Source organism: Paraburkholderia sp. BR13439 (assembly GCF_040948805.1).
GTDB lineage: Bacteria > Pseudomonadota > Gammaproteobacteria > Burkholderiales > Burkholderiaceae > Paraburkholderia > Paraburkholderia youngii.
Genome location: NZ_JBFPKN010000006.1, coordinates 1 through 433590, shown reverse-complemented (window position 1 = coordinate 433590; position 433590 = coordinate 1). Strand labels below are relative to the sequence as shown.

General features: G+C 63.9%; 389 protein-coding genes, 3 tRNA genes, 1 other RNA gene, 4 pseudogenes and 1 riboswitch. Of the genes and pseudogenes, 173 read left to right on the top strand and 224 right to left on the bottom strand.

The window, feature by feature from the left end; genetic code table 11:
* Positions 1-298: 298 nt before the first annotated feature.
* The gene (locus AB3X96_RS15575; protein ID WP_368590410.1) at positions 299-1414 is read right to left on the bottom strand and encodes an AI-2E family transporter; all 1116 of its coding nucleotides are present in this window, start codon (positions 1412-1414) and stop codon (positions 299-301) included.
* Between the two features lie 271 nt (positions 1415-1685).
* Between AB3X96_RS15575 and AB3X96_RS15570 the strand changes: the two genes are divergently transcribed.
* The 4 genes from AB3X96_RS15570 to AB3X96_RS15555 all read left to right on the top strand — a co-directional run bounded on the left by AB3X96_RS15570 (position 1686) and on the right by AB3X96_RS15555 (position 5585).
* The gene (locus tag AB3X96_RS15570) at positions 1686-2900 is read left to right on the top strand and encodes a DUF2863 family protein (protein WP_368590394.1); all 1215 of its coding nucleotides are present in this window, start codon (positions 1686-1688) and stop codon (positions 2898-2900) included.
* 213 nt (positions 2901-3113) lie between these two features.
* A complete protein-coding gene (locus AB3X96_RS15565; protein ID WP_368590393.1) occupies positions 3114-3995 on the top strand; it encodes a LuxR C-terminal-related transcriptional regulator in 882 nt (293 codons plus the stop codon).
* 126 nt (positions 3996-4121) lie between these two features.
* Positions 4122-4796 (top strand): energy-coupling factor ABC transporter permease, encoded by a 675-nt coding sequence (locus AB3X96_RS15560; protein ID WP_368590409.1) that lies wholly within the window; start codon positions 4122-4124, stop codon positions 4794-4796.
* Between the two features lie 174 nt (positions 4797-4970).
* On the top strand, positions 4971-5585 hold the full coding sequence (locus tag AB3X96_RS15555) for a hypothetical protein (protein ID WP_368590392.1): 615 nt from the start codon (positions 4971-4973) through the stop codon (positions 5583-5585).
* A gap of 113 nt (positions 5586-5698) precedes the next feature.
* Here AB3X96_RS15555 and AB3X96_RS15550 read toward each other — a convergent pair whose 3' ends face one another.
* Positions 5699-6865: a carboxypeptidase family protein gene (locus AB3X96_RS15550; protein ID WP_176121333.1), complete on the bottom strand. Its 1167-nt coding sequence runs from the start codon at positions 6863-6865 to the stop codon at positions 5699-5701.
* A gap of 51 nt (positions 6866-6916) precedes the next feature.
* Positions 6917-7699, bottom strand: a complete 783-nt coding sequence (gene yaaA, locus AB3X96_RS15545) for a peroxide stress protein YaaA (RefSeq protein WP_368590391.1) — start codon at positions 7697-7699, stop codon at positions 6917-6919.
* Positions 7700-7756: 57 nt separating this feature from the next.
* Between yaaA and AB3X96_RS15540 the strand changes: the two genes are divergently transcribed.
* Both AB3X96_RS15540 and AB3X96_RS15535 read left to right on the top strand, forming a co-directional pair.
* The gene (locus AB3X96_RS15540) at positions 7757-8272 is read left to right on the top strand and encodes a putative toxin-antitoxin system toxin component, PIN family (protein ID WP_368590390.1); all 516 of its coding nucleotides are present in this window, start codon (positions 7757-7759) and stop codon (positions 8270-8272) included.
* 137 nt (positions 8273-8409) lie between these two features.
* Positions 8410-9582 carry a pyridoxal phosphate-dependent aminotransferase gene (locus AB3X96_RS15535; RefSeq protein ID WP_368590389.1) on the top strand — a complete coding sequence of 391 codons (1173 nt, stop codon included), beginning with the start codon at positions 8410-8412 and terminating at the stop codon, positions 9580-9582.
* 109 nt (positions 9583-9691) lie between these two features.
* Here AB3X96_RS15535 and AB3X96_RS15530 read toward each other — a convergent pair whose 3' ends face one another.
* Entirely contained in the window at positions 9692-10339 is a 648-nt protein-coding gene (locus tag AB3X96_RS15530) for a glutathione S-transferase family protein (RefSeq protein WP_368590388.1), read from the bottom strand.
* A 127-nt stretch (positions 10340-10466) separates the two neighbouring features.
* Between AB3X96_RS15530 and AB3X96_RS15525 the strand changes: the two genes are divergently transcribed.
* The 6 genes from AB3X96_RS15525 (at position 10467) to AB3X96_RS15500 (ending at position 16818) form a co-directional block, all read left to right on the top strand.
* Entirely contained in the window at positions 10467-12023 is a 1557-nt protein-coding gene (locus tag AB3X96_RS15525) for a 3-hydroxyacyl-CoA dehydrogenase (RefSeq protein ID WP_368590387.1), read from the top strand.
* Entirely contained in the window at positions 12020-12808 is a 789-nt protein-coding gene (locus AB3X96_RS15520; RefSeq protein WP_368590386.1) for an oxepin-CoA hydrolase, alternative type, read from the top strand. The genes AB3X96_RS15525 and AB3X96_RS15520 overlap by 4 nt, the downstream gene beginning before the upstream one ends.
* A gap of 21 nt (positions 12809-12829) precedes the next feature.
* Entirely contained in the window at positions 12830-13546 is a 717-nt protein-coding gene (locus AB3X96_RS15515; RefSeq protein WP_368590385.1) for a histidine phosphatase family protein, read from the top strand.
* A gap of 20 nt (positions 13547-13566) precedes the next feature.
* On the top strand, positions 13567-14673 hold the full coding sequence (locus tag AB3X96_RS15510; protein WP_368590384.1) for a phosphotransferase: 1107 nt from the start codon (positions 13567-13569) through the stop codon (positions 14671-14673).
* Positions 14674-14730: 57 nt separating this feature from the next.
* Positions 14731-15990 (top strand): acyl-CoA dehydrogenase family protein, encoded by a 1260-nt coding sequence (locus AB3X96_RS15505; RefSeq protein WP_368590383.1) that lies wholly within the window; start codon positions 14731-14733, stop codon positions 15988-15990.
* A gap of 126 nt (positions 15991-16116) precedes the next feature.
* A complete protein-coding gene (locus tag AB3X96_RS15500; protein ID WP_368590382.1) occupies positions 16117-16818 on the top strand; it encodes a glutathione binding-like protein in 702 nt (233 codons plus the stop codon).
* 99 nt (positions 16819-16917) lie between these two features.
* On the opposite strand, the gene AB3X96_RS15495 is transcribed toward AB3X96_RS15500, so the two are convergent.
* The 30 genes and pseudogenes from AB3X96_RS15495 to AB3X96_RS15350 form a co-directional block, all read right to left on the bottom strand.
* Complete coding sequence (locus tag AB3X96_RS15495) at positions 16918-17394, bottom strand: MaoC family dehydratase (RefSeq protein WP_368590381.1); 477 nt, start codon at positions 17392-17394, stop codon at positions 16918-16920.
* On the bottom strand, positions 17391-17849 hold the full coding sequence (locus tag AB3X96_RS15490; protein WP_368590380.1) for a MaoC family dehydratase: 459 nt from the start codon (positions 17847-17849) through the stop codon (positions 17391-17393). Before AB3X96_RS15490 ends, AB3X96_RS15495 begins: the two co-directional genes overlap by 4 nt.
* Positions 17850-17883: 34 nt before the next feature.
* Positions 17884-19011 carry an acyl-CoA dehydrogenase family protein gene (locus AB3X96_RS15485; RefSeq protein ID WP_368590379.1) on the bottom strand — a complete coding sequence of 376 codons (1128 nt, stop codon included), beginning with the start codon at positions 19009-19011 and terminating at the stop codon, positions 17884-17886.
* 10 nt (positions 19012-19021) lie between these two features.
* Complete coding sequence (locus tag AB3X96_RS15480; protein ID WP_368590378.1) at positions 19022-20218, bottom strand: acyl-CoA dehydrogenase family protein; 1197 nt, start codon at positions 20216-20218, stop codon at positions 19022-19024.
* Positions 20219-20266: 48 nt separating this feature from the next.
* The gene (locus tag AB3X96_RS15475; RefSeq protein ID WP_013088951.1) at positions 20267-20692 is read right to left on the bottom strand and encodes a DUF1178 family protein; all 426 of its coding nucleotides are present in this window, start codon (positions 20690-20692) and stop codon (positions 20267-20269) included.
* 216 nt (positions 20693-20908) lie between these two features.
* On the bottom strand, positions 20909-21433 hold the full coding sequence (locus tag AB3X96_RS15470) for a helix-turn-helix transcriptional regulator (protein WP_368590377.1): 525 nt from the start codon (positions 21431-21433) through the stop codon (positions 20909-20911).
* Positions 21434-21496: 63 nt separating this feature from the next.
* Positions 21497-21741, bottom strand: a pseudogene (locus AB3X96_RS15465) (hypothetical protein).
* A gap of 292 nt (positions 21742-22033) precedes the next feature.
* Positions 22034-22624 carry an NUDIX domain-containing protein gene (locus AB3X96_RS15460; protein WP_013088948.1) on the bottom strand — a complete coding sequence of 197 codons (591 nt, stop codon included), beginning with the start codon at positions 22622-22624 and terminating at the stop codon, positions 22034-22036.
* 45 nt (positions 22625-22669) lie between these two features.
* Complete coding sequence (locus tag AB3X96_RS15455; RefSeq protein WP_368590376.1) at positions 22670-22966, bottom strand: DUF2818 family protein; 297 nt, start codon at positions 22964-22966, stop codon at positions 22670-22672.
* The gene (nuoN, locus tag AB3X96_RS15450; protein ID WP_368590375.1) at positions 22966-24438 is read right to left on the bottom strand and encodes an NADH-quinone oxidoreductase subunit NuoN; all 1473 of its coding nucleotides are present in this window, start codon (positions 24436-24438) and stop codon (positions 22966-22968) included. The genes AB3X96_RS15455 and nuoN overlap by 1 nt, the downstream gene beginning before the upstream one ends.
* Before the next feature lie 24 nt (positions 24439-24462).
* Complete coding sequence (locus AB3X96_RS15445; RefSeq protein ID WP_368590374.1) at positions 24463-25953, bottom strand: NADH-quinone oxidoreductase subunit M; 1491 nt, start codon at positions 25951-25953, stop codon at positions 24463-24465.
* Between the two features lie 14 nt (positions 25954-25967).
* Positions 25968-28034 carry an NADH-quinone oxidoreductase subunit L gene (gene nuoL / locus AB3X96_RS15440; RefSeq protein WP_176109118.1) on the bottom strand — a complete coding sequence of 689 codons (2067 nt, stop codon included), beginning with the start codon at positions 28032-28034 and terminating at the stop codon, positions 25968-25970.
* A 17-nt stretch (positions 28035-28051) separates the two neighbouring features.
* Positions 28052-28357: an NADH-quinone oxidoreductase subunit NuoK gene (gene nuoK / locus AB3X96_RS15435; protein WP_368590373.1), complete on the bottom strand. Its 306-nt coding sequence runs from the start codon at positions 28355-28357 to the stop codon at positions 28052-28054.
* Positions 28358-28377: 20 nt separating this feature from the next.
* Complete coding sequence (locus AB3X96_RS15430; protein ID WP_176109120.1) at positions 28378-29070, bottom strand: NADH-quinone oxidoreductase subunit J; 693 nt, start codon at positions 29068-29070, stop codon at positions 28378-28380.
* Between the two features lie 192 nt (positions 29071-29262).
* Positions 29263-29751, bottom strand: coding sequence for an NADH-quinone oxidoreductase subunit NuoI (gene nuoI / locus AB3X96_RS15425; RefSeq protein WP_013088942.1), 489 nt, complete (start codon positions 29749-29751; stop codon positions 29263-29265).
* Between the two features lie 15 nt (positions 29752-29766).
* Positions 29767-30831: an NADH-quinone oxidoreductase subunit NuoH gene (gene nuoH, locus AB3X96_RS15420; protein ID WP_176121312.1), complete on the bottom strand. Its 1065-nt coding sequence runs from the start codon at positions 30829-30831 to the stop codon at positions 29767-29769.
* Positions 30832-33165 carry an NADH-quinone oxidoreductase subunit NuoG gene (nuoG, locus tag AB3X96_RS15415; RefSeq protein WP_368590372.1) on the bottom strand — a complete coding sequence of 778 codons (2334 nt, stop codon included), beginning with the start codon at positions 33163-33165 and terminating at the stop codon, positions 30832-30834. It lies immediately after the preceding gene.
* A 128-nt stretch (positions 33166-33293) separates the two neighbouring features.
* Entirely contained in the window at positions 33294-34622 is a 1329-nt protein-coding gene (nuoF, locus tag AB3X96_RS15410; protein WP_368590371.1) for an NADH-quinone oxidoreductase subunit NuoF, read from the bottom strand.
* On the bottom strand, positions 34619-35104 hold the full coding sequence (gene nuoE, locus AB3X96_RS15405; protein ID WP_013088938.1) for an NADH-quinone oxidoreductase subunit NuoE: 486 nt from the start codon (positions 35102-35104) through the stop codon (positions 34619-34621). Before nuoE ends, nuoF begins: the two co-directional genes overlap by 4 nt.
* 133 nt (positions 35105-35237) lie before the next feature.
* A complete protein-coding gene (locus tag AB3X96_RS15400; RefSeq protein WP_176121309.1) occupies positions 35238-36491 on the bottom strand; it encodes an NADH-quinone oxidoreductase subunit D in 1254 nt (417 codons plus the stop codon).
* A 9-nt stretch (positions 36492-36500) separates the two neighbouring features.
* Complete coding sequence (locus AB3X96_RS15395; protein ID WP_368590370.1) at positions 36501-37103, bottom strand: NADH-quinone oxidoreductase subunit C; 603 nt, start codon at positions 37101-37103, stop codon at positions 36501-36503.
* Between the two features lie 20 nt (positions 37104-37123).
* On the bottom strand, positions 37124-37603 hold the full coding sequence (locus AB3X96_RS15390) for an NADH-quinone oxidoreductase subunit B family protein (RefSeq protein ID WP_006052903.1): 480 nt from the start codon (positions 37601-37603) through the stop codon (positions 37124-37126).
* A gap of 62 nt (positions 37604-37665) precedes the next feature.
* Positions 37666-38025: an NADH-quinone oxidoreductase subunit A gene (locus tag AB3X96_RS15385; RefSeq protein ID WP_018420012.1), complete on the bottom strand. Its 360-nt coding sequence runs from the start codon at positions 38023-38025 to the stop codon at positions 37666-37668.
* Positions 38026-38183: 158 nt separating this feature from the next.
* Positions 38184-38268, bottom strand: a tRNA-Leu gene (locus tag AB3X96_RS15380).
* 112 nt (positions 38269-38380) lie between these two features.
* Complete coding sequence (gene secG, locus AB3X96_RS15375; RefSeq protein WP_176109126.1) at positions 38381-38776, bottom strand: preprotein translocase subunit SecG; 396 nt, start codon at positions 38774-38776, stop codon at positions 38381-38383.
* Between the two features lie 82 nt (positions 38777-38858).
* Positions 38859-39635 (bottom strand): triose-phosphate isomerase, encoded by a 777-nt coding sequence (tpiA, locus tag AB3X96_RS15370; protein WP_368590369.1) that lies wholly within the window; start codon positions 39633-39635, stop codon positions 38859-38861.
* A gap of 97 nt (positions 39636-39732) precedes the next feature.
* Positions 39733-40749, bottom strand: a complete 1017-nt coding sequence (locus tag AB3X96_RS15365) for an NAD(P)H-quinone oxidoreductase (RefSeq protein ID WP_368590368.1) — start codon at positions 40747-40749, stop codon at positions 39733-39735.
* A 145-nt stretch (positions 40750-40894) separates the two neighbouring features.
* Positions 40895-43030: a polyribonucleotide nucleotidyltransferase gene (pnp, locus tag AB3X96_RS15360; RefSeq protein ID WP_176109129.1), complete on the bottom strand. Its 2136-nt coding sequence runs from the start codon at positions 43028-43030 to the stop codon at positions 40895-40897.
* A 333-nt stretch (positions 43031-43363) separates the two neighbouring features.
* Complete coding sequence (gene rpsO / locus AB3X96_RS15355; RefSeq protein ID WP_008920609.1) at positions 43364-43636, bottom strand: 30S ribosomal protein S15; 273 nt, start codon at positions 43634-43636, stop codon at positions 43364-43366.
* Positions 43637-43830: 194 nt separating this feature from the next.
* Complete coding sequence (locus AB3X96_RS15350) at positions 43831-45138, bottom strand: branched-chain amino acid ABC transporter substrate-binding protein (protein WP_368590408.1); 1308 nt, start codon at positions 45136-45138, stop codon at positions 43831-43833.
* Between the two features lie 187 nt (positions 45139-45325).
* Here AB3X96_RS15350 and AB3X96_RS15345 point away from each other — a divergent pair, with 187 nt between their 5' ends.
* The 3 genes from AB3X96_RS15345 to AB3X96_RS15335 all read left to right on the top strand — a co-directional run bounded on the left by AB3X96_RS15345 (position 45326) and on the right by AB3X96_RS15335 (position 48411).
* On the top strand, positions 45326-45877 hold the full coding sequence (locus AB3X96_RS15345; RefSeq protein ID WP_176380822.1) for a hypothetical protein: 552 nt from the start codon (positions 45326-45328) through the stop codon (positions 45875-45877).
* Positions 45878-46105: 228 nt separating this feature from the next.
* A complete protein-coding gene (locus AB3X96_RS15340; protein WP_368590367.1) occupies positions 46106-46741 on the top strand; it encodes a carbonic anhydrase in 636 nt (211 codons plus the stop codon).
* A 107-nt stretch (positions 46742-46848) separates the two neighbouring features.
* Positions 46849-48411, top strand: coding sequence for a SulP family inorganic anion transporter (locus AB3X96_RS15335; RefSeq protein WP_368590366.1), 1563 nt, complete (start codon positions 46849-46851; stop codon positions 48409-48411).
* Positions 48412-48537: 126 nt separating this feature from the next.
* On the opposite strand, the gene AB3X96_RS15330 is transcribed toward AB3X96_RS15335, so the two are convergent.
* The 6 genes from AB3X96_RS15330 to AB3X96_RS15305 form a co-directional block, all read right to left on the bottom strand.
* Entirely contained in the window at positions 48538-50085 is a 1548-nt protein-coding gene (locus AB3X96_RS15330; RefSeq protein ID WP_368590365.1) for a 2-isopropylmalate synthase, read from the bottom strand.
* Between the two features lie 368 nt (positions 50086-50453).
* Positions 50454-51323, bottom strand: coding sequence for a CDP-diacylglycerol--serine O-phosphatidyltransferase (gene pssA / locus AB3X96_RS15325; protein WP_176109134.1), 870 nt, complete (start codon positions 51321-51323; stop codon positions 50454-50456).
* A 24-nt stretch (positions 51324-51347) separates the two neighbouring features.
* Positions 51348-51986, bottom strand: a complete 639-nt coding sequence (locus tag AB3X96_RS15320) for a phosphatidylserine decarboxylase (RefSeq protein ID WP_115102455.1) — start codon at positions 51984-51986, stop codon at positions 51348-51350.
* Positions 51987-52119: 133 nt separating this feature from the next.
* The gene (gene ilvC, locus AB3X96_RS15315) at positions 52120-53136 is read right to left on the bottom strand and encodes a ketol-acid reductoisomerase (RefSeq protein WP_008920617.1); all 1017 of its coding nucleotides are present in this window, start codon (positions 53134-53136) and stop codon (positions 52120-52122) included.
* 104 nt (positions 53137-53240) lie between these two features.
* Complete coding sequence (gene ilvN / locus AB3X96_RS15310) at positions 53241-53732, bottom strand: acetolactate synthase small subunit (protein ID WP_008920618.1); 492 nt, start codon at positions 53730-53732, stop codon at positions 53241-53243.
* 124 nt (positions 53733-53856) lie between these two features.
* The gene (locus tag AB3X96_RS15305) at positions 53857-55620 is read right to left on the bottom strand and encodes an acetolactate synthase 3 catalytic subunit (RefSeq protein WP_368586177.1); all 1764 of its coding nucleotides are present in this window, start codon (positions 55618-55620) and stop codon (positions 53857-53859) included.
* Between the two features lie 355 nt (positions 55621-55975).
* Here AB3X96_RS15305 and AB3X96_RS15300 point away from each other — a divergent pair, with 355 nt between their 5' ends.
* The 11 genes from AB3X96_RS15300 to AB3X96_RS15250 all read left to right on the top strand — a co-directional run bounded on the left by AB3X96_RS15300 (position 55976) and on the right by AB3X96_RS15250 (position 66526).
* Positions 55976-56539, top strand: a complete 564-nt coding sequence (locus tag AB3X96_RS15300) for an RNA polymerase sigma factor (RefSeq protein WP_008920621.1) — start codon at positions 55976-55978, stop codon at positions 56537-56539.
* Positions 56536-56958 carry a DUF3619 family protein gene (locus AB3X96_RS15295; protein WP_176109136.1) on the top strand — a complete coding sequence of 141 codons (423 nt, stop codon included), beginning with the start codon at positions 56536-56538 and terminating at the stop codon, positions 56956-56958. The genes AB3X96_RS15300 and AB3X96_RS15295 overlap by 4 nt, the downstream gene beginning before the upstream one ends.
* Before the next feature lie 16 nt (positions 56959-56974).
* Positions 56975-57748, top strand: a complete 774-nt coding sequence (locus tag AB3X96_RS15290) for a DUF3106 domain-containing protein (RefSeq protein ID WP_368590364.1) — start codon at positions 56975-56977, stop codon at positions 57746-57748.
* Positions 57749-57769: 21 nt separating this feature from the next.
* Complete coding sequence (locus AB3X96_RS15285; RefSeq protein ID WP_368590363.1) at positions 57770-58294, top strand: RDD family protein; 525 nt, start codon at positions 57770-57772, stop codon at positions 58292-58294.
* A gap of 756 nt (positions 58295-59050) precedes the next feature.
* The gene (locus AB3X96_RS15280; protein ID WP_176121299.1) at positions 59051-59992 is read left to right on the top strand and encodes a UDP-2,3-diacylglucosamine diphosphatase; all 942 of its coding nucleotides are present in this window, start codon (positions 59051-59053) and stop codon (positions 59990-59992) included.
* Between the two features lie 48 nt (positions 59993-60040).
* Positions 60041-61072, top strand: coding sequence for a glycosyltransferase family 1 protein (locus tag AB3X96_RS15275; RefSeq protein WP_176110622.1), 1032 nt, complete (start codon positions 60041-60043; stop codon positions 61070-61072).
* A gap of 20 nt (positions 61073-61092) precedes the next feature.
* Positions 61093-61776: a diacylglycerol kinase gene (locus AB3X96_RS15270; RefSeq protein WP_368590362.1), complete on the top strand. Its 684-nt coding sequence runs from the start codon at positions 61093-61095 to the stop codon at positions 61774-61776.
* Between the two features lie 282 nt (positions 61777-62058).
* A complete protein-coding gene (locus AB3X96_RS15265) occupies positions 62059-62784 on the top strand; it encodes a TetR/AcrR family transcriptional regulator (protein WP_368590361.1) in 726 nt (241 codons plus the stop codon).
* A gap of 2 nt (positions 62785-62786) precedes the next feature.
* Positions 62787-63374, top strand: a complete 588-nt coding sequence (locus tag AB3X96_RS15260) for a TIGR00730 family Rossman fold protein (protein WP_368590360.1) — start codon at positions 62787-62789, stop codon at positions 63372-63374.
* 70 nt (positions 63375-63444) lie between these two features.
* Positions 63445-64191, top strand: coding sequence for an SDR family oxidoreductase (locus AB3X96_RS15255; protein ID WP_368590359.1), 747 nt, complete (start codon positions 63445-63447; stop codon positions 64189-64191).
* Positions 64192-64474: 283 nt separating this feature from the next.
* The gene (locus AB3X96_RS15250) at positions 64475-66526 is read left to right on the top strand and encodes an ArnT family glycosyltransferase (protein WP_368590358.1); all 2052 of its coding nucleotides are present in this window, start codon (positions 64475-64477) and stop codon (positions 66524-66526) included.
* 52 nt (positions 66527-66578) lie between these two features.
* On the opposite strand, the gene AB3X96_RS15245 is transcribed toward AB3X96_RS15250, so the two are convergent.
* The 15 genes from AB3X96_RS15245 to AB3X96_RS15175 all read right to left on the bottom strand — a co-directional run bounded on the left by AB3X96_RS15245 (position 66579) and on the right by AB3X96_RS15175 (position 82487).
* Positions 66579-67223, bottom strand: a complete 645-nt coding sequence (locus AB3X96_RS15245) for a DUF924 family protein (protein WP_368590357.1) — start codon at positions 67221-67223, stop codon at positions 66579-66581.
* Positions 67216-67629, bottom strand: coding sequence for a group II truncated hemoglobin (locus tag AB3X96_RS15240; RefSeq protein WP_176109145.1), 414 nt, complete (start codon positions 67627-67629; stop codon positions 67216-67218). Before AB3X96_RS15240 ends, AB3X96_RS15245 begins: the two co-directional genes overlap by 8 nt.
* A 37-nt stretch (positions 67630-67666) precedes the next feature.
* Positions 67667-70156: an ABC transporter permease gene (locus AB3X96_RS15235; protein WP_368590407.1), complete on the bottom strand. Its 2490-nt coding sequence runs from the start codon at positions 70154-70156 to the stop codon at positions 67667-67669.
* A gap of 101 nt (positions 70157-70257) precedes the next feature.
* Entirely contained in the window at positions 70258-70869 is a 612-nt protein-coding gene (locus tag AB3X96_RS15230) for a DUF4126 domain-containing protein (RefSeq protein WP_176121291.1), read from the bottom strand.
* Positions 70870-71099: 230 nt separating this feature from the next.
* Entirely contained in the window at positions 71100-71420 is a 321-nt protein-coding gene (gene sugE, locus AB3X96_RS15225) for a quaternary ammonium compound efflux SMR transporter SugE (RefSeq protein ID WP_013088907.1), read from the bottom strand.
* A 102-nt stretch (positions 71421-71522) separates the two neighbouring features.
* A complete protein-coding gene (gene kdpE, locus AB3X96_RS15220; RefSeq protein ID WP_176109149.1) occupies positions 71523-72221 on the bottom strand; it encodes a two-component system response regulator KdpE in 699 nt (232 codons plus the stop codon).
* Positions 72214-75063 (bottom strand): DUF4118 domain-containing protein, encoded by a 2850-nt coding sequence (locus AB3X96_RS15215; protein WP_368590406.1) that lies wholly within the window; start codon positions 75061-75063, stop codon positions 72214-72216. The genes kdpE and AB3X96_RS15215 overlap by 8 nt, the downstream gene beginning before the upstream one ends.
* A gap of 151 nt (positions 75064-75214) precedes the next feature.
* Entirely contained in the window at positions 75215-75793 is a 579-nt protein-coding gene (gene kdpC / locus AB3X96_RS15210) for a potassium-transporting ATPase subunit KdpC (RefSeq protein ID WP_368590356.1), read from the bottom strand.
* A 28-nt stretch (positions 75794-75821) separates the two neighbouring features.
* Complete coding sequence (gene kdpB / locus AB3X96_RS15205; RefSeq protein WP_368590355.1) at positions 75822-77933, bottom strand: potassium-transporting ATPase subunit KdpB; 2112 nt, start codon at positions 77931-77933, stop codon at positions 75822-75824.
* Positions 77934-78028: 95 nt separating this feature from the next.
* Positions 78029-79834 (bottom strand): potassium-transporting ATPase subunit KdpA, encoded by a 1806-nt coding sequence (gene kdpA, locus AB3X96_RS15200; RefSeq protein WP_368590354.1) that lies wholly within the window; start codon positions 79832-79834, stop codon positions 78029-78031.
* The gene (kdpF, locus tag AB3X96_RS15195) at positions 79831-79923 is read right to left on the bottom strand and encodes a K(+)-transporting ATPase subunit F (protein ID WP_013088901.1); all 93 of its coding nucleotides are present in this window, start codon (positions 79921-79923) and stop codon (positions 79831-79833) included. The genes kdpA and kdpF overlap by 4 nt, the downstream gene beginning before the upstream one ends.
* Complete coding sequence (locus AB3X96_RS15190) at positions 79923-80033, bottom strand: potassium ABC transporter ATPase (protein WP_129959723.1); 111 nt, start codon at positions 80031-80033, stop codon at positions 79923-79925. The genes kdpF and AB3X96_RS15190 overlap by 1 nt, the downstream gene beginning before the upstream one ends.
* A 178-nt stretch (positions 80034-80211) precedes the next feature.
* Positions 80212-81186: a quinone oxidoreductase gene (locus tag AB3X96_RS15185; RefSeq protein ID WP_368590353.1), complete on the bottom strand. Its 975-nt coding sequence runs from the start codon at positions 81184-81186 to the stop codon at positions 80212-80214.
* Positions 81187-81232: 46 nt separating this feature from the next.
* Positions 81233-81622: a methylglyoxal synthase gene (locus AB3X96_RS15180; RefSeq protein WP_013088898.1), complete on the bottom strand. Its 390-nt coding sequence runs from the start codon at positions 81620-81622 to the stop codon at positions 81233-81235.
* A gap of 85 nt (positions 81623-81707) precedes the next feature.
* Positions 81708-82487 (bottom strand): SDR family oxidoreductase, encoded by a 780-nt coding sequence (locus tag AB3X96_RS15175; protein WP_176109156.1) that lies wholly within the window; start codon positions 82485-82487, stop codon positions 81708-81710.
* 216 nt (positions 82488-82703) lie between these two features.
* Between AB3X96_RS15175 and upp the strand changes: the two genes are divergently transcribed.
* From upp to AB3X96_RS15125, 10 genes are all read left to right on the top strand, one after another.
* Positions 82704-83354 (top strand): uracil phosphoribosyltransferase, encoded by a 651-nt coding sequence (gene upp / locus AB3X96_RS15170; RefSeq protein WP_013088896.1) that lies wholly within the window; start codon positions 82704-82706, stop codon positions 83352-83354.
* 620 nt (positions 83355-83974) lie between these two features.
* Positions 83975-84703, top strand: coding sequence for a YebC/PmpR family DNA-binding transcriptional regulator (locus tag AB3X96_RS15165; RefSeq protein WP_176121283.1), 729 nt, complete (start codon positions 83975-83977; stop codon positions 84701-84703).
* A 104-nt stretch (positions 84704-84807) separates the two neighbouring features.
* Positions 84808-86091, top strand: a complete 1284-nt coding sequence (gene purD, locus AB3X96_RS15160) for a phosphoribosylamine--glycine ligase (protein WP_176121282.1) — start codon at positions 84808-84810, stop codon at positions 86089-86091.
* A 256-nt stretch (positions 86092-86347) separates the two neighbouring features.
* Complete coding sequence (hemF, locus tag AB3X96_RS15155) at positions 86348-87271, top strand: oxygen-dependent coproporphyrinogen oxidase (RefSeq protein ID WP_368590352.1); 924 nt, start codon at positions 86348-86350, stop codon at positions 87269-87271.
* 10 nt (positions 87272-87281) lie between these two features.
* A complete protein-coding gene (locus AB3X96_RS15150; protein ID WP_368590351.1) occupies positions 87282-88037 on the top strand; it encodes a nicotinate-nucleotide adenylyltransferase in 756 nt (251 codons plus the stop codon).
* Positions 88038-88041: 4 nt separating this feature from the next.
* Entirely contained in the window at positions 88042-88491 is a 450-nt protein-coding gene (gene rsfS, locus AB3X96_RS15145; protein WP_176109161.1) for a ribosome silencing factor, read from the top strand.
* Positions 88492-88527: 36 nt separating this feature from the next.
* The gene (gene rlmH, locus AB3X96_RS15140; RefSeq protein WP_008919684.1) at positions 88528-88998 is read left to right on the top strand and encodes a 23S rRNA (pseudouridine(1915)-N(3))-methyltransferase RlmH; all 471 of its coding nucleotides are present in this window, start codon (positions 88528-88530) and stop codon (positions 88996-88998) included.
* A 258-nt stretch (positions 88999-89256) separates the two neighbouring features.
* Positions 89257-89886 (top strand): nucleoside triphosphate pyrophosphatase, encoded by a 630-nt coding sequence (locus AB3X96_RS15135; RefSeq protein ID WP_368590350.1) that lies wholly within the window; start codon positions 89257-89259, stop codon positions 89884-89886.
* Between the two features lie 9 nt (positions 89887-89895).
* Positions 89896-91365 (top strand): ribonuclease G, encoded by a 1470-nt coding sequence (gene rng, locus AB3X96_RS15130; RefSeq protein WP_368590349.1) that lies wholly within the window; start codon positions 89896-89898, stop codon positions 91363-91365.
* A 398-nt stretch (positions 91366-91763) separates the two neighbouring features.
* Positions 91764-92162 carry a VOC family protein gene (locus tag AB3X96_RS15125; protein ID WP_368590348.1) on the top strand — a complete coding sequence of 133 codons (399 nt, stop codon included), beginning with the start codon at positions 91764-91766 and terminating at the stop codon, positions 92160-92162.
* An 18-nt stretch (positions 92163-92180) separates the two neighbouring features.
* Here the strand turns inward: AB3X96_RS15125 and AB3X96_RS15120 are convergent, their stop codons facing one another.
* Both AB3X96_RS15120 and AB3X96_RS15115 read right to left on the bottom strand, forming a co-directional pair.
* The gene (locus tag AB3X96_RS15120; protein ID WP_368590347.1) at positions 92181-92990 is read right to left on the bottom strand and encodes a mechanosensitive ion channel family protein; all 810 of its coding nucleotides are present in this window, start codon (positions 92988-92990) and stop codon (positions 92181-92183) included.
* 144 nt (positions 92991-93134) lie between these two features.
* On the bottom strand, positions 93135-93635 hold the full coding sequence (locus tag AB3X96_RS15115) for a GAF domain-containing protein (RefSeq protein WP_176109166.1): 501 nt from the start codon (positions 93633-93635) through the stop codon (positions 93135-93137).
* Between the two features lie 285 nt (positions 93636-93920).
* Here AB3X96_RS15115 and AB3X96_RS15110 point away from each other — a divergent pair, with 285 nt between their 5' ends.
* The gene (locus AB3X96_RS15110; RefSeq protein WP_246392069.1) at positions 93921-94403 is read left to right on the top strand and encodes a lysozyme; all 483 of its coding nucleotides are present in this window, start codon (positions 93921-93923) and stop codon (positions 94401-94403) included.
* Positions 94400-94837: a hypothetical protein gene (locus AB3X96_RS15105; RefSeq protein ID WP_368590346.1), complete on the top strand. Its 438-nt coding sequence runs from the start codon at positions 94400-94402 to the stop codon at positions 94835-94837. Before AB3X96_RS15110 ends, AB3X96_RS15105 begins: the two co-directional genes overlap by 4 nt.
* Positions 94838-94874: 37 nt before the next feature.
* Here AB3X96_RS15105 and AB3X96_RS15100 read toward each other — a convergent pair whose 3' ends face one another.
* Entirely contained in the window at positions 94875-95300 is a 426-nt protein-coding gene (locus AB3X96_RS15100; RefSeq protein ID WP_176109169.1) for a molybdopterin-binding protein, read from the bottom strand.
* 158 nt (positions 95301-95458) lie between these two features.
* Here AB3X96_RS15100 and AB3X96_RS15095 point away from each other — a divergent pair, with 158 nt between their 5' ends.
* The 5 genes from AB3X96_RS15095 to AB3X96_RS15075 all read left to right on the top strand — a co-directional run bounded on the left by AB3X96_RS15095 (position 95459) and on the right by AB3X96_RS15075 (position 100964).
* Positions 95459-97021, top strand: coding sequence for an SH3 domain-containing protein (locus AB3X96_RS15095; protein WP_368590345.1), 1563 nt, complete (start codon positions 95459-95461; stop codon positions 97019-97021).
* A gap of 151 nt (positions 97022-97172) precedes the next feature.
* Positions 97173-97658, top strand: a complete 486-nt coding sequence (locus AB3X96_RS15090; RefSeq protein ID WP_368590344.1) for a VOC family protein — start codon at positions 97173-97175, stop codon at positions 97656-97658.
* A 67-nt stretch (positions 97659-97725) separates the two neighbouring features.
* Positions 97726-98199, top strand: coding sequence for a VOC family protein (locus tag AB3X96_RS15085; protein WP_368590343.1), 474 nt, complete (start codon positions 97726-97728; stop codon positions 98197-98199).
* Between the two features lie 91 nt (positions 98200-98290).
* Complete coding sequence (locus AB3X96_RS15080) at positions 98291-99511, top strand: MFS transporter (protein WP_368590342.1); 1221 nt, start codon at positions 98291-98293, stop codon at positions 99509-99511.
* A gap of 637 nt (positions 99512-100148) precedes the next feature.
* A complete protein-coding gene (locus AB3X96_RS15075) occupies positions 100149-100964 on the top strand; it encodes a FecR family protein (RefSeq protein ID WP_368590341.1) in 816 nt (271 codons plus the stop codon).
* Between the two features lie 3 nt (positions 100965-100967).
* On the opposite strand, the gene AB3X96_RS15070 is transcribed toward AB3X96_RS15075, so the two are convergent.
* The gene (locus AB3X96_RS15070; protein ID WP_176366918.1) at positions 100968-101900 is read right to left on the bottom strand and encodes a recombination-associated protein RdgC; all 933 of its coding nucleotides are present in this window, start codon (positions 101898-101900) and stop codon (positions 100968-100970) included.
* A gap of 199 nt (positions 101901-102099) precedes the next feature.
* Here AB3X96_RS15070 and AB3X96_RS15065 point away from each other — a divergent pair, with 199 nt between their 5' ends.
* Entirely contained in the window at positions 102100-102426 is a 327-nt protein-coding gene (locus AB3X96_RS15065; protein WP_176109174.1) for a hypothetical protein, read from the top strand.
* Between the two features lie 67 nt (positions 102427-102493).
* Here AB3X96_RS15065 and AB3X96_RS15060 read toward each other — a convergent pair whose 3' ends face one another.
* The gene (locus AB3X96_RS15060; protein ID WP_176109175.1) at positions 102494-103339 is read right to left on the bottom strand and encodes a glycosyltransferase family 2 protein; all 846 of its coding nucleotides are present in this window, start codon (positions 103337-103339) and stop codon (positions 102494-102496) included.
* A gap of 290 nt (positions 103340-103629) precedes the next feature.
* On the opposite strand from AB3X96_RS15060, the gene AB3X96_RS15055 reads away from it, so the two are divergent.
* Positions 103630-104931, top strand: coding sequence for an O-antigen ligase family protein (locus tag AB3X96_RS15055; protein ID WP_368590340.1), 1302 nt, complete (start codon positions 103630-103632; stop codon positions 104929-104931).
* A gap of 45 nt (positions 104932-104976) precedes the next feature.
* Here the strand turns inward: AB3X96_RS15055 and AB3X96_RS15050 are convergent, their stop codons facing one another.
* Entirely contained in the window at positions 104977-106071 is a 1095-nt protein-coding gene (locus AB3X96_RS15050; RefSeq protein WP_368590339.1) for a glycosyltransferase family 4 protein, read from the bottom strand.
* A 182-nt stretch (positions 106072-106253) separates the two neighbouring features.
* Between AB3X96_RS15050 and AB3X96_RS15045 the strand changes: the two genes are divergently transcribed.
* Complete coding sequence (locus AB3X96_RS15045) at positions 106254-107279, top strand: glycosyltransferase family 2 protein (protein ID WP_368590338.1); 1026 nt, start codon at positions 106254-106256, stop codon at positions 107277-107279.
* A gap of 48 nt (positions 107280-107327) precedes the next feature.
* On the opposite strand, the gene AB3X96_RS15040 is transcribed toward AB3X96_RS15045, so the two are convergent.
* Both AB3X96_RS15040 and msbA read right to left on the bottom strand, forming a co-directional pair.
* Complete coding sequence (locus AB3X96_RS15040; protein ID WP_368590337.1) at positions 107328-108377, bottom strand: glycosyltransferase family 2 protein; 1050 nt, start codon at positions 108375-108377, stop codon at positions 107328-107330.
* A 150-nt stretch (positions 108378-108527) separates the two neighbouring features.
* A complete protein-coding gene (gene msbA, locus AB3X96_RS15035) occupies positions 108528-110321 on the bottom strand; it encodes a lipid A export permease/ATP-binding protein MsbA (protein ID WP_176109180.1) in 1794 nt (597 codons plus the stop codon).
* Positions 110322-110566: 245 nt separating this feature from the next.
* On the opposite strand from msbA, the gene AB3X96_RS15030 reads away from it, so the two are divergent.
* On the top strand, positions 110567-111328 hold the full coding sequence (locus AB3X96_RS15030; protein ID WP_368590336.1) for a glycosyltransferase family 2 protein: 762 nt from the start codon (positions 110567-110569) through the stop codon (positions 111326-111328).
* Between the two features lie 58 nt (positions 111329-111386).
* On the opposite strand, the gene dnaE is transcribed toward AB3X96_RS15030, so the two are convergent.
* Positions 111387-114977, bottom strand: coding sequence for a DNA polymerase III subunit alpha (gene dnaE, locus AB3X96_RS15025; protein ID WP_368590335.1), 3591 nt, complete (start codon positions 114975-114977; stop codon positions 111387-111389).
* Between the two features lie 302 nt (positions 114978-115279).
* On the opposite strand from dnaE, the gene AB3X96_RS15020 reads away from it, so the two are divergent.
* Together AB3X96_RS15020 and gluQRS are read left to right on the top strand one after the other, a co-directional pair.
* Positions 115280-116143, top strand: coding sequence for a sulfurtransferase (locus AB3X96_RS15020; RefSeq protein WP_368590334.1), 864 nt, complete (start codon positions 115280-115282; stop codon positions 116141-116143).
* A 52-nt stretch (positions 116144-116195) separates the two neighbouring features.
* The gene (gene gluQRS, locus AB3X96_RS15015) at positions 116196-117086 is read left to right on the top strand and encodes a tRNA glutamyl-Q(34) synthetase GluQRS (protein WP_368590333.1); all 891 of its coding nucleotides are present in this window, start codon (positions 116196-116198) and stop codon (positions 117084-117086) included.
* Positions 117087-117192: 106 nt separating this feature from the next.
* Here gluQRS and AB3X96_RS15010 read toward each other — a convergent pair whose 3' ends face one another.
* The 6 genes from AB3X96_RS15010 to purT form a co-directional block, all read right to left on the bottom strand.
* Entirely contained in the window at positions 117193-118647 is a 1455-nt protein-coding gene (locus AB3X96_RS15010; RefSeq protein ID WP_176121260.1) for a DEAD/DEAH box helicase, read from the bottom strand.
* A 346-nt stretch (positions 118648-118993) separates the two neighbouring features.
* The gene (locus AB3X96_RS15005) at positions 118994-120430 is read right to left on the bottom strand and encodes an aldehyde dehydrogenase family protein (protein WP_368590332.1); all 1437 of its coding nucleotides are present in this window, start codon (positions 120428-120430) and stop codon (positions 118994-118996) included.
* Positions 120431-120474: 44 nt separating this feature from the next.
* On the bottom strand, positions 120475-122127 hold the full coding sequence (locus tag AB3X96_RS15000) for an acetolactate synthase large subunit (protein WP_176109187.1): 1653 nt from the start codon (positions 122125-122127) through the stop codon (positions 120475-120477).
* Positions 122128-122367: 240 nt separating this feature from the next.
* Positions 122368-122748 carry an MliC family protein gene (locus tag AB3X96_RS14995; protein ID WP_176380776.1) on the bottom strand — a complete coding sequence of 127 codons (381 nt, stop codon included), beginning with the start codon at positions 122746-122748 and terminating at the stop codon, positions 122368-122370.
* A gap of 132 nt (positions 122749-122880) precedes the next feature.
* On the bottom strand, positions 122881-123093 hold the full coding sequence (locus AB3X96_RS14990) for a DUF6726 family protein (RefSeq protein WP_176366934.1): 213 nt from the start codon (positions 123091-123093) through the stop codon (positions 122881-122883).
* A 98-nt stretch (positions 123094-123191) separates the two neighbouring features.
* On the bottom strand, positions 123192-124406 hold the full coding sequence (gene purT / locus AB3X96_RS14985) for a formate-dependent phosphoribosylglycinamide formyltransferase (protein ID WP_184227664.1): 1215 nt from the start codon (positions 124404-124406) through the stop codon (positions 123192-123194).
* Between the two features lie 259 nt (positions 124407-124665).
* Between purT and AB3X96_RS14980 the strand changes: the two genes are divergently transcribed.
* Positions 124666-125202, top strand: coding sequence for an META domain-containing protein (locus tag AB3X96_RS14980; protein ID WP_368590331.1), 537 nt, complete (start codon positions 124666-124668; stop codon positions 125200-125202).
* Between the two features lie 113 nt (positions 125203-125315).
* Positions 125316-129296 (top strand): DNA translocase FtsK, encoded by a 3981-nt coding sequence (locus tag AB3X96_RS14975; protein ID WP_368590330.1) that lies wholly within the window; start codon positions 125316-125318, stop codon positions 129294-129296.
* Between the two features lie 105 nt (positions 129297-129401).
* Here AB3X96_RS14975 and AB3X96_RS14970 read toward each other — a convergent pair whose 3' ends face one another.
* Positions 129402-130721: a lactonase family protein gene (locus AB3X96_RS14970; protein ID WP_368590329.1), complete on the bottom strand. Its 1320-nt coding sequence runs from the start codon at positions 130719-130721 to the stop codon at positions 129402-129404.
* 266 nt (positions 130722-130987) lie between these two features.
* Between AB3X96_RS14970 and AB3X96_RS14965 the strand changes: the two genes are divergently transcribed.
* Positions 130988-131140 carry a DUF3096 domain-containing protein gene (locus tag AB3X96_RS14965; RefSeq protein WP_013088853.1) on the top strand — a complete coding sequence of 51 codons (153 nt, stop codon included), beginning with the start codon at positions 130988-130990 and terminating at the stop codon, positions 131138-131140.
* Between the two features lie 233 nt (positions 131141-131373).
* Here the strand turns inward: AB3X96_RS14965 and AB3X96_RS14960 are convergent, their stop codons facing one another.
* A complete protein-coding gene (locus AB3X96_RS14960) occupies positions 131374-131619 on the bottom strand; it encodes a hypothetical protein (RefSeq protein WP_013088852.1) in 246 nt (81 codons plus the stop codon).
* Positions 131620-131864: 245 nt separating this feature from the next.
* On the opposite strand from AB3X96_RS14960, the gene AB3X96_RS14955 reads away from it, so the two are divergent.
* On the top strand, positions 131865-133754 hold the full coding sequence (locus tag AB3X96_RS14955) for a glycoside hydrolase family 15 protein (RefSeq protein WP_368590328.1): 1890 nt from the start codon (positions 131865-131867) through the stop codon (positions 133752-133754).
* A 179-nt stretch (positions 133755-133933) separates the two neighbouring features.
* Positions 133934-135211 (top strand): polyhydroxyalkanoate depolymerase, encoded by a 1278-nt coding sequence (locus tag AB3X96_RS14950; RefSeq protein ID WP_176109197.1) that lies wholly within the window; start codon positions 133934-133936, stop codon positions 135209-135211.
* A gap of 123 nt (positions 135212-135334) precedes the next feature.
* Here the strand turns inward: AB3X96_RS14950 and AB3X96_RS14945 are convergent, their stop codons facing one another.
* Entirely contained in the window at positions 135335-135967 is a 633-nt protein-coding gene (locus AB3X96_RS14945) for a TetR family transcriptional regulator (RefSeq protein ID WP_176109198.1), read from the bottom strand.
* 241 nt (positions 135968-136208) lie between these two features.
* Here AB3X96_RS14945 and rsxB point away from each other — a divergent pair, with 241 nt between their 5' ends.
* The 3 genes from rsxB (at position 136209) to AB3X96_RS14930 (ending at position 138383) form a co-directional block, all read left to right on the top strand.
* Positions 136209-137114 carry an electron transport complex subunit RsxB gene (gene rsxB, locus AB3X96_RS14940; protein WP_368590327.1) on the top strand — a complete coding sequence of 302 codons (906 nt, stop codon included), beginning with the start codon at positions 136209-136211 and terminating at the stop codon, positions 137112-137114.
* Between the two features lie 43 nt (positions 137115-137157).
* Complete coding sequence (nth, locus tag AB3X96_RS14935; protein ID WP_368590326.1) at positions 137158-137802, top strand: endonuclease III; 645 nt, start codon at positions 137158-137160, stop codon at positions 137800-137802.
* A gap of 146 nt (positions 137803-137948) precedes the next feature.
* On the top strand, positions 137949-138383 hold the full coding sequence (locus AB3X96_RS14930) for a DUF1841 family protein (RefSeq protein WP_176109201.1): 435 nt from the start codon (positions 137949-137951) through the stop codon (positions 138381-138383).
* A gap of 100 nt (positions 138384-138483) precedes the next feature.
* On the opposite strand, the gene AB3X96_RS14925 is transcribed toward AB3X96_RS14930, so the two are convergent.
* Both AB3X96_RS14925 and AB3X96_RS14920 read right to left on the bottom strand, forming a co-directional pair.
* Positions 138484-138864: a cytochrome c gene (locus AB3X96_RS14925; RefSeq protein ID WP_368590325.1), complete on the bottom strand. Its 381-nt coding sequence runs from the start codon at positions 138862-138864 to the stop codon at positions 138484-138486.
* 46 nt (positions 138865-138910) lie between these two features.
* On the bottom strand, positions 138911-139279 hold the full coding sequence (locus AB3X96_RS14920; protein WP_368590324.1) for a cytochrome c: 369 nt from the start codon (positions 139277-139279) through the stop codon (positions 138911-138913).
* A gap of 316 nt (positions 139280-139595) precedes the next feature.
* On the opposite strand from AB3X96_RS14920, the gene AB3X96_RS14915 reads away from it, so the two are divergent.
* The 5 genes from AB3X96_RS14915 (at position 139596) to AB3X96_RS14895 (ending at position 144755) form a co-directional block, all read left to right on the top strand.
* On the top strand, positions 139596-140438 hold the full coding sequence (locus AB3X96_RS14915) for a MoxR family ATPase (RefSeq protein ID WP_176109203.1): 843 nt from the start codon (positions 139596-139598) through the stop codon (positions 140436-140438).
* Positions 140439-140466: 28 nt separating this feature from the next.
* Positions 140467-141642 (top strand): VWA domain-containing protein, encoded by a 1176-nt coding sequence (locus AB3X96_RS14910; protein WP_368590323.1) that lies wholly within the window; start codon positions 140467-140469, stop codon positions 141640-141642.
* 61 nt (positions 141643-141703) lie between these two features.
* Positions 141704-142924, top strand: coding sequence for a benzoate/H(+) symporter BenE family transporter (locus tag AB3X96_RS14905; protein ID WP_368590322.1), 1221 nt, complete (start codon positions 141704-141706; stop codon positions 142922-142924).
* A gap of 224 nt (positions 142925-143148) precedes the next feature.
* A complete protein-coding gene (gene tal, locus AB3X96_RS14900; RefSeq protein WP_176109206.1) occupies positions 143149-144102 on the top strand; it encodes a transaldolase in 954 nt (317 codons plus the stop codon).
* 233 nt (positions 144103-144335) lie between these two features.
* On the top strand, positions 144336-144755 hold the full coding sequence (locus tag AB3X96_RS14895; protein ID WP_368590321.1) for a VOC family protein: 420 nt from the start codon (positions 144336-144338) through the stop codon (positions 144753-144755).
* A 40-nt stretch (positions 144756-144795) separates the two neighbouring features.
* On the opposite strand, the gene AB3X96_RS14890 is transcribed toward AB3X96_RS14895, so the two are convergent.
* From AB3X96_RS14890 to AB3X96_RS14860, 7 genes and pseudogenes are all read right to left on the bottom strand, one after another.
* Positions 144796-145920 (bottom strand): FUSC family protein, encoded by a 1125-nt coding sequence (locus AB3X96_RS14890; protein ID WP_368590320.1) that lies wholly within the window; start codon positions 145918-145920, stop codon positions 144796-144798.
* A gap of 129 nt (positions 145921-146049) precedes the next feature.
* Positions 146050-147600 (bottom strand): monocarboxylate uptake permease MctP, encoded by a 1551-nt coding sequence (gene mctP, locus AB3X96_RS14885; RefSeq protein ID WP_368590319.1) that lies wholly within the window; start codon positions 147598-147600, stop codon positions 146050-146052.
* On the bottom strand, positions 147597-147839 hold the full coding sequence (locus AB3X96_RS14880; protein WP_176109210.1) for a DUF3311 domain-containing protein: 243 nt from the start codon (positions 147837-147839) through the stop codon (positions 147597-147599). Before AB3X96_RS14880 ends, mctP begins: the two co-directional genes overlap by 4 nt.
* Positions 147840-148134: 295 nt before the next feature.
* Entirely contained in the window at positions 148135-149070 is a 936-nt protein-coding gene (locus AB3X96_RS14875) for a spermidine synthase (protein ID WP_368590318.1), read from the bottom strand.
* A 129-nt stretch (positions 149071-149199) separates the two neighbouring features.
* Complete coding sequence (locus AB3X96_RS14870) at positions 149200-151440, bottom strand: NADP-dependent isocitrate dehydrogenase (protein ID WP_368590317.1); 2241 nt, start codon at positions 151438-151440, stop codon at positions 149200-149202.
* A 418-nt stretch (positions 151441-151858) separates the two neighbouring features.
* Positions 151859-152149 carry a contact-dependent growth inhibition system immunity protein gene (locus tag AB3X96_RS14865; protein ID WP_368590316.1) on the bottom strand — a complete coding sequence of 97 codons (291 nt, stop codon included), beginning with the start codon at positions 152147-152149 and terminating at the stop codon, positions 151859-151861.
* 9 nt (positions 152150-152158) lie between these two features.
* A pseudogene (locus AB3X96_RS14860) lies at positions 152159-152871 on the bottom strand (RNase A-like domain-containing protein).
* Positions 152872-153384: 513 nt separating this feature from the next.
* On the opposite strand from AB3X96_RS14860, the gene AB3X96_RS14855 reads away from it, so the two are divergent.
* The 4 genes from AB3X96_RS14855 (at position 153385) to AB3X96_RS14840 (ending at position 156610) form a co-directional block, all read left to right on the top strand.
* Complete coding sequence (locus AB3X96_RS14855; RefSeq protein ID WP_368590315.1) at positions 153385-154212, top strand: AraC family transcriptional regulator; 828 nt, start codon at positions 153385-153387, stop codon at positions 154210-154212.
* 81 nt (positions 154213-154293) lie between these two features.
* Complete coding sequence (locus AB3X96_RS14850; protein WP_368590314.1) at positions 154294-154695, top strand: cupin domain-containing protein; 402 nt, start codon at positions 154294-154296, stop codon at positions 154693-154695.
* An 8-nt stretch (positions 154696-154703) separates the two neighbouring features.
* On the top strand, positions 154704-155180 hold the full coding sequence (locus AB3X96_RS14845; RefSeq protein ID WP_368590405.1) for a GNAT family N-acetyltransferase: 477 nt from the start codon (positions 154704-154706) through the stop codon (positions 155178-155180).
* A gap of 314 nt (positions 155181-155494) precedes the next feature.
* Positions 155495-156610, top strand: a complete 1116-nt coding sequence (locus AB3X96_RS14840; RefSeq protein WP_368590313.1) for a succinylglutamate desuccinylase/aspartoacylase family protein — start codon at positions 155495-155497, stop codon at positions 156608-156610.
* Between the two features lie 21 nt (positions 156611-156631).
* Here the strand turns inward: AB3X96_RS14840 and AB3X96_RS14835 are convergent, their stop codons facing one another.
* From AB3X96_RS14835 to AB3X96_RS14820, 4 genes are all read right to left on the bottom strand, one after another.
* Positions 156632-157108 (bottom strand): DNA-deoxyinosine glycosylase, encoded by a 477-nt coding sequence (locus AB3X96_RS14835; protein ID WP_176121234.1) that lies wholly within the window; start codon positions 157106-157108, stop codon positions 156632-156634.
* Positions 157108-157824 (bottom strand): chorismate lyase, encoded by a 717-nt coding sequence (locus tag AB3X96_RS14830; protein WP_368590312.1) that lies wholly within the window; start codon positions 157822-157824, stop codon positions 157108-157110. Before AB3X96_RS14830 ends, AB3X96_RS14835 begins: the two co-directional genes overlap by 1 nt.
* Before the next feature lie 200 nt (positions 157825-158024).
* Positions 158025-159923, bottom strand: a complete 1899-nt coding sequence (htpG, locus tag AB3X96_RS14825) for a molecular chaperone HtpG (RefSeq protein ID WP_368590311.1) — start codon at positions 159921-159923, stop codon at positions 158025-158027.
* A 121-nt stretch (positions 159924-160044) separates the two neighbouring features.
* A complete protein-coding gene (locus AB3X96_RS14820) occupies positions 160045-161502 on the bottom strand; it encodes a PLP-dependent aminotransferase family protein (RefSeq protein WP_368590310.1) in 1458 nt (485 codons plus the stop codon).
* Positions 161503-161734: 232 nt separating this feature from the next.
* On the opposite strand from AB3X96_RS14820, the gene AB3X96_RS14815 reads away from it, so the two are divergent.
* The 4 genes from AB3X96_RS14815 (at position 161735) to AB3X96_RS14800 (ending at position 165398) form a co-directional block, all read left to right on the top strand.
* Positions 161735-162430 (top strand): VOC family protein, encoded by a 696-nt coding sequence (locus AB3X96_RS14815; RefSeq protein WP_368590404.1) that lies wholly within the window; start codon positions 161735-161737, stop codon positions 162428-162430.
* Positions 162431-162536: 106 nt separating this feature from the next.
* On the top strand, positions 162537-163733 hold the full coding sequence (locus AB3X96_RS14810; RefSeq protein ID WP_176366956.1) for a PLP-dependent aminotransferase family protein: 1197 nt from the start codon (positions 162537-162539) through the stop codon (positions 163731-163733).
* A 104-nt stretch (positions 163734-163837) separates the two neighbouring features.
* Positions 163838-164302, top strand: coding sequence for a RidA family protein (locus tag AB3X96_RS14805; protein ID WP_368590309.1), 465 nt, complete (start codon positions 163838-163840; stop codon positions 164300-164302).
* A gap of 196 nt (positions 164303-164498) precedes the next feature.
* Complete coding sequence (locus AB3X96_RS14800) at positions 164499-165398, top strand: PhzF family phenazine biosynthesis protein (protein WP_368590308.1); 900 nt, start codon at positions 164499-164501, stop codon at positions 165396-165398.
* Positions 165399-165504: 106 nt separating this feature from the next.
* Here the strand turns inward: AB3X96_RS14800 and AB3X96_RS14795 are convergent, their stop codons facing one another.
* The gene (locus AB3X96_RS14795; protein WP_368590307.1) at positions 165505-165741 is read right to left on the bottom strand and encodes a hypothetical protein; all 237 of its coding nucleotides are present in this window, start codon (positions 165739-165741) and stop codon (positions 165505-165507) included.
* 75 nt (positions 165742-165816) lie between these two features.
* Between AB3X96_RS14795 and AB3X96_RS14790 the strand changes: the two genes are divergently transcribed.
* Entirely contained in the window at positions 165817-168180 is a 2364-nt protein-coding gene (locus AB3X96_RS14790) for an EAL domain-containing protein (protein WP_368590306.1), read from the top strand.
* 37 nt (positions 168181-168217) lie between these two features.
* Positions 168218-169426 (top strand): chromate transporter, encoded by a 1209-nt coding sequence (locus AB3X96_RS14785; protein ID WP_368590305.1) that lies wholly within the window; start codon positions 168218-168220, stop codon positions 169424-169426.
* Positions 169427-169474: 48 nt separating this feature from the next.
* Here the strand turns inward: AB3X96_RS14785 and AB3X96_RS14780 are convergent, their stop codons facing one another.
* The 5 genes from AB3X96_RS14780 to AB3X96_RS14760 all read right to left on the bottom strand — a co-directional run bounded on the left by AB3X96_RS14780 (position 169475) and on the right by AB3X96_RS14760 (position 177578).
* Positions 169475-169933, bottom strand: a complete 459-nt coding sequence (locus AB3X96_RS14780) for a CopD family protein (protein WP_013088820.1) — start codon at positions 169931-169933, stop codon at positions 169475-169477.
* A 288-nt stretch (positions 169934-170221) separates the two neighbouring features.
* A complete protein-coding gene (parC, locus tag AB3X96_RS14775) occupies positions 170222-172543 on the bottom strand; it encodes a DNA topoisomerase IV subunit A (protein ID WP_368590304.1) in 2322 nt (773 codons plus the stop codon).
* Positions 172544-172603: 60 nt separating this feature from the next.
* Entirely contained in the window at positions 172604-174589 is a 1986-nt protein-coding gene (locus tag AB3X96_RS14770) for a DNA topoisomerase IV subunit B (protein WP_368590303.1), read from the bottom strand.
* A gap of 493 nt (positions 174590-175082) precedes the next feature.
* Positions 175083-177017: an ATP-binding cassette domain-containing protein gene (locus AB3X96_RS14765; RefSeq protein WP_176110627.1), complete on the bottom strand. Its 1935-nt coding sequence runs from the start codon at positions 177015-177017 to the stop codon at positions 175083-175085.
* Positions 177018-177176: 159 nt separating this feature from the next.
* Positions 177177-177578 (bottom strand): DUF4399 domain-containing protein, encoded by a 402-nt coding sequence (locus AB3X96_RS14760; RefSeq protein ID WP_368590302.1) that lies wholly within the window; start codon positions 177576-177578, stop codon positions 177177-177179.
* A gap of 309 nt (positions 177579-177887) precedes the next feature.
* On the opposite strand from AB3X96_RS14760, the gene AB3X96_RS14755 reads away from it, so the two are divergent.
* The 3 genes from AB3X96_RS14755 to AB3X96_RS14745 all read left to right on the top strand — a co-directional run bounded on the left by AB3X96_RS14755 (position 177888) and on the right by AB3X96_RS14745 (position 179544).
* Positions 177888-178079 carry a rubredoxin gene (locus AB3X96_RS14755; RefSeq protein ID WP_368590301.1) on the top strand — a complete coding sequence of 64 codons (192 nt, stop codon included), beginning with the start codon at positions 177888-177890 and terminating at the stop codon, positions 178077-178079.
* Positions 178080-178313: 234 nt separating this feature from the next.
* Positions 178314-178388 (top strand) — tRNA-Arg (locus AB3X96_RS14750).
* Positions 178389-178605: 217 nt separating this feature from the next.
* Entirely contained in the window at positions 178606-179544 is a 939-nt protein-coding gene (locus tag AB3X96_RS14745) for a methyltransferase domain-containing protein (RefSeq protein ID WP_368590300.1), read from the top strand.
* A 24-nt stretch (positions 179545-179568) separates the two neighbouring features.
* Here AB3X96_RS14745 and AB3X96_RS14740 read toward each other — a convergent pair whose 3' ends face one another.
* From AB3X96_RS14740 to AB3X96_RS14725, 4 genes are all read right to left on the bottom strand, one after another.
* Positions 179569-180408 carry a hypothetical protein gene (locus tag AB3X96_RS14740; protein ID WP_368590299.1) on the bottom strand — a complete coding sequence of 280 codons (840 nt, stop codon included), beginning with the start codon at positions 180406-180408 and terminating at the stop codon, positions 179569-179571.
* Between the two features lie 149 nt (positions 180409-180557).
* Entirely contained in the window at positions 180558-181265 is a 708-nt protein-coding gene (locus AB3X96_RS14735) for a glutathione S-transferase C-terminal domain-containing protein (RefSeq protein WP_176366962.1), read from the bottom strand.
* Between the two features lie 128 nt (positions 181266-181393).
* Positions 181394-181615 carry a hypothetical protein gene (locus AB3X96_RS14730; RefSeq protein WP_176109230.1) on the bottom strand — a complete coding sequence of 74 codons (222 nt, stop codon included), beginning with the start codon at positions 181613-181615 and terminating at the stop codon, positions 181394-181396.
* Between the two features lie 228 nt (positions 181616-181843).
* A complete protein-coding gene (locus tag AB3X96_RS14725) occupies positions 181844-182035 on the bottom strand; it encodes a CsbD family protein (RefSeq protein ID WP_176109231.1) in 192 nt (63 codons plus the stop codon).
* 198 nt (positions 182036-182233) lie between these two features.
* Here AB3X96_RS14725 and AB3X96_RS14720 point away from each other — a divergent pair, with 198 nt between their 5' ends.
* From AB3X96_RS14720 to AB3X96_RS14700, 5 genes are all read left to right on the top strand, one after another.
* A complete protein-coding gene (locus AB3X96_RS14720) occupies positions 182234-182560 on the top strand; it encodes a hypothetical protein (RefSeq protein ID WP_368590298.1) in 327 nt (108 codons plus the stop codon).
* 162 nt (positions 182561-182722) lie between these two features.
* Positions 182723-184027, top strand: a complete 1305-nt coding sequence (gene dcm, locus AB3X96_RS14715) for a DNA (cytosine-5-)-methyltransferase (protein ID WP_368590297.1) — start codon at positions 182723-182725, stop codon at positions 184025-184027.
* Between the two features lie 30 nt (positions 184028-184057).
* Positions 184058-184504, top strand: a complete 447-nt coding sequence (locus AB3X96_RS14710; protein ID WP_176109234.1) for a very short patch repair endonuclease — start codon at positions 184058-184060, stop codon at positions 184502-184504.
* A gap of 240 nt (positions 184505-184744) precedes the next feature.
* On the top strand, positions 184745-185248 hold the full coding sequence (locus tag AB3X96_RS14705) for a YbhB/YbcL family Raf kinase inhibitor-like protein (protein ID WP_176121218.1): 504 nt from the start codon (positions 184745-184747) through the stop codon (positions 185246-185248).
* A gap of 118 nt (positions 185249-185366) precedes the next feature.
* Positions 185367-186785 carry an MFS transporter gene (locus tag AB3X96_RS14700; RefSeq protein WP_368590296.1) on the top strand — a complete coding sequence of 473 codons (1419 nt, stop codon included), beginning with the start codon at positions 185367-185369 and terminating at the stop codon, positions 186783-186785.
* 165 nt (positions 186786-186950) lie between these two features.
* On the opposite strand, the gene otsA is transcribed toward AB3X96_RS14700, so the two are convergent.
* From otsA to AB3X96_RS14670, 6 genes are all read right to left on the bottom strand, one after another.
* Complete coding sequence (otsA, locus tag AB3X96_RS14695) at positions 186951-188378, bottom strand: alpha,alpha-trehalose-phosphate synthase (UDP-forming) (RefSeq protein ID WP_176109236.1); 1428 nt, start codon at positions 188376-188378, stop codon at positions 186951-186953.
* 232 nt (positions 188379-188610) lie between these two features.
* On the bottom strand, positions 188611-188823 hold the full coding sequence (locus AB3X96_RS14690) for a hypothetical protein (RefSeq protein WP_013088803.1): 213 nt from the start codon (positions 188821-188823) through the stop codon (positions 188611-188613).
* A gap of 200 nt (positions 188824-189023) precedes the next feature.
* On the bottom strand, positions 189024-189281 hold the full coding sequence (locus AB3X96_RS14685; RefSeq protein ID WP_368590403.1) for a hypothetical protein: 258 nt from the start codon (positions 189279-189281) through the stop codon (positions 189024-189026).
* Between the two features lie 120 nt (positions 189282-189401).
* Entirely contained in the window at positions 189402-190802 is a 1401-nt protein-coding gene (locus AB3X96_RS14680) for a sigma-54 dependent transcriptional regulator (protein ID WP_176109237.1), read from the bottom strand.
* A gap of 286 nt (positions 190803-191088) precedes the next feature.
* Entirely contained in the window at positions 191089-191340 is a 252-nt protein-coding gene (locus tag AB3X96_RS14675; RefSeq protein WP_368590295.1) for a hypothetical protein, read from the bottom strand.
* Between the two features lie 100 nt (positions 191341-191440).
* The gene (locus tag AB3X96_RS14670) at positions 191441-191758 is read right to left on the bottom strand and encodes a YqjD family protein (RefSeq protein ID WP_176109239.1); all 318 of its coding nucleotides are present in this window, start codon (positions 191756-191758) and stop codon (positions 191441-191443) included.
* Between the two features lie 360 nt (positions 191759-192118).
* Here AB3X96_RS14670 and AB3X96_RS14665 point away from each other — a divergent pair, with 360 nt between their 5' ends.
* The 3 genes from AB3X96_RS14665 (at position 192119) to AB3X96_RS14655 (ending at position 194535) form a co-directional block, all read left to right on the top strand.
* Positions 192119-193177: a sigma-54 interaction domain-containing protein gene (locus tag AB3X96_RS14665; protein WP_368584581.1), complete on the top strand. Its 1059-nt coding sequence runs from the start codon at positions 192119-192121 to the stop codon at positions 193175-193177.
* 246 nt (positions 193178-193423) lie between these two features.
* Positions 193424-194002: a hypothetical protein gene (locus tag AB3X96_RS14660; RefSeq protein ID WP_368590294.1), complete on the top strand. Its 579-nt coding sequence runs from the start codon at positions 193424-193426 to the stop codon at positions 194000-194002.
* Positions 194003-194025: 23 nt separating this feature from the next.
* A complete protein-coding gene (locus AB3X96_RS14655) occupies positions 194026-194535 on the top strand; it encodes a hypothetical protein (protein WP_255209158.1) in 510 nt (169 codons plus the stop codon).
* Positions 194536-194603: 68 nt separating this feature from the next.
* On the opposite strand, the gene AB3X96_RS14650 is transcribed toward AB3X96_RS14655, so the two are convergent.
* Positions 194604-195950 carry an AAA-associated domain-containing protein gene (locus tag AB3X96_RS14650; RefSeq protein ID WP_176109243.1) on the bottom strand — a complete coding sequence of 449 codons (1347 nt, stop codon included), beginning with the start codon at positions 195948-195950 and terminating at the stop codon, positions 194604-194606.
* Between the two features lie 19 nt (positions 195951-195969).
* Complete coding sequence (locus AB3X96_RS14645) at positions 195970-197721, bottom strand: ABC transporter permease (RefSeq protein WP_368590293.1); 1752 nt, start codon at positions 197719-197721, stop codon at positions 195970-195972.
* A 776-nt stretch (positions 197722-198497) separates the two neighbouring features.
* Here AB3X96_RS14645 and AB3X96_RS14640 point away from each other — a divergent pair.
* The gene (locus AB3X96_RS14640; protein WP_368590292.1) at positions 198498-200189 is read left to right on the top strand and encodes a diguanylate cyclase; all 1692 of its coding nucleotides are present in this window, start codon (positions 198498-198500) and stop codon (positions 200187-200189) included.
* Between the two features lie 168 nt (positions 200190-200357).
* Positions 200358-200624, top strand: coding sequence for a hypothetical protein (locus AB3X96_RS14635; protein ID WP_013088792.1), 267 nt, complete (start codon positions 200358-200360; stop codon positions 200622-200624).
* A gap of 60 nt (positions 200625-200684) precedes the next feature.
* On the opposite strand, the gene AB3X96_RS14630 is transcribed toward AB3X96_RS14635, so the two are convergent.
* Both AB3X96_RS14630 and AB3X96_RS14625 read right to left on the bottom strand, forming a co-directional pair.
* Positions 200685-202001, bottom strand: a complete 1317-nt coding sequence (locus AB3X96_RS14630; protein ID WP_176109246.1) for an ATP-binding protein — start codon at positions 201999-202001, stop codon at positions 200685-200687.
* On the bottom strand, positions 201985-202710 hold the full coding sequence (locus AB3X96_RS14625) for a response regulator (RefSeq protein WP_018419780.1): 726 nt from the start codon (positions 202708-202710) through the stop codon (positions 201985-201987). Before AB3X96_RS14625 ends, AB3X96_RS14630 begins: the two co-directional genes overlap by 17 nt.
* Before the next feature lie 218 nt (positions 202711-202928).
* On the opposite strand from AB3X96_RS14625, the gene AB3X96_RS14620 reads away from it, so the two are divergent.
* Positions 202929-203474 (top strand): periplasmic heavy metal sensor, encoded by a 546-nt coding sequence (locus tag AB3X96_RS14620; protein ID WP_368590291.1) that lies wholly within the window; start codon positions 202929-202931, stop codon positions 203472-203474.
* A gap of 147 nt (positions 203475-203621) precedes the next feature.
* On the opposite strand, the gene AB3X96_RS14615 is transcribed toward AB3X96_RS14620, so the two are convergent.
* The gene (locus AB3X96_RS14615) at positions 203622-204332 is read right to left on the bottom strand and encodes a pirin family protein (RefSeq protein ID WP_368590290.1); all 711 of its coding nucleotides are present in this window, start codon (positions 204330-204332) and stop codon (positions 203622-203624) included.
* A gap of 829 nt (positions 204333-205161) precedes the next feature.
* Here AB3X96_RS14615 and AB3X96_RS14610 point away from each other — a divergent pair.
* The 4 genes from AB3X96_RS14610 to AB3X96_RS14595 all read left to right on the top strand — a co-directional run bounded on the left by AB3X96_RS14610 (position 205162) and on the right by AB3X96_RS14595 (position 209155).
* Positions 205162-205851, top strand: a complete 690-nt coding sequence (locus tag AB3X96_RS14610; protein WP_176109249.1) for an ABC transporter permease — start codon at positions 205162-205164, stop codon at positions 205849-205851.
* Positions 205848-206561 (top strand): ABC transporter permease, encoded by a 714-nt coding sequence (locus AB3X96_RS14605; protein WP_368590289.1) that lies wholly within the window; start codon positions 205848-205850, stop codon positions 206559-206561. The genes AB3X96_RS14610 and AB3X96_RS14605 overlap by 4 nt, the downstream gene beginning before the upstream one ends.
* Positions 206562-206600: 39 nt before the next feature.
* Positions 206601-207380, top strand: a complete 780-nt coding sequence (locus AB3X96_RS14600) for an ABC transporter ATP-binding protein (protein WP_008918159.1) — start codon at positions 206601-206603, stop codon at positions 207378-207380.
* Between the two features lie 617 nt (positions 207381-207997).
* Positions 207998-209155 (top strand): porin, encoded by a 1158-nt coding sequence (locus AB3X96_RS14595; RefSeq protein WP_176121205.1) that lies wholly within the window; start codon positions 207998-208000, stop codon positions 209153-209155.
* Positions 209156-209339: 184 nt separating this feature from the next.
* Here AB3X96_RS14595 and glnK read toward each other — a convergent pair whose 3' ends face one another.
* Together glnK and AB3X96_RS14585 are read right to left on the bottom strand one after the other, a co-directional pair.
* The gene (gene glnK, locus AB3X96_RS14590; RefSeq protein ID WP_013088783.1) at positions 209340-209678 is read right to left on the bottom strand and encodes a P-II family nitrogen regulator; all 339 of its coding nucleotides are present in this window, start codon (positions 209676-209678) and stop codon (positions 209340-209342) included.
* A 101-nt stretch (positions 209679-209779) separates the two neighbouring features.
* Positions 209780-211504, bottom strand: a complete 1725-nt coding sequence (locus AB3X96_RS14585; protein ID WP_368590288.1) for an NAD+ synthase — start codon at positions 211502-211504, stop codon at positions 209780-209782.
* 150 nt (positions 211505-211654) lie between these two features.
* On the opposite strand from AB3X96_RS14585, the gene AB3X96_RS14580 reads away from it, so the two are divergent.
* Positions 211655-212824, top strand: coding sequence for a GNAT family N-acetyltransferase (locus AB3X96_RS14580; RefSeq protein ID WP_368590287.1), 1170 nt, complete (start codon positions 211655-211657; stop codon positions 212822-212824).
* Positions 212825-212834: 10 nt separating this feature from the next.
* Positions 212835-213152 carry a GIY-YIG nuclease family protein gene (locus tag AB3X96_RS14575; protein WP_368590286.1) on the top strand — a complete coding sequence of 106 codons (318 nt, stop codon included), beginning with the start codon at positions 212835-212837 and terminating at the stop codon, positions 213150-213152.
* Positions 213153-213158: 6 nt separating this feature from the next.
* Here AB3X96_RS14575 and AB3X96_RS14570 read toward each other — a convergent pair whose 3' ends face one another.
* Together AB3X96_RS14570 and ppa are read right to left on the bottom strand one after the other, a co-directional pair.
* Positions 213159-215255 carry an FUSC family protein gene (locus AB3X96_RS14570; RefSeq protein WP_368590285.1) on the bottom strand — a complete coding sequence of 699 codons (2097 nt, stop codon included), beginning with the start codon at positions 215253-215255 and terminating at the stop codon, positions 213159-213161.
* 231 nt (positions 215256-215486) lie between these two features.
* A complete protein-coding gene (ppa, locus tag AB3X96_RS14565; RefSeq protein WP_013088778.1) occupies positions 215487-216014 on the bottom strand; it encodes an inorganic diphosphatase in 528 nt (175 codons plus the stop codon).
* Between the two features lie 297 nt (positions 216015-216311).
* On the opposite strand from ppa, the gene AB3X96_RS14560 reads away from it, so the two are divergent.
* The 3 genes from AB3X96_RS14560 (at position 216312) to AB3X96_RS14550 (ending at position 220060) form a co-directional block, all read left to right on the top strand.
* The gene (locus AB3X96_RS14560; protein ID WP_368590284.1) at positions 216312-217751 is read left to right on the top strand and encodes an aldehyde dehydrogenase family protein; all 1440 of its coding nucleotides are present in this window, start codon (positions 216312-216314) and stop codon (positions 217749-217751) included.
* A 91-nt stretch (positions 217752-217842) separates the two neighbouring features.
* Positions 217843-218601 carry an SDR family oxidoreductase gene (locus tag AB3X96_RS14555; RefSeq protein ID WP_176379833.1) on the top strand — a complete coding sequence of 253 codons (759 nt, stop codon included), beginning with the start codon at positions 217843-217845 and terminating at the stop codon, positions 218599-218601.
* 139 nt (positions 218602-218740) lie between these two features.
* Positions 218741-220060 (top strand): MFS transporter, encoded by a 1320-nt coding sequence (locus tag AB3X96_RS14550; RefSeq protein ID WP_368590283.1) that lies wholly within the window; start codon positions 218741-218743, stop codon positions 220058-220060.
* A 98-nt stretch (positions 220061-220158) separates the two neighbouring features.
* Here AB3X96_RS14550 and AB3X96_RS14545 read toward each other — a convergent pair whose 3' ends face one another.
* The 3 genes from AB3X96_RS14545 to AB3X96_RS14535 form a co-directional block, all read right to left on the bottom strand.
* On the bottom strand, positions 220159-220452 hold the full coding sequence (locus AB3X96_RS14545; RefSeq protein WP_176109260.1) for a hypothetical protein: 294 nt from the start codon (positions 220450-220452) through the stop codon (positions 220159-220161).
* Between the two features lie 142 nt (positions 220453-220594).
* Complete coding sequence (locus AB3X96_RS14540) at positions 220595-221290, bottom strand: glycine zipper 2TM domain-containing protein (RefSeq protein WP_368590282.1); 696 nt, start codon at positions 221288-221290, stop codon at positions 220595-220597.
* A gap of 181 nt (positions 221291-221471) precedes the next feature.
* Positions 221472-223514 carry a sigma-54-dependent Fis family transcriptional regulator gene (locus AB3X96_RS14535; RefSeq protein WP_368590281.1) on the bottom strand — a complete coding sequence of 681 codons (2043 nt, stop codon included), beginning with the start codon at positions 223512-223514 and terminating at the stop codon, positions 221472-221474.
* A 311-nt stretch (positions 223515-223825) separates the two neighbouring features.
* Here AB3X96_RS14535 and AB3X96_RS14530 point away from each other — a divergent pair, with 311 nt between their 5' ends.
* Positions 223826-225352 carry an aldehyde dehydrogenase family protein gene (locus AB3X96_RS14530; protein WP_368590280.1) on the top strand — a complete coding sequence of 509 codons (1527 nt, stop codon included), beginning with the start codon at positions 223826-223828 and terminating at the stop codon, positions 225350-225352.
* A gap of 106 nt (positions 225353-225458) precedes the next feature.
* Here AB3X96_RS14530 and AB3X96_RS14525 read toward each other — a convergent pair.
* A pseudogene (locus AB3X96_RS14525) lies at positions 225459-225849 on the bottom strand (glutamate dehydrogenase); the annotation flags it as partial.
* Positions 225850-226192: 343 nt separating this feature from the next.
* Between AB3X96_RS14525 and AB3X96_RS14520 the strand changes: the two are divergent.
* The 5 genes from AB3X96_RS14520 (at position 226193) to AB3X96_RS14500 (ending at position 232231) form a co-directional block, all read left to right on the top strand.
* Positions 226193-229963 (top strand): type VI secretion system Vgr family protein, encoded by a 3771-nt coding sequence (locus tag AB3X96_RS14520; RefSeq protein WP_368590402.1) that lies wholly within the window; start codon positions 226193-226195, stop codon positions 229961-229963.
* A 1-nt stretch (position 229964) separates the two neighbouring features.
* Positions 229965-230579 (top strand): hypothetical protein, encoded by a 615-nt coding sequence (locus AB3X96_RS14515; RefSeq protein WP_368590279.1) that lies wholly within the window; start codon positions 229965-229967, stop codon positions 230577-230579.
* 8 nt (positions 230580-230587) lie between these two features.
* Positions 230588-230791 carry a hypothetical protein gene (locus AB3X96_RS14510; RefSeq protein WP_368590278.1) on the top strand — a complete coding sequence of 68 codons (204 nt, stop codon included), beginning with the start codon at positions 230588-230590 and terminating at the stop codon, positions 230789-230791.
* A 1-nt stretch (position 230792) separates the two neighbouring features.
* Positions 230793-231359 (top strand): hypothetical protein, encoded by a 567-nt coding sequence (locus AB3X96_RS14505; RefSeq protein WP_368590277.1) that lies wholly within the window; start codon positions 230793-230795, stop codon positions 231357-231359.
* A 269-nt stretch (positions 231360-231628) separates the two neighbouring features.
* The gene (locus tag AB3X96_RS14500; RefSeq protein ID WP_368590276.1) at positions 231629-232231 is read left to right on the top strand and encodes a hypothetical protein; all 603 of its coding nucleotides are present in this window, start codon (positions 231629-231631) and stop codon (positions 232229-232231) included.
* A gap of 140 nt (positions 232232-232371) precedes the next feature.
* Here AB3X96_RS14500 and AB3X96_RS14495 read toward each other — a convergent pair whose 3' ends face one another.
* The 5 genes from AB3X96_RS14495 to hemC all read right to left on the bottom strand — a co-directional run bounded on the left by AB3X96_RS14495 (position 232372) and on the right by hemC (position 239601).
* Positions 232372-234111: a SulP family inorganic anion transporter gene (locus tag AB3X96_RS14495; RefSeq protein WP_368590275.1), complete on the bottom strand. Its 1740-nt coding sequence runs from the start codon at positions 234109-234111 to the stop codon at positions 232372-232374.
* A gap of 78 nt (positions 234112-234189) precedes the next feature.
* Positions 234190-235260, bottom strand: a complete 1071-nt coding sequence (locus AB3X96_RS14490; protein WP_368590401.1) for an SDR family oxidoreductase — start codon at positions 235258-235260, stop codon at positions 234190-234192.
* A 158-nt stretch (positions 235261-235418) separates the two neighbouring features.
* Positions 235419-236609, bottom strand: a complete 1191-nt coding sequence (locus AB3X96_RS14485) for a heme biosynthesis protein HemY (RefSeq protein WP_176109267.1) — start codon at positions 236607-236609, stop codon at positions 235419-235421.
* A 2-nt stretch (positions 236610-236611) separates the two neighbouring features.
* Positions 236612-238603 (bottom strand): fused uroporphyrinogen-III synthase HemD/membrane protein HemX, encoded by a 1992-nt coding sequence (gene hemDX / locus AB3X96_RS14480; RefSeq protein WP_368590274.1) that lies wholly within the window; start codon positions 238601-238603, stop codon positions 236612-236614.
* On the bottom strand, positions 238603-239601 hold the full coding sequence (gene hemC, locus AB3X96_RS14475) for a hydroxymethylbilane synthase (RefSeq protein WP_368590273.1): 999 nt from the start codon (positions 239599-239601) through the stop codon (positions 238603-238605). Before hemC ends, hemDX begins: the two co-directional genes overlap by 1 nt.
* 544 nt (positions 239602-240145) lie before the next feature.
* Here hemC and ppc point away from each other — a divergent pair.
* The 6 genes from ppc (at position 240146) to AB3X96_RS14445 (ending at position 248853) form a co-directional block, all read left to right on the top strand.
* Positions 240146-243304 (top strand): phosphoenolpyruvate carboxylase, encoded by a 3159-nt coding sequence (gene ppc / locus AB3X96_RS14470; RefSeq protein ID WP_368590272.1) that lies wholly within the window; start codon positions 240146-240148, stop codon positions 243302-243304.
* Between the two features lie 193 nt (positions 243305-243497).
* Positions 243498-244310, top strand: coding sequence for a helix-turn-helix transcriptional regulator (locus AB3X96_RS14465; protein WP_368590271.1), 813 nt, complete (start codon positions 243498-243500; stop codon positions 244308-244310).
* Positions 244311-244474: 164 nt separating this feature from the next.
* Entirely contained in the window at positions 244475-245881 is a 1407-nt protein-coding gene (gene argH / locus AB3X96_RS14460) for an argininosuccinate lyase (protein ID WP_368590270.1), read from the top strand.
* A 362-nt stretch (positions 245882-246243) separates the two neighbouring features.
* Positions 246244-246774 carry an energy transducer TonB gene (locus tag AB3X96_RS14455; protein ID WP_176109273.1) on the top strand — a complete coding sequence of 177 codons (531 nt, stop codon included), beginning with the start codon at positions 246244-246246 and terminating at the stop codon, positions 246772-246774.
* A gap of 372 nt (positions 246775-247146) precedes the next feature.
* Positions 247147-248454 carry an MFS transporter gene (locus AB3X96_RS14450; RefSeq protein WP_176109274.1) on the top strand — a complete coding sequence of 436 codons (1308 nt, stop codon included), beginning with the start codon at positions 247147-247149 and terminating at the stop codon, positions 248452-248454.
* 219 nt (positions 248455-248673) lie between these two features.
* A complete protein-coding gene (locus AB3X96_RS14445) occupies positions 248674-248853 on the top strand; it encodes a hypothetical protein (protein ID WP_013088754.1) in 180 nt (59 codons plus the stop codon).
* 30 nt (positions 248854-248883) lie between these two features.
* On the opposite strand, the gene AB3X96_RS14440 is transcribed toward AB3X96_RS14445, so the two are convergent.
* Positions 248884-249015 (bottom strand): hypothetical protein, encoded by a 132-nt coding sequence (locus AB3X96_RS14440; RefSeq protein ID WP_013088753.1) that lies wholly within the window; start codon positions 249013-249015, stop codon positions 248884-248886.
* Between the two features lie 510 nt (positions 249016-249525).
* A complete protein-coding gene (gene waaC / locus AB3X96_RS14435; protein ID WP_368590269.1) occupies positions 249526-250530 on the bottom strand; it encodes a lipopolysaccharide heptosyltransferase I in 1005 nt (334 codons plus the stop codon).
* 236 nt (positions 250531-250766) lie between these two features.
* On the opposite strand from waaC (AB3X96_RS14435), the gene AB3X96_RS14430 reads away from it, so the two are divergent.
* Positions 250767-252203, top strand: coding sequence for a chloride channel protein (locus tag AB3X96_RS14430; protein WP_368590268.1), 1437 nt, complete (start codon positions 250767-250769; stop codon positions 252201-252203).
* Positions 252204-252245: 42 nt separating this feature from the next.
* Here AB3X96_RS14430 and AB3X96_RS14425 read toward each other — a convergent pair whose 3' ends face one another.
* The 10 genes from AB3X96_RS14425 to AB3X96_RS14380 all read right to left on the bottom strand — a co-directional run bounded on the left by AB3X96_RS14425 (position 252246) and on the right by AB3X96_RS14380 (position 262260).
* Positions 252246-252557 carry a YXWGXW repeat-containing protein gene (locus AB3X96_RS14425; protein ID WP_176109276.1) on the bottom strand — a complete coding sequence of 104 codons (312 nt, stop codon included), beginning with the start codon at positions 252555-252557 and terminating at the stop codon, positions 252246-252248.
* Between the two features lie 270 nt (positions 252558-252827).
* Positions 252828-253082 (bottom strand): cell division topological specificity factor MinE, encoded by a 255-nt coding sequence (gene minE / locus AB3X96_RS14420; protein ID WP_008922443.1) that lies wholly within the window; start codon positions 253080-253082, stop codon positions 252828-252830.
* Positions 253083-253096: 14 nt separating this feature from the next.
* The gene (gene minD / locus AB3X96_RS14415) at positions 253097-253912 is read right to left on the bottom strand and encodes a septum site-determining protein MinD (RefSeq protein WP_013088749.1); all 816 of its coding nucleotides are present in this window, start codon (positions 253910-253912) and stop codon (positions 253097-253099) included.
* A gap of 105 nt (positions 253913-254017) precedes the next feature.
* Positions 254018-254851: a septum site-determining protein MinC gene (minC, locus tag AB3X96_RS14410; RefSeq protein ID WP_368590267.1), complete on the bottom strand. Its 834-nt coding sequence runs from the start codon at positions 254849-254851 to the stop codon at positions 254018-254020.
* A 212-nt stretch (positions 254852-255063) separates the two neighbouring features.
* Entirely contained in the window at positions 255064-255597 is a 534-nt protein-coding gene (locus AB3X96_RS14405) for a GNAT family N-acetyltransferase (RefSeq protein WP_368590266.1), read from the bottom strand.
* Positions 255598-255689: 92 nt separating this feature from the next.
* The gene (map, locus tag AB3X96_RS14400) at positions 255690-256475 is read right to left on the bottom strand and encodes a type I methionyl aminopeptidase (protein ID WP_368590265.1); all 786 of its coding nucleotides are present in this window, start codon (positions 256473-256475) and stop codon (positions 255690-255692) included.
* A gap of 486 nt (positions 256476-256961) precedes the next feature.
* Complete coding sequence (locus AB3X96_RS14395; protein ID WP_368590264.1) at positions 256962-258557, bottom strand: hypothetical protein; 1596 nt, start codon at positions 258555-258557, stop codon at positions 256962-256964.
* A gap of 741 nt (positions 258558-259298) precedes the next feature.
* Positions 259299-259389 (bottom strand) — tRNA-Ser (locus tag AB3X96_RS14390).
* Between the two features lie 197 nt (positions 259390-259586).
* Complete coding sequence (serS, locus tag AB3X96_RS14385) at positions 259587-260882, bottom strand: serine--tRNA ligase (protein ID WP_368590263.1); 1296 nt, start codon at positions 260880-260882, stop codon at positions 259587-259589.
* Between the two features lie 64 nt (positions 260883-260946).
* Positions 260947-262260, bottom strand: a complete 1314-nt coding sequence (locus tag AB3X96_RS14380) for a replication-associated recombination protein A (protein ID WP_368590262.1) — start codon at positions 262258-262260, stop codon at positions 260947-260949.
* A gap of 224 nt (positions 262261-262484) precedes the next feature.
* Between AB3X96_RS14380 and cytX the strand changes: the two genes are divergently transcribed.
* A complete protein-coding gene (gene cytX / locus AB3X96_RS14375) occupies positions 262485-263801 on the top strand; it encodes a putative hydroxymethylpyrimidine transporter CytX (RefSeq protein ID WP_368590261.1) in 1317 nt (438 codons plus the stop codon).
* A gap of 118 nt (positions 263802-263919) precedes the next feature.
* Here the strand turns inward: cytX and AB3X96_RS14370 are convergent, their stop codons facing one another.
* From AB3X96_RS14370 to AB3X96_RS14355, 4 genes are all read right to left on the bottom strand, one after another.
* Positions 263920-264108, bottom strand: coding sequence for a hypothetical protein (locus AB3X96_RS14370; RefSeq protein WP_309240633.1), 189 nt, complete (start codon positions 264106-264108; stop codon positions 263920-263922).
* 205 nt (positions 264109-264313) lie between these two features.
* Positions 264314-264544, bottom strand: a complete 231-nt coding sequence (locus AB3X96_RS14365) for a hypothetical protein (RefSeq protein WP_176109284.1) — start codon at positions 264542-264544, stop codon at positions 264314-264316.
* Between the two features lie 316 nt (positions 264545-264860).
* The gene (gene lolA / locus AB3X96_RS14360) at positions 264861-265604 is read right to left on the bottom strand and encodes an outer membrane lipoprotein chaperone LolA (RefSeq protein WP_368590260.1); all 744 of its coding nucleotides are present in this window, start codon (positions 265602-265604) and stop codon (positions 264861-264863) included.
* A 151-nt stretch (positions 265605-265755) separates the two neighbouring features.
* Complete coding sequence (locus tag AB3X96_RS14355) at positions 265756-268065, bottom strand: DNA translocase FtsK (protein WP_368590259.1); 2310 nt, start codon at positions 268063-268065, stop codon at positions 265756-265758.
* Positions 268066-268456: 391 nt separating this feature from the next.
* Here AB3X96_RS14355 and trxB point away from each other — a divergent pair, with 391 nt between their 5' ends.
* The 4 genes from trxB (at position 268457) to AB3X96_RS14335 (ending at position 272251) form a co-directional block, all read left to right on the top strand.
* On the top strand, positions 268457-269458 hold the full coding sequence (gene trxB / locus AB3X96_RS14350; RefSeq protein ID WP_176109287.1) for a thioredoxin-disulfide reductase: 1002 nt from the start codon (positions 268457-268459) through the stop codon (positions 269456-269458).
* Positions 269459-269658: 200 nt separating this feature from the next.
* The gene (locus AB3X96_RS14345) at positions 269659-270426 is read left to right on the top strand and encodes a Smr/MutS family protein (protein ID WP_368590258.1); all 768 of its coding nucleotides are present in this window, start codon (positions 269659-269661) and stop codon (positions 270424-270426) included.
* A gap of 114 nt (positions 270427-270540) precedes the next feature.
* Entirely contained in the window at positions 270541-271200 is a 660-nt protein-coding gene (locus tag AB3X96_RS14340; RefSeq protein WP_368590257.1) for a glutathione S-transferase family protein, read from the top strand.
* Between the two features lie 130 nt (positions 271201-271330).
* Positions 271331-272251 carry a LysR family transcriptional regulator gene (locus tag AB3X96_RS14335; protein ID WP_176109290.1) on the top strand — a complete coding sequence of 307 codons (921 nt, stop codon included), beginning with the start codon at positions 271331-271333 and terminating at the stop codon, positions 272249-272251.
* A gap of 84 nt (positions 272252-272335) precedes the next feature.
* Here the strand turns inward: AB3X96_RS14335 and AB3X96_RS14330 are convergent, their stop codons facing one another.
* The 4 genes from AB3X96_RS14330 to AB3X96_RS14315 all read right to left on the bottom strand — a co-directional run bounded on the left by AB3X96_RS14330 (position 272336) and on the right by AB3X96_RS14315 (position 276828).
* Positions 272336-273451: an ABC transporter ATP-binding protein gene (locus AB3X96_RS14330; protein ID WP_013088733.1), complete on the bottom strand. Its 1116-nt coding sequence runs from the start codon at positions 273449-273451 to the stop codon at positions 272336-272338.
* Positions 273452-273578: 127 nt separating this feature from the next.
* Positions 273579-274436, bottom strand: coding sequence for a carbohydrate ABC transporter permease (locus tag AB3X96_RS14325; RefSeq protein ID WP_368590256.1), 858 nt, complete (start codon positions 274434-274436; stop codon positions 273579-273581).
* On the bottom strand, positions 274426-275364 hold the full coding sequence (locus AB3X96_RS14320; protein WP_176121165.1) for a carbohydrate ABC transporter permease: 939 nt from the start codon (positions 275362-275364) through the stop codon (positions 274426-274428). Before AB3X96_RS14320 ends, AB3X96_RS14325 begins: the two co-directional genes overlap by 11 nt.
* Positions 275365-275580: 216 nt before the next feature.
* Entirely contained in the window at positions 275581-276828 is a 1248-nt protein-coding gene (locus AB3X96_RS14315; RefSeq protein WP_368590255.1) for an ABC transporter substrate-binding protein, read from the bottom strand.
* A gap of 597 nt (positions 276829-277425) precedes the next feature.
* Here AB3X96_RS14315 and zwf point away from each other — a divergent pair.
* From zwf to AB3X96_RS14295, 4 genes are all read left to right on the top strand, one after another.
* Positions 277426-278889, top strand: coding sequence for a glucose-6-phosphate dehydrogenase (gene zwf, locus AB3X96_RS14310; RefSeq protein WP_368590254.1), 1464 nt, complete (start codon positions 277426-277428; stop codon positions 278887-278889).
* A 194-nt stretch (positions 278890-279083) separates the two neighbouring features.
* Positions 279084-279800, top strand: a complete 717-nt coding sequence (gene pgl / locus AB3X96_RS14305) for a 6-phosphogluconolactonase (RefSeq protein WP_368590253.1) — start codon at positions 279084-279086, stop codon at positions 279798-279800.
* Positions 279778-281694, top strand: a complete 1917-nt coding sequence (locus AB3X96_RS14300) for a bifunctional transcriptional regulator/glucokinase (RefSeq protein ID WP_176109295.1) — start codon at positions 279778-279780, stop codon at positions 281692-281694. The genes pgl and AB3X96_RS14300 overlap by 23 nt, the downstream gene beginning before the upstream one ends.
* 151 nt (positions 281695-281845) lie before the next feature.
* Complete coding sequence (locus tag AB3X96_RS14295) at positions 281846-282772, top strand: bestrophin family protein (RefSeq protein ID WP_368590252.1); 927 nt, start codon at positions 281846-281848, stop codon at positions 282770-282772.
* A gap of 31 nt (positions 282773-282803) precedes the next feature.
* On the opposite strand, the gene AB3X96_RS14290 is transcribed toward AB3X96_RS14295, so the two are convergent.
* The 5 genes from AB3X96_RS14290 to apbC form a co-directional block, all read right to left on the bottom strand.
* Entirely contained in the window at positions 282804-283550 is a 747-nt protein-coding gene (locus AB3X96_RS14290; RefSeq protein ID WP_368590400.1) for a lysozyme inhibitor LprI family protein, read from the bottom strand.
* A gap of 2 nt (positions 283551-283552) precedes the next feature.
* Positions 283553-285838: an arginine/lysine/ornithine decarboxylase gene (locus tag AB3X96_RS14285; protein ID WP_176109296.1), complete on the bottom strand. Its 2286-nt coding sequence runs from the start codon at positions 285836-285838 to the stop codon at positions 283553-283555.
* Positions 285839-285928: 90 nt separating this feature from the next.
* Positions 285929-286498 carry a dCTP deaminase gene (gene dcd / locus AB3X96_RS14280; protein ID WP_176109297.1) on the bottom strand — a complete coding sequence of 190 codons (570 nt, stop codon included), beginning with the start codon at positions 286496-286498 and terminating at the stop codon, positions 285929-285931.
* Between the two features lie 180 nt (positions 286499-286678).
* The gene (locus tag AB3X96_RS14275) at positions 286679-287215 is read right to left on the bottom strand and encodes a superoxide dismutase family protein (protein WP_176109298.1); all 537 of its coding nucleotides are present in this window, start codon (positions 287213-287215) and stop codon (positions 286679-286681) included.
* Between the two features lie 130 nt (positions 287216-287345).
* Complete coding sequence (gene apbC / locus AB3X96_RS14270; RefSeq protein WP_368590251.1) at positions 287346-288434, bottom strand: iron-sulfur cluster carrier protein ApbC; 1089 nt, start codon at positions 288432-288434, stop codon at positions 287346-287348.
* 340 nt (positions 288435-288774) lie between these two features.
* Here apbC and AB3X96_RS14265 point away from each other — a divergent pair, with 340 nt between their 5' ends.
* Both AB3X96_RS14265 and metG read left to right on the top strand, forming a co-directional pair.
* A complete protein-coding gene (locus AB3X96_RS14265; RefSeq protein WP_368590250.1) occupies positions 288775-289428 on the top strand; it encodes an OmpA family protein in 654 nt (217 codons plus the stop codon).
* A 400-nt stretch (positions 289429-289828) separates the two neighbouring features.
* Positions 289829-291964 carry a methionine--tRNA ligase gene (gene metG, locus AB3X96_RS14260; RefSeq protein WP_368590249.1) on the top strand — a complete coding sequence of 712 codons (2136 nt, stop codon included), beginning with the start codon at positions 289829-289831 and terminating at the stop codon, positions 291962-291964.
* 97 nt (positions 291965-292061) lie between these two features.
* On the opposite strand, the gene AB3X96_RS14255 is transcribed toward metG, so the two are convergent.
* Both AB3X96_RS14255 and AB3X96_RS14250 read right to left on the bottom strand, forming a co-directional pair.
* Positions 292062-296417, bottom strand: coding sequence for a translocation/assembly module TamB domain-containing protein (locus AB3X96_RS14255; protein ID WP_368590248.1), 4356 nt, complete (start codon positions 296415-296417; stop codon positions 292062-292064).
* Between the two features lie 44 nt (positions 296418-296461).
* Positions 296462-298309, bottom strand: a complete 1848-nt coding sequence (locus tag AB3X96_RS14250) for an autotransporter assembly complex family protein (RefSeq protein WP_368590247.1) — start codon at positions 298307-298309, stop codon at positions 296462-296464.
* A 267-nt stretch (positions 298310-298576) separates the two neighbouring features.
* Here AB3X96_RS14250 and AB3X96_RS14245 point away from each other — a divergent pair, with 267 nt between their 5' ends.
* From AB3X96_RS14245 to panD, 4 genes are all read left to right on the top strand, one after another.
* Positions 298577-298762, top strand: a complete 186-nt coding sequence (locus AB3X96_RS14245) for a DUF3460 family protein (RefSeq protein WP_013088716.1) — start codon at positions 298577-298579, stop codon at positions 298760-298762.
* A gap of 20 nt (positions 298763-298782) precedes the next feature.
* A complete protein-coding gene (locus AB3X96_RS14240) occupies positions 298783-299718 on the top strand; it encodes a ScpA family protein (protein WP_217709950.1) in 936 nt (311 codons plus the stop codon).
* A gap of 281 nt (positions 299719-299999) precedes the next feature.
* Positions 300000-300833 (top strand): pantoate--beta-alanine ligase, encoded by an 834-nt coding sequence (panC, locus tag AB3X96_RS14235; RefSeq protein ID WP_013088714.1) that lies wholly within the window; start codon positions 300000-300002, stop codon positions 300831-300833.
* Between the two features lie 60 nt (positions 300834-300893).
* Positions 300894-301280 carry an aspartate 1-decarboxylase gene (panD, locus tag AB3X96_RS14230; protein WP_018431692.1) on the top strand — a complete coding sequence of 129 codons (387 nt, stop codon included), beginning with the start codon at positions 300894-300896 and terminating at the stop codon, positions 301278-301280.
* A gap of 47 nt (positions 301281-301327) precedes the next feature.
* Here panD and AB3X96_RS14225 read toward each other — a convergent pair whose 3' ends face one another.
* Positions 301328-301966 carry a ParA family protein gene (locus AB3X96_RS14225; RefSeq protein WP_368590246.1) on the bottom strand — a complete coding sequence of 213 codons (639 nt, stop codon included), beginning with the start codon at positions 301964-301966 and terminating at the stop codon, positions 301328-301330.
* 245 nt (positions 301967-302211) lie between these two features.
* Here AB3X96_RS14225 and AB3X96_RS14220 point away from each other — a divergent pair, with 245 nt between their 5' ends.
* Complete coding sequence (locus AB3X96_RS14220) at positions 302212-302631, top strand: PaaI family thioesterase (protein ID WP_013088711.1); 420 nt, start codon at positions 302212-302214, stop codon at positions 302629-302631.
* 57 nt (positions 302632-302688) lie between these two features.
* Here AB3X96_RS14220 and AB3X96_RS14215 read toward each other — a convergent pair whose 3' ends face one another.
* The gene (locus tag AB3X96_RS14215; protein WP_368590245.1) at positions 302689-304215 is read right to left on the bottom strand and encodes a cobyric acid synthase; all 1527 of its coding nucleotides are present in this window, start codon (positions 304213-304215) and stop codon (positions 302689-302691) included.
* 89 nt (positions 304216-304304) lie between these two features.
* Between AB3X96_RS14215 and cobU the strand changes: the two genes are divergently transcribed.
* From cobU to AB3X96_RS14195, 4 genes are read left to right on the top strand one after another with little or no spacing between them, the layout of a single operon-like run.
* A complete protein-coding gene (cobU, locus tag AB3X96_RS14210) occupies positions 304305-304859 on the top strand; it encodes a bifunctional adenosylcobinamide kinase/adenosylcobinamide-phosphate guanylyltransferase (protein WP_368590244.1) in 555 nt (184 codons plus the stop codon).
* Positions 304859-305800, top strand: coding sequence for an adenosylcobinamide-phosphate synthase CbiB (gene cbiB / locus AB3X96_RS14205; RefSeq protein WP_368590399.1), 942 nt, complete (start codon positions 304859-304861; stop codon positions 305798-305800). The genes cobU and cbiB overlap by 1 nt, the downstream gene beginning before the upstream one ends.
* Positions 305801-305833: 33 nt before the next feature.
* A complete protein-coding gene (cobD, locus tag AB3X96_RS14200; protein ID WP_368590243.1) occupies positions 305834-306910 on the top strand; it encodes a threonine-phosphate decarboxylase CobD in 1077 nt (358 codons plus the stop codon).
* A 54-nt stretch (positions 306911-306964) separates the two neighbouring features.
* Positions 306965-307915 carry a cobalamin-binding protein gene (locus tag AB3X96_RS14195; protein WP_368590242.1) on the top strand — a complete coding sequence of 317 codons (951 nt, stop codon included), beginning with the start codon at positions 306965-306967 and terminating at the stop codon, positions 307913-307915.
* A 53-nt stretch (positions 307916-307968) separates the two neighbouring features.
* On the opposite strand, the gene cobC is transcribed toward AB3X96_RS14195, so the two are convergent.
* From cobC to AB3X96_RS14165, 6 genes are all read right to left on the bottom strand, one after another.
* Positions 307969-308559, bottom strand: coding sequence for an alpha-ribazole phosphatase (gene cobC / locus AB3X96_RS14190; RefSeq protein WP_176121149.1), 591 nt, complete (start codon positions 308557-308559; stop codon positions 307969-307971).
* Entirely contained in the window at positions 308544-309320 is a 777-nt protein-coding gene (locus AB3X96_RS14185) for an adenosylcobinamide-GDP ribazoletransferase (protein ID WP_368590241.1), read from the bottom strand. The genes cobC and AB3X96_RS14185 overlap by 16 nt, the downstream gene beginning before the upstream one ends.
* Positions 309321-309393: 73 nt before the next feature.
* Positions 309394-310455, bottom strand: coding sequence for a nicotinate-nucleotide--dimethylbenzimidazole phosphoribosyltransferase (gene cobT / locus AB3X96_RS14180; RefSeq protein WP_368590240.1), 1062 nt, complete (start codon positions 310453-310455; stop codon positions 309394-309396).
* Between the two features lie 35 nt (positions 310456-310490).
* Positions 310491-311345: an ABC transporter ATP-binding protein gene (locus tag AB3X96_RS14175; protein ID WP_368590398.1), complete on the bottom strand. Its 855-nt coding sequence runs from the start codon at positions 311343-311345 to the stop codon at positions 310491-310493.
* Entirely contained in the window at positions 311342-312355 is a 1014-nt protein-coding gene (locus tag AB3X96_RS14170; RefSeq protein WP_368590239.1) for a FecCD family ABC transporter permease, read from the bottom strand. The genes AB3X96_RS14175 and AB3X96_RS14170 overlap by 4 nt, the downstream gene beginning before the upstream one ends.
* Positions 312356-312445: 90 nt before the next feature.
* Positions 312446-314377: a TonB-dependent receptor gene (locus AB3X96_RS14165; RefSeq protein ID WP_368590238.1), complete on the bottom strand. Its 1932-nt coding sequence runs from the start codon at positions 314375-314377 to the stop codon at positions 312446-312448.
* Positions 314378-314468: 91 nt separating this feature from the next.
* Positions 314469-314733: riboswitch (cobalamin riboswitch) on the bottom strand.
* Positions 314734-314953: 220 nt separating this feature from the next.
* Between AB3X96_RS14165 and AB3X96_RS14160 the strand changes: the two genes are divergently transcribed.
* The 5 genes from AB3X96_RS14160 to AB3X96_RS14140 all read left to right on the top strand — a co-directional run bounded on the left by AB3X96_RS14160 (position 314954) and on the right by AB3X96_RS14140 (position 317462).
* Positions 314954-315313 (top strand): ATPase, encoded by a 360-nt coding sequence (locus AB3X96_RS14160; protein ID WP_368590237.1) that lies wholly within the window; start codon positions 314954-314956, stop codon positions 315311-315313.
* Complete coding sequence (locus tag AB3X96_RS14155) at positions 315310-315624, top strand: cell division protein ZapA (protein ID WP_013088698.1); 315 nt, start codon at positions 315310-315312, stop codon at positions 315622-315624. The genes AB3X96_RS14160 and AB3X96_RS14155 overlap by 4 nt, the downstream gene beginning before the upstream one ends.
* 78 nt (positions 315625-315702) lie before the next feature.
* A non-coding RNA gene (gene ssrS, locus AB3X96_RS14150) (6S RNA) lies at positions 315703-315884 on the top strand.
* 139 nt (positions 315885-316023) lie between these two features.
* Positions 316024-316482, top strand: coding sequence for an EVE domain-containing protein (locus tag AB3X96_RS14145; RefSeq protein ID WP_176121144.1), 459 nt, complete (start codon positions 316024-316026; stop codon positions 316480-316482).
* A 257-nt stretch (positions 316483-316739) separates the two neighbouring features.
* Entirely contained in the window at positions 316740-317462 is a 723-nt protein-coding gene (locus AB3X96_RS14140; protein ID WP_368590236.1) for an SIMPL domain-containing protein, read from the top strand.
* 102 nt (positions 317463-317564) lie between these two features.
* Here the strand turns inward: AB3X96_RS14140 and lgt are convergent, their stop codons facing one another.
* Together lgt and AB3X96_RS14130 are read right to left on the bottom strand one after the other, a co-directional pair.
* Positions 317565-318470, bottom strand: coding sequence for a prolipoprotein diacylglyceryl transferase (lgt, locus tag AB3X96_RS14135; protein WP_176109317.1), 906 nt, complete (start codon positions 318468-318470; stop codon positions 317565-317567).
* A 58-nt stretch (positions 318471-318528) separates the two neighbouring features.
* On the bottom strand, positions 318529-319515 hold the full coding sequence (locus AB3X96_RS14130) for a LysR family transcriptional regulator (protein WP_176379184.1): 987 nt from the start codon (positions 319513-319515) through the stop codon (positions 318529-318531).
* A 158-nt stretch (positions 319516-319673) separates the two neighbouring features.
* On the opposite strand from AB3X96_RS14130, the gene ilvD reads away from it, so the two are divergent.
* Together ilvD and AB3X96_RS14120 are read left to right on the top strand one after the other, a co-directional pair.
* Positions 319674-321347: a dihydroxy-acid dehydratase gene (gene ilvD / locus AB3X96_RS14125; RefSeq protein ID WP_176121141.1), complete on the top strand. Its 1674-nt coding sequence runs from the start codon at positions 319674-319676 to the stop codon at positions 321345-321347.
* Positions 321348-321494: 147 nt separating this feature from the next.
* Positions 321495-321833, top strand: a complete 339-nt coding sequence (locus AB3X96_RS14120; RefSeq protein WP_368590235.1) for a c-type cytochrome — start codon at positions 321495-321497, stop codon at positions 321831-321833.
* A 24-nt stretch (positions 321834-321857) separates the two neighbouring features.
* Here the strand turns inward: AB3X96_RS14120 and AB3X96_RS14115 are convergent, their stop codons facing one another.
* The 3 genes from AB3X96_RS14115 to AB3X96_RS14105 form a co-directional block, all read right to left on the bottom strand.
* The gene (locus AB3X96_RS14115) at positions 321858-322664 is read right to left on the bottom strand and encodes a DUF2486 family protein (RefSeq protein ID WP_368590234.1); all 807 of its coding nucleotides are present in this window, start codon (positions 322662-322664) and stop codon (positions 321858-321860) included.
* Positions 322665-322749: 85 nt separating this feature from the next.
* The gene (locus AB3X96_RS14110) at positions 322750-323166 is read right to left on the bottom strand and encodes a DNA polymerase III subunit chi (RefSeq protein ID WP_368590233.1); all 417 of its coding nucleotides are present in this window, start codon (positions 323164-323166) and stop codon (positions 322750-322752) included.
* A 52-nt stretch (positions 323167-323218) separates the two neighbouring features.
* Positions 323219-324730, bottom strand: coding sequence for a leucyl aminopeptidase (locus AB3X96_RS14105; RefSeq protein WP_368590232.1), 1512 nt, complete (start codon positions 324728-324730; stop codon positions 323219-323221).
* Positions 324731-324867: 137 nt separating this feature from the next.
* Between AB3X96_RS14105 and lptF the strand changes: the two genes are divergently transcribed.
* Genes lptF through AB3X96_RS14090 form a run of 3 tightly spaced genes read left to right on the top strand, consistent with a single transcriptional unit; the run spans position 324868 to position 327545 of the window.
* Positions 324868-325965 (top strand): LPS export ABC transporter permease LptF, encoded by a 1098-nt coding sequence (lptF, locus tag AB3X96_RS14100; protein WP_176109324.1) that lies wholly within the window; start codon positions 324868-324870, stop codon positions 325963-325965.
* 3 nt (positions 325966-325968) lie between these two features.
* Positions 325969-327117 carry an LPS export ABC transporter permease LptG gene (gene lptG, locus AB3X96_RS14095; protein WP_368590231.1) on the top strand — a complete coding sequence of 383 codons (1149 nt, stop codon included), beginning with the start codon at positions 325969-325971 and terminating at the stop codon, positions 327115-327117.
* A gap of 47 nt (positions 327118-327164) precedes the next feature.
* A complete protein-coding gene (locus AB3X96_RS14090) occupies positions 327165-327545 on the top strand; it encodes a sirohydrochlorin chelatase (RefSeq protein ID WP_176109326.1) in 381 nt (126 codons plus the stop codon).
* Between the two features lie 59 nt (positions 327546-327604).
* On the opposite strand, the gene cobA is transcribed toward AB3X96_RS14090, so the two are convergent.
* From cobA to AB3X96_RS14060, 6 genes are all read right to left on the bottom strand, one after another.
* On the bottom strand, positions 327605-328360 hold the full coding sequence (gene cobA / locus AB3X96_RS14085; RefSeq protein WP_184227824.1) for a uroporphyrinogen-III C-methyltransferase: 756 nt from the start codon (positions 328358-328360) through the stop codon (positions 327605-327607).
* Positions 328361-328448: 88 nt separating this feature from the next.
* A complete protein-coding gene (locus AB3X96_RS14080; RefSeq protein ID WP_018431719.1) occupies positions 328449-329765 on the bottom strand; it encodes a sulfate adenylyltransferase subunit 1 in 1317 nt (438 codons plus the stop codon).
* A gap of 24 nt (positions 329766-329789) precedes the next feature.
* Positions 329790-330752, bottom strand: a complete 963-nt coding sequence (gene cysD, locus AB3X96_RS14075) for a sulfate adenylyltransferase subunit CysD (protein ID WP_176366993.1) — start codon at positions 330750-330752, stop codon at positions 329790-329792.
* Positions 330753-330851: 99 nt separating this feature from the next.
* The gene (locus AB3X96_RS14070) at positions 330852-331598 is read right to left on the bottom strand and encodes a phosphoadenylyl-sulfate reductase (RefSeq protein ID WP_368590230.1); all 747 of its coding nucleotides are present in this window, start codon (positions 331596-331598) and stop codon (positions 330852-330854) included.
* The gene (locus AB3X96_RS14065; protein ID WP_368590229.1) at positions 331595-332134 is read right to left on the bottom strand and encodes a DUF934 domain-containing protein; all 540 of its coding nucleotides are present in this window, start codon (positions 332132-332134) and stop codon (positions 331595-331597) included. The genes AB3X96_RS14070 and AB3X96_RS14065 overlap by 4 nt, the downstream gene beginning before the upstream one ends.
* Positions 332135-332156: 22 nt before the next feature.
* Positions 332157-333836 carry a nitrite/sulfite reductase gene (locus AB3X96_RS14060; protein ID WP_368590228.1) on the bottom strand — a complete coding sequence of 560 codons (1680 nt, stop codon included), beginning with the start codon at positions 333834-333836 and terminating at the stop codon, positions 332157-332159.
* A gap of 228 nt (positions 333837-334064) precedes the next feature.
* On the opposite strand from AB3X96_RS14060, the gene AB3X96_RS14055 reads away from it, so the two are divergent.
* The 4 genes from AB3X96_RS14055 to AB3X96_RS14040 all read left to right on the top strand — a co-directional run bounded on the left by AB3X96_RS14055 (position 334065) and on the right by AB3X96_RS14040 (position 337556).
* Positions 334065-335006 (top strand): CysB family HTH-type transcriptional regulator, encoded by a 942-nt coding sequence (locus tag AB3X96_RS14055; protein WP_176109331.1) that lies wholly within the window; start codon positions 334065-334067, stop codon positions 335004-335006.
* A 51-nt stretch (positions 335007-335057) separates the two neighbouring features.
* Positions 335058-336227, top strand: coding sequence for an ABC transporter substrate-binding protein (locus AB3X96_RS14050; protein WP_368590227.1), 1170 nt, complete (start codon positions 335058-335060; stop codon positions 336225-336227).
* A gap of 56 nt (positions 336228-336283) precedes the next feature.
* Positions 336284-336694 (top strand): DUF302 domain-containing protein, encoded by a 411-nt coding sequence (locus AB3X96_RS14045; RefSeq protein WP_368590226.1) that lies wholly within the window; start codon positions 336284-336286, stop codon positions 336692-336694.
* A gap of 97 nt (positions 336695-336791) precedes the next feature.
* Complete coding sequence (locus AB3X96_RS14040) at positions 336792-337556, top strand: ParA family protein (protein ID WP_368590225.1); 765 nt, start codon at positions 336792-336794, stop codon at positions 337554-337556.
* Positions 337557-337568: 12 nt separating this feature from the next.
* Here AB3X96_RS14040 and AB3X96_RS14035 read toward each other — a convergent pair whose 3' ends face one another.
* Positions 337569-338333, bottom strand: coding sequence for a hypothetical protein (locus AB3X96_RS14035; protein ID WP_368590224.1), 765 nt, complete (start codon positions 338331-338333; stop codon positions 337569-337571).
* Positions 338334-338490: 157 nt separating this feature from the next.
* Between AB3X96_RS14035 and AB3X96_RS14030 the strand changes: the two genes are divergently transcribed.
* On the top strand, positions 338491-338751 hold the full coding sequence (locus tag AB3X96_RS14030) for a hypothetical protein (protein ID WP_176109336.1): 261 nt from the start codon (positions 338491-338493) through the stop codon (positions 338749-338751).
* Positions 338752-338790: 39 nt separating this feature from the next.
* On the opposite strand, the gene AB3X96_RS14025 is transcribed toward AB3X96_RS14030, so the two are convergent.
* The 6 genes from AB3X96_RS14025 to AB3X96_RS14000 form a co-directional block, all read right to left on the bottom strand.
* Positions 338791-339942 carry a Gfo/Idh/MocA family protein gene (locus AB3X96_RS14025; RefSeq protein WP_368590223.1) on the bottom strand — a complete coding sequence of 384 codons (1152 nt, stop codon included), beginning with the start codon at positions 339940-339942 and terminating at the stop codon, positions 338791-338793.
* 16 nt (positions 339943-339958) lie between these two features.
* On the bottom strand, positions 339959-341008 hold the full coding sequence (locus AB3X96_RS14020) for a sugar phosphate isomerase/epimerase family protein (RefSeq protein ID WP_368590222.1): 1050 nt from the start codon (positions 341006-341008) through the stop codon (positions 339959-339961).
* 68 nt (positions 341009-341076) lie between these two features.
* The gene (locus AB3X96_RS14015; protein ID WP_176109339.1) at positions 341077-342039 is read right to left on the bottom strand and encodes a substrate-binding domain-containing protein; all 963 of its coding nucleotides are present in this window, start codon (positions 342037-342039) and stop codon (positions 341077-341079) included.
* A gap of 100 nt (positions 342040-342139) precedes the next feature.
* Positions 342140-343153: an ABC transporter permease gene (locus AB3X96_RS14010; protein WP_013088671.1), complete on the bottom strand. Its 1014-nt coding sequence runs from the start codon at positions 343151-343153 to the stop codon at positions 342140-342142.
* Positions 343134-344621 carry a sugar ABC transporter ATP-binding protein gene (locus AB3X96_RS14005; protein ID WP_368590221.1) on the bottom strand — a complete coding sequence of 496 codons (1488 nt, stop codon included), beginning with the start codon at positions 344619-344621 and terminating at the stop codon, positions 343134-343136. The genes AB3X96_RS14010 and AB3X96_RS14005 overlap by 20 nt, the downstream gene beginning before the upstream one ends.
* Before the next feature lie 3 nt (positions 344622-344624).
* Positions 344625-345713 carry a LacI family DNA-binding transcriptional regulator gene (locus tag AB3X96_RS14000; RefSeq protein WP_368590220.1) on the bottom strand — a complete coding sequence of 363 codons (1089 nt, stop codon included), beginning with the start codon at positions 345711-345713 and terminating at the stop codon, positions 344625-344627.
* A gap of 287 nt (positions 345714-346000) precedes the next feature.
* On the opposite strand from AB3X96_RS14000, the gene AB3X96_RS13995 reads away from it, so the two are divergent.
* The 20 genes and pseudogenes from AB3X96_RS13995 (at position 346001) to ureG (ending at position 362213) form a co-directional block, all read left to right on the top strand.
* The gene (locus AB3X96_RS13995) at positions 346001-346654 is read left to right on the top strand and encodes a protein-L-isoaspartate O-methyltransferase (protein ID WP_176109342.1); all 654 of its coding nucleotides are present in this window, start codon (positions 346001-346003) and stop codon (positions 346652-346654) included.
* Positions 346655-346742: 88 nt separating this feature from the next.
* Positions 346743-347066 carry a rhodanese-like domain-containing protein gene (locus AB3X96_RS13990; protein ID WP_368590219.1) on the top strand — a complete coding sequence of 108 codons (324 nt, stop codon included), beginning with the start codon at positions 346743-346745 and terminating at the stop codon, positions 347064-347066.
* A 42-nt stretch (positions 347067-347108) separates the two neighbouring features.
* Entirely contained in the window at positions 347109-347900 is a 792-nt protein-coding gene (locus tag AB3X96_RS13985; protein WP_368590218.1) for an STY0301 family protein, read from the top strand.
* 16 nt (positions 347901-347916) lie between these two features.
* Positions 347917-348033: pseudogene (locus AB3X96_RS13980) on the top strand (sulfurtransferase); the annotation flags it as partial.
* 69 nt (positions 348034-348102) lie between these two features.
* Positions 348103-348486: a hypothetical protein gene (locus AB3X96_RS13975; RefSeq protein ID WP_368590217.1), complete on the top strand. Its 384-nt coding sequence runs from the start codon at positions 348103-348105 to the stop codon at positions 348484-348486.
* Between the two features lie 557 nt (positions 348487-349043).
* Positions 349044-350342, top strand: a complete 1299-nt coding sequence (gene urtA, locus AB3X96_RS13970; RefSeq protein WP_368590216.1) for an urea ABC transporter substrate-binding protein — start codon at positions 349044-349046, stop codon at positions 350340-350342.
* Between the two features lie 189 nt (positions 350343-350531).
* Positions 350532-352166 (top strand): urea ABC transporter permease subunit UrtB, encoded by a 1635-nt coding sequence (urtB, locus tag AB3X96_RS13965; RefSeq protein WP_368590215.1) that lies wholly within the window; start codon positions 350532-350534, stop codon positions 352164-352166.
* A gap of 1 nt (position 352167) precedes the next feature.
* Positions 352168-353358 carry an urea ABC transporter permease subunit UrtC gene (gene urtC / locus AB3X96_RS13960; protein ID WP_368590214.1) on the top strand — a complete coding sequence of 397 codons (1191 nt, stop codon included), beginning with the start codon at positions 352168-352170 and terminating at the stop codon, positions 353356-353358.
* 10 nt (positions 353359-353368) lie between these two features.
* Positions 353369-354232, top strand: coding sequence for an urea ABC transporter ATP-binding protein UrtD (gene urtD / locus AB3X96_RS13955; RefSeq protein ID WP_176121120.1), 864 nt, complete (start codon positions 353369-353371; stop codon positions 354230-354232).
* Positions 354233-354282: 50 nt separating this feature from the next.
* Positions 354283-354975 (top strand): urea ABC transporter ATP-binding subunit UrtE, encoded by a 693-nt coding sequence (urtE, locus tag AB3X96_RS13950; protein ID WP_368590213.1) that lies wholly within the window; start codon positions 354283-354285, stop codon positions 354973-354975.
* A gap of 151 nt (positions 354976-355126) precedes the next feature.
* Entirely contained in the window at positions 355127-355501 is a 375-nt protein-coding gene (locus AB3X96_RS13945; protein WP_368590212.1) for a hypothetical protein, read from the top strand.
* Positions 355502-355545: 44 nt separating this feature from the next.
* The gene (locus tag AB3X96_RS13940; protein WP_368590211.1) at positions 355546-355743 is read left to right on the top strand and encodes a hypothetical protein; all 198 of its coding nucleotides are present in this window, start codon (positions 355546-355548) and stop codon (positions 355741-355743) included.
* A gap of 73 nt (positions 355744-355816) precedes the next feature.
* Complete coding sequence (locus AB3X96_RS13935; protein WP_368590210.1) at positions 355817-356686, top strand: urease accessory protein UreD; 870 nt, start codon at positions 355817-355819, stop codon at positions 356684-356686.
* Between the two features lie 215 nt (positions 356687-356901).
* Complete coding sequence (locus tag AB3X96_RS13930) at positions 356902-357714, top strand: transporter substrate-binding domain-containing protein (RefSeq protein WP_176121116.1); 813 nt, start codon at positions 356902-356904, stop codon at positions 357712-357714.
* 110 nt (positions 357715-357824) lie between these two features.
* Entirely contained in the window at positions 357825-358127 is a 303-nt protein-coding gene (gene ureA / locus AB3X96_RS13925) for an urease subunit gamma (RefSeq protein ID WP_008923043.1), read from the top strand.
* A gap of 25 nt (positions 358128-358152) precedes the next feature.
* Positions 358153-358458 (top strand): urease subunit beta, encoded by a 306-nt coding sequence (locus AB3X96_RS13920; RefSeq protein WP_013088655.1) that lies wholly within the window; start codon positions 358153-358155, stop codon positions 358456-358458.
* Positions 358459-358545: 87 nt separating this feature from the next.
* The gene (gene ureC / locus AB3X96_RS13915) at positions 358546-360252 is read left to right on the top strand and encodes an urease subunit alpha (RefSeq protein WP_368590209.1); all 1707 of its coding nucleotides are present in this window, start codon (positions 358546-358548) and stop codon (positions 360250-360252) included.
* Positions 360253-360254: 2 nt separating this feature from the next.
* The gene (gene ureE / locus AB3X96_RS13910; RefSeq protein WP_368590208.1) at positions 360255-360863 is read left to right on the top strand and encodes an urease accessory protein UreE; all 609 of its coding nucleotides are present in this window, start codon (positions 360255-360257) and stop codon (positions 360861-360863) included.
* Complete coding sequence (locus AB3X96_RS13905) at positions 360850-361530, top strand: urease accessory protein UreF (RefSeq protein ID WP_368590397.1); 681 nt, start codon at positions 360850-360852, stop codon at positions 361528-361530. Before ureE ends, AB3X96_RS13905 begins: the two co-directional genes overlap by 14 nt.
* A gap of 20 nt (positions 361531-361550) precedes the next feature.
* Positions 361551-362213, top strand: coding sequence for an urease accessory protein UreG (ureG, locus tag AB3X96_RS13900; RefSeq protein WP_184227810.1), 663 nt, complete (start codon positions 361551-361553; stop codon positions 362211-362213).
* 12 nt (positions 362214-362225) lie between these two features.
* Here ureG and AB3X96_RS13895 read toward each other — a convergent pair whose 3' ends face one another.
* From AB3X96_RS13895 to AB3X96_RS13875, 5 genes are all read right to left on the bottom strand, one after another.
* On the bottom strand, positions 362226-362975 hold the full coding sequence (locus AB3X96_RS13895; protein WP_368590207.1) for a Fic family protein: 750 nt from the start codon (positions 362973-362975) through the stop codon (positions 362226-362228).
* 125 nt (positions 362976-363100) lie between these two features.
* Positions 363101-364414 (bottom strand): lipid IV(A) 3-deoxy-D-manno-octulosonic acid transferase, encoded by a 1314-nt coding sequence (gene waaA / locus AB3X96_RS13890; protein ID WP_368590206.1) that lies wholly within the window; start codon positions 364412-364414, stop codon positions 363101-363103.
* 97 nt (positions 364415-364511) lie between these two features.
* Entirely contained in the window at positions 364512-365396 is an 885-nt protein-coding gene (locus AB3X96_RS13885; protein WP_368590205.1) for a Kdo hydroxylase family protein, read from the bottom strand.
* A gap of 80 nt (positions 365397-365476) precedes the next feature.
* Complete coding sequence (waaC, locus tag AB3X96_RS13880; protein ID WP_368590396.1) at positions 365477-366418, bottom strand: lipopolysaccharide heptosyltransferase I; 942 nt, start codon at positions 366416-366418, stop codon at positions 365477-365479.
* Positions 366419-366653: 235 nt separating this feature from the next.
* On the bottom strand, positions 366654-368048 hold the full coding sequence (locus tag AB3X96_RS13875; RefSeq protein ID WP_176109359.1) for a phosphomannomutase/phosphoglucomutase: 1395 nt from the start codon (positions 368046-368048) through the stop codon (positions 366654-366656).
* 328 nt (positions 368049-368376) lie between these two features.
* On the opposite strand from AB3X96_RS13875, the gene AB3X96_RS13870 reads away from it, so the two are divergent.
* The 4 genes from AB3X96_RS13870 (at position 368377) to galE (ending at position 372770) form a co-directional block, all read left to right on the top strand.
* Entirely contained in the window at positions 368377-369639 is a 1263-nt protein-coding gene (locus AB3X96_RS13870; RefSeq protein WP_368590204.1) for an oligosaccharide flippase family protein, read from the top strand.
* Positions 369636-370466 (top strand): glycosyltransferase, encoded by an 831-nt coding sequence (locus tag AB3X96_RS13865; RefSeq protein ID WP_368590203.1) that lies wholly within the window; start codon positions 369636-369638, stop codon positions 370464-370466. The genes AB3X96_RS13870 and AB3X96_RS13865 overlap by 4 nt, the downstream gene beginning before the upstream one ends.
* Before the next feature lie 119 nt (positions 370467-370585).
* On the top strand, positions 370586-371734 hold the full coding sequence (locus tag AB3X96_RS13860; RefSeq protein ID WP_176109362.1) for a glycosyltransferase family 4 protein: 1149 nt from the start codon (positions 370586-370588) through the stop codon (positions 371732-371734).
* A 13-nt stretch (positions 371735-371747) separates the two neighbouring features.
* Positions 371748-372770, top strand: a complete 1023-nt coding sequence (gene galE / locus AB3X96_RS13855; protein WP_368590202.1) for a UDP-glucose 4-epimerase GalE — start codon at positions 371748-371750, stop codon at positions 372768-372770.
* Positions 372771-372849: 79 nt separating this feature from the next.
* Here galE and AB3X96_RS13850 read toward each other — a convergent pair whose 3' ends face one another.
* The gene (locus AB3X96_RS13850) at positions 372850-374403 is read right to left on the bottom strand and encodes a hypothetical protein (RefSeq protein WP_368590201.1); all 1554 of its coding nucleotides are present in this window, start codon (positions 374401-374403) and stop codon (positions 372850-372852) included.
* Positions 374404-374507: 104 nt separating this feature from the next.
* Positions 374508-376073: a methyl-accepting chemotaxis protein gene (locus AB3X96_RS13845; protein WP_368590200.1), complete on the bottom strand. Its 1566-nt coding sequence runs from the start codon at positions 376071-376073 to the stop codon at positions 374508-374510.
* A gap of 249 nt (positions 376074-376322) precedes the next feature.
* On the opposite strand from AB3X96_RS13845, the gene AB3X96_RS13840 reads away from it, so the two are divergent.
* Positions 376323-377423 (top strand): glycosyltransferase, encoded by a 1101-nt coding sequence (locus AB3X96_RS13840; protein ID WP_368590199.1) that lies wholly within the window; start codon positions 376323-376325, stop codon positions 377421-377423.
* A gap of 79 nt (positions 377424-377502) precedes the next feature.
* Here the strand turns inward: AB3X96_RS13840 and AB3X96_RS13835 are convergent, their stop codons facing one another.
* The 7 genes from AB3X96_RS13835 to AB3X96_RS13805 form a co-directional block, all read right to left on the bottom strand.
* Complete coding sequence (locus AB3X96_RS13835) at positions 377503-377952, bottom strand: DUF3828 domain-containing protein (RefSeq protein ID WP_368590198.1); 450 nt, start codon at positions 377950-377952, stop codon at positions 377503-377505.
* A gap of 75 nt (positions 377953-378027) precedes the next feature.
* Positions 378028-378285 (bottom strand): hypothetical protein, encoded by a 258-nt coding sequence (locus AB3X96_RS13830; protein ID WP_246392080.1) that lies wholly within the window; start codon positions 378283-378285, stop codon positions 378028-378030.
* Complete coding sequence (locus tag AB3X96_RS13825) at positions 378266-378784, bottom strand: DUF2778 domain-containing protein (RefSeq protein ID WP_368590197.1); 519 nt, start codon at positions 378782-378784, stop codon at positions 378266-378268. Before AB3X96_RS13825 ends, AB3X96_RS13830 begins: the two co-directional genes overlap by 20 nt.
* A 207-nt stretch (positions 378785-378991) precedes the next feature.
* Positions 378992-379258: a hypothetical protein gene (locus tag AB3X96_RS13820; RefSeq protein WP_368590196.1), complete on the bottom strand. Its 267-nt coding sequence runs from the start codon at positions 379256-379258 to the stop codon at positions 378992-378994.
* On the bottom strand, positions 379239-379757 hold the full coding sequence (locus AB3X96_RS13815; RefSeq protein ID WP_368590195.1) for a DUF2778 domain-containing protein: 519 nt from the start codon (positions 379755-379757) through the stop codon (positions 379239-379241). Before AB3X96_RS13815 ends, AB3X96_RS13820 begins: the two co-directional genes overlap by 20 nt.
* 471 nt (positions 379758-380228) lie before the next feature.
* Positions 380229-382109, bottom strand: a complete 1881-nt coding sequence (locus AB3X96_RS13810) for a nucleoside-diphosphate sugar epimerase/dehydratase (protein ID WP_176109369.1) — start codon at positions 382107-382109, stop codon at positions 380229-380231.
* 11 nt (positions 382110-382120) lie between these two features.
* Complete coding sequence (locus tag AB3X96_RS13805; RefSeq protein ID WP_368590194.1) at positions 382121-383143, bottom strand: glycosyltransferase family 4 protein; 1023 nt, start codon at positions 383141-383143, stop codon at positions 382121-382123.
* A 241-nt stretch (positions 383144-383384) separates the two neighbouring features.
* On the opposite strand from AB3X96_RS13805, the gene AB3X96_RS13800 reads away from it, so the two are divergent.
* A complete protein-coding gene (locus tag AB3X96_RS13800; protein ID WP_368590193.1) occupies positions 383385-384515 on the top strand; it encodes a glycosyltransferase family 4 protein in 1131 nt (376 codons plus the stop codon).
* Positions 384516-384722: 207 nt separating this feature from the next.
* Here AB3X96_RS13800 and AB3X96_RS13795 read toward each other — a convergent pair whose 3' ends face one another.
* From AB3X96_RS13795 to AB3X96_RS13785, 3 genes are all read right to left on the bottom strand, one after another.
* Positions 384723-386093 (bottom strand): methyltransferase domain-containing protein, encoded by a 1371-nt coding sequence (locus tag AB3X96_RS13795; protein ID WP_368590192.1) that lies wholly within the window; start codon positions 386091-386093, stop codon positions 384723-384725.
* A 131-nt stretch (positions 386094-386224) separates the two neighbouring features.
* The gene (locus tag AB3X96_RS13790) at positions 386225-387220 is read right to left on the bottom strand and encodes an FkbM family methyltransferase (protein WP_368590191.1); all 996 of its coding nucleotides are present in this window, start codon (positions 387218-387220) and stop codon (positions 386225-386227) included.
* Between the two features lie 284 nt (positions 387221-387504).
* Entirely contained in the window at positions 387505-388881 is a 1377-nt protein-coding gene (locus AB3X96_RS13785; RefSeq protein WP_368590190.1) for a methyltransferase domain-containing protein, read from the bottom strand.
* Between the two features lie 292 nt (positions 388882-389173).
* On the opposite strand from AB3X96_RS13785, the gene AB3X96_RS13780 reads away from it, so the two are divergent.
* A complete protein-coding gene (locus AB3X96_RS13780) occupies positions 389174-390664 on the top strand; it encodes a hypothetical protein (RefSeq protein WP_368590189.1) in 1491 nt (496 codons plus the stop codon).
* 87 nt (positions 390665-390751) lie between these two features.
* Here the strand turns inward: AB3X96_RS13780 and AB3X96_RS13775 are convergent, their stop codons facing one another.
* From AB3X96_RS13775 to rfbB, 26 genes are all read right to left on the bottom strand, one after another.
* Complete coding sequence (locus AB3X96_RS13775) at positions 390752-391711, bottom strand: UDP-glucose 4-epimerase family protein (RefSeq protein ID WP_368590188.1); 960 nt, start codon at positions 391709-391711, stop codon at positions 390752-390754.
* Positions 391712-391880: 169 nt separating this feature from the next.
* On the bottom strand, positions 391881-393020 hold the full coding sequence (locus AB3X96_RS13770) for a glycosyltransferase (protein ID WP_368590187.1): 1140 nt from the start codon (positions 393018-393020) through the stop codon (positions 391881-391883).
* A 210-nt stretch (positions 393021-393230) separates the two neighbouring features.
* Complete coding sequence (locus AB3X96_RS13765) at positions 393231-397028, bottom strand: glycosyltransferase (protein WP_368590186.1); 3798 nt, start codon at positions 397026-397028, stop codon at positions 393231-393233.
* A 26-nt stretch (positions 397029-397054) separates the two neighbouring features.
* Entirely contained in the window at positions 397055-398029 is a 975-nt protein-coding gene (locus tag AB3X96_RS13760) for a glycosyltransferase (protein ID WP_368590185.1), read from the bottom strand.
* A 52-nt stretch (positions 398030-398081) separates the two neighbouring features.
* Entirely contained in the window at positions 398082-398834 is a 753-nt protein-coding gene (locus tag AB3X96_RS13755; protein WP_368590184.1) for an SDR family NAD(P)-dependent oxidoreductase, read from the bottom strand.
* Positions 398831-400039: a glycosyltransferase family 4 protein gene (locus tag AB3X96_RS13750; protein ID WP_368590183.1), complete on the bottom strand. Its 1209-nt coding sequence runs from the start codon at positions 400037-400039 to the stop codon at positions 398831-398833. The genes AB3X96_RS13755 and AB3X96_RS13750 overlap by 4 nt, the downstream gene beginning before the upstream one ends.
* A gap of 139 nt (positions 400040-400178) precedes the next feature.
* Positions 400179-401333: a 2-deoxy-scyllo-inosose synthase gene (locus tag AB3X96_RS13745; RefSeq protein ID WP_368590182.1), complete on the bottom strand. Its 1155-nt coding sequence runs from the start codon at positions 401331-401333 to the stop codon at positions 400179-400181.
* A 47-nt stretch (positions 401334-401380) separates the two neighbouring features.
* Positions 401381-402352 (bottom strand): glycosyltransferase, encoded by a 972-nt coding sequence (locus AB3X96_RS13740; protein WP_368590181.1) that lies wholly within the window; start codon positions 402350-402352, stop codon positions 401381-401383.
* Positions 402349-403605, bottom strand: a complete 1257-nt coding sequence (locus AB3X96_RS13735) for a glycosyltransferase (RefSeq protein ID WP_368590180.1) — start codon at positions 403603-403605, stop codon at positions 402349-402351. Before AB3X96_RS13735 ends, AB3X96_RS13740 begins: the two co-directional genes overlap by 4 nt.
* Positions 403598-404719: a non-hydrolyzing UDP-N-acetylglucosamine 2-epimerase gene (wecB, locus tag AB3X96_RS13730; protein WP_368590179.1), complete on the bottom strand. Its 1122-nt coding sequence runs from the start codon at positions 404717-404719 to the stop codon at positions 403598-403600. Before wecB ends, AB3X96_RS13735 begins: the two co-directional genes overlap by 8 nt.
* Positions 404716-406290: a polysaccharide deacetylase gene (locus AB3X96_RS13725; RefSeq protein WP_368590178.1), complete on the bottom strand. Its 1575-nt coding sequence runs from the start codon at positions 406288-406290 to the stop codon at positions 404716-404718. The genes wecB and AB3X96_RS13725 overlap by 4 nt, the downstream gene beginning before the upstream one ends.
* The gene (locus AB3X96_RS13720; protein WP_368590177.1) at positions 406287-407681 is read right to left on the bottom strand and encodes a phenylacetate--CoA ligase family protein; all 1395 of its coding nucleotides are present in this window, start codon (positions 407679-407681) and stop codon (positions 406287-406289) included. Before AB3X96_RS13720 ends, AB3X96_RS13725 begins: the two co-directional genes overlap by 4 nt.
* Positions 407682-407782: 101 nt before the next feature.
* Positions 407783-408550 carry an ABC transporter ATP-binding protein gene (locus AB3X96_RS13715; RefSeq protein WP_321576738.1) on the bottom strand — a complete coding sequence of 256 codons (768 nt, stop codon included), beginning with the start codon at positions 408548-408550 and terminating at the stop codon, positions 407783-407785.
* A gap of 1 nt (position 408551) precedes the next feature.
* A complete protein-coding gene (locus tag AB3X96_RS13710; protein WP_152850837.1) occupies positions 408552-409373 on the bottom strand; it encodes an ABC transporter permease in 822 nt (273 codons plus the stop codon).
* A gap of 1 nt (position 409374) precedes the next feature.
* Positions 409375-410790 (bottom strand): mannose-1-phosphate guanylyltransferase/mannose-6-phosphate isomerase, encoded by a 1416-nt coding sequence (locus tag AB3X96_RS13705; protein WP_368590176.1) that lies wholly within the window; start codon positions 410788-410790, stop codon positions 409375-409377.
* 594 nt (positions 410791-411384) lie between these two features.
* Positions 411385-412281 (bottom strand): GDP-mannose 4,6-dehydratase, encoded by an 897-nt coding sequence (locus AB3X96_RS13700; protein ID WP_368590395.1) that lies wholly within the window; start codon positions 412279-412281, stop codon positions 411385-411387.
* Position 412282: 1 nt separating this feature from the next.
* Positions 412283-413317 (bottom strand): GDP-mannose 4,6-dehydratase, encoded by a 1035-nt coding sequence (gmd, locus tag AB3X96_RS13695; protein WP_368590175.1) that lies wholly within the window; start codon positions 413315-413317, stop codon positions 412283-412285.
* A gap of 234 nt (positions 413318-413551) precedes the next feature.
* Positions 413552-415222: a DUF6311 domain-containing protein gene (locus AB3X96_RS13690; protein ID WP_368590174.1), complete on the bottom strand. Its 1671-nt coding sequence runs from the start codon at positions 415220-415222 to the stop codon at positions 413552-413554.
* 56 nt (positions 415223-415278) lie between these two features.
* Entirely contained in the window at positions 415279-415698 is a 420-nt protein-coding gene (locus AB3X96_RS13685; RefSeq protein WP_321576735.1) for a GtrA family protein, read from the bottom strand.
* A 79-nt stretch (positions 415699-415777) separates the two neighbouring features.
* Positions 415778-416518: an SDR family oxidoreductase gene (locus tag AB3X96_RS13680; protein ID WP_368590173.1), complete on the bottom strand. Its 741-nt coding sequence runs from the start codon at positions 416516-416518 to the stop codon at positions 415778-415780.
* Positions 416515-417843 (bottom strand): FAD-dependent oxidoreductase, encoded by a 1329-nt coding sequence (locus AB3X96_RS13675; protein WP_368590172.1) that lies wholly within the window; start codon positions 417841-417843, stop codon positions 416515-416517. Before AB3X96_RS13675 ends, AB3X96_RS13680 begins: the two co-directional genes overlap by 4 nt.
* Positions 417844-417846: 3 nt before the next feature.
* Positions 417847-419271 carry a UbiA family prenyltransferase gene (locus AB3X96_RS13670; RefSeq protein ID WP_368590171.1) on the bottom strand — a complete coding sequence of 475 codons (1425 nt, stop codon included), beginning with the start codon at positions 419269-419271 and terminating at the stop codon, positions 417847-417849.
* Positions 419272-419433: 162 nt separating this feature from the next.
* Positions 419434-420345, bottom strand: a complete 912-nt coding sequence (rfbD, locus tag AB3X96_RS13665; protein WP_368590170.1) for a dTDP-4-dehydrorhamnose reductase — start codon at positions 420343-420345, stop codon at positions 419434-419436.
* A 9-nt stretch (positions 420346-420354) separates the two neighbouring features.
* The gene (gene rfbC, locus AB3X96_RS13660; RefSeq protein ID WP_368590169.1) at positions 420355-420906 is read right to left on the bottom strand and encodes a dTDP-4-dehydrorhamnose 3,5-epimerase; all 552 of its coding nucleotides are present in this window, start codon (positions 420904-420906) and stop codon (positions 420355-420357) included.
* The gene (gene rfbA / locus AB3X96_RS13655; protein WP_368590168.1) at positions 420891-421784 is read right to left on the bottom strand and encodes a glucose-1-phosphate thymidylyltransferase RfbA; all 894 of its coding nucleotides are present in this window, start codon (positions 421782-421784) and stop codon (positions 420891-420893) included. The genes rfbC and rfbA overlap by 16 nt, the downstream gene beginning before the upstream one ends.
* Positions 421785-421794: 10 nt before the next feature.
* Positions 421795-422856, bottom strand: a complete 1062-nt coding sequence (rfbB, locus tag AB3X96_RS13650; RefSeq protein ID WP_368590167.1) for a dTDP-glucose 4,6-dehydratase — start codon at positions 422854-422856, stop codon at positions 421795-421797.
* Positions 422857-423288: 432 nt separating this feature from the next.
* Here rfbB and AB3X96_RS13645 point away from each other — a divergent pair, with 432 nt between their 5' ends.
* A complete protein-coding gene (locus tag AB3X96_RS13645) occupies positions 423289-424161 on the top strand; it encodes a symmetrical bis(5'-nucleosyl)-tetraphosphatase (protein WP_368590166.1) in 873 nt (290 codons plus the stop codon).
* 36 nt (positions 424162-424197) lie between these two features.
* On the opposite strand, the gene AB3X96_RS13640 is transcribed toward AB3X96_RS13645, so the two are convergent.
* The 8 genes from AB3X96_RS13640 to AB3X96_RS13605 all read right to left on the bottom strand — a co-directional run bounded on the left by AB3X96_RS13640 (position 424198) and on the right by AB3X96_RS13605 (position 431260).
* Positions 424198-425055 (bottom strand): lysophospholipid acyltransferase family protein, encoded by an 858-nt coding sequence (locus AB3X96_RS13640; protein ID WP_368590165.1) that lies wholly within the window; start codon positions 425053-425055, stop codon positions 424198-424200.
* A gap of 38 nt (positions 425056-425093) precedes the next feature.
* A complete protein-coding gene (locus AB3X96_RS13635; RefSeq protein ID WP_368590164.1) occupies positions 425094-426374 on the bottom strand; it encodes a dihydroorotase in 1281 nt (426 codons plus the stop codon).
* Positions 426375-426433: 59 nt separating this feature from the next.
* A complete protein-coding gene (locus tag AB3X96_RS13630) occupies positions 426434-427459 on the bottom strand; it encodes an aspartate carbamoyltransferase catalytic subunit (protein WP_008920711.1) in 1026 nt (341 codons plus the stop codon).
* A 63-nt stretch (positions 427460-427522) separates the two neighbouring features.
* The gene (gene pyrR, locus AB3X96_RS13625; RefSeq protein ID WP_368590163.1) at positions 427523-428062 is read right to left on the bottom strand and encodes a bifunctional pyr operon transcriptional regulator/uracil phosphoribosyltransferase PyrR; all 540 of its coding nucleotides are present in this window, start codon (positions 428060-428062) and stop codon (positions 427523-427525) included.
* Positions 428049-428489 carry a Holliday junction resolvase RuvX gene (ruvX, locus tag AB3X96_RS13620; RefSeq protein WP_368590162.1) on the bottom strand — a complete coding sequence of 147 codons (441 nt, stop codon included), beginning with the start codon at positions 428487-428489 and terminating at the stop codon, positions 428049-428051. The genes pyrR and ruvX overlap by 14 nt, the downstream gene beginning before the upstream one ends.
* A 10-nt stretch (positions 428490-428499) precedes the next feature.
* A complete protein-coding gene (locus tag AB3X96_RS13615; protein WP_013088593.1) occupies positions 428500-429078 on the bottom strand; it encodes a YqgE/AlgH family protein in 579 nt (192 codons plus the stop codon).
* 308 nt (positions 429079-429386) lie between these two features.
* Positions 429387-430793, bottom strand: coding sequence for a hypothetical protein (locus tag AB3X96_RS13610; protein ID WP_368590161.1), 1407 nt, complete (start codon positions 430791-430793; stop codon positions 429387-429389).
* Positions 430794-431089: 296 nt separating this feature from the next.
* Positions 431090-431260: a rubredoxin gene (locus tag AB3X96_RS13605; protein ID WP_006047743.1), complete on the bottom strand. Its 171-nt coding sequence runs from the start codon at positions 431258-431260 to the stop codon at positions 431090-431092.
* Positions 431261-431557: 297 nt separating this feature from the next.
* Between AB3X96_RS13605 and AB3X96_RS13600 the strand changes: the two genes are divergently transcribed.
* Positions 431558-432421, top strand: coding sequence for a hydroxymethylpyrimidine/phosphomethylpyrimidine kinase (locus AB3X96_RS13600; RefSeq protein ID WP_176122572.1), 864 nt, complete (start codon positions 431558-431560; stop codon positions 432419-432421).
* 171 nt (positions 432422-432592) lie between these two features.
* The gene (locus AB3X96_RS13595; RefSeq protein WP_368590160.1) at positions 432593-433465 is read left to right on the top strand and encodes a chondroitin 4-O-sulfotransferase; all 873 of its coding nucleotides are present in this window, start codon (positions 432593-432595) and stop codon (positions 433463-433465) included.
* Positions 433466-433590 lie beyond the last annotated feature (125 nt).

Below are 433590 nucleotides of genomic sequence, written 5' to 3'. Positions count from 1 at the left end.
GCCCACACTTATCGGCTGTTAGTTTTTAAAGATCGATCCGCCCAACCCGCAGCGCCTGAACTACTACCACCCGGCACTGCTTCGTTTGCGTCGCTGCGTCTGCAGCAGAGAAGCGAGATTATGGAGAACTTTCACCGGATCGTCAACAGGTTTTTATCACTTGCTTAACCTGCCCACGCCGCTGAAGCCCTCGCCAACAAAGGCTTCCCGCTTCCCCGCGCCCCGGCGTCCGGAGCACGAAAGAGCGGAATTCTAATCGCCGCGGCCAGAACTTGCAAGTGATATCCTGGGGTTTTCCTTAAGGGGCCTTTCCCACTCGGCCCGGATCGTCTATCGCTGCCGTTTTGACTTCTGGCGCCACCGTCTGCGCCCCGGATGCGCCGATCGTCCAATCATGCAGCACGGTATGAGCGACCGCCAACAACGTTGGGCCGATGAAAACACCAAGAAACCCAAACGCAAACGCGCCGCCAAGGATGCCAAGCATGACCAGAATCAGGGGCATGTCACTGTTCTTGCCAATCAGGATCGGCTTGATGACGTTGTCCGCCATGCCGACTACAAGCAGACCCCATACAACCAGAAAAATCGCCCATCCAGTCGACCCGCCCTGATAGAGCCAGATCGCTGCCGGCAACCAGACAACGACGGGACCGCCCGGTATCACCGACAGAAAAAACGTCACGAGCCCGAGCAACGCCGGCGCCGGTACGCCCGCCATCCAGAAACCGAATCCCGCGAGAACCCCCTGCACCAAGGCCGTACCAAGAATCCCGTAGACCACACCCTTCACGGTGCTGCCCGCCAGCGCCAGCAGATACTCGGCGCGCTCACCGGCGACTCGACGCATGCCAGCGTTCAGCCATGCACCCGCCCCCTCGCCCCCGGTATAAAAGAAGAACGCAAGCACGATGCTCAGCGCGAGCAGCCCCAGCCCATGCGTCACCGCCAGCGCCGCCGCCAGAATCCACTTGCCAGCCGGCGCGGCGAGTGTGCGCAACTGCGCAATCAGCTCAGAATTGCTGCTGGTCAAGCGCTCCCAAAAAGCTTCGATGCTCGAACCAACCAGCGGAATCCGCTGTACCCACGGCGGCAGATCGGGCAACCCCGACTCGAACAGTCTTTCCACTAGCGCGACGATCTCGTGAACATGCGTACCGAACGCGAAACCCGCATAGACGAACGGCCCGAGCACCACGACTAGAATGATCAGCACGATCAAGGCCGCGGCCAGCTTGCGCCGGCCACCAACCACGCCAGTGAGTCGCCGGTAGAGTCCCCAGGAGCTGTAGCTAAGGATCGCGCCCCACAGCAGCGCGGTCGTAAATGGCGCCAGCACTAGCAGCGACCCACCCACGAGCACAATCAACGCGAATACGGCGGCTAGTCGCTCGATTAATTGGTCCGATTTCACGATGGATCTCCTGTTGCGCCAGACGTGGCGATGAAATGACACACGCCCGTCAGGCGCCCGCTAAACGCCGTAAGTATAGAAGCGAGTCGGGCGTCCGGGGTGTCGTATCCCATCCGGCCAGGGCGTTACGAGTCGCGTGCGACGTGCCAGCGGCGAACGCATTTTTTTAGATGAAAGAGTTCGAATCTGCCCGAAGATTGCCGACCAAGCCATATAGCTGCCTGGAAAAGACTAGAATATAAGGTTCCGTGCCCCCAATTTTTCTGGATTTATGCGCTCGCGAATCGCCAAACGTCTCCCTCCCGACGCCGACAAGCTCGTCGGTCTCTCGCTCGCGCTTTTCGCGTCGGGCAGCCGTACCGAAGATCGCTTCTGGGAAGCGAAGCTCGACGCGCTGCTGGCCAAAGTCGTGCGCAACGCCAACCAGACTACGCTGGACGCCGCGCTCGACCATCTGCAGCAAAACCATCCGGATGCCTACGGCGCGCTGGCCGACATGGCGGAAACGCATAGCGAATCGTTCGTCATCGAACACGAAGGCGTGTCTTACGAAGCGCTGCTGATCGCAGCTCCCGTGCTCGCCTGGACCCGCTACGTGATCCCGTCCGGCCCGCTCAAGTCCGACGCCGCCGATGCCCTGCGCGCACACCTGCAAGCGCACGTGCTCGCCGCGAACACGCGAGTGGCAATGGCTCCGTTCCTGTACAGCATCGACCAGTTGCCGCGCCATCACGTCGAAACCTGGCGCATCGCCCAGCAACTTGCGCAAGCCGCGGTCAGCGGCGGCAACGCGAAGCTCAATTTCGGCGAACTGCCGGAGACCTCACCGATTCTGGCGGACCCGCGCTTTCTGCTTGCCGTAGTCGCCGCGCCCGTCGGCGAAGCGACGTTTCGGTGGCAGGAAGAAGAGCACGGCACGCGGATCGAGCGCGGCCAATGTCTCGAGCAATGGGCCACGCAAGGCGGCGCGAACCTATCGGTCGTGCTGCCGGGCTGTGAATTCGAATGTCTGCTGCCGGATGCTTACTACTCGGCCTGCCGCGACGCCGACGAAAGCGTGCGTCCGCACACTGTGCGGACCGCCGTGCGTTATCTTTTCGACACCATTGGCGCGGCGCCGCAGGATCTGCGCGCGGTGGTCGCCGGCTTCGGTGAACGGCGCATCGACGAGTACCGCGTCGGCTTCACGCGCAAGGGCAGCAACGATGTGATCTACGGTGTCGTGTGGCCGCTCTACGGCCGCGAAAATGGCGAGCCAGGCATCGACGAGGAGCCGGAAGAAGTCACCGGCTCGGACGAGCCGCTGGAGGAAATTGTCGCGCTGCTGAAGGAAACCGGCATCACGGATGTACGCCGCCACGCGGGCCGCTTCGAGCCGGAATATTGCGACGACTGCGGCGTGCCGCTTTATGCGGACCCGCTCGGCGAAATCGTCCACGCGGAAATGCCCGAGGACGCCGAGCCCGCGCAACCACATTTCCACTAATCCCGCGTCCGCATCCACACCTTATCGCGAAAAAGCCCCGTCTATACGGGGCTTTTTTCGTTGAATGTCTGCTTTTCTTATGCCTTTTGGACAGCCGTCAAAACGGAGGGAATTTGTCATCATAGGCACGGTGACGCATCGCCGTGATCGGGTCAGCTCTACGAATCCCACAGATGCGTCGCGCCATTTCGCCCGATACATCTGGAGACATGCATGCGCTTCGCGATTCTCAATTCAAATGCAGAACGACGTGATGGACTCAAAGCCTTGCTGCGGCAGATCGACCGGCTGGCGCGCTTCACCGAGGCCGACGAATGGCGTCTGCTCGAACGTCCTTTCAAGCGTTATCGGCCGGATCTCGTCGTGATCGACTGGGAGGACTGGATGTCGGTTGCACAAGTTCGCGCACTGCTCAGCCACTTTCCCGACCTGCGCATCAGCGTGCTCACCGACGGGACCTTGCCCGCGCTCGTGCGTGCGCTGATGGACGAGGGTGTGCTCGGCGTCGTTCCACGCGACACCGATCCCTGCCTGATCGTGCGCGCATTGGAAATGGTGCTGCTCGGCGGTCACTACGTGCCGCCCGGCGCGCTGGCGATCGATCCGCCGCTGCCGACCGACACCACGATCCGCACGTTCGATGAAGAAAGTCCGCCGCCCCGCCGCAACAAACTCTCGAGCGGGCTGTCGCCGCGGCAAGAGCAGATCATGCGCTGCGTGCACATGGGCAGCACCAACAAGATGATCGCCCGCACGCTCGGCATTAGCGAAGGCACGGTCAAGATCCACCTGACGAGCATATTCCAGCAACTCGGCGCACCCAATCGCGCCGCCGCGGTCGCGCTTTACAACGGCTGGCTCACGAATCATTTGCAAGTGCTGCGCAACAACGGCGAGCACGGCGCGCAGCCGGTCATACGCGGGCAGCCTGGCCCGGTTCCGCTCCGGCAACGCCAACGCGCGCGCTTCCAGTATCCGTTGCCCGGCAGCGACACCAGCAGCGCGCTGCCGATGGCCGCGGAGCCCGCCACTTCGTACGGTGAAACCCAACACGGCAGGCCCGCGCGGAAGTCGGTCAGGCCGGACTCCGCATGACGCCGGTCGCGCCGCGCGTACGGTTAGAACAGCCGCATGTCCGCAGCGACATGCGCGCAGCGTCGAGGGTGGGCTGGCATGGAATCCGCTCACACCTTTTGTCGTCCAACGAGTAATATGAGACTCATGGGTTTCCTCTACACACCGCTTCCGTTCTGGGTCGCTGTCGGTGGCTGGATTGCCACCGCAATGGTGATCGCGCTCGCGCTGTGGAAAAATCCTTTCAAAAGACTTCAGGACGGCACGCTCCAGCATGTCTGGCTCGCGATAATCGTCGCGGTGTCGGTGCTGTGGGCGAGCAACGCCTGGCTCGACGACGGCACCGTGATGCATCTGCTCGGCGCCACGCTCGTCGTCACGCTATTCGACTGGGGACTCGCCCTGATCGCGATGGCGTTGGTCACGGGCGTCGCCGCCGTTGTCTTCGATGCGCCGTGGCAAGGCATTGCGCTGACGTTCCTCGTGTACGGCGCCCTGCCCGTCGCCGTGTCGACCTTGCTCCAGCGCATCTGCACCGCGTGGCTGCCGCGCAACCTTTTCATGTTCATCTTCGGCCAGGGCTTCGTTTCGCCCGCCATCGCCGTGTCCTTCACCGCCGCGGCTGCACTCTGCCTCCATATCGCGGTGTCCGGCGGCTCGATGACCGTGGTGCCGGTCGGCTACGCGCTCAGCGTGCTGCTGCTCGCCACTGGCGAAGCATGGTTCACCGGCATGGCGACCGCGCTGATCGCGGTCTATCGTCCGGCGTGGGTTACCACCTACGACGTGAGGCGCTATCGCCTGGGCGGCCCGCGCACCTGAGAATGCGCGCTTTGGCGTCGCGTGCGGCGGATCGGTGATAATCAGCGCCTCGTCGCCGGAGACTTTCCGGGCACGCCCATCAGGACAAGACAGAATATTTGCAGCAACATTGAACTCAACCCTTGCGCGGGGCATCTTATTTGCCTCATCTCCCATTTGCGTCTAAAGAACTAGATGGATCGCACCAATGTACCGAGCCGGTTGCTGCGGGCGATCGGCCGGTTGGCAGCCTGCGCAGCGAGTCTCTCGCTCATCTGCGCGGCTCCCGCATTCGCTGATCAGCTCGAACAGCACAACGACCTCGTCAAAAGATTTATCACCGAAATGCACGCGGATCCGCTCGTCGCGGACTGCGCCGCGCATGGCGACTTCGTCGCGAGCACGTCGACCGCGTTCGACCACGTCGAATTTCCGTCCAGTTCGTTCGACAGCGCGCACTCGTCCGTCACGCCGTGGAACGACTCGTTCGACGAAGGCAAGCAGCGCGTCAAGGTGGACAGCATCGTCACTGTCGAAGGCGTCGGTGTGCGCCAGAACAACTCGGGCGAGCCCGCCGATCTGAAATTCCGCTGCGGCTACGTGGGATCGCAAATGCTCGCGTTCAGCTGGAACGACCCGGTACCGCCGAACCGCGCGCGCAGCGAGGGATCGGGCAAGCACAAAAGCGGCAAAGGCAAGCACGCGGTCGGCGGCAAGACGCCGAAGAAGTCGTCGAAGTCAGGCTCGGGCCAATCGTCGCGCGCGACGTCGAGCAAATCGGCAAACAAGAGCTCGAAGAAGAAGAGCTAATCGCATCTGGCGCTGATCGAGCCGCGCCAGCGTCCGATCAGTCGCCCCAATAAAAAAGAGGCACGCACTTTTTCCGTGCGTGCCTCTTTTTTTGTGTCCAGCCGTCCGCTTATTCAGGCGAACGTCTCCACGTGACGCAGAATCGCCTGCAACATTGCGGCGCCAAGCGACGCGCTGCGCTCACCGTTCCAGCCCACGCGTTCGTCGGGCAGATTCGCATTGTCCTTGAACGGCATTTCCAACGTCAACGACAGACAGCCGAATTCATTGCCGATGTACTTCGACGCAAGCTTCAACGCATCCTCGCGATACTTGCTCGCCGCATAGCCATACTTGTCCTGAAAATCCGGACTCGCGTGCTTGAACGCGTCGATGAACGCTTTCTGCTCGCGCCCCTGCCGCTCGGTGAAGCCCGGCAGCATTTCGGAGCCCGCGACGAACACATACGGCAAAGCCTCGTCGCCGTGAATATCGAAGAACAGGTCGCAGCCTGTCGCGTGGATCGCGTCGCGCACCACCAGCACCTCGGGACTGCGCGCGGCGTCCGGCTCCATCCATTCGCGATTCAGGTTCGCGCCGGCCGCGTTGGTGCGCAGATTGCCGCGCACGCTGCCGTCCGGATTCATGTTCGGCACGATGTGAAACACCGCGTGATCGTACAGCTTGCGCGCGACCGGGTCGCCCGCCCAGTCTCCCCAGCCCACGAGGCGCTTCACCAACCCCTCGATGAACCATTCGGCCATCGTCTCGCCCGGATGCTGGCGAGCGATCAGCCAGATGTTCTTTTTGGGCGCGGCATTGGCGGCATCGTCCGCGGGCGGCGTGCCGAGCGTGAGCAGCGAAATCGGCCGCCCTTCGACCGTCTTGCCGAGCTCGGTCAGCGACGCGTGCGGCATCTGCTGAACGGCGCCGAGAAACTCGGCATGTCGCTCCTCGCTGTACGGTTCGAAGTACGCGTAATAGATGCTGTCGAAATCGGGCGTATGGTCGATCGTCAGAACGCGGCCGTCGTACGAGGTCGGCACGCGAAACCAGTTCACGCGGTCATAGCTCGCGACTGCCCGATAGTCGCGCCAGCCCTCCGCGAACGCGCACGCGGCGGCGTTCTCGAAGCTCATCACGCAGCGCTCGCCCGCCGCGCCCGACAGGCGGAAATAGAACCACTGCGCGAACTCGGCATGGCTGTCGGGCCGCACGCGCAGGCGAATATTGCCGGCGTCCTCGCAGGACAGCACATCGATTGCGCCTGCGTCGAAATTGCTCGTAATCGATAAGGTCATCAGAGTCTTCCCTGCCTGATTGCACGCTGCTTTTGTAGCGCAGCGGCCTGCTCATTCCGCAACGCGGCGGCGAAATACGAAAGTGGAGTCGTTCGAAGCTTCAGCGCTGAACGCGTAGCCTTCGGCGTCGAAGTCCTTCAGTTGCTCGGGACGATCGAGGCGGTTTTCCACCGCGAAGCGGGCCATCAAGCCCCGCGCGCGTTTTGCATGGAAGCTGATGATTTTGTAGCGGCCGCCCTTCCAGTCTTCGAACACCGGCGTGACCACCGGCGCGTCGAGCAGCTTCGGCTTGACCGATTTGAAGTATTCGCCCGACGCGCAATTGACCAGCACGCGCGAGGTGTCCGCATTCTTCTTCAACTGCGCGTTCAACGCGTGCGTGATCCGCTCGCCCCAGAACGCGTACAGATCCTTGCCGCGCGGATTGACGAAGCGCGTGCCCATTTCGAGCCGGTACGGCTGCAGCAGATCGAGCGGACGCAGCAGGCCATAGAGGCCCGACAGCACACGCACATGATTTTGCGCATAGTCGAGATCGGCCGACGACAACGACTTCGCATCGAAACCTTCGTACACGTCGCCGTTGAAAGCGAGCACCGCCTGCTTGGCGTTGTGCGTGCCGAATTGCGGCGACCAGTCCGCGTAACGCTGGAAGTTCAAATGCGCGAGCTGTTCGGAAATGCTCATCAGCGAAGCGATCTGTTGCGGCGACAAACGGCGCAGGCCGCTGATCAGTTCAGCGGCGTCATCGACGAAATCGGGGATCGTGTGCTTTTTGACGTGCGGCGGGGTGTCGTAGTCGAGCGATTTCGCCGGCGACAGAACGATTATCATAGAGGCTTGCAGGCACGCCGTGCCTGGCGGTCAAAGACGAAAGCCCGATTGTAACGAATGCCCCGTTCCCTCGCCTCAAGCGGCGCGTTGCGCGTCGTACTCGATTCTAACGTGTGGATCGATATTCTCGTATTCGACGACCCGCACACGCGGCCGATCGCCGCCGCGCTCGAAAGCGGCGCGCTTACCGCGCTAATCGACGCGCGTTGCCTCGCCGAGCTCGCCTACGTGCTCGACTATCCACAGTTCGCGCATCGCAACGTCGACAAAGCGGCTGCGCTCGCGGTGGTCGCGCGGCTGGCCCAACTGTTCGAGCCGCCTGCGCCACCCGAGCCGACCGAGCCCACCGATCACGCCCGGCCACTACCCCAATGCAAGGATCGCGACGACCAGAAGTTTCTCGAGCTCGCGCATGCGGCACGGGCCGACTGGCTCGTGTCGAAAGACCGTGCGGTGTTGAAGCTCGCGAAACGCACCGCGCGCGATTTCGGCTTCAGGATCGCCCCGCCGGCACCGTTCGCCGCGGAAATCGGCATCGTGCAGAATGCTGGGGGCGAGGCCGTCAGCGCGTGAAGCCGGCCGCCCGTAGGTAACGCCCGCGGCGCGCACAGCGTGTCGCGATTCCCTACAATCAGGCTTCGCCCATCGCAACATAGTTCGAGAATCCGGACAAACCAGGCCCACCCTATCGCCCCGCTACCCACGACGCCATGAACGCACCGCACGACACGCCCACGAGCCCCACGTTTCCGTCTCGCCTGCCGAACGTCGGCACGACGATTTTCACCGTGATGAGCGCGCTCGCCGCGGAAAAAGGCGCGGTCAACCTGGGTCAGGGCTTTCCCGACTTCGCCTGCGATCCGCGCATCGTCGACGCGGTCGCGAACGCGATGCGCGAGGGCCACAACCAATATCCGCCGATGGCCGGCGTGCTGCCGCTGCGTCAGGCGATTTCGGACAAGATCGCGAATCTGTACGGCCGCCGCTACGACGCGAACAGCGAAATTACCGTGACCGCGGGCGCCACGCAGGCGTTGCTGACCGCGATTCTTTGCGCGGTCCATGCGGGCGATGAAGTGATCGTGATCGAACCGACCTACGACAGCTATCTGCCGTCGATCGAACTGGCGGGCGGCAAGCCGGTCTTCGTCACGCTCGACGCACCCGACTACGCAATCCCGTTCGACAAGCTCGCCGCCGCGATCACGCCGAAGACACGGCTGATCATGATCAACACGCCGCACAATCCGACCGGCACGGTATGGCGCGAACAGGATATGCGCAAGCTCGAGGAGATCGTGCGCGGCACCAACGTGCTGATCCTGTCCGACGAGGTGTACGAGCACATGGTCTACGACGGCGCGCCGCATGAAAGCGTCGCGCGTTACCCGGAACTCGCGCAGCGCAGCTTCGTCGTGTCGAGCTTCGGCAAGACCTACCACGTGACCGGCTGGAAAGTCGGCTATGTGGCCGCGCCCGCCGCGCTGACCGCCGAGTTCCGCAAGGTGCACCAGTTCAACGTGTTCACCGTCAACACGCCGATGCAGATCGGTCTCGCGGATTACATGTTGGACCCGGCGCCGTATGTGGAGCTACCGGCGTTCTATCAGCGCAAGCGCGACTTCTTCCGCGCGGGCCTCGCGAATTCGCGCTTCCGGTTGCTGCCGTGCACGGGCACGTACTTTCAGTGCGTCGACTATTCTGCGATCAGCGACCTGCCTGAAGCCGAATTCGCGCAATGGCTGACCGGCGAGATCGGCGTCGCGGCGATTCCGGTCTCGGCGTTCTATCACGAGGCTCACGAGTCGGGCGTCGTGCGCTTCTGCTTCGCCAAGCAGGAAGGCACGCTCGCTACCGCGCTCGAACGGCTCACGCGGCTCTAGGGCGCTTCGCGCGATGTCACGAACGAACCCACGTTCCTTGCCATCGCGCTTTGCGGCATGGGGGTGCGCTTCGCACCCCTGCGCGCTTCACGGTGCCGCGTTCAATCCTTCAGGACTCACGCGACGCCGCGACCGCGGCCTTGCGATCTTCGGTCACGCGCTGCGCAGCCGGCCGCGCGTTGATCGTCTTCACGTAGCTCTTCCAGTCGATCCCCGCTTCGAGCAGAAAATCGCGGCCGTAAATGGTCTGTGTCGCCATACCGACGAGCGGCAGGCTCACGTAACCGGCGGTATCCGCGACGCTGAATTGCTCGCCGCACAGATACGGTGCGAACTTTGCGATCCGCTTGAAGCCGGCGATGTGATGCGTGAGCAGCTTCTCGACGCGCCCTTTCGTCGCGTCGCTGACCGTGCCGCCGAAAAACGCTTCCTTGTACAGATTGCGCACCGTCAACTCGAGATGCACATCGACGAAGAAGATCATTTCGCGCTCCTTGGCGGCCTGCCACGGATCGGCGGAGAAGATCGGCTTGTCGGGAAACCGCGCGGCCAGATATTCGACGATGCACTGCGACTCGCACAGATCGCCGTGCTCGGTCTGCAGATATGGCACCTTGCCGAGCGGCGAATGCTCGAGCAGCGCTTCGTCCTGGCTCGGCTTCACGAGGTGCTCCTCGAACTCGATGCCATGCTCGAGCAGCACGAACTTGACCTTGTTGTAGTAGTTGGAAAGTGCAAAACCGCACAGCTTGATCATCGGGCGTCTCCTTGTGTCATGGTGTGTGAGACCGCGCGTCGAGGTCGAAGCAGCGGCTTTCCATCGAATCATCCAGGAAACTGCACGATCGTGCTATTCTAAAATAACCATGGAGTCGGGCATCTCAATGAACTCTCGCAATTTCAGCATCGAGACCATCGGCATCGTCGGCACTGGCGCGATGGGCCGCGGGATCGCGCAGATCGCGGCGCTCGCTGGCCTACGTGTGCGGCTCTACGACACCAACGCGGCCGCCGTCGGCGCCGCGCGCGACTATCTCGCGGAGACTTTCGCCAAATTGACGGCCAAAGGCAAGCTCGAGCAGTCGCGCTCGCTCGCCGCGCTCGCCAACGTCAGCGGCGCGCAGGCGGTGAGCGAACTGGTCGGCTGCGATCTGATCGTCGAGGCGATCGTCGAAAAGCTCGAGGTGAAGCAGGCGCTGTTTCGCGAGCTCGAAACCGTGGTCAGCGGCCGCTGCATCCTCGCGTCGAATACGTCGTCGCTGTCGATCACCGCGATTGCCGCGGGCTGCACCGATCCGTCACGCGTGGTCGGCTATCACTTCTTCAATCCGGTGCCGCTCATGAAGGTCGTCGAAGTGATCGACGGCCTGCGCAGCGACCCCGAGGCCGGCAACGCGCTGATGGATCTCGCGCGCCGTATGGGCCACACGCCGGTGCGCGCGAAGGACATGCCCGGCTTCATCGTCAATCACGCGGGCCGCGGCATGAATACCGAGGGCTTGCGCGTGGCGAGCGAAGGTATCGCGAGCTTTGCGGACATCGACCGCATCATGCGCGAGCAGGCCGGCTTTCGCCTCGGCCCATTCGAACTGCTGGACTTGACCGCGCTCGACGTGTCCCATCCGGTGATGGAGTCGATCTATCACCAGTTCTACGAAGAACCGCGTTACACGCCGTCGCCGATTACGGGCACGCGGCTGTCGGGCGGACTGCTCGGCCGCAAGAGCGGCGAAGGTTTTTATCGCTACGTGGGCGGCAAACAACAGGTTCCCGCCGAAGCACCCGCGCCGGCCACGCTGCCGCAAAGCGTGTGGGTCAGCCGGCGCTATCGCGACGCGTATGAGGCCGTCGTGCAGCTGGTCGGCAAAGCGGGCGTGAAGCTCGACGACGGCGCGACGCCCGCCGCCGGTTCGCTGATCGTCGTCACGCCATTCGGCCACGACGCGACCACCGCCGCGGTCGACGAAGCGCTCGACGCGAGCCGCGTCGTCGCCGTCGACGCACTCTTCCCGCTCGTCGGCGCGCAACGCCGCACGCTGATGACCACGCCGGCCACGACACGCGCCGCGCGCGACAGCGCGCATGCGCTGTTCGCGGCCGACGGCATCCCCGTGACCGTTATCCGCGATTCGACCGGCTTCGTCGCGCAGCGGGTGGTCGCGACAATCGTCAATATCGGCTGCGATATTGCGCAAAAGCAGATCGCGACGCCGCAGGACATCGACCTTGCCGTGATGCTCGGTCTCGGTTATCCGCGCGGACCGCTCGCGCTCGGTGATGCGCTCGGCGCCGCCACCATTCTCTCGATCCTGCGCAACATGCACAGCGTGCTCGGCGAACCGCGCTATCGGCCGTCGCCGTGGCTCGCAAGACGCGCGCAACTCGGCCTCTCGCTCACCCAGCAAGACGCCGCCGACATTCAAACGGAGACCCAATCATGAGCGCCGCCCTGCTCGCTTCGCGCCCCGCCAGCAGCGAATCCACGCTGGTCCTTACGCTCTCGAATCCCGGTGCGCGCAATGCGCTGCATCCGGATATGTACGCGGCCGGCATCGAGGCATTCGATACCGTCGAGCGCGATCCGTCGATTCGCGCCGTCGTGATCACCGGCGCCGACGACTTCTTCTGCGCGGGCGGCAACCTGAACCGGCTGCTCGAAAATCGCGCGAAAGATCCGTCCGTGCAGGCCGATAGCATCGACATGCTCGCCCAATGGGTTTCAGCGCTGCGCCTGTCGTCGAAGCCGGTCATTGCCGCGGTGGAAGGCGCGGCGGCCGGCGCGGGATTTTCGCTCGCGCTCGCCTGCGATCTGATCGTCGCGGCGGACAACGCCAAGTTCGCGATGTCGTACGCGCGCGTCGGCTTGACGCCCGACGGCGGCGGCTCGTGGTTCCTCGCGCAGTCGCTGCCGCGCCAGCTGGCCACCGAGGTACTGATCGAAGCCAAACCGATCGGCGCCGCGCGTCTGCACGAACTCGGCGTCGTCAACCGGCTCACCAAAGCCGGCGCCGCGCTCGATTGCGCGCTCGCGTGGGCCGACGAGCTCGGCGCGATTTCGCCCAATTCGGTCGCCCGCATCAAAGGGCTGATCGCCGCGGCCGGCACGCAGCCGCTCACGGATCACCTGATCGCCGAGCGCGATAACTTCGTCGCGTCGCTGCATCATCGCGACGGTCTCGAAGGCATCAGCGCGTTCCTCGAAAAGCGCGCGCCGATTTACAGATAAGCGACGAGAGAGCCGCCCGACATGCCCGACTATCAACTGCCGAAACGGCGCCGCATCTTCCTGATGCGTCACGGCGACGTCACCTATTTCGACGACTCCGGCCGCGCGATCGATCCCGAAACGGTGCCGCTGAACGCGAACGGCCGCGAGCAGGCGAGCGCGGCGGGCCGCGTGTTCGCCGAGCAGCAGGTGCGCTTCGACCGCGTGATCGTCAGCGGCTTGCCGCGCACGATCGAAACCGCGCGGCGCGTGCTCGTCGAAACGGGTCAGCAGATCGAACCCGAACTCGAGCCCGCATTGCAGGAGATTCGCGGCGGGCGGCTCGGCAGCATTCCGCCGAGCGATATCGAGGCGGCGTTTCTCGGCGTGTTCGACGGCATCGTGCCGGAGAGCATGCGCTTTCTCGACGGCGAAACGATCGGCGAGCTGTTCGATCGCGTGCTGCCGGCCATCGCGGCGCTGCGCGAGGACACGTCGTGGGATACCGTGCTGCTGGTGCTGCACGGCGGCGTCAATCGCGCGATCCTGTCGCACGCGCTGACGGCGGGCGGCCGCACCTTCTTCGGTCATCTGTCGCAGGCGACCGGCTGCATCAATGCGCTCGACGTCGGCGCCGCGCCGCGCGACTGGGTGCTGCGCATGCTCAACTATTCACCGCCGTCGCCGTTGCATCGCGACGTTCGCAACACCACGATGGAAATGCTCTACGCACAATTCATCCGATTCCAGCGTAGCTGACACCGAACTGGAGGAGACACATGGCGCAAGCCACGCAGACCGGCGAACCCGCAGGCAGACAGGACTACTCGGCTTTCGAGGGCACCCGCCCGTTAAACGAGCGGCAACGTTTCGACCACGACGCGCTCGCCGCGTGGCTGGCCGGACATGTCGACGGCTTCGCGGGACCGCTCACGCTCGAGCAATTCGCGGGCGGACAATCCAATCCCACGTTCAAGCTGATCACGCCAACGCGCTCGTACGTGATGCGCGCGAAGCCCGGACCCTCCGCGAAGCTGCTGCCGTCCGCGCACGCGATCGAACGCGAATATCGCGTGATGCACGCGCTCGCCGGCACCGACGTGCCGGTCGCTCGGATGCTCGCACTGTGCGAGGACGAAAGTGTGATCGGCCGCGCGTTCTACGTGATGGAGTTCGTCGAAGGCCGCGTGCTGTGGGACCAATCGCTGCCCGGCATGACGGCCACCGAGCGCGCCGCAATCTATGACGAAATGAATCGCGTGATCGCGGCGTTGCACAGCGTCGACGTCGCCGCCGCCGGCCTCGCCGACTACGGCAAGCCAGGCAATTACTTCGCCCGCCAGATCGGCCGCTGGAGCAAGCAATATCTGGCATCCGAGACCGAACCGATCGACGCGATGCATCGGCTGATCGACTGGCTGCCGCAGCATATGCCGGCCGAAACGAACGAGCGCGTGTCGGTCGTGCACGGCGACTACCGGCTCGACAACCTGATCTTCGATCGCAACGAGCCGCGCGTGCTCGCGGTGCTCGACTGGGAACTGTCGACGCTCGGCGATCCGCTCGCCGACTTCGCGTATCACTGCATGGCATGGCATGTCGACCCGGCGCAGTTCCGCGGCATCGCGGGACTCGATTGGGACGCGCTCGGCATTCCCGATGAAGCGCGGTACGTCGAGCGTTATTGCCAACGCACTGGCCTCGAGATTCGTGGCGACTGGAATTTCTATCTGGCCTACAACATGTTCCGCATCGCCGCGATCCTGCAAGGGATCATGAAGCGCGCCGTCGACGGTACCGCGTCGAGCGCGCAGGCGCTCGACGCCGGCCGGCGCGCGAAGCCGATGGCCGAACTGGCCTGGCATTACGCGCAGAAGGTTCTCTAGGCACGAGGGCTCGCCCTGCTTCCGATTATTCGCAGTCCGTTACCCGCGAGGTCCCAGATGAATTTCGATTACACCCCGAAGGTCCAGGCGTTGCGCGAAAAACTGCTCGCCTTTTTCGACGAGCACATTTACCCGAACGAGCAGGCGTTCTATGCGGAGATCGCGCGCAATCGCCAGAACGGCAACGCATGGGTACCCACCGAACTGATCGAACAACTGAAGCAGAAGGCGCGCGATGCCGGCCTGTGGAATCTGTTCCTACCGCAATCGGAGCGCGGCGCCGGCCTGACGAATCTCGAATACGCGCCGCTGTGCGAGATCATGGGCCGCGTGCCCTGGGCGCCCGAAGTGTTCAACTGCAACGCGCCGGACACCGGCAACATGGAGACGATAGAGCGCTACGGCAGCGAAGACAACAAGCGCGAGTGGCTCGAACCGCTGCTGCAAGGGCAGATCCGTTCGGCGTTTCTGATGACGGAGCCGGAGGTCGCGTCGTCGGATGCGACGAATATCCAGACCAGCATCGTGCGCGATGGCGACCACTACGTGATCAATGGCCACAAGTGGTGGTCGTCGGGTGCGGGCGACCCGCGCTGCGCGATCTATATCGTGATGGGCAAGACCGATCCCGACGCGCCGCGCCATCAGCAGCAGTCGATGATCCTCGTGCCCGCCGACGCCACCGGCATCACCGTGCATCGTCCGCTCACGGTGTTCGGTTACGACGACGCGCCGCACGGCCACATGGAGATCACGCTCGACAACGTGCGCGTGCCCGCCACCAACCTGCTGCTCGGCGAAGGCCGCGGCTTCGAAATCGCGCAAGGCCGTCTCGGCCCAGGGCGCATCCATCACTGCATGCGCCTGATCGGTCTTGCCGAACGCGCGCTCGAACTGATGGCAAAGCGCTCGCTGCAACGTGTCGCGTTCGGCAAGCCGGTTGCATCGCAAGGCGTCACGCAGGAGCGTCTCGCCGAAGCGCGCTGCATGATCGAGCAGGCGCGTCTGCTCACGTTGAAGACCGCGTATATGATGGACACCGTCGGCAACAAGGGCGCGCGCGGCGAGATCGCGATGATCAAGGTGGTCGCGCCGAACATGGCGTGTCAGGTGATCGACTGGGCGATTCAGGCGCACGGCGGCGGCGGTGTCAGCGACGATTTCCCGCTCGCGTATGCGTATGCGTCGGCGCGCACGCTGCGTTTCGCCGACGGCCCCGATGAAGTGCACCGCAACGCGATCGCCAAGCTCGAACTCGCGCGTCATATGGATGCGGGTGCGGCGGCTCGCGTGGAAATGCCGGTCACGCGGGTTTGAGTGCTTCGGCCCAAAACGGGTGCGGCCGTTGAGGTCACTGCAAGCAGCATCGCGCGATCTATGCTCTAATTTTCGACAACGGCGGCGCCCTCTTTGCGGCGCCGCTTTGACGAACAAGGAGCCAGGATGATCGATGTCTATAGCTGGGCGACCCCGAACGGCCACAAGGTTCATATCATGCTCGAGGAGACGGGCCTACCCTACAACGTGCATGCCGTGAATATCGGTGCCGGTGACCAGTTCAAGCCCGAATTTCTCGCTATCAGTCCCAACAACAAGATTCCCGCGCTGGTCGATTCCGAAGGTCCGAAAGCCGCCGACGGACGGCCGTTCGCGCTATTCGAATCGGGTGCGATCCTGATTTATCTGGCCGAGAAGACCGGCAAGTTTCTACCGACCGACCCGGCCGGGCGCTACGCGGCACTGCAATGGCTGATGTTCCAGATGGGCGGCCTGGGTCCGATGCTCGGCCAAACGCATCACTTCCGCGTGTATGCACCCGAGCAGATCGAATACGCGGTCAATCGCTACACCAACGAAGCGCGACGCCTGTACGGCGTGATGGACACGCAACTCGGCAAGACGCGTTACCTCGCGGGCAACGACTATACGATCGCGGACATCGCCGCGTTTCCGTGGACCCGTTCGTGGAACAATCAGGGCGTCGATCTCGATTCGTTGCCGAACGTGAAGCGCTGGCATGAAGAGATCGCCGCGCGGCCGGCGGTCGTGCGCGGCGTCGACGTGCTCGCATCCGCGCGCGAGCCGCTGATGGACGACAAGGCGAAAGAAATTCTGTTTGGCGCGACGCAGTACGCGAAACACTAGTTGCGCGCCGTCTCGCTGACGCGGCTGGACACAAACACAAAGCGCGAGCGGCATGTCTGCCCGATCGCGCTTTTTCATTTCATCAGCGAAGGGCGAGCGCTAGAAGTAATGCCGGGTGATGAACTCCGCGACGCACACCGGTCGTTCGCCGCCCTGACGCTCCAGCGTCAAGTTCCAGGCGACTTGCACACCATTGTTGTCTACGTCGGTCACCGACTCGACGGCGAACTTCCCACGCAGCGACGACCCCACGAGTACCGGCGACATGAAACGCACGCGGTTCAAGCCGTAGTTCACGCCCATGCGCTGCTCGATTCTCAGCGTCTTGCCGAGCAAAGCCGGAATCAGCGACAGCGTCAGAAACCCATGCGCGATCGGCCCGCCAAACGGCGATTCGCGTTTGGCCCGCTCGGGATCGATGTGAATCCACTGATGATCGCCGGTCGCCTCGGCGAAACGGTTGACCCTGTCCTGATCGACGCTCAGCCATTCGCTGACGAGCGGCTCCGCGCCGACGAGCGCGCGCAGAGCGTCCGCACTGTCGAAGGCGGCGATCGTCGCCGCGCTCGCCATCATGCCGCCGCTCCCGGATTGCGCAGGCCGAACATGCCGTTCGAGCGCACCGTGATCACCGTGTCGCCGTGCTGATTGATGCCCTCCCAGCGCGTCGACACGATGCCGCGATCGGGCTTGCTCTGCGACACGCGCTTAGCGACGATGACGTTCATCATCGTGATCGTGTCGCCGACTCGCACTGGCTTCAACCAGCGAATCTCGTCGATGCCGGGCGAACCCATCGACGTTGAATCCGCCAGCACCTTGCGCACGAGCATGCCCATCATCACCGAGCACGTGTGCCAGCCGCTCGCTACGAGCCCGCGGAACGGCGATTCGGCCGCGGCGGCTTCGTCGAGATGAAACGGCTGCGGATCGAACTTCTGCGCGAACTCGACAATCTCCTCGCGCGTGAACGTGTGCTTGCCGATTTCGTGGCTCGCGCCCACTTCCATGTCTTCGAAACTGATTTTCATCAGTGCACCTCCTTGGTTCGGTGGAACGGCCCGATCAGACTTCGGCGACCGCAAATCCGGGCAGCGTGGCAAACCGCGCGAGATGATGATCGACGTCGCCGAGCGTGGTCTCGATGATCGCGAGGCGCTTGAACAGGTGCGCGGCCGCCACTTCGTTCGTGACACCCATGCCGCCGTGCAACTGCACCGCCTGTTGACCGACGAAACGCGCGGCCTGGCCGACCCGAACCTTGGCCGCGGAGATCGCGCGACGGCGCTCGTTCGTGTCTTCACTTGCGTAGCGCATCGCTGCGAGATACGTGATAGAGCGCGCCTGCTCCGCGTGGATCAGCATCTCGACCATGCGGTGCTGCAGCGCCTGGAAACGCGCGATCGGCTGACCGAACTGCTGGCGCGTTTTCGTATATTCGACGGTGGCGTGATTGAGCGCGTCGAGCGCGCCGATCGCCTCCGCGCACAGCAGCAGCGTGCCGTAGTCGGCGATCTGCTCGAGCGTTGCCGCCCCCGCATGTTCGCCGGAGAGCCGGCGCGCGGGCGTGCCGTTGAATTCGAGAGTTGCGGCGCGTTGACCGTCGATGGTGCGGTACTCGCTAAGCGTGACGCGGGTCGCGTCGCGCGCGACGACGAAGAGTGCGATCTCGCCATCGAGACGCGCCGGCACGATCCAGTGGTCCGCCTGCGCGCCGTGCAGCACGACAGATTTGCTGCCGCTCAGCGTGTGCTGCGCGCCCTGCCCGTTCGCGGTCGTCGCGAGGTCGAACAGATCGTAGCGGGCATGCGGCTCATGAAACGCCACGGCCAGTTTGGCTTCGCCCTGGGCCGCCCGTTCGAGCAGCGCGGCATCTTCGCCGTCGCCGGTGCCGGCGAGCCGCAGTGCTTCGATGCCGACCGCGGTCGCCCAATACGGCTCGACGACGAGCGCGCGGCCGAGCTCCTGCATGACCACGAGCATGTCGATCGGGCCGCCGTTGAAGCCGCCCTGCGCTTCTGGCACCGGCAACGCGGTCAGCCCCAATTCGGTGAACGCAGCCCAATGATCGGCCGATATGCCCGCCTCCGAGCGCACGATTGCCTGGCGCGCTTCGAAGCCGTAGCTCTTCTCGAGATAGCGGCGCAGCGCATCGGCAAATTGCTGCTGTTCGTCGTTGAAAGTGAAGTCCATGCGCCGCTCCTCAAAGTCCGAGAATCATCTGCGCGATGATGTTCTTTTGAATTTCGTTCGAGCCGCCGTAAATCGACGTCTTGCGGAAGTTGAAGTAGTACGCGGCAAGCGGCGCGGCATCGTCGTCGCCGGCAAGACTGTGCTCGCGTTCGCCTTCGAGGAACGGCACGTCGAACGGCGCGGCCAGCGGACCGATCGCTTCGAACATCAGTTCGGTGAGTCCCTGTTGCACTTCCGTGCCCTTGATCTTCAGCATCGACGCTTCCGGGCCCGGGCCGCGACCGCCCGCCTCGTTCGCCACCACGCGTTGCACGGTGACTTCCAGCGCCATCAACTCGATTTCGAGACTCGCGACCTTTGCCGCAAACACTGGATCGTGCAGCAGCGGCTTGCCGTTCTTTTTCTGATTCAGCGCGACACGCTTGAGAAACACCAGTTCACGCTTCGACGCACCGACTCGCGCGATGCCGGTACGCTCGTGACCGAGCAGATATTTCGCATAGGTCCAGCCGCGATTTTCTTCGCCGACCAGATTGTCGAGCGGCACTTTGACGTCCTCGAAGAACACTTCATTGACTTCGTGATCTTCGTCGAGCGTGATGATGGGCCGCACCGTGATGCCCGGCGTTTTCATGTCGATCAGCAGGAACGAGATGCCCTCCTGCTTTTTGGCGCCGCTGTCGGTGCGCACGAGGCAGAACATCATGTCGGCGTGCTGGCCGAGCGTGGTCCAGGTCTTCTGACCGTTGACCACGTAATGATCACCGACGCGCTCGGCGCGGGTGCGCAGCGACGCAAGGTCGGAACCCGATCCGGGCTCCGAATAGCCCTGACACCACCAGTCAGTGCCGTCGAGAATGCGCGGCAGATAGTGGCGTTTCTGCGCCTCGTTGCCGTACTTCATCAGCACCGGCGCAACCATCGACACGCCGAAAGGCAGCACGGTAGGTGCGCCAACACGCGCGCACTCTTCTTCCCAGATATGTCGTTGGGTCGCGTCCCAGCCGGGGCCGCCGTATTCGCGCGGCCACGCGACCGCCGACCAGCCTCGCGTGCCGAGCAGCCTGTGCCAGCTTGCGAAGTCTTCGCGGGAAAGACGTTTGTGATTGAGAACCTTGTCGCTCAGTTCGCGAGGCAGATTCGCTTCGAGCCAGGCGCGGATGTCGGCGCGGAACGCGTCTTCAGCGGGGGAATAGTCCAGATTCATGCGTAGTGTCTCCTGGCCGCCACCACCCAGCCGCCTGGAGCCACCGCGCTACTGCAGTGGTTCCTTCAGCGCAGCCGGGACCGGCAGCGGCATCACTTCGATGCCTTCTTCGACCAAGGCACGCGCATCCTCGGGTGTGGTGACACCACGAATACTGCGCGCGGGCGCTTCGTTGTAGTGAATGCGCCGCGCTTCCTCGGCGAAGCGGTCGCCCACGTTCTCGGTCTTCTCCAGTACCTCGCGCAGCGCGCGAATCATGTGCGCCTGCATTTGCTCCATGCCCGCCGGCGCTTTTGAGTCGGTCGCGCCCGACAGATTCAGACGCGGTGCCGACGGCAAACGGCTCACCTCGTGCGCACCGCAGATCGGACATTCGACGAGCTTGCGGGACTGCTGCGACTCGAAGTCATCAGCCGAAGCGAACCAGCCTTCGAACCGATGGCCATGCGGACACTGTAAATCGAGGACCTTCATGTGGAATCAGGGCTTGCGTGCCAGTTTAGCGCAAAATGGAAATTTGTGAACGATCGTTCGTAAAACCTTAGGGCCGACGTACAGCCGCCAGCTGCCGCAACGGAATATCACGTGGGTGCGCGATTTTAACGCTTTACGGCATGTGCTGCCGAAGGCGGCCCGAGCGCTAACCGGTGCCACACTTGCTCGGTTCTCCAGCCCGTTTGCGGCGCACCGCTACACCACGAGATTGCCGAGTTGACGACTCACGCGCGGTTCAATCTGACGGGCCTCCTTCGTCAGATTGATCTGCTTCGCCAGTTTTGCGACATCCGCGACACCGATCTCAATCTCGTACCCACCGCGCGCGGTCAGCCATTCGAGGACGTCCGTCAGATGCCACACCGACGCACTGCCTTCGTGGACCGGGGGCGGAAAGTCGATGGCGTTGTTCAGCATCAGCTTGCGCATGTTTTGCCGCGACACTCCCGCCATTTCGGCCACGTCGGTCAGCCCCACGAAGTCAGGTCCTGCCTCGACCAGTTGCGCGGACGGCACAGCGCGTTTCACGTCCTCGAGCGCGCTGGTGACAGCCTCGAATGCGCTCGTGGCTTCACGGGTGAAAAGCAGCGCGAGGCGGCCTGGTTGCCCGACGCCAATGGTTGCATCGTCGCACCCCGCTTCGCCCAACCGCTCGACGATTGCGTCTGCATCGCAATCTTCCGCGGCGAGGCGGTACTTCAACGTGAACACATATTCCATACATTACTCCTGTCTTTGTTGAGCCCAGGTTATTGCGATTCCTGTTTGCTGCCTACGAACCCACTAGCGGCGTGCCGCGCAGTTGCCGACAATGCGCCGCAAGTGTCTGGCGTGATTGCCGGGATTCTTCGGCGTAGTCCAGACGCTCGATATACAGAACTCTGCGCACCGACATTCGCGTCTTTGTACGGGCAATAGATTTTTCCCCACGCATGACCTCTTCCGCCGTCCTGAACGCGCCAGCCGTGCTGTTCCGCGTACGCCAATGCGGCCTCGATCTCTTTCTTCTTGTGCCTTCCTCGAACCATCGACACCTCCAATCTAGCCGCTCAATCTCGGGTTGTCAATTGACAACCTTGGTTGAGCTGGAATCAGATCAGTCCAATGACTAGCGCCGGTTATTCCACACAAAATCGACGATGGCCTCGGTGATCGGAGGGGTCATACTAGCCGGCCGGCAGGGCCACGACGAGCCAGCCAGATGGCATAGGAAACGGCATTCCGTTGAGCCAGAAAGAAACGGCGGAGCCAATGACAAAGCCCCTGCCGGTCATCGACCAACAGGGGCTTGGTTAAATCAGCTACCGGGCTGACGCGTACTTATACCGTCTCGGGCGCCTCAGTCGGCCACGTGCCCGACAGCACTTTCTCGAGCCAGAAGGTACCGATGATCGTCTTCACATCGGTGATCTTGCCCGTGCGCACCCACTCGGACACTTGCTCCACGGTCGCGGTGAACAGTTCGAGAAACTCACCTTCGTCGAGCTTGCGCTCCCCCGCGGTCAAGCCCCGCGCCAGATAGATATCAATGAATTCGGTTGAGTAAGAAATGATCGGATGGATCCGTGTCAGGTACACGTACTCGCGTGCGGTATAGCCGGTTTCCTCACGCAGTTCCCGCACCGCGCACGCCAGCGCGCCCTCGTTCGGGTCGAGCTTGCCGGCCGGATATTCGACCATCACCTTGCCCATCGGATAGCGATACTGACTTTCGAGCAGCACGCGACCGTCATCGAATAAGGGGATCACCATGACGGCGCCCGGATGCTGAACGTATTCGCGCGTCGCATGTTTGCCGTCCGGGAGTCGGACCGTATCGTACTTGACCGTCATGAACGGCCCCTGATGGACCGTCTTGCTGTCGATACAAGTCTCGGTTAGCGCGGCGTCGTGATTGGGAAGTTCAGCCATGTGCGGACCTCAGAGCAGCCAGGCGCGCGCGACGGCGGGACGCCGTCAGCGGCGTTTGACGAGATATTGGAAGGTAAAGCCGGGAAAAGCGAACACGACGAACAGAGCAAACGTGATCGCATAGAACTGCCAGCCCTGCTCGAAGCGATTTCCCGCGCGCGCTTCGAGCAGAAAGCCCAGCGCGCCGACCACGAAATACAGCACGATCAATTCGGCAATCCGGAGCCAGGCGCTTTTCTTCGCCGCTTTCAACGGCACCGCGGCGAAGAGGCGCTGATTCAGGAACGGCAGGTTGGCGCCGATTAGCGCCAACAGCACGATAAACCAGCCCGCAGCGGACATCAGAGCAACAGCGTGTGCTGGATCGCCTGCAGGCAGGCGCGCAACAGCGGATCCGGCACGATACCGAGCACCAGCACGGCGACTCCGTTCAACGCGAGCAACGCGCGCGTGCTCGTGTCCGCCACGATCGCCGACTTGTCTTGCGGCTCGTCGAAGTACATCAGCTTGACGATACGCAGGTAGTAGAACGCGCCGAACAGCGACGTGATCACCGCGAGCACGGTAAGCCAGGTCAGGCCGGCGTTCATCGTCGCTTGCAGCACGGCGAGCTTCGCGTAGAAGCCGACTGCCGGCGGAATACCCGCGAGCGAGAACATCATGATCATCATCACGAACGCGAATACCGCGCTGCGCTGATTGAGGCCCTTGAAGTCCTCCAGCGTGTCCGCTTCGAAGTCGCGCCGCGCGAGCAGCATGATGACGCCAAAGGTACCGAGCGTCGTGATCAGGTAGACGATGCTGTAGAACATCGCCGAGCCGTACGCGCCCGCAGCGCCCGTGGTCTTCTGATCGACCACGCCGGCGAGCAGGCCGAGCAGCACGAAGCCCATGTTCGAGATCGCCGAATACGCGAGCATCCGCTTGACGTTGCGCTGCACGATGCCGGTGATGTTGCCGACGATCAGCGACAGCGCCGCCAGAATCACCAGCATCTGTTGCCATTCGACCGCCAGCGGCAGCAGGCCCATCACGAGGAAACGCAGACCCCACGCGAACGCCGCGACCTTCGGACCGCCACCGACGATGAGCGTCATCGCCGTCGGTGCGCCCTGGTACACGTCGGGCACCCACATATGGAACGGCACCGCGCCCATCTTGAACGCCACGCCCGCCACGATGAAGATCACGCCGAACAGCAGCACGGTCGGATCGTAGTGGCTCGTGCTGATCGCCTTGAAAACTTCGTTCAGGTCCAGCGAGCCGGTCGCGCCATACAGCATCGAAACACCGTACAGCAGGAAACCGGAAGCCAGCGCGCCGAGCACGTAGTACTTCATCGCCGCTTCGTTCGACGACGCCACTTCGCGACGCAGCGCGATCACCGCGTACAGCGACAGCGACATCAGTTCCAGACCGAGATACAGCGTCAGGAAGTTGTTGCCCGAGATCATCACGATCTGGCCGAGCAGCGAGAACATGCCGAGCAGGAAGAAGTCGCCGCGGAACAGGCTACGGTCTTCGAGGTAGCGACGCGAATAAACGATCGTCACCGCGTAGCCGAGCGACACCACCGCCTTCATCACGTTGGCGAACGGATCGACCACGTACATGTGATCGAAGAAGTAATGCACTTGCGGGTCGAACGCATTCACCGCGAACCAGATCCCGGCGACGAGCGTCGAGAAGAACGCGATGAAATACGTGGTACGGCGACCCTCCGGGCCGACGAACGTGTCGTTGAGCCACGCGATGACAATGGCGAACATCACCAATGCGTCAGGCAACAGAGCAGTCATAGGGGCGTTTTGCATGGTCTTAAATTCCTCCGCTCGTCGTTACTGAGGCAACGGCAGCTTCGATTGCGCAACGTGGGAGAGGAGGTTTTCCACGGATACGTGCATCACATCGGTAAAGGGCTTCGGATACAGGCCCATGAACAGCGTCAGTGCGGCGAGCACTGCCAGCATGAAAAATTCGCGACGGTCGATGTCGAGCAGGTTCTTCACGTGGTCGTTCGCGACCGCGCCGAAGTACACGCGCTTGTACATCCACAGCGTGTAGGCCGCGCCGAGAATCAGCGTGACTGCCGCGCCACTCGCGATCCAGAAGTTGTACTGGACGGAGGCCAGAATCACCATGAATTCGCCGACGAAACCGGAAGTGCCCGGCAAGCCGCAATTCGCCATCGCGAACAGCATCACGAACGCCGCGAACTTCGGCATCACGTTGACGACGCCGCCGTAATCGGCGATCTGACGCGAGTGCATGCGGTCATACAGCACGCCGATGCACAGGAACATTGCGCCCGACACGAAGCCATGCGAGATCATCTGCACGATCGCGCCTTCCGCGCCGAGCTGATTGAAGATAAAGAAGCCGAGCGTGACAAAGCCCATGTGCGCAATCGACGAATACGCGACCAGCTTCTTCATGTCGGCCTGCACCATCGCAACGAGACCGATGTAGATGACGGCGATCAGTGACAGCGTAATGATGACCGGTGCGAGGAAATGGCTCGCATCAGGCGTGATCGGCAGCGAGAAGCGCAGGAAACCGTACGCACCGAGCTTCAGCATGATCGCGGCCAGCACGACCGAGCCGCCGGTCGGCGCTTCCACGTGCGCGTCCGGCAACCACGTGTGCACCGGCCACATCGGCACCTTCACCGCGAAGGCCAGGAAGAACGCGATAAACAGTAGCACCTGCGGCGTCATCGCGATCTGCGCGTGCTGCCACGTGGCAATGTCGAACGAGCCGGTCTCGTTGTACAGATAGATCAGCGCAACCAGCATCAGCAGCGAGCCCGCCAGCGTGTACAGGAAGAACTTGAACGCCGCGTACACACGGTTCGCCCCGCCCCACACGCCGATAATGATGTACATCGGGATCAGCGTCGCTTCGAAGAACACGTAGAACAGCATGCCGTCGGCCGCGCTGAACACGCCGACCATGATGCCCGACAGGATCAGAAAGGCCGCGAGGTACTGGCCGACGTTCTTCGTGATCACTTCCCACGCTGCGATCACGACGATCACCGTGATCAACGCGGTCAACGAGACGAACCACATCGAAATGCCGTCCACGCCGAGGTGATACATGATGTGGAAGCGCTGGATCCAGTCCGCCTGCTCGACGAACTGCAGGTCGGCGGTGCTCGAATCGAAGCTGGTGATCAGCGGCAGCGTGACGAGGAAGCTCAGGACCGAGCCGATCAGCGAGATCCAGCGTGCGGGAGCGGGGTTCTCGTCGTTGCCGATCGCGAGGACCAGCAGACCGAAGAAGATCGGCAACCAGATCGCGATGCTGAGAATCGGATAAGCGTGCATGAGTGTCTCTCGCCTTATTTGCCGCCGAGCGTTACAAACAGGGTCAGGAGCCCCAGCATGCCGATGATCATGGCGAACGCGTAGTGGTAGATATAACCGGATTGGAGGAAGCGGATCACGCTAGCGAACCACCCGATAAAGCGTGCGCTGCCGTTCACGATGCCGTCGATCACGACCACGTCGCCTTCCTTCCACAAACCACGGCCAATGGCCACAGCGCCCCGCGCAAACACGACTTCGTTGATCTTGTCCATGTAGTACTTGTTATCGAGCAACGTGTAGATCGGGCCGAACGCGCGCTTGATGACAGCGGGCAGATCCGGACGGACCAGATACAGGAACCATGCGACCACCACGCCTGCGAGCGCGAGCCACACCGGCAGGCCCGACACCGAGTGCAGACCCATCGACGCCCAGCCCTGGAATTCTTCGGCCATCTCATGCAGCGCCGGATGGTTCTCGCTGATGTAGATCACCTTGTCGAACGCGACGCCGTGCTGGAAGAAGTCGCCGAACAGCATCGGACCGACGCCGATCGCTCCGATCACGATCGACGGAATCGCCAGCAGCACGAGCGGCACCCACACGACCCACGGCGTTTCGTGCGGTTCGTGAGCGTGGTCGCCGTGACCATGGCCATGGTCGTCGTGGCCGTGCGCGCCATTTGCATGCGACGCGGCTTCTGCGCCCATCGGCGATTCCGGGTGCTTCGGATTGCGGAAGCGCTCCTCGCCGTGGAACACCATGAAATACATGCGGAACGAATACAACGCGGTCACGAACACGCTTGCGACCACTGCGAAGTACGCGAAACCCGAGCCCGGCAGATGCGACAGCTTCACCGCGTCGATGATCGAGTCTTTCGAGTAGAAGCCCGAGAAGAACGGCGTGCCGATCAGCGCGAGCGAACCGATCAGCGACGTGATCCACGTAATCGGCATGTACTTGCGCAGGCCGCCCATGTTGCGCATGTCCTGATCGTGATGCATGCCGATGATCACCGAACCCGCGCCGAGGAACAGCAGCGCCTTGAAGAACGCGTGCGTCATCAGGTGGAACACGGCGACCGAGTAAGCCGACGCGCCGAGCGCGACCGTCATGTAACCGAGCTGCGACAGCGTGGAATAAGCGACCACACGCTTGATGTCGTTCTGGACGATGCCGAGAAAGCCCATGAACAGCGCGGTAATCGCACCAATGACCATGACGAACGACAGCGCCGTATCGGACAGTTCGAACAGCGGCGACATGCGCGTAACCATGAAGATACCGGCCGTCACCATGGTCGCAGCGTGAATCAGCGCGGAGATCGGCGTCGGACCTTCCATCGAGTCCGGCAGCCACACGTGCAGAGGGAACTGCGCCGACTTACCCATCGCGCCGATGAACAGGCAAATGCAGGCCACCGTCAGCAAGCCCCAGTCGGTACCCGGGAAGTTCAGCGCCGCGAGTTCGGTACGCTTTGCGAAGACTTCGCCGTAGTTCATCGAACCGGCGAACGCGAACAGCAGACCGATGCCGAGCAGGAAACCGAAGTCGCCGACGCGGTTCACGATGAACGCCTTCATGTTCGCGTAGATCGCGCTCTCACGCTTGAAGTAGAAGCCGATCAGCAGGTACGAAACGAGACCCACCGCTTCCCAGCCGAAGAACAGCTGCAGGAAGTTGTTGCTCATCACGAGCATCAGCATCGAGAACGTGAACAGCGAGATGTACGAGAAGAAGCGCTGGTAGCCGTCGTCGTCGGCCATGTAGCCGATCGTGTAGATGTGCACCATCAGCGACACGAAGTTGACCACGACGATCATCATCGCGGTCAGCGAGTCGACCAGGAAGCCGACTTCGAGCTGCGTCTTGCCGATCGACATCCATTGATAAACGGTCGCGTTGAAGCTCGCGCCGTCCATCACCTGGAAGAAGACCATGACCGACAGGATGAACGAAATCGCGACGCCGAGGATCGTGACAGAATGCGCACCCGCCCGCCCTATCGCCTTGCCGAACAGCCCTGCAACCAGGGAACCGGCGAGCGGTGCCAGCGGAATTGCCAACAGCAGGTTTTCATTGAGTATCGTGGACATAACCGCTTTTCCTGAAATTAACCTTTGAGCTGATCGAGATCCTCGACATTGATCGTGTCGAGACTACGGAACAGGGTCACCAGAATTGCGAGACCGATCGCCGATTCGGCTGCAGCAACCGTCAGCACGAAGAAGACGAAAACCTGGCCGTGCACGTCGCCCAGATAGTGCGAGAACGCGACGAAATTGGTGTTCACCGCGAGCAGCATCAGTTCGATCGCCATCAGGATGATGATGACGTTGCGGCGGTTCAGGAAAATGCCGACGATGCTGATCGCAAACAGGATCGCGCCGAGGACAAGGTAATGGGCAAGGGTCAACATGATTTCTATCTCCTGTCCGCTCAGCTGTTCTTGGCTGCTGCCGAGTCGGCTGCTGCTGCGGCTGCCGCGGCAGCCGCTTGTTCCGCCGCGATGGTCGCCGCGGTTTTCTCCGACGGCATCTTCACGACACGCACGCGGTCCTGGGCACGCACCTTGACCTGCGCGCTGACGTTCTGACGCTTGCTGTCCTTCTTGTGGCTCGTGGTCAGCGCGATCGCCGCGATGATGGCGACCAACAGAATCAGGCCGGCGATTTCAAACGCGAAGATGTAGTTGGTGTAGATGACCTTGCCGATCAGGCGCGTGTTCGACCAGTCGCCCATACCGGCGGCGGCCGAGGCCGTGTCGTGCAGTGCGGTAGCCGTCGCGCCGTAGCCGTGCCACAGAATCAGTGCGGTTTCGATCACGATGATCGCGCCCACTGCCGATGCCATCGGCACGAAGCGTTTGAAGTCCTTGCGCAGCACGTCGAGATTGATGTCCAGCATCATCACGACGAACAGGAACAGCACCATCACCGCGCCGACGTAGACCAGCACCAGCAGGATCGCGAGGAACTCCGCCTCGAGCAGCATCCAGATCGCGGCTGCGTTGAAGAACGCCAGCACCAGATACAGTGCGCACGCCACTGGATTGCGGGAGGTGATCACCTTCAGCCCTGAAACCACGAGGAGCAGCGCGAAGATGTAGAACAGTACGGTCGTGAATTCCATGATTACCGGTTCATCGTTAGGCCATCGTCAGGCATTGTTCTTTGGCACGCGTGGTTGGCAAAAGCGGAGCAAACCGCCAGTACCTCCACACAGGTGCGCCGTGCCGCGGCGTTCAGGCCGCGGCGGTCGGCCCGACAACAGGCCGTGTTAATGCTTTTACTGCCGCATTTACTGCATCAGCGGGAAAGCGCTTCAACGATACGGTGCGTCGGCTGCCTTGTTGGCGGCGATTTGTGCTTCGTAGCGGTCGCCAACGGCCAGCAGCATTTCCTTCGTGAAGTACAGGTCGCCGCGCTTCTCGCCGTGATACTCGAGAATGTGCGTCTCGACGATCGAGTCGACCGGGCAGCTCTCTTCGCAGAAACCGCAGAAGATGCACTTGGTCAGGTCGATGTCGTAGCGCGTCGTGCGGCGCGTGTTGTCCGCGCGCGTTTCCGATTCGATCGTGATCGCGAGCGCCGGGCACACCGCTTCGCACAGCTTGCACGCGATGCAGCGCTCCTCGCCGTTTTCATACCGGCGCAGCGCATGCAGACCGCGGAAACGCGGCGAGATCGGGGTCTTTTCTTCCGGGAACTGCACGGTGACCTTGCGCTGGAACGTGTAGCGTCCGGTCAGCGCGAGGCCTTTCAGCAGTTCCGTGAGGAAGAAAGTCTTGAAGAAGTTTTGGATTGCGGTCATGGGTTCGTCCGCCCTTTATTTCCAGATGTTCAACGGCGACATGATCCAGAAGCCGACCACCACGAGCCACACCACGCAGACCGGAATGAAGACCTTCCAGCCTAGACGCATGATCTGGTCATAGCGGTAGCGCGGGAACGTGGCACGCGCCCAGATGAACACCGACAACAGCAGGAAAACCTTGAGGACGAGCCAGAAGATGCCCGGGATGAACGACAGGAACCCGAACGGAGCGCTCCAGCCCCCAAGGAACAGTGTTGCAGCCAATGCCGAGATCACGATCATGTTGATGTACTCGGCGAGGAAGAACAGCGCGAACGCCATGCCCGAGTAATCGATCATGTGACCCGCGACGATTTCCGATTCGCCTTCCACCACGTCGAACGGGTGACGGTTCGTTTCGGCGATGCCCGAGATGAAGTACACGACGAACATCGGCAGCAGCGGTAGCCAGTTCCACGACAGGAAATTCAGGCCGTGCGAGGCGAAGAAGCCCTGCTCCTGCGAGCCGACGATGCCCGACAGATTCAGCGTACCGGCCGTCATCAGCACGACCACCAGCGCGAAGCCCATCGAGATTTCGTACGAGACCATCTGCGCGGCGGCGCGCATCGCGCCGAGGAACGCATATTTCGAGTTCGACGCCCAGCCGGCCAGAATCACGCCATACACGCCGATCGACGAGATCGCCATCGCGTACAGCAGACCCGCGTTGATGTCGCCGAGCACCGCGCCCGCCTGGAACGGAATCACCGCCCACACCGCGAACGCCGGCACCACCACCATGATCGGCGCGATGACGTAGATCCAGCGGCTCGCCTGGGCAGGCTGGATCACTTCCTTGAGTAGAAGCTTCAGCACGTCGGCGATCGGCTGCAACAGGCCGCCGGGGCCGACGCGGTTCGGACCGAGACGCACGTGCATCCAGCCGATCAGCTTACGCTCCCACAGGATCAGGTAAGCGACGCACAGCAGGATCACGACGGCCACCACCAGGATGCGCACGAGCGCCCACACCGTAGGCCATGCCACACCGAGAAGCTGGGCGCCGCCCGAGTTGATCGTATCGAACAAGCTCATTTACGCCTTCTCCACCACCAGTTCACCGAACAGGCTGCCCAGCGCTGCACCGGCAGGCGTAGCCGCCGATACGCGGACGACCGTCTCCGCAAGATTCGCGTCGCGCACGGCCGGCAACTGCACCGCTTGCTCGCCCTGACGAACGCGCACCGCGTCGCCCTCTTTCAAACCCAGTTTGTCGAACAGCGCAGCCGGCAGGCCGACCGAATTCGCCGTACGGGCCGCCGCGGTCAGATGCAGCGACTCCGCGCGACGCACCAGCGCGTCGGCGTGATAGATCGGCACGTTCGCGAGACGCTCGAACTTGCCTTCCGCCGCCTTCACGGCCTGGCCGCGCGTCACCGCGACGCCGGTACGGTTCGACAGCCTCGAACTGAGGTCACCGTCGCCGAGCGCCGCTGTGCGCACTTCTTCGACCGTGTCGTATTCGAAGCCCGGCGCGCCGAGCAGGCTGCCCAGCACGCGCAACACCTTCCACGCCGGACGCGTGTCGCCGAGCGGACGCACGACGCCGTTGAAAGCCTGCACCGTGCCTTCCGCGTTGACGAACGAGCCGCCCGTTTCGGTGAACGGTGCAATCGGCAACAGCACGTCGGCATAGTCGGCGCCGGTCTGGAACGGCGACATCACGACGACCATCTCGGCCTGCTTCAGCGCGGCAAGCGCTTGAGCCGGATTGGCCGTGTCGAATTCCGGCTCGAGATTCAAAAGCAGATAGCCCTTGCGCGGTTGCTCGAACACTTCGCGTGCATTCAGACCGCCTTCGCCCGGCAGCGCGTTCACGAGGTGCGCGCCGACCGTGTTGGCCGCTTCGGTCAGGAAACCGAGCGTGGCGCCGGTCGCTTCGGCAATCCATTGCGCCGCGGCGTGGATCGCCGCGAAGTCCGTATGACGGACCGCGTCGTTGCCGAGCAACACGACGCGCAGTGCGCCGTTGGTCAGCGATTTCGCGATCTGCTTGTGCGCGTCCGTCGGCTGCGTGCCCGCGAATGCTTCCGGCAGTGCGACGCCCTTCGCTTCGCCCACCGCGCCAGCGATCCCTGCCAACGCCTCGAGCCATGCCGACGGTGCGGCGACCACACGGTGCGCCTGCGGGATCATCGCGTCGTCGTTGGTGGCCTGGATCAACGTGAGCGCCGAACCACCGCGTGCGACCTGGCGCAGACGCGCGGCGAACAGCGGATGATCACGACGCAGATCCGAGCCGATCACGAGCGCCGCATCGACGTTCGACAGATCGGCGATCGTGCCGCCGAGCCACGGCGCGCCGGTAACGGGGGCCGAGAAGTCCGACTGACGCAGACGGAAGTCGACGTTCGGCGTGCCGACCGCTTGCGCAATCTGCTTCAGCAGGAACAGTTCTTCGATTGTGCTGTGCGCGCTCGACAACGCCGCAAGCGCGTTCGCGCCGTGGTCGCCCGCGATGCCCTTCAGGCCCTTGACCACATAATCGAGCGCGGTTTGCCAGTCGGTTTCGACCCACTGGCCGCCCTGCTTGAGCATCGGCTTGGTCAGACGCTCGGGGCTGTTGAGACCTTCGTACGAGAAGCGGTCCTTGTCCGAAATCCAGCACTCGTTGATCGCTTCGTTTTCGAACGGCAGAACGCGCATCACGCGATTGTTCTTCACCTGCACGATGAGGTTCGCGCCAACGGAATCGTGCGGGCTCACCGACTTGCGGCGCGACAACTCCCAGGTACGGGCGCTGTAGCGGAACGGCTTGCTGGTGAGCGCGCCGACCGGGCACAGGTCGATCATGTTGCCCGACAGTTCCGAGTCGACCGTCTTGCCGACGAACGACGTGATTTCCGAATGCTCGCCGCGGCCAAGCATGCCGAGTTCCATCACGCCGGCGATTTCCTGGCCGAAGCGGACGCAACGCGTGCAGTGAATGCAGCGCGACATCTCTTCCATCGAGATCAGCGGGCCCACGTTCTTGTGGAACACCACGCGCTTTTCTTCGCTATAGCGCGACGACGACTTGCCGTAACCGACGGCCAGATCCTGCAACTGGCACTCGCCGCCCTGGTCGCAGATCGGACAGTCGAGCGGATGGTTGATCAGCAGGAATTCCATCACAGCTTGCTGGCCTTTCACCGCCTTGTCCGACTTGGTGCGCACGATCATGCCGGCCGACACCGGGGTCGCACACGCAGGCACGGCCTTCGGCATCTTCTCGACATCGACCAGACACATCCGGCAGTTGGCCGCAATCGACAGCTTCTTGTGATAGCAGAAGTGAGGAATGTAGGTGTCGACCTTATGCGCAGCCTGGATCACCATGCTGCCTTCAGGCACCTCGACTTTCTTGCCGTCTATTTCCAGTTCAACCATGATGGTCAATCTTCCTTAACCTGTTACCGCTCAATCGTTCGCCTGTTCATCGCCCGCTTCGGGCGATGAATCCTGCGGTTGAGGTGTTCGTCTGGTAGTTATTCGTCAGCCAAATCTGTCGGCCCGACTCAGGCTGCCACTGTTTCGGGCGCCGCCGCCGTGCCGGCATGGCCGCCGACGAGGCAATGCTTGTGGGCGACGTGATATTCGAATTCGTCCCAGTAGTGCTTGAGCATGCCCCGAACCGGCATGGCTGCCGCGTCGCCGAGCGCGCAGATCGTGCGGCCCATGATGTTTTCCGCGACCGAGTTCAGCAGATCCAGATCTTCCTGGCGGCCGAGACCATGCTCGATACGATGTACGACGCGATACAGCCAGCCCGTGCCTTCACGGCAAGGCGTGCATTGACCGCACGACTCTTCGTAGTAGAAGTACGACAGGCGCAGCAGCGAGCGAACCATGCAGCGCGTCTCGTCCATCACGATCACCGCGCCCGAGCCGAGCATCGAGCCAGCCTTCGCGATCGAGTCGTAATCCATGTCGGTCTGCATCATCATCTCGCCCGGAATCACCGGCGCCGATGAACCGCCAGGAATCACGGCCTTGATCTTCTTGCCGCCGCGCATGCCGCCGGCGAGTTCCATCAGCGTCGCGAACGGCGTGCCGAGCGGAATTTCGTAGTTACCCGGACGCTCGACGTCGCCCGACACCGAGAATATCTTCGTGCCGCCGTTGTTCGGCTTGCCGATTTCAAGGTAATTCTGCGGTCCGATGGCGAGCAGGAACGGCACCGCCGCGAACGTCTCGGTGTTGTTGATGGTGGTGGGCTTGCCGTACACGCCAAAGCTCGCCGGGAACGGCGGTTTGAAGCGCGGCTGCCCCTTCTTGCCCTCGAGCGATTCGAGCAGCGCGGTTTCCTCGCCGCAGATATACGCGCCGTAACCGTGGTGCGCATGCAGCTGGAACGAGAAGCCCGAGCCCATGATGTTGTCGCCGAGGAATCCGGCGCGGCGAGCTTCTTCCAGCGCTTCTTCGAAACGCTTATAGACTTCCCAGATTTCGCCGTGAATGTAGTTGTAGCCGACCGTGATGCCCATCGCGTACGCGCCGATCGCCATACCTTCGATCAGCGAATGCGGATTGAAGCGCAGGATGTCGCGGTCTTTGAACGTGCCCGGTTCGCCCTCGTCCGAATTACAGACGAGGTACTTCTGGCCCGGGAACTGACGCGGCATGAAGCTCCACTTCAGACCGGTCGGGAAGCCCGCGCCGCCGCGGCCGCGAAGTCCCGACGCCTTGACGTCGGCGATCACCTGCTCGGGTGCGATCTTTTCTTCCAGGATGCCGCGCAGCTGGGCGTAACCGCCGCGCGCCACGTAATCTTCGAGATGCCAGTTGTCGCCGTTCAGGCCGGCGAGAATCAGCGGTTTGATGTGACGATCGTGTAAAGACGTCATTTCGAAAGTTCCTCGAGCAGCTGGTCGATCTTCTCGCGGCTCATGAAGCTGCACATGCGTTGGTTGTTCACCAGCATCACCGGCGCGTCGCCGCACGAACCCATGCACTCACCCTCTTTGAGCGTGAATTTGCCATCGGGCGTGGTTTCGCCGAAGTCGATGCCGAGCTTCTGCTTCAGGTATTCAGCGGCGCTTTCCGAACCACCGTCCGGGCCGAGCTGGCACGGCAAGTTCGTACAGAGCGTGATCTTGAATTTGCCGACCGGCGAGGTCTCGTACATCGTGTAGAAGGTCGCGACCTCCTGCACGGCGATTGCCGGCATGCCGAGATAATCCGCGACGAACTGCATCAGTTCGGGCGACAGCCAGCCATGCTCGGTTTGAGCAGTGGCCAACGCCGACATCACGGCGGACTGTTTCTGATCGGCGGGGTACTTGGCGACCGCGCGATCGATTTCTTTCAGGCCTTCAGCTGAGATCATTTTCAGACACGACTCTTTCAATTCCTACCGAACGAAAACCTGTCGCTCACGTGAGACTGCGACAGACCCGGCGTTCCTTTGCTTGACGCGCGTGGCGGTGCGATGCCCGCGGACGCGCGTCGATGAATACGTCCTAGCGATCCACTTCGCCGAACACGATGTCCTGCGTGCCGATGATCGTCACGGCATCGGCGATCATGTGGCCGCGGGCCATTTCGTCAAGCGAGGACAGGTGTGCATAGCCCGGCGCGCGGATCTTCAGACGGTATGGCTTGTTGGCGCCGTCCGAGATCAGATAGATGCCGAACTCGCCCTTCGGATGTTCGACTGCGGCGTACGCCTCGCCTTCCGGCACGTGGAATCCTTCGGTGAACAGCTTGAAGTGATGGATCAGATCTTCCATGTTCGACTTCATGCCGACGCGCGACGGCGGCGCCACCTTGTGATTGTCCGTCATCACAGGGCCGGGATTTTTACGCAGCCACTCAATGCACTGTTTCGCGATCCGGCACGATTGACGCATTTCTTCGACGCGTACCAGATAGCGGTCGTAGCAATCGCCATTCACGCCGACCGGAATGTCGAAGTCGAGCTTGTCATAAACTTCATACGGTTGCTTCTTGCGCAGGTCCCACTCGACGCCCGAGCCACGCAGCATCGCGCCGGTCATGCCGAGTTGCAGCGCGCGCTCCGGGCTGACCACACCGATGCCGACCAGACGCTGCTTCCAGATCCGGTTGTCGGTGAGCAGCGTTTCGTATTCGTCCACGCACTTCGGGAAACGGGTGAAGAAGTCGTCGATGAAGTCGAGCAGCGAACCCTGACGGTTCTCGTTCATCTTCGACAACGCCTTCGCATTGCGAATCTTCGACGCCTTGTATTGCGGCATTGCGTCAGGCAGATCGCGGTAGACGCCACCCGGACGGTAGTAGGCCGCGTGCATCCGTGCGCCGGACACCGCTTCGTACACGTCCATCAGGTCTTCGCGCTCGCGGAACGCATACAGGAACACCGCCATCGCACCGACGTCGAGCGCGTGCGCGCCGATCCACATCAGGTGATTCAACACGCGCGTGATTTCGTCGAACAGTACGCGAATGTATTGCGCGCGCAGTGGCACGTCGATGCCGAGCAACTTTTCGATGGCAAGCACGTAGCCGTGCTCGTTGGCCATCATCGACACGTAGTCGAGACGGTCCATGTACGGCACGGACTGGATAAACGTCTTGCTTTCGGCGAGCTTTTCAGTCGCGCGATGCAGTAGACCGATGTGCGGATCGGCGCGCTGAATCACTTCACCGTCGAGTTCGAGCACGAGACGCAACACACCGTGCGCTGCCGGGTGCTGCGGACCGAAGTTGAGCGTGTAGTTCTTGATCTCTGCCATGACGTTCTCTTAGTGTTTCAGACCGCCATAGCGATCCTCGCGGATCACGCGCGGCGTGATTTCCCGCGGCTCGATCGTCACCGGCTGATAGACGACGCGCTTCTCTTCCGGGTCGTAACGCATCTCGACGTAGCCGGAGACAGGGAAATCCTTGCGGAACGGATGACCGATGAAACCGTAGTCGGTCAAAATGCGGCGCAGGTCCGGGTGACCTTCGAAGACGATGCCGTACAGGTCGAACGCTTCGCGCTCGTACCAGTTGACCGAATTCCAGATATCGACGACGGACGGCAGGATCGGCATGTCGTCGTCCGGCGCGAATACGCGCAGACGCAGACGCCAGTTGTTCTGCACCGACAGCAGATGCAGCACTGCTGCAAAACGCGGGCCGTCGTAAGCGCCTTCAGCATAGGTCTGGTAATCGACGCCGCACAGGTCGACACACTGCTCGAAACCGAGCGAGCGGTCGTCGCGCAGGCGCTTTGTCACATTGAGGTAGTCGCCAGCCTTGACGACGATCGTCAATTCACCGACCGACTCGGTCACGCTCGTCAGGAGGCCGCCAAAGGCCGCCTCGAGGTTCGCTTTCAGGGTCTCGAGTTTGCTTGCCATATTGTGGGGAGGCTTTGGCCTTATTGACGGGCGATGGTGTTGGTGCGGCGAATCTTGGCTTGCAGCTGGATCACGCCGTACACCAGCGCTTCCGCGGTGGGCGGACAACCCGGCACGTACACGTCGACCGGGACAATCCGGTCGCAGCCGCGCACCACCGAGTAAGAGTAGTGGTAATAGCCGCCACCGTTCGCGCACGAGCCCATCGAGATCACCCAACGCGGCTCCGCCATCTGGTCGTAGACCTTGCGCAGAGCGGGCGCCATCTTGTTGCACAGCGTACCGGCGACGATCATCACATCCGACTGACGCGGACTCGGACGGAACACGACACCGAAACGGTCGAGGTCATAACGGGCGGCGCCCGCATGCATCATCTCGACCGCGCAGCATGCGAGACCGAACGTCATCGGCCACAGCGAGCCGGTGCGCGTCCAGTTGATCAGTTTGTCTGCCGTAGTGGTGACAAACCCTTCTTTCAAGACCCCTTCGATACTCATTTGCTTTCCACTCCAGACGGGGCGGCAAGCCTGGCCACCCACGCAAACCGGCGATTAATCCATCATTCCCAGTCGAGGCCGCCCTTCTTCCAGATGTAGGCAAAACCAAGCAGGAACTCGAGCAGGAAAATCATCATTGCCGTGAACCCGGCCCAGCCGATGTCACGCAATGCCACGCCCCACGGGAACAGGAACGCGGTTTCAAGATCGAAAATGATGAAGAGAATGGCGACGAGGTAGTAACGCACATCGAACTTCATGCGCGCATCTTCGAATGCTTCGAAGCCGCACTCGTACGGTGCGTTTTTTTCGGTGTCGGGTTTGTTGGGACCGAGGAGCTTGCCGATACTGACCAGTGCTACGCCTAAACCGGTGCCCACAATAAGGAACAACAAAACGGGGAAATAGGCTGCGAGGTTCAAGACAATCCTCAATCGGTTGGTTCTGAGTGCCGTCAGGAGCATAGCACCCCTGACGCGAAATCACTTCCTCAACACGCATGACGTAAGCCCTGCAGCCATACGCCAGAAGTGAAAATGCCAGCCGAAGCGAAGCAAGCGGCTGGCATTTAGATAACATTTGGTGCCGACGGCGAGACTCGAACTCGCACAGCTTTCGCCACTACCCCCTCAAGATAGCGTGTCTACCAATTTCACCACGTCGGCACTATATGCAATCCGGGAAAACAACTTGTAAAACCCGCGAATCGCTTCAAGACTTGAATTGTAACTTGTTTAAACAGATTGTTCAACGCACAAGAGCACGCCTACAGAAAATTTATTTCGGCACACCCGTTGCCGGAACCGACGCAGGCGAAGCCGGCACTGCGGGCGATGCCGCCACCGGAGCCGAGCCTGCAGCCGGTGCGGAAGCAGGCGAAGCCGCGATCGGTGCAGTAGCCGCCGCGCCCAGCACGCCTGCCGACGGCTTCACGTGATACGCACCAAGATAAGTGAGCGCCAAGGTCGTGGCAAAGAACAGCGCTGCGAGCACCGCCGTGGTACGCGACAGGAAGTTCGCCGAACCCGTCGCACCGAACAGGCTACCCGATGCGCCGCTGCCGAAAGCTGCGCCCATGTCGGCACCTTTGCCGTGCTGCAGCAACACGAGGCCGATGACCCCGAGCGCGGACAACAACTGAACGACGATAATCAATGTTTTCAAATACAGCATCACACTCACCTGAGTCTTTATTTAACCGCGCCGCACACTGTGTGTTGCGCGAAAAGGAGTCATCCTCGTCGAGACGCTCTGCTTAACCCGCCACGCTGGTCGCAGCGGCCGCCTTGCAGATCGCCAGGAAATCCTGATCTTTCAACGACGCGCCGCCGATCAGGCCACCGTCGATATCGTTCTGACGGAACAGTTCTTCCGCGTTGTCCGGTTTCACGCTGCCGCCGTACAGCAACGGTACGTCCGCCGCACCCTTTGCCGCGAGACGAGCACGCAGGAACGCATGCACGGCCTGCGCCTGTGCCGCCGACGCGCTCTTGCCGGTGCCAATTGCCCACACCGGCTCATACGCGACGACGAGGCGAGCCGCGTCCTGAGACGACAGCTTCGCGAGCACTTCGTCGAGCTGACCGCCGACGACCTGCTCGGTCGAACCAGCCTCGCGTTCTTCGAGCGTTTCGCCGACGCACACGATCGGCGTCAAACCCGCCTCGAGCACACGCTGCGCTTTCACCGCGACCAGCTCGGCGCTTTCGCGGTGATACGCGCGACGCTCCGAATGCCCGACGATCGCAAACGTGGCACCGAAGTCCGTCACCATCGGCGCAGCCACTTCGCCGGTATAGGCGCCATGCGTGAACGCGGACACGTCCTGCACGCCCCACACGACCGGGCTGCCTTCGAGCAGCGACTGCGCCTGCGCGACATAGAGGCTCGGCACGCAGACACCGACGCGCACGTCGGCCGGCAAATCATTGGCGCCCTGCACCACTGCCCGCAACAACGCGGCGTTCGCGGCGAGCCGCCCATGCATCTTCCAGTTACCGACTACCAGTTTGGCTCGTTGTTGATTAGACATCGTCTCGTATTGTCCTGTCTTGCCAGTCCGACCTGCTCCGGCGCGCGCAAAACGCGCAATTTTACTGCGTGGGGTGGATCGGGTCAAACCGATGGTGTCAAGCCTCCTGACCCCACGTCAACACGATCTTGCCGACGTGGGTGCTGCTTTCCATCAGCGTATGCGCGTCGGCAGCCTGGCTGGCCGGAAACACGCGATGCACGACCGGCTTGATGCGCCCGGCTTCGAGATGCGGCCATACGCGCTCTTTCAATTGCGCGGCGATTTGTGCCTTGAACTCGATCGGCCGTGGCCGCAGTGTCGAACCGGTAACGGTCAGACGGCGACGCAGCACTTCGTTCAGGTTCAGCTCCGCCTTCGCGCCGCCGAGCAGCGCAATCAGCACGATGCGGCCACCGTCGGCGAGCGCCGACAGTTCGCGCGGCACGTAGCTGCCCGCGACCATGTCGAGGATCACGTCGACGCCACGATCGTTGGTCAGCGATTTGATGACTTCGACGAAATCTTCAGTCCTGTAGTTGATCGCCCGTTCGGCGCCGAGCGCTTCGCACGCGCGGCACTTGTCGTCCGAGCCTGCGGTGGCGAACACACGGAAGCCCAGCGCGTGCGCAATCTGGATCGCCGTCACGCCGATGCCGCTCGATCCGCCCTGCACGAGCAGCGTTTCGTTCGCGCCGCCCTCGCCCTGGCCGAGCTGCGCGCGATTGAACACGTTGCTCCACACCGTGAAGAAAGTCTCGGGCAGCGAAGCCGCTTCGACGTCCGACAATCGCGCCGGCACGGGGAGGCATTGCAGAAGCGGCGCCGCCGCATACTCGGCATAGCCGCCGCCCGCGAGCAGCGCGCAAACGCGGTCGCCAATCTTCAGACCGAACGGATTGTTCTTCGCTTCGAGCGTGCCGCCGACGATCTCGCCCGCCACCTCCAGCCCCGGCAGATCCGACGCTCCCGGCGGCGGCGCGTAACCGCCCTTGCGCTGAAACACGTCCGGACGATTGATGCCGGATGCCGCCACCTTGATCAGCACCTCGCCAGCCTTGAGCTGCGGCGTCGGACGCTCCGCCAGCTTGAGGACTTCCGGGGCACCGAATTCAGTGATTTCGATCGCTTTCATCTGCGTCAACTCCAAGATTGGATTGCGTTGCCTACCCGTTGCTGCCGTCCGCCGTAGCGCTGCGATTCGAATACGCAACGCAATCCATCCTGCATGAAAAACGGCCGGCGTGCATGACACGGCCGGCCGTTTGTCCGTTACCGACTTACTGCGGCGTCGGTTCGCCTTGCGGCGCGTCGTTCAGCAGTGCCTTCGCCGACAGACGCACACGACCCTTCTCGTCCGTCTGGATGACCTTGACCTTCACCTGCTGGCCATCCTTCAGATAGTCGTTGATGTCCTTGATGCGCTCGTTCGCGATCTCGGAAATATGCAGCAGACCGTCCTTACCCGGCAGGATGTTCACGATCGCGCCGAAGTCGAGCAGCTTGAGCACGGTGCCTTCGTACACCTGGCCCACTTCGACTTCCATCGTGATCGCTTCGATACGGCGCTTCGCTTCGGCCATGCCTTCGCTGTTCGTGCTCGCGATCGTGACGACGCCGTCGTCCGAAATGTCGATCGTCGTGCCGGTTTCTTCGGTCAGAGCACGGATCACCGAGCCGCCCTTGCCGATCACGTCGCGGATCTTTTCCGGGTTGATCTTGATCGTGATCATGCGCGGTGCGAACTCCGACAGCTGCGTGTTCGCGCCTGCCACGGCCGAGGTCATCTTGCCGAGAATGTGCATGCGGCCTTCCTTAGCCTGCGCGAGCGCGACCTGCATGATCTCCTTCGTGATGCCCTGGATCTTGATGTCCATCTGCAGCGCGGTCACGCCTTGTTCGGTACCCGCGACCTTGAAGTCCATGTCGCCGAGGTGATCTTCGTCGCCGAGGATGTCGGTCAGCACCGCGAAGCGGTTGCCTTCGAGAATCAGGCCCATCGCGATACCGGCGACGTGAGCCTTCATCGGCACACCGGCGTCCATCAGCGCGAGGCAGCCGCCGCACACCGAAGCCATCGACGACGAACCGTTCGACTCGGTGATTTCCGAGACGACACGGATCGAGTAGCCGAATTCGTCGGCGCTCGGCAGGCACGCGACGAGCGCGCGCTTGGCGAGACGGCCGTGACCGATTTCACGGCGCTTCGGCGAACCGACGCGGCCCGTTTCGCCGGTCGCGAACGGAGGCATGTTGTAGTGGAGCATGAAGCGTTCGCGGTACTCGCCTTCCAGCGCGTCGATGCTCTGCTCGTCGCCCTTCGTGCCGAGCGTCGCAACCACCAGCGCCTGCGTCTCGCCGCGCGTGAACAGCGCCGAGCCGTGGGTACGCGGCAGCACGCCGGTGCGGATTTCGATCGGCCGCACGGTGCGCGTGTCGCGGCCGTCGATACGCGGCTCGCCGTTCAGGATCTGGGTACGGACGATCTTCGCTTCGATGTCGAACAGCACGTTGCCGACCGACGCTTTGTCGGCCGCCACGGTACCGGCTGCCGCCGCTTCTTCTTCGAGCTTCGCCGAGGTCGCCGCGTAGACTTCCTTCAGCTTGGTCGAGCGAGCCTGCTTGTCGCGGATCTGGTAAGCGGCGAGCAGATCGGCTTGCGCGAGTTCCGTGACGCGCGCGATCAGCGCTTCGTTCTTCGCGGCCGGCTGCCAGTCCCACTCGGGCTTGCCGCCTTCGCGGACCAGTTCGTGGATCGCGTCGATCGCGGTCTGCATCTGCTCATGACCGAACACGACGGCGCCGAGCATCACCTCTTCGCTCAGCTGCTGCGCTTCCGATTCGACCATCAGCACCGCGCGTTCCGTACCGGCGACGACGAGGTCGAGCGCCGATTCCTTCATCTGCGGACGCGTCGGATTCAGCACGTATTCGTTGTTGATGTAGGCCACGCGTGCCGCGCCGACGGGGCCATTGAACGGCAGGCCGGACACCGCGAGCGCCGCCGATGCGCCGATCAGCGCCGGGATGTCGGCGGGGATTTCCGGATTCAGCGACAGCACGTGAATCACGACCTGCACTTCGTTGTAGAAGCCTTCCGGGAAGAGCGGGCGCAGCGGACGGTCGATCAGTCGCGAGATCAGCGTCTCGCCCTCCGACGGACGGCCTTCGCGACGGAAGAAGCCACCCGGGATCTTGCCGGCGGCGTAGGTCTTTTCGATGTAATCGACGGTGAGGGGGAAGAAGTCCTGGCCCGGCTTCGCGGTCTTCGCGCCGACCACGGTGGCGAGCACCACGGTGTCTTCGACGTCGACGATCACCGCGCCGCTCGCCTGGCGAGCGATTTCACCGGTTTCGAGGCGAACGTTGTGCTGCCCCCACTTAAACTCTTTGACGATCTTATTGAACATAGTCATTGCTTTTCCTCATCGTAATGCCACGCGGACCGGAAGCGGCGCGGCAACGCCGGGACCGGCGCCGCATGGGAAGAGTCGTGCTATGCCATTCCAGAGAGTCACGTGCTGCACGCGCGCGCGAACCGCTGGAATGACACAAAACTCTGCCCTGAAGCCCGGCCTTGTTTCCTGTTACTGCTTTTCTACTACTGCTACTACGCTTGCCCGTGGACGCCGCGCGAACCGGTATACGCCGGATCACAGGCGGTGCGCATTACACGAAGCGCGCCGTGCAAAAACAAAATGCCTGTATCAGCGAAACTGACACAGGCATCTTGCTGAACGACTGGCCGATTACTTACGCAGACCCAGCTTCTCGATCAGGCTGCGGTACCGATCCGCGTCCTTACCCTTCAGGTAGTCGAGCAGCTTGCGACGGCGGCTCACCATGCGCAGCAGACCGCGGCGGCTGTGGTGATCCTTCGTGTGCTCCTTGAAGTGGGAGGTCAGTTCGTTGATACGGGTCGTGAGCAGCGCGACCTGAACTTCGGGGGAGCCGGTGTCGTTAGCTGCGCGTGCGAATTGCGCGACGACTTCGGACTTCTTGCTTGCTTCAACTGCGGACATGTCAATTTCCTTGATAACTGGACAGGCGGTCACGGAAGAAAGGCCGTGCCGTGGGATACCCGTTTCACAATTTACTGAGCCCCGTTCGTGGCTGAATTAGCTGAATGAGAACCCAGCCGAACAACGGGACGCGTATTGTAGCACAGCCGACATCTGCCGCGAAGCCCGCGCTAGCAAGGCGAATCGCGCGGCGCTCAGAGGCGCCGCATCCGACAGACCGTCGGCAATATCGTGCGCTCGGCTGATAGCGCCAGCACCGTGCGAAAGCCGTAGCCGGAACCTTCGTTATCGAAATGCACGCCGGGAGTGCCGGCTTTGTCCATCTGCATCACGTAAAGGGGCTGGATCAGCTGATGGTCGTCGGCGCGCATCCACGATGCGTGAAAACCGTTGTCGAAGCGGATTCCCTCGAGCGCTTTCGCGACCGCCGTCGGATCGGCGCTGCCGGCGCGGTTCATCGCGGCGGCGAGTGTGTCGAGCAGCAGTGGCATACGCAGCACCGGATAGTCGTCCTGCGCGGCCGGATAGCGCGCGCGGAACGCCGCGTACCATGCATCGGAGGGCGCGCCGCCGACGTTCGGATGCCACTCGGCCACGGCGATCACGTGACCCACGCCCGCGTCGCCGAGGGCGGCCGGCGCCCCAAGGCTGTTGCCGTAAAACGTGTAGAACTTCGTGTCGAGGCCCTGCTCGCGCGCCGCCTTCACGAGCAACGTCAGGTCGTTGCCCCAGTTGCCGGTGATCACGGCGTCCGCGCCGGCCGCGCGGATCTTCGCGATGTACGGCGCAAAGTCCTTCACTCGACCGATCGGGTGAAATTCGTCGCCGACCACCGCGATGTCGGGGCGCTTCGCCGCGAGCGTCGAGCGCGCGAGGCTGCTCACGTCGTGGCCGAAGCTGTAGTCCTGATTCAGCAGGTAGACCTTTTTCACCGTCTTGTCGCGCTCGATCACCTCGGCGAGCGCGGCCATCCGCATGCCCGCGTGCGCGTCGAAGCGGAAGTGCCAGAAGCTGCAGTTCGCGTTGGTGAGCGCGGGGTCGTCGGCCGAGTAGTTCAGGAACAGTTCGCGGTTGTCCGGCTCGCGGCTGTTCTGCTTGTCGATCGCGCCGATGAGCGCCGCGGCGACCGCCGAGCTATTGCCCTGCAGGATGTAGCCGATATGGCGATCCGCGGCTGCGCGCATTTGCGTCAGCGCTTCCTCCGCGCTGCCCTTGCTGTCGAGCACGACGAGTTCGAACGGATGCGCGCCGTCCGCGAGCTTCACGCCGCCGCGCGCGTTGACCTGCTCGACGCCGAAGCGCAGATTGCGCTCGACCGCCGCGCCCGCGTTCGCAAACGGGCCGGACATGCCTTCGATCAACGCGAGCCGGATCGGAGTGCCCGAGGGTTTGCCGGTCGGATTCACCACCGAACTCGTCGCCTGAGCCACGCCAACGCCCACCGCCGCCATTGAGATCGCCGTCAGCGCAATCGCCGCCGCCCGTTGCCACACCGCCGTCATGGTCGTCCTGCCTGAATCTTCGAAGCGCGGATCATAGAACCACGCGCACGGAATAGGCAAGCCGGCGCATCCGTTCTCCTTTGGAGGCGACCCACGTTCGGGCAGCGCCATTCTTTCGCCACGGCGCGTGTCAAAATGGTGGGTCTCGATGATAAGAACCGCTATTCAAACGCCATCGGAGGAATACATGTCGAACCGCCATCACCGCACGGCGGCCTCTATCACAACCCCGGCCGGCGCGAGTCTGCGGCGCGCCGCGTTCGTTTGCCTGAGCGTGCTCGCGCTCGCCGGCTGCGCCCAGCCGTGGCAGCAGTATCAACAGGGAGCGGATGCATCGACGGTGATCGCGCGGCTCGGACCGCCGCGCGAAACCTACGACCTGCCCGACGGCGGCAAGCGCCTGATGTGGCCGACGCAACCGATGGGCGAAACCACCACCGCCGCCGACATCGACGCGGCCGGCAAGATCGTCAACATGCGCCAGGTGTTGCAACCCAACGAGTTCTACCGCGCCGAGATCGGCAAATGGACGCGCAGCGACGTACTGGTGAACTTCGGCCGTCCGGTCGAAACGTCGTACTTCCCGATGATGAGGCGCGAAGTCTGGACCTATCGCTATCTCGAGGACAACGTCTGGTACATGCTGTACAGCTTCTACTTCGATGACCAGGGCATCTTGCGCCTCACGCAGAAGACCCCCGACCCGCTGCACGAGCCCGACCGCCGCAGCCTGTTCTGAATGCTGAGCGCGATCTTCGAACGAAGAACGCTATCTCAATAAAGCTGCCTTCCGTAGGCAGCTTTTTTATTCTCTAAGCATAAAGCCGAATTTTATCCTGTTCACGTCAACAACTTCGCAAAAGAAAGGTTATTGTAAACACCGTTCGTGCACCGGCTGACGATCGACCGCGCAACTGCGGTTCCGGTCCGGTGCCAGGTCAATTGCCTCTGTTACGGAGCTGCTACGATGAACCGCCCCAAACACCTGCTGGTCGCCAACGTCGCGTGGGCCCATGAAACCGCGACGCGCAATCCGGCATTCTTTCGCGACCTCATGCGCGGACAGAATCCACACATTCTGTGGATAGGCTGTGCGGACAGCCGAGTGCCCGCCGAAACGATCACGCATTGCGAGCCCGGCGACCTGTTCGTCCATCGCAACATCGCCAACCTGTTTGATCCCGGCGACGACAACGTCGCGAGCGTCCTCGAATACGCGGTGCGAGTGCTCAAGGTCGGCCACGTGATCGTCTGCGGACACTATGGCTGCGGCGGCGTGCGCGCCGCGCTGCTGCCCCCGGACCCCGCGCTGCCCCATGTAAACCGGCGTATCGCGCCGCTCTGCGCGCTCGCGCAAACGCATCGCCCGGAACTGGACGGCGCGGCGACCGAATCGGATCGCGTCAATCGCCTCGCCGAGCTGAACGTGCTCGAACAGGTGCGGCAGCTACGGGCGAGCCCGATCGTGCACGAGAGTGATCCGGCGCCGCTCGTGCACGGCTGGATCTTTGCGCTCGACGACGGGCGCATCAAGGTTCTCACCTCCGGCTACAGCGCCGACGACGCGATGACATGCCCGACCGCCGCGCACAGCGCGGCCTAGCGAAGCGCGTCGCACCCGCGATTCGAACCGCGGACGGAGCCGACAGCGGAATCCTCATCCAGCCCCCTGTTCGTCGCCCGCGGCCCTAACTCTCGCCTCTGGACTCCATGGATACTCAAACCCCCTTCTCCGCGCTCCAGCGCGACGTGCTCGCCGGAACGGCCGTTTTTCTAGTGGCGCTGCCGCTTTGCCTCGGCATTGCTCACGCATCGGGCGTCGACCCATTTGCCGGACTGGTGTCGGGCATCATTGGCGGGCTCGTGGTTGCCGCGCTGAGCGGCTCGCGCCTGAGCGTGAGCGGCCCGGCCGCGGGCCTCGTCGTGATCGTCGTCGACGGCATCGCGCGGCTTGGCGGCTTTTCCGCTTTCCTGCTGGCCGTACTGCTGTCGGGCGTCATCCAGTTCGGCTTCGGCATGCTCAGGGCTGGCCGGTTCGCCGCCTACGTGCCGTCGCCGGTGATCAAGGGGATGCTCGCGGCCATCGGCGTGCTGTTGATCCTCAAGCAGTTTCCCGTAGCGCTGGGGCTATCCGGCACCGCTCATTCCGCCCACTCGGCGACGGCGCTCGCAACGCCGCTCGGCCCAATTTCGCTGACCGCCGTGCTGATCACGCTGCTGTCGCTTGCGATACTCGCCGGTTGGGAAACACGCGCGCTGCGCCGCTTCGCTGTCGTGCGCATCATGCCGGCGCCGCTCGCGGTGGTGCTGCTCGGCATCGGCGCGACGCTTGCTCTCGATCTCGTCGCGCCATCGCTGGCACCGCCCGCCGAACGGCGGGTCGCGTTGCCGTCGCTCGAATCGTTCGCGGCACTGCAAGCCGTGCTCGCGTCGGCCGATTTCGGACCACGGTTCGCCCAACTCATCAATCCAGACATATGGCGCATTGCGATCACGATCGCCATCCTCGCAAGTCTCGAAACGCTACTGAGCCTCGAAGCGGTCGAACAGATCGATCCGGAACGCCGCCGCGCACCGCCCGATCGCGAACTGAAGGCGCAGGGCGTGGGCAATCTGATCGCGGGTGCGATCGGTGGCCTGCCGATCACCGCGGTGATCGTGCGTAGCTCCGCGAACGTGCATGCCGGCGCAAAAAGCCGGCTCTCAGCGATCGTTCATGGCGTGTTGCTTCTCGTCAGCGTGTTCGCGCTCACCAGCGTGATCAACCTGATCCCGCTCGCCTGCCTTGCCGCGATCCTGATCTTCACCGGGTTCAAACTCGCCAAGCCGTCGTTGTTCGCCGGGCTTGCGCGACAGGGATTCGCGCCGTTCGCACCGTTTATCGTCACGGTCGTCGGTGTGCTCGTCACCGATCTGCTGATCGGTATCGTGCTCGGCATACTGTGCAGCATGCTGTTCGCGCTGTACGCAAACCTGCGCGGCCCGATCGTGCTCGCGCAGCATGGCGATCACTACCTGCTGTCGTTTCGCAAGGACGTATCGTTTCTCGGCAAGGTGCCGCTCAAGCACTATCTGCAGCAGATTCCGGATGGCGCCACCGTCATCGTCGACGCGACACGCGCCGATTTCGTCGATCACGACGTGCGCGAACTGCTGGATGCGTTCGTCGCGGATGCGCCCCGCCGCGGAATCACCGTCGACCTCAGATATCAGGTCCGCGAGCTGGCGCGCGCGACGAGCGGCTGGTCGCTGCGGCGCACGACAGCGGAGTAGTCCCCGCGTATCGGGTCATCGCGCCCGCGCGATGACCGCGAAAAAAAGCCCCGCGTGCCAGGCATCGCGGGGCTTCTCCTTCGATTCACCGTCGAGATTGCGCGCTACCGGCGCGCCATGTTCGCGTTACTCCGAGCGCTGCGGATTCAACTTGTCCGCATTCGAATAGAGTTTGTTGAGCGCCGAGAAATACGCCTTCGCGGACGCCGCGACGATATCCGGATCGGTGCCGGTGCCGTTGACGATGCGTCCGCTCTTCGACAACCGCACGGTCACTTCGCCTTGTGCCTGGGTGCCGGTCGTGATCGCGTTGACCGAGTACAGCAGCAGCTCGGAGCCGCTGCCCACTTCCGTTTCGATCGCGTTGAGCGTGGCGTCGACCGGGCCGTTGCCGCGTGCTTCGCCGGTGATCTCTTTGCCCTCTACCGAGAACACTACCTTCGCGTGCGGCTGCTCGCCGGTTTCCGAATGCTGCGACATCGACAGGAATTTGTAGTGCTCCTTCTCGTGCGCTTCCGCCGATTCCTCGTTGACGATCGCGATGATGTCTTCGTCGAAAATCTCCGCCTTGCGATCCGCAAGTTCCTTGAAACGCGCGAACGCGGTATTCAGTTCGGCTTCACTGTCGAGCGCGATGCCGAGCTCCTGCAGACGCTGTTTGAACGCATTGCGGCCCGACAGCTTGCCGAGCACGATCTTGTTCGCGGTCCAACCCACGTCTTCCGCACGCATGATTTCGTAGGTGTCGCGCGCCTTCAGCACGCCGTCCTGGTGGATGCCCGACGCGTGCGCGAATGCGTTCGCGCCGACCACGGCCTTGTTCGGCTGCACGACGAAACCAGTGATCTGCGACACCAGCTTCGAGGCCGGCACGATTTGAGTCGTATCGAGACCGACTTCGAGTCCGAAGTAATCCTTGCGGGTCTTCACCGCCATCACGATTTCTTCGAGCGACGTATTGCCCGCGCGCTCGCCGAGACCGTTGATCGTGCATTCGACCTGGCGCGCGCCGCCGATCTGCACGCCGGCGAGCGAATTCGCGACCGCCATGCCGAGGTCGTTGTGGCAATGCACGGAGAACACCGCCTTGTGCGAGTTCGGAATGCGCTCGCGCAGCGTCTTCACGAGCTGGCCATAGAGCTCCGGCACGCCGTAGCCGACCGTGTCCGCGATATTGATCGTGGTCGCGCCTTCGGCGATCACCGCTTCCAGCACACGGCACAGGAAGTCCATATCCGAGCGGCTGCCGTCTTCCGGCGAGAATTCGACGTCGTCCGTGAACTTGCGCGCGAAACGCACCGCGAGCCTGGCCTGCTCGAAGACCTGCTCGGGCGTCATGCGCAGCTTCTTTTCCATGTGAAGCGGCGACGTCGCGATGAACGTGTGGATGCGGAAATGATCGGCCGGTTTCAGTGCGTCGGCGGCCTTCTGAATGTCCTTGTCGTTCGCGCGCGCAAGCGAGCAGATCGTGCTGTCCTTCACCAGACCGGCGATCGTATGGATCGCCTCGAAGTCGCCGTTCGAGCTGGCCGCGAAACCCGCTTCGATCACGTCGACTTTCATCCGTTCGAGTTGCTTGGCGATGCGGATCTTCTCTTCCTTCGTCATCGACGCGCCGGGCGATTGCTCGCCGTCACGCAGCGTGGTGTCGAAAATGATCAGTTTGTCGGACATGTCGGGCCTCCTCGGGAGTCGTTCAGATGTGGGACTTGGTTTTGGAATAGGACGATGGGCGCCACCGCTGGCAAGGTAGGGCGATCGCGATGATCGCGGCCGGCGCGGACGGAACGCAAAAACGCATAAGGGCGAGAACCAAGCATGATGGCGCGGCGCAGCGAACGGTCTCGCCGACCCGGCAAAATCGGCCACGCCAACGCACTGATCCGACGACTATAGCGGCATTCCAGCCACCACGCAATGCACGTCTGGGCGGCCTGCGGCGCGCTCCGAAGCGGGCTCGTAACAGCATGAGCCAACGAAAAACGGCAGCCCGTGGGCTGCCGTTTTTGGTATGTCGCTGCGATGCAGCGAAGTTCGAATCGTCACCGGTCGTGCGACATCGAACGCGCCGGATTGGCCCGGCCGCGCATCGCCTGATACGCCCAGAACACGTAGCCGGACAGACCGTACAGCACGAACAGACCGAACAGCATCAGCGGCGGGTCGGACGACACGAGCACGAACGCGACCACCACCAGCAGGATCACGCCGAACGGCACGCGATGCCGCACGTCGAGCGCCTTGCCGCTGTAGAACGGTGCGTTCGACACCATCGTCACGCCCGCATAGATGGTCAGCACGAACGCGACCCACGGCAGCCAAACGAGCTTCAGCGGCACGCGGTTGTCGGTGGCGAGCCACACGAAACCGGCGATCAGCGCCGCCGCGGCCGGGCTCGGCATGCCCTGGAAAAAACGCTTGTCGACCACGCCGATGTTCGTATTGAAACGCGCGAGCCGCAGCGCCGCGCCGGAGCAATAGACGAACGCCGCGAGCCAGCCCCACCGGCCGAGGTCTTTCAGTATCCACTCGTACATCACGAGCGCGGGCGCAACCCCGAACGACACCATGTCCGACAGGCTGTCGAACTGCTCGCCGAACGCGCTTTGCGTATGCGTCATGCGCGCGACGCGGCCGTCCATGCCATCGAGCACCATAGCGACGAAGATGGCGATCGCCGCGATCTCGAAGCGCACGTTCATCGCCTGCACGACGGCGAAGAAACCGCAGAACAGCGCGGCCGTAGTGAACGCGTTCGGCAGCAGGTAGATGCCGCGCTTTCTGAGGAATTGCTGACGCTGCGCGCGCCGGCTGTCGACGGCCGGCGACTCCGTGACCACCGGCTTGTTGCGACGAAACGGACGCGGCAGCGGTCCGCTGCTGCGAGGTCGACGCGGTTTGAATGCGGCCATTCGGACAACCTCCTGTATGCCGCTTTACAGCTCGGCGAGGATCGTGGACGACGCCGACACCTTCTCGCCGATCGATACGCGCGGGCGGCTGCCCACCGGCAGATACACGTCGACGCGCGAACCGAAGCGGATGAATCCGTAGCGCTGGCCACGGGTCAGCGGCTCGCCGGCACGGACGTAGCAAAGAATGCGCCGTGCGATCAACCCGGCGATCTGCACCGACGTGACCGTCTGGCCGCCGGCCATCTCGATCACGACCGCGTTGCGTTCGTTTTCGAGCGAGGCTTTATCGACCGCGGCGTTCAGATACGCGCCGGGAAAGTATTCGACCTTCGAGATCGCGCCGTCGACCGGCGAGCGCTGCGAGTGCACGTTGAACACGTTCATGAAGACGCTGATCTTCAGCGCTTCACGATTCGCATAAGGGTCATGGGCGGTTTCTACCGCGACGATGCGACCGTCGGCGGGACACAGCACCGCGTTGGCCTGCGTCGGAATCGGACGCGCCGGGTCGCGGAAGAACTGCACGACGAAGATCAGGATCAGCCAGAAGAGCCACGCAAAGCCGAACCCCGCGAAGGCGTGAACCAGTAGTGCAACGACGGCCGCGATGGCGATGAACGGCCAGCCTTCTCGCGCGATGATCGGATGAGGGTAATTCATGGATGGCTTCTGTGTTTTTGTAAAACCGTAGGATAGCAAAAGCCGCCCAGGGTTCAGCACCCTTGGACGGCTTTTTGACTGGTCCGGCCGCCGCGCTGAAGGCGCCGCGCCGGACCTCGTGACGTCGAGACGCTTAGTTCTTCGACTGGTCGACGAGCTTGTTCTTCGCGATCCACGGCATCATTGCGCGCAGCTTCGAGCCAACCTGCTCGATCTGGTGCTCGGCCGTCAGACGGCGACGCGATTGCAGCGTCGGTGCGCCAGCCTTGTTTTCGATGATGAAGCTCTTCGCGTATTCGCCGGTCTGGATGTCGGTCAGCACGGCCTTCATCGCCTTCTTCGTTTCAGCGGTCACGATGCGCGGACCCGTCACGTACTCGCCGTACTCGGCGTTGTTCGAGATCGAGTAGTTCATGTTCGCGATGCCGCCTTCGTAGATCAGGTCGACGATCAGCTTCAGTTCGTGCAGGCACTCGAAGTACGCCATTTCCGGCGCGTAGCCCGCTTCGACCAGCGTTTCGAAGCCAGCCTTGATCAGGTCGACGGTACCGCCGCACAGCACAGCCTGCTCGCCGAACAGGTCGGTTTCGGTTTCTTCTCGGAAGTTCGTTTCGATGATGCCGGCACGGCCGCCGCCGTTAGCCGCTGCGTACGACAAAGCGATGTCGCGCGCCGCGCCCGATTTGTCTTGCGCAACCGCGATCAGGTGCGGCACGCCGCCACCTTGCGAATAGGTGCCGCGAACCGTGTGGCCCGGTGCCTTCGGCGCGATCATGATCACGTCGAGGTCGGCACGGGGGATCACCTGGCCGTAGTGCACGTTGAAGCCGTGCGCGAACGCGAGCGCTGCGCCCTGCTTGATGTTCGCGTGCACTTCCTTCGCGTACACGTCGGCGATCTGCTCGTCCGGCAGCAGCATCATCACGACGTCCGCGCCCTTCACCGCTTCCGCGACTTCCTTGACTTGCAGGCCGGCGTTTTCAGCCTTGCTCCACGATGCGCCGCCCTTACGCAGACCGACCGTGATGTTCACGCCGCTTTCCTTCAGGTTCAGCGCGTGCGCATGGCCTTGCGAGCCATAGCCGATGATGGTGACCTGCTTGCCCTTGATGAGAGAGAGATCGGCGTCCTTGTCGTAGAAAACTTTCATGTCGGTTCCTTGGCTAGATTCAATGATTCAGAAAATTCAGGTACTGCGAATGTTGTTATTACAGCCGGGTGATGCGGCGTTGCCCGCGCTTGCGAAACGCGACGTCAGACCTTCAGAATGCGCTCGCCGCGACCGATGCCCGAGCTGCCCGTGCGGACCGTCTCGAGAATCGCCGTGGAGTCGAGCCCCTCGATGAAGGCGTCGAGCTTGTCGCTCGCCCCCGTCAGTTCGATCGTGTAGGTCTTTTCGGTGACGTCGATGATGCGGCCGCGGAAAATGTCCGACATCCGCTTCATCTCCTCACGTTCCTTACCGACCGCCCTCACCTTGATCAGCATCAGCTCGCGTTCGATGTGAGCGCCCTCGGTAAGGTCGACCACTTTCACCACCTCGATCAGGCGGTTCAGATGCTTCGTGATCTGTTCGATCACGTCGTCGGAGCCAACGGAGACGATGGTCATGCGCGACAGCGAACGATCTTCGGTCGGAGCCACCGTCAAGGTTTCAATGTTGTAGCCGCGTGCCGAGAACAGACCCACCACGCGCGACAATGCGCCCGGTTCGTTTTCCAGCAGGACGGAAATGATGTGTCTCATGTTTCGCTTCTTCCAGATGTAGTGTCGATGTCTGCGAGCGGAGCGGCGCCGCTTCGTCTGCTTTCGCCTTTTGTGAAGGCGCGCATCACGAAGCCGGCGCTGGAGTTACCCGTGCGCCCCGTCGTTAAAGATCTTCCGAACCCATGAGCATCTCGGTGATGCCCTTGCCGGCCTGAACCATCGGCCAGACGTTTTCGGTCGGATCGGTCTGGAAGTCGAGAAACACCGTGCGATCCTTCAGGCGCAGCGCTTCCTTCAGCGCCGGTTCCACATCGGCCGTGCGCTCGATGCGCATGCCCACGTGACCGTACGCTTCGGCGAGCTTCACGAAGTCCGGCAGCGCATCCATGTACGAATGCGAATAGCGCTTGCTGTATTCGATCTGCTGCCACTGGCGCACCATGCCCAGATAGCGGTTATTCAGCGAAATAATCTTGATCGGCAGGTCGTACTGCTTGCAGGTCGACAGCTCCTGGATGCACATCTGGATCGAGCCTTCGCCCGTGATGCACAGCACGTCGTCGTCCGGATGGGCCATCTTCACGCCCATCGCGGCAGGCAAGCCGAAGCCCATCGTGCCGAGGCCACCGGAGTTGATCCAGCGACGCGGCTTGTTGAACTTGTAGAACTGCGCGGCCCACATCTGGTGCTGCCCGACGTCGGAGCACACGAACGCGTTGCCGTCGGTCAGCTCCCACGCCTTTTCGACCACATACTGCGGCTTGATGATGTCGCTCTTGCGGTCGAACTTCAGGCAGTCTTTCGCGCGCCAGCCTTCGATGTCCTTCCACCACTCGGCGAGCGCCGCGGTGTCGGGGCCATGCTCGGCCGTCTGCAACTGCTCGATCAGTTCCTTCAGCACTTCCTTCACGTCGCCGACGATCGGAATGTCGACCTTGACGCGCTTGGAAATGGAAGAAGGATCGATGTCGATATGGATGATCTTGCGCGGCCGCGACGCGAAGTGATTCGGATCGCCGATCACGCGGTCGTCGAAACGCGCGCCGATGGCGATCAGCACGTCGCAGTGCTGCATCGCCATGTTGGCTTCGTACGTACCGTGCATGCCGAGCATGCCGAGGAATTTCTTGTCGCTCGAGCGGTAGCCGCCCAGGCCCATCAGCGTATTGGTGACCGGATAGCCGAGCAGATCGGCAAACTGGTTCAGCTCACGCGACGCGTCCGCGAGCACGATGCCGCCGCCGGTATAGATATAGGGGCGCTTCGCCGACAGCAGCAACGACACCGCCTTGCGGATCTGACCGGAGTGGCCCTTCGTGACCGGGTTGTATGAGCGCAGCGACACGCTCTTGATCGGCTCGTATTGGCACGGCGCCTTCGACACGTCCTTCGGAATGTCGATCAGCACAGGGCCGGGACGGCCGGTACGGGCGATGTAGAAAGCTTTCTTGACGGTGGCGGCTAGATCGCGCACGTCCTTCACGAGGAAGTTGTGCTTCACGCAGGGACGCGTGATGCCGACCGTGTCGCATTCCTGGAATGCGTCCTGACCGATCGCGGCAGTCGGCACCTGGCCGCTGATCACGACCATCGGGATCGAATCCATATAGGCGGTGGCGATGCCGGTCACGGCATTGGTGACACCGGGGCCGGAGGTCACGAGACAAACGCCGACCTTGCCGGTGGAGCGGGCATAGGCGTCGGCAGCATGCACGGCGGCCTGCTCGTGGCGCACCAGCACGTGCTGGAACTTGTCCTGCTTGTACAGTTCGTCGTAAATGTAGAGTACCGAGCCGCCGGGATAGCCCCAGATGAATTCGACGTCTTCGTCGGCCAGTGCCTTCATGAGCACGGTGGCGCCGATAGAGTCTGCTTCGTGAGGGGGGGTCGTATCCGACGTGGAGAATTCCGCGCTGGGCATATTCATTGATTCACCTTTCGAATTTTCGGCAAAAAATTGATCGGGTGCTCTCTGCCGGGCTTGTGGCTCGGGTTCAAGCGGCGCGTCCAGTTGACAGGCGGGCTTCTTGGGCCACACCTCAATTGAGACAACTCACTTATGTTGCGAACCAGCGACGATAGCTGTTGGCGCGCTCGCGGTCAAGAAAATATTGCCATGAGGACACGCGGAGGAGCGCGCGATCGGACGAAATGTGATTGTCATGCAATTGCAAGGTTCAGCAGGTTTCACCCCAATCTGAGCAAAAATTTGTTAGCATCCGCGAGTTTTACGACATTTTTCGACCGATTACGCGCACGCTTGCTGCGCCGACCCCACACGGATGGCATCAGACAAGGAACTCGCCGATTTTCTGGCGGGCGTCGAAAGGCGCGCGTTCAAGCAGACGGTCTACGCCGTGCGGGACGACGATGCGTCCCTCGACATCGTGCAGGACGCGATGATCAAGCTCGCCGAGAAATACGGCGACCGCCCGGCGGCCGAACTGCCCCTCCTGTTTCAGCGTATTCTGCAGAATGCGACACACGACTACTTCCGTCGTGCCAAAGTACGCAATACCTGGGTTAGTCTGTTCTCGTCGCTCGGCAACGCCGACGACGACGAATTCGACCCGCTGGAAACCTTCGAGGCCGAGGCGGGTTCGGCTGGCGCCGAGAGCAACGAGCAGAAGCTCGAGCGCGAGCAGGTCCTGCAGTTGATCGACGACGAGATCCAGAAATTACCGGCACGTCAACGGGAGGCGTTTCTCATGCGTTATTGGGAGGATATGGATGTCGCCGAGACTGCCGCCGCAATGGGCTGCTCCGAAGGCAGTGTGAAAACGCACTGCTCCCGGGCCACCCACACGCTTGCGCAAGCGCTCAAGGCGAAAGGAATCACGCTATGAGCTCCCTCGAAAACACAGAACTCGAGTTTGCGCGTCGACTGCGCCGCGCGCTCGACGAAAACACCGCCAGCCTCCCTCCCGCCACCGTCGACCGGCTCGCCGCCGCGCGTCGCGCCGCGTTGGCGCGCAAGAAGCCCGAAGCCGTCAGCGCGCCGGTGTTCGTGCCTGCGTTCGCCGGCATGCCGGCCGGGTTGCCGCAGAGAGGCTTCGAGCCGCGCCGCCGCTGGTCGCTGCGCCGTTTCGCGCTCGCGTGGCCGCTCGCCGCGCTGGTGGTGAGCCTGATCGGCATCGCGTACTGGGAAGACCAGCAGCGCACCGCCGAACTCGCCGATATCGATGCCGCCATGCTCAGCGACGACCTGCCGCTCAATGCCTATCTCGACCACGGCTTCAACGCGTATCTTTCACGCGCCCACTGAGCGGGAGATTCCTCGGGTGAGTTACAAGCGCGGCCTGGCCGTTGTTTTCGGATGCACGATCGCGGCACTGGTGTCGTTCGTCGCGACCTATCCGCGCTTTCATCCGAGCCCGTCCCCGGCGGGCCAGCCGTCGCCCGGCGTCAACGTCGCCGCGCCCGCGCCCGCCCCCGCACTTTCCGTCGACTTGCCCGGCCTGCCCGGCAGCAACAGCCCGCTCGCGTGGTCGCGTCTAACCGCCGCTGAGCATGTCGCGCTCGCACCATTCGCATCGCAGTGGGATTCGTTCAGCGACGAACGCAAGCGAAAGTGGATCAAGATCGCGTCGCGATACGCAAAGATGTCGCCGGATGCGCAAAAGCGTCTGCATGAGCGCATGAGCGAATGGGTGCGCATGACGCCCGATCAGCGCCGCGTCGCGCGCGAGAACTACCAGGTTTCGAAGGAATTGCCGCGCGAAGCGCGCCAGAACGCGTGGAAGGCGTACCAACAACTGCCCGAAGAGACGAAGGAGCGGCTCGCCGCCAGTGAGCGCAAGCGTCGCCCCAGCGTCGTCAGCGCGCCGCCGTCGGCTCGCAATGAGATCAAGGGCATCGACCGGTTCGTGAACGCGCGCGAGCACGGCGCGGGCGCCAGCGCTGCCGCGGCGGCGAGCGCCGCGCCGGGCGCCTCGGCACCGGCCGCGGCCTCGCTGCCGGCCACCCCCGCGATTCCGGCGGCGGGCAGCTTCGTGCCGGCGACGCCCGTGCCGGTGTCGCCGGCCGAAGCGCCGGCGATCTTCCACGGCTCCTGATTCCGATCCCGAGCCCATTACGTGTCCCAGTCGCTCGTCACTCCCAGCCTGCCCGCCGCCGCGCCCGGCGGCACGGCGCCCACCGTCCGGCGACGGCTGGCGGCGCTGCTCTACGAAGCGGTCATTCTGTTCGGCGTGGTGTTTCTCGCCGGCTATCTGTTCAGCACGCTGACGCAGCAGCGTAACGGGCTCGCGCATCACAACCTGCTCGCCGGCTGGATTGGCTTCGTGGTTGGCGTGTATTTCGTCTGGTTCTGGACGCATGGTGGCCAGACGCTGCCGATGAAAACCTGGCGGTTACGGGTTGTTGTCGCTGATGGCGGGCCGGTTTCCGTTGGACGGGCGATTGCGCGGTATGTGCTCGCCTGGTTGTGGTTTTTGCCGCCGTTGGCGGTGCATCCGCTTCTTGGCTTGCGGGTGCCGCAGACGCTTGTTTTTGCGGGCGTCTGGTTCGTGGCCTGGGCTGCGAGTGGGCGGTTTGATCCGCAGCGGCAGTTCTTGCATGATCGGCTCGCGGGGACGCGGGTGGTCCTGGTTGTGCGCTAGCGCGCTTGCTGAATGCGTTGCGGGGTTGGGCGGGGGTGAGGCTTTTTTGTCTTTGTTCTGGCTTCTTTGGCCTTTCCTTGCTGGCTTATCGGTCTATTAGCGTTGCCCCTGTGCGGGGCGGCACCTACTTTCTTTGCTGCTGCAAAGAAAGTAGGCAAAGAAGACAGCTTAAAACCGCTAACTCTTAAGCGGGTCCCTCGGTCCGCGTGAGGTAGTGGTGCATCTGGAATCCGTGCTCCCGCACATTCCGCCTTGGTGACAAGGCAGTCATTCTTCCGGCGCCGCTACGCGCACCGAATCCCCGTTCTAAAACCACTGGTTGTTTCGGCGCCTCGCCCGGCGCAGCCGAGGGCTCCCGCTGCGCGGGCAAGCCCGCTGGTTTCCCGGGCAGACCAGTCCGCGACGCACGTAGTGCGGAGTGGGATGGATGATGGCTTTGTCACGAACGGGAATGTGCTGGGACACGGATTCCAGATGCACCACTACCCCTGCCAAGCCAGGGGACCCGCTTATGAGCTAGCGGTTTGAGCTGTCTTCTTTGCCTACTTTCTTTGCAGCAGCAAAGAAAGTAGGTGCCGCCCCGCACAGGGGCAACGCTAATAGACCGATAAGACAACAAGGAAAGGCCAAAAAGGCCAGAACAACGAAAAAACAGGCCCCGCCAAGGCTGCTCCGTAATAAGAACTTCTCGTGACTGTCACGGCAGAGTCACTCGCGCCTGGCCCAATACGGGCACCGCCACTCGACGCGTGAGCCATGGACCCAAATACGTCCGCGACTTCCCTGTTTCGTCAAACCGGTCCGAGCGTCGACCCCGTCGCGTTCCGGCCCGCCCCAGGTTCTACTCATCACGGCCTGCCGCTGCCGGCGACGCCATCACTCGACGCCCACGCCGATCATCCCGATGACGGCCACGACGATCCACATCGCTATCGCACGATCTGGCTCTCGGATATCCATCTCGGCTCGAGCGGCTGCCAGGCCGGTTATCTGCTCGACTTCCTGCGCCACAACGAATCGGAGTACCTGTACCTGGTCGGCGACATCATCGACGGCTGGCAGTTGAAGAAAGGCTGGTACTGGCCGCAGGCCCACAACGACGTCGTGCAGAAAGTGCTGCGCAAAGCGCGCAAAGGCACCCAGGTCATCTACGTGCCCGGCAATCACGACGAAGCCGCGCGCCAGTTCTGCGACCTCGCGTTCGGCGACATCCACGTGCGCGGCGAAGCGTTCCACACGACGCTCGCCGGCAAGCGGCTGTGGATCGTGCACGGCGATTTGTTCGACGGCGTGATCCAGCATGCGAAATGGCTCGCCTATCTCGGCGACACGCTGTACACGATGATCCTCGTGCTGAACCGCTGGTTCAACCGCATTCGCAGCAAGCTCGGCTTCCCGTACTGGTCGCTGTCGCAATACCTGAAGCATCAGGTCAAGAACGCGGTCAACTTCATCTCGTCGTTCGAAACCGTGATGACCGACGAAGCGCGTCGCCGCGGCTGTGACGGCGTCGTCTGTGGGCACATCCACAAGGCCGAAATGCGCGAGATCGACGGTGTGCTCTATTGCAACGATGGCGATTGGGTCGAGAGTCTGTCGGCTCTCGTCGAGACCTATGAAGGCGAACTCAAGGTGATCTTCTGGACCGCGCTGCGCGCGCCCCAGAAGGGCACGCAAAAAGCCCGCGCCACTGCCTGAGCAGTTCCACTCTCCAATTCCACAGGGCCCGCAGCGATGAACAACGCGATGAAGATCATGATCGTCACCGACGCATGGGAGCCGCAGGTCAACGGCGTCGTGCGCACGCTGAAGAACACCCGGCGCGAACTCACCGCGCTCGGCCATCAGGTCGATCTGCTGACACCGCTCGAATTCCGCACCATCCCGTGCCCGACTTATCCGGAGATACGCCTGTCGCTGCTGCCGCGCCGCCGGCTGCGCGAGCGCATCGACCGTTTCGCGCCCGATGCGTTGCACATTGCGACCGAAGGTCCGCTCGGCATGGCCGCGCGCGCATATGCGATCGAGCACAAGCTGCCGTTTACGACCGCGTATCACACGCGCTTTCCCGAGTACGTGCAGGCGCGCTTTCGCATCCCGCTCGCGGCGACCTACAAGTTTCTGCACTGGTTCCACGAGCCATCGCTCGCGGTGATGGCGCCCACGCCCGTCGTCAAGCAGGACCTCGAAAAGTTCGGCTTCACCAATGTCGTGCTGTGGACGCGCGGCGTCGATCTCGAGATCTTCCGTCCAATGGACTCGAAGGTGCTCAACACCGCGCGGCCGATCTTCCTGTACGTGGGACGCGTGGCGGTCGAGAAGAACGTCGAGGCTTTCTTGCAGCTCGATCTGCCCGGCTCGAAGTGGGTCGCGGGCGAAGGTCCGGCGCTCGCCGAACTGAAGTCGCGCTACCCGCAGGTCAACTATCTGGGCGTGCTGTCGCAGGCCGAACTCGCGAAGGTCTACGCGGCCGCCGACGTCTTCGTGTTTCCGAGCCGCACCGACACGTTCGGGCTCGTGCTGCTCGAAGCGCTCGCATGCGGCACGCCGGTGGCCGCGTATCCGGTCACCGGCCCGATCGACGTGCTCGGCGACGGCGGCGCCGGTGCGATGCATGAGGATCTGCGCGAGGCCTGTCTCGAGGCGCTGAAGATCGAGCGATCGCATGCGCGCGCATGGGCCGAGCGCTTTTCGTGGGCAGCGGCGTCCGCACAATTCGCCGCGCATTTGAAGCCACTGCGCGGCACGGCGTATCGTGAGGAAAGCGCCGCTGCATGATGCGGCGCGCGGAGCTATCCATGCGAAGCAGTCGATCCAGCGCCGAAGGCGCGTCGAACGGCGCGCTGCGCGCCGTCGAGTCCAGCCACGACACCACGAGCATCGAACCGTTCGACGATGTCCGCGAGCCGGGTGTGAGCGGGCATGCGGATACCGTGCATCGGGTGAACGGCGCGAGGTCGAGGAACGGCGGCCCCAGCGTCTCGGGCGGCGTGCAACGCGACGCCAGCCACGACACGACCCGCGACTCGAGCCACGACGCCCCCAACGAACCGCTCAGCCCCGACGACCCGCTCGCCCCGCTGCCCTTCAACCCCTACAAAGGCAACCGCGGCCTCACGCGCGCATGGCACGCGATGAAAAACTCGCTGGCCGGTTTTCGCGTCGCAATTCGCGAGGAAAGCGCGTTTCGTCAGGAACTCACGCTGGCCGCGATCCTGATTCCATGCGGCCTCGTGGTGCCCGTCGATCCCGTGTCGCGCGTGCTGCTGCTTGGCTCGGTGCTGCTCGTGCTGATCGTCGAGCTGCTCAATTCGAGCGTCGAAGCGGCGATCGACCGGATCTCGCTCGAACGTCACGAGCTCTCCCGCCGCGCGAAGGATCTCGGCAGCGCGGCCGTGATGGTCGCGCTCGGCATGTGTGTGATGACGTGGGGGGTGATCGTCGGGCCGCTGGTGGTCGGCTGGGTTCGCGCGTGGCTTTGAGTCTCGACGCGGGTTGAAGCGCACGCTTGGGCCAGGTCCAACAGGTTGAATATCCGCGCAGGCGGTTGGGTATTAGAACGCTCGGTTTATAATCGTTTAACGGTCTCACAGGAAAGCGCTCGCGCAAACGTATCCGCGCCTCGCCTCATCCTGCCCTTTCGGGGGGCCTGCCGCGTGTCGGCGGGTTCGGGAGAGCTCAATATACCAACCGCATCCGGGTGGAACACGCAGCAGCGGCACGCCGCCATGCGCCCCAGCCCGGCATAACCAGGGCCGGACGACATGGAAGCCAAACCTCCCCGCCGCACGCGCGAACGGATTCTCGAACTGTCGTTGAAGCTGTTCAACGAAATCGGCGAGCCGAACGTCACGACGACGACGATCGCCGAGGAAATGGAAATCAGCCCAGGCAACCTGTACTACCACTTCCGCAACAAAGACGACATCATCAACAGCATCTTCAGCCAGTTCGAGCACGAGATCGAGAAGCGTCTGCGTTTCCCCGACGACCATCGTGCGACCATCGACGAAATGTGGTCGTATCTGCAGTACATGGTCGATTTCACTTGGCGCTACCGCTTCCTGTACCGCGACCTGAACGACCTGCTCGCGCGCAACCGCACGCTCGAGACGCATTTCAAGCAGATCATCAGCCACAAGGTGCGCTTCGCGAGCCAGTTCTGCGAGCAACTCGTCGCCGACGGCGAAATGGTCGCGACGCCGCAGGAAATGCAAGTGATCGCGACCAACGTCGGCGTGATCGGCACGTACTGGCTGTCATATCAATTCGTGATGAATCCGCGCAAATACAACGAGCAGGAAGCGATCCGCGAGGAGCTGCATCAGGTCAGCGTGCAGATCGTCTCGCTGATGGCGCCCTACCTGCGCGGCCGCTCGCGGCTGCTGTTCGACGACCTCGTATCCGGCACACTGCCCAAGCGCGAGTTCTACGACTACTTGCCGCCGCGTGAAGGCGCCGCGCCTCGCAACGAATCGAAGGAAAGTTGAGCATGAAGTCGGTGTGTGTCTATTGCGGCTCTTCGATGGGAGCCAAACCGTTGTATGCGCAGGCGGCGCGCGCGTTCGGCCGCGCCCTCGTCGAGGCCGATCTCGCGCTCGTGTTTGGGGGCGGCAAGGTCGGACTGATGGGCGTGATCGCCGACACCGTGATGGCCGAAGGCGGCCGCGCGATCGGCGTGATTCCCGAACTGCTCGTCAGCAAGGAAGTGGGTCATAACGGCCTGACCGAGCTGCACGTGGTACCCGACATGCATCATCGCAAGAAGATGATGGCCGAACTATCCGATGCGTTCGTCGCGATGCCGGGCGGCGCGGGCACGCTCGAGGAGCTGTTCGAGGTCTTCACGTGGGCGCAGCTCGGCTACCACGGCAAGCCGGTCGCGCTGCTGAACACCGGCGGCTTCTTCGAGCCGCTGATCCGCCTGCTTCAGCACACGGTCAACGAAGGCTTCCTGCGCAAGACCTATCTCGACATGCTGCAAATCGACGCCGATCCGCTCGCGTTGATTGGCAAGCTGCAACGTTACGCGCCGCCCGCACGCGACAAATGGGCGGCAGTGCAAAGCGACGCGATCTGAATCCCGTTCCGCCGAACTCGAACTCGAGGGCGGACCGCCGCGCACGCATCACCCGAACGACGAGGTTGCGATGACGAAAGCTGTTCTGATCACCGGCGGCAGCCGCGGCATTGGCCGCGCCACCGCGCGTCTGCTCGGCGCGCGCGGCTGGTGTGTCGGCGTGAACTACGTGCGTGACCTCGCCGCCGCGCAGCAGACGGTCGCCGAAGTCGAACATGCGGGCGGCCGCGCGCTGCCAATCGCCGGCGATGTCGCGAACGAAGCCGACGTGACCGGCATGTTCGACACGCTACAGCAAACCTTCGGCCGCATCGATGCGCTCGTCAACAACGCCGGCATCGTCGCGCCGTCGAGCCAGCTCGCCGATATGGACTTCGCGCGTCTGAAACGCGTGTTCGACGTCAACGTGCTCGGCGCCTATCTGTGCGCACGCGAAGCGGCGCGGCGCATGTCGACCCAGCGCGGCGGCGCAGGCGGCGCGATCGTCAATGTGTCGTCGGCGGCGGCGCGGCTGGGGTCGCCGAACGAATACGTCGACTACGCGGGATCGAAAGGCGCCATCGACACGATGACCATCGGCCTCGCAAAAGAACTCGGCCCGCAGGGCGTGCGCGTGAACGCGGTGCGTCCGGGTCTGATCGACACCGAGATCCATGCGAGCGGCGGCAAGCCGGAACGCGCCGCACAACTGGGCGCGACCACGCCGCTCGGCCGCCCCGGCCGCGCCGACGAAGTCGCCGAGGCCATCGTATGGCTGCTCAGCGATGCGTCGTCGTACGTGACGGGCGCGTTGTTCGACGTTGCCGGCGGCCGGTGAGCGAACGTCGCGTGCAAGTGGACACGCAAGCCTTGAACGCAGAGCGCGGTCCGCCACGGCCACGCCTTGTTCCGCGCTCCACCCCTCCTCTCGTTCCACGAATCCCCGTCGATATGTCGTGAAACCAACACAGCCGCTCATCGAATGCGAGCGCCTCCCCGCGACTGTAATCTTCCGTAATAATGCAGCGATACAATCGACCGGATCGAATGCATTTGCAGGCGACGTAAGCAACACATAGGTACGAGGCCAACGCCGACGCGTACGCTGACCAGAGACATCCATGCAAGACAAGCAGTCCACGCGCTGGCGCGCGCACAATGCCAGCGCGACGGCCTCGACCTCGGCCGCTCCAGCGGGCCGTGCGCAAGAGGCCGCGCTTACCGCCAGCACCGCGCACCCGTTTGCCGGCGCACAGGCGCAGCCCGCAATTGGAGACGCCGCGGCTTCGGCGCTTGCGAACCACAGCGTCGACACCGCGCACGCATCGGGCTCCACCGTTTCCGCCGACCGCGCCGGGCGCGGCCTGCAGCGTTGGCGCGCGCTCGCGGCGATCCGTCCGCTGCTGTGGTTCGTCGCGCTGGCGATCCTCTGCGCGTGGCTCGTCCCCGGCATTCTCGGCCACGAGCCATGGAAGCAGGACGAAACCTACACATTCGGCATCGTCCAGCACATGCTCGATACCGGCGATTTGGTCGTGCCGACTAATGCCGGCCAGCCCTTCGTCGAAAAGCCGCCGATCTACGACTGGGTCGCCACCGGCTTCGCGTGGATCTTCGGCCGCTATTTGCCGCTGCACGATGCGGCACGGCTCGCGAGCGCGCTGTTCGCGGGCCTCACGGTGTACTACACCGCGCGGGTCGCGCGTCGCGCGGTCGCTGCGGCGAGCTGGTTCGACCTGCGCGTGATCGGCACGCTCGCGCTGTTCGGCGGCACGCTCGTCGTCGTCAAGCACGTGCACGACATGATGACCGACGTCGCACTGATGGCCGGCGCCGCGCTCGGCTTTTGCGGATTGTTCGAACTCGTGCTCGTGCATCTGCGTGACGACCCGGGCGCGGCCTCGTATTTCCCGATGCATGCTCAGGCCGCCCGGCAGATCAAACCGCTCGATGCCCGCACGCGGCGTCACGCGATCCTCAGCGGCGCGGCGATGTTCGGCGCGGGTGTCGGCGTGTCGCTGCTTGCCAAGGGGCTGTTCGTGCCGCTCGTGTTCGGCGCCACCACCTGCGCGGCGCTGCTGCTCTATCCGGCATGCCGCAGCCGCGGCTTCGCGGGCGCGCTGTGCCTCGCCGCCCTCGTCTGCGCGCCATTCGCGCTGATCTGGCCAATCTGCTTCTACCTGCGCTCCGAGGCGCTCTTCAAGGTATGGCTGTGGGATAACAACGTCGGGCGCTTCTTCGGTTTTTCGGTCGCCGAGCTCGGCTCCGAAAACGAGAGCCACCTGTTCGTGCTGCGCACCGTGCTGAGCGTCGGTTTTCCGGTCGTGCCGCTCGCGCTGGCCGCGCTCGCCGGTGGCGCATGGCGGCGCTGGCGCGATCCGCGCGTGGCGTTGCCGATGCTGTTCGCGGGCACCGGTTTCGCGGTGCTGCAAACTTCGGCGACGGTCCGCGAGCTCTACATCCTGCCGTTCATCGCGCCGCTCGCGCTGGTCGCGATGCAGGGCGTCGAACGCTTGCCGGCGCGCCTGCATACCGGCTGGGATATGACGAGCCGCGTGCTGTTCGGCAGCGCGGCCGCACTCGTGTGGATGGTCTGGTCCACCATGACGAACCCGGCGAGCAACCATGCGTCGCTGCATCTGCTCGGCCGCTGGCTACCGCTCGACTGGGTGCTGCCGATTTCGCCCGCGCTGATCATCGGCGCGCTGGTGCTGACGATCGGCTGGCTGTGGCTGCTGCCGTCGTTCAAGTACGCGGGCAAATGGCGCGGCGCGCTCAGCTGGTGCGCGGGCGCGATGCTCGTCTGGGGGCTCGTCAGCACGCTGCTGCTCCCGTGGCTCGACTACGCGAAAAGCTACCGCTCGGTGTTCCGCGACCTCGGCGCGAAGATGGATATCGAATGGAACGACGGCGACTGCATGGCGAGCTCCGGACTCGGCGAATCCGAAGCGCCGATGCTCTTCTACTACACGGGCATCGTGCATCAGCCGAGCGAAGATCCGCGCACGACCGCCTGCACGTGGCTGATCGAGCAAAGCCGCCGCGACAACGCGCGGCCGCCGGCCGGCGAATGGCGGCTGTTCTGGTCCGGCGCGCGGCCGGGTGATTCGGATGAGCTATTGCGCGTGTTCGTGCGTACGCCGGTGGCGGGCAAGATACACGGCGACGAGTAAAGCCGCGCAACGCGTCGCGCCGGCCGAGTGCCTCGCGCGCGTCCGCGTTGATTCAAAACGACGAACCGGGCTCGCGCAGAAACGCGATCTCCTCGTCGCTCGATTCACGTCCGAGCAACGCGTTGCGATGCGGAAAACGGCCGAACCGCTCGATCACTTTCGCGTGGCGCAGCGCGTATTGATAGTAGCCTTCACCGCCCGGCTCCTGCGCAAGCTGTTTGAAGAGCCGCAGCGACTCCTGCTGGCTAGCGAGCGATTCATCGTGCTCGAACGGCAGATACGCGAACGCGCGATGCTGCACGCCTGGCAACAGCCGATCGGCGCCGCTCGCGACCATTCGTTGCGCGGTTTGCAGCGCCTTGCTGTCGGTCGCGAAAGCGCGCGGCTTCCCACGATGGCAGTTGCGGGAAAACTGGTCCAGCACGATCACGAGCGCCAACGCGCCCAACGGCGTGGCCTGCCATGCGTCGAGCTCACCCGCGTTGGCCGCATCGATCAGGTTACCGAAACGTTCGCGCAGCATCGCATCCACGGCGTCATTGCGCTCGAACCAGAGCTTGCGCTCCGTGCCGTGCTCCGGCGTGCCCGGCGCGCCGAACCAGCAGTCGAGAATCTCTCGCGCGCGCGGCTCGAGCGCCGCGTAGTCGGCTTCGACCGAGTACGGTGCCGAGGTGGCGTGCGGCGGGGTGTCAGCCATTGCGGTTGCGCATCCAGTCGGCGGTTTCGAAGAACGAACCGAGCAGGCGCTCGCGCAGCGGCTCCGGCAAGCCGATGTCCTCCATCGCCCACGCCATGCACCTCAACCACTGGTCGCGCTCGCTCGACGCGATCGCAAACGGCAGATGCCGCGCGCGCAAACGGGGATGGCCAAAGCGGCTGATGTAATGATCGGGACCGCCGAGCCAGCCGCACAAAAACCAGAACAGCTTGTCGCGCGAACCCTCGAGCGATGCCGGATGCAGCGCGCGAATCCCGGCGAAATCCGCCTCGAGATCCATCAGGTCGTAAAACCGGTCGACCAGTTCGCGCACACGCGCCTCGCCGCCCACCAGTTCGAAGGCCGTCGGCTTGTCCGAGGACACTTCGTCGTTCAAATCGCTCATACCCTGCTCAACAGCAAATAAACATCACCAAGAAAACTCACGCGTCGCGCAGCGACTGCAGCGCCGGCCGCGCCAACACATGCCGCAGACTCAGCCACCCGCCGACGCCCGCACACGCGATACCGGCGCCAATGCCCGCCGGCAGCAGCCACGGATCGAAGTCCAGATAGAACTCGAACACGTGCGTGGCCAGCAGCGAGCCGATGATCTGCGCGACGGCCGCCGCCATCAGGCCGGCCAGCGCACCGACCGCGACGAACTCGGCCACCTGCACCGCCCGCACCTGACGATGCGATGCGCCCAGCGCGCGCAGCAGCGCGGATTCTCGCATACGCTCGTCGCGCGTGCCGGCAAGCGCCGCGTACAGCACCAGCACGCCGGCCGCGAGCGTGAACGCGAACAGGAACTGCACCGCGCCGATCACCTGCTGCAACACGCGCTGCACCTGCGCGAGGATCGGGCCGGTGTCGATCGCGGTCAGATTGGGATACGCGGCGATCAGGCCGTCGATCGTCGACTGCTTATCCGCGGGCAGATGGAAGCTCGTGATGAACGTCGCCGGGAAGTCCTGCAACGAGACGGGCGGCATCAGCACGAAGAAGTTGACCTTGAACGACCCCCAATCGAGCTTGCGCACGCTCGTCACCGGCGCCTCGACAGTCAGGCCCGTCACGTCGAAACGCAGCACATCGCCGGGCTTCACGTTGATCAGCTTCGCGAGACCCTGCTCGATCGAAATCTGCGGCTTCGTCGTATCGCCGAACCAGCTGCCCGCGGCGATCCGGTTGTCGTCGGGCAGTTGCGTCGTGTACGACAGGTTGAACTCGCGGTCCACCAGACGCCGCGCGTCCGCGCCCTTGAACGAGTCCGGGTTGACTGCCTTGCCGTTGATCGCGACGAGCCGCCCACGCACCATCGGCGACAAGTCCACACCAGCGATGCCGTGCGCGTCCAGATACTGCGTGACCGCGTCGCGCTGATCGGGCTGGATGTCGATGATGAACTCGTTGGATGCATCGGGCGGCGTCGATTTACGCCACCCCTGCACGAGGTCGTTGCGCGTCATCGCGATCAGCAACAGGCACATCAGGCCGATGCCGAGCGCGGTGATCTGCAGCGCGCTCGTGCTGCTGCGCCGCTCGAGCGACGCGAGCGCATAGCGCCAGCCGATGCCCGCATTGACGCGCTCGCTGCGCACCACGCGCGCCGCGCCCCACAACGCGAGCCGTGCGATGCCGGCGAACACCAGCAACCCGCCCGCGAATCCACCCGCGACGATGCCGCCGAGCTTCAATTCGCCGGCGGCGAGGATCAGCAGCCCCGCGAACAGCACGATGCCGAACGCGTAGGCGGCCCACGCGGTGCGGCCCTCCTCGCCCCATTCACGCCGCAGCACGCGCACCGGCGGCACCCCCGTGAGCGGCACCAGCGGCGGCAGCGCGAAGCCGAGCAGCAGCACGAGGCCGGCCGCGACGCCTTCGAGCGCGGGCCACAGCGTCGGCTGCGGCAGCACCACGTCGATCAGGCCGCCGAGCCACGTCAGCAGCGCGAGATGCCCCAGGTAACCGAGCGCCACGCCGAGTGCCCCGCCGATCACGCCGAGCCCGACGAATTCGAGCGTGAACAACGCCCGTAGCGCGGAGTGGCTCACGCCCAGACAGCGCATCGCCGCGCAGCCGTCGAGATGCCGGCGCATGAAGCGGTGCGCGGCCATCGCGATTGCGACCGCCGCGAGCAGCGCGGTCAACAGCGACACGAGCGTCAGGAAATGGCCCGCGCGATCGAGCGTCTGACGCACCTGCGGCTGGCCGTCCTGCAGCGACTCGAGCGCGACGCCGCGCATTTTGCCGGCATCGACGTGCTCGTGCGCGAACTGCGCGAAGCGCGCGACCGCGTCGTCGGACCCGGCGACCAGCAACCGGTACGTGACCCGGCTGCCGTACGTGATCAGGCCGGTCGATTGCACTTCGTCGGCGCGCAGCATCAGGCGCGGCGAAAAGTTGACGAACGAGAAGCCGCGATCGAGTTCGCGCGTGATGAGCGCGCCGACCGTGAAGTTGCGATTGCCGACCTTCACCGCATCGCCGACCTTCAGCTTCAGTGCGTCGAGCAATTCCTGGTCGACCCACACGGTGCCCGGCGCCGGAATCGACGTCGCCGGATGATCGGCCGCACCCGGCGCCGCCGCGATGCGCAGCGCGCCGCGCAACGGATAGCCCGGCGACACCGCCTTGACGGCGGCGAGCCGCGACGCCGGCTGCGCGCCGGTCGAGTTGATCATGCTGGGAAAGATCGCCGTGGTGGCGGTGCGCAGGCCCAGCGCGTGCGCCTCGGCCGCGAATTGCGGATCGACAGGATGATCGGCGCGCACGATAAAGTCGGCGGCGATCATGCGCCGCGCATCGCGCTCGAGCCCCTGATGCAGCCGGTCGCCCAGAAACCCGACGCTCGACAACGCCGCGACCGCCAGCACGAGCGCGAGCAGCAACATCGTCAGTTCGCCCGCGCGCCAGTCGCGCGCCGTCATCCGCATGGCCTGGCGCAACAGATCGATGCCGCCGAGCCGGCGCGCCGGTCTCGTATCGGCGCGCGTTCTTGAACCCGCCTTAGATCCTGGTAGTGCTTCGCTCAATCGTGCCTGCTCCTCGCCAATCGCGACACCATGTGCGTGGCCATGCCGCGAAAACCGCCCTGCACGCCACGCCACAATCGCGGCAATGCCCACGCCGCGAGTAGCAGAAAGCCTACCATCAAGACCAGAAACGCGAGCGGCACGAATAGCGCAAGCAGTACCCCGCCGACCGCGAGGCCGTCCTCGGCGGTCGACGTGACGACGTTCGACAGCGGTTCGGGCGACAGATTGATCAGCGCGCGGGTGCCCGCCTTCGCAAGATGCGCAGTGCCGGCGAGCGTGCCGCCCGCGAGCGCGGCGACGGTCAGCAGCGTCGGATCGGCGTGGCCGAGCGCGCCGGCGGCCAGCACGGCGCCGGCCGGAATGCGGATGAAAGTGTGGATCGCGTCCCACAGCGAGTCGAACGCGGGGATCTTGTCGGCGAGGAACTCGGCCAGCGTCAGCACGGCCGCCGCGCCGATCACCCATGGCGATGACAGCGCGGACAATGTGTTCGGCAAGTGAATCAGGCCAAGACGTTCTAATACGCCGGCCAAAAGGACCGTTAGATAGAGGCGCAGACCGCTGCCCCATGAAAGGCCCGCTGCAAGCGAAAGTGATTCAAGCATGGCCGCCTCCACGCGCTTTGTGCTTGCCGGACGCCGCGGCGGGAACCAGCGGGGGTTCCGCGCCGAAGCCGTCAGGCTTGCCAAGCCGGCCGCGCCAGCCAGGCCGCGGGCAATCTCAACGTCGTTGCTGTCTCATTATAGCTACGATGATTCGCAGGACGTAGAGCGGCGAGGCCGCGCTGTGGCTTACAGGCAATGGCGGCCGCGCGCCGGGCGGACGTAGCCGAGGGTCAGTGCCCCGACGACAGCTTCAGCCCGACGAGGCCGATCACGATCAGCGATGCACTGGCGACGCGCGCGACCGTCAGCGCCTCGCCCATCATCACGACGCCGAAAACGAACGCGCCGACCGCGCCAATTCCTGTCCACACCGCATAGGCCGTGCCGAGCGGCAGTTGCCGCATCGCGAGCGCGAGCAGCGCGAAGCTGCCGAGCGCGGTCACGACCGTGAAGACGGACGGCCAGAAACGGGTGAAACTTTCGGAAGTTTTGAGACCGGCCGCCCACGCGACTTCGAGCAACCCGGCGATCAACAGAAGAAACCAGGACATCGAAACAGCTCCATGAAATATGGGGCCGTCCCCGATGATTGATAGAAGCGTAAGGTCGTCCTTACGTCGGGAGATTATAACGGAGCGGCTTCGCGAACGAACTCACACCGCGCCCACCAGCCGATACCCGACGCCCGTCTCCGTGACGATATGCTCCGGCTGCGCGGGATCGCGCTCGAGCTTGCCGCGCAGGTGCGCCATGTAGATGCGCAAATAGTGGTGACTCTCGACATGCGACGGCCCCCACACATCGCGCAGCAACTGCCGGTGCGTGAGCACGCGGCCGGCGTGGCGCACGAGCGTCGCGAGCAGCCGGTATTCGATCGGCGTCAGATGGACCGCGGCGCCGTCGCGCGTGACCTGGCGCAGCGCGAGATCGACGGTGACCGCGCCGAAGCGCACCTGCGGCGATTCGTTCGCGCCGCCGTGATTGCGCCGCCGCAGATGCGCGCGGATGCGCGCGAGCAACTCGGACACGCCGAACGGCTTGGTCAGGTAGTCGTCGGCGCCGGCGTCGAGCGCGGCGACCTTTTCGCTTTCCTGGGTGCGCGCCGATAGCACAATTACCGGCAGCTCACTCCAGCCACGCAGCTCTCGGATCACGTCGAGGCCATCGGTGTCGGGCAGGCCCAGATCGACGATCACGAGATCGGGCTTGCGCGTCGCCGCTTCGACGAGCCCTTGCTTGCCGGTCTCGGCGTCGTACACGGCGATGCCCTCGCCTTCGAGCGCCGTGCGCACGAAGCGGCGTATCTGCTTTTCGTCTTCGATCAGAACGACGGTGATGCTCAGGTCACTCATGGGCGGGTCGGGTGAGCGGGTTGAGGTCGGCGGCGGCGGGGGCGCCTTCGTCTTCGAGCGTATCGAACGTCTCGGGCGCGTCGGGCGGCGTCTTGACCGGCAGTGTGAACCAGAAGCGCGCGCCCTCGAGGTGGCCATCCGCGGCCGTCCGGTTGAGCGCGCCGATTGTACCGCCGTGCGCCTCGACGATCGCGCGGCAGATCGCGAGGCCAAGGCCGATGCCCGGTTTCGCCGACTCCTTCTCGCCGCGCGTGAACTTCTCGAACACGCGCGCTTCCATGCCGGCGGGCAGGCCGGGGCCGTTGTCGTCGATCGTCACGCGCACGAATGGCGCGCCATCCGCGTCGATCTGCTGCGCGCCGATCATGAGCGGCGTGCCGGACGCCGTGTATTTGGCCGCGTTCTCGAACAGGTTCGAGAACAGCCGCTCCATCAGCACCGCGTCGAGATGCAGCAGCGGCAGATCGGCGGGCAGCGTGACCTGCACCGGATGATCGGCGAGCACGCGCTTGCACGCGCGCAGCGCGGCGCCGACGGTCTCCTCGAGCAGCGTCCATTGCTGGTTCAGCTGCAAGCTGCCGGCCTGCAGGCGCGCCATGTCGAGCAGATTCGTGACGATGTCGGTCATGCGCAGCGCTTCTTCGTGGATTGCATCGACGAGTTCGTCGTTACGACGCGCGGCGGATTGCGGGTCGGTCGGCCCCTGCCCTCCCTGCCCCTGTGCGAGCATCGATGAAAACCCGACGATCGTCGTCAGCGGCGTGCGCAGATCGTGCGATATCGCCGACAGCAGCGAATTGCGAAGCCGTTCCGACTCCATGTTGACGAGCGCATCGCGCGCGATATCGACGTAATGCACGCGTTCGAGCGCGAGCGCGATCTGCGCGGCGAACGCATCGAGCATGCGCCGCTGTTCCGGCACGGTCAGCTCGCGCTCGTCACGCACGACGACCGCGAGCACGCCGCGCGTGCGCATCGGCGCCTTCAGCGGCAGATACAGCGCCGCGGCGGCCGGCAGCGTGTCGGTGCCGTGGCCGGCCGGCTTCTGCTGATCGTAGACCCACTGGCCGACGTCGAGGTCGAGCGCGTCGCCTTCGAGCGTGATCGCCGGGTCGGGGTCCTCGATTTTCTGTTTGACCTGATCGGCGCTGTCGGGCAGCAGGATCGCGACACGCGCGCCGAACACCTCGCTCACGTGCCGCGTGCCGATGCCGACGATCTGCTCGGTCGCAAGCGCCGCGGCGAGCTCGCGCGCCATCTCGTACATCGCGCCGGTGCGCTGCTCGCGGCGTCGCGCGACGCTCGCCTCGCGGCGCAGGCTCGAAGTCAGATGGCTGATCACGAGCGATGTCAGCAGCATGCCGAAGAACGTCAGCAGGTACTGCGTATCGGACACCGACAGCGACATGCGCGGCGGCACGAAGAAGAAATCGAACGCGGCGACGCTCGCGAACGACAGCACGACACCCGGCCCGCGCCCGAGCTTCACCGCGGTGAAGATCACGCCGAGCAGATACAGCATTACCAGGTTGGTCAGATCGATGCGGTCGATCAGCTGGCTCGACAGCAGCGTGATCGCCGCGCCGATCGCGAGCGCGAACGCATACGCGCGCGGCGGCGAGCGACGCTCGCGCGCCGCGCTCAATGCCTCGCGCCACGCGTTCGCGGTCGTGTTCAACAGATGGCGCTGTTCGCCGCCGTCGCGCTCCGACGACCCGCGAATCAGCGTGAGATCGAGATCGCCGCTCTTCTCGGCGATGCGCTCGCCGAGCGGCCGGCGCAGCCAGCGGCTCACGCCCGTGCGCGACGATGCGCCCGCCACCAGCTTCGATACGTTGCGCGCCTGCGCGTAACCGATCAACGCGTCGAGCGCATCGGTGGCGGCGAGCGTCGCGGTTTCGGCGCCGAGTTCGGCGGCGAGCTTCAGCGCGTTCAGCGTGCGTGCGCGGCGCGCGTCGGGCAGACGCTGCAACGCGGGCGTTTCGACATAGACCGCGAGCCAGTCGGCCCTCAGGCTCGCGGCGAGGCGCGCCGCCGAGCGCACCAGCGCCGGCGCTTCGGGACCAGGACCCACGCACACCAGCAGCCGCTCGCGCGCCTGCCAGATGCGCTGGATCGAACGATCGGCGCGGTACTCGCGCATCTGCGCATCGACGCGATCGGCGGTGCGGCGCAGTGCCAGTTCGCGCAGCGCGATCAGGTTGCCCTTGCGAAAGAAGTTGCGCACCGCGCGCTCGGCCTGCTGCGCCATGTACACCTTGCCGTCGCGCATGCGGTCGAGCAGTTCCTCGGCCGGCAGATCGACGAGCGTGACTTCGTCGGCATGATCGAACACGCGATCGGGCACGGTCTCCCACACGCGGATGCCGGTGATCTGGCCAACCACGTCGTTCAGGCTCTCCAGGTGCTGCACGTTGACGGTCGTATAGACGTCGATGCCGGCGTCGAGCAGTTCGTAGACGTCCTGCCAGCGCTTCAGATGGCGCGCGCCCTGCACGTTCGAATGCGCGAGTTCGTCGACGAGGATCAGTTGCGGCTTGCGCGCGAGCGCGGCGTCGAGATCGAACTCGCCGAGCTTGCGGCCGCGATACTCGATATGCGCGAGCGGCAGCACGTCGAGCCCCGCGAGCAACGCGGCGGTTTCGCCGCGCCCGTGCGTTTCGGCGATGCCGACCAGCACGTCGATACCCTCGTCCTTGCGGCGGCGCGCGGCCTGCAGCATCGCATAGGTCTTGCCGACACCAGCCGACGCGCCGAAGAAAATTTTCAGCCTGCCGCGCAGACGCTTTTCTTCGTCGCGCTGCAGCTTGTCGAGCAGTTCGTCAGGATCGGGGCGGTTCATGCTCATTGATTGTCATAGTCGTGCGAGCGGCGGTGCCTGCATGTTGGCACGGTCCGCGCCGGCCCGCAAATGGCGCAGCGGCGCCACGCGGACGCCGCTGTTTTGTCGATGAACCGCAAGCGCGGCTGATGCGTTGCCGTTGCGTTTCGCGTCAACCGCGCTTCATTTCATCGAGTGCAAGATTGAGCTTCAGCACGTTCACGCGCGGCTCGCCGAGCACGCCGAACTGGCGCCCCGTCGTGTAGCGCTCGACGAGCGCCTGCACGTCGCTCGGCGCGAGGTGACGGGCCTGCGCGACCCGCGCGAGCTGGTACTCGGCCGCTGCCGGACTGATCTCCGGATCGAGCCCGCTGCCCGACGACGTGACCAGATCGACCGGCACCGGCTTCGACATGTCGGTGCCCGCGGCCTTCAGCGCGTCGAGACGGCCCTTGATCTCGTCGAGCAGCGCCGGGTTGTTCGGCCCGAGGTTCGAGCCGCCGGAGTTCTGCGGGTTGTACGGCATCGGGCTCGTCGCCGACAGCCGGCCCCAGAAATACTGCGGCGCGTCGAACTGCTGGCCGATCAGCGTCGAGCCGACCACCTTGCCGTTCTGCTCGATCAGGCTGCCGTTCGCCTGCTGGTGGAACGCCGCCTGGCCGAACGCGGTCATCACCGCGGGATAAGCGAGTCCGGTGACCACGGTCAGCACCGCGAAGATCACGATCAGCGGACGGAACAGATTTTTCATGATGAGTCTCTTTCCCTTTTCATCCATCTCACACCCAGCCGAACGCGGCCAGCACCATATCGATTAGCTTGATGCCGATGAACGGCACGATGATCCCGCCGAGGCCGTAGATCAGCAGATTGCGGCGCAGCAGGATCGCGGCGCCTAGCGCGCGGTAGCGCACGCCCTTAAGCGCAAGAGGAATCAGCAGCACGATGATCAGCGCGTTGAAGATCACCGCCGACATGATCGCCGAGGTCGGTGTCGCGAGATGCATCACGTTCAGCGCATTCAGCGCCGGATACGTCGATGCGAACGCGGCCGGGATGATCGCGAAGTACTTGGCGACGTCGTTGGCGATCGAGAACGTGGTTAGCGAACCGCGCGTCATCAGCATCTGTTTGCCGATCTCGACGATCTCGATCAGCTTGGTCGGATTCGAATCGAGGTCGACCATGTTGCCGGCCTCTTTCGCCGCCTGCGTGCCAGTGTTCATCGCGACCGCGACGTCGGCCTGCGCAAGCGCGGGCGCGTCGTTGGTGCCGTCGCCGGTCATCGCGACCAGACGCCCTTCGGCCTGGTGCGCGCGGATCGTCGCGAGCTTGGTCTCCGGTGTCGCTTCGGCGAGGAAGTCGTCGACGCCTGCTTCGGCCGCGATCGCGGCGGCGGTCAGACGGTTGTCGCCCGTCACCATCACGGTCTTGATGCCCATCTTGCGCAGCTCGGCGAAGCGCTCCTTGATGCCGCCCTTCACGACGTCCTTCAGCTCGATCACGCCGAGCACGCGCGCGCCCTGCTCGCCCTTCTCGGCGACCACGAGCGGTGTGCTGCCGCGTCGCGCGACCTCGGCGACCACATTGCTGACTTCGTTCGGGAAACGGCCGCCGTTCGCTTCGACGTAGTGCTTGACCGCATCGGCCGCGCCTTTGCGGATCTCACGGCCGTGGGTTCCGGCGGGCGTTCCTTGCGGCGACAGATCGACCCCGCTCATGCGGGTCTGAGCGGTGAACGCGAGAAACACCGCGTGCAGCGAGGCCATGTCGCGCTGACGGATATTGAAGCGCTGCTTCGCGAGCACGACGATGCTGCGGCCTTCCGGCGTTTCGTCGGCGAGCGACGACAACTGCGCGGCATCGGCAAGCGCTTCTTCGCTCAGACCCGGCGCGGGCAGAAACTGCGACGCCTGGCGGTTGCCGAGCGTGATGGTGCCGGTCTTGTCGAGCAGCAGCACGTCGACGTCGCCGGCCGCTTCGACCGCGCGGCCCGAGGTCGCGATCACGTTCGCCTGCATCATGCGGCTCATGCCGGCCACGCCGATCGCCGACAGCAGGCCGCCGATCGTCGTCGGGATCAGACACACGAGCAACGCGACGAGGGCGGTGATCGTGACCACGTGGCCCGCTTTCGCGGCTTCGACCGAGAAGATCGAGAACGGCAGCAGCGTCGCGGTGGCGAGCAGCATCACGATCGTCAGCGCGACGAGCAGGATGGTCAGCGCGATTTCGTTCGGCGTCTTCTGACGCTTCGCGCCTTCGACCATCGCGATCATGCGATCGAGAAACGCCTCGCCCGGATTCGCGGTGACGCGCACGACGATCCAGTCCGACAGCACGCGCGTGCCGCCCGTCACCGACGAAAAGTCGCCGCCCGACTCGCGGATCACCGGCGCCGATTCACCGGTGATCGCCGATTCGTCGACCGATGCGACACCGTCGATCACTTCGCCGTCGGCCGGAATCACGTCGCCGGTTTCGACCAGCACGACGTCGCCTTTGCGCAGATCCGATGCGGTGGTGATGCGGATCGGCGACTTCGGATGCGGCTCGTTGAGCTTCTTGGCCATCACGTCTTTCTTCGCGCTGCGCAGCGACGCGGCCTGCGCTTTCGAGCGGCCTTCGGCGAGCGCTTCCGCGAAGTTCGCGAACAGCACCGTGAACCACAGCCACAGCGTGACCGCGAGAATGAAGCCCGCGGGCGCCTCGGCCTGACCGCCGAGCGCGGCGATCCACAGAATGGTCGTCAGAATGCTGCCGACGTACACGCAGAACATCACCGGGTTGCGAAACTGCGTGCGCGGCGTGAGCTTTTTAAAGGAGTCCACGATCGCCGGACGCAGCAGCGCCGGGTCGAACATGGACCGCGTAGCGTTATGTTCAGTCATTGAATCCTCGAATATCCTTGTGCGCTTGCGGGCTTGCCGCGTGCAAGCGCCTGTTCGGTCGTTGGGCGTCGTTGATCGAGGCCCCGCGTCACACGTCACTGCACGCCGATCATCATCAGATGCTCGACGCCGGGACCGAGCGCGAGCGCCGGGACGTAGGTCAGCGCGCCGACCAGCAGCACCGTGCCGAGCAGCAGCACGACGAACAACGGGCCGTGCGTCGGCAGCGTGCCGCCGGTAACGCCGATGCGCTTCTTCGCGGCGAGCGAGCCGGCGATCGCGAGCACCGGCACGATCGTGCCGAAGCGGCCGAACCACATCGCGATCGCGGTGAGCCAGTTGTAGAACGGCGTACTTACGGTCAGACCCGCGAATGCGCTGCCGTTGTTGTTCGCGGCCGAGCTGAACGCGTAGAGGATTTCGGAGAAGCCATGCGCGCCGGGGTTCGCGATGCCGGCCTTGCCCGCGTCGGTCAGCACCGCGATCGAGGTGCCCACCAGCACGAGCAGCGGCGTGAGCAGCACCACGATCGACACCATCTTCATCTCGTAGGCCTCGATCTTCTTGCCGACATATTCAGGAGTACGCCCGATCATCAGCCCCGCGACGAAGACCGCGAGCAGCGCGAACACGAGCATGCCGTACATGCCGGAGCCGACACCGCCGAAGATCACTTCACCTAGCTGCATCAACAGCATCGGGTACAGGCCGCCGATCGGCGTCAACGAATCGTGCGTATTGGCGACCGCGCCGCACGAAGCCGCCGTGGTCGCGACCGTGAAGATGCCCGACTGCGCGATACCAAAGCGCGTTTCCTTGCCTTCGGCATTGCCGCCCGCCTGCAGCGCGTTCGCCGACTGATCGACCTTGAGCGCCGTGAACGCGGGATTGCCGCTTTGCTCGGCGCTGATCTCGCCAAACACGCAGACGCCGAACGCGATCGTCATCGCCGCAAGCACCGCGACACCCTGGCGGCGGTCGCCGATCACGCGGCCGAACACGAGTGCGAGCGCCGCCGGAATGATCAGCATCGAGAAGATCTGCACGAAGTTCGAGAACGGCGTCGGGTTTTCGTACGGATGCGCGGAGTTGCCGTTGAAGAAGCCGCCGCCGTTGGTGCCGAGCATCTTGATCGCTTCCTGCGACGCGACCGGGCCCATCGCGATGGTCTGCGTCTTCACGGGCGTGTCGACCGTCACCGGATTGCCCTTCGCGTCCTTCACCGGATTGCCTTGCGCGTCGAGCTTCGGCGCGGCGTAGGTGGTGGTCTGCAGCGTCGGCACGTCCTGATACGCCTTGAAGTTCTGGATCACACCTTGGCTCATCAGCAGTGCCGCGACGATCGCCGCCATCGGCAGCAGCACGTACATCGTCACCCGTGTGATATCGACCCAGAAGTTGCCGATGGTCTGCGCGGTATGCCGGGCGAAGCCGCGAATCAGCGCGATCACGACGACGATGCCGGTCGCCGCCGACAGGAAGTTCTGCACGGTCAGGCCGAGCATCTGCGTCAGATAGCTGACCGTTTGCTCGGGCGTGTAGTCCTGCCAGTTGGTGTTCGACACGAAGCTGACTGCGGTATTGAACGCGCTGTCGACCGACATCGCGCCGAACTGCTGCGGATTGCCGGGCAGCCACCCTTGCACGCGCAGCAGCACGTACAGGAACGCCACGCCGAGCACGTTGAATGCGACCGTGGCGATCGCGTAGTGCTTCCAGCCCATTTCCGCCGCTGGATCGACGCCCGCGATACGGTAAAGCAGCCGTTCGAGCGGCGCGCCGAAGCGCACCACGCTTGAGCTGCCGTCCATCACGGCGCCCAGATAGCTCGCCACCGGCACCGCGGCGGCCAGTAGCACGACGATAAAAAGACTCGCCTGCAGGACATCGTTCGTGTTCATTCAATGTCCTCCGCGCGCAGCAGCGCATACACGAGATAAACGAACAGCAGCGCGGTGGACGCGCCGGCCAGCCACAGCATCCAGGTCATCAGCGTGCTCCCTGTCCGCGACGGAACTGCATCAGCTTCTCGCAGCCGCCAATCAGCCCAAAGGTCAGCACGGCAAACAGCGCCAGGCCCCCGACATACAGCACATCCATTTTGTTTCCCCATTTACGGATTTTGGATAGATGCAACGGTATGCCGATCCGCCTAAAGGGCTGGTCAAAGATTGCGCGGTGCGCGTAAAAATCGCGTAAACGGACAAGGCCGTTTCATCTCGCGATGAAACGGCCTTGGTGGAGGTCGGGTAGCGCAGCCGGAGGCCGCGAAGTTTTTTTACGGAAGCAGGATCGTCGACCCCGTCGTGCGGCGCCCTTCGAGCTCCGCATGCGCCTCGCCGACATCCGGCAGCGCATAGCGCTGATTGATGCTCGTCTTGACCCTGCCCGAGCTCAGCACGTCGAACAACTCGGCCGACATCGCCTCGTAATCGGCGCGTTTCGCGATATAGGTGAAAAGCGTCGGGCGCGTAAAGAAGAGCGAACCGCGTCCCGCGAATTCCGACGAGTCGATCAGCGGCAGCGGACCCGACGCGTTGCCGAAGCTCACGAACAGGCCGAGCGGCGCGAGACAGTCGAGCGACTTTTCGAAGGTGTCCTTGCCGATCGAATCGTAGACGACCGGCACGCCCGCGCCGTTGGTGATCTCGCGTACGCGCTTCGTGAAGTTTTCGCGCGTGTAGACGATCGCGTGATCGCAGCCGTGCGCTTTCGCGATCTCGGCTTTTTCGTCGGAACCGACCGTGCCGATCACCGTCGCGCCGAGCGCCTTCGCCCACTGGCACACGAGCAGGCCGACGCCGCCCGCCGCGGCCTGAATCAGGATCGTGTCGCCGGCCTTCACCCGATACGTGCGGCGCAGCAGATACTGCGCGGTCAAGCCTTGCAGCATCACCGACGCGGCCTGCTCGTCGCTGACCGCATCAGGCAACTTGACGACCTGCGCGGCCGGCAGCACGCGCTCCTGCGCGTACGCGCCGGGCGGCCGCGCGACATACGCGACGCGATCGCCGACCTTCAGACCGCTCACGCCCGAGCCGAGCGCGCTGACCTCGCCGGCCGCCTCCATGCCGAGCCCGCCCGGCAGCGGCAGCGGATACAGGCCGGTGCGGAAATACACGTCGATGTAATTGAGGCCGACCGCCGTCTGGCGAATACGGATCTCGCCCGCACCGGGCTCGCCCACCTCGACGTCGACCCATTTCATTACTTCGGGGCCGCCGGTTTTGTCGAATCGGATTGCCTTGGCCATCATGTCTCCTTGATCTGTAGAAATGTGGGTGCGGCGACGCGCGCGCTCACGCCTCGCCGGACAGGCGCAGCGTCAGCACGTCGAGCACCATGCGCGCGGTCGAAATATTCGTCGCGCACGGAATGTTGTGCACGTCGCACGCGCGCACCAGCGCGTTGATGTCCGGCTCGTGCGGCTGCGGCGTCATCGGGTCGCGCAGGAAAATCACCATGTCGACGCGCCCTTCGGCGAGCTGCGCGCCGATCTGCAGATCGCCGCCGTGCGGGCCCGACAACATGCGCTCGACCGTGAGGCCGTGCGCGTCGCTGATGCGTCCGCCGGTCGTGCCGGTCGCCACGATCTCGCAGCGCGCGAGCGTGTCGACGTATTCCCCGGCCAGTTTGACGATGTCGTCCTTCTTGTGATCGTGTGCGATCAGCGCAATGCGGGTGCTCATGACTTAAGACTCCTCAAACCGTTGTGAATATCGTTGTTGTGATGTGACGGTGACGTCGGTTCGTGCCTGCTCAGTACGTACCAGCTCAGTACGTACCGGGATACGCGCCGCCGTCGATCAGCCAGTTCTGCCCGGTGATGTAGCCGGCATGCGTGCTGCACAGGAACGCGCAGGCCCGGCCGAATTCTTCGCGATTGCCGAAGCGCCCGGCGGGGATCGTCTTCATGCGCTGCTTGCGCGCTTCGTCGATGGAAATGTTGTGCGTCTTCGCCTGCGCCTCGATCGTGACCGCGATGCGGTCGGTATCGAACAGACCCGGCAGCAGGTTGTTGATCGTCACGCCGGTCGGCGCGACCTTGCGCGCGAGACCCGCGACGAAACCGGTCAGCCCCGAGCGCGCGCCATTCGACAGGCCGAGCACGTCGATCGGCGCCTTCACCGCGGAGCTCGTGATGTTGACGATGCGCCCGAAGCCGCGCGCGCTCATCGTGTCGATGGTCTGACGGATCAGCTCGATCGGGGTCAGCATGTTGGCTTCGAGCGCGCGGATCCAGTCGTCGTGCGTGAAGTCGCGGAAATCGCCCGGCGGCGGGCCGCCCGCGTTGTTGACGAGAATGTCCGGCTGCGGGCAGGCGGCGAGCGCGGCGGCGCGCCCTTCGGGCGTGGTGATGTCGCATGCGACCGCCTTCACCTCGACGCCGCTTTGCTTGCGGATCGCCTCGGCGGTCGCTTCGAGCGTTTCGGCGGTGCGCGCGACGATCGTCAGGTTGACGCCCTCGGCGGCGAGCGCTTCCGCGCAGCCGCGTCCCAGACCTTTGCTCGCCGCGCAAACCAGCGCGGTACGTCCTGCGATTCCCAAGTCCATGTGGATGCCCTCATAGCGAAGTTTCCCCAGATTCTAGAAGAATCGGTGCCGGACTGTGCCGCGTCGCTTCAATCTCAGGTATCGCCGGGCGGTACTCTTTCGGTAAACTTGCGCGGTGGCGCGCATTTCCTCCGTTCGTCCGAGCTTCGGGCGCTGGTGAAACCAACGGATGGGCGCGCCGAACCGATCCACCTTGCCGCCGCGCGCGAGCCCGCCATGACCCAGGACAGCCGTTTCCCCAATCTTTTCATCCTCGATCACCCGCTGATCCAGCACAAGCTGTCGCACATGCGCGACCGGGACACGTCGACGCGCACGTTCCGCGAACTGCTGCGCGAAATCACGCTGCTGATGGGCTACGAAATCACCCGCAACCTGCCGATGACGACGCGCCGCATCACCACGCCGCTCGTCGAAATCGACGCGCCGGTGATCGCCGGCAAGAAGCTCGCAATCGTGCCGGTGCTGCGCGCGGGCGTCGGCATGTCGGACGGCCTGCTCGAGCTGGTACCGTCGGCGCGGGTCGGCCACATTGGCGTGTATCGCGCGGAGGATCATCGGCCGGTCGAATACCTGGTGCGGCTGCCGGACCTCGAAGACCGCGTGTTCATCCTCTGCGATCCGATGGTCGCGACCGGCTACTCGGCCGTGCACGCGGTCGATGTGCTCAAGCGCCGCAACGTGGCCGCCGAGAACATCCTGTTCCTCGCGCTCGTCGCCGCGCCCGAAGGCGTGCAGGTGTTCCAGGACGCGCACCCGGACGTCAAGCTGTTCGTCGCGTCGCTCGATTCGCATCTGAACGAGCATGCGTACATCGTGCCGGGCCTGGGCGACGCGGGCGACCGGTTGTTCGGTACGAAGAACTGATGCGCAGGAGCCGGCGGGGTGGTTCGGCAGTGTCCCTGCCCTAAAGCCGCCCCCGCTTTCGACGGCATCCGGCCGTCCCGGTGACACTTCCGCGCCGCCTCCATTCATTTTCACTTCGATTTCATTGCATTTGCGGCCGGTTTCGCGCCGCGGCCCCCTCTGCCGCACCCTCGCGGCGTGATAAAATTCGAATCCGCTCGATGAGCGGCTCGACTCGCACGATCACTCGCACCACCGTCTGCAATTTCGACCGGCGCCCCGCGCCTTCGCATCAGGTCATGCGGCGCCTGGCCGCGCAAGCTGCCCCGCTTCCATCGCGCTGCCGCCCTGCGGCCCCGCTTGGGCCGCGGCTCATGCATGAACCGGCTCGAACGCCTGCCGGCGGGCAAGCGTGGAACGACGCGCGGGAACGGCCAGGCTGAGATCGGCGGCAGGAGTGGCCGCGCCGACGGGCCAAGCCGAGCAACAAGCCGAGCAACGAGCGCGAGCGGCCGGCAGCCTATCACCTGACGGTTTGGGATCGGGACACGACACGCGAGGCGCAACCCGCGAGGCGCCCGACATCGCAACGACAATTGCACTATGCGTGCGCCCCGCTGGCGCGCGCGACGGAGAAAAGTATGGCGGGTCATTCGAAATGGGCCAACATCAAGCATAAGAAAGCAGCGGCCGATGCCAAGCGCGGCAAGGTCTGGACGCGGCTCATCAAGGAAATCCAGGTCGCGGCGCGTATGGGCGGCGGCGAAATCGACTCGAACCCGCGTCTGCGGCTCGCGGTCGACAAGGCGTACGACGCCAACATGCCGAAGGACAACATCAACCGCGCGATCCAGCGCGGTGTCGGCGGCGCGGAAGGCGCGAACTACGAGGAAATCCGCTACGAAGGCTACGGCATCGGCGGCGCGGCGGTGATCGTCGACACGATGACCGACAACCGCACCCGCACGGTCGCGGAAGTGCGTCACGCGTTCTCGAAGAACGGCGGCAACATGGGCACGGACGGCTCGGTGTCGTTCATGTTCGATCACGTCGGCCAGTTCCTGTTCGCGCCCGGTACCGCCGAAGACTCGCTGATGGAAGCCGCGCTAGAGGCGGGCGCCGACGACGTCGTGACGAACGAGGACGGCAGTATCGAAGTGCTGTGCCCGCCGAACGATTTTTCGAAGGTGAAGACAGCGCTCGAAACGGCGGGCTTCAAGGCCGAACTGGCCGAAGTCACGATGAAGCCGCAGACCGAAGTCGAATTCACCGGCGACGACGCCGTGAAAATGCAGAAGCTGCTCGACGCGCTGGAAAATCTGGACGACGTGCAGGAAGTCTATACAAACGCGTCGATCGCCGGCGAATAATGGCGCGCCGGGCTTTCGCATCGTTTGCCCTTGCTGTCGATGGTTTATTGCACGGCCGAGCACAGCGCTCGGCCGTTTATGGTTTTTAAGTCTCGGGGATTCACATGAAGTTACTCGTCGTCGGTTCCGGCGGTCGCGAACATGCGCTGGCATGGAAGCTCGCGCAATCGCCGCGGGTTCAGCTCGTCTACGTCGCGCCCGGCAACGGCGGCACCGCTCAGGATGAGCGTCTGCTCAACGTCGACATCACCGATCCAGCCGCGCTCGCCGATTTCGTCGAAAAAGAACAGATCGCGTTCACGCTGGTCGGGCCGGAAGCGCCGCTCGCGGCAGGCATCGTCAACCTGTTCCGCTCGCGCGGTCTGAAGATCTTCGGGCCGACCAAAGAAGCCGCTCAGCTCGAAAGCTCGAAAGATTTCGCCAAGGCGTTCATGAAGCGCCACGGCATCCCGACGGCCGAGTACGAAACCTTCGCCGACGTCGCCGCCGCGCACGCGTATCTGGACGCCAAGGGCGCGCCGATCGTAATCAAGGCCGACGGCCTCGCCGCCGGCAAGGGCGTGGTGGTCGCGCAAACGCTGGAAGAAGCGCACGCCGCGGTCGACATGATGCTGTCGGACAACAAGCTCGGCGACGCCGGTGCGCGCGTCGTGATCGAGGAGTTCCTCGCCGGCGAGGAAGCGAGCTTCATCGTGATGGTCGACGGCAAGCACGTGCTCGCGCTCGCTTCGAGCCAGGATCACAAGCGTCTGCTCGACGGCGACCAGGGCCCGAACACGGGCGGCATGGGCGCCTACTCGCCCGCGCCGATCGTCACGCCGCAGCTGCATGCGCGCGTGATGCGCGAAATCATCCTGCCGACGGTGCGCGGCATGGAGAAGGAAGGCATCCGCTACACCGGCTTCCTGTACGCGGGCCTGATGATCGACGCGCAAGGCAACCCGAAGACGCTCGAATTCAACTGCCGGATGGGCGACCCCGAAACGCAGCCGATCATGGCGCGTCTGAAGGGCGACTATTCGAAAGTGGTCGAACACGCGATCGCCGGCACGCTCGACACCGTCGAGCTCGAATGGGACCGCCGTACCGCGCTCGGCGTCGTGCTCGCCGCGCACAACTATCCGGACACGCCGAGGAAGGGCGACCGCATCAACGGCATTCCCGCCGAAACCGCGGATTCGGTCACGTTCCACGCCGGCACCACGCTGACGGACGGCAAGCTCACTACCTCGGGCGGGCGCGTGCTGTGCGTCGTCGGTCTGGCGGATTCGGTGCGCACCGCGCAGGCGGCCGCCTATCACACGATCAACCAGATCGCCTTCGACGGCATGCAGTACCGCCGCGACATCGGCTATCGCGCGCTCAATCGCAAGCACGACGGCAAATAAGCGGTACCGCCGGGCGCCGTGCGAGCGGCGCCCACGCGCGACAGCGCGCCGCGGGCGCGCGGCACGACGCGCGCTACACTGCATTTTTCGCGCTCGTCGCGACAGGCGGGCACGGAGCCCGCGGATCGACCGAAGCGGCAAACCGCTTTCTCCATCCGTCTACTGCGTCCGTGCCATCCGAACGCGCGGTCCGAGCGTCCCGGCAGCCAACCCGGCGCGAACGCGGCCGTCGCCCTCTTTCGAAGAACCTGCATTCATGAGCAATTCGAGCTACGACGCACAAGCCGTGCGCAACTGGCTGCAAGGCCTGCAATCGCATATCGCCGACACGCTGGGCGCCTTCGATGGCACCGCATTCGCGACCGACGCATGGCAGCGCGGACCCGGCGAGAAGCTGCGCGGCGGCGGCGTCACGCGCATTCTCGAAGGCGGCCAGTTCTTCGAGCGCGCCGGCATCGGCTTCTCGGACGTCGCCGGCGACGCGCTGCCGGGCTCGGCGAGCGCCGCGCGGCCGCAACTGGCCGGGCGCGGTTTCGAGGCGATGGGAGTGTCGCTCGTGCTGCACCCGCACAATCCGCACTGCCCGACCGTGCACATGAACGTGCGCCTGCTCATTGCGACCAGGGAAGGCGAAGAGCCGGTGTTCTGGTTCGGCGGCGGCATGGATCTGACGCCCTACTACGGCTACGAAGAGGACGCGCGGCATTTCCATCAGGTGTGCCGCGACGCGCTCGCGCCATATGGCGCGGACCTGTACCCGAGCTTCAAGCGCTGGTGCGACGAGTATTTCTTCCTGAAGCACCGCAACGAGGCGCGCGGCATCGGCGGGATTTTCTTCGACGATTTCTCGGCGCCCGGCTTCGAGCAATCGTTCGCGATGCTCAGAAGCGTCGGCGAAGGTTTTCTCAAGGCGTACCTGCCGATCATCGAGCGGCGCCGCAATACGCCCTACGGCGAAGCTGAACGGGCGTTCCAGGCCTACCGGCGCGGGCGCTACGTCGAGTTCAATCTGGTCTTCGACCGTGGCACACTATTTGGGCTGCAGAGCGGCGGACGCACCGAATCGATCCTGATGTCGATGCCGCCCGTGGTGAACTGGCGCTACAACTGGCACCCCGAGCCGGGCACGCCGGAAGCTCGCTTGTACAGCGATTTCCTCGTGCCGCGGGAGTGGGTGTGACGCGCCACCCGTGTCGCTTACGGTCACGACAAAGGATCCTCACCTGAAGCCGAACGCTCACCCTGTCGCGCTGCCCCGCCGGATTGGTCTTCTGGGCGGCACTTTCGATCCGATCCACGACGGTCACCTCGCGCTCGCGCGGCGGTTCGCCGACGTGCTGCGGCTGACCGAACTGGTGCTGCTGCCGGCGGGCCAGCCGTGGCAGAAAGCCGACGTATCGCCTGCCGAACATCGACTCGCGATGACGCGCGCGGCGGCTGCGTCGCTCGCGATCCCCGGCGTGACGGTGCGCGTCGCAACCGACGAAATCGAGCACGAGGGCGCGACCTACACGGTCGACACGCTGCAACGCTGGCGGGAGCGCGAAGGCGACGACGCATCGATCACACTGCTGATCGGCGCGGATCAACTGGTGCATCTCGACACGTGGCGCGACTGGCGGCGCCTGTTCGAGCTCGCGCATATCGGCGCGGCCACGCGGCCCGGCTTCAACCTCGCGTCGGTCGCCCCCGCGGTGGCGAGGGAAATCGCCGCGCGCCGCGCGAAAGCCGAGGTGCTGCAGGCCACGCCCTGCGGCCATCTGCTGATCGACACGACGCTCGCGTTCAACGTTTCGGCCACCGACATTCGCGCGCAGCTGCGCGAGCAGGTCAACCAGCGGCTGGTCCACGCGGGTGCGAGCGACACCGCCCAGGATCAGGCCACGAGTCACGTCCCCGCCGCGGTGTGGGACTATATTCTTCAACATCATCTGTACCACCGGTAACTCCATGGATATTCGCAAACTGCAGCGCGTAATCGTCGACGCTCTCGAAGACGTCAAGGCGCAAGACATCAAAGTGTTCAACACCAGCCACCTGACCTCGCTGTTCGATCGCGTGATCGTCGCGAGTGGCACGTCGAACCGGCAAACCAAGGCGCTCGCGTCGAGCGTGCGCGAAGGCGTGAAGGAAGCCGGCGGCGAGATCGTCAGCACCGAGGGCGAGGACATCGGCGAATGGGTGCTGGTCGATTGCGGCGACGCGATCGTCCACATCCTGCAGCCGGCGCTGCGCCAGTACTACAACCTCGAGGAAATCTGGGGCGACAAGCCGGTGCGCATCAAGCTGTCTACGCCGAGTCCGTTCGGCGGCGCGCGTGCAAGCGAGCCCGACGACGAGGAAGACGAGGATTTGCCTGCCGCGAAGCCCGCGCGCAAGACTAGCGCGCGCCGCAAGTAAGCGGGCCGTGTCGGCCACACCGCTACTTTCGTCGCAATGAAACTGCATATCCTCGCCGTCGGCCACAAGATGCCGGACTGGATCGCGACCGGCTTCGACGAATACGCCAAGCGCATGCCGCCCGAGCTGCGCATCGAGCTGCGCGAGATCAAACCGGAGCAGCGCTCGTCGGGCCGTTCGGCCGAAAGCGTGATGGCCGCCGAGCGGCAGAAGATCGAAGCCGCGTTGCCGAAGAACGCGCGCATCGTCGCGCTCGACGAACGCGGCAAGGACTGGACCACGATGCAGCTCGCGGGCGCGTTGCCGGGCTGGCAGCAGGACGGCCGCGACGTGGCCTTTCTGATCGGCGGCGCGGACGGTCTCGATCCCGAGCTGAAAGCACGCGCCGATATGATGCTGCGCGTGTCGAGCCTCACGCTGCCGCACGCAATGGTGCGCGTGCTGCTGGCCGAACAGCTTTACCGTGCGTGGACCATCACGCAAAATCACCCGTATCATCGCGCGTGAGGGCCGGAGCCAGCGCGGCGACGCCGGGCAACCGTTCGTTGTTGATGGCACGTCGCGGGTGCTCTGGTCGATACGCTTCTTGAACGCGTTGCCGCCACTTCCTGCGATGATGCGCCCGACGCGCCGCGCATCGATGCCATGAATGGATTCGGCGCATCGATCGCGTCGCCGAATCAAGCTCGCCCCGCCCGCTCTTCCACGCCCATCCGCGTTCACCGCCGCCACGCCATCCGTTCCCCGCTCCATCGAGACCCGTTCATGCCCACACCCTCCGCTTCGCTGCATCCGTTCGTCTACCTCGCCTCGCAAAGCCCGCGCCGCCAGGAGCTGCTGCAACAGCTCGGCGTGCGTTACGAATTGCTGCTGCCGCGCCCCGATGAAGACGCCGAAGCGCTCGAAGCCGAACGGCCCGGCGAACACGCGCGCGACTACGTGCGGCGCGTATGCATTGCGAAAGCGCATGCGGCGCGCGCGCGTCTCGTGGCCGCTGGTCACGCGGTGCGGCCGATCCTCGTCGCCGACACCACCGTCACGATCGACGACGCGATTCTCGGCAAGCCCATCGACGCCGACGATGCGGTCGCGATGCTCACGCGCCTCGCGGGCCGCACGCACGAAGTGCTGACCGCGCTCGCCGTGATCGATGCCGACGGCGCGCTGCTGCCAGCGGCGTTGTCGGTGTCGAAGGTGCGTTTTGCTGCAGTGCACGCAGACGCGTTGCGTCGCTATGCGGCGAGCGGCGAGCCGCTCGGCAAGGCGGGTGCCTATGGCGTGCAGGGACGCGCGGCCGAGTTTATCGAGCATATAGACGGGTCCTATTCGGGTATCATGGGTTTGCCGCTTTTTGAAACCGCTGCCCTCCTGCGTGCAGCGCGCATCGACTTCTAGAACAACACCATGAATGAAGAAATCCTGATCAATGTCACGCCGCAGGAAACGCGCGTCGCGCTCGTTCAACAGGGCGCCGTCCAGGAACTTCATGTCGAACGAACGCTGTCGCGCGGGCGCGTCGGCAATGTCTATCTCGGCAAGGTCGTGCGCGTGCTGCCTGGCATGCAATCGGCGTTCATCGACATCGGCCTCGAACGCGCTGCGTTCCTTCACGTCGCCGACATCTGGCATCCGCGCATTGCCGGCGAAGCGCAACATCAAACACCGCATCAGCCGATCGAAAAGATCGTCTTCGAAGGTCAGACGCTGATGGTGCAGGTCGTCAAGGACCCAATCGGCACGAAGGGCGCGCGGCTGTCCACGCAAGTGAGCATCGCCGGGCGCACGCTCGTTTATCTGCCGCAGGAACCGCACATCGGCATCTCGCAGAAGATCGAGAGCGAGGCCGAGCGCGAGGCCGTGCGCGCGCGACTGACCGCCGTGCTGCCCGCCGACGAGAAAGGCGGCTACATCGTGCGTACGATCGCCGAGGATGCGACGAGCGAAGAGCTCGCCGCCGATGTGGCGTATCTGCGCAAGACGTGGGCGACGATTCTGTCGCAGGCGCAGCGCATGCCGCCCACCAGCCTGCTCTACCAGGATCTGAATCTCGCGCAGCGCGTGCTGCGTGATTTCGTCAACGATGAAACGTCGCGCATCCAGGTCGATTCGCGCGAGACGCATCAGATGCTCGCCGATTTCGCGGCCGAGTTCACGCCGGCGGTATCGTCGAAGCTGCATCACTACACCGGCGAGCGGCCGCTATTCGATCTGTACAACATCGAGGCCGAGATTCAGCGCGCGCTGTCGCGTCGCGTGGACCTGAAGTCGGGCGGCTACCTCGTGATCGACCAGACCGAGGCGATGACGACGATCGATGTGAACACCGGCGGTTACGTCGGCGCGCGCAACTTCGACGACACGATCTTCAAGACCAACCTCGAGGCCGCGCATACCATCGCGCGGCAATTGCGGCTGCGCAACCTGGGCGGCGTGATCATCATCGATTTCATCGATATGGAAAACGCCGAGCATCGCGACCAGGTGCTAGGGGAACTGAAGAAAGCGTTGTCGCGCGATCGCACGCGGGTGACCGTCAACGGCTTCTCGCAGCTCGGGCTCGTCGAGATGACACGCAAGCGTACGCGTGAGTCGCTCGCGCATGTGCTGTGCGAACCGTGCCCGGTTTGCCAGGGCAAGGGGCAGGTGAAGACCGCGCGCACGGTGTGCTATGACGTGTTGCGCGAGATTCTGCGCGAGTCACGGCAGTTCAATCCGCGCGAGTTTCGCGTGGTCGCTGCGCAGCAGGTGATCGATCTGTTTCTCGAGGAAGAGTCGCAGCATCTGGCGATGCTGATCGATTTCATCGGCAAGCCGGTGTCGTTGCAGGTGGAGTCGAATTTGAGTCAGGAGCAGTACGATATCGTGCTGATGTAGGTATTGCCCCGGATCAGGCCGGATCATTCATACCGGTCTGGGCGCAGTGCCCGCATCACCTTTTCGATGTTCTTGTCAGCACCCGATTCAGATTCTCGCCTTTAGCGAAATTGATTCGCAAAGCACGGCCATTTCAGCACCACACGACGGCTCGAGAACAAATAACAGGCGAGCTCCAGCCCTCAGTTTCTGGACGTACTCATCACCCTTCTGCTCGCTGAGCGTGGCCCCCTTCGAGTCGTCGCGACTATCGATCCACTGGATCCACATCCGAACCTCCGCGAGCGAAAACGCCCACCGGCATATCCGGCTGATAGTCGAACGCCTGCGCATCGCCAAGCCCTGTTGAAACGAGTCAAAGGTATAAACTCAGCGCAACTTCCAGAGGGAGACATCTAATGCAGCTTCTCGATCACGTATCGATCGGCGTTCCCGACATCGAGGCAGCCCGCCCTTTCTACGACGCCATCATGTCAGCTCTCGGCACGAGCAAAGTCTTCGACCGTCCCACCGCCTTAGGCTACGGCGAGCGTTGCACGATCGACGACACCTCATCGACCTATTTGGCCGTGTATCTCGATCCAAATGAAATAACAGAAAACAAACGTCACTGGTGCTTCAAAGCGCCGTCCTGCGAGCACGTTGATGCATTCTTCAAAGCGGGACTCTCGACCGGCGGCAAATCCGACGGCCAACCTGGCTTGAGGCCCCACTATCACCCCGGCTACTACTCCGCATTTCTGATCGACCCGGCCGGCAATCGCATCGAGGCCGTATGCCATGCCGCGAAACCCTAAACCCGAACCTCTCGAGGCCTAAGCCGCCACCTCACACCCCGCCTGCTCCAGCACAGACTGCGCCCTCTGTTGCAGATCGCCGCCAGCCAACGACGCGTCCGGCGACCTGACCCACGCGGCGATCCTTAACGTCGCGCCGCCATCCGCCGGATAATCCGCAACCGACACTACCGGTGCAAGCGTCGAACCGCTCAGCACACGCGGCTCGTCGGCCACGAGTTTCTGCAGTTGCCCGATCGCCGCATCCACGTCCTTGCGCTGCGCGAGTTCCACGTCGACCTCGATGCGCTGCGTCCCGCCACAACTGTAGTTGATCACCGGACTGCTCCAGATCTGGCTATTCGGCACGAACACGATGTTGCCGTCGCCGCGTTCGATCCGCGTCGTGAAGAGCCCCACCTCGCGGACGATGCCAGCCGCAGCGCCGCTGCCTTCGATCACGTCGCCGACGCGAAACGGTCGCAGCAACAGCAGCATCATGCCGGCCGCGATGTTCTGCAACGTACCTTGCAGCGCGAGGCCGATCGCGAGGCCAGCCGCGCCGAGCACGGCCAATACGCTCGCGGTCGCGATGCCGACTTCACCGAGCGCCGCGATGAAGGCGAGCACGCGCACGGCCCACGTGCCCATCGCGGCGAGCATCGGCGCGAGGGTCGGGTCCGCGCGCGTGCGCGCGAGCGCCTTCGCGAACATCGCGCCAACGCGATTCGACAACCACCAGCCAATCACGACGATCAGCACGGCAATCGCGATATCAACGACGTCGTGTGTCAGCGTGACGAGGAGTGACGGCTGAAGATGAAAGAAACGGTAGAGGGAGTCGTTCATCGTCGGCTTGATTCGCTTGATCGATACCGATGCAGAGCAAGCACGACACGACGGCATCAAGAAGATGCGCTCGAGCGTCTCAAAGATTGAGATGGACGATCTGTGCTTCAATGCTGCGCGTCGCGCTCGGCGCGATTCGCGACGTTACACGCCGCGCGGCAGCGCTGCCTCGATGAACACCGCGCACAACGCTTGCATGCCCTTCGCGTCCTCCTCGTCGAAGCGCGCGATGATCGGGCTATCGACATCCCACACGCCGATCAGCGTACCGTCGGGCGCGACGAGCGGCACGACGATTTCCGATTGCGACGCCGAATCGCACGCGATGTGACCGGGAAACTCGTGCACGTCGCGCACGACCTGGGTCTGACGGGTTTGCGCGGCCGTACCGCAGACGCCCTTGCCGAGTGCAATGCGCACGCACGCGGGCTTGCCCTGGAACGGGCCGACCACCAGTTCGCGGCCGTCGTGAAAGTAAAAGCCGGCCCAGTTCAGATCGCTCAACGAATGAAAGACGAACGACGAGAAGTTCGCGGCGTTGGCGATCCAGTCCGTTTCGCCGGCCAGCAGCGCGCGCGCCTGCGCAACCAGTTCTTCATATTGCGCGGCTTTCGGCAGATGCGAGGTAGAGGAAACTTGGAACATGACGGTGTCCGTGAGCAGAGCGGGAGGGTGAACGGCAAAGTTTAAAGCAAGCGCAATCCCCAAGCGCGGATGTCAAACGCGGCGACACACACCGCGCGTCTATGCTCGCGTCCCCTTCAATTCTCAATTTGCCCTTTTCAGATTCTATCTTAATATTATAAATAACTCATTTCGCATTATTTTAACTCAAACTGATTTTTGCGAGTTCTATTTTGTTATATTACTCACTCCATTCGATCTGCTTTTTTAAGATACTCGATGCCAAACGCAAATTCAGATAAATCCATGAGTGAAGCAGGCTATACCGCCCTTCGTATAAATGAAGGCGTCGTTATGCGCTACTACAACGATGCACCAAAGAATGGTAATTGCACCTGGGGCATCGGCACATTAGCCCACTTCGGTCCGTGTACGGCGGAGGAACTAGCGCGAACGGTTGTTCCCGAAGAGGCAAACACTATCCTGCGAAATCGGGTTCGTGAGGCAGAGGCAGCAGTTAAAACCGTGGTCACGCAGTACGAATTGACTCAGGCACAGTTCGATGCTGCCGTGTCTTTTGCTTATAACTCGTCACGCCAGAACACACGCGACGCGCTAGGTCCCGCAAATACCGGAGACATGACAGCCGTCGCAGAAAAAATGATGCTCAATGTGATGATTACCCCGCGCGATCGCAATGGCCGAAAGATCGGTCCTGCGAAGAGAAGCCGGGGACTAACGAGCCGGCGCCAACGAGAATCCGCACCGTTCCGGCAGTCCGCACAATGACAGGCCACAAGATTTTTGCATATGTGGCTCTCGCACTGACCGCCTCGGCGAGCGTGTGCGCGGCACAAACACCGCACGCGACGATTAATGATTTCGTCGGCAATTGGGTCGTGACCGATGTAGTTGACTACGCCGATATTTCTGGTGGCATCCCCGAAGCAAAAAGGATTCTCGGCATGACGATGACAATTACGCCGCAATCCATGAGCTTCGACAGTGAAACCTGCCAGCCGAACACAGGTTTTACCGTCAAACGAATCGACACGCTTTCGGCGTTGACGAATCAGTTCGGGCTTCGCGTGAATGAAACCGGATTGCCCGCTACAACTGTTGTCGTAGATAGCGACAATTGTTTTGCAGTTTTCCGGATGGACGCTCACAGGATTGTGTTTGGATGGGACGGCATCATCGTTCGCGCGCTGCGGGATAAGTGAGATCTCGTTGAGTACCCGTCCCAAAGGCCTGGGCCTGCTACTGATCGACCCCAATAATCACGCTCGACGCCTTGAAAATCGCCGTCGCCGTCTTGCCGCTCGCGAGGCCAAGACGCTCGACGCTGTCGTTCGTGATGATCGCCGCGATCTGTGCGCCGCCTGCACCGATCGTCACTTCCGAATTGACCGCGCCCTTCGTCACGGCCGCGACGGTCCCTTCGACGCAGTTGCGCGCCGACACCTGGTGCTTCGCGACATCGACCATCACGATCACCGACGATGCCTTCACGAGGGCAAACGCCTGCTTGCCAGCCGCGAGCCCGAGCGATTTCGCGCTGCCGTGCGTGATGATCGCGACGATCTCGAGACCGTCCGACGTGCGCAGCGTGACTTCGTCGTTGACGGCACCGTGCGTGACGTCGGTGATTTCGCCGCTGAACTGATTGCGGGCGCTGGTTTTCATAGCGTGCTCCCTGTCGATTGAAGCGCGTGGCAACGCGCGGGTGGACGGACAAAGCGAGTGTAGCGGATGCCGCGCGCGCCGCCACCAAACATCCAATGCGCCGCGGGTATCGCCGGCACCGTATCATCGTGGCCTTGCACCTCATACGCCGAATCTTTATGCCAGTCGCCGTTCTCTCCGGCCGTGCCTGCCGCACCGCCATGCTATGCGCCGCCGTCACGATGCTCGTCGCGTGCGGCACGCCAACGCCGCCGCATGGCACGCACGCGTTCGTCGATAACGTCACGCTGTTTCCGCTCGCCCATTACGACCAGAACGTCGATCACTGGCTCGATCCGAACAGCCCCGACTACGATCGGCCGTTTCTCAGCGCCGCCGAGCAGCGCGCACACTTCGACGCGCTATTCGCGCGCTACTTCGGCACGGGCGAGAACGCGCCGTCGCCATGGAATCCCGCCTGGGTGAGCGCACGCGTGTTTCGCGAACAGGGCGAGGACATTGCCGCACTGCAACAGCGCCGCATCGACAAGTTCGACAACACCGGCAAGCATGGCGGCGTCATCGGTTACGGCGAAAACTTCCGGCCGCACGACAAGGCGTGGATCGACGCGATCGCGCGCAACATCAACGTCGCGCAGTTCACGCAAGCGCCGGTGTATCAGCCCGAGCGGCGCGCGATCGCGACCGGCAACCTGATGGTGCGCGAACTGCCAACCACCGATCCGTCGTTCTACGACCGTCACCTGGCAGGCGAAGGCTATCCGTTCGACAACCTGCAGATTTCGGCGGTGCGGCCGGGTACGCCGCTCTATGTGCTCGGCGGCAGCGTCGACGGTGCATGGCATTACGTGCAGACGCCCGACGTGCAGGGCTGGGTGCGCAGTGACGGCGTGGCGTTCGCCGACGATCGTTTCATCGATCAATGGCGCACGGCGGCCGGCACGTCGCTGGGCGCGGTGATCGCCGCGTCGGCGGCGGTCAACGACAGCCGCGACGTATTCCGCTTCAACGCGCCGGCCGGGACGATGCTGCCGCTGCTGACGGGTGGCTCGGCATCGCCAGCCGCGACAAGCACCAACGCAGGCGCGCTCCAGCTACTCGTTCCCGCGCGCGACGTCGACGGCCGCGCGCTGATCCGCACCGCGTCGCTCGACACCACGCAGATCACGCCGATGCCGCTCACCGCGACACCGCGCCATCTCGCGATGCTGTTGAAGGCGCTGATCGGCCGGCCGTACGGCTGGGGGAACAGCGGCCTCTACAACGATTGTTCGTCGGAACTGCAAAGCATCTTCGCGGCGTTCGGCGTGTGGCTGCCGCGCCATTCGTCGACGCAGATGAGCGCCGGCCGCATGATCGATCTGTCGGACTCGACGCCCGCCGAGCGGCTCGACTATCTGGCGCGGCATGGCGTGCCGCTGCGCACGCTGATCTACATCGGCGGCCACGTGATGCTGTACCTCGGCAACACGACGCGCAACGGCGCCACGGTCCCGGTCGTCTATCAGGACGTGTGGGGCCTGCGTCCGGCCGACAACAGCCGGCGCGCGGTGATCGGTGGCTCGGTAATCCTGCCGCTCGACGAGCGCATCGCCGAGGACGCGACGCTGCAGTCGCTCGCCGCGACGCGGACGTTCCAGATCAGCATCCTCGGCGCACCGGCCGGCAGCGTGGCGCCGTCGTCCGCGCCGCCTGCGGACGAGGACAATCCGGCGGGGTGAATGACAACGGCGACTCACCCTCGCCCCGGGCCCGAAAAATATTTTTCCCGGAGTGTCGATCCAACGGTCACAAACTCGTCGTAACGTTGAAGACCCAGCTCACGCAGCCGGTCTTTCCACTGAGGAACCGTTACTTCAAGGAGTCACCGTCATGTCCAGCCCCGCAGTCAAACCGATCCCGGAAGGGATGCACTCACTCACGCCGTACCTGATCTGCAAGAACGCCGCCGATGCAATCGCGTTCTACACGAAAGCCTTCAACGCCGTCGAACAGGTCCGTCTGCCGGGCCCCGACGGCAAGGTGATGCACGCGACCCTGAAAATCGGCGACTCGATGCTGATGCTGACCGACGAATGGCCCGAGCACCAAACCTTCGGCCCGAACACGCTGAAGGGCACGCCGGTCACGATTCACCACTACGTACCGGACGTCGACGCAAGTTTCAAACAGGCGGTCGACGCAGGCGCGACCGTCACGATGCCTGTCACCGATATGTTCTGGGGCGACCGCTATGGCCAGGTCAAGGACCCGTTCGGCCACAGCTGGTCGCTCGCGACGCACAAGCGCGACCTTAGCACCGAGGAAATCCAGAAGGCGATGGCCGCGATGGATTGTTCGTCCCAAGAGAAGAAGTGAGCTGAAGGTGGGCGTCGGGCGAACGCACGTCCGGCCCCACCGACACCCGTCCCGAAGGAGCAACGTCATGCAGAAAATCGCGCCGTGCCTGTGGTTCGACGGCAATGCGGAAGAAGCCGCGGAGTTCTACACGTCGGTGTTTCCGACTTCGCGCATCGCCACTACGCTGCAATCCACGGACGCCGGCCCCGGACCGGTGGGCGAGGTCGTCGCCGTCACCTTCGAAATCGAAGGCCAGGAGTTCATGGTGCTGAACGGTGGCCCGCAATATAAATTCACGCCGGCCATCTCGCTGATGGTTCACTGCGACTCGCAGGAAGAGGTCGACCGCTACTGGTCGAAGCTGCTCGACGGCGGCGAGCCGGTGGCCTGCGGCTGGCTGCGGGATCGCTTCGGCGTGTCGTGGCAGATCACGCCCAACGTTCTGCTGCAGATGCTGCGCGATCCGGATCGCGCGAAGGCAAGCCGCGTGATGGCGCAGATGATGAAGATGGTCAAGCTCGATATCGCGCCGCTGGAACAGGCGTATCGCGGCGAGTAGAACCGCGTCGGCAGCGAGCGCCCCGCCTTCCCTCGCTTGCGCGATCTTTTGATAGGATCGGACTCCACCCAAACACGGCGAGACAACCACGGTGCGCGTCAACCATCAGGCGTTCTTCTGTTCGCTGTTCATCGCGCGTCTCGCCGATCAGATCCTGCTCTTTCTGGTGCCGCTCGTCGTCTATCAAACGACGCGCCAGGTTTCATGGTCGGGCCTCGCGTTCTTCATCGAAACGCTGCCGCGCTACCTCGTGTTCCCGTTCTTCGGCGCGCTCTGCGACCGCTTCCCGCCGCTGCGTCTGATGCGGCTGAGCCAGGCAGTGCGCGCACTCGCGTGCTTCGGTGGTATCGCCGCGTATGCGCTGTTCGGCAGCATCGGCTGGCTGATCGCGCTGTCGGCCGCGTGCGGCGTGCTGACGAGCCAGGGGCTCGTCGCGCGCGAGGTGATGCTGCCGCAGATCTTCAGCACGCAGCAGATCCAGAAAGTGCTCGCTTATTCGCAACTGGCCGACCAGCTCGGCTTTGTGCTCGGGCCGATGCTCGCCGCGCTGCTGCTCGGTGTGTGGCGTTGGGAATGGGTGGTCGCCGCGACCGGCGTGCTGTTTCTGTGTGCCGACGCGGCGCTGTTGGTCTGGCAGCGACTCAGCGGTTTTCGCGCGCGCTCGCCCGGGTCCGCTCAATCGCTCGCGCGCGCCGCTCGCTGGAGCACACCGCTGCGCATCGCGCTCAAGCACGTGTGGACGCTGCCGGGCCTGAAAAAGGTCATCATGCTCGCGGCCGCGGAGAATCTCGTCATCGGTGTCACGCTCGCGACATCGGCGGCGATGGTGACGGGCTTGCATGCGCAATCCAATCGCTACTACGCAGTTTTGCAAACGGCCGGCGCGGTCGCCACGGTGCTGGTGCTGCTGACGGTGGCGCGTGCCGGCTGGCCCGCGCGCGTGCTCGGTCTCGTCGCGTTCGTGATGATCTGCGCGGGCGGCGTGATCGCGGGCGCGAGCGCGTCGCCGTGGGGCTATGCGCTCGGCTTTCTGCTGATCGTCGGCTTCGACAAGATGTTCAACGTGTACATCCGCAGCGCGCGTTTGCAGATCATTCCGCCCGAGGACTACGGCAAGACGATCGGCGTCGCGATTTTGCTGAACAATCTGACGCAGCCGCTCGCCGGCCTGCTGGTCGGCGTGTTCTCCGCTCGTACGCAAACGGGCCCACTGATCGTCGCGCTGTCGCTGACGATGGGCGGCATCGGCGCCGCGGTATCGATCGGCTCGGCGCTGCTGCGCCGCAAGCGCGCGTGGGCGCTCGAAGACTGACAGCGCTTCGACACGCGACCATACGCGCAAAGTTACCCACAGTTTTTGTTGGCAAATCTGTGCATAACTTCCCCGAAAAAGCCGCAAGCCTTTGATACGGCTGTCGTTTTTTCGTCTGCATCGAAGGTGCGGCAGCGCACGGAGTTCTACCGTGGTTCATGCTCGAAGGGAAGTCATGATGCATGACAGGTTGCAACGCAACCAGGAACTCGCCCGCGCGCAGGACGGCGATGATCCGTGTGGCCCACGCGGATAGTTTCAGCCGGCTTCACACACCCGTCAGCTAAACCCGGCACACTGTAATGCATGACGAAAAGGTTACGTTCGCTTGCGGCGCAATTAGCCGTATTTCACGGCCAAACATTCATGAAAAAGTAAAGTCACACGCATAGCGCAGTTTTTTTGTATCCGTGACAATGTGTCTGCCTGATCTGCAATTACCGGGTGTGCGTGCGTAACCCCGATGTGAACTCAGGTTCACATTCAACCGGAAATAGCCAATTCAATGGGCATGGATTGTTAAATGTGATTTGCAAAATTCAATTGATAAATCACATCTGTCAATTGCGTTCAGAATGCAGCACATTTAATCAAAATGCTTTGCGAGTCGAATACGGAAAGACAGGCCAATCATGAATTGCGGCGCCAAGCCGGCACCGCGCTACGCGAAGACGCGGGGGTTGTCGGCGTGTCGGCGGGACGGCGACGCGCGCTCAAGGCGCTGTCGTGGCTCGCCATCGCCGCGCCCGCGGGCTGGCTCGCGAGCCGGCCGCCATGGCGCACATGGACCGCCGACTTCCGCACCGCGACCGGCGAACTGCACGACATACTGCTCGCGGATGGCTCCCAGATCACGCTGGGCAGCGCGAGCGCGATCGACGTCGCGTTCGAAGCGAACGTTCGGCGCGTTCATCTGCTTGAAGGGGAAATCATGGTGCGGCCCGTGAGCGATGTCCGCGGCACCGCTGGCACCCGAACGACTCATGCGCCTTTACTCGTGCAAACGGCCGAAGGCGTCGTCGAAGCGCGTGGCACGCAGTTCAGTGTGCAGCAACGCGATGGTTTCACGCGCGTGGCTGCGTTTCGCGGCGACGCGTTGGCGACGCCGGCAGCGACCGCGGCGCTGATGCTGACGCAGGACCAATGGTGCAGGTTCACGCGCGACGGCATCGCGGCGCCGCTCACGCTCGACCCACGCGAGGCGATGTGGACGCGTGGCCTGCTCTACGCGAACGACATGCGTATCGCGGACCTCGTCGATGAACTCGCGCGCTATCACGCCGGCGTGTTGCGCTGTGCCGCCGGCGTCGCCGATCTGCGCGTGTCGGGCATCTATCAGCTCACCGATAGCGACGCGACGCTCGCTCTGCTGCAGCGGATCTACCCGATCCGTCTGCGCTCGATCACGCCTTACTGGACCCTCGTCGAAGCGCTCGACAGCACGAGAATCTGACGCTCAAGCCGCCACGGCCTGCGGCAACGCGAACCCTTGCTCGCCCTGCTCGCCGCCGAGTGCATCGATCAGATCACGCAGCATGCGGTCGAGTTCGGCCGTCATCAGCGCGACGTCGGAATCGAAGCGTTCGTCGTCGTTCTGCGCGGTCGGATCGCTCGCTTCCTTGAGCACGTCGAGCGGCGCGATGCGCTTGATTGTCAACGACGGCGTCAGCACGAACGACACACGATCGTTCCACGTCATCGCCAGCCGCATGCATTGCTTACCTGCCTCGATGTGGCGGCGCATGTCTTCGGCGTCCAGCGCATGTCCGACATAGCGGACCGTCGCGTTGCCCTCGGCGGGCGAACGCAGCTCGGTGTCCTGATCGAGCGTGAAACCCGCCGGCGCATCGCCGTCGAGCAGCCAGCCGGTCATCGCCGCGACCGGCGACTGCGCGACGCGCACCGTCATCAGCGGCAACTGGTCGATCGACTTGACGAGCAGACCGCGCACATCGTCGGCGAGCGCCTGCGAGGCCGCGTCGATCACGAGCCAGCCATTCGTGCAATCGATCCACACGCGCGTATCGCGGCGGATGCTGAACGCGCGCGGGCGCAACTCGTCGGTGACCTGCTCCTTCAGGTCGCGCATCTGCTTGCGGCCCGGCTTGAAGCCCTGCTGCTCCTCGAGCTCGGCCGCGCGCTCGCGCGTGATCTGGGTGACCACCGACGCGGGCAGCAGCTTCTTCTCGGCACGGAACGTCAGCAGCATCTGACCGTTCATCGCGTAGACGAGCGAGTCGCCGTCGCGCGGCGGCGCCCACCCCTGGGCCTGCATCTCGACGCTCTGGCCGGGCGCGAACGCGTACGGCGCGAGCCACTTCTGCATCTGTTCAGGGGTGACGGACCACGGAGCGGGCAGACGGTGCAGTTGAAGGTTTTTGAACCACATGAGCGAAGTCGGATTTAGGCAAAGCGCAGCATTTTATCCGACGAGAACCAGACGGGGCGTTCTGGCCGACGCGATCGTGGATACTGCCGATTTTCAGAAATAAAGCAAAAAATCTTCCAACTACAGGCCCGCGCATCCGCGCGTTTTGGCGGCAAATCACCTAGACTTTTGGACAGGACAGACCTAGACGGAGGCGGTCATGGCCGACCAAACCGCAAGTTGGCAAACGGTGCAATACGAGGGCTTCGAGATACACGTGTCACCTGTTCCGAAGGACCCGCCCGACCCGGCGCATGCCGCCGACGCGGCCACGCAAAAGAGTCGCTACACGTATCTAGGCTACGTCTGTCATCCGGGCGCCAATCCCCAGCTTCCCGGCCATGCGGTGCCGTTTCACGCGGATGGCGAGGAGAGCTTCGCGAGTGTCGACGACGCGCTCTACGAAGCGGTGCACGTGGGACGCAGCATCGTCGACGGCACGCATCCGGACCTGACGGTGCTGCCGCTCGTGACGGGCGGCGTTTGACATCCGCAACGACACCCGCAGCGACACCCGCAGCGCGTCGAGCCACCCGTTTTCGGTTCGACGCCAGTCAGCCCAACGCGCGCTTGATGCGCGACTTCAGCAGCGCCCGGCGCAGCCGGCCGGTGCGCTCCGGCTCGCTGACCGCGAGCGCACCGTCGATGGCGGTGCCGCGGCGCAGGTAATAGCGGTCGAACGTCGCCTGCGTCATCCCCCACTTGTTGAGAAACTGGCGACGGCCGTCGTTCTTCACGATCTTGCCGGTGCTCTTCTGCTGGAAGTGATAGACGAGGCTGTCGCCGACGCCGACGAACACGCGGCAGCCCGCGTCCCACAGCTTCATCGAGAAATCGTTGTCGCTGCTCATGCCGGGGCTCAGTTCGCTGCTGTAGCCGCCCACCTTGAACCACCAGTCGCGATGCACGAGCGTCGGCGGCCACGTCGCGCCGCGCCAGTCGGCACGCACGAGACTGGGCGCGGCAGCGACCAGCTCGTCGGCGCGAAACACCTGGGCATCGCGGCCGAAGTCGCGTACGACCACGCACGGATTGCCCGAATCGACCGGCTCGATCATCGTGCCCGACAACATGAACAGCCTGTCGGCCGGCATCTGCGCGAGACGCTTGACGAGCGCTTCATCCCATCCCGGGCAGCAGTACATGTCGTCGTTCATGTAGACGATGTAGTCCTGCGTCGCGCGCGCCGCCGCGATATTGACCGCGTGGCAGATGCCGATATTGCCGGGCGACGCCGTATGCTCGATGCCCTCGTCGCGCACCCACGCGAGCGTGCCGTCCGAACCGTCGTTGACGTGCACGATGATCTGGTGCGGATACGTCGAATGACGGCGCAGGCTTTTGATCACGAGGCGCAGATAAGGCAGGTTGTTCCAGGTCGGGATGATGATTGAGAACATCGAGTCGGTCCGTTGAGCTGGGCGCGGGGCGCGGCATGCGCCGCGCGCCGGCCATGAATGTCGCGCGATTGTACCGCCCCCCACCTGCGCGCACGACAGCCGCCGCCTGCCGCCGCCACGCCGAATACCGCGGGCCGACGGTACCTTACCGGGTGCGGCAGCAAGCATTCCGCAAGGTAGCGCATGGTTATAATCCGGATCGCTCTGCCGTCTTGAAAACCTCAAATGGTCCGGCGTCCCCTGCAATTTCACCACCGGAACGGTAGTGTGCTCATCGATAACGTAGACCTATGATTTTTGCTACCAGTCTGGTCTGGCTCACGTCGGCCCTGCTGTTTCTCGCGCCCGCGGTCAATCTGATGTGGCGCGGCGGCACCGGCTACTGCTTTTTCGTACTCGTCGCGCTCGCGCTCGGCGCGGCCATCGTCAACCGGCGCATGCCGGGCTATTTCTCCGCGTTGCGCACCTATCGCTGGTTCACGATCGGCATGCTCGCGTTCGTCGTCGGGATCGGCGCGCAGCAGCTGGCGCTCGGCTACTGGCTGCCACGCGAACTCGATTCGGTCGCGCGCTTCGTGTTCGCGCTGCTGGTGTTCCTGCTGCTGCGCCAATTGCCGTCGCGCAATCTGCGCATGATCGGCTGGGGCTGTGCGGCCGGCGCGCTCGCGGTCGGCGCATGGGCGATCATCAATCAGCCGCCCGGCGGCTGGACCGATGCGAACCGCCTGAACAACTCGTACACGAACGCGATTCCGTTCGGCGATACCGCGCTGCTGCTCGCGTTCCTGTCGGTATTCACGCTCGGCTGGGACAATCCGCGCGACTGGCGCGTGCTCGTGCCGCGCGTGCTCGCGCTGGTGTCGGGCGGCTATGCGTCGTTTCTGTCGGGCTCGCGCGGCGGCTGGCTCGCGGTGCCGGTGTTCGTCGTGCTGCTCGGCATGCAGTACCACTGGTTCACGCGGAAAAAGCGCCTGCTGGTCGCGACGCTCGTGATCGTGATCGGCGCGGGGGGGCTGTTGTCGACCGAACGGGTCCAGAAGCGCTTCGCCGAAGTGCCGAACGATGTATCGATGATGCACAAGGGCGAAGACTTCACGGCCACCGGTCTGCGCCTGCAACTGTGGAACGCATCGCGGATGATCGTCGAGCGGCATCCGCTGTGGGGCGTCGGCAAGGGCCATCTGGTCAACGAGCTCGGCGCGATGGCCAAGCGCGGCGAGGTGAAGGCCGAGATCGTCAACGAACGCGCGCATAGCGACTTCTTCTCGACATTGGCCGAGATGGGCGCGGTCGGCGTGATCTGCCTGCTGCTGTTCTACTACGGCATGACGGTGTATTTCTGGCGACACCGGCATGCGAGCGACCCGGCGATTCGCGCCGCGTCGTATTCCGGTCTCGCGGTCGCGTCGAGCACGGTGATCTTCGGGCTCACGATCGACGTGCTGGTGCCGGTCATGGTGACGGTACTGCTCGCGCTGCTGGTAGCGACACTGCTGGCGATGATCGATGCACGCAAGCGCGAGCTGCGCAGCGAAGCGCCGGCCGCGCCGACGCCAGCCGCGCTCGTGCGCGAGACGCAGCCGCGCGATTGATTCCGATTCGATGAGAAGCGGCTGCCCGAGCGCGGAGCGCCGCCCTCATCCTCGCGTGAACACCTCGTAAAGCGCCGCGACGTGCGCGTCGACGCTCGGGTCGTACACGAGGCTGTCGCGCGGTGCCGCGATGCGCGCGGCGCCGCTCTTCACGCGTTCGACCGCGTGCCCGATCGCGCGCTCGAAACTGCCCTCGGACTGCCGCGAAAACTCGATCTTCGCGGCGCCGGTCACGGTCTCCGCCGAGCCGACGTTGTCGGCGATCACGAGCGGCGTGCCGCACATCACCGACTCCACACCGACGAGCCCGAACGGCTCGTACGCCGACGCGACGACCGTGAAATCGGCGGCCGCGAACAGCTTTTCGATCTCTTTGCTGTAACCCGCGTAACGAATTGTGTCGCCAGTTTTGGGCACCGGGCGGCCCGCGACGACGAGACAGACCGGCAGCGTCGTGCCCGAGAAAAACGCTTCGAGCAACGGATAGCCCTTGCGCTCGTGACTCGTCGACGAGAACACGAACATCACGCGATCGTCGGGCACGCCGAGCTGGCGGCGTACGGCCGCGCGCGCGGCGGCGTCGAGCGGCTTGAAGCGGGCGGTGTCGACGGGCGGATAGAGCACGTCGATGCGCGCTGCCGGCACGTGATAGAAACGCTGCAACTCGCGGCTCATCAATTGCGAATGCGCGACGATCGCGCGCGCCCGCGTGTAGACGCGCCGCTCGAGCTCGATTTGCCATTCGTCGCTGCGGCGCGCGGTGCGGCCCGCGGCTTCGAGCGAACCCGGATGCGTTCCGCCGCACAATGCGACGTCGGCATGCGTCGAGTGATTGATCGAGAACACGCACGCCGGACGATGCCGCTTCAAACGCTGCTTCAGACGCCAGTCGAACGCGAGGTTGCGCAGCTTGCGCGGCGCCCAGCGCACGTTGAGCGGCTGGGCATCGATCCACGCGGCCTCGGGAAGCGCCTGATCGATCTCGCGCGCGAACAGCGTCGGGCGCAGACCGAGCCGATGCAGGCCGGCGATCACGTCGCGCGTGTAGCGCTCGGCGCCGCCGCTGTTCTTCAGCGCCTGGGCGGTCAGCGCGATGTCGGTGAGGGGCCGCTGGTTCGGGTCGAGGGTCGGCTCTGACAAGGATCGGTCTCGGTGAGGCGCACGCGCGGACGAGTCCTTGGGTGCGCAGTTTCGGGGCAGCGGCAATTGTAAAGGATGGATTTCGCCGGGTTCAGCTCGCGGGGGCTCGGGTTTGCCGTGCGCGTCGCGCGGCGCGGCCGTCAGCGGCTAGAATCTAGGCCAATCGCTTTCTCCCCGACTCCATGACCGATAGCCTGGCGCACCTCGCACCCCCTGCAACCGCCGACACGGCCCGCCCCCTCGTCTCGATGCTCGTGATCGCCTACAACCAGTCAGAGCAGATCGGCGACGCCGTGCGCAGCGCGCTCGCGCAAACCTACGAGCCGCTCGAAATCATCGTCTCCGACGACGCGTCCCGCGACGCGACCTACGCCGCGATCGAAGCGGCGCTCGCCGGCTACAGCGGGCCGCATCGCGTGATCGCGCGGCGCAATATGGTGAACCAGGGCATCAGCGCGCACCTGTCGCAACTCGCGCAGTTGGCGCAGGGCGAGTTGCTGTTCGTCGCTGCCGGCGACGACATGTCGGCGCCCGAGCGCTGCGAGCGCGTCGTCGACTGCTGGCTCGCGCATGGGCGCCGCCCCGACCTGATCGCGACCGATCTCGCCGACATGGACGAAACGGGTCACGTGCACGAGCGCGTGAGCCCGACCGAGCTCGACCGCTATCGCAGCTTCGACGACTGGCTCGTCGAGCGTCCGTGGCTGATCGGCGCCGCGCACACGTGGTCGCGACGCCTGATCGAGCGCTTCGGGCCGATGCTGCCGGGCGCCGCGGCGGAGGATCAGATCATGGTGCTGCGCGCGATCCTGTCGGGCGGCGCGATCAGTCTGCGCGAGCCGCTGGTGCGCTACCGGCGCGGCGGACTCTCGCGCAAGCGTCGCTACCAGTCGGTCGACGAGTTGATCGCGCGGATGCGGCAGAGCAATCGCTACGGACTCGCGGAACTTGCGCAGCTGCAGCGCGACGCCCAGATCGCCGGCGTCGGCGAACGCATGCGCGCGGCGATGGCGCCGAAGCTCGCGCGCGAGCAGTTCATCCATGCGATGTTCGAAGCGCGCAGCCTGGGCGAACGCATCGGCCTCGTGACGCGCAGCGCCGGCGTAAAGCTCGGGCTGCGGATTCGGATGTTTCTGTATGCGAGTTGCCCGGTGGTCTATGCTCCGGGCATCTGGCTCAAGCGCGTCGTGCGGAGCAGAAAGGCCTGAAGACGTGGGTGAGTTCTGACCGCGCTTGGCGACTCGACGCGACGCGGCTCACGAAACTCGGCGCGACGCGCCCCGCCGCTGCCGCAAGCGTCGCGCGAGACTCGGCCTTCGCAGTTCGACGCCGAAGCTCAGCACACTCGCGCGCAAGCGCCGCAGCATCTTCACCGAGCGCACGAAGGTCTCGCCGGTGTGACTGATCATCACGAACTCGAACGCGCCGCGCCAACTCGCGACACCACGCGAAAACGCGTACATGTCGTGACGCGCATGGACGGGCAGCTCGGCGCCGAAGCGGCGCGTGAACACCCGCACCTGATCCGCGATGGCTTCGATCTGCCGCCGCCGGCTCGCGCCGCGCCGCCGTGCCGCCTCGGCGCCGCATTCGTCACGCACCGCGCGCTCGTTGGTCGCGCTCGCGCCGACCGCGTTGCCGTCATGCTGCCGATACTTCAGATGCGGCGCCGCGACGTGGCGAATCTCGCCGAACGACGCAACCACCATCGCGAGCCACCAGTCGTGCATCACGATGCCGGGCGGGAACGGCAGTGCGCGATCGAGCGCCGCGCGGTTGACGAGCATCGCGCAGCCGGGCACATGGTTGCTCAGCAAAAAATCGCGCAAGCGCGTCGCGCAGCGCGATTTCGCGGTGATATCGAACAGCGAGCGCGACAGACGGCACAGCGTCGAGTCGACGAGCTCGATGTCGCAGAACGCGAGCGCCGGCGTGGCGGCGCCGTCGCCCGCGCTTTCCGCGCGCCGCACCTCCCGCATCAGATCGGCGACTTTCTCGGGCGCCCAGACGTCGTCCTGGTCGGCAAGCGCAATGTAGTCGCCGCGGCAGCCGGCGAGCGCACGCTCGAAATTGCCGACGATGCCCGCCCGCGTGCCATCGCCGACGAGCCGCACCGGCACGCGTCCCCTATACGACGCGAGCAGTTCGCGGGTGCCGTCGCAGGATGCGTCGTCGGATACCACGACTTCGAGATGCGGCCAGCTCTGCGCTTCGAGCGAAGCCAGCAGCTCGGGCAGATAAGTGCGGCCGTTGTACGTCGCGAGCGCGATGGAGACGAGCGGCTTGCTCGGATCGTCGTCAAACATAGGCAGTCGATTTCCGCCAGGCGGACCGTGATTGCCCGCCAGCATGCGATGAGCGCCGAAAAAGCGCAATAAATTGAGACTTAAACGCAACACCGGCCCAGATAATGGGCCGGATAGGCGAATGAGCGGTTGGGGCCGCAATGTGCCGGATCAAACCGGGCTTTGCTGGAACTGGATCCGATGCAGATGCGCGTACAGGCCGTCGTGCTCGAGCAGCTCGCGATGGCTGCCACGCTCGACGATCCGGCCCGCTTCCATCACGAGGATGCGGTCGGCGCGCTCGATGGTCGACAGCCGGTGCGCGATCACGAGCGTCGTGCGGCCCTTCATCAGCGTTTCGAGCGCCGCCTGCACGTGGCGCTCGGATTCGGAATCGAGCGCCGACGTCGCTTCGTCGAGAATCAGGATCGGCGCGTCCTTGTAGATCGCGCGCGCGATCGCGAGACGCTGGCGCTGGCCGCCCGACAGCATCATGCCGTTGTCGCCGACGAGCGTCTCGATGCCCTGCGGCATCGCCTGCACGGTGTCCCACAGGTTCGCCGCACGCAACGCCGCCTTGACCTTCTCCGCATCGACCTCCTGACCGTACGCGACGTTGTGCGCGATCGTGTCGTTGAACAGCACGACGTCCTGGCTCACCATCGCGATCTGGCTGCGCAGCGCGTGCAGGTCGTACTCGGGCAGCGCGACGCCGTCGACCAGAATCGCGCCGCCGGTCGGATCGAAGAAGCGCGGCAGCAGGTTCACGAGTGTGGTCTTGCCGCTGCCCGACGGACCCGCAAGCGCGACCATCTCGCCCGGGGCGACCTTGAACGACACCTGGTCGAGCGTGTGACGGTTGTGCGTGGAGCTGGTGCCGTAGTTGAACGACACGTCGCGGAACTCGACCTCGCCGCGCGCGCGGGCAAGGGGCCTGCCGCCGCCCTTCGGCTCGGCCGGCTCGTCGATCAGACCGAAGATCAGCTCGGCCGCGGTCATACCACGCTGCAACGGCTGGTTCACGTCCATCAGATGCTTGAGCGGCGAGATGATCAGCAGCATCGACGTGACGAACGCGACGAAGCCGCCGACCGTCGTCTGATCCGATGACGACTGCACCACCGCGATCGTGATCACGACCGCGAGCGCGATCGACGCGAGGAACTGCGTCAACGGCTGCGCGAGGCCGCCGGATACCGTCATGCGCATCGCGTAGCCGCGCAGGCGCCGGCTCATCGAGTTGAAGCGGTCCATCTCGTACTGCTCGCCGTTATGCACCTTGACGACCTTGTAGCCGCCCACCGTCTCCTCGACGATGTACGACAGCTCGTTGGTGAGCAGCTGATGCTCGCGGTTCAGGCGCCGCAGCCGGCGATTGATCTTGCCGACCAGCCAGCCGATGCCCGGCAGCAGCACCGCGACGATCAACGTCAGGCGCCAGTTCAGATAGAACAGATAGCCGAGCAGAAAGATCACCGTCAGCGAGTCGCGCACGAGCGTGACCATCACGCTCAGCAGCACGTTCAGAATCTGGTTGACCTCGAAGACGATCGCGTTGATCACCGTGCTCGCGGTTTCGCGCTGGAAGAACGCGACGCTCGTGTGGATCATCCGGTCGAACATCTTCAGACGCAGCTCGAGCAGGATCTTGTTCGACACGTACGCGAGCAGATAGCCGGACGCATACTGCGACACGCCGCGAATCAGCGCGAGGCCGATCACCGCGATCGGCACGAGCCACTTGGTCTTGTCGACCGCGTGCGAGCCGAAGCCCTTGTCGAGCAGTGGCTTGAGCAGCGCGGGAATGGCGGCGTCGGTGCCGGCGCTCACTGCCATCGCGACGATCGCGCCGAGCACGACCCACAGCAGCGGCTTGATGAATGGCCACAGGCGCCGCAGGACGACGGCCGGCGACGACGCATCGCCTGAACCCATGGGTTTGCTTAACGTTGGCTTCGCGCTCAAGGAATCCTCTGGAAATGCGGAACGGCGAGCACGCGGCGCAGGGTTGGGTGGCCGCGTGGAATATCAAAAAAGAGCATTGTAATCGGTTGCAGATGACGGCCGGCGCTCGACGCGCGACGGCATGCACGCAACACCTTGGCCGATACACGCTGTGGTGCAGGGCCGGATGGGATGTGTATACTCGCTGCTCGATTGCCGGGTCGCGGGGCCCCGCTCCGTCACTTCGTCCTCCACGCAACTCAGGTATGCAAGAAACCACTCTTGGCGTTGCCATCATCACCCGGAACGCGGCGGCGCGGCTCGCCGAATGCCTGCAGGCCGTGGCCTTCGCCGACCAGATCGTCGTGATCGACGGCGGCAGCACCGACGGCACCGCGGACATCGCCCGCGCGCACGGCGCGCGTGTCATCGAGCAAACGGACTGGCCGGGCTTCGGCCCGCAAAAGAACCGTGCGGTCGATGCACTGACCACCAACTGGGTCCTGTCGCTCGACGCCGACGAAATCGTCACGCCGGAACTTGCCGCATCGATTCGCGCGACGCTCGCCGCGCCCGCCGCCGACGTCTACGCGGTGGACCGTCTGTCGAGCTTCTGCGGCCAATGGGTCCATCACAGCGGCTGGTATCCGGACTGGATTCCGCGCCTTTTCAAACGCGGCACCGCGCGTTTCTCCGACGATCTCGTGCACGAGCGCCTCGTGTTCGATACGCCCGCGCAACGCCTGACCGGCAAGCTGATGCACTACTCGTACGAGGACTTCGAGGGCATGCTGCGCAAGCTCGACGCGTATTCAACGGCCGGAGCGCGGCAGCGTTACGAGGCCGGGCAGAAAGGCAGCATTCGCCTTGCGATCGGGCGCGGCCTGTGGGCGTTCGTACGGACTTATCTGCTGCGGCGCGGTTTTCTGGATGGCCGCGCCGGGCTGATGATCGCGCTGTTCAATGCGGAGACGGTGTACTACCGGTTTCTGAAGCTGGCGCGGCTGGAAAAAACGGGCGGGCGATAAGCTGAGCTCTGATTAGCCGGTACACGCGGCACCGGCCGATCCACACCGCCTACCTCGCTCAATACACGATCTCGATCGAGCTTCCCGCAAACTCGCCGCGCAGCGCGGCGAGCAGTTCGTCGGTCGGCTTCACGCGCCACGCGTCGCCCAGACGCATTTCGCCTTGCGCATGCTCGCTGCGATAAACCACCTGCACCGCGAGTCCATTCGGAATCTGCACCGCCTGACGCTGACGACCGCCATCGCCGCCGAAGCCGCCACGGCCGCCGCCATTGCCGCCGCCGTTGCCACCGCCGTTGCCACGAGTGGCGGCCGCCGACGCGGCTGCCCCGGCCGGCTCGTCCTTGCCGGCGGTGTGCGCTTCGAGCACCCGGCGCAATGCCTGCGCGTCAGCGTTGCCGTTCATCTGCACCTTCAGCGAGTCCGCGTAGCGGCAGCGCGCGCGGCCGAGATCCATCACCGTTTCGACGGTGAAGCGGATGCCGCCCGTGAACGCGTCGTTACGCGCCTGGCCCTGCACGATCAGCAGCTCGTCTTCCTTGAACAGCTGCTTGTGTTCTTCGAAGACCTCGTTGAAGACCGTCACTTCGCACTGGCCGGTGCCGTCGTCGAGCAGCGCGATCAGCATCTTGCCGCGCTGGGTCATCTGCGTGCGCAGCGACACGATCACGCCCGCAACCAGCTTGTCGCGCCCTTCCTTCAGCTCGCCGATCTTCTGGCGCACGAACCGGCGCACTTCGTCCTTGTATGCATCGAACAGATGGCCCGACAGGTAGAAACCGAGCGCGGCCTTTTCTTCCTGCAGCTTGCGCTTTTCCGGCCATTCGGGTTCGTCGACGAGTTCGTGGCCTTGCGACGGCGCGTCGCCCATGTCGAACAGACCCGCCTGCAGCGCATTGGCCGCCGCCTGCTCGGCCGCTTCCATCGCGAGCGACACCGATGCGATCAGCTGCGCGCGGTTCGCATGCAGCGTGTCGAACGCGCCGGCGCGAATCAGTGCTTCGATCGTGCGTCGATTGACGATGCGCCGATCGACGCGATTGCAGAAATCGAAGATGTCGATGAAGCGGCCGTCCTCGCGCGCGCGCAGGATTTCTTCGATCGCGTTCTGGCCGCTGCCCTTGATTGCGCCGAGACCATAACGGATCGTGCGCGAGCGCTTGCCGTCGGCCTCGGCGACCGGCTCGAAGCGATACGCCGACAGGTTCACGTCCGGCGGCAGCACGGCCATCTTGTTCGCGAGGCAGTCTTCGAACAGGATCTTGACCTTGTCCGTGTCGTCCATCGCGAGCGACATGTTGGCCGCCATGAATTCGGCCGGATGGTGCGCCTTCAGCCACGCGGTGTAGTAGGCGAGCAGCGCATACGCAGCCGCGTGCGACTTGTTGAAGCCGTAGCCCGCGAACTTCTCCATCAGGTCGAAGATTTCGTCGGACTTCTCGCGTGTGAGGCCGTTCCTGGCCGCGCCTTCCGCGAAAATCTCGCGGTGCTGGGCCATCTCCTCGGGCTTTTTCTTACCCATCGCGCGACGCAGCAGGTCGGCGCCGCCCAGCGAGTAACCGCCGATGATCTGCGCCATCTGCATCACCTGCTCCTGGTAGACCATGATGCCGTAGGTCTCTTTCAGAACAGGTTCGACGCGCGGGTCCGGATATTCCACCACCTCGCGGCCGTGCTTACGTGCGCAGAAGCTCGGGATTAGGTCCATCGGACCCGGGCGGTACAACGCGACGAGCGCGATGATGTCCTCGAAGCGATCGGGCTGCGCGTCCTTCAGCATGCCCTGCATGCCGCGGCTTTCCAGCTGGAACACGGCGACCGTGTTCGCTTTCTTCAGGATCGAGAACGACGCGGGGTCGTCGAGCGGCACCTGGCCGAGCGACCAGTCCTGCTTCGACGGATCGAGGCGGCGGATGTAGCGCTCGGCCCAATCCAGAATGGTCAGCGTGGTCAGGCCCAGAAAGTCGAACTTCACGAGGCCGACCGCCTCGACGTCGTCCTTGTCGTACTGGCTGACGACGCCGCTGTCGTCGCCCTGCGTATAGAGCGGGCAGAAATCGGTCAGCTTGCCGGGCGCGATCAGCACGCCGCCCGCGTGCATACCGACGTTACGCGTCAAGCCCTCTACGCGCTGCGCGAGTTCGAGCAGCTGGTGCACTTCGTCTTCGTTGTCGAAGCGCTCCTGCAATAGCGGCTCTTCCTTCATCGCGTCGGCGATGGTCACGTGCTTGCCCGGCTTGAACGGGATCAGCTTCGCGACGCCGTCCGTGAACATGTAGCCGAGATCGAGCACGCGGCCGATGTCGCGCACGGCCGCCTTTGCCGCCATCGTGCCGAACGTCGCGATCTGCGACACCGCGTTCGCGCCGTACTTTTCCTTCACGTACTGGATCACACGATCGCGGCCGTGCTGGCAGAAGTCGATATCGAAGTCGGGCATCGACACCCGCTCCGGATTCAGGAAACGTTCGAACAGCAGGTTGTAGCGCAGCGGATCGAGATCGGTCACACCGAGCGCATAGGCGACCAGCGAACCCGCGCCCGAACCGCGGCCAGGACCGACCGGCACGCCGTTGTTCTTTGCCCAGTTGATGAAGTCTGCAACGATCAGGAAGTAGCCCGGAAAGCCCATCTTGATGATCGTGCCGCACTCGAATTCGAGGCGCTGGTAGTAGGTCGGGCGTTGCGCTTCGCGCTCGGCCTCGTCCGGATACAGCTGTTCGAGCCGCTTTTCGAGGCCCTCCTTCGACAGCTGCACCAGGTAGTCGTCGAGCGACATGCCGTCGGGCGTCGGAAAGAGCGGCAGCTTCGGCTTGCCGAGTTCGAGCTTCAGATTGCAGCGCTTGGCGATCTGCACCGTGTTCGCGAGCGCCGAAGGAATGTCCGCGAACAGCGTGGCCATTTCCTGTTGCGTGCGGAAATACTGCTCGGACGTGAAGCGCTTCTGGCGACGCGGATTCGCGAGAATATCGCCTTCGGAAATACACACGCGCGCTTCGTGCGCGGTGAAGTCGTCCGGCGTCATGAACTGCATCGGGTGCGTCGCGACGACCGGCAGTTTCAGCGATGCCGCGAGCGCGACCGCCTGCTGCACGTACTGCTCGCCGCCAGGCTGACCGTAGCGCTGCAGCTCGATATAAAAGCCGCCCGGAAACACCTTCGCCCAATGCCGTGCATTGCGCTTTGCCGCCTCTTCATTGCCCGCCGCCAACGCAAGACCGATGTCGCCCTGCTGCGCGCCCGACAGCGCGAGCAGCCCTTCGCCCAAACCGGTTTCGAGCCAGCCGGCTTCGATTTCCGCGCGGCCGCGATACTGGTTCGTCAGCGAGGCCTTGCTGAGCAATTCGCAAAGGTTGAGGTAACCGCGGCGGTCCTTGACCAGCAGCAGCAGACGGGAAGGCTTGTCGCGGTCGTCCGGATTGGTGATCCAGACGTCGCAGCCGGCAATGGGTTTGACTCCTTTGCCACGCGCTTCCTTGTAGAAACGGACGAGGCCGAACGCGTTGCCGAGGTCGGTGAGCGCAAGCGCGCCCTGACCGTCTTTGGCCGCCGCCGCGACGATGTCGTCGAGACGCACGATGCCGTCGGCGATCGAGAATTCGGAGTGAACGCGGAGATGGACGAAGCGGGGATCTGACATGGGCGACATTGTAACCCCACCCTTCCGCAGATTTCAGTTCTAAACGGCGCGTTGGCCATCCGGCCAGGACGAGGTCGGCGAGAGGGTCGTTTGCGCTAGCGCAACCCGTTAGCCACTCGGCCAGGCCGGGGAGAATCCCCGGTTGAGGGATAATAGAGGTTTCGCCTGTTTCGGCCTGGCCATTGAACTGGCAAATGCGCGGCAAACGCGCGCGAAACCGCGCGCCAAACTCCGGGTCTTATCGGGGGCGCAACAGCGGCGGCACGGCCCGCCGCCCTTTGCCACGCCGGCCATCTTTACCGCAAACACACATGAGTATCGTCAATCTCGCCGCGTATCAATTCGCAACCATCGAAGACACCGCCGCCTGGCGCCCATTCGTCACCGAACGCTGCAATGCGCTCGGCCTGCGCGGCACTATCCTGCTCGCGCCGGAAGGCATCAACCTGTTCATCGCCGGCACGCGCGAGAACACCGACGCGTTCATCGACTACATCCGCCACGACGCGCTGTTCGAAGGCAAGTTCGCGAATCTGCAGTTCAAGGAAAGCCTGTCGGACAAGCAGCCGTTCACGCGCATGCTGGTCAAGCTCAAGCGCGAAATCATCACGATGAAAAAGCCGGCGATCCGCCCCGAGCTCGGCCGCGCACCGTTCGTCGACGCACCCACGCTGAAGACCTGGCTCGACCGCGGTCACGACGACGAAGGCCGTCCGGTCGTGATGCTCGACACGCGCAACGCGTTCGAAGTCGACGTCGGCACGTTCGACAATGCGCTCGACTATCGCATCACGAAGTTCAGCGAATTCCCCGAGGTGATCGAGAACAACCGCGCCGATCTCGAAGGCAAGACGGTGGTGTCGTTCTGCACGGGCGGCATCCGCTGCGAGAAGGCCGCGATCCATATGAAAGACGTCGGCATCGAGAACGTGTACCAGCTCGAAGGCGGCATCCTCAAATACTTCGAGGAAGTGGGCGGCGCGCATTATCACGGCGACTGCTTCGTGTTCGACTATCGCACCGCGCTGAATCCGCAACTCGAACCGACCGCGACCGCGCAATGCTTCGGCTGCCGCGCGGTGGTCACGCCCGAGCAACAGCAATCGCCGATGTACGTCGCGGGCAAGACCTGTCCGGCATGCCATCCGGACAGCAAGGCCGTGTGCGCCGCGTAATGGCAGCAGGGGTGCATCGCGGCGTGGGCGTCTCGCCTGACGTCCCCACACCATGACCTATCGCGGACGCTTCGCACCGTCGCCCACCGGCCCGCTGCATTTTGGTTCGCTGGTCAGCGCGCTCGCGAGCTGGCTCGACGCGCGCGCGCAGCGCGGCGCGTGGCTCGTGCGCGTCGAAGATATCGACGGACCGCGCACGGTGCCCGGTGCCGCCGAGGACATCCTCGCGACCCTCGAGCGCTTCGGCATGCGCGCCGACGAAACGCCGCTCTGGCAAAGCCAGCGCATCGCGCACTATCAGCAGGCGCTGGAGCGGTTGAAATCGATCGGTCTCGTCTATCCGTGCGGCTGCACGCGCAAGGAAATCGCCGATTCGCTATTGCACGCGCACGCGCGCAACACCACGCTCGCCTACCCCGGCACCTGCCGCACCGGTCTGCACGGCAAGCGGGCGCGCGCGTGGCGCCTGCGTGTGCCCGACGGCGACTCGGCCGTGATCACGTTCGACGACCGCTGGCAGGGTCCGCAGACGCAAAACCTCGCGACCGAGGTCGGCGATTTCGTGCTGCGCCGCGCGGACGATCAATGGGCGTATCAGCTGGCGGTCGTGGTGGACGATGCGGACGCGGGCATTACGCACATCGTGCGCGGCGCGGATCTGATGGATTCGACGGCGCGGCAGATTTATCTGCAACGTTGTCTAGGCGTGGCGACGCCCGAATATCTGCATGTGCCGGTCGTCACGAACGAGCACGGCGAGAAGCTGAGCAAACAGACCGGCGCGACCGCGCTCGATAGCGACAAGCCGCTCGAAGCATTAGGCGCGGCGGCACGGCATCTGGGACTCGAACTGGGAAGCGAGCCGCCCGCGACGCTCGAGCAGTTCTACAGCGCCGCGACCGCGGCCTGGGCAAAACGGATGAACATTCGCCCATCCAGATGATGCGCATGCGTGGAGTCTGCTGCGCTTTCCGAAACATCGGAACGTGCGGCTCCACCGCTTTACGCTCGGGGCGTTGCACCCCGAGCTCCGAACCCGACAGCCCGTCTTACGACGACGAAGGCGTCTTCCTCGGCATTCCGAAGCCACCGAGCAACGCGGCCAGTTGCCGCTTCGGCGCTGCCTTCTGCGGCGCGGCCGTCTCCTCGACCTTGTGCACCGATGCCGGCGACGGCTCGTACGGCTTCAGGAAGAAATCGTCGATCGGTTGCGCGCGATGATGATGCGGACGGTCATACGAACCCGATGCCCCGCCCGTGCGACGGCGGCTGCGCTCGTCGCGCGATTCACTGCGCTCACGGCGCAGCGAACGATCATCGTGATGATGGCGCACCGGCGCCTCGACGGTCAGGCGCTGCAAGTCGAGCGGACGCTTGATCAGCTTCTCGATGTCGGCCAGTTGCTTGCGCTCGTTCGGGCTGCACAGCGACAGCGCGTCGCCCGATGCGCCCGCGCGGCCCGTCCGGCCGATCCGGTGCACATAGTCTTCGGCGTTGAACGGCAGGTCGAAGTTGATCACCGCCGGCAGTTCGGCGATATCGAGACCGCGCGCGGCGACATCGGTCGCGACCAGCGCCTCGACCTCGCCGCGCTTGAACGCGTCGAGCGCCTGCATGCGCTCGCTTTGCGAGCGGTCGCCGTGAATCGCGGTCGCGACCACGCCGTCGCGTTCGAGGCTGCGCGCGAGCCGGCTTGCGCCGATCTTGCTGTTGCAGAACACGATCACCTGCTTCAGCCCGCGCTCGCGGATCAGTTGCACGACCGCGCCGGTCTTGTCGCCCTCGGCCACTTCGTACACAACCTGCGTGACATTGGTCGCGGTCGAGTTGCTGCGCGCGACTTCGATGGTCTGCGGGTTGCGCAGATAGGTCGCGGCGAGCTTCTTGATTTCGCCCGAGAACGTCGCGGAGAAGAGCAGCGTTTGGCGCTCTTTCGGCAGCAGGTTCAGGATGCGCTGCAGGTCGGGCAGGAAGCCCATGTCGAGCATGCGGTCGGCTTCGTCGAGCACGAGCATCTGCACCTGGCCCAGGTTGGCGGTTTTCTGCTGCACGTGATCGAGCAGACGGCCCGGCGTCGCGATCAGGATTTCGACGCCGCGGCGCAGTTGGTCGGACTGCGGATTCATATCGACGCCGCCGAACACGACCGCGCTGCGCAGCGCCGTGTGCTTCGCGTAGGCCTGCACGTTCGCGGCCACCTGGTCGGCGAGTTCGCGGGTCGGCGTGAGGATCAGCGCGCGCACCGGATGGCGAGCCGGCGACGCGCTCGTATTGGCTTGCGGCAGCAGACGCTGGATGATCGGCAGCGAGAAGCTCGCGGTCTTGCCGGTACCAGTCTGCGCGGCGCCCATCACGTCACGGCCCGCCAGCACGACCGGGATCGCCTTCGCCTGGATCGGCGTGGGCGACGTGTAGCCCGATTCCTTGATGGCCTTCAGGATGTCGGGCGCGAGGCCGAATTGATCAAAAGTCTCGGTGCTGGGCGTGACGGCTGTGTCGGACATGGTGGCTTTCGCTAAAAAGGCGCGTGGCGCGGATGCGCGCGGCAGCGGTCGGGGCCGCGGAGGGCATCAGGATGAAGGCGGAGCCACGTCGTTCCGCGCGAGACCCGTCTGAGTTCGGTTAATGCGGCCGGCTCCGGTTGGCGGAAACACCCGCCGAAAGCCCAGCATTGTAGCACTTCAGCAAAAACGCTCGCGACGGCCGGCTGGCCGGCCGCTCGCGGCCGTTGCTTCGGTCGCAGCGTAGTGCGCACAGACGACAGTGGCATGACAGCCCGGCGCCTGGGCTGGCGGCGCGCGGCGTTCGTCAGCCGTCCCGCGGGCGCCCTGCCCGCGTCAGAGCGACTGCTCACCACGTCTCGCGCATCACCATCAGCCGCAGCTCGGTCATATCCTCGATCGCGTAGCGCACGCCCTCGCGCCCCAGCCCCGAATCCTTGACGCCGCCATACGGCATGTTGTCGACGCGGAACGACGGCACGTCGTTGATCACGACGCCGCCCACTTCGAGCGCATCCCAGGCGCGATGCGCATGCGCGAGCGAATCGGTGAACACGCCGGCCTGCAGGCCGAAGTCGCTGTCGTTGACCTGCGCGAGCGCTGCCTCGAAATCGTTGAAGCGCTCGAGGATCGCGACCGGCCCGAACGCCTCCTTGCGATACAGATCGGTGTCGCGCTTCACGCCTTCGAGCAGCGTCGCCTCGAACATCGCGCCGTCGACCTTGCCCCCCGCGACGATCTGCGCGCCCGCCTGCACCGCCCCGTCCATCCAGCCGGCGAGCCGCTTCGCCTCCGATTCGGAGATCATCGGCCCGACGAAGGTCTTCTCGTTCTTCGGATCGCCCATCACCAGCGACTTCGTCTTCGCGATCAGCTTCTCGCGCAGCGCATCGTAGACGCTCGCGTGCGCAAGAATCCGCTGCACGCCGATGCAGCTCTGCCCCGACTGATAGAACGCGCCGAACGCGAGCCGCTCGACCACGTAATCGAGCTTGCCGCCCTGATCGCCGTCGACGATCGCCGCCGCGTTGCCGCCCAGTTCCAGAATCACCTTCTTCTTGCCGGCTTTGCGTTTCAGCTCCCAGCCGACCGCCGGCGACCCGGTGAACGACAGCAGCTTGAAGCGCTCGTCGGTCGTAAACAGGTCGGCGCCGTCGCGGTGCGCGGGCAAAATCGAAAACGCGCCCTTCGGCAGATCGGTTTCCGCAAGAATTTCGCCCATGATCAGCGCACCGACCGGCGTGCGGCTCGCCGGCTTCAGCACGAACGGCACGCCCGCCGCGATCGCCGGCGCGACCTTGTGCGCAGTGAGGTTCAACGGAAAATTGAACGGCGAGATGAACGAGCACGGCCCGATCGGCACGCGCTTCACGTACGCGTGGTAACCGTTCGCGCGCGGCGAAATCTGCAGATTGATGATCTCGCCGTCGATTCGCACGCTCTCCTCGGCGGCGACTTTGAACGTATCGATCAGGCGCGTGACCTCGCCCTTCGAATCGTTGATCGGCTTGCCCGCCTCGATGCACAGCGCGAGCGCGAGCTCGTCGTAGCGCTCGCGAAAGCGCTTCACGCAGTGTTCGAGTACCGCCTGGCGCTTGAACGGCGGGTAGGCGCGCAGCGCCGGCATCGCATCGACCGCGAGGCCGATCGCCTTGTCGATCGCGGCCGCGTCGGCCATCGCGACGCGGGTGGCGACTTCGCCACTGAATTTGTCGGTGACTTCGAGATCGGTGTTGGCGGCCACCGGCTCATTCGCGAGGTAGTACGGATAGGTTTTCTGCAACATGTCGCGTTCTCCTTGAATCGAATCAAAGCTCGATGCACAGAGGCTCAAAGCCGCGCGGACAGCCGCTTGATCTCGCGATTGAGCACGCGCTCGTTGTCCGAATAGTCGATCGGCACGTCGATCACGTGCACGCCGGGCGTCACGAAGCACTCGCGCAACAGCGGCGCGAACTGTTCGGCGGCCTCGACCCGATGCCCCTGAGCACCATAGCTCTGCGCGTAGGCGACGAAATCCGGGTTCGCAAGCGTCATGCCGTAGTCCGGGAAGTTCATGTTCTCCTGCTTCCAGCGGATCATGCCGAACGCGTCGTCGCGCAGGATCAGGATCACCAGGTCGAGCTTCAGCCGCACCGCCGTTTCGAGCTCCTGCGAGTTCATCATGAAGCCGCCATCGCCGCACACGGCGATCACTTTGCGCTCCGGATGCACGATCTTGCTCGCGATCGCCGACGGCAGCCCCGCACCCATCGACGCCAGCGCGTTGTCGAGCAACAGCGAATTCGGCTCGTGCGCGCGGTAGTAGCGCGCGAACCAGATCTTGTACATGCCGTTATCCAGACACACGATGCCGTCGACCGGCGTGGTCTCGTACACGTCGTTGACGATCCGCACCGGGTACATCGGGAAGCGGTCGTCGTGCTGGCCCTTCACCAGATGCGCCTCGAAGTGCTCCTTGATCTCCTTGAAGCGCGTGAAGTCCCAATGCTCCTGACGCGTCTTCAGGCTCTCCTTCAGCTGCCACACCGCATTCGCGATGTCGCCGACCACTTCGATCTGCGGGAAATACACCGGATCGACTTCGGCGCCGAGGAAGTTCACGTGGATCACGGTCTTCTCGCCCGCCTCGCCGCTGCGCATGAAAAACGGCGGCTTTTCGATCACGTCGTGACCGACGTTGATGATGCAATCCGCGTGCTCGATCGCGCGATGCACGAAGTCACCGTCGGAGAGCGTCGCGTTGCCGAGCCACATCGGATGCGATTCGTCGATCACGCCCTTGCCCATCTGCGTCGTGAAGAACGGAATGCCGATCTGATCGACGAACTCGCGCAGCATCTTCGTCGTGGTCTTGCGGTTGCCGCCCGCGCCGATCATCAGGAGCGGATGCTTCGCGGCGGTGATCGCCTCGACCGCGCGCGCGACCGCCTTCTCCTCGGCGACCGGACGGCGGCTGTAGCTCTTCGGAATCGGCTTGCCGTCGCCCTCCTCGTGCGCGACGTCCTCGGGCAATTCGAGGTGCGCGGCGCCCGGGCGCTCCTCCTCGGCGCGGCGCACCGCCTCGCGCACCGCCGCCGGAATATTGCCGATCGACACGATCTGCCGCGTGTACTTGGTGAGCGGCTCCATCATCCGCACCACGTCGACGATCTGGAAGTGCCCCTGCTTGCTCGACTTGATCGGCTTCTGGCCGGTGACCATCAGCATCGGCATGCCGCCCAGTTGCGCGTAGGCGGCCGCAGTCACGAAGTTGGTCGCGCCGGGGCCGAGCGTCGCCAGACATACTCCCGTGCGGCCGGTGAGCCGCCCGTAGGTGGCAGCCATGAAGCCGGCCGCCTGCTCGTGGCGCGTGAGGATCAGACGGATTTTCGAGCGGCGCAGCGACTCGAGCAGATCGAGATTTTCTTCACCGGGAATGCCGAACACATACTCGACACCTTCGGCTTCCAGCGATTTGACGAACAGGTCCGATGCTTTCATTGAGGGTCTCGCTTGATGACTCGAGGGACGGACAATCGAAGACGACAACGACGGCTGCGCGCGAAACACCGCATCGCGCGCGCGGCATGGCAAACGGCATGGCGAACACCATGCTGGACAGCTTACTACTCGAATGGAAACGATGCGCGCGAGCGGCAGGAAGCCGGGCGCGAGAGGAAGCAGGCGGCGGCAGAGGATGAAGCACGTCGCATGACGTGCAGGTGTGCGCCGATCAATGAATCAGCGAATCACCGTTACGCAGTCGGAGAGAATCGGCGGCGCGTTCTCGCCGCTCGTCAGGTCATAAAGATTGGCGCGCGGTCCCTTGGTCCACCACGTATAGCTGCCGGCCTGGTACTTCACGCCGGACGCCGAGACCGTGTTGACGAACAGCATCGAGGTGCCTTTCACCGGCAGCACGGCGAAGCTTTGGCCGTTCTGCGCGTTCCAGTAGGTAACCTGCAGGATCTTGCCGGTCGCGCACGTGTATTTGCGCGTCTGGTGGTTCTTGCCTTCGATGTGCTTGAACTGCAACGGCGCGGCCGAGGCGCCGCCGGAAGATGCCGCCAGCGAGGCCACCATCGATGCTGCCGTGAGAAATGCAACACGCCATGTCTTCATCGAACACCTCGATTGTTGCGGGGGGGGGGGGGTCAGGCAGGGAAGGCATACCGGCCGCCACGCCGGTCACAGACGGGTCACAGGCGGGTTACAGGAAGCTCGTGGGCAATTCACGGACAGTTCGACGACGTTTCAAGGATCGATCACCTCGGCACACGCATCGGTCGGCGCGGCGGCGACGTGCCCGACGACCGGCACGATCTTCAGTCCCGCCGAAGCGACCCGGCACGGCGCCGCCGCGAGCCCGCAGCCGCTGATGCCGGCACACAGCGCGAACGCCACGCCGAGTGCGCCGACCCGGCGAAGCGCGCCACGCCACGGATTGCTGCGCGATTCAAGCGCCATACGGTCCCCTACTCCGATCTCTTTGCTGCGATAAACCAGCAACGATTAGCCAGCAACGATCGCGGCCCACGCCGCGCGTCGCCGCCTGCCCCTGCTCGTTACTTCGCCGACACCGGCCGAACCGCCGCCGCGGCCTGCTTCGCACGCGAGCGCGCTTCGTCGATGTTCTCGCCGGTCGCGAGCGCGACGCCCATGCGGCGTTTGACGAAGCTCTCCGGCTTGCCGAACAGGCGCAGGTCCGAGTTGGGCACCGCGAGTGCCGCCGCGACGCCTTCGAACGCGATGCCGGCCTCGTCGCGTCCACCGTAGATCACCGCCGACGCACCCGGCGCACGCAGCGACGTGTCGACCGGCAAGCCGAGGATCGCGCGCGCATGCAGTTCGAACTCCGAGAAGCGCTGCGAGCACAACGTGACGAGCCCTGTGTCGTGCGGACGCGGACTGACTTCCGAAAACCATACGTCGTCGCCGCGCACGAAAAGTTCCACGCCAAAGAGGCCGCGGCCGCCGAGCGCCGCCGTGACCTTGTGCGCGATCTCTCGCGAACGCTCGAGCGCGAGTGGGCTCATCGGCTGCGGCTGCCACGATTCGACATAGTCGCCCGCGACCTGCACGTGGCCGATCGGGTCGCAGAAATACGTGCTGACCGCGCCGCTCGCCGGGTCGATCGCGCGCACGGTGAGCTGCGTGATTTCATATTCGAAGTCGATGAAACCCTCGACGATCACGCGCCCGAAATTCACGCGGCCGCCCGCCATCGCGTACTGCCACGCGGGTTCGACGTCGGCGTCGCGGCGCAATACGGACTGCCCCTTGCCCGACGACGACATCACCGGCTTCACGACGCACGGATAGCCAACCTTCGCGATGCCCGCGCGCAGTTCGTCGAGCGAATCGGCGAATGCGTACGGCGAGGTCGCGAGGCCGAGCTCCTCGGCGGCGAGGCGGCGGATGCCTTCGCGGTTCATCGTCAGCTGGGTGGCGCGGGCGGTCGGGATCACTTCGGCGAGCGCCTCGGTTTCGATCGCGGCGAGCTCGTCGGTGGCGATCGCCTCGATTTCGGGGACGATCAGATGCGGGCGCTCCTGCTCGACCAGCGCGCGCAGCGCGGCGCGGTCGGTCATGTCGATCACGTGCGCGCGATGCGCGACCTGATGGCCCGGCGCGTTCGGGTAACGGTCGACGGCGATCACTTCGACGCCCAGCCGTTGCAGCGCGATGATCACTTCCTTGCCGAGCTCGCCGGCGCCGAGCAGCATCACGCGCGTCGCGGATTCAGAAAGGGGGGTGCCGATCCGTTGGCCGATCTGCATGGGAACTCCAGATAAAAAGTCGGGATGAGGGTGGGATTGGATAGACCGCGATGTTAACATGCGGCCCCCTTGCCGCGCGGCGCTCAGGGTGCGCTCAGGGTGCGCTCTGAGTCCGCTCGCGAGGCCGTGGCGGCCGGGCGCAAGCGTGCCGCCGCGTCGACGTTCGCAGCCGCGACCGCGCCACCGCGCGCATCGCTCGCGCACGACAAGCTTAGTACGTTACCCTTACGCCTTCGCCAGTTTGAACAGGAACGACGCCATGCTCATCCGCTCCCGCCCGCGACGTCTTGCGCGCATCACTCCGTGCCTGCGCACGGCCGTCGCCGCGTTGAGCATCGCCGCGCTGCTCGGTGCCTGCGCGATCCCGAAGCATCCGGATTCGTCGGCGCCGCCGCCCGATCCATTCAATCCCGCCGCCGTGCAACTGCTCGACGACAGCAGCTGGGTGCTGAGCTCGTGGAAGAACGCCGACGGCACGGCGCGCGCGGTGCCGTCGAAGGATCAGGAGCCGCTTACGCTCACGTTGTCGACCGAAGGCGGCCAGCGGCACGCGAGCGGCTTTTCCGGCTGCAACCGCTTCATGGGTTCGTACATGCTGAAGGACGGCAAGCTCAGCTTCGGCACCCTCGCCGGCACGCGCAAGGCGTGCGTGTCGGCGGGCGGCGACATCGAAAAGCCGTTCCTCGAAGCGCTCGAACGCATCGCTCGCACCGGCGTGCAGATGCGCGCGCCACAGCAGATGCAGCTGATGCTCGACAGCGGCGACACGCTGATGTTCGATCGCAGCGACAAGTGATGCGAGTTTGCGCCGCGTTCGGGACTCGCGCCGGCCTTCGAAGCCGCGCGCTGCGCCGTTTAAACTCGACGGATTGCGCTTCTCGCGCGCTCCGTCATTCGTAGATGTCTGGTATGCACACGGTAGTTTTCGGCTGGTTCGGCGGGTCGGCCGTCTGGTTCATTCCTCTTTTGTGGCGCCTCGTGAAGTCGATGCTGCCGGGCGGCGCGGGTCTGCGCGGCCCCGGCACGATCCGGCTGTGGCTCGGCTTCGTCTGCGTGCTGATCGCGAGTTGCACGCTCGAGGGCTCGCTGATCGGCATTGCCGGCGTCAATGGTTTCGGTCATGCGCTGGCCGCCGGGCTTGGGCATCTGCTCGGCCATATCGGCACGCCGCTCGCGGCGCTCGCGCTGCTCCTGATCAGCCTGCCCTGGCTCATCGACTTCCGCTGGAGCGAGGTCGCCGCCTGGGCCGACGGCGCGTTCGGCCTCGGGTTGTCGCGCGGACTCGCGAAGCGAGACGAGGATGCGCGCCGCCACCGCACCGTCGACGACGGCGCGCCGTCGCACGTTTCGCCCGCTACCAACACGATGGCGCCGCGCAACAGCAAGGGTCGCTACGCGCGGCCGACGGTGTGGCGTCCGCCCGCGAGCGGGCGCGGCGTGGGCGCCGCCGCTGCGGGCGGTGCCGCGGCTGGCGTCGCGGGTAGCAAGGAGGCTGCCGCCCGTGGCGCCGGCGCAAACTGGCGCGCCGATGCGGCCGCTGGCGCGGCGCGTGGGCCGGCCAGGCAGATCGAGCCGGTGTTGCGCACGGGGTCGAGCGCGCCGCTGCGTCCGGCAGCGTCGATGGCAACGCAGGCGCCGCCGGTGGACAAAGCTCCGGACAGGTCCACGGCACCATTCGTGCCGACCGAGCCGGTCGCGCCGGCGGGTTGGCTGCGCACGACGGAGCCGCGCGCGGCGACGGCCGCGGCGGGATCGCCGGGTGCATCGGCTTCATCGGGCATGTCGGTTCATGATAGCGCTGCGCAGGCCGGTCGGCGCTCGGTCGGCGAACAGCGCGTGGCCGCGCCGTTCGGCTCCAGCGCCGCATTGGCGGCGACGGCCGCCAATGCGTCCGGCGTGTCGGCGCGAGCGGCACAGGCCATGGCGGGCCGGTCCGCCACGTCGGGCGCCGGGATCGGCATGACGGCGGGATCCATGAATGCCGCGGGCCGCGGCAGCCGTCCGTCGCCGCTGCCACGTCCAGCAGACGGCAGCGCGCCGCTCAATCGCGGCGCGACTCCGCGTCAGCCGTTCCCGGCGGCTCAGCGCGCCAACGGTGTCACATTGCCGTCGGCCGTGCGCCGCCCTACACCGGACTTCGCGCGAACGATGGCGAACGCGTCGACGGTCGCGCCGCCGGCGAGCGTCGAGGAAACGCTGCGCAGCATCGCGGAAAACACCGCGCGCTGGACCGACATGGCCGGCGTGAGCCTCGCGCGCAGTCGTGGCGGCGATGGCGCAAAGATTGGCGACGTGGAACGAATGTTGACAACGTTCGACGTGCCGCCGGCGCTGCCGGACGTGCTGCCTGTCGAAAACGGCGAGACGGTGTCGCCGGCGCAGTCGCAGCAAGAAGCGTCACCTGTGGAGTTGCCGGCTGAGCATGAGGTGCTCGGATCCGACACGCCGGTCGAGAGCGCCAACGAAGCGGTTGCGCAATGGCCGACCGAACCGCCGGTCATTCATCCGCCGCTCGCGGCCGCGCCGCTGACGACGGCTGCGATCGAGCCGGTGGCCGGCGTGGCGGCTGCGGCTGTCGAATCCGCGATTGCAGAGCCCGTGTCTGTCGCAGAGACGCCGGCCGATCCCGTGTGCGCGGAGGCTGTCACAGGCACGCCCGCAGTTGTCGAGCCGTCGGCATCCGCTGCGGCTGAACCTGCCGCCGCGGAACCTGCTGCAAGCGCGCCGCAACACGAGGCGGCGACGGCGACGCCGTTCCAGCGCTTTGCAGCCAGCTTGCAGAACGACGCTACGCACGAAGACGTACCGGCGATCGAAGACCGGACGACGACAAACACCAGCGTCCCGCCATCGCAGGGGGAAGAATCCGCGCGAACCGTCGAACCTGCGACCGCCGACACCGCGACACCGAAGCAAGAGCCGGCCCCTGTCGCCGAAATTGTCATCGACAAAACGCTCGTGCCTTGGGAGAGCAAGCTCGGCCCGGCCGCGAGCGAAGGCGCGCGGCCAGGTGAGCCAGCACCGCCGCCGACGCATGCGACGTCGCTCGCCCCTGCCCTGCCCGCTGCGACAGAGCCCGCGACCGGCCCCACGAACGCCTCGCTGTCGTCGACTTCAACGAGCGCGGCGAACCTGGCTACACCGGCAACCGCCCCAGCCGTCGTCTCGAACGTGGTCCGTTTCCCTGGCGTTGCCGCGCCGGCGACCAGCATCGAGCCTTCGCTCGACCCAAACGCGACGTCGGTCACGAACACACCGGCAGCCGAACCGTCACTCACTCCGTCGCCTCCTTCCGCGCCCGCACCGCAGCCGCTGACCCAACCCGCCACCGAGCCTGCCGCCGCTCGCGCGCCGCTGCGCGGCCACGCGCCGGTCAACGGCTTCGAGTTCCATGCGCCGGCCGCATCGATGGTCGAACTGCCGACGCTCGATCTGCTCGCCCCCGCCGACGCCGACGTCGAACCGATCTCGGACGAAAAGCTCCGCGAAACCGGCCAGCTGATCGAGCAGCGCCTGCAGGAATTCAAGGTGCCGGTGACGGTAGTCGGCGCATCGGCGGGTCCGGTCATCACGCGCTTCGAAGTCGAACCGGCGCTCGGCGTGCGCGGCAGCCAGATCGTCGGTCTGATGAAGGACCTGTCGCGCGGTCTCGGTCTCACGTCGATCCGCGTGGTCGAAACGATTCCGGGCAAGACCTGCATGGGCCTCGAACTGCCGAACGCGAAGCGGCAGACGATCCGGCTCTCCGAAATCCTCGAAGCGAGCGTCTACCAGAACTCGCACTCGCAATTGACGCTCGCGATGGGCAAGGACATCACCGGCCATCCGGTCGTCGCCGATCTCGCGAAGGCGCCGCACATGCTGGTGGCCGGCACAACCGGTTCGGGCAAGTCAGTCGCGATCAACGCGATGATCTGCTCGCTGCTGTTCAAGGCGACGCCCGAGGAAGTACGTCTGATCATGATCGACCCGAAGATGCTCGAGCTTTCGGTCTACGAAGGGATTCCGCATCTGCTCGCGCCGGTCGTCACCGACATGAAGCTCGCGGCCAATGCGCTGAACTGGTGCGTCGGCGAAATGGAGAAGCGCTACCGGCTGATGTCGGCGGTCGGCGTGCGCAATCTCGCGGGCTTCAACCAGAAGATCCGCGACACCGAGGCGAAGGGCAAGAAGCTCGGCAACCCGTTCTCGCTCACACCCGATGCACCCGAGCCGCTCGCGCCGCTGCCGCTGATCGTCGTCGTCATCGACGAGCTCGCCGACCTGATGATGGTCGCCGGCAAGAAGATCGAGGAACTGATCGCGCGGCTCGCGCAGAAGGCGCGCGCGGCCGGCATCCACCTGATCCTCGCGACGCAGCGGCCGTCCGTCGACGTGATTACCGGTCTCATCAAGGCGAACATTCCGACCCGCGTCGCGTTCCAGGTGTCGTCGAAGATCGACTCGCGCACGATTCTCGACCAGATGGGCGCCGAGTCGCTGCTCGGCCAGGGTGACATGCTGTTCCTGCCGCCGGGCACGGGCTACCCGCAGCGCGTGCACGGCGCGTTCGTCGCCGACGAGGAGGTGCATGCGATCGTCGAGTATCTGAAGCAGTTCGGCGAACCGCAGTACGAGGAAGGCATTCTCGACGGCCCGGCCACGGATGGCGGCGCGGCCCAGGACCTGTTCGGCGAAGCGCCGGATGCGGAAGCCGATCCGCTGTACGACGAAGCGGTCGCGTTCGTCGTGCGCACGCGGCGCGCGTCGATCTCGTCGGTGCAGCGGCAATTGCGCATCGGCTATAACCGCGCGGCGCGGCTCGTCGAACAGATGGAGACGGCCGGGCTCGTGTCGGCGATGAGCATCAACGGCAGCCGCGAAGTGCTGGCGCCGGGGCCGGTGGAATGAGCGGCCGGTGAATCGCCAGGCCGGGTCGGCAACGACACGGGCGAAAAAAGCGGACAGCCTCACGATGTGAGCTGTCCGTTTTTCTTTACCCGCGCGCGCCGTGCGTCATGACGGCGACACCAGCTTGAAATCGACCGGCGAGCCGAGCTCGAAATGCTGCTTCGGATTCGGATCGAGCAGCCCCGTCTGCTGATCGCGCTTGAACACGTAGACCGTGTCGCTCAATTGATTGCCGACGATCAGCCAGTTGCCGGTCGGATCGATGGTGAACTCGCGCGGCGATTTGCCGAGGCTCGATTGCCGGCCGATCTGCTTCAGATGCCCATTGGCGGGATCGACCGAGAAAATAACGATCTCGTTCGCGTCGCCGCGATTGGACGCATACACGAAGCGTCCGTCCGGCGACATGTGGATCGCCGCCGCGGCCACCTGCCCCTTGAAGCCGGGCTCGCTCAATGGCAACGTCTGCACGAGCTTCAGTCTGCCGTCCTGGTAGTCGAACATGCTGACGGTCGCCGCGAGTTCGCTCGTCAGATAGGCGTGCCTGCCGTTGGCGCTGAAGATCAGATGGCGTGGACCCGTGCCGGCTTTCTGCTGCGCGTAGCCCCAGTCCGTCACGACGAACGGGCCCGCGCCGGCGCTGCTCTGCGGCGCGTAACGGTACGAGTACAGCTTGTCGGCGCCGAGATCCTGCGCGAACAGATAGTGGCCGTCAGGCGAGAACACAGTCGAATGCACGTGCGAGTTTTCCTGCCGCCCTTTCACCGGCCCGCCGCCCTCGTGATGCACGGTCTGCACCGAGGCGCCCACCTGGCCGTTCGCCTGCAGCGGAAACACCGCGAAGCTGCCGCCGGGGTCGGGCGCGACCGAATAGTTCGCGGTCAGCAGATACTTGCCGTCCGGCGAGATGCTCAGATAGCACGGGTCATTGCCGTCGGACGACACCTTGTTCAGAAACGTCAGTTGGCCGCGCGCGGCATCGAAGCCGAACGCGCTGATGTTGCCGCGCTGCGTGGCCGGGCCATTGTCGCCGGGCAGTTCGTTGACCGAATAGACGAAGCGGCGGTCGCGGCTCACGACCAGAAACGACGGATTGACCGTCTGCGCGACCGACACCTGGGTCGCCGCGCCGGTCTTCGTGTCGAAGCGAAACACGTAGATGCCCTCGCTCTTGCCGCTGGTGTAAGTGCCGACCAGCATCGTATAGACGCCGTCCGCGGGGACCGGGCCAGCATCTTGCGCATACGCGTGCGAAGCAAGCATCGAAACCATGAGCACGAAACCTTTTATCATCGAACGGGCGACGCGGTCCGCGCCACGCGGACCGGAACCCTGTACGGCAACACTGGCAAGAACAGAAGTAAAAGCGGAAGCCGGAACTGGGCGCGCGGCAACGCACCCGGCGGCACGGCGACGGTGAAGCATGTGACCTCCTCGACATCGGTTGTCTGTACGGGCTCGCGTATGAGCCGGGGTACGAGCGGTTATAACGGTGTCTGGTCTGCCGCGCCGCGAATCGAGCGTCGTTCCGCGTTGTTGTTGTCGAAGTCAGTATAAGAGCGTTAGGTCGGATCATGCAGTGAATCCACCGCTGACGCGCGGGCTGCGCCAGCGGCTTTGCTCCCGCAAGCGGGGTGGTTTTTTAAGGGTTTTCTCAATCGCGCATCACGCGTGTCAACCACGGAGTCTCCATGAACGTCACTCTCAGCCTGGGCCCGCTCGTTTCGCTGATCGCCGGCATCCTGATCCTGATCATGCCGCGCCTGTTGAACTACATCGTCGCGCTTTACCTGATCATCATCGGCATCATCGGAATCTTCGGCGTGGGCTCGTCGCATCTGTAAGCGACAGGCGACGCGATACCCGGGCGCGGTATTTGCGCCCGGTATCGAGATCAATATGCGAGAAAAGAGGGTTCGCGCGGTGCCAGCGGCACTCGCACGCATGAAAGCGCGGCCGGCGTCACGCGGTGACATAGGCGGAAAGCGGGCATCGCGCCACGCGAACAATCGACGTGACGTGGCGCGAAGATGCGGATACGCGAGCAGCCCGCGCTACGAACGCTCGGTGCGGCCGCTCAACCGTTCGCCAGTTGTTCGAGGCGCAAGCGCCCCTGCAACGACAGCGCGCCGACCGCATAATGATCGGCATTCTGCTGATAGCGCCGGAAGCAGGCCCGCTCGACCAGGAAGGACGCGGCAGCCAGCATGCCGTTGCGGCTCAATCCGAGCCGGCCATGATCGAGTGGCAGCATGGAGTCGCCGGCAAGCTGGCTGGCGGCCGAGAGAATCGTGATGCAATCGGATTTCGAAGGGTTCAGCATGGCTTTCGTCCTCGGAAACGGCGTCTGCATGCGCCATGAGCAAGGCCGATTCGCAGTCCGGCAGGTCACCGGACATCGGCATGAAATCTGATTTTATGCATGGAATTGACAATTTTCCAACCCGCGTTTTGCCTCACTATGCGGTGAACCAAACACTGCCGATCGTGGTCCGGTAATTAACACCCACTCGAAGCGCGGCTGCTGTCGCCATCCGTAATAACGACTCGTTTTTCGACACGCTTTCCATGCCTGCACACCTCGAAGACTACGCACTCATCGGCGACGGCCATACCGCCGCGCTCATCTCCCGCGAGGGTTCCGTCGACTGGCTCTGCTGGCCGCGCTTCGACTCGGGCGCCTGCTTCGCCGCGCTGCTCGGCACGCCCGACAACGGTCGCTGGCAGATCGCCCCCGCCACCGAGGGCGAGCACGGCGCGCCGACCATCACGCGGCGCTATCGCGGTGAAACGCTGATCCTCGAAACCGACTTCGAAACGCCCGACGGCGCCGTCACGCTGATCGATTTCATGCCGCCAGGCAACGGCTGGTCGGAGCTGATCCGCATCGTCGTCGGCAAGCGCGGCACCGTGCGCATGAAGATGGAACTCGTGCTGCGCTTCGACTACGGCTTCTCGATCCCATGGGTCGACAAGCTCAAGCACGACAGCGGCATCAAGGCGATCGTCGGCCCCGACAACGCGGTGCTGCGCACGCCGGTCGAACTGCACGGCGAAGATATGAAGACCGTCGCGGAATTCACGGTGACCGCGGGCGAGCGCGTGCCGTTCTCGCTCGCGTATGCGGCGTCGCATCTGCGCATTCCGCCCGCTCGCGACCCGCACACGTCACTCGCGCGCACCGAGAACCACTGGCTCGAATGGGCGGCGCGCGGGACTGTGGAAGGACGCTGGGCCGCGCCGATCCGCCGTTCGCTGATCACACTGCGCGCGCTCGCCTACGAGCCGACCGGCGGCATCGTCGCGGCGCCTACCACGTCGCTGCCGGAGAAGCTAGGCGGCACGCGCAACTGGGACTATCGATACTGCTGGCTGCGCGACGCGACCATCACGCTGCTCGCGATGATGCGCGGCGGCTACTACGACGAAGCGCGCGCCTGGCGCAGCTGGCTCGGCCGCGTGATGGCGGGCGCGCCGGACCAGTTGCAGATCATGTACGGCATCGGCGGCGAGCGGCGCCTGCCCGAATTCGAAATCGACTGGCTGCCCGGCTACGAGGGCGCGAAACCGGTGCGCATCGGCAACAACGCGGTCGGGCAGCTTCAGCTCGACGTCTACGGCGAAGTGATGAATGCGCTGCATCTCGCGCGCGTGGGCGGCCTGCAGGCGGACGTCACTGCGTGGAGCGTGCAGCGCGCGATGCTCGCGCATCTGACCACGATCTGGCGCGAACCCGACGAAGGCATCTGGGAGACGCGCGGCGGCCGCCAGCATTTCACGTTCTCGAAGGTGATGGCGTGGGTCGCGTTCGACCGCGCGATCCGCTCGGCCGAAATGTTCAAGCTCGACGGCCCGCTCGACGAATGGCGCGCGACGCGCGACACGATCCACGCAGAGGTCTGCGAGAAGGCGTGGAATCCGAAGCTGAACGCGTTCTCGCAGTACTACGGCAGCGACCAGCTCGACGCGAGCGTGCTGCTGATGCCGCTGGTCGCCTTCCTGCCGCCGCAGGACCCGCGCATCAAGGGCACGGTCGAGGCGATCGAGCGGGACCTGATGCACGGCGGCTTCGTGATGCGCTACCGCACGACCGAATACGATGACGGCCTGCCGCCGGGAGAAGGCACCTTTCTTGCGTGTTCGTTCTGGATGGTGGATAACCTCGCGCTGCAGGGGCGCGTGCAGGAAGCGATCGAGATGTACGAGCGGCTGCTCGCGCTGTGCAACGACGTCGGCCTGCTGTCCGAGGAGTACGATCCGGTCGAAAAACGTCTGGTCGGCAATTTTCCACAGGCGTTCTCGCACGTGGCGCTCGTGCACACCGGACTGAACCTGATGAAGCATGAGCAGGAAATGGCGCAGGCGACCGGCCATCCGGCGCATAACGGCATGCGCTCCACAGAGCTTGAGGTTCAGGCAAGCCCTTATAGCGGCGGAGCAGCATCGCCACTAGCATGACGCCGTGACAGTTTGCGTACACTGAATGCGGAAATTGTTGCATTGCACAAGATTGCTTTGTTCGATATTATCGATCCGACTGTCGGCCAACAACAATGTGCCCACAACCACAATGGCCCGCCGCAACGCTTCACGCGTGTTTGCGAAGCCGAATGCGAACCGCTTAAAACGGAGCAAACATGCTCTATCAACTGCACGAATTCAGCCGGGCGATGTTGAGCCCCCTCACCGCCTGGGCCCAGGCCGCATCGAAATCATTTGCGAATCCGGCCAGTCCGTTAGCCTATGTGCCGGGCGCCACACGCCTGTCCGCCGGCTACGAACTGCTTTACCGGCTCGGCAAGGATTACGAAAAGCCCGAGTTCAACATTCATCAGATTGTTAAAGACGGACATAACATTCCGATCGTCGAGCAGACGATCATCGAAAAGCCGTTCTGCCGTCTGATGCGCTTCAAGCGCTTCGCGGACGACAGCGAAGCTGTCAGCCAACTGAAAGATGAGCCGGTCGTGCTGGTCTGCGCACCGTTGTCAGGACACCACGCCACGCTGCTGCGCGACACCGTGCGCACGTTGCTGCAAGACCACAAGGTCTACATCACCGACTGGATCGACGCGCGCATGGTGCCGCTCGAGGCCGGCTGGTTCGGTCTGAACGACTACATCGCGTATATCCAGGAATTCATTCGCCATATCGGCGCGAAAAATCTGCACGTGATCTCGGTGTGCCAGCCGACCGTGCCGGTGCTCGCCGCCATTTCGCTGATGGCGAGCCGCGGCGAGGACACACCGCGCACGATGACGATGATGGGCGGCCCGATCGACGCGCGAAAGAGCCCGACCTCGGTCAATTCGCTCGCCACGCAGCACTCATACGAGTGGTTCGAGAACAACGTGATCTTCACGGTACCGCCGAACTATCCGGGCACGGGCCGCAAGGTCTATCCGGGCTTCCTGCAGCACACGGGCTTCGTCGCGATGAATCCGGAGCGTCACGCGGCATCGCACTGGGATTTCTACCAGAGCCTGCTGCGCGGCGACGAGGACGACGCCGAAGCGCACCGCCGCTTCTACGACGAGTACAACGCGGTGCTCGACATGGATGCCGACTATTACCTCGACACGATCCGCGTCGTGTTCCAGGAATTCCGTCTTGCCGAGGGCACGTGGGTCGTCAACGGCGAACCGGTGCGCCCCCAGGACATCACGACGACCGCGCTATTTACGATCGAAGGCGAGCTCGACGATATTTCCGGCGACGGCCAGACCTACGCGGCGCACGACCTGTGCAGCGGCATTGCGGCGAAGAACAAGCGTCACTTCACTGCGGAAAAATGCGGCCATTACGGCATTTTCTCGGGCCGCCGCTGGCGCACGATCATTTACCCGCAATTGCGCGACTTCATTCTCGAGCACAACAAGACTGCAAAAACGGCGAAAGAAAAAGTCGAAGCCTGAGCATTAAACTTGCAATAGCATATAAAAAGCCAACGGTCTCCTTCGAGGCCGTTGGCTTTTTTATCGCGCTTCATTCGTGATACTGATGTTCTGCCGCGGCGGCGATCACCGCGAGACGGGCCGTTACTTTCTCAACAGATACGCGAGCAGCAGTTCGGTATTCATCTGAATCACCTCGCTGCGTTCGGCGGCGCTGCTGAAATCGCGCCCGAGCGTCGCTTCGAGCGTGAAGCGGTTCGACACGATGTAGTAGCCCATGCCCGAAAGCGTCACGTAAAAACGCAGTGGGTCGATGTTGGTGCGAAACAGTCCCGCGCGTTGCCCGCGTTCGAGGATGCCGCCAAGCGTGGCGACGATCGGCGAGATCATTTCGCGTATGCGCGTCGACTTCTGCATATAGCGTGCTTCATGCAGATTCTCGTTGTTGATGAGTCGCAATAACTCGGGATGATCGCGGTAGTAGTCCCACACGAAATGTGCGAGACGTGTAACCGCCTCGACGGGCGCGACTCCGTTGAGTTCGAGCGTGCGTTCCGCTTCGTTGAGTGCGCTGAACGCGTGCTCGAGTACCGCGGTGAATAGCTGCTCCTTGCTACCGAAGTAGTAATAGAGCATGCGTTCATTGGTTTCGGCGCGGCGAGCGATCTGATCGACTCGTGCGCCGAACAGTCCTCCATTTGCAAACTCTTCCGCCGCCGCAAGCAAGATGCGGCGCCTCGTGCCTTCAGGATCTCTTTTGATTTTCGGCTGATTCATGGTGGCATCGTCTTCGTGAGCCGCGTTATCCGGATCGCGCCGCCGGCCTCTCCTCGAGCCTTTTTGTTGGCGGCGTTTAGCGGGCGCGTCGTGGTTGGGAAACACACCCTTTTCTGCGGACTTTCGAATGAAGCGCTTCGATTATGGCACATGGATTGCGAATGGCAATCCGGGAAATCGGCGATAATGTGCTATTTAGTTCAGGTCGTGCGCTCGCACGGCAAACCCCCGCGCCGTAACCGTGACAGACGTCAAAACACTCGCGGATCGCATCGAAGATCTGCTGCCCCAAACGCAATGCACGAAGTGCGGTTATCCCGCATGCCGTCCGTATGCCGAAGCCGTCGCCAGCGGCGAGGCGAACTATAACCAGTGCCCGCCCGGCGGTGCCGAGGGCATCGCGCGCCTCGCTGCGCTGCTCGGCAAACCGGTGATTCCGCTCAATTCCGCCAATGGCGTCGAACGTCCGCGTCCCTTGGCGGTTATCGACGAACAGGTGTGCATCGGCTGCACGCTTTGCATGCAGGCGTGTCCGGTCGACGCGATAGTTGGCGCACCGAAACAGATGCACACCGTGATCGCCGAGCTCTGCACCGGCTGCGACCTGTGCGTGCCGCCCTGCCCGGTCGACTGCATCGCGATGCTGCCCGTCACCGGCGAGGCCACCGGCTGGGATGCATGGAGCCAGAGCGAGGCAGACGCGGCGCGGGCGCGTCATAACCGCCACGAGAGCCGTCTCGCGCGCGAGCGCGACGCCGCCGAAGCGCGTGCTGCGGCGCGGCGAGCCGCGAGTGCGAGCGCGCCGGCGGCGGCTGCGTCGGGCGCGGTTCCCGCGAGCGGCGCGACAACGCCGTCCGAGGCCCCGACCACCCCGAGTGCGGACGACGCCGAAGCGAAGAAACGCGCGATCATCCAGGCCGCGCTCGAACGCGCGCGCAAGAAGAAAGAGGAGTTGGCCGCGAAAGGCCAGGGACCGCTGAACACCGAGAACGTCAGCGCCGACGTGCAGGCACAGATCGATGCAGCCGAAGCGCGCCGCCGCCGTCTCGGTCTTGCCAGCGGCGAGGGTACACACGGCTCGGAGCCGTCGTCCAACGAGTCCGACGAGTCAAAGCCGCCGTCCAGCTCGCCGCCGACCGCGCGCTGACCTCGCCCGCGCAACCATCCTCACTCACACGGACCCGCTCCGCATGAACGCGAACAAACGCCGCGCGATCTACGAAACGCTTCAGAGCCTGAATCCGCACCCGACCACCGAACTCGAGTACACGACGCCGTTCGAACTGCTGATCGCGGTGCTGCTGTCGGCGCAAGCGACCGACGTGTCGGTCAACAAGGCGATGCGCAGGATGTTCCCCGTAGCGAACACACCGCAGAAGGTGTTGGACCTCGGCGAGGAAGGTGTCGCGAGCTATATCAAGACGATCGGCCTGTATCGAACGAAGGCGAAGAACGTGATCGCGACCTGTCGCATTCTGCTCGACCAGTACGGCGGCGAGGTGCCCGAGGATCGCGAGGCGCTCGAAGGGCTGCCGGGTGTCGGCCGCAAAACGGCCAACGTGATTCTGAACACCGCGTTCGGCCATCCGACCATCGCGGTCGACACGCACATTTTCCGCGTCGCCAACCGCACCGGCCTCGCGCCCGGCAAGGACGTGCGCGCGGTCGAAGCAGCGCTCGAAAAATTCACGCCCGCCGAATTCAGGAAGGACGCGCACCACTGGCTGATCCTGCATGGACGCTACGTGTGCAAGGCGCGCCGCCCCGAATGCTGGCATTGCGTGATCGAGCCGCTGTGCGAGTTCCGGCCGAAGACCCCGCCGCCCGATCTTTAAGGGCAGCCCAACTCGAAACCCAGACCGCGCGGCGCGCCTGCGGCCCGAACGGCCGCCGCGTAAAATGATGCTTTACACGCAGTGCGCCCTGCGTACACACGCCGTCGCGCCCCGCGCACGCCCCACTCCCACGCACCGGTTCCACGATGTTCAATCCCAGCCGCGACGAAGTTCGCCTGTTTTTCACCGACACCTGGCGCAAACAGCGCCAAGGCGAGATTCTGACGCCGCTCGAGGCGATCGCCGCCGACTGGATCGTCGAGCATCCGGAATATCACGCCGACCTCACCGACGCCCCCGCTGCGCAGGCGCAGGACTATTCGCCGGAGCGCGGCCAGACCAATCCGTTCCTGCACCTGTCGATGCATCTGGCGATCTCCGAACAGCTGTCGATCGATCAGCCGCCCGGCATTCGCGCCGCGCACGAGCGGCTCGCCGCACGCCTTGGCTCGACGCACGAGGCGCAGCACGCGATCATGGACTGCCTCGGCGAAACCATCTGGGAAGCGCAGCGCACCGGCACGCCGCCGGACACGGACGCGTATTTGCAGCGCATCGAACGGCGCGCGACGCGCGACTGAAGCGACCGCAAACCCGGGCTCGATGCCCTCAAAGCAAAACACCCCGCCAAGGCGGGGTGTTTTGCTTTTGAAGCCGCGGCGCGAAATCCGCGCCCTACGCTCACTTCTTCTGCACGAGGTCGCCTTCCAGCGATTCGACGTAAGCGGCGATGTCCTTCATGTCGCCTAGCGACAGGGTCTGCACCTGTGCCTGCATGATCGCGTTGTTGCGGCCGAGGTGCGGATTGCCGGTGCCCATCTGGTACTGACGCAGCGCCCAGTACACATAGTCGGAGTGCTGACCGGCCAGCTTCGGATACTCCGGGCTCACCGGCTTGTTCAGGCCGGGACCGTGGCAGGCCGCGCAGTTGTGACTGTCGGCGAGCACCTTGCCGTTGCCCGCGTCAGCCGCGTGAGCGACGTTCGCCACGGCCAGACCGATTACCGCCGCCGCGCCGACCGCCTTGAATACCGTGTGGAGTGCCTGTTGGGGCTTGATCATGAAATCTCCTATCCCGCGAATTGGATGTACTGGTGACCGACGCCGATCACTTGTCGGGATTGTTTTTCGAAGCGGCAGTTTGCGCTGCGTAGTAGGCGGCGATGTCGGCAATGTCCTGATCCGACAGCGACGTTGCGATTGCATGCATCGTGTCGAAATGGCGGTCGCCCTTCTTGTAGGCGCGCAGCGCGCTCTCGAGATATGCCTGATTTTGCCCGCCGAGCTTCGGCACGCGGAAAACCTCTGGATAAGCCGTACGATATTCAGGGATGCCGTGGCAGCCGATACACATCGCGACCTTGTCCTGGCCCGCCTTGGCGTTGCCTACGACATCCGCTGCCTGCGCACCGACCGCGTACCCCGCGAGCACCGACAGCGCTGCGATCACGACGTGTTTGCCGACGAATTTATTCATAGATGTAACCTGGCTTGAGGGGAAACGGGTGCCCACAAAGGCAGCGGTCCGGCCGTTCTTCTTATGAGGTGGCCACGCAGGCCAAAAAAATCGGGCCCATTGTACCGCGACGCCGCGCCGAACGTCCACAACACGCGGGAGCCGCGCAACGCCCGTCTGGACGGGCCGCGCGCCATGCTCGCGGCGGCTTCGCGATGACGCCACAGCGGCGCCGGCGCGTCTACCCCGACACGGCTGACAACATACGTGAGCCGGTTTCGGGCCAACAGGCCTTCTGACTTATACTGGGTTTTTTCCCGAACAAGAGCATCTCGCCATGCGTTTCGAAGGCTCATCGCAGTACGTCGCCACCGACGACCTCAAGCTCGCGGTCAACGCCGCGATGACGCTCAAGCGTCCGCTCCTGATCAAGGGCGAACCCGGCACCGGCAAGACCATGCTCGCCGAGGAAGTCGCCGCCGCGCTCGGCATGCCGCTCTTGCAATGGCACATCAAGTCGACCACCAAGGCCCAGCAGGGCTTGTACGAATACGACGCGGTGTCGCGACTGCGCGATTCGCAGCTCGGCGACGAACGCGTGAAGGACATCCGCAACTACATCGTCAAGGGCGTGCTGTGGCAGGCGTTCGAATCGGACGAGCAGAGCGTGCTGCTGATCGACGAGATCGACAAGGCCGACATCGAATTCCCGAACGACCTGCTGCGCGAACTCGACCGCATGGAGTTCTACGTGTACGAGACGCGCGAGCTGGTGCGCGCGAAGCATCGCCCGCTCGTGATCATCACGTCGAACAACGAGAAGGAATTGCCCGACGCGTTCCTGCGCCGCTGCTTCTTCCACTACATCAAGTTTCCGGACGCGACGACGATGCAGCAGATCGTCGACGTGCACTACCCCGGCATCAAGAAGGACCTGCTCGCCGCCGCGCTGCAAAGCTTCTTCGAGCTGCGCAACGTCGCGGGGCTGAAGAAGAAGCCGTCCACCTCCGAACTGCTCGACTGGCTCAAGCTGCTGCTCGCCGAAGACATTCCGCCCGAAGCGCTGCGCTCGGCCGACCACAAGCAGATCGTGCCGCCGCTGCACGGCGCGCTGCTGAAGAACGAACAGGACGTGGGCCTGTTCGAGCGGCTGCTGTTCATGAACCGCAACAACCGTTGAGCGGGCACCGCGCCGCAGGACATCCAGCATGCTGATCGACTTCTTCTACTCGCTGCGCGCCGCCAAACTGCCGGTCTCGGTGAAGGAATACCTGACGCTGCTCGAAGCGCTGAAGGCCAACGTGATCGCGCCGTCGCTCGACGAGTTCTACTACCTGTCGCGCATCACGCTCGTGAAGGACGAGCAGTACTTCGACAAGTTCGACCAGGCGTTCGGCGCCTTTTTCAACGGGGTCGCGGCAAGCTCGGAGCTCGCGTTCGAGATTCCGCTCGACTGGCTGAAGAAGAAGCTGCAACGCGATCTGTCGCCCGAGGAAAAGGCGCAGATCGAGGCGATGGGCGGCATCGACAAGCTGATGGAGCGCCTGAAGGAACTGTTCGAGGAGCAGAAGGAGCGCCACGAGGGCGGCAACAAATGGATTGGCACGGGCGGCACGTCGCCGTTCGGCAACGGCGGCTATAACCCCGAGGGTGTGCGCATCGGCGGCGACGCGGCCGGCAATCGCACCGCCGTCAAGGTCTGGGAAGCGCGCGCGTACCGCGACTACGACGACCAGGTCGAGATCGGCACGCGCAACATCAAGGTCGCGCTGCGGCGCTTGCGCCGCTTCGCCCGCGAGGGCGCCGCGGAAGAGCTCGACCTGCCCGACACCATCCGCAGCACCGCCGCGAACGCCGGCTGGCTCGATCTGAAGATGGTGCCCGAGCGGCACAACAACGTGAAGGTGCTGATGCTGCTCGATGTCGGCGGCTCGATGGACGATCACGTGAAGCGCACCGAGGAGCTGTTCTCGGCCGCGAAGGCCGAGTTCAAGCACCTCGAGTTCTATTACTTCCACAACTGCGTGTACGACTTCCTGTGGAAGAACAACCGCCGCCGCCACGCCGAGCGCACGCCGACGTGGGACGTGCTGCACAAGTTCACGCCGGACTACAAGCTGATCTTCGTCGGCGACGCGACGATGAGCCCGTACGAAGTGTTGCAGCCGGGCGGCTCGGTCGAGTACAACAACGCCGAGGCCGGCGCGGTGTGGCTGCGCCGGCTCGCCGATCATTTCCCGCACTTCGCGTGGCTGAACCCGGAACCGGAAGCGCTGTGGCCATATCGGCAGTCGGTCAGCGCGATCCGCGAAGTGCTGGGCCACCGCATGTATCCGCTGACGCTCGCGGGCCTGGAGACGGCCATGCGGGTGCTGAGCAAGTAACGCCCGTCGTTCCGGAACCCGCGTCCCGACGCTTCAACTGCCACAACAACAAAGCCTTCGCATGAGTTCGTCCCCGTCGCCCCAGTTGTCCCCCGCCGCCGCGCCGCAGAAGCGCTTCAATCCGCTCGCCGATACGTCGCTGTCGACGATCGTCGCGGGCTTCGTCGCGGCGATGACCGGCTACACGAGCTCGCTCGTGCTGATGTTCCAGGCGGGCCAGGCCGCGCATCTGAGCGACGCGCAGATTTCATCGTGGATCTGGGCGCTGTCGATCGGCATGGGCCTCTGCACGATCGGCCTGTCGCTGCGCTTTCGCGCGCCGATCGTGATCGCGTGGTCGACGCCGGGCGCGGCGCTGCTGGTGGCGTCGCTGCCGCATGTCGAGTATGCGCAGGCCATCGGCGCGTTCATCTTCTGCGCGGCGCTGCTGACGCTGGTCGGCGTCACCGGCTGGTTCGACGCGCTGATGAAGCGGATTCCGTCCGGCCTCGCGGCGGCGCTCCTCGCGGGCATCCTGTTCGAGATCGGCATCGAGATTTTCCGCGCCGCGCAGTACCAGACCGCGCTCGTGCTGACGATGTTCTTCACCTACCTGATCGTCAAACGGTTCGTGCCGCGTTACGCGATTCCGACCACGCTGGTGGTCGGCACGGCCGCGGCCGGCGGCCTCGGGCTGCTCGACTTCAGCCACTTTCACGTCGCGCTCGCGCATCCGGTGCTGACGATGCCGTCGTTTTCGGTGGCGGCGTGCGTGAGCATCGGCATTCCGCTGTTCGTGGTCGCGATGGCCTCGCAGAACGTGCCGGGCATCGCGGTGCTGCGCGCCGACGGCTATACGACCCCGTCCGCGCCGCTGATCGCGACGACCGGCGTCGCGTCGCTGCTGCTCGCGCCGTTCGGCTCGCACGGCATCAATCTTGCGGCGATCACGGCGGCGATCTGCACCGGCCCCGAAGCGCACGAAAACCCCGCGAGGCGCTACACGGCGGCCGTATGGGGCGGCATTTTTTATCTGCTCGCGGGGGTGTTCGGCGCGACGATCGCCGCGCTGTTCGCGGCGTTTCCGAAGGAACTGGTCGTCTCCGTCGCGGCGCTCGCACTATTCGGCTCGATCATGAGCGGCCTCGCCAATGCGATGCAGGATACGCGGCAGCGCGAGGCGGCGCTCGTTACGTTCATGGTGACCGCCTCGGGGCTCACGCTGCTGTCGATCGGCTCGGCATTCTGGGGGCTCGTCGCCGGCGTGATCACGCAAGTCGTGCTGAACGCGCGCCGAGTGTGAACGAATCGCCACGACCGGCTGTCCGTACCCGGTGTTCATGCCGTCGTCGGCGATCCGCCATAGAATAGATGTATCCGGCAGCGTTTCCCGGCGCCATCGCGGGACGCGCTGCGGCTTGACCCGCGGCCGCCGGCGCCGGCTGATTGCTCTGTTTCGTCCAGCCGGCGCGGCGGCGTCCTCATTTCTCCTGAACCACGGCGCACACGCGCCCTGAAGGCCCGAACATGACAACCGCACTCGACCAACTCAAGCAATACACCACCGTGGTGGCCGACACTGGCGACTTCCAGCAGCTCGCGCAGTACAAGCCGCGCGATGCGACCACCAATCCGTCGCTGATTCTGAAGGCCGTGCAGAAAGACGACTACCGGCCGCTGCTCGAAAAGACCGTGAAGGCGCATGCGTCGAAACCGGTCGGTGCGATCATCGACCAGTTGCTGATCGCGTTCGGCACCGAAATCCTGAAGATCATTCCCGGGCGGGTGTCGACCGAAGTCGACGCACGCCTGTCGTTCGACATCGAAGGCTCGATCAAGAAAGCCCATGAGCTGATCGCGCTGTACAAGGAGCACGGCGTCGAACGCGACCGCGTGCTGATCAAGCTCGCGTCGACGTGGGAAGGCGTGCGCGCGGCCGAGGTGCTGCAGAAGGAAGGCATCAGTTGCAACATGACGCTGCTGTTCTCGCTCCCGCAGGCGGCGGCCTGTGCAGAAGCTGGCGCGCAGCTGATCTCGCCGTTCGTCGGCCGCATCTACGACTGGTACAAGAAGAGCGCCGGCAGCGCGTGGGACGAAGCGAAAGACGGCGGCGCCAACGACCCGGGCGTCAAGTCGGTGCGCCGCATCTATGGGTACTACAAAAAGTTCGGCTACAAAACCGAGGTGATGGGCGCGAGCTTCCGCACAACCTCGCAGATCCTGGAACTGGCCGGCTGCGATCTGCTGACGATCAGCCCCGACCTGCTGCAAAAGCTGCACGACAGCACCGACAAGATCGAGCGCAAGCTGTCGCCGGAGGCGTCGCAGGACGCGGACATCGAGCGCGTGCCGGTCGACGAAAAGTCGTTCCGCTTCCTCGTCAACGACGACGCGATGGCGACCGAGAAGCTCGCCGAAGGCATCCGTACGTTCGCCGCGGACGCAATCAAGCTGGAAAAACTGATCGACACGCTGCGCTGAGGTGCCGCGGGCAGCGGCCGTGGGCTGGCTGTTGTGTGACGCTCACGTTCACGTTCACGCTCGCCGCGCCGCGCCCGCTCCGCTCGAAAGCGATCCATGACGAGCGGCGCCGAATCTCACGGTTCGGCGCCGCTCCCCGTTTACGCTGCGACTACAATCGACTGCACGCCCCTCCCCGCCTGAGCTGGCGAGGAACGAGGGCGCCCGCCCAACGCCTGACCAGGGAGACGATCATGTATGTTCAGCCCTACGTGTTCTTCAACGGCCGTTGCCAGGAAGCGCTCGACTACTACACCGACAAACTCGGCGCCCAGGTAACCTTCAGGATGCTGTTCAAGGACGCGCCACCCGACGCGCAAAACCCGCCACGCCCCGAACTCGCCGACAAGATCATGCACGCGAACGTGCAGCTGGGCTCGAGCACGTGGATGGCTTCCGACGGCAACTGCGATCCGGCGGCCGGCCCGTTCAATGGCTTCAGTCTGTCGCTGACCGTCGAAGACGGCGCGTCGGCGGAAAAATGCTTCAACGCGCTCGCCGATGGCGGCCAGGTCGTGATGCCGTTCCAGCCAACGTTCTGGAGCAAGGGCTTCGGGATGGTGGTGGACCGCTTCGGCATGATGTGGATGGTCACGCTGCCGCCGCAGGTTTGAGGCTTAGCGGCCGAGCCTTTGGGTTCGGCCATTCGACCACCTACCCGCCACGCGTCGCCCGCTCGTGCCGCTCGATGTTCCAGTTCGGCTCGGTCTCCAGCAATAGCTCGCGCAGCCGGTCCACCTGCTCCGCGAGCCGCTGACCGAGCCAGTACGGCCCTTGCCAGTCGGGCGGCAACGCGGTGGCCACGTCGCCATGCCCCTTCTCGAGCGGCGCCGCGGCCGGAATGCCGAAGCGCGACGGACGGCCGAAACGCAGCCCGCGCGCGGTGGACAACAGGATCGCGCGCACGGCGCGCACCTCGGCGCCGCATTGCGCTGCATAGGCGCTGCGCGCGGCGGCGGCGGCGTTCATCAGCGGCCCGGTGGCCAGCAGTTCGAGCGAGCTGAGCACCGAGCGATGCAGCCGCTGGATCTCCTCGAGCCGCGTCTGCGGCACGTCGATTTCCTTCGCGACCGACGGCATCAGCGAACGCAGTTGCACGAGCCGCTTGTTGATCCGCAGGAAGCGCTTGACCTGCTCCTCCTCGGTGATCGTCTCGCCGTCGAGCAGCCGCGCGTAGATGCCCGCGCATTCGCGCAGATTGGCGGCGAGCCCGTAGCGCCACGAATACGTCGCGTGCAGTGGAAACGCGAACGAAAACGCCAGCGCGATCACGATGCCGATCAGCACGTTCAACGTGCGCCACAGGCCGACGTCGATCAGGTTGTCGCCGTGGCCCGCGACGATGCACATCGTGATCGCGGTCAGAAGCCCGATATAGCCGGACGAGCCGATCGCGAACCACGCGCAGATCGACGCGATGATCGCCTCCAGCACATAGGTGAGCGGCAGCGAGCCGATGATGTTCTGCTGCACGATCAGCAACAGGCCGATCGACGCGCCGAGCAGCGTGCCGGCCGCGCGTTCGGCCGCTTTCTTGCGGATATTGCCGTGATGCTGCAAGCCGCCGATCACGACCAGCAGCGTCACCGACGACCAGATGCCGTGCGGGATATCGATGCCGGTCGTCGCCAGAATCGACACCAGCATCGCGAGGCCGACGCGCAGGCTATGCAGCACCTTCGCGTGGCGGTAGCGGTAATACGGCGACGTGACCGCGCGCACCATCCGGCTCAGCGCCGCGCGGCGGGGGATCAAGGTGGGAGTATCGGCAGCAGCCATGGCGGCGCGCGGCGAACGCGTGAAAGGACGGTTCCGCTATCCTGCCCTGGAGTGCCCCGCAAACACAAACGCCCGTCAACTTGCGTCGGCGGGCGTTGCGTGTTTCAGAGCGTGAAGTCGCAGCCGGAATCAGCCTTCGACGATGTCCAGGTAGTCTTCCGGACGGGTGCGGTCCTCGGCGCGCTGCATGCCCACCGCGCGCACGATCAGGCTCACCACCACCGACACCACGAGGTTCACGATCAGCGACCACACCGCCGCATAGCCCGGAATCGCCATGCCGAACAGATGGATCGTGAAGATCGAGCTGGCGAGGTTCAACGAAATCGCCATCCACGTGCCGGTCGCGATACCCGCCGCCCAGCCGAGCAGCAGACCCCGATAGTCGAGCACACGCGTGTAGAGACCGAGCACGATGGCCGGCAGCGTCTGGATGATCCAGATCCCGCCGAGCAGCTGCAGCTGGATCGCGTACGTGAGCGGCAGACCGAGAATGAACGCGACCGCGCCGACCTTGACGATCAGCGACACCAGCTTCGCGACGTTGGTCTCCTGCTCGTGCGTCATGTTGCGGTTGATGAACTCCCTGTGCACGTTGCGCGTGTACAGGTTCGCCGCCGCGATCGACATGATCGCCGCCGGCACCAGCGCGCCGATACCGATCGCCGCGAACGCGACGCCGACGAACCACGATGGGAAGAAGTGCAGGAACAGCGCCGGCACCGCGAAGTTCGGGCCGAAGGCCTTGAAGTACGGCGCGAACTCGGGCATGTCCTTCACGCCGGCCGCGAGCGCCATGAAGCCGAGCAGCGCGAGCAGGCCGAGCACCAGCGAATACGCCGGCAGCAAGGCCATGTTGCGGCGGATCGTGTTGCCCGACTTCGAAGACAGCACCGCGGTGATCGAGTGCGGATACAGGAACAGCGCGAGCGCCGAACCCACGGCGAGCGTCGCGTACGCGCTATAGCCGTTCAGGCTCGACACGTCCGGCGACTTCAGCAGCAGCTTGGCCGGCGGGACCGCGCCGAAGATATGGCCGAAGCCGCCCAGCTGCGGCGGAATCACGATGATCGCGGCGAAGATCGTCACGTAGATCAGGATGTCCTTGACCACCGCGATCATCGCCGGCGCGCGCAGGCCCGACGTGTACGTGTAGGCCGCGAGGATCGCGAACGCGATGATCAGCGGCAGATCGCCGACGAAGCCGGTGGTGTCGAAACCGAGCGCGCCGATCACCACTTCGATACCAACCAGCTGCAGCGCGATGTACGGCATCGTCGCGACGATGCCGGTCACGGCGACAGCGAGCGCGAGCATGCGGCTGCCGTAGCGGGCCGACACGAAGTCCGCCGAGGTCACGTAGCCGTGGCGCTTCGCGATGCTCCACAGCTTCGGGAACACGACGAAGGCGAACGGATAGATCAGGATTGTGTACGGCAGCGCGAAGAAGCCGGTTGCGCCCGCGCCGAACACGAGCGCCGGCACCGCGATGAAGGTGTAGGCGGTGTACAGGTCGCCGCCGAGCAGGAACCACGTGACGATCGTGCCGAAGCGCCGCCCGCCCAGACCCCACTCTTCGAGGTGCGCGAGATCGCCGCGCCGCCAGTGTGCCGCGACGAAGCCAAGAATCGTGACGCCGATGAAAAACAGAACGAAGACAAAGGTTGCAATGGGGTTCATCGTTGTGCGCCCCCGTTCGGGCGACCCGTATAGCGGGACTTGGTCTTCACATAGACGAACGCGGTGATGACCGCGCTGATCAGCACCCACAGCAGCTGATACCAGTAGAAGAACGGGAAATCGAACAGCTGCGGCTCGATCCGGTTGTAGGACGGCACCCAGATCATCGCGATCCACGGTAGCAGCAATAGCCAGAGCCAGTGCTTGCTGGCTTTGTTCACGTCGGCGTCGTGAGCCATGACGTCTCCTGTTTTTCCTATTTTGAATTTATCTGCCCGTGGTCGACGGGAGGAGGAACTCAGCGGGTGGTCGTCCCGCGGTCCGCCACGGGCTCCCCGAAAGCCTCGCAAGAGTATAGGAGTGGCGAACGCCCGGTCAAGCCGGGGCGACCCCGAGGCACGTTGGCGTCCAACGATGCGGACTGGATCACGCTGCAGCATCGACGTGAAAAAAATACCGGAAGCAAAACGGCCGTGCCGACTGATACGCAGGCACGGCCGCCTCATTCTTCGCGCGCCGGTCGGAATTCAGCGCTCAGATGGCAAACGATGCGCCCGTCTGACCCGTCGATTCGCGCAGGCCCTTGATCCACTTGCGCGCCGGCAAGCCGAGCTCGGCTTCGATCAGCTTCGCACGCGCGTCGAGTGCGGCGAACGGCACGTCGAGCGCGGGGCCCGCGAACGCGATCGCGATGCGGTTTCCGTCGTGCACTTCGGGCAGCGCGACGACGCGGCCGTCGAAGGCTTCGTTCAGGCGCTTCATGTTGCGCACGAAGCTCGGATGATCGCCGAACAGATTCACCGTGACGATGCCGGCGTCGGTCAGACATGCGCGCGCCGCGCGGTAAAAGCCGACGCTGTCGAGCACCGGGCCGCGCGCGGTCGCGTCGTAGACGTCGATCTGCAGCGCGCCGATGGTGCCGTGGTTCGCGCTCTCGTTGACGAAGTCCCATGCGTCGGTTTCGTGCACCGTCAGACGCGCATCGTCGGGCGGCAGTTCGAACATCGTGCGCGCGGCCACCACGACCGCCGGATTCAGTTCGACGGCCTCGACCTTTGCGCTCTTCAGGAAGCGGTGCGCGAACTTGGTCAGCGCCGCCGCGCCAAGCCCGAGCTGCACGATGCGCTTCGGCGTTTCGAGAAACAGCAGCCAGGCCATCATCTGCTGCGCGTATTCGAGTTCGATGTGATCGGGCTTGCGCAGACGCATCGCGCCTTGCACCCATTCCGTGCCGAAATGCAGGTAGCGCACGCCGCCCTCTTCGGAGAACGTCACCGGCGCGAAGCGCGGCTTGCGCGGCGTTTCGATTTGCGGCGCGTCATGAAGCTCGTGGTCGACCGCGCGGTTCGCGTTGCGTGCGGTTTTTGGCGCCTGTCTGTGCGCGATTTTCTGCTTACCGCCGATGGCTTCGGCGTCCCGGTTACGGAAAGCGCGCGCTTCGGCCGAAGCGCGCTTGATCAGATTCGTCATGTGTGGATGTCGCGCCGCGGGCGCATGATTTTTGGTCGACCGAGAGCATAGCATTCGCGGCGCGCACGATTACGCCGAGCCGCCCGCCGGCGGCCCGTGTGCACATCACCTCACTTCAGACCCAGCACGTCACTCGACGCGTACCGCCTTGAGCGCCTCGTTGAACGTGCGGCTCGGCCGCATCACCTCTTCGAGCTTGTTCAGGTCCGGCTTGTAATAACCGCCGATGTCCGCCGGCGCGCCCTGCACCGACGCGAGCTCCGCCACGATCACCTGCTCGTTGGCGGTCAGCTGCGTCGCGAGCGGCGCGAACTGCGCGGCCAGCGCGGCATCGTCCGTTTGCGCGGCCAGCTCCTGCGCCCAGTACATCGCCAGATAGAACTGGCTCCCGCGATTGTCGAGCTCGCCCGTCTTCGGGCTCGGGCTGCGGTTGTTGTCGAGCAGCTTGCCGGTTGCGGTGTCGAGCGTCTTCGCGAGGATCTTCGCCCGGTTGTTGCCGGTCTTGATGCCCAGCTCTTCGAGCGATACCGCGAGCGCGAGGAATTCGCCGAGCGAGTCCCAGCGCAGGTGGTTCTCTTCGACGAGCTGCTTCACGTGCTTCGGCGCCGAACCGCCCGCGCCGGTCTCGTACATGCCGCCGCCCGCCATCAACGGCACGATCGACAGCATCTTCGCGCTCGTGCCCAGCTCCATGATCGGGAACAGGTCGGTCAGATAATCGCGCAGGATGTTGCCGGTGACCGAGATCGTATCGAGCCCGCGCACGACGCGCTCCAGCGTGTAACGCATCGCGCGCACCTGCGACATGATCTGGATGTCGAGGCCGGTGGTGTCGTAATCCTTGAGGTAGGCCTCGACCTTCTTGATCAGTTCCGCCTCGTGCGGGCGATACGGGTCGAGCCAGAACACTGCGGGCGTGCGCGAATTGCGCACGCGCGTGACCGCGAGCTTGACCCAGTCGCGGATCGCCGCATCTTTCACCTCGCACATGCGCCAGATGTCGCCCTGCTCGACGTTCTGCGTGAGCAGCACCTCGCCGCTCGCGAGATCGACGATGCGCGCCTCGCCGTCTTCCGGCACTTCGAAGGTCTTGTCGTGCGAGCCGTATTCTTCCGCCTTCTGCGCCATCAGGCCGACGTTCGGCACGGTGCCCATCGTGACCGGATCGAACGCGCCGTTGGTCTTGCAGAAGTTGATGATCTCCTGGTAGATGCGCGCGAACGTGCTCTCCGGGATCACCGCCTTGGTGTCTTTGGGACGACCGTCGGCGCCCCACATCTTGCCGCCGGCGCGAATCATCGCCGGCATCGACGCATCGACGATCACGTCGTTCGGCGCGTGCAGGTTCGAGATGCCCTTAGCCGAATCGACCATCGCCAGTTCCGGACGATGCTCGTGGCACGCGTGCAGGTCGCGGATCACTTCCTCGCGCTGCGATTCCGGCAACGCCTCGATCTTCTCGTACAGATTGACGAGGCCGTTGTTGACGTTCACGCCGAGCTCGTCGAACAGCTTGCCGTGCTTCGCGAACGCGTCCTTGTAGAACACCTTCACCGCGTGGCCGAAGACGATCGGATGCGAGATCTTCATCATCGTCGCCTTCACGTGCAGCGACAGCATCATGCCGGTCTTGCGCGCGTCTTCCATCTGGTCTTCATAGAACGCGAGCAGCGCCTTTTTGCTCATGAACATGCTGTCGATGATCTCGCCGTCCTCTAGCGCGACCTTCGGTTTCAGCACGATCGTCTTGCCGTTTTTCGTGACGAGTTCCATCTTCACGTCGCGCGCGCGATCGAGCGTCATCGACTTTTCGCCGTGATAGAAGTCGCCGTGCCGCATGTGCGCGACGTGCGTGCGCGACGCCATGCTCCATTCGGTCATGCTGTGCGGATGCTTGCGCGCGTAGTTCTTCACCGCGGCCGGCGCGCGACGGTCCGAGTTGCCCTCGCGCAGCACCGGATTCACCGCGCTGCCGAGACACTTCGAGTAGCGCTGACGGATCGCCTTCTCCGCGTCGGTCTTCGGATCTTCCGGATAGTCGGGTACCTTGTAGCCCTTCGCCTGCAGCTCCTTGATCGCGCTCGTCAGTTGCGGCACCGATGCGCTGATGTTGGGCAGCTTGATGATGTTGGTGTCGGGCAACGAGGTCAGGCGACCGAGTTCAGCGAGGTTGTCTGGCACCCGCTGCGCTTCGGTCAGAAATTCGGGGAACTCACCGAGGATGCGGCCCGCGACCGAGATGTCGCTGGTCTCGACCTCGATGCCGGCCGGCCTCGTGAAGGTCCGGATGATCGGCAGGAACGCCGCGGTCGCGAGCAGCGGGGCCTCGTCGGTGAGGGTGTAGATGATGGTCGGTTGCTGGGTCGTCATTGCTAGGCTCTGGGCGGGCGGTTGAGAGGCATCTCGCGCGGGAAACCGGCAGGATGCGCAAGCGTCGATCAGGAAAACGACAACACGAGGACACAAACGCTGTGCGCGGCGGATGGCGATGCGGGGCCCTGGAACGCCAAAGCGGAACGATTAAGCGAACACGGCGGACTGCGTCGCGCAGCGGGTCGCACGTGTGGATTCTGCCTCATTTTTGGGCTGCGGGGAGAATCGGAACGTGAACGACACGGAAAGCCACTAGCCCTCACCTCAGTAGCATTTGCGACTGAACATCGACGCGCAACGGAGCACGCATGGATTAGGCGGTGCCATCTGTCCGGCTTTCCGAATCAGGCCGCACCCTATATGGCGCCCCGTCTCACTAGCCAACAAGAACCCCGCGGATAGGGGCACAAACGGGCTATTCACTCAACAGCCGCTTCAATTCCCCAAGAAATGATGCGGTCGTGTGTCCCCATGGGACAGGAGAGAACTCGTGCCCGTACGTCTGATCGAACGCGACATCGAGATCATGCTGGTGTTCTTTCTCGAATCTTTCTATCTCTGCGAGCATTAATTGATGGTCAGCCACCGGGCTATCCCTTTTGTAACAGGCAACAATATCGGGAATGGTCTCACCCCATATGTCGAAATCCTGGTTCAAGTAAACGCCGAACAATTGATTCAGTTCGGGGTATGAAGTTTCTCTCATTGCCAGAACTCAGTATAGGTAGGCCGTGAGAACATAGTATGGCATTCCGTTGTACGTTTCGTATTTAAGAACGTTTTGATCCGAAGTGCGTCAACCCGCATCACCTCCGAGATCGCCCATTCCGCAGACTCGATATTCGTGAACGACGAAACCGTTTGCCGCTTTGATTCGCGAGTTAATCGCTCACGCAACTGTGCTTCAGTGCGCCCCACATGTTTCTCGACTGTGTGGCCTCCGATCCGACTGCCCAGCTTCGCTTCGTGCTTCATCAGGTCAATCCGGCCCATCACGATCCGCGAAGCCCGCGCGGCCTTGACCGAACCAGCAAAGCCAAACGGCACGGCGATATCAAGCGACAAGCCAATACTGCTCGCCATGCCAGGACTAGCTTTCATCGCCTCGGCCAGCTTCGTCGTACCCTGCTGGGTCAGCGTAGCCGTATCCCGCCCCGTCCAGACCTGACGCAGACCGGCTGCCGCCGTATCAGAACCATGCGCGCCGAACACGACACACCCGGCTTTGCTCGCCATCGTCGGCTCCGGCAGAACGCATAGTGCGGCCGCTCCGACCATTTCCAGAACGCCACCGACAACCTGCAAGCCGCCCCATAGCCAATTGGAAAGCATTTCGGTCTGGTTAATCGATTGACGGGCCAAGACGGCCACGAGTTGCGGGGCGCTCAGTACAACGCGAAAATCGTCTGACTCGTTCGCCTGTGACATGCAAAAAATCCTCTCTGTTCGTTTCGGGACTTTGAGGCTATCAGGCGACTTCACAGGTCGGCTATGGGCGAAGGATGATTTGTACGTCCGCCGGACGGACGGCGCTGTGGACCGCCAGTACTCAGTAGTCCAAGACGCTATTGACATGCAACAGGATGCAGAACGATATCGTTACATCGTATTTCGGAGAAACCGCTCCAGAGATTGTCTCGTGCTACAAAAGAGATGACTCTCACAGACAGCAGGGTTTGATTCGTGAGATAGACTCGTTCAGGAAAGAGCATGATCTGGACACCGCATTTGAACAGTTCTGGCGGGGGGGTTCCGTCTCGAGGGGTGGGGCTAGACGACCGCCTCTTTCCTTGACGAGATACAGCGTCTTCTGAGCGAACAATCCCACAGCGTCGCACGAGGGTCGCTAGCGAGCGAGCAGGCAATTGCTCAGGACGGTTAATATGAAGGCCATCTGACATCGATTTTCCCGCAGCCCCGCCAAACAAGCCCGAGAGTATGATGGACGGCGACATCAGCCAACTCCAATCCGACTGGATTTCCCGTTCGGAGCCCACCGACGGAGTCGAACGCATCGAGGCCTTTTTCCACGGCAATGCATACTCCCTGCATCGGCACGACACCTACGCGATCGGCCTGACGCTCGCCGGCGTTCAATGCTTTCACTACCGGCGCGGCTTGCGCACCAGTCTGCCCGGCCAGACGATGGTGCTGCATCCCGACGAAGCGCACGACGGTCAGGCCGGTACGCAGGAGGGATTCCGTTATCAGATGATTTACGTGCACCCGGCCGCCATCCAGGAGGTCCTCGGAGGCCGGCCGCTGCCATTCGTCGAAGGCGGGGTCACGAACGATCCACGGCTGTTCGAAGCGACGAAGACAGCGTTGCGCCAGATGCGCGGCGACGCGGAGCCGCTCGAGCGCGACGACGCGCTCGCCGGCCTCGCGCTCGCGCTGGATCGTGTATCGGGTGCCCGAGCTGCGCGCAGGTCCGCGGATTTCGCGGCAGCGCAGCGGGCACGGGAATATCTGCACGCATCGAGCAGCCGCGTCGTCACGCTGGATGAACTTGCCGCCGTCAGCGGACAGGATCGCTGGAGCCTGTCGCGCGATTTCCGAACCTTTTACGGCACCAGCCCATATCACTACCTGGTCATGCGCCGGCTCGAAGCGGCGCGCGCGATGATGCTGCGCGGCGTTTCCCTCGTGGACACGGCGGCAGCGGCCGGCTTCGCCGACCAGAGCCACATGACCCGGCATTTTCGCCACGCATACGGGATCCCGCCCGCGCGTTGGCTCGCGATGACGAGCGATCGGCGCGCCGGCTAGCGCAGGCTTGCACGATCGTTCAAGACACCCGCCGGCGGCCGGCCTAAGCTCTGTTCCAGCTATCACCCCAACGGAGCCACCATGCACAGCGATTCCCAGCCAAGACCCGAGCAACGCGGCCAGTACAAGACGATCAATCTGCTCGACAAGATCCGTCAGATCGACGACCACTGGCAGCCGCGCGTCGTTGCCGAAATGAACGACTATCAGTTCAAGGTCGTAAAGATAGAGGGCGATTTCGTCTGGCACCGGCATGCCGACACCGACGAGACTTTCATCGTTCTCGAAGGGCGCTTGCGCATCGACTTCCGCGATCGCTCGATCGAACTGCTCGCCGGAGAAATGGCGGTGGTTCCAAAGGGAGTCGAGCACAAGCCGTATGCCGGCTCCGAAGTGAAGCTGCTGCTGATCGAACCGCGCGGCGTCGTCAACACCGGCGATACGACCAACGAAAGAACGGCCGAAAACGACGTATGGATCTGAGAACCGCCATGCAAACGCCGCTGCCGATCGTTCGCGAAGCCGTTTTCCCCGCCGATACGCGCAGGCTCGTCGCGGTGATCCGAGAGTATGTCCAGTGGCTGGATCTGGATCTGTCGTACCGTGGATTCGATGCCGAAATGGACGCGTTCGAAGCGGTTTACACGTTGCCATCCGGCATGTTCTTCGTCGCCGATGCCGGCGGCGAACTCGCCGGTTGCGCGGGGCTGCTGCGCCATAGTGCGGGGACCGCCGAAATCAAGCGCCTGTTCGTTCGCGATGCGTTCAGAGGGATGCGTCTCGGCGAAACGCTGGTGACGTCGGTGATCGGGAAAGCAAAATCGTTGGGCTTCTCGAAGCTGGTCCTCGACTCGGTGCCGAAAACCGCTTTCGCGCAGCGCATCTACGAACGATTAGGTTTCGTGGAAATCGCGCCTTACTACGCAAATCCGGTCGAGGGCACGAGGTTTCTTGCACTCGAGCTTTGACGGCGCGGCGCGGCGTCGCTCGTTTTCGAACTTTCTCCATAGCGCGCAAGTTGCATATACATCTATTGCTGCAGCGCGCGCTTTGACTCCTCCTTCGAATTTTCGTTTCACGCGAAAATCCCGCCTAACTGAAGGCGCGTCGCCCGTCGTCAGCGAAAACCCTAGTTCCGCCATCATCTTCAATTCTCTATCTTGTCTATACAACTGAGCTGAAGCTCGAAGCCAGGTACTTCAACTTCGACGTATACGTCAGCTGACCGGCAATGGCGCGGGAATCCCGCGCCCGTACGGCGGCCGGCAACATTCACACCATCATGCAAACACAAACCCATCCGTTGATTTCCCCGTCGCTCGGCACCGAGCGGTACCTGACGAGCTTCCACTACGGCCCGACGGGCGGACAGAAGATCTACATCCAGTCGTCGCTGCATGCCGACGAGCTGCCGGGGATGCTGGTCGCATGGGAACTGCGCCAACGCGTCGCCGCCCTCGAGACGGCGGGCAGGTTGCGCGGCGAAATCGTCATCGTGCCGGTACCCAATCCGATCGGCCTCAACCAGCGGGTGCTCGGGCACATGGTTGGCCGCTTCGAAAGCGGCACCGCGGCGAACTTCAATCGCAACTTCCACAATCTGGCCGAGCTCGTGATGCCGCGCATCGAGCCTCACCTGACCGGCGACGCGCAACGGAACCTGCGCGCCGTGCGCGCCGCCATGCGCGAGGCGCTCGCCGAGCAGACGCCGACCACCGAGCTCGAATCGCAGCGCCTCGCGCTGCAGCGCCTGTCATACGATGCCGACGTCGTGCTCGACCTGCACTGCGACTTCGAAGCGGCGATGCATCTGTTCACGAATCCCGACACGTGGCCCGACGTCGAGCCACTCGCGCGCTATCTCGACGCGAAGACTTCGCTGCTCGCGCTCAATTCGATCGGCAATCCGTTCGACGAGATTCACAGCTTCAGCTGGTCCGAGCTGCGTGCCCGCTACGGCGAGCGCTATCCGATTCCGAATGGCTCGATCTCGGTAACGATCGAGCTGCGCGGCCAGGCGGACGTGAGCTACGCGTTCGCCGAGCGCGACGCGAACGCGATCGTCGAATACCTGACGTTTCGCGGCGTCATCGACGGCACACCCGCGCCGTTGCCGGAGCTCGCGTTCCAGGCCACGCCTTTCTCCGGCAGCGAGCCGCTCGTCGCACCGATCTCCGGCGTGCTCGTGTTCCGCGCGCCGCTCGGTGTCTGGGTCGAGCCCGGCGAGGCGATCGCCGACATCGTCGATCCGCTGACCGGCCGCGTCGTCACGATCACGAACTCCGTCGCCGGCGTGCTATATGCGCGGCAACGCGCGCGTTTCGCCACCGCGGGGCTGGAGGTCGCGTGTGTCGCTGGAGCCGAGCCTATTCGCAGCGGCTCGCTGCTGCCGAACTAAGTACCCTTCCTCCGAATTTCGTCAGGAAAGAATCTGCCGCCAACACGAGAGCTTCTGTTCGAACGACAGCGTCGCATTCGCCGGGCTCGACGACGGCAACACGAGCGTTCGATAGCCTGCCGCACCGATGACCGGCGCGAACCGCCCCGCCGTCTTCCCGTTGAAGCAAACCTTGTTAAGCAACGGCGCATGCTCGCGCAACGACTCGAAGTCGTTCGGCTGCGCATGGCGGATCGCCGAGTCGAGACTGCCTTGACGATGGCATGCATCGAGCACATCCCAGATGCCGATCCGATGCGCGAGCACGCGTGCGAGGCGCTCTTCATACGGCAACCCGTGCAGCGCGGGTTCGCCGAGCACCGTGCCGAGCAGGCGCCAGAACTGGTTGCGCGGATGCGCGTAATACTGCGCCGCGGCCAGCGACGCTTCGCCGGGAAAACTGCCGAGTATCAGCGTGTGCGTGTCGGCCGCGACGACCGGCGGAAAGCCGCGCAACATCAGCGGCTCCGATCGTCCGACGTGCGCGGCGCGGCATGCGCGCGCGACGCGGTGTGATCGAGCGGACGGCCGTGGTCGCGTATCCGCTCGTGCGCGACATGCGCGCCTGGAACGCGCTCGGTCGCGGCGCCCGGGCGCCCCGCCTGCTCCAACCAGGCCAGATGCTCCCACAGTGCCGGCAGCATGCATTCGGTCACCATCAAAGGCGCGCCGTGGCGCTCGAACACCGAGCGCCGTGCGACCAGCGCATGCGGCTTATCCACGACGCCACCGCCGATCTCGCGCGCGGTCAGCCGATACAACGGATGCCGCTTCCCGACCCTGCGGCTCACCAGCGACGAACGAGCGACGCTGCTATCGCTGTACAGCAACTCGGCGAGCGGCCGCGTGCGCAGCCGCCGCGTCGCCTGCCAGATGCCGACGCTCGCGGCGCGTGGCGTCACGCTATGCGCGGCGACGAACGGCACACCATCGACAGACAGCACCACTTCGCGCACCCACACGGGCGCGCGCGGCGTGAGTCCGAGCGCGGCGGCTTCGTCGGGCCACGGCAGCGCGACCGCTTCGCGCGTCACCCGCACCGCGACCGCGCCGAGCGCGCGCAGATGCGCGGTCAGTGAACCGCCGCGGGTCAGCCAGTCTTTCTGGGCAGCGCTGAAAGTGGGCAAAGGCGCGACGCGCCAGTGGGTGTCGGCGGGATCGAAACGGATAGGCATGGTGTCGGATTATAGCGGCGCGCTCCGACGGCATTTTTTCGCGGCGACGCTTGCGCTGATCGCGCGCCGCTCCAGGCAAGAAGCTGGCGCGAACCGACGGGCAAAAAAATGCGCTGCCGAAGCAGCGCATTGCCGAACCACCACAGAGCGTCAATCCAATAACAACGTCATCGACGCTCCCAGTTCGCCTTCACTGATACTCAACCCGCGCGCGACAGCAGCAACGCATTGGTCCGCTTCACGAAGCTCGCCGGATCTTCCAGCGCGCCGCCTTCGGCGAGCAGTGCCTGATCGAACAGCAGATGGCACCAGTCGTCGAAGTTCGCGCTATCGGCATGCAGACCCTTGACGAGCGCGTGCTCCGGATTCACTTCGAGAATCGGATGGAACTCCGGCGCCTGCTGGCCCGCGGCCTTCAGCATGCGCTGCAGGTAGCCGCTCATTTCGCCGTCGTCGGCGACGAGGCACGACGGCGAGTCGGTCAGGCGGAACGTCAGACGCACGTCCTTCGCCTTGTCCTTCAGCGCTTCCTTCATCTTTTCGACGAGCGGCTTGAACTCTTCGCCGATCTTCTCCTGCGCCTGCTTTTCCTCGTCGTTCAGCGCGCCGAGATCGAGATCGCCGCGCGCGACGCTTTGCAGCGGCTTGCCGTCGAATTCGTTGAGGAACGACAGCATCCACTCATCGACGCGATCAGTGAGCAACAGCACTTCGACGCCCTTCTTGCGGAACACTTCGAGATGCGGGCTGTTCGACGCGGCTTGCCACGTGTCGGCGGTTACGTAGTAAATCTTCGTCTGCTCGGGCTTCATGCGAGCGACGTAGTCGGCCAGCGACACGGTCTGCTCGGCCGTGCCCGTATGCGTCGTCGCAAAGCGCAGGAGCTTCGCGATGCGCTCGCGATTGGCGAAGTCCTCGCCGATGCCTTCCTTCAGCACCTGGCCGAATTCCTTCCAGAAGCTGGCGTACTTTTCCTTGTCGGCGGCTTCATCCGAATTCGCCAGTTCTTCGAGCATCGACAGCGCGCGCTTCGTCACGCCTTCGCGGATCGCCTTCACGTCACGGCTTTCCTGCAGGATTTCGCGCGACACGTTGAGCGGCAGATCGGCCGAATCGACCACACCCTTCACGAAACGCAGGTACGTGGGCAGCAGTTGCTCGGCGTCGTCCATGATGAACACGCGCTTCACGTACAGCTTCAGTCCGCCGCGCTGCTCGCGGTTCCACAGATCGAACGGCGCGTGCGCCGGCACGTACAGCAGTTGCGTGTATTCGCTGCGGCCTTCGACGCGGTTATGCGTCCACGTCAGCGGGTCCTGATGATCGTGCGAGATGTGCTGGTAGAACTGCTTGTATTGATCTTCGGTGATGTCGTTCTTCGAACGGGTCCACAGCGCGCTCGCCTGGTTGACGGTCTCGTCCTCGTCCTTCTTGACCATCTCGCTCTTTTCCGCTTCCCACTCTTCCTTCTGCATCAGGATCGGCAGCGCGACATGGTCCGAGTACTTCTGAATGATGGACTTCAGTCGATACGACGACAGCAACTCGTCCTCATCGGCACGCAGATGCAGCGTGATGGTCGTGCCGCGCGCGGCGCGCTCGATGGTCTCCACCGCGAAATCGCCCTCGCCCGCGCTGACCCAGCGCACGCCTTCGGCGGCCGGCAAGCCGGCGCGGCGCGTCTCGACGGTGATCTTGTCGGCGACGATGAAGCCCGAGTAGAAGCCCACGCCGAACTGGCCGATCAGCGCCGCGTCCTTCTGCTGGTCGCCCGACAGCTTGCCGAAGAATTCCTTGGTGCCCGAACGCGCGATCGTGCCGAGGTGGGCGATCGTTTCGTCGCGGCTCATGCCGATGCCGTTGTCGTCGACCGTGACGGTGCGCGCGGCCTTGTCGTACGACACGCGAATCCGCAGGTTCGGATCGTTTTCGTACAGCGCGCTGTTTTCGATCGCCTCGAAGCGCAGCTTGTCGGCCGCGTCGGACGCGTTCGAGATCAGCTCGCGCAGAAAGATTTCCTTGTTGCTGTACAGCGAATGGATCATCAGTTGCAGAAGCTGCTTCACTTCTGCCTGAAAGCTCATGGTTTCTTGTGCCATGGTCGGACTTCCTCTCTGTTGCGAATGGGGGATGGGCGGCGGCGAAATCAGTCAGGGCCCGCCGGGCCGGATCGCCGGACCGCCGGATCGTCCGCGCAATTGGGGACGATCCGGCGCGGTTTCAAGAGGCGCGGCGCGCGACGCCGTCGAGATAACGGCTCAGAAACGCCGGCAGCTCAGGATCGCCGCAATTGGCGATATTGAAGCGCATCCACGTGCTCGGCGACTGCTGCGGCGAAAACAGGCCGCCCGGCGTGAGCAGGAAGCCAGCTTCGTGCCCGGCCGCGGCGAGCGCGCCCGCGTCGACGCCGGTGTCGGCCCACAGGAACATGCCGGCCGTCGGCGTCAGGAACAGCTTCATGCCGGCCTTCTCGATCATCCGCACGGCCTTCTCGCGCACGCCGTCGAGCCGCGCGCGAATCCGCTCGACGTGGCGCCGGTAGTGGCCCTCGGTCAGGATCTTGTAGATCACGCGCTCGTTGAGTTCGGGGCTCGTCATGCCGACCAGCATCTTCTGATTGCTGACCACCATAGCGACTTCCGGCGCGCACGCGATGAAACCGACGCGCAGATTCGGCGCGAGCGTCTTCGAAAAGCTGCCGAGGTAGATCACGCGCTTCAACTGATCGAGGCTCGCGAGCCGCGTGCCCGGGTAGCCGGGCGGGCACAGGTCGCCGTAGATATCGTCCTCGACGACGATGAAGTCGTACGCCTCGGCAAGCCGCAGGATGCGGAACGCCTGCGCGGCGGTCAGCGAGGTGCCGGTCGGGTTTTGCAGCACCGAGTTGATCACCAGCATTTTGGGGCGCCATTCCTGAACCAGCGCTTCGAGCGCGTCGAGATCGGGACCGTCCGGGGTGTACGGCATACCGACCAATCGGGCGCCCTGCGACGCGAAGCAGCCGAACATCTGGAACCACGCCGGATCGCCGACGATCACCGCGTCGCCCGGCTTCACGTAAATGCGCGATATCAGGTCGATCGCCTGCGTGATGCCGGACACCATCACGATCTGCTCGGGCGACGCGCCGATCTCCAGCTCCTCGAGCCGCGTCTGCAACTGCTGGCGCAGCGGCAGGAAACCTTGCGCGGTGCCGATGCCGAGCATCTGCATGCCGCTTTGCCGGCCGAGCGTGCGCAGCGCGTTGGTGATCAGGTCGCCGTCGAGCCAGCGCGCCGGCAGATAGCCGAGCCCCGGACTGCGCTCGGGCCGCGCGCCCGTATGCAGCATGTTGCGCAGCAGCCAGACGACGTCGATATTGGCCGGTGCGGGCAGCGTCTCGGCGCGCGGGTGCAGCTCTGAGACCGTGGCTGCGCCGCCCTGGCGCTCGCGCACATAGAAGCCAGAGCCGCGCCGCGACTCCAGGAACCCCTGCGCGACGAGCCGCTCGTACGCTTCGACCACCGTGAAGCGCGATACGCCCTTGTCGAGCGCGAGCTTGCGGATAGACGGCATGCGCATGCCGGGGCGGAACACGCGCTCCTCGATGCGGCGCCGCGCCCACTGGACGAGCTGTTCGACCAGCGTCAGCGACGCGGTATCGTGCGGGGCGGGAATCTGGGCAAGCGGGACGGACATGACGGGCTCCAACTGTACCGAACAGTATCGAGTCGATTGTACCGTTACTGTGCAGGTCGCGGCCGTTACATTTGAATCCAGCAAAGGGTGGTCACGGCATACGAAACCATCCGCATGGCCCGCCGATCCGGCAAACGGTTATGCTTACGGCCCCGGCAGCGCAACCTTCAGGCGTGGCGCGCAACGGGCCCTTGCGCAGAACAGCGTTTTCCGTCCATCCGCCATGACAGCCCTGACAGCCCAATCGCTCATCAGTCTCGATCACCTCGTCGTCTCCGCGCGCACGCTGGATGAAGGCGTCCAGTACGTCGCCGATACCCTCGGCGTCGCCCCGGCCGGCGGCGGCGCGCATCCGCTGATGCGGACCCACAATCGCCTGCTCGGCCTGTGGGGCGGCGTCTACCTGGAAGTGATCGCGATCGATCCGCGCGCCGCGGCCGATGCAACCGGTGGCACCGCGCCGCGCCCGCGCCTGTTCGCGCTCGACGACCCGGCGACGCAGGCGCGACTCGAAATTGGGCCGTATCTGTCGCATTGGGTTGCGCGCGTCGAGCGGCCGAAGCGTCTCGCGACGTGGCAGGCGCAGTATCCGCAGCGCATCGCGCCGGTCGTGCCGATGACGCGCGGCGATTTCACGTGGGGCCTGACGGTGCCCGACGACGGCTCGTTCCCCACCTGGCAAGGCGCTGGCGACGGCGTGCTGCCGTCGCTGATCCAGTGGGACTCGACGCGGCATCCGTCGCAGTCGCTGGCACCGACGAACCTCGCGCTGAAAGCGCTGAAAGCCGTGCATCCGCGGCCGGAGCCGATTGGCGAGCAACTGCGCTGGCTCGGCGCCGCGCACCTGCTCGACGTCCAGCCGACCGACGGCGCCGCGGCGCTCGTCGCCAAATTTGAAACACCCGAGGGTCCACGAACCCTCGGATAAGCAGCGCGCGATTGGCCAACCCCGGGGCGCCCCCGGCGGCAATGCTTGCCGAGTCGCGCGATAATTGAAGTTTTGACCGGTTCCAGAAATACCAGCAGAGGAGATCATGGACCAAAGCGACCTGAAAGCCCCGACGTGGCAATTGTCCGAACGCGCGCGCAAGCTCACCAGCTCCGCGATTCGCGAAATCCTGAAGGTCACGGAACGGCCCGAAGTCATCTCCTTCGCCGGCGGCCTGCCCTCGCCGGCTACCTTCCCGGCCGAGCGCATGCGCGAGGCATCCGACCGCATCCTGCGCGACTCGCCCGCCGCTGCGCTGCAGTACAGCGCGACCGAAGGCTATCTGCCGCTGCGCGAATGGGTCGCGCAACGCTACTCGATCAACGGCGCGCAGATCCGCCCGTCGCAGGTGCTGATCACGACCGGCTCGCAACAGGCACTCGACCTGCTCGGCAAGGTGCTGGTTTGCGTGGATAGCCCGGTGCTGGTCGAAACGCCGACCTACCTTGGCGCGCTGCAATCGTTCTCGATGTACGAGCCGCACTACGTGCAGGTTCCGACCGACGAACAGGGCCTGATCCCGGAAGGCCTGACGCCGGAACTGATCAAAGGCGCGCGTCTCTTGTACACACAGCCGAATTTCCAGAATCCGACCGGCCGTCGCCTGCCGGTCGAACGCCGCCGCGCGCTCGCCGAGTTCGCGAAAAGCTCGCCGTTCCCGGTGATCGAGGACGACCCCTACGGCGCGCTCGACTACGCGGGCGAACCGCTGCCGACCATGCTGTCGATGGCGCCCGATCACATCGTCTATCTGGGCTCGTTCTCGAAGGTGCTCGCGCCGGGTCTGCGCGTCGGCTTCATCATCGCGCCCGAGGAACTGATCTTCAAACTCGTGCAGGCCAAGCAGGCCACCGACCTGCACACGCCGAGCTTCACGCAGCGCATCGTGCACGAAGTGGTCAAGGACGGCTTCCTCGACACGCACGTGCCGACGATCCGTGAGTTGTATCGCAACCAGTGCGACGCGATGCTCACCGCGCTCGAACGCTATATGCCCGAAGGCGTCAGCTGGAACCGTCCGGAAGGCGGCATGTTCATCTGGGTCAAGCTGCCGGCGGGCATCGACACGATGAAGCTGCTCGAAGAAGCGGTCGCGCAAAACGTCGCATTCGTGCCGGGCGCTCCGTTTTTCGCGAGCGAGGCGCAGCACAATACGCTGCGTCTGTCGTTCGTCACCGTGCCGCCCGCTAAAATCGACGAAGGCGTGGCGCGTCTCGGCGCACTCGTGCGCGCGAAAATTTAAAACGGCGTTAGCCGCACTGCCACCGGGGCGAAGTTTGCACGCGCGTTGCGTGCGGACTTCGCCCCGCCTGCATTCATGCAATCTCACCGTAACGAGGACACGACATGGCTCAATCGAATGTGTACGACAAGCTCAAGGAACTCGGCATCGAACTGCCGGCAGAGGGTGCGCCGGCAGCGGCCTATGTGATGAGCGCGCAAAGCGGCAACACGGTGTACCTGTCGGGTCACATCGCGAAGAAGGACGGCAAGGTCTGGGGCGGCAAGCTCGGCGCGACGCTCGGCACCGACGAAGGTAAGGCCGCCGCGCGCTCGATCGCAATCGATCTGCTCGCCACCTTGCATGCGCACGTCGGCGACCTGAACCGCGTCACGCGCATCGTCAAGCTGATGAGCCTCGTGAACTCGACGCTCGAGTTCACCGAGCAGCATGTGGTCACCAACGGCGCGTCCGAGCTGATCGCCGAGGTGTTCGGCGAGCGCGGCAAGCACGCACGCTCGGCATTCGGCGTCGCGCAGATTCCGCTCGGCGCGTGCGTCGAGATCGAACTGATCGCCGAGGTCGAATAAGCATCGATGCGAAATGACGATGCAGGCGATGCCGCGTGAGATTCGCAAATAATTCACGCGGCATCGCGATCCGAACGCGCTGTCTGGTGTCACGCACAGGCGGCGCGTTTTTGTTTTATGGCGACGGTGGATCGCCGCCGCGCAGCCGGATAGAATCCGCGAATTCCCTCAACGTCCATTGCGCCGGGGCCTGTCGATGTCCGCTCACACCGTTCGTTTCAAACAGGTCGACGTGTTTACGCCGACACCGTTCAAGGGCAATCCGCTTGCCGTCGTGTTCGATGCCGACGCGCTCGATACCGCGCAGATGCAGGCCATCGCCTGCTGGACCAATCTGTCCGAAACCACCTTTCTGCTGAAGCCGACCGATGCCGCCGCCGACTATCGCGTGCGCATCTTCACGCCCGGCGGCGAGTTGCCGTTCGCTGGTCATCCGACGCTTGGCACCGCGCATGCTTTGCGCGAAAGCGGCTACCAGCCGAAGCAGGCTGGCAAGCTGATCCAGCAATGCGGCGTGGGTCTCGTCGAACTCGAAGCGCTCGATGGCGCCGACGCTATGCACGGCGCATGGGCGTTCGCCGCGCCACCCGCGCGCGTGACGCCGCTCGCCGAGCATCGTTACGAGGCGCTGTCTACGGCTTTACGTAGTCAGGCGATCGACTTTACCGCGCCGCCATGCGCGGTGGATAACGGCGCGCCGTGGCTCGTCGTGCGGGTCGATTCGGCCCGCGACTGCCTCGCGCTCGAACCCGATGCGGCGGCGCTAGCCGAGCTCGTGCATTCGGTCGACGCGCATGGCGTCGCCGTATACGGTCCGCACGACGCCGACGGCCCGGCAACATTCGAAGTCCGTTGCCTGATGGCGGGCGGCGGCTTCGGCGTCGGTGAAGACCCGGTGACGGGCAGCGCCAACGCCGCGCTCGCGGGCTTGCTGAGCCTGCAGCAACGTCGTCCCGGCACGCGCTACACGGCGCGCCAGGGCACCGTGCTCGGGCGCGCGGGCGACGTATCGGTCCACTATGACGATGCACGCGGCAAGATCTGGATCGGCGGCCCTGCGGTAACGATCATCGACGGCACGTGCCGGCTCGCGTAAGCGGACCGCGGCCTCGCGCGCGAGGCACCGCGACACGCCGCATGTCGCCGCTTCACACCACAAAAAGCCGCATCACTATGACGTCGCCATACCTGGTTGTCCGAATTCATCGCGACTGGATGGCAAAACCCTTGCCAGAAACCGGCCATGCAGGGCTCATGAGCGGCCGGACCGAGGTGCTCGCCGCGCCCGCGTATACCCCATGCGCGGACGCTTCCTTAATCGAGTCGCATTCAGTAATATCGAACGGTATATAGCGGTCGAATCCGATGACCTGTGGACGGTCAGGCGCGGCGCCACGCCCTCTCCTCCTGCGCAGCAGCTTTGGCACCTTGGTCACCATGCAGCCATCCATTTATTTCGCGCAGTCGATGCCCGTGCGTTTGCAAGCGACCCACCCCCAGCCAAGGGCCGCGCGATGACTCAGTCCCGCTTCTCCGACCCGCGCGAAGCCAGGCCGCGACGCGATCCGATGATCACGCGCCGGCGCGCGTTGCTCGTTATTCCAGCACTCGGCGTACTCGTATTGATCCTGCTGTGGACCGTGATCTTCGCGCGGCTATCGGTCGAGAAAGACGCGACGTACCGCGAAGCGATGGCGTCTTCCGCCATTCTTTCCTCGGCGCTCGAGCAGCACACCATCAAGGCGATTCACCAGGTCGATCAGATCACTCGCTTCGTCAAGTACGAGTTCGAAAAGACGCCGAATCATTTCGATCTCGCGAGCACGGTCGAAAAAGGCGTCGTGCAAAGCGAAACGCTCGTGCAGGTGTCGCTGATCGACGAGCACGGCAGACTGATCGCCAACACGACCGAACTGAATCCCGCTCACATCGACCTGTCCGACCGCGAGCACTTCAAGGTCCACGAGCACGAGAACGACGACCAGCTATACATCAGCAAACCGGTGCTCGGCCGCATCTCGGGTCACTGGACGCTGCAGATGACGCGGCGCCTGAATCATCCTGACGGCTCGTTCGCGGGCGTCGTCGTGGTCTCCGAAGACCCGAGCTACTTCACGTCGGACTTCTACAACAACGCGGCGATCGGCCGCGAAGGCGTGATCGCGGTGATCTCCGACAACGGCACCGTGCTCGCGCGCCGCACCGGCAACGCCAACAAAGCCAGCAGCACGTTCACCGCGAGCGGCACGTATCCGACTTCGGAGCACGTGTCGGGCACCTACGTCGATTCGATCGACAACGTCACGCGTATCGTGTCGTACCGGCACATCGACGGCTATCCGCTCGGCGTGCTCGTCGGTCTTTCGCAGGGCGAAGAATTCGCCGACTACAACCACACGCGCAACGTCTATCTGTTGATGGCAGGCTTCATCTCGCTCGCGATGCTCAGCTTCTTCGGCGTCGCGACCGGCCTGATCGGCAAGCTGCTCGGCCGCGAGCGCGAGATGACGCATCTCGTCGAATACGATCTGTTGACGGGCCTGCGCAATCGCTACGCGACGCTGCAGGCGCTGCGCCACGACGTCGCGCAGCCGTTCAATCTCGGCCGCCTCGCGATTCTTTTCATCGACCTCGACAACTTCAAGACCGTCAACGACACGCTCGGTCACAACGCCGGCGACATCGTGCTGCAGATGACGGCCTCGCGCCTCGCGACCGCGGTCGGCGACGAAGGCACGCTCTCCCGCATCGGCGGCGACGAGTTCGTCGTCGTGATCAAGGGCGACGATGTCGAGAAGCGCGCGGTCGCGCTCGCCGAAGCCGCCGGGGAAGCGTTCTCGAAGCCGTTCGAGGTGCGCGGCAGTTCGTTCGTGCTGCATGCGAGCATCGGCATCGCGCTGTACTCGGTCGCCAACGAAAGCGAGATCGACCTGCTGAAGAAAGCCGACCTCGCGATGTACAGCGCGAAGGACGCCGGCAAGAACTGCTACCAGTTCTATTCGCCGCATCTGTCGCATCGCGCGGATCATTTGATGAAGTGGGAACAGCAGCTGCGCGTCGCGCTTGCCGAAGGGCAACTGTTCCTCGCCTATCAGCCGAAGATCGATCTGGCGCGTCGCTGCATCACCGGCTTCGAAGCGCTCGTACGCTGGAACCATCCGCAGCACGGGCTGATCCCGGCCAACGAGTTCATTCCCGTGGCCGAGTCCACTGGGCTGATCGTGCCGATCGGCGACTTCGTGATCGAGACCGCATGCCGTCAGCTCGCGCAGTGGCAGCAGCAGGGCTACGACACGCTGTCGCTCGCTGTGAACATTTCGGCGGTGCAGTTCTGGCGTGGCGACCTGTTCGAAACGATTTCGCGCGCGATCGAGGAAACCGGCATCTCCGCGCGCCGCCTCGAACTCGAAATCACCGAAACGACGATGATGGAATTTCCGGAAGTCGTTTCCGAAAAAATCTTCGCGCTGAAGCGTCTCGGCGTACGCATCGCGCTCGACGATTTCGGCACCGGCTATTCATCGCTGTCCTATCTGAACCGCTTCGCCGTCGATACGCTGAAGGTGGACCGCTCGTTCGTCCAGGCGATTCCGGGCGACCGCAGCGTCTGCGTGATGGTCACCGCGATCGTCAACCTCGCGCGCTCGCTCGGACTCACGGTGGTGGTCGAAGGCACGGAGACCGAAGAGCAAATCGCGTGGCTGGCAGCGCTCGGCCATATCGAGGCGCAGGGCTTCCTGTTCTCGCGTCCGGTGCCGGCAGAGGCGATTCCGGCGCTGCTCGAGCGCTTCGGGGTATGCGGCATGAACAACACCAGCGGCCGCCGCGTCGCGCACCTAGCCGACAGCGCAAGCAGCGTATCCAGCACCAGCAATTAAAGGACGGGCGCCCGCACCGCGGGCCCCCGCAGTGCCGATGCCGACCATCACGAGTGAGGAGGCTGCCCGCCGCGGGCGACGGGAACCGCTATGGACGCTGTTCCGGGTCGTGTGCGGCTTGTCGGCGCTGTCGTGGGGCGGCCTCGCGTTGATGGCGCAGCTCGAGCATCACTACGTGGAACGCGAGGGGCGACTCTCGCGCGTGGCGTTCTCGGATCTGATCGCGCTCGCGTGGATGGTGCCGGGACCCGTCGGCTGCAACGTCGCCGTGCAGCTCGGACACGCGCTGCGCGGACGCGCGGGCGCATGGGTCGCCGGTGTGGCGAGCGTGCTGCCCTTCTTCACACTGATGACGCTATTCGCGATCTTCTATCGCACTCCCGTCGTTCATACGATCGCGTCGCAGACGCTGCTACATCACTTCAGCGTCGTGCTTGCGACACTGATCGCGCTCACCTGGTACAAGCAGACGCGCGCGCTAGTGCGCGGCAAGCTCGAATGGACGGCGGCGCTGCTCGGCAGCATCGCGCTGCTCTATGCGCATAGCGCCGCGGCGTATGTGGTGATGTTGGGAGCAGCATTCGGCATCGGCTGGTTCGCGAGCCCGGAGCACGACTCGCGGCTGGCCGTGTCGCTTCGGCGCGGCGACTATCGGCTGCTGGCCGCGCTCGGCGTCCTGCTCGTGCTGTTTGCGCTGCCGCTGCCGCATCGCTATGACCTCGCGCTGCTGTGGCCGCGTCTCGCCGGCGCCGGCATGACGCTGTTCGGAGGCGGCTTCTCGGCGTTGCCGGTGCTGAAGACGCTGTTCGTCACGCCGGCGGTCGGCGTATCCGATAACGACTTCACGCTCGCGTTTACGCTGTCGCCGTTGTCTCCGGGACCCTTGCTGAACGTGGTGCCGTTCTTCGGCTATCTCGTCGATGGCTGGCTCGGCGCGCTGATCGCGACGCTCGCGCTATTCGTGCCGTCTGGCTGCCTCGTCGTGCTCGCGCAGCGGCATCTGCATCTGTTGAAGGTGAACCCGCGCTTCGAGCACGGCATGAGGATTCTGCGCGCGGTCACGACCGCGTTTCTCGCGGTCGCGGTACTGCGCATTGCCGCGCATGTACCGCTGGAACCGATCTATCTGTTGACCGCGACGTTCTCCGCAATGTGCTTCGCGAAGCTGAAGGTGCCGGTGTACGCCGTGTATGGAATGGTGGCGGTGGCGTGCGGTTTGTGGCTCGCGTACGGCGTCACGACGTGACGCGTCGCGGTCCGCACGAAGCCTGTTGCGCCGTTGGCGATCGGCGGATCAGAATCCGCGCGACAGCACCGCGACGCCGATCGTCACGACGCCCAGCACGAGATTGATCAGCACGAGACGGCGGACCGTACCGACCGCCCGCGCGCCATCGGGCCACTTCTGCGCCTGCACCGCGCGGCGAATGCGCGGATACACGGCGAAGCGGATATGCCCGAAGATCAGCATCATCACGATGCCGAGGCCGGCCATCGCATGCAATGGCCAGGTGGCATGACCGCCACCGAACTGCATCAGCAGGAAGCCACCGCTGATCAGGATCACGAGCACCGACACCCCGACCCAGTTGAAGAAGCGGCCGAACACCGACTCCCACAGCGGCAGGCGCAGTTGCGGCGACAGATCGCCGAGCGCCGGGCGCAGGCAGAAATGCGCGAACACCATACCGCCGACCCACACCGCCACCCCGAGCAGATGCAGAAAAAGCGCGACTTCGATAGCCTTGTTCATGTAGTTTTCCTCTCCCGACGACGCCACACCGTTTTGGACACTTAGTCCCGCTCAGCAGCAACTGAGCGCGTTCGACCATACGTGATACAGGCAGTTCCGGGTATCGACGTCGATTGCATCGTATTTTGTCGTTGTAATCGCGGCACGTTCATCTGGCCGCGACGCCGCCGCACCCCGTTTGCTTCCACACCCTTTGCGCGACGGACTTGTTGTGACCGACCGCGAGCGCCCCGCATGCTAGCAGGCGCCCGTGGCTTTCCAGCGTCAAACCTGGTCAAATCAACTCTACTAAGCCGGCAGCACCGGACGCATGCCGTCGAGCTTCAGCTTGCTGTCAGGCGCGCGACCCTTGCGTGCCCGTTTGCCGACATGCGCCGCAAGCTCGGCGCCCGCCAGCTTCTCCTCGTCGACGCGGCCGCCGCGGCGTGTGCCGATCAGCATCACACCCGCCTTGTCGATTGCGAGCGCCTGCACGAGCGTCTCGTTGTCGTCGAGCGCCATCAGCGTGACGCCACGGCCGCCGCCCGACAGCGTCTTCATCTCGTCGAGGCCGAACACGAGCAGACGCCCGCCAGACGACAGACACGCGACCTGCACCGCATCCGGCAGCATCGGCATGGGCGCGAGCGGCGCGGCGCCGGCGTCGATCGTCATGAACGACTTGCCTGCCTTCACGCGGCTCACCATGTCGCCGACCTTCGCGATAAAGCCGAAGCCGTTGCTCGACGCGAGCAGCAGCGCCTGGTCCGCCGACGCCGCGTAGTAGTGCATCAGATGGCTGCCCGATTCGAGTTCGATCAGCGACGTGACCGGCACGCCGTCACCACGCCCGCCCGGCAGTTGCGCCACCGCGACCGAATAGACGCGCCCGTTGCTGCCCCACGCGATCAGCATGTCGGGCGTGCGGCACTGGAACGCCGCGTAGAGGCCGTCGCCAGCCTTGAAGCTGAAGCCCGCGACGTCGAGCCCGTGGCCCTTCAACGCGCGCACCCAGCCCTTCTGCGACACCACCACCGTGACCGGTTCGTCAACCACGCGCGCTTCGAACGTCGCGCGCTTTTCCTGCTGGATCAGCGTACGGCGCTCGTCGCCGTACTGCTTCGCGTCGGCTTCGATTTCCTTGATCAGCTGGCGCTTCATGGCCGGTTCGCTGCCGAGCAGTTCCTCGAGCTTGGCCTTCTCGTCGCGCAGCTCGGCCAGCTCCTTCTCGATCTTGATCTTCTCGAGACGGGCCAACTGACGCAGCCGGATTTCGAGGATGTCTTCGGCCTGGCGGTCCGTGAGGCCGAACGCGGCCATCAGCGCGACCTTCGGCTCATCCGATTCGCGAATGATGCGGATCACTTCGTCGATATTCAGGAAGACGATCATCCGGCCTTCGAGAATATGGATGCGGTCGTCGACCTTCGACAGACGATGCCGCGTGCGGCGCGTGACCGTCGCGAAACGGAACGCGATCCACTCGTGCAGGATTTCGCTCAAGCCCTTCTGACGCGGCCGGCCGTCGCCACCCACCATCACCATGTTTAGCGGCGCGTTCGATTCGAGGCTCGTATGCGCGAGCAGCGTGTTGACGAACTCGGTTTGATCGATGCGGCTCGACTTCGGCTCGAACACGAGACGCACCGGCGCGTCCTTGCCCGATTCGTCGCGCACCGCGTCGACGAGCGCGAGCAGCGTCTGTTTGGTCTGCAACTGCTCGGGCGTCAGCGCCTTTTTGCCGAGCTTGATCTTCGGGTTGGTCTGCTCTTCGATTTCCTCGAGCACCTTCTGCGCGGCCGTGTTCGGCGGCAGTTCGGTGATCACGAGCTGCCACTGGCCGCGCGCGAGGTCTTCGATCTTCCAGCGCGCGCGCACCTTCAGGCTGCCGCGGCCGGTTTCGTACGCGGCGGCGATCTCCGCCTCGCTCGAAATGATCTGGCCGCCGCCCGGGAAGTCCGGACCCGGTACATGCTGCATCAGCTCCGCGTGCGAAAGCTTCGGATGGCGGATCAGCGCGACCGCGGCGCTTGCGAGTTCGCGCAGGTTGTGCGACGGAATTTCCGTCGCGAGACCGACCGCGATGCCCGATGCGCCGTTGAGCAGCACGAACGGCAGACGCGCCGGCAGCACCTTCGGCTCGTCGAACGAGCCGTCGTAGTTCGGCATGAAGTCGACCGTGCCCTGGTCGATCTCACTGAGCAGCAGCTTCGCGATCGGCGTCAGACGCGCTTCCGTGTATCGCATCGCCGCCGCGCCGTCGCCATCGCGCGAGCCGAAGTTGCCCTGGCCGTCGATCAGCGGATAGCGCATCGAGAAGTCCTGCGCGAGACGCACGAGTGCGTCGTACGCGGACTGGTCGCCGTGCGGGTGATACTTACCGAGCACGTCGCCGACCACGCGCGCCGATTTGACCGGCTTCGCGTTGTCGCCGAGGCCCATCTCGTTCATCGCGAACAGGATGCGGCGCTGCACTGGCTTCTGGCCGTCGCAAACGTCCGGCAGCGCGCGGCCCTTGACCACGCTGACCGCATACTCGAGATACGCGCGCTCCGCGTAGTTGCCGAGCGTCAGCACGTCGCCGTCCGACGGCGGCTCGTTGAAAAGGTCGAGAGTGTTATCGTCGTCCATCTAGATTCCGTGTCCGTGTTTGGCTTGAAGTGTCGTATGCCGCATCGAGGCGCGATGCGCTCAGATGTCCGCTTCCACTTCGTTGCCCTTCTCTTCGAGCCAGCTGCGGCGCGACGCCGCTTCGCCCTTGCCCATCAGCATCGTCATGCGCGCGACGGTCGCGTCGTAGTCGAGTTCACCGAGCGCAACCGGTTGCAGGCGGCGCGTGTCGGGATTCATCGTCGTGTCCCACAGCTGCTCGGCACTCATTTCGCCGAGCCCCTTGAAGCGGCTGATCGACCACTGGTTGTCACGCACACCGTCCTTGCGCAGCTTGTCGAGAATCGCCTCGAGTTCGCCTTCGTCGAGCGCATAGAGCTTCTGCGCGGGCTTCTTGCCGCGCGCGGGTGCATCGACGCGAAACAGCGGCGGCCGCGCGACGCACACATGGCCGCGCTCGATCAGCTGCGGGAAATGCTTGAAGAACAGCGTGAGCAGCAGCACCTGGATGTGCGAGCCGTCGACGTCGGCATCCGACAGAATGCAGATCTTGCCGTAGCGCAGATTCGACAGATCGACCTTGTCGTCCGGATTATGTGGATCGACGCCGATCGCCACTGAAATGTCGTGCACCTCGTTGTTCGCGAACAGGCGATCGCGCTCGGTTTCCCACGTATTCAGCACCTTGCCGCGCAGCGGCAGAATGGCCTGATACTCCTTGTCGCGGCCCATCTTCGCGGAGCCGCCCGCCGAGTCACCCTCGACGAGGAACAGCTCGTTGCGTCCGATTTCCGTCGATTCGCAATCGGTCAGCTTGCCGGGCAGCACCGCGACACCCGAGCTCTTGCGCTTCTCGACCTTCTGGCCCGCGCGCGTGCGCGCCTGGGCCTGCTTGATCACGAGGTCCGCGAGTTTCTTGCCGTGCTCGACGTGCTGGTTCAACCACAGTTCGAGCGCCGGCCGCGCGAACGACGACACCAGCTTGACCGCGTCGCGGCTATTCAGGCGCTCCTTGATCTGTCCTTGAAACTGCGGATCGAGCACCTTCGCCGACAGCACGAACGACACCCGCGCGAACACGTCTTCGGCGAGCAGCTTCACGCCCTTCGGTTGCAGGTTGTGCAGCTCGACGAAGCTCTTGACCGCCTGATAGAGACCGTCGCGCAAACCCGACTCATGAGTGCCGCCCGCGGGTGTCGGGATCAGGTTCACGTACGACTCGCGCGTGAGCGGCCCTTCCTCGCTCCACGCGACGACCCACGCCGCGCCCTCGCCCTCGGCGAACGTCTCTTCGCTCGAACGCGAGCTTTCCGCGTAGCGCTCGCCCTCGAACAGCGGGATCAGCAGATCGCTGCCGTTCATGCCTTCGAGCAGATACCCGCGCAGGCCGTCTTCGTATTTCCAGCTTTGCTGCTCGCCGGTCTTTTCGTTGACGAGCATGACTTCGACGCCCGGCAGCAGCACCGCTTTCGAGCGCAACAGACGCTGCAACTCGCCGAGCGGCAGGTTCGGCGAATCGAAGTACTTCGGATCGGCCCACGCGGTCACGCGCGTGCCGGATTTCTTGTCGGCCTTGGTGGCGGCGCGCACCTGGAGCGGCTTCGCGACGTCGCCGTGCGCGAAGCTCAGTTCGGCCACCTTGCCGTCGCGCCACACGGTGACGTCGAGCCGCGTGGACAGCGCGTTCGTGACCGACACGCCGACGCCGTGCAAACCGCCCGAGAACGTGTAAGCGCCGCCGGCGGCCTTGTCGAATTTGCCGCCCGCATGCAGGCGCGTGAAAACGATTTCGACGACCGGTACGCCCTCTTCGGGGTGCAGGCCGAACGGAATGCCGCGGCCGTCATCGTCGACCGAGACCGAATGGTCCGCGTGCAGCGTGACCGTGATTTGCCGGCCGTAGCCGCCGAGGGCTTCGTCCGATGCGTTGTCGATGACTTCCTGGATGATGTGCAGCGGATTCTCGGTGCGGGTGTACATGCCGGGTCGTTGCTTGACCGGCTCAAGACCCTTCAACACCTTGATCGACGCTTCGCTATACGCGGCGTTTGGCTTTTTCGTAGACATGATTGACTCGGTGCGTCGGTTCATCGTTGTCCACAGGTCCTGTGGACAGGGCCGTGGACAATGCGTTGAGTTTTCAAAAAAAGCGAAACGAAACAACAGGGTTAGGCGGGGTGCCCGCAGTGCGGGCAAGCTGTTTTGTTGCGCGGCTTCCGCTGGCGCGCTCGAAGGCCGGGCAACGACGCTCAGCCCGCCGGGGAAGCCTGTTCGCGGGGTATTGTACTGATTTCGATCACGGCGGCAATTGACGTCGCGCTGAATTGGCCGACTGGATAAGGCGCGGCGGGCGCCGGGGGACACGCGCCGGAGGATGGACGTCTCGCGGGACGACGGCGCAATGGCTAGCGGCGGGTATCGGCGGACCTGCACGGGCGTGCGCCCGCATAACCTTCAATGCATGCGCGGCGGCGTTCGTTGTTGTTTTCGTGCCGCCCGCGCATGCTGCATCAGCTCATGCGTGAGGAAGCGCGCCATGCGGCGCGCGAACCACGTTGCATCACTTGACGCGGTTTTCCAGCTCGTCCCAACGCTCGAGCGCGAGCATCAGCTCCTCGTCGATCTCGGCATAGCGCTCGGTCAGACGCGCGCCTTCGCGTGCATCCTTCGCGAACACCGAGCCGTCTTCGAGCTGCGCGCCGATCGCCTTCTGTTCGGCTTCGAGGTCGGCAATCATTTTCGGCAGCGCCTCCAGTTCGCGCTGCTCCTTGAACGACAACTTCGCGCTGCGCTGCGCATTGCGGCCCGTGGCGCTTTCCTTCGGCGCCGCTTCTTTCGGGGCTTCCTTGCCCGATTCTTTCTGTGCTTCGAGCGCAAGTTGCTCCGAGCGATCGCGCTGCGTCTGCCAGTCCGTGAAGCCGCCGACGTATTCGCGCCACTTGCCGCCGCCTTCCGATGCGATCACCGACGTCACCACGTTATCGAGAAACGCGCGGTCGTGGCTGACGAGCAGCACCGTGCCGTCGTAATCGATCAGCAGTTCTTCGAGCAGTTCGAGCGTCGGAATGTCGAGGTCGTTGGTCGGTTCATCGAGCACCAGCACGTTGGCCGGACGCGCGAACAGACGCGCAAGCAACAGCCGGTTGCGCTCGCCGCCCGACAGCGACTTGACCGGCGAACGCGCGCGCTCCGGCGCGAACAGGAAGTCGCCGAGGTAGCTCATTACGTGCTTCTTCTGGCCGTTGATTTCGACCCACTCGCTGCCGGGGCTGATCGTGTCCGCGAGACTCTTTTCCAGATCGAGCGCCGCGCGCATCTGATCGAAATAGGCGACCTGCAGATTGGTGCCGACGCGCACATTGCCTTCATCCGGCGCGAGTTCGCCGAGGATCAGCTTCAGCAGCGTGGTCTTGCCCGCGCCGTTCGGACCGACGAAGCCGATCTTGTCGCCGCGCATTACCGTGGCCGTGAAGCGGTCCACCACCGTGCGCTCGCCGTAGCGCTTCGTCACGTCCGTCAGTTCCGCGACGATCTTGCCGGACTTCTCGCCCTGACCGACGTCGAGCTTCACGTTGCCCTGCACGTTGCGGCGTTCGGCGCGCTCGTTGCGCATCTGCACGAGACGCGCGATGCGGCCGACGCTGCGCGTGCGGCGTGCCTCGACGCCCTTGCGAATCCACACTTCTTCCTGCGCGAGCAGCTTGTCAAACTTCTCGTTTTCGATACGCTCGACTTCGAGCTGCTGCGCCTTGCGCGTCTGGTACGCGGAGAAATTGCCCGGATACGACAGCAGCCGCCCGCGATCGAGCTCGACGATGCGTGTCGCGACGCGGTCGAGAAACGCGCGATCGTGCGTGATGAACAGCAGCCCCGCCCGCAGCGACACCAGCAGATCTTCGAGCCAGCGAATGCCGTCGAAGTCGAGATGGTTGGTCGGCTCGTCGAGCAGCAGCACGTCGGGCTGCACGACGAGCGCGCGCGCGAGCGCCGCGCGCTTCTGCATGCCGCCCGACAACGAGCCGACGCGCGCCTCGCCGTTCAGGCCGATCTGCTGCAGCGTGGTCGCGACGCGGGTGCTCCAGTTCCAGGCGTCCGCGGCGTCCAGCGACGATTGCAGCGTGTTCATGCGCGCGAGCAGCGCGTCGTGTTCGGCGCCTTCGGGCGTGTCGGCCAGCTGGTGCGCGACCGCGTCGTATTCGTCGAGCAGCGCACGCGCCTCGGTGAGACCGGCGGCGACCGCGTCGAACACGGTGTCGTCGGCGTCGAACTCGGGCTCCTGCGGCACGTAGACCGTGCTCAGATGCTGTTGACGCGAGACGAGCCCGTCGTCGGGTTTGGCCAGATCGGCGACGATCTTCAACAGCGACGACTTGCCCGCGCCGTTGCGCCCGATCAGCCCGACGCGCTCGCCCGCTTCGAGCGAGAAATCCGCATGGTCGAGCAGCGCGACGTGACCGAACGCGAGCTGGGCTCCGGTAATGGTGTAAAGCGACATGGGAATGGGAGAAGACAGCGATGAGTCGGAACTGCTCATTGTACCGGGCGCGGGGCCGGTCGCAGGGATGACGGGTGGGAGATGCGTGCAAGGCGGCGTGCAACGCAATCGGTGCGGGCCGGCGACACGCGCGCGCCGGTCCGGCCTTCGAACAACGGCTTACTTGACGTGCACCGTGATCGTCTTGCTCATCTGCGGCCCATACGAGCGATGCGCGCCGTCGCCGAATTGCAGCGTCAGCGTATGGTCGCCCGGCGGCAGCGTCAGATCTGTTTCGGTCTGGCCTTTGCCGTAGTGCAGCGACTTGTCGGTCGCGGCGATGACCTCGCCCTTCGGCAGCGGCTTGCCGTCGACCAGCAGATGATGATGCCCGGTGCCCTCCGTCATCGTGCCCGCGGGGGCGATCTTCATGCCGTCGAGGCCGAACACGACGTGGACCGGATTGGTGACGGTCGCGCCGTCCGCCGGTTGCACGAAGGTCACGCCCTCCGCCTGCGCCACGCCCGACACGGCGAGCAGTCCTGCCGCCACGATGCCGACCAACCGTCTGTTTTTAAACATCGTTTTCTCCTTTAGAAGCGAAACTCGTCCACGCGATACCGCCAGCGGCCTGGTCTGAGACCGATGGTCGCAATCCATGCCAGGCGGGCGCCACGTCTGTCGAATCAGATAGCTTGCAGAGCCAAGCGTACACGCTTTGTGTGACAGGGCCGATCGCCGCTAGCCCGGGCACGTCGTGGATGCGTTGCGACGGCGCCGCACCGGTCGTCTGCGGCTGGATTGACCAATTCCGGTAATATTGCGGGTCGCCGCGCCGCCCCATAAAGGGGCAGAGCAAGCCGGCCATTGCATTGAACGAGAGAGTGTGTCGTGAGCGAAGTAATCGAAGTGACTGAATACAAGAGCTGGGTTTGCCTGATTTGCGGCTGGATCTACAACGAGGAAGACGGCCTGCCCGAAGAAGGCATCCTGCCGGGCACGCGCTTCGCCGACATCCCTGAAGACTGGCGCTGCCCGCTGTGCGACGTGGGCAAGGCGGAGTTCGCGGTAGTCGAGTTTTAAAGTTGGAATGACGTCGGGCGATGGGCGCGGTTGCGTGCGCTTCGCCAGATGGTCAGGTCGTTTGCACGGCCCCGCAGGCGATGTCTGCGTGGCCGTTTGTTTTTCCGGGGTTTTTGGGGCGCGCGGGCGGTTGCTGGCTTGGCTCTCCTTTTGCCCGCGCCGGTTTGATATACTCTGCGCTCGCCAGTCAGTCTGGACTCACCGAGTCCTCGCCGATCTGTCCGGCCCGGTCCTCTCCCTGTAGTTCAATGGATAGAACAAGTGCCTCCTAAGCGCTAGATACAGGTTCGATTCCTGTCAGGGGGACCAAACAGAGCCTAACCGGCTTCCAGATTCGCTCATAAGAGCCCCGTATGCGTTGCGCTGCGGGGCTTTTTGCCGTTCATCTGCCTTCAACGCGGGATCCGAGCGATTCCGACCCGTCACGCGATCCACCCCTTCGACAACATCGCCAAACCAGCACTGCCCGAAAACCCCAGATCGCTATAATCTGCGAGCCGACTTCGAAACGTTTCCGAGGACCGACATGGACCAAACGCTTGAATGCGTTACCGCGTTGAACTTTTGCGAGCAGGCCTATCTCGCCGCAAATCCGGACGTCGCTGAGGCTGTCAGGCTCGGCGCATTACGATCGGGAAGATCGCATTTCGAAGTATTCGGAGTCTCCGAAAGTCATCGCAGGCAAGATGCACGGGTGGCCGCTCAATCCAGGCAGGCACGCAGAAAAAGAATCGAGTCGGTCCTTCGCACCGATATGCCCTACAGCGACGACGGGAAGTTTTTCGATTTCTTGTCGCCCGAGCTGCGCTCCCAGTTCGACATCTATGACTCGGAACTGGCTGGAAGCAATCTGTACGATCAGGATGCGCTGAATATGATCGAGCGCCATCCGTCGGGGATCATTCTGGATTGTGGGGCAGGCAGCCGCCCCGCGATCTACGAAAACGTGATCAATTTTGACATCACCAACTATCCCTCCACCGATGTGCGAGGTGTCGGCGAAGTTCTGCCATTCAAAGATGCATCGTTCGATGGCCTTCTGTCGTTGAATGTGCTCGAACATGTGAAGGACCCATTCACCGCCGCCAAAGAAATTCTTCGCGTGCTGAAGCCGGGAGGCGATCTGGTCGTAGTGGTTCCGCTCACCCAACCCACTCACGGCTACCCGCATCACTACTACAACATGACTGCCGAGGGGATTCTCAATCTCTTCGGCTCCGGGATCAAAGCCGAACGCGTATACGTGCCGGAATCGACAACGGCCATCTGGTCGATTTACTGGATCATGAGCGAGTGGGCCGAAGGTCTCGACGAAGATGCCCTGAAAGAATTCAAGGCGCTCACGGTCGAAGAAATTCTGCAGGGCCCGCCGACGCTGCTGGATCGATCGTTCGTCAAACAGCTAAGCGCAAAAAAGAATCTCGACATTGCGAGTTCGACGACGGTGATCGCGAAACGCGTCTGAGGCGACGCCAGTCCAACGGCTCCATTATTTTTGCATCGGCCGACGGAGACTTTGCTCGTATATCGAAGGATCGACGACGTTCATTTGATCCTGTGGGCGCTCACCGAATACTCGCTCGAAGTCCTCGGCGCCCAGAATGTCGGCAGCGTCGTGGAGAAAAGAGGAATAGGCCTGATTGAGCTCCGAGGCCGACGGAGCATCGCTGCCCTGCGGGGCGTATTGCAAACGCTCGACTTGCACCAAAAATGCGCGGCGATGATTCATCAACGACTTGATCTTCGCTTGCGCGTCGGGACCCTTCAAGGTCGCCTGAAGATGCTCCTGAAAATCGTCGACATCGGATTCCTGATGTCCTGGCTTCATGGCGTTACTCCCGCTTGGTGTCGAGCACTGAATCTTTTTGCTCGCCCATGCAGCATGCTGCTTGCCGTACGTTCCGAAGACCGCGTTGCTCAACCAGTAGCCCCTGGACGTGCGAACCGTAGCTGGAGGCGCTCCAGCGCCGCCGGTCGCCCAAAGAATCTGGTTCGACAGCTGATGGCATACACCATCGCGACCATAGCTGAAGATCGTCCCACGAGCGGCCGGATCGATGTTCGGGTCCACATCGGGCTTACATAAGCAACCAGCATAAAGCAGATTTGCCGCGCCGGAAGCCAGAAAACCATCCGCACTGACCGGCGTCCCACCTCGGGCGTGGAAGCCGCCCCAGCTGTACCAATAGTGCTCGCCAGCGAGCAGGACGTCCGCCAGCGCCGGGTATATCTTCACGCGGCTGTCGTAAGTCGTGACCCAGGTGTGATCGACCACGGAACCCTGGAAATACGCCGGAACGGACCATGCGAACAATGTAACGGCGCTCATTGCTTCACCTTTTGTCCGATCGCATCACGGCGCGGCCGCGCGAAAGTCGCCCGAAAAGCCGGTAAGAACTTTACTCACCTGAAAAGGTTATACGCGGTCAGCGGCAATATTTTCAAGGACACGAAAAACCGTCGAGGCAACTCAGGCGATCAGGCCGGCCGCTGCGGAATATTCAGGCCGCGCGCCACCGCCGGACGCTCGACGAACGCAGCCAGCACGCGCCGCACGTTCGGGAAGTCCTGAATGCCGACCAGCTCTCCGGCCTCATAAAAGCCGACCAGATTGCGCACCCACGGGAAGATCGCGATATCGGCGATCGAGTACTGATCGCCCATCACCCAGGCACGTCCTTCGAGGCGCTGCTCCAGCACGCCGAGCAGCCGCTTCGATTCGGCGATGTAGCGATCGCGCGGACGCTTGTCCTCGTACTCCTTGCCGGCGAATTTGTGGAAGAAGCCGACCTGGCCGAACATCGGACCGATGCCGCCCATCTGGAACATCACCCACTGGATCGTCTCGTAGCGCCCGGCGGCGTCCTTTGGGATCAGCTGGCCGCTTTTATCGGCCAGATAGATCAGGATCGCGCCCGATTCGAACAGCGGCAGCGGTTTGCCGTCGGGGCCGTGCGGATCGAGGATCGCGGGAATCTTGTTGTTCGGGTTCAGCGACAGAAACGCCGGCGTCATCTGATCGTTGGTATCGAAGCGCACCAGATGCGGCTCGTACGGCAAGCCGGTTTCCTCAAGCATGATCGAGATTTTTACGCCATTGGGCGTCGGCAGCGAATAGAGCTGAATCCGGTCCGGATGCTCGGCCGGCCATTTTTTCGTGATCGCGAAAGCGGATAAATCGGTCATGGGTTCGGGTCGCCATAGGGACAGAAATTGCAGGACCGCCCAATATAAACCGACTCGCCAGAACGCGTGCGAGGCCGCTCGAATACCTTACAAACGCCGTGGCAATAGCGCCGTTCGCAATCGACGGATCACCACAAGTCCTTCGTCGCCGTGCCCGCGCGCAGGTTGAAGCCCTCTCGCCACAGCGTCGCTCCGACCGTCAGCAGCAGCGTCTTCTCGGTGCCGTCGAGCAGTTCCCACGCGCCCGCAAGCCACGTCGCGAAGCTCGCACAGGTCGCTTCGAGATCGGGCGGCGCCTTGCCTTCCAGGTACTGCCGTTCGAACATCGAAAGTATCTTTTCGGGTGTCATTGGCGCGACCTCCACGTGGGATTTGCGCCAAGTCTAAAGGGCTGGCGGCGCGTGCGGAATGCCGATCATCGCGATCACGGGTTACTCCCAGGCCGGCCGGCGCGCTAGCGTCAGCCGCGACCCAAACAGTGAAACCGACTGGCGCGCCCCGCTCTGCGCCGCACAAAAAGCAAAGGCGCCGCGACAGTCGCGGCGCCTCGCCGTTACGGCAACCTACACCGAACGGGTTTAGTGATGACCGCGCTTTGCATCGTCCTTGGCGTCTTCCTTCGCATCGCCATAGGCCTTCTGCACCTTGCCGGCGCCCTGCTGCATATCGCCCTTGAGTTCCTTCGCGGGGTCCTTCGTGGCCTTGCCGACGGCCTCGTTGACCTTGCCCTTGACCTGCTCGCCAACGCCCTTCACTTGATCCTTGTTCATGTTCGGCTCCCATATGCGTAGTCGACAGAGATGCCGGCGCGGTATTCCGCCGGTATGTGGGATTCAGCAAGGGCTGTTCCCGGGGCCGTTCCGCGCGCGGCGCCATCGACGAACGCCGATGCGCGATCGGCAAACTTTTTATCAAATATGGCCTAAAGTCTCGCCGCGCACCGCCGTAAATGCGTTCAGGGAGGAGTCATGGACCATACGGACACTACGGTTTCGGGATCATCGCAAGCCACGTTGATCGACCACGACATCGCGCACATCGCGCGCGTGATGCACGTATCGCTGCGTGGCGATTTCGGCGGTCCGATCCTGCCAGCCACCTATTGGCGCAAACGGCTGACCGCGCTGGTCGACAGCGGCCAGCTTTCTCCCGCCCAATTGGACAAAGTCGACAGCCTGCTGCTGCAACTCGATCGGCTCGCCTCGACGCCGCTGCCCGAATGGGAACGCTTCGCGCCCGCGCCGACCTCGCGATTCGAACCGGCTGAGCGGGCGAAGAAAGCGAAGTCGGCCTGATCTCGCCAAGCGGCACACCGCCTCACCGCTTCTGCATCCGCCGCAGACAAACGCAGCGGCGCGACGTATCGCGAAAAAATCCTGATCGATCGGCGCTAAAAATAGGGAAAGGGGACGACCTTAGGTCATAATGTCCGCAAAAATTCCCAGCCAGGACGCCACGTGACCCTCGTCGCCCCGTTCGACCTGCTCAAGCAGGCGCGCGCCCGTTTCACCCAACGCGAAATCGCAGCCCATGTCGGCAAGGACATCAAGACGGTGCGTCGCTGGGAAAAAGGTGAAACGCCTTGTCCCGCGATGCTCGAACCCGCGTTGCGCGATCTGCTTCGGCAAGGCGCGCGTGAGGCGCAACAGGCGGGCGACGCGGCGCGTTTTCGCTTCATCGATCTGTTCGCGGGCATCGGCGGCATTCGCATGGGCTTCGAGGCGCACGGCGGCGAATGCGTGTTCACCAGCGAGTGGAACGAATTCTCGACGCGGACTTATCGCGAGAACTACGGTCAAAACTACGGCGACAACGCCGCGAGCGGCGGCGCGCACGCGCTGATCGGCGACATCGTCACGTTTCCCGCCGAGGACGTGCCGAGCCACGACGTGCTGCTCGGCGGCTTTCCGTGCCAGCCGTTTTCTATCGCCGGCGTCAGCAAGAAAAACGCGCTGGGGCGGCCGCACGGTTTCGAATGCACGACCCAGGGCACGCTGTTTTTCGATGTCGCGCGGATCATCGCCGCGAAGCGCCCCGCCGCGTTCCTGCTCGAGAACGTGAAAAACCTGCTGTCGCACGACAAGGGCCGCACCTTCGACGTGATCCTGCAAACGCTGCGCGACGAACTCGGCTACGAGGTCCACTACCGCGTGATCGATGGCCAGCATTTCACGCCGCAGCATCGCGAGCGCATCATCATCGTCGGCTTTCGCGGCAAGACCGCGTTCACGTGGGACGACCTGCGGCTGCCCGCCGACGGGCCGCGGCTCGGCGCGATCCTGCATCGCACGGACGGTACGGAACCCGTGCTGCCGTGGGACCACGACCGTTTCTTCGATCACGCCGCTCGGCGCGTGCAGCCGAAGTACACGCTCACCCCGAAGCTGTGGGCGTATCTGCAGAACTACGCGGCCAAGCATCGCGCGGCGGGCAACGGCTTCGGTTTCGGCATGGCCTATCCGGACAGCGTGACGCGCACGCTGTCCGCGCGCTATCACAAGGACGGCTCCGAAATACTCGTCTATCAAGGCGAGGCGCTGCGCCCGCGTCGTCTGACGCCACGCGAATGCGCGCGGCTGATGGGCTTTCCCGACACCTTCAGGATTCCGGTCAGCGATACGCAGGCCTACCGGCAGTTCGGCAACAGCGTCGTGATGCCGGTGATGCGCGAAGTGGCGCGTATCATGCTGCCGCATGTGCAAACCCTGCTCGCCCACCCGACCCGCGATGCGTCGAAACACTCCCTGCCGCTCTACGCGTGAGCGGCCGCGCGACCCGTTGGCCCACTGACGATGGTCGATATCGTCGATAGCGCGACGCGCAGCCGGATGATGTCCGGCATTCGCGGCCGCAACACCAGGCCGGAGGTCCTGATCCGCAGCCTGCTGCATCGGCAGGGCCTGCGCTTCAGGCTCGACGCGCGCGATCTGCCCGGCCGCCCCGACATCGTGCTGCCGCGCTATCGCGCGGTGGTGCTCGTGCATGGCTGCTTCTGGCATGGCCACGACTGTCATCTGTTCAAATGGCCGCAGACGCGGCCCGACTTCTGGCGCGACAAGATCGGCCGCAATCGCAGCAACGACGACAAGGTGCGCGCCGCGCTGCTCGCGAGCGGCTGGCGCGTCGCGGTCGTGTGGGAATGCGCTTTGCGGGGTGCGAATCGCGATATCGCGGGCGTGATCGAGCGGCTCGTCGCGTGGATCAGAAGCGACGCGCCGGAGTTCGAGGAACGCGGCTGAAACCACGCGCGGATTGCCCTGCTCGCGCGAGTCTCGCGGCCGCTGGTGCTACACTCGAAAGGCTCACCCGGCGTGCTTTCGAGATGCCTTCGAGGCACGCTTCGGCGGCGTTTTCCGGGTGCTTTCCCGGCGCTTTCACGGCACTTCCTCACGCGCTCCGGCATGCCGCGAGATGCGCCTCGCCGCCGGGACATCGCGCACTCCGACGATCCCAGAAGCAATCAACAAGGGAGGCACATCATGGCTGACTTCCGTCTCTGGTCCGACGACTTTCCCAACAACGGCTTCATGCCGAAAGACCACGAGTACAACGACAAGGCGTTCGGCGGCGACGGCGAAAACATCTCGCCGTCACTGCAATGGGAAGCGCCGCCCGCGGACACGCAAAGCTTCGCGCTCACCGTTCACGATCCCGACGCGCCGACCGGCAGCGGCTTCTGGCATTGGGTCGTCGTCAACATCCCGGCCGACGCGCGCTCGCTGCCGCGCAACGCCGGCAAGGCCGACGGCACGCTGCTGCCGCAGGGCGCGATCCAGCTGCGCAACGACTACGGGACGGTCGGCTTCGGCGGCGCCGCGCCGCCGCGCGGCGATCGCACGCATCGCTATATTTTCCGGCTGCATGCGCTGAAGGTGCCGCATCTGCCGGTCAGCGCGGAAACCACCAATGCGGTCGCGCGCTTCATGACGCATCTGAACGAAATCGACTCGACGACCCACACGGGCCTCTACGAACTCAAATGACGCGAGCGCGGCGCCCGCGTCCTGGCAACGGTGGCGCCGCGCCGACCGATGCGCCCGCAGCGGCCAGCGCGTGAGCCGCGCACAGGCGCGGCAACATCTCAGACAAATCGAACAATCGATGCACGCACCCTCCCCGCGCACGGATGGCCCGACGCCCTCCACTCCCCGCTTCGAAGGCAAGGAACTGGGCCTGCCGGTTCCACAACGCTATTGGGCGATGCTCGTCATCGCGCTGTCGCTGACGCTCGCGGTGCTCGACAGCGCGATCGCCAACGTCGCGCTGCCGACGATCGCGCGCAACCTCAATGCGAGCGCCGCCGCGTCGATCTGGGTCGTCAACGCGTATCAGCTCGCGATCACGATCTCGCTGCTGCCAATGGCGTCGCTCGGCGATCGCATTGGCTATAGGCGCATTTATCTGTGGGGTCTGATCCTGTTCACGGTCGCGTCGCTCGGCTGCTCGCTGTCGAACTCGCTTGCGACGCTCGCGCTCGCGCGCGTGGTCCAGGGCTTCGGCGCGGCCGGCATCATGAGCGTGAACACCGCGATCGTGCGCATGATCTATCCCCCGGCGCAGCTCGGGCGCGGCGTCTCGATCAATGCGATGGTGGTGGCGGTGTCGTCGGCGGTCGGGCCGACGGTCGCGTCGGGCGTGCTCGCGATCGCGACGTGGCCGTGGCTGTTCGCGATCAACGTGCCGATCGGGATCGCGGCGATCGTCGGCGGCTTCAAGGCGCTGCCGATGAACCCCGGCCACGAATCGCCGTATGACTATCTGAGCGCGGTGATGAACGCGATTGTATTCGGCCTGCTGATTTTCGCTGTCGATGGCCTCGGCCACGGCCAGCGCTTCGGCTACGTGACGCTCGAAGCACTCGGCGCTCTGGTGGTCGGCTACTTCTTCGTGCGCCGGCAACTGACGCGGCCCGCCCCGCTGCTGCCGATCGACCTGCTGCGTATTCCGGTGTTCGCGCTGTCGGTCGGCACCTCGGTCTGCTCGTTCTGCGCGCAGATGCTCGCGTTCGTGTCGCTACCGTTCCTGCTGCAGGAAACGCTCGGTATGTCGCAGGTCGAAACCGGTCTTCTGATGACGCCGTGGCCCGCGATTATCATCATCGCGGCGCCGATCGCAGGGGTCCTGTCGGACAGGATATCGTCCGGCTGGCTCGGCGGCGTCGGGCTCGCCGCGATGACGGTCGGCCTGCTGCTGCTCGCGACGCTCGGGCCTCACCCGGACGCACTGCAGATTTCGTGGCGCATGGCGCTGTGCGGCGCGGGCTTCGGTATCTTCCAGTCGCCGAACAATCGCACGATGCTGTCGTCCGCGCCGCGCGAACGCAGCGGCGGCGCGAGCGGCATGCTGGGCACCGCGCGCCTGACCGGGCAAACGCTCGGCGCGGCGCTGGTCGCGCTGATCTTCGGCGTCGCCCCGCAAAGCGGGACGGTCATCGCGCTGTATGTGGCCGCGGGGTTTTCGGCGGTCGCGGCGGTCGTCAGCACGATGCGGGTCGTGCAGAAGGCGACGCAGCCGGCTTGAGGGTTGTGGACGCGTTGTTGCCGTTACACGTGCAACGCATCCACGAAAAAGGGCGTGCATCGCACGACGCGATGCACGCCCTTTTTGCTTCGATCTTCGTTGTCACTTCATTCACGACGTGACCGGCCCACGCGTCGCCCGCCCGCGCGGGCCGCGACTGTCCGCTCAAGACGATGCCGTCACGTCAGCGAGCTTTACCGCTTTGGCCGTCACCGAAGAGGCGGTCGCGACGTGGCGCAGATCGTCGAGGAAGGTGTCGCGCCAAACCGACAGATTGTTCTCGCGCATCGGCTCCATCATGTCCGCATGACGCGCCTGACGCTCGGCGAGCGGCATCGACAGCGCGCGTTCGAGCGCTTCGGCCATCTGCGACAGATCGAACGGATTGACGACGAGCGCGCCCGGCAGCTGCTCGGCCGCGCCCGCGAATTGCGATAGCACGAGCACGCCCGGATCGGCCGGGTCCTGCGACGCGACGTACTCCTTGGCCACCAGGTTCATCCCGTCGCGCAGCGGTGTCACATAGCCGACCTGCGACTGGCGGAATAGCGCCATCAGCAGATTGCGCTCGTACTTGCGGTTCAGATACTGGATCGGCGTCCAGTCGAGCTGCGCGAACCGGCCGTTGATGCGGCCCGCTTCGCCTTCGAGCGTCTGCCGGATGCGCTGATAGGTCTGCACGTCGGCGCGGGTCGGCGGCGCGATCTGCACGAGCGACACACGGCCGTGCCAGCCGGGCGCGTTCTGCAACAGCCGCTCGAATGCCTGGAAGCGCTCGACCAGCCCCTTCGAATAATCGAGCCGGTCGACGCTCATGATCAGCTTGCGCCCGCGCATGCCGTCGCGCAGGCTGCGCACCGCCTTGCGGTCGGTGAACTGCTCGGCGGCTTTGGCGATCGCATCGGGATAGATGCCGATCGGGTACGCGCCGACCTTCAGGAAGCGGTTGTACGCGTGCACCATGCCGTCTTCGCTCGACGTGCCGTGGTGACCGCGCTCGATATAGTCGACGAACGACTGCCGATCCGCTTCGGTTTGAAAACCGATCACGTCGTAGCTGCACATCGCCTTGACGATCTCCTCGTGCGGCGGAATCGTGCGCAGTACCTCGGGCACCGGAAACGGAATGTGCAGGAAGAAGCCGATCGGGTTCTTCACGCCGAGATCGCGCAGGCAACGCGCGAACGGCAGCAGATGGTAGTCATGCACCCAGATGATGTCGCTGGGCTTGAGCAGTTCCTTCAACTGCTTCGCGAGCGTCGCGTTGACCCGCTGGTAGCCCGCGTAGTCCTCGCGGTCGTAGCGGGACAGGTCGTTGCGATAGTGGAAGGTCGGCCACAACGTGGTGTTCGAAAACCCGCGGTAGTACTCGTCGTAATCGCGCTTGGTGAGGCCCACCGTCGCGTAGGTGACGTTGCCCTGCTTCTCGATCACGGGCGCGGATGGCTCACTGACCGTTTCGCCGCTCCAGCCGAACCAGACGCCGCCAGTTTCCTTCAGTGCGTCCAGCACGCCGATCGCGAGCCCGCCCGCTGCCGGACGCGCTTCCTGAATCGGTGCGACACGATTCGATACCACGATCAATCTGCTCATTAGTGCTCCATTGTTTCGTTGTATGCGGAATTGCGCCAAAACGGTGCATGCAAGCAATGTGCCGATATTTGAGATATCGAAAATAAAGTTGTATGAAAATGTGACAAACGAGCTGATCCCCGCAATCATCACTAATTGCGAAGAAAATTTTTCTGTTAAATCTGACCAAAGCGGAGGTCTTTCTTACCGGCCTCGCGGTCGCCGGTATACCTCGCCCGGTTACTGCGCTGCGTCAGGCGTCCTGTTCCGAGCCCAGATCGCGCTGGTATTCGAGGCCTTCCTGACGCACCCCGCCCTGGTTGTGCTCGCCGTCCGGCGGCGTATGCGGGGCGATCCGGTTCTGCGCGGCCGGGTCCGGCGACTCCGCCGGCTCGGTCTTGACATCGGCCGGCCGTGGCCCGCGCTTGGAGTGCCGCGCGGAACGTCGCAATGCGGGGTGTCTCATGATCGTGCCTCCGGGGGAAGCCCGCCGCTTATTGCGGCATCCCTAGAGTCTAGGGGGCGAAACCGTAAATTGCCGGTAAAACATGCGCCGGCTTTGTAACAAGTACAGCAATGCACTGCACCGGACCGGGGCCACGGTCCGCTGCAGTGCGGAGATGTTTGCATCGGGTGCGCAGCTGCATGACGGCATCGAGGGTCGCATCAGCATTGCAGCGTTCGCCACTGACGATCGGCGGCCTGAGGCGTCTGCGTTGGCTGCGGCGGCGGATCGCCGATCGGCGGCGAGACCGGTTCCACGGGTTCGATTGGATCGGGGGTCGGGCCGGGGATCGTATCGGGTTCGGCCGGGTTCGGCGGCGTGGCGGGAGGCTCGACCGGTTCGGGCCGGTGAGCGTGCAACGGCCCGGACGGCGGGGAAACGGCAGCGTAACGCGGCAGGTGCGGCGGCAGGTGCGGCATGTCGGTGACCTCCTTTTGCGTTCCACTGGAGCGCAGCAAGGCCTGTGCCGTTCGGATGCCCACCCGGAAGTCCGGGCGGGCGATCGCTGATGATGCGGACGACGCGCGAACGAGCGCGGATCAGGCGTCCGCGCCGCCGAGCGCGCGTGATTCGTCGGTGGGATCGCCGTCGTCGCGCGTATCGTTGCCGTACTCGACGAGCCGGTTGTACAGCGTCTTCAGGCTGATGCCGAGAATTTCCGCGGCGCGCGTCTTCACGCCGCCGCATTGCTCGAGCGTCGCCAGGATCAGCTGACGGTCGGCTTCCGCGAGCGAAGTGCCGAACGGGATCGTGATCGCGGTGCCGGTCGCGGGCTTCGATAGCGTGATCTGCAACGGCACGGTCGCCGTGGCATCCGAATCCGCGCTCGACATGATGTGCGCGCGCTGCACGTAGTTCTTCAGTTCGCGCACATTGCCTGGCCACGGATATGACAGCAGCATTTCCTTCACCGCGACCGGGAAATGCTTCTTCGTGCCGTGACGCTCGTTGAGCTCATCGAGGAACGATTGCGCGAGCAGCTCCACGTCCTTCCCGCGATCGCGCAGCGGCGGCAGGCTGATCGGAAACACGTTCAGCCGGTGGTAAAGGTCCAGCCGCAGCTTGCCTTCGAGCACCGCCTGCTCGGGATCGCGATTGGTGGCCGCGATCAGACGCACATCGGTTTCGATTTCCTTGGTCGTGCCGACACGCATGAACATGCCGGTCTCGAGCACGCGCAGCAGCTTCACCTGCAGCTCGATCGGCATCTCGGTGATTTCGTCGAGGAACAGCGTGCCGCCGTTCGCGCGCTCGAAATAGCCCTTGTGCTGCCGATCCGCGCCGGTGAACGAACCGCGCTCGTGGCCGAACATTTCCGACTCGATCAGATTCGGTGAAATCGCGCCGCAATTGACCGCGAGGAACGCGTGCTTGCGGCGCAGGCTCAGCTCGTGCAGCGTCTGCGCGGCGACTTCCTTGCCGGTGCCCGATTCGCCGACCAGCATCACCGAGGCCGCTGTCGGCGCGACGCGGCTGATCTGGTCGTAGACCTCCTGCATCGCCGGCGAATTGCCGAGCATCAAACCGAAGCGGCCCATGCGGCGCAACTCGCCGCGCAGCGTGCCGATCTCGGCCTTCAGGTCGCCGGGGCGCGGCAGGCGCGACAAGATCGCCTTCACGCGCTGCATGTTGATCGGTTTCACGAGATAGTCGGCCGCACCCATTTTCAGCGCGCTGACCGCCGACTCGACCGTTGCGTGACCCGTGATCACGATCACTTCGACGCCGGAGCGCGGATCGAGATCTTCGAACAGATCGACCCCGCTGCCGTCGGGCAGCTTCAGGTCGGTGAATACGACGTCCGGCATCTGCCGGATCAGTTGAATACGCGCTTCGCGCAGATCGCCCGCGGTGGCGGTGGTCAGCCCGTCTTCCCCAATGATGGCGGAAAGCGCCTCGCGGGTACTTGCGTCGTCATCGACAATCAGTACATGTGGCATCGCGTTTCGAAAGCCTGCAAGCGTGGGTCAGAAAATATGCGGATCATCCCCATGGGCATGCCGCTGGATCGGGTCGGCTGCATGACGCGGATTCGACGTGTATCCCGCGCCGCCGACCATTTAATGAAAAACTGCAACAATGGCGGCAAAATGCCCGCCGATTACCGCATCATTGTTGTCTATTTGCCTATTATACGGGTTTATAGAATCCATTTAACAATCGCTTCCAGGCGCCGACCGCCGATCTGGCTGCACCCCGGCCACCTTGGGATTCGAGCGCCGTGCTTCAGCCACGCGGAAATGGCCATGCGCGGTGTTCGCCGTCAGCCTGCCCTGAACCGTTGGTGCTCCGGGACGCGGGCGCGAACTCGGTCGACGAGGTTGCCGGCGCCGCGACCGCACCACCCTCGTTTTCCCAGCGGCTCAGCTCGCGGGTCGGGGAAATCTGGCCGGTGCGTTTGTGTTGCACGTAGCGAACCGCCAGAAAGCCGCCGAGTGCCATCAATGCGCCAAAAAAACCAATCGTGGGTCGTGTCATCATGAACTCCTTGGGTCGTGATGCGGATGAGTGCCGGCCGTGCCAGACGAGCCCCGCGCCTTCCAGCGAGCAGAGGCGAACGTCGCGCGCCGCGCCGCCTCTATCGTGCGACCAGCACGCCGAGCAGAAATCCGGCGCCCGCCGCGAGCGCGAGCGAGCGCCACGGGTTATGGCGCACATAGTGCTCGGTGCTGACCGCCGCCTCGCGATAGCGGCGATGCACGTTGCGTTGCGCATCGCCGAGCGTCGATTGCAGCGTTTCAACATGCGTGCCGAGCCGGTCGCGCAACGCATCGACGCTTTCGCCCGGCACGTTGGCGGCGAGCCGCAGCATTTCCTCCGAGTCCCTCAGCAGCACCCGAAGATCCTCGACGATTTTCTGTCCGCCGAGTGCAAGTTGTTGCGTGGTGTCGGTCATCGTTCACTCCTCGTCTGATTCGGCGTTCGTGGCCGCGCGATGCGGGTTGCCGGGTTGCCGCCCTACGCTCACCAGCGCCGCCGCGGCGTAGCCGTCAAAAGCTCGCACGACTCGGTCAAACGGTCAATGATGCAATGCGTGTGCCCGGTATATTTGCCGCTTCAGCGCGCTGAAACAGGCCAATTTCGAGCACTTTCGACCGATTGCGCGCACGACTGCCGCAGGGGCTGCCGGTTCGATTGCCGGAATCCGTGTCGAAGTGGTTAAATCGTCTTTTATGAGATAGTGGCTGTACGGTCTCCCGCATTCAAGGCCTGCGCGCCGCATCACGAACTTCATTTGCACAGGACTCCCCCTTTTATGGCGTCAATCGATCTGGACTCGCCCACCGTGTCCGCTGGCGGCAATGCTTCGCCACAAGCGAAGCAGCGCGTCGGGGACGCCGTCGCGGGACTGAAATCGTACGGGCTGCTGTACGGCTCGTCGCCGGTGATGCTCGATCTGTACGAGCAGATCGAACGCGTCGCCGATACCGACGCGACCGCGCTGATCATCGGCGAGTCGGGCACCGGCAAGGAGCTGATCGCCCGCACCATCCACGAGCGCAGCGGCCGTAAGGACGGCGCTTTCGTCGCCGTGAACTGCGGCGCGATTCCCGATGAGCTGATCGAAGCCGAGCTGTTCGGCCACGAAAAAGGCAGCTTCACCGGCGCGGTCCAGGGCCGCATCGGCTACTTCGAACATGCGAACGGCGGCACGCTGTTTCTCGACGAAATCACCGAGATGGCGCCGGTGCGCCAGGTCAAGCTGCTGCGCGCGCTCGAAACCGGCACGTTCTATCGCGTCGGCGGCAACGAGCTGATCAGCGGCAACGTGCGAGTGATCGCCGCGACCAATCGCGACCCGGCGGTGGCCGTCAAGGAAAACGGCTTGCGCGAGGATCTGATGTACCGGCTCGCGGTGTTTCCGCTGCGCGCGCCGCCGCTGCGCGAGCGCGAAAACGATCGCGAGCTGCTTGCGCAGTACTTCCTCGCGCAGTTGAACCAGCAGGAAACCACCAACAAGAGCTTCAGCAAACGCTCGATCGAAACTCTGCGTTCATGGTCGTGGCCGGGCAACGTGCGCGAGTTGAAGAACGCTGTGTATCGCGCGTTCATTCTCGCGGAGAAGACCGTCGAATTGCCGCATCCGCATCTTGCGTCGCGAGTCAAGAAAGCGGTCACGCAAGGCGACGCGATGAGCGTGTGGATCGGCACGCCGCTCGCCGACGCGCAGAAGCAGATCATTCTCGGCACCCTCAAGTACTGCGGCGGCGACAAGCGGCGCGCGGCCAAAGCGCTCGGCGTGAGCCTCAAAACGCTGTACAACCGGCTGAGCGCATACGGCGACGAAAGCGGCGAAGACGAAGCCGACTCGTAGGCACGCTGCAACGTAGGCCGTTCGCCGCTGGCGGCGGCCTCCCAAATACCTGGGAGAGCCAGGCAAGCCATTCCGCCCATGCAGCAGAAAACATCGCGGCGCACGATGTTTTGCAATTTCTTGCATTTTTTCGCTGCCAATTACAAAACGCATCCTGCACAATGCGGCAGCGTAATAAACGACGTGTCCTTCGTTTACACGCGCGACGCGTGAACGCAGGCACCTGTACGGGCAGGGACGGGAGAAATGCAAAAGAACATGGTGTGGGCTGACAACGCGAAGTCCGTTGTCGCAGCCAAACGCCCCCACGTAGCAGCGCTGCTCGCACTGGCGCTGGCGGTGTCGTCCGCATTGAGCGGCTGTAGCTCGTTGTACTCGGAAGGCGCGGTTGCGGGCGCCGGTATCGCGGGTGCCGCGGTCGCGGGCAAGGTCACCAGCAATGCGGCGGTCGCGACCGGTATCGGTCTCGGTGCGGTCGCCGCCGCGCGCGCCGGCGTGCAGTACTCGGAGCGCGTGGTCCACACGAATACGCAGAACAGCATCGCGCAGGCGGCCGGTCCGCTCGATGTCGGCGCGGTCGCTCCCTGGAGCATCACCCACTCTTTCCCGATCGAAGACGACGAGCACGGCCGCGTGACCGTCAGCCGCCTGATCAGCACCGGCGCGCTCGACTGCAAGGAAATCGTCTTTTCCGTCGATCAGAACGCAACGCGCGACAAGCCCGCGAGCAGCGCGTTTTACATCGCATCGGTTTGCCGTGACGGTAAGGACTGGCGTTGGGCATCGGCCGAACCCGCCACCGAGCGCTGGGGTGCGCTGCAATGATATTGCGTTCGCCTGGCGTTCCGATGGGTGATCGGCTGCGGCTCATCGCGGCCGGCGCGCTATGCGTTGGCGCGAGCCTGCTGGCGAGCGGCTGCGCATCGATCGGCGCCGCGAGCGGCGCGGCGGCGGGTGTCGCTTCGGGCATCGTGACCAGCAATCCGGCCGTCGCGCTCGGCGTCGGCGTGGCGGTGCAGGCCGCTACCGACGAAGCGGTCGCGCGCTACATGCGCAGCATGCACAAGGATCAGCAGGATCTGATGGCGGCGCTGGTCGGGACGATGGCGGTCGGCGAAACGAAACCGTGGTCGGTCAAGCACACGTTGCCGATCGAAAACGGTCACGGCCAGGTGCGCGTGACGCGCGCGGTCAACTCGGCGCTCGCGCTGTGCAAAGACTTCGTGTTCTCGGTGCAGGACGGCGACGGCCCGAACGCGCCCGAGAGGTGGTTCACGGCGAGCGCGTGCCAGCAGGACAAGGGCTGGAAGTGGGCGACGGCCGAGCCGGCGGTCGCACGCTGGGGCAACCTGCAATAAAAAAGCGGCGAAGTTTTTCCTCGCCGCCTTTTTGTCTGAACCGCGGTCGCTTCCGCGGCAACCCGGGCTCAAGACTCCACGTCTTCCAGACTGAAGATTTCCGTCTGATCGTTATACGAAAAGATCTCGCCGTAACGGCCCCAGTTGATAACCGCGTCGAGCGTCTCTTCCGCCGCGCTGTCCGACAGGAAGTCTTCCAGCTCCTGCTCGAAGCGCACGCGCGGCGCGCGATGCCCTGGCCGCTCGTTCAACACCTTCTTGATCCGCGCCGCGAGCGGCACGTGCCGCAGCAGATGCTCGGCGAACATCATCTTCCGTTCCTGGGTACCGAACTCGGAGAACACGCGCGCCGGCGGCGTCAGGAAAATGTCGCCCTCGCGCACGTCGGCGAAACCGAGGTGCTGCAGCACTTCGGCGATCGGAAACAGATCGTCGACCTCCAGATGCAGCGAGCGCGCGATTTCCGGCATGTCCGCGCGACCGTGATACGGCGCGGCGGCGAGCGTCTCGATCAGACCGGCCATCAGGTTGGTCGACACGTGCGGCAGCCAGCTACCGAGCTCGAGCCCCTTCTTGGTCTTTTCGTCGGTCTGGCGCGCGGTCATCTTCGCGTAGATCTCGTCGACGAGACGACGGAACGCCGGGTCCAGACGATTGCGCGGATGCTTGAACGGCACCTTGATCTCGGCGATCACGCGGCCCGGGTTCGACGACAGCACCAGAATGCGGTCGCACATGAACACCGCTTCCTCGATGTTGTGCGTGACGATCAGCACCGCCTTGATCGGCATGCGGCCCTGCGTCCACAGATCGAGAAGGTCGGTACGCAGCGTTTCGGCGGTCAGCACGTCGAGTGCGGAAAACGGCTCGTCCATCAGCAGCAGTGTCGGATCGACGACGAGCGCACGCGCGAAGCCGACGCGCTGACGCATGCCGCCCGACAGCTCGCGCGGATACGCGTTTTCGAAGCCGTCGAGACCGATCAGGTCGATCGCCGCGAGCGCGCGAGTGCGCCGCTCCGACGCGCCGACGCCTTGTGCCTCGAGACCCGCTTCCACGTTCTGCAGCACGGTCAGCCACGGAAACAGCGCGAAGGTCTGGAACACCATCGCTACGCCCTTCGCCGGGCCTTCGAGCGGCTTGCCCATGTACGTGACTTCGCCGTCGGTCGGCTCGATCAGGCCGGCGATGATACGCAACAGCGTCGACTTGCCCGAGCCCGAACGGCCGAGCAGACCGACGATCTCGCCCTCGCGCAGCGACAGATTCGCGTCGTCGAGGACGAGCAGTTCACCCTGAGTCTTGTTGAAGCCGCGGCACACGTCCTTGACGCGCAGGATTTCCTCGCCGAGGCGCGGGGGCTTCGGCGGCGTCTGGATCGGCGCGGCGGTCATAGCAGCTTTAGGATTTTGCATCGCGTTAAGCCTTCATTTCTCAATCTAGACGGAGCTTGCCTTCGGCGTAGGCGTACATCGGACGCCACAGCAGACGGTTGAACAGGGTCACGAACAGGGACATCACGGCGATGCCCACGATGATCTTCGGATAGTCGCCCGCCGCGGTGGTCTGCGCGATATAGGCGCCGAGGCCATGCGCGGCGACCTTGGTATCGCCCCACTGCACGAACTCGGCGACGATGCTCGCGTTCCACGCACCGCCCGACGCGGTGATCGCGCCCGTCACGTAGTACGGAAAAATGCCCGGCAGCATCGCCTGACGCCACCACTGCCAGCCGCGAATGTGAAAATTCTTGGCCGCCTCGCGGTAGTCGTTCGGATACGAGCTTGCACCGGCAATCACGTTGAACAGGATATACCACTGCGTGCCGAGCACGATCAGCGGTGACAGCCAGATGTCCGGATTCAGGTGAAAGCGCACGATGACGATCACGAACACGGGGAACAGCAGGTTCGCCGGGAACGCCGCGAGGAACTGCGCGAGCGGCTGCACCTTTTCCGCGAGCGCCGGGCGCAGGCCGATCAGCACGCCGACCGGCACCCAGATCACGGAGGCGATCGCGATCAGCACCACCACGCGCAGCAGCGTGATCAGGCCGAGCACGAACACGTGGCCGATCTCGTCGAGCGTGACGCCGGTGCGCACATACAGAAACACGCGGTACACCACGTAGACCGTGGCCAGCAGCACGATCGCCGCCCAGATGATGTCGCCGAGCTTCGAGTTCTTCTCGCGCTGCGGGATGTGAAAGCGCGGCGCGCTGAACGCGGGCAACTGGAAGCGCACGCGAGCCGCGCGCGCGAACATCCAGCCGAGCGGCACCAGCAGCCGGTGAATCAGACGAGTGCGGCGGATCAGGTCGAGCAGCCACGATTCCGGCGCATCGCCCGAACTGGTGAACTCCATGCGGAACTTGTCGGCCCACGCGACGAGCGGACGGAACAGCAACTGGTCATAGGCGAGGATCACGACCGTCATCGCGAGGATGACCCAGCCGATCGCGTGCAGGTTCTTGTCGCTGATCGCCTGCGCGAGGTAGGCGCCGATGCCCGGCAGCGTAATCGTGTTGTTGCCGACCGTGATCGCTTCGGAAGCCACGACGAAGAACCAGCCGCCCGACATCGACATCATCATGTTCCAGATCAGGCCCGGCATCGAGAACGGCACTTCGAGCTTCCAGAAGCGCTGCCACGAAGTCAGGTGAAAGCCGCGCGACACCTCATCGAGGTCGCGCGGCACCGTGCGCAGCGACTGGTAGAAGCTGAACGTCATGTTCCACGCCTGGCTCGTGAAGATCGCGAAGATCGCGGCGAGCTCGGCGCCGAGCACGCGGCCCGGGAACATCGCGAGGAAGAAGGTGACCGTAAACGAGATGTAGCCGAGCACCGGCACCGACTGCAGGATGTCGAGAATCGGCACCAGCACGAGGCCGGCGCGGCGGCTCTTGGCGGCCAGCGTGCCATAGACCAGCGTGAAGATCAGCGAGGCGACCATCGCCGCGAGCATGCGCAGCGTGGTGCGCATCGCGTACTCGGGCAGGTTGGCCGGATCGAGCGAGATCGCCTGGGTCTTTAGCGTCGACATCGGCGCGAGCGTCTCGTGAAAGCCGATCGATGCCATCGCGATCAGGCAGATGATCAGCGGGAACGCGACGAAGTCCCAGCGGTTGGGCAACACCCGCCATGCCGACGCATTGGCGGTGCGCTTCAAGTTGAAGCTGAAATCCATCAGATGCCCTCCCTCTTGAAACAGGCATTCGAACGCTCGAAGGAGGCCGCGGCTCCGCGGCGGTCTATGGGTCGGTCCGGAAAGCGGAAATCAGGCATGGCAAAACGCGCGTGCGTGGTAAATCGTTAGCGTTGGAGACACATGGGCCGGCAATGGGCAGTTACGTGGACGCGTCGCCCACGACCACAACCATCACGCCGAACTCCTGTCGCCGCTTGCGCCGCCCGAGGGCTGGCGGGCTTTCCTCGTTTTGGACGGCACGACACTACACCATCCTATGTTTCAGGCACAACCTTTCGCCGCAAATCGCGAGACGGCGTCGCACGCGCGGCGTAAGGCTTCAGCAAGCCCCGGCCCGCGTCGCCGCGCCGCACTGTACTCTGCTCGCGCGTACTTCGGCGTGACACGTCGCGAGGCTGTCTCGCGGCGTGGCGCGCAAGCCACATCGGCGCGTCGCCGCGGCCGCCGCGGCTCATTCGCTCAATCTGCCCGCACAACTATCAAGAATGCCGCGCGGCTGCCGTTAAGAATCTGATCGGCGCGGCATATGCAGACAGCATCCCAGCAATAACGGTGGCAACGTGCTTCGCGACGGTTAAAATCGGGAAACGACGTACCTGTTTATCAGCGATTCATTCCGGGCATGGCGACGGCGCAGCGCGCGTCGCTCGTGACGGAGCGAAACCGCAGCTGACGCAGATAACGACACAGCGTTGAGAGCGCGCTGCCCACCAACAAGCAAGTTGCATGTCACAGCTAGACGGATCAGAGGGTCGATGAACAGGACAACCTTGCGCCAGGTAGCCGGGCCGGTCAGCTTCGTGCTGATCGTCCTCGTCTGCTGGTTCGTGGCTGGCATGGTCGCGGACCGGATGGTACAGCAAGAGCTGGACGCGGCGTTGCACACGCAGCGGCAAATGTCCACGTCGATCGTCGACAACATGGCTGAAGTGATTGCCAGCGACCTCGCGATGTCCCGCGCCATCCCCGCAACCATGGCCGAAATGGACGTGGTCCAGCATGCCCTCGTGCAATCGCAGAATTATGCCGTGAACGGCGAGGCGGCGGAACCCGCCTTGCGGGCCGCGTTGCTGAAGGACCCGCAGATGGCCGCGGTCAGCAGGTTCCTGCATGAAGCGCAAGGCTTCTCCGGGCTCGACCAGGTCTGGATCGTCAACGCGAACGGCATCTGCGTCGCCTCCAGCAGCACGATGTCGAACCCCGAGGGTGCGCAGCAATCGTTCGTCGGCATGGATATGCGCGCGCGCGGCTATCTGACGAGCGCACTGCTCGGCGCGTTCGCTGAAGCCTACGGCGTCGGTCGCGCGAGCGGCGAGCCAGGCATCTTCATCGCCGCGCCGGTGTACTCGAAGGGGCTGCTGGTCGGCGCGGTGGTCGCCAAGGTCGGCATCGCGCGATTGCGCCACTGGGTCGCGCACGCGGGCACCTTCGTCTCCGACGACAACGGCGTCATCATCATGGCGCACAACAGCGCGCTCGAAGGCCACGCATTGCCGAACTCGCGCGTCACGCAGATGAGCCCCGCCGAGCGGCGCATCATCTACCGCCGCGAGACGTTCCCCGACATGCTGATCCGCGAAGACACGCAAGTGCGTGAGCAGGCGCCGTGGGTGCCGGCCTCGGTCGCCGCGCAGCTGTTCGGCATGATCGAGCAGCCGGCCCCGGCGCTCTATCAGAACCGCGGTGGCCTGAACTCCGGACTCTCCGCGCATCTGGTCGATCCGCTCGCCGCGTGGCCGGAACTGCTGCGCAACCACAAGCGCGACCATCTGCTGGTGTTCCTGACGCTGTCCGGCACCGTCGCGCTCGCATGGGTGATCACCGTGTCCTACGTGCGCGAGCGGCGCCACCATCGGGCGACCCGCGATCTCGCCGAGCAGTTGCAGTCGGCCAATACGCTGCTGTCGGCCGAGGCGCGGCACGATGCGTTGACCGGCGCGCTGTCGCGGCGCTATTTCCTCGACCTGCTGCGCCACGAGATCGATCGCGCGCACGCGGGGCGCGAGCCGCTGTGCATGGCGATCGCCGATCTCGACCACTTCAAGCAGATCAACGACCGCTTCGGTCACGCCGCCGGCGACCGCGCGCTCGAACATTTCGTCGATACGTGTCGCGCCGAGTTGCGCAGCTCCGACGCGATCGGCCGGCTCGGCGGCGAAGAGTTCGGCCTGCTGCTGCCGGCCACCGATCTGGCAGGCGGGCGCGAGGTGGTCGAGCGTCTGCGGCTGCGGCTGAAAGCGATACCCTCGCCGAAGCTGCCGGCCGCGGCGGGGCTGAGCGTGAGCATCGGCATCACCGAGCTGTCGCCCGACGATCTGCCCGAGCGCCTGATGAGCCGGGCCGATACCGCGCTGTACGCGGCGAAAACCGGCGGGCGCGACCGCACCGAAGCGCTGCCGCCCGACGATACCGCACCGCCTGCGCGCACGGCGGTGAACGCATGGTGAATGCCCGACGCTAGCCGAAGTACTCAGCGCGACGGTATCGCCCTCTCCGCTTAGCCAACCCACGCAAACACCCTGCCCGCGCTAAAACGACGCCGAGCTTCCCGCAACGAAGCAGGTATCATCAATCCTGATATCGGAGTGTCACTACCGCACTAACGGGAGATTCGCATGAAGGGAAATCTGGTGATCGTCTGTCGCGATCAGGACGCTGAGGCATTCGACCATCTGCTCGCCGAATACGGCGCGTTCCAGACGCGTCTGTCGTCGACCGCGTGGTATCTGAAACTGGAGGTCGCGCCGGAATTGATTCAGGAGGAAATACTCGCGCGGCTCGGCAAATATACGACGCACTATATTTTCGAGGCGGAATCGGTGACGTGGAATACCGTCGATAGCGAAACGGCGAATGCGTTGAATACGCTGTTTTCGGACTGACCTCTCGCCGCTCGCGATGCCGACGCCCTGGGCGCGCATCGCGACTCCAATACCCCGTTCCTACCACGCATTTTCCGAGGCCGTCGCGACCCGCGGCAGCACTTCGAACGGAAAGCTCATCAACACCCGCAAACCACGGCCGTCGTGGTTGCCGATTTCCCACTCACCGCCCGCGCGCCGCACCAGCCGCTCGACGATCGCAAGGCCCAGCCCGCTGTGGCCGTTGCCGCCGCGCGCCGGATCGAGCCGCACGAACGGCCGGCTCGCGCTGATCAGATCCTGGGCGGCGATGCCCTTGCCGTTGTCGCTAACGGATAGCGTAAAGCCCTGCGGTGTGCGCGCAGTCGCGACGACCACCGGCGGCGCGCCATACGCATGCGCGTTGTCGATCAGGTTCGACAGGATCCGGTCGAGCGTGGCGGCAGGCAGCTGAAACGACGGCCCGGCGTTCAGCTCCGTGTGTACGATCGGCGCGCCGCTGGCCACCGCCCGATAACTGCGCACGACACGCTCGCACTGTGCATCGACTTCCACGGGTTCGCTGCGGTCCGCTCCGTCGTGCGCGAACAGCAGGAACTGCTCGACGATATGCGTCATCGAATCGACGTCGCGCACGACGCCGTCGCGTGTCTTCGCGTCGTCCATCATTTCGGCGCGCAGCCGCAGACGCGCGAGCGGCGTCTTCAGGTCATGCGCGACACCGGCCAGCATCACCGCGCGATCGTTCTCGGTGCGCGCGACTTCCTGCACCATCTGATTGAAGCCATGCGTGAGTTGCCGCAACTCGCGCGGCCCGCGCTCCGGCACCGGCGGCACCGGCAGCCCGCGGCCGAAGCGCGCGACCGCCTGCGCGAGCAAGCGCAGTGGCCGCTGGAGAGCCCAGGCGGCGAACAGCGCCGCCATCACCGCGAACGAGAAAATAATGACGAGCCACGACACCGTGCGGTCGAGCGAGCGCGGCATGCGCAGCGGTTGAACCGGCACGACGATCCAGTTTCGATCAGTCGCGGCGCGCACCCATAGCGTGGGCGGTCCGCCGGGCGGACTGATGCGCACCTGGGTGTCGGCCGGCATGCGGTCGCGCACGTCCTCGACGAAACGCTCGAGCGGCGGCGGCATGTTCGCGCTGGCTGCCGGTACATCCGGGCTGGCCGGGTCGACCAGCTTCACGCGCGACGGCAACGGTTGATCCGGTGTGCGGGCGACGTGCTGACGCACCGCGTCGACGAGGAAGGTCGCTTCCTCGACCGCGTAGCGCGTTTGCAGTTGCGAACGTTCGAGCCGCATCAGCGCGTACCACGCGAAATGCGACAACATCAGCACCGCGACGACGAGCAGTGCGAGCCGCCCGAACAGCGAATCAATGGGCCGACGCATGCTGCTCGCCGTCCGGCACGAACACGTAACCGCGGCCGCGCACGGTCTGGATGAAGCGCGGTGTGGATGGATCGGTTTCGAGAATGCGACGCAGGCGCCACACCTGCACGTCGATGCCGCGGTCGGTACCGTCGTACTCGGGACCGTGCAGCAGTTCCAGCAGGCGCTCGCGCGTGAGCGTGCGCATGGGGTGATTGACGAAGATCTTCAGCAGAGCGAACTCGCTGCCCGACAGCGTGAGCGGCTTGTCTTCGAGATGCAGCGTGCGTGACTGGAAATCCAGCGTGAAGCGGCCGAAGCTGAACGGCTCGCGCTGTTCGGGCGCGGCCGCCGACGGCAGCGTGCGGCGCCGCCGCAGCACCGCCTGCACGCGCGCGAGCAGTTCGCGCGGATTGAACGGCTTGCCGAGGTAGTCGTCCGCGCCGAGTTCGAGGCCGACGATACGGTCGACGTCGTCGGCGCGCGCGGTCAGCATGATGACAGGGATATCGTCGCCCGATGCGCGCAGCTTGCGCAGCGCGGTGAGGCCGTCCACGCCGGGCATCATCAGGTCCAGCACGATGAGGTCGGGGCGCTCGCGCTCGAGGCGCCGTTCGAGTGAGCCCGCGTCGTGCAGCACCGAAACTTCGATGCCCTGACGGGCCAGATAGTCGCGCAGCAGATCGCGCAGTTCGACGTCGTCGTCGACGACCAGGATTTGAGTAGCCATGAAATGAAGTTTAACGCGCGACAGAAAGGGATTTCGTTTTCCAAACGGTCTGAAGGGTTACCGGGTGTTACGGTGAAAGCCGCGCGTAATTGCTGGTAATAGCGGCGTCCTGGCGCGTAACACAGCGGCGCACGCGGTTCTCTACGCTGTGCCTTACCGAGTGCAGGCAGTCCAAAGACCGGTTGCATCGTCGGCTATTCCATTACAAGGAGCCTCATATGTCCACCAAAAAGATGTCGCGCGTTCTCGCCGTTGCTGCCACCGCTCTCGCCATCGGCGCGGGCGCCGCTTATGCCGCTCAACCCGCCGCTCAACCCGCCGAGCAGGCGCACGGCGGCCCTGGCGGCTGGCACGGCCACTTCATGAAGGAACTGACCCAACTCCACGATCAGCTGAAGCTGAACGTGGATCAGGAAAAGCTGTGGCAAAGCGCGCTCGATACGATGAAGCAGAATCATGAAGCGATGCGCGCGAACCACAACCAGGCGCACGACCAGTTCAAGGCCGCGCAGCAGCAGCCGATCCTCGATCTGAACGCGATGGCCGCGACGCATCAGCAGATCGAGCAGAAGGACGCGCAACTGCGTCAGCAAAGCACCGACGCGTGGCTCAAGTTCTATAACGGCCTGAACGACCAGCAGAAGACCACTGTCAGCACGGCGATCAAGCAGCGCTTCGCGCGGATGGAACAGCGTCACGAGAAGATGCGCGAGCGTTGGGAGCATCACCAAGGCGCGGCGTCGGCGCCGGCCGCCAATCAGTAAGCGGCACGTTGCATCCGCGAGGCGTGCCAGGGAGGGCGCCTCGCAAATAGAAAAAACGCCACGGAAGAGGTTTTCCGTGGCGTTGTCGTTTGGCGCTGCTCGCGGCTCGATCCGCTGGCCGCGGGCCGCGCGAATCGACCGCTCGGATCAGCCGTTCAACTGGCCGAGATCGAACAGCAGCACTTCCGCGTCGGCGCCCTTTTCGAGCGTCACCGTGTCGACATCACTGAACTTCGCGGCATCGCCCGCTTCGAGCACCGTGCCGTTCACGCTCAGCGTGCCGCGCGCGACGTGCAGATAGGCGAGACGCCCCGCCGGCAGCGAGAACGTCGCGTGTTCGGCGCCGTCGAACAGTCCCGCGTAGATCGACGCGTCCGCATGGATCGTCACCGAGCCGTCGCGGCCGTCGGGCGACGCGATCACGCGCAGGCGGCCGCGCTTGCTGTCGGCGTCGAAGCGCTTTTCCTCGTAGCCGGGTTGATCGCCCGCGCGGCGCGGAATGATCCAGATCTGCAGCAGATGCGCGAGTTCGTCGCGCGACGCGTTGAACTCGCTGTGCTGCACGCCGGTGCCCGCACTCATGCGCTGCACGTCGCCCGGACGGATCGTAGAGCCGTTGCCCATGCTGTCGCGATGCGCGAGCGCGCCCTCGAGCACATACGTGACGATCTCCATGTCACGATGCCCATGCGCGCCGAAACCCTGGCCGCCGGCGATGCGGTCTTCGTTGATCACGCGCAGCGGTCCGAAGTGCACATGCTCGGGGTCGCGGTAATCGGCAAACGAGAAGCTGTGATACGAGTCGAGCCAGCCGTGGTTGGCGTGACCGCGTTCTGCGGAGCGGCGAATCTCGATCATGGAAAGTCTCCCGGTAAGTACTCAATCAGAGCGATGCGAGGAATGTAGGGGCTGCGTGCCCACTAAACAATCGTGCGCGACCGCACCGCAGCGTTCCATCGCTGCATGCAATCGCACGCACGGCGCGGCCGGCGAGCTGACCGCGCGCAAAGGCGGGCGTCCGGCTGTCCGGCGTCCGGCTGTCCGGCGTCCGGATGCCCGGCGTCCGGATGCCCGGCGCCCGGATGCCCGGCGCCCGCAAAACCGCGCCGGCGTCGCGCACGCACAACGCGCTGCGCGGCGTCTTGCCGCTCGCTGCCGCCCCGCACTGGCAGCTTGCCGCTCTTCGGGTAAAATACCGCGCTTTTCAAGCCGCGTGGACGTCCAGCGGGACGTGCAGGCCGCGCCGGCAAGCCTCGCCGGGCCGGCCGCAACCGGTGCGCGACGGGCTCCGACTCGGCGCCACACCCGCGCGAGGCACGTCCGGTAAGCACCGGAACAGCGCACCACGTCGGACGAACCGCCCGCGCAAGAACGACGAGCGCGCGGCGACAATCCCTGCGGCACGGCAATTTTGACCGCCTAGAATAGCGACCGTCGGCCCTCGGCCGGCGCTCGTCGAGTCGAAGGTGACAACCGAAGGTGGCAATACCAGGCAGTAGATTCAAAACAATCCGAGACGAAAGTCCCAAAAGCGCGCTGCAGGAGCCACCACGTTTCTGCGGCATGATTTGCACAGCGGCACGCTGTGCGCCGCGGATCACGGCGAGCCAGGCGCTCGACCCCGACGCGGCGCATCGCGGGCCGCGTCTTTCGCGGTGCGCGAGAAACGCATCGTCGAGGACTTCCTATGTTCCTTCAAGGCTACGGCCCGCTACTCCTCAGCGGCACCTGGCAAACCGTCAAGCTGGCGGTGTTCTCGCTCGCGCTCGCGTTCGTGCTCGGCCTGCTCGGCGCGGCCGCGAAATTGTCGAAGAACCGCCTGTCGAACGGCATCGGCACCGTCTACACGACGCTGGTGCGCGGCGTGCCCGATCTCGTGCTGATGCTGCTGCTGTTCTATAGCATCCAGATCTGGCTGAACAACCTGACCGACGCGATGGGCTGGGACCAGATCGACATCGACCCGTTCGTGGCCGGCGTCGCGGTGCTCGGCTTCATCTACGGCGCGTACTTCACCGAGACGTTCCGCGGCGCGTTTCTCGCGGTGCCGCGCGGCCAGCTCGAAGCGGGCGCGGCCTACGGCATGACGAGCTGGCAGGTGTTCTCGCGCGTGATGTTCCCGCAGATGATGCGCTTCGCGCTGCCGGGCATCGGCAACAACTGGCAGGTGATGGTCAAGGCGACCGCGCTGGTGTCGATCATCGGTCTCGCCGACGTCGTCAAGGCCTCGCAGGACGCCGGCAAGGGCACCCTGCGGTTCTTCTTCTTCACCCTGCTCGCGGGGGCGATCTATCTCGTCATCACCACAGTGTCGAACTTCGTGCTGATGTACCTCGAAAAGCGTTACTCGACCGGCGTGCGAAAGGCGGATCTATGATCGAGATCATTCAGCAATACTGGCGCAACTACCTTTTCACCGACGGCTATCGCTTCACCGGTGTCGCCATCACGTTGTGGCTTCTGGTCGTGTCGATCGGCCTCGGCTTCTGCCTGTCGGTACCGCTCGCGGTCGCGCGCGTGTCGAAGAAGAAATGGCTCGCGGGCCTCGTGTGGCTCTATACCTATATCTTCCGCGGCACGCCGCTCTATGTGCAACTGCTGCTGTGCTATACGGGTCTCTACAGCCTCGAGATCATCCGCAACAACGAGCTGACCAACGCGTTCTTCCGCGACGGCATGCATTGCACGCTGCTCGCGTTCACGCTGAACACCTGCGCGTACACGACCGAAATCTTCGCGGGCGCGATCAAGGCGACGCCGTACGGCGAGATCGAAGCGGCGCGCGCGTACGGCATGTCGTCGTTCACGCTGTACCGGCGCGTGGTTCTGCCGTCGGCGCTGCGCCGCGCACTGCCCTACTACAGCAACGAAGTGATCCTGATGTTGCACGCGACCACGGTCGCATTCACGGCCACAGTGCCGGACATCCTGAAGATCGCGCGCGACGTGAACTCCGCGACGTATCAGTCGTTCAACGCGTTCGGCATCGCCGCGCTGCTGTATCTGTGTATTTCTTTCGCGCTCGTGTGGCTGTTCCGCCGCGCCGAGCGTCGCTGGCTCGCTTACCTGCGGCCGCAAGGCAAGTAACTGCGCGTCCCTGGACAAGCAAGCTCGTTAAGGATCCTGATGAATTCCAAGAAGCAGAAGCTCTTCGTCGACGAGCTTCACAAAAAGTACGGCGACAACGAAGTCCTCAAGGGCGTGTCGCTGAAAGCCAATGCCGGCGACGTGATCAGCGTGATCGGTTCGTCCGGCTCCGGCAAGAGCACGATGCTTCGCTGCATCAACTTTCTCGAACAGCCGAACGCGGGACGCATTTTCGTCGACGGCGAGGAAGTGCGCACGCAGACAGCCAAAGACGGCGCGCTGCGCGTGTCGGACCCGAAACAGTTGCAGCGCGTGCGCACCAAGCTTTCGATGGTGTTCCAGCACTTCAACCTGTGGTCCCACATGAACGTACTCGAGAACATCATCGAGGCGCCGGTGCATGTACTCGGTCTGAAGCGCAAGGAAGCCGAGGACCGCGCGCGCGAATATCTGGAGAAAGTCGGCCTCGCGCCGCGTCTCGAGAAGCAGTATCCGTCGCATCTGTCGGGCGGCCAGCAGCAGCGCGTGGCGATTGCGCGGGCGCTGGCGATGCACCCGGATGTGATGCTGTTCGACGAACCGACCTCGGCGCTCGACCCGGAGCTCGTCGGCGAAGTGCTGAAGGTGATGCAAAAGCTCGCCGAGGAAGGCCGCACGATGATCGTCGTCACACACGAAATGGGCTTCGCGCGCAACGTGTCGAACCATGTGATGTTCCTGCACCAGGGCCGCGTCGAGGAAGAAGGCCATCCCGACGAAGTGTTCAAAAACACGAAAAGCGAGCGTCTGAAGCAATTCCTGTCGGGCAGTCTCAAGTAATAAAAATTGCCCCGCGACTTACGATGCGAATAACATCGAAAATGTAGTCAATGTAGTTTTACAAGGCGCTTACGAGCGCCTTTTGCGTTTTTACCGCGTCCTTCCTCCCGGCCATTCGAACGACGAAAAAGCGCCGAAAATCCCACAAAACGGGCTATTCCGGCCTGGTTTTCGCACTAACCTGCCACTTTTGACTCGTCAATAGTGACAAACCTTAATGCGCCCCCTTCCGAGCCGCGCTTCCCTTGCCGGACAAGGCTCTGCGCCATTTTCCGAGGGGTTCCTCCGGGTTCCGCCTCACATTCGTATTGCAATTTGGCGACACCGCCTGTGGACGGTACTAATTTCTTCTCCCAGTTAAAGTTATTTTTGATAAATTGGTAACCAAAGTAGCAAAACAAAGTTGATTAAAAGTAGTTTCACTTCAAAACACAGAGGAGAACCGGTCGGCGTGGGATCGGCATGACGCAAAGATAGCTCGACGCTACATGTCATGGCAGGAGCACCCCTATCCACCCGCCACTCTCCCCTGGTACCGCTTTCTGTTCGGCGCTGATCGCGTCCGGACACCACTCGCAGTACTGGGTTTCTTTTTTTGACAGGGTATGGAGGAGAAGATGAAGAAAGCTTTGCTCGTCGCTGCGCTGATGTCGGCCGGCGTTGTTGCACACGCTCAGAGCAGCGTCACGCTGTATGGCCGTTTGGATGCAGGTCTCGAGTACATGTCGGGCGTCCCGACCGGCGCTAACGCCAACGGCGCGGCCAACACCAGCTCGAACCGCTTCAAGGCGGAAAGCGGCGACTGGGGCACCAGCCTGTGGGGCATGAAGGGTGTCGAGGACATCGGCGCTGGCAACAAGATTCTGTTCCAGTTGGAAGGCTCGTTCAACACGATGACGGGCGCGGGTCCTGGCGGCGGTGGTCTCTTCAATCGCTGGGCAACGGTCGGCATTTCGAACGACCAGTTCGGTACGTTCACGATGGGCCGCATGCTCTTCATCTCGAACGGCGTGTGGGACTTCGACCCGTTCGGTCAGTCCAACTGGTCGTCGGCATCGCTGGTGCGTGGCCGCAACTGGCCGCAGTCGAGCAACAACTTCGCGTACCAGTCGCCGAAGATCGCGGGCTTTGACTTCTACGGTCAATACGCGCTGTCGAACGCGACGAGCTGGAACGGTAACGGCACGACGCCGCAAGGTCGCGAAGCTGGCGCGCAGGTCACCTACACGACCTCGCTGTTCCAGATCCGCGGTCTGTACGACGAAATTCGCAACCCGACGACCGGCGGTTTGTGGGGTGGCCCGGTCGCCAACAACGGCATCAATACGGCTAACACGAGCAACGGCGTATTCGCGGCATCGCGCGAGTACTCAGCTCTGGTGAACGTTTTCCTCGGCCAGTTCAAGATTCAGGCCGCTTACCAGGCAGTCCGCTCGGCAGGTGCGACGAACGTTGCTCCTGGTCAGCCGACGACCCTGGATCACGAATGGGGCGGTGTGACGTGGCAGGCAACGCCGGCTGCAGCGCTGATCGCGGCGGTCTATCACGTGAACGGCAACAACGGCGCTGGCAATGCGACGATCTACACGGTCGGCGGTTCGTACAACCTGTCGAAGCGCACGCTGCTCGACCTGCAGGCAGCAACGGTGCGCAACAGCCGCAATGCTAACTTCGGTCTGAACGCGAACAATGCGGGCTTCGCCGCTGCAACGGACAACCCGCTGCAAGGCCGCCAGCAAACCGGCGTGTACGCAGGCATCCAGCACTCGTTCTAATCGAACGGTGCGCCCCGAGGGTCACACCTCGGGGTGTAACACAGGTTTCTTCAAGAGAATCTTTTTCACGCTGCTGCGAGAGGCGCGTATCGGTGCAATATCCGCAAGGGTATTGCACCGTTTTTTCTTCGGCGGGCGAATTTGAGTTCTTGCGCGCACCGGGCCGGTGCGTGCTTGCGCGGCTTTAGACGGCCGCTTCGTTCTCTTCGCCGGTACGGATGCGGATCACGCGCTCGACATCCGCGACGAAGATCTTGCCGTCGCCGATCTTGCCGGTGCGCGCCGCGCCGATGATCGCGTCGATGACCTGATCGCACTGGCTGTCCGCGACCACGACTTCGATCTTCACTTTCGGCAGAAAGTCGACCACGTACTCCGCACCACGATACAGCTCGGTATGCCCTTTCTGGCGGCCGAACCCCTTGACCTCGGTAACGGTCAGGCCGGTGAGGCCGACTTCCGCGAGCGCCTCGCGCACTTCGTCGAGTTTGAACGGTTTGATGACTGCGGTGATGCGCTTCATGGCGACCTCGTCTCTTGATGGGAAGAGTGAAAAGGGAAAAGATGATTTTTATTCTACGCCGCGCCGGATGCATTGCGGCATCCGCGCGCGGGTGCCGTCTTTCACTCCACCGGTTCGGTGTAGCGCGACGTGATCGGATAGCGCCAGTCGCGGCCGAACGCGCGATGCGTGACCCGGATGCCGATCGGCGCCTGACGGCGCTTGTACTCGTTGATCTTGATCAGGCGCGTGACCCGTTTCACGTCGTCGACCCGATAGCCCGCCGCGATGATTTCCGCGAGCGAACGGTCCTCCTCCATGTACATGCGCATGATCGCGTCGAGTACTTCGTATTCGGGCAGGCTGTCCTGGTCGGTCTGGTTCTCGCGCAGCTCGGCGGACGGCGCACGCGTCAGGATCCGCTCGGGAATCACGTCGCGCTTTGCAAACGTCGTGGCCGCGTTGCGATAGCGGCACAGCCGGTACACGAGCGTCTTCGCGATGTCCTTGATCACCGCGAAGCCGCCGGCCATGTCGCCGTACAGCGTGCAGTAGCCGACCGCCATCTCACTCTTGTTGCCGGTGGTCAGCACGATCGAGCCGAATTTGTTCGACAGCGCCATCAGCAGCGTGCCGCGAATGCGCGCCTGAATGTTCTCTTCGGTCGCGTCTTCGGCGCGGCCCGCGAACTCTTCGGCGAGCGACGCGCGAAACGCATCGAACATCGGCGCGATCGCGATCTCGTCGTAACGCACGCCGACGCGGCGCGCCATCTCGGCGGCGTCGGTCGTGGAAATGTCGGCCGTGTAGCGCGACGGCATCATCACCGCGCGCACCTTGTCGGCGCCGAGCGCGTCGCACGCAACGGCCAGCACGAGCGCCGAATCGACGCCGCCCGACAAACCGATCAGCGCGCCCGGAAAACCGTTCTTGCCGATGTAGTCGTGCACGCCCATCACGAGCGCCGCGTACACCTGCGCTTCGATCGACTGCTCCGGCGCGATCGCGGCCGGCAGCGGCTTGCCGTCCTCGAACTCGACGATCGCCGTGGCTTCCTCGAACTGCGCGAGCTTCGCGACGAGTGCGCCCTGCGCGTCGAGCACGAACGAGCCGCCGTCGAACACGAGTTCGTCCTGCCCGCCGACCATATTCACATAGACCATCGGAATGCCGGTCTCGTGAATGCGCGCGCGCAAGATGTCGAAGCGCACCGCCTCCTTGTTCAGGTGATATGGCGAGCCGTTCGGAATCAGCAGCACCTGCGCGCCCGCGGCCTTCGCCATCTGCGCGGCCGACGCATGCCATGCGTCCTCGCAGATCACGACGCCGTACTTGATCCCATCGAGTTCGAACACGAACGGCTGCGGGTCCGCGGCGAAGTAGCGCTTCTCGTCGAACACCTCGGTGTTCGGCAGATCCTGCTTGCGATAGGTGCCCTTCACTTCGCCGTCGACGATCAGAGACGCCGCGTTGAAGGTATCGACCGGCGGCACGCCGCGCTCGATCGGCGCGTTTGCATTAACATGGCCGTTCGCCGCGTTGTGCACGAGCTTGTGCGCGAGATTGTCCGACCCGTCGCGCAGCGGATGACCGACGATCACATGCAGACCGCTGAACGGCTTCAACTGCGCGGCGAGATCGGCCAACGCGGCCGCGCTCGCGGTATAGAACGCGGGGCGCAGCAGCAGGTCTTCGGGCGGATAACCCGACAACGCGAGTTCAGGCGCGACCAGCAGCTTCGCACCATCACTGTGCGCGGCGCGCGCGGCGGCGACGATCTTCGCGACGTTGCCGGCGAAGTCGCCGACGGTGACATTGATTTGAGCAAGAGCGATTCGGGTCTTCATGGCAGGATCGACAGGCAAGCCTTCACGGCTCGCGGTACCGCGGCTCGATGGCTCGACGGAATTGAACAAACCGGATAAACGAACTCAACGAACGACGTGGCAGCTTCAGCTTCACAGCGCCGCGCCGGTCATTGCAAACAGTCACTCAGATTGAACCAGCAACGTATCGATTATCGCACGGGCATTCTGGCATCGCCCTCCGAGGTGGACGCCGCCGAGTGGAACGCCCTCCTTGCCGCGCAGCCGCAGCCCACGCCGTTTTTGCGGCACGAGTTTCTGAGCGCGCTGAACGCGACGCAATGCGCGGTTCCCGACACCGGTTGGGCGCCGCAATTCGTCACACTGACCGACGCACGCACGGGCAAGCTCGCGGCGGCGGCCCCCGTCTATCTGAAGGGTCACTCGTACGGCGAGTACGTGTTCGACTGGGCCTGGGCCGACGCGTACAAGCGCAACGGCCTGCCCTACTACCCGAAGCTGCTATGCGCGGTGCCGTTCACGCCGGTGCAGGGCAACCGCCTGCTATCGGCGAACGAGCACGCGCTGCGCCATCTCGCGGCCACGTTGATGGCGTTCGCCGAGCAGGCCGAGGTGTCGTCGCTGCATGTGCTGTTTCCGACGCAGAGCGAAGCCGACGCGCTCACCGATCTCGGCATGATGCAACGCGAAGGCGTGCAGTTTCACTGGCTCAACGACGGCTATCGCGACTTCGAGGACTTCCTGTCGACGCTCGAACAGAAGAAGCGCAAGAACATTCGCGCCGAACGTCGCAAGGTGCACGAGGCCGGCATCACGATGCGGCGCATCCGCGGCGAAGACATCAAGGATGCCGACTGGCGCTTCTTCAGCAAGTGCTATCGGCAAACCTATCGCGAGCATTTTTCGAGTCCGTATCTGAACCTCGATTTCTTCCGGATGATCGGCGCGTCGATGCCGGAGAATCTGCTGCTGGTGATCGCCGAATACGAAGGCAAGCCGATCGCGAGCTCGCTCGTCGTCTATCAGCGCGACGACAAAACCGGCGGCACATTGTATGGCCGCTACTGGGGCGCGCTCGAACACGTGCCGTGCTTGCACTTCGAAACCGCATACTATCAGCCGCTCGAATTCTGCATCGAAGAGAAGCTCGGCGCATTCGAAGGCGGCGCGCAGGGCGAGCACAAAATGGCGCGCGGCTTTCTGCCGACGGTCACGCGCTCCACGCATTGGCTCGCGCATCCGGCGTTCGCCGATGCGGTCGGCCATTTCCTCGACAACGAAAAGAACAGCATCCACGCATACGTGGACGAGCTGCGCGAACACAATCCGTTCAAAGGCTAGAAGCGCGGTTATGGCGTGGTTTCTCTATCTGCTCGAATGCTCGGACGGCAGCGTCTATACCGGCATCGCGACCGATGTCGCTGCCCGCTTCGACAAACACGTGAGCGGCACGGGCGCGCGTTATACGCGCTCGCGCAAGCCGGTGCGGGTGCTGGCCTCGTTCGAGCTGGCGGACCGGTCGAGCGCGTCGAGCGCCGAGTATTGGGTCAAGCGGCTCACGGCCGCCGATAAGCGGGCGCTGGCGGCAGGCGTGTTCACGCTGCAGTCGGTGTTGCCGGTGGTGGCGGTGAACGACGCCGCTGACGACGGCGCGAGCTCCGACGGCTGAGTCGCGCTACCCCCTCGCCTCGCGCATCCTCTCCGTCAGCAGCCGATGCACGCGCGCGAGCTCGCCCACCACATCCGCTTCCAGCGACGTCAACCGCTCGCGCGCGGGCAACTCGAGCCGCACCGGCCGCAACGTGCGGTTCAACGCGGCCTCGATCGCCGCGCTCATCGCCACGACCCATTCGTCGAGTTCGCTATGCATGCCGCGACGGTTCGCGGTAAGGCGCAACTGCGTCGCGGTGCCGGCCATCCGTCGCAGCAGACTCAGCACCGTCAGCGTGACGGTATCGGCCATCGAGTCGTCGAGCTTTTCGAGCCGCACGCGGCCGATCGCTTCTTCCGCGTTGTTGCTGGTGAGGCCCGCCGCGCGGCGCAATTGCTCGATCTCCTTGCCGCTGTGCCGCGGCGCTTCGAGCGACGCGCGCAGATACGCGAGATTCGCGCGCACCGCGTCGCCGAGATAGACGCGCAGGTCGAGCTTCTCGCGCGTCGGCCACAGAAGGAAGGTCGCGAGCAGCGCGAGCACGCAGCCGAGCACGTTGTTGCCGAGCCGCGTCAGCGCGAACGACAGTTCGTTGGCGCCCGGCGTCGCGAAGTCGGCGACGAGCACGAAGGTCGGCGTCAGGAACAGCACGAACAGGCTGTAGCTGACGGGGCGCAGCGCCATCGTTGCCATCACGAGCGGGAACACCGCGAGCGAGATGCCGAGCGGCGAATGAATCGCGTAGCCGATCGCCGCCGCGAGCACGCCGCCGACGATACTGCCCGCCGCGCGTTCGATGCTGCGCGGCCAGGTCGCGGCGATCGACGGCTGCAGGATCAGAAGAGTGGCCATCGTCGCCCAATAGCCGAACGGAAGACCGAGCGCCCGAATCACGACGAAGCCCGCGGTCGTCGTCACGCCGACACGCGCCGCGTGGCGCAAGCCGACCGACTGCCACGACAGGTTCGCCTTCAGCGCCGACCACGCGAGCGCCGTATAACGCGCGACGCATGCGCTCCACGGCTCGGCATGCACCTCACGCGGCGCGAAATCGACGAGCTCGAAACCGGATTGCAGCTTCACCGGTTCGAGCAGCGCGCTTTCGAGCCGATGCGCGAAACGCCGCAGACGCGCCTGCGGCTCCGCCAGACGTTCCCAGCGCGCGTCGCCGGTCGCGCTGCCGATGTCGCTCAGCACTTCGCCGATCGCATTGAGCAGGCGCACCGCGCGTTGCGTGCGGCGCGGATCGTCGGGCACTTTCTCGCCCGCGCCCGACACCGCGATCAGATATGCGAACAACGCTTCGCCATCGGTCAGCAAGCCGAGCAGCGTGTCGTAGACGGCCGCGCCGCCTGCTTTCGATGCGGGCACGTTCGCGAGCGCGTCGCGCGAGCGTTCGATCGACGCGCGCGCATCGGCGCGAAAGCGCGCGGCATGCGTGGCCCATTCGCGCGGCGCGGCTCGTCCGCCGACGAGCCGCGCGCTATCGAACGCGATATCGGCGAGGCGCAGATACACCGCGCGCAGCGACGCGCGGCTCGCGCCGAACGGATGGATGCGCCACACGGTCAGGCTCAGCACGATCGCGAACAGACAGCCGAGCAGATAGACGCCGAGAAACTCGACACCGGCTCGCGCGTCATGCATCGGCCGATCGACCATCACGACGCAAGCGGTCGCCGCGAGGATCGTCACCTGCGACGTGGCCGCGCCCCAGATGCGGCCGAACGCGCCGAGCGTCGTGAACGCGAGCACCGCGAGCGCGGCCCACGCGGTGCCCGACGCGGATGCGAACGCGGCGATGCCGCCGCACAACGTCGACAGCAGCGCGAAGCCCATCATCGACATGAAGCGCGCGCGGTTCGAGCCGGCTGCATCGGCGAGGCAGGTCCAGAACGCGCCAATTGCGGCCCACGCGAACACCGGATCGTGCAGCACGTTGCCGAGCGCGAGCATCGCCGTCGATGCGCACGCGGCCCTCAAGCCCTCCGACAGATTCGCCTCGCTCGCCGCGAACGACACCATCCAGACCGGCCGCTTGCGATAGATCGCGCTGACGACCGAATTCAGCCGGGTCGACCAGCGCGGCGATGTCGAGTGGGACTTGCTGCGGTTCATCATCCGGATAGTGCTCGTTGAAGTGATGGAAACGCGCGTGGATGCCGTGAGTTCGCGCGCGAGGTCGTGCGGCGAATGATAAGGGTTTACACCTAAATATAAAAATGCGTTCCGTTCATCGAAGCGATGCGTTCAGGTTATGCGCGCCGCAAAGCGCATAAAAAAACCGCGCGGTCCTTGCGGACTCGCGCGGTTTTCGTACTGCATGCAGCGAGCGGATGAACCGTGGTGCGCTTACTTCTTGTAGTTCGCCACGCCTTCGCTGATTTCCTTGTGGGCGGCATCGACGTCGGCCCAGCCTTCGACCTTGACCCACTTGCCCTTCTCGAGCGCCTTGTATTGCTCGAAGAAGTGCTTGATCTGGTCCTTCAGGTAAGCAGGCACGTCGTCGACCGACTTCAGGTTCGCCGTCATCGGGCAGATCTTGTCGTGCGGCACGGCGATCAGCTTCGCGTCGACGCCCGATTCATCGGTCATCTGCAGCATGCCGAGCGCGCGGGCACGCACGACCGAGCCTGCCAGCAGCGGGAACGGCGTGATCACCAGCACATCGACCGGGTCGCCGTCGCCCGACAGCGTCTGCGGGATGAAGCCGTAGTTGGCCGGATAGCGCATGCCGGTGCCGATGAAACGGTCGACGACGAGCAGGCCCAGCTCCTTGTCGGCTTCGTACTTCACCGGGTCGCTTTGCGCCGGGATTTCGATGATGACGTTGAAATCGTGCGGAAGGTCTTTGCCTGCGGGAACGTGATTGAAGCTCATGAGCGCTCTCTGAAGGGGATGGAAATCGGAAGGCGGCGAACGGCGCGCGGGCTGCGGATGCGGTGCGAACTGCGTGCGAACCGCGAACGCCAGGCCCTGAAGCCCTCTCGCCCCGAACGACGGGGCCGCGCACCGGACCGTACGGAATGCGCCATTATAGCCAATCGGCAGGTGGCATCCGCGGTCGGATCGGCGCGATAATCGTCTGGCGAGTCTCGCTTCGCGTCTCTACCGTTTTGTGTCTCCCCTTCGAATCCGCGCCGCCGCACGCCGGCCGCACGTCAACAAGGAGCATGCATGGAAGAAGCACGGCATTTCATCGGCGGCGAGTGGTGCGCCGCTTCCGGCGGCGAATCGATCGCCGTACTCGATCCATCGGACGGCCAGCCGTTCACGCGCATCGCGCGCGGCACCGAGGCCGATATCGACACCGCCGTGCACGCGGCGCGCCGCGCGTTCGACGGAGCCTGGGGCGCGCTCGCCGCCGCCGAGCGCGGCCGCGTGCTGTACCGGCTGTCGCTGCTGGTGGCCGCGCGCCAGGAAGACCTCGCACAGCTCGAAGCGCGCGACACCGGCAAGCCACTCAAGCAGGCGCGCGCCGACGCCGCTGCCCTCACCCGCTACTTCGAGTTCTACGCCGGCGCGGCCGACAAGCTGCACGGCGAGACCCTGCCCTACCAATCCGGCTACACGGTGCTGACGATTCGCGAGCCGCACGGCGTGACCGGCCACATCGTGCCGTGGAATTACCCGATGCAGATCTTCGGGCGCAGCGTCGGCGCGGCACTGGCGACCGGCAATGCGTGCGTGGTCAAACCGGCCGAGGACGCGTGCCTTTCCGTACTGCGTGTCGCAGAACTCGCCGCCGAAGCCGGCCTGCCGGCCGGTGCGCTGAATATCGTCACCGGTTATGGACACGAAGCGGGCGCCGCGCTCGCGCGTCATCCGGGCATCGATCACATCTCGTTCACTGGCTCGCCAGAAACCGGCAAGCTCGTCACGCAGATGGCCGCCGAAAACCACGTCCCCGTCACGCTCGAACTCGGCGGCAAGTCGCCGCAAATCGTCTTCGCCGACGCCGATCTCGACGCCGCGCTGCCGGTGCTGATTTCCGCGATCGTGCAGAACGCCGGGCAAACCTGCTCGGCGGGCAGTCGCGTGCTGATCGAGCAGGCCATTTACGAGCCGCTGCTCGACCGGCTCAGCAGCGCCTTTCAGGCACTGCGCGTCGGGCCGTCGAAAGCCGACCTCGACTGTGGGCCGCTGATCAGCGCGAAACAGCAGCAGCGCGTGTGGGACTTCCTGTCGGACGCGCAACACGACGGCATCGCAATGGCCGCGCACGGCGAAGTGATTCCCGAAGCGCCTGAAAGCGGCTTCTACCAAGCCCCGACCTTGCTGCGCGACGTCCCGGCGAGCCACCGCCTCGCGCGCGACGAAATATTCGGCCCGGTGCTCGCCGCGATGTCGTTCCGCGACGAAGCCGAAGCGCTCGCGCTCGCGAACGGCACGCAGTTCGGACTCGTCGCCGGTATCTGGACACGCGATGGCGCGCGCCAGATGCGGCTCGCACGACGCGTGCGCTCGGGCCAGGTATTCATCAACAACTATGGTGCGGGCGGCGGCGTCGAGTTGCCGTTCGGCGGCGTCAGGCATTCGGGGCATGGCCGCGAGAAAGGCTTCGAGGCGCTGTATGGCTTTACGGTGCTGAAGACGATCGCGATCCGCCACGGCTAGCGAAGCCGGCAGGGCTCGCTCGCGATCAGCGCGACCAGCGCGTTACATGCAGCAACGCATCGCTCTATCCATCACAAACAACGGAGACATCATGCGGTTGACAGGTAAAACGGCCATCGTCACGGGCGGCGGTTCGGGTTTCGGCGAAGGCATCGCGAAGACCTTTGCGCGCGAAGGCGCGAACGTCGTGGTCAACGACCTCAACGGGCCGGCCGCCGAACGCGTCGCGAGTGAGATCGCGATTACGGGCGGAAAAGCGATCGCGGTGCCCGGCAACGTCGCGCATCGCGACGACTGGCGCACGCTGCGCGAAGCCGCGCTCGAAGACTTCGGCAGCGTGCAGATCGTCGTCAATAACGCGGGCACTACGCATCGCAACAAGCCGGTGCTCGAAGTGACCGAGGCCGAGTTCGACCGCGTCTATGCGGTGAACGTAAAGAGCATCTACTGGAGCGTGCAGGAGTTCGTGCCGTATTTCCGCGAGCAAGGCGGCGGCAGCTTCATCAATATCGCGTCGACGGCGGGCGTGCGGCCGCGGCCGGGGCTCGTCTGGTACAACGGCAGCAAGGGCGCGGTGATCGTCGCCAGCAAGTCGCTCGCCGTCGAACTCGGGCCGGAGCGGATTCGCGTGAACTGCGTGAATCCGGTAATCGGTGAGACCGCGCTGCTGTCCGAGTTCATGGGGGTCGAGGATACGCCGCAGAATCGGCAGAAGTTCCTCGCGGGGATACCGCTCGGGCGGTTTTCGACGCCGCAGGATATTGCGAATGCGGCGCTGTATCTGGCTTCGGATGAGGCTGAGTTCATTACCGGCGTGTGCCTCGAAGTGGATGGGGGGCGCTGCGTGTAGTGGTGGGTCTGACGCTGCGCACGCGCTGCGTGCGCAGTCAGTGTTTTCCCCCAATATCGATTCGTCGTGCAAATGGCCTTGCGCGGATAGAATCGACCGGCGGTGGCATTTCAATTCCATAACAAGAGGAGACACAGTCATGGCTAGTCCTGCAGATCCACTCCACCATCCCGGCGCTGGCGCGCCACCTTCGACGTTCGAAGAGGCGACTTATCGCAAGGTTACCTGGCGGCTCGCGCCGCTGTTGATGCTGTGCTACATCGTTGCGTATCTGGACCGTGTGAACGTCGGTTTCGCGAAGCTGGGGATGAGCACGGATCTTGGTTTGAGCGATGCAGTGTACGGCTTCGGCGCGGGGATTTTCTTTATCGGCTATTTCATCTTCGAAGTGCCGAGCAACGTGATTCTGCATAAGGTCGGCGCGCGTGTCTGGATCGCGCGGATCATGGTTTCGTGGGGCGTGATATCGATGCTGACGATGTTCGTCACCACGCCGACGATGTTTTACGTGATGCGCTTTTTGCTCGGGCTTGCCGAGGCGGGGTTCTTTCCTGGGATTATTTTGTATCTCACCTACTGGTATCCGGCGCATCGACGTGGGCGGATGACGACCTGGTTTATGACGGCGATTGCGCTGTCTGGGGTGATCGGCGGGCCGGTGTCTGGGTACATCCTGAAGAACTTCAATGGCGTGAACGGGTGGCACGGGTGGCAGTGGCTGTTTCTGCTCGAAGGGATACCTTCGGTGCTGGTTGGGATCATCGTGTTCGTGGTGCTCGACGATCGGATTTCGAGCGCCAAGTGGCTTACCCGGGAAGAGCAACAGTTGCTCGAGAGTCAGGTGTCGGCCGAGGAAGCGACCAAGCACGATATGCCGATTCGGCAGGTACTCACCAACGGACGGGTGTTGATGTTCAGCCTCACCTACTTCTCGTTTGTGATGGGGCTTTATGGGGTGAGTTTCTGGTTGCCGACGATCATCAAATCGACCGGCGTTACCGATGCGTTTTTGATCGGCTTGCTGTCGGCGGTGCCGTTTGCGGCGGCTGTCGTGGCGATGGTGTTCGTTGCGCGGAGTGCGGACCGGTCGAGGGAACGGCGGTGGCATATTGCGGTGCCGGCGTTTCTTGGTGCTGTGGGGCTCGTGCTTTCCGTCGTTTGGACGCATAACACCGTGCTTGCTATGACCGGTTTGACGCTGGCTACGATGGGCATCCTCACTACCCTGCCGTTGTTCTGGAGTTTGCCTACGGCGATTCTTGCTGGGACTGGGGCGGCCGCGGGGATCGCGATGATTAATTCCATTGGGAACCTGGCGGGGTTCCTTAGTCCTTATGCTGTGGGATGGTTGAAAGAGGTTACCGCGGCTAATGACTCAGGGATGTATATGCTCGCGGCGTTTATGGTGCTCGGCGGTTTGCTTGCTATTAGTGTGCCGGCGAGGATGGTTAATAGATGAAACAGACTCGCAGATGAGCGAAGCCCTGGCGGTCTTTCTGCGCCAGGGCTTTTTGTTGCCATGGTTGCGAGCTTCCAACCATCGAATGGCCTGCCAGATCAGTCGTCATCGTCCCCGTGATGACGGTGCTCCCAGCCCCTGTGCCAGCCATGGTCATGGCGCCAGTGCCTGTCACGGTCGTCGTTGTACTGGTACCCATAGCCGTAACCATAGCCATAGGCCGGAGCAGGCACGTACGTCACGGGTGGCGCCTCGTAGACCACCGGAGGCGGCGCGACATAAACCGGCCCCGGCGCGCCAAGGTAAACACCAAGGTCGACATGAGCCAGCGCAGCGCTGGAAGCGCACGCAGCGCAAACGCCTGCAATCCACAAAATGAAGCTGCGCTTCATGTTTCTCTCCCTGTTCGCTGGCATCGGTTGTTGATGCGTTTTAGCGATATCGATTGTATGTGTGGCTCTGGTTGGCAAATAAACGTGAAGTGTCAGTCTGGTAACCGTTTGTAAGGCCTCGTGCCTCCAGTTCTCCGCGTGCTTACGAAGCACTCAGAGAATCGCCATAGACATGCACCCGCTCACCAACCTGAACGGTAGGCTGATTGTCGTAGTTGAAGTTTCGATAACTGCCATCCTGCATCCTGACTTGGACCTGGTAGGTGGCAGCTTTGCGTACCGCATGTTCGATGCCGTTACCGGCAAGGCCGCCGCCAACCGCGCCCGCTATCGTCGCCAGAACACGGCCGCGACCTTGACCAACCTGATTGCCCAGCAGCCCGCCCGCCACCGCACCGCCTACTGCACCGAGTCCGGTGGTCGGCTCCTGCGTTTGGACCGCGTTGACCGCGACGACTTCACCTGCATCAGGGTCGACGGCAACGGGTCGAGACGGCGGCTGCGTGGCATCACGGTAACTATCGTCATGCGCGTATCTGGGCGCGGGCGACGACGCACTGCTGTGGTGGGGATGAGCATGGGCTTCGCTCTCCGTGTTGGTCCGCGTGCCTTGTTGCTCCGCATACGGTTTAGCCGAGTCGAGCGGCGTGCTGGCCGGCTTCACCGCAACCGATGCAGTTTGCGACGGCGGCGGTGTTAGCGCTCGGGATGTCGGAAGCAGACCGGTCATTGCGGCAATGCCGGTGCCGCTGGCGAGAATCACAGCAACGGCAGCTCCGGCGACCAGAGGATGAATGCGGCTGCGCGCGGATGAATCGGAAGGCAGGTTGGTGGTCATTGCTGGCTCCGTGGTATGTGCCTGCAAGAACGCCCATGCCATCGAGTCGGTGGACCCGGCTATTGTGAGATGTGTAAGCAGTTGTAGTTCGCCGGGACACGCTGGCATCCAAATCGACTTATAGAAAAAACAATGGCCGGTCTCCCGGCCATGATCGATTGGGCCCGCGAAAACTTCCGCGTCAATCCTTTTCCGCGCTCCGTCCCGACTGCGACTGCGCCGCTGGCATCCTCCGGTAAATGGTGTTCCGCGACACGCCAAGCGCACGCGCCGCCGCCGAAACGTTGCCGCCGTACCGCGCCAGCGTCATCGCGACGACTGATGCGGCGACATCCTGCAGCCGCGCGCCGTCGCGCACCGACGCTTCGCCTGTGGCAAGCGCGTCCGCATTCGCAACGTCGGCGACGGCCGATACGGCAGAGTCACCTCGACCTGCGTCGTCGTCGCCACAACTCGCACCACGAACATCCTCCAAAAAATCATCCGGCAAATGCTCCCACCGGATCACCCCATCCTCTTCCACCATCGCCGCCGCAGTCCGCAGCAGATTAGCCAGTTGCCGGCAGTTACCCGGCCACGCATGCCGCCCGAACGCCGCCATCACATCAGCCGCAACGCTAAGCGCCTGTCGCTCCCCGCTTTCCACTGATTCCCACTGCAGCATCTTTTGAACGACGACCGCCAGATCGCTCCGCTCACGCAACGCCGGCAACCGAACCGCAAGCCCGTTGATCCGATAGTAGAGATCCTCACGAAACTGATTCTGCGCAATCATCTCGCGCAAGTTGCGGTGTGTCGCGCAAATAACGGAGACATCGACAGGAACCGCCCGCATCGCCCCGAGCGGCGTCACCATCCGCTCCTGCAAAACACGCAGCAACCGCACCTGCAACGAATACGGCATATCTCCAATCTCATCGAGAAACAGCGTGCCTCCATTCGCTTGCATCAGCCTGCCGATCGCCCCTTTACGCCGCGCGCCGGTAAACGCCCCCTCTTCATACCCGAAGAGCTCGGATTCGATCAGCGACTCTGGAATCGAAGCGCAGTTGACCGCAACAAACGGCCCATCACGTCGCGGCGAATCGTTGTGAATCGCCTGCGCGAGCAACTCCTTGCCGGTACCGGTCTCGCCGGTGATCAGAATCGGAATATCCTTGCCGAGCACCTTGCGAACCTTCGCAATCAGTGCGGACACACGAGCATCACCGGTATCGAGATCGCTGAGCCGCGATAGTCCCGCAGCCGGTTGACGCGCATTCGCACACACCGGTCGCGGTGCGGCTGCACCCTGCACGTCAACGGCCCCGCGCTCCAGCCCAAACGACGCCCGCCTGAACTGCCCCCGTGCGCAAACCACCGCACCGTTGTGCAGATTCAGCATCAGATGCGGCGCAACGCCATGCGTCAAACGGTCGATCAGTTGCGCATACGAGATCTGAAACAGCGACGACAGCGTATGCGCGCGCAACGCAGCTAGCGACAAGCCCAACTGAAATTGCGCACTCCGGTTCGCGGACAGAAAGCGACCATCATCGGTAAACGCAATGATCCCTTCCATCAGCGTGCCAAGAAACTCCGGCCGGCCGTGAAAAGACACTTGCAGCACGTCGCGAAACGCAGTCGAGAACAGGTGGTTTTCGATCATCTGCACCGACATCTTCGCGAGCGCCATCGTGTGCTGGTGATAGCTGCGGTGGTCGCCGGTCACGTCGAGCACGCCGATCAGATCTCCATACGGATCGAGAATCGGCACACTCGAACAGGTCAGGAAGCGGTTCGCCGCCAAATAGTGCTGATCGCCATGAACGACCATCGCACACCCCTCGGCGAGCGAGGTACCGATCGCGTTGGTCCCTTGACGATCCTCGGCCCAGTTCGCGCCAGGCCGCAGCGCCACTTTTTCCGCGCGATGCAAAAAGTCGTCGTCGCCGATCGAATGCAGGATCAACCCTTCGGCGTTGGTCAACACGATCATGCTTTGCGTATTGACGATCTGCTCGCGCAGCGTCTCCATGACCGGCATCGCATGCGCGCACAGCACCTGGTTCTGCTCGCGCTTCAACGCGAGTCCCGTGTCGGACAGGATGTCGTAATCCGGCCGGAACGATGCGCGCAGGCCGAACGTCTCGGAGCGTTCGTGCGCTTTCTGGATCGCCGGGGCAGGCCACGCTTTGGAGCGGTTAGCCGCCGCCGGGCTGACCGGATGAACGTCGTCGCGCATTGTCTCCTCCTTGGTGCGCCCGGCTCGTGCCGGACGCTTTTGATGCGTGTCGACAGAATACTCCGTTTGCCAGTCCGCCCGACGCCCGCCGTGACCCCGCGCGGGCCCGCATCGTTGATCTGCATCAGCGTCGGCCGACTCTGCGGCGTTTCTGAACAACCGCTGCCCGCGCATCTGTTCCGAAACGGAACACTTCCGCTTTATAGCCCAGCCCGATCCCCGAAATTTCGCATGTCGATGCATTGGTATGGTTCCTGCCTGATGTGGTCCCGCGCAGTCACCCGATCACCATCACAAAACGGAGACAAGTGATGAATCCATTTGACCTGAAAGCTCTTGGCATCGACATCGAGTATCCCTATCGCCAGCGTTATGAAAACTACATCGGCGGCAAGTGGGTGCCACCGGTCGGCGGCGACTATTTCGACAACGTGTCGCCGATCAACGGGCAGCCGTTTTGCCGCGTGCCTCGCTCGAGCGCCGCAGACATCGACCTCGCGATCGACGCCGCGCACGCGGCGCGCCGCAAATGGGCGAAGACGTCGGTGACGGAGCGCGCGAACCTGCTGCTCGCGGTGGCCGAGCGCATGGAAAAGAACCTGAAGCTGCTCGCGGTCGCGGAGACAATCGATAACGGCAAGCCGCTGCGCGAAACCATGGCCGCGGACCTGCCACTCGCCGTCGATCATTTCCGCTATTTCGCGGGCTGCATCCGCGCGCAGGAAGGCGGCATCTCCGAGATCGACGACAACACGGTCGCTTATCACTTTCACGAGCCGGCTGGCGTGGTGGGTCAGATCATCCCGTGGAATTTCCCGCTGCTGATGGCCGCATGGAAGCTCGCGCCCGCCCTCGCGGCCGGCTGCTGCATCGTGATGAAACCCGCCGAGCAGACGCCGGCTTCGGTGCTCGTGCTGATCGAACTGATCGGCGATCTATTGCCTGCCGGGGTCATCAATATCGTCAACGGCTTCGGCAGGGAAGCGGGCGAAGCGCTCGCCACCAGCAAGCGCATCGCGAAGATCGCGTTCACCGGCTCGACGCCGGTCGGCAGGCGCATCCTGCACGCAGCCGCGGACAACCTGATTCCGTCGACGGTCGAACTCGGCGGCAAGAGCCCGAACATCTTCTTCGCCGACGTGCTCGATCGCGACGACGCGTTCCTCGACAAGGCGCTCGAAGGTCTCGCGATGTTCGCGTTGAATCAGGGCGAGGTTTGCACGTGCCCATCGCGCGTGCTGGTTCAGGAGTCGATTTACGAGCGCTTCATCGAGAAGGCGATCGCCCGTGTGGAACGCATCAAGGCCGGCCATCCGCTGAACCTCGAAACGATGATCGGCGCGCAGGCATCACAGCAGCAGCTCGACAAGATCCTGTCGTATATCGACATCGGCCGGGACGAAGGGGCGCGGTGCCTCGTCGGTGGCGAGCGCGCCACGCCCGGCGCCGGTCTCGGCGAGGGCTTCTACGTGAAGCCGACGATGCTGTTCGGCAACAACGATATGCGCGTGTTCCAGGAGGAAATCTTCGGGCCGGTCGCTTCGGTGATGACGTTCAAGGACGAACAGCAAGCGATCGAACTCGCGAACGACACGTACTATGGCCTGGGCGCGGGCGTATGGACGCGCGATGGTACGCGCGCTTACAAGATGGGACGCGAGATCGAGGCGGGACGCGTGTGGACCAACTGCTATCACCTGTATCCGGCGCACGCGGCATTCGGTGGCTATAAGCAGTCGGGGATCGGGCGCGAAACGCACAAGATGGCGTTGTCGAATTATCAGCAGACGAAGTGTCTGCTGGTCAGCTATCAGGCGGAGGCGCTTGGGTTCTTCTGAGCGAAGGGCGCGCGTCGTTCACTGACGACGCGCGCTCTACCCCCGCGTGCCCCACACGTTGGGTAGGCGCGGGGGCAAGCAATTGCGCTGGCATCCCACCCGCCGCTCAGATCACGCCTTGTGCCAGCATTGCGTCGGCGACCCTCACAAAGCCGGCGATATTCTCTCCGTTCACATAGCTGACCGAACCGTCGTCGCGACGGCCATGTCGCAGGCAGACTTCATGAATGCTGCGCATGATGTCGTGCAGACGTGCATCGACTTCTTAGCGCGGCCAGGAGATGCGCATAGCGTTCTGACTCATTTCCAGACCCGACGTGGCGACACCGCCGGCGTTGCTGGCCTTGCCAGGGGCGTACAGAACGCCGTAGCTTTCGAAGCACCTGGCCGCGTCGTTGGTCGACGGCATGTTGGCGCCTTCCGCGACACAAAGCACGCCGTTTTTGATCAGTTGCGGCGTCCTCGGCATTCAGTTCGTTTTGCGTGGCGCAATGAATTCAATTGTAGGAATCGGGTCGCTTGTCCTGCGATGTTGATCGTCATGAAGAGTCCTTCGCCCGACGAATCAAATTTATTGCCTAATCACGCTAAAAATTCATCCAATTCCGATCGCCGCGGGTCATCTTCGTCCCGATACTTGTCGTTCGCACATAACAAGGAACGACGATGACGAACGGCAACGGCCGACCAATGATCCGGCTCGCAGGCAGCAGCACGGACTGCGGCGCGATTCTGATTGCATAGTGAGCGTGCCAATTGCGAGAACTTGCTCACCCCCGTGAACCCATCCTGGGTCTTTCCTCTGACGCACTACCCACATGGGGCAATGCGCCTTTGCTGGTGCCGCTCCGTCTGCGCGGCGCCGAAACCCTGGGCAAGCTTTATCGATACACGCTCGATGTCGCGACGATCGAAAGTCCCACGCTCGGAGTGTGGCAAGCACAGGAACTCGTCGTGCCTGATCGCCTGATCGGCAAGGTCATCGACATTCCGATCGCTTTCGACGGCAACGGACTGTTCGGTCGTCATGGGTTGGTACGCGGCGACGTGGCACACGCGAGCGCCGGCCGCCGCACGATGTCGGGCCTCATCACAGGCATCAAACAGATGGGCGCCGACGAACGGCGCGCCTATTACCGCCTCGTCGTCCGTCCCTGGCTGTGGCTGGCCACGAAGAACTGCGACAGCAGGATCTTCCAGGACGCCAGCGTGGTGGACATCACTCACCTGGTACTCAAGGAGCGATATCACTTTCCGGTCGTGATGGAACTCGGCGCGCCCGGCCTGCGCAACGGCTACCCGAAGCGGGACTATGTCCGGCAGATGTGGGAATCCGACTTCGATTTCCTGACGCGGATCTGGAGAGAATGGGGAATCTACTACCTGTTCGACGGAATGACGCTGGTACTGTGCGATTCGCCCGGCTCGCACAAACGACACGACAACGCATACGACACGCTGCGCTACCATGCGCCCGACAGCAGGCACGTCGACGAGGAACACGTTCACAAGCTCGAGGTATCGCATCAGATCACGCCAGGCAAGGTCAGCCTGATCGACTACGACTACACGCGCCCCGGCGCGCGCTTCGAGGGCGAGTACGAGAGCCACAGTGAGCAGGCCCACGACAACATCGAGCAATACGGCTGGGGCGACTACTCGCAGCCGCTTGCGGGTGCGACCGGACTGTCAGGTGAGCGGAGCGACTTCCGCGATGAAGCCGGGCACCTCGCGAGCGTGCGTGTCGATGCTCTGCGCGGTCATCGTCTGCGGCTGAAGGGTCAAGGGAATCTGCGCGGTCTGACAACCGGGAAAACATTCTGGCTCGACAACCATCCGCTGCGGGAAGTCAACGCCGAGTACCTGGTCGTATCGACGACCCTCGATATCCGTAATGCACCGCAGAGCACACAGTCACCCGGCGCGGACACGAACGATGCGCTGCGCCAGTGCGTGACCGACTTCGAGCTCCAACCCGCCAATACGTTCTTCAAAAACCGTCCGAAGAAAAAGCCGCGTTGCGCGGCGGAAACGGCAATCGTGGTCGGCCCCGAGGATCAGCCGATATGGGTCGATGGATATGCACGCGTGAAGGTGCGCTTTGCGTGGGAGCGGCTCGCCCCGAAGAACGACAGCGCCAGTTGCTGGGTGCGGGTGTCGTCGCCGTGGCAAGGCAACGGCTTCGGTGCGATCTATCCGCCGCGCATCGGTCAGGAGGTCACGGTCAGTTATCACGAAGGCGACCCGGACAAGCCTTACGTGTCGGACCGGATGGTCAACGGCCAGAATCAGCCGCCCTGGAGGCTACCCGACAACCAGGCGCTCTCGGGCATCCTTAGCAGCGAGCTCAAGGCCGGCTGTGCGAGCCAGACCAATCACGTCGTACTGGATGACACGCCGGGGCAACTGCAGGCACAGATCGCCAGCGACCACGCCCAGTCGCGCCTCGTGCTGGGCTACAACACGCGTGTAGTGCGCGACGCAGGCCGGCAGCAGGCACGCGGTGAAGGCTGGGAACTGGCGACGAACGCATGGGGTGTCGCGCGAGCCAACCGAGGCATGCTGATCACCACCGAGGCGCGTCACGGCGCGAGCACACCGGCAAAGGATGCCGGTGAGACCGTGGCGCGCCTCACACAGGCGCGCGACACCCACGAGAACCTCGCGAGTCTCGCGCGGCGGCACGAGGCACAGGAACAGCAGACCAGTCAAAGCGAGGTCGCGCAGGCCATCAAGGCGCAGAACGACGCGATTCGCGGCGGCAGGGCAAGCACGGGGCTTCCCTTTCCGCAACTGACCCAGCCCGACCTGGTGCTGGCCAGCGCGGCGGGTCTCGGTCTCACGGCAGCGCAAAGCACGCACGTGGCGAGTGCCGAACACATCGCGCTCAGCGCGGGCGGACACGTCAGTGTCGCGGCGGTGAAATCGCTGCTGGCGTCGGCGGTCAACGGCGTGCGGGTCTTTGCGCAACATCTCGGCATCCGGCTCAAGGCCGCATCGGGCAAGGTGCAGATCGACGCGCAAAGCGACGACGTCGAGGTCATCGCGCAACGCGTCGTCAGTATCATCAGTAGAACCGATTCGATCAATCTGATGGCCAGCAAGGAAATCGTCTTGCATGCAGGTAACACGAAGGTGGTCATCAATTCGGATGGGTACAAGGTCTATACGGGTGGGGAGCATCGGGTCCATGCGAGCGGTCATCGGACCGACGGGCCAGCGGCACGGCCTGTCAGTCTGCCCGTCACGCCAGAGAGTCCCGGCAGGCTTGCGGCGCATCATGTGCTGATCGAACACGATTCCGGCTTTGCGCTGCCGAACCAGCCGTACCGGATCACGCTCGACGATGGTCGGCTGATTCAGGGTGTGACCAACGCGCTTGGCGAGGCGAGTCTCGTCACCAGCAACATGCTTGCGTTCGCGACGGTAGAACTGCTTGCCGCGAGCGAGCCGGATAAAGTGATTGCGGTTAGCAGAGGCGCGGTGATCAGGGCGGCGAACGAGTCATTCGCTGGCGCTGTACCCAATGCCGAGAAACGCAGTGCCACGGTCGCAGGAAAGGCCGTGGCCTCTCCGAACGAGAGCGCGACGACGGAAGATAAACGACCCGAATTCGTCTCGTGCGATCCGATGAACTTCGGGCTGCGGTTTTATCACTTCGTCAACGGTGCGACCGAGGGTGACACGCCCGCCGGTATATCGATGCGCAAGGGTGTCGAATACCCGGTGACCAAGGCTTATGCGGCTGCGATTAAGGCTGCGCTGCAGGGGATCGATTGGGGCGGGGTGGCGTGGCCGTTGACTGCCGATTCGATAAGAATGATTCAAAACGCGGTCATGCCGAAATTGGAAGACGCGCTTGGTGCCGGGCCCTTTGGATTGCCACGACGCGATGCCGCTAGTCCGGAAACTAGTGATGGCATGCCACAGATCGTGATAGTCGATCCAGAGCGGACAACGCAGTACAACCTGCGACAGGACGTCAGTGCCGCATTCATCGGGAAGTACTGGCTTATCGCCGTCAACGAGAGCGAGATCGCGCACATCGTCGAACTCAAGCACCAGCCGACCTTGCTGGATAACCGCCTCAAGGCATTTGCCGACACGCTGTATCACGAGTCTCGCCACTGCCAACAGTACTTCTGGATGTTTTCTTTGCTTCAGCACTTTCCAGACGACTACAAAGACCTGCCGAATGTCCAGAGGTTGTATTGGTCGACGATGCTAAAAGAAGCCTATACAGCGGCTGGAAACACGCCACTACCTGACGATCACCGCGTTCACATCGGTCTGCACAGGATGCTTGTCTTCCACTACTACTGGCTGATCTCTTACATGCGGGACATGCCCGGTTGGGAGTATCTCAGCCGAGATCTCCCGCTTGCCGAAAGGAAGGTATGTGACCTGCTGAACGTATCTCCTGAAACAGCACAAAAAATGGTGCAATTCGAAACCGGCTATAGGAGCCAACTTCATGAAGAAGATGCCTATGCCTGCGCGGAAGTGGTCCAGGCCTACTGGCAAAATCCTCGTGATCCTCTCGTTCGCAATCCCGGTACATGCACAGCTCAGTACACCGACGCCCTCAGGATCGTCGGGGCCAGGAGTTGAGATGAGACCGACTGTGACCGACGCCCAGCGCGATATGGCATTCAGCATTTTGACCACTGCAATAGCGATCCTGCGGGACGACCAGCCATTCGATCCCGCTCATACGATTTTCGGCCGCATTCTTGCGGCTGACCCTCTGCGCGGCAAAGGAGGTGGGACAGAGTATTCCTTCGTGAATCCGGCTTTCCCGCGGACGCAAATCATTCTCTATGTGGTACCCGATCCGCTTGCTCCCTCCGCCGACCGCACGAAAGTCAAGCAAGTCGTGACCCACTTCACGATTCGCTTCAGTCCACTATTGACCGACATTAACCGCTCGACGCTGGAAGAACTCCTGCAGGTCGATATCGGTTACTGGATCGACGGCAATGGCGAGCGACGGCCCGGCAATGATATGGGCACGGCTCCGCCGCAGATTCGGCTTCATAGCTATCGCTATCGTGCTTCGAATCTGCCAACGAGCCGATTTCCGGTGGACGTCGAATTTGCTTTCGGCGACCCGGACCCAAAGGACCCGGCGCAGGACGCACACAAAACGCCGGTCCTAATGGACGTTCTACTGAATCGTGACTATTCCGCGCTGAAACCGCGACGCCGTGAACAAAGCCCGTCTTGAGTGACCTGATGAACGTCTCTGCTCAAACAGCACAAAAAATGGCGAAATTTGAAACCGGCTATAGGAGCCAACTTCATGAAGAAGACGCCTACGCTTGCGCGGAAGTGGTTCAGGCCTACTGGCGCAATCCTGGTGATCCTCTCGTTCGCAATCCCGGTACATGTACAGCTCAGTATGTCGATGCCCTCAGGATCGTCGGGGCCAGGAACTGAGATGGGACAGACTGTGACCGACGCCCAGCGCGACATGGCATTCAATATATTGACCACATCAATGGCAATCCTGCGGGACGACCAGCCCTTCGACCCCGCACATACGATATTCGGCCGCATTCTTGCGGCGCGGCCTGAGCGCGGTGTGGTAGGTGTTATGGAGTATTCCTTCGTGAACCCGGTTTTGCCGGAGACGCAAATCATTCTGTATGTGGTACCCGATCCGGCCGCTCCCTCTGCCGACCGTACGAAAGTGAAGCAAGTCGTGACGGCCATCACCGTCCGTTTCAATCCACTATTGACAGATATCAGCCGCTCGACGCTGGAAGACCTCCTCCGGGTCGATATCGGCTACTGGATCGACGGGCAAGGCAACCGGTGGCCCGGCAATGATCTAGGAACCGCACCACCCCAGGTTCGCCTGCATGGCTATCGCTATCGTGCTTCGAATCTGCCAACGAGCCGATTTCCGGTGGACGTCGAATTTGCTTTCGGCGACCCGGACCCAAAGGACCCGGCGCCGGACACACAAAACGCCGGTCCTAATGGACGTTCTACTGAATCGTGACTATTCCGCGCTGAAACCGCGACGCCATGGACAGAGCCCTTCTTGTGAGCTGCTGAATGTCTCTGCGGAAACAGCACAAAGGATGGCGCAATTCGAAGCTAACTATAGGAGCCAACTTCATGAAGAAGATGCCGACGCTTGCGCGGAGGTGGTTAAGACCGATTGGCAGAATCCTGATGATCCTCACGTTCGCAAACTCAGTACCTGCACAGCCCAATACGTCGACGCCCACAGGACCGTCAGCGCCAGAAACTGAGACGAGGGACACTGTGACCGACGAGCAGCGCGACATGGCCTTCAGAATATTGACCACGGCAATGGCGATCCTGCGGGACGACCAGCCCTTCGATCCCGCACATACGATATTCGGCCGCATTCTTGCGGCGCGGCCTGAGCGCGGTGTGGTGGGTGTTACGGAGTATTCCTTCGTGAATCGGGTCTTGCCGGATACGCAAATCATCGTAGTTGCGATATCCGATCCGCTCGACCCCTCCGCCGACCGCGCAAAAGGGAAGCAAGTCGCGATGCACTTCACGATCCGCTTCAGTCCACGATTGACCGACGTTAACCGCTCGACACTGGAAGATCTCCTCCAGGTCGATATCGGTTACTGGATCGACGGCAATGGCGAGCGGCGGCCCGGCAACGATATGGGAACAGTACCGCCGCAGGTTCGTCTGCATCACTATCGCTATCGTGCCTCAGACCTGCCAACCAGCCGATTTCCGGTGGACGTCGAGTTTGCTTTCGGGGACCCCGACCCAAAGGACCCGGCGCCCGACGAATCCAAAACGCCGGTCCTGATGGACGTTCATTTTGATCGTGACTATTCCGCGCTGCGACCGCGCCACCGTGAACAGAATCCGTCGTGAACAGATGGTGGCAAAGGGCGTCGCGGGATGACCAAGAACAGGAGTGAACTGGCGCGGTCCCAAACCGTTTTCACAGCCATTTCAAAAGCAAACGCCAGGCACAAACCCGTTCCCCGGTGATCTAGCCTCAGCTCCGAAAACTATTCCTCCCCAACCGTCTCGACATAGTTATCAACCGCGCTACTGACCGTAGGATGAAAGCGCGCATCCCCGATCAGATCGGTCAGCTCGAAGCGCCTGAGCTTGTCGCGAACCGGATCTTTCATCTCCGCAAAGTGCAGTGCAATTCCGCGCTCGTCGAGCGAGCGCGTCAACTCCCGCAGCATGTCGGCCGAGGTGACGTCCACGCTCGTCACCGGTTCGGCCGCCACCACCACGCGCTTGACGGGTGCCGGCGAGTCGGCGACGGCTTCGAGCAGGCGCTCCTGAAACTGCTCGGCATTCGCAAAGAACAGCGGTGCATCCCAGCGAAACAGCACGAGTCCGGGGATTCGCTCCGCGTGCGGGTAACGCTCCAGGTCGTGATAGCCGCGCAAACCCTCGACGCGACCGAGCACCGCGTAGTGTGGTCGCCAGCCGTCCCACAGAAACTCGATAATCGCGATCACCACCGCGAAGCCGATGCCTGGAATCGCGCCGAACACCGCGACGCCGGCAAAGCAGGCCATCGACAGCCAGAACTCCCATTGCTGGATGCGGAAAATCCGCTTCAGGTCCGTGATCTCGAACAGGCCGATCGCCGCCGCGATGACAACCGCGGCGAGCGCGCTGTTGGGCAGGTAGTGCATCAGGTTGGGCGCGACCAACAGCAGCGCCGCGACCGCCAGCGCGCCGACGACGCCCGTCAGTTGCGTCTTCGCGCCCGCCGCCTCGGCGACCGGCGTGCGCGACGAACTGCTGCTGATCGGGAAACCGTGGAACAGGCCGGCCGCGAGATTGGCCACGCCGAGCCCGACCATCTCCTGATTGGGGTCGACGCGGCTGCGAAAACGTGCCGCGAAAGTCCGCGACAGCACGCTGGTATCCGCGAACGAAATCAGCGCGACCGCGCAGCCGCCGAGCAGTATCTTTACCAGATCGGCGTCGGTGAGCCACGGTAGCGCAAAGGTCGGCAGGCCTTGAGGGATCTTGCCGAGCACTCTCACGCCGACGCTATCGAGGTGCAATGCGCTCACGCATAACGTCGCGACGATCACGGCGATCAGGATGCCCGGCAGCTTCTCGAAGCGCTTGAGAAACAGGATCAGCACGAGGCTTCCCGCGCCTATCGCGAAGCTGTACCAGTTGGATTTGCCATCGGCGATGGCCCGCACGAGGCTCACGATGTCCCGCAAGGGCCCGCGCTCTTCGATCGAAATGGCAAACAATTTGGGCAACTGACTGATCAGCACGGCGAACGCGATGCCGTTCATATAGCCGTATCGAATGGGCTTAGACAGCAATTCTGTGATGAATCCCAGCCGCAGCAAGCCCATCACGATACAGAACACGCCGGACACGATCGCCATCATGCTGGCCGCCGCAATCGCGCGCGACGGGTCGCCCGCCGCCACTTGCACGACGACCGCCAGAATCGGAGCCGCAAGCGCGGAGTCGGGGCCGAGCACGAGAATCCGGCTCGGGCCGAACAGCGCGTACGCCAACAACGGGACGATCGTCGCGTAGAGGCCGAACACGCCGGGGACCCCCGATGCCTCCGCGTAAGCGATCCCGACTGGTACCAGCATCGTGGTCAGTACCAGTCCGGCCGTCAGATCGCTCGGCAGCCAGCTCAAGCGGTACGCCTTGAGCACCGTCAGTCCCGGCAGCCAGCGCATCCAGCGGTGCGCGCTGCTTGCAGTGGTCTGCTCTTTGTGAGGAACTGGCCTGTCCGCTTCCATTTTTGGAATGTTCGCAGTCGAGGACGCCGCGCCACGGATTGTGGGCGGCACTGTCATTCGTAGGATAGTCCAGACCTTTCATCGGCGACAGGGAGGAGGCACACCGATTGCGTATAAAAGCCGTTTGCGCCTCAGCAGCCACCCGACGCCCCCTGCCAGCGCCAGCACCGCCGCGCCATACACCGCGTTGCGATGCCGATCGGTAAACAGCTCCCAGCAGTACGCGCGCGCTTCATCGTCAAAGCGGCCATGCGCGGTGTAGTGGCCGGGCACCGGCTCGTAGAGATTCGCGGGCGCATCGGCGGGCAACGGTTCATCGGTCAGTTGCCCATCGTAACCCGCACGCGCGAGATAGTGGTCGAGCAGCGTCGGCGCGATCCGGTTCGCGAGGATCGCCTTGACCGTCGACCACCCGACCCACACCTGCCGCCGCCGATGAGTGGCTGCAAAGTAGATCGCCCGCGCCGCCACTTCCGGCTGAAACACCGGTGCCACCGGCCGCGCCCTGCGCCCCGTGCGATTGAGCGCCCAGTCGAATTGCGGGGTATTGACCGCGGGCAGATCGACCATCGTCAGATGGATATCGACCCCGTCGTGCAGCAACTCGGAACGCAATGAATCGGTAAAGCCGCGCACGGCGAACTTCGCGCCGCAATAGATCGACTGCAACGGCACCGACCGGTACCCGAGCGCCGAGCCGACATTGACGATCGTCCCGTGCCCGCTCGCGCGCATCACGGGAAGCGCCGCGAGCATGCCGTTGACCTGCCCCAGATAGGTCACCTGCGTGCCGCGTTCGACATCGCGCGCACTGAGCGCGGACACCGGCGCAAACGCGGTCGCCATCGCGACGTTGACCCACACGTCGATGCCGCCCAGCTCGCGATTCACGCGCTGCGCGGCGCGCTCGATCGCATCTGCATCGGCGACGTCGGCGGGCAACGCGAGTGCGCGCACGCCATAGGTCGCGGCGATCTCCTCGGCGGCACGCGCGAGCCGTCGCGGCTCGCGCGCGATCAGCCCAACGTCATAGCCCTGCCGCGCGAACTCGGACGCGGTGGCGCGCCCCACGCCGGCACTTGCCCCTGTAATGACGACGACGCCCTCGCGCTCGACGTCGCCGCTGCGGGTGTCGGTTTGCACCGTCATAGCGTCGCTGGCCACTTTGAACACCTCCCAGGTTGCGCATCCAGTGAGGTGTGAAGCAAAGCGCAGTCCCGCCGATTCGAGGCGGACAGCGGCGCCGGAAAAACAAATGGCCGCAGCGCGAGACTGCGGCCATCCGGTAGCGGCTAAAGAGGCTTAACTCACGTCACGTTCATCGCCAACGCACTCTCGCGATAGTGCTCGCTCGCCTTGTCGGTGTCTCCAAGCTGCTCGTGCAGACGCGCGAGCGCGCGATGCGAACGGATCTTCAGCGTCTCGTTGTCGGCAAGCTTCAGCGCGCGTTCGAGGAACGACTGCGCCTTGCCCCACAACTGCTGATGCAGGCACAGACGCCCCAGCGCGAACATCAGGTCCGCGTCTTCCGGCCGATCCTTCTGCCACGCCTCGGCCTTCTGGATCAGCGGCAACGCATCGCCGCCGGCCGTGTCCGGATAGCGGCGCAACAGGCGCGCATCCCAGTTCTGCGCAAGCGCTTCCTCGACGATCTTGCGCGCCTCCTGCGGACGATTCAGCGCAACCAGCAGTTCGGCGGCGGTATCGGCGAGGCGCGGCGAATGACGCTCGGTCGCCGACAGCGAATGCCACAATTCGAGCAGCGCCTCAGCGTTGTGGCGACGGTCGCGCAGCAAATTTTCCGCCGCCAGTTGACGCAGCCGCACCGCGACCGCCGGATGGATCGCCTCGCGCTTCTCCAGCGTCTTGACGAGCTTCAGCACTTCGCCCCAGTTCTTCAATTGCTGCTGCGCACGCAGCATGATCTGCTGCGCGTGGATACGCCGCGCCCCTTGCGATTGCATCTCGGTCAGCGCATGGAGCGCTCCGTCGGCGTCGCGGCCGTCGGCGCGCATGTCGGCGGTGGCCATCAGGCGCGCGTCCTGCCACTCGGCTTCGTCGATCTGCGCGAGCCATTCGTCGCGCCGCCCGTACTCATGCATGCGATGCGCGGCGGTCGCCGCGATCAAACCGGCCGCGCCCTTGTTGTCGCCATTCGTGAGCGCGTCCTTGGCAGCCTTTTCCGCGCGCGAGAAACGTCCCGCGTACAGATTGCCGATCGCGTCGCGCAACGCCGCGTGCGCCTTCGCGACACGCGCGCGCGCCCGGTACGCGGCGACGCGCTGCGGCATGCGCCAGATATTGCGGATGATGCGCAACAGCGCGTAGAGCAGGATGAACAGCACCACCAGCCCGACGATGAACAGATTCAGCGACATGTCGACGCGGTACGGCGGATAGATCAGCAGCACCTGCCCCGCGTCGAAGCGGCCGCCCACCGCGAGCATGACCGCGACGGCGAACAGCGCCGCGAGCCACAGAAGTCCCCGGATCGCCATGATTAACCCCGGTTCCGGTATTGATTGACGGCCTGCAGGCTCGTATCGAGGTTCGGCAGCTCGACCGCGGCCGAACCGGCGTCCACCTGCTTGACGAGATCGATGACCATCTGCGTGTCTTTCGATGAAGTGTCGAAGTAGCGCGTCAACGCGGACTGCGCCGCCTCCAGGTCGGACTTCAGCGTGGTCTGGTTGCGCGACAGCAGCGCGAGACGCGCCGATAGCAGACGCAGCTTCAGGTTCTGGCGCACGAAGTAGCCTTGATCCGGCGTAACCAGCATCGCGTCGGCGTTATCGATACGGCGCACCTGCACGAGGCTCGACAGCTGTTCGCCGATGCCGTGCGTGACCTCGTCGATCCACACTTCCCAGCGCGGCTTGCCTGTGGCCGCCGCCACCTTCGCGGTGTCGGCCCATGTGGCCGCGTGCGGCGTGGCACGCGGAATCGGTGCTTCACCCGACAGCGGCAGGCCGCTCACGTGATCGATCGCGTTGTCGAGTTTGATCGCGAGGCCGGTCAGATCGGTGGACGGAGCGGCCTTCAGCTTGTCGATGTCTTGCGCGATCGCCTTGCGCACGGCGAGCGCCTGCGGGCTATCGGACGCCGCGAGGCGCGTATCGGCGCTTTGCAATGCGAACAGCGCGAGCTGAGTATTGCCGGTCAGCTGCAACTGCTGGCTGGCCGCCGACAGCATCTGCCCGACTTCGGCGAGCGTCCAATCGTCGCGATTGCGCGCGAGATCCGCGTACTGCTGTTGCAGCGCCTGCTGCGCGGCCTGCGCATCGGCGAGCTTGCCTTCGAGCTGCGCGACCTGCGCGTCCGATTGATGCACGGTGGCGAGCGCCTGGTCGATCTTGATGCGCAGCTCGTTGGTCTGCGTGTCGTTGGCCTGCTGGCGCTGCGCGAGCTCCTGCTCGGTGCGCACCAGCTTGCGGTTCATCGCGAAGCCGCCCACGCCCACCGCGCATGCGATCACCACGATGACAAGCCACAGCAGCGGTCCGCTCGTGCTGCGGCGCTTTTGCGCTTCGTACGGCGTGAAAGGTTGATTCGGCGGCAAGGCGGTGCTTGCCGGTGGCTGAGGTGAGGCGTTCGTGGATGCGTTCGTTTCAGTCATGCGTGGTTGAGCCGGGTTGGACGATACCGGTTGGACGACGGGAGGCACGGCGGCCGCGGCCACGAGGGCGCGGACTATGCGCTCGTCGCCCGCGCCGGACACCGTAATCCTATCAAAACCCAATGCCCGCGCGGTCTGCGCGATGCGGGGATGCGGCGTGACGAGCGGCGCGTGTTTGAGCTGCTCGATCTCGCCGGCGGTTAGATGCTCGTGCGCGAGTTCCTGCAGATTGCGTACGCCTTCGGAGCTGGTCAGAAGCCATGCGTGCGGCGCGCCCGCGAGCAGTTCGTGCACGCGCGCCCAGGCGCCGATCGACGGCTCCGGCACGATGCGCCGGTACGCGGCGACCGTGTCGACTTCGGCGCCAGCTTCACGCAGGCGCTCGCTGAGCCATTCGCGGCCACCGTCGCCGCGCACGATCAGCACGCGCTTGCCTTCGAGGCCCGCGGCGCCGAGTTGCGCCTCGATCGCCGCAAACAGGCCCTCGGAGTCGAAGCTCGTCGATTCGTCGTCGGCACCCGCCGCGGGGCTGATCACGCGATGCTCCGGCGCGCTGACGCCGTGGCGCGCGAGCGCAAGCACGCTGCCCGGACCGACCACGCCGACCGGCAGCGCGTGCGGCCAGATATCGTGATGGCGCGCGAACGCGTGATCGACCGCGTTCGGCGACACGAACACGACCAGCGCGTAGCGTTCGAGTGACGCGAGCGCGGCACACAACGGCGCGTCGTCGATGACGGGCGCGATGTCGATCAGCGGGAAGTCGAGCGACGCGAGTCCGGCTGCTTCGAGCCGTTCGACGAGTTCGCTCGACTGGCCGGCCGGCCGCGTGATCACGACCGTGAACGGCGCCTTCCCGGGCGTGCCGGCGGCCATCACTCGCTGGCCGCCGCGCCGGGCGCGGCCGCGGGACCGCTCGCGATGCTGAGCGCGCGGACGATCTCGAGTGCGCCTTGCTGCGCGAGCGACTGCGCCACTTCCTCGCCGAGCGCGAGCGCGCGTTCGATGGTGGGCGCCGGCGCCGACGCCTGCGCGCTCAGTACGCGCTGGCCGTCCGGCGTCGCGACGATGCCGCGCAGATGCAGCGCGCCGTCGCCCCAGGTTGCGTAGGCGGCGAGCGGCACCTCGCAGCTGCCGCCGAGCGCGCGCGACACCATCCGCTCCGCTTCGACGGCCGCCGCGGTGTGCTGATGATGCAGCGGCGCGAGCCATGCGGCGAGGTCCGCGCGATCGGCGCGAATTTCGATGCCGAGCGCGCCTTGGCCCGCCGCGGGCAGACTATCCTCGGGATCGAGCAGCGCGCGGATGCGCTCGGCGAGACCGAGACGCTTCAGCCCTGCCGCGGCCAGAATGATCGCCGCGTAGTCGCCGCGATCGAGCTTGGCGAGTCGGGTATCGAGATTGCCGCGCAACGGCCGCACGTCGAGATGCGGATAGCGCATGCGCAGCATCGCTTCACGGCGCAGGCTCGAGGTGCCGACCACGGCACCGGCCGGCAGCGCGGCGAGCGAGTCGTACTGATTGGACACGAGCGCGTCGCGCGGGTCCTCGCGCTCCATGATGGTGGATAGCGCGAAACCGGCGGGCAACTCCATCGGCACGTCTTTCAGCGAATGCACCGCAAGGTCGGCGCGGCCATCGGCGAGCGCGGCTTCGAGCTCTTTCACGAAGAGCCCCTTACCACCAACCTTCGACAGCGTGCGATCGAGAATCTGATCACCACGTGTTGTCATTCCGAGGATTTTTACGTCACAAGATGGATATAATTTGTGCAGCGCACATCGCACGTGCTCGGCTTGCCACATGGCAAGACGGCTCTCTCGCGACGCAATCACAAGCGTGTGGGGTGGCGTGGAAAACGTCTCGGTGTTCATTAGCTTGCTGCTTGATGTCGGGATCGAATAACAATCAATGTTAGCACGCGCCCTTATTTGTGCCCTTGGGTTCCAACGCACCGCGGGGCGCTGTGCGCAAGCGGTATCGACGGAGGAGACGGGCTTCGCGCCGCGCGCGAAGGCCCCCATTCAGCGTTGTCACGCACGGTCGTTCGCGCGCCGCGCGGCGGCATGCGGGATGATGCAATGCGGCGAACACGCTGCGGCAATGCGTGCCGCGTGTTCAGTCTCTTCGCGGGCTGGCAGCCCGTGGCTCCCTTCTCCCTCGTCGGCGTCGCGCGATCGGCAGCGCTTGCGTGGTTCCTCGCACGCGGTGCGGCACGCGCGGCTCGCTTCGTAGCGGGTCGGCAGTCGCCGTTTGCAGTCAGCCGTCTCAAGTCTTTGTTGCAGTCGCGTTAGCAGTCTGTCTTGTAGTCCGTTGCGCAGTCCCTGTTGCATGCAGTTCACGTTGTACTTGCTGGTTGCAGTTCCGCAGTCGCAGTTCATCAATCACCAGACCCTGGCTTTCCCGAGGAAACTCATCGTGACGTCTTCCGGATCGGCGCGCCCCGCCCGCCGCAACACTGCCTCGCCCACCGCTCGCCCGGCCGACGCCGCGGCGCCCGACGTCCTGTCCAACGCTGCCGCGCAAGCCGCCAAGGCCTCGAAGGCCTCGCAAACCTCTGTGCCCGTCAAGCAGGACAAGGCGCCCAAAGCAACGAAATCCGGCAAGGCCGAAAAAGCCGCGACTTCGGCCACCGCCAGCAAGCCGGCCAAGGTCAAGATCAAGATCGACGGCGACGCGACACCCCCGCGCGCCGCTAAAACGGAAAAGCTCGAGGCCGTGTCGCAAGCTGAGCCCGCCGCCGCGCCCACCGTGAAGAACGGCGGCCGCACGCGCGAGGACAAGGACCACCCGCTGTTCCAGGACATCCGCTATCTCGGCCGGCTGCTCGGCGACGTGCTGCGCGAGCAGGAAGGCGACGCCGTATTCGACGTCGTCGAAACGATCCGGCAGAACGCGGTGCGCTTCCGTCGCGAGGACGATAGCGCCGCCGCGCAGACGCTCGACAAGAAGCTGCGCTCGCTGACGCCGGAGCAGACCGTCAGCGTCGTGCGCGCGTTCAGCTATTTTTCGCATCTCGCGAACATCGCCGAGGACCGCCACCGCAACCGTCGTCACCGCATTCACGCTCTCGCGGGCTCGGCCTCGCAGCCGGGCACGATCGCGCATGCGCTCGAGCGGCTCGTCGCGGCCGGTGCCGCCGCGACGCCGGTGCTGCAGCGGTTTTTCGATCACGCGCTGATCATGCCGGTGCTGACCGCGCACCCGACCGAGGTGCAGCGCAAGAGCATTCTCGACGCGCAGCACGACATCGCGCGGCTGCTCGCCGAGCGCGACCAGCCGCTGACGAATCGCGAGCGCGCGCACAACGAAGCGATGCTGCGCGCGCGCGTCACGTCGCTGTGGCAAACGCGGATGCTGCGCGACGCGCGTCTGACGGTCGCCGACGAAATCGAAAACGCGCTGTCGTACTACCGCAGCACCTTCCTCGAAGAAGTGCCGGCGCTGTACGCCGACATCGAGGAGGCGCTGAAGGAGCATGGCCTCGAAGCGCGCCTGCCGCCGTTCTTCCAGATGGGCAGCTGGATCGGCGGCGATCGCGACGGTAATCCGAACGTCACCGCCGAAACGCTCGAAAACGCGATCACCCGTCAGGCCGCGGTGATCTTCGAGCACTACCTGGTGCAGGTGCACAAGCTCGGCGAGGAGCTATCGATGTCGAATGTGCTCGTCGGCACGAGCGATGCGCTCAACGAGCTTGCGAACATCTCGCCCGACCACTCGCCGCATCGCACCGACGAGCCGTATCGTCGCGCGCTGATCGGCATCTACACGCGGCTCGCGGCGAGCGCGCGCGTGCGCCTCGGCGAAGGCAGCGTGCCGCTGCGCAGCGCCGGCCGCGGCGTCGCGCCGATTCGCGCGACCCCCTACGACGACGCCGCCGACTTCGTGCGCGACCTGCACGTGCTGATCGATTCGCTGGCCGAGCATCACGGCGCGCCGCTCGCCGCGCCCCGTCTCGCACCGCTCGCGCGCGCGGCCGAAGTGTTCGGCTTCCATCTCGCGAGCATCGATCTGCGGCAAAGCTCCGACATCCACGAAGCGGTGATCGCCGAGCTGCTCAAGCGCGCGGGCGTCGAAGACGATTACGCGGCGCTCCCCGAAGCGGACAAGCTGAACGTGCTGCTCGCCGAACTCGCGCAGCCGCGCGCGCTGCGCGTGCCCTACGCCGAGTACTCCGACCTCGTGAAGAGCGAGCTCGCGGTGCTCGAGGAAGCGCGCCTCACGCGCGAAAAATTCGGCGCGCGCGCGGTGCGCAACTACATCATTTCGCACACGGAGACCGTTTCCGATCTGGTCGAGGTGATGCTGCTGCAGAAGGAAACCGGCCTGTTGCGCGGGCGTCTCGGCGACGAGCACGACCCCGCGCGCGCGGGCCTGATGGTGATCCCGCTGTTCGAGACGATCCCCGATCTGCGCAATGCGCCGCACATCATGCGCGATCTGTTCGCGCTGCCGGGCATCGGCACGCTGATCGAACATCAGGGCAACGAGCAGGAAGTGATGCTCGGCTACTCGGACAGCAACAAGGACGGCGGCTTCCTGACGTCGAACTGGGAGCTGTATCGCGCGGAGCTGGCGCTCGTGTCGCTGTTCAACGAACGCGGGGTGAAGCTGCGTCTGTTCCATGGACGCGGCGGCACCGTCGGCCGCGGCGGCGGCCCGACCTATCAGGCGATCCTGTCGCAGCCGCCGGGCACCGTCGACGGTCAGATCCGATTGACCGAGCAGGGCGAAGTGATCGCGAGCAAGTTCGCGAATCCGGAAATCGGCCGGCGCAATCTGGAAACCGTCGTGGCCGCGACGCTCGAAGCGTCGCTGCTGCCGCACGACCACACGTTGGCCGAGCTGCCGGTGTACGAGGAAACGATGCAGCAGCTGTCCGATACGGCGATGGCCACGTATCGCGCGCTCGTCTACGAAACCCCGGGCTTCAAGGAGTATTTCTTCGAGTCGACGCCGATCGCGGAGATCGCCGAGCTGAACATCGGCAGCCGCCCCGCGTCGCGCAAGCTGCAGGACCCCAAGCAGCGCAAGATCGAGGATCTGCGCGCGATCCCTTGGGGCTTCTCGTGGGGCCAATGCCGGCTGCTGCTGACCGGCTGGTACGGCTTCGGCAGCGCGGTCACCGAGCATCTGGACAGCGCGCCGTCGGACGCGGAACGCGCGCGCCGCCTCGCGCTGCTGAAGAAGATGCACAAGAGCTGGCCGTTCTTTGCAAACCTGATGTCGAACATGGACATGGTCATCGCGAAGACCGACCTCGCGGTCGCGTCGCGCTATGCGGCGCTCGTGACCGACAAGAAGCTGCGCAAGCACGTGTTCGAGCGCATCGTTGCCGAGTGGGAACGCACGTCGAAGGTATTGTCGGAGATCACCGGCAAGAGCGAGCGGCTCGCCGAGAATCCGCTGCTCGCGCGCTCGATCAAGAACCGCTTCCCGTACCTCGACCCGCTCAATCACCTGCAGGTCGAACTGCTCAAACGCTATCGCGCGGGCGACACCAATGCGCGCGTGCGGCGCGGCATTCATTTGTGCATCAACGGGATCGCGGCGGGGTTGCGCAATACCGGTTGAGCTCGACGCTGAAGCAAGCAAAAGCCGGGTGTTGGCCGACGCAGGCCACACCCGGCTTTTTTCATTGCGCGTCGAGATGGCGAACAACGCGTTGCGCGAATTCAGCCGCTACAATAGAGCCCGCCATGTACCAGTACAAGTTCGGCAATTATTCTGGTATCTCTATTACTCCCCTCCACGCGCAGCCGATAGCATGACGACGCCGTCCTCCGCCGATCACCCGCCGCCGCTCGACGCCACGCCGGCGCGCGCGCTCGGCGACTTCATCCGCGCCCATCGCGAGCGGCTGTCGCCGCAGGCGGTCGGTCTGCCGCCAGGGCCGCGCCGCCGCACGCCCGGTCTGCGGCGCGAGGAAGTCGCGCAGTTATGCGGCGTGAGCCCGACCTGGTACACGTGGATCGAGCAGGGCCGGCCGGTGTCCGCTTCCGCCGATGCGCTCGCGCGCATCGCGGTCGCGTTGCAGCTGTCGCGCGCCGAGCGCGCGTATCTGTTCGAGCTGGCCGCGCAGCGCGATCCGGCCGAGCCCGATCCCGCCGCCGCCGATGCACCCGCCACGCTGCTGCAAACCGTGCAGCTCATCGACACGCCGGCCTACGTGCTCGACCGGCAGTGGAATGCGCTCGGGTGGAACGAGCGCGCGGCCGATCTGTTCGTCGGCTGGCTCGACGGCGCGCACGACCGCAACCTGCTGCGCTACACGTTCACCGAGCCGGCCGCGCGCGCGTTGATCGTCGATTGGGAAACGCGCGCGCGACGGCTTGCCGCCGAATTCCGCGCCGACTCGATCCGCCATCTGAACGATGCGCCCACGCGTGGGCTGATCGATTCGCTGTCGGCCGCGAGCGACGAGTTCGCGCGCTACTGGGCCTCGCAGGACGTCGGCGGGCGCGAGGGCGGCAGGCGCGAGTTCAACCATCCGCGCGACGGGCGCATCGTTTATGACCAGATCACCTTCAAGCCCGCGCATCGCGAAGATCTGAAGCTGGTGGTGCTGGTGCGCGAATAGGCCCGCGAATGGGCCCGCGAATGGGTCCGCGACGGGCGGCAGCGCCTTGGCCGCCCTCGCCCGGTGTTAAAATCTCCGTCTTTCTTCGCTGCGGCGGCGCTTCTGCACGACTCGCGCACTCGCGTCGCCAGCCTCTTCACCGCTCGTTTTTACCGCTCAACACCATGACGTCCCAACTGCACAAAAAAGGCGAAGCCTGGTCGGCTCGCTTCTCGGAGCCGATGTCGGAGCTCGTCAAACGCTATACGTCGTCGGTCTTCTTCGACAAGCGTCTGGCGTTCGTCGACATGGAAGGGTCGCTCGCGCACGCGTCGATGCTCGCCGCGCAGAAGATCATTTCCGCCGACGACCTCGCCGCGATCCAGCGCGGCATGGCGCAGATCAAGGGAGAAATCGAGCGCGGCGAGTTCGAATGGCAGCTCGATCTCGAAGACGTGCACCTGAACATCGAAGCGCGCCTGACCGCGCTGATCGGCGACGCCGGCAAGCGCCTGCATACCGGCCGCTCGCGCAACGACCAGGTCGCGACCGACATCCGCCTGTGGCTGCGCGGCGAGATCGACCGCATCGGCGGGCTGCTCACCGAACTTCGCATAGCGCTGCTCGACATCGCGGAGCAGAACGCCGCGACCATCATGCCGGGCTTCACGCACCTGCAGGTCGCGCAGCCGGTCACGTTCGGCCATCACCTGCTCGCCTACGTCGAGATGTTCTCGCGTGACGCCGAGCGCATGGTCGACTGCCGCAAGCGCGTGAACCGTCTGCCGCTCGGCGCGGCTGCGCTCGCCGGCACCAGCTATCCGATCGATCGTCACGCCGTGGCGAAGACGCTCGGCTTCGACGGCATCTGCGCGAATTCGCTGGATGCGGTTTCCGACCGCGACTTCGCGATCGAATACACGGCCGCCTCCGCGCTCGTGATGACACACGTGTCGCGCTTCTCCGAAGAACTGGTGCTGTGGATGAGCCCGCGCGTCGGCTTCATCGATCTGGCCGACCGTTTCTGCACCGGCTCGTCGATCATGCCGCAGAAGAAGAACCCGGACGTGCCCGAACTCGCGCGCGGCAAGACCGGCCGCGTGAACGGTCATCTGATGGCGCTGCTCACGCTGATGAAGGGCCAGCCGCTCGCGTACAACAAGGACAACCAGGAAGACAAGGAGCCGCTGTTCGACACCGTCGATACGGTCGCAGACACGCTGCGCATCTTCGCTGAAATGGTCGCCGGCATCACGGTCAAGCCGCAGGCGATGCGCGACGCCGCGCTGCAAGGCTTCTCGACCGCGACGGACCTCGCCGACTATCTGGTCAAGCGCGGCCTGCCGTTCCGCGACGCGCACGAAGCCGTCGCGCTCGCGGTGCGCGTATGCGCCGACCGCGGCTGCGACCTCGCGGACCTGACGCTCGACGAAATGCGCAGCGAACTGCCGAACGTCGCGCACCTGATCGGCGACGACGTGTTCTCGTATCTGACGCTCGAGGGCTCGGTGGCGAGCCGCAATCATCCGGGCGGCACCGCGCCTGAGCAGGTGCTGGCCGCGGTGAAGGCAGCGCGTGCGGCGTTGAAGTAATCGATGATTGGGCAGCGCCGTGAGCCTGGGCTTGCGGCGTGGCTGATTGAACCGAGAGCGAAGAGGCGGACCCGTTTGGCGGGTTCGCCTTTTTTGTTGCCGCGTGCAATTGGCGAATCGCAGGTAAAAGAAAGCCCGCGAGAAGCGGGCTGAAAAGACTTCCACCGATGCCTTAGCATGAGGCCGCCAGAGTGTAGGCGGGTTTCGCCCGCCGACCAACGCGTGCAGATTTCCGGCCATTGCATCGGAAAGCAAAGCGCGGCAGCGGCACATGCGCAACGACATTCAGCGGGCGAACGCCAATTGAATCCCGCCGGTTTTTGACTACCATTCAATCAGGTTCTCCTCGCGGTTCGTCGACGATGCTCTCGCGCACTTCTCCCCGTTCTGTTCCCCGTGTGGCCCCGCACTTCTTCACCGCAGCACCCAGGCATCGGCTGTTGCTCGCCGCGCTTGGTGTCGTTGCCGTGGCCGGTTGCACGATCACTCCGCTGACGCCGCACGAAACCGTCAGCACACCGGTCGCCGCGATCAACAGCGCGACGCTCGATCAATATCGCGACGCGGTCGCGCGACGAATCGTCGAGCGCAATCCGTCGTATGTGCTCCAGGGCAGGCCTCAGCCGATGCTGCGCTCGCTGGTGGTGGTGTCGTTCACGGTCGATCGTGATGGACGCATCGTCCAGTCGTCGGTGTATCGCACCAACGGCGACGACGAAGCCGAAAGCACCGCGCTCGCGTCGCTGCGCCGCTCGGCGCCGCTGCCGCTACCGCCCGGCAAGCTGCTGAACGGCCGCGGCCAGCTCGAGCTGTTCGAAGACTGGCTGTTCAACGACAACGGCAAGTTCCAGTTGCGCGAGCTCGCCTCGCCGCAAGCGGAAACGTACGAATGAGCGTCCTTGGCGCGTGCGCGCTGACACGCGCCATCTCGCGCATCACCGCATCGGGCAGGCCACAGGTGACCTGCTCGAGTCATTGCGCATAGCTCTCAACGCACCCCTCGTTGCCGCGCAAGCTTACGCCGCCATTGCTGCGCGACGAGCGCGCTCGCTATAATTTTCCGATTCCCGCGCCGGAGCCTTCCGGCATGGCTCACGCCGCCCGCACACCCGTCGGCGCGGCGCATGAGCCGACTGCAGTGCCGCGGCGCCACCCGCGTGCGGCGCCCAAACCTATACCTCAACGAGGATGCCGCCCTCGCGCGCCGCCTGTCTGCGAAGCAAGGCTCGGCGCGCCGCGGCCTCACTACAATTGGAGACCCCTGCATGTCCACTTCGCCGATTTCCGCGGCTCAGCCCGCAAGCGGGCAAAACAGTCGCGCGCGGATCATCTTTGCGAGCTTCATCGGCACCGCGATCGAGTTCTACGATTTCTATGTCTACGCGACCGCCGCGGCGCTCGTGATCGGACCGGTGTTCTTCCCGCATGGCTCGGCCACCGCGCAAGCGCTGTCGGCATTCGTCACGTTCGGCATCGCGTTCGTCGCACGACCGATCGGCTCGTTCCTGTTCGGCCACTTCGGCGATCGCATCGGCCGCAAGTCGACTCTGGTCGCGTCGCTGCTCGTGATGGGCCTGTCGACCACGCTGATCGGCTTCGTGCCGGGCTACGACGCGATCGGCAGCCTCGCGCCGATCCTGCTGTGCGTGCTGCGTTTCGGCCAGGGTATCGGCCTCGGCGGCGAATGGGGCGGCGCCGCGCTGCTCGCCACCGAAAACGCGCCGGCCGGCAAACGCGGCTGGTTCGGCATGTTTCCGCAGCTTGGACCGTCGATCGGCTTTCTCGCGTCCAACGGCCTGTTCTTCGCGCTCGCCATGTCGCTCTCCGACGAGCAGTTCCGTAGCTGGGGCTGGCGCGTGCCGTTCCTCGTCAGCTCGGTGCTGGTCGCGCTCGGCCTGTACGTGCGGCTGAAGATCGCCGAGACGCCCGCGTTCCAGGCAGCGATCGAGCGCAAGGAACGTGTGCGCGTGCCGATCGCGACGCTGTTCTCGCAGCACTGGGTGCCGACCGTGCTCGGCGCGCTCGCGATGGTGGTCTGCTACACGCTGTTCTACAACGCGACGACGTTCTCGCTGTCGTACGGCGTCGGCTCGCTGCATATTCCCCGGCAGACGTTCCTCGGCCTGCTGTGCATCGCGGTCGTGTTCATGGCGATCGCGACGCCGCTGTCGGCCCGCGCGAGCGACCGCTTCGGGCGCAAGCCGGTGCTGATCGTCGGCATCATCGCGGCGATCCTGTCGGGCTTCACGATGGCGCCGCTGCTCGGCAGCGGTGAGCCGTTGCTGGTGCTGCTGTTCCTCGTGATCCAGCTGTTCCTGATGGGCGTGACGTTCGCGCCGATGGGCGCGCTGCTGCCAGAGCTATTTCCGACCAATGTGCGCTATACGGGCGCCGGCGTCGCATACAACCTCGGCGGGATTCTCGGCGCGTCGGTCGCGCCGTATATCGCGCAGGTGCTGGCCGCGCATGGCGGCTTGCCGTGGGTCGGCGCATATGTGTCGGTCGCGGCGGCCGTGAGTCTCGTCGGCGTGCTGTGCATGCGCGAGACGCGTGACGCGAGTCTGATGAAGTGATGCAATGCGAATCGACGCAACCACGCTTGCGTCGATTCGCGTTTGCCGAAGTTCGACCGATGCCGCTCACGCGCAGTTTTTACGCGTCTGCGCCAGTATGCAACGGGCATTATTGCTTCGACATTTCCGCTCGGCGGCCCGGGTAATCCCCCGCCTTGCGCGTCTTTTTGACTTGCCTATACTCCCTGACATAACCCTATAAAAAACAGGGAGACTCGCATGAACGTCCATCTTCACAATGCCGATATCGTGATGATCATCGCGCTGGCCTTGCTCGGCTCGCTGCTGCTCGCGCTGCGCTTCCGTCCGGCGTCATGGAAATCCATCGTCGTCGAGGCGCTGGCCGCGAACGCCGCGGCTATTGCCGCGGTGGTCGCATTCGAAATGCTGGTCGCCTGAGGCCAGTGGATCGAGGAGCTCGAGCGCGGCTTAGCGGTAGTAGCCGTGATGGTAGTAGCCACCGCCGCCGTAGTAGTAGCCCGGCGCCGGCGCAATGACGCAACCGCCGAGCGCCGATGCCAGCAGTGCGCCGGCCACGAGAGTCAGGATCAAGCGTTTCATGTTGTTCTCCATCGAGTCGGATTGATTCGAGCGCAAACCCCGAATGACCCGATTGGACACGACGCGCGCCCCGGCGAACGTTGCCATTTGTAAGGGAAGATCACCCGGCTGTTACAGGATCGGCGCGGTGGACCGGCGTGTTCGAACGACCTGCCCCGCTATCGCCTGATCACGCCGCCCTGGCGAAAAACACCGCCTATACTCCGTTGAGCGCACTGTCGCGATAGAAGCCTTGCTGGCCGCGCCAGCGTCGCCGCAATCGAGCGGTTCAACGCGCGCCGCGCGAGCCTCGATGCACCGCGACCTACCCGCTGGCCGCCTTGGCGTGCTCGCATCGGACACTGCGGCGCCCAACGAAAAGCGACAGTTTTAACAGACGTGTAATCGATTCCTCTCCGCCCGCTGTTCCCCGACACGGGCGTTCTTCGAGGCGCGACGATGCAGTCCCCGCCCGCAGGGGTGGACTCCGCGTCGCGCCTCTTTTTCTTTTGCGCAAACGATTGCGTGAACTCAGGCGGCGGCCGATCCGTGCTGCATAGCGAGGACCGGCTCCCCCGCGTGTACATAGTCGATCGCTTCGAGCGCCGCGCTAATGGGCGGTACCGAGCGACCGTCACCGATCGAGGTCGAGCGATACGGCGTCTCGACGCCGCAATGCGATGGCGACGTCGCGACGAAGATCATCACGGTGCGCTTCTGCAGCGCATGCGCGAGGTGCACGAAGCCCGTATCGGTACCGACCACGAGCGAGCACGCATCGATCATCTGCGCGACTTCGGTCACGCTCATTTGCGGCAGCACGGTCGCGCCCGGCACCTGTGCCGAGATCTGCACGGCTTCGGCAAGCTCACCGTCCGAACCCCACGGCAGAACCACACGAAACCCGCGCTCGCTCAACTCGCGCCCGACAGCCGCCCAATGGGTGAGCGGCCATTTCTTCTCGGCTTTCGAGGTGGCATGAAAGAGCGCCGCGACAGGCGCGTCCTGCGTCGCGAACGGCTGCGGGACGACTGCGGGTAGCCGCAGGTCGTAGATGGGCGGGCCTTCCACTTCGTAGCCGAGCGCCTCGCTAGCGCTGATGCGCATGCCGTGCCACGCGCTGCCTTGCGGGCGTGGACCGAAACGCCCGGTATAGGCGAACGCGGCGCCCCGCTCGCCCAGATCCTGAGACTGATAGCCGAAGCGCCGCGACGAGCGCGCGAGGAAGGCGATGATCGCGCTCTTGTAGACGCCGTGAATATCGATGATGTAGTCGTAGTGATACGCGCGCAGCTCGCCGATCGATGCCCAGATCGCCTTCAGATCGATCCAGCGACGCGACTTCTTGAAGCGGCGCAGCGGCGCGCATAGCACGCGATCGACGCCCTGGCTCCACTGCACGACCGGTGCAAATGCTTCGTCCGCCGCCCAATCCACCTGAACACCAGGAAATGCGCGTTTGATATCGGCGACGACTGGCAGCGCCTGCACGATATCGCCTAGTGAAGTGACCTTGACGATTAGGATTCGCTTCATTGAGGGTCTCTTCGTTTTCCGAAGTGGAAACTATTCTAGCCGACGTTATTACCGCCCCCCGCCAAATGGGCATCGTGCCCGGTCCGGTTTTCAATACGGCGAATTACAACACAAAAGATATACACAACAAAAGATATACGCCTGACAATCCATCGTAGTTCATTTTTTCAAAAGTCTTTCACGCATTCTGGCTGTCCCGCACGTTTTATACTGGGCCCTTTGCACGAATCCAATTCATGTCCCGGCCCTTCCCTTCCCGTTCGCAAGCTGTCATGCGTCGCGCGAAACGCCTGTGGCGACAATACGGCATCTTCTGGCTCGGAGCCATCGCCGTCGGTCTGGTCGCGGTGCTCTATGCGCGTCTGATCGACTGGGGTTATGACGCGTTTCTCGATGTCCGGCAGCGATATCCGTGGGCACCGCTCGTGATCACACCCGTGGTCGCGGCGCTCGCGGTCTGGCTCACGCGCAAGTTCTTTCGCGGCTCCGAGGGCAGCGGCATCCCGCAGGTCATCGCGACGCTGCACACGAAGCAGCGCGGGTACGGCGCGAGGCTGCTCTCGCTGCGAATTCTGCTCGGCAAGATCGGAGTATCGTTTATCGCGATTCTCGGCGGCTTGACGATCGGCCGTGAAGGACCGACCGTGCAGGTCGGCGCCGCGCTGATGTTCAATCTGCGCCGCTTCTATCCGCGCTCGAATGCGCAAATCGAACGGCAACTCGCGTTGGCGGGCGCGGCAGCGGGTTTATCGGCGGCATTCAATACGCCGCTCGCGGGCGTCGTGTTCGCAATCGAGGAATTGACGCGCAGCTTCGAGGCGCGCACGAGCGGTGTGCTGATCACCGCGATCGTCGTTGCGGGTGTAGTCGCGCTGGGCCTGAACGGCAACTACACGTATTTCGGCACGATCAGGATCGGCGCGCATTTCCCCGATCTGCTCGCCGTCGCGGTGGTGCTCACCGCAATCGTCACGGGCATCGCGGGCGGCATTTTCGGCTGGCTGCTGCTCAACACCGCGCGCTGGATTCCGGCGCCGCTGCGTCAGTTGCACGGCGAGCGGCCGGTCGTGTTCGCCGCGCTGTGCGGCTTCGCAATCGCCGTGGTCGGCGTGATCGCGGGCGGCACGACGTTCGGCAGCGGCTATACCGAAGCGCGTGGCCTGCTGGAGGGACACGGGCAGTTGTCGGTGTTCTATCCGTTCCTGAAGATGATCGCGATGGTCGGCTCGTACCTGCCCGGCATTCCGGGTGGCATCTTCGCGCCGTCGCTGTCGATCGGCGCGGGCTTCGGCAATCTGCTGCACATGGTGTTCGATTCGATGCAGTTGCCGATGCTGATCGCGCTCGCGATGGTCGGCTATCTGGCCGCGGTCACACAGTCGCCGATCACGTCGTTCGTGATCGTGATGGAGATGATCGACGGTCACGCGCTCGTGATTTCGCTGATGGCCACCGCGTTGATCGCGAGCCGCGTGTCGCGCCTGTTCGCACCGCCGCTTTATGAGTCGCTCGCCGAGCGCTACATGGCGCCGCTGCCGCAACCGGCGCCCGCGCCGGTGCCGGAAGTGCCCGAGGTCGAGGTGCCGGAAGCGGGAAGCGTCGACGGCGAGCCGCCCGCCGGTAATGCCGCAGACGACATCACGACGGATGCTTCCGGCTCGCCGCGTCAGTAGACGACCACGCGCGGCGAGTCGCAAGCACGATCGACGGCCGCATCAAGCCCAGTGTCCCGGTACCCAGCGATAGTTCGGACCATGCTCGATCCAGTGGCCGGGCATCCAGTGATAGCCGACGCGCTCGGCCTGCCAGTGCCCGGCGACCCACACGTAGCGGCCGTGATCCCAGCGCCAGTGACCGTGATCCCACACATAGCCGGCGCGCGCCGCGGGCACCGTTTCGAAGCGTTCGACGGGCGGCGCGGACGGCGCGACGATGATGACTTCCGCGGCCGAAGCCGAGGCGATCGCGGCGGCACCCGCGGCGATCAGAACGGTGTTGGCAAGCAGCAGGCGAAAGCTTCTGTTCATGATTTCCCTCTTAGGTTGAACACCGGATGCGGCGTTACCGGTTTAATGCGCGAGGGCGACACGAGGCTGACGATGCGCGTGTAACGGCACCCGCTGAAGTGCAACGGTTTATTTCGACCGGGAAATGACGAGCGCCGCGCGGGCGCGAAGAGACGGCTTCAGACAGAAGCCAGAGGAACAGCCGAACGCCGCACGCCATCGCGTCGAACCAACGTGATGCAATGCGACGTCCTGCACATGATGCGAGATGGACCTCGGTCCATCGGAAGCTCAGGCCTGCGGTATTTCGATCTTGACTTCGAGCACTTCGAGATCGTCCTGACGCTCGAGACTCACGCGAATGTCGTCATCGGAAATCTTCACGTACTTCGAGATCACGGCCACCAGTTCGCGTTGCAACGCAGGCAGATAATCGGCGGGCGCATGGCCGCCGGCGCGCTCGTGCGCGATGATCAACTGCAGGCGTTCCTTCGCTACCGACGCGGACTTCTTTTTCTCGCCCAGCAAAAACGAAAGAATCGACATTACGTGCGCTCCCCTTACTTGGTGCCGAAGAGGCGCTGCAGCAGCCCGGGCTTCTGGTAATCGACAAAGCGAAGCGATTTCTGCTCGCCGAGGAAACGCGACACGACGTCCTTATAGGCTTCGGCCACATCGGTGCCGTCCAGATGCACGGCCGGCAGACCCTGGTTCGACGCGTGCAGCACCGCTTCCGACTCCGGAATCACGCCGATCAGATCGATGCGCAGAATTTCCTGGATGTCGGTCAGCGACAGCATTTCGCCTTCGCTGACGCGTTTCGGGTTGTAGCGGGTAATCAGCAGATGCTCCTTGATCGGCTCCTTGCCTTCGATCGCACGCTTGGTCTTCGACGACAGGATGCCGAGAATGCGATCGGAGTCGCGCACCGACGACACTTCCGGGTTCGTAACGATCAGCGCTTCATCGGCGAAGTGCATCGCAAGCAGCGCGCCCGACTCGATACCGGCCGGCGAATCGCAGACGATGTATTCGAAGTCCATCGCGATCAGATCGTTGATGACCTTCTCGACGCCTTCCATCGTCAGCGCGTCCTTATCGCGCGTCTGCGAGGCCGGCAGGATGAACAGGTTCTCGCACTTCTTGTCTTTGATCAGCGCCTGGTTCAGATTCGCTTCGCCCTGGATCACGTTGATCAGGTCGTACACGACGCGGCGCTCGCAGCCCATGATGAGGTCGAGGTTGCGCAGGCCGACGTCGAAGTCGATCACGGCGGTCTTGCTGCCGCGCAACGCGAGGGCCGACGCAAAGCTCGCGCTCGTGGTCGTCTTGCCCACGCCACCCTTGCCCGAAGTCACCACAATGATTTTTGCCATTACCCTTACCTTGTGTTCGTCAAATGCGTCAATTGATGCGCGGCGCGCGTCGCCCTGAAACGCCGCATGCCGAAATCGCTCGGGCAGCGCGCGTTTCTCGGCGCTTTACGTGAGCCGCAGCGGTTCGATCATCAGTTTTTCGTCTTCGAGCCAGATCTGCACCGGCTTGCCGAGCACGTCGGCCGGCAGCGGGTTCTCGGTCGTTCGATAGATGCCCGCGATCGAGATCAGTTCCGGTTCGAGACACGTACAGAAGATGCGCGCGTCGTGATTGCCCTGCACGCCGGCCAATGCCCGGCCACGCAGCGGCGCGTAAATATGGATGTTGCCTTCCGCTATCACCTCGGCGCCATAGCTGACGAGACCGAGCACCACCAGATCGCCTTTCGCGTAGATGCGCTGGCCGGAGCGCAGCGGCTTGTCGACCACCATCGTTTGCGGCGACGTGGCGAGGCGCACCGGCTCGACGGCGGAGGTGGGTTCGACGGCGGCGGAAGCGGTGCTGGCGGTTGCGGATGCGGTGCTGGTGGCCGCGCTCGTGCCGGCGCTTGCCTCGGTGCCTGCCGCCGCGCTTGCCGCGCTCGCCGTGCTGTCGTCATCGACCTGTCTGGCCGGGCCGCCGCGTCGGTCGCGCGCTTCGAGCAGCGGCAACCCCGACTCCGTCGCCCACTGTTGCTCCGCATTCGCGACCACGCCGACCGGACGCATGCGCACGCTGTCGAGCAGTTGCGCGATATCGGCGAGCGGCACGCGTTCGCTGTCGGCGAGACGCCGTACGTCGATCGCGACGACGTCGTTAGCGAAGAATTCGGGGGTCGCCTCGAAGCGTCGCGTCAGCTCGGCACGCATCGCATCGAGGTCGGTCGTTTTGACCACGAACATCAGCGTGTCGACAGAGCCGCTGCGCAGTTCGAAAAAGGGCGATTTCTTGGGCGACATAGCGTTCGGCAAAAAATTTTGCGTATTTTACAGGCGTACGTGCGCGCGGCCACTATTTTTCCCGGGAGAATCGGTGCTCGCGCGCGTGGGCGCGACGCGTGTCGTCGATGCTATCGACGCGCGACGGTGCGCAAGAAAAATGCTGGCGGGAAAAAGACCGTGATGAACGGACGGCGAAGACGAGCGGCACGCGCAACGCGCCGCTCGGGTGATCACTGTTGAAGCACCTGCGAGGTAGTCGGCACGTGCCGCACCAGCAGACTTTCGACCTGCTCGGGCGAGCGCTCGACGCGCCGGTGCTCGCCGGTCGGGCCAAAGCCGAGCGCCTCGTAGAAGCGCATCGCGTTGCGGTTCGTGTCGGCGACCCACGCGTAGATTTCCGTGGCGCCCGCATTCGCGAGCCAGCTGCTCGCGGTGTCGACGAGCAGTTCGCCGCCGCGCAGATGACGCACGGCCGGCGCCACCCACAATTCGCAAACGAACGCGCGGCGCGCCGCGGTGTCGTCGAAATGCGCCTCGACGAGGCCGGCCGGATGGCCCTCGGTGTAGAGCAGGAAGGTGCCGACGGACTGCGAAACCGCGTGATTCGCCGCGGTCGCGTCGAAACTGGCGGCATCGGCCGACAACGCATCCTCGAGCGTCGCGCCGAAGGCATATGGCGCCTCCCGCAGCGAGGCGGTGCGGAGTTCGCGAAAAACGGCGCCCTGATCAGCAGTGATGCGGCGAACGGTCAATGACGGACTCATGCAGACGAAAACCCCTGGAAACCCTAACGCGTAGCTTTAACCGAACCGGCCGGCGAGTCAAATTTATTATTGACCAGAATATGCGATCCTGCTCACGGTGCGTCGTAGTCGCCGGTGCCGTCCGGCCACGGCGTCAGCAGTTCATAGCCGTCGTCGGTCACGGCGACCATGTGTTCCCATTGCGCCGACAGCGAGCGGTCCTTCGTGATCACGGTCCAGCCGTCGCGCTGCACCGACGTGCCGGCGCGGCCCGCGTTGATCATCGGCTCGATCGTGAAGACCATGCCCGGCTTCAGGCGAACGCCCTGCCCCGGCTGGCCGTAGTGCAGCACCTGCGGGTCCTCGTGATAGATCTTGCCGATGCCGTGCCCGCAGTAGTCGCGCACGATCGAGAAGCCCTCGCGCTGCGCAACCTTCTGGATCGCGTGGCCGACGTCGCCGAGCGTCGCGCCCGGTTTCACCTCGCGGATGCCGGCCACCATCGCCTCGTAGGTCGTGTCGATCAGCGCACGCGCGACCGTGCTCGGCTGGCCGACGCAGTACATGCGGCTGGTGTCGCCGAAATAACCGTCCTTGATGATCGCGACATCGATGTTGATGATGTCGCCGTCCTTCAGGATCTCGCCGCGATTCGGAATGCCGTGGCACACGACATGGTTGACCGACGTGCAGACGGTCTTCGGAAAGCCCAGATAGCCGACGTTGGCCGGAATCGCCTTCTGCGTATGGACGATGTAGTCGTTGCACAGCGTGTCGAGGTCGTCGGTGGAGACGCCTGCCTTGACGTGCTCGCCGATCATTGCCAGCACATCGGCCGCGAGGCGGCCTGCAATGCGCAGCTTCGCGATATCGTCGGGAGTCTTGTAGGTAATGGCCATGAATTCAGTCGATGTGAGTCGCGGGTCAAACGCGAAATGACCCGCCGCGCCCGAAAGCCGGCGGCCCGCAACCGCCGCTCGATGGGCGATTTCGGGCAATTGTACAGAGGATCGCGGAGGGACCCCGAGCAAACCGGCTGAAAAGATGCTCGGAAGGCGGCGGCGCCAGGGGGGCGATGCCGGGGCACGCGCCCGAATCGGGGCGACCCGTTCGTGCGTGGTCGGCTTGCCCGGCTTGCGCGTTCACATGGACTTGCGGCGAGAAGGCTCGAACGTTCATCGAGCCATGCAACGCCCATCGTTCAGTTTCCCGAACTAAATTGTGGGCCCGCTCGGCTTCGCGGTCGTCGCCGGGCGCGTTGACGGAGGTAATGGAGGGGGTTCGAGTCGCATGAGACACCCGCCCCCTCGCCTCGATACGCTGAGACAAGGGTTCGGGCGTCATTCTGACTGACGCGCAGGGCTGCTTGCGTCGAGATCCGCGGCTTAGTTGTCGGGATGCGCTGCGGTGAAACTTTGGAACGCACTGTACGCCGGGTTCAACGGCGTGCCGGCTTTCATGATGCCGAACGTCTCGTCGCCGCTGTCGAGCACGTAATACATGACGCCCTGGATATTGTGCGTCTTGCGATTCTGATAGAACTCGCCGAGCCTCGTCGTGATGTAGTTCCCACGATAGGTCTCGTCCCGTTCCGGTCCGGTGTTCCACTCGGTGATGAGGAACGGCACGCCGTAACGGGCCTTGCAATAGATCGGCAGATCGAAGCCAGGTTGGGCGCCGTCCGCACCGAGGGAGAACACGTCGCCATACACCTCGTAGTTGTGCCACGTGGTGATATCCCAGCGCACGGTCGGGTGGCCGCCGCTACCATCGGGCTGCATACCTTCCCACAGCGCGTCCGCTGCGCCGACATCGTTCACGCAGAAGTTGATGCCGCATTTCGCGTTGGACTGAACCGACTTCACGCCGTCGATCATGCCGCGCATCACGCCGCGCATCGCCGGCCAGTTCGCGTTGTTGAAGTCCGACGCCTTCGTGCCCGCAGCGGTGAAGTCCAATACGGTGGCGTTCGTGCGCGTCAACTCGTTGCCGCATTCGTATATGGTCACGCCATACGGCTTCAGTGCGTTCGCGATGCCTTGGGCGACCGAGTAACCCTGGTTGTAAGCGGCACTCTCGTTGGCGAACACGTTGCCATTGGAGTCGTAGACGCCCTGATTGATCAGCACGATCAAGGTCATGCCCGCCGACTGGAAAGCCTGCGCAAGCCCGATCAGTGCGTTCAGCTGGTTCGAAGTGTTGGTGCAGCCCACGCGATAGCTGGTGCAGCCCATGCCCTTCAGGATCGACACGACCTGTTGGGGCGTGTAGGTGTAGTCGAAGTGGCCGTTCATGCCGTAGAACATGCCCGCGGCCGGTGCGATCGGGGTGCGCGGATCGTTACATGGCAGCCAACGACCGGCGGTCTCGTTGTTCACGTAGAACTGGCCACCCGTGCCGCAATGCCAGATCTTGCCGCCGTACCACAACAGCAGCGAGACGTTGTACGTGTTGCCTACGGGCGCCCCATTGCAGAGAATGACACCGTTGTTCACCGTCCAGATGTTGTTGGATTTGTCGATGATGTACGACGAACCGGGGATCGTGGTGCCATCAGCCGAGGTGCCACCGAGGCGCGGGTCGATGCAACCTTTCCAGCCCGAGCCCGTCCATTGGTAGAACTGACCACCCGTGCCCTCGTGATAGATCACGCCGGCATAAAACAGGACCATCTGCACGTTGTAGGTGTTGCTTGCCGGCGAACCGTTGCAGTAGACCGAGCCACCTACACCTCCGGACAGCGTCCAGACGTTGCCGGAGTTGTCCGTGATGGACGAGGCGGGCGGAATGGAGACACTGTTCGGATCGCTCGTCTTTGCGACGGCCGTTTTGGAAGCCGCGGTACCGGAAGCGCCGGATGCAGCGGCAGCGGCGGCAGTCTTGTCGTCCGAGGTGCCGGATCCACCGCCACCACATGCGGCCAAAAGATAACTTGCGCTCAGGGCCGTGAGACCCCCAATGAATTGACGTCGTTTTATCATCGCAGAGTAATTCCAAATGTCGGGAAAATTCCCGATAAAAAGACCAAAGGTGAATTCGCTGTGATTCGGACGGACAATGCATAAGGATTCGATGCAAATGAATTTGCATTCCTTAAAAACATTTGTCCTGAGGTGCCGTGGAACGCACGTCTGTGATGTCCGATTGAACCGATGCTCGCGAAGAGGCCCCTCGCGGTGGTCCAGATTGACAATGTTGGTGCGCGTCGGTCCGCAAACGTTTGCCTTGCGAACCTTTTACCGATTACTGCCGCAACTCTTGTCTTTCAGGAAAATTCTTCCCGTAAAAGCTGCTGACGGCGTAAATCGTACCCTGAACGAATGACCGAGCCCAACCAAAAATCGTATTTATTTGTAAAAAAAGGCAGATCTTGCGGAGATGTGTTGGGTCCGCGAAGATTCGCACTTTAAGAAGTCGATCGGGGGGCGGGTCGCCCGCAAATTTTCTTACTTCGACCCCTTATAGCGCGCGACGGCCATGTCCCGAACATGTCCCCGCATATGAATGCGGAGACAGCGCAGCAGGTATCGCTTAAGGTATTTGTATGGAAATCGGAATGAAAAAGACCCACGAGCGGCGAATAGCTCATGTACAAAAAATTGAAACAATGAATTTCGCCAATAGAAATGATGCTTGAACAATATCGGATTGCCTTGGCAAAACAATTCGAAAACCCAAAACAAAAAACCCCTTGATCGGTGAAATCAAGGGGTTTCAGAATTTGGCGGAAAGGGTGGGATTCGAACCCACGGTACGGGGAAACCGTACGCCTGATTTCGAGTCAGGTACATTCGACCACTCTGCCACCTTTCCGGGTATTCCAACTCGCTGCTGCTTCGTCGGATCCAAGCGGGCCGTTGCTTGGGAGAAAAAGATTATAAAACAGCTCGAATCAGTTTTCCAAGCCCCTCGACGAAAAAACTTCTAAATTTTTTTCGAGAGGCTTGGGTGCCGGCACCGGCACCGTCAGACACGCGACGATACCGCGCCTGCACACATGCCAGCGACGCTCAGGCCGCCGGCACTTCCAGCCGCTCCACGCCGCCGAGGTACGGCCGCAATGCCGTGGGCACCGTCACCGAGCCATCGGCGTTCTGGAAGTTCTCGAGCACCGCGACGAGCGTGCGGCCAACCGCGAGGCCCGAGCCGTTCAGCGTATGCACGAGTTCCGGCTTGCCCTGCGCGTTGCGGAAACGCGCCTGCATGCGTCGCGCCTGGAACGCCTCGGTATTCGAGCAGCTCGAAATCTCACGATAGGTGTTCTGCGCGGGCAGCCATACTTCGAGGTCATAGGTCTTCGCTGCGGAGAAACCCATGTCGCCGGTGCACAGCGTGATCACGCGATACGGCAGTTCGAGCTTCTGCAGAATCGCCTCGGCATGGCCGACCATCTGCTCGAGCGCGTCGTACGATGCGTCAGGAGCGACGACCTGCACCATCTCGACCTTGTCGAACTGATGCTGGCGGATCATGCCGCGCGTGTCGCGCCCGTACGAGCCCGCCTCCGAGCGGAAGCACGGCGAGTGCGCAGTCAGCTTGATCGGCAGTGCGTCCCCTTCGACGATGCTCTCACGCACCGTGTTGGTCAGCGAAATTTCCGAGGTCGAGATCAGATATTGGGTGACCGTGCTTTCACCGCCGCCCTTCTCGACGCGGAACATATCGTCCGCGAACTTCGGCAGCTGGCCGGTGCCGTACAGGATGTCCGGATTCACGATGTACGGCGTGTATATCTCGGTATAGCCGTGTTGCTGCGTGTGCGTGTCGATCATGAACTGTGCGAGCGCGCGATGCAGCCGCGCAATCTGGCCGCGCAGCATCGTGAAGCGCGCGCCCGACAGCTTCGCGCCTGTCTCGAAGTCGAGGCCAAGCGGCGTGCCGACGTCCACGTGATCCTTGACTTCGAAGTCGAACTGTCGCGGCGTGCCCCAGCGGCGCACTTCGACGTTATGGGCTTCGTCGTTGCCGACCGGCACGCTTTCGTGCGCGAGATTCGGCACGCCGAGCAGCAGATCCGACAGACGCTTCTGGATGTCTTCGAGCTTGACCGCCGACGCCTTCATCTCGTCGCCGATGCCGCTCACTTCGGCCATTACCGCCGACGTATCTTCGCCACGCCCTTTCATCGCGCCGATCTGCTTCGACAGGCTGTTGCGGCGCGCCTGTAGTTCTTCGGTACGGGTCTGGGTATCGCGGCGTTCCGCTTCGAGCGCGGTGAAGGCCGCGACGTCGAGGATATAGCCGCGGTCGGCGAGGCGCTTTGCGACGCCGTCGAGGTCTTTGCGCAGCAACTGGATGTCGAGCATGGGATGGGACGGATGTTCGTTGTATGAAACCGCGATTTTAACGCACCGGCCAAGGCGAAACGCCTCAACCCTTCTTCGGCTTGTTCTCGGCGCGCCACCGCGCATCGAGCTCGCCAAGCCGCGCGAGCTTTTCGCCGATCTTGCCTTCGAGGCCACGCGGCGTCGGCTCGTACCAATGCGGCTCGCGCATGCCGTCCGGAAGATAGGTCTCGCCGGCCGCGTACGCATCGGGTTCGTCGTGCGCATAGCGATAGTCGTGGCCGTAGCCGAGTTCCTTCATCAGCTTCGTCGGCGCGTTGCGCAGATGCACCGGTACCGCGCGCGACTGGTCCTTGCCGACGAACCGCCGCGCCTCGTTGTACGCGTTGTATCCGGCATTCGATTTCGGCGCGACCGCCAGATAGATGATCGCCTGCGCGAGCGCGAGTTCGCCTTCGGGCGAGCCGAGACGCTCGTAGGTTTCGGCGGCGTCGAGCGTGATGCGCGCGGCGCGTGGGTCCGCGAGGCCGATGTCTTCCCACGCCATGCGCACGATGCGACGCGCCAGATAGCGCGGGTCGGCGCCGCCGTCGAGCATGCGGCAGAACCAGTACAGCGCGCCGTCAGGGTTGCTGCCGCGCACCGATTTATGCAGCGCGCTGATCTGGTCGTAGAACGCGTCGCCGCCCTTGTCGAAGCGGCGCAGATTTTCCGCGAGCGCGCTGCCCAATAACGCGCCGTCGATTTCGGTGGTCTTCTGCTGCGCGGCCGCGCGCGCGACGATCTCGAGGTTGTTCAACAGCTTGCGGCCGTCGCCGTCGGCGGAGCCGATTAGCGCGGCGCGCGCTTCGTCGGTGAACGTGAGGCCGCCGAGTTCCTTCTGTGCGCGCTCGAGCAGTTCGCGCTGTTCGTCGTCGGTCAGGCTTTTGAGCACGTAGACCGCGGCGCGCGACAGCAACGCGCTATTGACCTCGAACGACGGATTCTCGGTCGTCGCACCGACGAACACGAACAGGCCCGACTCGACGTGCGGCAAGAACGCGTCTTGCTGGCTCTTGTTGAAGCGATGCACCTCGTCGACGAACACCAGCGTCTGATGGCCGTTCGCGCGATGGATCTGCGCGGTCTCGACCGCCTCGCGGATATCCTTCACGCCCGACAGCACCGCGGACAACGCGATGAACTGCGCGTCGAACGCATCGGCCATCAGCCGCGCGAGCGTGGTCTTGCCGACGCCTGGCGGGCCCCACAGGATCATCGAATGGGCCTCGCCCGATTCGAACGCGACCCTGAGCGGCTTGTTCGGACCGAGCAGATGCGACTGGCCGATCACTTCGTCGATATTGCGTGGCCGCAGGCGTTCGGCGAGCGGAACATTGGCACGGGTTTCTTCAAACATGACGTTTTGGGGATAATCTCGGCTTTCCGGGTACGCACCGCGTTCGAGCGGCGCCGCGCAGGACAAGCGCAAAGTCCGCGCACGGCCGCAAGCAGAGGCAACAACGCGGGCAACGTCCTGCATTATGACAGTGACGGCGACCGCGCGATGGCCGACCCGGCGCGCCGACAGCGCATAAATTCACAGCAGAGCTTCACCGCACCACCAGGAGGAACACACATCAGATGGCTCAAGATTCTGTCGCCGGCCAAGCCGGCTCCACCTACGCGCCGCTCTCGCCGGTGCCCGACGCGCGCCGCGCGTTCCGTACCGGCGACGCGTTCGCGCTGTGGTTCTCGCTCGGCATTGGCCTGCTCGTCGCCCAGGCGGGCGCGCTGCTGGTGCCTGGGCTGTCGCTGCCGCATGCGCTCGTCGCGATCGTGCTCGGCAGCGTGATCGGCGTCGTGCTGCTCGCGCTCGCGGGCGTGATCGGCACCGACACCGGGCTCGCGGCGATGTCGTCGCTGCGTCCGACGCTCGGCGTGCGCGGCGCGTCGGTGCCGGCCGTGCTGAACATGGTGCAACTGGTCGGCTGGGGCTCGTTCGAGGTGATCGTGATGCGCGATTCCGCCGATGCGCTCGCGAAGCAGGCTTTCGGCCTGTCGATGCCGCTCGTGTGGACCGTGATCTTCGGCCTGCTCGCAACCTTGCTCGCGATCAGCGGCCCGCTGTCTTTCGTGCGGCGCTTTCTGCGCAAGTGGGGGATTTGGCTACTGCTCGCGGGCGCCGCGTGGCTCACGTGGAACCTGCTCGCGCGCCACAATCTCGCCGATCTGATGCAGCGTCCCGGCACCGGCGAGATGTCGTTCGGCGGCGCGGTCGACCTCGTGGTCGCGATGCCGCTGTCGTGGCTGCCACTGATCGCCGACTACACGCGCTTCGGCCGTCGCGCTGGCGAGACGTTCCGCGGCACGCTGTACGGCTATGGCATCGCGAACATCTGGTTCTATGCGCTCGGCGCGGTCTATGGCCTCGCGGCCGGCGGCGGCGATGCATTGCTGACCGGCGCGCTCGCGCAAGCAGGCGGCGGGTTTGCGCTGCTGCTGATCCTGATCGACGAAATCGACAATGCGTTCGCCGATATCCACTCGGCCGCGGTGTCGACCGGCACGTTCTGGACGCGGGCGAGCGTGCCGTTGCTGTCGGCCGCGTTCGGCGCGCTGTGCACGCTGATCGCGCTGCTCGTGCCGATGGCGAAGTACCAGAATTTTCTGCTGTTGATCGGCTCGGTATTCGCGCCTCTGTTCGGCGTCGTGCTGATGGATCACTTCATCGTGCGCAAGCGTCGCATCGATGCCGCGGTGCTCGCCGATGTGCGCGGCCGCTACGGCTTCTCGGGCGGCTGGCACCTGAGCGCGTTCGTCGCGTGGGCGATCGGCATCGCCTCGTATCAGGTGATCAATCAATGGCTGCCGAATCTCGGCGCGACGCTGCCGTCGCTCGCGATCGGTGCGGTGTGCTACTACGTGTTCGTAACGGCGCGCAAGACTGCGTATGCATAAGCGCATTAGTCTGAGCGCGTTGCCTTAAACGCGGCTACCAGAAAGTAACAAAGACCTGCAGTGCAATTGCAGGTCTTTGTTATGACCTGAAACCGTCAGCCGCTGTTCGCGCCGCCGGCTATTTTTTCGCGGCTTTGCGCCGGCGCGATTCGACCTTTCGACACAGGTCCGTGAGCAGCCAACGGGCGACGGTCTCGGGCCGGTTCGGTGCGTACGACGCGAATTTGCTCTCGTTCGCGAAGTGGACGACGACGGTGCCCGTCATGACGCGATAGGTTCCGGCATAGTTCACGCCGTCCAGTTCCACGCTGAGCGCGTGGGTGGTTTCATATTCCGCTAAAGTCAAAGTAAGAGCGATATCTCAAAAACGAGACATTATCGCTACGATTTTTGGGAAGGTCAAAAAAGATATGCAATTCGTTGCATATCAAGGTATTACCGACAGGTAATCATTGCGGTTTTCACCGGCGATCGAAATAATGTGCACGTTATATGCATAAAAATCTACGGCGTTATTGCCGGTCGAGGGAAACCGACGGCGCGTCGGCAAAACGTTCAAGCGCGCGATTGCCTTCCCGATGGGCTTCGGCCTCATCGATAAAGGTTTTTTCGCTGTATGCCACGACCTTGAAACCACTTCCGGCCGACCGTGGAACCGTGATTCCCCAATGCCATCCGCCCTCCTGCTCGAATACATGGAGGGACGGGGACAAGCGTAACTCGTGTGAAGAAGACAATCTCATGACATGCCTCACCTTTCCAGACATTCGAAGCGACAACCAGCTTCAATCAGTTTAGGCGTTATTTTGTTGCGTTGCAGCAAAAAATTGTTAGAGACTGCGCGCCCAATCCTGGAAATGATCGTACGCGCTAACTTAGCCCCATCAGCGATGCCGGTCTTTACAGTCTCGCACTAAATCATTACGTCTGCCGGCGACGACGATTTGATTTTCATCGCGGCACAGAGCGCGCACCTTTAGCAATCCACGTGCCACGTGCCGCGCACAACAAAAAAGCCGCGCTCGACAAGCGCGGCTTCGCCGGCGCGCACCGCGCGATTCACCCGTTGATCACATCCGCGCCCTTCGGCACCGTGAACTTGAACGCATCGGACGGCAGTGGCGGATTTTTCTGGATGTTCGAGAACGTCAGCAGCGTGACGTTACCGAACACGTCGTGCAATTCCATCGCTTCCAGATTGCCGTCCTTGAAGCCGATGCCGACGCGCTCGAACTGCGTGTCCTTCGCCTTCGGCGTCAGTTCGAGCCAGTCGATGCCGGCTTTCACGCCCGCGTCGCGCAGCGTGAAATTCTTCTCCAGGTCGTTGCTGCCGAACAGGATCGCCGCCGGGCTCGCGCCGAGCGCGTTGCCGAGCGCGCGCACCGTCACCTGGTTCAGATCCTTGTCATAGACGAAGAGCTTGTCGCCGTCCGCCTGCAACAATTGCGAGTAGGGCTTCTCGTATTGCCAGATGAACTTGCCGGGCCGCGCGAACATGAACGTGCCGCTCGACGTGGTCGGCTTGCCCGGGTTCGCGGTGGACAGCGCGCCGCTCGCGCCCTGCGCCTTGCTCGGCGCGCGCACTTCCTGTTGCACGAAGGTGCCGCGCGCCGAATGGACCTGCGAGACGAAGGCCTTCAGTTGCTCGATGCCGCTCGCGAACGCGTGCGACGCAACGAGCAGCGACGCACCGATCGCGACACTGCCGGCGGCGCGCGCGATCTTGCGCATGCCGCGGCACACGCGCTCGCCGAGGCGGCCCGCTTTACGCTGTCGGGCATCCTGCTGCGCGATTGCTTGCATAGGTATTTCTCCGTTGAATGAATTCGGTGATGGGCTGTGCCGGGTCGCCGCCCTCGCTGAACACAAAGTGACTGGCCCGGCGTCGAGCCGCGATAGCGCATATGGCGGTATACGCAGCGGCGCTCGCAATAGCCGCAATGGCTTGTTGCGGCTATTCCGCTTCGCGCGCCGGCGCCAGAATCTCGCGATTGCCGTTCGACGACATCGCTGACACCACGCCCGAATTCTCCATCTGTTCGAGCAGACGCGCCGCCCGGTTGTAGCCGATACGCAGGTGCCGCTGCACCAGTGAAATCGACGCGCGGCGGTTCTTCAGCACGACGTCGACCGCCTGGTCGTATAACGGGTCCGACTCGCCTTCGGTGGACGCGGTTCCCGCCGAACCTTCGTCGCCCTCGCCGCTCACGCCGCCCTCGAGAATGCCCTCGATATAGTTCGGCTCGCCCTGCTCCTTGAGCTTGTCGACGACGCGATGCACTTCATCGTCCGACACGAACGCACCGTGCACACGCACCGGCAAACCAGTGCCCGGCGGCAGATACAGCATGTCGCCCATGCCGAGCAGCGACTCGGCGCCCTGCTGGTCGAGAATCGTGCGCGAGTCGATTTTCGACGACACCTGGAACGCCATACGGGTCGGCACGTTGGCCTTGATCAAGCCGGTGATCACGTCGACCGACGGACGCTGCGTCGCGAGTATCAGATGGATGCCGGCCGCGCGCGCCTTCTGCGCGATTCGCGCGATCAGCTCTTCGACCTTCTTGCCGACGACCATCATCAGGTCGGCCAGTTCGTCGATGACGATCACGATGTTCGGCAAACGCGTGAGCGGTTCCGGATCGTCCGGCGTCAGGCTGAACGGATTCGGCAGCTTCTCTTCACGCTTGGCCGCTTCGTCGATCTTGTTGTTGTAGCCGGCGAGGTTACGCACGCCGACCTTGCTCATCAGCTTGTAGCGGCGCTCCATTTCGGCGACCGCCCAGTTCAGCGCGTGGCCCGCCTGACGCATGTCGGTGACGACCGGACACAGCAGATGGGGAATGCCTTCGTAGACGCTCATTTCGAGCATCTTCGGATCGATCAGGATCATGCGCACCTGCTCGGCGCTCGCCTTGTACAACAGCGACAGGATCATCGCGTTGATACCGACCGACTTGCCCGAACCGGTCGTGCCGGCGACGAGCAAATGCGGCATCTTCGCGAGGTCCGCGCACACCGGCTTGCCGCCGATGTCCTTGCCGAGACCCATCGTGAGCGGCGACGCGGCATCCGCATACACGGTCGAGCCGAGAATTTCGGACAGGCTCACGGTCTGACGGCGCTGGTTCGGCAGCTCCAACGCCATGTAGTTCTTGCCCGGAATCGTTTCGACGACGCGGATCGACACGAGCGACAGCGAACGCGCAAGGTCCTTCGCGAGGTTGACGATCTGACTGCCCTTCACACCGGTGGCCGGCTCGATTTCATAGCGCGTGACGACCGGGCCCGGATACGCGGCGACCACGCTCACTTCGACGCCGAAGTCCTTCAGCTTCTTCTCGATCAGGCGCGACGTAAACTCGAGCGTGTCCGCGGAAATGGTTTCCTGCGCGGCGGGCGCGGGGTCGAGCAACGAGATGGGCGGCAGCGTGGAGTCGCCGGGCAGATCGGTGAAGAGCGGCACCTGGCGTTCCTTCTCGACACGCTCCGACTTCGCCGGCGTGGCGAGCGGCGGCACGATCACCACGGGCTCGTGCTCCTCGATGCGCACGCGGCCCTTCTCGACCTTGCCTTCGCGCTTCACGGCAGCTGCTTCGCCGAGCTTGCGATCGAGCCCGGCCTCGCGGCGCAGCTTCGCGAACGTCACCGCGGAAATGATCGATTCGCCGACCTTCTCCGCGACCGACAGCCACGAAAACCGGAAGTACAGCGACAACCCGATCCCCAGACCGAGCAGCAGCGCGAGCGTGCCGCCGGTGAAGCCGAGCGCATGCGAGACGCCGCGCGCGACGGCCTCGCCGATCACGCCGCCGGGCGCGCGCGGCAACTGCACTCTCAGCGACCACATGCGCAGCGCCTCGAGGCCGTTGCACGACAGCAGCACGAGCATGAACGCGAACGCGTCCGCGAGCCAGCTGACGCCGCGCGGCGCGTCGTCGTCCTGCGGCTCTTCGTTGCGGGTGATGCGCCTGTAGTTCGCGGAGATGTGGCGGCCGAGCAGCACGATCCACCAGTAGGCGGACAGGCCGAACAGCAGCAGCAGAATGTCCGAGGTCCACGCGCCGACGCGGCCCGCCCAGTTCGAGATATGGTCGACCTGCGCGGCATGGGTCCAGCTCGGGTCGTGCCTGCTGTAGCTGACGAGGGACATCAGCAGGAACACGCCGAGGGCCACCTGCAGAATCCAGCGGATTTCGGTGAAGAGGCGCGACATGCGGTGCGGCAATGCCTGCGCGCTCGAGGTATAGGGAGCTTTTGCCATTGATCCTGTTGCCTGGGGTAGCCGGTTCAGGCTGAAACTGCCGCCGGGAACGCGGCCCGAGCCTCGCCGCGCGCGGCTTTAGACCCGATCCCGGCTACCGGAAACTTCGATCCGGGCTATTGTAAACGCTGTGTCCCGCGCGAGGCTGTAAATGACGGTAACTTGGCGGTTTGACCACAAATGGATGAACGACGCGCGCTGAATTCGTCGTATCGCGCCGCGTGCTCGCACCGCGCGCCCACGCCGCCACGCTATCGCGGCGATCAGAAAGCTTGATGGCGCAGCCGTAGGCCCCGCCGTTTATAATGCCGGTCTGATACCCATCTACAGTTTCAGTTCAAAAACGCACGGCTACGCAATGGCGAGCCGCGCGCCGTACAAGGATTCGATCATGCCCGCAACTGCAACGAAACACGCCAAGGTTCTGATTCTCGGTTCCGGCCCCGCCGGCTACACGGCGGCGGTTTACGCGGCGCGCGCCAACCTCGCGCCGGTACTCGTCACCGGCCTCGCGCAAGGCGGCCAGCTGATGACCACGACCGACGTCGAAAACTGGCCCGCCGACGCCAACGGCGTGCAAGGCCCGGAACTGATGGCGCGCTTCCTCGAGCACGCCGAGCGCTTCAACACCGAGATCATCTTCGACCACATCCACACGGCGAAGCTCGATGAGAAGCCGATTCGCCTGATCGGCGATTCGGGCGAATACACGTGCGACTCGCTGATCATCTCGACGGGTGCATCGGCGCAATATCTCGGCCTGCCGTCGGAAGAGGCCTTCATGGGCAAGGGCGTGTCGGCCTGCGCCACCTGCGACGGCTTCTTCTATAAGCAGCAGCACGTTGCCGTGATCGGCGGCGGCAATACGGCCGTCGAAGAGGCGCTGTACCTCGCCGGCATCGCGAAGAAGGTGACCGTGATCCATCGCCGTGACAAGTTCCGCGCCGAGCCGATTCTGATCGACCGTCTGCTCGCGAAAGAGAAGGAAGGCGTCGTCGAGATCAAGTGGAACCATGTGCTCGAAGAAGTAACCGGCGACGCCTCCGGCGTCACCGGCCTGCGCATCAAGCACACGCAGACTGGCGAGACCACCGACATCGCGCTGCAGGGCCTGTTCGTCGCGATCGGCCACAAGCCGAACACGGACATCTTCGAAGGTCAACTCGAGATGAAGAACGGCTACATCATCACCAAGGGCGGCCTGAACGGTTTCGCGACCGCGACGAGCGTGCCGGGTGTGTTCGCCGCCGGCGACGTGCAGGACCATATCTATCGCCAGGCGATCACGAGCGCGGGCACCGGCTGTATGGCCGCGCTCGATGCGCAGCGCTATCTCGAGACCATCAACGAGATGGCCGGCGAGCACGCGATGAGCGCGGAAGCGGACCGGTGATCCGATAATCCGCTGATCCGCTGCGCGTCGCCGTATGGCGACGCGAAGTCGCGACAACGGGCGCGACAGTAAAATGACGGTGGCGCGCAGCGCGGCCGTCATTGATTCACGAAGGCCGCGGCTGAAATGCCGGCGGCCTTTGTCGTTTTTGCCGCCGCGGCCGCGCACGACCCATCGACCTTTCCGCCTGTATTGCCGATATGCCGAAGAATCAACCGCATCCGAACGAACCGAAACGCCCGCAAGCGACCAAGCGTCCCGCGCCCGCGGCGGCTGCGCCCGCTGTCGCGCCGAAGCTCGATCGCGCCTCCGGGCTCGCCGGCCTCGGGGCGTTGCGTGAAGCGTTGAAGGGTGACGCCGAGCGGCGCGAGCGCGAACAGGCAGCGGCGCGAGCGGCGCAGCGCGAAGCGGCCGCCGACGCCGATCTGTTCCGCCGCGAGATCGGCGAAGTCGCGCCGCTCGCGATTCCGCCACGTGCGACGCTCACGCGCAATCCCCCACCGCCGCTGCCGGTGCAGACGCTGCTCGATGAGGAAGCGGTGCTGCACGAAGCGATTTCCGATGAGTTCGACCCCGAAGTGCTGCTCGAAACCGACGAAACGCTGTCGTATTGCCGCCCCGGCGTGAGCCGCGACGTCGTGCGCAAGCTGCGGCGTGGCGAGTGGATCGTGCAGGCGCAGATCGACCTGCACGGCATGCGGCGCGAGGAAGCACGCGAGGCGCTCGCGGAATTCATTCGCGAATCGGTCAAGCGCGGCCTGCGCTGCCTGCGCGTGATTCACGGCAAGGGTTTGGGGTCGATCGGCAAGGAGCCGGTGCTGAAAGGCAAAGTGCGCGCGTGGCTCGTGCAGAAAGCCGAAGTGATCGCGTTCTGTCAGGCGCGCCCGCATGACGGCGGCGCCGGCGCGGTGGTCGTGCTGTTGCAGCCGGGTTCGTTGCCGCCGCATGGGACAAACCTGAAGGTCTGAGGTCGATTTTTTCGGCCGTCGTTCGTCGTGGGGTAAACGGCCAGTCTGGCCGTCGCGCGGTGGCTCTCGTCGCCACCGTGGATTCGTGCTGTGCAACCTTCAAAGGTGATCGCGATGCCCCTGAAGCTTTATGCCCATCCGTTCTCGTCGTACTGCCAGAAGGCCCTGACCGCGTTGTACGAAAACGGCACGCCGTTCGAGATGCGCGTGCTCGCGTACGACGACCCGCAGATCATGGCCGAATTCGCCGCGCTGTGGCCGATCAAGCGCTTCCCGGTGCTCGTCGACGGCGGGCGCACGGTGGTCGAGGCCACCATCATCATCGAATATCTGGGCCTGCAGTATCCGGGGTCTGTAGCGTTGTTGCCGGCCGACCCGCGCGCCGCGCTCGAGGTTCGGATATTGGACCGCTTCTTCGACAACTACATTGCGACGCCGCAGCAAAAGGTCGTGTTCGATAGCCTGCGTCCCGAAGCCGAGCGCGACGCGCGTGGCGTCGCCGATGCACGCGCGATGCTCGACACCGCTTATGCCTGGCTCAACCGCCACATGGCCGAGCGCGAATGGGCCGCCGGCGACAGCTTCAGCCTCGCCGACTGTGGCGCCGCCCCGTTTCTGTTCTACGCCGACTGGACGCATCCGATCGACCCCGCGTTCGCGCACGTGCGCGCGTACCGGCAGCGGCTGCTCGCGCGGCCGTCGTTCGCCCGCGCGGTCGACGAGGCGCGGCCGTATCGGCCGCTATTTCCGCTGGGTGCGCCAGACCGGGATTGAGCCGCGAGCGGCGGTGGCAGATTCGCGCGAACGGGGCACGGCAGACAACCTGATTTCGTGGCTGTAGACTTCCTGTCGTATCGCAAGCCTGCCCCGCCCTTCTTTGGGCTCACCACCCACAAGGCACACCATGGACCGTTTCGAAGCGATGGAGATCTTCACGCGCGTGGTCGAAGCGAACAGCTTCACCAAGGTCTCGGAATCGCTCGATCTGCCACGCGCGAAGGTCAGCCGCACGATCCAGGCGCTCGAGGAACACGTCGGCGTGCGGCTCCTGAACCGCTCGACGCGTCAGGTCAGCGTGACCGAAGACGGCGCGTCGTTCTACGAGCGCTGCGTGCGCATTCTCGCCGACGTCGCCGATGCCGAGTCGTCGCTATCGAACAAGCGTGAGAATCCGGCCGGCACGATCCGCGTCGACACGTCCGGCACGCTCGCGCGCTCGCTGCTGCTGCCCGCGCTCGACGACTTCTACGAACAATACCCCGCGATCGACGTGCGTCTCGGTCTCGCGGATCGCAACATCGATCTGATCCAGGACGGCGTCGATTGCGTGATCCGCATGGGCACGCCCGAAGAGTCGAGCCTCGTCGCAAAGCGCATCGGGCTTGCGCGCATCGTCACATGCGCGTCGCCCGCGTATCTGCAGAAGTTCGGCACGCCGACCACGCTGGCCGAGCTCGGCGAGCATCGCGCGGTCAACTACGTGTCCGCGCGCAGCGGCCGTACCTTCCCGTTCGAATTCGAAGTCGACGGCGAAATCGAGCGCGTCGCGATGGACAGCACGCTCGCCGTCAACGACGGCTCCGTCTACATCACCGCGGGCGTGCTGGGCCACGGCATCATCCAGCCGTCGCGCTTCATGGTCGCCGAGCTGATCGAGCAAGGCGCGCTCACGGAGATTCTCGGCAACTACACGAGCCCCGGCACGCCGCTGTCGATCCTGTATGCGCACCGCCGCAATCTGAGTTCGCGGCTGCGCGCGTTCATCGATTGGGTCGGCGAGCTCGCGCGCAGCAATCCGGATTTGCGTTTGCCAGAGTCGGCATGACGGCTGCAAAAAAACAAAAGCCCCACGCGCAACTGAACACATGGGGCTCTTCTGAAGCGACGTCTCTAGCGCGTATGCGACCGCTTACGCAATGCGCTCTTCATTCGCGGGATCGAACAACACCGCCTTCGACGTATCGAACAGCAGCGTCGCGTTCTTCTCCGGTTGCGGGTTCGACGCCGGGTGCACGCGGCTCACGATGCGCTTGCCGTTGACCTGCGCGAACACCAGCGTGTCCGGACCGGTCGGCTCGATCACGTCGACCTTCACTTCGACCGGCTGCAGCTTCGAGTCGTCGCCGTGCGCGCTGCGCGCATCGGTGATGCGCTCCGGACGCAGGCCGAGAATCACGTTGTTGCCGACGTGCGAGCGCACCTTCGCCGAATCGAACGGCAGCACCAGCACCTTGCGCGCGATGCCCGTATCGAGTTCGATGCCGACGCCCGAGCCCTGCTCGACCAGCTTGCCTTCGATGAAGTTCATCGGCGGCGCGCCGATGAAGCCCGCGACGAACAGGTTCGACGGCGAGTCGTAGATTTCCTGCGGCGCGCCGAACTGCTGCACGATGCCGTCCTTCATCACCGCGATGCGGTCGCCGAGCGTCATCGCTTCGATCTGGTCGTGCGTCACGTAGACGATCGTCGTGCCAAGGCGCTGATGCAGCAGCTTGATTTCCGAGCGCATCTCGATACGCAGCTTCGCGTCGAGGTTCGACAGCGGCTCGTCGAACAGGAACATCACCGGATCGCGTGCAAGTGCGCGGCCCATCGCGACACGCTGACGCTGGCCGCCCGACAGCTGGCCCGGCTTGCGGTCGAGCAGATGCTTGATCTGCAGCGTGTTCGACACGCGCTCGACGATCTGCGTCTGCTCCTGCTTCGGCACCTTGCGGATGTTCAGGCCGAACGAGATGTTGTCGCGCACCGTCATCGACGGATACAGCGCGTACGACTGGAACACCATCGCGATGTCGCGATCTTTCGGCGACAGGTTGTTGACGGTCTTGCCGTCGATCTGAATCTCGCCCTTGGTCACGGTTTCGAGACCGGCAATCATGTTGAGCAGCGTCGACTTACCGCAGCCCGAGCCGCCGACCAGAATCAGGAACTGGCCGTCTTCGATGTCGATGTTGACACCCTTCAGAACCGGCACCCCGTTCGGGTAGGTCTTGTACACGTCACGGATGGAAAGGCTTGCCATGCTGTGAATCCTCTTGTCTCTGGTACTGCCTGAAAACGTCTGTCTGACGGCGGCGCCCGTTCAGTCACGCTGAGATTGGCCGAAGCGCCGCCGCGCTCTCGGGGGCACGCCCCCGGGGTCAAGCTGGTTAGCCCTTCACCGCGCCCGCGGTCAGGCCGCGCACGAAGTAACGTCCGGCGATGATGTAGACGAGCAGCGTGGGCAGCGCCGCGATGATCGCGCCGGCCATGTCCACGTTGTATTCCTTCACGCCGGTCGAGGTGTTCACGAGATTGTTCAGCGCCACGGTGATCGGCATCGAATCGACGCCGGAGAACACGATACCGAACAGGAAGTCGTTCCAGATCTGCGTGAATTGCCAGATCAGGCACACCATGAAGATCGGCAGCGACACCGGCAGCAGAATCTTCGTGAAGATCGTGAAGAAACCCGCACCGTCGATACGCGCCGCCTTCACGAGTTCAGCCGGCACGCTCACGTAGAAGTTGCGGAAGAACATCGTGGTGAACGCGATACCGTAGATCACGTGCACGAGCACCAGACCGCTCACCGTGTTCGACAGGCCGAGGATGCCTTCGAGGCGCGCCATCGGCAGCAGGATCGCCTGGAACGGGATGAAGCAGCCGACCAGCAGCATCGTGAAGATCGGATCGGCGCCGCGGAAACGCCAGTGCGTGAGCACGTAGCCGTTGAACGCGCCGATGATCGACGAGATCAGCACGGCGGGAATCACCATGCGCACCGAGTTCATGAAGAACGGCTGCATGCCGTCGCAACGCACGCCCGTGCATGCGCCGCTCCACGCCTTGAGCCACGGCGCGAAGGTCCAGCTCGTCGGCGGCGTCAGCAGGTTGCCGGTGCGCAGCTGATCGATGTCCTTGAACGACGTCGACAGCATCACGTACAGCGGAAACAGGAAGTACAGCGCGAACAGAAGCAGGGCCGCGTAAATGACGGCACGGCTGATCGTCATCTTAGGTTGCATTGCGGGTGCTCCTCGATTCCAGATACATCAGCGGCACGAGCACGGCCACCACGGTGGCGAGCATCATGATCGACGAGGCCGCGCCGACGCCGAGCTGCCCGCGATTGAACGAAAACGTGTACATGAAGATGGCCGGCAGCGACGACGACGTGCCCGGACCGCCAGCGGTCAGCGCGACGACCAGGTCGAACGTCTTGATGGTGATGTGGCAAAGAATCAGCAGCACGGAGAAGAACACCGGCCGCATGCTCGGAATCACGATCTTGCGGTAGATGGTCGGCAGGCCCGCGCCGTCCATCTGCGCGGCCTTGAAGATTTCACTGTCGACGCCGCGCAAACCGGCGAGGAACAGCGCCATCACGAAGCCGGTGGATTGCCAGACCGCCGCGATCACGATACAGAAGATCGCCCGGTCCGGGTCGCCGAGCCAGTTGAACTCGAAGCTCGTCCAGCCCCAGTCGTGAAACACCTTCTCGATGCCGATGCCCGGCGACAGAATCCATTGCCACGCGGTGCCGGTCACGATGAACGACAGCGCCATCGGATACAGGAACACGGCGCGCAGCGCGCCTTCGTTGCGGATCTGCTGATCGAGCAGGATCGCGAGCAACAGACCCAGACCGATGCAGATACCGATGAACGGAATGCCGAACCAGCCGAGGTTCTCGGCCGAAGTCCAGAACACGTCGTTCTGGAACAGCTCGCGATAGCGGTCGAGACCCGCGAACTCCCAACGAGGCATCAGTCGCGAAGTAGACAGCGACAGATAGCCGGTAATTGCGATAAAGCCATACACGAAGATGAGGCTAATCACGACGCTGGGTGCGAGCACCAGCTTCGGAATATAGCGATCGGCAAGGGCCGCCATGGGCGACGTGCGGCGGGCGACGGTGGCCGTTTTCCCGTTCCCGCTGATGGAAGCAGTCACTACTCGACTCCTGCTGAAACTGTACCGCCGGGCTGCCCGTGCGCGAATGGCGCGGGACCGCGACGGCCTGGGTGTGACTCCATGAAACCCGGGTAAGCCGCGTTGTGCCGGACTGCGCTGCGAATCAAAGCAGATGAGGTCCGAGCCGACACGGCCCGAAGGGCGCGCCCAGCGCTTCAGATGCAAGCGGCCGGGCGCAACGCTTCGTACTTGCGCTTACTTGGTCTTCGCTGCCTTCGCGAGAGCCTGAACCGCGGTCTTCGAATCTTGCTGCGAGTTCATGAACTTCGTGACGACGTCGGAGATCGCGCCTGCCGCGGCATCCGGCTGAGCCATGCCGTGAGCGAGCGACGGCACATAACCGCCGGCCTTGATCGCGATCTGCTCATCCGCGTACGACTTCTTCGCGCAGTCGTCGAACTTGTCCATCGGCACGCCGAGACGCACCGGGATCGAACCCTTGTACAGGCTGAACTGCTCCTGGAACTCCGGCGACATGATCGTCTTCGCGAGGGCGAGCTGGCCCGGCGTCGCGGCCTTCTGGCCCTTCTGCTGGAAGAACACGAACGAATCGACGTTGAACGTGTAGGCCTTGTCCGTTTGCGGCACCACCGCGCAGATGTAGTCCGTGCCCGACTTCTTGCCGGCGTTGGTGAACTCGCCCTTCGCCCAGTCGCCCATGAACTGCATGCCGGCCTTGCCGTTGATGACCATCGCCGTGGCGAGGTTCCAGTCACGGCCCGTGCGGCCCGCGTCGAAGTAGCCCTGGATCTTGCGGACCGTGTCGAACACCTGAACCATCTTTTCCGAGGTCAGGGTCTTCTCGTCGAGGTCGACGAGCGCCTTCTTGTAGAAGTCCGCGCCTTCCGACAGCACGACGTCTTCCCACAGCGTCAGGTCTTGCCACGGCTGGCCGCCCATCGCGATCGGCTGGATGCCCGCGGCCTTCATCTTGTCGGCCACCGCGAAGAACTCAGGCCATGTGGTCGGCACCTTGCCGCCTGCCTTGTCCAGTGCTGCCTTGTTGATGTACAGCCAGTTCACGCGATGCACCGAGAACGGCGCGCCGACATAGTGGCCGTCCGCTTGCATGATCTTGTCGATTTGCGGCGGCAGGTTCTTCTTCCAGTCGCCCGCGACGGAGTCGATCGGCACCAGCACGCCCTGCGAAGCCCAGTCCTGGATCAGCGGACCCTTGATCTGCGCGGCGCTCGGCGCGTTGCCCGAGATCACCTGCGTCTTCAGTGCCGTCATCGCAGCCGCGCCAGCGCCGCCTGCGACCGCGAAGTCCTTCCACGTGTAGCCCTGCTTCGTCATGTCGTCCTTGAGGACGCCGACGGCCCTGGATTCGCCGCCCGAAGTCCACCAGTGCAGCACTTCCACCGACTCGGCGGCCTGCACGGCCGACACGCCACACATCAGACCCGCAGCGCACAGAGCGCCCATGATCGCGCGAAATTTCATTGCTTATCTCCTCCAGACACCTGAACAAAAAAACGAATGGCCCCTGATGTCGCCAGGGTGCTGTGGTTGGTTCAAACAGGCAAAAACTGGGCGATCGAGCACGGTCGGGCGCATGCGCGAGGGCATGTGCCGGCGGACCGATGTCCGGCCGCTAGACGCTCAAGAGGTGAGTGATTCGGGATGCAACTGACTGTCTCCTCTTTTGATTTTTGCCTGCCCGCATCGCGCGGCAGACTCGAGGTACCTCATACACCAATCCGACGCCAGCCTGACGTCGGCCACGGAAACGACCCGCAAGCCCGTCGACTCCCCGGCTTTCCGTAAGGTCCGCCGGCACCCTGCTGGCGCGTACCGGAAAGCGTTGCCCCATTGTCCGTTAGCATGCCGGGGACGCCCGCCGATTCGCAAAAAGCGTGCAATTCGTCTGCACAGCGCACGCGTTTTTCTTCGAATTAACGCTACCTCTTGATTTGGATTGTAGTTAAACTACAATTCAGTGTCAAAAAATATTTTATCGGACTACGGTCGCTCTTCCAGGTCGCTGCGCGTGCAGTGTCCGATCAGCGCGGCGGCCTTTCAGGACATCGACGGAGACTCATGCATACCGACTCAGGCTTCACCTTCGTTCTCTTCGGCGGCACCGGCGACCTGTCGATGCGCAAGATCCTGCCCGCGCTGTTCGAGGCGCACCGCGCGGGGGGCATGCTCGCCGACAACGGCAAGATCGTCGCGGTCGCGCGGCACATCGCGGATCGCGGCGAGTACCTGCAGTGGGTCGACGGTCACGTCAAGCCGCACGTGTCGAAAAACGGCCTCGACGAAGCCGCGTGGACGAGCTTCCTCGCGCGCATCGAGTTCGTGAAGATCGATCTCGGCAATCCGGACGACTTCGCGCAACTGCGCGACGCCATCCAGGATATGCCCGGTATCCGCGTGTTCTATCTGGCGACCGGTCCGTCGCTGTTCGTGCCGATCTGCCATGCGCTCGCCGCGGTGGGTCTGAACCACAACGCGCGCATCGTGCTCGAGAAGCCGCTCGGCTACGATCTGAAGTCGTCGAACGCAATCAACGACGCGGTCGGCGAAATCTTCGCGGAAGAGCAGATCTACCGGATCGACCATTACCTCGGCAAGGAGCCGGTGCAGAACCTGCTCGCGCTGCGCTTCGGCAATGCGCTGTTCGAGCCGCTGTGGCGCCGCGAATGGGTCGAAAGCATCCAGATCACGATCGCCGAGGAACTCGGTGTCGAAGCGCGCGGCGATTTCTACGACAATACCGGCGCGCTGCGCGACATGGTGCAGAACCACCTGCTGCAGCTGCTGTCGATCGTCGCGATGGAGCCGCCCCACTCGATGGATTCCGACTCGGTTCGCGACGAGAAGCTGCGCGTGCTGCGCGCGCTAAAACCGGTCGATTCGCAGGAAATCGGCAAGGTCGCGGTGCGCGGCCAGTATCATTCGGGCGTGATCCGCGGCAACACGGTGCCGGCCTACGCGACCGAGCACGGCGTGAAGCCGGACAGCTCGACCGAGACCTTCGTCGCGCTGAAGGTCGAGATCGAGAACTGGCGCTGGGCCGGCGTGCCGTTTTTCTTGCGTACCGGCAAGCGGCTCGCCGATCGCGTCGCCGAGATCGTCGTGAATTTCCGTGCGGTGCCGCATTCGGCGCTTGGCGCGTCGGCGCTGCGCGCGGGCGCGAACCGCCTCGTGATCCGTCTGCAGCCGAACGAGACGATTCGTCTGTACTGTCTCGCGAAGCAGCCCGGCGAGGGTATGAACCTCGCGAGCGTGTACCTCGATCTCGCGTTCGACCGGTTCTTCCGCGAAGGCCAGATGGAGGCGTATCAGCGGCTGCTGCTCGACGTGATTCACGGGCGCCTCGCGCTGTTCGTGCGGCGCGACGAACAGGAAGCCGCATGGCGCTGGGTCGAGCCGATCCTGAACGAATGGAAAGCCTCGACCAAGCCGCCCAAGCCGTACGCGGCGGGCACGTGGGGACCGGCCGCGGCGAGCGCGATGCTCGCCCAGCACGGCACCTGCTGGCTCGAAGAAGAGAATTGAGTTTGATGAATTGACAGACGGCGCCGCGCGCGATGAACATTTCGGCGCGCGGCGCCGGCAACACTACCGACGAACTGAACGGAGTCGCGCCGGTATCGCGTCAGGCATCTGCGGGCCACCCCGCCATGCAGGCATCGCGCGACAGCAGTCAGGCTGATTCCGCAGATCCAACAAGAATGCAGCACGGAGGAGAAGTGATCGAGCTTCACGCTTTCGACGACCAGCGCGCCCAATCCGACGCGCTGGCGAAAGCGGTGGGCGACGCGTTACATGCGTCGCTTGCCGCACAGGCGGCCGGCACCGGGACGTCAACCCCGCTCGCGCGCCCGGCCATGCTGGCCGTGTCCGGCGGCAGCAGCCCGCGTCCGTTTCTGCAAACGTTGTCGACGCAGACGTTCGACTGGCCCCGCATCGCAATCACGCTGGTCGACGACCGCTGGGTGCCGGAGACCGATGGCGCGAGCAATGCGCAGCTCGTGCGCGCCACGTTGCTGCAGAACGCCGCGCAACACGCGACCTTCTGGCCGCTCGTCGACACCAGCCAGGATCTGCACTCGCACGTTGCCGGGCTGAACGCGGACGCGCGCTTCGCCACGGCACCCGACGTCGCGGTGCTGGGCATGGGCGAAGACGGCCACACCGCGTCGATCTTCGCCGATGCGCCCGAATGGGATCACGCGATCACCACGACCGAGCGTTTCGTCGCGGTGCATCCGGGCGCGGCGCCGCACGCGCGCGTGAGCTGGTCGCTGTCCGCGCTGAAGGACGTCAAGCATCTGTTTCTGCTGATTGCAGGACCGCGCAAGATGGACGTGCTCAACGCCGCATCCGCTGCGCTACAAAAAAATGCCATCTCGCAACTGGCAAACGACAAGGGAGTGAGACTCGATGTCTACTGGTGTGCAAACTAAAGCTGTGCCGGGCGCGGCCCAGCACGCCGATGGACCGAGGCTGCTGGCCGACATCGGCGGTACCAATGCGCGTTTCGCGCTCGAGACGGGCCCCGGCGAAATCGGCTCGGTGCAGGTCTATCCTTGCGCCGAGTATCCGAGCGTCGCCGACGTCATCAAGAAGTATCTGCAGGACACGAAGATCGGCCGCGTCAATCACGCGGCGATCGCGATTGCGAACCCGGTCGACGGCGACCAGGTCAGCATGACCAATCACGACTGGACCTTTTCGATCGAAGCGACGCGCCGCACGCTCGGCTTCGACACGCTGCTCGTCGTCAACGACTTCACCGCGCTCGCGATGGCGCTGCCCGGCCTCACCGACACGCAGCGCGTGCAGGTGGGCGGCGGCCAGCGCCGGCCCAACAGCGTGATCGGCCTGCTCGGCCCCGGCACCGGCATGGGCGTGTCGGGCCTGATCCCCGCCGACGACCGCTGGATCGCGCTCGGCAGCGAAGGCGGCCACGCCACCTTCGCGCCCGCCGACGAACGCGAAGAGATCGTGCTGCACTACGCGCGCAAGAAGTGGTCGCACGTGTCGTTCGAACGGGTGGCCGCGGGTCCGGGCCTCGAGGTGATCTATCGCGCGCTCGCGGGCCGCGACAAGAAACGCGTGCCGGCCAGCGTCAATCCGGCCGAGGTGGTCAAGCGCGCGCACGAAGGCGAGCCGCTCGCGGCCGAATCGGTCGACGTGTTCTGCGGCATTCTCGGCACCTTCGCCGGCAACATCGCGGTGACGCTCGGCGCGCTCGGCGGCATCTATATCGGCGGCGGTGTCGTGCCGCGTCTCGGCGAGTTGTTCGCGCGTTCGTCGTTCCGCCAGCGCTTCGAGGCGAAGGGCCGCTTCGAGGCGTATCTGCAGAACGTGCCGACCTACGTGATCACCGCCGAATACCCGGCGTTCCTCGGCGTATCGGCGATTCTCGCGGAGCAGTTGTCGAACCGCGCGGGCGGCAGCTCGTCGGCGGTGTTCGAGCGGATTCGCCAGATGCGCGACGCGCTGACGCCGGCCGAGCGCCGCGTCGCCGACCTCGCGCTGAACCATCCGCGTTCGATCATCAACGATCCGATCGTCGACATCGCGCGCAAGGCCGACGTCAGTCAGCCGACCGTGATCCGCTTCTGCCGCTCGCTCGGCTGCCAGGGGCTGTCCGATTTCAAGCTGAAGCTCGCGACCGGTTTGACCGGCACGATTCCGGTCAGCCACAGCCAGGTGCATCTCGGCGACACCGCGACCGACTTCGGCGCGAAGGTGCTCGACAATACCGTGTCGGCGATCCTGCAGTTGCGCGAGCATCTGAACTTCGAGCACGTGGAACGGGCGATCGACCTGCTGAACGGCGCGCGGCGCATCGAGTTCTACGGGCTCGGCAACTCGAACATCGTCGCGCAAGATGCGCACTACAAGTTCTTCCGCTTCGGTATTCCGACCATCGCGTACGGGGATCTGTACATGCAGGCGGCCTCGGCCGCGCTGCTCGGCAAGGGCGACGTGATCGTCGCGGTGTCGAAGTCGGGGCGCGCGCCCGAGCTGCTGCGCGTGCTCGACGTCGCGATGCAGGCCGGCGCGCAGGTGATCGCGATCACCTCGAGCAACACGCCGCTCGCGAAGCGCGCGACCGTCGCGCTGGAAACCGATCACATCGAGATTCGCGAGTCGCAACTGTCGATGATCTCGCGCATCCTGCACCTCGTGATGATCGACATTCTGGCGGTCGGCGTAGCGATTCGCCGCGCGGTGCCGAGCGATGAAGTGGCCGAGACCGTCGAGAAAGCGCGCGAAGGCGCCGACGACGACGCGACGGCCGTACTCGACTGGCTGAGTCACGGCGCGGCTTCGTCGGCGCGCGACTGAGGCTGACTTAGCGCTGTCCGCTTCGCTTGCGGTGGACAAACCCGCGGCGTGTGCATCGTCTCCGATGCGCACGCCGCGGGTTTTTCTGTTCGGGGGACACGAAAAGCGATCGATAATAAGCGCTCTATCGCTTCAGACGAACTGCGCGTCCATGATCATTCGCCCGCATCTCCACTGGTTCCGCATGCTGCTCGCGTGGCGCGGCTCGGTGCTGCCGCAGTTGCTGCCGCGGCTATTCCTGATCTTCATCATCTCGATCATTGCGCTCGCCGCGCACGATCATCTGCTGCCCGTCAGCCTGAACCTGAATTCGATCGCGCCGTTCTCGCTGGTCGGCATCGCGCTCGCGGTGTTTCTCGCCTTTCGCAACAACGCGAGCTACGACCGCTGGTGGGAAGCGCGCAAGCTGTGGGGGCAATTGCTCAACGAGTCGCGCTCGCTGACGCGCCAGGCGCTGACGTTGCCGTCGCCCGAGTTGCCCAAAGAAGAAGCGGCCGCGTTCCTGGCGATTCTTAGCGCGCTCCCGCATGCGCTGCGTCACCAGTTGCGCAAGACCGAGCCGCGCGACGACCTTGCCGCGCGGCTGCCCGGCGCACAGCTCGCACGTGTGATGGGATCACGCTACAAGCCGGCCACGCTGATGCTGTGCCTCGGCGAATGGGTGCAGCGCGCGGCACGCGCGGGCGCGCTCGATCCGATGTCGGTGCTCGCATTCGACCGCAACCTGAACGGACTATCGGACGTGATCGGCGGCTGCGAGCGCATCGCTTCGACGCCGTTGCCGTTCGCGTATTCGGTGATGATCCACCGCACCGTGTACTTCTTCTGCGCGTCGCTGCCGTTCGGGCTCGTCAACAGCATCGGCATTTTCACGCCGGTGTTCGCGGTGTTCGTCGCGTACACGTTCATGGCGCACGAAGCGATCGCGTCGCAGCTCGAAGAACCGTTCGGCACCGACGACAACGACCTCGCGCTCAACACGATGTCCGCGATCATCGAGGATGCGATGCGGGATCTGCGCGGCGAGCCGGCGCTTGCGGCGCCGCAGCCGCGCGCAGACGGGGTTCGATGGGATTGAATCTGCGGCGGGTCGCGCCGCTCGGCGGCCGTCAGTGGTTGCCGGCCGTTTCGGAGAGCCGTTTGATCGTCGCGACGCGCGCGCCGATGATGTCGATACGTCCGCGTTCGTCGACGAGCGGCGTCGATGCCGTCAGATATGCATTCCACGCGCGTTGCGCGTGCACCAGCGTCGGCCGCGACTTCGCCGGCATCTTCGCTTCGAGCACACGGTAGTAGCGGTTCAGATCGAACATCGCGTGTTCGCAACGCGCATCGGCGTTGCACGCGCGCGGCCGGCGCGGCGCCGGACCGCTCGCATCGGCGAGCGCGCTGCGCAGCACGAGCGCGCGGTCGCGCACCGGCTGCAGTTGCATGTCGGCTTCGGAAATCACGTACATCGAGCCCTGGGTCGTTGCGAACACCGCGGCGAGCAGCTGCTTCTCGGCATCGCGCGACGCGAGCCAGCTCGACTGGCTCTTTTCCCATAGCCTGCGCCGCGCGGGCGGCACCTTCGCGAGCAACTGCTGGTAGGCGCTATCGACCGCGGCCATCCAGCCGATGCGCGCATTGTCCATGCACTGCACCTGCCCGATCGTCGTCGACATGTCGGCGCGCGCGAGACACGTGCGCATCGCGGCATCGATCGGATCGGCGGCGGCCACCTCGGCATGCGCCGCCGGACTAGCGATGGCGACGAGCACCAGCGTACCGGCCGTGAGCGCGAAGCTCAGCACGCCGGCCCCGCGCCGCCAAGACCCGATAGCGGGCAGGCCCGTCAGCAACTTCGCCCACGCCATCGTCAGAAGCGCACGCAATCGACGAAATATTCGATGCGCCCGTTGACCATTTCGCCGACGAGCCCGTGGATATCCGTATGGAAGCCCGGGAAGCGTTCGTTGAACTCGCGCGCGAAACGCAGATAGTTGACGATGGTCTTGTTGAAGCGCTCGCCCGGAATCAGCAGCGGGATGCCCGGCGGATACGGCGTCAACAGGATCGACGTGACGCGGCCTTCGAGTTCGTCGATCGGTACCCGGTCGATCTCGCGGTGCGCGAGCTTCGCGAATGCGTCGGACGGCTTCATCGCCGGCTCCATGCTCGACAGGTACATCTCGGTCGTCAGACGGGCGATGTCGTTCGCGCGATACACGCTGTGGATCTGCTGGCACAGATCGCGCAGGCCGACACGCTCGTACATCGGATGATGCGCGACGAACTCGGGCAGCACGCGCCACAGCGGCTGGTTGGTGTCGTAGTCGTCCTTGAACTGCTGCAGCTCGGTCACCATCGAGTTCCAGCGGCCCTTCGTGATGCCGATCGTGAACATGATGAAGAACGAGTACAGGCCCGTCTTCTCGACGATGATGCCGTGCTCGGCCAGGTACTTCGTGACGATCGCCGCCGGAATGCCGGTGTCGTCGAAGCCGCCGTCCATGTTGAGACCCGGCGTGACGATCGTCGCCTTGATCGGGTCGAGCATGTTGAAGCCTTCGGCGAGCGGGCCGAAGCCGTGCCACGCGTCGTCCGGACGCAGCATCCAGTCTTCGCGCGAGCCGATGCCTTCCTCGGCGAACTGGTCCGGGCCCCACACCTTGAAGAACCAGTCGTCGCCGTATTCTGTGTCGACCTTGGTCATCGCGCGGCGAAAGTCGAGCGCTTCGGCGATCGATTCCTCCACGAGCGCGGTGCCGCCCGGCGCTTCCATCATTGCCGCGGCCACGTCGCACGAAGCGATGATCGCGTACTGCGGGCTCGTCGACGTATGCATCAGATACGCCTCGTTGAAGCGATGCTTGTCGAAGCGGCTGTTCTTCGAATCCTGCACGACGATCTGCGACGCCTGCGAGATGCCGGCGAGCAGCTTGTGCGTGGAGTGCGTCGCGTACACCATCGCGCCGATGCGCGGACGGCCCGCGCCGATCGCGTGCATGTCCTGATAGAACTCGTGGAATTCCGCGTGCGGCAGCCACGCTTCGTCGAAGTGCAGCGTGTCGAGCCATTCGCCCAACATCTCCTTGATCATCTCGACGTTGTAGACCACGCCGTCGTACGTGCTTTGCGTGATCGTCAGGATGCGCGGCTTCAGGTTCGGGTTCTTCGCGAGCGCTTCGCGAGCGAACGGATTCGCCTCGATCTTCTTGCGGATGTTCTCCGGTTCGAACTCACTGCGCGGGATCGGGCCGATGATGCCGAAGTTGTTGCGGGTCGGCGTCAGGAACACCGGAATCGCGCCGGTCATCGTGATCGCGTGCAGGATCGACTTGTGGCAGTTGCGGTCGACCAGCACGATGTCGCCCGGCGCAACCGTGCCGTGCCAGACGATCTTGTTCGACGTCGACGTGCCGTTGGTCACGAAGAACACGTGGTCGGCGCTGAAGATGCGCGCGGCGTTGCGCTCCGAGGCCGCGACCGGACCGGTGTGGTCGAGCAGCTGGCCGAGTTCGTCGACCGCGTTGCAGACGTCGGCGCGCAGCATGTTCTCGCCGAAGAACTGGTGGAACATCTGGCCGAGCGGGCTCTTCAGGAACGCGACGCCGCCCGAGTGGCCCGGGCAGTGCCACGAGTACGAACCCTCTTCCGCGTACTGCACCAGTTCCTTGAAGAACGGCGGCGCGAGCGAATCCAGGTACACCTTCGCCTCGCGGATGATATGGCGTGCGACGAACTCCGGCGTGTCCTCGAACATGTGGATGAAGCCGTGCAGTTCGCGCAGGATGTCGTTCGGCAGATGGCGCGAGGTGCGCGTCTCGCCGTACAGGAAGATCGGGATATCGGCATTGCGACGGCGCACTTCGGTCACGAACGCGCGCAGCGCGACGATCGCGGCCGCGAGTTCGGGTGTCTCGCCTTCGACGACCACGTTGTCGACGTACGGCAGCAGTTCGTCGTCGTCGATCGAGAGGATGAAGCACGACGCGCGGCTCGACTGCTGCGCGAACGACGTCAGATCGCCGTAGCTCGTCAACCCGAGCACTTCCGCGCCTTCTTTCTCGATGGCTTCGGCCAAAGCCCGGATGCCGGAACCCGAGATGTTCTCGGAGCGGAAATCTTCGTCGATGATGACGACGGGGAAACGGAACTTCATGGGCGATTCTCCAAAAAGAAAACGACCGCTGCGTTACGTAGAAAGCGCAGCGGTCACCCGAATAACTGGTGGGTTCAGACGCTGCCGACGTCAGGTCTTCGGCAACGTGACGCCGTGCTGACCTTGATACTTGCCGCCGCGATCCGCGTACGACGTTTCACAAATCTCGTCGCTTTCGAAAAACAGCACCTGGGCGACGCCTTCGTTCGCGTAGATTTTCGCAGGCAAAGGTGTCGTATTCGAGAACTCGAGCGTGACGTGCCCTTCCCATTCCGGCTCGAACGGCGTCACGTTGACGATGATCCCGCAGCGCGCATACGTCGATTTGCCGAGGCACACGGTCAGCACGCTGCGCGGAATGCGAAAGTACTCGACCGTGCGCGCGAGCGCGAACGAGTTCGGCGGGATGATGCAGACGTCGCCCTTGAAATCGACGAAAGATTTTTCGTCGAAGTTCTTCGGATCGACGATCGTCGAGTTGATGTTGGTGAAGATCTTGAATTCGTCGGCGCAGCGAATGTCGTAGCCGTAGCTCGAGGTGCCGTAGCTGACAATCTTCCGGCCGTCTTTGGAGACGCGAACCTGATCGGGCGCAAACGGCTCGATCATTTTGTGCGACTCGGCCATGCGCCGGATCCACTTGTCAGATTTGATGGTCATAGGTGAACGCTGCTCGACGTGAATGTCAGGTGTGACGAAAAGATAGATGAAAACTGCCGGCGGCGCTGCGGCGCTCAGCCGGCGAAGGCCGCTTATTTTACGCGATCACGGAATCGCTGCCGCCGATGGCGTCATGTGCGCCACCGAGCGGTGGCCTGGCGGCGAAAGCGCGCTCGCCGTTCACTGCTGGCGAATCACGCCGCAGGCGATTGCCGTGCCAGCGCCATGCTGAGGGTACGCGTAGGGATCGGTCGCGTCGCGGTGCAGCAAAACCGCGCGCTGCAGCACCGAGCGGATGCCGTCGAGCGACACGTCCGGCGCGACGATGAAGCCGGTGGCCACGCCGTTCGCGTCCGCATGGATGTTGCCGAGATCGCCCTCGACGCGCGCGCCGGCCTTGAGCCGTTCGGCCGCCGGCGAAAACACCGGACCGGCGCTGGAGCCGTCGGCGGCGTTGCAGTCGCCGCGCTCGTGCACCTGCAGCGCGTGGTCGCTATTGGGCGGCAAGCCGGTGAGATTGTAGGTAACCTGGACGCCGTCCGAGCGCTCGATAAAGGTCACGAGGCCGTGGGCCTGATTGCCCACGGTGGGCAGCAATTGCGCGTCGGCGCGCTTTTCCTGTGGTCTCAGGAAGACGCCACAGCCGCTCAACAGCACACAGCCGGCAGTCAGAACGATGAACGCATGTACCGCGTGCCCGTCGATTCGTTTTCCCATGCGATCCTCTTGTCGGCCTGGCGGCCGCCCCTGCGGCCGCCGAGCCGAACTCGTGAAGTCGACATGATACCGCGAGAGCTCGTGAAAATAGGGATCGAGATCGCCCCTAATCCCTTGCCCGAACGGCCGCTCAGGTGTTCTGCACAACGATGTTCGGAAACTTCGAGCTCATGTCGCGCGCGCGTTCGGCAATATGCACCGCGACCTTGCGCGCGATCGAGCGATAGATCTCCGCGATGCGCCCGTTCGGGTCCGCGGCGACTGTCGGATGGCCCGAGTCGGCCTGCTCGCGGATCGTGATGTCGAGCGGCAGGCTGCCGAGCACGTCGACGCCATACTCCTTGCTCATGCGCTCGGCGCCACCGGCGCCGAAGATGTGCTCCTCGTGGCCGCAGTTCGAACAGATGTGCAGACCCATGTTCTCGACGATGCCGAGGATCGGAATGCCGACCTTTTCGAACATCTTGAGGCCTTTCTTCGCGTCGAGCAGCGCGATGTCCTGCGGCGTCGTGACGATCACGGCGCCCGTGACCGGCACGCGCTGCGCGAGCGTCAGCTGGATGTCACCGGTGCCGGGCGGCATGTCGACGATCAGGTAGTCGAGTTCGTGCCAGTTGGTCTGGCGCAGCAGCTGTTCGAGCGCCGAGGTCGCCATCGGGCCGCGCCACACCATCGGGTTGTCCGCCTCGATCAGGAAGCCTATCGAGTTGGCCTGCACGCCGTGGCCGGTCATCGGGTTCATCGATTTGTCGTCGGGCGACTCGGGGCGGCCCTCGATGCCGAGCATGGTGGGCAGCGACGGGCCGTAGATGTCGGCGTCGAGAATGCCGACCGACGCGCCCTCGCTCGCCAGCGCGAGCGCGAGATTCACGGCGGTCGTGCTCTTGCCGACGCCGCCCTTGCCCGACGCAACCGCGACGATGTTCTTCACACCGGGCAGCAGCTTCACGCCGCGCTGCACCGTGTGCGCAGCGATCTGCTGCGAAACCTCGACGCGCACGTTCGCGACGCCGGGCACCGCGCGCAGCGCGTCGGCGAACTGCTGGCGGATCGTGTCGAACTGGCTTTTCGCCGGATAGCCGAGCGTCACCTGAAGGCTGACCGCGTCGCCCTCCACAACCACGCTGCGGATGCTCTTCGCGGCCGCGTACGGCGCGCCCGTGTTGGGGTCAGTGACGGCCGCGACAGCGGTGTCGACCAAAGCCCGATCGATACTCATTGATACTCCGTGGGGAAGGGGTGCGGCGTGGCGAGATGGACGAATCGCGCACGCGGCGGAATTTGCAAGAAATTGTTATGCGGCATTGCGAAAATCTTACGTGCCGGGCACCCTTCGGGGCACGCGGGACGCCGTAGGGTCGCACCGCTGCGTGTTTCAGGCATTATTGTAGTGTCTGACGGCAGACGGTGCCCGAAGACCCTGCTTCGGTGTAGGACCGAGCGAAGCAAGGCGCAGGAATCGTTCCCGAACCCTTCTGAGTGGTCGCTGCATTGCCGTATGTTCACTGCATAGACTGACCGCTACCCGCTGGTTTATTCGCACTCGAAAGGAAACCAAAATGAATGCAAGAATCATGACTCGCGTGGCCGTATTCGCCGTGGCCGGCTCACTCGTGGCAGGCTGCGCGACCCAACAGGGCACCAACACAGCAGTGGGCACCGGCGTCGGTGCCGGTGCCGGCGCCGCGCTCGGCGCAATCTTCGGCGGCGGCAAGGGCGCGGCGATCGGCGCGGCCACCGGCGCGGCGGTGGGCGGCATCACCGGCTACAACTGGGACAACATCCGCAACCGCATGTCGGGCGCGACCAAGGGCACCGGCACGCAGATCACCGAGCAGCCGGACGGCTCGCTGAAACTGAACATCCCGAGTTCGGTCACGTTCGACACCAGCAGCTACGCGATCAAGCCGACGTTCGCGCCGGTGCTCGACCAGCTCGCGCAGACGCTGCAGCAGAATCCGGAAGTCGTTGCATCGGTCGTTGGCCATACGGACAACACCGGCTCGCTGCAATACAACCAGACGCTGTCGGTCAACCGCGCGCAGAGCGTGACCGGCTATCTGACGCAACGCGGTATTGCGCCGCAGCGCCTGTCGGCCACCGGCATGGGCCCGAACCAGCCGATCGCCGACAACAACACCGAAGCCGGTCGTGCGGAGAACCGTCGCGTCGAGATCTACCTGCGCGCCACCGCCCAGCACGCGACGCAATAAGGGCAAGTCAAAAGGAGAAAGCGCCGCCGGGCCGGCCGGGTGTTGCGGCCACACGAGCCCGGCTGGCGGTCGGAACAAGCCGCCGGACCGGTTTGTCGGCAAATCGAAAAAAAATTTCGAACTCTACGGAAATTCCGCGGTCTCTCTTTACGGTACGTGACTGGCGAAGCCGTCACGTCACCATTCTCCTCTTGTCGTTGTTGCTCCGGGGTTTATCGACCCCGGTTTTTTTTTGCCCGCGCGGTTTTGCATCTCGCTCGCGGGCGTCGCCCCGGTTGTCCCTCACCGCGGCGCCGATCCCCTTCCGCTCCGCTCGTCCAGCCCGCCGCGTCCCAGCCCGCGTGCGGCGTGCGCCCTGCTAAAATCATCGTTTCGTCCCACCGCAGGCACCCCGATCCTTATGTCAGCACCCGCCACCGACCTCCCCGCAGGCGCGCCGTCCGGCCGCCGTCAGATTCTCGTCACGTCGGCCCTTCCGTATGCGAACGGGCAGATTCATATCGGCCATCTGGTCGAATATATCCAGACGGACATCTGGGTCCGGGCGCTGCGAATGCACGGCCACGAGGTCTACTACGTCGGCGCCGACGACACGCACGGCACGCCGGTCATGCTGCGCGCGGAAAAAGAAGGACTGACGCCGAAACAGCTGATCGATCGAGTGTGGCTGGAGCACAAGCGCGACTTCGACAGCTTCGGCATTTCGTTCGACAACTATTACTCGACCGATTCCGACGAAAACCGCGTGCTCAGCGAAAACGTCTACCTCGCGCTGAAGGAAGCGGGGCTGATCGACGCTCGCGAGATCGAACAGGCGTACGACCCGGTCAAGGAAATGTTCCTGCCGGACCGGTTCATCAAGGGCGAGTGCCCGAAATGCGGCGCCAAAGACCAATACGGCGACAGCTGCGAAGTCTGCGGCTCGACCTATCAGCCCACCGAGCTCGTCAATCCGTATTCGGTCGTCTCGGGCGCGACGCCGATCCGCAAGACCTCGACGCACTACTTCTTCCGCCTGTCCGATCCGCGCTGCGAGAACTTCCTGCGCGCATGGGTCGGCGGCCTTGCGCAGCCGGAAGCCACCAACAAGATGCGTGAATGGCTCGGCGACGCCGGCGAAGCCAAGCTCGCCGACTGGGACATCTCGCGCGACGCGCCGTACTTCGGCTTCGAGATTCCGGGCGCACCCGGCAAATATTTCTACGTGTGGCTGGACGCACCGGTGGGTTACTACGCGAGCTTCAAGAACCTCGCCGAAAAGCGCGGCCTCGATTTCGACGCGTGGGTCCGCCAGGGCTCGACGGCCGAGCAATACCACTTCATCGGCAAGGACATCCTGTATTTCCACACGCTGTTCTGGCCAGCGATGCTCGAATTCTCGGGCCATCGCACGCCGACCAACGTGTTCGCGCACGGCTTTCTGACCGTCGACGGCGCGAAGATGTCCAAGTCGCGCGGCACCTTCATCACCGCGCAAAGCGTGATCGACACCGGCCTGAATCCGGAATGGCTGCGCTACTATTTCGCGGCCAAGCTGAACAGCACGATGGAAGACCTCGACCTGAATCTGGACGACTTCCAGGCGCGCGTGAACAGCGATCTGGTCGGCAAGTACGTGAACATCGCGAGCCGCGCGGCCGGCTTCCTGATCAAGCGTTTCGACGGTCGCGTGCAGGACAGCGCGATGCACCATCCGCTGCTCGGCACGCTGCGCGCGGCGCTGCCGCAGATCGCCGCGCACTACGAGGCACGCGAGTACAGCCGCGCGCTGCGTCAAACCATGGAGCTCGCCGACGCGGTCAACGCCTACGTCGATACCGCGAAGCCGTGGGATCAGGCGAAAGATCCGGCCAACGCGGTCGCGCTGCACGAGACCTGCAGCGTCAGCATCGAGGCGTTCCGGCTGCTGTCGCTCGCGCTGAAGCCGGTGCTGCCGAAGCTCGCCGAAGCGGTCGAGGCCTTCCTCGGCATCGAGCCGCTCGTGTGGGCCGACGCCACCGTGCCGCTCAGCTCGGCGCGCCCGATCAACGCGTACAAGCATCTGATGACGCGCGTCGATCCGAAGCAGATCGAGGCGCTGCTCGCGGCCAATCGCGAGTCGCTGCAGGCCACGCCGGAAGCGGCGGCGGCCGAGGCGAAGGCGAAGGCGAAGGCCCACGCCAAGGCCGCCGCCGCCGCGAAGGAAGAAGAGTCCGGCATCATCTCGATCGACGACTTCGCGAAAGTCGATCTGCGTATCGCGAAGATCGTCGACTGCAAGGCGGTGGAAGGCTCGGACAAGCTGTTGCAACTGACGCTCGACGTCGGCGAAGAGAAGACCCGCAACGTGTTCTCGGGCATCAAGTCCGCGTATCAGCCCGAGCAGCTGATCGGCAAGCTGACCGTGATGGTCGCGAACCTCGCGCCGCGCAAGATGAAGTTCGGCATGTCCGAAGGCATGGTGCTGGCGGCCTCGGCCGCGGACGAGAAGGCCGAACCGGGCCTCTACGTGCTCGAGCCGCATAGCGGCGCGAAGCCCGGCATGCGCGTGAAGTAACGCGCGGCGCTTTCGGGCGCCCCGACCCACCTCGCAGCACGCAGATATGACGAAAACGGCACGCTTCCAGGCGTGCCGTTTTTTTATGCTGCCCTCATCACCACGCGATCCGATCGAAGCGCCGCGTGTAGAGCACGTCGGCGCCATAGAACGTGCCGCCATAGACGACCAGCGACCAGTACCGCGTCAGATTGATCGTCGCCTTGATCGCATTGCTGGCCGACTGCAGCCCCTGCTCGTAGCCGATCACGAGCCACTCGTTGATCGCCTTCGACACCATCACGACTTGCGGATCGGTCAGACCGACATCGCTGCGGCCGATCGAAAACTCGTCGAGCCCGACGGTCTGCGCGATCCGCGCGCCCGTCGCACTGCCGAGCAGCGCGAGCGCGGTCGTCATCGTGCTCTGCTGGCCGAGGTTGTTGCCCTGGTCGGTGCCGTGGCCGAACAGCAGCCACGACAGCTTTTCGTTGTCCGGCACGCTCGGTTCCGACACGAGCCGCGCGACCGGCGCCTGCAGCGTGCCGGTAACCTGCACGCCGGCCTCGACCTGCTGGTTGCGGCGCATCGCGAGGATGTTGATGCCCGGATTCGTGACCGGACCGTTGAACGTGAAGAAGCCGTTCTCGATCGTGAGCTTGCGGCCGAATGCGGTGTAGGTCGAACCCGGCGTGACGCGCACGTTGCCGACCGCGCGCAGCGGCGTATTCGGCGCGCTCGTCGCGGTGATCGTACCGGCGAGGCCGAGATCGGCACCCTTGCCGCGGAAGCGGAAGTCGTTGCCGAGGCCGATCTCGATGTTCGCGCGTGGCGCGAACGGGCTCGCCGGCGGCTGGCCGCCTTCGGTCGGACGCGGCCGGCCGCCCGAGCGCGTGCCGTCCGGGCGGATGATCACGACGTCGTCGCCGAGGCTCGGCGCGGCCTGCTCGGGCAAATCGAACAGCGCGCGGTCGACCACGAACTTGCCGTCGATCACAGGGCCGCGCTCCACGCCGCCGTTCGAGATGTTCGCGCTGCCCGACAGCGACAGATGGCGGTCCGGCGACGCGAACACATCGAGCTTGTCCGCGACGATGCTCGCGGTCATGTCGGGCTCCGCGCTGTCGAGGCGCACGCGGCCGGTCGCGCGCAGCGTGCCGCTCGCGCCGTGGAACTCGACCTGCTGGAAGTCCACCGTGTTCTGCGACAGCGCGATGCGCACGACGCCGTCCTTCAGTTGCACGCCCTGGCTCACGACCGTCGCAGACAGACCGTCGCCGGTCAGCGAGCCGGTCACGTTCGGCTTCGCGACCGTGCCGCCGAGCGCGAGTTGCAGCGCGAGACGGCCGTCGAGCAGGTAGCTCGGGCCGAGCAGGCCGCCCGTCGTGCGCAGCGACGGCACGTTCGCGTTGACGTTGCCCGACAGCGCGCTCTGCGGATCGACGGTCAACATGCCGTCGCGCAGCACGAGCGGCGTGTGCGCGTCGGCATCGATCACGCCGATGCGGCTCGCCTGCGCGTGCACCGTCGCGTTGAGCCGGTTGCCGCCGGTGAATTCGGCGCGCGCGCGAATCGCGCCAATGCCCATCGACGCGAGCCCGCGGCCGATTTCGACCGTCACGTCGCCGCTGCGCCGGCGCAGCTCGATGTGGCCGCTGGCCGTCGCGCCGAGCGAGAAGTCCCAGTCGCCGTCGAACACGAGGTCGGTGCGCACGGCGGGCGGTTCGCCGGTGATCTGGCGACGCAGCTCCTGCAAGTGCGCGAGCGACACATCGGTCAGGCTGCCAGTCGACTGGATGCGGCCGTGATCGAACGCGAACGACTTCAGGGCCAGCACCGAGCCTTCAATCGTCAGGCGCGTCGCGCCGAGCGTCAGGTGGCCCGGCCCGGCACTGACCGCGAGCGGTGATTCGAGATTGAGCGCCGGCGTACCGCGATTCTGCAGACGCGTGACGGTGCCGTCCCAGCGCGAGCCGTCGCGCGTGTCGGTCAGCTTGCCGTTAGCGGCGAGCGTCAGGTCAAGCGGACGGTCCTGCAGCTTGCCGGTCGCGGCGGCTTCGAGCGTGTGATTCGCGCGCGTGCCGGACAGGCGGGCGGTCAGCGTGGCGAGGTCCACGCCGCCCGCGCTCACATTGCGCGCGTCGGTCGTGAACGCGAGCGCGCCGTTCGCGCCGTCGCGCAACTCGGCATGGCCTTGTGCGTGGCCGACGCGGTTGCTCGCGAATACGACGCTGTCGGCCTTGTAATTCAGCGTCACGTTCGGATGCGCGAACGAGCCGGTCACGTCGCCGTCAGCGGCGACCGCGCCCGCGAGGCCGAAGCCGAGCCGATCGAGCTGCGGCGCGTCGATGGCGAAGCGCAGCCGGTCGCCGGCCGCGCCGAAGCTGCCTTGCAGATTGACCTGATTGCCCGCTACGGAAAGATTCGCGCGGCTCGGCAGGATTCGCGAGCCGGCCAACTGGATCATGCCGCCGCCCGTCAGCGGCAGATCGTTGTAGACGCTCGGGCCGAGCGTGAATTCGGCGCGCGTCGTGAAGACCGGCGCGAGCACACCGGCCGCGGTGATCGTGGCGGTTACGCGCGCCTCGATCCTGCGCGCGGGTGTGGCCGGGCGCGGGGCCGCGCGCCCGGCTGCGCGATGCGCGGGCGCGGGCGCAGGTGTCCTGCGCTCGAGCACTTCGGTCTGCACCGCCGCCTGCGCGGTGTTCTTCGCGATGGCCGCGGCCTGATCACCGGGCGCCGCGCTCTTCGCGCCAGCGGTGCTGCCCGCGAGCGCCGCGGCCTGCGCTTGCCGCTCGCTCCGCGCGCCGCTCGCGGCTGGCGCGCCGGAACTCGTGACGGGCGTGCGCGCCGGCATCTGCGAGGTCAGCGACAGCGGATCGAAATCGGTCAGTTGCGCCTTCAGGTTGTAGGTCGAGTTCGCATCGTGCTTCAGCGCGCCCGATAGATCGATGCGGCCGCGGCCCGACGTGACGCGCACGTCGTTGAAGCTGATGCGAGCCGGATCGAAGGTGATCTTGCCCTGCGCGCGGAGCGCGGCGGCGGGGTCGGCGAGATCGAGCGTCAGACTTTGGATGTCGTCGTTCAGGCGGATGCCGATCGGGCCGGACAGTTGCGTCGGCCGCACGGTCGCCTGCAATGCGTTCAGGTCTAGCCGCGCGACGTTCAGATCGAGCTGGCCGTGCCGGCCGCTCAGCGTGCCGCCGCCGGTGAGCGTCGCGTTGCGCACGAGCCGCACGTTCAGGTTGGCGATGCTCTGCGTGTGGGCGTCGAGCCGCACGTCGGCGTTCGCGTCGATCAGCGGCAGCAGTTTCTGGTCGATTGCGCCGGGTTTCGCGTTGACGATCGAGATATGGCCGGCGACGGCGAAACCCGCCGCCGGTTCGACCGGCGCGTGATGGCCGCCGAACACGTGGTGCGGATGGCTGGCGGCCGACGGTTCGACCGCGCTGGCCGCGCTGGCAGCGCTCGCTGCGTGGGCTGTGCTGACCGCGCCGGACTCCACCGGCTGCAACTCCGCGCGCACCGCCAGATCGGCCAACGGCGCACCGGGCGCGAAGGCTTGCGGATTCACATGATCGAAGCTCAGCGTCGCGCGCTGCAACGGCACCGCGGCAAACGGCGCCGCTTCGACCCGCGCGTGGCCGGCGAGCTTCATGCCGCTCGCATCGAGCTCGGCGACGAGCTGCTCGAGCGTACCGCTCAAGTGACCGGCCACCTGCACCGCTTCATCGCGGACCTTGCCCGCATAACCGACTTCGCCCGTGAGCGGAAACGGCTGCACGCCATCGAGTTTGGCCGCTGCCGTCAGCGCCCCGAACGGCGTCTCGAGCCGGTCGATCGCGGCCTCGTGATGACGCCCGTCGCTGCGTCCATGAAACGCGAAGCTCGACAGCTCCGTCGTCGACGCGCCCTGGTGCAGCAGCAGCCGCTCGACCCGCACGTCGCGGATCTCCAGCTGCATCGGCAATTGCAGATCTTGCGGCAGTTTCATCGGCTCGTTGCTGCTCGGCGACGACGGGCCCACGCGCGCCTCGATCGTGCCGACGTGCAGGTAATCGATCGTGAACCGCCACGGCTCGCGCGCGAGCGCCCAGCTGCCCGCGACGCGGTCGATCTGGATGTCGGTGCCGTTGCCGTCGAAGCTGCGCCAGCGCACGTCGCGCAGTTGCACGCCCTGCGCGAGCGTGCCGCCGTCGAGCGTGCCGGCGAGCCGGCCGCCCAGCAGCTTCACGGCCGCGTGCCACGCATACGCGGTGCCGCGTTCGGTCGTCAGCGCGCCGTACAACAGGCCAACCGCGAGTACGGCGAGCAGCACCAGCATGATTACCGTGCCCGCGATCGTCTTCAGCAGCAGCCGGCCCCAGCGCCGCTTCGGCGGCGGCGTGTCGGGCGGCAGCTGCCCGTCCGGCGGTCCTGGCGGCGTGGCGCCGGGCGGCTGCGCGGGGGGCGGGTCGGTGACGTCGGTGGTCATGCGCGAATACGATGGCAAATAAGGTGGCGGGATGTCGTCAAACGTCAGAACGCGATGCCGAGCGTGATATACGGCCGCACCCGGTTGTCGCGGATTCCGTAAGCGACATCGAGATTGACCGGGCCGACCGGGCTGCGCCAGCGCGCGCCGACGCCGGCGCCCGGATAGAAAATTTTCTCGCCCCAGGTGTCGGTGGCGGTGCCGATGTCGAAGAACACGGCCCCGCCCCAGTTGCGCGAGAACCAGTGCTGGTATTCGGCCGCGCTCGTCACCAGATATTTGGTCGGCAGGACCGAGCCGGCGACGTTGTTACCGATGCTCTGGAAGCCGTAGCCGCGCACCGAGTTCGAACCGCCCGCGCGGAACAGCAGCGACGCCGGAATGCCGCTCGAGCTGCCGCTCGTGAAGACGCCGCCGAGTTCGGCGCGGATCAGCACGATGTCGTTGTCGCCAATCGGGAAATACTGCTGGCCGCGCGCGTAGCCGCGGATGAACGACTGGTCGGCGAGCACTCCCTTGACCGCGAAGCCCGCCTCGACGTGGATCAGGTTGCCACGGCGCGGGAACAGTGGGTCATCGGTGTCGCGCCGCGTCCACGACCACCCCGGCACCAGCGCGTGCGCGCGGGTCGGCGGCGCGGCATTCTGGTCGAGCTGATCGTCGTAGAACAGCAGCGAATAGCTGTAGTCGAGGAACTGCGACGTGCGCGAGCGCTGCACGCCGCCGCGGATGCTGTAGATGCGCGTGTCGGAGACGTCGGTGGTCGTGTACGACGCGAGCACGCTATTGGTCCAGCCGTGCAGGCCCGGCGGCATCGATAGCTGGACCTGGCCGTACTGCTGCGTCTGGTCGGCGCGGCCCTCGACGGTGAACGGCCACGCCGCGCCGAACGTGTTCAGATACGTGTAGCCGCCCTGCACGAGCGGACCGTTGTCGGTCGAATAGCCTACGCCGCCGCGGAAGCTGTGATACGGAAACTCCGACACCTTCACGTGCACCGGCGTGTCGAGCGGCTTGCTGGGGTCGTTGTCGAGGTCGATCGCCACGCTCGCGAAGTACGGGGTGTTCTGCAGTTGCCGTTGCAGCTCGGCGACGGTGCGCGTGTCGTAGATGTCGCCCGGCGAGATCGGATTGACGTTATGGACGATGCGTTCCGGATAGCGCCTGGTGCCCTGCACGTCGAGCTGGCCCATCGTGAAGGTCGGCCCGCTGTCGTAGATCACCGACAGCTTCGCGGTGTGCGTGCGCGGATCGATCAGCGCCTCGGAGTGGTAGATCTTCGCGGCGAGGTAGCGGCGCGATTGCAGCTCGCGCAGCGACGCGTTCTTCGCGTCGTCCCAGTCGCCCTGCGAGAACGGTTGGCCCTCGTGCAGCGAGAACGCGAAGCGCGTCGCGTTTTCGCGCGACGGGTCTTCGGTCAGCACCGCGCCGCGAAACGACAGATCGACCGACGTGACTTTGGTCTGTGGGCCCGGCTCGACGCGCACGGTGACCTGGCGCATGTTGTCGACTGTGCGCACGTCGGTGCTGACGAGCGGGGAGAAATAGCCCTGCGTCGCGGCGAGATCGCGCACCTGCTGCGGCGTCGCGGTGATCAGGAACGAGAACTGGTCGTCGGTGACGTCGGGGCGCTTCGCGAAACGCGAGATATCGAGGTGCTGTTCGAGCAGCCGGCGCAGCGCGCGCGGCTCGGCGACCACCTCGACCTTGTAGCTCGGCGCCTTGCTCGCCGCGTAGGCCTCGCCCCCGGCGAGCAGCATTATCAGGAGGCCGAAGGCGAGCGACACGCGCAGCCAGCACCGCGCGAGCGCCTCGCGCTCACGCACGCGCCCTCGCGTCTGACCGGTTGCGCCGCGCCACACACGCGGCTTGTCGATCGTACCTCCCGCCAAACAGGACCTCCGGCCTCAATGAGTGAATTCTCTGTCCCGGCCGCGCTGCGCGATCGAGGCATGCTATTTGACCACAATGCGACCCTAATCGGCCCCTATCGTGCCCCAGGCGGCGCCCCGCGCTTCATCTCGAAAATAGACGGCTTGCGGCGATTTTCGACCGCGCGCGGCGCATGCGGTAAAATCGCGGACGACGGCGCCCTCCTCGCGGCACCGCGCAGCGGCCAGACCGAGAGCCGCCACCTTACCCACCACGGACGTCGAGCCATGTATCAATCGGACATCACCCAGTTCCTGAACCAGCTCAAGCAACAGAAGCCCAATCTGGAGGCCGAGCAACGCAAAGGCCGCGCACTGCTGTGGGACAAACAGCCGATCGATCTGGAAGAGCGCGCCGAGCAGAAAGCTTCGCGCGTGCAGCAGACGCCCTACTCGTACTACCAGAACTTCTAAGCGCTCCAGTCACGCCGACGATGAGTCACGCTGACGAGGTGCATGGTCCGCTTCACGGCCCGCTTCACGGCCCAGTTCACGGCCCGATACACGGCCCGGTTCGCGGCCCAGCGCCGGCACCGTCCGACACCGCGCTTGCCACGCCCGCTACCGATTCGACGCCCGACACGGTCGACGGCGTCGCTTTCGCGCGTCTGTACGGCGAGCCGCTGTTCAAGCTGCCGAACGACCTGTACATCCCGCCGGACGCGCTCGAGGTGTTCCTCGAGACCTTCGAGGGGCCGCTCGACCTGCTGCTGTACCTGATCCGCAAGCAGAACTTCAACGTGCTCGACATCCCGATGGCGGATGTCACGGAGCAATATCTCGGCTACGTCGAGCAACTGCGCAAGACCAATCTCGAACTCGCGTCCGAGTATCTGCTGATGGCCGCGATGCTGATCGAGATCAAGTCGCGCATGCTGCTGCCGGTCAAGAAGGCCGACACCGGCGAGGAAGCCGAAGACCCACGCGCCGAACTGGTGCGCCGCCTGCTCGAATACGAGCAGATCAAGCTCGCCGCGCAACGCATCGACCAATTGCCGCAGCTCGGGCGCGATTTCCTGCGCGCCGAGGTCTATATCGAGCAGAGCGTCACGCCGCGTTTTCCAGACGTGAACAGCGACGACCTGCGCGCCGCGTGGGCCGACGTGATCAAGCGTGCGAAGCTGGTCCAGCATCACAAGATTTCGCGCGAGGAACTGTCGGTGCGCGAGCACATGAGCCTGATCCTGCGGCAGTTGCAGAACGCGCGCTTCATCGAGTTTTCCGATCTGTTCGACACGAGCCGCGGTGTGCCGGTGGTCGTCGTGAACTTCATCGCCGTGCTCGAGCTGTGCCGTGAATCACTCGTCGAAATCACTCAGGCGGAGCCGTTCGCGCCGATTTACGTGCGACTGGCGTATCTGCCGGCCTGAGTGCGAAAGACAGCCGCTTAACGGTCGGATCGGGGCCGCAACCGCGGGAAACTCGTTACGAAGCGTCGCAGCGAAGCCTGGCGGCCCTCAGCGGGAACTGCGCGGCAAGCGCGCGGCGCGCCGCTCGAAAGTGCCGCCGCGATTCGGTGCGCCCGCTGCCCAAATCCACTACAATCCGCGCTCCGAACCCGTCATTTGCCGGCGAGGCGATGACCCGCGCTATTCCGCCAGGTGTCGCGCCAACCGGATCGCGCGCCGCGCGAGCCTATCCCTGTCCGATCATGAAAGTCATCAGCTCGATCCATGAATTGCGCGACCAGTTGCGCGGCCAGAATCGCACGGCCTTTGTACCGACGATGGGCAACCTCCACGAGGGCCATCTGTCGCTGATGCGCCTCGCGCGCCAGCACGGCGACCCGGTCGTGGCGAGCATTTTCGTCAATCGCCTGCAATTCGGCCCGAACGAGGATTTCGACAAATATCCGCGCACGCTCGAAGCCGACATCGAAAAGCTGCAGAAGGAAGGCGTCTACGTGCTGTTCGCGCCGACCGAAAAGGACATGTATCCGGAGCCGCAGGAGTATCGCGTCCATCCGCCGCACGATCTCGGCGACATCCTCGAGGGTGAATTCCGCCCCGGCTTCTTCCACGGCGTCTGTACCGTGGTGATGAAGCTGATGTCGTGCGTACAGCCGCGCGTCGCGGTGTTCGGCAAGAAGGATTATCAGCAGCTGATGATCGTGCGCCAGATGTGCCACCAATTCGCGCTGCCGACCGACATCGTCGCCGCCGAAACCGTGCGCGACACCGACGGCCTCGCGCTCAGCTCGCGCAACCGCTACCTTTCGGCCGCCGAGCGCGCCGAGGCGCCGATGCTGGCCGCCGAACTCAATCGGGTGCGCGACGCGGTGCTCGCTGGCGAGCGCGACTTCGCGAAGCTCGAGGAGTCGGCCAAAGCGACGCTCGCGGCGCGCGGCTGGAATCCCGATTACATCGCGATCCGCAAGCGCTCGAACCTGATCGCGCCCGGCGCGCAGGACGCCAACGCACCGCTCGTCGTGCTGGCCGCCGCGAAGCTCGGCGCGACCCGGCTCATCGACAACCTCGAAATCTGACGCCGCACCCGCCCGCGCAAACACAGTTACACTGCGCAGTCACACAGGATTGGATTGATCATGCAACGCAATATGCTGAAGTCGAAGATTCACCGCGTCGCGGTCACGCACTGCGAGCTCCACTACGAGGGCTCGTGCGCGATCGACGAAGACCTGCTGGAAGCGGCGAACATCGTCGAAAACGAGCGCATCGACATCTGGAACATCAACAACGGCGAGCGCTTCTCGACCTACGCAATCAAGGGTGAGCGCGGCAGCGGCATGATTTCGCTGAACGGCTCGGCCGCGCGTCGCGCGCAGCTCGGCGATCTGGTCATCATCGCGGCGTTCGCGGTGGTCGACGAGGCGGAGCTGAAGGCGGGCTGGAAGCCGGACCTCGTGTTCGTCGATGAAAACAACAAGATCAAGGGCAGCCGCGACCACGTGCCCACGCAGGCCTGGAGCTGAGCGAGGCATCAGCTCGATGCTTCACTGATGGCGGGCAGCCCCCCGCCTCAGCCCTTCTTTCCCGTGCCGTTCGTCCACTCGACGATCGGCTGCCACTGCTCGAGATCCTTCTCCACGCGACTTTTCGCGACATCCCACAGAGTCAGGCCGTGCGCCGCGAGCTGCACGTAGTTCTGCGTATCGCGCAGAAAGCCGAGCACCGGCAGCTTCAAGCCCTCGACGAAGCGATGCAGCTGCTCGGCCGAGCGCGTGCGTGCATCGACGCGCATGCCCACCACGCCGATCTCGATCGCGCCCTTCCTGACCGCCTTTTCCTTCGCGAGCCGCTCGAGAAATTCCTGGGTCGCGAGAATATCGAACATCGACGGCTGGAGCGGCACGATCACCTTGTCGGCGAGATCGAGCGCAATGTTCATGCGATTGCCATGCAGGCCGGCCGGCGTGTCGACGACCGCGTGCTCGAGGCCTTTCGGCGGCTTGGCCGGCGTGTCGGGATTGACCTCCCAGGTTTCGATGGTCGGCAGCGTGGAGGGCCGCAATTCGAGCCACGCATGCGCGGAGTGCTGCTTGTCGAGGTCGGCCAGCGCGACCCATTCGCCCTCCGCGGCGAAATAGCCGGCCAGATTGGTCGATAGCGTGCTCTTGCCCACGCCGCCCTTCGGATTCGCCACCACGATCACCGACATGAAATCTCCCGGAAAGAAGGCTGGACCGCTGCCAGCCGGTTTGCCGCGCTATTGCTCCGTACCCGCCGATCCGCTGTGACCGGCGCCGGCGGGCTCCATGAACGCTGCCGTTCGAAGTTTGGCTTCCAGGTACGCCCACCGGTTCAGCCGTTGATAATATCGACAAATCCCGCGCGGCCGAAACCCCCGCATCGCGAATCGGCCGCCGCAAACCGCCGTTTTTATCGACAAGGACCTGAAATCTCATGAGCAAACTGCGCCCGGAATACACCGTCGAACGCCTGCAGGAACGCCAGAAGGGCACGCTGCCGGACCTGCTGGGCCTGCGCGTGCTGACCGTGGACCAGGGCACGCTGATCGCCGAACTGACCGTGCGCGAGGAACTGCTCGCGCCGAACGGCTTCCTGCACGCGGCCACCGTGATCGGCCTCGCCGACACCGCCTGCGGCTACGCGTGCATCGCGCATCTGCCCGAAAATTCGCGCAATTTCACGACGGTCGAGCTGAAGAGCAACTTCCTCGGCACCGCGACGCAGGGCACGATCCGCGCGGTCGCGAAGAGTGTGCACCTTGGGCGCAGCACGCAGGTCTGGGACGCGACGGTCACTGGTCCCGATGGTAAGACCATCGCACTGTTTCGTTGCACGCAGATGGTGTTGTACTAAGCGACCCGCCCGCGCAGCAATGGCTTTCGATCCGATCGAAAAGGTCAGCGCAAAGCGTCACCCGAGCGCCGCGAACAGCCCGCGCATATCGACGTGCTCGGCGAGCGTATCAGCCAGCCGCTCCAGCGACGCCTCGCGCAAAGCCGGATAGTCCACCGCTTCGGCGTCGCTCAACCCCGCCCACGCGAGCAGCGCCGCGCACGCGGCCGGCGTGTCGAACAGGCCATGCACATAGGTCGCGAGAATCTGGCCGTCGGAGGACAATGCGCCATCGGGACGGCCGAAGTCCGCGCCGCCCTCGCGCGGACCAGCACGGTCGAGTCGCAGCGCCGGCGTATCCAATGCCGGTCCGCGCGTCTCCCCCATATGAATCTCGTAGCCGGCGACGTCCGGTGCGCCGGGCAGCGCGAGGCGTCCAGTCACGTTCTTCAGCGTCTTGTCGCGCGTGAGCACCGTCGCATAGTCGAGCCAGCCAAAGCCCGCAAAGGTGCCGGGCGCGCCTTCGACGCCATGCGGATCGGCGATCTCTCGTCCCAGCATCTGCATGCCGCCGCAAATGCCGATCACCCGGCCGCCATAGCGCAGATGCCGCGCGAGCACGTCGCCCCAGCCCTGCGCGCGCAGAAACGCGAGGTCGTCCGGCACGTTCTTCGAGCCCGGCAGGATGATCAGATCGGCGGCCGGCGGCGGCGTACCCGCGCGCACATAGTGAAAATCGACCTGCGGATGCGCGCGCAATGCGTCGAAGTCAGTGTGGTTGCTGATGTGCGGCAGCACCGGCACGACCACGCGCAGCAGCCGGCGCGATTCCCCGCTCGCCGCCGCGCGCAGCTCGGGCGGCAGCATGTCCTCGGCGTCGAGCGTCAGGCCATGCAGATACGGCACGACCCCGAGCACCGGCTTGCCGGTCTTCGCTTCCAGCCAGTCGAGCCCGGGCTTCAACAAACCGATGTCGCCGCGAAAGCGGTTGATGATGAAACCGCGCACCCGCGCCTGCTCGCTGTCGGACAGACAGGCGAGCGTGCCGGTCAGGTGCGCGAATACGCCGCCGCGGTCGATGTCGGCGACCAGCACGACCGGGCAATCGACCGCCTCGGCGAAACCCATGTTCGCGATGTCGCGCTCGCGCAGATTGATCTCGGCCGGACTGCCCGCGCCTTCGACGAAAATCGTGTCGTACGCCGCGCGCACCCGCGCATACGACTCCAGCACCGCCTCGAACGCGACCGGCTTGTAGTCGTGATACGCGCGCGCGTCGAGATTGATGCGCGCCTTGCCGTGAATGATCACCTGCGCGCCGCGATCGCTGGTCGGCTTCAGCAGCACCGGGTTCAGATCGGTGTGCGCGTCGATGCCCGCGGCGAGCGCCTGCAATGCCTGTGCGCGGCCGATCTCGCCGCCGTCGACGGTGACCGCGCTGTTCAGCGCCATGTTCTGCGGCTTGAACGGCGCGACCCGCGCGCCCGCACGCCGCGCGAGGCGGCACAGTCCCGCGACCAGCGTGCTCTTGCCCGCGTCGGACGTGGTGCCCTGGATCATCAGCGTGCCGCGAGGCACGGGCAGGGTGTCGGAGGAAATGGGCATTCGGATCACGGCGGTGCAGGTGGAAGGTGGACAGTGGCGTTGCAATGGAATCGAGCGGCATTATCCCATCGCGCCGGTACAATCAGAGGATGACTCCCCGCGACCTCACCTTCGTCCTCGGCGGCGCCCGCTCGGGCAAGAGCGCGCATGCCGAGCGGCTCGCCAGCGACAGCGCCCTCCCCGTCACCTACATCGCCACCGCCCGCGTCACCGACGACGCCGAATTCAACGCGCGCATCGCGCATCATCGCGCGCGGCGGCCCGCCCATTGGGGGCTCGTCGAAGCGGACGACGATCTCGCGGGCGCGCTCGCGCAACACGACGCGCCGGGCCAGTGTCTGCTGATCGATTGCCTGACGCTGTGGCTCGCCAACCTGCTGTGTCCCGCCGACGGCGCCGCGCCGCCGCTGTCGCATTACTACGAGCAGGCCTCCGCGTTCGAAGCGGCGCTCGCCGGCGCGCGGGGCAAGATCATCGTCGTCAGCAACGAGATCGGGCTCGGCGTCGTGCCGCTTGGCGAAGCTACCCGCCTTTACGTCGACGAACTCGGCCGCCTCAATCAGCGCATCGCCGCACTGAGCAGCGCAGCCACGCTGATGGTCGCGGGACTGCCGCTCGCGCTGAAATGCGCGAGCCGCTCGTAATGCCGCCGCTGACGATGCCGCTGATCGCGACGCTCGCGGTCGCGGGCATCGCCGTCGATCGCTGGTTCGGCGAGCCGAGCAGCCGGCATCCGCTGGTCGGCTTCGGTAACTGGGCCGCGCGCATCGAGGCGCGCTTCAATCACGACCGGCGTCTGCGGCTCAAGGGGCTGCTCGCGTGGGCGCTCGCGGTGCTGCCGCCGGTGCTGATCGCGTGGTGGCTGGTCGCCGTGCTGCCGTTGTTCGCGGCCTGCGCGCTGCATGTCGCGCTGCTGTGGTTCGCGCTCGGCGCGCGCAGCCTGCGCGATCACATCGCGCCGATCTCGCGGGCGCTCGGCCAACACGATCTCGCCACCGCACGGGAGCTGACCGCGCGGATCGTGTCGCGCGACACCAGTCAGTCCGACGAGGCCGCGCTCGCGCGCGCCGCGGTCGAATCGGCGCTCGAAAACGGCAACGACGCGATCTTCGGCGCGCTGTTCTGGTTCGCGCTCGCGGGCGGGCCTGGCGCGCTCGGCTTTCGCCTCGCCAATACGCTCGACGCGATGTGGGGTTATCGCACGCCGCGCTTTCTGCGCTTCGGCTGGGCCGCCGCGCGCATCGACGACGTGCTGAACTGGATTCCCGCGCGGCTGACCGCCACCAGCTACGCGCTGCTCGGCGACACGCTGACCGCATGGCGCTGCTGGCGCGAGCAGGCGCCACGCTGGGACAGCCCGAACGCGGGACCGGTGATGGCGGCCGGCGCAGGCAGCCTCAACGTGCTGATCGGCGGGCCGGCCGTGTATCACGGCACGCTCGAGCATCGGCCGACGCTGGGCTTCGGGCATCGCGCCGAGGCGCGTCATGTGGGCGCCGCGTTGATGCTGGTCGAACGCACGGTGATTCTGTGGCTGGCCGTACTGATCGTGCTGGCCTTGTTGAGCGTGCCGTTTCATGGCTGAGCGAAACGACACGCGTAGCGATGGGATGAGCGCATGACCGACCGGACACAAGCCCGCGAACACGCCGCAGTCGATCCGATCGCACACGGCGGCAACCTGCACGAAGCGGCGGCGCGCTACGGCATTCCGTACGCACAGTGGCTCGATCTGTCCACCGGCATCAATCCGCACGGCTATCCGGTGCCGCCGTTGCCCGCCGACGCGTGGCGTCGTTTGCCCGACGAAGGCGACGGCTTCGCCGAGCGGGCCGCGCGCTACTACGGCGCACCCGATGCCGCGCATGTGCTGCCGGTGGCCGGCAGCCAGGCGGCGATTCGCGCGCTGCCCGCGTTGCTGCCGCGCGCGACGCTCGGCATCGCGCCGCTGACCTACGGCGAGTACGGGCCCGCGTTCGCGCGCGCCGGACACGAGGTCATGCCGCTCGACGTGCATCGCGACACGCTGCCCGCCGCGCTCACGCATGTCGTGATCGTCAATCCCAACAATCCGACGGCTACGCATCTGGATGCCGCGCGGCTGCTGCACTGGCATGCGCAGCTGCGCGAACGGGGCGGCACGCTGCTGGTCGACGAGGCGTTCGCCGATACGCTGCCGGCCGCGCGCGTCGCTTCGCTGGCGGCGCATACGCAGCGGGACGGGCTCGTCGTGTTGCGCTCGCCCGGCAAGTTCTTCGGGCTCGCGGGTGTGCGCGCCGGCTTCGTACTGGGCGCGCCCGCCTTGCTCGCCGCGTTGCGCGACAGATTGGGCGCGTGGACGGTCAGCGGTCCCGCGCGTCATGCGGTAAGCGCCGCGTTCGCCGATGCCGCGTGGCAAACGCGGATGCGCGAGCGGCTGATCGGCGAAAGCGCACGGCTTGCCGGGCTGTTGCACGCGCACGGTTTCGCGACTCGCGGCACGCCGCTTTTCGCATGGACCGACGATGCGCGCGCCGCCGCATTGCATGAAGCGCTCGCGCGGCGCGGCGTGTGGACGCGTCTTTTTCCGCCATCGCCCCGGGTGCCATCGGCCAGCGTGCGCTTCGGGCTGCCGGGCGATGAGGCCGAATGGACCCGCTTCGAACAACTGCTTCAACAGGCGGTTGATTCGATCGATACCGCGCGCTCGGGTTAGCGCACCGTCCTTCGCACCCCAGCCGTTCAACGCTTCGTGATCCGCCCTCGCCCGATGACCCGCTTCACTCGCTCCGCTCGCTTTGCCGCGCCCGCGCGCCACTTCATCCATTGGTTCAGCGCCGCAGCGCTCGCTCTAACTGCGCTGAGCGCGCACGCCGCGATCACCGTCACCGACGACAGCGGCGCGACCGTCACGCTCGCCGCGCCCGCGCAGCGCGTGATCAGCCTCGCCCCGCACGTGACCGAATTGGTGTACGCCGCGGGCGGCGGCCCGAAGATGGTCGGCGCGGTGTCGTACAGCGACTATCCGCCCGAAGCGAAACAACTGCCACGCGTCGGCGACAACAAGGCGCTCGACCTCGAACGCATCGTCGCGCTGAAACCGGATCTGATCGTCGTGTGGCGGCATGGCAATGCGCAGCGTCAGCTCGAGCGCTTGCGCGAGCTGCACGTGCCGCTCTTTTTCAGCGAGCCGCGCCGTCTCGACGATATCGCCGTGTCGCTGACGAAGCTCGGCCGGCTGCTCGGCACCTCGACGAGTGCGGACGCGGCGGCGGCCGCCTATCGCGACGACATCGGCCGCCTGCGCGCGCGGTATGCGAATCGCCCCGTAGTCAGCGTGTTTTATCAGGTATGGGAGCGGCCGCTGATGACGCTCAACGGCGAGCACATGATCAGCGACGTGATCACGCTATGCGGCGGCCGCAACGTGTTCGCGGACTTGCAGCCGCTCGTGCCGACCGTATCGACCGAAGCGGTGCTCGCGGCGAATCCGCAGGCGATCGTCACGGCGGCGCCCGGCGCGACGCAGCCCGACACGACGCTGCCGCAACTCGACACGTGGCGCGCGTGGCCGCGTCTCGCGGCCGTCGCGAACGACAACCTGTTTGCGATCGACGGCGATCTGATCAATCGCCCCGCGCCGCGCATCGCTCAAGGCGCGCGGCAACTGTGCGAGGACCTCGAACTGGCGCGCTCGCGCGCAAACAAACCCGCGCCATGACGCGCCGCGGGTCGCGCAAAAAATACGCTCAGTTCTCCGCATGACCACGCGGGTCACGCATTCCATCGCACCAGCGACCACTGCAGCGTCTCGTCGTTACGCCGCAACCAGACGATCCCGGCCATATCGAGCGACCACTGCAGGCAACGCGCGAGCGGCACCTCCAGCACCCACGACGCGATCGCGCGCATCACCCCCGCGTGCGTGACCACGTACGCGGGCGAGAGCTCGCGCGTCAGCGCGAACGCATCGAACCACGCTCGCACACGCGCGACGAATTGCGCGACGCTCTCGCCGCCATGCGCGCGCGCATGCTCGAAATTGGCGGCCCAGTCGTCGAGCTGGGCGCGATCGATCGTATCCCAGCGCTGCGCTTCCCATTCGCCGAAGTCCATCTCCTTCAGACGCTCGTCGTGGCTGACCACGCAGCCGAAGTCGTTGGCGATCTCATTCGCGAGCGCGGCGCAGCGCGTGAGCGGACTCGTGATCAGCACGCGCGGCGCCGGCACCTGCAAGCTCGCGAGCTTGACCGCCAACGCATTGGACGTGACCTCGGCGCTTTCCGCCAACGCGACATCACTATGGCCGTAACAAACCCCCGCCTCGAGCGCGACAGCGGGATGTCGAATCAGGACGATATCCATGCAAGCCCCACCAGATAGATGCTCAATTCGAAGATCTGCTGCGCGAAGCCGAGACAGTCGCCGGTATAGCCGCCGATGCGTCTGACGAAATAACGGCCCATCGCGAAGCGCAGCGCCAACAGCACGACACACGTGAGCGCGGCGAAACGCCAGTCGGGCGCGCCGGGGCCGTTCGGCCACAGCAGCCACGGCAGCCCGAACAGCGCGGCGCACAGCAGCGCCAGCCCGCTCAGACGCTGCGCGACCGGCTTGGCTTTGCCCGCGGCGCGCACATAGTCGAGCGTGGCCAGATAACTGATCGCGCACGCGCGGCTCGCGCCATGCGCCGCAACCATCAGACTTGCGGCGGAAAGCGGTGGCAACGCGGCGAGCGTTTGCCACTTGATCGCCAACGCGATCACGAGCGCGATGGCACCGAAAGCACCGATGCGCGAGTCGTGCATGATGCGCAACGCATCGTCTCGCGTATAGGCGCCACCGAACGCATCGACGCAATCGGCTAGACCGTCCTCGTGGAACGCGCCCGTCACGAGCAGCGACGCGGCCATCGACAGCAGCACCGCGACGCCCGCCGGAAACACGCGCAGCGCGGCCAGATAGACGAGCGCGCTGAAGCCGCCGACCAGCACGCCGACGAGCGCAAAATAGCGCGCCGCCGCGTTCAGATAATGCGGCTCGTAGCCGACCCAGCGCGGCACCGGCACGCGCGTGAAGTAACCGAGCGCCGTGAAGAAATAGCGCAGTTCGGCGAGCGGGTTCATGGACGTCTCGAGCGCATGTTCGCTGCGACGCGGGCCGAGCTTCGCGTTGCCGCGAAGCGTGGGTTCGAGCGCGTCACGGTTCGCGATCCGCGACGCCCGCGGAATCGAAGCTGGCCATCTCGTTGACGAAAGCCGCCGCCGCGCGCAGCAGCGGCACCGCGAGCGCGGCGCCCGTGCCCTCGCCGAGCCGCATGTCGAGCGACAGCAGCGGCTGCGCGCCGAAATGATCGAGCATGCGCCGATGGCCGGCCTCGTTCGACGCATGCGCGAACACGCAGTAGTCGCGCACGTCGGGCGACAGCGCATCGGCGACCAGCAGCGCGGACGTCGCGATGAAACCATCCACGAGGATCGTCATGCGCGCCTCGGCGGCCGCCATAAATGCGCCCGTCATCATCGCGATTTCGAAGCCGCCGAAGGTCGCGAGCACGTCGATCGGCGCGCTGGCGTCGGGATGACGCGCGAGCGCCGCCGCGAGCACGTTGCGCTTCTTCGCGAGCCCGGCATTGTCGAGACCGGTGCCACGGCCGACGCAGTCGTCGATCGGCACGCCGCACAGACGGCTCATCAGACACGCGGCCGCCGACGTGTTCGCGATGCCCATCTCGCCGAAGCCGATCACGTTCGTGCCGAGCGCCGCGTGATGACGCACGCGCGCGGCGCCTGCCTGCATCGCGGCGAGCGTTTCGGCGTGCGTCATCGCGGCTTCGTGCGCGAAGTTGCGCGTGCCGGGCCCGACCGGAATATCGACGAGTCCGTCGGTGGACGGCAGCGGCGTCGCGATGCCCGCGTTGACCACTTCGAGTTCGAGACCGGCGACGCGGCTGAGCGCATTGATCGCCGCGCCGCCCGCGATGAAGTTCGCGACCATCTGCGCGGTCACCGCTTGCGGATACGGGCTCACGCCTTCGGCGGCGATACCGTGATCGCCCGCGAACACGATCATCGCGGGACGCTGCACGCTGGGACGCGTACTGCGCTGGATCAGGCCCATCTGGCGCGCGAGCGTTTCGAGCCGGCCGAGGCTGCCGGGCGGTTTGGTGCGCGTATCGATGATCCGTTGCAGCTCGGCGCGCAGCGTCTGATCGAGCGGCGCGACTTCGGGTAAACCGGCCGGGAGTGGGATGCGAGTCATAGTTGTGATCGAGAAAAGGTATAGGGGATAAATAGTCATCCTGACTGTTCGTCATGACCGGTAGGCGATTCATGACGCGCGCGCGGCGCGGGAATCAGCGCCTCGTGCTCGCCATCGCGAATCAGAATCAGCGGATAGCCGAACGCGCGGCTCGTCAACGCGGGCGTCAGCACGTCGCGCACCGGGCCCGCATACGCGCCGCCCGCGCCGTCGAGCAGCAACGCGTGCGTCGCGAAGCGGCGCGCGAGGTTCAGGTCGTGGCAGGAGAACAGCACACTGCGCGGTATGCTGCGTCCCGGCTCGCGCGTCCATGCAACGAGCGCTTCGAGGCAGTCGATCTGGTGATGCAGGTCGAGATGCGACAACGGTTCGTCGAGCAGCAACAGCGGCGCGTCCTGGCACAGCACTGCCGCGAGCGCGACGCGCTGACGCTCGCCACCCGATAGCGACAGCACGTCGCGCGCCGCAAAGCCCGCAAGGCCGAGCGATTCGAGCGCCGCCTGTGCAGCCGCGCGATCTTCATCGCGCTCCCAGCCCCAACCGCCCAGATGCGGGAAGCGATTCAGCAGCACGATGTCGAGCACGCTGGCATTGAACGCATCGGCCGCGCTTTGCGGCATCAGCGCGCGGCGCCGTGCGAGCGGCAGCGGCTGCCAGTCGGCCACGCGCACGCCATCGAGTTCGACATGGCCCGCCGCCGGACGCAACAGGCCCGCCAGCGTCGACAGCAAGGTGGTCTTGCCCGCGCCGTTCGGCCCGGCGATACACCAGACTTCGCCCGCATTGAAGGTGTGCGTGAACGCGTCGAGCAAGGTGCGCGCGCCGGCGCGCAGTGTCAGGCGCTGCGTGCTCAGCATCGAAGAGGTGGGGCTGGGTTCGGCTTGCATCATCGGCGGCGTTTGAGCAGCATCCACAGGAACACCGGCACGCCGACCAGCGACGTGATCACGCCGACCGGCAATTGCGCGGGCGCAATCACGGTCCGCGCGATCAGATCCGCGCCCATCACCGCGACACCGCCGCCGAGTGCAGCCGCCGGCAGCAGCATGCGCTGGTCGTTGCCGAACGCGAGCCGCAGCATATGCGGCGCGACGAGACCGACGAAGCCGATCGTGCCCGCGGTCGTCACCGCCGCTGCCGCCGCCAGCGACGCGACCAGGTACACGCGCAAACGCAGCGGCATCACCGCGACGCCGAGCGCTTGCGCGGCTGCGTCGCCGCGCAGCAGCACGTTCAGACGCGGCGCGGCTGGCACGATCGCGAGCAACACGAGCGCGAGCGCGATCAGCGCGGTCCACGGCAGCGCGCCGCCATTGAGGTCGCCGGTCAGCCAGAACAGCATGCCGCGCAGACGGCTATCGGGCGCGAGATTGAGCAGCAGCGTGATCATCGCGCCCCACCCGGCCGCGATCACCGCGCCGGTCAGCAGCAAACGCGGCGACGTGTCCTGCGGCTCGCCGCGCCACAGTTCGCGACGCGCGAGTCCGAGCACCAGCAGGATCGACACGAACGCACCCGCGAACGCGCTCGCATCGACGATCCACCATGCGCCGCCCGCGATCATCGCGACCAGCGCGAAGCTGGCCGCGCCGCCCGACACGCCGAGCACGTACGGCTCGGCCAGCGGATTGCGCAGCAGCACCTGAAGCAGCGCGCCGGCGAGCGCGAGCAACGCGCCGCACGCGAAGCCCGCGAGCGCGCGCGGCAATCGCAACGTGCGCACGATTTCGCCGGCGAGATCGTCGCTGCCCGTGGCGCCGAACGTGTGCGTTGGCACGAGCGCCGCAAGCACGCGCGACGGCGCGAGCGGCACGCTGCCGAGCACCAGCGACGCGCCGAGCAGCGCGACGGCGGCGAGCGCGAGTCCGAGCCAGATCGCGGCCGCGCGTTTCGCGTTCATCGGGCGCGGCGTTGCCATCGCGGCGGACAGCGAACCGGACGCGCGACTCCTCCGCGTGCCCTCACGCATGCGGCCAACCCGGCGCGCGCGTCACTGCTGCTGCCAGCCGAGCGTGACATACGCACCGCGTCGCGGCGAGTTATACGAGTAGGCCGTCTCATAGTCCTTGTTGAACAGATTGTCGATTTGCGCGCTGACGTACCACGCCTTCGTGATGTTGTAGCGCGCCGATAGATTCACGATGCCATAACCACCGAGGTTACCGGTGCTGTCTGGACGCGGGCCGCTGACGATCCACTCGCCGCCAACCCGCCATCCACCGATGCTGCGATTCGCCGCGAACGACCCGAAGCGTCGCGCGCGTCGCACGAGGTCGGTACCGCTGTCGAGATCGACCGGGTTCTGCAGCGTCAATGTCGCGCGTACGTCGGTCTTGCCGACATGACCGCTCCACGATCCTTCGAGTCCCTGCACCTTCGCATGGCCGACGTTCTCCGCGAGATAGATGCCGGGGATCGTCTGCACGTAGTCGATCAGATTCGTATAGCGCGTCTGGAATGCGTTCAGACGCATCACGCCGAGCGCGTCGGTCGCGTACTGCAAACCGGCTTCGACCGAGTGACTGCGCTCGGGCTGGATCGACGGGTTGCCGCTGATCGGATAGTACAGATCGTCGAAGCTCGGCGCGCGGAACGCATCGGAATAGCTTGCGGTTACCTTCCAGTGCGACGTGATGTCGAAACCGTAGCCGAGATAGTAACTGTTCGCTCCGCCGAAATCGGAGTACTGGTCGCGGCGTACGTTGGCCTGAATCTGGTTGCGGCCGAAGCGTGCGCTGTAGCCGGCGAAGACCGAATCGACGTGACGGTCGGGCGCGGCGAACGTGTCGGAGTCGAGAGTCTGGTCGAGATGCTCGTAGCCGAATTGCAGCTTCTGGTTCGCGGCGAGCGCGAAATCGTTCTGCCACGTGTACTGGCGATTGTCGGTATCGAAGCGGTCGTTGTAGATGCCATTGGTGTTCGATACGCTGCGGTCGTCGCCCTCGGCGAGCGTGAAGTGGGTGGTCCACCACTCGGTCAGCTTGCCGTTCGCAAACACCGACACCTGACGCACCTTGCTATAGAGGTTGTTCAGATCGGTTGGCACGCCGTACGCATTGTCGTAGCTGTTGTTGTTGTTCGACTGGAAGTAGCTGACGCCCGCATCCCACTTGTCTGTGAACTTGTGGCGCAGCGACGCGCTGATGCTCTCGTTCAGATTGCCGTTCGCGTTCGGATTCGCGGCCGGCGCCTCGAGCGGATCGAGCGACGAAAAGCCGTCGCTCTTCGTGCGAGCGAGCGAGATGTTGAAGGTCGTGCGGCCGTCCTGATCGAGCGCGCCGTTCACACCGGCCGTTTGCGTCTGCGTGTGGTAGCTGCCGTAGCCGAGCGAAAAATTGAAGCGCGGCGGATGATCGCCGCCGTCTTTCGTGAACACCTGCACGACACCGCCGATCGCGCCCGAGCCGTACAACGCCGACACGTTGCCGTTCACGACTTCGACGTGATCGACCTGGTCGAGCGGAATCTGTGCGAGCTGAGCGGAGCCGAGACTCACCGAATCGACGCGCACGCCGTCGATCAGCAGCAGCGATTGCGTCGACGACGCGCCGCGCAGAAAGAGGCTCGTGGTCGAACCGGGGCCACCCGTGCGCGAGATTTGCGCGCCGGGCGCGAGTCGCAGCAGGCCGGGCAGATCGGTCGCAGTCGTGTCGGCGATGTCCTGCTGATCGAACTGCGTGGTCTGCGGGATCGCGTCGCGCAACGCTTGCGCTCCGCGTTGTGCGGTCACGACGATCGGCGAGAGCACGTTGCCCGATGCATCGGCGGAAGCGGGATTGGCCGCATCGGCAACGTTTGGGGCGTTCGCGGTGCTTGCATCCGCAGCGGACGATGAAGGCACAGGCTCGGCGCTTTGCGCATGCGCGACGAGCGGCAGGCTCGCGAACGCGAGCAGCGTCGCGTGGGCGATGGGGGACAACATGGGATGACATTCCTGTGGATAGCGTGCGCGGCCTGCTTCCCCGCAGGCCGACGCGTCACGAGGCGTCCCCCATGTTTAACGTTTTCGCGGGGGGACGTCCCTCTTTTCTGGCCGGTATCCGGGCTACGACACATCGATCCCGCCTTCCCACGCGTGACGCGCAGTGGCACACTCGCAGATTGAACTTCCAACCGTGCGACAAGGACCGACCTGCATGAGCACATCACATGCGGTCGTTTACCGTTGCGGGGGCAGCGCAGGTTCGCGCAGCCGGTTTGGCACCGCGCGCGCCCTGCTTCCCGTTTAACTGCGCGCGCCGAAAAGCGCGCGCGGGCACCAGAGTGCGGGAAGTGTAGGAGCGGCTTCGCGGGGCGTCAAGAAAGGCCAACCGGAGCGCGATCCGTTCTGTCGAATGCAGGTTATTGTCCGATGGATTGCCGGTCTTTTATCTTATGGTCGACGACACGACTCGCAACGAACCTGCACGAAGCGATGCTGTTACGTCTCGAAACGAGACAATTGTCGGAACCTGTAATATTCCGCGCTAAAATGCGATGTCTTTAGAGGACGCAGCACATGCTCACCGAACTCGAATCACTCTCCCAGAACATCGGCAAGCTGATTGCGATCAGCCAGCGCCACAACGAAGCGCGGATCGCGCTCGAAGAGCAGCTCGCGCAAACACGTGCCGAAGTACAAGCCACGCACGCAGAACTCGCGCAATTGCGTGCCGAGCGCGATGCACTGCAAGCGGAACGCGACGCGCTGTCCGCCAAGATCGACGACGCTCAGGTGCGCCTGAATGCGATTCTCGAAAAATTGCCGCGCGCACGCGCAAGCAGCGAACCGGATAACCAGCTCGATCTGCTCGAGTCCGCCCAGCCCGAACACGAGGAAGCGGAAGGCGACGTGAGCCGACACGGAGAAAGCGCATGACCACCAAGCAGATCGAAGTATCGATTCTCGAAGTACCCTACCGTCTCGCCTGTTCGCCTGAAACGGAAGGCGCGCTGCTCGAGGCGGTCGCGCGCGTCGACGCCGAGATGAAGAAAATCCGCAGCGGCAGCAACGTGCGCGGCACCGATCGCATCGCGGTGATGGCGGCGCTGTCGCTGGCATCGGAACTGCTTAAGCTGCAAAGCAGTGTGCGACACGGAGAAGCATTTCCTGCTGAAGAAATCCGGCGTACAATGCAGCAAATGAACGAACAACTAGGTACTGTGATTGAGCAGTACAGCATGCAGTAAGCAGTAGTTGACTCAATAGCGGGCCGGTTTCGAACCGGTCACTTGTTCAACGGTTTGTGTTGTAGCTTCATCGGTTTAGCTTCCCTGCCTGGTTCGCCAAGGTCATATATTCCTTGAACCAATGCCATGTGCACGGTTGCGGAAATTTGTAGCACGGGTGTGCGCGTCACTCTGTCTGATGTACCCGAAGTGTTGCTAACTGCGACCAATTCTGAACCCTCGGTTCAGGATGCCGGCCTAGCGGCTAAGGCGGGGACCTTATCTGGAACGGCATCGGACTTCGGTTCGATGCCGTTTTTCTTTGGTCGTCGTTTTTTCTTTTGTGTACCTGTTTCAGGGGCTTTCCCGCGTGCGCCTGTTGTTGGCGCCTCGTTCAATCTCACACGCTCACTCCGATTCATGCGCTACTGGCTGATGAAGTCCGAACCGGACGAAGCAAGCATCGACGACCTCGCCAACGCACCGCATCGCACCTTGCCGTGGACCGGCGTGCGCAATTATCAGGCGCGCAACTTCATGCGCGACGTGATGCAGGTCGGCGACGGCGTTCTCTTCTATCATTCGAGCTGTCCGGAACCCGGCATCGCGGGCATCGCGGAAGTCTCGTCGACCGCGTATCCGGACCCGACGCAGTTCGATAAAAAGAGTCCATACTACGACGCGAAATCGTCGCCGGAAACGCCGCGCTGGATGCTCGTCGACGTCGTGTTCAAGAAGAAAATCCCGCTGATTCCGCTGGCCGCGCTGCGCGAGCATGCCGAATTGCAGGACATGCGCGTGCTCGCCAAAGGCAACCGTCTGTCGATCACACCGGTGACCGACGCCGAATGGCGCTTCATCACTAAACAGCTGGTTTAAGGGCAAATGCGCGACGCGGCACGTGTCGTGATCGCGTCCGGGGCCATCATTTCCGATGCGGCGGCGAAGTACTAATTGGGGAACCAAGCGCCACTAAAACGCGCCTAATCGCTCGACGAAAGCGCGAGGTCGAACCAACCGTTCGACGGCATCCCGATCCATTCGCCAGCGCATCCGTCAAACCGCGCGCCACCATCGCGTCATCACGCGGCGCACGCGTCGAACGTGCACAACCTGTTCAAACAAGGATTCCAGCCATGACGACAAAATCCGCACGGGCCCTCGCACTCGCGCTCGCCTTTGGCGCGCCAGTGGCGCTCGCGCTGAACCCGGCGCCCGCTCGCGCACAAACCATGATGCCGCAGCCCTCGGGCGTGCTGTCGCTGAACGCGCAGGCGAGCGCGGAAGTCCCGCAGGACGAAATCGAAATCACGCTGTTTTACGAGCAGGAAGCGAGCGAGCCGTCGGCGTTGACGTCGACGCTGAATCAACGTGCCGACGCGGCATTGCAGAAGGCGCGCGGCGTGGCCGGCGTAACCGCGCGCTCGGGTGCGTTCTCGATCTTCCCGTCGACGGACCGCGACGGACGCATCTCGGCGTGGCGCGGCCGCACGGAGGTCGTGCTCGAGTCGCACGACTTCGCCGCGGCATCGAAGCTCGCCGGACAGATGGCATCGTTCATGCAGGTGGGCAACGTGCGCTTCTCGCTGTCGCCCGAAGCGCAGCGCGCCGCCGAACAGCGGCTCAGCGGCGAGGCGATCAAATCGTTTCGCGAGCAGGCCGCGGCATCGTCGCAGGCGTTCGGCTTTAGCGGCTATTCGATCCGCGAGGTCAACGTGAATCACAGCGGCGTGATGCCGCGTCCGGTGATGATGAGCGCACGCGCGATGGGCGCCGACGCGAAGAGCGCGCCGATGCCGCTCGAAGGCGGCACCTCGACGGTGACGGTCAACGTGTCGGGGTCGGTGCAGATGAAGTGACGCGCACGCGCGAACGCCAGCGCATCAAAGAGAAACGCCACGGCATCCATCGAAGCCGTGGCGTTTTTTCATGCAGCGTTCGCTACGCTGGCCGGGCGCGGCTCAGTTCGCGCCAACCGCCTGCGCCGGCTCGCGCCGCCCACGGCGATACGCCCACACCATCAGGCCGATGCCCGCGAGGATCATTGGCAGCGACAGCCATTGACCCATCGACAGCCCCATTGCGAGCAGGCCGAGGAAATCGTCCGGCTCGCGCGCGAATTCGACCGTGAAGCGCGCGAGGCCGTAGCCGATCAGGAACATCGCGGAAATCGCGCCGAGCGGCTTCGGCTTGCGCGAGAAGAAAATCAGCACGAAAAACAGCGCCACGCCTTCGAGCGCGATCTCGTACAGCTCCGACGGATGCCGCGGCAGCATGTGATATTGCGCAAACACTTCGTTCAGATGCCATTGCGCGGCCAATTGCGGATGCGCGGCGAGCCAGCTGGCGTCGTCGGGCGCGGCGCCGGGGAACAGCATCGCCCACGGCGCGGCCGGATCGGTCACGCGGCCCCACAGCTCGCCGTTGATGAAGTTGCCGAGCCGCCCCGCCGCGAGGCCCGTGGGCACCATCGGCGCGACGAAGTCGGTGACCTGCAGCCACGAGCGCTTGCGCTGATACGCGAACAGCATCATCGCAATGGTGACGCCGAGAAAGCCGCCGTGAAACGACATACCGCCTTCCCACACCTTGAAGATGTCGAGCGGATGCGCGAAATAGAAGCTGGCCTTGTAGAACAGCACATAGCCGAGCCGGCCGCCGAGGATCGTGCCCAGCACGCCGAAGAACAGCATGTCGTCGATGTCCTTTGCGGTCCAGCCTTGCGCGGCGACGTACGGCAGCCGCAGCCGCAGCCGGGCGACCACGATCGCCGCGACGAACGCGACGAGGTACATCAAGCCATACCAGCGCACGGCGAGCGGCCCCAGATGGATGGCGACAGGGTCGAAATTCGGGTGAATGAGCATCGTGTAGTTATGGGCAGTTCAGGTTCGAAAGCAGTTTTACAGGGATCAGAAGCGGGATCTAGACACGCGACGCCACGCTCGCCGCATGCGCGCGCACGATGTCGATGAAGCCCGCCAGCACCGGGCTGACCTCGTCGGTACGCCAGACGAGCCCCGTTTCGATCGCGGGCACCGACTCGGACAACGGCCGGTACACGACGCCCGTGCGCCGCAGGTTACGCAACGATTGCGGCACCAGTGCGACGCCCATGCCGGCCGACACGAGACTCACGATGGTCTGCATCTGGATCGCCTCCTGGCCGATCCGCGGCGCGAGGCCCGCGACGCCGTAGCAATCCATAATGATGTCATAAAAGCCTGGCGCGAGACGTCTCGGGAAGATCACGAGCGGCGCGTCGCCGAGATCGCGCAAGCTGACGGGCGTGTCGAGCCATTCGGCGGCGGGGTCTTCATTTGGCTTGCCCTTGCCGTTTTTGTTCACGCTGCCTTGCAAGCCTCGCGCCATCTCCGTCGACATCGCGATCACGAGCGGCTCGCGCGCGATCGGCAGCCACGACAGCTGCGATGCATGCCGCGACGGCAGCGGCGCGATCACCAGACCCGCGTCGATACGCCCGGCCACCAGTTCCTCGACCTGCACGTCGCTGGTCGCCTCGGTCAGCTCCAGCCGCACGCGCGGATGCCGCGCGCCGAAATCGCGCAGCAGCAGCGGCAGCAGGCCGTAATCCGCGGTCGATACGAACGCGAGCGACAGCACGCCCGCCTCGCCGCGCGCGAGGCTCTGCGCAAGCGGCCTTAAACCTTCCGCCGCCGCGAGCAGCCGCTGCACCTCCGGCAGCAGATCGGCGCCGACCGCGGTCAGCTCCACCGAGCGCTTGGTGCGCGCGAACAGCTCGACGCCGAGCGTCTCTTCGAGCGCGCGGATCGCCTGCGACAGCGGCGGCTGCGTCATCGACAAACGCGCGGCCGCGCGCCCGAAGTGCTTTTCCTCGGCGACGGTGACGAAATAGCGCAACTGGCGCAGATCAGGAATCGTCGGCAGCATGATTAATATATTTTACGACCTGAAGAGCCGCGAATAATACATGCGACGCCGGCCACACAAAACCGCCTGTTCGCGCGGTCTGGCGGAACTACACTGAACGGATGCGCTCGCGGGCGCCGCGTGCGCACTAATCAGAACAGCCAGACATGGAGCTCCCCATGGCCTACAACCGTCGTTCGAAGAACATCACGCAAGGCATCGCGCGTTCCCCGAATCGCTCGATGTACTACGCGCTCGGGTACCAGAAGGAGGATTTCGACAAACCGATGATCGGCGTCGCCAACGGCCACTCGACGATCACGCCATGCAACGCCGGCCTGCAGCGTCTCGCTGACGCGGCCGTGACCGCGATCAAGCGCGCCGACGCGAATCCGCAGACCTTCGGCACGCCGACGATCTCGGACGGCATGTCGATGGGCACCGAGGGCATGAAGTACTCGCTGGTGTCGCGCGAGGTGATCGCCGACTGCATCGAGACCTGCGTGCAGGGCCAATGGATGGACGGCGTGGTCGTGATCGGCGGCTGCGACAAGAACATGCCGGGCGGCATGATCGGCCTCGCGCGCATGAACGTGCCGGGCATCTACGTGTATGGCGGCACGATCCGGCCGGGCAACTGGAAAGGCACCGATCTGACGATCGTGTCGTCGTTCGAGGCGGTCGGCGAATTCACGGCGGGCCGCATGTCGCAGGAGGATTTCGAGGGCATCGAGAAGAACGCGTGTCCGTCGACCGGTTCGTGCGGCGGCATGTACACGGCCAATACGATGAGCTCGTCGTTCGAGGCGCTCGGCATGTCGCTACTGTATTCGTCGACGATGGCGAATCCCGACCAGGAGAAGGTCGATTCGGCCGCCGAATCGGCGCGCGTGCTCGTCGAAGCGGTGAAAAAGGATCTGAAGCCGCGCGACATCATCACGAAGCAGTCGATCGAAAACGCGGTTGCCCTGATCATGGCGACCGGCGGCTCGACCAACGCGGTGCTGCACTATCTGGCGATCGCGCACGCGGCCGAGGTCGAATGGACGATCGAGGACTTCGAGCGCATGCGCAAGAAAGTGCCGGTGATCTGCAACCTGAAACCGTCGGGCCAGTATGTCGCCACCGATCTGCACAAGGCGGGCGGCATACCGCAGGTGCTGAAGATCCTGCTCGACGCCGGGCTTCTGCACGGCGATTGCATGACGATCACCGGCAAAACGCTCGCCGAGGAGCTGAAGGACGTACCCAGCAAACCGCGCAGCGATCAGCAGGTGATCTTCCCCATCGACCACGCGCTGTACGCCGAAGGCCATCTCGCGATCCTGAAGGGCAATCTCGCCGAAGACGGCGCGGTCGCCAAGATCACCGGACTGAAAAACCCGGTCATCACGGGTCCGGCGCGCGTATTCGACGACGAGCAGAGCGCGCTCGAAGCGATCCTCGCCGACAGGATCGTCGCTGGCGATGTCGTCGTGCTGCGCTATCTGGGCCCGAAGGGCGGCCCCGGCATGCCGGAAATGCTTGCGCCGACCTCGGCGATCATCGGCAAGGGGCTCGGCGAATCGGTTGGACTCATCACCGACGGCCGCTTCTCGGGCGGCACGTGGGGCATGGTGGTCGGGCACGTCGCGCCGGAGGCGTTCGTCGGCGGCACGATCGCGCTCGTGCAGGAAGGCGATTCGATCACGATCGACGCGCACCGGCTGCTGCTGCAACTGAACATCGACGATGCCGAGCTGCAGCGCCGCCGCGCCGCATGGCAGGCGCCGAAACCGCGTTATACACGCGGCGTCATGGCGAAGTATTTCGCGCTCGCGCTGCCGGCGAATCGGGGGGCGGTGACGGGTTAATTGCTACGGGGCGGCGCGCCCCGCTCCGCTGGACGAACCCGCCGCCACGCTACGCAAAAACGCCAAGGGCGCACGAAAATCCGTGCGCCCCTTTGCTCTTATAATGCGTGCACCACGAGCCGGGCATCTGCACTGGCGGAGACCATAATGAAATCGATGTCGTACGCAGCCGTAGCAGCTTCTGTTGCGCTCGCCGCCGCATTGAGCGCCACGAGTCCCGCAGCCCGTGCCGAAGCAGCCGGCCTCGCGCTCGCCCAGCAGAAGAACTGCATGAGTTGCCACTCGGTCAACCGCCCGTTCATGGGGCCGGCGCTGCACGACGTCGCTATCCGGTATGCGGGTCGCGACGACGCCACGGCCTATCTGAAGCACAAGATCCTCGATGGCAGCACCGGCGTATGGGGAACCATGCCGATGCCCGCGAACACGCAACTGACGCCCGATCAGGCGGCCACGCTGGCGGCCTGGGTGCTGACGCTCAAATAACGGACCTCTCGTGTCGCCGCGGCGTCAACGCGAGCCCCGCGCGATTTCTTCTTCCACCGCTTCACGTACCCAATCGGTCATCTCGGCTTCGAGCGTCTGTGCGACTTCGCGAGTGATCTGACTGACGAGCAGGCTCGTGTGCTGCTGCACTGCGTCGCGGCAGCGCGCCTCGATGATGCCGCGCCCCTCGCCCGTCAGAAAACGCTGAAAGCGTCCGTGCAAACGTTCGGCGAGCGCGTCGGCGTCGAGTGGGAGCCGAGCGGGAGCGGCTTCGTGCGCGCCCTCATGGTCGAAATCCGGCGGCACGGTCGCGCCGGCTTCGAGCGGTATGAAGGGCTCGGTACGATCGAACACACCGGGCGACACCTCGGCCACGTCCTCATGCAGGCCTTCATGCAGCTCCTCATGCCCATGTCGCGCATGAATGCCGTGATGCGGCCGGGCCTGCTTTCTCGCGTGCGTGTGATCGGCCACCTGCGGCTGATGAAGTTCGGTCTGCGCCGGCTCCGGCGCGAGAACCGGCTCGGGCGAACTCAGTTGCTCGGGTGTGGGCACGGGCTGCGGCGCGAGCACGGGCTGGGGCGCCAGCGTCGGTTCGGCCGGATGCGCGGCCGGATGCGCGGCCGGATGCGCGGCCGGCGGCGCGAACGCGGGCTCGGTGCGCAATCCCGGCTCGCGCGCCGCCGGTTGCGCGGCGGCCGGGGTTGCGGGCTTGGCGCCCTGGGGCGCGGGCGCGGCGCCATCGGCCGACGCCTCGCGCGTTTCGCGCGCGCGGCCCGGCACGATGACCTCGTTCAGGATCGGAATCGAATTGTCGTTGGGATCGGACACGTGCGCTCTCCGTGTTTGAGTCGAAGCCAGGGCAGGCGGTCCGCATGCCGCGCTCCTCGCGGCCATGACGCGAGAGCGGAACGAACTAGCCGCCCTGCTTGTAGTTGTTCAAAGCATAGCCGCGATCGCGATAGAAGCGATAGCGCTCGCGGCCCGCAGCGAGTTCCTCATGTGCGTTACCGACCACTTCGAGCAATCTTTCGAAGCGCGCGAATTGCGCCGGCACCGTTGCGCCAAGATTCAGCAGCACCTGATGATGCGGCACGTCGTCGAGATTCGTGGCCAGCACGACGGGTGTATCGGCGGCAAGCGGCGTGCCCGCCATGCAGTGCGGCACGAAGTCGAGCGGTGAGAAGGTCCACAGCATTTCGTCGAACGCGCGCAGACGCGGGGGCTCGGCCAGCACGACGAGCGGCTGGCCCGCCAGATACGCCTTGCGCACGAGGCGGCACGCGTACAGCAGCGAATCGCCGACGTTCGAGTGAAAGTCGATTCTCGTCATCGGCCGCTCCGCCCCGCTTGCCGTGCGCCGTGCGCGCGCTTACCGCACTGCGTCATTGGCCGGCGCGGTCGATCAGGAACTGCGCGAGCAGCGGCACCGGACGACCCGTCGCACCCTTCGCCGCGCCGCTCTTCCACGCGGTGCCGGCGATGTCGAGATGCGCCCACGGGTACGAATCCGTGAAGCGCGACAGGAAGCAAGCGGCCGTCACGCTGCCGGCCGGACGCCCGCCGATGTTCGCGACGTCGGCGAAATTCGACTTCAGCTGATCCTGGTACTCGTCGTCGAGCGGCAGGCGCCAGGCCGGGTCGGCCGCTTCGCGCGACGCGTCGAGCAGTTCGCCCGCGAGCGCATCGTCTTTCGAGAACAGGCCGCTGTTGTGATGGCCGAGCGCGATGATGCAGGCGCCCGTCAGCGTCGCGATGTCGATCACCGCGGCCGGCTTGAAGCGCTCCGCGTAGGTGAGCGCGTCGCACAGAATCAGGCGGCCCTCGGCGTCGGTGTTCAGCACCTCGATCGTGATGCCCTTCATGCTGGTGACGATGTCGCCCGGCTTGGTCGCCGTGCCCGACGGCATGTTCTCGACGGCCGGAATGATGCCGACCACGTTGATCTTCAAACCCATTTCGGCGACCGCGCGCAGCGTGCCCAGCACCGAGCCCGCGCCGCACATGTCGTACTTCATCTCGTCCATGCCCTCGCCCGGCTTCAGCGAAATGCCGCCCGTGTCGAACGTGACGCCCTTGCCGACCAGCACGACCGGCGCGGCCTTCGCGGCGGCGCCCTGGTACTGCAGCACGATGAACTGCGCCGGCTCGACCGCGCCCGCGGTGACCGACAGGAACGAGCCCATCTTCAGCGCTTCACACTGCTTCTCGCCGAGCACCTCGACCTTCAGCTTCCAGTCTTTCGCGAGCTTCTTCGCGGTGTTCGCAATATAGGTCGGCGTGCAGACGTTGCTCGGCAGATTGCCGAGGTCGCGCGTCAGGTCCATGCCGTTCGCAAGCGCGGCGCCCTGCTTGGCGGCGAGCTTGGCGGCCTTCTCGTCGCCCGTGTTGACGCTGATCACGACGCGCTTTAATGCGCGCGGCGTGCTGTCCGCCTTGCTCTTCATCTGCGTGAAGCGGTAGGTCACCTCGCGCAGCGCGAGGATCGCGGCGCGCACGCACCAGTCGGCCGTGCGTTCGAGCACCGGCAGTTGCGCCAGCGTGAACGTCACCTGCACGATCTTCGTGCCGAGCAGCGCGCGCCAGGCAGCGCGGACCGCCTCGCCGTAGGCTTTCTGACTGAAAGCATCCTGTTTGCCGAGGCCGACGAGCAGCACGCGCGACGCGCCGATACCCGACACTTCGTGCAGGAACAGCGTGGTACCCGCCTTGCCGTCCATATCGCCCGCCTTGATGATGCGCGTGAGCAGGCCCTTGGTGGCCGCGTCGATCTCCAGCGCGGCGCCCGACAGCGTTTGCGACTCGAACACACCGATCACGATGCAATCGGATTTCCCGGTCAGGAAACCGTTCGTCGAGCCTTTGGTCCAATCACAGGCTTTTATGCTAAAGTCCATCGCGCTTGTCCTCGGATAAAATCTGGGCTTAGGATGAAAGCCGCAATTATCCGCTATTTTTCCCGCGGCGGCTGCACCGGAGGCGTGACGGGAACGAACCCCCGCGTCGCCGTGAGCGCCCCCTCTCGTCATCAATAATGATCTTTGAACGCTCCCTCCAGCGCGAGCTCGCGTACACGGCTGGCGCCGTGTTCATGGTTCTCCTCACGCTCGTGCTGACGACGATGATGATCCGCATCGTCGGCTTCGCGGCCTCGGGTGAGATCGATCCGCGCGACGTGCTGGTCCTGATCGGCCTCACCGTGATCGGCTATCTGGCCATCATGCTCGTCGCCACGCTGTTCGTGTCGATTCTGTTCGTGCTCACGCGCTGGTACAAGGACTCCGAGATGGTCGTGTGGCTGTCTTCGGGCGTCAGTCTCACGCAATTCATCAAGCCGATCGGTATCTTCGCCACGCCGATCATCATCCTGATCATGTTCTTCGTGTTCGTCGGCTGGCCGTGGTCGAACCAGCAGAGCAAGCTGATCCGCGCGCGCTTCCAGCAGCGCGACGAAGTCTCGCTGCTGGCTCCCGGGCAGTTCCGCGAATCGCCGAGCACGCACCGCGTGTTCTTCATCGAGAAGATGTCGCCCGACCAGGGGCACGTGGAAAACGTGTTCGTGACGAGCACCGAGGGTGGCAAGGTCAACGTCGTGGTGTCGAAGAACGGCCACATCGAGACGCACAAGAATGGCGACCGCTTCGTCGTGCTCGAAAACGGCCGCCGCTACGACGGCGAGCCGGGCCACCCCGATTTCCGCATCATGGAGTTCGAGCGCTACGGCGTGAAGATCCAGAGCCAGCCGGTCGTCAATACACCGACCACCACCGGCTTGCCGACAATGACGCTGCTGCGCAATCCGACCAACGAGAACCTCGCCGAATTCGCGTGGCGCGCGGGTCTGCCGTTGATCGCGATCAACCTGATGCTGCTCGCGATTCCGCTCGCGCACCAGAACCCGCGGCGCAGCCGCACGATCAACCTCGTGATGGCCGTGTTGATCTACCTCACCTATTCGAATCTGCTGAACGTCGTGCAGGCGTGGATCGAACAGGGCAAGATGTCGTTCGGCATCGGGCTCGTGATCCTGCACGTGATCGTGCTCGGCATCGTCGCGTTCATCTTCTGGATGCGGGTGCGCAACCGGCCGCTGTTCACACGCGCCATGTTCAGCCGTTCGCAGGGAGCCTGACCGATGCGCATTTATGAAAGGTATTTCGCGCGTCAGATCTATCTCACGTTCGTCTTCATCCTGTTTGCATTTTCAGGTCTGTTCTTCTTCTTCGACCTGATCAACGAACTGAACTCGGTCGGCCACGGCAACTACAAGTTTCAGTACGCGGTGCTGCGCGTCGCACTGCAAACGCCGTCGCGCTTCTACGAAATCATTCCGGTCGCGGCGCTGATCAGCGCGATCTACGTATTCGCGCAGATGGCGGCGAACTCCGAGTACACGATCTTCCGCGTGTCCGGTCTCGCCACCAACCGGGCGCTGCGCTCGCTGCTGAAGATCGGCATTCCGCTCGTGATCGTCACCTATCTGATCGGCGAAGTGGTCGGCCCCTACACGGATCAGCTGTCCGAGCGCGTGCGGCTCGAGGCGCTCGGCTCGTCGGTGTCGAGCAACTTCCAGTCGGGCGTATGGGTCAAGGACACGCTGACCGAGCGCGCCGACGGCGAGCAGGTCACGCGCTTCGTCAACGTCGGCGAACTGAGACCCGACGCGACGATCAGCAACGTGCGCATCTACGAGTTCGATTCGAAGTTCCGTCTGTCGAACATCCGCATCGCGCAGAGCGGCCGTTATCAACCGCCGGGCCACTGGCTGCTGACCGGCGTGACCGACACGCAATTGCTCGACGTGGCCCGTGCACCCGGTACGCCGGCCGATGCGCTCAATCCGGTGTATCGCGCGAACCAGGTCACGCTGCCCGAGTATTCGCTGCGCTCGGAGCTGACGCCGCAGATTCTGTCGGTGCTGCTGGTGTCGCCGGACCGGATGTCGATGTTCAATCTGTTCCGCTATATCCAGCATCTGACCGAAAACCATCAGGACACGCAGCGCTATGAAATCGCGCTGTGGAAAAAAGTACTGTATCCGTTCGCGGTGTTCGTGATGCTGGTGCTGTCGCTGCCGTTCGCGTATCTGCATACGCGCGCGGGCGTGGTCGGCATGAAGGTGTTCGGCGGCATCATGCTCGGCATGAGCTTCCAGCTGTTCAACACGCTGTTCTCGCACATCGGCACGCTCAATACGTGGCCCGCGCCATTGACTGCGGCGACGCCGGGGCTCATCTACCTGGTGCTCGGGCTCGTCGGGTTGAAGTGGGTCGACCGGCACTAACTCACAACGCCAGAGGGCGTTGAGGGGCATCGTCAGGAGCTGATGCGATGGCTATGCACGGACTGATTCTGTTTGGCCACGGCGCGCGCGATGCGCGCTGGCGCGAGCCGTTCGAGCGACTCGCCGACAAGCTGCGCGCCGCGCGCGCGGCAACGGGCGAAGCGCAGGCGGTTACGCTCGCCTTTCTGGAACTGATGGAACCCGACCTGCCCGCGGCCGTCACGCAACTCGTCGCGCAAGGCTGCGCTGCGATCACCGTGGTGCCGGTGTTCTTCGGCCAAGGCGGACATGTCCGCACGGATTTGCCCGCGCTCGTCGAGCAATGCCGCGCCGCGCATCCGGGTGTCGAGATTCGCTGCGCGGTGGCGGTCGGTGAGGATGATTCGGTGCTCGATGCGCTCGCGCAGTATTGCTTGCGGCAGCTCTGATTTTTTCGTTCTAGTTGTTCAGATTCGCCGCTCTTTCAGGCCGGTCCTGCCGGGGACATTCAGGCCGCGACCAGCATCCCGTTCGGCGAGCGCTTCGCCTCGGTCTGCCGCGCCGCGAACGCCTCACCGATCATCAACAGACTCGGCTGCGACGCATCGACCCAGCGCTGAGCTTCGCCCGCCGCCAGATCTTCGAGTGTCAGCGTCAGCATGCGTTCGCGCGGCGTGCTGCACGCCTCGACGATCGCCACGGGCGTCGTCGCGGGCTTGCCGGCGTCAATGAGTTGCTGTGCGATCTCGACGCCGCTGTCGCGGCCCATGTAGAACACCAGCGAATCGGCGTTGACCTGCTCGCGGATCTCGTCGGAACCGGGTGCGCGGCTGAAGGTTGCGAGCGCGACGCTGCGCGACACGCCGCGCAACGTCAACGAACGCTTCAGCGTGGCCGCGCTCGCCAGTGCGGCGGTGATGCCCGGCACCACTTCATACTCGATGCCCGCGGCTTCGAGCGCGCGCATCTCTTCGTCGGCGCGGCCGAACAGCATCGGATCGCCGCCCTTCAGACGCACGACCACGTCGTGCTCCAAAGCCGCATCGACGATCTGCTTGTTGATGAACTGCTGGGCCGTCGAAAGCTGGCCGCAGCGCTTGCCGACCGCAATGCGCTTCGCGCGCGCGGGCGCGTAGTCGAGCATCGCCGGCTCGACCAGCGCGTCGTGCAGCACCACGTCGGCGGCGCCGAGCAGCCGCGCGCCGCGTACCGTAATCAGGTCCGCGGCACCGGGTCCCGCGCCGATCAGATAAACCTTACCCATTGACCTCAACCTGTTCGTTGGAGCGGACGCAGGCGGCGCGTTGCGCCGCCTGCGTCGCCCTGCCGTCGCCTACCGGCCTATGCTGAACTCAGGCGGAAAACGCCCGGATCATGCCGGCCGCGACGGTATGGTTCGTCGCCTCGTCGATCAGCACGAACGCGCCCGTGCCCTGATGCGCGTCGTACGCATCGCATACGAGCGGCTTCTGCAAGGTCAGCGCGACACGACCGATGTCGTTCATCGCCAGTTCCTTGCGATCGGTCGCCTGCGACAGCGTATGCACGTCGAGCACTTCCTTGATCGCACCGATCTTCGCGAATACCGTGTTGGTGGTCTGCTTCAGCAGATACTTGCGCTGCGTCGACAGCGGCGTGTCGTCGAACCAGCACAGGTCCGCTTCGAGCTTCTTCGCCGGTTCCGGCGCCGCTGCGCGCAGCACGAAGGTGTCGCCGCGCGACACGTCGACGTCTTCGGCGAGACGGATCGTCACCGTCTGACCGGCGAACGCGCGGTCCACCTGCGCGGTACCGCCGACCACCGGCGCGATGATCTCGGCCACGGTCGCTTCGCGATTGGCCGGCAGCACGACGATCGTGTCGCCCAGCTTCACTTCGCCCGATTCGACGCGGCCCATGTAGCCGCGGAAATCGTCGGCCTGGCTGCCGTCCTGCCGCGCGACCCACTGCACCGGGAAGCGCAGCGCCTCACCGCTCGCGGTTTCGACCGGCAGCGCTTCGAGCACGTCGAGCAGCGGCTGGCCCGCGTACCACGGCATGCGCTCGCTCGCGGTGACGATGTTGTCGCCCTTGAGCGCCGACACCGGCACGAAGCGCACGTCCTGCAGTCCGAGGTGACGCGCGAGTTCGACATACGCGTCGCGGATCTCGTTGAAGCGCGCTTCGCTGTAGTCGACGAGGTCCATCTTGTTGATCGCGACGATCACGTGCTGCAAACCGAGCAGCTTGACGATCGCGCTATGACGCTTGGTTTGCGGCAGCAGTTGCGCGACGCCGTTTTCGAACGTCACGCGCGTCGCGTCGACGAGGATGATCGCCGCATGCGCGGTCGACGCGCCCGTCACCATGTTGCGCGTGTACTGCTCGTGGCCCGGCGTATCGGCGATGATGAACTTGCGCTTGGCGGTCGCGAAGTAGCGATACGCGACATCGATCGTGATGCCCTGCTCGCGCTCGGCTTCGAGGCCGTCGGTGAGCAGCGACAGATCGATTTCGTCGCCGACGGTGCGCTTGTTCTTCGCGCGCGACAGTGCCGACAACTGGTCGCTCAATACCGCCTTGCTGTCGTACAGCAGGCGACCGATCAGCGTGCTCTTGCCATCGTCGACGCTGCCCGCGGTGATGAAACGCAGCACGCCGAGGTCTTCTGGTTGGTGAATACTGCTCATGATTGCATTGCCCTCGTCGTGTGCTTAGAAATAGCCTTGCTTCTTGCGTTGTTCCATCGCAGCTTCAGAGACCTGATCGTCCATCCGCGTCGCGCCGCGTTCCGTGATCTCGGTAACGGCGGTCTCGGCGATGATCTTCTCGATGTCGTCCGCGTCGCTTTCGACCGGGCACGTGCAGCTGATGTCGCCCACCGTGCGGAAACGCACCAGTGCCTGTTCGCTCGTCTCGCCTTCGCGCATCGGCGTGAGCGGCGTGACCGGCACCAGCAGCCCGTTGCGGCGCACGATCTCGCGCTGATGCGCGTAGTAGATCGACGGCAGTTCGAGCTGCTCACGCGCGATGTACTGCCACACGTCGAGCTCGGTCCAGTTCGAGATCGGGAACACGCGCATATGTTCGCCGTTGTGCAGACGCGCGTTGTACAGGCTCCACAGTTCCGGGCGCTGTGCCTTCGGGTCCCACTGGCCGAATTCGTCGCGGAACGAGAAGATGCGCTCCTTCGCGCGGGCCTTTTCTTCGTCGCGGCGCGCGCCGCCGATCATCGCGGTATAGCCGTACTGCTCGATCGTTTCGAGCAGCGTGACCGCTTGCGCGGCATTGCGCGAATCCGTTTCGCGACGCAGACGCACGGTGCCGCGCTTGATCGAATCTTCGACATGACCGACCACCAGTTCCGCGCCGATTTCTTGCGCGCGACGATCGCGGAAGTCGATCACTTCGTCGTAGTTGTGACCCGTGTCGATATGCACGAGCGGGAACGGCAGCTGCGTCTTGCGGTTCGCGCCGAGGCCGAACGCCTTCAGTGCAAGCGCGAGCACCACGACGGAATCCTTGCCGCCCGAAAACAGCAGCGCCGGCTTGCTGCATTCGGCGACCAGTTCGCGCAGGATATGAATCGACTCGGCTTCGAGCCAATCGAGGTGATCCATCCGGTTGACCGTGTTGGCAAGCGGAGCGTTGACAGTGGAATCGAGCGTGGTGCTCATAGCGGGTCCTTCGTTGATTCGCCCGGCAAGCGCATGCATGCGGGCGGAAGTATTCAGATCGGTTTCGGCGGCGGTCGACCGCAAGCTCGTGCGCGGCATTCAGGCCGGCGCGTTTTCGTTGCGCTCGACCGCAATCGGGGTAATCGCCGTGATATGCAAGCCGCATTCCTTCGTATCGCGCGACTCCCACCACCAGCGCCCCGCCCGGCTGTCTTCGCCGGGGCGGATCGCGCGCGTACACGGCTCGCAGCCGATGCTCGGATAACCGCGCGCATGCAGCGGATTGACCGGCACGTCGAACGCCTTAAGATAATCCCAGACTTCGGCTTCGGTCCAGTCCGCGAGCGGGTTGAACTTGGCGATGTTGCGCGCGCCGTCGTGCTCTTCCTCGTGCAGTTCGGCACGCGTGACCGACTGCTCGCGGCGCTGCCCGGTCACCCAGGCGCTGACCTCGGCGAGCGCGCGATTGAGCGGCTCGACCTTGCGGATCTCGCAGCAGCGCTTGCGCAGCTCGACGCTTTCGTAGAACGCGTTCAGGCCGTGTTCGCCCACGTACTGCTCGACCGCGGCCGCCTGCGGATGAAACTGCTCGATGTCGTAGCCGTAGCGCTCTTTCACGCGGTCGAGCATGCCCAGCGTTTCCGCATGCAGACGGCCCGTGTTCAGCGAGAAGATGCCGATCTTCACGCCGCGCGACAGGATTGCGTGCGTGAGCAGCATGTCTTCGGCGGCGAGGCTGCTCGCGAGCTTCACGTTCGCGTGACGCGCGGCGATCGAGTCGAGCAGCGCGTCGAGTCGCTCGACCTTCGCTGCCAGCTCCGGGCTCAACGATTGGGCGGTGTTCATGCCGGCACCTTGTCAGCCTGTGCGGCACGGCGGCGGAACAGCGGCGACGGGTCATCGACGGCGCCCTGGTACTGCACGGTGAAGTCGTCGAACGCCTTCAGCGCGTCGTTGATGTCCTTGTCCGCGCGCACCGCGAACGCGTCGAAGCCGCAGCGGAACATCAGCCTGACCTGGTCGCGCAGCACGTCGCCGATCGCGCGCAGTTCGCCCTTATAGCCATAGCGCTCGCGCAGCAGACGGCCGATGCTGTAGCCGCGCCCGTCGCGGAACACCGGGAAGTCCACGGCGATCACAGCGAGTTTGTCGAAGTCGCCGGCGAGGTCCGCCGGTTCGCTATCCGGCGCGAGCCACACGCCGATTTCGGTGGCGCCGCGCGCGGCGAGCAGCGCTTCACGCTCGGCCTGCCACAGCACCAGCGGCACGATGACCTTGCCGGCTGGCAATTCGCTCACCGCCGGCAAAGCGCCGTCTTCCGCGGCACGCACGACGCTCCAGTCGTCGTTGACGATGTCGCGGTTCTTGATGATAGAAGCCATCTGTTCAGTATCCTTTTCGCGGTTACGCGTGAGCCGGTTGACGCGCGGCGTACACGCGCTCCTTGAACGGCGTGATGCCGATGCGGGTATACGTATCGATGAAACGCTCGCCTTCCTGGCGGTTGTCCACGAACGTATCGATCACCTTCGTCATCACGTCGGGCATTTCCTCGGCCGAGAACGACGGGCCGATCACGCGACCAAGGTGAGCGCCGGTCGCGCCCGTGCCCTGCTCGCCGCCGAGCGTCACCTGGTACCACTCGGAGCCGTCCTTGTCGACGCCCAGAATGCCGATGTTGCCGACGTGATGGTGACCGCACGCGTTGATGCAGCCCGAGATGTTCAGCGACACGTCGCCGAGGTCGTACACGTAGTCCAGATCGTTGAAGCGTTCCTGGATCGCGAGCGCGATCGGGATCGACTTCGCATTCGCGAGCGAGCAGAAGTCACCGCCCGGGCACGAGATGATGTCGGTCAACAAGCCGATGTTCGGCGTCGCGAAGCCCTGCGCCTTGGCCTTTTCCCACAGCGCGAACAGGTCGCGCTTCTTCACGTCGGCGAGAATCAGGTTCTGCTCGTGCGACACGCGGATCTGGCCGAACGAGTATTCGTCCGCCCAGTCGGCGACCGCTTCCATCTGCGCGTCCGTCGCGTCGCCCGGCGCGACCGTGGTCGGCTTCAGCGACAGCGTGACCGACGCATAGCCCGCGACCTTGTGCGGACGCACGTTGCGCTCGACCCAGCGCGCGAACGCGCGGTTTTCCAGCAGATGCTTTTCGAACGACGTATCGGTGTCCGGCAGCTTGTCGTAAGCGGGCGGCGCGAAGTACTGCGACACGCGATCCACTTCGGCCTGCGTCAGCGTCGACGGACCGTCCTTCAGGTGCTGCCACTCTTCCTCGACCTGCGCGGAGAACTTCTCCGGCGACAGCGCCTTCACCAGAATCTTGATCCGCGCCTTGTACATGTTGTCGCGGCGGCCGTAGCGGTTGTACACACGCAGCACGGCCTCGCTGTAGGTCAGCAGATGCTGCCACGGCAGATCGCGGCGGATAATCGCGCCGACGATCGGCGTACGGCCGAGACCCCCGCCCGCCAGAATGTCCACCACCAGTTCGCCTTGCGCGTTCTTCTTCAGATACACGCCCATGTCGTGGATCTGCACGGCCGCGCGGTCTTCCTTCGAACCCGACACGGCGATCTTGAACTTACGCGGCAGCCACGCGAATTCGGGGTGGAACGTCGACCATTGACGTAGGATTTCGGCCCACGGACGCGGATCGACGACTTCGTCGGGCGCGACGCCGGCGAATTGATCGGCGGTGATGTTGCGAATGCAGTTGCCCGAGGTCTGAATGCCGTGCATCTGCACGGCGGCGAGCTTGCGCAGGATTTCCGGCGTTTCTTCGAGCTTGATCCAGTTGTACTGGATGTTCGAGCGCGTGGAGAAATGGCCGTAGCCGCGGTCGTGTTCACGCGCGATCTGCGCGAGGACGCGCATCTGGTCGCTGCGCAGATTGCCGTACGGAATCGCGATGCGGTGCATGTACGCGTGACGCTGGTAGTACAGGCCGTTCTGCAGACGCAGCGGACGGAACTCCTCTTCGCTCAATTCGCCCGACAAGCGGCGGCGAACCTGATCGGCGTACTGCGCGACCCGTTCATCGACGATGGTCTGGTCGTACTGATCGTATTGGTACATTCGGGGACCCCAATTTTTTTCGAAACTTGCGTGACACACAGCAGTCCGGTTCTGCCGCGGCTCGAATATCCGTGTTTGTCAGCTGTCGCAAGCAAGCGTTTAGACCCATCGCTCATTTGCTTATAACAAAAACAGATATCCATATTGAAAAAGATGGACAGATCGTAATAAACTCGCCTTATATTTCAAACGACTAAAAAATTCTTTTTATATGCGGCGAGGTTATATATGAACCTGCACCAATTCCGCTTCGTCCGCGAGGCTGTGCGGCAGAACTTCAACCTCACCGAAGCGGCCAAGGCGCTGTTTACGAGCCAGCCGGGGGTCTCGAAGGCGATCATCGAGCTGGAGGACGAACTCGGCGTCGAAATCTTCACCCGCCACGGCAAGCGCGTGCGTTCGCTGACCGAGCCGGGCCGCATCATATTGCAATCGATCGAAAAAATCCTGCAGGAAGTGGAAAGCCTGAAGCGGGTGGGCAAGGACTACGCGGCGCAGGATCAGGGCAACCTGACGATCGCCGCGACCCACACGCAGGCGCGCTACTCGCTGCCGGCGGCGATCGCCGAGTTCAAGAAGCGCTTCCCGAAGGTCCACCTTTCGATTTTGCAAGGCAGCCCGACCCAGGTCGCCGAAATGGTGCTGCACGACCAGGCTGACCTCGCGATCGCGACCGAGGCGATCTCGAACTACAAGGATCTTGTGTCGCTGCCCTGCTTCCAGTGGCACCACGTCGCGGTGATGCAGCCCGACCATCCGCTGCTCGAGCGCAAGCTGCTGTCGCTCGACGACCTGACCCAGTACCCGTTGATTACGTACGACAACGCGTTCGCCGGCCGCACCAAGATCAACGAGGCGTTCCGCCTGCGCGGGCTGCATCCGGACATCGTGCTCGAGGCGATCGACGCCGACGTGATCAAGACCTACGTCGAGCTGGGCCTCGGCGTCGGCATCATGGCCGACATCGCGTTCAACGGCGAGCGCGACCGCCATTTGCGCGCGATGCCGGTCGGCCATCTGTTCGGCAGCAACGTGACGCGCGTCGCGCTGAAACAGGGCGCGTATCTGCGCAGCTACGTGTACACGCTGGTCGAGCTGCTGTCGCCGAGCCTGAACCGCAAGCTGATCGAGCAGGCGCTGAAGGGCGAACACGAAACCTATGAGCTTTGAACCGCTTTCATACCGCTTCCATACCGCTCTCTCGCTACGGAGACACTTCTGATGAAGTTGCATAACAATAATGTGCGCAACACCCTGCGCGGCCTCGCGGTCGCAGCGCTGCTCATCGCCGGCGCGGCGCACGCCGACCTGAAAGTCGGCATCGATCTGTCGAACACCGGGCCGGCCGCCGTGATCGGCATCACCAGCAAGAACGCGATGCTGATGTGGCCGCAGACGATCGCCGGCCAGAATGCCGACTACATCTTCCTCGACGACGCGTCCGACCCCGGCAACGCGGTGCGCAACATTCGCAAGCTGATCAACGAGGACCACGTCGATGTAGTCGTCGGCCCGAACATCACGCCGGCCGCGATGGCCGCGCTCGATCCGGTCGCCGACAGCCAGACGCCGATGATCACGCTGATCGGCTCGGCGAGCGTCGTCGAACCGCAGGAAGGCAAGAAGGTCTGGGCGTATAAGATGGCGCAGACCGACAGCGCGATGGCCGACGTGATGACGCGCTACATGTCGAATCACAACGTGAAAACGGTCGGCTTCATCGGTTTCGCGGACGGCTACGGTGAAAGCTGGCTCAACGAGTTCAGCAAGTTCGCGGCGCTGCGGCATATCCAGTTGGTCGCGACCGAGCGCTACAACCGCACCGACGCGAGCGTGACCGGCCAGATCCTGAAGCTGATGACCGCGAAGCCCGACGCGATCCTGATCGCCGGCGCGGGCACGCCGACGGTGCTGCCGCAGCGCACGCTGATCGAGCGCGGCTACAAGGGGCCGATTTATCAGACGCATGGCATCGCGACACCGGAGTTCATCAAGCTCGGCGGTAAAGACGTGGAAGGCACGCTGTTTCCGACGCAGCCGGTCGTCGTTGCGCGCACGCTGCCGGCCGATCATCCGTCGAAGAAGGCGGCGCTCGCGTTCGTCGACGCGTACGAAGCGAAGTACGGCCCCGGCAGCGTCACGCAGTTCGCGGGCGATGCGGCCGGCGTGTACCCGCGCCTGCAGGACGCCGTCGCGCGCGCGTTGAAGACCGCGCAGCCGGGCACGCCGGCGTTTCGCGTCGCGTTGCGCGACGAACTCGAGCACGCGCATGAGCTGGTGGTGCCGAACGGGGTCGTCAATACGAGCCCGAAGGATCACGTCGGTCTCGATCAGCGGGCTAGCGTGATGGGCACCATCAAGAATGGTAAGTTCGTTTATCTGAGCCAGTAATCCGGCAGCGGGGCGTCGATGACGCTCCGCCTTTCGGTAGAACTACGGGAGGCAAGATGGCCACCGCTTCAATCGCAGAGAACGCCAGCACTGGCATCGTCACCGTTCCAAGCACCCACGCGGGCAGCGCGACGGCCGAGCGTTTGCAAACCATCATTCTGGAGCGCGGGCTGACCGTTTTCGCGTGCATCGATTTCAGCGGCGACGCTGAGCGCGCGGGACTGACGATGCCGTTCAGCCAGCTCCTGATCTTCGGCAATCCCAAAGCCGGCACACCGTTGATGCAACTCGCGCCGACCGCCGCGCTCGATCTTCCCCTGAAGGTGCTCGTGTGGGAAGACGCGGACGGCCGCGCGTGGCTATCCTTCAACTCGACGGCCTATCTTCGCGAACGTCATGGTCTGCCGGACGACTTGATGAAGCCGGTAAGCGGTGTGGCCGCCCTCGTGGATGCGGCCGCGCGGTAAAGCGTCGAACGGTCACGAACAACCCATCGAAATCTTCGCCGTCGCGCGACTCAGGTATGCTGGGCCCTTTGTAACCGCTTCCGTTCAAGGGGAGATCATGCGGCGCGTTGTATTCAATCAGAAAGGTGGCGTGGGCAAATCGACCATCGTCTGCAACCTGGCGGCCATCAGCGCGAGCGAAGGGCTGCGCACGCTGGTGATCGACCTCGATGCCCAGGCGAATTCGACCCAGTATCTGCTCGGTCCGCAGGCGAGCGAAGTCCACCCCACTGTCGCAGGCTTCTTCGAAACCGCGCTCGGCTTCAGCTTCAAGCCCGTCGAAGCGACCTCGTACATCCATCCGACGCGCTTCGAGAATCTGGACGTGATGCCCGCCCATCCCGATCTCGACACGCTGCACGGCAAGCTCGAATCGCGCTACAAGATCTACAAGCTGCGCGACGCGCTGAACGAACTCGACATGTACGACGCTATTTACATCGACACGCCGCCCGCGCTGAACTTCTACACGCGCTCGGCGCTGATCGCCGTCGAGCGTTGTCTGATTCCGTTCGACTGCGACGACTTTTCGCGGCGCGCGCTCTACACGCTGCTCGAAAACGTCAAGGAGATCCAGCAGGATCACAACGACGCGCTGCAGGTGGAAGGCATCGTCATCAACCAGTTCCAGCCGCGCGCGAGCCTGCCGCAGAAGCTCGTCGACGAACTGATCGGCGAAGGCCTGCCGGTGCTGGGGTCGCGCTTGTCATCGTCGGTGAAGATCCGTGAGTCGCATCAGTTGGCGACACCCGTCATTCATCTTGATCCGGGGCATAAGCTCGCGCAGGAGTATCGGGCGCTGCATCGCGAATTGAGCGAGTAAGCCCGAGCGACGTCATTGGCCTAGCGACCTCAGCAGCCGCACGAGGTTTTGCGGCTCGATATGAATGATCCCGCCTCGCGGACTGTCGATGTCCGCGATCAGCGTCAGCGACAGCGCAACCGTGACCGGCAGCACGATGATCAGGATGCCTCGTCGAACGCTGCCTCTCGCTCCATAACCCTGCACGACGCACGCAAATAGTCCGATCACGATCATCAGCGTCCACGCGCCCAGCGGAATCCGGTTCAGCAGCGCCGCCTCGGAATAGTCCTGCGAATTGAGGACGTCGTTCATGCCGGTCATCACGACGGCGCCGATCGGCGTCGGCTGGTCCCTCGCGACCTGCGCCGCGAGGCGCCAAAGTGCGGCCTGAGACTTCGCTGTGTCTGCCTCGATGCGAGCGATTTCCTGCGCATCTCGTGTTTGAAAATGCGCGAGTCTCAATTGCGCGTAATGCGTCAATTCAGCCTTGATCTGCGCGCTGACGGGCGGCGCGACCACATCGGCCCGGGCGTACTCGGTTCCGATCGCGTTCGCTTCGTTTTCCTCCAGGTTCTTGCGCTGGTCGTAGCGATTGACCGCCATCGACAGATTGAAGCCGATCAGCAGCGCGAGCAACGTCAATGTCGACGTCTCCACGATCGTGAAATCTTCGCGCTCCTCGCTCTTCATTGCGAAAACGCGTCGCAGCGCCAATGCGCCAAAAGTGATCGCGCCGACGAACGCGACCAGCAGTACCACGAACAGCGTGCCAGGATGATCGACGAATGCTTGCATGCAATGCCTCCATTGCGGACATCTGCGTGAGACGCGGTAGCTCGGGGCTGAGCGGGTCGAGGTTCATCGCGTCTTTTCGTCCGTTGGCGCCATCCGCACACCGTCAGCAAAATTGTTAAAGTAACGCTCTCGTCAATCAGCAGCCGCAGTCCCCATCATGCGCACCACCCGAGCCATCCACGCCGTCGAGCGCCTGAAAACGCGCACCGGCAACCCGCGCTTCGCCGCGATCAGCCTGTCCGGCGGCCTGTTCTATCTCGTGGACAAATCGACCGGAGTCGACCAGAAGGTATCCGACCCGCTGACGCTCGACGACTTCGTCAAGTTCGTCGACGCCTACGGCCCGCAGAAACCGCGCAAGGCCAGCAAGCTCGATATCGCCTTCGAAGCGCAGATCAAGAAAAGCAAGGGCGGTTGACGCTCCAGCTTCGCCGACCTGGCGCTTCGTTGCGATGCTTTACGCCCCTTCGATCTCCACCCACCGTCCGTCCCCCGCACTGCTTTTCAGCACCGCCTCGATAAACCGCAATCCGTCGACGCCATCATCGACCGTCGTCAACAACAGGCTTTCCGCCGGCGGTGCGCGGCCTTCGTTCAGTGCATCGATCTGCAACGCCGCATCTTTGTACAACTGCGCGAACGCTTCCAGATAGCCTTCCGGATGCCCGGCCGGCACGCGCGTCGCATGCGCGGCGACCGCACTTTTCACACGCGCGCGTGTCAATCGCTCCGCAGCGCCGCCTAGCGGCGTGAACCACAACGCGTTCGGCTCCTCCTGATCGAACGCGAGCCCCGCCTTCGTGCCATACACGCGCAAGCGCAGCGCGTTCTCCGCGCCGCTCGCCACCTGGCTCGCCCACAACATGCCGCGCGCGCCGTTCGCATAACGCAGCATCGCCTGCACGTGATCGTCGATACGACGCCCCGGCACGAACGTATGCAGCTCGGCCGACAGCGCGCGCGGCATCATCCCCGTCACGAAAGCGGCCAGCTGATACGCGTGCGTGCCGATATCGCCGAGGCACCCGGCCGGCCCCGCCAAGGCCGGATCGGTACGCCAGCCCGCCTGCTTGTTGGCGCCGCCCGTTTCGAGCGGCTCGGCGAGCCAGTCCTGCGCATACTCGACCTGCACGACGCGTATCTCGCCCAGCTCGCCCCGTTCGACCAGGTCGCGCGCATGCCGCACCAGCGGGTAGCCCGAATAGGTATGCGTCACCGCAAACAGCCGCTTTGATGACTGCGCGAGCTTCGCGAGGGCTTCGCCTTCGGCGAGCGAGACCGCGAGCGGCTTGTCGCAGATCACGTGGATGCCCGCTTCGAGAAATGCCGTCGCGACCGGCGCGTGCAGATGATTCGGCGTAACGATCGCGACCGCGTCGATGCCGTCGTCGCGCGCGGCCTCGGCGCGCGCCATCTCGCGCCAGTCCGCGTAGCTTCGCGCGATGCCCGCTTCGACGGCGCTCGCCCGCGCGCGCTCAGGATCGGACGACAAAGCGCCCGCCACCAGTTCGAAGCGATCGTCGAGCCGCGCGGCGATCCGGTGCACCGCGCCGATGAACGCGCCCTGCCCGCCGCCGACCATGCCCAGCCTGAGCCTTCTTCGCTGCATCGTTTGCGCTCCCATGTCAAATGCCCAGCACGCTCTTCAACTGCGCGGTATCGACACCGCTGCCCGCGAAGTCATCGAATGCACGCTCGGCCACGCGGATGATGTGCCGACGAATGAACTCCGCGCCTTCGCGCGCGCCGTCGTGCGGATGCTTCAACGCGCATTCCCATTCGAGCACGGCCCAGCCCGGAAAATCGAACTGCGCCATCTTCGAGAAGATCGCGCCGAAGTCGATCTGCCCATCGCCGAGCGAACGAAAGCGCCCCGCGCGTTCGACCCAGCCGCTATACCCGCCGTACACGCCCTGCTTGCCGGTGGGACGGAACTCCGCGTCCTTCACATGAAACGCCTTGATGCGCTCGTGATAGATATCGATGAACGCGAGATAGTCGAGCTGCTGTAGCACGAAATGGCTCGGGTCGTACAGGATGTTCGCGCGCGAGTGCTGTTTGACCGCCGCGAGAAAGCGCTCGAACGTCACGCCGTCGTGCAGGTCTTCGCCCGGATGCAGTTCGTAGCAGACGTCGACGCCGGCCGCGTCGAACGCATCGAGAATCGGCGTCCAGCGGCGCGCGAGTTCGTCGAACGCAGTATCGACGAGACCGGCCGGCCGCTGCGGCCAAGGGTAGATATACGGCCACGCGAGCGCCCCCGAAAACGACACATGCGTGCTCAGGCCCAATCGACGCGACGCCTGCGCCGCGAGCTTCATCTGCGCGATCGCCCACTCGGTGCGCGCCGCCGGCTTGCCGCGCACGTGCGGCGCGGCGAAGCCGTCGAACAGCGTGTCGTATGCCGGATGCACGGCGACCAGTTGGCCCTGCAGATGCGTCGATAGTTCGGTGATCGCGACGCCCGCGTTGTCGACCGTCTCGCGCAGTTCGTCGCAGTACGCGTCGCTCGCGGCCGCTTTCTCGAGATCGATCAGGCGCGGGTCGCACGGCACCTGGATGCCCTTGAAGCCGAGACCCGCGGCCCAATCGGCGAGATGCGCGAGGTTATCGAACGGCACGTCGTCGCCCATGAACTGCGCGAGAAAAATCGCCGGCCCTTTGATGGTTTTCATCTTTACGGTTCCTCGAACGTTGCGCGCGGGCCGCACCCGCGCGCGTTAGACGATGCTCGGAGCGCCGCTCAGAACGGCGAGTCGGGGAAATAGAACTGCTGGGCGTTTTCCTTCGTGATCAGCACCGACGGAATGATCGTCGTGGGCGGCAGCTTGTCGCCCTTCAGCCGAGCTTCGGCCGTCAGCTTGATCGCGTCGTAGATGAATTTCGGCGAGTACGACACGTCGGCCTTGATCATCGGCGCGCCGTCCATCACGTTCTTCACCATGCCCTTCGAGCCCGCGCCGCCGAACACGATCTTGATGTCGTTGCGCTTGGCCTGATCGATCGCCTTCAGCACGCCGACCGCCATGTCGTCGTCGGCGGCCCACACGGCGTCGATGTGCTTGAAGCGCGTCAGGTAGTCCTGCATCACCTTGAACGCGTCGTCGCGATTCCAGTTCGCGTACTTCGCGTCGAGAATCTTGATGTCCGGGTAGTTCTTCAGCACGCCGGTGAAAGCGGTCCAGCGCTCGTTGTCGAGCGTGGTCGGAATGCCGCGCAGCGCGACGATGTTGCCCTTGCCGTCGAGCGCCTTCGCCAGGTACTCGGCCGGAATCTTGCCGAACGCGGTGTTGTCGCCGGCCACGTAGGCATCCTGCGCACTGGTGTTCGTCAGACCGCGATCGACCACCGTCACGTACACGCCCTTGCGCTTCACCTGCTCGACCGGTTGCGTCAGCGTCGCCGATTCGTACGGGAAGATCACGAGCGCGTTGATCTTGTTGACGGTCACCAGATCCTGCAACTGGTTCGCCTGCTCGGGCGCGTTGGCCGCCGTTTTCACGATCACTTTCAGATCGGGATGCGCCTTCTCGAGATCCTCCTTCGCCTTGTTCGCCCACCAGACGATGCCGCCGGTAAAGCCGTGATCGGCCGTCGGAATCGCGACGCCCAGCGTGACCTTGTCGTCGGCGCGCGCCGCGCCCGCCGTGCCCAGTATCCCTAACGCCAGCACGCCGGCGCCGATCGCTCGAATGACTTGCTTCATGGTGTGTGTCTCCAATCAAGAGGCGTTCGCTCGCCCCGATTTTTCGGACCTGCCGTTGGTTTACCGCGCCTGCCTTGCTACACCTGCTTGAAACGCACGTCTACCGCCGCCCGCGCTGCACGAACGCGACGAAAATAATCACCACGCCCTGCACCGCCGCGTTCAGATACACGCTGATGATGCTGGTCAGGTTCAGGATGTTCGCGATCACCGACAGCAGGATCGCGCCGATCACGGTGCCGATCACGCGTCCCTCGCCGCCCTTGAGCGCGGTGCCGCCGACCACCACCGACGCGATCGCTTCGAGCTCCCACAACAGGCCGGTGGTCGGCGTGGCGGAGCCGAGGCGCGGCACGTAGAGGACGGTAGCCACGCCTACGCAGATTCCGAGCAGCACGTACGTGACGATCTTGACCGTATCGACGCGAATCGCCGCGTAACGCGCGACCTGCTCGTTCGAACCGATCGCCTGCACGTGCCGGCCGAACGCGGTGCGATTGAGGATCAGCGCGCCGCCCGCCGCGACCACGAGGAACACCCAGATCGGCACCGGTACACCGAACAGGCTCGCGTAATAGACGGGACCATACAGATTCGAGAGAGAATCGTTGAGCGTCAGCGCGCCACCATCGGCGAGCCATGTCAGCACCGCGCGGAAAATCCCCAGCGTGCCGAGTGTGACGATGAACGGCTCGATGCGCCCTTTGGTGATCAGCAGCCCATGCGCGCAGCCGAACAGCGCGCCGAGCACGAACGCCGCGACGATGCCGATCGTCACGATCAGCAACGGCGGCAACGCATGACCGGTAGCACCGGCCGCGAGCCCGTTCATCAGCCAGATCATGATGCCGGCGATCAACGCGGCCATCGAGCCGACCGACAAATCGATGCCGCCCGAGATGATCACGAAGGTCATGCCGACCGCGATGATGCCGATGAACGACGTGCGCGTGAGCACGTTCATCAGGTTGTCGAGCGTCGCGAAGTCGCGGTTGAGCAGCGTGCCGACGATGCACAGCACGATCAGCCCGGCGAGCGGCCCGAGCGTGTAGAGCCGCTGCGCGACGCGCAGCGCGCGCCGTGATTGCACGGCTTCAGTGGGTGCCGGTCGCATGAGCGATCAACTCCTCTTCAGTCAGATGCTCGAGCGTCAGCGTCGCTTGCAGGTGTCCCGCGCGCATCACGGCGACGCGATGGCACAAGCCGATCAGCTCGATCAGTTCGGATGAAATGACGATCACCGCGCGGCCCTGCGCGGCGAGACGATGAATCAGGAAGTAGATGTCGCGTTTCGCGCCGACGTCGACGCCGCGCGTCGGTTCGTCGAGCACGATCACGTTCGGGTCGGGCTGCAGGAACTTCGCGAGCGCGAGCTTCTGCTGGTTGCCGCCCGACAGCATGCGCGCGCGGCTCGACAGGTCGCCGGTGCGTATGCCGAATTCGCCGACGGCCTTCTGCAACGCCGCGCGCCCCGCTTTCAGATCGAGCAGCGGATGCGCGTAGCGTTCGAGCGTCATCAGCGTGACGTTGTCCTGCAGGCTCATGTTGACATGAAGGCCTTTGCCCTTGCGGTCCTCGCTCAGATACGTGAGACCGTGGCGCATTGCATCGCGCGGGCTCTTCAGATCGACTGCCCGGCCGGCGATTTCGATCGTGCCGCCGGTGCGTTTGCGCAAGCCGATGATTGCCTCGAACGCCTCGGTGCGGCCCGCGCCGACGAGGCCCGCGAAGCCGAGCACTTCGCCCGCGCGCACGTCGAAGCTGAGATCCTCGACCCAGTCGGGCACCGTGAGGCTGTTCACACGCAATGCGACCGGCGTGTCGGCGGACACCGTCTGCTTGTCGGGGAACATGTCGGATACGTCGCGTCCGACCATCAGGTTCGCCATCTGCTGACGCGCGAGCCCCGAGGTTTGACCACGCGCGACGAAGCGGCCGTCGCGCATCACGATCACCTCGTCGGTGATGCGCTCCACTTCATCGAGCTTGTGCGAGATGTAGACGATCGTCACGCCATCGGCCTTCAGCTTCAGCATCAGCGCAAAGAGCCGCTCGGTTTCGGCGGGCGTCAGCGTCGCGGTCGGCTCGTCCATGATCAACAGACGCGCGCGGCGCGACAGCGCCTTCGCGATCTCGACCATCTGCTTTTCCGCGACGATCAGCTCGCGCACTTTGGTGTCCGGCGCGCGCTCGAGCCCGACCTGCGCGAGATAGCGCGCGGCGTCGCTGCGCATCGCGGCATCGTCGACGAACCAGCCGCGGCGCTTCTCGTGGCCGAGGTACATGTTCTGCGCGATCGTCAGATGCTCGGCGAGGTTGAACTCCTGGTGGATCAGCACGATGCCCTGCGCCTCGGCGTCGCGCGAACCGGCGAAGCGCTGCGCGTGGCCATCGACCAGCACGCTGCCCGAGGTTGCAGCTTCATAACCGGCAAGGATTTTCATCAGCGTCGATTTTCCCGCGCCGTTCTCGCCGAGCAGACCGTAGATGCGGCCAGGTGCGAGCTCGAAGCTCACGCCGTGCAGCACGCGCACGGGACCGAAGTCCTTGCGGATGTCGTCGAAGCGGATCGCGAGGCTCATGGTTCACGCGCTCCCACGAATCACCAGACGATGCGGCAGCAGCACGCCCGGCACGTTGGCCTGCGGATTCGCGAGACGCTGCAGCAGCAAACGCGCGGCGGTCTCGCCGAGCTCGCGCATCGGCTGCGCGATCGTCGTGAGCGGCGGATCGATCTGCGCAGCGAGCGAGATGTCGTCGAAGCCAGCCACCGCGACGTCGTCGGGCACGCGCTTGCCGACGCTGCGCAAGCCGTGGATCACGCCGATCGCGAGCGTGTCCGACACCGCGAAGATCGCGCTCGGCGCATCGGACTGCTGCATCAACCCGGCTGCGGCGGACGCGCCCGCCTCGTAATCGAGGCTGTTCAGATTCATGCGCCAGCGCGGATCGGGCGCGATGCCCGCGTCGCTCAACGCGTCGAGGTAGCCTTGCTGACGCTGGCGTGCATACAGATAGTCGACGTCGGAATTGATCAGGCCGATGCGCCGGTGACCGCGCGCGAGCAGATGGCGCACCGCGTCGCCGGCCGCGCGATAGTTGTCGATGCCGACGTACGGCACGCCCATCTCCGGATCGAACTCGCAGCACGCGACCCACGGCAGCGCCTGCGACGCCTCGCCGAGCGCCTGCTGGATCGTCGCCGGATCGAGGCAGATCGCGCCGTCCGCGCGGCGACGCCGCAGCATGTCGAAGTAGCTGCGCTCGCGGCCCGGGTCCGCGCCGGTGTCACATAGCAGCATGAAGTAGCCGTGCTGACGCGCGACGCTGTCGATGCCGCGCACGATCTCCGCGTAAAACGGATTGCCGAAGTCCGGCACCATCGTCAACAGCAGGCGGCTTTCGGCGGTGCGCAGATTGCGCGCGAGTTCGTTTACGCGGTAGCCGCTCGCGTCGATCGCCGCGAGCACCTTGTCGCGCGTGGCGGGCCGCACATTGTCGTGGCCGTTCAGCACGCGCGACACCGTCGCGACCGACACGCCCGCCTGCTCGGCCACGCCGGCGATCGAAGGCCCATCGGCCGTGCGCGGCGAGCGCCTCGGCGGCTGACGTAGCGGTTGACTGCTCGCGCCGGACGACGCGGCCGGCGACGATCGGGACGGCGTTCGGGACACACGACCTCGCAGCGAAAATGTAATCGATTACATTTTGTGGCGATGGCGATGCGAATCGCAAGCCCGGATCGCTAGGGATTAACACGGGGGCGGGCCGGCCTGGCACTTGCCCGCGAGCGTCCGGTGCAAGTCGGCCATTTGGTACAATCCCGCAGTTCTCCTGACGCGGCTTGCAAAGCGAACGCCTTTCGGAGGCCGCGGCCGCCGGCAATCCGCCGTGGCCGGGTCAGGACAAAAGTCAGCGGCAATCGTCGCCCGCTCGCCAAACCAAAACCGCCGAATCCACCATGAACATCGAGCAAGCGCGTTTCAACATGATCGAACAGCAGATCCGCCCCTGGGAAGTGCTCGACCAGGACGTGCTGAATCTGCTGTCGATCGTCAAACGTGAGAATTTCGTCCCCGCCGCCTACCGCGACCTCGCTTTCGCCGACTTCGAAGTGCCGCTGCCGGCCGGCCAGCACATGCTGGCGCCGCGCGTCGAGGCGCGCGTGCTGCAGGAGCTGGCGGTGAAGAAGCACGAAAGCGTGCTGGAAATCGGCGCGGGCTCGGGTTACATGGCGGCGCTGCTCGCGCATCGCGCGCAACACGTGCTGAGCATCGACATCGAACCGGAACTGGCCGAGCTTGCGAAGAGCAACCTGATCGCCAACGGCGTGCTGAACGTCGAAGTCGCGACCGGCGACGCTTCGCGCGGCTGGAGCGGCGCGGCGCCGTATGACGTGATCTGCGTGTCGGGCGGTCTGCCGGTGCTGCCGCAGGAAATCCTCGAACAGCTGAAGGTCGGCGGCCGTCTCGCGGCGTTCGTCGGCAGCGCGCCGGTGATGAAGGCGCAAATCATCACGCGCATCGACGAGAAGCAATACCGCATCTCCGACGTGTTCGAAACCTATGTCGAGCCGCTCGCCAATGCAGTGCAGCCGGCGCGGTTCAGATTCTAAGCGGCGGTTTTCGCTGCGCTTCGAGTTGTATTGTTGATCTGGACGGGCGGCGAGTAAGCCACCGTCCCACGAACTGGATGTCTCGCTGATGCAAAATCTGACCGCTCCCGCACTCGCCGAATGGCTCGCCGATACCTCGCGTCCCGCACCCGTGCTTCTCGACGTGCGCGAGCCGTGGGAACTGCAAACCGCGTCGATGGCCGGCGTCGTGTCGATTCCGATGCGCGAGATTCCCGCGCGCAGCGAGGAACTCGATGACGATGCGCAGATCGTCTGCATTTGCCATCACGGCGCGCGCAGCGCGCAGGTCGCGATGTTCCTCGAATCGCGCGGACACGCCAATGTGTTCAATCTGCAAGGTGGGATCGACGCGTGGTCGCGACAGGTCGATCCGTCGGTTCCGACTTATTGAGGTTCGGCGCGGAGATAGCGCGTTGAAGCGGCGCAAGGGCTGATGGTCCTTGCGCCGTTTTTCTTTTGTGCTGCGTCGGAAATGCTGGCAAAGACCCCGCAAGCCAAGGTTTTGGCTTGCGGGGTCTTTGTTTTTGCTGACGCGTTATTCAGCCATATCTTTTCGGAATATGCCCATATGGACGGGGGAGTTTCCCGCGTAGCCTTCGAGGCTTTCAAGACACGACGAGACACGTTTGTGAGCGGCCGGTATCCGCAACACGGAAGTACAGGCAAGCACGCTGCTATCTATCTCGGACAGGACGCTAGTGCAATGGAACAGTCAGAATCAGGTACGCCGGCGAACTATATATTGGCACCCGCATTCCGGTGGCTTGTGCAACGATGCGAATGCTTTATCGGTGATCGAATGGTGAAATCTAATCTCTTTGCGGTAGCGGTAATCGCGTCACTTGGCGCCGCTCTCGCGAATCAGGCTTGCGCAACAGAATTGACGTGCTTGCCATCAATTTCAGTCAATGAGTCATTGAGTCAACCGATATCCCAGGAGTGGATTCCCCAGTTGGCTAAGTCACCTCGCTTTTTGCAGGGGATAACATTCTTCGATGATGATCCTAAAAAGAATGCAAGCATCGTCCCTACTAGCGACACAGCCTTGACAGGCCACGACCGAATAGCCCGGTGGCGCTTTCGACCAAGCGGTATCCCGGTCTGGCTCGGGTGCCGATATGAGGGCACTGGCATCGCGCTTACAAGGCAACTACCCGCTTCCTATAAAGAATGCCAGCTTGTTTATGGCCCGGGTGGAATCGTCAAGAAGATTAGCTGCGAGTAGTTATGCTCACGAGCAGCGCATCGCGCAGGTCGCGATGTTCCTCGAATCCCGCGGACATGCCCACGTGTTCAATCTGCAAGGTGGGATAGACGCATGGTCGCGTGAGGTCGATCCGTCGGTTCTGACTTATTGAGGTTTGGCGCGAAGGTAGCGCGTTAAAGCGGCGCAAGACTAAATTATGTGCTCAGTGAAATTTACGGCGATGTGCATCATTCTCTACAGCATATCAAATATAGCGATTGGCGCCGAAGGCGGCTTTAAAGGGGATTTTGAGGGAACAGGTCGTGCGTGTTCCGGTGCGCTCTACGTGCGAGCTAACACAATTGAATGGAATTCAACGTATAGCTTCTGTAAGACAACACGCTACAAAATATTGGAAAAGAATTTCAGCGATGAGCAAAGACGCATTGTCTTTCACTTGAACAATCCAGGTCATCAGTGTCGATTCAAGATTGTGGAAGTTGAGCAAGCAAGTCGTCACAACTGGAATGTGAGTGGTTACCAGTCCTTGGAAGGATTTCAAAAAAGGGATTTGCCAGACTGGAATAATTCCCGTTACCCGAACGGCAAGTTTTGTCGTGTTTAACGGCAGGACCAGACTAAGCTCATTGCGTGACACACCGCTTCCTAAAGATCTTCGAGCTGAATAGCCCAAAGTGATCTTCAGCGCGGTCGTCGTGCGTCGTGTAGTACATCCCTTTCGCGCTCGCGAGCAACCGCGGCGCGTTCGATCATGTCGGGTCTCCCTGATCAGCATTCAGCATCACTGGTGCTCCGGTGTGAGGCGGCACCCCACGCCATGCACAAAAGCGCGGCGTCCCAAAGGCGCCTATGCACCGCCGACGCCCCGCCTGCGCCAGCGACGCTTCACTGGCGTCGAAGCACGCTTCGTCGCGGCGCGACGCGCACCCGAACGAGGCGCGCCGCGCGCGACTGCACCAGTTTCGCGCCGTGCCATCGATGGACCGAGTCGCCACCCCCGCGCCCATAACCGCGCCACCACAGGCATTGCACGCGCATTGCGTCGAATGCATCACATGGCATATGCCTTGCAGTAGACGAGCGGCAAGCCGTGCGAGCTCAGCCAGGCTGGCTGAAATCGGCGCTCATAAACAGTGACCATCAATGACAAGGGGAAAGCACATGAAACGTCGCAGTCTGTTGAAGTTCGGCTCCATGTCCGGCGCGCTCGCGCTCGCGGGCCGCGTGCCGTTCGCGCACGCGCAGTCCGATAGCGGTCCGATCAAGGTGGGCATCCTGCATTCGCTGTCCGGCACGATGGCGATCTCCGAGACGTCGCTGAAAGACACCGCGTTGATGACGATCGCCGACATCAACAAGAACGGCGGTGTGATGGGCCGTCAGATCCAGCCGGTGGTCGTCGACCCGGCGTCGAACTGGCCGCTGTTCGCCGAGAAGGCGCGCCAGCTTCTCACGCAGGACAAATGCGCGGTCGTGTTCGGCTGCTGGACCTCGGTGTCGCGCAAGTCGGTGCTGCCGGTGTTCGAGGAACTGAACGGCCTGCTGTTCTATCCGGTGCAGTACGAAGGCGAGGAAATGTCGCGCAACGTGTTCTATACGGGCGCAGCTCCTAACCAGCAGGCGATTCCCGCGACCGAATACCTGATGAGCGCCGAAGGCGGCGGCGCGAAGCGCTTCTTCCTGCTCGGCACCGACTATGTGTATCCGCGCACGACCAACAAGATCCTGCGCGCGTTCCTCAAATCGAAGGGCGTGCAGGAAGCCGACATTCAGGAGGTTTATACGCCGTTCGGTCACAGCGACTATCAGACCATCGTCGCCAACATCAAGACCTTCTCGCAAGGCGGCAAGACCGCGGTGATCTCGACCGTGAACGGCGATTCGAACGTGCCGTTCTACAAGGAACTCGGCAACCAGGGGCTGAAGGCGTCGGATGTGCCGGTCGTCGCGTTCTCGGTCGGCGAAGAGGAACTGCGCGGCATCGATACGAAGCCGCTCGTCGGCAATCTTGCGGCCTGGAACTACTTCATGTCGGTGCGCAACCCGTCCAACGAGAAGTTCAAGAAGCAATGGGCCACATGGGTCAAGGACAACAACCTGCCGGGTGGCACGAAGCGCGTGACCAACGATCCGATGGAGGCGACCTTCGTCGGCATCCATATGTGGAAGCAGGCGGTCGAGAAAGCAAAGAGCACCGACGTCGACAAGGTGCGCGTCGCGATGGTCGGGCAGACCTTCGCGGCACCGTCGGGCTTCACACTGGAGATGGACGGCAACCACCATCTGCACAAGCCGGTGATGATCGGCGAGGTACGCGCGGATGGCCAGTTCAACGTCGTGTGGCGTACCAAGGGGCCGATCCGCGCGCAACCGTGGAGCCCGTTCATCGCCGGCAATGCGGGCAAGCCGGATGTGGTCAGCTCGATTCCGGCGTTCCTGCGGCGCTCGCGCGTTGCGTGACGTGTCGGCGTGAGTCGCACCGCGGCGCGCGGCGAACCGCGCGTGTCTCGCCGCGGCAGCCGCGTGCCGCGACGTGTGGCCTGCGTACCGGCACGCGCAGCGCACGCGCGGCGACGCCCCGCTGAAGCGGCGGCGGCACCCTCGCGCGCCCGAGCGGCTCATCGATTCAATCCAGGGCAAAAGGCCATCATGGCGTTTTCATTTCCGACTTCCGTACGACGACGCGGCGCGGCGCTCCTGCTGCCGCTCGCGGTCCTTCTCGCCGCCGCGCCGGGCGCCGCATTCGCGCTGACCCAGGCCGACGTCGCGCCGCTCGCCGGCGACGACTTCGAGGCGAAGTCCGCCGCGATCGACAAACTGATCGCCACGCACGATACCGCGTCGCTCGCGGTGCTGAAGGCCCTCGCCGACGACAGCGCGCTCGCCACCGACTCAGGCGCGGTACTGCTGCAGGACGGTGACGCCACCCGCGATGCCGTCACCGGCCAACCGGTCGCCGCGAACGACGGGCAACCCATCACGCTGAACAACCTGCTGCGCTCGAAAGTAGCGGGCGCGCTGTCGGGTCTGCAACTCGCGTCGCCCGACCAGGCGACACGCGCAGCCGCCATCGATGCGCTGCTGCAAAACCCCGATCCATCGATCAAGCCGCTGGTGGACGCCGCGCGCGCCAAAGAAACCGATCCCGCGCTGAAGAAGCGTCTCGACACGCTGTGGGCGATGAGCGCATTGCACGACCCGGACCCTTCGAAGCGTCTCGAAGCCGTGCAACTGGTCGCCGCGCGCCACGACCTCGAAATGAACGAGTTGCTGCGCCCGCTAGTCGCGAAGAAAGCCGACGGCACGTTTGTCGAAACCGACGAACGCGTGCGCGCGGCCGCGCAAAGCGGCATCGACGAGCTCGATGCGATCCAGCGCCGCAGCCAGATCGCGGGCACGCTGTTCGCCGGGCTGTCGCTCGGCAGCGTGCTGCTGCTCGCCGCGCTCGGCCTGGCGATCACGTATGGCCTGATCGGCGTGATCAACATGGCCCACGGCGAATTCCTGATGATCGGCGCCTACGCGACCTACGTCGTGCAGAACCTCGTTCAGCGCTTCGCGCCCAACGCGTTCGACTGGTATCCGCTCTTCGCGATACCGGCCTCCTTCGTCGCGGCCGCGCTGGTCGGCATCGTGCTCGAGCGGCTCGTACTGAAGCATCTGTACGGCCGCCCGCTCGAAACGCTGCTGACCACCTTCGGCGTGAGCCTGATCCTGATTCAGGCGACCCGCATGCTGTTCGGCGCGCAGAACGTCCAGGTCGTCAATCCGTCGTGGATGAGCGGCGGCGTCACCGTCCTGCCGAACCTGATCCTGCCGTACAACCGGCTCGCGATTCTCGCGTTCTCGCTGATCGTCGTCGCGATCGCCTGGGCCGTGCTCACGCGCACTCGGTTGGGTCTGTTCGTGCGCGCGGTCACGCAGAACCGCCGGATGGCCGCGTGCGTCGGCGTAAAAACCGCGCGCGTCGATTCGTATGCGTTCGCATTCGGCGCGGGCATCGCGGGGCTCGGCGGCTGCGCGCTGTCGCAGATCGGTAATGTCGGGCCCGACCTCGGCCAGAGCTACATCATCGATTCCTTCATGGCGGTCGTGCTAGGCGGTGTCGGCCAGCTTGCGGGCACCGTGCTCGGCGGCTTCGGCCTCGGGCTCGTCAGCAAGGCGATCGAACCGTTCTGGGGCGCGGTGCTCGCGAAGATCGCGGTGCTCGTGCTGATCGTGCTGTTCATCCAGAAGCGTCCGCAGGGCATGTTCGCCTTGAAGGGCCGCAGCGCGGAGGCATGAGATGGCATCGGCTACTTCATCGGCGAACCCCTCTTCCGCAGCGTCGTCGCGCGCGGGTGCCGGCGCCGCGCGCGAGTTGAACACCGGCTTTGCGCTCGGCCTGCCACCGCGGCCCGCGTTGCTGTCGCGTCGCGCGTGGCTCGCGCTGATCGCGTTGATCATCGTGGTCGGCCTCGGCGTGCCGTTCGCCGCGCTGGTGATTCCGCAGACGAGCGCCTTGCATCTGTCCGCGTACGCGATGACGCTGACCGGCAAGTTCATGTGCTATGCGATCGCCGCGCTGGCGCTCGATCTGGTGTGGGGCTACTGCGGCATCCTGAGTCTGGGTCACGCGTTGTTCTTCGCGCTCGGCGGCTATGCGATCGGTATGTACCTGATGCGCGCGATCGGTCACGACGGCAAGTACGGCAGCGATCTGCCCGACTTCATGGTGTTTCTCGACTGGCACCAGTTGCCGTGGTACTGGCAAGGCACGCAGCATCTCGGCTACGCGCTGCTGCTCGTCGTGCTGGTGCCGGCCGTGGTCGCGTGGGTGTTCGGCTTCTTCACGTTCCGTTCGCGCGTGAAGGGCGTGTATCTGTCGATCATCACGCAGGCGATGACCTTCGCCGCGATGCTGCTGTTCTATCGCAACGAAACGGGCTTTGGCGGCAATAACGGCTTTACCGACTTCAAGCGCATCGGCGGTTTTCCGATCACTCATCAGGGCACCCGCGCCGTGTTGCTGCTGATCACGTTCGCGGTGCTGATCGCCGCGTTCATCGGCGCGCGCGCGATCGTCACGTCGAAGCTCGGCCGTGTCGTGACCGCGGTGCGCGACGGCGAAACGCGGCTGATGTTTCTCGGCTACAGCCCGCTCGCGTACAAGCTGTTCGTGTGGACCGTGTCGGCGGTGATGTGCGGCATCGCGGGCGCGTTGTACGTGCCGCAGGTCGGCATCATCAATCCGGGCGAGATGTCACCGGGCAACTCGATCGAAATGGCGATCTGGGTGGCGGTCGGCGGACGCGGCACACTGATCGGACCGATCATCGGCGCGTTCGCGGTGAACGGCGCAAAGAGCTTCTTTACGGCGAACTTCCCCGAATACTGGCTGTTCTTTCTCGGCCTGATCTTCGTGCTGGTGCCGCTGCTGCTGCCGAACGGCATCATGGGTCTCGCCGATCTGCTGACGCGCAAAAGAAACCGCTGAGGAACCGCTGATGAACGAAAACCCGATGGTTCCCGATCTGGATTTGCCCGAAGCACCGCCGGAACGCTCGCTGAGCGGCGTCGCGAGCATGGGGCACACGGTCGTGCCCGGCGAGATCGACATATCGCACGGCACGATCCTGTACCTCGAAGACGTGACCGTCAGCTTCGACGGCTTTCGCGCACTCAACGCATTGTCGCTCGCGATCGACGCGGGCGAACTGCGCTGCATCATCGGCCCGAATGGCGCGGGCAAGACGACGATGATGGACGTGATCACGGGCAAGACCGCACCCGATCACGGCAAGGTGTTTCTCGGCCAGTCGATCGATCTGACGCGGATGAACGAACCGGCGATCGCGCGCGCCGGCATCGGCCGCAAGTTCCAGAAGCCGACCGTGTTCGAACAGCATCCGGTGTGGGAAAACCTCGAACTCGCGATGAAAACCGACAAGGGCTGGTGGGCGTCGCTGCGCGCGCGGCTCGATCGAGACGCTCAGGCGCGCATCGAGCAAACGCTCGCGCTGATCGGGCTGGAAAGCGAAGCGCGCAGGCTCGCCGGCGAGCTATCGCACGGCCAGAAGCAGCGCCTCGAAATCGGCATGCTGCTCATGCAACGCCCAGCGCTGCTGCTGCTCGACGAACCAGCGGCCGGTATGACCGACGACGAAACGATGCAGCTCGCCGAATTGCTCAACCACCTGCGCGGCACCTGCTCGATGATGGTCGTCGAGCACGACATGGAGTTCGTCGCGGCGCTCGCGGGGGACACGGGCAAGGTGACGGTGATGGCCGAAGGCCGCGTGCTCGCGCACGGCACGCTCGACGAAGTGAAGCGCGATGAGACCGTGATCGAGTCTTATCTCGGCCGCTGATTGCAGCTCGAGGCGGTATCGCATCGTCAACCCGACAGGATGACTGAACCATGCTCGAAGTAGACCGACTGAACCAGTATTACGGCGGCAGCCATATTCTGCGCGACGTGAAGCTCACGGTGCCCGAGCGCAAGCTGACGGTGCTGCTAGGGCGCAACGGCGTCGGCAAGACCACGCTGCTGCGCTGCCTGATGGGCGTCGTGCCCGCGAAAAGCGGAGCGATCGCGTGGCGCGGCGAACCGCTGATGAAACTGCCCACGCATGCGCGCGTCGCCCAGGGGCTCGCCTACGTGCCGCAGGGCCGCGATATTTTTCCGCGCTTGACCGTCGAGGAAAACCTGCTGGTGGGCGCCGCCAGCAGAAGGTCGCCGAAGAAAATCCCCGATCGCATCTACGAGCTGTTCCCGGTGCTGGAGGACATGCGCAACCGGCGCGGCGGCGATCTGTCCGGCGGTCAGCAGCAACAGCTCGCGATCGGCCGCGCGCTGATGAGCGAGCCGCAACTGCTGATCCTCGACGAGCCGACCGAGGGCATCCAGCCGTCGATCATTCAGGATATCGGCCGCACGCTGCGGCAGCTCGTCGAGGACATGGGCATGACGGTGCTGCTCGTCGAGCAGTACTACGATTTCGCCAAAGCGATCGCCGATCGTTACTGGGTTATGAGTCGCGGCGAAATCATCGCGGGCGGTGAAGGGGCGAACATGGATGCCGATGGAGTGCGGGGTTTGATTGCCGTGTAAGCGTTTTTTCAATCTGCAACAGCCATTAGAAAGCTTGCGGCCCGCGCCGTCGGCCCCGTCTGACGCGACTGAAGCTCACCACTCAAGTTATCCGCCGCGCAACCGTTACACAGGCTAGGCAGCGCCGCAACGGTTCGACGAGGTGGACACCATGGACGACAACAAGCAGGTCAGACGCGAGTTTTACAGAAACCCAGCCTCCTATTGCAGGGTGATGAACGTCGTGTCGGCAGTCACCTTTGGTTTATTCGAGGTGCACAGCGGCGGTACGGTCGGCATGCTGTCGGTGCGCTGGGAGAAGCTCGGCAACGAACTCGCGCCCCAGTTGCACGCGTATTACGACAGCTGGCACGTGCTTGCGTCGTTCCCCGACGTCCTCGCGAGAATGGCCGAGACGACCGGTCCGTCGTGTTCGCCGGAAGCCTTCTGTCAGCTCTTGCTCGACTGCGGGTTCATCAATCGCGCGGAACGCGGCGTGGACGATCACGCCGCGCCGACCCGCGTGCGCCAGACACTGCCGCAATAAAACCTGGGTTAGCAACACAACATCGTTAGAGAAGGGAGAAAAGCATGTCCGTGACGGTTAACGTCGAGTATCAATACTGCCGACATGGCAAGAAAGCAATCGAGACAGGCAGCGACTCGTTGACCGTCCAGGAAAACACCCCGCGCGCTATCGTCGCGCTACTGCGGCTGCTGCATCCGCAGTGGGAGGGCATCAAGGTGCTGTCGGTAACCGAGGCCTCGCCTGAAGGCACTGCGTCGTAGTCGCTGCCGCGCGGCTCTCGCGCCGCGACCGCGTGCTATCCTCGCCGCACGCCGGCTCCCCCCTTTCATCCGCATGTCGCTCCACGAAAATCACGCCTCGCTCGCCCCCGCGCACTCCTCGTGGCGCGCGCGACTCGAACTCGGCTTCGTCGGCGGCGACGCTCGCACGACGCTCGCGCACCGGCTTCACGATGGGCCGCTGCGCGTGCAACGGCCGCTCTATCCGGAAGGCCCGGCGATCTGTCACGCGGTGATCGTGCATCCGCCCGGCGGCGTCGCGGGTGGCGATCAGCTCGACATCGACATCACGCTCGGCGCGCACACGCATGCGGTGCTGACGACGCCCGGCGCAACCAAGTGGTACAAGTCGAACGGCCGCGCGGCGCGGCAACGCATCGCGCTCACTGTCGGCAAACAGGCGAAGCTCGACTGGCTGCCGCAGAACAACATCGTGTTCGATCACGCGAACGCGCAACTCGATTTTTCGCTGACGCTCGGCGCCGGCGCGAGCGCGATCGGCTGGGACGCGACGCAGCTCGGACGCCAGGCGGCCGGCGAACGCTGGTCGGCGGGTAGCTTGCGCGCAGTGTCGCGCATCGTCGGCGCGAATGGCGAGCTGCTGTGGTTCGAACGCGCGACTCTCAGCGCCGACGATCCGCTGCGCGACGCGCCGCAGGGTCTCGCCGGCTTTCCGGCCTACGGCACGCTGTGGGCCGTAGGCGCTGCTTGCGACGACGCGCTCGCCGAGTCGCTCACCGCGCAACTGCCGTTCGACGACACGTTGCGAGCGGCAGCCTCGTGCGTGACCAACGGCGTACTGCTCGTACGCGCGGTGTCGCGCTCGATGGAAACGCTGCAGCACGCGCTCACGCGCTGCTGGCTGCAACTGCGGCCAGTCGTGCATGGTGTCGCGGCGGTGCCGTTGCGGATCTGGTCGACCTGAGCGCGCGGCTTCCTTCTTTCGCCTCCATCACCCTCTTCGCGCACCAAGACGGCGCACGCGCGCGCCCCAACCATGTGCGCGAGCTGGCGTAAAGTGCCGCCCAGCCACAGCCCAGCGCGATGGCACACAGTTTGCATTGGATTCGCCACTTCGCGGCCGGACAAGAAGAAGCCAGCGACGACCCGACTCCAACGACATCACCACCGCTCACGCCGATGACCCGCACCCTCTCCCGCTCCGCGCGCCGCACCTTGCTGGCCGCATTGCTCGCCCTGCCCATCGTCGCCGATCTCGCGTTTCATGCGGGCGCCGCGCACGCCGACACGCTCGACAACATCGCCAAGGCCGGCGTGCTGAAGGTCGCCGTGCCCGAAGACTATCCGCCGTTCGGCTCGGTCGGTCCCGACATGAAGCCGCAGGGCTACGACATCGACACGGCCGCGCTACTCGCCAAAGCGATGAACGTGAAGCTCGAACTGGTGCCGGTCAACAGCGCGAACCGCATTCCGTATCTGCAAACGGGCAAGGTCGATCTCGTGATCTCGTCGCTCGGCAAAACGCCTGAGCGCGAGAAAGTGATCGACTTCTCGAGCGCGTACGCGCCGTACTACCAGGGCGTGTTCGGTCCCGCCGATATCAAGGTCAGCGGTCCTGCCGATCTGACAGGCAAGACCGTCGGCGCGACGCGCGGCGCGCTCGAGGAAATCGGTCTCACGCAGATGGCGCCGAACGCGACGATCAAACGCTTCGAGGACAACAACGCGACGATCGCCGCTTTCCTGTCCGGCCAGGTGCAGCTGATCGCGGCCGGCAACATCGTCGCGGCCGCGATCCTCGCGAAAAATCCGCCGCGCCGTCCAGAACCGAAGTTCGTGATCAAGAACTCGCCGTGCTTCGTCGGCATGAACAAGAACGAGCCGCGCCTGCAACAGAAGGTCGATGCCGCGATCGCGCAGGCAAAGCAGGACGGCACGCTCGGTGCGATGTCGAAGAAGTGGTTCGGCGCACCGCTGCCTGCCGATCTGTGATCCTGCAAGCACGACTGTAAGCGCGCCGTTAGCCGGGCTTGATACCGTGACCGGCTGATGGCGCGACGACCACGCCGCCACGACACCTCAACGCCGAGACCCACACCCCGATGAAGCTGACACCTCGCGAGAAGGACAAGCTGCTGATCTTCACCGCCGCGCTGCTCGCCGAACGGCGCCGTGCGCGCGGCCTCAAGCTGAACTATCCGGAAGCGGTCGCCTTCATCACCGCCGCGCTGATGGAAGCCGCGCGCGACGGCAAGAGCGTCGCCGAGGTGATGCACTACGGCACCACGCTGCTCACGCGCGCCGACGTGATGGAGGGGGTCCCCGAAATGATCCCCGACATCCAGGTTGAAGCGACGTTCCCCGACGGCACCAAGCTCGTCACCGTCCATCATCCGATTCCCTGAAGTCCTCTTCGTCAAGGCAGGCCCCATGATTCCCGGCGAACTCCTCATCGACGACGGCGAGCACGAACTCAACGCGGGCCGCGCGACGGTCACGGTGGTCGTGTCGAATACCGGCGACCGTCCCGTGCAGATCGGCTCGCATTACCACTTCTACGAAGTGAACGACGCGCTGTCATTCGATCGCGAAGCGGCGCGCGGCTTTCGGCTGAATATCGCGGCGGGTACCGCGGTGCGCTTCGAGCCCGGCCAGGAGCGCACGGTCGAACTCGTCGCGCTGGCGGGCGAGCGCGTCGTGTACGGCTTCAACGGCAAGGTGATGGGCAAGCTGTGATGCGCTGCCCGCGCCCTGGCGTTTCGACCGCCCTGCTCCGCCTTGCGTTGCTTGTAGCCCGCTTGTAGCTCACTCCGGACCCACACCATGACACTACGCATTGGCCGCCGCGCGTACGCGGAGATGTTCGGCCCCACCACCGGCGACCGCGTGCGCCTCGCCGACACCGAACTGCTGATCGAGATCGAGCGCGACTTCACAACCTACGGCGAAGAGGTCAAGTTCGGCGGCGGCAAGGTGATTCGCGACGGCATGGGCCAGTCGCAGCGCGTGCATGCCGAGGTCGTGGATACCGTCGTGACGAATGCGGTGATCCTCGATCACTGGGGCATCGTGAAGGCCGACATCGGCATCAAGGACGGCCGCATCGCGGCGATCGGCAAGGCCGGCAATCCCGACATTCAGCCGAACGTGACGATCGCGATTGGCGCGGCCACCGAAGTGATCGCGGGCGAAGGGCTGATCGTGACCGCGGGCGGCATCGATACGCACATCCACTTCATCAGCCCGCAGCAGATCGAGGAAGCGCTCGCGAGCGGCGTGACGACGATGCTCGGCGGCGGCACCGGCCCCGCGACCGGCACGAATGCGACGACCTGCACGCCGGGGCCGTGGCATCTCGAACGCATGCTGCAAGCGGCCGATGGTTATCCGATGAATCTCGGCTTTCTCGGCAAGGGCAACGTGAGCCAGCCGGCACCGCTGACCGAACAGATCGCCGCTGGCGCGATCGGCCTGAAGCTGCACGAGGACTGGGGCACGACACCCGCGGCGATCGACAACTGTCTTTCCGTCGCCGACGATACCGACACGCAGGTTGCGATCCACACCGATACGCTGAACGAAGCGGGCTTCGTCGAAACGACCGTTGCAGCGTTCAAGGGCCGCACGATCCACACCTATCACACCGAAGGCGCGGGCGGCGGCCACGCGCCGGACATCATCAAGGTGTGCGGCGAAGCGAACGTGCTGCCGTCGTCGACGAATCCGACACGGCCGTATACGGTCAACACGCTCGACGAGCATCTCGACATGCTGATGGTGTGCCATCACCTCGATCCGTCGATTGCGGAGGACATCGCGTTCGCCGAATCGCGGATTCGCCGCGAGACGATCGCGGCCGAGGACATCCTGCACGATCTCGGCGCGCTTTCGATGCTGTCTTCGGATTCGCAGGCGATGGGCCGGGTCGGCGAAGTGATCATCCGCACGTGGCAGACCGCGCACAAGATGAAGGTGCAACGCGGCGCGCTGCCCGAGGACAACGCGCGTCGCGACAATTTCCGCGCGAAGCGCTACGTCGCGAAGTACACGATCAATCCGGCGATCACGCACGGCATCGCGCATGAGGTCGGCTCGATCGAGCCTGGCAAGTGGGCCGATCTGGTGTTCTGGGAGCCGGCGTTTTTCGGCATCAAGCCGTCGCTGATCCTGAAGGGCGGCATGATCGCGATGGCGCAGATGGGAGATCCGAATGCATCGATTCCGACGCCGCAGCCCGTGCATTATCGCGAGATGTTCGCGACGCGCGGCGGCGCGCTGGGTCGCACGTCGCTGACCTTCGTGTCGCAACTCGCCGCCGATGCGAACGTCGCCGAACGCTATGGTTTGGAAAAGCGCGTCGTCGCGGTGAAGAACTGCCGCAGCGTGACGAAGGCCGACATGATTCACAACGCGTGGCGCCCCAACATCAGCGTCGATCCGGAAACCTACCAGGTGATCGCCGACGGCCAGCTGCTGACCTGCGATCCGGCCACCGTGCTGCCGATGGCGCAACGCTATTTCCTGTTCTGACCATGCGTACACTGAACAAACTTCTCGCGCCGCATCTGAAGATTGCGCCTGTACTCGTCAAGCGAGCGCCGACATTGACGCTCGCGTTCGATGAACGTCGCAAGAGCCGTCTTGCCGCGACGCTCGATAACGGCGAGGAAATCGCCTTGCTGTTGCCGCGCGGCACCGTGCTGCGCGATGGCGACGTGCTCGTCGCCGATGATGGCGGCCTCGTGCGTGTCGTTGCGGCTGACGAAGCCGTGCTTGTGGTACGCGCTTCGGACGCGTTGACGTTGACGCGCGCCGCGTATCACCTCGGCAATCGTCATACGCCGGTCGAAGTGGGCACCGATTACCTGAAGCTCGAATACGATCCGGTGCTCGCCGACATGCTCGAGCGCATCGGCGCGACGCTCGAGCAGGTGTCGCTGCCGTTCCACCCTGAGGCCGGTGCATATGGCGGCGGCCACAAGCATGGGCACGACGAGACGTTCGCCGAGGACTATGCGATCGCGCAACAGGTGTTTGGTGAGCATCATGGGCATGAGCACTCGCACGATCACGACCATGACCACGTGCACGACGAATCGTGCGGACATGGGCACCACTCGCATCACCATGCGCATCGCTGAACTCACCGCGCTGCTGCATCTCGCGTCGCCGGCGCTGCCGATCGGCGCGTTCAGCTATTCGCAGGGTCTCGAAGCGGCGATCGAAGCGCAACTCATCACCGACGCCGGCTCCGCGCGCACGTGGATCGAGTGCGGGCTGACTGACGTGCTCACGCGCGGCGAGTTGCCGTTCCTCGCGCAGCAGATCGAACGCTGGCGCACGCACGACGCAGTCGAACTCGCCGACGCCAACGCCGAATTCCTCGCGAGCCGCGAGTCCGCCGAACTGCGCCGCGAAACCGAGCAGATGGGTTGGTCGCTGCGGCAGTTGTGCGTGTCGCTCGAATGGGGCGATGCGGCGAGGCGCGAAACGCTCGCGTCGCTCGCGCCGCTTGCGCAGCCGAGCGCGTTCGCATTCGCCGCCTACGCGCACGATGCGTCGACCGATGCCGCGCTCGCCGCCTACGCGTTCAGCTGGGTCGAGAACCAGGCCGCCGCCGCGCTGAAGGCGGTGCCGCTCGGCCAGCTCGCGGGACAGCGCATCATCGTCGCGCTGCGCGAACCGATCGACGCAGCCGTCGCGCGTGCGCTCGCCATTTCGCGTGACGGCCTCAACACATTCGCACCGCAGCTCGGCATTCTGTCGGCGCGCCACGAGTCGCAGTATTCGCGGCTCTTCCGCTCGTAACACGATTCCCACGATCCATCATGAACGCACCTCATCATCCGGCCTCTCATACCGCGACCCAGACCCGCACGAAGAAGCTGCCGCCGCTGCGCGTGGGCGTCGGCGGCCCGGTCGGCTCGGGCAAGACCACGCTGCTGGAAATGCTGTGCAAGGCGATGCGCGACCAGTATGACCTCGTCGCGATCACGAACGACATCTATACGAAAGAGGATCAGCGTCTGCTGACCGTCGCGGGCGCGCTGCCGGCCGAGCGCATCATGGGTGTCGAGACGGGCGGCTGCCCGCACACGGCGATCCGCGAGGACGCGTCGATCAACCTCGAAGCGGTCGAGCGCATGCTCACGCGTTTTCCGGACGCGGACATCGTGTTCATCGAATCGGGTGGCGACAATCTCGCGGCAACCTTCAGCCCGGAGCTGTCGGACCTGACGATCTATGTGATCGATGTCGCGGGCGGCGAGAAGATTCCGCGCAAGGGCGGACCCGGCATCACGAAGTCGGATCTGCTCGTGATCAACAAGACCGATCTCGCGCCGCTGGTGGGCGCAAACCTCGACGTGATGGCGTCGGATGCGAAGAAGATGCGCGGCGAGCGGCCCTTCGTGATGTGCAATCTGAAGGCGCTCGAGGGGCTCGACGAGGTGGTGAAGTTTATTGAAAAGAAGGGGTTGTTGAAGGTGTGAGCCAGTGGCGCTTCATTCGCCGGGATGACATTCGCGCAGGAATGCCATCATTTCGCTGCCATCCTTCGATAGGTAGAAGCGCACCATCTTTTCGTTGAAGTCGGCCGCGCGCTGAGCGGGCACGCTGATCGCATCGATACCGTTCGCCATCAGCACGCCGTTCATCATGAAGCGCGACGTGCGCTTGTTGCCGTCGAAGAAAAACTGCTGCAACGCGCCGAACAGGAAGAACGCACAGCCGCGTTCGAATGGATTGGAAACTTCTTCGCTGAGCGCGCGAACACCTGCGCCAAAAACCCGGTTGAGCTCTGGAGCACCAGGCACGGTGGGCAAAGGCGTATATCGCCCCGCCTCACCCAACGCGACGTCTGGCGTATAGCGCATTTCTTCACCCTCACCGCGGAAAACACCCCATTCGAGCGCTTCGTTACGCGCGACGAGGCGATGCAGGTCGCAGAAAGTCGCCTTGTCGAGTGCGAACTGACCGTTTTGGACGATCACCAACAGACGTTTCGAGCTCTCGGCGAGATTGAGGATCTGTTCCTGGTCAGAGATTTTCCGTCCGCCAACCGTGACGCCGTCGAGAAGCGTCTTAACCTCGGGAAACGTAAACGGGTTCCCTTCGAGCACACTTGCATCCCAGATGAATTCCGGCAGCATGCGATGAAAACGGAAACACACCCGTTTGATCGAATGGACCGGAATGTCCTGTGGAACCGCAGCGCGATCCCATTGAAAACCGAGTTCGGTGAAAAGCGTCATCGCAGGTGTTGAGAAACAGTTCAGATGGCCGGGCCGGTGCTTGCACAAACCCAATGTGCGGAGAATATCTTATTTGTGGGCGCATGAAGCGCAAGACCGGGCGCCACCTCGCGCGGCACCCTTGGTCACTCCGGCAACAACGCCGCCAACACATCCACCGTCCTCGCCGTCGCCCCGCGATGCCTCGCCGCAAACGCGGCAGCCGCACCGCCCATCGCGAGCCGCCGCGACTTGTCGCCGAACAGCTCGCGCAGCGCGCGCGCCAGATCGGCCGGGTCCTGCACCTGCACGGCGGCACCGGCCGCGACCGCATCGGCGGTGGCCTGCGTGAAGTTGAAAACGTGTGGCCCGATCAGCACCGGCACGCCGACCGCGCAGGCTTCGATCAGGTTCTGTCCGCCGAGCGGCAGCAGACTGCCGCCGATGAACGCCAGATCCGATGCCGCGTAGTAAGCGCCCAACTCGCCCATCGAATCGCCGAGCAGCACGTTCACGTCGCGCGGCAGCGGTGGCACGCCATCGTCGGCGATGCGCGCGGCCGACGCGACCTTCGCATCGGGTGCCCAGTTCGATCGGCGTTCGAGCCGCAACCCCGCCTTCTCGACAGCCGCCGCCACTTCATTGAAGCGTTGCGGGTGACGCGGCACCAGAATCAGCAGCGCATCGTCGACGCCGAGCGCCGCGAACGCGTCGAGCACCAGCGCCTCTTCGCCCTCGCGCGTGCTCGCCGCGACCCACACGGGCCGCGTGCCGATCGCCGCGCGCCACGCGTGGCCGCGCGCCGCGAGTTCGGGCGGCGTGCTCATGTCGAACTTCAGATTGCCGAGCACCGCGACGTTGCGCGCGCCGAGCGAGGTCAGCCGCTCGGCATCGGACGGGCTCTGCGCGAGCACGCGCGCGAAGCCGCCGAACACGTCCTTCGTCGCGCCGCCGAACTTCGCCGCGCGCTTGAACGACCGCGCCGACATCCGCGCATTGGTCAGCACGAGCGGCACGTCGGCGCGCCGGCATTCGTCGATCAAGGTCGGCCATACCTCGGTTTCCATCACGAGACCGAGCGACGGCCGCCACGCGCGCAAGAAGCGCCGTACTGCCTGCGGCATGTCGTACGGTAGATAGCTGCGCAACACGCGGTCGCCGAAAATTTCGCTGCCGGTCGCGCGGCCGCTCGGCGTCATGTGCGTGAGCAGAATGCGCGCGTCGGGGCGCGCCTTCATCAGCGCATCGATCAGCGGCTGCGCGGCGCGCGTCTCGCCAACCGACACCGCATGCACCCAGATCAACGGCGCGTTGTCTTCGGGCAAGCGTCCACGCGAATAACCGAAGCGCTCGCCGATATGCTCGCGGTAACCGCGCTCCTTGCGCGAACGGATCAACAGACGCAGCACGGCAAGCGGCGCGATCAGCCACCAGAGCGCGCGATAGATCGCTCTTAGCATCGGCGCTCCGCGTGGTTCGTCTTCGTCGCAAAGATCACGGCGCTGATCCGCGCGATGCGGGCCGGCACCTGCCCGGCCCTCGAATCGACCGCCGCGCTCAAACCAGCGCCCTGCCCTTCAGGCGCTCGAGAATGCCGAGCGGCGCGCATTCCGGCTGCACCATCGCCTTCACCGGCAGGAAGAAAGTCTGCTCCAGCATGAACTGGCCGGACATCACCGCATGCGAGGTCTGGTCGGAGAAGCACACCCACACGCTGCCCGGCGGAAACGGCATGGTCTCTTGCGGACTCGTCTTCTGATAGTCGAGGTCGGCCTTCATGCCGTCGTGCAGATTGAGCATCAGATGGTCGTACTCGCTGCGCGGCGACTTCGTCACATGCAGCAGGTTCAGCAGCCACGCGGAGCCCGGCATCTGCGGCTTGATGCGCGGCAGGAAGCGCTGCGCCATGTCCTCGAACGGCTCGCCGACGCGCCATACGCGCGGCACGCCATGTGGGTTCACGTTGGTGAACACGCGCAGGATGCGCTCGCCGTAGTTAGGCCGCGACGGAAACGCATCGACGTGCAGACGGCTGTCGTCCTTGCGCCACGAGGTTTCGCGCGTCTCGACCTGATGCAGCCGCAGGCTCGTCGGCGCGACGCGCAATTTGCCGTTGTACTCGGGAAAGAGCCCGTCGACGAGCGTGCGCGCATTCGCCTGATAACGCGCGATCAACGCGCGCACCGCCGATTGCGTGACTGCATCGCCGGCCACGCCGTGCAGCGCGCCGCCGTTCGGTTCGAGGCTGATGTTCTTGCGGTTCGGATCGGCGAGCGCCGGGTCGAGCAGCGCCTGCTCGCCGCCGTCGATCGCGAAGCGCAGGTTCGGGAAGTACAGCACCTTGCCGCGCTCGACGCCGGCGAGCAGCGGCTCGCGCGGCACGGACAGGTTGCAGCCGTGCCAGTCGGCGTTCGCTACTTCGATGATCTGGGATTCGTTCATGATCGCCCTTGGGAACGGAGGGTGCGCAAGGCGAAGCGCACCGGCGGGTGACAGCCCGTGCTGATGACTGCCGGCCCGGGTTACAGCAAACCAAACGCGGCCAGCGCCGACTTGACCTGCTGCAGCGTAGCCGGCTGACCGGCCGCGCCGAGATTGACGACGTTAGGCGACCAGTACCCGCCGGTGCGCCACGCAGTCGAGAAATTGTACAACTCGACCGTAGGCCGCTTCAGCGCCGCCGCGATGTGGACCAGACCTGTGTCGACCCCGACCGTCGCGGCCGCGCCATCGATCAGCCCGACCACCGCCGGCAGCGACAGCTTCGGCGGCACGATCGCGGCCGCGCCGAATTCCTTCGCGAGCCGCTCGCTGGTCGCGCGCTCGGCGTCGCCGCCCCACGGCAGCACGATCGACGCGCCGCGCCGCACCAGCGTTTGCCCGAGTTCGATCCACGCGGCGTCGGGCCACTGCTTGTCGGCGCGCGAAGTCGCGTGCACGAACACGACGTACGGCACCGGCAGATTCAGATTGGCTCGCGACAGCGCGAGCGCGGCACGGCCCGTATCGAGACCGAAGTCGATGTCGTCGGTGGGTTGCGGCGGCGGATCGTTCAGCGCCGCGGCCACCAGTTGCCGCGTGCGTTCGACCACGTGCGTGCGTGGCGCGATCGGCACGCGCCGCCCGTAGAAGAAGCGCACCGGCCATTCGTAGCCGGCGCCGTCGGTGCGGTTGCCGAGGCCGACGAGCGGTCCACGCGCCATGCTAGCGACCCACGCGGTCTTGATGAGCCCCTGGCAGTCGATCACCAGATCGTAGTGCTCGGCGGCGAGCGCGCGACGAAACGCGCCGATCTCGCGCCAGTTGTCGACGGACAGGATGCGCTTGCGCCAGCGCCGCAGCGACACCGGAATCGCGCGCCGCACGCCGCTCACGAGCTCCACGAGCCCGACGAAGCTCTCCTCGACGAGCCAGTCGATCTGCGCGTCGGGATGGCGGCGCCGGATGTCGGCGATCACGGGCATGTTGTGAACGACGTCGCCCAGCGACGACACCCTCACGATGAGTATCTTTTGCGCGCTCAAGAGTGGGAAAACCGGCTATCCGGCTCGAAGATGCGTTGAAAGGACCGCAATTCTAGCGCGTCGGATATCAAAGACATGAAAAACGCGGCGCGGTAAGGCAACCCGCGCCGCGTTCGGTGGCGGCGACGCTTCGACCCGTGTTGACGAATTTCGAAGCGCGCCGCCGCATCAGCCGTCAGAACGGCAGTTTCGCATCGGCCTTCTCCGCGAGAATCACGCGGCGGAAGTCGTCCTGGATGCGCTTGAGCGCCGCGTCGTTGTCGGCTTCGAAACGCATCACGACAACCGGCGTCGTATTCGACGAACGCGCGAGGCCGAAGCCGTCCGGATACTCGACGCGCAGACCGTCGATCTTCACGACGTTGTCCGCGCCGGTGAACTTCGCGTTCTGCTGCAAACGCGCGATCAGCTCGAAGTTCTCGCCTTCCTCGAGCTTCAGTTGCAGCTCGGGCGTGGAGTGCGAGTTCGGCAGCGAGTTCAGCAGCTTGCTCGGGTCGGCGACGCGGGTGAGGATCTCGAGCAGACGCGCGCCCGTGTACAGGCCGTCGTCGAAACCATACCAGCGGTCCTTGAAGAACACGTGTCCGCTCATTTCACCGGCCAGCGGCGCGCCGGTTTCGCGCAGCTTCGCCTTCACGAGCGAGTGGCCGGTCTTCCACATCAGCGGCTCGCCGCCCTTGTCCTTGACCCACTTCGCGAGATTGCGCGTGCACTTCACGTCGTAGATGATCTGCGCGCCCTTGTTGCGCGACAGCACTTCTTCGGCGAACAGCATCAGCTGACGGTCCGGGTAGATGATCTGGCCATCCTTGGTGACGACGCCCAGGCGGTCGCCGTCGCCGTCGAACGCGAAGCCGATTTCCGCATCGGTTTCCTTCAGCGCGCGAATCACGTCTTCGAGGTTCTCCGGGTGCGCCGGGTCCGGATGGTGATTCGGGAAGTTGCCGTCGACTTCGGTGAACAGCTCGACCAGTTCGCAACCGAGCTTTTTGAACAGCTTGGGTGCGAGCGCGCCGGCCACGCCGTTGCCGGTATCGACGACGATCTTGATCGGACGCGCGAGCTTCACGTCGCTCGCGATGCGCTCGAGATACGCGTCGGCGATGTCGTATTCGGTGTAGCTGCCGTTACCGTCGGCGAAGTTCTCGTCGACGATGCGCTGATGCAGCGCGAGGATCTGCTCGCCGTAAATGGCCGCGCCGCGCAGCACCATCTTGAAGCCGTTGTAGTCCGGCGGATTATGGCTACCGGTCACGACGATGCACGAGTCGACCCGGCGCTCGCCGCCCGCGAGCTTCAACGGTACGCTCGCCGCGAAGTAGCCGACCGGCGTGGGCACCATACCCACGTTCACGACGTCGACGCCGGCCGCGCGTAGGCCGTCGGACAGCGCGCCGATCAGTTCGGGGCCCGACAGGCGCCCGTCGCGCGCGACCACGACCGCGTCGCCGCCCTGCGCGCGCACTTCGCTGCCGAAGGCGCGGCCGATGGAACGCGCGGCGTCCGCGTCGAGCGTCTTGCCAATCACGCCACGAATGTCATACGCCTTGAAAATCGATTTGGAGATCATGTTGGCTCACTTGCGTGCAATGGAAAATTTTGACCTGCGCACAGACGATAACCGGTAAAAACGCGGAAAAAATCGCATTAAAAACCACCGTAATACGCGCGTTAAAAAACCGCGTTATCACGCCTCGTTGCGCCCTTGCCGGAAGCGGTCCGGTTCCAACTTATAATTGCGTTCTTCTGACCAGCCTGAATAACGCCATTCTAATGCTTAGACGCCCTCCCTTTGTAAAGTTGCCGTGGCTGCCGGCCGGGCGGGCGAACGCGCATAGCGCCGCATGCATGGCCGCACGAGGTGGCTTGACCGACGCGCAGCGGCGAGCGGCCAACGGATGCTGACACTCAAGCGCTTCGCCAATCCCGACGTCACGCGCGCGTTTACGAACATCGTCTGGCTGGGTCTCGAACGGCTCACGCAGATCGGCGTGGCAATCGTGATCAGCGGCATCCTCGCGCGTTACTTCGGACCCGACACGTTCGGCAAATGGCAGTACGCGAACACGCTGCTGCTGGTGCTCTCGCCGATCACATGGGTGTGCGGCGCGGAAATCCTCGTACCGACCATCGTCAACCGGCCGCCCGAACAACTCGGTACCGTACTCGGCAGCGCGTTCGCGTTGCGTTTCTCCGTCTCGGCCGTCGCGCTGCTGCTCACGTGGCTCGGCATTGCGCTGCATTTCTTCGAGCCGCTCGTCGGCGCGATGCTCGCCGGCCTCGCGCTCACGATGCTGTTTCGCGAGCCGTTCGTCGGCGTGATCAACGCGTGGCTGCAAAGCATGACCTACAGCAAGCCGCAGTTGCTGACCAGCATGAGCACCGCTGTGATCAAGGCCGGCCTCGTCTATCTGCTGGTGCGCGCGACGGCCGCGCCCGCACGTTTCGGCTGGCTGTGGGCGCTCGAATCGGCGGCGATCGGCGCGGTGCTGTTGCTCTACTTCATGCGCTGGCATGGCGGCAAGCTGGGCTGGCATGTCGAACGTTCGCTCTTCAAGCACTTCGCGAGCGCGGGCACGGTATTCTGGCTCGGGCTCATCTGTATGTATCTGTTCCTGAAGCTGGACCGGCTGATGCTCGAGCGCGCGATTTCGTTCGCCGACCTCGGACGCTACTCGGCCGCCCAGCAGTTGAATGAAAACTGGATCACGCTCGCGCTGATGCTCGCGCAAACCATTGCGCCCGCCTTCGTCTACCGCGTGCAAGGCATCGCGCAACTGCGCCGCAACATGTGGCGGCTCACCGCGCTGACCGCCGTGCTGATGGTGTGCGGCGCGTTCGTGCTCGATCTGCTCGCGGGCTTCATCATCCGCCGTGTGTTCGGGCCGGATTTTGAAGGCGCGATCGAGATCTTCCGCTGGGCCGTGTGGCTGTCGGTGCCCGCCGGTATCGAGGCGATCGGCAATCTGGTCGTGCTCAAGTATCAGGCCAAGTTCGTTTTGCTGGCGAAGTGGCTGCTCGCGCTCGCCGTCGCGTTCGCCGTCAATCTATTGGCGATCCCGCGACTCGGCGCGTATGGCGCGCTCGTCGGCCTCGCGGCCGGCTATCTGGCGGCCGCCTCGGTTAATCTTTATTACATCCGTTTCAAATTGCGCCCATGACGAATTCATCCGCCACCGCGCAAACCACGCTCGACGACGTCGCGGTGCTGATGCCCGCCTACAACGGCCAGGCGGACGTCGATTCTACGCTCGCGTCGTTTGAAGAAAGTGCGCTGGTGCACGTTCTGATCGTCGATGACGGCAGCACACCGCCGATCGTCGCGCCCGCGCTGCCGAACCTGAAGATCGAAGTGCTGCGCATGGCGCGCAACAGCGGCATCGAGCGCGCGCTGCAAACCGGCATCGATGCGCTCGCGCAGCGCGGCTTTCGTTTTGCGGCGCGCATCGACGCGGGCGATCGCGCGGTGCCCCAGCGGCTCGCGAAGCAGCGCGCGTTCATGGGAGCGCATCCGAACGTGGCGGGCCTCGGCATGTGGACCCAGGTCGTCACGCGTGCGGGCGAGCCGCTTTTCATGCTGACGCCGCCGGCCGAGCCGAACGTGATCCGACGCCAGCGCTTTTTCCGCTCGTGCCTCGCGCATCCGTCGATGATGCTGCGTATCGATGCCGTCCGCACAGTCGGCAACTACCGCGCCGCGTATCCTTCGGCCGAGGACCTCGATCTGTTCTTACGTCTGATGGAACGCTACGACTGCGCGAATCTGCCGGAACCGGGCCTTTTCTATGAGCTGAACGAAGGCGGCATCAGCGCGACGAAGCGGCGCCGGCAGATCGGTTCGACGCTGCGTTTGCAGTTGCGCTACTTCAACGTGGCCAATCCCTACGACTGGCTGGGCCTCGCGAAGAATCTGTCGCATCTGCTGCTGCCTTATCGCACGTTGCAGCGGGTCAAGCGCGCGCTGCTCACGCCGCGCGCGAGCCGTTGAGGCGCGCCGCGTGTGAGCGCTGTCGCTGCCGCCTGGTTCGCTGAGCTTCGCGCCGCTGCGTACGGCGCTGTTTTCGTATCACTGGTCCACACTTCATTCAACGCCGTGCCCTTTTTCGCATGAAGCCCTCTTTCAAGTCGACGCCCGCGCTGCGCATTACACTCGTCTGCAACACGGCCTGGGCAATCTATACGTATCGGCAAGGGCTGATCCGCACACTAATCGGGCGCGGGGTCGATGTGACGGTGCTTGCGCCGCGCGACCGCACGTTCGAGCTGCTCGCCGCGATGGGCTGCCGTTGCATCGAGCTGCCGATGGCGTCGAAGGGCACGAGTCCGGGCGAAGATCTGCGCACGCTCTTCGCGCTCTATCGGCAGTACAGGACGATCCGTCCGCATGTGGTGTTTCACTACACGATCAAGCCGAATATCTACGGCTCGATCGCGGCGAAGCTGGCTGGCGTGCAGTCGGTGGCGGTCACCACCGGGCTGGGCTATGTGTTCATCCAGCACAGCCGCGCCGCGCAGATCGCTAAAAGGCTGTATCGTTTCGCGTTCCGCTTTCCGCGTGAAGTGTGGTTCCTGAATCGCGACGATCAGGCCGCGTTCATCGACGGCAAGCTGCTCGCGCATCCCGAGCGCGCGCGGCTGTTGCACGGCGAGGGCGTCGATCTCGAACAGTTCGCATTCACGCCGCTGCGCGCTCGGGCGGAGTTTCGCTTCGTGCTGATCGGGCGGCTGCTGTGGGACAAGGGCGTCGGCGAATACGTCGAGGCCGCGCGGCAATTGCGCGCGCGCTATCCTCATGCGCGCTTCCAGTTGCTCGGGCCGGTAGGCGTCGACAATCCGAGCGCGATCACGCGCGACGAAGTCGCCGCGTGGGAACAGGAGGGCGTGATCGAATATCTGGGCGAAGCGCACGACGTGCGGCCGTTCATCGCCGATGCCGATTGTGTCGTGCTACCGTCGTATCGCGAAGGCGTGCCGCGCACGCTGATGGAAGCGTCGGCGATGGGCCGGCCGATCGTCGCGACCGACGTGCCCGGCTGCCGCGAGGTAGTGGCCGACGGTGTCAACGGCTTGTTGTGCGAAGCGCGCAATGCGCAGAGCCTCGCCGCGAGTCTCGCGCGCATGCTCGATATGAGCGACGCGGAGCGGCGCGCGATGGCGGAACGCGGCCGGCAGAAAGTCGCGACCGAATTCGACGAACGCATGGTCGTCGAAACGTATAAAGACCTGGTCCAGAAAATCACGGGTGTTTTACTTTAATGGGAGCAACAGCATGACCACGAAGGGCACGATTCTGGTAACCGGCGGCGCGGGTTTCATCGGCTCGCACACCTGCGTCGAACTGCTGAACGGCGGCTACGACGTCGTGGTGATCGACAACCTCGTGAATAGCAAGCGCGAATCGTTGCGGCGCGTCGAGCAAATAACCGGCCGTGCGGTGAGCTTCTATGACAACGACGCGCGCGACGCAGCCGCGCTGCAGCGCATTTTCGATGCGCATCGGATCACCGGCGCGATCCATTTCGCGGCGCTGAAAGCGGTCGGCGAATCGGTCGCGAAGCCGATCGAGTATTACGCCAACAACGTCGGCAGCCTGCTGACGCTGCTCGGCGTGATGCGGGATCGCAACGTCAAGCAGTTCGTGTTCAGTTCGTCGGCCACGGTGTACGGCGTGCCGAAAAGCTCGCCGATCGACGAATCGTTCCCGCTGTCGGCGACCAATCCGTATGGTCAATCGAAGCTGATCGCCGAGCAGATCTTGCGGGATCTGGAAGTGTCGGACCCGTCGTGGCGCATCGCGACGCTGCGCTACTTCAATCCGGTCGGCGCGCATGAGAGCGGCCTGATCGGCGAAGATCCGGCCGGCATTCCGAACAACCTGATGCCGTACGTCGCGCAGGTCGCGGTCGGCAAGCTCGAAAAGCTGCGCGTATTCGGCGGCGACTACGAGACGCCCGACGGCACCGGCGTGCGCGATTACATCCACGTGGTCGATCTCGCGCGCGGGCATCTCGCCGCGCTCGATGCGCTCGTCGAGCGCGATGCGAGCTTCGTCGTCAATCTGGGCACGGGCCAGGGCTATAGCGTGCTCGACGTGGTGCGCTCGTTCGAGAAGGCGTCGGGCCGACCGGTGCCGTACGAGATCGTCGCGCGCCGCCCGGGCGACGTCGCGCAGTGTTTCGCGGATCCGAGCGCGGCCGAGAAGATCATCGGCTGGCGCGCGCAGTTCGGTATCGAGCGCATGTGCGCGGACCACTGGCGCTGGCAGTCGACGAATCCGCAGGGGTTTGCTTAAAGCGCTTCGGCGTCATCGCGTCGGGATAAAAAACGGCGGCGGCATTCGCATAACGCGGATACCGCCGCCGTTTGCTCGCCTACTGCGCGGATTCGCGCGGATAAAAATACAAGCCGGCAACGCTCAACGCACCGGTCATTCCTTCCTTCGGCACCGCCGACACCAGAAAACGCCTGTGGGCGCCTCGCATTTCGTCAGGCGTGCAGCGCGCCGCCCGGGTGAACACGAGCTGCCAGTTTTGCGCGATGCAAAACGGCACACTGCCCTGACGCTTCGCGTACGCTTCGATGCCCACCAGAATTGGCCACAGCCGTTCCCAATCCGCGGAACCATCGAGGTCGAAAACCGCGACGCCGCCTCCCGCATCGAGATTGCGGATAGTCGAGTAAGCAGCGGGAATTCGCGGATCGTCGTACTGGGAAACGTTTTCAGGCGGCTGATGAATCCGGATCGCCGTGAAAGCCGCCACGATCACACAAACGATCACGGCAACGGGCACGGTCGCCGCTGTCACATTGTCGAGGAAGCGCTTGACCAGTAACGTCAGCGCCAGAGCAGGAACGACGTAGTAGAAAATTCCGACATAGGTCAGCGAAAGATCGTCGACGCCGAAAGCGGCATAAAAGACGAAGGCGACTGTCGCGCTCGCCAGCGCCAGCGACAATGCACGCTCAGGCGCGACGCGGCTTTCATTGTCGCGCGCGGGATCGTTCGTCACCAGCACAGCACAAGCCGCCGCGCCCAGCAGGATGCCGAAGAGTCCGTTACTCCAGAAAACTCCGGCGAAGCGCGCGGCGTCCACTAAACGATTCGCTCGGTGGACATGGCTAAAAGCGGCATATTCAGCGAGCGGTCCGGGAAAATGAAGGATCGTCTGGATCGCGAGAGGAATGAGGAAAAGCGCCACGATCGCTAGTGCAACGGCAATCGTTCGAACATTGCCCGCGAGGAAATGCCGGCTCAAGATCCAGGTCTCACTGGAACCCGATCTGACGGAAATCCAGGTATTGGCTATCAGCGCGCACGCCAGCATGACGGCCGTCATACCCAGAAAAGAAGCATGACCGTTCAGCAAAAATCCAAGGCTTAGGGCAAGGAGCATAAGCCCGTCTGCGCGTCCCATGATCAATGCGGCTACGGACACCGTGAACGCCGCAAAAGCAAAGTAGTAGAGATGCGGGAACCAGGGACCCGCGAAGGCCTGGTAGTTGATGTAAGCGGTGACACCAACGAATAGGGCTGTGGTGACGACGGCTGCCGCGGTGGCGCCCCTCGTCGCCTGCTGCATCCTGATCAAAAGCGTCCCGATTGCCGCGATCCAGAAAGCGGAAAGCAGCGCAACCGCAAGGATCTGACCGGAAAACGGCGACGCGATCGCGTGCGTCAGATCGAAAAATACGATCTCGCCCGCGGCAAGCGCGTAAAGAAGCGCAGGACCAGGATGATTGAACCCCACGCGCGAGTAATGTCCGACGAGCAGCTTCAGATGCTTTGCGTCGTCGATCAGCAACGAGTTCGCCGCAAAGTCTCCGACCTCGTGCAATTGCGCTGACGGAAAGGTCTGACCGAACACGATGATGAACAGCCAGACACAGAGCGCCGAAATAACGAACGCTGCCAACCCTTTGAGCATCGAACACCTGTTTTCGTTTTATCCAACCAGATGGAAAACAGGATTCTAAGGTAGCTGTCGGCGCGCTATGTCATCGACAGCCACGCATTTCTTCCGGTCGGAAACTAAGCTGCCGCCCCCGACTCTTCGAGCCGGAACACGGCAATGGCTTCCTTCAGAATGACCGCCTGCTCCTCCAGCGATTTCGCCGCGGCCGCCGCCTGCTCGACGAGCGCCGCGTTGTGCTGGGTGACCTCGTCGATCTGCGACACCGCCTTGTTGACCTGCTCGATGCCGTCGCTCTGTTCGAGTGCCGACGCCTCGATCTCGCTCATCACGCCGGTCACACGCTCGACGGCCTTCATCGCTTCCTGAATCGTCTTCTGCGCATCCGACACCAGCGACGCACCTTCCTCGACCTTCGCCGCCGACTCGCCGATCAGCTCCTTGATCTCCTTGGCCGCCGCGCCGGAGCGCTGCGCGAGGCTGCGCACTTCCGAGGCGACCACCGCGAAGCCGCGGCCCTGCTCACCCGCGCGAGCCGCTTCGACGGCCGCGTTCAGCGCGAGGATGTTGGTCTGGAACGCGATCCCCTCGATCATGCCGATGATCTCGGTGACCTTGCGCGATGAATCGCTGATGCCGTCCATCGTCTCCGTCACGCGCGATACCACCTTGCCGCCGCGCGTGACCGTATCGAGCGCGCCGTGCGCGAGGCGGTTCGCCTGCTTCGCGTTGTCGGCGTTCTGCTTCACGGTCGCCGACAGCTGCTCCATGCTCGCCGCGGTCTCCTGCAGCGCGGCCGCCTGCTGCTCGGTGCGCGCCGACAGATCGGCATTGCCCGACGCGATCTCGTTCGCGCCCTGCGTAATAGCGCTCGTGCTGCCGCGCACCTTGCCGACCGTTTCGACGAGGCCGTCGCGCATCCGCGTCAGCGCGCCAAGCAGCTGACCCATCTCGTTGCGCGATTTCACCTTGATCGCGACGCTCAGGTCACCGGCCGCGATGCGCTCGAAGTGCTTGACCGTCGCGTTGACCGGCTTGATCAGCGCCGACGACAACGCGACGCGCGCGCCCACGGCAATCACGAGCGCGATCACCGCGATCGCACCGAACAGCACTGTCGCGAGCTGGAAGCGGCGCGCGGCGGTCGCGGCCTGCTGATGCTGATTGTCCATCTGCGCTTTTTCGAGCGCGTCGATCGCCTTCGAGTAAGACGCGTACAGGCTGTTCGCGGTATCCCCCTGGATGGTACGGAAGGTGTTGAAGTCGAAATCGGTCAGTGCCTTGAATTCCGGTTCGACCGCCTTGTCGACGAGCGCCGCGCGCGCTTCGCCGACGCTGTGCGCGAGCTTGCGCTCGGCGTCGCTCGCGAACGGGCCGGCCATGTAGTTGTGGAAGTCGTCGTTCGATTCGACCAGCACCTTGTGCGCGGCCGGCAGCAGATCGTCGGTCTGCTTGCCGATACTGAACAACGTCTGATAGGTACCCAGCGCGAGTTGCACCTGCAGAAGCTTCTCGGAACTCGCCTTCAGATGCGACAGCGCGGCCTCGCTGCGCTGCGTGTCGTCGAGGCTGTCGTTGGCGAGCTTCAGCGCGCCGTATCCGACAGCGATGACTGTCAGCAGGAAGGCGACGAATACGCTGATCACGAGCGTCAGCCCGCCGCGAATTGTGATGTTGTTTAGCATGGGGTCTCCGGAACGCCTTTGTTGCGCGCGACTGACACTTCGTCGCATCCAGGTTTACGGTTGCGGCGCGCATGCGGCGTATAGGGGGAATCCATGAGGAGCGAGTGCTGACGGGCCTCTGCGGACCGCTTCGATCTCGCTATCTGGGATATTCCTGCTGCCCCGCCTGAAAGCTTTGCGTCCCTGCCGCACGCCGGCCGCCGTGCGTTTCGTTTGTATAATTCCGCGTCTTCGCTCAGGCCCATTTTCATGCTTAGTTTTGCGCTCGGCTTCCTCGTCTCTCTGCTGATCACGCTGTTGATCGTGCGCTATGCGCATCTGCATGAAAAATTTTCGACCGATACCGATCTGGCCGGCGTGCAGAAATTCCATGTGCGTCCGGTCCCGCGCATCGGCGGGGCCGGGATTCTGCTCGGGCTGCTCGCCGCCGCGGTGCAATTGCATCGTGCGTATCCGGCCGTGTCGGGCAGCATTCTCGGGCTGATCGCGTGCGGGATGCCGGCGTTCGGCTCGGGGCTCGTCGAGGATCTGACCAAGCGCGTGTCGCCGCTCGTACGCCTCGTCTGCACGATGGCGGCCGCCGCCCTCGCCTGGTTCTTTCTCGACATCGCGGTCACGCGCATCAGCGTGCCGCCGCTCGACTTTCTGCTGTCATATGCGGCGATCTCGTTCGTGGTCACGGTGCTCGCGGTCGCGGCGCTCGCCAACGCGATCAATATCATCGACGGCTTCAACGGCCTCGCGTCGATGGTCGCGTTCATGATGTTCGCATCGCTCGCGTATGTGGCGTTCCAGGTGCACGACCCGGTCGTGCTGTCGGCGTCGTTCATGATGATGGGCGCGGTGCTCGGCTTCTTCATCTGGAACTTCCCGGCCGGGCTGATTTTTCTCGGCGACGGCGGCGCGTACTTCATCGGCTTCATGCTCGCCGAGCTGTCGATCCTGCTCGTGATGCGCAATCGCGACGTATCCGCGTGGTATCCGGTGCTGCTCTTCATGTACCCGATCTTCGAGACCTGCTTCTCGATCTACCGCAAGAAGTTCATTCGCGGCATGTCGCCGGGCATTCCGGACGGCGTTCATCTGCATATGCTGGTCTACAAGCGGCTGATGCGCTGGGCGGTCGGCGCGCGCACCGCGCGCGAGCTGACGCGCCGCAACTCGCTGACGTCGCCGTACCTTTGGCTGCTGTGCCTGATCGCGGTCGTGCCGGCGACGCTGTTCTGGCGGCACACGCTGCATCTGTTCTGCTTCGTTGTCGTATTTGCGGCGACTTATGTGTGGCTTTACGTGAGCATCGTGCGGTTCAAGTCGCCGAGGTGGATGGTGGTGAGGAAGGGGAAGCGGTAATTCCTCGAAATTCATTAATGCACGCGAAAAAAAACCGTGCGACCTCGCACGGCTGTTCTAACTAGTCGCTCACCTCCGACTAGGGAAGGTCGGATATGTCGTCAACCTTCGTTATTTTCCAGATGCCACCAAAATTGCGCATGAACACGATCACGCTCAATTTGTCCTTCGAACCGAACGTAACAGGCACGACCGCGACATGGCCTAACATCACTGCAGGATGAACTGCAATGTGGGCGAGCCAATCATTCTCATCTTCATCTTGCACCTTAAGAAAGTAGTCACTATCGCCGGGCAACCTGTCGTGTTCATAGTCGTCTCGTAGCTTGCTGACTGTACCTTTCGCCACGTAGTCAAAGATTCCTTCGTCAAGCAACGGAAACGTCAGGTTTGCACCTAACTTGATGTACCACGAATAAAACGCCTTTGCTTGCCCTTCCGGCGTCGTTTGCGTGGTAGCGGAAAACGCCGATTGCCAAAAGAAGAAGGCCAATAGCGCGAGAACTGAAAGAAAGCGCTTGATGTGCATGTCAGTCGTGGCGATAGATCTTGTATGAGGGCCTTGTGGTTCGGTAGAAACGAGCCCCGTCGCCGGGGCTTTCGTCTACTTCGTGCGATACCACCGCCATAGCTTCATGATCGCCACGTACGCCAGCACCGCGACGATCAGTTCGATGGTCACCCACGTCACGAAAATTAGATCTCCGGGGTCCCGGATGCCAAGCCAATCCGAAGCACGCCACCAGACGGCTAGATGGCTCTCCGTCATTGGATAGGGATACGGGCGAACATAGCGAACCGAAAGAACGAACAGACACAGAAACAGCACGACCTTGAACACCCTACGGGCAAGTATTGCCATACGTGAAGACCTCGATTGTTCCGTACGCGCGAAGCCCCGGACGGCCGGTGAGAATCGTACTGGTGTTCAACAGCGAGTTGCGGATGACCAGAAAATCACCACGGCTCGGCAGGGTGATGCAGCCGAGTGAAGCACCTTCACCGCCTGCCGGATGCAACCGGAAATGCCCGCGCTTGACACCATTGACCCATGTAAAGTCATCAATGCTGCCGTCATCCCGATACAGGGCGAACCATTCATTGTGATTCGTTGGGCTGCCCCATGCGGCATTCCACGTATCCTTCGCCAAGGCAAGGGCTTGTGAACCGAGCCCGCCAGTGGGTCGGTCTACGATCCAATACTTACCGGCGGGAATCGGCCCCTTGTTCGGAACCGCCGTGCAGCCGCCCCGATTGCGGTATTGATCGTTGCCTGAATATGCGTTGAACGTGCCAAGGCCATTGATCGTGAGCGGCGACAGCCGCGCGTTGTTCACGAGAAATTTGCCGAAGTAAGCCATGTTTCACGCCTCCTGATTACGCTGCCTGTAAGTCATTGCGTCCTGCATAGGTGCTTCCCGTTGCTGAAATCTTGACCCTAGGCGCGCGGCCCACTGGCGCGCTACTGCCGGGCGCAGGCTTCAGCCAACTCCGAAAAAATAGCAGGACCTTAAGCACCCTTCGGACAGGTGTTGCCATATGTGATGACCTCAATTGTTCGGTATGCCTTAAGCCCCCCGCTTCGTGCGATACCACCGCCATAGTTTCATGATTGCCATATAGACCAGCGTAGTCGCAGTGAGATTCATGGCTACCGTCACCCAGAAAAATAGATCATCGGGGTCACGGATGCCCAACCAGTTGGCGACGTGCAACCATGCGCGCGACTCGCTTTCGGTCCACTCCACGGGATAGGGATGGACGTACGGCAGCAAAAGACGGAACAGGCCGCAAAACAGCGCGACCTTGAGCGCCCTACGGGCAAGTGTTGCCATGAGTGATGACCTCAATTGTTCCGTAGGCGCGAAGCCCCGAACAACGTGCGGGAATTTGCATCGTGTGCAGCAGCGCGTGGCGGATTCTCATGAAATCGCTATGGCTCGGCAGGGTAATACAGCCAAGCGAAATCCCGCTCCCGCCTGCCGGATGCAACCGGAACTGCCCGCGCTTGACACCATTAACCCATGTCCAGTCATCAATCGCCCCATCGTCCCGATACAGGGCGAACCATTCACGGTGATTCGACGGATGGCCTACGACCGAATTGAGACTGTCGATAGCCCACGCGTAAGCCTGAGAGCCGATGCCGCCCGTGGGACGGCCCACGATCCAGTACTTGCCGGCAGGGATGGGACCGTTATCGGGCACCGTTGTGCAGCCGCCCCGATTGCGGTATTGATTGTTGCCCGAATAGGCGTCGAACGTGCCGATGCCATTAATGGTGAGCGGTAATAGGGGCTCGTTGTTCACGAGAAATTTGCCGGTGTAGGCCATATGTCACGCCTCCTGCTTGCGCTGGCTGTAGGTCATCGTGTCCTGCATGGGTTCCTCCCGTTGGTAAAATCTTTGCCATAGGCGCGCGGGCTGCTGGCGCTACAGGACGACTCCGGATTTGTCGCCTCTTTCGCCTGGACAAAAAAAGCGCGCCACTGGGCGCGCAAAACATTTGCATCACAGAAAAAAGAGCCAACCGAGCCACCACCTCAGCGGGAAAGACATACCGGGTGGCAACGGGTCCATGCTAGGTGTATGTGCTGGGCGCAGCTATCAGAGAACTCCGAAAAGCCGGGGTGTGCGCGATGGTCGTCAACTCTCCTGGGCAAAAATAAAAAAAAGCCCCAGCATGTCTGCAGGGGCTTCTAACGATAAACATCCGACGGCCAATTTCAACGGGGCGAATGACCTGCTTTTGCGAGTACTGATTCAATGCTCCGACTACTCCGATGACTCGCGGAGGCAGAGCTCCTACGACACCCGCGTCGCCGGCGCCACACTACGCAGCGTCGTCGCCGTCGCCGGCAGATACTCCGGCACCCAGCGCCGCAGATCGCGCCGCACTTCATCGTCGGCCGGCACGCGATGCTGCATCAGCCACGGCAGCAGGTTGTCGATCAGGCTGTCCGGCACCTCGCGCGCCTGCGCGATGCGCAGCTTCGGGTGCGGCGTGCGCGTGGTGGTTTCGTCGTCGGCGAGCAGTTCCTCGTAAAGCTTCTCGCCCGGGCGCAAACCCGTGAACACGACGCGAATCTGTTCTTCGGTGAAGCCGTACAGGCGGATCAGATCGTGCGCGAGATCGGCGATACGCACCGGCTTGCCCATGTCGAGAATGAAAATCTCGCCGCCGCGCCCCATGCTCGACGCCTGCAACACGAGCTGCGACGCCTCCGGAATCGTCATGAAGAACCGCGTGATTTCCGGATGCGTGACCGTCACCGGGCCGCCGCGCGCGATCTGCTCCTGAAACTTGGGAATCACGCTGCCCGCGCTGCCGAGCACGTTGCCGAAGCGCACGGTCTCGAACTGCGTGCGCCGTGCGCCCTGCTGCTGCAGCGCCGAGCACGCCATCTCCGCGAGCCGCTTGCTCGCGCCCATCACGTTGGTCGGGTTGACGGCCTTGTCGGTCGAAATCAGCACGAAATGCGCGACGTCGTGGCGGATCGCCGCGCGCGCGACGCGGTACGTGCCGAGCACGTTGTTGCGCACCGCCTGCCACGTGTTGACCTCTTCCATCAACGGCACGTGCTTGTAGGCCGCCGCATGAAATACGATGTGCGGACAGTAGCGCGCCATCACCTGATCGAGCAGCAGCGAATCCTTCACGTCACCGACGAGCGGCACCACCGACACTTCCGGATACTTGTCGCGCAGCTCTTCGTTCAGGCGATAGATCGAGAACTCGGAGATGTCGAACGCGACCAGTTGCACCGGACCGAAGCGCAGAATCTGCCGGCACAGCTCCGAGCCGATCGAGCCGCCCGCGCCCGTCACCATCACGACGCGGTTCTTCAGCAGCGCGGCGACGTGCTCGGTGTCGATCGTCACCGGGTCGCGGCCGAGCAGGTCTTCGAGATCGATCTGCCGCACCCGCGACAGGAATGCCTGGCCTTGCGTGAGCGGCGTGAGCGCGGGCAGCGTCATCGCGCGTACGCCGGCGCGCACGCACAGCGTGGCGATGCGCCGATGCGCTTCCACCGACGCCGACGGAACCGCGATGATCACGTGCTCGACCTTCAGCTCCGTGCAGATTTTCTGCAGATCGCTGATCGCGCCAACCACGCGATAGCCATAGATTTCACGGCCCTGCTTGATCGGATCGTCGTCGAGCAGACCGACGAGGCGCCATTGGCCCGAGCGCTTCAGCTCGCGCACGAGGTTCGCGCCGGCATTGCCCGCGCCAAGCACGAGCACCGGCTTGCCCTGGCCGACCAGCCCGCCGTAGCGATAGAACTCCTTGGCCGCGCGATACAGTGCGCGTGAGCCGCCCATGGTCAGGAACAGCAGCATCGGCGACACGATCAGCACCGAGCGCGGCACGACCGGCGCGGGCTGCAACAGCGCCGAGCCGATCACGACGACGAGCGCGCCGACGCCGATCGCTTTCGCGATCCGCACGAGATCGGGCAGGCTCGCGAACACCCACATGCCGCGATAGAGGCCGTAGCTGCGAAACATCACCGCGTAGATCAGCAGCACCCACACGAGTGCATGCAGCCCGCTCGACCAGAACGGCGCGGGCACTGGTCCGTTGAACCGGATCACATAGGCCAGCAGCCAGGCCATGGCCACCGCGCACAGGTCGAACGCAAACGCACTGAACGAAAGCCATCTGGCTTTGAAGCTTTTCATTGCGCAGAACCTCAGATTGGCCCGGAACGGGACACATGGCGCCGCCAGCGGCGATCAATACACAGCCCTGCTATAACCAGCACGGCAGCCCATGCGACGACAACCAGCCATTGATACAGAAGGGCGAATTGTAGCGCCCACAGAGCAAGCATTATGCCCGCCGCCATGAACAAGTACCAAATCCACGCGGTCGATGCATGCCCCAAACCCGACTGCACCAGTCTTTGATAGTAGTGTTCACGATGCGCCTGCCAAAATTTTTCACCGCGCAACAGGCGCTTGAGCAGCGTGACCGACGCATCGCCGATGAACGGCGCGAAGCACAGCGCCGGAAACCACACCGGCCAGACGCCCTCGCGCCAGCCCCAATAGCCGAGCGCGCCGGCCAGAAAGCCGAGCGGGATCGAGCCGGCGTCGCCGAGAAAGATGCGCGCCGGGTGAAAGTTGAACAGCAGAAAGCCCGCGGCCGCGCCCGCGACGATCAGGCTCGCCGTCGCGAGCGCAGGGTCCGCATGCGCCGACAGCGAGGCGGCCACCGCGTAGCCGCCGAAGCCGAACAGCGCCATGCCGCCCGCGAGGCCGTCCGAGCCGTCCATGAAGTTGTAGAGATTGACGAGCCACACGAGTAGGACCGCCATGCACGCGAGCGCCCACCACGGTACGTCGGCTGGATAGACGGCGATCAGCGCCGCCACCGCCGCCGCATGGCCGCCGAAGCGCACCCGTGCGGGCAGGCCGCGGCGATCGTCGATCTGCGAAAGCGCCGCGAGCAGCGCCGCGGCAAGCGCGGGCAGCCACAGCGACGGCACCGCGAGCGCGATCAGCAACACCACGACCGGCACGATGCCCCAGCCGCCGACGCGCGGTGTCGGACGCGTGTGCAGCGAGCGGTCGTTGGGGATGTCGGTGGCGAGCCGCCACGCGAGGCCGGTGCGCAAGAGCGTCCACAGGATCGCCGCGCAGGCGGCCAGCGCGGCGACGGCCCAGACGAGCAGATGGAACAACGGGCAGGTGGTGAGTGCAGCGACTGGCATCGCCTTTTGTGGAAGCCAAAAGCTTAGAATTCTAAACCACCGCGTGTGTGCCGGTAGTCTGCATGGGGCAGCGCCATACGCGAGTCTTCCAACTGTGGGTCGCTCCGACGCACTTCGCGCCTGCGGTGCTACCAGACTGTACGTGCGACGCAGTCGCTTGGCCCTCCCGGCAACCACCCAAGGATGTCCTGGAACCTGGTATGATCGGAGCCCCAATTGAACCCTGCCTCAGAGGATGAATGTGAGCACAAATCAGGTGTGGATTGAAGTCTCACTTCTGGAGCACTGGGGACCAAAACCGCACGGCATCCCGCGCGTCACGCAAAACATCTTCCTGCAAAGCTTGCGTCGCGACGATGTGCGGTATTTTTACTACCACCGCACGGAAGAATCGTTCATTGCCATCCGGGACGTCGCGTACTTCAAGCGGCTTGCCGCTGGAGACGAACCGTTCAACGCGGACCGCTGCCCCGCAGGTCACCCGCTCACATCGCAGCTTGCGGAAGGCGATCGGATCTTCTTTTGCGAAGTCGGCTGGGACCACGCGCCGTACTATGGTTGTATGGCTGAATTGAGGCGTGAGCACCCGCGTACGATCTTCGAGTATCTTGTCCACGACCTGATCCCGATCACATCACCGATGTTTTTCGAGCAGGAATTCGGCAACCGTGCGGCTCAATTCCTCAGGTTGCTTCCGACTGTCGTCGACCGGTACGTCTGTGTGTCGGATAGCACAGCCCGCGATGTGCGCAGCATCCTGGCACCGCGGGCCGAGACGGTCGTGATGAAGAGCGGCAACGATATGGGCCAGACGGGCGTCGCGCCGGACATCGACCGGCCATATGTGCTCAGCGTCGGAACGATAGAGATACGAAAAAATCATCTGCTGCTGTACTACGTCTGGCGAAAACTTGCGGCAGACCTCGGTGAACGCTGCCCAAAGCTGGTTCTGGTAGGTCGCGCGGGATGGCTGGCGAGCGATCTCGTCTATCTGCTTTCGCATGACCCGCTCGTAAGGGATCTGATCGAGATCCGTCACGGCATCACGGACGAACGGCTGGTCGGCTTGCTGAAAGGCAGCATGTTTACGGCATTCCCGTCGCATGCCGAAGGATGGGGTTTGCCTGCGAGCGAAAGCCTGTTTTACGGCAAAGTGTGCGTCACGTCGAACAACACAAGCCTTCCGGAGATCAATCCGTTCCCTGCGCTGATGTTCGACTCGTACGACACGGGCCAGGCCTATAGGGTGATTCGCGGCCTGATCGACGACCCCGAACGACTGAAGGCTTATGAAGCGCAGATTCCACAGCGGTTCGAGCGACAAACGTGGGAAAAAAGCTTTGACGAACTCTTTGGCCTAATCGAAGCATAGTCGTCTAAAGCAAGTGCAACTCGGCGTCGCCTCATGGAGGACCGACGTAAATCCGTTCGGCAACGCGTTCGCCCGCGCTGGCGCATCGGGCGGCGCGCGTTCCGCGGGATCGGCTGCGCCTACTCGGTGAAAGAGGACTTGCGGTCATGCTTCTCCCTTGCGCAACCAGGACAGCCAAACGGCCTCTCGCAGCGCTCGCAGAGTGGATTATCGCGGCATGATAGTTATCGATTCGATGCCGATTCCGATACGGCGGGGATCTTCGATGCCGAGCCCAGGCAGATCTTTCGGCCGGCAAGGATGGGGAATGACGAACTCCAGCGCATTTGCGTCCACATCGTTGAAGCAAAATTCATAGGTCGTCGCCTCTTCGATCGGCGCGAGCTTCTTAGCGGACGTCTTTGCGCCGGCGCGTACCTGCAGGTCTTTTCTGACGTTGGGACCGAAGACGCTTTTGAGTTCCAACCTGAGCGCAAAGTCGCGTGGCAGCTTGTGCGTAAATTCAAGCTTTACGATATCGCCGATAGTCCATCGTCCCCAACTTTCCGCTACCGAGAGTCCCGAAAACGAGGAGACATAGGCAGGCATCCCGTCGATGGATAGAGCTATTCCATCCTCCAGCGCAGCGGCATAGCGGCTCCCGTTATCAATCGTCCGATTGACGGTATTGAGAGGCTTTTGGCCAATGACGACTTGAGAAAGCGGGAGCGCGTCGACACAGCTGAACGTTTCGATGGAAAGCCCGAAATCGTCGAATAGCCGCTTGATATACGCACGCGTAAATCCCAATTCGAGCCAGCCCCAGCGGCGCATCGCCCGCAAGGACTCCCCGTCGAGGCGCGGCCCCCAAGGATAGGGAAGCAGCGAGTTCTCCTGTTCAAGGATAGGTTCCGCCGCCAGTATTATCTTTGCATCGAGCTCCAGGTGATTAATGAGCATTTCGCGCAGACAGTCTCGATGATCGATGACGTGATGGAATGACTCGAAAAAGATAACCGCGTCGTACTTGTAGTTTGCAGTCCTGGACGCTAACCATTGGTCCAATGTTTGCGCGATGACGTTTGGCGGCTCGGGATAGTGCTTCGTTGCATCGCGAATGATCTTGCACTGCAACTCGTTCGGATCGAGCGCGTCGACGCGATATCCCATGCGCGACAGATTCGTGGTCAGCGAACCCACGCCGCAACCGACTTCAAGAATGCGCGCGCTCGGCGGAAGGTTAGCGACCTTGATAAGAAACCCATATGCAATCAGCGATATACCCACGGTCCCTGCGGATTTGGTACCCCAAGGATACGGCCAGTCCCGTTCATGCTCCGGATTGAGGTTCGCGTCCGGCAACCCTTCGAGATGGGCGTCATGCGTCCGACCAATGATTTCCTCGTGTACCGATTTCACACGGGCAATATAAGTATCGGAAACAGGGTCGAGGCGTTTCATTTCAGAAAGGTCGCCACTGGGTGAGATAGAAAACGCCGCCAAGCGCCGAATGAGATCAGCATTATCCTGAGCAGCATGCTCGACATCTGCAAGCATACGATCCAACTCTGCGAATTCGGCTTGATTAAAGAGAGTCATGGGTGCCCCTTTCTCCTCATGAGTGAAGTCGCACGGACGGCGGGTTCTATTCAGCCATTCAGAACGCCGCACGGTCTTCGCGGCGCCCCGCTCATTCGGCACTCGCGCGGGAGTTGCCGGCGCAGTCTGGTCTATTTCCGAGCGAGCTTTTCTTCAAGTGCCCAGATCAATCGCTCCTTGTCATTGACGACCTTCTCCAGCACTTCGGAACGGTACTCATAAATCCTCGCGCGTTCTTCCGCGGCTTTCGCTCGAGCGATCAATGCATCGATCTCATGCGGCAAAAGCCCCGCCCACGCTGGCAAATGGGCAGCGCGCCGCTCCTTGTATCGTTCGATGGCCGTAGCGACGCGATCCTTGTCGAACCCGGCAATGAGGTTGGTAAATTTGTTCTGCGTCAGGTGCTCATGAGCGACGTAATAGGCGACATTCTCGACGCGCATATCGCACGCTTCCAAACCGTGGATGGCGTAGATGTAAGGAAAGATGGAGAGGAGCCGTTCGCGAAAATCTGGAATAGTCATTCGTCGAAACATGGAAAGACACCAGTGATTCATCTCCATGAACACCAGAGGCCTGAAAGTTTCGAGGGTTGCGCGGGCGCCTTCGAAGACATCGAGCTCGAAACCCTCGACATCGACTTTCATCGCGTCAATACGCGCGAGGCCCATGGATTCGAATGCTTCGTCCAGACGATAGACCGGGACAGTGTCTACGAAATGGATGCCGTCGTTGATCGAGAACTTGTCGGCAACGAACGATCCAGCCAGGAAGTCAGGATTTCCCTGCATTTTCAATTCGCCAGCCTGCGCGCCCAACGCGAAATTAAGACGCGATACGTTAGTCACTCCAGCCGCGGACAGGTTTTTTTCCAATAGCTCGAAAGTTCGAGGCACAGGTTCAACGGCGGCAATCTTGCCGTTTGGGCAGAACGTAGAAAAAGCGATGGACGTAAATCCGATGTTCGCGCCTACGTCGATAACATGCGACTCGTTGGTAACCAGGGAGTGCAGCACGTCGAGCGTCGCCGGCTCGAATGTGTCACCCATGCTGGTGAGATAGCCGCTGTCGCCAGTAATGTCGAAAATGGCATCAACAATGCGTACCTTCCTGCTTTGTAGACTCATTTGCAATCCTGAGGTGTAAGTATTTGTGTACGATCCGCAGCTAGACAACGATTCTCTATAAGCAGAAGCGCAAATATGGCGTCACCCGAAGTCCCCATGCACCCGCACGGCATGACATAGGCGCGATCCCGTGACTCGAGCGGTACTCGACGATGAAATCGGCGAACGAGACTGCCACCATCTGTTGCCGGAGGTTTGGGCGTCGGTGGACGATACCATCTTTGCGATGATGTGCACGTTCCCTCGCCTGCAGCCAAAAGCTTTTCTCCGCACCGGACGATTCGCTACAGTTCGCGGAACGCAATTGAGCGAATTCCGACTCCGATCTGGCGGGCGTCCTCATTGCCCCACTCGGGCACGTCTTTGGGTCTGCCTGGACAAGGGATCAGCAGCGTCAACATCTTTGTCTTTACGTCACGAAACCTGAACGAATATGACTTTTTGTCTTCTACCATCCTTAGAGTCTCGACCTGAGACTTCTGGTCGATCACTACAGTGAGGTACTTGCCGACATTTGGCCCAAAGACTTGATGAAGTTCGAGCAGTATTTCCAGGTTTGACGGTAACTGCTCGTTAAACACCAACTCAACGCGAGAGCCGACCGTCCATCGCCCCCAGTCCTCTCTGAACGAGAGGCCAGAGGCCCATTTGAGGAAGCTTGGGAACCCTTCTGCGGCGAGATTGAACCCCTCTTCGATCGTAGCCTTGTAACGACGAGAGTCGGCTTTCAGTAGAACTTCACAATATGGACGTTGAATGCGGCGCGATCCGACGACGATTTGCGATAACGGAAGGGCCAGGTCCGTTTCGAGACGCTTATATTGCATGCCAACCCGAGCCAATAAGTCTTGCAGATACCTTCGTGTAAACCCGAGTTCAAGCCGCCCCCATTTGCGCATCGAGCGCAGTGATGCGCCATCCAGACGAGGCCCCCAAGGATACGGGAGCAGCTCGGAAGTGCTCGGAAAAATTGACTCTGCGGCAATGATGATTTTGGCGTTATCTTCAATGTGCCCGTCTCGCGTAAGCTTCTCGAGACAAGACTTGTGATCCATGATACTGTGGAACGATTCAAAAAAAATCACTGCGTCGTATTTATAGCTTTTTTGGCGTTTATCGATCCAGTCGTTAAGCGTCGACGCGATGACATTCGGCACGAATGGCAGATCCCTGGTCGTGGCGACGACCGAATCGCATTGCGCGAAGCTCGGGTCCAGCGCGTCGACTCGATATCCCATACGCGCCAGATTCCAGGTCAGCGAGCCCGTACCGCAACCCACTTCGAGGATGCGTCCGTGACGCGGGATGTCTGCAACCTGGATCAGGAACCCGCATGCAATAAGCATCGCAGCAACCGACTTCGGATGTCGGGCATCCCATGGATCCGGCCCCGAACTTTCACCTTCATGGTTCGACTGACGCGTGGCTTCCGGCTCCAAGGTATGCATTTGACCCACGATCTCTTCGTGCACTTGGCGAATTTTCGTCAGGTACTCGTCGGAGAAGGGATCCATCTCGTTCAGCGTACGAAGTTCGCCGGCAGCTCTGATCGAAATCCTCGCCAAGCGGTCCTGCAAGTTGACGTCACGAGTGGCTCCGTGCTCGATGGAGGCCAGAATCTCGTCGATTTCTTTCAGTTCTCCCTGGTCGAAAATTGCCATAGAATCCTCGGAAAGTTAATGGACCGTTGCCTGGTCGGCATCCCGGCGCGACCTGAAATAAGCCAGCGGAATACTCAATGGCGGAGCACGAAAGGTAGTTTTCGCGGTCAATCAAGCTGCATATGTGCTATCGAAAAGTTCGTCTCGCAACCTTACCTCAAAAGGTGTGTTCATGGTTCGCAGTCGAAACCGTTGGGGATATTTACGCTCGCTAATATATCTATCCGCATTCATTGTCCTCACGGTAACGTACTTTTCGCTGTTTCATTTTTTGGCACGAACCAGCGATGACGTGAACTCGTTGTTGGCAGCCCGAGACATAGTGCTCGGCAATCCTCTGCTTCGCGGTTGGGAATTCCCCCCCGACCCATTCTATTTCACGGATTTGCTTCCAGAGGGTGTGTTGACTCTCTTCCTGGGGTTAACCCCTCGAATCCTGTTTATTTTTCCAGCGATGGTCTGGGCAGCTGTTGTCTGCTCCTGCATCTGGATGACCGGTCGGATCACCCCGGAGAGCCGATGGCAACAGGCTGCGGTGTTCGTGTGCCTGGGACTTCCAATCGTCATCGACGACCACTCGATGCGTGTTCTCGGCACCGCACCCACGCACATCACGACGATCCTTCTCGGGGCAGGTCTGTTCTGGTTCGCGTATCGTCAATGGTGCGCGCCACAGCTTTCGAAGGCAATTTTTTTTTGGCTGGCGTTGCTCGCGTTCATGGGGAGCTTCAGCGACCCCTTTATCGTATCCGCCGCGATCGGACCGGCAATCGTGGTTTGCGGATTGCACTGGCTCGCTGCAGTAAAGCGCGACAAATGTGTCTGGGTCGCCGCTTCGCTGGCGCTCGGCCTCGTCATCGGAAGGTTGGCCATTGTGGTGGTGGCAAAGGTCCACGGCTTCGCGATTTCGCCTCAACCTTCGGCCTTCGCGGATTTCGAACGGCTTTCGGGTAACTTCGCGCTAGTGACTCGCGGCTTGCTGATGATCTTTGGCGCGGACTTCACAGGCAGACCGCTAGCTCCCAGCGGCGGCATGAGCTTCAGAGAGGCTCTGGCCGCGACGCCGGTTACGATGTTCGCTCGCGTCGTATTTCTGGTCGCCGCGATCGCTGGTAGCCTGCTGATGGTCAGCCGCATGTTCTCGGGCAGGCTCGAGCAGCTCAGAAACAGAGACTTTCTATTGATGTGCTTCTCGTGGTCTAGCGTCATCGCCATGCTCGCCGCGCTTCTTAGCGACCAGATGCAGAACCTGACGTCGTATCGCTATCTTTTGCCGACGTTGGTGTATGGATCGATCGTAGGTGCAAAGCTGCTTGGCGGGAGCACTTTGGGACGATTGCTAATCGTTGCTGCCGGCATATTGTCGGCCGGATCGTTTTGGGGAACGCTCCATGTAGCGCGTGAAAACCCGACTTACTTTGGCCCTGCAATCCAGGGTCTTGCAGCGTGGCTTCAAGAGAATCGCTTGACTGACGGGTATGGGCCATATTGGTCTGCCTCGTCGACCACGCTCGCGTCAGGCAACTCCGTGCGTACGCGCGCCGTAATAAAAGGTGCGGATGCCTTGATCCGGCCATACTTGTGGCTATCGCGGCACGAGTGGTACGGATCTCCAACCGGGAAGCGATTCATCCTCGTCGACCCGGTTAATCCGGACAACTACACCACAGCCGATGTTATCGCCCAGTTCGGCCAGCCCTCTGTGCTAAAGCGCGTGAACGGTTACGACATACTCATCTATGCCGACCCGGACTCGCGCCTTTCTCAGCTTGTGGCCAAGTGATGCCGGACGACGGATGGCGGAAAAATTATCGGCTGTTAATTGGAGCGCTGGGAAGGTGGTGGTATCGAGATTCGCCTGCAGCGATTTTCAGCGCGTCGCCCGATACCATGCTGCTGTCTGCAACAGTCCTTGTTCGACAGTGTGCGGCGGATACCAGCCGAGCGTCTTACCGATGTGCGAGCTATCGAGCCGTAACTCGCCGATCAGCCGGTCGACTTGCGCGGAACGCCCGCTAACCTTGCCCAGCATGCGCAGCACGCCTGGCGGCACAGGCACGAGACGGCACGGCGCGTGAAGTTGCGTCGCGAGCATGCGAGCCAGTTCGGCGACGCTCAAATCGTGCCGGTCCGTCACGTGAAACGTCTCCCCCGCCGCGCGCGGATCTGTCACGGATTGGACGATTGCATCGGCGAGATTATCGACGAACACGAGGCTGCGCCGCGCGGTAATCGCGCCAAGCGGCAGTGGAAGACCTCGGGAAATTGCATCCATCAGCTGCAGGAAGTTCGCCTGCACGCCCGACCCATAAACCAGAGGCGGGCGCACCACGACCACTTCCAGTCCGCTTTCACGCGACAAGGCGAAAAGCGCCCGTTCAGCTTCGAGCTTGGATACACCATAAGGATCGCATGGGGCCGGCTCGTCGCTCTCGCGCAGCGGACGGCCCTCATCGCGTTCGCCAATCGCCTTGATACTGCTAACGAATACGAGCCGGCGCGCACCGGCGTGGAGCGCTGCCTTGGCAACACGCAACGTCCCTGCAACATTGGTCTCGCGGTAGGCGGCCAGTGGATCGGTACTGGTGTCGCGCATCATGTGCACTCGCGCTGCCAGATGCACGACCGTATCGGGAACGAGCGCCGCAGGCCAGCGACTGCCGACCTCCAGGAAGTCACTCGTTTCGAGAACCCACTCGCGCACTCCGTCGCAAGTAGTGCCCGGCTTGCGCACGACGCCTGTGACGGCGTCTCCGCGCTGCAGGAGAGCACGCGAAACGGCATGACCGACGAAACCGTTCGCGCCGGTGATGAGTACGGTGTGAGTCATGGTGGAATGCGCAAAATAAGGTGGTCCGGCACGAACCTCTGCACGCCGTAAGGTATGCGCGGGCTATGATCCGCGCATCGGCGTCGTTTCGGCCGACAGAACAGTTCCGGGTTCGGTGCGGATGCACCCGATCGAACAGCAACCCATACGCGGTCTCTCCCGATCCGGTTCACATTCGCTCAGCGGTCGCTACCTGGTCGTACAGCCGTCGGTACGCGCGGCCTAAGGCGAGCGCTGAACACAACCGCTCATAACGGGCCCGCGCCGCCAGTCCCATCTGTCCAGCCAATGTTTCGTCGGCGAGCAATTGGCAAGCAGCCGCGGCGAACTCACGCGGAGATTCGGGCGGAACGACGAAACCAGTCACATTGTGCTCGTTCACAAACGACGTGCCCGAACTGACCTCACAGCAAACCATGGGTTTGCCGAACATCGATGCTTCGACCAGCACCATCCCGAACGCTTCCGAGCGGAGGTGCGAAGGCAGGAGCATCGCACGGCACCCCTTCAGCAATGCGATTTTCTCTTCTTCGCTGACCTGGCCGGCAAAGATGACGTTGGAAGCACCGACATCCGCCGCGAGTTTCTTCAGGTTTTGCATTTCTGGCCCCGATCCCGCGATTACCAGGGTTGCCGGAATCAAGGGCGCGGCTTCGATCAGCGTGTGCAAACCCTTGTAGTAGCGCAGTACACCAAGCGAAAGAAAATACGGTTTATCGCCGAGTGCCATGCGGGCGAGCGTTTGCGGTCCGCATCGCTGGGCGAAATCGCTGTTCGCGTAGTCGCCGATCCCTAGCGGTATGACTTGCAGCCGCTGCGGCGCGACCAGCGAAGCCAGTACGGTGCTCGATTTCGCGTAAGCCGGCGAGGTCGCGACTACGGCCGACATCGAAGACAACATGCGCGCCATCAACGGCCCGTAAATGGAGCCGAGGAAACGCTGACGGACGACATCGGAGTGATACGTCATGACGGCGGGTTTGTCGCTGCCGCCCATCATGCGCAACACATCGCCGAACGGCCAGGGGAAATGGAAATGCAGAACGTCGGCCCAGTCCGCGAGCCTACGATACTGCCGGAACGCATCGAGACCGCCAAGATCGCAAGACGCGGGCGCCGCCCATGATTTGGATCGAATCACCTGCCCTTCTGCAACCGTCAGTTCGCGCGGCACAGGCTGAGGTGAAAGCGTAAATATCTTCGATTCGACGCCGCACGCCTTCGTCGCCAGGCTGATTTGCCGGATCGCCTCCTGAAGGCCGCCAGGGGGATCGGGAAAATAAGTGCGGTATATATGCAGCGCCTTCATACGGCTTCCTTCGCGCGGCAGACACGCATGGTTACGGAGCGCTCCGCGCTCGGCGTCCGATTCCGTCGTCGCGTGATCTGGTGGATTTCGTCGCCCAGCCGGTAAAAGAGCGGGCTCGTGGATTCGAGAGAACGTGGCCGAGCCCGTGCAGCGTTCTCCACCGCACGGTCACGACCGGACATCCTGTCCCGCAAGACTGCCGACATGCGGCTACGCGCGTTGCTGCAATTGCGCCGCGGCCAGACGAGCAAAGCGTTGTGCGCTCAGCGCCCACGTGTCGAAAGTGAGACGACGCGGGTCCGGCACCTTGCCTTGCGAGTGCAATTCGAGCCAGCGGTGAATGGCCTGCTCGAGATCCGCCGCCTGCGTGCCGGTGAAATAGAACGCCGCGTCGCCCGCGACTTCGCGAAAAACCTCGATGTCACGCGCGATCATGGGAAGACCGTGCTTGGCAGCTTCGATCAGCGGCAAACCGTACCCCTCACCTTCCGACGGCGATAGCAGGCAGGATGAAACGGCATAGACCCGTTCGAGATATTCGTCGCTGATGCCTTCCAGCCAGAAAAGGCGCTTGCCGAGTTCCGGCGCGTTGCGGATCGCCTCGACCGTCGCGGGAATGGTGCGCCGGTCGCTGGCAGGCAACGACTTCCACCCCTCGTAACCGACGATCACGAGATTGACGTCCACCCCCGCCTTCCATAGCTGCTCGAAAGCCTGAACCGCCTGCAAATGCCCTTTGCGCGGTTCGATCGTGCCGACCATCAGAAACGTTGGACGCAGCTTCATCTGCTCCAAGGTCGCCTCCGCGTCGTCGGGCAGACCCGAGCTCGGGAACGATGCGTTGACATCAGCACCGTGATGCGACACCAGCAGGACCGGCTTGCGCGCCTGCGACGCATGGTGATCGGCCAGCCATTGAGCGACGTCTTTGCGCACATGTTCGGAGATGCAGAAAAGCATGTCGGAGTTAGCGCAGATCGTCGCCGCCCACGTCTTATGCGTGTCATGCGCCCACGGCGGGAAAAACTCGGGACGGGTAACTGGCAACAGGTCGTGTACAACGAACCCGATCTGGGCTCCCGCTGAGCGCCAATAGTTATACAGACCGTTCCCAGCCGCGGCAGCGACACCGTCCGAGTACAGGTCGAGCGCGATCAACGCATCGCCTCGTGCGGGGATGACGAGCTCGTCGATCGGATCGACAAGCTCGTAACCGGGCTGCTTCGACAGGTACGTCTGCGCCTTACGCACGCGCCAGCGGCCGTTTTCCTGATTCAGATACACCGGAACGATGTTGTAGCCGTTCGGCGGGGTGACGAGCAACTCGCGCAGCAGCGAGCGGGCCACGCGCTCGATGCCGGTCTTCAGATCGTTGCGGGCGGTCGCCGAAATATCCAGGTAGATGGTCGGCTTGACGGGCGACGCAAGCAGATTGGTGGCGACCAGCACGCTGTGGCGGTCCAGCGCCGCGGAAGGGGGGAACTGACGCCAGAACCGGGTCGCGGTCTGCTTCATCTGCTGAAGCGCCCGCGTCTCGTACACATGCTCGATCACCGACGCATAGCCAGCAGTGGTCTTGTGCGGCTCATGATTGTCGTAGATGTACTCTTTCGCTCGTGCGCCGAGCCGCTCGCGCAGCGACGCGTCGCGCCACAGGCGTTCTAGCGCGGCGACGAGATCGCCGGTCTTGAACTCGTCGTCGAGCTTGATCAGCGTGTCATCGGGATACTCCGCCATTGGACCGTTCGCGTTCACGATCAGCGAAACGCCATGCACGAGACAGTCGAGCACGGTGCGGGACGTTTCTCCACGCGAACACGTGCGCAGCTGTACCGCCACGTCGACGACGGACAGATAGTCGACGAACGACTCGTGGTCGACGAACCCCGTGATGCTGATGCGCGATGCACCTTCACTGCGGCTGATCGTCTCGTCGATGCTGAGGCCGTAGTCCGACTCTTCGCGGCCACCGACGAAAATCAGTTTGCAATGCTTGTCCTTGACGAGCGCCGAACGATCCCACGCTTCGAGCAACGTGTGATTGAGCTTCGTGAAGTCCATGAAGCCGAACGCGCAGACGATGAAATCGTCGCTGGCAAGGCCGAGCTTGCGTCGTGCCTCGACTCGCCGCGTGGTGTCGACAGCCGCTCGATGCTGACGGACGACGCGCATCTTGTCCATGAACGCTTTGCCATAGAAACTGCCGGCGAGTTCACGACTATAGTTCGAGTGAACGATCACCCCGAGCGCGTTCGACATCACATCCACGCTGCAGGGCCACTGACGCTTCGCGGCCTGGCCGCCTTCGCGCGCATGCTGCTCGAGCGCGCCGTAGCCATGCGAACGAACCAGCGCGTGCTTCATCGCGTCCGGCTCGCGACCGGTCATATCCATCCATAGCACCAGCGAACTCAGATAGAAGTCGTGCGCCACGACAACGCCAGGATAGCGACGCATCAGATCGAACATGTGTTCGTGGAATGGCGAATTGCCCATCTGATACACGACACGATCGAACAGGTCCGCGTTCTGCTCGAACCACGCGATAGGCTTGACGTCGAAGATCTCGCCCGCTGGGCCGGGCAAAACTTCATCTCCCTGCTGATCCGAAATCACCGTGATTTCATACGTCTCGCCGAGCGTCGGCAATAACTCCGACACGTAATCGGCAATGCCCGTGCGTTCCGGCGGCAGCGGCGACACCATCGCAAGGCGCGGCCGCCCCACCGGCGCCGCGGCACCGGGCTGCCCGGCGTCGCGCCGCGCATCATGTGCACGACGTTCGAGGTGCGCGGCCACGCCCGACTCGATCGCGCGCAAGGCCCGCTGCGCCGTCTTGTCCCACGAAAATTCCTGGGCCTGCTGAAGCGCGCTTGCGCGCAGAGACTGGCGGAACGAGTCGTCGGTGAGCGCTTTGGTCATTAACTCGCGAAGCTGCGAAAGCGACGCCGGATCGAACATCGCGTCTTCGCGCCCGATGACCTCGGGTACGCTCGTCGCATTCGAGCCGAGTACCACCGCACCGCACGCCATCGCCTCGAGCGGCGGCAGCCCGAAGCCTTCATGAAACGACGGAAAGACGAACAGTTCGCATGCCCGATACAGCGAAAGCAGGTCCTGGTCCGTTACATGCCCCAGTACGCGCAGCTGATCCGGTTCGAGCCCGACTTCCGCGGCGAGAGTCTCGATCTGTCTGATCCGCTCTTCGTCGGCGCCCCCGACGAGGACGACCTGACGCCCGTTGCGCAGCTCGGCCGGCATCGATGCGAAGGCCCGGACGAGTTGCGCAAAATTCTTGCGCGGTTCGAGATTACCGGCGCTCATGACGAACCGTTCGGCAAGGCCGAACTTGTCGCGTAGCGCAGCAAGTTCGCCTGGCGCAAACCCTCCCGGTGTGAACATACTGTCGCAAGCTGTCGACATGTTCACAATCCGGCCTTCCATCTCCGGCAGTGCGCCAAGGCACTCCAACCGAGCGTAATCCGAGATCGACAGAAGTAGATCTGCGTGTTTCAGCGATTCGATCTTGAGGTCGTAGTAATTCTTGTAGTGAGCGGGCCAGTGCGGATCCGGATTCAGATAGGGAATCAGATCGTACAAGGTCACGGCCGTGAATGGACCATCCCCGAGCAAGCCCACGGAAGTTACCGCGTCGTCGACGAAACCTTCGAACAGACTGGTGAGGAACACCGCGTCCGGATTGATCGACTGGATCAGACGCTCGCGGGCCAACTCCGCCAGACGCGCTCGGGCCTCGTTAGCCGTATCGAATGCGGCAACAGGACCTTCAGCATCGAAAACGATGATGTCTTCGGCACGCACATCGGCCTGCAGCTGCTGGCGCAGCTCGTCGAGTCCTTCGGTGTATAGACCACCATTGAGCAGCAACTTGATCGAATGGTCTCCGCGGTTGCGTAGCACACCCTTCACGAGCGCGAGCGAATAGCGACCGATACCACGAAAACGGCTGGCCGATTGACAACCTTGAAGGTCTAGTACGATTTTCACAGTTATTTCTTCGCGAGCAGGATGGATTATCCGAGCAGTGACCGGTAGCAACGCACGATTTCAGGCATGACGAGCGGCCAAAGCAAACGATGGCGCGCAGCCCATATCGAGCGATCCGGCGACGATGCGATGGCCGCAGCAATCCCCGCACGCAACGAGTCTCTTGACTTCGGATCGACCCAGGTGACGGAGTCACCGAAATATTCTGTCGTGGAGCCGACTTGCGTCAGCAGCACTTTGGCGCCCAGTGCAGCGGCCTCAATCGCAGCGATGCTCGGCGTCTCGAGCAGGCTCGGCATGGCGAAGAACTCGCAACCGGCCATCGCCGAGCGCAACATCTCCGACGCGTACGGAAGCGTTCCAACGATTTTCAACTGATCGCCACCCGCCTCGATACAGGCACGTGCGTATTGCTTGTCGCGCGCGGCCCCGGCGATGACGAACTGCAGGTCAGGCCGCTCTTCGCGCAACACCCGAACGAACTCGAGCTGGTTTTTGCGCGGCTCGAGATTCGCAACATTCAGTACAAACGGGCCATCGATATCGTGAGCTTCGCGAAACACGTTGGTGTCGGCGGGCACGAGAAAATCCGCCTCGGCGGCGTTGTACACGCAATGAAATTTTTCGCGCGCGATGCCGAAAACATCGCTCAACGCGTCGCCTTCCATGTGCGAATTGACGATCACCCGATCAGCCAATTCCAGGATATTCCATATCGCCGCATAGGGATAGTCGTCTTTCGTCTCGCGCGTGATCCACAGGTTCGGATTCACGACGAGCTTGAGCCCGCGCTTTTTCGCGAAATCGCACATTTCGACAACGCCGGGCATGACCGAGAACGCGTGGAAGATCTGATAGTCATCCAACGAGGGGTTCCACATGTCGTACAGATCGGCCTGCACGCCGAACCGCGGCAGGTGATGCGCATACGCCGCCATCTGCCGCTCACCGCCGCCGGGGACGTCCATCGCCCAAGGGTAGTTGTAGAAAAGCGCTTTCATTCATTGTCCCGAGTCAACGCGTCACGAGACGCAACAATTGTTATTTGCAGAATCACGACTGGTTCCACATCGTATGCATCAACCAGTCACGCCCGGTCACACCCGATGCCTCATCCGAAACAAGAAACGCCACCAGGTTGGCCACTTCGGCTGGCGTATTGAACCGCTTCAACTCGAGCGGCGCGCAGGTTTCTTCATAAAACTGCTGCGCGCTGATACCTCGTTCGGAAGCCATCCGTTCGATATCCTTGAATGACATCTCCGTGCCCACCCACCCCGGACACACAGCATTCACGGTAATGCCTTCGGCGCCCAGCTCTTTCGCCCAGCATTTCGTCATGCCGATCAGGCCGAACTTCGACGCGCAATAGGCCGAATAGCCGGCCCGGCCTTCCTGCCCCAGTTGCGATGCAATGTTGACGATACGTCCCGGACGCGCCAGCCGAGCGATCAGGCCCTTCGTCAGCAGATATGGGCCGATGAGGTTAGTGCCCAATACTTCGTCCAACGGATCGTCGCCACTGTCCAGCAGGCCGAAGGTCTTGCAAATCCCGGCGTTATTGACAATCGCCCACAGTTCATCCCGCCAGCTGCTTGCGAATCGACTGACCGCCTGGGCGTCGGCAAGATCCAGCGCATGAACGCGCGCCTGCATATCGGTCACGAACGGCTCGCCGCGAAGTGCGTCTGCCGATGCTTCGCTGCTCGTCAACAGGTCCAGAGCATACCCCTTGCCTGCCAGCGTTTGCGCGATCGACAGCCCGATGCCGCGACTCGCACCTGTCACGAGAATGCGTTTCGTCATGTTCCGATACTCCAGAAAAATTCGTCGCCACGCATCTTTCCGACTGCGCGCATCAACTGCATCGCCGACTCGGACCACGACAGCACTTCCATGTTGTCCGGAAAGAGTATCTCGCCGTTCGCGCGCTGGCTGATCCACTGCTGAAGCAGCGCGTGCAACTCAGTGTGCGACGAACCGGTGAAATAGGTCGCCGCATCTGCGCAAATTTCGCGGAACACCGGAATGCTGCGGGCGATCAACGGAAGCCGGTAGTGCGCGGCCTCGACGAGCGGCAAGCCGAAGCCTTCGGCGCACGACAGCGCAAGCAGCGCCGACGACGCCATGTACACTTCTCTCAGATACTCGTCGCTAATGCCGTCGAGCCAGAACAACTGCCTGCCCAGGCGCGGATGGGTCTTGAGCCGCTCGATCAGCCGCTCGATCTTCCAGCCCGCCCGCCCGACGAAGACCAGATTGACGTCTTTGCCTTCGGCCCACAGTGCCTCGATCACATCGAGCGCCAGTTCATGCCCTTTGCGCGGTTCGAGCGTGCCCACCATCAGGAAAGTCGTAGCGGACTTGAGGCGCGCCAGTACTTCGCCAGCTTCTGCTGGCAATCCAGTCGAGGGAATGCTTTCCGCGATGTCTGAACCGAGATGGAAATAACCTAGCTGAGGCGGCTCGCGGCGCCTCAACGGATGTTGCCTGATCCATGCCTGCACGTCGGTTTGCACCGACTCCGAGATACAGATCAGTCCATCGCCTTCCTCGCTGACGCAATCGAACCAGTAGTTGAAAAGCTGCAGGTAGTCATTGCCTTCGAACCAGGCATTCGTCCCTTCGAACCATTCTGGGTACATCAGAGGTATCAGGTCGTAGACGACGAAGTAAATGCCGACTCCGTGCGAGCGAAAACGAACCAGTTCCTCGCGCAACGACGGCGTGATGTTGTACGCGAGGTCGACGCTCAGAAAGATGTCGCCCGCAGCGGGCTCGATCGCAATTTCGTCGGGCGATTCCGGTTGCCCTGTCAATTGGTGCTCAGCCAGAGAAGTCGCCGTCACAAACCGCCCGCTCGAGCCGTCGCCACGTACGGCCACTACTTTCCAGTCTTTCGGAGGTCGCTGCCTCAACGCTTGAAGCAATGCCCGCGTGACCCGCTGGATGCCCGTGCCCTTGTCGAAGCCGGCAAGTTCGGTCACGTCAAAATATAGTCGATGGCGCATGAACCGTTCGTATCAATAGTGTGCTTGACGTTGTCCCCAAAGGAATCCATCGTCTATCTGGGTTGTCGCCCCCATCTACGCAAAGTCCGGCATCGCGTGTGACTCGATGCCGGACTCGCGCACAACCCGTCGACCGCAGTTAGCTGACGCGCCGTGCGTCGCGCTGGCCCTGCTGGCGATTCTTTTCGATGGCTTCGAAGATCACGGATTGTTCAATGTAGTGACCGAAGTTGCCATTGTTGGTCGGCGCCATGACGCCGGCTGTCCGGACGAGACCCATATAAGCCTTGCCGCTCAAAAAGTGCTTGTCATAGCGGATTTTTTCCCACAGATCCGACAGCGAGAAAGCTTCCGGTACCGTGGTGGGCAAGCCTATACGGCGGAACACGTCGTAATGGAGCTCCACCGTTTCCTCGTCGGACAAGCCGAGCAGTAACGCCACTTCCGCCGACACGCACATGCCGATCGATATCGCCTCTCCGTGGTACACGTCGCCCTCGGACAGGTGTTCGACGGCATGGCCGATCGCGTGCCCGTATTGCTTCAGCGTTTCATCGTAATCCGAATCGAGATCGCCGCTCATCACCTCGAGCTTCAGTTCAATCGACTTCTTTACAACTTCGGTCAGGAAGTCCGGATCCACCAGATGCTCGCTGTTGGACATCAGGTACGACAGGAATTTGGTGTCCTGACAGATCGCATGCTTGATCGTTTCGGCAAGGCCGTCGCGAATCAGACGAACGTCGAGTGTTCGCAGCACGAGCGGATCGACCACGATCTTCGACGCCGGGTAATAACTGCCAATCAGGTTCTTGCCGTGATCGAAGTTGATCGCCTGCTTGAAGTCGATCGCCGCGTCCACCTGCGACAGCAGGCTCGTCGGAAAATGCACGAGGCCGATACCGCGATACAGCGTCGAGGCGAGAAAGCCCGCGAGATTGTTCACCACGCCGCCGCCCAGACTGAAGATCACGGAATGCTTGTCGAATCCGTAGTCGAGCGCCTTCTCGACCAGTTGCGAGTAGATCTTGAAGCTCTTTGAGGCTTCGCTTGCCGGCACGACCAACGTACGCACCGACCGACCAGAGCGCTCGATTCCTTCGAGCACGCGGCGCAGGTACAGCTTTTCCACATTCTTGTCCGTCACCAGCAGGTGCTTGGACTCTTTCCGGATGTGGTTGAACACGCCCATTTCGTCGAGATGACGCAGGGAATCCTTCTGAACAATGACCTCGCTAACCAGTCTCTTGTCAGCGTGGAAATTGAAGTGGCGTACGTCTGTCTGGTCGCTCATATGAATCTGATGCACGGCAGCCCGTGCCGAATGAATTGAAGACGCGGTTAAGACCGCACGCGCAAGACCCGGACCAACGGCTCCAGACATTGCGGCATCAAGTACTGGTTGTGTACATTGCGCTGCAACTGGGGCGACACCGGCGTATTAAGCGCCGCTTCGACGCCCTTCTGGATCGATTCGGTCGACATCGGATCGACCTGATGAACCAGTTCGTTGCCGAAATGCTCTTGCGTCCACGGCCCGCTCGACAGCACCATCGGTACGCGTGCCAGCGCCGCCTCGAACGCGGAGAAGCCGGCCGGCTCGAGCGACACTTCGATGAACGCCTTGCAGCCGCGCACAGCCGAGCGAAGAATTTCTGACTTCGGCGCCAGGTACGGGAGGAACTTGAAGTGCGCCGGCGCGGCTTTCACACAAGCTTCGTAATATTCGCGGTCGCGGTAGTCGCCTACGAATACGAGCGGAATTCTGGAGTCGCGCAGAGCATGGATAGCCGCAAGCTGGTTCTTACGCTCTTCGATGATACCGACCGACAGCAGATAATCGTCGACCTTATAAGCCTGTTTGAAGAGATCGCCGCTGATCAGCTCTTCGAAGCAGGAATCAGCGCCCCAACGACAAAACGCGACTTTCGACTGGTCGACGGGAACGTGCGCGTTGACATTCTCAAACTCGGATTTCGACTTGAAAACGATCACGTCGGCCAGAGCGAAGAACGCCGCGGCGGAATTCTTCTCCCCTTGCGACGGCTCCTTCGACCACCACAGGCTCGGCATCAGCACGAGCTTCTTGCCCTCCGCCTTGACTTCGCGAACGAATTCCATGCCGGTTGGGATAACGGAATAGTGCAGCACGACGTCGTATTTGTTCAGCGGTTGGGCCGTCGGGCCATACAGGTCCGCTCGCACACCAAGCTGCCGCAGGTTCACCATCAGGTCGACGAGTTCGAGCTCACCGCCGCCGCGATGCAAGAACGCAGCCGGATAAGTGGTAATAAGTACACGCGAATCGGTCATTCAACGCTCCATTTAATGTCGCCAGCCAACGGGTCGGTGCTCGACTCGACCGGCTCGGCCCATACCAGATCCAGCATTTTAGCGGTTCGGGCATCCCAGGTATTATCGCCCACGTATTGGCGCGCCTCCACGGGATCGAGCCTGCCGCGTTGCAGCTGCCGCTCGATAGCGGCGATGAACGCTTCGGGCGAGCCGCCCACCTCCAGCCCCGCGAGGCGTTCCTTCGTAAAGTCGAGCGGCGTCGCGACGACCGGCAGCCCGGCCGCGAGGTACTCGAAGAACTTCATCGGAAACATCGACCGGGTGTAATTGTTCAGCAGTGTCGGCAGCAGGCCGACGTTCATGCCTCGCAAATACGAGGGCAGTTGCTGATAGCTCCGGTACCCCAGCAAATGAACGTTCGGCAGCGCCCTGAGCCGCGCAACCATTTCGCTTCGCTGACCTTCCCGCTCTTCACCGATAAAAATCCACTGCCAGTCCGGTCGCCGTTTCGCCGCTTCGTGGATCAGCGGAAAGTCGACCTTAAAGTCCGACAGCACACCGTGATAAATCAGCCGGGGGGCGGGGATCGATGCGACATCGGGCGGCAGTTCGCTTCCTTCGAATGCTCGCCCGAAATGGCGCGCATCCACCACATTCGCGAAGTAATGAGTGTTGGCGTTGTAGCGCAGACAGTGATCGCGAAGCGCGACTGCCGTTGTGAAAACGGCCTTGCTCTGCGCCAACAATTGCTGCTGCGCGACATCGAAAGCCTCGACGTCGACGCCCGGGATGGCCGCCAGATCGTCCACACAGTGATAGACGAAGGCGCCATGCGGCAAGTCTTCGATCGCGCCCAGCATGAAAGGGTGATACGTCCAGACGAGCGGATCGCCAAACCGATGCTTCCGCGTGAACCGGGCAATGCTCCATTTCAGCAAGGCCTGATTGAACATCCGGACCATCGGCATGTGATGCCTGGCCGGAATCATCAGTGGCGATAGGACCCAGACGTTTTTCTCGCGCTGCGGTGGCGCAAGGAAATTCGAACGCAAGCCGCTCCACAGCCGCCGCCAGATTCTTGCCCAATCCTTCCCGCTCGACACCTTCGGCGAGCGCAGCCCCGGACTTTCCACATACAGCACGCGCCAGCCATTCTGCGCGAGGATATGCGCGGTGTGCTGCTTGTTCGTCCAGTACGGTTCGTCCCAATCGGCGGTCGAAAACAGAATGCAATCGGACGTTCGCCGCCTGGCGTGCACGCCCTCACCCATTGAAGGCCTCGACTGCATGATCCAACAGGCTCGCCACCATACGTTCGGAGGCGCGACCATCTCCATACGGATTCGGCCGGTTGCGCAGCGCCCAGCGCCGCTCCGGATCGTCGAGCCAGTCGATCACCGCGGCTTCGATGCTTTCCGGACGCTGACCGGCAAGCGTCGAGAAGCCGGCATCGACGCCTTCCCTTCGCTCGGTATGACTGCGCATCACGACGACGGGTACGCCGAAGGTCGGTGCCTCTTCCTGGATGCCGCCCGAATCGCTGATCACCAGCGCACTGCGGCTGATCAGGTACAAGCTGGACGGGTAATCGACGGGCTCGATCAGTGCGAGATTGCGAATGTTGCCGAGTTCTTGCATGACCGGCTCACGCACGGCGGGATTCAGATGGACGGGGAAAACCCATTGGTATTGCCCGTATCGGCTGCACAACGTGCGTAGCACATGGCAAATCCCCAGCAGCGTGTCGCCGAAATTCTCTCGCCGGTGACACGTCACCAGGATCGTCTCGCGGCCTGCCTCGCCGCCCGCAGGCAGCACCAGACTCTGCGATGCGCGCTGCCACGAATCGCGCGCCATCATGATCGCATCGACGACGGTATTTCCGGTCACCATGACCTTCGAGTCGTCGATGCCTTCGCGCAGCAGATTTTGCCGCGCGAGTTGCGTAGGTGCGAAATGACGGCTGACGATGCGGCCAAGCAGACTCCGATTGGCTTCTTCGGGGAACGGGTTCTGCAGGTCACCGGTACGCAAGCCGGCTTCCACGTGGGCGACCCGAATGCCCCGGTGAAACGCCGCGAGGCCCGCGCAAAACGCCGTGGTCGTATCGCCTTGCACGACGACCCAGTCAGGCCGCACGCGGGAGAATACCTCGTCCATTTCCGTGAGCAGGCGCGCCGAGAGGATGTTCAGCGAATTGCCAGGGCTCATCGTTTCCACACTGACATCGGGCACGATGCCGAAGAAATCCAGTGCCTGCGCGAGCATTTCGCGATGCTGGCCTGTCGCGCACACGATCGTATCGACCTGCTTGCGCAGTGCCGCGACGACGGGCGCCAGCTTGATGACTTCGGGGCGCGTCCCCATGACGACCATGATTTTCATGTCAGGCGTGTCCCGTTCAAGGCTTGCACCGATTGGCCCTGCCATTCGAGCGTCATGCCATACGGCGTCGGCGCCGCCGCCGAAAGCTGCACGCGCCACGCTCCGTCATCGGCAATCACATTGGCCAGCGATTTCGCTCGCAGGAAATCCATTGCGTCGTCTTCGTGCATGAAGAGCGGCTTGTGCGCCCGCGCCTGCATATGAGCGATGAACTGCTGGTGCGCCTCGATTCGCGCATCCTCGTCCGGCCAGCCATATTGATACCGCTCGGAGAATGGATGATCGAGATAGCCGAATAGTGTGCGACTGTCGAAGGCCAGATCGAAAGCCTGTTTGAATACCGCGAGCGGGTCACCCGAAGCCAGCATGCAGTCGCCATGCAGCATCGTTTGCTGGCTATGGCCGATGAACCCCGCGGGAAGGCCGGCAAGGCCACCGCCACGGGCTATCAGGAATTCCGGGTCGTTGCGGATGATGCCGCCGATACAGCCGTCGTAGCCCGCATCCGAGAGGGCCGCGAGCGCATAGGGCGGGCTTTGGTGAAAGGGCGATACGGCATACCGCACCGGCTTGCGAATCACCTCTTCAATGAGCCGCATGGATTCGCTGCCTTCGACCAGGGCGGCCTCGAAAGAGCCGCCCCAGTTCGGCGCGTGCGTCGCTGTATGCGACAGGATTGCGGCGCGCGGATCGGCAGCCAGTTCGCGCAGGATTCTGTGATGAGCCTCGTTGCCGAGATTGCTCGTATGCACGGCCAGCGAGAACGGAACGCCGAGACGGCGGTACGCATTCCACAGCGGCCGTGCCGATTCGACGTCCTCGTCGCAATCGAGTCGTGAAGTGATTGCCGCGTCGTGGCCCCACGGAATCTCTGTGAGCACAGGCTGGCATGCGGTTCGATCGCTCCGATGCGACGACACGAAGTTTTCGACCAGGCGCCATTCGAAAGAATCGATGGGTCCAACTGGCCGGTTGAACCACAACACGCTGCCGGCATCGCGTTCCCACAGCGCGGCATAGGTGAAACCGCGCTCGCCGTCGATATGCACCGAAGCGAGACGGCAATCTTGCGGCGCGTCGATCGGTGCGCTGGTCGCCCATATCGAGCCGTCCGCGCGAATGGCCCCGAAGCCGAGGTTGTTCCACTCGTCGGTAAAGTCGAAGCGCTCGAACGGCCGCAGCCAGGCGCGCCCGCCAAGTCGCGACGCGAGTTCCGTATAACGCACGACGGCGCGGCTTTGCGCGGTCTCGCGATTGGGGGCCGAAGGACTGCGCGCTGCCTGCTCGAAGCCGTCCGGCCAGGGGCGTTCCTGGCAGCCCAGCTCGCTTGCCAGCGAAAGAGGCAGCCGCCCGAATACGATGAGCTTGTTGCGCGGTTTGCCCAACCATTGCACCAGCGCATCGCCCCATGCATCGGGAACATCGACGGCCGTGACGATCGTCGCTTCGAGATCGCGCAACATGCCCGGCGCAATGGCGCGCGCACCGGTCGAGCTGACCGAGCGGCGCAGCGCGGCCAGCACATACTCGCCGGCTTCCTTCGAGGCGCAGGAGTGCAGTATGCCGATCATGCAGTCACCACATGGCGGAATTTGGCCCGGCGTCCGACGCGAAGAAGTTCGCCGTGACCGACATACGAAATCGCGAAGGCGTCCTTCCAGTAGCCCTTCAGCTTGCGGGTCGTGTCCTCCTCGTTCGCCCACGGTTCTAGCACGATACGCAGTGTCGGCGGAGAGGTGCGCAGGTCGATCTGAAACTCCTGAATGCCGCCGACGCGATGGTCGAGCATGTCCTGAATGTGGTGCGTAGGATGTGCGACACCGTTGATCGGCACCACATCGTGAATCCGCCCGACGACATCGGTCAGGAACAGACCGGCGCTGCGTTCTTCGACGGTCGCGAGGTCGCCCGTGGCATAGCGGATCAGCGGCATCAGGCGGTTTCGGAAACCGGTGAAAACGAGTTCATTCCTGCCGTCCGCGCCGTCGCCCGCATCGCTGGGGACCGGACGGTTTTCCGGCCAGCCCTCGGATTCGAGGATCTGGAAACCGTTCTGGTGTCCATCGAGCTCGTAGGCCATCACGCCCAACTCCGCCAGACCGTAGCGATTGATCACGCGGCAGCGCAGCGCTCTTTCGATCACTTCGCGCTGATGCGCCTCGAGCAGCTCCCCACTGGATTCGAATATTTCGAAGGCTTTGCCGGTCTGGTATTTGCGCTCGATATAGCATGCGAGCGCGTAGATCGTCGACGGGTGGCCATGCGCGAGATAAGGCATGCGTCGCTTGAGCGTGCGCCACATCTCCTCGAGTCCTTCGTCATCGATCCGATCGAAGAAGATGTTGCTGCGGTTCATCGCGAAGCATTTGAAATCCTCGCGCGATGGCCATTGCGGCACGACCTCGTCGGGAAACCGGCAGGCGAAATGCAATTCGGACCGGTAACCGCGCTTGCCTGCGCGGCGTCGCGCGTAGAACGTGACGGCCGACGAATAGTCGGCGGCTTCCTGGTCGTAAAAAATTGTGCAGGACAATCCCGTCGAACCGCCGGTCTTGCAGGCGTGATGGCGCGTACCTTCAAGCGGGCGCGAGAACAGGCGTGCGCCCTGCTCGCGAATGACGTCCTTGGTCAGATACGGGAGTTCTTCCAGATAGCCCGGGTCCTTCCCTGCCTTGATGGGATCGAACTGCTTTTCGCGAAACAGATCGCGATAGTAAGGAACGTGCTCGCCAGCGAATTGCAGGATTGATGTGAGGCGCTCAAGCGCGATGCGGCGCCGCGCTTCAAATGGCAGTTGGTAGTGCCGACGGAGTTCGGCGATCTTCGGCCGCACGCTGCGCTTTTCCCGGCTTTCGGCAATCGGATAGGCGACGTATGCGCCTGCAACGCCCTTCAACAGGCGGAACGGTTGATGCAAAAACAACGATTCGCCATAGCGAACCAGAGGGTGATCTGCGCGCATGGATGCATGCCTTAGCTTTGCCCCGGTTTAGCAGGAGCCGAAATAGAATAAGCTTCGAGCCACGCGGCCCGGACGGGCTGCGGCCTTTCGCTTGACACAGGTCAAACGGACGAAGCCGGAAGGCTCAGCGCTTCCGCTTCCACCGGACGAACCACCGGTTCGTCCGCTGTCACTTTCCCATGCTCGAGGCTGATCTTGCGGGTGCAGACCCGCTCGATCAAACCCGGATCGTGCGTTGCGACGACCACGATGGATGCATTACCGACAAGCGTCTCGAGACGTTGGGCAGCCTTGACGCTGAAATCGGCGTCACCGACGCTCAGCCATTCGTCCATGATCAGAATGTCTGCTTCGATGCTGGTCGAAATAGCAAACGCGAGCCGCAGCATCATCCCGCTGGAATACGTTCGAACCGGCAGATTCAGGTATTCGCCGAGATCGCTGAATTCGGCAATTTCATCGATTTTGGCTCGGATCCTGGCCGGCTTCAAACCGTCGATCACGCCTCGCAGATAGATGTTTTCGAAGCCGGTGGCATCTGGATCGAGTCCCATCGACACATCGAGCAGCGAAGCAATCTTGCCACGCACCGTCAGCTTGCCACGCACCGGCTCATAGACGCCGGAGAGCGTTCGCAACAACGTGGTCTTGCCCGAGCCGTTGTGCCCGACGAGTCCGACGCGCTCACCGTCCTGGAAGGTGAAATTGAGGTCGTCGAGAGCCCGTACGATCGCGTGATGGCCGGCATCCTGCCCGATGCGACCGCCCGTCGTCAGATTCAGCACAGCCTTTTTGAGAGAACGATGAGAGTTCTCGTAAATCGGGAACTCGACATAAATTCCCTCGGCAACAATAGATGAACTCACGATATCAAAGCCAATAGGGAACGCGATTGCGAGCGCGACGCATCAGGAACTGCGAAAAAGCAAAGCCGACGATCAGCAAGCCGATCGACCAGACCCACGACTCCCAGTGGATCGGCCGCCCGGTGATCGGCGCACGCACCGTTTCGATCAGGTGATACAGCGGATTGTATTCGGCAACCCACGCACGGTCTTTCAGGATTTCCGGCGACCACATGACAGGGGTAAAAAAGAAAACCACCTGAATGAGATTGGTCACGATCGGCGGAATATCGCGGAAACGCGCACACAGCACACCCAATGTGACACCAACCCAGATGCCATGCAGCAGCAGCATGAACAACCCGATAGGCACCAGCAGGAACTCGAAGGTTGGCCAACGACCGAAGACAATCAGCAGAACCACGACGACGGGCAGGCTGTGCAGCAGAATCACGAAATTGCGCCACACGATTCTGCACACATGAATGGTCAGCGGTATGCGTATCTGCTTGATCAGATAGGATGCGCCAATGAACGCATTGCAGCCCTCGTTCGCGACTGAGGACAGATAGCCCCAGATGACCAGCCCCACGGCCAGATAAGGCAGATAGTCCTCGACGTTCTGGTGCAGCAGCGTCGAGTACAACGCGCCCAACACCAGAACCATGATGGCCGTGCTGAGCGTGAACCAGAACGGGCCGATGACCGAGCGGCGGTAGCGCTGACGAATGTCGTGCCAGCCGAGCGTTCCCCACACGCGCACGGACCTGATACCGACCGCCAGGTCATCGCTTCCGCTATGAGCTGCAAGGTCGGACTTGCCGCGATCGATTGCTGCTATGTCCATCTCAGGCCCTTCCGTACACGTCCTCGAAGCGGACAATGTCGTCCTCGCCGAGGTATTCGCCACTCTGCACCTCGATCATCACGAGACCGATCACGCCAGGGTTCTCGAGCCGATGCTTGTGGCCGGCAGGAATATAGGTCGACTCGTTGGTCGAAACGAATAGCGTGTTGTCGCCGTTGGTCACCTTCGCCATGCCGCTTACGACGATCCAGTGCTCGCTACGATGATGATGCATCTGCAGGCTGAGACTGGCGCCCGGCTTGACCTCGATGCGCTTGATCTTGAACCGCGACGCGTCTTCGAGGATCGTATAAGTGCCCCATGGCCGATGTACCGTGCGATGCAACTTGTGCGCCTCATGGCCGCGGGCCTTGAGTTTCGAATAGATGTGACGAACGTCCTGCGCACGGTCCCGGTCCGCCACGAGTAGCGCATCCGGCGTATCGATCACGATCAGGTTTTGTACACCCACCGCACCGATGACCCTTTCGCGGCTCATCAAATAACAGTTCTCGACGTCGTGCAGCATCGCATCGCCTTCTACCCGATTGCCGTTGCCATCGGGCTTGCACAGATCGCTGAGCGCGGTCCATGAACCGATGTCGCTCCAGCCGATAGTACACGGTACGACCGCCGCCTTGTCGCAACGCTCCATGACTGCGTAATCGATGGAATCATCCGGTACGGCGCTGAAGGTTTTGGGTTCGAGTTGAACCTGCGTCCAGCCATTGCCCTCGGAAAGGCGGGAGACCTTCATGCAAGCCTCAACCGCATCGACGATTTGCGGACAATGTCGGCGCATCTCGCTCAGCATGGCGGCCGCGGTGAAACAGAACATTCCCGAGTTCCACAAGAAACGCTCGCAGGCCACATATTCGCGCGCCGTTTCAAGCGGCGGCTTTTCAATAAAACGCACGACCGCGTTGCCGTCCGCCTCGATGTATCCGTAACCTGTCTCAGGCCGGTCAGGCTGGATACCAAACGTTACAATTTTCCCTTCCTGGGCGAGCGCCGTTGCGCGCTCGACGGCAGCTGCAAAAGCGGCCTGGTCGGAAATCAGGTGGTCGGCGGCCAGTACGAGCATGACCGCGTCCGGGCCTTTCTTCGCGGCGATATGGAGAGCGGCTGCCGCAATCGCAGCGGCGGTGTTGCGGCCGAAAGGCTCGCAGATGAACGACGCGGCCACATTGTCGGCGTTCACCTCGCGGAACTCGTCCTCGGCTTTGAAAAAGAGTTCGCGGTTCGCGACCGTCAGAACCTCATTCACATGCGGCAGAGCGACAGCCCTCAAGAAAGCCTTCTGCAGCAGACTTTGTCCATCCGAAAGACGAATGAAAGGCTTGGGGTGCAGCTCACGGGAGACCGGCCACAGTCGGGATCCCGCACCTCCGCATAGGATGATAGGTGTCAAACTCACAAATTCCTCTCTGTCAACTTTGGAAGCGGCGCTTCGCAGTCTTGATATTGGTGCGGCCAAGGGTTTGACGGGCGCGACTTGCGCAAACCAGGTTCATACATTCGGCCGCTTTAACCCCGAACGAATTGATCATTCTATCGTACGGCGTAGGGTGCTGAACACAGCGAAGGGATTGTAGGGCCGCATTGACACCGGCGGAGTGTGGCAATGCTACAAATTGCAAGCGGCAGAAACCCGAGAAGAGGTAAATAACGGTCCGAGGCGTGCCGCCGCGCCCGGTTTCGGACGAACGTCGCCACGCTCAACAGTGAACGATGCGTGCCGTTGTCGGCCCGCCTACCTGGGCCCGTGAACTGCGGGCGTGACGTGGTGGCATCGACGTCCCACAATTGAACGGTGGTTTCGAATTTGTTGCGGGTGACGGTCGACATCTGCATCGATGCCGCCCGGTGCGCTGGAATCCAGATTGCATACCATGCGGCGGGACGGCCGCAATGGTATGAGTCCGCACTGTTTAGCGCCAGCCACCCGCCAACGGGGCAGACGCTGTTGGCTTGCCCAGCGCGGCCGCTCGCCAGGCAGCGTTGGCGCTTACTATCGCGCGTCTTCGCCGCCAACCATCCATTTGATGGTTTCGGAAAAGTCGAATGGCTGCACGCCGGGCACGAGACGACGCAATTTCTCGGTCGAACCCACCAGGACTCTGACCTCGTTGGCCCGAACGAACGCGGGATTGACACGCACCTCGAGCTGGTGCCCGGAGACCTCGCTCACTGCCTCGAGCACCTGCTGAAGCGTATAAGGCTTGCCGCTGCACACATTCACGACCTCGGACTCGACATTCGACTCCAGCAGTCCGCGATAAATCTTCGCGACCGTGCGCACATCGGAAAAGTCGCGCGCCACATCCAGATTGCCTAATTCGATGACAGGCAGTCGCTTGACGAAGTGCGAGACGATCTTTGGGATTAGGAAACGCTCTGCCTGGCCACGCCCGGTGTAGTTGAACGGACGCACGATTACGATGGGCAACCGGTCAAACCACGTCTTGACCAGATGCTCCATCGCAAGCTTGCTGGCCGCGTAATGATTAATGGGCGCCGGGGTCACACCTTCGTCGATTACGCCACCGGCATTGCCATAGACGTTCGCGCTGCTGACAATCAGAATCTTGTCCGGCCGGTGACCGACGTCGGCGCAGGCTTGAAGCAGATTGAGCGTACCAAGCACGTTGACCCGGTACATGTCGAGTGTCACTTCGTGCGCGACGAAGCTGATTGCAGCCAGATGCGCGATGCAATCAGGGCGGACCGCCTCGATCACGCGACGGCAATCGTCGAGCGATGTGATGTCGAGTTGCAGCTCGCTTCCTTGCCGAAGATCGCCGACACAGGTACCCGTCACCTCATAACCGGCGCTCAGCAGTTCCTCGCGAAGATAAGCGCCCGTAAAGCCATGGGCACCTGTGATCAAGACGCGGCGCATAGGCATATCAGAACGAGAAACCAATCTGGTTGCGGCGCCGATCCGACTCAACCATCAGTGTGCACAACTCTTCGAGCGTAGTGCTTGGCGTCCAGCCAAGTTTTTCCTTCGCCTTGGAGGCGTCGCCGATCAACAGATCGACTTCCGCCGGACGATAGAACTCCGGATTCACACGCACCAGTACTTTGCCGTTGGATGCGTCGAGCCCTTCTTCTTTCTCCGCCTTGCCGCGCCACTCGATGTCCGTGCCGATAGCACGGAAGGCCATCGATACGAAATCGCGCACGGTTTCCGTACGATTGGTGGCGAGAACGAAGGTGTCCGGCTCGTCGGCTTGCAGCATGCGGTACATGCCTTCGACGTATTCCTTCGCGAAACCCCAGTCCCGCTTCGCGTCGATATTGCCGAGTTCGAGTACGTCGAGCTTGCCGAGCGAAATCTTGGCGACCGAGTCCGTAATCTTCCGTGTGACGAATTCACGCCCGCGCAGCGGCGATTCGTGATTGAACAGAATGCCGCTCGAGCCAAAAATATTGTAAGACTCGCGATAATTGACCGTGATCCAGTGTGCGTAAAGCTTCGCTACGCCGTATGGACTGCGCGGGTGAAACGGGGTGTCTTCCTTTTGGGGGATCGCCTGCACCTTGCCGAACATTTCGGAGGTGGACGCCTGATAGAAGCGAATCGAACGATCGACGATGCGGATCGCCTCGAGCACGTTCAGCGCCCCGACACCGGTGATCTCAGCCGTCGTGGCCGGCTGCTGGAACGATACGCCGACGAAGCTCTGCGCCGCCAGGTTATAGACCTCGCGCGGCTTGGCCATTTCGAGCAGGCGAATCGTTGCGCCGAGATCGGTCAGGTCGTGCTCGACCAGATGAAGCTTCGGATGCTGCAGTACACCCACTTCATCGAGACGCCAGAAGTTGACCGAGCTGGTACGCCGATACGTGCCATAGACGTCGTAGCCACGTTCGAGGAGCAATTGCGTCAGATACGCACCATCTTGCCCGGTAATGCCAGTCACCACAGCGCTCGTCAAGTCCTTCTCCTTCAGTAAGCCGCTCACGCGAGTCCGCGCGTTGAGCATAGGTCAATATTGAACGCCGATTATAGCCGACGGGGCAACCCTGCCGGGACGCCGAGATAGTCGCGGACGGCGCACGTGAGAGCTGCCGACCGATTCCGCTGACTATCGATGGAGCGACTCCGGACCGAATCCGCCGGCACGCCGACACGCGACGAGCATGCGATTCGCCCCGGCACCGAATCAGGCTCAGCCCGCGAACGCGCACCACGTTGGCAGAAGCTTGATCTTCCTGGCGGTAAGCGCGCGCTCGCAAGACTGGGTGATGACGATCCCGTGCGCGTCCAGCGTGTCCTGGATGTGATCCCGGCCGGAATAGCGCAGGTTCTCGCGCACATTCGGCGCTGGAGAAATACTTACGCGCCGCCCTGCCAGCTCGGCAGTGAGCGGCGCGAATACATCCTTGTTCGTCTCGATGTCCGGGACGTCGATAAAGATCGGCCCTCTAAAGCCGCTGGCCGACACGTACGCTGCCACCGTCCTGGCCACTGCAACGCCAGCCGGCAGCGTCGGCGGGGGCGCGCCACGCCTGAGGACCAATACCGACCTGATATCTTCGAATTGCACGACAGTGAGCAGAGCGACGACCAGCGCGAACACGGTGATGCCGGAACGCCGCGATCGGCTCGATCGCGCGCGCACATGCCGGTAGAGGTTCGAGAATACGACGAGCAAAACCGGATAGACCACGAACCATCCATAGCGCCCGGAGGCGCGGAAGGGCGACACCAGCGCCATTAACGCGCGCGGAAGCTCGATTCCGAACACCAGCGAGGAACCCAGATAGACCTGATTCGAAAGACTCAGTATCGTCAGCGCCAGCCATAGCGACCGGACGGGTGCGTCGACGCCTGCAACGATCCGGCGCCCGAGCATGAACCCCGCCATCAGGACGAACAGCAAGAGGCCGAGCCCCAGATATTGATAACCCTCGTACTGTCCGGCAGTGCCGATCGGCAGCGTCGATACATACCTCGACGTATCTTCTCCGTCTGCGCCTAGCGGATTGATGAACGCGTTCAGGTTCATCGAGTAGAAGCCGAAGCCGCTGCTGTCATCGCGGAAATGCTGGAAATAGCCGGCCGCGAACATTGCCGACAGCATGAGCGCGAGAATGATGCAAGCCTGACGCGCAACGAAGCGCAGCGTTGCCGTATCAGCGCGGTAGCTGCATGCACGCCACTGGGTCAGCACCGCCATCAGCACGAGAGGCGGCGTGAAATAGAAGTGCGTGAATACCGAAAAGACGATTAACGCGAGAAAAATGCGCAACCGGTCGCTAGACGTCATCGACGCGGACAGAAGCGTGCCCCAACCGATGATGATCAGAAAATGCGGCAACAGGTTGAGATGGCCTACCCGGTAGTAAAACGTCGGCAGAAGCCCGAGCAACAGCGCGCCCAGCAACGCGCACACCGACGAGACTGCGAGCTGCCTTAGCGCCCAATAAATGGACGAGAATTGCAGCAACGCGCACAGATAAACCCAAGCGCCGTAGGTCTGCGCCGCCGGGCCGAGGAACGGCCCGAGCAACTTCGTGACGATCGCCAAGAGCAGGTTACCGTCCATAAACACGATGTTTGCGCCCACCGGAAAATCGCTCGTCTCGATATGTCCGAGCGGAAACTGCCACGACGAGCTACGGAACAGGTTGAGCGCGGCCAGATTCCTCCGGTAGTCGCCGAGGTACAACCATTCGAGATGCGAAGGATGCAATGCCGAAAGACCCATCCAACCGTCGAAGATGAAGACCGATACCGCCAACAGCAGCGCGTACGCCACGAGATCGAGCGATACGCGCGGTGCACGCTCGGGTACCGGCGCATCGACGAGGCCATTCGGTCTTGAATCGACGGACATGGATGGAAGACGTCCAGTAGCGATGATTCGGATGCGGGCGCCGCCGCACGCTTGCATCAGGCAAAGACGAACCGCCTGTCGAGTCGGTACTTCACGACATAGCCGATCGTCAGGCCGATGGCGCCGCCGACGAAGCGTGCCGGCTCGGAATGAAAGATGGCGTCGGCGCCAAACTCGAAGCCCCAGAAGATGAACGTGGTCGCCACGCCCATCAACGAATACAGAAAGAAGCTCGCCACCCCATGCGAAAGGTTATTGTGGCGATAGCGAAAAATCCAGATCTTGTCGAGGACGAACTTCAGTACGAGACCGCCTCCGGTGCCGACCACCACTGAAAGCATGACGTCGAAAGGACCCTCGTACACAATCAGCGACAGCTTTTGCAGGCCGATGTTCACGACGATCGACAGGGCCGCGAAGACTGCATAAAGAATGACGAGGTGGGGGGTGGCGAGAGGTTTGGCCGATGAATTCACGGTATCGTTGCGTTGATCTATCGACTGTCTGAAAGCGGTCGGCCGGCGCGAGCGCGACTGGCCCGCCGGCCGGCTTCCATTACAGCGACAGCCGGTTGAAGATGCGGCGCGGAATGGAGCGAATGATCAGCATGATGCCCGCCCAGAACCACGGGGTATACACCACGTCGCGGTGACGCGCCACGGCCTTCACGATGTCGGTGGCCACAGCCTGCGGTGTCGCCACGAGCGGCTTGGGCAACGGCAGGCCCTGCGTCATCGGCGTAGCGACGAAGCCAGGCTTGATCGTCACCACATGTCCACCGACCTTTTTCAGGCGTGCATTGAGTCCTTCGCAGAACGTGGCAAGTGCGGCTTTCGCACTGCCGTAAAGGTAGTTCGACGGACGTCCACGATCGCCTGCGACCGAGGCGATCACCGCTAGTGTGCCACTGCGCTGTTCCTCGACGATATTAGCGAAACGCGTCAGTAGCGCGATCACCGAAACGACGTTCGTCGTGAACTCGCGCACCGCGACGGCAGCGTCGCGCTCGCATTCGCGCTGATCGGGCAAGGTGCCCGGCGCAACCAGCACGATGTCGATGCTGCCGAGAGCGGCCCGGCATGCCTGCACAACCAATTCCTGCGCGCCGAAATCGTCGATGTCCAACTGGTGGCAGCTGACCAGTTCGGCGCCGCGCGCCTTCAGATCGTCGGCGGTTTCCTGAAGGCGCCGCGCGTTGCGCGCGACCAGTGCGAAGCCTACTCCCGGTCCGTTCCATGCGCGCGCGCAGGCCGAAGCGATGGCCGAAGTGGCACCAATGATGACGATGTTCTTCATGAGCGAGTCGTTCGTTCCCAGAATCGAGAAAGCAAGGCAGGGTCCCTCAGTGTCTCCAGGTCGGTCCACCGCGGGTAGGCCGCGCGGAAGTCCTCCCCCGACATGTGCGCATCCTTTGCCGGATACAGACGTCCACCGCTCGCGCGGACGATCGCGTCGAGCGTATCGAACAGGCGCCGGTTGGACGCCTCGCGCTGCGGGAAGTCGAGCGCCAGCGAAGTGCCCTCCCGTGGAAAGGAAAGCCACCCCGGCGACCGAAGATCACCGCAGCGCTTGAGCACGGCAAGAAACGAGCCGGTGCCGCTGCGCGAAATCGCATCGAGCACGTCGCGTATTGCCTCGCGCGCGCAATTTGGCGGAATCACGCATTGATATTGCTGGAAGCCGGAGCGTCCATAGATGCGGTTCCACTGCAGCAGCGCGTCGAGCGGATAAAAATAGCTATCGTATCCGACCTTCGCCTTGGTCTCGCCAGCGGCCTGGCGGCGATAATACGCCTCGTTGAAAAGACGCAGCGTCAGTTTGTTGAACACAGGAACGGGCGAGACGATGGGAACCGTGTGCTTTTTGCGGCGCTCGACTGCAAGCGGCCCTTCCGGCGCATGATCGCCGACCATGAAAATCCCACGTCCGAGCGCCGCGCCACGGCTCTGGCAATCGATCCACGCGACGCTGTATTCGTGATGTCGATCGAGGCGCTCTGACAGGACGAAGAATTCGTCGACATTGTCGAAGCGGATGCTCGACACATCCATCAGGCTCGTGCGGATTGGCATCAGTTGAATCTCGACCCAGGTGATCAGTCCCGTGAGCCCCAGTCCGCCGATAGTCGCACCGAAAAAATCGGGCTCGGCGTCCGTCGCGCTTCCGGGCGCGCATTCGAGCTCGCTGCCATCGCTGCGCAAAAGGCCGAAGCGGCGCACATGGCGGCCGAAGGTGCCTCGGACGTGATGGTTCTTGCCATGAACATCGTTGGCCACAGCGCCACCAAGCGTCACGTATTTGGTTCCCGGCGTAACGGGCAGCATCCAGCCGCGCGGAATCGCTAGCTCGAGAATCGTCTCCAGCGTGACGCCCGCCTCGGCGCGCAGCACGCCACTCGACGCGTCGAAGTCGATGAGCCTATCGAGACCCCGCATGCACACGACCTGGCCCGAGGACGCGAGACAACTGTCGCCATAGCTGCGGCCCTGGCCGAATCCGAGCGTCGTGCCGCTAGCCGACGCCGCCGAGCGCCACGCTGGCGCTACGCCGTCGCGCCATGCCGGTGTGTGCGGATTCTGCGGCGCATAGGGATAAAGCCCCCAGGACTGAACGTGCGCCATGTTTTAGATGGCCAGCCAGAACACGACAGCGCACAACCCGATGACGGCCCAGCTACCTCGATCCTTGGCGGCGAAAACGACAGGATCGTCGTGCATCCGACCGCGATGGGCGATGATCCAGATACGGCTGACCCAATAGAGCAGCAGCGGACAGGCCAGCCAGATGAACTGGGGATGGCGATACAGCAAAAGCGTGTTGGCGTCCTGGATATACAGCGCCAGCACCAGCACGGATAGATAGCCAGCCGCTGCTCCGAGCGATGAGACCAGCGAAAGATCACCCGCCACATATCCTCGGCCCCGCGACGTGACGAGCCCGCGCGCCTGAAGCAGGTGCAGTTCGGCAAAGCGCTTGACGAGGGCGAGACTCAGGAAAATGAACATCGAGAAAGCGAGCAGCCAGAAGCTCAGCCGCGCATCGATGGCCGCGCTCCCCGCCACGATTCGGGATGTGTAGAGGCAAGCGAGCGCCACGACGTCCACCATGACCTGCCGCTTCAGATAGAAAGAGTAGGCGAGTGTCAGCGTGTAGTAGGCGATCAGCACCAAGGTGAATCGGTACGGCAGTAACGCGTGGGCGATTCCGAACCCGATTACCAATAGAACCGGAAACAATATCGCGCCCTGCCAGAGCGGCAAGGTTCCTGCCGCGAGCGGGCGCCGACGCTTGGTCGGGTGGTGCCGATCGTCCTCGAGATCGAGCAGATCATTCAGCAGGTAGACGCTCGATGCGCACAGCCCGAACGAAACGAAACCGAGGGCGGCCATGGCGAGCAGATGCACCGACGATGCCTCGTGCGCAGCCAACAGCGGCAAGAAAATCAGCAGGTTCTTGAGCCACTGATGCAACCGCAGTGACTTCGCCCACACCCGGGTGCGTGGCGGACGCGTCTCGATGACGGTCTCGACGTTGCCCCGCTTGCGCGCGACCCGCTCGACGCCGACCGATGGATTGACCACGTAGGCGCGGTCGGCAACCTCCCACACGGGAACGTCCGCATGCGAATTGCCAGCGTAATCGAAGCCCTTTTCGCTGAATTCCGCGACCAGCCGATCGCGCTTGTTGCGCGAGCTTAGATTGACATTGCCATTGGTCGCGAAGGTTTGGTCGAACAAACTCAGGTGATCGGCAATCGCATGTGCGAAGCGCTCATGGCTCGCGGTGGCAAGCACGAGGCGGCGCCCAGTGGCGCGCTCCTGCTTGAGCCAGTCCAGGACCGTCTCGTCATAGGGCAGCACCGTCACGTCGATATTGGTCGTCTGGGCGAGACGCGACTTGAGCCCAGGCTTGCCAAAGCGCAACAGCCAGAGCAGCGGCTCATAAAAACGGTGAGGGGCGGCTTTAAAAAATGCGAATGCGCTTTCGATCAGCACATCGGAGCGCATCAGCGTTCCGTCGAGATCGACTACGAGGGGTTTTTGACTCATTTGAGCGGGCCTAAACAGAGAAAAGTGTGATCACGCGAAACGCTCTTCCGCTTCCCCACTCCCCGAATGATCGCAATCGCTGGCGGCCAACAGGGGTCTCGTTCGTCGGTTGATATTTACACCGCCCTTCCCGGCATAGGGATGGCAACATGGGCGCCCGCATTATGCGAGGCGCTCGTCGCGCGACAGGCACAACTTCAACGCCTCCTTCCAATGCGGCGCGGCGAGCCCGAACACACGCGCCAGTTTGTCGTTCGACATCCTCGAATTGGCGGGGCGCTTTGCGGGCGTCGGGTAGTCCACGGCCGGAATCGGCAGCGTGTTCGGCTTGTTCGGCAAATCCGCGAGTTCGAAGATCGCCGACGCAAAGCCGTGCCAAGACGTCGAGCCGCCCGCGCACAGGTGATAGATGCCGGAACGCTCGTTCCACCAGTTCGCGCCGTCTTCGGCGGCGAAGCCCTGCGCGCACAGATGCGCGGTCAGCGTCGCGATCGTGTTGCACCACGTGGGCGCGCCGAACTGATCGGCCACCACCTTCAACTCGGGACGATCGGCGCCTAGCCGCAGCATCGTGAGCAGAAAGTTCTTGCCGCGCGTGCCGTACACCCAGCTGGTGCGCAACACGAGATGATCGACGCCGCTCGCCGCGATCGCCTGCTCGCCCGCGAGCTTGCTGCGGCCGTAGATGTTCTGCGGGTCGGTCGGATCGTCCTCGATGTACGCGCCTTCCTTGGTGCCGTTGAACACGTAGTCGGTCGAATAGTGGATCAGCGCGGCGCCGATCCTTTTCGCTTCGTCGGCGAGCACGCCCGGCGCTTCGCCGTTGATGCGCATTGCCAGCTCGCGCTCCTCTTCGGCCTTGTCCACCGCCGTGTAGGCGGCCGGATTGACGATCAGCGCGGGACGCAGCTCGCGCACCACCGCGCGAATTTGATCGAGGTTCGACAGGTCGAGCCGCGCGCGATCGACCGCCACCACGTTGCCGAGCCCTTGCAGCGTGCGCGCAAGCTCATAGCCAACCTGCCCGTTGACGCCGGTGACGAGAATCGTCCGTTTCGCATCGTGTGCGCTCATGCGATCCCCTTAGGCATAGACTTCGGCGTCGGCGAGACGCTTGCCCGCCGCATCCTTGGCCGCGAGCAGCGGCTCGAAGTCGATCGGCCATTCGATGCCGATCGCCGGATCATTCCACGCAATGCTGCGCTCGTGCTCCGGGAACCAGTAGTCGGTGGTCTTGTACAGGAACTGCGCGGACTCGGACAGCACGACGAAGCCGTGCGCGAAACCGGGCGGCACCCACAACTGCCGGTGGTTCTCCACCGACAACGTCACGCCGACCCACTTGCCGAAGTTCGGCGAGCTCTTGCGGATGTCAACGGCGACGTCGAACACCTCTCCCTCGACCACGCGCACGAACTTCCCCTGCGCATGCTGGATCTGATAGTGCAGCCCGCGCAGCACGCCCTTCGAAGAACGCGAATGATTGTCCTGCACGAACTCGACACCTCGCTCGACCTTCTCGGCGAATTCGAGCGCATTGAAGCTTTCGAAGAAAAAGCCGCGCGCATCGCCGAATACCTTCGGCTCGATGATCTTGACTTCGGGCAGCGAGGTTGCGGTTACCTGGATGGCCATGCGACTCGATCCGTCAGAATGTTTTGCAGGTACTGCCCGTAGCCATTTTTCGCGAGCGGCCTGGCGAGCGCGAGCAGTTGCTCGCCATCGATCCATTGACGCCGGTAAGCGATCTCTTCCGGACACGCGACCACCAGACCCTGACGCTTTTGCAGCGTGGCGATGAAGGTTGCGGCTTCGATCAGCGAATCGTGCGTGCCGGTGTCGAGCCACGCATAACCGCGGCCCAGGATTTCGACGTTGAGCGTCGCGTTTGCGAGGTAGCGCGAGTTCACGTCGGTAATTTCGAGCTCGCCGCGCTGCGACGGCTTTATGTCGGCGGCGATGTCGCAGACCTGTTTGTCGTAGAAATACAGGCCCGTGACCGCGTAGTTCGAACGCGGCCTCGCTGGCTTCTCTTCGATCGACAATGCGCGGAACTGCTTGTCGAATTCGACCACGCCGTAGCGCTCCGGGTCCTGCACGTGATACGCGAACACGGTCGCGCCTTCGGTCTGAGCGTCGGCGCGCTCCAGTTGCTTCGCGAGATCGTGGCCGTAGAAGATGTTGTCGCCCAGAATCAACGCCGACGGATCGTTGTTGACGAACTCCCGGCCGATGATGAACGCCTGCGCGAGCCCATCCGGCGACGGCTGCACCGCGTACTCAATGTTCATGCCCCACTGGCTGCCGTCGCCGAGCATCGCCTCGAAGCGCGGCGTGTCCTGCGGCGTGGAGATGATCAGCACGTCGCGGATGCCCGCCACCATCAGCGTGGACAGCGGATAGTAGATCATCGGCTTGTCGTACACCGGCAGCAGCTGCTTGGAGACGACGTGCGTAATCGGATACAGGCGGGTGCCCGAACCGCCCGCGAGAATAATGCCTTTGCGCGCCATTGCCGTGCCTTTACGCGCGCTGCGCGTAGTTGGTCTCGACCCACTTCCGGTATTCGCCCGAAGCGACCTCGTCGACCCATTGCTGGTTGTCGAGATACCACTGGACCGTTTTGGCGAGCCCCGTCTCGAACGTTTCCGCCGGCTTCCAGCCGAGTTCGCGCTCGAGCTTGCGGGCGTCGATCGCGTAACGGCGGTCGTGGCCCGGACGATCCTTCACATAGGTGATCTGGTCGCGATACGACCCGGCCGCCTTCGGACGCTTCTGGTCGAGCAGGTCGCACAGCGTGTGCACGACTTCAAGATTCTTCTTCTCGTTCCAGCCGCCGACGTTGTACGTCTCGCCCGGCGTGCCGCGCGCGAGCACTTCGCGAATCGCGCTGCAATGGTCGCCGACGTACAGCCAGTCCCGCACGTTCTGACCGTCGCCATACACGGGCAGCGGCTTGCCGCCGAGCGCGTTGGCGATCATCAGCGGAATCAGCTTTTCGGGGAACTGGTACGGGCCGTAATTGTTCGAGCAGTTGGTAGTCAGCACCGGCAGGCCATACGTGTGATGGTAGGCGCGCACGAGGTGATCCGAACCGGCTTTGGTCGCCGAATAGGGGCTATTCGGCGCATAAGGCGTCGTTTCGGAAAACTGCGGATCGGTTGCAGACAGTGAGCCGAACACTTCGTCGGTCGATACGTGCAGGAAGCGGAACGCGGCGCGCTCCGGCTCGCCGAGCGTGTTCCAGTAGCTGCGTGTCGCTTCGAGCAGCGTGAAGGTGCCGACCACGTTGGTTTGCACGAAATCGGCCGGACCGTGAATCGAGCGATCCACGTGGCTTTCGGCCGCGAAGTGCAGCACGGCGCGCGGCTTGTGCTCGGCCAATAGCGCGTCGAGCGCGGCCCGATCGCAAATGTCGACGCGCGCGAAAATATGTTTGGGGTTGCCCTGTAGCGTCTTCAGCGTGCCCAGGTTGCCGGCGTAGGTCAGTTTATCTACGTTGAGCACCGCTTCGTCCGACCCATTCAGCCAGTCGAGCACGAAATTAGCGCCGATAAACCCGGCACCGCCCGTTACCAGGATCATGTAATTCCCTTGTGGATGTGGGTCGCGTCCCTGAATCGATTTGCATTCGCCGACGTGACCACGATGCATGATGGTTTGCGATTCTGCAGCAGTTCAATGCATCCGCTTGTGCGCAAGCAAACGCTCTGACGCTAGTCTTATGATGACCTGATTATAAGGTCATGCCCGCCAAAAACTCGAATCGAATAATCTCGAACAGGTCTCGCGGATATGGCGGCCATCAACTTTTTCATTGACCGTTTATGCGGCCGATGGCCAGAACCGAGCAAGGAAATTTTTTTCCTTCCCTCCATCGGCGTTGCCGGCCCATCGTCCTGACCGACCGGACGTCGCCCCGGCAAAGCGGCTATTATGTCACGCTAGCTTGCTGCTCTGCCCACCGTGGCACGCGTCGTGCAACACCGCGCGTATCGAATCGATCTGATTTCCTCGATGACACCCCACAACGCTTCCAGTACGTCCGCTCCCCTCGTTCCTCTTGCATTCGGCGATCTGCAAGGCTGCCGTGCGCCGTTTCAGCAACTGCTCGCCAAAGCCGCGCCGCCGGACGGCACACCGCTGTGGTTCGCCGGCGATCTGATCAACCGCGGCCCCGACTCGCTCGACACATTGCGCGACGTAATCGCGTTCGGCGAGCGCGCGGTGCCCGTGCTCGGCAATCACGATCTGCATCTGCTGTCGGTGTCGGCGGGGATTCGCAAGTCGAAGAAAGGGGACACGATCGAAGACATCCTCGCCGCGCCCGATGCCGCCGATCTGCTCGAGTGGATTCGCCACCGGCCGCTCGCGCATTTCGACAACGGCATGCTGATGGTGCACGCGGGCGTGCTGCCGCAATGGGATACGACGCTGACGCTGGAACTCGCCGACGAATTGCAGCGCGCGCTGCGTGCGCCGAACTGGAAAGAAACGCTTGCCGGCCTGTACGGCAACGAGCCGAACCGCTGGAAGCCGGGCCTGAAGGGAATCGAGCGTCTGCGCGTTACATGCAGCGCGTTGACGCGCATGCGCTTTTGCAGCGCCGATGGGGTGATGGATTTCAGCAGCAGCGGCACGCTCGCATCCACGCCGAGCGGTTGCATGCCATGGTTCGACGTGCCGTCGCGCCAGACCGCAGACGTGACCGTCGTGTTCGGTCATTGGGCCGCGCTCGGCCTGATGCTGCGCGACAACCTGATCGGCCTCGACTCGGGTTGCGTGTGGGGGCACAAGCTGTCGGCGGTACGGCTCGCGCGAAATCCTGCGGAGCGTACGTTGACGCAGGTCGATTGCGATTCGTGCGGTGTGCCGCGCGGGGGCAATTAAACAGAAGCCGGCGACGCTGCCCGGCAGCGCCGCCGCTCAGGCCGAGCGGCGCGGCTGATCGACGGGCTCGATCAGGGTTTCCGGCGTCTCGGCGGCGTCGCTCGACGACGCGGCAGCTACCACGTCGCCTTCTTGCGCGACCGTCCCCGCCACTGCGTTGCCGGCCTGCATGTCCCGCAACGCGTTCGCCACCACGTTCTGAGCCTGCGCCGCAAGCACCCGCCGGTCAGCGTTCGGTGCGAGCGGTGCGCCGACATAGACGTGGGCGGTTAGCGGACCGCCACGCAACAGCATGTCGAGCGAGTCGGACAACGAGACATCGTCGATATACGCGGGTGCGGTCGACTGCCGGCCCTGCGCATCCTCGTACATGATGCACAGCGGCTGCACCGGCACACCGGCCGACACCGCCGCCTGAAACATGTTCGCGTGAAACGGCAGCAACTCGAGCCCGTTCGAGGTCGTGCCTTCGGGGAACACGCACATCAGTTCACCCGCGCTGAGGCGATCGGCGAGTTCGTGCATGATCCGCTTCGCGTCGCTGCGCTTCTCGCGCTGGATGAACACCGTGTCGAGCTGCTGCGCGAGCCAGCCGACCACCGGCCATTGCCGGATCTCCGCCTTCGACACGAACGGCGTCGGCCGCCACGCGTTGATCACGTAGATGTCGATCCACGAGATGTGATTGGCGACGACGAGCGCGCCACGATCGAGCCGCACCGCATCGTTATGCACGACAAGGCGCATGCCGCACAACCGCAGCATCTTCAGCGACCACGCGCGATTGAGCGAGTGACGCCGCTCGGCGCTCGCGTTCGGAAAGCGCGTCGCGACGGTCCACATGCCGTGCAGCAGATGCGTGATGAGACGGATCTTGCGTAACGCGAGCTTCATGGGCGGGGCTTTCCTTGACTGGACCGAGACGATGCCGCTCAGCGCTGCTCGTACGCGAGCTGACCCGACACGACGGTCGCGCGCACCTGCGCCGGCAACTCGTAGCCGAGGAACGGCGTGTTGTGCCCCTGGCTCTTCAGCACGCGCGGCTCGACGCGCCAGTGAGCATGACGGTCGAACACGCAGAGGTCGGCCACCGCGCCGACCGCGATGCGGCCAGCCGCTTCGAGGCCGAGCACCTGCGCCGGCGCCGCGGTGATGCGATTGAGCGCGCTCGCGAGCGGCACGCCCGCTTCGTCGGCCCACTTGACCGTCAGCGACAGGAACAGTTCGAGGCCGGTTGCGCCTGGCGTCGCTTCGGCGAACGGCAGCAGCTTTTCGTCGTCGTCGACCGGCGTGTGCGCCGAGCAGATCGCGTCGATCGTGCCGTCGACGAGGCCTGCGCGGATCGCTTCGCGATCGCGCTGCTGGCGCAGCGGCGGATCGAGCCGGAACTGCGCGTCGAAATAGCCGATGTCGAGGTCGATCAGATGCAGGTGGTTCACGGTGACGTCGCACGACACCGGCAGGCCTTCGGCCTTTGCCGCGCGCACGAGCGCGACGCCCGCCGCCGACGACACATGCGACACATGCACGCGCGCGCCGGTCACGCGCACGAGTTCGAAGATCGTATGCAGCGCGATCGTTTCGGCCGACACCGGCACGCCCGACAAACCGAGCCGCGACGCCAGCGCTCCGCTCGCGGCGACGCCGCCCTTGCCGAGGTACGCATCGACGGGACGCAGCCACACGGTGAAGCCATACGTCTTCGCGTATTGCAGCGCGCGCATCAGCACCTGGGTATCGACGATCGGCGTATCGGCCTGCGAGAAGCCGACGCAGCCCGCCTCGGTCAGCTGAACCATCTCGGTGATGACCTGCCCCTTCAGACCGACCGTCAGCGCGCCGAGCGGATACACGTGCGCCTTGTTCAGATTGCGCGCGCGGAACTTCAGCATTTCGACGAGGCCCGGTTCGTCGAGCGTCGGATCGGTGTCCGGCGGACATACGAGGCTCGTCACGCCGCCCGCGAGCGCCGCGGCCATTTCCGAGCCGAGCGTCGCCTTGTGCTCGTAGCCCGGCTCGCGCAAACGCGCGCACAGGTCGACGAGACCCGGCGCGATCGACAGTCCGTGGGCGTTGAGCGTGCGCTCCGCCTGGAAGCCGGCCGGCGCCTGGCCGAGAGCGGCGATCTTGCCCGCCTCGATAAAAATATCCTGCCGCTGTTCGGTGCCCGCTGCCGGATCGATCAGCGTGCCGCCGTGAATATGAATCTTCATGCGCTGCCTTTGTTAAACCTGTGGTTCAGCCTGTGCTTCGGCTTCCTGATGGTCGCTGCTTAATCGTTATTGCCCGCGACGATCCCCATCACCGCCATGCGCACCGCGATACCGAACGTCACCTGATTCAGGATCACCGATTGCGGGCCGTCCGCGACCTGCGAGTCGATCTCGACGCCGCGGTTCATCGGGCCGGGGTGCATCACGATCGCATCCGGGGCGGCGAGCGCGAGACGCTCGGGCGTCAGCCCCCAGCTCTTGAAGTACTCCTGCGACGACGGCAGCAACGCGCCGCTCATGCGTTCGTTCTGCAGGCGCAGCATGATGATGACGTCGACGTCCTTCAGCCCTTCGTCGAGGTTGTGGAACACGCGCACGCCCATCTGTTCGAGGCCGCCCGGCAGCAGCGTGCGCGGACCGATCGCGCGCACTTCGGGCACGCCGAGCGTGGTCAGCGCATGAATGTCCGAGCGCGCGACGCGCGAATGCAGGATGTCGCCGACGATCGCCACGCGCAGCTTCGTGAAGTCTTTCTTGTAGTGGCGGATCGTGTACATGTCGAGCAGACCCTGCGTCGGGTGCGCGTGACGGCCGTCGCCGGCGTTGATCACGTGCACGTGCGGCGCGCAATGCTGCGCGATCAGGAACGGCGCGCCGCTCGACGCATGACGCACGACGAACAGATCCGCGTGCATCGCCGACAGGTTGTTGATCGTGTCGAGCAGCGATTCGCCCTTGCTCGTCGACGACGCGTTGATGTTCAGATTCAGCACGTCGGCCGACAGCCGCGTGGCCGCGATCTCGAACGTCGTACGGGTGCGCGTCGAGTTCTCGAAGAACAGGTTGAACACCGACTTGCCGCGCAGCAGCGGCACCTTCTTCACTTCGCGATCAGTCACGCTGACGAACTGGTCGGCGGTCTCGAGAATGTGATTGACGATGGCCTTCGGCAAGCCCTCGATCGACAGCAGATGCTTGAGCTCGCCGTTCTTCGTGAGCTGCGGGTTGCCCTTCAGGAAGCCGTAGCGGAAGCGCTCGGATGCGCTAGCGGAGGAATCTTGCGGAGCCTGGGTGGCGGTGTTCATGATGTACCTGCTTCAAATACGGGCTTCAACGTGATCGAGGTCGGCGCGTCGCTCGCGCGAGATTCAATCAACGCGTGCTTCAGTGTGAAAAGAGAACCGCTGGCCGCCCGCGCCGTCGTCTTCGTGGGCCAGCACGAGCGTCGCGTCGGCCGGCACGTCGACCACGCCGCCGACGAAGCGCGCCGCCACCGGCAACTCGCGTCCGCCGCGATCGGCGAGCACCGCGAGTTCGACCGACGCCGGCCGGCCATAGTCATACAGCTCGTTCACCGCAGCGCGAATCGTGCGGCCGGTGTACAGCACGTCGTCGACCAGCACGATGCGGCTGCCATCGACCGCGAACGGCAGCGAGGTCGGGCTCGCCTGCGCGTGCAGCCCTTTCTTCGCGTAGTCGTCGCGATGCAGCGCGACGTTCACCACGCCGAAGCTCGGTAGGTTCAGGTCGCGCGCGAGCCGCTCGGCGAGCCATGCGCCGCCGCTATGGATACCCGCGAGCACCGCCGCCTGGGCGCCGTCGTGCGCTGCGGCGAGCTGGTCGCCATAGGCCGCGCGAATCTGGTCGAGCAACGCGCGATACAGCGCTTCGGCGTCAATGGAACTCATGATCGTCGGAAAGTCCGTCAAGATATTGCTGGAGGATGATGCTCGCGGCTTCGGCATCGAGCATGTCGATGCGGGCGTTGCCGGCGCGGATTTGCGCCTCGGCCTCGACCGACGAGTAGCGCTCGTCGACCCACGTGACCGGCAGATTGAAGCGGCCGTTCAGCTGGTTGCCGAAGCGCTTCGCGAGCTGCGTGCGCTCGTGCGGTGTGCCGTCGGGGTGCATCGGCAGGCCGACCACCAGCGCATCGGGCTTCCATTCGACGATCAGCTTGCCGAGCGCTTCGAAACGGTACTCCTTGCTGCGGTTCTGCACGACGACGAGCGGCCGCGCGCGGCGCGTCAGCGAATTGCCGACCGCCACGCCGATGCGTTTCACGCCGTAGTCGAACGCAAGCAGCGTCGCCTCACGTCCGGCCGGCAGATTCATGCGCGGCCCCTCATGCGTGCCCGGCCTCGCCCGACAGCATCGACAGCGACACGCCGAGCAGCGCGAGCGCCGCTTCGAGACGATCTTCGGCCGGCACGTCGAAGACGATCTTCGGATCGGCCTCGACCGTCAGCCAGCCGTTCTTCGAGATTTCGTCTTCGAGCTGACCGGCGCCCCAGCCGGCGTGGCCGAGCGTCAGCAGGAAACGCTCCGGACCGTTGCCGCTCGCGACGGCCTCGAGCACGTCTTTCGAGGTGGTCATTTCGAGCCCTCCCGGCACCGACATCGACGACGTGTACGCGCTGCCGCCTTTCGGATCGTGCAGCACGAAGCCGCGCTCGGTTTGCACCGGGCCGCCGAAATACACGGGAACATGGAGAAGAGGTTCGATCTCGAGCTTCAGATCGATGCGATTGAAGAGCGCTTCCAGGTCGATATCGGTCGGCCGGTTGATCACGAGGCCGAGCGCGCCGCGCTCACTGTGATCGCAAAGGTAGACCACCGTTCCTGAAAACGTCGGATCGGCCATGTTCGGCATGGCGATCAGGAACTGGTTGGTCAGATTGATGCGATCGGTACTCTTGGACATAGTTCGGATTTTAGCAAAGACGATGCGCGATGGCGGGCTGCTTTGAGCATTGCAACGCGTTGGGTTGCACGCTACGTGCGGCGTCATCGACGCCGGATCAAGTTCCACTCTATCACGCGCGCGACTCGCGCCATGCCGCGATCAGGCGCCGAAACACCGCGTAGAACGGCAGGTTCGACGCGTGTCGCGAAGTAGCGGGATTGTGACTCGTCAAATTGGGTTTCAGCGGATTCGGCGCGCGTCGGTCGAGGCGTTGCGGACGCAATTCGCGCGCCACGTCGCGCGTTTGGTTCGGCGTGGCTTGCGCTTCACGCGCCGCCCTGCTCGATCGCGCGCGTGAGCGCGGTGAGCGCCGCCTGCGTGAAGCTGCCGCCGGCCGGCCCAACGCCCGCGGCGACCTTGTGCAGCGACGCGCGCAACGCCTCGGCGGCCTGCTCGAGCGTGTCGGCCGCCGGCGCGCCGACGATCACGTGTACGCGCACCGCCGGCGTCGCGACGGCCGCATGCGCACGACGCCGCCATGCGAGCCCGAGGGCATCGGCGAGCAGCGCCACGTGACCGAGGCCGAGCGCGCAGGCGGCGGAGCCGAGCCGGTAGGCGGCGTCGCCCGCCTGCAGTGCTTCGCTCGGGTCCGCTTTCTCTGGCTGATCGGCCGCGCGGGCATGCGCGGCGAGCGCCTCGATCGACGCTTCGGCGGTCTGCAGGAAATCTTCGTACGCGTTCGCGTTGACACTCAGCACGCCGAGATCGCGCGTGTGCGGCAGCGACTGCACCTCGAGCGCGCGCGCCTCCCACAGCGCTTCCGACGACTGCGTGCCGGCGACGTGCCAGTCGACGGTCAAGCCGTAATCGTGCAGCACCTCGACCTGGTCGGCGTCCTGGGCGGCCGCGCCGAACAGCGCGTAGTCGCGCCACAGCAGCGCGAGCGTCGCGCGCACCAGCGAACGCGGCGCGCGCTCGATGCCGCGCGCGTGATCGGCGAGCGCCAGGTTGCAGCGCGCGTAAAAGCGCCGTGCTTCGATATCGCGAATTGCGTGGCCGCGCGCGCGCAGCGCCTTCGCGCAGGCGCGAGCGAGCCGCCAGAAGTCGTAGGGATCGGGGCTGGCGAGTTCGGTGAACACGGCGTCGAGCTCGTCGAGCGCGGCGTTCGTGACCGCAAGCGCCACCGCGCTACCCGTGTCGGCCTGCGAGCGCAGCACCGGCAGCAGAGCGCGCTCGTAGCGCGCCCGCAGATGTGCCAGCTGATCGGCCGATTGAGCGTGCAGCGACGCCGGGGGCACCGGCCGCGCGCACAGCGCGAGCTCTTCGAACGCGACGGCGGAGCCCGGCGTGGGTTCGACGAGTTGCGCGCACAGCTCGCGGTAATGGTTGAACAGCGTCGGCGAGCAGCTGAGCTCGCGCAGATTGTGACGTTCGAGCGCCGCGCGGAAGTCGCGCAGCGCCGCGCCGAACACTGGCCGGGCGCTTTGCGCTTCGGCCGACTCGTCGCTCGCGAGCGGCGAGAGCCGCACCAGCGCATCGGCGAAACGCTGCGCGCTGAGCCAGCCCGCCGTGCGCAAGGCATGCGACGCACGCAGCAGCGCGGCACCGCTCTCGTGGCGCTGCTCGAACGCGAGCGACGCCTCGGCGAGCGCCAGTTCCGCCGGGCGGACCGCGCCGCCGCGCGGATTCGGCAGTGCATCGATGGAAACGGGTGCTGCGGATCGAAGAGTCATGGGCAGGCGACACGAAGCTGACGGCGCCGTCGCTTCGCGCCGCGTGCCGAGTGGGCGGCCACCGCGCGAACCGGCGACAGGACAATGACAGACTACCGTTGCGACACGACGCGTCCGGCGATGTTCCGCGCCAGCGCGCTCAGACAGGCGCCGGGCGCGCCGGACGCATCAAGCGATTGCAGCAATTGTGCGGTGGCGACACCGCTCACTTTCGGGATTGAAGCTCAGGGTTCAGGTTCGGGACCGAACCTCGGGACACCGTTTTGGGGCCGAAGCTTCCGGGGGCTTGCCGTGCTTCAGATCTGGACCATTTCGAAGTCTTCCTTGCGCGCTCCGCACTCGGGACACGTCCAGTTGATGGGCACGTCTTCCCAGCGCGTGCCCGGCGCAATGCCTTCGTCGGGCAAGCCGGCCTCTTCGTCGTAAATCCAGCCGCAAATCAGGCACATCCAGCTTTGATATTCCATTCTTTTGTCGCGTCGTTGAGTCCGTGGAAACGGGAGCCATGATGGTACCGTGTTGGCGCCCCCATGCCTAGCAATCGAAAACGCGCAACCGTAGCGTGGACCGGCCTTCGGCGGGCGCCCGCGCGCCGTGCCAGCGCCGCTTCCGGCGGCTTGCCACGCGTCGGGCGGGCGCCAGCGACACGGTAGAGTGGGCCCTCGGGCAAGCCGCGCGAAAAAACGCCCTGTCAGCGGTTTAGGCCGCATAATTGAGCCAATTGCGCACTGTGCGCCGAAATCCTGCTTTTCTTATCCATTTTCATGCCCAGCGACACGCCTCCGATCGTCCTCACCTTCGGCCTCTCCGATCCCACTGGCGGCTCCGGCCTGCAGGCGGACCTGATGACACTTGCCAGCATGGGCTGCCACGGCGTATCCGTGCTCACGGGCTATACCGTGCGCGACTCGGCGAGCTGCGATGAAGTCACCGGCCTCGACCCTGACATCGTCGCGACGCAGGCGCGCATGCTGCTCGAGGACATGCCGATCGCCGCCTTCAAGGTCGGCGCGTGCACGCGCGCCGAGGTGGTCAGCGCGATCGCGGAAGTGGTTGCCGACTACGACGATGTCCCGCTGATCCTCGCCCCGGACTTCACGCTCGACGACGAACACGTGCTCGCCGCCGACGAACTGCGCGAAGCGATCGCCGATCTGCTCGCCCCGCAAACCACGCTGCTGGTCGCCGACTCGTCGACGCTGCTCGCGCTTGCGCAGCCCGACGGCGACGCGGAGGCGCCGAGCCTCGACGCCGCGATCTCGCATCTGCTGTCGCAGGGCTGCGAGTACATTCTGTCGACCGAAACCGGCACGCACCGGCTCGTCAACACGCTCTTCAGCGAGGACGGCCAGTTGCGTCAGGACTTGTGGGACCGTGCGCCCCATCGGCTGACGGGCCTGACCGATACGCTTGGCGCGGCGATCGCCGCGCTGCTCGCCAACGGCCAGGAGCCCGCGGAAGCGGTGCGCGAAAGCCAGGAGTATCTGTATCAGGCGGTGCGCAATGCGTTCCGGCCCGGCATGGGGGCGTACATGCCCGATCGTTTCTTCTGGGCACGCAGCAGCGACGACGACGAAACCCCGCCGGCCCAAGGCAAGGGCGCAGCGCCCGGGGAAGCGCGACACTGACCTCGTCATTCATCGGTAATCGACTAGAAACCCGCTATTAGGCGGGTTTTTTCATTTAGTGCGTCTTTCGCGCCAATGTAACCAGACGTGTTCCTGCGTAATTAAACGTCACAACGTCAGTGACACCTTTTGTCTAGACTTTACGCATCACTGACAGCCATATGTCCCCACATGTCTTTCCCGACCTTTTTTATCCATCCACCGAAATGCGGCGGTTCGACCGTTATTTCGTGCTTTGATTTGAACAAAGGTAATGATCAATTCATTAGCTTTGTTTGGGATCAGGATGGGTGGGGAAACTGTCGCGCGAAGCTGCTCGAGACGCAAGTCGGCGGTGGACATCATCCGTTTGGGATTCATCGGGTGATGAAACATCCGGTCAACTACTGCACGATCCTGCGCGATCCGCTCGCGCGCCACATCTCTCACTACCGGTATGCCGCGAACGGCAAGAACGGCCAAATCATGCGCGGGGTCAGCGTGTCGACGCCGGAGGCTATGGCGCTTCAAGGCGTGCTATCGCTCGACGAGTGGGTCAGCGAATCGCTCGGCGGCCGGAACCTGTTCGTGCAGATGCTGAGCGGCGAACCGGCGGTCAACGAAGCGTCCCTCGCCGTCGCGAAAATCCATTTGCGCGAACATATCGGTACCGTCGGCGTCTGCGAGGACATGAGCGAATTCTTACTGCGGTTGTGCGGTTCGACCGGAATGAAATTACCGTTCTGCTTCGAAGCGAACCGCATTAATGGCAAACCGAATGGCACAGCACTGTTAAGCGAAGCAGCAAGACAGAAATTTGTCGATCACAATAGCCTTGATTACGAGCTGTTTCGCGATGCCAATCGCATCGTCGAAGCTTATGCGAAAGAATCGGGCAGCGTCTTTTCGAATGCGCTTGAATTGGTCCGCGTGATCCAGGCAGAAATAAATCGGCTCGAGAATCCGCACATTTATAGCGCAACGGTTCTGGGCATCGACGGCTCATTCCTGTCGCGCGTGCATGAGGTGATCCGCCGCTTCGATCTGACGCCGATCGATACTTAGTCCGTCCTGAACAATCCGTAGAGCCTTGAGTAGCTGGGCTTCCGGGTAGAAATCGTGTTGTTGGAATTGCAGAGACCTGGCATATTGCTTCACATAGCCTGCAAATTCTGACGAGGTTCAGATGG

Bases quoted from the DNA above. Each gene is read 5' to 3' on its own strand.
- AB3X96_RS15570 (WP_368590394.1), top strand. From the start codon at position 1,686: ATGCGCTCGCGAATCGCCAAACGTCTCCCTCCCGACGCCGACAAGCTC.
- AB3X96_RS15565 (WP_368590393.1), top strand. From the start codon at position 3,114: ATGCGCTTCGCGATTCTCAATTCAAATGCAGAACGACGTGATGGACTC.
- AB3X96_RS15560 (WP_368590409.1), top strand. From the start codon at position 4,122: ATGGGTTTCCTCTACACACCGCTTCCGTTCTGGGTCGCTGTCGGTGGC.
- AB3X96_RS15555 (WP_368590392.1), top strand. From the start codon at position 4,971: ATGGATCGCACCAATGTACCGAGCCGGTTGCTGCGGGCGATCGGCCGG.
- AB3X96_RS15550 (WP_176121333.1), bottom strand. From the start codon at position 6,865: ATGACCTTATCGATTACGAGCAATTTCGACGCAGGCGCAATCGATGTG.
- yaaA (WP_368590391.1), bottom strand. From the start codon at position 7,699: ATGATAATCGTTCTGTCGCCGGCGAAATCGCTCGACTACGACACCCCG.
- AB3X96_RS15540 (WP_368590390.1), top strand. From the start codon at position 7,757: ATGCCCCGTTCCCTCGCCTCAAGCGGCGCGTTGCGCGTCGTACTCGAT.
- AB3X96_RS15535 (WP_368590389.1), top strand. From the start codon at position 8,410: ATGAACGCACCGCACGACACGCCCACGAGCCCCACGTTTCCGTCTCGC.
- AB3X96_RS15530 (WP_368590388.1), bottom strand. From the start codon at position 10,339: ATGATCAAGCTGTGCGGTTTTGCACTTTCCAACTACTACAACAAGGTC.
- AB3X96_RS15525 (WP_368590387.1), top strand. From the start codon at position 10,467: ATGAACTCTCGCAATTTCAGCATCGAGACCATCGGCATCGTCGGCACT.
- AB3X96_RS15520 (WP_368590386.1), top strand. From the start codon at position 12,020: ATGAGCGCCGCCCTGCTCGCTTCGCGCCCCGCCAGCAGCGAATCCACG.
- AB3X96_RS15515 (WP_368590385.1), top strand. From the start codon at position 12,830: ATGCCCGACTATCAACTGCCGAAACGGCGCCGCATCTTCCTGATGCGT.
- AB3X96_RS15510 (WP_368590384.1), top strand. From the start codon at position 13,567: ATGGCGCAAGCCACGCAGACCGGCGAACCCGCAGGCAGACAGGACTAC.
- AB3X96_RS15505 (WP_368590383.1), top strand. From the start codon at position 14,731: ATGAATTTCGATTACACCCCGAAGGTCCAGGCGTTGCGCGAAAAACTG.
- AB3X96_RS15500 (WP_368590382.1), top strand. From the start codon at position 16,117: ATGATCGATGTCTATAGCTGGGCGACCCCGAACGGCCACAAGGTTCAT.
- AB3X96_RS15495 (WP_368590381.1), bottom strand. From the start codon at position 17,394: ATGATGGCGAGCGCGGCGACGATCGCCGCCTTCGACAGTGCGGACGCT.
- AB3X96_RS15490 (WP_368590380.1), bottom strand. From the start codon at position 17,849: ATGAAAATCAGTTTCGAAGACATGGAAGTGGGCGCGAGCCACGAAATC.
- AB3X96_RS15485 (WP_368590379.1), bottom strand. From the start codon at position 19,011: ATGGACTTCACTTTCAACGACGAACAGCAGCAATTTGCCGATGCGCTG.
- AB3X96_RS15480 (WP_368590378.1), bottom strand. From the start codon at position 20,218: ATGAATCTGGACTATTCCCCCGCTGAAGACGCGTTCCGCGCCGACATC.
- AB3X96_RS15475 (WP_013088951.1), bottom strand. From the start codon at position 20,692: ATGAAGGTCCTCGATTTACAGTGTCCGCATGGCCATCGGTTCGAAGGC.
- AB3X96_RS15470 (WP_368590377.1), bottom strand. From the start codon at position 21,433: ATGGAATATGTGTTCACGTTGAAGTACCGCCTCGCCGCGGAAGATTGC.
- AB3X96_RS15460 (WP_013088948.1), bottom strand. From the start codon at position 22,624: ATGGCTGAACTTCCCAATCACGACGCCGCGCTAACCGAGACTTGTATC.
- AB3X96_RS15455 (WP_368590376.1), bottom strand. From the start codon at position 22,966: ATGTCCGCTGCGGGCTGGTTTATCGTGCTGTTGGCGCTAATCGGCGCC.
- nuoN (WP_368590375.1), bottom strand. From the start codon at position 24,438: ATGCAAAACGCCCCTATGACTGCTCTGTTGCCTGACGCATTGGTGATG.
- AB3X96_RS15445 (WP_368590374.1), bottom strand. From the start codon at position 25,953: ATGCACGCTTATCCGATTCTCAGCATCGCGATCTGGTTGCCGATCTTC.
- nuoL (WP_176109118.1), bottom strand. From the start codon at position 28,034: ATGTCCACGATACTCAATGAAAACCTGCTGTTGGCAATTCCGCTGGCA.
- nuoK (WP_368590373.1), bottom strand. From the start codon at position 28,357: ATGTTGACCCTTGCCCATTACCTTGTCCTCGGCGCGATCCTGTTTGCG.
- AB3X96_RS15430 (WP_176109120.1), bottom strand. From the start codon at position 29,070: ATGGAATTCACGACCGTACTGTTCTACATCTTCGCGCTGCTCCTCGTG.
- nuoI (WP_013088942.1), bottom strand. From the start codon at position 29,751: ATGACCGCAATCCAAAACTTCTTCAAGACTTTCTTCCTCACGGAACTG.
- nuoH (WP_176121312.1), bottom strand. From the start codon at position 30,831: ATGAGCTTGTTCGATACGATCAACTCGGGCGGCGCCCAGCTTCTCGGT.
- nuoG (WP_368590372.1), bottom strand. From the start codon at position 33,165: ATGGTTGAACTGGAAATAGACGGCAAGAAAGTCGAGGTGCCTGAAGGC.
- nuoF (WP_368590371.1), bottom strand. From the start codon at position 34,622: ATGACGTCTTTACACGATCGTCACATCAAACCGCTGATTCTCGCCGGC.
- nuoE (WP_013088938.1), bottom strand. From the start codon at position 35,104: ATGATCTCAGCTGAAGGCCTGAAAGAAATCGATCGCGCGGTCGCCAAG.
- AB3X96_RS15400 (WP_176121309.1), bottom strand. From the start codon at position 36,491: ATGGCAGAGATCAAGAACTACACGCTCAACTTCGGTCCGCAGCACCCG.
- AB3X96_RS15395 (WP_368590370.1), bottom strand. From the start codon at position 37,103: ATGGCAAGCAAACTCGAGACCCTGAAAGCGAACCTCGAGGCGGCCTTT.
- AB3X96_RS15390 (WP_006052903.1), bottom strand. From the start codon at position 37,603: ATGAGTATCGAAGGGGTCTTGAAAGAAGGGTTTGTCACCACTACGGCA.
- secG (WP_176109126.1), bottom strand. From the start codon at position 38,776: ATGCTGTATTTGAAAACATTGATTATCGTCGTTCAGTTGTTGTCCGCG.
- tpiA (WP_368590369.1), bottom strand. From the start codon at position 39,635: ATGTCTAATCAACAACGAGCCAAACTGGTAGTCGGTAACTGGAAGATG.
- AB3X96_RS15365 (WP_368590368.1), bottom strand. From the start codon at position 40,749: ATGAAAGCGATCGAAATCACTGAATTCGGTGCCCCGGAAGTCCTCAAG.
- pnp (WP_176109129.1), bottom strand. From the start codon at position 43,030: ATGACTATGTTCAATAAGATCGTCAAAGAGTTTAAGTGGGGGCAGCAC.
- rpsO (WP_008920609.1), bottom strand. From the start codon at position 43,636: ATGTCCGCAGTTGAAGCAAGCAAGAAGTCCGAAGTCGTCGCGCAATTC.
- AB3X96_RS15350 (WP_368590408.1), bottom strand. From the start codon at position 45,138: ATGACGGCGGTGTGGCAACGGGCGGCGGCGATTGCGCTGACGGCGATC.
- AB3X96_RS15345 (WP_176380822.1), top strand. From the start codon at position 45,326: ATGTCGAACCGCCATCACCGCACGGCGGCCTCTATCACAACCCCGGCC.
- AB3X96_RS15340 (WP_368590367.1), top strand. From the start codon at position 46,106: ATGAACCGCCCCAAACACCTGCTGGTCGCCAACGTCGCGTGGGCCCAT.
- AB3X96_RS15335 (WP_368590366.1), top strand. From the start codon at position 46,849: ATGGATACTCAAACCCCCTTCTCCGCGCTCCAGCGCGACGTGCTCGCC.
- AB3X96_RS15330 (WP_368590365.1), bottom strand. From the start codon at position 50,085: ATGTCCGACAAACTGATCATTTTCGACACCACGCTGCGTGACGGCGAG.
- pssA (WP_176109134.1), bottom strand. From the start codon at position 51,323: ATGGCCGCATTCAAACCGCGTCGACCTCGCAGCAGCGGACCGCTGCCG.
- AB3X96_RS15320 (WP_115102455.1), bottom strand. From the start codon at position 51,986: ATGAATTACCCTCATCCGATCATCGCGCGAGAAGGCTGGCCGTTCATC.
- ilvC (WP_008920617.1), bottom strand. From the start codon at position 53,136: ATGAAAGTTTTCTACGACAAGGACGCCGATCTCTCTCTCATCAAGGGC.
- ilvN (WP_008920618.1), bottom strand. From the start codon at position 53,732: ATGAGACACATCATTTCCGTCCTGCTGGAAAACGAACCGGGCGCATTG.
- AB3X96_RS15305 (WP_368586177.1), bottom strand. From the start codon at position 55,620: ATGAATATGCCCAGCGCGGAATTCTCCACGTCGGATACGACCCCCCCT.
- AB3X96_RS15300 (WP_008920621.1), top strand. From the start codon at position 55,976: ATGGCATCAGACAAGGAACTCGCCGATTTTCTGGCGGGCGTCGAAAGG.
- AB3X96_RS15295 (WP_176109136.1), top strand. From the start codon at position 56,536: ATGAGCTCCCTCGAAAACACAGAACTCGAGTTTGCGCGTCGACTGCGC.
- AB3X96_RS15280 (WP_176121299.1), top strand. From the start codon at position 59,051: ATGGACCCAAATACGTCCGCGACTTCCCTGTTTCGTCAAACCGGTCCG.
- AB3X96_RS15275 (WP_176110622.1), top strand. From the start codon at position 60,041: ATGAAGATCATGATCGTCACCGACGCATGGGAGCCGCAGGTCAACGGC.
- AB3X96_RS15270 (WP_368590362.1), top strand. From the start codon at position 61,093: ATGCGAAGCAGTCGATCCAGCGCCGAAGGCGCGTCGAACGGCGCGCTG.
- AB3X96_RS15265 (WP_368590361.1), top strand. From the start codon at position 62,059: ATGGAAGCCAAACCTCCCCGCCGCACGCGCGAACGGATTCTCGAACTG.
- AB3X96_RS15260 (WP_368590360.1), top strand. From the start codon at position 62,787: ATGAAGTCGGTGTGTGTCTATTGCGGCTCTTCGATGGGAGCCAAACCG.
- AB3X96_RS15255 (WP_368590359.1), top strand. From the start codon at position 63,445: ATGACGAAAGCTGTTCTGATCACCGGCGGCAGCCGCGGCATTGGCCGC.
- AB3X96_RS15250 (WP_368590358.1), top strand. From the start codon at position 64,475: ATGCAAGACAAGCAGTCCACGCGCTGGCGCGCGCACAATGCCAGCGCG.
- AB3X96_RS15245 (WP_368590357.1), bottom strand. From the start codon at position 67,223: ATGGCTGACACCCCGCCGCACGCCACCTCGGCACCGTACTCGGTCGAA.
- AB3X96_RS15240 (WP_176109145.1), bottom strand. From the start codon at position 67,629: ATGAGCGATTTGAACGACGAAGTGTCCTCGGACAAGCCGACGGCCTTC.
- AB3X96_RS15235 (WP_368590407.1), bottom strand. From the start codon at position 70,156: ATGACGGCGCGCGACTGGCGCGCGGGCGAACTGACGATGTTGCTGCTC.
- AB3X96_RS15230 (WP_176121291.1), bottom strand. From the start codon at position 70,869: ATGCTTGAATCACTTTCGCTTGCAGCGGGCCTTTCATGGGGCAGCGGT.
- sugE (WP_013088907.1), bottom strand. From the start codon at position 71,420: ATGTCCTGGTTTCTTCTGTTGATCGCCGGGTTGCTCGAAGTCGCGTGG.
- kdpE (WP_176109149.1), bottom strand. From the start codon at position 72,221: ATGAGTGACCTGAGCATCACCGTCGTTCTGATCGAAGACGAAAAGCAG.
- AB3X96_RS15215 (WP_368590406.1), bottom strand. From the start codon at position 75,063: ATGAACCGCCCCGATCCTGACGAACTGCTCGACAAGCTGCAGCGCGAC.
- kdpC (WP_368590356.1), bottom strand. From the start codon at position 75,793: ATGAAAAATCTGTTCCGTCCGCTGATCGTGATCTTCGCGGTGCTGACC.
- kdpB (WP_368590355.1), bottom strand. From the start codon at position 77,933: ATGACTGAACATAACGCTACGCGGTCCATGTTCGACCCGGCGCTGCTG.
- kdpA (WP_368590354.1), bottom strand. From the start codon at position 79,834: ATGAACACGAACGATGTCCTGCAGGCGAGTCTTTTTATCGTCGTGCTA.
- kdpF (WP_013088901.1), bottom strand. From the start codon at position 79,923: ATGACCTGGATGCTGTGGCTGGCCGGCGCGTCCACCGCGCTGCTGTTC.
- AB3X96_RS15190 (WP_129959723.1), bottom strand. From the start codon at position 80,033: ATGGATGTGCTGTATGTCGGGGGCCTGGCGCTGTTTGCCGTGCTGACC.
- AB3X96_RS15185 (WP_368590353.1), bottom strand. From the start codon at position 81,186: ATGGCCAAGGCAATCCGATTCGACAAAACCGGCGGCCCCGAAGTAATG.
- AB3X96_RS15180 (WP_013088898.1), bottom strand. From the start codon at position 81,622: ATGAGCACCCGCATTGCGCTGATCGCACACGATCACAAGAAGGACGAC.
- AB3X96_RS15175 (WP_176109156.1), bottom strand. From the start codon at position 82,487: ATGGACTTGGGAATCGCAGGACGTACCGCGCTGGTTTGCGCGGCGAGC.
- upp (WP_013088896.1), top strand. From the start codon at position 82,704: ATGACCCAGGACAGCCGTTTCCCCAATCTTTTCATCCTCGATCACCCG.
- AB3X96_RS15165 (WP_176121283.1), top strand. From the start codon at position 83,975: ATGGCGGGTCATTCGAAATGGGCCAACATCAAGCATAAGAAAGCAGCG.
- purD (WP_176121282.1), top strand. From the start codon at position 84,808: ATGAAGTTACTCGTCGTCGGTTCCGGCGGTCGCGAACATGCGCTGGCA.
- hemF (WP_368590352.1), top strand. From the start codon at position 86,348: ATGAGCAATTCGAGCTACGACGCACAAGCCGTGCGCAACTGGCTGCAA.
- rsfS (WP_176109161.1), top strand. From the start codon at position 88,042: ATGGATATTCGCAAACTGCAGCGCGTAATCGTCGACGCTCTCGAAGAC.
- rlmH (WP_008919684.1), top strand. From the start codon at position 88,528: ATGAAACTGCATATCCTCGCCGTCGGCCACAAGATGCCGGACTGGATC.
- AB3X96_RS15135 (WP_368590350.1), top strand. From the start codon at position 89,257: ATGCCCACACCCTCCGCTTCGCTGCATCCGTTCGTCTACCTCGCCTCG.
- rng (WP_368590349.1), top strand. From the start codon at position 89,896: ATGAATGAAGAAATCCTGATCAATGTCACGCCGCAGGAAACGCGCGTC.
- AB3X96_RS15125 (WP_368590348.1), top strand. From the start codon at position 91,764: ATGCAGCTTCTCGATCACGTATCGATCGGCGTTCCCGACATCGAGGCA.
- AB3X96_RS15120 (WP_368590347.1), bottom strand. From the start codon at position 92,990: ATGAACGACTCCCTCTACCGTTTCTTTCATCTTCAGCCGTCACTCCTC.
- AB3X96_RS15115 (WP_176109166.1), bottom strand. From the start codon at position 93,635: ATGTTCCAAGTTTCCTCTACCTCGCATCTGCCGAAAGCCGCGCAATAT.
- AB3X96_RS15110 (WP_246392069.1), top strand. From the start codon at position 93,921: ATGAGTGAAGCAGGCTATACCGCCCTTCGTATAAATGAAGGCGTCGTT.
- AB3X96_RS15105 (WP_368590346.1), top strand. From the start codon at position 94,400: ATGACAGGCCACAAGATTTTTGCATATGTGGCTCTCGCACTGACCGCC.
- AB3X96_RS15100 (WP_176109169.1), bottom strand. From the start codon at position 95,300: ATGAAAACCAGCGCCCGCAATCAGTTCAGCGGCGAAATCACCGACGTC.
- AB3X96_RS15095 (WP_368590345.1), top strand. From the start codon at position 95,459: ATGCCAGTCGCCGTTCTCTCCGGCCGTGCCTGCCGCACCGCCATGCTA.
- AB3X96_RS15090 (WP_368590344.1), top strand. From the start codon at position 97,173: ATGTCCAGCCCCGCAGTCAAACCGATCCCGGAAGGGATGCACTCACTC.
- AB3X96_RS15085 (WP_368590343.1), top strand. From the start codon at position 97,726: ATGCAGAAAATCGCGCCGTGCCTGTGGTTCGACGGCAATGCGGAAGAA.
- AB3X96_RS15070 (WP_176366918.1), bottom strand. From the start codon at position 101,900: ATGTGGTTCAAAAACCTTCAACTGCACCGTCTGCCCGCTCCGTGGTCC.
- AB3X96_RS15065 (WP_176109174.1), top strand. From the start codon at position 102,100: ATGGCCGACCAAACCGCAAGTTGGCAAACGGTGCAATACGAGGGCTTC.
- AB3X96_RS15060 (WP_176109175.1), bottom strand. From the start codon at position 103,339: ATGTTCTCAATCATCATCCCGACCTGGAACAACCTGCCTTATCTGCGC.
- AB3X96_RS15055 (WP_368590340.1), top strand. From the start codon at position 103,630: ATGATTTTTGCTACCAGTCTGGTCTGGCTCACGTCGGCCCTGCTGTTT.
- AB3X96_RS15045 (WP_368590338.1), top strand. From the start codon at position 106,254: ATGACCGATAGCCTGGCGCACCTCGCACCCCCTGCAACCGCCGACACG.
- AB3X96_RS15040 (WP_368590337.1), bottom strand. From the start codon at position 108,377: ATGTTTGACGACGATCCGAGCAAGCCGCTCGTCTCCATCGCGCTCGCG.
- AB3X96_RS15030 (WP_368590336.1), top strand. From the start codon at position 110,567: ATGCAAGAAACCACTCTTGGCGTTGCCATCATCACCCGGAACGCGGCG.
- dnaE (WP_368590335.1), bottom strand. From the start codon at position 114,977: ATGTCGCCCATGTCAGATCCCCGCTTCGTCCATCTCCGCGTTCACTCC.
- AB3X96_RS15020 (WP_368590334.1), top strand. From the start codon at position 115,280: ATGAGTATCGTCAATCTCGCCGCGTATCAATTCGCAACCATCGAAGAC.
- gluQRS (WP_368590333.1), top strand. From the start codon at position 116,196: ATGACCTATCGCGGACGCTTCGCACCGTCGCCCACCGGCCCGCTGCAT.
- AB3X96_RS15010 (WP_176121260.1), bottom strand. From the start codon at position 118,647: ATGTCCGACACAGCCGTCACGCCCAGCACCGAGACTTTTGATCAATTC.
- AB3X96_RS15005 (WP_368590332.1), bottom strand. From the start codon at position 120,430: ATGTTGCAGAAAACCTATCCGTACTACCTCGCGAATGAGCCGGTGGCC.
- AB3X96_RS15000 (WP_176109187.1), bottom strand. From the start codon at position 122,127: ATGAAAGCATCGGACCTGTTCGTCAAATCGCTGGAAGCCGAAGGTGTC.
- AB3X96_RS14995 (WP_176380776.1), bottom strand. From the start codon at position 122,748: ATGAAGACATGGCGTGTTGCATTTCTCACGGCAGCATCGATGGTGGCC.
- AB3X96_RS14990 (WP_176366934.1), bottom strand. From the start codon at position 123,093: ATGGCGCTTGAATCGCGCAGCAATCCGTGGCGTGGCGCGCTTCGCCGG.
- purT (WP_184227664.1), bottom strand. From the start codon at position 124,406: ATGCAGATCGGCCAACGGATCGGCACCCCCCTTTCTGAATCCGCGACG.
- AB3X96_RS14980 (WP_368590331.1), top strand. From the start codon at position 124,666: ATGCTCATCCGCTCCCGCCCGCGACGTCTTGCGCGCATCACTCCGTGC.
- AB3X96_RS14975 (WP_368590330.1), top strand. From the start codon at position 125,316: ATGCACACGGTAGTTTTCGGCTGGTTCGGCGGGTCGGCCGTCTGGTTC.
- AB3X96_RS14970 (WP_368590329.1), bottom strand. From the start codon at position 130,721: ATGCTTCACCGTCGCCGTGCCGCCGGGTGCGTTGCCGCGCGCCCAGTT.
- AB3X96_RS14965 (WP_013088853.1), top strand. From the start codon at position 130,988: ATGAACGTCACTCTCAGCCTGGGCCCGCTCGTTTCGCTGATCGCCGGC.
- AB3X96_RS14960 (WP_013088852.1), bottom strand. From the start codon at position 131,619: ATGCTGAACCCTTCGAAATCCGATTGCATCACGATTCTCTCGGCCGCC.
- AB3X96_RS14955 (WP_368590328.1), top strand. From the start codon at position 131,865: ATGCCTGCACACCTCGAAGACTACGCACTCATCGGCGACGGCCATACC.
- AB3X96_RS14950 (WP_176109197.1), top strand. From the start codon at position 133,934: ATGCTCTATCAACTGCACGAATTCAGCCGGGCGATGTTGAGCCCCCTC.
- AB3X96_RS14945 (WP_176109198.1), bottom strand. From the start codon at position 135,967: ATGAATCAGCCGAAAATCAAAAGAGATCCTGAAGGCACGAGGCGCCGC.
- nth (WP_368590326.1), top strand. From the start codon at position 137,158: ATGAACGCGAACAAACGCCGCGCGATCTACGAAACGCTTCAGAGCCTG.
- AB3X96_RS14930 (WP_176109201.1), top strand. From the start codon at position 137,949: ATGTTCAATCCCAGCCGCGACGAAGTTCGCCTGTTTTTCACCGACACC.
- AB3X96_RS14925 (WP_368590325.1), bottom strand. From the start codon at position 138,864: ATGATCAAGCCCCAACAGGCACTCCACACGGTATTCAAGGCGGTCGGC.
- AB3X96_RS14920 (WP_368590324.1), bottom strand. From the start codon at position 139,279: ATGAATAAATTCGTCGGCAAACACGTCGTGATCGCAGCGCTGTCGGTG.
- AB3X96_RS14915 (WP_176109203.1), top strand. From the start codon at position 139,596: ATGCGTTTCGAAGGCTCATCGCAGTACGTCGCCACCGACGACCTCAAG.
- AB3X96_RS14910 (WP_368590323.1), top strand. From the start codon at position 140,467: ATGCTGATCGACTTCTTCTACTCGCTGCGCGCCGCCAAACTGCCGGTC.
- AB3X96_RS14905 (WP_368590322.1), top strand. From the start codon at position 141,704: ATGAGTTCGTCCCCGTCGCCCCAGTTGTCCCCCGCCGCCGCGCCGCAG.
- tal (WP_176109206.1), top strand. From the start codon at position 143,149: ATGACAACCGCACTCGACCAACTCAAGCAATACACCACCGTGGTGGCC.
- AB3X96_RS14895 (WP_368590321.1), top strand. From the start codon at position 144,336: ATGTATGTTCAGCCCTACGTGTTCTTCAACGGCCGTTGCCAGGAAGCG.
- AB3X96_RS14890 (WP_368590320.1), bottom strand. From the start codon at position 145,920: ATGGCTGCTGCCGATACTCCCACCTTGATCCCCCGCCGCGCGGCGCTG.
- mctP (WP_368590319.1), bottom strand. From the start codon at position 147,600: ATGAACCCCATTGCAACCTTTGTCTTCGTTCTGTTTTTCATCGGCGTC.
- AB3X96_RS14880 (WP_176109210.1), bottom strand. From the start codon at position 147,839: ATGGCTCACGACGCCGACGTGAACAAAGCCAGCAAGCACTGGCTCTGG.
- AB3X96_RS14875 (WP_368590318.1), bottom strand. From the start codon at position 149,070: ATGACGAATCTGATCAAGCGCGCTTCGGCCGAAGCGCGCGCTTTCCGT.
- AB3X96_RS14870 (WP_368590317.1), bottom strand. From the start codon at position 151,440: ATGACGACCCAGCAACCGACCATCATCTACACCCTCACCGACGAGGCC.
- AB3X96_RS14865 (WP_368590316.1), bottom strand. From the start codon at position 152,149: ATGAGAGAAACTTCATACCCCGAACTGAATCAATTGTTCGGCGTTTAC.
- AB3X96_RS14855 (WP_368590315.1), top strand. From the start codon at position 153,385: ATGGACGGCGACATCAGCCAACTCCAATCCGACTGGATTTCCCGTTCG.
- AB3X96_RS14850 (WP_368590314.1), top strand. From the start codon at position 154,294: ATGCACAGCGATTCCCAGCCAAGACCCGAGCAACGCGGCCAGTACAAG.
- AB3X96_RS14845 (WP_368590405.1), top strand. From the start codon at position 154,704: ATGCAAACGCCGCTGCCGATCGTTCGCGAAGCCGTTTTCCCCGCCGAT.
- AB3X96_RS14840 (WP_368590313.1), top strand. From the start codon at position 155,495: ATGCAAACACAAACCCATCCGTTGATTTCCCCGTCGCTCGGCACCGAG.
- AB3X96_RS14835 (WP_176121234.1), bottom strand. From the start codon at position 157,108: ATGTTGCGCGGCTTTCCGCCGGTCGTCGCGGCCGACACGCACACGCTG.
- AB3X96_RS14830 (WP_368590312.1), bottom strand. From the start codon at position 157,824: ATGCCTATCCGTTTCGATCCCGCCGACACCCACTGGCGCGTCGCGCCT.
- htpG (WP_368590311.1), bottom strand. From the start codon at position 159,923: ATGGCACAAGAAACCATGAGCTTTCAGGCAGAAGTGAAGCAGCTTCTG.
- AB3X96_RS14820 (WP_368590310.1), bottom strand. From the start codon at position 161,502: ATGTCCGTCCCGCTTGCCCAGATTCCCGCCCCGCACGATACCGCGTCG.
- AB3X96_RS14810 (WP_176366956.1), top strand. From the start codon at position 162,537: ATGGACCAAAGCGACCTGAAAGCCCCGACGTGGCAATTGTCCGAACGC.
- AB3X96_RS14805 (WP_368590309.1), top strand. From the start codon at position 163,838: ATGGCTCAATCGAATGTGTACGACAAGCTCAAGGAACTCGGCATCGAA.
- AB3X96_RS14800 (WP_368590308.1), top strand. From the start codon at position 164,499: ATGTCCGCTCACACCGTTCGTTTCAAACAGGTCGACGTGTTTACGCCG.
- AB3X96_RS14795 (WP_368590307.1), bottom strand. From the start codon at position 165,741: ATGGTGACCAAGGTGCCAAAGCTGCTGCGCAGGAGGAGAGGGCGTGGC.
- AB3X96_RS14790 (WP_368590306.1), top strand. From the start codon at position 165,817: ATGACTCAGTCCCGCTTCTCCGACCCGCGCGAAGCCAGGCCGCGACGC.
- AB3X96_RS14785 (WP_368590305.1), top strand. From the start codon at position 168,218: ATGCCGACCATCACGAGTGAGGAGGCTGCCCGCCGCGGGCGACGGGAA.
- AB3X96_RS14780 (WP_013088820.1), bottom strand. From the start codon at position 169,933: ATGAACAAGGCTATCGAAGTCGCGCTTTTTCTGCATCTGCTCGGGGTG.
- parC (WP_368590304.1), bottom strand. From the start codon at position 172,543: ATGGACGACGATAACACTCTCGACCTTTTCAACGAGCCGCCGTCGGAC.
- AB3X96_RS14770 (WP_368590303.1), bottom strand. From the start codon at position 174,589: ATGTCTACGAAAAAGCCAAACGCCGCGTATAGCGAAGCGTCGATCAAG.
- AB3X96_RS14765 (WP_176110627.1), bottom strand. From the start codon at position 177,017: ATGTCGCTTTACACCATTACCGGAGCCCAGCTCGCGTTCGGTCACGTC.
- AB3X96_RS14760 (WP_368590302.1), bottom strand. From the start codon at position 177,578: ATGTTTAAAAACAGACGGTTGGTCGGCATCGTGGCGGCAGGACTGCTC.
- AB3X96_RS14745 (WP_368590300.1), top strand. From the start codon at position 178,606: ATGGACCAAACGCTTGAATGCGTTACCGCGTTGAACTTTTGCGAGCAG.
- AB3X96_RS14740 (WP_368590299.1), bottom strand. From the start codon at position 180,408: ATGAGCGCCGTTACATTGTTCGCATGGTCCGTTCCGGCGTATTTCCAG.
- AB3X96_RS14735 (WP_176366962.1), bottom strand. From the start codon at position 181,265: ATGACCGATTTATCCGCTTTCGCGATCACGAAAAAATGGCCGGCCGAG.
- AB3X96_RS14730 (WP_176109230.1), bottom strand. From the start codon at position 181,615: ATGACACCCGAAAAGATACTTTCGATGTTCGAACGGCAGTACCTGGAA.
- AB3X96_RS14725 (WP_176109231.1), bottom strand. From the start codon at position 182,035: ATGAACAAGGATCAAGTGAAGGGCGTTGGCGAGCAGGTCAAGGGCAAG.
- AB3X96_RS14720 (WP_368590298.1), top strand. From the start codon at position 182,234: ATGGACCATACGGACACTACGGTTTCGGGATCATCGCAAGCCACGTTG.
- AB3X96_RS14710 (WP_176109234.1), top strand. From the start codon at position 184,058: ATGGTCGATATCGTCGATAGCGCGACGCGCAGCCGGATGATGTCCGGC.
- AB3X96_RS14705 (WP_176121218.1), top strand. From the start codon at position 184,745: ATGGCTGACTTCCGTCTCTGGTCCGACGACTTTCCCAACAACGGCTTC.
- AB3X96_RS14700 (WP_368590296.1), top strand. From the start codon at position 185,367: ATGCACGCACCCTCCCCGCGCACGGATGGCCCGACGCCCTCCACTCCC.
- otsA (WP_176109236.1), bottom strand. From the start codon at position 188,378: ATGAGCAGATTGATCGTGGTATCGAATCGTGTCGCACCGATTCAGGAA.
- AB3X96_RS14690 (WP_013088803.1), bottom strand. From the start codon at position 188,823: ATGAGACACCCCGCATTGCGACGTTCCGCGCGGCACTCCAAGCGCGGG.
- AB3X96_RS14685 (WP_368590403.1), bottom strand. From the start codon at position 189,281: ATGCCGCACCTGCCGCCGCACCTGCCGCGTTACGCTGCCGTTTCCCCG.
- AB3X96_RS14680 (WP_176109237.1), bottom strand. From the start codon at position 190,802: ATGCCACATGTACTGATTGTCGATGACGACGCAAGTACCCGCGAGGCG.
- AB3X96_RS14675 (WP_368590295.1), bottom strand. From the start codon at position 191,340: ATGACACGACCCACGATTGGTTTTTTTGGCGCATTGATGGCACTCGGC.
- AB3X96_RS14670 (WP_176109239.1), bottom strand. From the start codon at position 191,758: ATGACCGACACCACGCAACAACTTGCACTCGGCGGACAGAAAATCGTC.
- AB3X96_RS14665 (WP_368584581.1), top strand. From the start codon at position 192,119: ATGGCGTCAATCGATCTGGACTCGCCCACCGTGTCCGCTGGCGGCAAT.
- AB3X96_RS14660 (WP_368590294.1), top strand. From the start codon at position 193,424: ATGCAAAAGAACATGGTGTGGGCTGACAACGCGAAGTCCGTTGTCGCA.
- AB3X96_RS14655 (WP_255209158.1), top strand. From the start codon at position 194,026: ATGGGTGATCGGCTGCGGCTCATCGCGGCCGGCGCGCTATGCGTTGGC.
- AB3X96_RS14650 (WP_176109243.1), bottom strand. From the start codon at position 195,950: ATGCAAAATCCTAAAGCTGCTATGACCGCCGCGCCGATCCAGACGCCG.
- AB3X96_RS14645 (WP_368590293.1), bottom strand. From the start codon at position 197,721: ATGGATTTCAGCTTCAACTTGAAGCGCACCGCCAATGCGTCGGCATGG.
- AB3X96_RS14640 (WP_368590292.1), top strand. From the start codon at position 198,498: ATGAACAGGACAACCTTGCGCCAGGTAGCCGGGCCGGTCAGCTTCGTG.
- AB3X96_RS14635 (WP_013088792.1), top strand. From the start codon at position 200,358: ATGAAGGGAAATCTGGTGATCGTCTGTCGCGATCAGGACGCTGAGGCA.
- AB3X96_RS14630 (WP_176109246.1), bottom strand. From the start codon at position 202,001: ATGCGTCGGCCCATTGATTCGCTGTTCGGGCGGCTCGCACTGCTCGTC.
- AB3X96_RS14625 (WP_018419780.1), bottom strand. From the start codon at position 202,710: ATGGCTACTCAAATCCTGGTCGTCGACGACGACGTCGAACTGCGCGAT.
- AB3X96_RS14620 (WP_368590291.1), top strand. From the start codon at position 202,929: ATGTCCACCAAAAAGATGTCGCGCGTTCTCGCCGTTGCTGCCACCGCT.
- AB3X96_RS14615 (WP_368590290.1), bottom strand. From the start codon at position 204,332: ATGATCGAGATTCGCCGCTCCGCAGAACGCGGTCACGCCAACCACGGC.
- AB3X96_RS14610 (WP_176109249.1), top strand. From the start codon at position 205,162: ATGTTCCTTCAAGGCTACGGCCCGCTACTCCTCAGCGGCACCTGGCAA.
- AB3X96_RS14605 (WP_368590289.1), top strand. From the start codon at position 205,848: ATGATCGAGATCATTCAGCAATACTGGCGCAACTACCTTTTCACCGAC.
- AB3X96_RS14600 (WP_008918159.1), top strand. From the start codon at position 206,601: ATGAATTCCAAGAAGCAGAAGCTCTTCGTCGACGAGCTTCACAAAAAG.
- AB3X96_RS14595 (WP_176121205.1), top strand. From the start codon at position 207,998: ATGAAGAAAGCTTTGCTCGTCGCTGCGCTGATGTCGGCCGGCGTTGTT.
- glnK (WP_013088783.1), bottom strand. From the start codon at position 209,678: ATGAAGCGCATCACCGCAGTCATCAAACCGTTCAAACTCGACGAAGTG.
- AB3X96_RS14585 (WP_368590288.1), bottom strand. From the start codon at position 211,504: ATGAAGACCCGAATCGCTCTTGCTCAAATCAATGTCACCGTCGGCGAC.
- AB3X96_RS14575 (WP_368590286.1), top strand. From the start codon at position 212,835: ATGGCGTGGTTTCTCTATCTGCTCGAATGCTCGGACGGCAGCGTCTAT.
- AB3X96_RS14570 (WP_368590285.1), bottom strand. From the start codon at position 215,255: ATGATGAACCGCAGCAAGTCCCACTCGACATCGCCGCGCTGGTCGACC.
- ppa (WP_013088778.1), bottom strand. From the start codon at position 216,014: ATGAGCTTCAATCACGTTCCCGCAGGCAAAGACCTTCCGCACGATTTC.
- AB3X96_RS14560 (WP_368590284.1), top strand. From the start codon at position 216,312: ATGGAAGAAGCACGGCATTTCATCGGCGGCGAGTGGTGCGCCGCTTCC.
- AB3X96_RS14555 (WP_176379833.1), top strand. From the start codon at position 217,843: ATGCGGTTGACAGGTAAAACGGCCATCGTCACGGGCGGCGGTTCGGGT.
- AB3X96_RS14550 (WP_368590283.1), top strand. From the start codon at position 218,741: ATGGCTAGTCCTGCAGATCCACTCCACCATCCCGGCGCTGGCGCGCCA.
- AB3X96_RS14545 (WP_176109260.1), bottom strand. From the start codon at position 220,452: ATGAAGCGCAGCTTCATTTTGTGGATTGCAGGCGTTTGCGCTGCGTGC.
- AB3X96_RS14540 (WP_368590282.1), bottom strand. From the start codon at position 221,290: ATGACCACCAACCTGCCTTCCGATTCATCCGCGCGCAGCCGCATTCAT.
- AB3X96_RS14535 (WP_368590281.1), bottom strand. From the start codon at position 223,514: ATGCGCGACGACGTTCATCCGGTCAGCCCGGCGGCGGCTAACCGCTCC.
- AB3X96_RS14530 (WP_368590280.1), top strand. From the start codon at position 223,826: ATGAATCCATTTGACCTGAAAGCTCTTGGCATCGACATCGAGTATCCC.
- AB3X96_RS14515 (WP_368590279.1), top strand. From the start codon at position 229,965: ATGAGACCGACTGTGACCGACGCCCAGCGCGATATGGCATTCAGCATT.
- AB3X96_RS14510 (WP_368590278.1), top strand. From the start codon at position 230,588: ATGAACGTCTCTGCTCAAACAGCACAAAAAATGGCGAAATTTGAAACC.
- AB3X96_RS14505 (WP_368590277.1), top strand. From the start codon at position 230,793: ATGGGACAGACTGTGACCGACGCCCAGCGCGACATGGCATTCAATATA.
- AB3X96_RS14495 (WP_368590275.1), bottom strand. From the start codon at position 234,111: ATGGAAGCGGACAGGCCAGTTCCTCACAAAGAGCAGACCACTGCAAGC.
- AB3X96_RS14490 (WP_368590401.1), bottom strand. From the start codon at position 235,260: ATGACGGTGCAAACCGACACCCGCAGCGGCGACGTCGAGCGCGAGGGC.
- AB3X96_RS14485 (WP_176109267.1), bottom strand. From the start codon at position 236,609: ATGGCGATCCGGGGACTTCTGTGGCTCGCGGCGCTGTTCGCCGTCGCG.
- hemDX (WP_368590274.1), bottom strand. From the start codon at position 238,603: ATGGCCGCCGGCACGCCCGGGAAGGCGCCGTTCACGGTCGTGATCACG.
- hemC (WP_368590273.1), bottom strand. From the start codon at position 239,601: ATGAACACCGAGACGTTTTCCACGCCACCCCACACGCTTGTGATTGCG.
- AB3X96_RS14465 (WP_368590271.1), top strand. From the start codon at position 243,498: ATGACGACGCCGTCCTCCGCCGATCACCCGCCGCCGCTCGACGCCACG.
- argH (WP_368590270.1), top strand. From the start codon at position 244,475: ATGACGTCCCAACTGCACAAAAAAGGCGAAGCCTGGTCGGCTCGCTTC.
- AB3X96_RS14455 (WP_176109273.1), top strand. From the start codon at position 246,244: ATGCTCTCGCGCACTTCTCCCCGTTCTGTTCCCCGTGTGGCCCCGCAC.
- AB3X96_RS14450 (WP_176109274.1), top strand. From the start codon at position 247,147: ATGTCCACTTCGCCGATTTCCGCGGCTCAGCCCGCAAGCGGGCAAAAC.
- AB3X96_RS14445 (WP_013088754.1), top strand. From the start codon at position 248,674: ATGAACGTCCATCTTCACAATGCCGATATCGTGATGATCATCGCGCTG.
- AB3X96_RS14440 (WP_013088753.1), bottom strand. From the start codon at position 249,015: ATGAAACGCTTGATCCTGACTCTCGTGGCCGGCGCACTGCTGGCATCG.
- waaC (WP_368590269.1), bottom strand. From the start codon at position 250,530: ATGAAGCGAATCCTAATCGTCAAGGTCACTTCACTAGGCGATATCGTG.
- AB3X96_RS14430 (WP_368590268.1), top strand. From the start codon at position 250,767: ATGTCCCGGCCCTTCCCTTCCCGTTCGCAAGCTGTCATGCGTCGCGCG.
- AB3X96_RS14425 (WP_176109276.1), bottom strand. From the start codon at position 252,557: ATGAACAGAAGCTTTCGCCTGCTGCTTGCCAACACCGTTCTGATCGCC.
- minE (WP_008922443.1), bottom strand. From the start codon at position 253,082: ATGTCGATTCTTTCGTTTTTGCTGGGCGAGAAAAAGAAGTCCGCGTCG.
- minD (WP_013088749.1), bottom strand. From the start codon at position 253,912: ATGGCAAAAATCATTGTGGTGACTTCGGGCAAGGGTGGCGTGGGCAAG.
- minC (WP_368590267.1), bottom strand. From the start codon at position 254,851: ATGTCGCCCAAGAAATCGCCCTTTTTCGAACTGCGCAGCGGCTCTGTC.
- AB3X96_RS14405 (WP_368590266.1), bottom strand. From the start codon at position 255,597: ATGAGTCCGTCATTGACCGTTCGCCGCATCACTGCTGATCAGGGCGCC.
- map (WP_368590265.1), bottom strand. From the start codon at position 256,475: ATGGCCATTACCTACAAGACTCCCGACGATATCGCGAAGCTGCGCATT.
- AB3X96_RS14395 (WP_368590264.1), bottom strand. From the start codon at position 258,557: ATGATAAAACGACGTCAATTCATTGGGGGTCTCACGGCCCTGAGCGCA.
- serS (WP_368590263.1), bottom strand. From the start codon at position 260,882: ATGCTCGACATCCAGTTGCTGCGCAAAGACCTCGACGGCGTCGCAAAG.
- AB3X96_RS14380 (WP_368590262.1), bottom strand. From the start codon at position 262,260: ATGTTTGAAGAAACCCGTGCCAATGTTCCGCTCGCCGAACGCCTGCGG.
- cytX (WP_368590261.1), top strand. From the start codon at position 262,485: ATGGCTCAAGATTCTGTCGCCGGCCAAGCCGGCTCCACCTACGCGCCG.
- AB3X96_RS14365 (WP_176109284.1), bottom strand. From the start codon at position 264,544: ATGAGATTGTCTTCTTCACACGAGTTACGCTTGTCCCCGTCCCTCCAT.
- lolA (WP_368590260.1), bottom strand. From the start codon at position 265,604: ATGCAAGCAATCGCGCAGCAGGATGCCCGACAGCGTAAAGCGGGCCGC.
- AB3X96_RS14355 (WP_368590259.1), bottom strand. From the start codon at position 268,065: ATGGCAAAAGCTCCCTATACCTCGAGCGCGCAGGCATTGCCGCACCGC.
- trxB (WP_176109287.1), top strand. From the start codon at position 268,457: ATGCCCGCAACTGCAACGAAACACGCCAAGGTTCTGATTCTCGGTTCC.
- AB3X96_RS14345 (WP_368590258.1), top strand. From the start codon at position 269,659: ATGCCGAAGAATCAACCGCATCCGAACGAACCGAAACGCCCGCAAGCG.
- AB3X96_RS14340 (WP_368590257.1), top strand. From the start codon at position 270,541: ATGCCCCTGAAGCTTTATGCCCATCCGTTCTCGTCGTACTGCCAGAAG.
- AB3X96_RS14335 (WP_176109290.1), top strand. From the start codon at position 271,331: ATGGACCGTTTCGAAGCGATGGAGATCTTCACGCGCGTGGTCGAAGCG.
- AB3X96_RS14330 (WP_013088733.1), bottom strand. From the start codon at position 273,451: ATGGCAAGCCTTTCCATCCGTGACGTGTACAAGACCTACCCGAACGGG.
- AB3X96_RS14325 (WP_368590256.1), bottom strand. From the start codon at position 274,436: ATGCAACCTAAGATGACGATCAGCCGTGCCGTCATTTACGCGGCCCTG.
- AB3X96_RS14315 (WP_368590255.1), bottom strand. From the start codon at position 276,828: ATGAAATTTCGCGCGATCATGGGCGCTCTGTGCGCTGCGGGTCTGATG.
- zwf (WP_368590254.1), top strand. From the start codon at position 277,426: ATGCATACCGACTCAGGCTTCACCTTCGTTCTCTTCGGCGGCACCGGC.
- AB3X96_RS14300 (WP_176109295.1), top strand. From the start codon at position 279,778: ATGTCTACTGGTGTGCAAACTAAAGCTGTGCCGGGCGCGGCCCAGCAC.
- AB3X96_RS14295 (WP_368590252.1), top strand. From the start codon at position 281,846: ATGATCATTCGCCCGCATCTCCACTGGTTCCGCATGCTGCTCGCGTGG.
- AB3X96_RS14290 (WP_368590400.1), bottom strand. From the start codon at position 283,550: ATGGCGTGGGCGAAGTTGCTGACGGGCCTGCCCGCTATCGGGTCTTGG.
- AB3X96_RS14285 (WP_176109296.1), bottom strand. From the start codon at position 285,838: ATGAAGTTCCGTTTCCCCGTCGTCATCATCGACGAAGATTTCCGCTCC.
- dcd (WP_176109297.1), bottom strand. From the start codon at position 286,498: ATGACCATCAAATCTGACAAGTGGATCCGGCGCATGGCCGAGTCGCAC.
- AB3X96_RS14275 (WP_176109298.1), bottom strand. From the start codon at position 287,215: ATGGGAAAACGAATCGACGGGCACGCGGTACATGCGTTCATCGTTCTG.
- apbC (WP_368590251.1), bottom strand. From the start codon at position 288,434: ATGAGTATCGATCGGGCTTTGGTCGACACCGCTGTCGCGGCCGTCACT.
- AB3X96_RS14265 (WP_368590250.1), top strand. From the start codon at position 288,775: ATGAATGCAAGAATCATGACTCGCGTGGCCGTATTCGCCGTGGCCGGC.
- metG (WP_368590249.1), top strand. From the start codon at position 289,829: ATGTCAGCACCCGCCACCGACCTCCCCGCAGGCGCGCCGTCCGGCCGC.
- AB3X96_RS14255 (WP_368590248.1), bottom strand. From the start codon at position 296,417: ATGACCACCGACGTCACCGACCCGCCCCCCGCGCAGCCGCCCGGCGCC.
- AB3X96_RS14245 (WP_013088716.1), top strand. From the start codon at position 298,577: ATGTATCAATCGGACATCACCCAGTTCCTGAACCAGCTCAAGCAACAG.
- AB3X96_RS14240 (WP_217709950.1), top strand. From the start codon at position 298,783: ATGAGTCACGCTGACGAGGTGCATGGTCCGCTTCACGGCCCGCTTCAC.
- panC (WP_013088714.1), top strand. From the start codon at position 300,000: ATGAAAGTCATCAGCTCGATCCATGAATTGCGCGACCAGTTGCGCGGC.
- panD (WP_018431692.1), top strand. From the start codon at position 300,894: ATGCAACGCAATATGCTGAAGTCGAAGATTCACCGCGTCGCGGTCACG.
- AB3X96_RS14225 (WP_368590246.1), bottom strand. From the start codon at position 301,966: ATGTCGGTGATCGTGGTGGCGAATCCGAAGGGCGGCGTGGGCAAGAGC.
- AB3X96_RS14220 (WP_013088711.1), top strand. From the start codon at position 302,212: ATGAGCAAACTGCGCCCGGAATACACCGTCGAACGCCTGCAGGAACGC.
- AB3X96_RS14215 (WP_368590245.1), bottom strand. From the start codon at position 304,215: ATGCCCATTTCCTCCGACACCCTGCCCGTGCCTCGCGGCACGCTGATG.
- cobU (WP_368590244.1), top strand. From the start codon at position 304,305: ATGACTCCCCGCGACCTCACCTTCGTCCTCGGCGGCGCCCGCTCGGGC.
- cbiB (WP_368590399.1), top strand. From the start codon at position 304,859: ATGCCGCCGCTGACGATGCCGCTGATCGCGACGCTCGCGGTCGCGGGC.
- cobD (WP_368590243.1), top strand. From the start codon at position 305,834: ATGACCGACCGGACACAAGCCCGCGAACACGCCGCAGTCGATCCGATC.
- AB3X96_RS14195 (WP_368590242.1), top strand. From the start codon at position 306,965: ATGACCCGCTTCACTCGCTCCGCTCGCTTTGCCGCGCCCGCGCGCCAC.
- cobC (WP_176121149.1), bottom strand. From the start codon at position 308,559: ATGGATATCGTCCTGATTCGACATCCCGCTGTCGCGCTCGAGGCGGGG.
- AB3X96_RS14185 (WP_368590241.1), bottom strand. From the start codon at position 309,320: ATGAACCCGCTCGCCGAACTGCGCTATTTCTTCACGGCGCTCGGTTAC.
- cobT (WP_368590240.1), bottom strand. From the start codon at position 310,455: ATGACTCGCATCCCACTCCCGGCCGGTTTACCCGAAGTCGCGCCGCTC.
- AB3X96_RS14175 (WP_368590398.1), bottom strand. From the start codon at position 311,345: ATGATGCAAGCCGAACCCAGCCCCACCTCTTCGATGCTGAGCACGCAG.
- AB3X96_RS14170 (WP_368590239.1), bottom strand. From the start codon at position 312,355: ATGAACGCGAAACGCGCGGCCGCGATCTGGCTCGGACTCGCGCTCGCC.
- AB3X96_RS14165 (WP_368590238.1), bottom strand. From the start codon at position 314,377: ATGTTGTCCCCCATCGCCCACGCGACGCTGCTCGCGTTCGCGAGCCTG.
- AB3X96_RS14160 (WP_368590237.1), top strand. From the start codon at position 314,954: ATGCTCACCGAACTCGAATCACTCTCCCAGAACATCGGCAAGCTGATT.
- AB3X96_RS14155 (WP_013088698.1), top strand. From the start codon at position 315,310: ATGACCACCAAGCAGATCGAAGTATCGATTCTCGAAGTACCCTACCGT.
- AB3X96_RS14145 (WP_176121144.1), top strand. From the start codon at position 316,024: ATGCGCTACTGGCTGATGAAGTCCGAACCGGACGAAGCAAGCATCGAC.
- AB3X96_RS14140 (WP_368590236.1), top strand. From the start codon at position 316,740: ATGACGACAAAATCCGCACGGGCCCTCGCACTCGCGCTCGCCTTTGGC.
- lgt (WP_176109317.1), bottom strand. From the start codon at position 318,470: ATGCTCATTCACCCGAATTTCGACCCTGTCGCCATCCATCTGGGGCCG.
- AB3X96_RS14130 (WP_176379184.1), bottom strand. From the start codon at position 319,515: ATGCTGCCGACGATTCCTGATCTGCGCCAGTTGCGCTATTTCGTCACC.
- ilvD (WP_176121141.1), top strand. From the start codon at position 319,674: ATGGCCTACAACCGTCGTTCGAAGAACATCACGCAAGGCATCGCGCGT.
- AB3X96_RS14120 (WP_368590235.1), top strand. From the start codon at position 321,495: ATGAAATCGATGTCGTACGCAGCCGTAGCAGCTTCTGTTGCGCTCGCC.
- AB3X96_RS14110 (WP_368590233.1), bottom strand. From the start codon at position 323,166: ATGACGAGAATCGACTTTCACTCGAACGTCGGCGATTCGCTGCTGTAC.
- AB3X96_RS14105 (WP_368590232.1), bottom strand. From the start codon at position 324,730: ATGGACTTTAGCATAAAAGCCTGTGATTGGACCAAAGGCTCGACGAAC.
- lptF (WP_176109324.1), top strand. From the start codon at position 324,868: ATGATCTTTGAACGCTCCCTCCAGCGCGAGCTCGCGTACACGGCTGGC.
- lptG (WP_368590231.1), top strand. From the start codon at position 325,969: ATGCGCATTTATGAAAGGTATTTCGCGCGTCAGATCTATCTCACGTTC.
- AB3X96_RS14090 (WP_176109326.1), top strand. From the start codon at position 327,165: ATGGCTATGCACGGACTGATTCTGTTTGGCCACGGCGCGCGCGATGCG.
- cobA (WP_184227824.1), bottom strand. From the start codon at position 328,360: ATGGGTAAGGTTTATCTGATCGGCGCGGGACCCGGTGCCGCGGACCTG.
- AB3X96_RS14080 (WP_018431719.1), bottom strand. From the start codon at position 329,765: ATGAGCAGTATTCACCAACCAGAAGACCTCGGCGTGCTGCGTTTCATC.
- cysD (WP_176366993.1), bottom strand. From the start codon at position 330,752: ATGAGCACCACGCTCGATTCCACTGTCAACGCTCCGCTTGCCAACACG.
- AB3X96_RS14070 (WP_368590230.1), bottom strand. From the start codon at position 331,598: ATGAACACCGCCCAATCGTTGAGCCCGGAGCTGGCAGCGAAGGTCGAG.
- AB3X96_RS14065 (WP_368590229.1), bottom strand. From the start codon at position 332,134: ATGGCTTCTATCATCAAGAACCGCGACATCGTCAACGACGACTGGAGC.
- AB3X96_RS14060 (WP_368590228.1), bottom strand. From the start codon at position 333,836: ATGTACCAATACGATCAGTACGACCAGACCATCGTCGATGAACGGGTC.
- AB3X96_RS14055 (WP_176109331.1), top strand. From the start codon at position 334,065: ATGAACCTGCACCAATTCCGCTTCGTCCGCGAGGCTGTGCGGCAGAAC.
- AB3X96_RS14050 (WP_368590227.1), top strand. From the start codon at position 335,058: ATGAAGTTGCATAACAATAATGTGCGCAACACCCTGCGCGGCCTCGCG.
- AB3X96_RS14045 (WP_368590226.1), top strand. From the start codon at position 336,284: ATGGCCACCGCTTCAATCGCAGAGAACGCCAGCACTGGCATCGTCACC.
- AB3X96_RS14040 (WP_368590225.1), top strand. From the start codon at position 336,792: ATGCGGCGCGTTGTATTCAATCAGAAAGGTGGCGTGGGCAAATCGACC.
- AB3X96_RS14035 (WP_368590224.1), bottom strand. From the start codon at position 338,333: ATGCAAGCATTCGTCGATCATCCTGGCACGCTGTTCGTGGTACTGCTG.
- AB3X96_RS14030 (WP_176109336.1), top strand. From the start codon at position 338,491: ATGCGCACCACCCGAGCCATCCACGCCGTCGAGCGCCTGAAAACGCGC.
- AB3X96_RS14025 (WP_368590223.1), bottom strand. From the start codon at position 339,942: ATGCAGCGAAGAAGGCTCAGGCTGGGCATGGTCGGCGGCGGGCAGGGC.
- AB3X96_RS14020 (WP_368590222.1), bottom strand. From the start codon at position 341,008: ATGAAAACCATCAAAGGGCCGGCGATTTTTCTCGCGCAGTTCATGGGC.
- AB3X96_RS14015 (WP_176109339.1), bottom strand. From the start codon at position 342,039: ATGAAGCAAGTCATTCGAGCGATCGGCGCCGGCGTGCTGGCGTTAGGG.
- AB3X96_RS14010 (WP_013088671.1), bottom strand. From the start codon at position 343,153: ATGCGACCGGCACCCACTGAAGCCGTGCAATCACGGCGCGCGCTGCGC.
- AB3X96_RS14005 (WP_368590221.1), bottom strand. From the start codon at position 344,621: ATGAGCCTCGCGATCCGCTTCGACGACATCCGCAAGGACTTCGGTCCC.
- AB3X96_RS13995 (WP_176109342.1), top strand. From the start codon at position 346,001: ATGAACATCGAGCAAGCGCGTTTCAACATGATCGAACAGCAGATCCGC.
- AB3X96_RS13990 (WP_368590219.1), top strand. From the start codon at position 346,743: ATGCAAAATCTGACCGCTCCCGCACTCGCCGAATGGCTCGCCGATACC.
- AB3X96_RS13985 (WP_368590218.1), top strand. From the start codon at position 347,109: ATGGTCCTTGCGCCGTTTTTCTTTTGTGCTGCGTCGGAAATGCTGGCA.
- AB3X96_RS13975 (WP_368590217.1), top strand. From the start codon at position 348,103: ATGTGCATCATTCTCTACAGCATATCAAATATAGCGATTGGCGCCGAA.
- urtA (WP_368590216.1), top strand. From the start codon at position 349,044: ATGAAACGTCGCAGTCTGTTGAAGTTCGGCTCCATGTCCGGCGCGCTC.
- urtB (WP_368590215.1), top strand. From the start codon at position 350,532: ATGGCGTTTTCATTTCCGACTTCCGTACGACGACGCGGCGCGGCGCTC.
- urtC (WP_368590214.1), top strand. From the start codon at position 352,168: ATGGCATCGGCTACTTCATCGGCGAACCCCTCTTCCGCAGCGTCGTCG.
- urtD (WP_176121120.1), top strand. From the start codon at position 353,369: ATGAACGAAAACCCGATGGTTCCCGATCTGGATTTGCCCGAAGCACCG.
- urtE (WP_368590213.1), top strand. From the start codon at position 354,283: ATGCTCGAAGTAGACCGACTGAACCAGTATTACGGCGGCAGCCATATT.
- AB3X96_RS13945 (WP_368590212.1), top strand. From the start codon at position 355,127: ATGGACGACAACAAGCAGGTCAGACGCGAGTTTTACAGAAACCCAGCC.
- AB3X96_RS13940 (WP_368590211.1), top strand. From the start codon at position 355,546: ATGTCCGTGACGGTTAACGTCGAGTATCAATACTGCCGACATGGCAAG.
- AB3X96_RS13935 (WP_368590210.1), top strand. From the start codon at position 355,817: ATGTCGCTCCACGAAAATCACGCCTCGCTCGCCCCCGCGCACTCCTCG.
- AB3X96_RS13930 (WP_176121116.1), top strand. From the start codon at position 356,902: ATGACCCGCACCCTCTCCCGCTCCGCGCGCCGCACCTTGCTGGCCGCA.
- ureA (WP_008923043.1), top strand. From the start codon at position 357,825: ATGAAGCTGACACCTCGCGAGAAGGACAAGCTGCTGATCTTCACCGCC.
- AB3X96_RS13920 (WP_013088655.1), top strand. From the start codon at position 358,153: ATGATTCCCGGCGAACTCCTCATCGACGACGGCGAGCACGAACTCAAC.
- ureC (WP_368590209.1), top strand. From the start codon at position 358,546: ATGACACTACGCATTGGCCGCCGCGCGTACGCGGAGATGTTCGGCCCC.
- ureE (WP_368590208.1), top strand. From the start codon at position 360,255: ATGCGTACACTGAACAAACTTCTCGCGCCGCATCTGAAGATTGCGCCT.
- AB3X96_RS13905 (WP_368590397.1), top strand. From the start codon at position 360,850: ATGCGCATCGCTGAACTCACCGCGCTGCTGCATCTCGCGTCGCCGGCG.
- ureG (WP_184227810.1), top strand. From the start codon at position 361,551: ATGAACGCACCTCATCATCCGGCCTCTCATACCGCGACCCAGACCCGC.
- AB3X96_RS13895 (WP_368590207.1), bottom strand. From the start codon at position 362,975: ATGACGCTTTTCACCGAACTCGGTTTTCAATGGGATCGCGCTGCGGTT.
- waaA (WP_368590206.1), bottom strand. From the start codon at position 364,414: ATGCTAAGAGCGATCTATCGCGCGCTCTGGTGGCTGATCGCGCCGCTT.
- AB3X96_RS13885 (WP_368590205.1), bottom strand. From the start codon at position 365,396: ATGAACGAATCCCAGATCATCGAAGTAGCGAACGCCGACTGGCACGGC.
- waaC (WP_368590396.1), bottom strand. From the start codon at position 366,418: ATGCCCGTGATCGCCGACATCCGGCGCCGCCATCCCGACGCGCAGATC.
- AB3X96_RS13875 (WP_176109359.1), bottom strand. From the start codon at position 368,048: ATGATCTCCAAATCGATTTTCAAGGCGTATGACATTCGTGGCGTGATT.
- AB3X96_RS13870 (WP_368590204.1), top strand. From the start codon at position 368,377: ATGCTGACACTCAAGCGCTTCGCCAATCCCGACGTCACGCGCGCGTTT.
- AB3X96_RS13865 (WP_368590203.1), top strand. From the start codon at position 369,636: ATGACGAATTCATCCGCCACCGCGCAAACCACGCTCGACGACGTCGCG.
- AB3X96_RS13860 (WP_176109362.1), top strand. From the start codon at position 370,586: ATGAAGCCCTCTTTCAAGTCGACGCCCGCGCTGCGCATTACACTCGTC.
- galE (WP_368590202.1), top strand. From the start codon at position 371,748: ATGACCACGAAGGGCACGATTCTGGTAACCGGCGGCGCGGGTTTCATC.
- AB3X96_RS13850 (WP_368590201.1), bottom strand. From the start codon at position 374,403: ATGCTCAAAGGGTTGGCAGCGTTCGTTATTTCGGCGCTCTGTGTCTGG.
- AB3X96_RS13845 (WP_368590200.1), bottom strand. From the start codon at position 376,073: ATGCTAAACAACATCACAATTCGCGGCGGGCTGACGCTCGTGATCAGC.
- AB3X96_RS13840 (WP_368590199.1), top strand. From the start codon at position 376,323: ATGCTTAGTTTTGCGCTCGGCTTCCTCGTCTCTCTGCTGATCACGCTG.
- AB3X96_RS13835 (WP_368590198.1), bottom strand. From the start codon at position 377,952: ATGCACATCAAGCGCTTTCTTTCAGTTCTCGCGCTATTGGCCTTCTTC.
- AB3X96_RS13830 (WP_246392080.1), bottom strand. From the start codon at position 378,285: ATGGCAATACTTGCCCGTAGGGTGTTCAAGGTCGTGCTGTTTCTGTGT.
- AB3X96_RS13825 (WP_368590197.1), bottom strand. From the start codon at position 378,784: ATGGCTTACTTCGGCAAATTTCTCGTGAACAACGCGCGGCTGTCGCCG.
- AB3X96_RS13820 (WP_368590196.1), bottom strand. From the start codon at position 379,258: ATGGCAACACTTGCCCGTAGGGCGCTCAAGGTCGCGCTGTTTTGCGGC.
- AB3X96_RS13815 (WP_368590195.1), bottom strand. From the start codon at position 379,757: ATGGCCTACACCGGCAAATTTCTCGTGAACAACGAGCCCCTATTACCG.
- AB3X96_RS13810 (WP_176109369.1), bottom strand. From the start codon at position 382,109: ATGAAAAGCTTCAAAGCCAGATGGCTTTCGTTCAGTGCGTTTGCGTTC.
- AB3X96_RS13805 (WP_368590194.1), bottom strand. From the start codon at position 383,143: ATGCCAGTCGCTGCACTCACCACCTGCCCGTTGTTCCATCTGCTCGTC.
- AB3X96_RS13795 (WP_368590192.1), bottom strand. From the start codon at position 386,093: ATGACTCTCTTTAATCAAGCCGAATTCGCAGAGTTGGATCGTATGCTT.
- AB3X96_RS13790 (WP_368590191.1), bottom strand. From the start codon at position 387,220: ATGAGTCTACAAAGCAGGAAGGTACGCATTGTTGATGCCATTTTCGAC.
- AB3X96_RS13785 (WP_368590190.1), bottom strand. From the start codon at position 388,881: ATGGCAATTTTCGACCAGGGAGAACTGAAAGAAATCGACGAGATTCTG.
- AB3X96_RS13775 (WP_368590188.1), bottom strand. From the start codon at position 391,711: ATGACTCACACCGTACTCATCACCGGCGCGAACGGTTTCGTCGGTCAT.
- AB3X96_RS13770 (WP_368590187.1), bottom strand. From the start codon at position 393,020: ATGAAGGCGCTGCATATATACCGCACTTATTTTCCCGATCCCCCTGGC.
- AB3X96_RS13760 (WP_368590185.1), bottom strand. From the start codon at position 398,029: ATGAAAGCGCTTTTCTACAACTACCCTTGGGCGATGGACGTCCCCGGC.
- AB3X96_RS13755 (WP_368590184.1), bottom strand. From the start codon at position 398,834: ATGACGAAACGCATTCTCGTGACAGGTGCGAGTCGCGGCATCGGGCTG.
- AB3X96_RS13750 (WP_368590183.1), bottom strand. From the start codon at position 400,039: ATGCGCCATCGACTATATTTTGACGTGACCGAACTTGCCGGCTTCGAC.
- AB3X96_RS13745 (WP_368590182.1), bottom strand. From the start codon at position 401,333: ATGAGCGACCAGACAGACGTACGCCACTTCAATTTCCACGCTGACAAG.
- AB3X96_RS13740 (WP_368590181.1), bottom strand. From the start codon at position 402,352: ATGACCGATTCGCGTGTACTTATTACCACTTATCCGGCTGCGTTCTTG.
- AB3X96_RS13735 (WP_368590180.1), bottom strand. From the start codon at position 403,605: ATGGGTGAGGGCGTGCACGCCAGGCGGCGAACGTCCGATTGCATTCTG.
- wecB (WP_368590179.1), bottom strand. From the start codon at position 404,719: ATGAAAATCATGGTCGTCATGGGGACGCGCCCCGAAGTCATCAAGCTG.
- AB3X96_RS13725 (WP_368590178.1), bottom strand. From the start codon at position 406,290: ATGATCGGCATACTGCACTCCTGCGCCTCGAAGGAAGCCGGCGAGTAT.
- AB3X96_RS13720 (WP_368590177.1), bottom strand. From the start codon at position 407,681: ATGCGCGCAGATCACCCTCTGGTTCGCTATGGCGAATCGTTGTTTTTG.
- AB3X96_RS13710 (WP_152850837.1), bottom strand. From the start codon at position 409,373: ATGGACATAGCAGCAATCGATCGCGGCAAGTCCGACCTTGCAGCTCAT.
- AB3X96_RS13700 (WP_368590395.1), bottom strand. From the start codon at position 412,281: ATGCCTATGCGCCGCGTCTTGATCACAGGTGCCCATGGCTTTACGGGC.
- AB3X96_RS13690 (WP_368590174.1), bottom strand. From the start codon at position 415,222: ATGTCCGTCGATTCAAGACCGAATGGCCTCGTCGATGCGCCGGTACCC.
- AB3X96_RS13680 (WP_368590173.1), bottom strand. From the start codon at position 416,518: ATGAAGAACATCGTCATCATTGGTGCCACTTCGGCCATCGCTTCGGCC.
- AB3X96_RS13675 (WP_368590172.1), bottom strand. From the start codon at position 417,843: ATGGCGCACGTTCAGTCCTGGGGGCTTTATCCCTATGCGCCGCAGAAT.
- AB3X96_RS13670 (WP_368590171.1), bottom strand. From the start codon at position 419,271: ATGAGTCAAAAACCCCTCGTAGTCGATCTCGACGGAACGCTGATGCGC.
- rfbD (WP_368590170.1), bottom strand. From the start codon at position 420,345: ATGAGCGCACACGATGCGAAACGGACGATTCTCGTCACCGGCGTCAAC.
- rfbC (WP_368590169.1), bottom strand. From the start codon at position 420,906: ATGGCCATCCAGGTAACCGCAACCTCGCTGCCCGAAGTCAAGATCATC.
- rfbA (WP_368590168.1), bottom strand. From the start codon at position 421,784: ATGGCGCGCAAAGGCATTATTCTCGCGGGCGGTTCGGGCACCCGCCTG.
- rfbB (WP_368590167.1), bottom strand. From the start codon at position 422,856: ATGATCCTGGTAACGGGCGGTGCCGGGTTTATCGGCGCTAATTTCGTG.
- AB3X96_RS13645 (WP_368590166.1), top strand. From the start codon at position 423,289: ATGACACCCCACAACGCTTCCAGTACGTCCGCTCCCCTCGTTCCTCTT.
- AB3X96_RS13640 (WP_368590165.1), bottom strand. From the start codon at position 425,055: ATGAAGCTCGCGTTACGCAAGATCCGTCTCATCACGCATCTGCTGCAC.
- AB3X96_RS13635 (WP_368590164.1), bottom strand. From the start codon at position 426,374: ATGAAGATTCATATTCACGGCGGCACGCTGATCGATCCGGCAGCGGGC.
- AB3X96_RS13630 (WP_008920711.1), bottom strand. From the start codon at position 427,459: ATGAACACCGCCACCCAGGCTCCGCAAGATTCCTCCGCTAGCGCATCC.
- pyrR (WP_368590163.1), bottom strand. From the start codon at position 428,062: ATGAGTTCCATTGACGCCGAAGCGCTGTATCGCGCGTTGCTCGACCAG.
- ruvX (WP_368590162.1), bottom strand. From the start codon at position 428,489: ATGAATCTGCCGGCCGGACGTGAGGCGACGCTGCTTGCGTTCGACTAC.
- AB3X96_RS13615 (WP_013088593.1), bottom strand. From the start codon at position 429,078: ATGTCCAAGAGTACCGATCGCATCAATCTGACCAACCAGTTCCTGATC.
- AB3X96_RS13610 (WP_368590161.1), bottom strand. From the start codon at position 430,793: ATGACTCTTCGATCCGCAGCACCCGTTTCCATCGATGCACTGCCGAAT.
- AB3X96_RS13605 (WP_006047743.1), bottom strand. From the start codon at position 431,260: ATGGAATATCAAAGCTGGATGTGCCTGATTTGCGGCTGGATTTACGAC.
- AB3X96_RS13600 (WP_176122572.1), top strand. From the start codon at position 431,558: ATGCCCAGCGACACGCCTCCGATCGTCCTCACCTTCGGCCTCTCCGAT.
- AB3X96_RS13595 (WP_368590160.1), top strand. From the start codon at position 432,593: ATGTCTTTCCCGACCTTTTTTATCCATCCACCGAAATGCGGCGGTTCG.